The organism is Amycolatopsis sp. FU40 (genome assembly GCF_021903635.1).
In the GTDB taxonomy this organism is placed as follows: Bacteria; Actinomycetota; Actinomycetes; order Mycobacteriales; family Pseudonocardiaceae; genus Amycolatopsis; species Amycolatopsis dendrobii.
Genome location: NZ_CP091381.1, coordinates 7,963,407 through 8,408,675 on the forward strand (window position 1 = coordinate 7,963,407; position 445,269 = coordinate 8,408,675).

The window sequence follows — 445,269 nt, forward strand, 5'->3', positions numbered from 1 at the left end:
TACGGTACGCACACCGAAACGTCGTGGACCTTCGGGTCGAAGCGGCCCGCCGAAGGCAAAACTGACCTGCTTCCGTTGCTGCAGGTGGATTACGGCGTGCAGACCGACCTGACGCAGAAGGCGCGCGCCGGGCGTTCGCTTCCGGTCGAGTTCACCGTCCGCAACCAGGACGGCATGGCCGCGCCGAAGAATCCGCAGCTGACCGTCGAAGTGTCCTATGACGACGGTCGCACGTGGACGAAGGTCAAGCGGATGGACGGCATCGGCGGCGGCCGCTTCCGCGCCGTGGTCGACCAGCCGCGGCTGGACCGCACCAACGGATTCGTCGCACTGCGCGTGCACGGCTCCGATGGTGACGGGAACGCGGTGCAGCAGACCGTGCTCCGCGCCTACGGGCTCTCCTGAGAAAGAGGCAGCCGGATAACCCCTCGCGGTTATCCGGCTGCCGCGGGCTCGTCGAGCCAGCCCTGCCTGCTGACCTCCCACGCCAGCTGCATCCGGGTCTGCACGTTCATCCGGGACATCAGGTCGTGGATCCGCCGCTGCACGGTCCGCTGGCTCACCGCGAGCCGCGTCGCGATCGCCTTGTCGGTGACCCCCGCGACCAGCAGCGACAACAGGTGCAGCTCGTCCCGGTCCGGACCGGCGCCGCCGGGAGCGTCCTGCGGGGTCCCGTCCGCGCGCAGCGGCCAGGCGCGTTCCCAATAGCTTTCGAACAACGCGATCAACGCGGCCAGCAGGCTGCTCTCGCGGATCAACGCGGCGGTCGGTTCGCCGGAGCCGTCGAGATTCTGCACCAACGGGCACAACGCGATGGTGCCGTCGGCGATCGCCAGCCGCACCGGAACCACGGTCGACGACCGCGCCTCCTCGCCGTGCCGGATCCCGTGCGCGACGTTCTCGATCATGCCGGGCTCTTCCAGCATCGCCCGCTCGTAGACGACCCGGTACCGCACGCCGCGGGCGAGCGCGTCGTACTCGTCGGCGTTCTCGCCGGACGCCATCGCGATGTGCCCGGCCCGGCAGAACCACAGCAACTCGTGCCGGGCGCCGACCTGGATGTTGGTCAGCTGCTGCCGGATCGCCGCACTGCCGGTGATCACCTCGACCAGCTGCGTCGCGTCCCGCCGTCGCGCGCCGCCGCGGTACTCCTCGGCCATCCGGCTCACCGCGGTGCGCGCCCATTCCAGCGATTCCTGCCCGCGCATCAGCAACGGCCCGAACGCGACGTCCGGCGGCGACGGCGCGTACTTCGGCTCGTCCCCGGCGACCAGGCTGACCAGCCCCTTGGCGTGCAGCGAACGCAGGATCGCCGACACCTGCGCCGCGCTCAGCCCCAGCTGCTCGGCCACCTGCCGCGGTCCGGCGTCGAACATCCCCACGAGGAGCCGGTAGACCCGCTCCTCGTCCCCAGTCACCCCGATTGCGTCCAGCATCCGGCGAGCGTAAGGCACCGGCAACGGGAGCGAACGAGACAAAACCGGACAGCGCCCGCCGGGGACCAGTCCCGGCGAACCGGACTACAACCGGGCCTCGCACCCCCGATCAGGAGGCTCGACGATGACCGGCGATCCCCGCCCCGACCCGTTCCCCGGCCCGGATGACCAGGCTTTCCCGGCAAGATCGCGCAAACCGCTGGCCCGCCGTCCGGCGTGGTGGATCGGGTTGGCGTCCGCCGCCTTCTTCGTCACCGGGATCGTGTTCTTCCTGCTGCCGGTGACTGCCCTTTATTACCTCGACGACGCCGGGAACCCGACCGACGTCCGGGCGATCTACGGCACCCGAAGCGATCAGATGCTGGGACTCCCCGCGAATATGTTCGGCCGGGGCGACCCGCCGACGGACACCACGAGCGTCCGGATCGGCTGCGGCACGGCGCTCAGCACTCCGGAAAGCTGGCTGATCACCGAGGCACACGGAGCGGAAGGCTGCTCGGCGGCCGAGCGGCCACGCATGATCATCGGCTGGCTCGGCGTGGGACTGGGGATGCTCGGCGCGGCCGGGCTCGTGGTGGGCGGCCGCCGTCAGCCGAGGCCGAACGCCGCCCAGACGCACTTCCCGTTTTCGGCCGGGTCGTAGCCCCAGCGGCGGGAAAGCGCACGCACCAGCTGAAGCCCCCGGCTGCGCGCCGCGGACGGGGCGACCGGTTCTTTCAGCTGCGGAATGGAGGCAGAGGTGTCGAAGACCCGCACCATCAGTTCGCCGTGCTCGAGCCGGAGCTCCAGCCGGTCCGGCCGGTCGCCGTGCTCGAAGGCGTTGGTGACCAGCTCGGAGGTCGCCAGCAGCACGTCGTCGCGCACCTGGGCGGGAACGTCGAGCTGGGCGAGCGCGGCGCGAACCTGGGCTCGCGCGATGGCGGGCGCGGTGACGTCGTCCGGAAGCTCCAGCAGCACGGTGGCGGCAGTCGCCCCGGTGCTCCTGGTCGGCATCCTCGACGTCGTCATGGCTTCTGCACCTCCCGGCCGCTGTGCTCGCATGTGGTGTTTACCCAACCCGGCCGAAAGCGAATCAGGTGCCCTCGGTGATGTCAGTCTCGGCCAGTCCGGTACGGAGCTTTTTCAGCGTCGCCGCGAGCAGCCGCGACACCTGCATCTGGGAAACCCCGACGCGGCGCGCGATGTCCGACTGGCTCATCCCGGATCCGAACCGCAGCGCCACGATCTTGCGTTCGCGCTCGGGCAAACTGTCCAGCATCGGCCGCAGCGCCTCGCGCAGTTCCGCCTGGCCGAGGTTGGCGTCCGGCGCGCCGAAGCGCGTGTGCGCGGAGTTCTCCAGCAGGTTGTCCAGCGAGGCCCCGTACCGCCCTTGACCGGCCCGCAGGCCCTCGTAGACGTCCTCGATCGGCACGCCGAGATGCCGCGCGATCTCACTGGGCTTCGGCGCGCGCGAAAGCCGCACGGTCAGTTCCTCGCGGGCGGCCGAGATCGTCGCGTTGAGTTCCTTGAGCCGCCTCGGCACCCGGACCGACCAGCTGTTGTCGCGGAAGTGGTGGCGCAGTTCGCCGGAGATCGTCGGCACCGCGAAGGCCAGGAAATCGGTGCCCTGCTCGGGGTCGTAGCGGTCCACCGCGTGGATCAGGCCGACGGTCGCGATCTGCACGAGGTCGTCCATCGCCTCGTCGCGGTTGCGGAACTTCCGGGCGAGGTTGCGCGCCAGTTCGAGATGCTCGCGCACCAGCCGGTCCCGGATCTCCTCGCGGCGGGGCGCGTGCTCGGGCAGCTGCGTCAGCTCGTGGAACAGTGCTGCCACGTCGGTGGGCTTGTCGCCGCCGGCGGGGTTCGTCACGAGCTGGCCGCCTCACTCTCCCGGACCAGTTGCACCCGGGAGAGGTACCGGCCGTTGGCCGGGGTCACGGTGCGCCGCGCGGAGGTCGCGAGCGCGGTCAGCAGCTGCCAGGACAGACCGGTCTCGTCGCCGTGGTCGGCGCGGTCGGAGACCACCGACACAGTGACCTCGATCCGGCCCTCCAGCCAGGAGAACACGCAGGTCAGCTTGCCGTCGGCGGCCGAGGGCAGCAGCATCGAACAGGCCTCGTCCACGGCCATCCGCAGATCCTCGACCGCGTCCAGGTCGAAGTCCTGGCGCATGGCGATGTCGGCGACGATGGTGCGCAGGGTGGGCACCACGTGCGGGATAGCCGCCGTCCGCACCTCGATGAGCTGTGCGTCCTCGCGCTCGAGCGGGGCGTTCTCCTCCACGTGCTGTCCTCTCTCCGGCGTGCCACGCCAGTCTTTCGTGCCCGATCTGCCACATGCCCGGGGGGTGAGCAAACCAAACCCGGGTTTGACCGCCGCGACCGGCGGGCATGTAGCCGTCGAGTGTGCTGATCCCGGGAAAGGTGGGGACGACATGGCTGACGTGAGCCGACTGCCGAACGTGGTGGCCGAGGAGTGGGAGTGGCAGCTTCAAGGCTCGTGCCGCGGCGCGGACAGCAGCCTGTTCTTCCATACCGACAATGAGCGCGGTTCCGCGCGCGAGCGCCGCGAGTCCCGGGCCAAGGCGATCTGCCACACCTGCCCGGTGCTGGCCCAGTGCCGCAAGCACGCGATGACCGTCGAAGAGCCGTACGGAATCTGGGGCGGGCTCGGCGAGATCGAGCGCCGCGAGCTGTTCATGCGCGAACGGCGAGCGAAGCGCAAGACGGTGTCCGCCTGAGCCGACCGACCCCGCGACCCGCGCGCCCACCTGCGGTGCGCGGGGTGCTGTGCGTCCGCCGGTCGAGAGCGCGCCAAGGTGTAGCCATGTGCCGACGCGGACTCAGTCACCCACTGGGTTAGGGTTGAGTCTCCAGATGCTTGGGACCGTGACACGGTTGCCTCTTGAGACAACAGGCGCGTACCGGCGCAGGAGCAGCGCCTGACGAGGAGAAACTGCATGCCCGCAGCCGACCAGAACGCCACTCCGCCCGGATTCGGCATCACGCTGGACACCGCGGCCGCCGAGCCGAGGGTCGTGGTCACGGGTGAGCTCGATCTGCTCACCAGCCCGCAGCTGCAGGAAGCTCTTGCCGGATTGATCGCGGACAAGAATTCCCGTCGCGTGGTGGCCGACCTCACCGGGGTGACCTTCTTCGACTCATCGGCGCTGAACGTCGTCCTGCACGCCCAGCGGCAGGCCGGGGAACAGGACGTCGAACTCGAGGTCGTGCCGAGCCCGGCGGTCAGCCGGGTGATCGAGCTCACCGGCGTGGCCGAACACCTGAGCGTGTCGGAGGAACCTCCGGCCTGATCTCCCGCTACGGTCGCTGAAAAATGGCCCGCGACCTGGGGGATAACCATCATGATGGGGCGCACGCACGCCCTGACCGGCTGGTGCGCGGGCCTCGCCCTCGCGCCCGCGGTCGGCGTCGGCTCGGTGCATCAGGCGGTGGTCTTCGCGGCCACCACGGCCGGGTTCGCGCTGCTGCCGGACCTTGACCATCCCAGCGCCAGTGCGACCCGCCTGTTCGGCTGGCTGACCGGCGCGCTGTCGTGGCTGCTGCGCCGGGTGTCTGCAGCTGTATACGCCCTGACGAAGGGCCCCCGCGACGAGAAGGTGACCGGCACGCACCGGCACCTGTCGCACACCCTCTTGTTCGCAGTCGCCCTCGGCGCGGCTACCTCCGCTGGCTGTACCGCCGGTGGAGCTTGGGCTGTGCTGGGCGTGTTGTTGTTCGGACTCCTGCTCGCCGTCGCGGCTCTGGGCGATTGGCTGCTGCTGCCCTATGGCGGCGCGGTGGCCTGGTGGTACTTCACCGCGCCGGACGACCGGGTAGCCCAGCTGGCGGACATCTCCGGCTGGCTCGGCGTGGCGGTCGCGGCCGGCTGTTTCGTGCACTGCCTCGGCGATTCGCTCACCGAGTCGGGCTGCCCGTTCCTGTTCCCGCTGCCGATCGCGGGGGAGACCTGGTACGAACTCCGCCCGCCGAAGCCGCTGCGGCTGCACACCGGGAAAAAGGTGGAGACGCGACTGGTGTTCCCGGTGTTCGTGCTGGTGGGGATCTTGCTGGTGCCGGGAGTATGGGACTGGGCGGTGGCCACGGTGGAGCATTTGTTCACGCCACCGGCTTCGCAGACCGCGACTCAGTGAGCCTCGCTCAACGCCGCAGGATCTCCTCCGCGACAGCGCTGCCGGACCGCACGGCGCCCTCCATATAGCCGTTCCACTCCACCGCGTACTCCGCACCCGCCCAGTGGATACGGCCGACTGGTGGCCGCAGCACGTCGCCGTAACTGGTCCACACTCCAGGGGCGAAGTGGGCGCCGTAACAGCCTCGGGTGAACTCCTCGGCGCTCCAGTCCTTCTCGACGTACGCAGTCGGTTCGGCGGCCCGCGGCCCTAGGTAGCGGACGAAGGAATCGAGCACGGCCTGGCGGCGCCGGTCGGGCGGAAGACGCTGCCAGCGGCGTGCCTCGCCGCCCTCGACGAAGCCCAGGAGGACGCCGATTTCGCCGCCCGGCGGGGAAACGTCGAAGGTGACCTTGACCGGACCGTTGTCGGAGGCGACCTGCCCGTTGAGTCCCTGCTCGCGCCAGAAGGGCGTGGGGTACGAGGCGAACGTCTTGGTGACCGTCCCGGCTGGCAGCTTCTGCGTCAACTGGTCGCGCCAGGCGGGCAGTACCGGGTCGTACCGCAGCCGTCCGGCGAGCGTCGGCGGGAGGGCGATGACGACCCGGTCGCCGGTGAAGGTTTGCCCAGCGCGGGTGGTGACCGTGATCCCGGCCTGGTCGTGGGCCACCGACGCGACCGGTGTCGACAGCCTGACGTCGAGCCCGTCGGCGAGTCGTTGTGCCACCAGGACGGAGCCGCCGACGACGCGGTCCTGCTGCGCGCCGCGGTCGACGGCGAGGAGGGTTTCCAGGTCCGCGTTGCTGACTGCGTAGAACAGCGCGTGCAGCAGGGAAAGATCGCTGGCGTCGGCGGCGAAGACGGCTTCGGTCGCGACCCGGAAGTAGGCCCGTCCGCTCGGGGTGTGCAGATTGCGCCGGACCCAGGTCTCGAAGGTTTGGCTGTCGAGCAGGCGCGCCTTCGGATGCGCCCACGGCTGCTTCGGGTCGATGCCGCGGGCGAGCCTGCCGAAGCGGGTCAAGCCCTGGGCGAGGTCGGCGAGCGCGACCGGATTGAGCCGTGGCACGGCGCCCTTGGCTCCGTCGACGAGGGTGCGCCTGCCGCCGAGCTGGACGAGCGTTTTGCCTTCGTCGTTCCAGGTGCGGAAAGTCGCCAGGCCGAGTTCGCCGACGAGCCCGTGCATCCTGGTGTGGCCCTCGCCGATCCAGGTGCCGCCGAGTTCGATCGGGTGTCCCTCGATTTCGCCGCCCTCGGTCCGCCCGCCGACCCGGTCACGAGCTTCGAGGACGACTGTCTCGGCTCCGGCCGCCTTGAGTTCCCGTGCGGCGGAGAGTCCTGCCAGTCCCGCGCCGACGACCACGACCTGCATGGCTTGCTCCCTCGCGTTCCGGAGATTCGGTCAACTGACCGATTCGGTGCAGCCTAAGGAGCGCCGCCGCGGCTGGCAAGGATTCGTGGCAAGATTTCGGTCGACTGACCGAAAGGGGTGGCCATGCCGTACGTCGAGGCCGCGGTACGCCGGACCCAGTTCATCGCGGCCGCCCGCACCGCGCTGGCCGCGCACGGCGTCGCCAAGACTTCGCTGCGCGTCGTGGCCGCGCAGGCGGACGTCCCGCTGGCCACCATGCAGTACGTCTTCCCGTCCAAGGAGAAGCTGCTCCGGGCCGTGATCGAGGACGTCGTCGACGAGATCGCCGGCGTTCTCCAGGTCTCGGCTGCCACCGGCCAAGGCCTGGCGAACGCGATCCGGCAAGGACTCGACACCTTCTGGGGCAAGCTCGTCGAGGGCGGGCGCGAACTGCAGTTGCTGCAGTACGAACTCACCATGTACGCCCTGCGCACCTCTGGCCACGAAGAACTCGCTCGGCTCCAGTACCGGCGCTATGCCGACGTCGTCGCTCAGTGGTGCCGGGAAGCCGCTGAGCAGGCGGGCGAGACTGCCGCCGTTTCCTTCGACCACCTCGCGCGCATGATCGTCGCCGGAGTGGACGGGCTGATCCTGCAGTACGTCTGCGACCCCGACGACGCGCGGGCGAGGGAGGGGCGCGAGGCGTTGGCGGACATGGCGATCGGGCTGGCGAGGGGCTGACGCCGATTACTCCTCGAACGTAGGTGCGCCCGAGTAGTCGCGGGAGTGCACGATCCGACCGTCCCGCGCCGTCATGACCATCGCGTACGTCGACACATACGGCTTGCCCTCGTACTCCCCGTGCAGGTCGTACTCCGCCACCAGCACCTCCGGATCGCTGGTCTCGTGCACCACGACCCGATCCGCCTTGGTGATCCGGCGGCGCTCTCCGGCCTCGTGAAAGCGTTTGCGCAACTCCTCCCGGTCGCGCGTCACCTTCGGCACTCCGGCCGGCGCGAACGGGATTTCGATCACGACGTCGTCGGAGTACAGGTCGGCGAGATCGTCCCAGCGGTTGTCGACAGCCGCGTCGAGGAAGCGCTGGAAGACCTCCTTCGTCCCGTGCAGTGCGGTTGCTGCGCCGTTGTTCGGGTAGTCGCGGTACCGGGCGACCTGGCCGTCCCGCACGGTCAGCAGTCCGGCGGACGACGGGAGCCGGTAGCTGTGCCCGGTGTGCGGGTTGCGGCCCTCGGCGACGAGTTCGACAGCGAATCCGTCCGCGGTTTCCGTCGTGGTGACCTCGACTTTCTCCAGGCCGATCCGGGCCGCGACGGCGCTGCCCGCGCCGAGTGTGGCCAGTACCGCGTCCCGGCCGGCGGAGCGGTGGCCGGTGAACGGGATTTCGTAGACGGCGTCCTCGGCGAGAACGCCGGCGAGCTGCGCGGCGTCGAAGGCGCGCAGTGCGTTCGCGACGATCTCGGCTACTTCGGACACGGTGCGGGGCATCAGAAACCTCATTAGGGAAGAGAGGGGGATAATCGGAACGGGGCACCCGCTTACGAAGATACGGAGTTGTCACTCCGGTTGTCAACGACGGCCTGGAGATCTGAGACACGGTCAGAAGCGGCGGAGATCGTTCCAAGGAAGAATCGGACGACCGCACCACTTTGAGATCAGAGGAGATAGCCGGTGGAGAAGCCTGCGCTCCGCGCGGACGCGCGCCGGAACCGCGCCCGTGTGCTGGCTGCCGCCGAAGCAGCGTTCGCCGTCGACGGGCTCTCGGTGCCCCTCGACGACATCGCGCGGCTGGCTGGCGTCGGCGCGGGCACTGTCTATCGTCATTTCCCCAGCAAGGAAGCGCTGTTCCAGGCCGTCGTCGTGGAGCGGCTGGAGCAGTACGGCGTTGAGGCGCAGGAGCTGATCGACTCCGACGCGCCAGGCGAAGCGTTCTACGACTACTTCACGCGCGTCATCGAGCAGGCGTCGCGTAACCGTGCGATCTGCGAAGCGCTCGGTGAGACAAGCGGTTCTGCGTACAAGGCCGAAGCGGCGGAGCGGTTTCGCGTGAACCTCACGGCGCTTCTGGAACGCGCGCAAGCCGCGGGCACTGTACGCACAGACATCGACGGCGAAGACCTGCGCGCGCTCATTGTCGGCGCGCTCGCGGTAGAGCGGTTTACGCCGGACAGCCGGCACCTGGTGCGCGTACTGCTGGACGGTCTGCGCAAGGTCTAGCGGCGACCGGTGCGCAGGTGGATGCGTTCGCCGGACTTGCTGAAGAGGCTGAGGATTTCGACGTCGCCCTTGCCCGCGGCGCCGAACCAGTGCGGGATGTGACAGTCGAACTCGGCCGCTTCGCCGTTTCCCATGATGAAGTCGTGCTCGCTCAGGCGAACGCGTAGGCGTCCGCGAAGAACGTAGAGCCATTCGTGCCCGTCGTGGGTACGCAGGTGAGGCTCTTCGTCGTGCGCCGGGATGACCTGTTTGTAGGCGCGGATTTCCCCCTGGTGCCGGGACAACGCGATCAGCACGCGCCCGTCCTTCTTGGCGGGCTGCTGGGGCACGCGCGGGTCGACGATCCGCGGCGCGGCGACGATCTCGTCGAACGGGACGCCCAGCGCCGCGGTGATCGGCAGCAGCAGTTCGAGACTCGGCTTGCGCTGCCCGGATTCCAGCCGGGACAACGTGCTGGTCGAGATGCCGGTGGCCCGCGCGAGGTCGGCGAGGCTGACGCCCTGCTTGTCTCGCGCCTGCCGAAGCCGGGGCGCGATCTGCTCGAGCACGCTGTCGACGGTGGGGTGGTCGCTCATGCGGCGCAGTCAACCAATGCGTCCCGGAAACGGCAACGTTTCTTGCCGCTTTCGCGTGCGGCTTCCGATGCTGGTCGCAGGGGTCCCCAAAACCACGGAGGCGAAGCGTTGATGACCAGCGAAACCGTCGAAAAGCCACGGAGTTCCGCGCGCTTGCCCGTCGGCGTGTACCTGCTCGCCTTCAGCCTGTTCGCAATGGGCAGCGCGGAATTCCTTCTGGCGGGCGTGCTGCCCGCGGTGGCCGACGATCTCCAGGTTTCGCTGTCCTCCGCCGGGTTTCTCATCACCGCGTTCGCGCTCGGGGTCGTCATCGGCGGGCCGCCGTTCGCCGTGTTCAGCCTGCGCTGGCCCCGCCGCACCGCGCTGATGGTCACCCAAGGAGTGTTCGCCGCCAGCGTCGCCGCCGGGCTGCTGGGCAACTACCCGGTCTTGCTGGTGAGCCGGGTCGTCTCGGGCGTCGCCTACGCCGGCTTCTTCGCCGTCGCGTCCGTGACCGCGATCAGCCTGGTCGCCCCGGACCGCATCGCCCGCGCTTCCGGGGTCGTGGTCAGCGGCCTGAGCGTCGCCATGGTCGCCGGCGGACCGGCAGGCACCTTGCTCAGCCATTTCACCCAGTGGCGAGGCGGATTCTGGGCCGTGGTCGCACTGACGCTCGCCGGGACCGTCGCCTGCTCGCTCGGGATCCCCGCGACGACCCGGTCGGCGGCGCGGCCGAGTGTGTCGCGGGAACTCGCCACGATCCGCAAACCCCGGCTTTGGGGCATTTTCGGGATCACGATCCTGACGACCGCGGCGTACATGATCACGTTCAACTACCTCTCGGCCATGCTCGCCGAGATCACCGGCGTCCCCACCGGATGGATTCCCGCGGTCCTCGCGCTTTTCGGAATCGGCGCCTTCGTGGGCCTGTCCATCGGCGGCCGTATTTCCGACCGGCGACCCCACGCCGCGCTCCTGGGCGGAGCCGTCGCGATCGTGCTTCTTTCGGTTGTCCTGGTCGGCGCGATCCGCAGTTCGTGGGCGATGCTTCCTACGGTGTTCCTGCTCGGGATCGCTGCCTTCGTACTGAATCCCGCGATCTACGGCCGGGTCTTCGCCATCGCCGCCGACGCCCCGACGCTCGCCGGGGCGACCACGGTTTCGGCTTTCCAGCTGGGAATCAGCGCTACTCCCGTCCTCGCGGCGGCCGTGCTCGCCCAAGCCCTCAGCTGGGTCAGCCTCATCGGAGCGGTCCTAGCCACGCTCGCGATCCCCCTGATCGTTCTCGACCGTTCCCTCGGCTAGCGGCAGGTCTCGCATCTTGCGAAGCGGCGAAGCGATGAGAATCGCCGACGCGGCAAGGATTCCGATGCCGCATACGTACAGCGTGACCCGGGTTGTGGTGAGTTCCGCGATCAAGCCGCCGAGCAGACTGCCGAGCGGGGCAATGCCGAAAATGACCGTCTGCGACACCGAGGAGACACGGCCGAGCAATTCGTGCGGGGTGACCGCTTGCCGGAAGCTGGTTTCGAACACGCCAAGCACAATGATCCCGAAACTTGACCCGAAGCCGCCCGCGACCCACCAGGCGAGCCCCCAGCCTTGTGTCGCGAAAGCGTTGAGCAGGAACGAAACGCTGTACACGGCGGCACCGAAGTACAACGCCCGGGCAGCACCGAAACGAGTGCCGAGCCGTTGCGCGACTCCACTCGCGAGCAAGGCGCCGAACAGCGAGATCGTGCCGAGCAAACCGATCATGAACGGTGCGACGTGCAGATCGCGGACCATGAACACCATCGACACCGCCATGAACATCGACTGGAACAGGCTCGACGCGGCACCGTGCAGGGCGATCGCCCGCAGGAGCGGATTGTGCATAACCGTCCGCAGTCCCTCGCCGATCTCGCGGCGAAGGTTCCGCTCCGCGGGCTCAGGCCGCACATCCGGCGTGCGAATCCGGTGCAGCCAGGCGGCCGACCACAGGTAAGTCAACGCGTCGACAGCCATCGCGCCCGCGCCGCCGATGAACTGCACGATCATCCCGCCGAGCCCCGGCCCGGCGATCGCGGCGACGGACAGGTTGGTCTGCAACCGGGCGTTCGCGTCGGGCAGTTCGCCGCGTTCGACGAGGTTCGGCAGGTAGGTCTGGTGCGCGACGTTGAAGAAGACGGTGAACACCCCGGCCAGCAGCACGACGACGTACAGATGGCCCAGCGTCAGCGATCCGAACACCGCGGCGAGCGGCACCGAGCCGATGAGCAGCGCGCGGCCGAGGTCGGCGGTGATCAGCACCGGCCGGTTGCGCATCCGGTCGCACCACGCGCCCACCTGCAGTCCGAGCAGCAAATACGGGAGCGTGCTCAGCGTCCGCAGCAGCGAAACCTCGGCCACGGACGCGGCGAGCGTCGTGGTCGCCAGCAGCGGGATCACCAGGAAGTCGATGCGATTGCCGACCTGGCTGAGGCCGTCGGCGAGCCAAAGCCGCCGGAAGTCCGGCGAGCGAAGAATCCCCCTCATAGGGTTAGTGTTATATAAGTTGAGTCGGTAGATATCAAGTTGCACAGTGCGTAACGACGCCTATGATCAACGCGACGAACCCTCGTAGCCGAGTGACCGTGCGGCGAGGAGGTGCCGGATGTCGGACACCGCTCCCACCTGGGGTTATGTCGTCGTGACCGGTCTCGCCGGGCTGGCGGGCGGGCTGCTGGTCGCCGCGCTGCTGGTCGCCGGTCGCACTCCGCGTCCGGCCGGAGAGTCTTCGCCGCCCACCCCGCCGCCTGTGCAGCAGGTGACGGTCACGGTGACCGGCCTCCCTCTGCCGCCGATCACCGTGACCCATCGCCCGCCCGCACCTCCGGCCCCGCCGCCGCGCACGACCACGGCCACGGTGTCGGTCACCCCGACTCAGTCGAGCCCGTCGGCACCCCCGCCGACCACACTGGGCCCGACCAGCGGATTCATCCGCGACGAACGCTGACGTCAGCCGACGTCGCGCCGCCGCCAGCCGGTCAGGCCCACCGCCAGCACGACTGCCGAAACCGCCAGCAACACCACCAGCGGCACCGCGCTGAACACCGCGCCGGGCACCTTCGGCGGATGCTGGAACGGCGAGACGTCCAGCAGCACCTGCGGTGCGTTGACGACCGGCCCGAACATGCTGATCAGCAACGCCAGCGCCGCCACGCCCCAGGCGGCGGTCGCCAGTTTCGGCAGCAGGCCGAAGATCAGCGCGGCCACCGCGACGATCACCCACGCCGCGGGCACCTGCACCGCGACGGCCGCGACCATGTTCCCGACCGAGCGGCCGACGTCTCCACTGCGCAGCCCGTTCGACAGCCCGAGCAGCACGCCTCCGACGAGCACGAGCAACGCGCTGCCGAGGAACGCGAACACGAGGTGGCTCGCGGCCCAGCGCAGCCGTCCGACCCGCGTGGCCAGCAGCGGTTCGAGCCGGATCGAGGTTTCCTCCGTGCGCATTCGCAGCGTCGCCTGCACGCCGTAGAGCGAGGCGAGCATCGCGAACAGGCTGACCATCGTGGCGAGGAAGGCGCCGACCAGTCCGTGCGAACCGCCGAGCCGCTCGAAGATCTGCCTGCTCTGCTCGGTGCCGCCGACCAGGCCGGAAATGCCCTGCGCGATCGTCCCGAACAACGCGCCGCCGACCGCGAGTCCGATGAGCCAGCCGAACAACGGACCCCGCTGCAGCCGCCAGGCCAGCGAAAACGGCGATCGCAGCGACGGTGCGGCTTCGCTGGGTCCCAGTCGCGGCGGAAGCAGGCCGACGCCGACGTCGCGACGCGGCAGCAGCGCGTAGGCCACGACAAACAGCACGAGCGTGGTCGCGACGGGCAAAATCAGGACCCACCAACGTTCTTCGGCGAACGGCCGGATCTGCTGCGCCCAGCCGAGCGGCGACAGCCACGACAGCCAATGCGCGTCGGTGGTCGAATCACCCGCGCCACGCAACAGAAACGCGACGCCGAGCACGGCCGTGCCGATGCCGTTCGCAGTCCGTGAGTACTCGCCGAGCTGCGCGGCGACCGCGGCGACGCCGGTGAAAACCAGCCCGGCGAGCGCGGTGCTCGCGCCGAGCGCGACGGAACCCGCCGCGGGAACCTTCGCCGCCAGCGTGATCGCTTGCAGCACCCCGATCAGCACGCTCGCTCCGCCGGTCACCGCGAGCGCGGCGGTGAGCGGTGCGTATCGACCGACCACAGTGGACGCCAGCAGTTCGGCGCGGCCGGTGTCCTCCTCCGCGCGGGTGTGCCGGGTGAGCGTGAAGACGGCCATCAGGCCGGTCAGCAGCGCCAGGAACCCGCCCATTCGCCAGGCGATGAACCCGCCCGCCGTGCCGAGGTTGAACGCCGGGCCGTAGAGCAGCGCGAACGACGGGTTCGCGGCGGCCGACGCGACGAGCCCGGCCCGGCTCGCGGCGGTCGGATAGAACTGGTCGTAACTGCTGATCGTGGCTACCGGGATGAGGCTGAGCAGGACGATCCAGATCGGCAGGATGATCCGGTCGCGGCGCAGCGCCAGCCGGATCAGCGGCCCGGTGCCGTTGAGCGCGCCGCTCATTTCCCGGCCTCGAGTTCGTCGGCGTAGTGGCGCAGGAAGAGTTCCTCGAGCGTCGGCGGCCTGCTCTCCAGGCTGCGCACGCCGATCTGGGTCAGCTGGCGCAGTGCGTCCTCGAGCGAGCGCGTTTCCACGTCGAAGCGGACGCGGTTGCCGTCCATCTTGAGGTCGTGGACGTCGGGGAGTTTGGCGAGGCCGTTCGGCGGTCCGGCCAGCTCCGCGGTGATCGACGTGCGGGTCAGATGGCGCAGTTCGGCGAGCGTGCCCGACTCGACCGCGCGGCCGTTCCGGATGATGCTCACCTTGTCGCACAAGGCTTCCACCTCGGCGAGGATGTGGCTGGACAGCAGCACGGTGCGGCCCTGCGCGCGTTCTTCCTGGATGACCTCCTGGAAGGTGGCCTCCATCAACGGGTCGAGGCCCGAGGTCGGCTCGTCGAGCAGCAGCAGGTCCACAGTGGACGCGAGTGCGGCGACGATGGCGACCTTCTGCCGGTTGCCCTTCGAGTACGTGCGGCCCTTCTTGCGCGGGTCGAGGTCGAAGCGCTCGACGAGTTCCTCGCGGCGCTTCTGGTCGAGCCCGCCGCGCAGCCTGCCGAGAAGGTCGATGACCTCGCCGCCGGACAGGTTGGGCCAGAGGTTGACGTCGCCGGGCACGTAGGCGAGCCGCTGGTGCAGGCTCGCCGCGTCGCGCCACGGATCGCCGCCGAGCAGTCGGACTTCGCCGGCGTCGGCGCGCAGCAGTCCGAGCAGGACCCGGATCGTGGTGGACTTCCCGGCGCCGTTCGGGCCGAGGAATCCGTGTACTTCCCCCGCGGGAACCTGAAGATCAAGGCCGTCGAGGGCCTTCACCCGGCCGAATGCTTTGTGCAGGCCGGAGATCGCGATGGCGTTTCCCATGGTTCGGAAGCTACACTCTTTTCATGAAGTTGTGAAGTTAAGAAAACGTCTGGACCGAGTGATCTTCCAGGCGCGCGTGGGAGAGGATGGACGGATGACGACGCCTGAGACGAAGAGAGACGAGGACGCCGTCCGCCGATACGTGGAGAGCCTGGGCCTGGTGATGGCTCAGATCGGCATGCAGCGCATGTCAGCGCGGGTGTTCGCGGCGCTGATGACGACCGACTCGGGGCAGCTCACGGCTGCCGAACTGGCGGAGCAGCTGTCGGTGAGCCCGGCTGCGATCTCCGGCGCGGTGCGGTATCTCGACCAGGTCGGCCTGGTGCGGAAGGTTCGCGAACCCGGCGAACGCCGCGACCACTACCAGCTCTACGACGACCTCTGGTACGCGACTTTCCTCAAGCGCGACCGTTTCCTGATCATGTGGCGCGACGCGGCCACCGAGGGCATCGACGCGCTCGGCCCGGACACTCCCGCCGGGAAACGGCTCGCCGAGATGCGGGACTTCCTGGCATTCATGCTGGTCGAGGTCAACAACCTGTACGACCGGTGGCACGAACTGCGGAAAAATCGCGACTAGCCGAGTTTTTCCAGCGTCTCGACGAGCTGTTGGGCAAGGCCTGGCCGGGGCGGGCGTTCCTCGAAAGACGCGAGGAACGCCTCCTGGAAACACGCGCCGAGCAGCAGCCGGGCCGCGGCTTCGACGTCGAGATCGGCGCGCAGTCTGCCCAGCTTGACCTCCGCGGCCAGATAACCGGCGACGTGCTGGATCGGCAGGTCGGGGCCGTTTTCGAGGGTGTCCCGGTGGGTGCGGAGCAGCTCGCGCGAGGAGAAGATCGAGACGGAGATCGGGAAGCTCGCGCAGTAGAAGGCCAGCGCCGTGGTGGCCAGCTCGGCGAGATTGTCGCCGAGCCCGGCCTTCTCCGGATGTTCGGTGAGCCTCGCCGCCGTGGCGGCAAGGTCGGGCAGCTCCTCTTTCAGCACCGCGAGGAAGAGCGCGGTCTTGTCGCGAAAGTGCTTGTACAGCAAGGCTTCCGAGTACCCCGAGGCTTGCGCGATCGCCTTGGTCGTGGCGTGCGCGTACCCCTGCTCCCGCATGACCGCCGCCGCCGCGGCGACGATCTCCTCGCGGCTTCCCATGCTGTGCTCCCTGAGGGTCTTCTCAGTGTGGTGAGTGTTCACTTACCCTAGCTGGTAAGTGAACACTCACCCCCTCTTTGGAGGCCTCTCATGAAGATCACCGTCCTGGGTGCGAGCGGCCGGATCGGCGGCCTGGCGGTGCGTGACGCGCTGGCCCGCGGATGGCATGTCACCGCCGTGGTCCGCGACCCCGCGCGATTGACCGTCCCCGCGCACCCCCGATTGGACGTTGCGGTTCACTCCCTGACCGACCCCGGCCTGGCCGACGCGGTGACCGGCCGTGACGCGGTCGTACTGGCCCTCGGCCCCGCGGACCTCAAGCCGACGACGGTCAACTCCGACGGCACCCGCTCCGTGGTCTCCGCCCTGCATGGCTCCCAGACGCGCTTCGTGGTGGTGAGCGCATCCGGCCTGCCCGCGAAGGGGGACAGCCTGTTCTCGAAGCTGGTGCTGAAGCCGTTGCTGGGCGTGGTGTTGCGCAACGGATACGCCGACCTGCAGCGGATGGAGTCGATCCTGCACGAGGCCCCGGACGTGCGGTGGACGATCGTGCGCCCGACGAGGCTGACGGACAAACCCGCACGGGACCACGTGCGCAGCGAGGTGGGCCGGGATGTGCGGCGGAGGTTCCAGATCCCGCGGGCGAACGTGGCGCGGTTCTTGCTGGACGCGGCCGAGGACGATGCGCTGATCGGGAAGACGGTGTCGATCGCACAGTGAGCGGGCTGTCTGCGGTTGCAGACGGCCGTGGCTGGGTTGCCGCTGGTGCGGACGTGCGGCGGTGCTTGCGGACCTTGCCGCGTGCGGTGGGGTTGGCCGCGGGCTTTGCCGCCCGTGGCGTGATTGCTCGCGGGCTGCCGCCCGCGGCGGGACCGCCTGCGGACCCTGCCACCTAGCCGTGGACTCTGCCGCCTGCGGCGGGATTGCCTGAGAATGCGAACTCATCGGCGAATCGCACAACCCGTCCTCGCCGAGGCCGATCGCGACGCCGGGCGGTTGGGCTGGGACTGCCCGCAGCCCCGGCCGCCCGTGACTAGTGGCTCTGTCGGCGGTTGCAGACACGCTGCTGGCAGCGGTCTTTCGCCAACTATCCCCAAGGTTGTCCACAACTCACATTCCCTGTGGACAACTCCCCTCGATGCCCCGGATCTGTCGTAGCCCCTCGTTACTGTCGGAGGCATGGCAGTTCTTCGGCTGTTCCTCCTCTTCCTCATGGCACCCGTGCTCGTCGCGCAGGCAGTCCGGGTGCGTCGGACGACTCCGCGGCTTCCCGGGGCCACGGGGCCGATCGAGGGCACTCTCGGCACCGGGCGACCGCTGCGGCTCACCGTCATCGGCGAGTCGACGGTGGACGGCGTCGGCGCACTCACCCACATGGACGCGCTCACCGGGCAGCTCGCGCTGGGGCTCGCCCGCGCGTACCCGGACCGGGAAGTGCAGTGGCACGCGCTGGGCATCACCGGCGCGTCGGCGCGGGTGGTCCTCGACGAGTTGGTTCCGCGAGTCCGGGAGGCGGACGTCGTGGTCGTCGTCCTCGGCGTGAACGACACCCTGGAACTGCACTCTGCCGCGCGGTACCGGCGGGACCTGCTGGCGATCGTCGTCGAGGTGCGGCGAAGGGCCGGCGACGTCCCGGTCGTTCTCGCGGGCGTGCCTCCGCTGGCGAGTTTCCCGTCCTTGCCCCGGCCGCTCCGGGACTTGCTTGGCGCGCGATCGGTCGCGCTCGACCAGGCGGCGCGAGGGCTGACCCGGCTTCCCGGGGTCACGCACATCCCGTTGGCTCCGGGATTGCTCCGTCCGGGAATGTTCGCTGCTGACCGTTTTCACCCTGGCCCCATCGGTTACCGCGCCTGGGCCGCCGCGCTCTCGGAGGGGTTACCGATCGTCACTGACGGTTGGCATCCGGGGGAGGTCGCGCGGCCATCCTGACCGGCAGGTTCACAAAATCCCCAAAATCTTTGGCGCTCCGTGTATCTAGGCGCACCCTGGATGCGTCCTATGGGGCGAACCAAGGAAAAGGGAGGGCCACATGCCTGCGGATCAGAAGGACGAGCGGCAGCCGGGAACCACCGTTCCGCCCGTCAAGACGAGCCCCGCGCCTGGGGCGAACCGGGGAGTGCAGCCGGACGGCAACCACGAGCCGCTCGACGACACCGGTACTGCCAAGTAGCGAGACGGGCGGCGCCCGGGAGCCGAGGGGGCTGCCGGACGTCGTCAGCCGGAGGGGTTCGGGGAGGAATCCCTTCCGGCGGAGCCCGAAAGGGGAGCGGGCTCCCCTGGGGGCGGGAAGCACCGGCCGGCACGGACGAACAGTTCACGCCGGCCGGTGCGCACCCGCACGAACGCACGCGACCGGCGACCTGCTCGGCACAAGGGGGCGAGCAGGCCGCCGGCCAGTGCGAAGCGACCGACGCACGTGACGACAGGGACTGGCCACACCGCCGGTCCGGTTCCGCTCGGCTCGGGTCTGGGGGACCCGGCCCGGCCGGACGGGTTCGGAGGGGACCCGGCCGGCCGCCGAGCCCACCGGACAGCGGCAACGGCCAGCCCCAGGCGAACCGGCTCGCGGGCTGGCGCGGCAGGACAGGTTCGGGGAGCGGCCTGTCCGGCTGGCGGAGTTCGCGATCTGGTTCGGCGGGACTTGGCGGATCAGCGCGGCGGATCAGCGCGGTGGGACAGGCCGGGGAGGGCTTGTTCGGCTGGCGGGTTCCGCGAGTTGGTCCGGCGGGTTGGCGTGGCTGGACAGGCCTGGGGAGGGCTTGTTCGGCTGGCGGGCTTGGCGGATCGGTCCGGCGGAAGTGGCGGATCGGCCTGCGGGCTGGCGCGGCGGGACAGGTCCGGGGAGGGCTTGTTCGGCTGAGCGGATCTCGCGAGGGGTTCGCGGAACTGGCGGGTCACGCGGGCTGGCGCGGCGGAACAGATCCGGGGAGGGATTTGCCCGGGCTGGCCGGCTTCGCGGGCCGGTCCAGCCGGACTGACGGATTGGCTTGCCAAGCCCATCCGGCCGAACGGACCTCGGGGAGGGGTTCGCGCGGGCGGCGGGTTGTGCGGGCTGGTCCGGCTGGGGGTCGGCTCGCGGCTCGGTCCGGTCAGGCGGGTTCGGGGAGGAATCCGCCTGACCGGACCGAGCGCGTGAGCTGACCTGATCAGGTCAGCCGGGGGATTCAGGGGAGGGATCGATCCGGCGGGACAGGCGAATCAGCTTCCGGGCTGGTGCGGACGGGCGGATTCAAGGGAGGGATCCGTCCGGCCGAACCGGTCCGGCGGGGCGCGATGGGTCGTTGGGGGACTCATCGGGTCCGGTGGAGCTGCCGGGACACGGCCGTGCTGGAGGGGGAGCCCAGCCGGTCGGGTCCCGGCGTCCTGGCGGCTCCGAACCTGCTTGACCTGCACAAACACGCAACCGAAAGGCACGAAAACCGCACCGAGGACCGCACCAGCGGCCGCCCCGACCGGCTCGTGAAAAAAACTCACCCGGAAAAAGTCAGAGATTGATGTATCCCAGAGCCAGTTGTTTGCTCCTCAACCAAGAGCCCACCCACGGGGCACACACCGTGCCCCTGGACACCATCCGCATCATCGACACCACTGAAAGAGCGCGCATCATTCACGATCGATCCGGTACCCGACCGGAGAGGCGACCCGCGACGGGCCCGGACGTGCCGACACGACCGGAGGCTTGCTCGCCCAGGTCGGCCCACCTCCGGAGTGAGGCAGCTACGGTGACCGACGTGCACACCACCGAGGTAGACCCGCCCTGGGAAGGCTTGACCGGCGCCGACCTGCACGCCGCGTGCATGGAAGCGGCGCGGGGCGGCGATCGGCGCGCCATGGCGAAACTCGTCGACGAGCTGACACCGCTCGTGTGGCACGTCGCGCGCGCCAACGGGCTCGATCGGCAAGTGGCCGAGGATGTGGTCCAGACCGTGTGGCTCGCTCTGTTCAGCCAGCTCGCGAAGCTGCGCGATCCCCGCGCGCTCGCCGCCTGGCTGATCACCACGACTCGCCGGGAGGCGACCCGTCCCTATGGCAGGCGCGCCCAGCCGGTGCCGCTGTCGGACGAGGTCGCCGCGACGCTGGAAAGCGATCACCCCGCACCTGAGGAGGAGGCCGTCCGCGCCGACCGCGACCGCCGGGTCTGGCGCGCCTTCCTCCGGCTGCCCGCACGCTGCCAGGAGCTGCTGCGGCTGACCGTTCTCGCCGGCCGCGCCGAGTACCGGGCGGTGGCCGAGGCTATGCAGATGCCGCGCGGCAGCGTCGGGCCCACCAGGGGCCGCTGCCTCGACTCGATGCGCGATCTGCTCGCAGGAGAAGGGGGTGCCCGGTGAGCGACAACATCGGCAGGCCGGGACACGGCCACGCGGTTCCGGACGACGAGGCCATCCTGGCCGACATCGGCCGGTTCCTCGACGAACTCGACCCGCCGCCGGACGATCTGGTGCAGCGGGTCCAGTTCGCGCTCGAGCTCGAGAACCTCGACGTCGAGGTCGCGCGGTGGGAACGGCTCGACGAACTGTCGGGCGTGCGCAGCACGGCGACCGGCACGATCACGTTCACCGTCAGCGACCTGACCGTGATGATCAACCTGACCAAAATCGGGAAGGTGCACCGGATCGACGGCTGGCTCGCGCCCGCGGGCGAGTACGACGTGGAGGTCCGGGTCGCCGATCACGGCACGTTCGCGACGGCGACCGACGAGGGCGGCCGGTTCGTGCTCGAACGCGTCCCCTGCGGAACCACGCAGATCCTCGTGCACCTCGGCGCCGGCCCGCACCGCCGCACCGTCGTCACGCCGACCGTCGTGCTCTGAGAAACCCGGACGGGCGTTATGGAGAGTGGCGGAGGTGTGCTCCCATAGAGTCCGTGTCCGCGCCCGTCCATGATCGAACGATCGCGGCGGCGTCCGATCTGTACGCGCGCGGCCGGGCCGCCGCGTCCGACCAGCGGCCCGGCATCGCGGTGCGGTTGTTCCGCAGCGCGCTCACGCGGCTGGCGCGCGTCGCCGAACCGCTGCCCGAACACCGGGAACTGCAGGTCCGCGTCCTGGTGAGCCTCGGCGCGGCCGAAGCCGAGGTCGCGTCCACCGACGCCGGTCTCGTGCATCTCGAAACCGCGCGGCAGCTTCGCGACCAGCTTCCGGAGAGCAAGGTCGCCCGCGAACTGGGCTTGCTGGTCACCGGCCAGCGCGCGGTGGTGCTGATGCGCGGCGGCCGGTTCAGCGAATCGCTTTCGGTGTACGACGCCGTCATCCCCGGCATCGAGGCCGAGTTCGACGACGGCCGCCGGACGCTGGTCGTCATGCTCCTGAACCGCGCGCTCGTGCACATGGCGCTGAACCAGCCGGACGCTGCGCGAGCCGACCTCGAGCGGGCGCTCGACTTCGCCCGCGAAAACGGGCATACCTTGCTCGAAGGCAAGATCCGGCAAAACCTCGGCGACCACGCGCAGCTCATCGGCGACGTCCCGCAAGCCCTGTCCAGCTACGAACAAGCCGCGCGGATCCTCGTCACCGAATCCCCCGGTTCGATCCCGTTGATCCGGCTCGACCAGGCCCGCGCGCTGCTCACCGCGGGCCTCGCCGACGAGGCGGGCAGGCATCTCGACGAGGCGCTGCCGGAGTTGCGCGCCAACGGATCCGGCCAGCACATCGCGGAAGCCGAGGTGGCCCGGGCCGCGGCCGCGTTGCTGGAGGGCGATTTCGCGTTGGCGCGAAAGTCCGCGTCGGACGCGCGGCGCCGATTTCTCCGTCGCGGCAATCGAACGTGGGCCGAGATCGCCGGTCTGGCCCGGTTCCGGGCGGAAGCGCAGCAGGTCTTGTCGGACCGCAAGGGGCGCTCTACCTCGCGATTGCCTGCCGAACTCGTCTCGATCGCCGAACGGCTGGCGGCGCTCGGACTGCGTGACGAGGCGGCGGTCGCGCGGCTCTTCGCGGTGCGATTGCTGATCCGCCGCAAGGAAATCGCCGAAGCCTCGCTCGTTCTCACGCACGTGCCCGCTCCGCGTGCGACGTCGCCGGTCGACCATCGGATGCTCTTCCGGCTCTGCCGGGCGGAGCTGGCCGTGGCCGAAGACCGGCCGCGCGCGGCGCTCGCGCAGGCTCGCGCCGGACTGCGTGAACTCGGCACGATCCGCGACCGGATGGGCGGGCTCGACCTGCTGTGCGGCACGGCCGTGCACGGCGAGGAACTCGGCAGGCTGGCGATGCGCCTCGTGCTGCGGCGCGCGCGGCGGAACGCGGCGGGCGCGCGGCGGATGTTCGCCTGGCTCGAACGCACCCGGGCACAGGTCTACCGGTACGAACCGCTGCCGGTGATCGAGGATCCGGTGCTGGCCAAGCACATCAACGAAATGCGGCACATCCAGCGCACCATCCAGCGCGCCCGGCTGGAGGGCGAGCCGGTGAAGGCGCTGGAGCAGCGGTACACCGAACTGCAGCGCGAGGCGAGCAGGCTCGGCTGGTACACGAGCCAGTGGGGCCGTCCGCGGCCGGTCGCGACACCGGACGAGGTCGTCGCCGCGCTCGGCGATCGCGTGCTGGTGAGTTTGGTGCCCTACAACAATCAGCTGTACTCGGTGGTCGTCGACCGCGGGACGTTCCGGCTGCTCAAATTGGGTCCGCTCGACGACATCGTGGAGACCGCGACCCAGCTGCACGCCGACCTCGACGCGCTCGCGCCGGACCATCTGCCGCCGATGCTGGCCGAGACGGTGTCCGCGTCCGCGCGCCGCCGGGCGGAGAAGCTCGACGCGCTGATTTCCGCGTCGCTGGTCAAAACGCTCGACGACCGCGAGCTCGTGATCATCCCGATCGGCCAGCTGTACGCGATGCCGTGGGGCGCGTTGCCGTCGCTGCGCGGGCACCCGGTGTCGATCGCGCCGTCGGCGACCGCGTGGATCACCGCGAAGCGCCCGGCGGAGGACGGTCCGGTGCTGCTCGCGGGCGGTCCTGGCGTGCCGGGTGCGGTCGGCGAGGTGAGCAAGCTGCGCTCGGTGTACCCGGACGCGCAACTGGTCGAGGGCGAAGCCGCGACGAGCGCGACGGTCCTGACCGCGTTGGACGGCACCCGCTTGGCGCACCTGGTCGCGCACGGCGCGCACGAGCCGGCGAACGCGCTGTTCTCCCGCGTCGAACTGGTGGACGGCCCGCTGTTCGCGCACGAGACGACCCGGCTCGCGAACCCGCCGGAGCGGGTGGTGCTGGCCGCGTGCGAGCTGGCGATGAGCCACATCCGGCCGGGCGAGGAAGCGCTGGGCTTCGCCGGAACGCTGCTGGCGAGCGGTTCGAAGACGGTCATCGGCGCGGTGGCGCGCGTCGGCGACCGGGCGGCGGCGGACACGATGGCGGATCTGCACCGGCGGCTCGCCGAGGGGACCTCGCCGGCGTTGGCACTGGCTGAGGCGGTGGCGGTGGACCCGATGCGGCGGCCGTTCGTGTGCCTCGGGGCCGGCTGAGCGCGCGGGGCTGGCGAAGCAGCGACGTCGTGAGTGTTTATGCCGGTTAGAACCGGCATAAACACTCACGAGGCTCAGCCGAGGAAGTCGGCCAGCGGAACCGGCGTCAGGCCGTCCTTCTTGGCCTGGGCGATAAACGCTTCGTAGTCTTCCTTGAACGTCTTGCGGAAGTGCATCAGCACGATGTCGCCGGGACGGAGCTTGTCGCCGGTCTGGAACTGGACGACACCGTCGTTGACCGAGGCGGTCCACAGCACCGAAGCGCGCATCCCGCACTCCGCGGCGGCCTTCAGCGTGTTCTGGTCGAAGTTGCCGAACGGCGGGCGGAACAGCGTGGGCCGGATGCCGAGCGAGGCCTGGAAGTCGTCGGCGTCGTCGCAGATTTCCTTTTTCTGGAAGTCCAGCGGTTTGCCCTTGAGGTTCGGGTGGTTGACGGTGTGGTCGCCGAGCACCGCGCCGGTCGAGTCGAGGATGGCCTTGAAGTACGCCTCGTGGCCCTTCACGTACCGGTTGTTCAGGAACAGCACCGGATGCCCGCCGGACTGCTGGATCAGGCTCTGCGCCGACGGGTCCTTCACCGCGCCGTCGTCCATCGTGATGAAGACGTACGGTTTGTCGGTCTGGATGCGGCGGACCACGGGGACCTTGCCGTCCTGGATCGGCGCGACCTTCTGCTGCACGGTGCCGAACGGGTACGGCCCGGGCGGCGGACCCGGTTTCTGCGCGCCCGGCGCGGGGTTCGCCTGTTCCGGGGGTTGACTCGAGTCCGGGCTGGAGCACGCCGACAGCACCAGCAAACCGGCCAATGCCGCCGCCAGCCACCGTTTCGCCATGCCGCTTCCTTTCCCTCGGGGTCACCCGAGGGGATGACGTCTGTGCTCCGGCATTAGTTGATCGTTGTGGTGCAGCGCACCCGGTCAGGCAGCATGATTGCCCGCTTTGGCCAGCTGGGTGGCCAAAAATCCGATCACGCCGCGCAACGCTGCGAGGGCTGCCGGACCCGTTCCGGGGATGCGTTCGGCGAACGAACCCGACCACCTGAGGTCCGTGCCGCCGTCGGCGTTCGGGGTGAACGCCACCTCCGCACGATAGTCGTGGACGGGGCTGAAACCGTCGAATGTGTAGACGTGCCGCCGATCCGGTACGTATTCGAGAGTCCGTTCGCGGATCCGAACCGGCCACAATCCGACTTCCCGGACAGCGCCGACCCGCCCGTCGTCGCCGAGCGCCGCCCAGCGGGACTGCCACACGAGCGGTCGCGCCCACGTCGACCACTGAGTCCCGTCGCTTTCCAGCCGGAACAGCACCGGAGGCGGCGCGCTGCTCACCTTGTTCACCTCGAACGAGTACCTGCGATCCGGCATGAAACCTCCTCGAACACGTTGTTGGCCGAGCGACAAATCAATCCCGGACGGCCCCGGTAGGTCAAGATGGTGCGGTGAGCCGCCCCGACTTCGCCGCGCCGCACTGGCTGACGCAGCTTCTGCGTTCCAAACCGGTTCCCATTCCGTGGAACATGGTCGCTCGCGCGGTGGTCGCGTTGGCTACTCCGCTGGCGGTCGCCTACGCGGCGGGCGACATCGCGGTGGGCGCGCTGATCTCCACCGGCGCGCTGCCGACCGTGCTGTCCGAAGCCGCCGGGGCCTACCGCTACCGCGCACGCCGGCTGGGCGGCGCGACGTTCGCGGCCGGGATGGGCTACCTCGTCGGGCTGCTGACCGGCGGTATGCCCGCCTGGTCGATCCCGGCGATCGTGGTCATAGCGGCGATTTCCGCGCTCATCAGCGCCGCGGGCAGCAACGCTTCGGTGGCCGGGCTGCAGATGTTCGTCTTCTGCGTGCTCGGCACCGCGCAGCACGCGACCGGCGTACGCACCGAAGTGCTCTTCGGCTACTTCTGCACGGGGGCTGGCTGGGGCTTGCTGGTCGCGCTCGGCACCTGGACGCTCCGCGCCACGAGCCCCGAACGCACCGCCGTCGCACAGGTCTACATCGAACTCGCGGCGATGCTGTCGGCCGAGGACGAACCGACTTCGCGGGTCGCGCGCCATCAGTTGACCACCGCGATGAGCACGGCGTACGACCGGTTGCTGGTCGCGCGCTCATGGCTGTCCGGGCGAGACGCGGCGTATCGCCGGCTGCTGAACCGCCTGTCCGCGACGACGCCTGCGGTCGAAGCGTCGGTCGCGATGGTCAACGCCGGACAGCGCCCGCCGGACGAGGTGATCGACTACCTGACCCGCGTCGCCGCATCAGTGCTGGCGAGCCAGCCGCTGCCGCCCGCGCCCGAGTTGCCGGACGAGAACGCCGACGCGGTCGTCAGCGCGCTTTACGCCGGACTGGCGCGGATCGGGAAGCTCGACGATCGCAAGCGCCGCAAGAAAGTCTCGCTGCTGCGCCGCCTGCGCGAGTGGGCGAGCGGGCTTTCCGGACCGCTGACCTGGCTGGCGACGCTGCGGCTCACGGTATGCGTCGCGGTGGCCGAAGTGGTGGCGCTGATGGTGCCGTTCGAGCGGTCGTACTGGATCACGCTCACCGTCGGCGTGGTGCTGAAACCGGACTTCGGCTCGGTGTTCGGCCGCGCGGTGCTGCGCGGGATGGGCACGGTCGCCGGCGTCGGGATCGGCGCGGTGGTGCTCGCGTTCGGCGCGCGCGGCTGGGTGCTGGTGGTGCTGATCGCGGTGTTCGCCGGCGGGGCCGCGGTGGGGAAGGTGCGCAACTACGGGATGCTCGGCACCTTCGTGACGCCGCTGATCATCCTGCAGATGGACCTCGCCAACACCGGCAGCTGGACCGTCGTGCTGGCACGGCTGGTCGACACCGTGATCGGCTGTGTGATCGTGCTCGTCGTCGGCTATCTGCTGTGGCCGGGTTCGCGACGACCGACCGTCGGGGGGCGGCTGGCGGACAGTTTCGACACGGTCGCCAAGTACGTCCGCACCGCGATGGTGCTGAACTCGACCAGCGAATCGCGGCTCGCCCGGTCGCGGGCCCGGCGCGGGGCGTACCGCGCGCTCGCGGACCTGCGGACGGCGTTTCAGCAGGTGATCGTGGAGCCGTCGCCCGCGGGACGGCAGGCGGTGGCGTGGTGGCCGGTGATCGCGGGGCTGGAGCGGGTGACCGACGCGGTGACCGAGGTCGGCGTGACCATCGGCGAGGGCGCGCCCGCTCCGTCGCCCGCGGACATCGAACTGCTCACAGACGCGTTGGCGGAGCTGGCTTCCGCGGTCCGCGAGCAGCGGGACCCGGATTCGGTGCCGATGCCGGACAACCCGCGGCTCGCCGGGGTGGTCGACCAACTCGGCTCGACGTTCGACGCGGTACGCGGCCCGGACCTGGTGGAACGGTCGCCGCTGCGGCTGGTGCGCCGGTTCCTGCCTTATCACCGGCGCACCTGAGCACCTGAGCACCTGAGCCGCGCACCGGTGCCGAGAGCGCCCCAATGCCACATTGGGTGCGCTGGACGCACCGAATGCCACATTGGGTGCGTGGGATGCACGCAATGCCACTTTGGGGCGCACCTTGGCCCACCCTGGAGGCGGAGGGTTTACTGCTGTCCGCCGGGCTGGCCGCCCTCGGGCTTCTCGCCGCCTTCTTCGTTCTTGCCGGTGACCTTGCCGAGCAGGTCCTTGGCCTTGTCGACGCCGCCGTCGATCTGCGAGTCATGCCCGCTGACCTTGGACTTCGCGAATTCAGCGGCCTTCTCGAGACCCTGCTCGAGCTTGCCGCTGTTCTCGCGCAGCGCCTCGGTCGCCTTGTTCTTGAGCTCGTCGAAATTGATGCCCATCGAATGCCTCCCCGGGGTTGGGAATGAGAGGCTTCAATCGTCACACACCAGGCGTTCCAGGCAAGTCAAGACACTTCGCCGAGTGCGACGGCTCCGTCCAGTCCGGTGATCCGGCCGCCGCGTTCGCCGAGTGCGACGAGTCCTTCGCGGGCGTCGGCGGCGGTGAGGTCGATGCGGACGCCCGACAGTGCCGCGTCGCGGGCCGCTTCCAACGCCAACGCGCCCTCGTGACCTGCGTTGATGGTCGCGGCGAGGCCGCCGGTGGAGGCGAGCGAACCGCGGGCCGCGCCGAGGCGGCCGAGTGCGTCGTCGACGATCGGGAGCAGGGCGTCGCGATTGCCTTCGGTCATCGCGCGCACCAAGTCCGGCGACGAGCCGGCGACGCGGGTGCCGTCGCGGAACGATCCAGCGGCAAGCGACATCGCGAGCGGGCCGCCCTGTGCGCCGACCGAGGCGAGGATCGCGGCGAACAGGTGCGGCAAGTGCGAGATCCGGGCGACCGTTTCGTCGTGCGAATCCGCGGGCAGCGGCACGGCGTGCGCGCCGACGTCCAGGACAAGCCGGGTGACCTCGGCCCACGCTGTGAGGTCGGTTTCCTCTTCGACGCCGACGACCCACGCCGCGTCGCGGAAGAGCATGGCGTTGCCTGCGAGCCAGCCGGAGTGCGACGTGCCCGCCATCGGGTGCCCGCCGACGTAACGCGTGTACGGCGCACGCCTGCGGACCGCGTCGAGCATCGGGCCCTTCACGCTGACCACGTCGGTGAGGATGCAGTGCGACGCGTGCTGCGCGACCTGCCGCAGCAGGTTCTCCACCGCGGGCAGCGGCACCGCGATGACCACGATCGCGTCCGCGGCCGCGGCTCGCTGCAAGGCGGCTTCGGCGTCGGTGGTGACGTCGTAGCCGCCGCGGCTCGCCGCGTCAGCGTCCACTTCGGACACTGTGGTTCCCCAGACCGTCCTGCCGCTCGCCGCGGCGGCTCGCAGCAGCGAACCGCCGATGAGCCCGAGCCCGATTACGCATACGTCTCGCACGGGGCCATCCTGCCAGTGCGCGCAAGCGGCTACAGGACGGCGGCCAGCCGGGTGCCCTGGTCGATCGCCCGTTTGGCGTCCAGTTCCCGTGCTTCGTCAGCCCCGCCGACGAGGTGCACCGGGACGTCGCCGAGTGCGCCGGCGAGTTCCCGCACGGATTCCTGGCCAGCGCAGACCACCACGGTGTCGACCTCGAGCAGTCGCGGTTTCCCGTCGACCGTGACGTGCAGACCGGCGTCGTCGATCCGGTCGTAGGAAACTCCGCTGATCTTTTCCACGCCCTTGGCGCGCAGAGCCGCGCGGTGCACCCAGCCGGACGTCTTGCCGAGCCCGGCCCCGATCGGCGACTTCTTGCGCTGCAGCAGGTAGACCTGCCGCGGCGAGGGCTCCGGTTTCGGCTTGGCCAGTCCGCCGGGCGCGAGCGCGGGGTCGGTGACGCCCCATTCGGCCATCCACGCGGCGCGATCCAACGCGGGCGACGAACTGTGCGTGAGGAATTCGCTGACGTCCACGCCGATGCCGCCCGCGCCGATCACCGCGACCCGCTCGCCGACGGGCTTGCCGTGCCGCACGACGTCGACGTACGAGAGGACCTTCGGATGGTCGATCCCGGGCAGCGAGGGGACCCGCGGCGTGACGCCGGTGGCCAGTACGACCTCGTCGAAACCGGCCAGGTCGGCGGCGGTCGCCCGGGTGCCGAGCCGCACCTTCACGCCGGTGACCTCCAGCCGCCGCGTGTAGTAGCGGATGGTCTCGGCGAATTCCTCCTTGCCCGGAATCCGTTGCGCGATCCCGAACTGACCGCCGATCTCGTCGTCGGCCTCGAACAGTTCGACGTCGTGGCCGCGTTCGCCGAGCGCGGTCGCGGTGGCGAGCCCGGCCGGTCCGGCGCCGACGACGGCGATCCGCTTGACGCGCCGGGTCGGGAGCAGGTTCAGGGTCGTCTCGTGCCCGGCACGGGGATTCACCATGCAGGACACCGGTTTCCGGCTGAACGCGTGGTCGAGACAGGCCTGGTTGCAGGCGATGCAGGTGTTGATCTCGTCCGTGCGGCCGGTTTCGGCTTTGCGGATCCAGTCCGGGTCGGCGAGCAGCGGACGGGCCATCGAGACCAGATCGGCGGCACCGTCGGCGAGTGCTTGTTCCGCGACGTGCGGCAGGTTGATCCGGTTGGAGGTCACCACCGGGACCGACACGTGCGGCTTCAGCTTGCCGGTGACCCAGGTGAACGCGCCGCGCGGCACGGAGGTGACGATCGTCGGCACCCGCGCCTCGTGCCAGCCGATGCCGGTGTTGATGATCGTGGCCCCGGCCGCCTCGACGTCGCGGGCGAGCGCGACGACGTCGTCCCAGCTCTGCCCGCCTTCGACGAGATCGAGCATGGACAGCCGGTAGATGATGATGAAGTCCGGGCCGACCTTTTCCCTGGTGCGGCGAACGATCTCGACCGCGAACCGGCGGCGCTTCTCCGCGGTGCCGCCCCACGCGTCGGTGCGCCGGTTGGTGCGTTCGGCGATGAACTGGTTGATCAGATAGCCCTCGGAACCCATGATCTCGACGCCGTCGTACCCGGCGTCGCGGGCCAGCGCGGCGCAATCGGCGAACGCGCGAATGGTGCGATGCACGCCGTACGCGGTGAGCGCGCGCGGCCGGAACGGGTTGATCGGTGCCTTGCGGCTCGATGCCGAAACGCTCAACGGGTGATAGGCGTAGCGGCCGGCGTGCAGAATTTGCAGCGCGATCTTGCCGCCCTCCGCGTGCACCGCGCTGGTGAGCAACTGGTGCTGTTTCGCCTCGGCGGGCGTGGACAGCTTCGAGGCCAACGGCAACAGCCACCCGGTGCGGTTCGGCGCGAACCCGCCGGTGACGATCAGGCCGACGCCGCCGCGCGCGCGTTCGGCGTAGTACTCGGCCAGCTGCGGGAAGCGGGACGCGCGGTCCTCCAGGCCGGTGTGCATCGAGCCCATCAGGACGCGGTTGCGCAGCGTCGTGAAGCCGAGATCGAGCGGGGACAGCAGGTTCGGGTACTCGGTCATCGTCAGTCCCTCTCGTCGGCCTTGTCGGCGCGCAATGCGGTCAGGATTTCTTCCAGCCACTCGACCTGGCCTTCTTCGACCCGGATTCCGCCGCGCAGCACGAGATACTGATGCAGCGAACGGCCGCGGAGCCGGTCCGGGGCGGGAAAGTCGCGCTTCTCGATCTGCCGGTACAGATCGAGCCGTTCAGCGTGCGCGTCGCGATGCCGGACGATCTCTTCGGCGACCGCTTTCGCATCGCCGAACGATGCTCCGCGGAGCTTCACCGCCAACTCTTGCGGCCCGGCTTGTGGCGCCGGTTCGGCGAGCCAGCGACGCAGCTCGATCCGGCCCGGTTCGGCGACGGTGTAGACCTTCTTGTCCGGCCGCCCGTCCTGGACCACTACGTCGACGGCGACCTGACCGGCCTCTTCCATCCGCTTCAGCACGCGGTAAATCTGCTGGTGAGAGGCGCTCCAGAACAGCCCGATGGACTTCTCGAACCGGCGCGCCAGCTCGTAGCCCGAGCCGGAACGTTCCGACAGCGAGACGAGGATCGCGTGCTCCAGTGCCATGCCGGACAGTGTCATATGCAACTAGGTGCAGTGCAACTGAGTGCAATCCAGGTCACGCCTCGGCTGCATGGCGAGGTTCAGGCGCGCAGGCCGGCTTCGATGGCGTGCAGCATCCGGGCGAGGTCGTCGGCGCCGGCAGGGCTGATGCTGAGCCAGCCGTTGGTGACCACCGCGGTGAACCGGCCTTGTTCGGTGTCGATCCAGTAGGGCGGGTGTTCGTTGCGGATGCGTTCGGCGCCGCGGCGGATCGCGACGTACAACCGTCCTACGTGGATCCGGGGAGCTTGCATCCACTCGACGGCGCGACGTGCGTCGCGGGCGCTGTTGGTGCGGGTCGGCGGCGGCTCTCCGGCGAGCACCGCGCTGTAGTCGGCTTCCGAGCAGGACAGCGAATGCAGGTTCGACGCCGGCGGAGTGCCCGGCAGCGCGGAGACCAGTTCGCGGGCAGCGGATTCCGCGGAGCTGGGGAACAGGGTGATCGTGTCGTGGTCAGCGATGGCGAGGATCGCGTCCCGTCCGGCGGCCGCGGCCTGGAGGGTCAGGTCGCGGCCGTTGATGCGAGCCCAGCAGTAACGGTCGACGGAGGGTCGTTGCAGGAGCCCGATGACGTCGGCGAAGTCGCGGGCCGGCCAGCCAGTCGCGGCGAGTTCGGCGTCCGCTTTCGCGTCCTGCTGGATCTGCTCGTCCGGCGGGTACCACTTCTCGCCGCCGATCAGGGTCGGATGCGGGTCGGAGCGGTCGAGACGGCGGACCAGGTTCTGGTAACCGGCGCGGGAAAACCGCAGGGGGCCTCGGAGCAACGTCAGGCTCCGATGGTGGGCGGGGTCGGACGCATGCCGTCGGGGTAGCCGCCGAACAACTCGTCGACGTCGTCGTCGAGGTAGGTGACTTTCCGCTGATGCTCCTCGTCCTCGGTGCTCTTGCCCTTGCCGGCTCCGGCACCCATGCCGCCCGTGCCCGGCGATCCCTTGGCACCGGTTCCGCCCGCGGTGCCGGGACGCGCGCCGCTCTGGCCGCTCGCCGGGGTCCCGGTACCGGTTCCCGCGCCCGCACCGAGCTGCGGTCCGCCGCCACCGGCTCCGATGCGCGAACCCGCGCTGCCGCCACTGCCCATCCGGCCGCCGAGACCGCTCTCCCCGCTGCCGCCGGGAGTGCCGAATCCACCCGTCGGGAGGCCGAAACCGCTGCCTGTCGCATCCGTACCGCTGGTGTTCGGCCCGAAAGTCGGCAGCCGTCCGGACCCGAACCCAGGAGCGTCGCTGACCGGCGCTTTAGGCGTGTACCCCGCCGTCGTCGTGGAATCTGGTGCTGAGGCGTGCTCCGCGGGGGAGCTCCCGCCGCCAGGAAGGTGAGAGGCCCCGGTGCCGGGCGGTGGCGCGGAACTGCTGGTCGGGCTGGAGCCGAGGGCGCTGCCGGGGTTGGGCGTGTACCCGCCGCTGTGAACGCCCGCGCTGTGTCCGCCGCTGCTGCCAATTCCGCCAGTGCTTCCGGTTCCGCCAGTACCCCCAAGCGGACCGGACGTTCCGCCGGTGCTCGGCGCGGAACCGACCGCGATCCCGGCCGGAGCGGCATTCAAAACCGGATAATCCTTGGCCGACGAATTACGGTTTCCGTCCGTGGTGGCTACGTAAGAACCGTAGGCTTCCTTATTGTTCTTGTCCGCGTCGTCCCACCGCGCCGCCGATTTTTCCGAATCGCTCGCGCCGAACGGGCTGTAGCTGGCCAAATCATTGGTATCAGGACGGTTGGCGTCCATCGGAGTGAGCTTGTTGAGCGTGCTGTGAAAGCCGCCGTTCTGCGCGGTGAGGGACTGAGCGCTGCGACCGAGGTCCTCGGAGGCCTGCTGAGAGGTTTCCAGCAGCGGCGTCAGCCCGGCTTTGGCTTTGCCCGCCGCGTCGCCCTCCCAGGAAGCATCCATTTTTCCTTGCAGCCGGGCGATCCGTATCACGAGCTCTTCGTGCGCGGATTTGAGCGCTTCGGCCGCCTGCTGACCGGAATCGAGGGAGGCGGTGTTGCCGCCGTAGCGGTGCATCCGGGCGTAGACATCCGCGCCGGTGTAGCCGTCCGGCATCAATGGCCTCCCTTCTTGAGGTATTGGATCACGTATCCTGCTACCTTCTTGCCGAGTTCGCAGCTGTCGGCGAAGGGATTTTTGAGGCCGTCGAGACTGACGTCGATGACGTAGCCGAGATCGTCCCGCAGGCCGATGACCATCGTGCAGAGTCCGGCGGGAGAGTTGTCCGCCGGGTCGTAAACAACGCCTGGATAGCTATTTACGGTGAAAGGCTCGAATTTGGTGACTCCGCCGAACTGCTTCTTGCTGTAGATGCCGCTGATTCCTCCGTGGCCAGGGTCTTTGGTGGTGAGGGTGCCCCCCACGGACGACGCTGGCGTGGTGGCGAACTTCCAATTGCAGGACGGCCCGGTGGCATCGTCTGGCTTGGGATCGTTGCCCTTGAACGGGGCGCCGAGGCTAGCGACTTGGTCTGGAGTAAGTGCGGCGCACGGCTCCTTCTCCAGCGACGAGGCATCCAACGGCACGGGTACCGGTGGCGCGCCGAATCGGGGGCCAGCCGAGGTGGATGGCGGAGCCGTTGTGGGAGCGGCTTTCCCGGGTTCGGCGGAGCAACTGCTGAGCAGGACGGCGGCTGCGGCGAGGCTGAGCACGGCAGCGTTGCGGCTAGTCATCGTGGGGGCGGAGACCTTTCATATGGTCGGCGGCCTGGTGCTCTTGCTTTTGGTAAGTATCCAGGGCCTGTTGGAACGCGTCTCGCTGTCGTTCGAGTTCTGCAACCACGCTGTTGAGGAAGTTGTTGTAGGAAGAACCTGCCGCATTCGCGTCCTGCACATAGGCGATGCTGGCGACTTCGTCACCCATTGGCGTGAACGAGGTGAGTGTGCGGGCATGACGCCGAGGTTCCGCGCGAATCCAGTCGAGGATGTCGCCGAGTTCTCCGGTGATCTCCTTCAGCAGTTCCGGGGTAAGCCGATACCCGCCACCACCGCTGGACATGCCTTCGTTGGCCTTCGCCTGCGCCTCGGCGGCTTCCTTCGCCACCTGCTCCGGGGTTTTGTCCCGGACGTACTTGTACCCCGGCACCAGCGGACCCTGCATATTCGCAGGCAGGTGCCTGACGCGCTCGACGCCGTCATCAGCCATGAAAGCCTCCCCAGCTTTCTCGCCGAACAACACGGACGGTATCACGACTGTCTGCAGAGGGTGACAGAATCGCCGGTCTTGATGATCACCGTTCGATGGTGCCGGTTCGAAAGAGCGCTGGAGGGACGCGGCGCAAGCCGGGTCACCCGCGGAGGGGGCAAAACGGGTCGATCCTTTTCGCGGAAAGGATCAAGATGGAGGGGTGGATCCGGTTCTGGAACTGCTCGCCGCGCGTATCGCCGAAGACAGCGTGCCTGGGGAGCGGACGGACGGCCGACGGCTCGCGCTCGCGGTTGAAGGCGGCAGCAGTCGCGGTACGTACTCGAGTGGGATGGTGCTCGCGCTTGAAGAACTCGGGGCCCCAAGCGCGTTCGACGACGTCTACGGCGCCTCTGCCGGTGCGCTCAACGCGGCGTGGCTGCTGTGCGGGCGCTCGCGGACCGGTGTGCGGACCTGGTGGAACCCGGCCGTCATGCGGCGGATCATCAATCCGCTGCACACCTTGCGCGGGCGGGCGGTGATCGATCTCGAGTATCTCGTGCACCAGGTGTACTCGGTGCTCGAACCGATGGATTTCCCCGCGATACTCGCGAATCCGGTCGGTTTCCACCCGCTCGCCACCGACGCCGACACCGGCGAGTCGACCGATCTGCATCCGTTCATCGAGGATGTCGACGGGATCAAAACGGCGCTCGCCGCGTCGTCGTGCATGCCGGTGCTTGCCGGGCCGCCGATCGCGATGGGTGGGCGGCGGTTCGTGGACGCGGGGATCGCCGAGCCGCTGCCGTTCCGTACCGCGCTCAAGCAGGGGGCGACGGACGTGCTGGTGTTGCGGACCCGGCGCGAGGACGAACATCCGGTGCCGCCGCCGCGTGTGCAGGATGTGGTTGTGCCGCGGTTTCTCCGCCGCCACGCGCCGGGCACGATCGACGCTTGGCGGACGCAGTATCACCGTGATCTGGAGGATGAGCGCCAGTTGCGCGAAGATCCGCGGTTGGCGAGTGTGCGCCCGCCTGCCGGTGCGCCGGATGTTGTTGCGCTGGAAAGGGATCCGGCTGTGCTGCGACGTGCGGTGGAGTTGGGGCGGGGAGCGGTTTACGCGGCGTTGGAAGGCTTGCGCAGGGCGTCTTGACTACGGTGGCGGACCGTTATTCGTTGGGCAATAAGCGAAACCGCGAGGTAGAGCAGGATCGACGCGCTGCCGAGGCCTCGCGTGGAGTTGACCGCGTCGACGGCGAAATCGAGTCCTAAATGGATGCCGAAGGAAATGAGCCACAGTGCGGCGGTCAGCCAATTCCCTTGCCGCCACCGGGTTCCTTCGGCGCGCCAGGTTCGCATGGTGTAGCCGCGCGCTACGCCGAAGCCGCCGGCGACTGCGAAACTGGCGGTGAGCAAAAGGATCGCCGCTGAGGTCGGAGTGGTTTTCGCGATCGCGAAGCCGAGTGAGGCGGCGCCCAGCGCACTGATGACGAGCAGGACTACCGGCGGCCGGTCGGCGCGGCGGGGCTGCAGTTGTCGCCGCATCAACCAGGTCAGGACGACCAGGCCGATCAGGATGTTGTCGAAGGTGTTCGGCACGGAGACCACAGTGCCCGGCCGGGACCGCGCCGCGCCTCCACCCGGAGGTGGAGGCCGGGTGGGAAAACCCTGTCAGGCCTGCGGTTTGCGGGCCACGCCGCCGATCACCCGCGACTCCGACGGTGCCTTCGCGAACACCGTGTCGGCGTCCGGATGCCACGCCGGCGCGTACACCAGGCCCGGTTCGAGCAACGGCCAGCCGCCGAAGAACCGTTCGAACTCCGCCTTCGTGCGCAGGATGCCCGGGTTCGTGGTCGACTCGTAGTACTTGATGATGTCGACCAGCGCCTGGCGTTCGTTGTCGTCCACCGGGTTTTCGTTGGTCATCTGGGAAAGGATGAGCAGCGAACCCGGCGCGAGCTGTTTGCGGTAGAACTCGAGGATGCCGTCCGGGTCCTGTTCGTCCTTGATGAAGTGCAGCACCGCGTTGACGATCAGCGCCACCGGCTCGCGGACGTCGATCACGTGCGATTCGGCGACCCGGTCCCACAATTCGCCGGGCTGCAGGAGATCGGCGGCCATCGCCTGGTGCCGGTCCTCGTCCGCGGTGTCGGCGAGCAGCACCTGCGAATGCGCGAGCGCCACCGGCTCGTTGTCCAGGTACAGCACGGAAGTGTCGTGTTCCGGGCGTTCGTCGTCGGCGACCTCGTGCACATTGCCCGCGGTGGGCAGGCCGGAGCCGATGTCGACGAACTGCCGGATGCCCTCGCGCACGCTCTGGCGCACCGCGCGGCCGAGGAACTGCCTGCTGGTGCGGCAGTACTCGCCGATCAGCGGCAGCCGTTCGCGTACCTTCTCGGCGAAGATCCGGTCGATCGCGTAGTTGGTGGTGCCGCCGATGAAGTAGTCGTAGACGCGGGCCGCCGACGGCCGGTCCAGACTGGCTTCCACCGCGCGCAGTGCTTCGTCCTGTGTGCTCATCGCCGTCCTCCCGCTCGCCCTGGCGCTCATGCTAACCATGGCGTCCTGCTCAGCTCGGCCGGTAGGACTCCCGGTAGGCGTTGACCGACGCGGTCAGCTGATCCATCGCGGCGCGCATCCGGCCCAGTTCGGCGTTGTCCAGGTTCATCGCCGCTCCGACGTGCGGCGGGATCCGTTCCGCCTTGGCGCGCAACGCGGTTCCCTCGTCGGTCAGCCGGATGCGGACCGAACGTTCGTCGTCGGATTGGCGTTCGCGCTTGATCAGCCCGGCCTTCTCCAGCCGCTTGAGCAGCGGCGACAGCGTGCCGGAGTCGAGGTTCAGCGCCGAGCCGAGTTCCTTGACCTGCTGTTCGTCCTGCTGCCACAGCGCGAGCATCACCAGGTACTGCGGATACGTGAGGTCGAGCGGTTCGAGCAGCGCGCGGTAGAGCGCGGTGACCGCCCGGGAAGCCGAGTACAGGCCGAAGCACAGCTGGTCGTCCAGGAGCAGCGAGCCGGTTTCTCCGGTGTCTGGGCTGGTCATCGGTGGCCTCCCGCGAGTTTCTTCTGCCAGCTCCCCATCCTCTCTCGGCTGAGCGGGAAGGGCAACTCAAGTGCTCTAGATCTCATTGAGCAACATTAAGTTGTGTACAACTGAGTTGCGAGCTATGTTTGTCTGGTCCGACCGATCCGCTACCGGAGGAAGCCATGACCGCGAACCCGCAGAACCTCGTCCTCGAGCCGGCCGCCCAGGCGTTCGCCGAGGCCACCGATCAGCCTCCGTATCTTTTCCAGCTCCCGCCCGCCGAGGGCCGCAAGGCGGTCGACGGCGTCCAGGACGGCGACGTCGAACTCGCCCCCGCCGACATCGAGACGCTGACCGTCCCGGGTGGACCGAACGGCGACGTCGAGGTCCGGATCGTGAAGCCGCAGGGTGTCACCGGGTCGCTGCCGGTGCTCGTCTACATCCACGGCGCCGGCTGGGTCTTCGGCGATTTCCACACCCATGAGCGGCTCGTCCGCGAACTCGCCGCCGGAACCGGCGCGGCAGTCGTCTTTCCGGAATACAGCCGTTCGCCCGAGGTTCGCTATCCCGTCGCGATCGAAGAGAACTACGCCGCCGTGAAGTGGATCGTCCAGCATGGCGCCGAGAAGGGGCTCGACACCACGCGAATCGCGATCGCGGGCGACTCCGTCGGCGGAAACATGACCGCGGCGCTGACGCTCATGGCAAAGGAGCGCGGTGACGTGCAGTTCCTGCAGCAGGTGCTGTTCTACCCGGTCACCGACGCTTCGTTCGACACCGAGTCCTACGCCAAGTTCGCCGACGGCTACTTCCTTAGCCGCGAAGGCATGAGGTGGTTCTGGGACCAGTACACGACCGACGAAGCGCAGCGTGCCGAGATCACTGCTTCGCCGCTTCGCGCCACTGTGGAGCAGCTCGCCGGGCTGCCGCCGGCGCTCGTGATCACCGGCGAGGCGGACGTGCTTCGCGACGAAGGCGAGGCGTACGCCGCGAAGCTGCGTCAGGCGGGCGTGCCGGTGACGGCGGTTCGGTACCAGGGGGTGATCCACGACTTCGTGATGGTGAACGCGCTTCGTGAAACGCACGCGGCGGAAGCGGCGATCACCCAAGCGATCACGGTGTTGCGCGGCGCATTCGGCAAGTAATCAGGGACTAACGGGCAATCCTGAGATTCCGCTGAGTTTGCCGGGGCCATTCCGGCGTGATCGACGTCACGTGATCACAACGAGGATGGCCCCTCAAACGTATCTAGAGCAGCGGGTCCCGCCTTCCGGGCGCGCGATCGGTCCTGGAGGTTTCCCGTGCACCTGAGTGCAATCAGGTTGGATTCGCCCGTCATGCTCGCGGTGATCGGCGTGCTCGCGCTCCTCGCGGTCGTGTCGGTCCCGTGGTTCTGGGACAAATGGCGCAAGCGCAAGCAAATGGGCCGCAGTGCCACGGTGCTTGTCGCGCTGTGTCTCGTAATCGTCACTCTCGGACTGACCGGCAATATGATCGGCGGATTCTTCCCGACGCTCGGCTCGCTCCTCGGGACCGGCGCGTTCGCCGCCGAGGGCATCGATGTCGAAGGCGGCGACAACGGCGTCGACCTCGCCAAGGCGCGCGACCTCGGCGTGGCACACGCGCGGGTCGGCAAGGGGACCATCGCGCACGTGACGGTGACCGGACGGCGCACCGGCCTGACTCGCGACGTGACGGTTTACCTTCCGCCGCAATACTTCCAGCACCAGTACAAGTCGATGCGGTTCCCGGCGATCGTCTGGATCCCGAACTACCCGTCCGGCCCCGAGGTCACCACCGCCCCGATCGGGTACCACCTGCCCGAACAGCTTGACGCGGCGATCTCGAAGCACCTCCTGCCGCCGGTGATCGTGCTGATCCCGGACCCGACCGGAACGCCGAAAATCGGTCACGACACCGAATGCGTCGACGAGGTCAACGGAAGCCCCAACGACACCTATCTGTCCGCGGACGTCCGGGAATGGGGAATCCAGCGCCTCGGGCTCAATCCGGACCGCAGGGCGTGGACGATCGCGGGCTGGTCGTCCGGCGGCTATTGCGCGCTGAACCTCGTGACGCGGCATCCGCAGTGGTACGCGCAGGCGGCGAGCGTGAGCGGCTACGAAAAGGCGCAAGTGGACGGCGAAACCGAAAACCTTTTCCGCGGCCGCAAGGACATCGAGGACGCGAACAACGTCAAGATCACCCTCCGGCAGCACCCGGCCCCGCTGGAACTCCTCGCGATCTCCGGGGAGAAGGAACAGAACGAAAGCCGCGCGGTCGACCAAATGCGGGCCGCCGCGCAGGCTCCGGTGCAGTTCACGACGTGGCGGATTCCGGACGCGGGGCACAACATGAACACGTTCAAGGCACAACTGCCGGACGTGCTGACGTGGATCGGGCAGCGGATCCCAGGCCCGTCGGCTCCGGGGCAGCGGGCCGACGTGACTGGCGGCGTGAAGCCGTGGCCATTGCCGAGCACGGGCGCGCGGGGCGGGCTGACCGCGGTGGAGCAGTGACACTCAGCGGATCCCGGGAAGGTGCCTGACCACCTCGGTGACCTGAGCTTCGGCGTCGTCGTAGCTGACCGAGCGGGGGTTCTCGGTGAGGACCGTGACGATGTACCGGTTGTCCTTGACCAGGCCCGAGGTGTGCAGGATGCGCCCGGGGTTGCAGCAGGACCAGCCTTGTTTGACCGCCCAGCGAACGTCGCCGAGAGCGTCCGGGATGCCGAAGTACTGGCGGAATCCGTCCGCGCCGTTTTCGGTGGCGCGGCCGAGCGCGGTGAGAATCGTCGTGCGGTGCCGGGCAGGTGCCTGGTCCATCAGGTAGCGGTAGACGCGCGTGATGTCGGCGGCGGTGATTTCCGTGTCACCCCAGCGTCCCGGATTGTCGGGCGGCCTGGTTTCGGCGAGGCCCATTTCGGTGACCGCGTCTCGGACGATCCTCGTTTCGCCGCCCTCGACCCACAGTTTGCTGGCGGTGTCGTCGTCGCTGCGGGACAGCATTTCCTGCACGGTTCCCGGATTGCTGCCCCGATCGAGGGCGTCGAGGGCGATGAGCAGCTTCACGAGGGACGCGGAGGTGTAGTGCCGATGCGGGTCGAGGGAGACCGGGGTCGTCCCTTTGGCGCGGTCGAAGACGACCACGCTGACGTGCCCTTGCGGGACGAGCGCGGGGAGTTCGGCGCTGAGTTCGGGCCCTTGCTGGGGCGCGGCGCCGCCGGTGCTCAGTTTCGGGGTGGGGTCGGGTGGGCTCGAGTCGGTCGCCGGGGGGAGGACGCCCGGACCGTCCGTCGGCCCGGCGGCGGTGACTACCTGCCGGTACGGCTCGGCCTCGGTGGCCAGAAACGCGATGACCGCACCGAGAACGAGGCCAAGCAAAAGGAACGCGTTCGCCCTGCGCATGCCCCGACTTCCCCGATCGGGTGCGCAGGGTTCGCCGAATGGGGCGGTTTTGTGGGATGGGTCTCGGTACCGGCCAGTACGCGTGACGCCTGGCCGGGCTGCGGGCAAGCAGCGGTGGATCAGACCACGACGAGGCGTTCCACCAGCAGGCCGATGCGCTGCTCGGCGAATTCCCGCGGCTGCCGTCCCGCTCGGGTCAGCGTCGCGATCCCGTGCAGGGATGCCCAGAACAACTCGGTGAACAGACCCGGTGCGACGCCGTCCCCGGCGACCTCGCCGAGGGTCTCCAGCAGTGCGGCGAAGGCGTCTTTCAACGGTTCCGGGGTGTCGTCCTGCGCGAACGCGAGGCCGCCGTCGAGCTGGAAAATGGCGTCGTAAACCGCCGGGTGGTGCTCGGCGAAGTCGAGGTACGCGCGGGCGAGGGCGGTGACCCGGGGGCGCGGACCGTCCACATCGAGGGTCGCGGCCCGTATCGCAGCCGCCAGTTCGGTGGCTCCTTGGAGAGCGACAGCGCCGATGATCTCGCGTTTGCCGCGGAAGTGGCTGTAGAGAACGGGCTGGCTGTACTCGATGCGTTCGGCGAGCCTGCGGGTGGTGACCGCGTCCCAGCCCTGCTGTTCGGCGAGTTCACGGGCCGTCGCGACGATGAGGCGTTCGCGTTCCGCCTGTTCGCGCTGTTTGCGTGTGTGTACCGACATGAGGCGAGTCTAGCACTGCTAGACAACCGAGCGGCAGTAGTACTAGCATCGCCTCATCAGCTAGCAACGCTAGATTTCGGGAAGGTCATCATGCTCAGCGCACTCGCGGTCTGCACCATCGTGGTTGTCGGCGTGATGGTGGGGGTCGAGTTTTCCGTCGCCTTCGTCATCAACGCGATCCTCAACGGGCTTCCGGACGACAGCAATCAGCAAGGCCGCTCCCACGGCGGCCGGATGCTCGGCGCCCTCATGCCGTTCTGGTACATCGGCTCGCTCGTCTTGAGCACGATCTGGGCGATCGCCGCGTGGGGCCGTCCGGGCACCAGTCTGATCGTGCTCGGGGCCGGACTGCTGGTGGTGAGCGTGGTGATGTCGATCCTGCTGCTTGTCCCGATCAACAACCGCGGCAAGACGTGGACGCCGGAGAACCGGCCCGCGGACTGGAAGGAGCAGATGGGCCGGTGGGACCGCTACCACTACGCGCGGGTCGCGGTGATCATCGCCGCTTTCGCTCTGCTGGTCACCGCACTCGTCTGAGCCGGTGCCCCACTGGGCCACCTTCTTGCTCAGCAGTCCCAGCAGCCTCGATCTTGCCCGGCGGGCGCGTCCGGGACGGCCGGATTCGGGTTTCGGCCCGGTTTGGGCGGGGGTATTCCTTCAGGGTTGACCCACCGTCATCTCGGTACGGGAAGGACTGGAGTCATGGTTCGTGCGCATCGAGCCCGCGTTCGGGTGGAGGGGCTGCAGCCCGCCCAGGTGCTGGCCGTTCTGCTCGGAGTCCTGTTTCTCGCCTACGGCATCATCGGGCTCGTGAAGTCCGGGTTCGGGGATTTCACCGGACACGGTGTCACTTTGTGGCGGTTCTCCGCCAATCCGCTGAACAACGTCGTCCACGTGGTGACCGGTGTGATCGGCCTGCTGCTCGCACTGGGTTCCGGCCGCGCCCGGACGTTCGGCTGGCTGCTCTTCATCGGCTACGGCGCGCTGTTCGTCTGGGGCCTGATGCTGTCCGGGACGATCTCGGTCAATCCGGTGTCCGGGCTCGGCAACCCGCTCAACCTCGCCGACGCGGACAACTGGCTGCACCTCGGCATCGCCGTCCTGGGCCTGCTGACCGCGGTTCTCCCGGCGCGGCACGGGGTTCTGCTTCCGGAGGACGAGGAACCTGTCGAGGTCGACCCGGCTGCCCAGTCCCGTCGGCCCGAGACCGGCGGGCATGGCTTGGCCCACTAGTCCACAGTGGAGTGACCGCAGAGCGGGATCGCACAGCCGGGGCTACCTTTGCCCGGCGGCGATCCCGCTCATTCTGCGGATTCTTCGAGCGCCCGGTCCACCAACCGCCGCGCCGCCCCGACGTACTGCGCCGGGTCGAGGAGACCGGCGAGGGTTGCGGAGTCGACGACGCTGGTGATCTCCGGTGTATCCGCCAGAATTTCCGACAGCGGCCGGTTTTCCTCGATGGCGCGCCGGGAGGCGGTACCCAGCAAGTCTTTCGCGGTCGCCTTACCCACCTTGGGCGCTAGCGCTGCCGACAGCCGCTCCGAGACGATCAACCCGTTGGTCAGGGTGAGATTCTCCTGCATCCGGTTCGCGTGAATGTCCAGCCCCCGCACTAAATCCACGGCGGTATGCGTCGCTCCGCCGGCCAGTCGCAGACATTCGCGCAGCAACTGCCACTCGGCCTGCCAGACCCCAGCCGAACGCTCGTCCTCCGCCAAACCGGACTGGGTGACTCCTGCTGCCAGCACCGGTACTTGCAGCGCCGCGGACCGGATCAACGCCGACTGCACCGGGTTTTGCTTGTGCGGCATTGCCGAGGACCCGCCGCCGGTCGCCTCGGTCGCTTCACCGATTTCGGTGCGGGCGAGGACTTGAACGTCGACCGCGATTTTGCCCACCGCCGTCGTCGCCCCAGCCAACGCGGAAGCCAGTTCGGCCACCGGAGTGCGATCCGCGTGCCAGGGCAGAATCGGCGCGCTCAACCCGGTTTCCTCGGCGAAGGCGGCGACTAACCGTTCCGCGTAGTCGGAGGTGCCGTCGCCGTACTGGACATACGCCGCCAACGTCCCCGCCGCACCGCCGAGCGACACCGGCAGCCGCAGCTTCGCGATCCGGCGGGCGGATTCCTGGACGCCTTGCCGCCAGATCGCCGCTTTCAGCCCGAACGTCGTCGGAACCGCGTGTGCGGTAAGGGTGCGTCCGGGCATGACCGTGTCGCGATGGGCGCGCGCCAACTCGGCGAGGGTGTCCGCGATCGCAGTCAGGTCCGCGGTGATCAGCCGCAGAGCGTCACGCGCGACGGACATCAAGGCTGTGTCGACGATGTCCTGACTCGTCGAGCCACGATGCACGTAATCGGCGACGTCCGGAACCTTGGCCGACAGCGTGCCTACGAGGCTGACCACCGGGTTCCCGGTCGCGCGCGCGTCGCGGGCCAGCTGGACGACGTCGAGTTCTCCCTCGCCCAACACCCGAGCGGCCGCGGTGATGCGCTCGGCTGCCTCGGACGGGACGGTGCCGAGCCGAGCCTGCGCGCGTGCGAGTGCGGCCTCCGCGTTCAGCATGGCGGCGGCGAACGCCCGGTCACCGGTCACCGCTTCGGCCGGGGTTCCGGCGCGCACCGGGGAGAGCAGGCCGGAGTCAGGATCGGCGGTCATGTCGTCCAGCATCGCACGGCGGGTGCTTTTCGGACGGCCGTGACCGCTCGCAACCCGGTGACGGTGGGTTGACCGGGGCGCGAGCTTCGCTGGCCAGCTCCGATGCCGATGCTGCTGACTGCCCGCAGTGCACAGGCGGCTGGATGCAGGCAGCGCGACTCGTCCGCAGCTGGCTGCGCGAACGGCTGGGCGACGGCGGCGCGCCCCAGCCGCAGCTGGTGATGTGCGAACGGCCAGATGCGAACGGCGCGACCCAGCCGCAACTGGCGGCGCTCGGGCAGCCGGATGCCGCAAGCACGACTCAGCCAAAGCTGTCAGCAAATGCACGATCGGAACGGTCGCCGATCTCCCGCGAGCAAGCCTTCATCTAGCCAGATCGCCACTCAGTACTCGAGCCCAGCCCATGCCATCGCCTCACTCCTCACCGGACGCAGCCGCCGCCAGTCACCACTGGCCACCGCATCACCCTCCGTTCAAGCCCGCGGCCGAAACACCAAGCAGCACCCTCACCGTCCAGTAGCTCCGTCCGTCACCTCCCGCAGCAAATCCGCATGCCCGTTGTGCCGGGCATACTCCGCGATCATCGACAGCAGCATCCACCGCAGCGAGAACGGCTCTCCCGTGGTCTTCCCAACCCCCTGCGCGTCCAGCGAAGCCGCTGCCGCGACGATCTCCCGGCTCCGGTCGCACTCCGCGCGCCACAAAGCCAGTGCCTCGCCGAAATCCCCGTCCAGGCGGTCGAAGTCCTGGTCCGGGTCGTCGTCCGAGTAGTGCAGCAGCGGGACGTCCTCGCCGGCGAACTGGATGCGGAACCACCATCGTTCGACGCTCGCCAGGTGCCTGACCAGGCCGTGGAGCGACATTGTGGACGGTGGCACCGCGCGCGTCGACGCGGCTTCCTGGCTCAACCCCGCACACTTCAGCGCGAGGGTTTCCCGGTGCCACTCCAGGTAAGCGAGCAGGGTCTCGCGTTCGTCGGCGACGCGGGGAATCGGCGGGCGGTCGCTCTCGGCGACCTTGGACAGATGCTTCGGGATCTGGCTCATGAGACGAGCGTCTCACCCGCCACCGACAATTTTCGGCGCCGAGGCACCGCATCGGGTGCACGGGACACCGGCCGCGCGCAGCAGTGGGCTAGACCACATGGCAGGGGCGGGTAGCTGCAGAATCCGTTCCTGTCGATGCGGAATTCAGGTGAATTCCGGTGTTGATCAGCACACTCAGGCACGGTTTCCGGACGGTGTTGTCGCTCCGTCAGAGGTATCGTGATCGGCATTCCGGGGATTAATCTTCTCGGCGGCCCGTGAACGCCCGCTCCGCCGAACAGCGGATGCTTCGCGGGGCCGAACGCACGAATGAAACGGTGAATACAGCGCCATGGTCGGAGCGAGTGTGCCGATGGTCGAGTTGTCGATGTACAGCCACGCCGGTGGTCAACTCGACCGGCTGTGCCGGGCAGTGGGATTCGATCCCGAAGAACGCCGTCACCTGGATCTTCTCCGGTTGTTGCTCGGCGAGTCCGGGGAAATGACCATCGACGCTCCGGCGCAGTTCCCGTGCAATGTGGCGGACGACACTACGCCCGTTGAATTCTCGGTCGCATTCGACGCCAATGGCGAATGTGTGGTACGGGTTCTCGGCGAGACCGTCGGGGCCCCGGACCCGCGCGGGTTCCTCGCTCAGGTGGCCGGCGAGTACGGCCTGGTCACCGACCGGCTCGACGCGGTCGCCGACCTCTTCCTCCCGCACGAGGAGCGCCGCGGGCCGTTCACGCTGTGGTACTCGTTGATCTTCCGCAACGGTTCCGCGCCGAAGATCAAGGTGTACCTGAATCCGCAGATCAGTGGGCCGACCATGGCCGATTCCCTGGTCAGCGAAGGGTTCCGGCGGCTGAATCTCGGCGAGGCGTTCGACCCGGTGGTCGAGCACGCGCTGCGCCGCGGCGAGCGCGACAACTTCACCTTCTTCGCGCTCGACCTCGACGACGACCCGCTGTCCCGGGTCAAGGTCTACGTCTCGCACGACGCCGCCGAGGCCGAGGACGCGGTGCGCGCGGCGGAGCTGGTGCCGGGCACGGACCCGATGCTGATCCGGGAGTTCCTCGCCGTGCTCGGCGGCGGAAAAGGTCCGTTCGAAGGTCGCCCGCTGGTTTCCAGTTATTCATTTGTCGAGGGCATGGGCGGCACTCCGGGAAACTACAGTCTTTATCTTCCTATTCGGAGTTACGTGCCCGACGACGAGGTGGCCCGCGCCCGCGTGCACGCCATTCTCGCGCAGTACGACTTCGACCCGACACAACTGGACAAAGCGCTGGCAGCGGTTTCGGAAAGGCCGCTGCGCGACGGCGTCGGACTGATCGCGCACGTATCGCTGAGAATGGGCGAGTTCGGTTCCGGAATCACGGTCTACCTGTCCTCCGAAGCGTATGCGGTAGCACCGCCGAGAAAACGGCCGGTGCTCGGCCGGATGACCTGACGCGGTAGTTTTCGGCTGTCACCCACAACTGGAGGAAAAACCCTGATGCGGACCTTCCCGCCGTACCGCTCCCAAGTCGTCGCCGAAATTCCGGTCACTACGCGTGCCGAGCGGGAACAAGCACTCGCCGCGGCGGGCTACAACGCGTTCAACCTGCCCGCGAACAAGGTCAGCATCGACCTGCTCACCGACTCCGGCACCGGCGCGGTCTCCACCGCGCAGGAGGCCGCCGCGGCCGCCGCGGACCGCTCGTACGCCGGGTCGGACTCGTTCTACCGTTTCCGCGACGCGCTGCGCGAGCTCACCGGCTACCCGCACCTCCTGCCGGTGCACCAGGGCCGCGCGGCCGAGCGCGTGCTGTTCTCCAGCGTGCTGGAAAGCGGCCGGATCTCGGTCAGCAACACGCATTTCGACACCACCCGCGCGAACGTCGAACTGCTCGGCGCCGAGGCGATCGACCTGCCCTGCGCGGAGTTCGGCGACCTCGACAGCCTCGAACCGTTCAAGGGCAACATCGATCTCGACGCCCTCGAACGCCTGCTCACCGGCCCGGAGGGCCCCCGCGTCGGCCAGGTGCTGCTCACCATCACCAACAACGGCGGCGGCGGACAGCCGGTCTCGATGGCGAATCTGGCCGCGGCGGCGAAGCTCGCGCGTACGCACGGGGTGCCGGTTTTCCTTGACGCCGCACGGTTCGCGGAGAACGCGTGGCTGGTCATCCAGCGCGAGCCGGGCTACGCGGACAAGACGCCGCGCGAGGTCGCCCGAGAGGCTTTCGGCCTGGTCGACGGATGTGTCGCGAGCCTGAAGAAGGACGGCATCTCGCCGATGGGCGCGTTCATCGGCCTGACCGACCCGGAACTCGCCCAGGCCTGCGAAACCAACCTGATCGCCACCGAGGGCTTCCGCACGTACGGCGGGCTCGCGGCACACGACCTCGACCGCGTCGCCAAGGGGCTTCAGGAAGTCGTCGACCCGCACTACCTCGCCGCACGCGCCGGCGAGGCGGCCCGGCTCGCGAAGCAGGCCAACGAGGCCGGGGTGGACATCGTGCAGCCGCCGGGCATCCACGCGCTCTACCTCAACGCCGGCCGCCTGCTGCCGCATCTGTCCGCATCGCGGTTCCCTGGCCACTCGCTGGCCTGCGAGCTGTACCTGGCGGGCGGAATCCGTTGTGTGGAACTGGGTTCGCTCTACCTCGGCACGCTCGACGAGCAGAACGAGCTGATCACCCCGGCCCCGTTCGAACTGGTCCGGATGGCGCTGCCGCGGCGGGTGTACAGCCAGGGGCACTACGACTACGTGGCCGAAATCCTCGGCGACATCGCGAAAAACCCGGAGCGGGTGCCCGGCTACCGGATCGTGGAAGCGCCGAAGATCCTGCGGCACTTCAATCTCCGGATGGCACCCGTCCACTGAGGGTCTATCAAGGACAGCGCAAAGCGAACGAGGGGGCTCCCCGCGCCGGGAACCCCCTCGCTGGTCTGGAAACCCGGCTCAGGCGGGTTGCGGAACCACCGTCATCGCGTGTTTCACCAGCCGGATCAGCGCGATCTTGCTCGAATCCCGCTGCCGCGCGTCGCACATCACGATCGGCACGCCGTCGGGCACCACGAGCGCCTCGCGGATCTCGTCGGCGGTGTAGCGCGGCGCGTTGTCGAAGCAGTTCACCGCCACGATGAACGGGATCTTCCGCCGCTCGAAGAAATCGACCGCCGCGAAGCTGGTCTCGAGCCTGCGAGTGTCGACCAGCACCACGGTGCCGATCGCACCGCGCGCCAGGTCGTCCCACATGAACCAGAACCGTTCCTGGCCAGGGGTGCCGAACAGGTACAGCACGTGCCGCGGCGAGATGGTGATGCGGCCGAAGTCGAGCGCGACCGTGGTGGTCTTCTTGTGCTCCACGCCGGAAAGGTCGTCGACGCCGGTGCTCGCCTCGGTGAGCACCTCCTCGGTGGACAGCGGCGGGATTTCGCTGACCGAGGCGACCATGGTGGTCTTCCCGGCGCCGAACCCGCCCGCGACGATGATCTTGACCGGGGTCGGCACCGACGCCGCGGCGTCTTCAGAGCTTGATGAGGCCATCGAGAACCGCCTGGAGTGTTTCGTGGTCCGGCACCTGGGCCGGCTGACGGGACGGGGCGCGGGTGATGACGAGACCGCGGTCGATCAGATCCCCGCACAGCACGCGCACGACGCCGAGCGGCAGCTTCACGTACACCGCGATCTCGGCCACCGACAAGGGTCTGCGGCACAGTTGCGTGATCGCCAGGTGCTCCGGGCCGAGCCCGACCGGGTCCGATCCCTGCTGCAGGGTCATCACCTGGGTGGAAAGGTCGAGCTGGTGTTCGGACGGGGTCCGTCCGCTGGTGATCGTGTACGGCCGGACCAGGGGTCCGGCGGCCTCGTCGTACCAGCCGTCGTCGCTCATGTCGCCTCCCGCAGCAGGTTCGCGGCCTCGCGCGGCGCCGACGCCAGGTAGTCGCCGACGCGCTTGACCAGCCGGTTCATCTCGTACGCGATCATTTCGACATCGATGTCCGCACCGGCGAGCACGGCGAGGCACGCGCCCTGCCCCGCGGCCGAGACGAAGAGGTACCCGCGTTCCATCTCGATCATGTTCTGCAGCACCGGCCCGCGGTTGAACTGCCTGCTCACCCCTTTGGCGAGGCTCTGCAGGCTCGACGCGATGGCCGAGAGCTGGTCCGAGTCGTCCTTGCTCATCCCGGACGACTTGCCGAGCAGCAGGCCGTCGGCGGACAGCACGATGGCGTTCTGCGCGCCGACGACGCGGTTGACGACGTCGTCGAGCAGCCAGTTGAGATCAGGGGTGGAATTCCCGTACTCGTTCATGCGGACAGACCCTGACTTTCGGTGTGGTGAGGTGTTCGGTCGTTATGAGTCATTTTGCCCGCCTCGCGCCCGGCGGGTGCCCTTGTGGAACGCCATCAGCGTCCGCGCGGTGGTCTCGCCCGCGTTGGTCACGTCCGCCTCGGCGGCGGCGTCCGGATCGTCGTGCAGCTGGGCGACGAGGTTCTGCTGCGGCTGCCTGCGCGGGAGCCGGGGCCGGTCGTCGCCCTGCAGCCTGCTGAGGTCGGGCTCCGCGGCGCGCGGCGCGGCCGGGACGTCCGGGATCTGGCCCGCGGACGGGGGATACGGCTCCGCGGCCCGCGGACTCGGCGTCGGAAGCGGACGAGCGGGATACGGCCGCGGCGTCGGCTGCGGTGCTTCCGGAGCCGGTCGCGGTGCGGCCGCGCTTTCCTGCGCGGGCGCGCCGACCTGGGCGAGCGCCGGGGCCTCGTCCGCGGGTTCGGGCGCGTTCGCGTCGGCCAGGTGGTTCGACGGGATCAGCACGGTCGCCCGGGTGCCGCCGTACCGCGACGGGTCGAAGGTGACCGTGATGCCCAGCCGCGAAGCCAGCCGCGCGACCACGAACAGGCCGAGGCTGGAGTCCGCGCGCAATGCCATCGCGTCGAATTCCGGCGCGTCGGCCATCATCGCGTTAGCCCACTCGCGCACGCCTTCCTTCATGCCGAGCCCCTGGTCGGACACGTCGACCACGACGCCGCGCGCGACCATCCGGCTGGTCACCTCGACCTGCGAACCGGGCGGGGAGAACGACGTCGCGTTGTCGACCAGCTCGGCGACGAGGTGAATGGTGTCGGCGACCGCGGTGCCGACGATCGCGACGTCCGGCACCTGCTCGACCTGCACCCGCGAGTACTGCTCGGTTTCCGAGACGGCCGCGCGCAGCACCTCCATCAGCGAAACCGGTTTGCGCCAGCGCCGGCCGGGCTGCTTGCCGCCGAGGATGATCAGGTTCTCGGTGGTCCGCCGGGCGCGTGCGGCGAGGTGGTCGAGCTGGAACAGCGAAGCCAGCTGGGTCGAGTTCTCTTCGCGGCTTTCCATTTCGTCCAAGATCTGCAGCTGCCGGTGCACCAGCACCTGGTTGCGGTGGGCGATGCCGAGGAACACGTTGTGCACACCGCTGCGCGCTTTCGCCTCGCTCGCCGCCGCGTTGACCGCGGTCAGCTGCGCGGTGTTGAACGCCTCGGCCACCTGGCCGATCTCGTCCCGGCCGTGGTCCAGCTTCGGCAGTTCGGCCTCGATGTCGACCGGATCGCCGCTCTTGAGCCTGCCGACGATGTTCGGGAGCCGGTTGCGCGCCAGGTCGAGCGAGTCGTTGCGCAGCCGCTCCAGGCGCGTCATCAGGGTCCGGTCGACCAGCGAGCGCGACACCCGGACCGCGACGATGATCGCGGCCAGCGAGGCGAGCAGGGCCACGATGCTGCCGATGATCGCGTTGCGCAGCTGCGCGTTCCCGGAGTCGATCGCGGCGGCGGAAACCTGGTCGGCCTGTTCGATGGTGAGCTGGTTCAGACCTTGGGCGACCTGTGCGGTCAGCGCGTGCCAGTCGCCCGACGAGACCGGGACGTTGTTCTGGTCGCCGCTGGTCCACGGACCGTGCTTGATCAGCGAGTCTTCGGCCGCGTTGAGCCGTTTCCACGCGTCGCTCGTCGAAAGCTGCTGGTAGTGCTGGCGCACGGCCGGTTCGAGGAACGGCGAGATCTGCGCCAGCTGTGTGCGGTAGTAGCCGACCAGCTGGGAGAACTGGACGAAGTCGTCCGGCGCGAAGGTGTTGCCGGAGAAAGCGGCCGACACCAGCGACGTCTCGCGCGACATCAGGTCGCCCGCGCGGAACAGCGAGGTCGCCGAGATCGCGCCCTGCACCGCGGTCGCGTCGGGGACGATGCGTGCCTGGGTGTCGAACAGCGTCGCCGCGGAGTCGAGAACGCCGTTGTAGTAAGCGTTCACCTGTGCGCGGTTGATGCTGCGGAAGTTGACCTGCGAACGCAGCACCGGCAGCTGGTCGAGCTGCGCCTTCAGCGCGGTGACCTTGGTGGCGATCTCGTCCGGCGCGCTGGAAATGGTGGCGGCGAAGGCTTCTTGCAGGCCCTTCAGCTTGCCGTCGCTGTCCTGCTCTTGTTGCTGCAGTTGCTGCGGGCCGGAGCTGGGGCTGTCGAGGTACTGCAGGGCGAGCTGGCGTTCCTGCTGCAGCGACGACAGCGCGGTGAGCGCGGGGATCGAAACGTCACGCACCGAGCCCGCGACGAGCCGCACGTACAAGCCGTTGATGAAGAAGGCCGTCGCCAGCACCGCCCACAGCACGAGCAGGGTGATGCTCGGGATCAGGACCGTCCGGGTCAGCCTCTTCCGGATCGACTTGTCGTACGCCTTGCCGGGATCGTCCTTGTTCTCCACGATGATTCACGAACTCCTGGGTCACCCTCGGCGAGAGTGCGGACACGGCCGGGGAAGCGGACACGCCAGTGGGTGCGAGTGGTCCTCGTCACGGAAATCTCGGATACACCCTTCGTAGGCCCACCGAACGGAACAGCCCCGGTTTCTATCACGAACGGGGGCCTCGTGGTGCCGCTGAACGAGCAGCCGGACGCCGTCTTGACGGCGGTTACCGAACGTAGCGGCGGGTTTCCCCGGCGTTTTCCGAGGCCCTGGCCCTGGCTGCGGATTTCGGACCAACGGGCTGGGCTGAATGAGTGATTCAAAAAGTGTCCGGACACTCAGTCAAGGTTCCGCGTGGTGGAACTGTCGGCGAATTGACTTGTCGACAGTAACTGTCCACAGTGGACTAATGGCTGATCCGCGGCGTCGGGCCGAGGAACGGGAGCAGTTCGATGCCGTCCTGAAGCGCGGCGAGGGTGCGCAGGACTCCGGCGCCGCCGGTGGCGACGTCAGCGGACAGTCGTAGCAGGCGAGTGCCGGGGAAGGCAAGGCCGCCGCGGAACGGGACCGCGTACCAGGAAAGCCGCGTCAGGTGCCGGTCGATCGCGTCCTGCGTGCGCCGGTCCGGCGTGCTGCTGAAGGCCAGTCCGGCGGCAAGCCCGCAGCGTCCGTTCAGCAGGCCGGGATGGAGCGCGAACTCCCCGCGGCACGCGACGCGCAGCGCGGGCAGGCTACGGGCGGCCTTCGCGTCGAAGCGGTATCGCGCCAGCTGTTCGGTGACGATCAGGATTCCGGCGCTGCCGATGCCCGCCCCGCGCCGCGAACCGCGGTTGCCGTCTCGGACCGGCAGTGAGCCGTCCAGCGCCGGGACGCATTCCTCCAGATCGCGTTCCAGCGCCTGGTCGGCGAACGACAGCCAGGCCGGTTCGCCGGTGCGTTCGTAGAGCCGCAGGAACAGCAGCGCCGGGCCGGACCAGCCGTACAACAGCCCGGCCTGCGCGGTCGCTCCCGGCGGTTCCGCGGTGTCCAATGCCTCGGCGAGCCGGATGCCGATGTTCAGCGCCTGCCTGCCGAATTCGTTGTCGCCGCGGGTCGCCGCGAAGTGCAGCCGGGTCAGGCCGATGCCGGCCAGCCCGCTCGCGAGATCGTGGCCGACGGTCTGGTCCACCAGCGCGCGCGAGGCGGCGAGGAGATTGGCGGCGGCCTTCCGGTAGCCGAACTCCTCCAGCACGTAAGCGATTCCGTGGCTGCCGTCGTAGAAACCCGCGCGGCTGGGCTGTTCCCCCTCGATCGCGTCGAGCAGCCACTGCTCGTGCTCGGGGAAGCGGCCGACGCCCGCGACGTGCAGCGAGTGCAGCACGCCCGCCGCTCCGGTGCCGAAGGTCGCGCCGCCGACGCGGAACTGCTCGATGTCGCCGGGGAACAGCCGATCCTCGCGCTCCGGGGTCGCGCAGGCGAGCAGGGCTTCGGCGATCTGCTTGCGCACCAGGGCCCAATCGGGACGGGGTTCGTCGAGTTCGGTGTGCGCGGGTTCGGTGTGCGGCGCGATGCTGTCGGCGTATCCGGCGGGCAGCGAGAACCGGCGTTCGGTGAGCTCCGCGGCCCAGCGGAGGCGTTCCGGCACCAGGTGGTAAAGCGGGGCCAGCGGCAGGAAGAGGCGGAGCCGCAGTGCGGTCTCGTCGCGGTCGAAGCCGGTCAGCGACACCGTGCCGGAGCTGTCGACCAGGATGTTGTGCGGGTTTTCGAGCACGACGCCGCGTTCGGCGGCTTCGGAGACGATCCGGTCGACTTGCGCCAGCACGGACAGCGCCTGTTTGCGGTAGGCGGCGAGGTCGGCTTCGGGGCAGTCGCGGCGGGTGAGCGGGTAATGCCGGGTGAGCCAGACGTCCAGCGGCAGGCCCTGCCGGTACTCCCGCACCAGGTAGTGCCGCTGTCCGGCGAGGTAGGCGTGGGTTTTCGGGATGCCGGGGATTCCGGCGAGCCGCTTGAGGAGGTCGTGTTTGCGCTCCAGTCGCGCGACCGCGTCGACGCCGTCGCTGTCCAGTCCGGTGTAGGGCCAGGCCTCCTCGACGAGCACCTGCTCGCCACCGCGTTCGGCCAGGTAGACGGCGGTGCCGTGGGCTTGGCGGAGTACCTCGGCGACCCGGTGCGGCGGCAGCGGCGCATCGGTGTACTCCGCGACGCAGTCGGGAATCCGGACCCAGTTCGGCACCGAGAAGTCCGGGCCTGGCGGCGCGGGTTCGAGAGCGCTGCTCGGCCTGCGCAGCGCGGGTACGCGGGCGCCGCCGTGCTCGGTCCACAGTGGCGTGAATCCGCCGTAACGCACGTGAATCGGGCATTCTCCGCAGCGGAGCGCGCCGTCGATATCCGGTCCGGGCTCGCCGGTGAGAAGTTCGGAAAGATCGTCGAGGATCCGCTCGAGCGCGCTATTGTCCGGAGGATAAATAGTGGCCAGCGCACCGGTTCCGCCGGTGGTCGGATATTCGGCATTGCGATCGAGGAAAATCGAACGGGAACGCAGGTGCCGGTGGTGCAGCCGGGCGCTCCGGCAGTACTCGCGAACGCGGTCCAGTACTCGGTCGGCGTTGCCGGGGGCGGCGGAAATCTCTACGGCCCAGCCTTGTTCCGGCAATATAGTGTCGAATGGATGGAGGTAGCGCCAATGGTCGCGCTCCTCTTCTGTCCACTGTGGACCGTAAGGTGGCGCGACCAGGTCGTCGGCGGATATTTCCCGTCGGCGGTCGAAGAACCACGGATCGGCGAGGCAGAATGCCTCGTGCCGGACGTTCATAAAAGTGGATCCTTCCGCGTGTGCGCTTCTCCGGTTCTCCGGCGACGGAAACCATTCCCGCACAGCTTCGGCGTCGCGCCAATCCGCCATTTCAGCGTTCGGCGGACCCGGGCGGGGCGAGGATAAATCCGGCACCGGCGAACCGAGAGTGAGTTACCGTCGCCCGGTCGAGCGGGATTTCCGTGGCATTCGGGAATTGACGGAATGCCAGCGACCCGTTCCGGTGAACGTGGCCCCGGCCACGCCGTCGGCCCCTCGCCCGTCCGGGTCGGCAAGCGAGGCGGGTACGTTGAGGCCGGCGGGCAGAAGGAGGAACGGGTGATCGTCGGGTTCGCGATAGCGGTCGCTGGATGCGCCGCGCTCGTCGCGCTGTGGAGTTTCGTCCAGGCGGCGCGCAAGAAGCTCCCGGACACCCCGCTGCTCGTCGCGCTCGCGGTGATCGAGGCGCTGCTGGTAGCCCAGCTCGTGATCGGGATCGTGCTGCTCGTCGGCGGGCACCACCCGGGCAGCCTCGCGACCTATCTGGCCTATCTGATCGGCTGCCTGGTCGTGCTGCCGGTCGGCGCGGCGTGGGCGCTCGCCGAGCAGAGCCGGTCGAGCACGGTCGTGCTCGGCATCGCCTGCCTGGCCATTCCGGTGATGGTGCTGCGACTGAACGAGGTGTGGAGTGGAGCAAGCGCGTAAGACGGCCACCGGCCCCGGCCGGATCCTGGTCGCGGTGTACGCCATCTTCGCGCTCGCCGCGACGTCGCGGGCGGGCGTGCAGATCGGCACGAAATTCCACGAGGCGCCGCTGGCGTACGTGCTGTCGGCCTTCGCCGCGCTGGTCTACATCCTGGCCACGATCGCTCTCGCCCGCGGCGGCCGGACGTGGTGGCGGATCGCGCTCGCCGCGTGCACGGTCGAGCTGCTGGGCGTGCTGACCGTCGGCACCCTGAGCATTTTCGACCGGCAGGCGTTCCCGGACGCCACGGTCTGGTCGGTGTACGGACAGGGGTACCTGTTCATCCCGCTGGTGCTTCCGGTGATCGGCCTGTACTGGCTGCGCCGGACCAGGGTCGCTTGAGCCGCTGGTCGGGGAACAGTACGCGGAACTGTCCGTAGCGGCGGTGGCGGCAGAAGAACAGGTGGTCCCCGGCTACTTTCGCCGGTTCTGGTTCGTGGGCGCGGGCTTGATGATCGAGGGCCCGTCCCCACCGGAACCGCGGCGACGAAGCCGCAGAAACGAGAGACCATGCGTTTGCGCACCTGTTTGCTCGTGCTCGCTACCGCGCTTGGCCTAGCCGGATTCGCCGGTCAGGCCGCCGCTTCGAGCGGGCCGACCTCGACCCCGGCGATCATCGGCGGCGGTTACGCCTCCAACGCCCCGTGGGCCGCGCGGCTGTTCGTGAACGGGCAGCAGAACTGCACGGCCACGATCATCGCGCCGCAGTACATCCTCACCGCGAAGCACTGCGTCGCCTCCAGCGGGACCTACACCTTCCGTATCGGCAGCCTCGACCAGAGCAGCGGCGGCACGATGGCGACCGGTGCCGCGATCACGCGCTACCCGGGCGCGGCTGACCTGGCCATCGTCCGGCTGTCCAGCTCGGTGAACGCGACGTACTCGCCGCTGGGCACCTCGACCGACGTCCGCGCCGGGCAGACGGTGCAGGTGTACGGCTGGGGCGCGACGAGCCGATGCGGTTCGGAGATCAACTGCCAGTCGCGGTACCTGAAGGTGGCCAACGTGCGCGTCACGACGCCGTCGTGCAGCGACTACGAAGGCGGCGTCGCGGTGTGCGCGACCTACGGCGACGGCATCACCGCAGGCGGCGACTCGGGCGGCCCGATGTTCGCGTCCGGACGCCAGGTCGGCGTCGCGTCGACCAGCGACCGGCAGAGCAGCACCGCGTACACCAACATCACGCGGTACCGCAGCTGGATCTCGCAGGTCGCGGGCGTCTGACCTCGCCGACGCCTGATTTTGTCGGTGGTCCGGCCTAGTGTTGGGAGTGCGCACCGCTTCCGTTGCGCGGAGGAGGAGAACCATGCCCGACAAGCTGATCCCGGGGCCGGACCACCCGATCACCGTTGAGCCCAACCCCGCGCGGGTGGTGGTCAAGGCAGGCGAGAAGACCATCGCCGACACCACCCGCGCGCAGGTGCTGCGCGAGGCCAGCTATCCGCCGGTGCAGTACATCCCGCTGGAGGACGTCGACCTGGCGATGCTGTCGCCCACCGAGCACCGCACGCACTGCCCGTACAAGGGTGACGCTTCCTACTACAGCCTCGCCGCGGTGCCGGACGGCGAGAACGCGGTGTGGGTGTACGAGGACCCGTACGACGCGGTGGCTCCGATCAAGGGGCACGTCGCGTTTTATCCGGACCGGGTGGAGATCGAGGAGGTCGGCTGAGGGTGGTTGCTGTGGCCCGGGCTGATCCTGCTTCGGTGCTGGCTCAGGGCGTTGCTGATCCGGTGTGCTGCTGCCCCGGTGCGCTGTTGATCCGGGCTCGGCGGTGTTCGCGGAGTGGTGCGGCACAGCGGTTCGAGGCTGATTCGGACTCGGCGGTGTTCGGCGTGTGGTGCGGCTAGGCGGTTCGGAGCTGGTTCGGGCTCGGCGTTGCTCGCGGTGTGGTGCGGCTCGGTGGTTCGGTGCCGATCAGCTCCTCGGTGTGGCTCGGCGGTTCGGGCCTGGTCGGCGCTTCGGTGCGGTTCAGCGGTCGTCTTCGAGCCAGGACGCCTCTCCTGCTTGCTGCAGTGCGTTCCAGAGCAGGTTGAGCGGATGGCTGTCCGGGTACGAGGATCGTTCGCCGCGCCGGGCGAACACACCGACGAGCAGTTCGAGTTTCGGCTCGATGTCGTCGACGAGGCCGATTGTGCGCAATCCGGAGGCGGCGTGCAGGCGGTTTTCTCCCGCGGCCTCGCCGAGTCCTTGGGTGACGAGCATGCAGCCGCGGATGAGACCCGAACGGAGCAGTTCGAATCCGTATTGCGCGGAGTCGATCTCGGCTACGATGTCGAGCCGGTTGCGGTAGTCGGAGCCGAACCAGCCGTGCATAAAGTCGTTGATCACGCCGCCGCTGGGCACGACGAGCGGAAGCGTCGGCAATTGGCTGGTGGCGACGGACTCCCCGGGCTTCGGAGTGTCCATATTGGTCACGATGCCGAGTCCGCTGCGCCGCCATTCGAGCACGTCGACCGAGTCGAGCGCGCTGGTCGTGACGACGCTGCCGCACACCAGGTCCACGTCCTTGGCCAGCAGCCGGTCGATGAGGTCTTTGGTGCGCACGTGCACCACGTTGAGCTCGATGTCGCGGGCACGGAACTGCTCGGCCACGAGATCGCCGGCGTGCGCGAGGCTGCCGAGGGTGTAGCGAGTCGCGCCGACGGTGAGCGTTCCGCCGAGTTCGCGCCGGCATTCGTGAATGGTGTCCAGCCATTCGGTGAGAGTGCGGCGAGCTTGCTGTGCGACGGCGCGCCCGGTGTCGGTAAAAAGGACGTCACGACCGCGCCCTTGGCGGTGCAACAATGGTTCGCCGCACAATTCCGAGAAATTGCGGTTGAGAGTGTCGAGTTGTTTTTGCACACTGGATTGGTCGCGGCCGAGCGTACGGGCCGCGGCGAGGGCGGTTCCGGTTTCCGCGACCGTGATCAGCGTGCGCAACTGGTCGAACGTCGTGTCGAGCAGTGCAGGTGACGACCGCAGGAGCCTGCTGAGCACGTTGAACGACGGCGACCGGAACGGGCTGGGTGCGGACATCGGGCAGGACTCGCCTTCTCATTCTCTTCGCGGACGCCCGCGAGCCTAACCCGGCGTTCCTGATCTCGCGGCCAGTTAAAAAAATCTGAAGATAATATCGCCGAACCAGTGGACGGCGCAAGCGGTCGGCGGGAAACTCCGTGACGCTTGATTCGATATGCTGATCCAAGGAGTTCGACAGAAGTGAGTTCGTACAGTTCCACCGGCGCGCGACGCTCCCGCACCCTGACCATCGGCGGGGGGCTGGGGTTGCTCGGCGCGCTCAGCGGGCTGCTGTGGGGTGCGATGGTGCTGGTGCAGGGCGAGGGCCTGATCCGGCCCGCAGTGCAGGAATACCTGCAGAGCGAAGGCCACGATCTGGCCTCGCGCGGCCTGCTCACGGTCGACGACCTGACCGGAATCGCCATGCCGTCTTTCACCAGCCGCGCGGCGATCTGGCTGGTCATCGGCCTGGTGACGCTGGTGTCGGCCGCGATGGTGCTCGCCGCGCACAACTGGGCCCGGGTGGTGCTGACGGTGTTCGCGGTCTTCGGCATCGGTCTCGGCCTGCGTGACCTGATCGACCTGAACCCGGCTTTGCTGAACGCCTTCGACGCGATCGCGGTGCTGAGCCTGCTGGCGGTGCTCGTGGTGCAGTGGCTGCCCGGGGCCAACCGGGCCGTTCGGGCGCGCAAGAACGCGGTGCTCGCGCGGAAGGCCGCGGCGTTCGCGGTCTGACGTTTCCGAGAGAACGCGGTATTTGCGGGCGGCACGTCTGAGGGGTCGTGCCGCTCGGGACGCCGAGCTGTGTGAAGGATTGCCGGAGGGCGGCTGTGTCGGGGGCAGCCGTCGAGGGCGGTAACCCTGTTTCGAGAGCAGTGTTGGTGAGGGGCCGTCTGCGAGGGCGTCGTTGGAGGGGCGGCGTTTCGCGGGTGGTGCATGACCGGTTGCTCCAGCAGATCCGTTTGAGGGGACGGATGCTGGTGCGCCACGCCCTCGGAGGAATGGCCGCTTGAGCCGGGCGCGGATCCTGGCTGAGGCCAACGACCCTGCGAGGGCGGCCGAATGAGGCGGCCCGTTGGGGAACGGCGCTGGAGGGGTGACGTTCGAGGGGCCGAGCCGTCGGGGCAGCGCTTCTGCGGAAGCGCTGCTGGGAGGGGAGTGCCACGCGAGGGGGAGTTCCGCCTCGCCGCTTGACCGCGGCGGGGCGGAACCGGGTCCGTGGGGTCGGTGTCTGTTGGCGGCGCGGGCGGGCTGGGTCGCGGATACGGCATTTGCTGACGGCCGCAGGGCCGATCCGGGTCGTGGGGACGGCGTTTGTTGATGGCTGCGGGGTGGATCCGGGTCGTGGGGTCGGCGTTTGTTGGCGGCTGCGGGGTGGATCCGGGTCGTGGGGTCGGCGTTTGTTGGCGGCTGCGGGGTGGATCCGGGTCGTGGGGTCGGCGTTTGTTGGCGGCTGCGGGGTGGATCCGGGTCGTGGGGTCGGCGTTTGTTGGCGGCTGCGGGGTGGATCCGGGTCGTGGGGTCGGCGTTTGTTGATGGCTGCGGGGTGGAACCTGCTCGCGGGGAAGTGTTTGTTGACAGCAGCGAGGCGGAATCCGCTTGCCTGGACGTGTTTGTCGACGGCGGCGAGGCGGAACCGGGGCACGGGGACCGCGGCTGTCGTCGCTCCCCGGTGACCGCTGCCGGGATCTGGCTGACCGACGGGTCGCTGTGGCAGCGGTCCTTACGCCCCGAGCGTCGGCGGGGTCGGACGCATGCCGGTTTCGGGGTCGACGGCGGTGCCCTCGCCGGCGAAGAGGTCTACATCAAGAACGTACTTGCGTTCATGCTCCTCGTCTTCTTCTTTCTTGCCACGTTGGGCCCCGGGCGCCGCCGCGCCGGACAGGCCCTTTCCGCCGGGTGCACCGCGTTCCCCGGCGACCCGGGAAGCCGCGCCTTCGCTCGCGCCCGCTCCGGAGCGCGGGCCTGCCTCACCACCCAGCCGTCCCGAACTGCCGCCGGGTTTGCCGGCTCCTTGGCGTCCGGGGCCACCCTCGGCGCCGGACCGTCCGGAGCCGCTGCCAGGCCGTCCGGGACCACCGCCGAGGCGTTCTGAGATGCCGCCGAGACGTCCGTCGCCGGGTCCGCTGATGGGCGTGACACCGAATTCGTTCCCCGCGCCCGGTACCGGAGGGGTTCTTGTTCCGCCGCGCCACGGGGTGTCCACGTCCGAACCCGAGGCAGACGGCGTGTAGCCGGAGGTGCTGGTGTGGTCGTTTCCGTTGCCAGGCAGTGTGTTCCCGGCTGAGCTGCTGTGCGGTGAAGTGCTGGTGTGGGCAGTTCCGGGACTGAATGTCGTGCCGACGCCGCCCGGTGCGTGAGGCTGATCGCCGGGAGCGGCCGGTCCGGGCTGGGGCTTCGGCTCGGTGGAGGGATGCTGCTGGATGGTGACGTCGCCGCCGTCGTAAGCGCCGATCGTGCCGTAGTCGACCTTAAGCTGCTGGGTGTTGCCCTGGCTGTCCGAGGTGAATTTCTCGTACGTGTCAAGGTTTTTCTGCTGCGCGCTGTCGTGCTCGATGAGCTTGGACATGACGTCCGCGTTCATCAGCCCGATCGCGGGCGTCGGGCTGGCGGTGGGCGCGGGCGGGATCGACGTCAGCTGATTCCGCAGGTTTTCGTGCATGGCGATGCCGGTGGCGTGCGTGTTTTCGTTGGCCGCGAAGGCATGTTGCGCATCGACCGCCGAGGCGCGGATCTGGCGCAGCCGCTCGCTCACCAGGTCGGCACCCTGCCCGCTCCAGCACGATTCCAGCTTCGTCATCGTCCCGGACAAGTCCTGGCTCATCGTCTCTTGCTCGCTGGCCAGTTCGCGCGCGGTCGCCGCGCCGTCGTGCCAGCTGCTGGGATCGGAGGCCTGTACTTCTTGGACGATGTCCTCGATGGGCACCGTCAACTCCTGGTGCTGGTCGAGGTAGTGCTTGATCGGCTCCCAGAACTTCATGTCACCGGCCGGCTTTCCGCTTCAGCGTGGTGATGACGTTGTCGGCCACCGACGCCGCGAGCGGGCAAGGATCGATCTTGCCGCGCTTGGTTTCACCTGGAGACGCCTCGACCGCGAAGGAAAGCTGATCGGTGACACCGACGTTGACATCGCAGCTATTGGAATTCGGTCCGGGACTGACGCTGTAGGCGACTGCCGGGAAGCCCTGGATGGGAGGAAGAACGTCGAAGCGCTTCATCTGCGGCCGGACGTTGGCGTAAACGTTGCTGAGGCCGTCGTTGCTCTTGGGGAAGAAGGACAAGCCGATGAAACTGTGGGTGTCCGGGCTGGTCCAATCGCAGGCGCGAGTGGGGACGGTGTCGGGTTTCCCGGTTACCGCGGAGCCGAGTTGAAAAGTGAGTTGTTCCGGGGTGAGGGCCTGGCACGGGTCGCCGGAAAGAGCGTTGTCGGGAAGCGGGTTCTCGACTTTCGGGGCACCGCCGTAGGGCAGCGACGGACCTGACGACGTGGTGGCCGGCCCCGCGGTGCCGTCGGTGGGCGTCGAGCAGGCGACTGCGACGACGGCGACGCTGAGCACTGCGAGGATCGTGCGCGGGTTCATCCGAAGTTTCCTTGGGCGCCGGGGCTGGGGGCGGTGTTCTGGATGGACTTGGCCTGGTCCTGATCGCTCTCGCCGATCGCGGCCAGTGCCTTTCGGATGCGGTCGATCAGTTCGGTGACGTACGACAGTTGCAGGTCGATGTGCTTGCTTCCGTAGGAGAACGCTCCCTGTTTCCCGGTTCCGTCACCGACCATGGCGACATGCATCGCCAAGGTCGACGGGTCCTTCGACGGCGGCTTCATGGCGCACAACGCAGTGACTTTGCGCTGCATTGCCAGCAGCCGGTCCTGGTACCCGCGCAGCTCGTGCAGAATTTCCTTCGCGACGTCCGCGTCCAGCGAGAACCCGCCCTGGCGGGGCTGGGATTCCCACGGATGAAAGATCGAGAACTCGACGTCCTCCCACACGCGAAGCCCTCCCCATGTTCGGTGTCATCAAATGCAGACAGCTAACAAAGTAGCTGATCACTCACTGTCTGTGTGACGTTCTCCGAAATGCGGAAGCCGACTAGACATTAATGCTCTAGACGCAATTACTATAGAACCCAAGAATGCGCAGTTCAAGCCGAAAAATGCCGGATCGCTGCCCGGTGAACGTCCGGCAGCAAGGGGTTCTCGTCGCCTGCTCGGCCGGCGACCACGATCTGGCAAGGGCGATCCCTGTTCGCGATCGACGAAAGCCCAGATGGCCGCGGACAATCCGATGTCCCGCTTCGGTGCGCCGGAGGAGGTCGCGGCGGCGATGTTGTTCCTGGCCTTCGGCGCCACCTGCACCATGGGTACGGAATTGGCGGCGCGACGCAGCTCTAGGACAGTGCCCGTTTCCACACTTCAACGGCGCAGCGGCACAGCTCGGTCGGCTCCACGGCGGCCGGGTCGAGCAGGCATTGCAGTGCGATGCCGCGGAGTTGCCCGACGATGGCGACGGCGATCTGCTCCGGATCGATGTCGGCGCGGATGGTGCCTTCAGCGATACCCGCGGCGATCTCCTGACGCAGGTCGTCGCGGAAGGCGGTGTCGCGTTCGCGGAAGATCGGGGCGAGTTCCGGTGCGGTCATCGATTCCGCCCACAGCACGAGGAAAGCGCGGCTCAGCACGTCGGGTTCGCTGAGCCGGGCGAGGTAGCCGTCGATCAGCCGCAGCAGCCGGTCAAGGCCGGGTGGCTGGGTGTCGAGACCGGGGACGAAACCGGTCTGCGTGGTGCGGGCGAGTTGTTCCAGCAACGCCTGTTTCCCGCCGAAGTGGTGGGTGACCAGGCCACGGCTGTATCCGGCCCGCTGGCCGACGCGCGCCAAGGTCACGGCGCGTACGCCTTCCTCGACGACCAGTTCGGCGGCGGCTTCCAGCAAAGCGGCCGAGGCCTGGTCGCGGCGTTCCTGTTGAGTGCGGCGGGGCGTGGTCACGGGAAGTAACTCTACAACATACTTGCCAGCTGACAAGCAAGTATGCGTAGAGTGGGAGTGACGAGAGGGAGGAAGTCCGATGACCGCAGTTTTCGTTCACGGCAATCCGGAAACCGCCGCGGTGTGGGAGCGCCTGCTTGCCGAGCTGGGCGATCGGCCGACCGTGTGCCTGTCGCCGCCCGGGTTCGGCGCGCCGTGGCCGGAGGGGTTCGGCGCGACGGCCGTCGAGTACCGCGACTGGCTGATCGCCGAGCTGGAAAAGTTCCCCGAACCGGTCGACCTGGTCGGCCACGACTGGGGCGGCGCGCACGTGGTCAACGCAGTCATGGCCCGTCCGGAATTGGTGCGCACCTGGGTCAGCGACGCGGCCGGCGCGTTCGACCAGGACTACGTCTGGCACGACCTCGCCCAGGGGTGGCAGCAACCCGGCGTCGGCGAGGAATCCGTCGCGGCGATGTTCGGTGCGCCGGTGGAAGCCCGGGCCGCGCGCCTGGTCGGCGGCGGAATGCACGAAGCGGTGGCCGCCAAGGTCGCCGAAGGAATGAACGACGACATGGCCCGCGCGGTGCTGCCGCTCTACCGGTCCGCGGCGCAGCCGGCGCTCGCGGAGGCCGGCCGTGATCTCGAACGCGCGGCCGAGCGTCCGGGGCTCGTCGTGCTGGCGACCGGGGACCACTTCGTCGGCACGGACGAGCAACGCCGCCGCGCGGCCGCGCGGGCCGGGGCGAAGGTCGCGGTGCTGGAGGGGCTCGGGCACTGGTGGATGACGCAGGACCCGGTCCAGGGCGCGCGCGTCCTCGCGGAGTTCTGGGACTCGTCCAAATAGGACAGATCAGGCCCGCGCGACGACATGGAACACCCGGCTGAGCCGCCGGTACGGATCTCGTCGCGCGGCCTCCAGTTCGACCTCCGCGATCTCGCCGATCCGGCTCTCGTCTACATCCAGGTCCATCCAGTCGGCGAACAGCCAAACCCCGTACCAGGCAAGAGGTTCGGCTCCCTGTCCGATGAGCAGCTGCGACAACCCGGCGACCGTGTCGGCGCGCGTGTCCACGCCGAGGACGCCTCGCTCGCCCTGCGCGTCGAACGCCGTCAGCGCGTCGCTCCACCGCCCTTCCAGCGCGGGGAGGACGGCCAAGGTCTCGGCGTTGAGCGCCATCACCGAGACGATCCCGCCCGGTGCCGAGCAGGCGCACAACGCGTCGATCATCGGCACAGGATCGTCCACATACATCAGCACGCCGTGGCACAGCACCGCGTCGAATTTCTGGCCCGCGACCGCCGCGACCGCGTCCTCGCCGCGGCTGCGCACCAGCTGGACGCGCTCGCGAACCTCAGCTGATTCCGAAGCGAGGCGCTGTTCCGCCTTCGACAGCATCGCGTCCGACGAGTCCAACAGCACGACGTCGTAACCCAGGCGTGCCAACGGAAACGACTGATGTCCGGCCCCGCCGCCGACGTCGAGTACCGTCGCCGGCGGCGGAGGCAGGTGCGTCAGGAGCTGCTGATGCAGGACGTACGTGCGGACTCGGCCCTTGACGGTCGCGTACGCGCCTTCCACGAACGGACTCGCCAGCGCGGCCCAGGCGTCGGTCTCCATGCCGTTCATAGTGCGCCCGGAATCATGGTGACGCGCGTCACATAAGGTCCATGTCCAGAACCCGCCCGCGCCTCCGACCACTCCGCGAAAGACCCCGAAACCACGAGGAGCACGACGATGAAGTTCCTGATCAGCCTGCACATCAACCAGTCCGTTCTCGACGCGCTGACCGACGAGGAGAAGGAAGCCCTCGGCAACGGCGTCACCGCGTTCATGGAGTCGACCAAGAAGTCCGGCGAGCTGATCGCCGCACAGGCGCTCGCCGACCCGTCGCAGGCCGCGGTCGTGTCGGTGCGCAACGGGCAGCCGGTGGTGACCGACGGGCCGTTTCTCGAGTCCAAGGAGTTCCTCGGCGGCTACTACCTGATCGACGTCGAGAGCAAGGAGCGGGCGATCGAGCTGGCCGCGCAGGTCCCGGACGCCGCGATCGAGGGGCTCGGCGTCGAGGTGCGCCAGGTGATGTTCTCGGAAGGACAATTGGACGCGTGACCGCTCCCTCCGTCGAGGACCTGCTGCGCGAGCTCGTGCCGCAGGTCCTTGGCATGCTGGTGCGCCGGTACGGCCAGTTCGAGGGCTGCGAGGACGCCGTGCAAGAGGCGGTCCTCGCGGCTTCTCGGCAATGGCCGGTCGAAGGCGTGCCGAACAATCCGCGCGGCTGGCTGTCGACGGTCGCGTCCCGGCGCTATGTCGACCAGTTGCGCAGCGACCAGGCGCGCCGCGAGCGCGAGCTGGCGAACGCCGCCGAGGCCGCGCCCGAGGTGCCCGACACCGACGACACGCTGCTCTTGCTGTTCCTCTGCTGCCATCCGGCGCTGACCCCGGCGTCGCAGACCGCGTTGACCCTGCGCGCGGTCGGCGGTCTGACGACGGCTGAGATCGCCCGCGCGTTTTTGGTGCCGGAGGGCACGATGGCTGCCCGGATCAGCCGTGCCAAACAGCGGATCAAGGCGGCGGGCAGCTCGTTCCCGGGTTCGGCGGAACCGGAGCGGCTGAACGTCGTGCTGCAGGTGCTCTACCTGATTTTCAACGAGGGCTACACCGCGTCGTCGGGCAGCGATCTGCACCGCGCCGACCTGGCGCACGAGGCGATTCGGCTGGCCAGGATGGTGCACGCGCGACTGCCGGACGACAGCGAGGTGACCGGTCTGCTCGCGTTGATGCTGCTGACCCATGCCCGCCGCACGGCCCGAACGACGCCGTCCGGCGACCTGGTTCCGCTGGCCGATCAGGACCGCACGACGTGGGATCGCGCGATGCTGGAGGAGGGCACTGAGCTGGCGAAAGCGTCGCTGGCCGGTCCGGCGCTCGGCCCGTATCAGCTGCAAGCGGCGATTGCCGCGACGCATGCCGACGCGGCCACCGCGGACGAGACCAACTGGCGGCAGGTGCACGCGCTTTACCTGATCCTGGAACGGATCGCGCCCAATCCGGTGGTGACGTTGAACCGGGCGATCGCGCTCGCCGAAACGGAGGGGCCGCGGGCCGGGCTCACGCTGTTGTCCACATTGGACGGTGAGGAACGGATAGCGCGGCATCACCGGCTGCTGTCGGTGCGGGCGCATTTGCTGGAGAAAGCCGGGGATCTGCCTGGCGCGTACGAGAACTACCGGCTGGCCGCGAAGGCGACGGCGAGTATCGCGGAGCGACGTTATCTGGAATCCCGAGCCGCCAAGGTACGCGAGTGAATTCTCCGTGCCCGGGCTCGCGGGCCGGTCGCGAAGTCGAGTAGGTTGCGCTGCGTGTCCCGGACGTCTGCGAGCGTGCCTGACGAGGTCATGCGCGACTCGATCGTGGACCGGCTGTTCGCCCGCGCGGACGACGAACGGCCGCTGTTCACCCACCAAGATCACCACCGCGGCGTCGAGCACACCCTGACCTGGACGGAATTCGCCGCCAAGGTCCGGATCGTGGCCGGGGAATTGCGCCGGGTCGCGGAACCGGGCGAACGCGTCGCGATCCTCGCCGGACAGGAACTCGCTTATCCACTGGCGTTTTTCGGTGCGCTCGCCGCCGGGATGGTCGCCGTTCCCCTGATGCTGCCCGGCAATCGCGCGCAGTCCGACCGGCTTTCCGGGGTCCTCGCCGATTCCGGCGCGCGGGTGTGGGCGACGTCGTCCGCCGTCGCGGCGAAGGTGCGCGAGTTCAGCGATCCCGGCGACCTCGTGGTGGTGGACGAACTGTCCGGACCGGGCGCCGACCCGGTCCGCGTAGATCCGGAAAGCCCCGCCTACCTGCAGTACACGTCGGGATCGACGCGCGAACCGGCGGGCGCGGTGATCCCGCACCGGGCGATCGTCGCGGCTTGCTGGCAGGCCAGCCAGGCCTACGCCTCGGACGAGCGGACGACCTGTGCCGGCTGGATCCCGTTCTTCCACGACATGGGCCTGATCCAGCTGCTGTGCCTGCCGGTTTACGTCGGCGGGCGGTCGGTGTTCATGTCGCCGGCGGAGTTCGTGCACCGGCCGCAGCGGTGGCTGCGCCAGCTCTCGGACTATCCGGCCGTCTTCACCGCGGCCCCGAATTTCGCCTACGACCTGGCCGCTGACGTCGGCGCGGAGGACGACCTCGACCTGTCGGACGTCCGGGTCGCGCTCAACGGAGCCGAGCCGGTCCGGCCGCGCACGGTCGAGCGGTTCCACGAGGTGTTCGGCCCGCACGGGTTCCGCGCCGAGGCGCATCGGCCGTCGTACGGGCTGGCCGAGGCCACGGTTTACGTCGCGAGCGCGGGCGAGGAAGGGCCGCGCGGCGCGATGCTCGACCGGGAAGCCCTTGCCCAGGGCCGCGCCGTCGAAACGCCGGACGGCCAGCCGGTCATGTCGGTGGGACGGCCGGTCGGGCAGCTCGTGCGGATCGTCCACGACGGACACGAGCAGCCCGAAGGCGAGGTCGGCGAGATCTGGGTGCACGGCCCGAACGTCGCGTCCGGCTACTGGGGTCGCGGCGACGCGGGCTCGTTCGGCGGCGTCCTCGACGGGCTCGACGGCTGGCTGCGCACCGGCGACCTCGGCGTGTTCCACCGCGGCGATCTCTACGTCACCGGAAGGCTCAAGGACCTGATCGTCGTCGACGGCCGCAACTTCCATCCGCAGGACCTCGAGGCGGCGGCGGGCGAGGCACACCCGGCGATCCGGCGTGACCGGGTCGCGGCGTTCGGGGTCGCCGACGAACAGGGCGAGGGCGCGATGGTGGTCGCGGAATGGGCTCGCGGAGCGGAAGCCGAGGTCAAGGACGTGACCAGGGCCGTGCTGCGAGCGGTGTCGAGGGAGCACGATCTCACGCTCCGTGCGGTACACCTGGTCCCTTCTGGCGGACTTCCGCGCACTTCCAGCGGAAAGGTCGCCCGCTCCGCCGCCAAGGCGCGTTACGGTGGCGTCCGTGGGTGATCACTGCGCCGAGGTCACGAAGGTCGTCAGCGACACCTTCCGGCTCGACCCGGCCCTCGTCGTGCCCGACGCTCCGCTGGAGGAGCTCGGCATCGACTCGAAGGGCCGGATCCGGCTTCTCGCGGCGCTGGAGATCTACTACGACGTGTCGATCGATCTGGACGAGCTCGATCGGTTCACCGACGTGGAATCCGTGGCGGTTGTGCTCGCGGAGGCACTGACAGCTTGCCGAGCTGAGGAGAAGCACTGAAATGAGCGGTGGGGGCGGGTACACCGCGACAACCGAAGCGTTGTCGAAGGCGTCGAAGAAGATCGGCGACCTGGCGGAGAAGCTGCTTGACGACAATCCGAACCTCGAAACCTCCGAGCTGACCAAGGAGAAGTTCGGCCGGGTGCACCAGGCGCACGCCGACAAGTACCTCGAAGGAACCAAACAGCTGTGGGGCGCGCTCTCCGGCTACAGCAAGGCGCTCGAATCGTTCGGCACGAACATCAGCACCGCCGGGTCTGCCTACGGCACGAACGAGGACAACCAGTCCGGCGCCATCACCAAGACCGGCAACGGCGTCGACGGGATCCTCTGATGGCGGACGAAAACAAGCCGAAGACGTGGCCGGATGTCAAGAAGCTCCTCGACAACTCGGCGGTGCCGCCGGAGCTGAAGGACGGCCTGCTCCGGGCGTGGGTCCACGAACACCCGAATCCCGAGGGCGACGAGGGCAAGGACGTCGCGAAGTACATCAAGTCGTACGGCCGCACGTTCATCACCATCCCGAACGACCCGTTCGCGGCTCCGGGCGGCGCCCCGCCGCTCGAGCAGGTCTACGAAGAGGCCCGGCAGAAGGGCCAGCAGGCCAGCTACAACCAGGACGAGAAGAAAAAGGAAGTCGACAAGGGCAAGGGCGAGCTCGACAAGAAGCAGCCGCCCGCCCCCGGCGAGGGCAAGGACGCCGCGGCCACCGGCACGAAGACTTCCGATGAACTCTTCGACCCCGCGGCGGCCGCGCTGCGGGTGTTCGAGACCTTCGGCGGGCTGCTCGAGAAGCTTCCCGACGACTGCAAGGGCAACACCCGCAAGCTCGACCTCGACAAGGACATCCGCGGTCCGTTCGACGAGCAGCGCGGGATCAGCTTCGAGGGTTTCATCAACGACGCCATGCATTTCAAGCACGGCTCGGAAACCGTGAAGTCGACGCTGACCGACACCGGAACCGAACTGGGCACCCTCTTCGGGACCTGGACCGGCGCGGGAGCCGACGCGGCGTCGGACCGGTACAACGAGAGCATCCAGAAGAAGGCCGCGAAGCTGGGCGAGGACCTCAGCCACGCCAGCGAAGCGACGCTGCACACCACGAAGACGCTGTTCGACCTGTGCAAGGGGAAGGCCGACCAGGTCATCGCCCTGTACCGCGACCAGGTCGGCAAGGCCGACTACACGATGGCGCAGAAGGTCATCGCGGTCGCCAACGGCGAGCACGGCAGTGTCGACGACCTGGCGCAGATCGCCGGCTGGATGGACTACAACTTCGGCACCAACCTGGTCGACACCCTCAACGACCAGGGCTGCTGCAACGACGACGAGATCCAGAGCCACGGCAAGGACCTCGCCAAGCAGTGGATCATGAACCAGTTCAACCCCGACATGTGGGACACCATCTACAAGGGGTTCGAGAAGGCCTGCAAGGACGCCAAGGACCTCGTCGACAAGGCGTACGACGCCCTTGACAAGGAAATGGGCAAGATCAAGAACAAGTTCGAGGGCGCCAAGGACGGCGGGGCCGGCGGGGCTGGTGGCGCCGGCGGTCCTGGTGGGCCGGGCGGCGGGCCTGGCGGCGGCGGGCCTGGCGGCGGCGGTCAGGGGCCTGGCGGCAACGGCGGCTACGGCGGTGGCCAGGGCGGTTCCGGCAACTACGGCGGGGGCCAGGGTGGTCCCGGCGGCGGTTATGGCGGCGGATCCGGTGGCGGATCCGGTTCGGACACGCCGCAGGGCGACCACCCCGGCGGTTCCGGCGGTGGCTTCGGCGGCGGCACTGGGGGCGGCACCGGCGGCGGTTCCGGTTCGGGCGGCGGGTCCGGCAGTGGTTCCGGCGGGGGCGGCGGGAAGGTTCCCGACCTCGACGTTCCGTCGGATTCGCCTGGTGGCGGCCCCCTCGGCGGCGGCTCGGGCGATGGTCCCGGCGGCGGGACTGGCGGCGGCGGTCCGGTGGACGGCCCGCCGATCAAGACCGATCCCGGCGGTTCCGGTTCCGGAGGGTCGGGTTCGGGTGGCCCGTCGGGCGGCGGTTCCGGCGGCGGTTCCGGAGGCGGGGACCACGGCCAGTCCGAGCAAGAGGCGAAGCAGCGGGCCGAGGAAGAGGCCAAGCAGAAGGCGCAGGCGGAGGCCAAGCAAAAGGCCGAGGCCGCGATGGACGCGCTGAAGAAGGACTCGCAGGGCAGCCACGGCGGCGGCTCCCTCGGCGGACCCGGCGGCGGCGAACCCGGTTCGACCGGCGACGGCAAAGGCCCAGACGGGAAGGGTCCGGACGGGAAGGGCCCTGACGACAAGGTTCCCGGCGACGACAAGAGCCCCGGCGACAAGGGCGGCGGCGGTTCCGGCGGCGGCGGTCCGGTGGACGGCCCGCCGATCAAGACCGACCCCGCCGACGGCGGTCCCGGCGGCGAAGACGGCAAGCCCGGCGAGGACAAAAACCACGACGGCAAGCCGGACGACGACGGCAAGCCGGGTGAGGACAAGAATCACGACGGCAAGCCCGACGACGACGGCAAGGGGCACGACGGCAAGCCGGGTGAAGACAAGAACCACGACGGCAAGCCCGACGAGGACGGCCGCGATGTCCTGAAGGTCAAGCAGGGCGACAAGACCTTCGAAATGTCCGAGCCGGACCACGACGGCAAGATGGACATCAAGATCGGCGAGGGCTCCGGGAACGTCAAGGACTTCAAGATCGACTGGTCCGACGACAAGTCCGCGCACGACGGCGGAGCCGGCCAGCACGGCGACCAGGTCCACCACCCCGGTCCGGACGGAAAGATCCACCTCCGCGACGGCGACACGAAGATCACCGCGGAGCGTCCGGACGGGCCGAACGGGCCGACTGTCGTCACGGTCGACGACGGCAAGGGCAACCCGACGACGTACACGCTCGGCGAGGAAGACAAGCCGCAGCACACGCGTCCGATCGACCATGGTCCGGAGATGCCCGGCGACAGCACCGGCAGGCATCACGCGGGCGACGGTCCCGGCGGTGACCACAAGGGGCCCGACGGCAACGGGCATGGCGGCGCCTCGCCCAGCAGCCACCCCGGGCATCCGATCGAGGGCGGCCCGGGTCCGGAGATCTCGCACACCGGCGACCCGCTGGGCGGATACCCAGCAGGGGATCCGGCCGGAGGCGGCCCCGGGACCTCGGGTTCGGACGCCCCAGGGCACCACGCGGGCGGTCCGGCCCAGCCGTTGCACCACGGCGTACCGAGCGGGGCTCCTGGACATCCGATTGAGGGCGGTCCAGGTCCGGAGATGTCGCACAGCGGAGGTCCGGGCGTGCCCGCCGGCGCTCCGAGTGCTCCGCTGCACGGCGCGCCCATGGTCGGCGTCGACAACACGCCCGTAGCCGGCACCCACACCGGCGGCGGGTTCTCGCAGCCCGCGGGTGACCACTCCGGTCAACCGGGTCAGTCCGGCGGCTCCGGGATGCCCGGCATGGGCGCGATGGGCGGCGGCCACGGCGGCGGTGGCGGAGGCGGCGAGACCGAGCGGCGCGCGGCGTACCGCGTGGAGGGCGCGGTCTTCGACAACCTCGCGGAGCCTGCCAGCCGGATCACTGGTTCACTCGACGATGACGACGACGCGCCGATCATCCGGACCAGGTAGGAGGCACGCATGAGCGAAACCGCCGCGATGAAGGCCGAACTGGACGCGCTGGTCCGGGAGCAGGCCGACCGCAGGGCACTGCGCGAGCAGAAGGCCGAGGAGATCAAGGCGCAGTCCCAGGAGTACATGACCAAGCAGGTGCAGGCGGCCGAACGGTACGTCCAGCACCGGCGGGAGATGGGGAAGCGCAAGACCAAGTCCGGGTGGAGCACGGACCGGCCGAGCACCGAACCGCCCTCGGCGTTCGATTCCGACGAGTTCGGCAACGAGCCCGGTTCGGCGTCCCCGTTCGCGGTGACTCCGAATCAGCCCGCGCTGCGGAGCGAGGCGCCGCGTCGTCCGGCGCGCCGCCCGCGTCCGGTGGAAGACGACGAGGACGACGACGCCTTCCTCAACAACCGTTGGCGCGATTGAGATTCTGACCCGGGAGGGGGCTCATTCAGCCCCCTCCCATCGGTCAGATTCGGACCAGCATTTTCCCGAGGTTCTCCCCGCGCAGCATCCCGATGAACGCGTCCACGATGCTGGAAAACCCTTCTGCCACAGTCTCGTTCACGAGCACCCGCCCACCGCGGACGTGCGGGATCAGGAACTCCTCGAACTCTTCGCGCGCGTCGAGGTGATTGCGCACCAGAAACCCTTCGATCCGAAGGCTTTTCCCGACCACGTCGAACAGATTGCGCGGCGCGCTCGGCGGTGTGCGCAGGCTGTTGTACTGCGCGACTGAACCGCACCAGGCGACCCGGCCGCGCTCGCGAAGGACATCGATCGCGGCGGCCAGGTGATCGCCGCCGACATTGTCGAAGTACACGTCGATTCCGTCCGGAGCCGCTTTCGCGAGCAGATCGGTGACCGGACCGTCGTGGTAGTTGAAGGCGGCGTCGAAACCGAGGTCGCGAGTCAGGTGCTCGACCTTCGCCGCTGACCCGGCGCTGCCCACGATCCGTCCCGCGCCGAGCAGTCGCGCGATCTGCCCGGCCGCGCTGCCCACCGCACCGGCCGCCGCGGAGATGAACACGTCGTCACCGGGCCGGACCTGCGCGATCCGAGTGAGCCCGACGTACGCGGTGAGCCCGGTCCCGCCAAGAACGCCGAGGTAGGCGCTCAGCGGAACGCCATCCGCGGGCGTGATCGTCCGGACATCGGCGGTGGTGACGACCGCGTGGGTTGCCCAGCCGTGCCGATGGAACACCGTCGTGCCGACCGGCAGCTTCGGCTCCTTCGACTCGACCACCTCGCCGATCGTGCGGCCCTCCAGTCCCGCGCCGAGTTCCCAGCCACCCCATTCCATGAACTCGCGCATGTACGGATCGACGGACAGGTAGCGGTTCTCGACCAGCACCTGTCCGTCGGCGAGGTCCGGCAGCGGCTGGGTGACGAACTCGAAGTCGGCGGCGCTCGGCGCACCCTCGGGGCGGCGGACCTGGCGGACGGCGGTCAGGGACACGTGATCTCCTTAGTTGGCTCTGACCAGCAACTTAAGTGCGCCGAAGCCGCTCGGGCAGACCTCCGGATCGATGGACCGCGCCAATCCATGAATCCTGCTCATGGTTACGGCTAGGCTGGCCGCATGGATGCTGTCGACCTCACGCCGGGCGAGTTGCGCCTGCTGCTCGCGGTGGAGCGCACCGGCAGCTTCACCGCCGCTGCCGCCGAGCTGAGCCTGACTCAGTCCGCGGTCTCGCACGCAGTCCGGACCTGCGAACGCAAGGTCGGCGCCGTCCTCTTCGACCGCGGCCGAACCGGCGCCCGTCCCACCGCGGCCGGTGCCCGCGCACTCGTGCACGCCCGGCTGATCCTGCGCCAACTCGACGTTCTCCGCGCCGAAGCTCGGGGTGCGGCCGCCGGATCCCTCGCCGGTCCGCTGCGAATCGCCGCTTTCCGCAGTGCCGCAGCACATCTCTTGCCCGCGGCGCTGGAACGCTTGACCGCCAAGCATTCCGGCCTGCACCCGCAGGTGCTGATCGTCCCCGAACTGGGCCGCGGCACCGCGGGCGAGGTCGCCGACGGACGCGCGGACGTCGCCGTCGCGACCCTCGGCGAGGACGAAACCCCGCCCGCCGGATTGGTCGCCGGTGAACTGTTCCGGGAGCCGTATTTCCTGGTCAACCCGGGCAATCAGCCCGATCCGCGCGGCCTGCCGCTGCTCGACTGGCCGGAAAACTGCTCCTCCTACACCCGATCCTGGTGGGCCCGGCAGGACTGGTTGCCGTCAGCGAAAATGGAGGTCGCCGACGACGGCGTGGTCCTTTCCATGGTGGCGCAAGGGATCGGCATGGCGATCCTGCCGAAACTCACCCTCGCCGCCACTCCGCCGGGCGTCGCCGTTATCCCGATCTCCGACCCGCCCACTCGGCGAATCGGGTACGTAGCCACCTACGCCGGTGCGCAATCCCTTGCGGTGCGCGAATTGGTACGGGAGTTGCGCGCGGTGGCCGAGGCGGAGTTCCTCGGGGCGGCTTGATCCCTGACAAAGACCATCGTCCCCGGGAATTTGACACCTTTCGCGCGCCCGAACGGAGGTTGTGCCTCCTCGCGCGGCGGCCAGACTGGAGGCACCCGGGACGCGTTCCCGCGGCGATGACCCGCAGTCGGTCATCGGTCGAGCCTATGCCGGTAAACCGCCTGTTCGGTGCGTGGTTGCTGCTCGTCGTTCGTTCGGCCTCCCCGGCCAGGCGGGAGAGAAGGAGGACGGATGAGATTCGACGGGAAGGTACCCGCTGTCCTGGCGGCTGTCGTCGGGGTGGTGATGTCGGTGGCCGGATCGGCGGCGCTGGCCGCAAAGGTGGGCGCACCAGCGTGTTCCCCGGACACGACGGTCACCACCGACGACGGCCCGGTGTGCGGGGTCGCGAACGCGGAGATCAAGTCGTGGCAAGGGATTCGCTATGGTGCGCCGCCGGTCGGCGAGTTGCGCTGGGCGCCGCCGCAGCGGCCCGCGCACTGGACTGAGCCGTTCGCCGCGACCGCGGAGGGCAGCGAGTGTCCGCAGCCGCCCGGCACTGGTCCTGGGTCGGACAACGAGGATTGCCTCAATCTGACCGTGCGCACGCCGGCCAACGCGGGTCCCGGTCCGTTTCCGGTGATGGTGCAGATCCACGGCGGCGGATTCCTGTTGTGGAAGCCGACGGACGCGAGCCGTCTCGTGACCGCGGGGCACGTCGTCAGCGTGGAGTTCAACTACCGGCTCGGAATTTTCGGCTTCCTCGCGCATGAATCCTTCGGTGCGCACGCCGGGAACTACGGTCTTCAGGACCAGCAAGCCGCGCTCCGTTGGGTGCAACGCAACATCGCGAAGTTCGGCGGCGACCCGCACAACGTCACGATTTACGGCGATTCCGCGGGCGGTTCGAGCGTTTGCGCCCACACCGCGTCGCCGGGCTCGGCGGGGCTGTTCCAGCGCGGGATCAGCCAAAGCGGAGAGTACAACTCGCTGCTCGGCGCCGACATCATCTGGCAAACACAGGACTGCAAATCACAATTGCCCACCGAGAAACAAGCGCGGCACAAGGGCGAGCGATTCGCCAAGGCGCTGGGTTGTTCCACCGCTGCTTGTCTGCGTGCACTGTCCGCGTCGGCTGTGCTCAAACAGGCCGACCACGGGCGAAACCCGGACAACGGCACGGTCGCACCGATCGTCGACGGGGTCACGCTGCCGATGTCGCCCGCCGAAGCTTTCGACACCGGACACGTCAATCACGTAGCGCTGATGCACGGCGTCGATCGCGACGAAACTCAACTGCCGTTCGCTGAGACCGCCGCCGATTACGACAAATTCATGAAGCAGCAGTACGGAAAGCACGCCGACGAGGTCCGCAAGACCTATCCGCTGAAACGGTACCCCGCGCCGGCCCCGTTCCTCGCCTACCGGACCGCCGTCGCCGACTCCAACTCGGTCTGCCCCGCACTGATCAACGACGAACGGCTCTCGCGGCGCCTCCCGGTCTTCGCCTACCAGGTCGACGACACGGATATCCCGCCGCAATTCTTCGTCGACCCCGTCAAACCCAACGGCGCCTACCACGTCGCCGAATGGCTGCTGATGTTCCCGAACGGCGTCCAGCTGACCCCCAACCAGCAGGCGCTCGCCGACCAGCTGCTGACCCAGTGGTCAGGTTTCGCACGCACCGGAAACCCCACGGTGGACGGTGCACCGCAGTGGGATCCGTACACAAAGGACAATCCAGTGGTGATGGCGCTCAACGCAGCGGGCGACAGCCAGCTCACGACGGAGATCCCGCGCCAGCACCACTGCGCGGAACTCTGGGATCCGTTGACTCCCTTCAGCCACTGACAATTCCTGCCCGGTCGGGCTGTTTCGGCGTCAGCTTCATCGCCTGGCGAAACAGCTGTCAGGTAAAACGCGCTGGCCGGGCAAGTGGTGGGCGGACGGCTGTGACCTTCTCGCCTTTGCACCCGAAGCCGCGACCCGCTGCCTCGGCGTCCTGACCGCGCTCGCCGTGACGACCATGGCCGAGCTGGCTCTCTGGGTCCTGCCGCCGCTGCTCGTCATCCGTCGCCCGGCTCGGCGTGGAAGTGCATCGCGAAGAACACCGGCCGCAACAAGGTCGTCAGCAGCGCCGGCCTCGTCTGACCGGTATTGCCCCGCCCGCAGAAATGACATACGGTTCCGCCACTGACACGCGATTCCGCAGAGGTGGATCGATGACCAAACGCGCACTGGTGCTCGGGTGCGGCGGCACGCTCGGCTTCGCCTGGACCGCCGTTGCCCTCGCTGCGGTCGAGGCCCAGCTGGGATGGGACGCGCGCGAAGCCGACGTCCTGGTCGGCACCTCGGCGGGCGCGGAGATGGCGGCGTTCCTCGGCTCCGGCATCGGGGTCGGCGAGATCATGGCCGCGCTGCACGGCGAGCCCGCCGACGACCGCGTCGTGCACCATCTCGCTCGGCATCCGGGCATGCTGCCGCCGTTGCCGACCCCGGTTTGGCCTGGTCTCGGACTCACCGCCGCGGCATTGCGCGGCCGGGTGGACCTGCTGGCCGGGCTGGCCGGAGCGTTGCCGAGAGGACGTGGCGACGCTGGATGGCTGCGCGACCTCGGCGCCGCATTGGCCAATGCCGAAGGCTGGGTCGAGCACCCGCGGACCTGGCTGGTCGGAGCCGATCTCCGCACGGGGGAACGGGTCGCGTTCGGGGATTCGCGGCGGATCCAGCTCGGCACCGCGATTGCCGCGTCCTGGGCCATTCCGGGCTGGTTCCCGCCGGTCGCTGTCAACGGCCGCCCGTACGTCGACGGCGGCACCGTCTCGCCGACGTCCGCCGATCTCGTCATCCCGGCCGGGGTCGAGGAGGTCGTGCTGATCCCGCCGATGTCCACGTCCGGCGGCGCGCCCGGCCGCGGCTTCGCGCGAGTCGAACGACTCGCCCGGCGCGCGATGACCCGGCGTGTTGACGCAGAGGTCAAGCAGCTCCGCGCCGCCGGAATCCGCGTGCTCCGGATCGAACCCGGCCAGGCCGAACTCGACGTCATGGGCCCGAATTTCATGGACCTGCGCCGCCGCGCCGACGTGCTCAGCGCCTGCCGCACCCTGACCCCGCCGCGCGTGCGCGCCGCCATCGACCAAGGAGCGATCCGATGACCTACCCGAAAATTGCCCTCGACGGCGCGTCGGTCGCGATCACCGGCGGAGGCGCCGGGATCGGCCGCGCGGTCGCCAAGTTGTTCGCGAGCAAGGGCGCGCACGTCGCGATCGGCGACCTCGACCAGACGGCCGCCGAGGAGACCGCCGAGCTGGTCGGCGGCACCGCGCACCGTCTCGACGTCGCCGACCGCGACTCGTTCGCGTCCTTCGTCGCCGCGGCCGAGAAGGCCCACGGACCGTTGCACCTGCTGGTGAACAACGCCGGCCTCATGCCGAACGGCGGATTCCTCGAACTCGCCGACGCCACCGACCGGCTGCAGATCGACGTCAACCTCGGCGGCGTTCTCAACGGGATGAAACTGGTGCTGCCCGGCATGGTCGAACGCGGTTTCGGCCACGTCGTCAACGTCGCTTCGCTGGCGGGCAAATTCCCGGTCAAGGGACTGGCCGTCTACAACGCGACCAAATTCGCCGTGGTGGGGCTGACGGCCGCGACCCGCTTGGAGTTCGCGGACGCGGGCGTCAGCCTCACCGCTGTGCTGCCCTCGGCGGTCGACACCGCACTCGCCTCCGGCCTCGACATGCGGCCGATCCCGAAGGTGCAGCCGGAAGACGTCGCCAGCGCGGTCGTCGATTCGGTGCGCAACCGCCGCGGCGAAATCGCCGTTCCTGGCTATGTCGGCCTGCTCGCGGCGGCCGCGGGGGTTACCCCGGAGCCGGTCCTCAACCGCATCCGGCGGCTGGTCCGAGACGATCGCGCGTTGCACTCGGACCAGCCGGAACGATCTGCGTACCGGGCGAATCTCGAGGCACAGCAAGGAACTCGGCGATAGTCAGGCGACCAGGCGCAGCCACGCTTCGGCGAACATGCCGTCCGCGGCGAGCAGATGTGCGTAGTATTTGCGGGCATGTTCGCGCACTGCCTGGATTTTCGGGTCCAGGTCGACTCGCTCGTTTCGCTGGGAATCGGTGATCGAATCGCCGGTGAACAGTATGCCCGCTCTTAGTTTGCACCGAACCACTGAGTTTTGGCCTGAGCGAACGATTCCTGGGAAAATTCGCGGTCTCCCGCCCATGCGACGATGCCGTCCGGACGAACGAGTGCGGCGCCCAGTCCGAAGTCTTCCTGCGCCGCACCGGCCGCGTAATGCAACTGGCCCGCTGCCTCGCGCAGACGCTGGTCAGCGGTGAAGTCGAGGACGACGCCACCGCCGTCCTGCATCAGGTCCCCGAGGCGAATCCCGTTTGCCAGCTGGAAATCCGGGGCGTAACGACCGATCAGCGGATGCTCGTCGCCGAGGTCGTAGCGGAGCGACGCGCCAGACATCTTCCCGTACACATAGGTCGTGCCGTCGCGAGTGGTGAGCAGGTCGCGGAGCACACCCTGCACTGCCTGACCGTGCGCGTCCGGCCGCATCGCCGCCGCCTGCGCACGCGTCCAATCCAGCACCCAGGCACCGACGGGATGGCGTTCGCGGGTGTAGCTGTCCAGAAGCGCTTCCGGTGCCTCCGCGCGGATCACCGCCGCGAGCTTCCACCCGAGGTTCAAGGCGTCGCTGATACCGGTGTTGAGTCCCTGGCCGCCCAGCGGGGAGTGGATGTGCGCGGCGTCGCCGGCGAGCAGCACGCGGCCGCGCCGATACGTCGTGGTCTGCATCGCGCGATCGGTGAACGTCGAAACGAGACGGACGCCGGTCAGCGTGACGTCGGTGCCGGACACCCGGCGCAACACGGCCTGCAGGTGCTCGAGACTCGGCTTCTGTGTGCGGTCGAACGCGCCGCGGTCGAAGTCCAGCACGCCGAGGTGTCCCGGCGTGGGCATCTGGACGTACATCCCGTTCGGAGTCAGGCTGAATCCCGGGCTCAGCTTCTCGGGATCGGCGAGGTCGACGAGCATGGTGTAGCCGGTGAACTGCGGTTCGGTACCGACGAATTCGAAACCCGCCAGCCCGCGCACGACACTGCGCCCGCCGTCGCAGCCGACCCCCCAGCGCGCCGCGTACTCCTGCTCGCCCGCTCGCACCACCACGCCGTCTTCGTGCTGCTCAACGCCGGAAACCTCGACCCCGCGCCGGATTTCGACGCCGAGCTTGGCCGCTCGTTCGGACAGCACCGCTTCAATCGCGTCGAGGTTGGTCATCATGCCGCCGGGCAGCGAGTTGGGCAGCCAGTACGGCAGTGCGTCGACGTCGATCATCGCCGGATCGAGCATCATTCCGGCGAAGTGGCCCGCTGCGCTCGGCCGCTCTTCGCTGGGCCGGGCGTGGATGTCCGATGTCGCCATCAGCGGAGACAACATCCCGCGCCGGTGGAACGCCTCGATCGACGTGGCCGACAGTCCCCGCATGCCGAGCGGCGCCGTCCGCCACTGGGAACCCGGTTCGGGCTCCCGTTCGAGCACCAGGACCGAACTGCCGCCGAGTCCGAGCTCGCAGGCCAGGAACAGACCGACCGGCCCGGCACCCACGACTACTGCGTCATACATGGCAAACCCCCTGTGTTCTCGTTCGCTGAAGCCACCTTGGCTACCGCCGCTCACACCGCCCGCACACGGCGCTCACGCGGGGGCACGTGGCGCTGCCACCGGTGTTCGCGCGAAGATCGTCGAATGGACGGGAGCGCGCGGCTTCGAGTCACGCTGCTCGGGGCGTTTCAGGTGACGCGGGGTGCCGAGGCCCTCGCGGTGCCCGGTGCCCGGTTGCGGGGACTGGTCGCGCGGCTGGCGCTGGCCGGGGGACGTCCGGTCGGGCAGAGCGTCCTGGTCGACGCGATCTGGGCCTCCGACCTGCCCTCCGACCCCGCGCACGCCCTGCAAGCCCTGGTCTCCCGGCTGCGCCGATCGCTCGGCTCGCCCAGCGAAGTCACGCAGGTCGGAGGCGGTTATCGGCTGACCATCGACCCCGCCGACGTGGACGCAATGCGCTTCGAACAACTCGCGACCGCTGGCGGCGCGGCTTCTCTGGATGAAGCCGTGCGGTTGTGGGGAGACCGTCCAGGCGTCGAGCCCGCCGCGGTCGCCGCGATCGATCCCGCCGCCGCGACTAGGTTGGCTCGCCTGTCGATCGAAGCCGTCACCGACCTTGCCGAAGCGGAGCTTTCCCAGGGCCGCCCCGACTCCGCCATCGCCCGCCTGACCGCCCTGCTCGCCGACCAGCCTGTCCACGAACGCGCTGCCGCAGTGCTCATGGACGCCCTCGCCGCGCAAGGCCGTCAGGCGGAAGCCCTGGCCCAGTACGAACAAATCCGGAAAGCCCTTGCCGACGATCTCGGTACCGATCCGGGCACCGCGCTGCGCGAACGCCACTTGAACCTGCTGCGCGCCGAACCAGTCAAGGCGACCAAACCGGCCGCCTTGCCCGCGCCGCTGACCAGCTTCGTCGGCCGCGTCGACGACCTGTCCCGGATCGACACCTTGCTCGACGCCGGCCGGTTGGTCACCGTGCTCGGCCCCGGCGGCGCCGGAAAGACGCGGATCGCCCTGGAGGCCGCCCGCCGCCGGGAATACCGCGACGGCTGCTGGCTGATCGATCTCTCGTCGGTCGCCGAACCGGCCAAGGTCGCCGCCGCGATGCTGGCCGCGATCGGACTCCGCGCCGCGGCGCTGTTCGAGGCATCGGCCAAACCCGTCGGCGACCTGGACGCGCTGGCGGATCAGTTGGGCAGCAAGGAAACCCTGCTGGTGGTGGACAACTGCGAGCACCTGATCGACGCCGTCGCCCACCTCCTTTCCGCGCTGCTGCCTCGCTGCGCCGGTCTGCGGGTCCTGGCCACCAGCCGCGAGCCGCTCGCGATCGACGGCGAGGCGCTGGTCCCGCTCGGCCCGCTTCCGCTGCCCGAACCGGACGCGACCGTCGAGCAGGCCCGCGACACCGCGTCCGTGCGGCTGTTCCGCGAGCGAGCAGCCGCCGTGCGCCCCGATTTCACGGTGGATGAGCGCAATCTCGACGACGTGCTGCGCATCGTCCGCGGCCTGGACGGCATGCCGCTGGCACTGGAACTGGCCGCGGCCCGCCTGCGGACGCTTTCCTTGGCAGACCTGGCGGCCGGCTTGTCCGACCGATTCCGCCTCCTCACCACCGGCAGCCGCACGGCTTTCCCCAGACACCGCACGCTGCGCGCCGTGATCGCCTGGAGCTGGGACCTGCTCAGCGAGGACGCGCGGACGGTCGCGGAACGGATCTCGGTCCTGCCCGGCGGCGTCACCCCCGCCTCGGCCGCCGCGGTCTGCGCTCTTCCCGTCGAGCAAGCCCGGGAACTGCTCGCCGACCTCGTCGACCGCTCGCTGCTCCAACTCGTCCCCGGCCGGTACCGGATGTTGGAGACCATCCGCGAATACGGGCTGGAATGCCTTGCCGAACAAGGGATTCTGCCCGCCGTACGGAGCCTGAGCGCCGAATACTTCGCCGAACTGACCGCCGTCAACGCCCCGCTTCTGCGCGGTCCCAGGCAACTCGACGCGCTCCACCTGGTGACCGCCGAATACGACAACGTGCTGGCTGCCCTGCGCCACCTCTGCGACACGTCGGACGCCGGGCTCGCTCTCGCGCTCGACCTGACCTGGTACTGGCACATGCTGGGCCGGCACGCCGAATCCTCGTACTGGCTCGGCCAAGCCGCCCGCTCCGCCCAGCCGGGCGTGAACCACGACATCGCCGCGGCCGCGCTGCTGCTGGACGCCGACGTCCCGGCGGACGAGGCTGTCTCCCGCCTGCTGAACTACCCGGAGCTGCCCGCCTTCGGAGTGCTGACCGCCGTCGAACTGGCCGCCCGCACCGGAACCGACGCGTCCCCGCTCATCCAGCGGACAGCCGACGGCCCGGACCGCTGGCTGGCCGGATTGGCCCGGATCGCCCGTGCCGAACTAGCCGAAAACGACGGCCATTTAGCCGAGGTCGGTGAAGATGTGGCCGTCGCATTGGACTGTTTCACCGAGGCGGGCGACAGCTGGGGCCTCGCGATGGCCCTGCCGATGCGCGCCCTGCTGCGGCAATACGACGGCGACCTGGCCGGCGCGCTGGCCGATCTGACCGAGGCCAAACGGCTGGCCAGGGAGTTCGGCTCGCTCAACCACAGCGACGAGACCTTCATCGACCTGCGCCTGATCGACCTGCACGTCCGGCTGGGCGAAACCGGCCAGGCCGCGGCGATGATCGAGGTGACCCGGGACCGCACGCTGCGCTCGACCGTGCCCGAGACCGTGGTGCTGCTGGATGCGCGAGAGGCCAGCTTCCGCCTGCGAACCGGTGATCTGACCCGGGCCCGCGAGCTGATCGAGGAGGCCGAGGCCGGGCTGTCCGCCGACCTCCCGTTCGGCGGCGATCACGGACAGGCGCTGGTCAGCGGGGTACGAGCCGAACTCTGCCTGGAACTCGGCGACGGCCCCGGCGCCGAGACCGCGCTGAACCAGGCGTACGCGGCCGCGGTCGACAGCAAGGACCTGCCGATCGTGGCCACCGTCGCGGTGACGGTCGCTGGCCTGGCCGAGCTGTACAACCGGTTCCAGGACGGTGCCGTGATCCTCGGCGCGGCAGCCCGGCTGCGCGGCGCCCACGACCAGACTGACCTGCAAGTACGCACCCTGAGCAGCCGCGGCCGGCTAGCCATGGGCGAGGCCCGTTTCGCGGCGGCGTACGAAAGCGGCTGGCGACTGTCCGCTCCGGAAGCGATAGCCCGGACCGATCCGGCCCGCCTGCGCCGGAACGGTTCGTTTTCCGGATAGCCGAGCTGTTCGGTTACGCGGCTAGACCATCGCCAGCGAGCCCTGCACGGTGGAGACAACCCCAATTCCTTCCGGACCGGAGGCCGGGAGGTTCAGCGGTGCCTGCGGGAAACGTTCCCTTCGCGGCGTTGGCCACACCTACGACAGGGAGAACCCCGCTGATGTCTGAAACGACCGAACGGTCGCTGCGCCCCGGCGACCTGGCGATCCGATGCGGAGCTGTGGGCTCCCTCGTACTGGTGCGGCTGAGTGGCGCGCTGGACCTGGCCACCGCCGACGACCTCGCCGCCGTACTCGACAAGCAGCTCCGGACCGGCCGTGACATCGTCCTGGACTGCACCGGCCTCGACTTCATGGCCGTCGTCGGGATGTCGCTGATGCTCGATACCCACCGCGCCGCGGCCGCCCGTGAACTGAAGCTGATCGTGGTCACCGGCGGCAACCGAGCCGTGCTGCGCCCACTGCGCGTCACCAGGGTCGACGCCACGCTCCGCCTCGCCACCACCATCGACGACGCCTGCGGTTTGATCCCCGGCCCACGCGGGTAACCGATGCGTGCCCTGTGCGGGGTCGCATTTGCCAGCGTGGGACGGAGGACAAACCGGCGGATGTCCGTGGTTTTCGACAGCGACGACTTGGAGCGCACCGAAGAATTCCTCTCCAAGTCCTACGCCCCGATGCGCATCGGCAGCGGGGGCCGCGACGCGGGAGCCCACATCACCCGGGTCGCCTCGGACAGCGTCAGCGCCGACCAGCTGGACCTGCACTTCGAGATGAGCTACGACGTCAGCCCGCTGGGCCGGATCTGCCTCTGCGACATCGAAACCGGAACCATCGAAGACCACCAGGCAGCCGGATGGCCCCACCCGGCCGACTTCGGCCCCGGAGACCTGTTCTCCTTCGCTCCGCCGGACCGCCCGTACTCCGGCCGGATCTGCCGGGCGCGCTACAGCATCACCATGCTCGACCCTGACGTGCTGGCCCGCGTCGCCGGTGTCGAAAAGCCCGTGGAACTGCTGGACCACAAACCAGTGTCCGCGGCCGTCGCTCAGCACCTTCGGGGAGCCATCACTTACGTGCGGGATCAGGTCCTGGCCGCACCGGACATCGCCGAGCATCCGCTGTTGGTCAGCACCGCTACTCAGCACCTCGCCGCTGCTGCGCTCGCGGCTTTTCCCACGACTGCGCTGGACGAACGTGCCGGCAGTTCTCTCGACGCGCATCCGCAAGCGTTGCGTCGCGCGGTGGCGTTCATCGAGGCCAATCCTGAGCGCGATCTCACGGCCGCTGAACTGGCGCAGGCAGCCGGCGTCTCGGCGCGGGCGGTGCAGTTGGCGTTTCGACGGCACCTTGAGACGACGCCGATGGCCTATCTGCGGCGGGTGCGTCTTGACCATGCTCGGGCTGAGCTGAGGGCTGCTGTGCCGGGGGAGACGACCGTTACGCAAGTTGCGGCGCGGTGGGGGTATACGCGGCCTAGTGCGTTTACTGCGCATTATCGGGCTGCGTATGGGGAACTTCCTTCGCAGGCTCTTCACGATTGAACGGAATTCTTCGCGAATTGCCTCGCTGGCGAACGTGCCGCCTTGTTATTCGGTGTCTCATGCCCGGCTGTGTTGCGGGAAACGCCTGTGCCGGCGGGAATCTGAGGCTACGCTCGGCGTTCGGGGAGACGCATGGGGCAGCCGCGGGGTGGGGATGGCCAGTCGGACGTGGAATGCGTTCACAGTGCCTGGGTTCCGGGTGGTGTGGGTCGCGGGTGTTTTGTCGACGGCGGGGGATCAGCTCGCTCGGGTCGCGCTGACGATTTTGGTGTTCCAGCGAACGGGATCCCCGGCGTGGAGCGCCGCGACGTACGCGTTGTCGATGTTGCCCGCGTTGCTGTCCGGCGCACTGCTGTCATGGCTGGCTGACCGGTTCCCGCGGCGGCGGGTGATGGTGGTTTGCGATCTTGTCCGGGCGGGGCTGGTCGCGCTGATGGCAGTACCGGTCGTGCCGTTGCCGTTGCTGGCGGTCTTGCTCGTGCTGGTGCAGTTGGCGGAGGCCCCGTTCTCGGCGGCGCAGGGCGCGGTGTTGCCGGAGTTGCTCGGCGGCTGGTACGAGGCGGGTCAGACGGTGCAGCAGGTGACGAACCAGCTGTGCCTGGTCGCCGGTTTCGCCGCCGGCGCGCTGGTGGTCACCGGGGTGGGTCCGCATACCGCGCTGGCGATCGACGCGGTCACCTTCGCCGTGTCCGCGGCTCTCCTCCGCGCGGCCCTGGGTCCGCACGTGCCGCCGTCGTCACTGCCCGGCGACGCCCTCGCTTCACGGTGGCGTCGTTCCTGGCACCAGGTCGCCGGAGGGGCCGTCGCCGTGTTCGGGGATCGTCGGCTCGCGACTCTGCTGTGGCTGGGTTGGCTGGCGCTGTTCACCGTCGTCCCGGAAGGGCTCGCGGTGCCGTTCGCCCAGGAAATCGGGGTCAGCGGTGGGTGGATCGGGGTGCTGCTCGCGGCCGAACCCGCCGGTGCCGTCGTCGGGGCGGTGCTGCTGAGGCTGGTGTCCCGGCGGACGCGGCTGCGGGCGTTGGGGCTGCTCGCGATCGGCACGTCAGTGCCTCTGCTGGGCTATTGGTGCGGCCCCAGCCTCGTTCCCGCGCTCGTGCTGTTGTTCGGCTCGGGGCTGTGCTCGGCCTATCAGGTCACTGCCGGAGCCACGTTCGTGCAGCTCGTCCCGCCCGACGTCCGGGGCCGCGCGCTGGGGTTCGCCCGTACTGGTCTGGTCGCGGGCCAAGGCCTCGGCATCGTCCTCGGCGGTCTGCTCGCCCAGCTCACCGGCCCGGCCACGGCGATCGCGGCGGCGGGGACCGCGGGAGCGCTGGTCGCGCTCGCCGCGGCTGCCGTCTGGTCCCGCCGGGAGCCCCAGGCGATCAGCGCCGTTCTTCCCGCGGAGTCCTGAACATTCGTCGTCACCAACCCTTGTCGCGCATAGTTGACGCCTCCTTTCGCGGTTGACCGGGTACGGACACCTGAAATGGTCCCAGCCGGGCCGGCCGGCGGCAGAGGGATGACATCGGACCGCGACGCGGCTACCGTTCGTAGACGGGTGATTACGACACAGCAGGCTTGGGGAGGCGCTGTGATGCACATCGGGACGCCCAGCAGAAGACCCGCCCGCTGGCGGGTGTGGGCCCTGCCGAGACCGGCCCGGGCGTTCGTGCTCGTGGTCGACGTCGCGGCGGTGGCCGCGGCAGTCTTGGCGGCCCGCTCCTGGCCGGCCTCCGGGCAGTGGGTGCTCGCTGGTTGGCTCGCCGGCTGCGCGGTGATCCACCTGCACGCCTCGCACGCCATCGAACGGATGCGGCGCGATCATTCGCACTCTCCCTACGTGGACCTGTGCAGTGTATGGATCTTCGCCGGGGTGCTGGCGCTGCCGCCGCTGCTCGAGCTGGGTCTGATCGCCGTGATTTACGGCCATCGCTGGGTACTGGTGAACCGATTCGACGCGCACCGGCCACCGCACCGCACCGTCTTCACCGCCGCGACCCTCGCGTTGTCCGCGACCGCGGCCACGACTGTTCTGCACGCCGCGGGCCATCCCGCCCTAGCTGGTTCGGGAACCCAGCCAGGTTGGTCCGACGTGCTGGTCATCGTCGCGGCGGCGGCCGTCCAGTGGACCGTGAACACCGTGCTCGTCGCGGTGGTCATCCACTGCACCACGACCATCAAGCACGCCGGCGAGGCGCTGGGCAGCCGGTCGGACAACCTCCTCGAAGTCAGCCAGCTCGCCCTCGGAGTATTTGTCGCCCTCGCCCTGTGGTGGTGGCCGCCGACCGCCCTGCTCATGATCATCCCGGTGCTGGCGCTGCACCAATGCGTCCTTCTCGACCAGCTGCGCCTTGCCGCGCGGACCGATCACCGCACCGGCCTGCTGCACGCCATCGCCTGGCAGGACCAAGCCAAGGCAGAGCTCGCTCGTGTCCGGACGGAACACGGGCAGGTCGCCGTCCTGATGATCGATCTAGACTGGTTCAAGACCATCAACGACACCCACGGTCACCTCGTCGGCGACGAGGTCCTCCTCAAAGTCGCGAAAGTGATCACCACCTCGGTCCGGCGGGGCGACAGCGTCGGCCGCTACGGCGGTGAAGAGTTCGCTGTGCTTTTGCCAGGGGTCGATGAAGCCGAAACCCGAGACATCGCCGAACGCATCCGAACCCGGATCCACGCCCTGAGACTCAGCGACCCCAACGGCCGCCCCGTACACCTCACCGCCACCCTCGGCGGCGCGGTCTACCCCGACATTCCGGAACAGAGCATCGAAGGACTACTTCGCGCCGCCGACGCCGCGCTGTACGCCGGCAAGACCGCTGGGCGTAACCGAGTCGCCCTTGCTGCACCGTAAGACGGCTTAGCGGGTGCTCGCTTTTCTCCAGCGCGGCAAGGGCTTTTTTGCTCGGTGCGCAGGAAGAGCCCACGGCGAAAATCCGCGAGGTCCCCAGACAAGAACGTCCTCGCTGGCCAGCGAGGACGTCGAGAGTGGTGGGCCGCCTGGGGCTCGAACCCAGAACCTACGGAGACAAAGACCAGGTCAGCGGCTGTTTCTCGTCATCTGCCGATCTTGACCCTCACCTGCGCGGGCCCGCTCCTCGGATGATCATGCTCGGTCGCCGGTTCTCGTCGTTTTCGATCGTTTTCCGGGGGAAAACCGGGGAGATGATCATGCTCTCTGACGGTGCCTGACGCTCGCCCGCTCAGCCCGCATCTTACCCGCCCACACTTCCCCCAACCCCGATACGAAGCTCCCACGCGGTCGGTAGGGCCGGGTCAAGGCACGCTTTCCCGCCTTGACGCGGTGCTACCGACCGTTGTCACGATCAGGCTTCGGGGTGGCCTCAGGCGATGCGTGTGCGTAACAGGTCCAGGATGGTCGGCGACTGTTTGCGCATGGGTGGGTTGTCCGGTTCTGGCACGAGGGTCACGCGTGCTGCTGTCGGGCGGCGCTGGGGTCCGGCACCGCTGGCGGCCGCGCGGCCCGGCCGGTGGGCGGAGCGGAGCGGGAGCCCGCCGTGTCGGGATCGCGGCGGCCGCCCAGGTGAGGGGCTACGGACCGCAGCAGGCGCGCCGCCCGGCGGCGCGCCCTTGATCCTATAGAGCCAAATTCGGCAGCAACCTTCCGTGGATCAATAAGAAACGGTTTACATACTCCGGGAAAATCAGGGAGGACACGATGTCGCTCGAAATCCACTTCCTGAACGTCGGTCATGGCGATTGCACAATGATTAAGTTTCCGTCAGGTCGTGTCATGATGATCGATATCAATAATTCGAAGTCTTTGCCGGACGAGGATATCGACGCGCTCGCGGAAGAGATGAATCTAAGCAGGTTCCAGTTCAAAACATTATATAAGTCTGCAGGTCGAACATGGGAGCAGTACTACGAGTCTATGCTTGTTGACCCGGTCGACTACTTCAATGAGAACTTTTCAGGAGAATCAGTATTCCGCTACGTCCAGTCCCATCCGGACATGGATCACATGAACGGACTCAGCAATTTCTTCTGGTCTCATAAAATCCCAGTCATGAATTTCTGGGATACTGCACATAATCGCACATTTGAGAAGGGGGATTTTGATAACTCCAGGTTTCAGTACATCGACTGGCTGGCATATAAAATAATGCAATCGGGCGTGGGGCCGGACGACGACACCGGTGAGCCATCTATAAGAGTTTTCAAAAACTATAGAGGTGATTCTCGGAAGTATTGGGACGAGGACAATATTGAAGTTCTCTCACCGACTGAGTCCCTGATCGATGCTTGTAACGCGGCCGGACTTTACAATAACTGCTCTTATGTTTTGAAGGTTTCTCACGCTGGACGGTCTGTTATCTTGCCAGGTGACGCCGAGGCTGCGTCTTGGAAGGGCATTCTTGAGAATGTTGATGACGAATCTTTGCGATGTGACGTTCTCAAGGCGGCACACCACGGACGTAGCAGCGGATTCCATAGAGAATCAGTTGAGGTCATGAAACCCACTGCTGTCATTTGCTCTGTTGGCAAAAAACCAAGTACTGACGCATCGTCGGAATACTCTAAGCTGGGTGCAAGTGTCTTCTCCACGCGTTACCACGGGACTCTGAAACTTACAATTTGGGATGACGGTGATCTATGGATTTGCAATTCACGGCATGAGCGGATCCTGACATTGGACTAGGTTGCATCATCAGCGAGGAGCGCAGATGACCTCGTACGGCGTGAGAGCCCGTGTTCTGCCGGTATTGCTTGTTGTTATTCCTATGGCATACTATGCCGTTGTTCTTGTACCGATTTCGGTTGACTGGCGTGGCCTAGGCGGTATTCCTTTTGCGGCTCTGGTTGCCTTCGTCGTTGACCAGCTGGGTAGAGACCGTGGGCAAAGACTGCAATCGTCGCTTTGGGATTCATGGGGCGGTCCGCCTACTACCAAGCTCCTTCGTCACAGGGAAGGCGAAAATAACCCAATACTACTGGAAAAGCGGCACGCGGCTCTCAGGGCTAAGACTGCAGTACTACTCCCTGACCGCGATCAAGAACTAGCGAGCCCTGACGACGCTGACGCAAAGTATGAAGCCGCGGTTAGCATCATTCGTACGCTTACGTATGACAGGAAAAAGTTCCCCCTAGTATTCATTGAAAATTGCAACTACGGCTTCCGTAGAAACTGCCTAGGATTGCGGCGTTTAGGAATATTATTCGCATCTATCTCGATTGCTATAGGTGCTTCACTGGTGACGCTCACGCTGCTTGATTTATTGAAGTTCCCACTCTGGGCGGCGGTAATTGGTATAGGAATTTCGTTCATGTTTGCCTGTTTTTGGGTCCTCGTCGTAAGCTCGCTATGGGTTAAAGCTGCAGCCTTCTCCTATGCCGAGCGGTTGCTTGATTCTGCAAACTTTGCTGGTCCTAGCTAAACCAGGTCTTTGGTGAATTTTCTAAAGCATGCTGTATGCGCAAGTTAATTGATGGATGTACATTTAGGTCCCTAACTTGGGCAGGGCTTACCCATAGTACTTCTCGAGTTTCGCTGCTTGTTGTTTCTTCTCCGCCGACAGGGGAGGCCCGAAAGCATATCGAAAACTCTTGCCGCACCTCCCCGTCGTCGTAGGCTATGACGTGGTTTGGGTTGGAGTAGAGACCGATTACATCCGTTATCTCGCACTCGATTCCGGTTTCTTCGCGGACCTCGCGGACTGCTGCCTGGGCGAGGGTCTCGCCTAGTTCTAATTGCCCGCCAGGGATGGCGTAAAGGTCATTGTCAGTCCGACGAATCATGAGAATTCTGTCCTCGTCGTCCTGGATGAAGGCTGACACCGCGACGGCGATGCTGTTGGCTTTGGGTGGGTTCGGGTCGTTGTAGTAGTCGACGCGTGCCATGTGGTGCCTCCTAGATGGTGGCGGGCTTGGCGAGGTTCCAGACTGTCTCGAAGCTCTCCGAGTACGTCTCGAAGAGGTCCCCGGCGGAGAGTCGGCGCAGGTGGAGCGACGGTGCGTGTGCGCCCTGGAATCCGTAGACGTGCGTGTTGATGATCATCTCGTCGTCGAAGCGGAAGATGGAGTTGTAGAGCGTCGTGTTGTGGAACCGCATCTCGACCCCCTCGACGCCGACGAGCGGCCGGTAGAACGCCAGCGCGTTACGAACCCGCGCGGGAAGCGTCCCGTCGCCGAGCTGCTCCTCTTCCCCGCGCAGTGCCACGCTGTCCCCGTCCGGGTCGCCGAACGCGAGGCGGATCTTCGCGCCGGCCGCGGCCTTGGCTGCGAGGTCCTTGATGAACCGCGGGCGTTCGACCAGGAACAGGGCCGCGTGTACCAGGATCTCCACGGTCTCTGACGCGTCGTTGATCAGCCGGTCCCACAGTTCGACCGGGATGGCGTTGCGGTGCGGGAACACGCTTACGACCTCGGCGGCGGCAGTCTCGGCTCGGCGCTCGGGTGCGACGGAGTCCGGCCACAGGTAGGTCTCCGATTCGCGCGCCATCGCGGCGATCTTGTGCCGGTGCTTCGGGTACGGGGTGCGGCCCTTGGTGATCCACCGCTCGACCGTCTTCTGGTCGACGCTGAGCGCTTTGGCCACCTGTTCCAGCGTGAGCCCGTTGCGCAGCAGCGCGTCACGCAGCCGTTCGTTCGGCATTCGCACCCCCTTGGGACTTTTAGGGACGTCTTCGACCGTACCAGGGACGTCCCAAGATGTCCCGCCACGTGGTGATCATGTCCCGCCTTTTGCCGGAGATTGGGTGGCACGTTGCCGAGACTCGCTCGGCGGCGGAGCCCGAAGGAGGCAGACATGACGACTGCAAGCACGGCCTCGACGCTCGGCGGCAGGTCGAGCAATCCGGCTGCGCAGGTGTCGCGCAAGCGCGTGGTTTAGGCGCGGGCGACATGCGCGACACGGTCCAGATCCACGTGACGGCAGACCTGCCGATCCGCGTCCGCGCGCTGACGTACGCGAACCGAGCGGAGATCCGCTTCGGCAAGGCGTTCCCCGTGGTCCTTCTTGTCGACTCCGATGCGATCGCGGTTCTGGGCAAGCAACTTCACGAAGCAGAGACGGCGCTGAGCGCAGCGACACGGACGGACTACGGCGGCGAGGCGCCGGAAACGACTGACTGACAGAGAACACAGGGAGCTAGCGGTTATGGCTATCGAAAAGGGACACCGGTTCGCGATCGACTTCGACGAGGCGTTCCCGCAGGGGCTTGTGATGGTGGGGGAAGTGATCCCGGACAACGAGTATCAGTCTCGGGAGGACCGGGCTGCGGGGCGTCCGGTGCGGCAACGGGTGGATGAGGTGACCGGGAAGCGCCAATGGAGGGCTGCGGTCACGGACCCGGGTGAGACGAAGGCGAAGCGTGCCTCGTTCGAGGTGACGTTCCTGGCGGATGTGCAGCCGGTGCCGACGACGGCGGAGGCGTTGCCGGGGATGCGGCCGGTGGAACTGGACGGGTTGACGGCGGAGCCGCGTGTCGGCGGGCAGGGGGAGTTCAAGTATCAGATGTACGTCTTTCGGGCGACGGGTTTCAAGGCCGCTGCGGGCAAGTCGTCGTCGAGGTCGGCGGGTGCGTCGTCTGCGTCTGGCGAGGGCAAGGCGGCGTAGATGGGTGTTCTCGTTTTGCGGACAGGGACGATCCCGGGCCGGAGGTGTGGTTGATGCGTGGCACGGAGATGGCGAGCCCGCGAGCACGCGGCCTGGGTGCGGCGCTGCGAGATGCCCGGATCGAGGCGCGGTTCGGGTTGCGGGAGCTGGCGCGGCGAATCGGGGTCAACCCGGCGTTGTTGTCGAACTGGGAACTCGGTCAGCGGGTCCCGACCCCGGAAGAGGTGTCGAACGTGCTCGGTGCTCTCGGAGTGACCGGGGAACGGAAAGCGTGGATCATGCTGTTGGCGCATGGCGTGACGGGCCCGAGCTGGTCCTCGGTCGGTTCGCAGGCTGACCCGGCCCACTACACGACATTGATCGCGCACGAGCGGGTCGCGACGGCCGTGACGGTATGGGCTCCGCTGCTGATTCCGGATCTGCTGCAGGTCCCGGATTACGCGCGGCTGGTGTTCGGCCCGGACCTGCGGGACAAGGAGAAGCTGGATCAGGTAGTCGAGAGCCGGATGGACCGCAACCGGATCATCTTCGGCGCGGGCGCGATCCCGGCGCAGATGTTCATCGGGTCGGAGGCGCTGCGGAACCATTTCGGGGATGCCGAGGTGATGCTGCGGCAGACGCGGTTCCTCAAGGACTTGATCGGGCTCTCGCGAACGATGACTATCCGCCTGGCTCCGAGTCAGGCGGTGACTGCGGAGGCGTTCAGCCGGTACGCGCTGAAGGACACCTCGGATGTCGTGTACTGCCCCCATCGCGGGATGGGCGTGTTCCTGGTCGGGAAGGAAGCCACCCCGTACACGGTGACGATCGAGCGGCTGAGGGAGGCTGCGTTGTCTCCGTCGGAATCGCTGGCGCGGCTGTCGGTCGTGGTCGACCAGCTCCTGAAAGAGGTGAAGGCGCAGCGGCGGGCGACTGACGCCGGGCTGAACCGGCTCCTGACCGGCGAGGAACCGACCACGGACGAGTCGGCCACCGACTAGCCGAAAACCAAGCGAGTACTGAAAAAGCGCACGGCGACGTGTGCTGTGTTCAACGCGCCCATTTGCGCTTGGAATTGTTCCGTATAAACGCAGAACCGGCCACTGGCTGCCAACCTTCACCGGTTCTGCGCTGTCCACTGGGAAGTGAACAATGACGAACATAACCGGTTCTGGACGGCGTGCGTCAACGGGGGTCACCCGGATGCGTTGCGCCGCATGCAAGAAGTTCGCCCGCCTCGTTCCGGGCGAGACGAAGTGCGCGGCATGCCAAGGAATGTTGCCGCTTGACCTCACCGCGGCTGAGGGCGGTGAGCAGCGATGAACGCGGCCGTGATGATCGCTGTCGGCGCGGGTGTCGCGGTGGTGCTGTGGGTGCTGGCGAAGCTGGGGCGCGCGTTGGCGTCCATTGTGGAAACGCTGGCGGCGTTGGCGTTCCTGGGTTTCGCGTTCTGGACGGTGCTGCGTGCGGTCAGCTGGCTGGTCCGGCAGATCGTGACTCGGTGGCGGACCTGTCTCGTGTTGGTCGTGATCGTGGTGTGGTTGCGGTGGTGGGGCTGGCTGTCGCTGACGGTCGTGTTCGTGACGCTGGTGCTGATCGCGGTGGTCTGGCATCAGCTCGATGTGGTCGGGTTCGATCGGTGGTGCGGTCGGTGGCTGCGGGCGTGGTGGCTGCGGTGGGCGGTCTACGGGCGCAAGCTGCCGGATTGGCTGCATGCCTGCGGCCTGACCGTCCGCGACGAAGCGATCCCGGTGGACGTGACGGTGAACCTGGTGTCGCGTCGGCGGAAACGCCAAGCCATCACGCAGGCACGGAAGACGTCCGGGGTGGCGGTGCCCGCGTTGGTGCGGGTGCGGTCGGGAGCGTCGTGGGACGAGGTCCGGGTGCGGTTGGTTCCGGGGCAGAAGCCGGAGGATTTCGACGAGGCGGCGCGGGCGTTGGCGACGGTGCGGAAGGTGTCGCGGGTGCAGGTGCGCGAGATCGCGCCGGATGTGGTGTCGCTGGACTTCATGCGCCGCGACCTGCTCACCACCCCCGTCCGGTGCCGTGAGCTGCCCGGGCTGGAACCGGCCGGGGTGAACCTGCGCGCGGTGTATGCGGGGACGACGGAGTACGGGACGCCGTGGCGGTTGCCGTTGACCGGTGCGGGCGCGCACATCCTCGTCGCCGGGGCCAGCGGTGCCGGGAAGAACTCGGTGATGTGGTGCCCGCTGGTGTCGGCGGCTTCGGCGATCCGCTCCGGGCTGGTGCGGGTGTCCGGTGTGGACCCGAAGGGCATGGAACTGGCTTACGGGCGAGGGATCTTCGCCCGCTACGCCGTGTCCGGAAAGGACACTCTCGAACTGCTGGAGGGTCTGCGGGACGAGCTGGAGCGCCGCAAGCGGGAGTTCGCGGGGAACACCCGGGATGTGCCGCTCTCGCAAGAGTTTCCGTTGGAGTTGCTGGAGTTCGACGAGATCGGCGCGTTGACCCGCTACACCGACCGCAAGACCCGCGAGGCGATCGTGGAGCACGTCGCGGTGCTCAACACCCAGGGCCGGGCGTTGGGGGTGTCGGTCCGCGGCTACGTGCAGGAGCCGACGAAGGACACGGTGCCGGTGCGGGAGCTGTTCACCCGCCGCGTCTGCCTGCGCGTCACCTCCAAAAACCACGTCGCGATGGTGCTCGGCGACGGCGCGCACGAACGCGGTGCCTGGGCCAACCGCATCCCGGAGACCATGCCCGGCACCGGCTACGTGTGGGGCGAGGGCATCCGCGAACCGCTGCGGGTCCGTGCGGGCTGGGTGTCGGACGACACGGTGAAGGCTCTGGAGCACTACGTCACCAACGGCGGCACCCACCACCTCGACCACTGCGAGGAAAGGAGGGCCGCATGAACCGGCTCATGATCTTCCTCGACACCATCCGGGACCACCTTGACCTGCATCAGCTGCCGCCGGTCGCGTCGCTGGACGTCTCCGCGTGGTCGCGGCCGATCACGGTGCAGCTGGACGTCGACGGCCTGGCCGAGGTCGCGCGGGCGCTGCTGACGTGGGCGAACACCCTCGACGACGTCACCGCGACGTTGTGGCGGATCGCTGCGGGCGGCTGGGTGCACATCGGGATCGTCGGCCGGACGCCGTGCGGGATCCCGGTGCGCGTCTACGGGGCGGTGGTGTTCGACCCGAGCGTGTTCCCGGACCTCCCGGCCGGGGACAGGCAGCCGATGCCGGTGCAGGTGCTGCGCGGGTGGGCGTCGCGAGGGGAGGCGGCGGCCTGATGGGCGAGACACAAGCGGAACGGATGCGGATGCCGCTGGCCGACGACGTGATCCGGGCGACGGCGGAGAAGCACGGGGTGTGCGTGCGGCCGTTCACGATGGAGGTCGGCGACCAGGACACCGGCGAACTGCGCTACGTCCCGGTGCCGTGCGGGTCCACAGTGGAATCCGTCTGCCTGCCGTGCGCGCGGAAAGCCAAGGCGCTGCGGCAAGTCCAGTGCCGCGAAGGCTGGCACCTGACCGAAGAACCCGACCTCGCGGCGGACGAGCCGACTGAGGACCAGACGGAGCTGTTGGCCTACCGGGCTGATCTCGTCGCCTCCTATCGCGAGGTCGCCGATACCGACCCGGCGGAAGCGGAGGAACTGCGGGACGAGATCCGTGGCGTGGACGAAGAACTTCGGCAACTCGGCGTCCGGGGCCGTCTGCCTTCCATCGACCTGCCGACCAGGAAGGCGGTGAAGCGGTCGACGAAGCGGCGGCAGGACGCACCGAACCTGCCCCGGCGCAAGGTCGCCAAGACCACGGTGGGCAGGGAGTACGCGGGGCGGTTCCGGCCGTCGATGTTCGTCACGCTGACCTGCGAAACCTACGGGCCGGTCCGCGGTGACGGCTCCCCGGTCAACCCGGCTGCCTATGACTATCGGCGGGCGGCGCGGGATGCGGTGCATTTCTCCGCGCTGGTGGATCGGTGGTGGCAGAACCTGCGCCGGGTCGTCGGCTGGGACGTGCAGTACTTCGCGACCGTCGAGCCGCAGAAGCGGACCGCGCCGCACCTGCACGCCGCGATCCGGGGTTCGGTGCCGCACGAGGTGATCCGGCAGGTCACCGAGGCGACGTATCACCAGGTCTGGTGGCCGACTCACGACGAGATCGTCTACACCGACCGGCTCCCGAGCTGGGACGGGCCGGAGCGGGGATTTGTCGACCCCGACACCCGCCAACCTCTGCTGACCTGGGACGACGCGGTGGACCAGGTCGAGGCACCGGCGCACGTGGTGACCTTCGGCCGCCAGGTCCACTCCAAGGGCATCCTCGGCGGGACCGAAGACGCCGGCCGCCACATCGGCTACCTGACGAAGTACCTGACCAAGTCCACCGGTGAAGTGGTCGAGGCAGACACCCCGGCCTTGGCCGACCATCACGACCGGCTCCACGCCGAGTTGGCCGTCACGCCCTGTTCGCCTCGGTGCGCGGTGTGGCTGCTCTACGGCGTCCAACCCAAGGGAGCCAACGGAAAGACCACTCCGGGGCACTGCAAGGGCCGGGCGCACCGGCGGACCACTCTCGGCCTGCCGGGGCGGCGGGTGCTGGTGTCGCGGAAGTGGTCGGGCAAGACCCTCGTGGACCACAAGGCCGACCGCAAGGCGTTCGTCCTGGACGCCCTGGCCGCTGTCGGGATCGAGAAACCGCAACCGGACCCGGCCCGGCTCGTCTGGCGCAAGGTCGACGCCGCCGACCCGCATGTGCCGCCCAGACCGCACCTGGTGATGCACGCGATCGCTGAACGCATTGCCTGGAAAGCCGAATACGACCGAGCACTACTCGCCGCCAGTCCGCCGGAAACTTCGGCAACTCGGCTCGCGGCTTGATCGGGAAGGGGGAAACTGATGGACAACTACGTGCAATTCAGTCGCTTGTGGACGGTTGAGGATGTCTCGGAGTTCCTCGGCGTCCCGGTCTCGACGCTGTACCAGTGGCGAACAAAGGGTTACGGCCCTGCCGGTCGGAGGGTCGGCAAGTACATCCGTTACCGGCCGCAGGATGTCAGTTCGTGGGTCGACCAGCTCTCGGACGAGGTCGCCTGATGCCTCGCCCGCAGTTGGAGATCGGCACGTACGGCGAGATCCGCTATTCGGCAATTCCGACCGGCTACCGCGCGCGTGCTCTCTTCCGCGACTTCGACGGCAAGACGCGTGAGGTCGAGCGGTCGGGGAAGACGAAAGGCAAAGCAGCGCAACGGCTTCGGGACGCATTTAAGGACTGGACCGGGTCGACCACGGGCGAGATCACCCGGGAAACCAAGTTGAAGGATCTCGCCGACGTGTGGATGGAGCAGATCCGCAAGGACGTCAGAGAGGGCACAAAGTCGCCGACGACGGCTACGACGTACGAGTCCATCCTGACGCGCCATGTGAAGCCGGGCGTGGGGGAGTTGCGGGTGCGTGAGGCGACGGTGATGCGGCTGGATCGGTTCCTCGGCGCTCTCCAGTCGACGGTCGGGACCTCGACGGCGAAGACCGCGAGGACTGCGCTGTCGGGGATGCTCGGCCTCGCAGCGAGGTACGACGCGGTTGACAGCAATCCGACGCGGGACACCCGGCGTATCCCGAAGAGCAAGAAGAAGCCGCGCGCACTGGACGCGGAGGAGCGTACGAAGTGGCTGGCTCGGGTCGAGGCCAACGAGAAGGCGCGGCGCTGGGACCTGCCGGATCTGTCGCGCTTCATGATGGCGGCGGGTGTCCGGGTCGGCGAGGCGTTGGCGACGTATTGGGAGGACATCGACTTCGTGGCGGGGACGGTCGATGTCACGCACACGGTGGTCCGGGTCAAGGGCGAAGGGCTGCTTCGGAAGCCTCGGCCGAAGACGGAGTCGAGCCTGCGTGCGCTCCCGCTGCCGTCTTGGGCGTTGGCGCTGTTGCAGCGGCGGTGGGCTGAGGCGCGGAAGGACGGTCGGTCGTTGGCGAGTCCGGTGTTCGCCAGCACTGTCGGCGGACTGCGCGACCCGAACAACGTCTTGCGGGTCATCCGGGAGATCCGCGGTGGCGATGACTTCATCTGGCTGACGTCGCACAACTTCCGGAAGACGACGGCGACCGCGATGGACGACGCGGGCATCCCGACCCGGCTGATCGCGGACCACCTCGGCCACTCGCGGGTGTCGATGACGCAGGACAACTACCTGGAGCGGAAGGCTGTCGACCCGGTCACGGCGATGGCCCTGGAAGGGCTGCTGGATAATCCGTCCGCGCTCAAAACCGGGGATAAACCGGGGAGCTGATCTTGCTCGGTCGCAACCGGATAGCCGCTGACCTGGGAGTTTGGTGGGCCGCCTGGGGCTCGAACCCAGAACCTACGGGTACAAGATCAACTATGCCGGGTAGTCCTGGAGGAAACCGGTTAGTGCCGACTAGCAGGGAGGGTCGCAAGTGCAAACACTGGTCGCTTCTGGTCGATGGGGATCGGAACCGGACCATTGTGGGCAGTTAACGGGCACCACGCCGCCCAGCCGGGCGACACGCACACCCCCGCCGTCCCCGCGATCCTTGCCGCGCCTTGACAAGTTCGGTCGGCGTCAACCCGGAACCCCGATCCCCGCTACCGGACTACGCGGACGCCGGATCGATCCACCTATCAAGACCACTGGCGGGGATCGGGCGCGAAGCGGGGTTGATGCCGGCCGAACTTGTGAAGATCATTTCGGCAAGCGGGGAGGCGCACCAACCAATTGCGCGCCACGTGATCACGTCAGACAAATTCACACGCTATCCACACGACTGTCGGCGGCATGTTCGCCGATGGCCTCTGAGAGCCCGGTCCCGCCGCGAAGCAAGGGCCGGGCTCGTCGCCATTTCGGCGCATGTCCGTCCGCGACCTGTGGGAGCGGCTTGAAGACGTATAGAAAGTCATCACAACCCAAACAGGTTCACGCCCCGGCATTACGCCGAACGACGAGCCTGCCTGAAAGCGTCGTGAAACTCCACCGTTTCAGGCTCAGCCCCAAAGCGTGTCTGCAACACGTTGTCCAGCTCTGCGCCAACCATCGTCAAGCTGGGACGCGATTGACGACCGGTATTCAATGCACCCATGCCATGGCTGACCGCCGTATCAAGTTCACCTTCTCGCGCTGCAACAACGCCAAGAGTGATCCGAGCCTCCGCATTGCGCATAGGCGACAGCTCGACGCCATCGGCACGTGTTCCCTTGCGGATGACTTCGTTAGCATGCATAGCTGCGAGGTTGTCCTCACCGACGATCCGGTAGCAGTCCATCGCGTAGAAATCAAACTTGTCCGGGTCGATGATGAAATGGTTGTCGGGACGCTCCGGATATGGCAGACGTTCAAGCAAGCGCCGTCCCTTTTCAAGGGCCTGCATGACACTTCGCTTGTCTCCTAACCGCGCCCAGGCTTTTGCCTCCTGTGCTGCTAGTTGTACGGCGACAGATTGCGAAGGTGCTTGCTCCTGGCCTGCCTGGGCAGCAGAAATGGCCAGTCGGTAGTTGCCCTGAGTAAGGGCGAACCAGGACGTCATTTCATGAGCCCAGCCAATAATGTGAGCATTGCCGGACTCTGAGCCAAGTTGCAGAGCAGCCTTTCGTGTCGCTTCGGCCGCGGGCCCCTCGTTCAGATCGTATTCAAGGCAACCCACAAGGAGCGCAAGCTGACCGGCCGACGACAGGACTTCCTGATGCTGCGCCAGAGTAAGATGTTCCCCTAAGAGTTTTGTGATCTTGGACAGCCATTCGCGACCGTTCCTGATCAACGCATTCGGTTCTCCGTCTCGATATTGACAGCAGAGCTGTTCGATTGTCAGATTGAGCGCATCGATAGTTCCGTTGTCAATAGATGAACGTTGAATTCGCTGCAAAATCTCCAGCGTGTCCATTCCCGTTTGCGAAAGCAACCAGTCATCTTGGGTAGGTGCCAGCAGGCGCGACGTACCGTCGCTGAACAGGGAGTCTGACACCGTGCCGTACACGGCCGCGAGGATGGCTCGATGCTCAGGGTTGGTCGGCAGATGCTTGCCCCGCTCCCAGCGTTTGTACTGGTCAAGCAACCCTTGCGGAAGAGGCTTTTCGGAGAAGGTGCGCATAGCTCGCACAACGTCGGCCTGCGACCACCCCCGGGTCTTGCGCTCGCGAAGCAACCGTTCGGCCCACTCCGGGCGGTCACCCATCGTCATCCGAGTACCTCACTCCATGCATCGACAAAGCCGGGCATGCGTCCATTGTATCGCACTCGCGCGGGGAGTTTCCGCAGCTCAGGGCATGTCGATGAGGCTCTCCCGATTACGTTTCGATCACACGTTCGAAACATCGGGCTCGGTTGGCTGAATCGGGTGGGGGGCAAGCTTGCCCCCAATTCGTGCCCCCTAGAACTTGACTCTTTCTGGGCTGAGCGGTTCTCGGCATTCTTGAGTCATCCCCGCTGACGGGGACAACCAAGAGAACCGATTCACCTCACATGGAGGAACATCATGGATCTGATGATTGACACCACTGGTGTCGACTTTCAGGTGTCGAGCCCTTTTGCTCCGCGTCTGGACAAGGACGGGAATGTTCGTCGGGACAAGCAGGGCGGTACTAATCTGCCTTTGCAGGCTGTTCAGCTCGTTGCCTGGACGAAGGCCGGTTCTGAGACTCTTCTGGTCACTGTGGCGACTGACAACCCGCCTGAGCTGACGCAGAGGCAGTCTGTGACGATCGAAGGCCTCCAGGCCATGCCGTGGGTTTCGGACGGCAAGCCCAAGGTCGCGTTTCGTGCGCGTTCCGTTGTTCCGGTGAGCGCCCCGAAGTCCGCTCCAGCGGCAAAGCAGCAGCAGGCCTGACGCCTGAGTGTCGTTCGACAGTTCGCAAATCAACCCGTCATTTCCTGAATGGGAGTGCGCTGTGACGATCAACATCTCAGCAGAAGACATGTCCCCGTCGGAGATCTACGACCAGTGGATGAGCATGGAGGAAATTCACGCTCGTGCCACGCGGATGCTCAAGGACGAGCAGCAGACGGCTGAACAGGCCATGCAGTCCAACGATCCGGACGTCAAGGCCAAGTTCGCGACCAGGATGGACATCCTGACCGAGAACATGTGCATCTTGAATGCCTGGTGCGCGGTTCTGCACGCCGCATGGGTCTTTCAGACTCACGGTGCCAATTGCCTCTTTTTCGAGGGCACCGATCACGAAGTCACGTTCGAAGAGTACGAACCCGAACAGGACTTCTGACCTGTCGTAGATAGGGAAGGTGGACACGGGGTCAGGTAACTGATCTTGGCGGATTACGTGATCTGACCTCGTGCCCACCGGCACACATTTATTCACTTTGCAACTCACTGGAGGGTGAGTCATGGCTAAGTCTAGCCGTCGCAGCGGTGTCCGCACCCGTCAATCCGCCCGTACGGGCGCACTCGAAGTGTTCATCCGTCCGCAACAGTCCCTGCTCGGCCGTGTGGCTGGCTGGCTGATCCGGATGCGTGCCGAACTGACCATTCTTGCGTTCGGCATCTTGTGCTACGTGTGGCTCACGCACGTGTTTTCCCCGCTCGGGGTTGACATCACGCTGGGCGTTGCCCTGATCGCGATCTTCGCTGTTCCCGGCTCCCGCCGATATGTGACCAGGCGTTCCTGGTGCGTGCTGACCCGTCACCGGGTTCGTGCCTGCTTCACGCAGACCCGCACGATGACCCACGACGGCAAGATGCCGTCCCTGCTGTGGGCCAAACCCACCCCTGTGGGCGAGCGAGTCCGAGTGTGGCTCCCCGCTGGGCTGTCCGTCAAGGACCTGGAAAACGTGTCGGAGAACCTCGCCGCCGCGTGCTTCGCCCGGTACTGCCGGATCGAACCTGACCGCAAGCGGGCTACCGCCTGCTTCATCCTGATCATCCGCCGAGACCCGCTGGGCACCGGCAAGCCTGTCACGCCTGACCTGCTCGACCAGGTGGACGACTACGACCAGGACGACACCAACGTCGTGCCCCTTCCCACCCGGGAATCGGTCATGACCGAAGTCACCGCGGCTCAGACCGCCCAGCCCGTGGACACCGCCCGGGCACCCCGCAAGGGCACTCGCCCCGCCGGCCAAACCGGCAAATCCGCAACTGTCGCCGAACCGGCCCCTGAAGTGCAGGGGTTCGGAGGAATGGACGTGAGTGATTATGTCTAACGGACGTGGACCCCGGCTTCTCGCCGGGGCCACCCCCACCGTCCCCGTGTCGGGACTCTCGATTTACGACCCGATCCACTTGGGCATCGACGAGAACGCCCACCGCGTGGCTCTCACCTTGATGTACAAGAACCTTCTGGTCGGGGGAGAACCCGGCTCCGGCAAGTCCTCTTTGGTCAACACCATTGTTGGACACGCCGCCATGTCGCCGGACTGCCGCATGTGGCTCTTCGACGGCAAACTGGTCGAACTCGACCCCTGGCGCGACGTCGCTGATGTCTTCGTCGGCAACGACATGACCCGCGCTCTGCTGAAATTGCGGGAACTCCAGTACGAACTGGACATCCGCTACGCGATGCTCCGCAAGGCCGGACGCCGCAAGATCGTCCGAGACGACGGACTCGACGCCATCCTGTTCGTCATTGATGAACTCGCCCTCTACTCCGCCACCTACGGCACTAAAGAGGAACGGGAAGAGTTCGTCCGCATCCTGCGCGACATCGTCGCCCGTGGCCGCGCAGCGGGGATCATCACCCTCGCCGCGACTCAACGGCCCTCGGCCGACATCATCCCGACCAGCCTGCGAGACCTGTTCTCCTACCGGGTCGCGTTCCGTTGCACCACCGACTCCAGCTCTGACATTATCCTGTCGGTCGGCTGGGCACAGCAAGGATTCTCCGCCAAGCGGATCGACCCGGAACAGACCGGCGTCGGTCTCCTGCTCGCCGAAGGCGGCATTCCCGGACGGCTCAAAGCCGCCTACCTGAACGACAACCACATTCGTTCCATCGTCGCATTCGCCCGCGACATCCGCCGCACCGCGGCCTGAAACCTCTTCTTTCCCAGTGCAATTCGATTAGCAGAAGGGCTACACCCATGTCTGAAAAGTTCAGCCTCGCCGCGTCGTTTGTGTTCATCGTCGCTATGGCCGTGCTGTCACAGTTCAGCACCGTCGTGAACGCCGTCATGACTGTCCTGGTCCTCGGAGTGTTCGTCATCGGCGGCATCCTCGCCGTCCGGTTCCTGTGGATCATGAACGCACGCTCCCTCGTCCGGAAGAGGAAGGCTCACCTCCCGCCCGAGCAAGAGAAGGCGGTGAGCCACCAATGACTGTGCGGATCACCGACGAGTACTTCCGTTATGCCACAAGGCAAATCAGCATCGGACGTCGCGTCACCATGCCCGGTATCCGTAAATGCACCGATTGCCACGCCTTCTACCGCACCGACGACACCGGGCTCACCATCTGCCCGGACTGCCGGCCGAACCACGACCGCATCTGCACAGGATGCGGAGTCCCCTTCACCGGCCAGCGAAACGGGATTCGGCTCTGCAAATCCTGCCGCGACCAGCAAGCTCTGTTCTGAGGAGACGGTCAATGTCCGATATGGATCTGGTCCACGGTCACATCGTGGATATGTGGAAACAACCCCAGACCACCAACATTGTCAGCGACGCATGCGCCCGCGTTATTGCCAGCCTCTACCACAACGGGCAAGCCTCGCCCGGCTACTCCTTTGTGTCCACGGGAGCCATCCCGGAAGACCCCCTTGCCGTCTGGGACGACCTGTTCTCCAACCTGTGGGAACTCCCGACGCAAGAGCGAATCTTCGCGATGTACCTGTATGTGTACCTGATCGCTATCGGCCAGCGCGCACCGGTCGAAGGCTGGGCCAACCTGTGGCTCGACTGACGAGCATATCCAGAGTTTCGCCAGTTTCTCTCATCACCAGCTCCCGCAATGGTCCTGGTGATGGGGGTGGCGGACGAAACACCGTCAACCCAAGAAAGGAAGTATCCACAATGGATCCCGTTGACCGTGACAAGTTCACTGACCGCCTTCGTCAAGCGCAAGACGCCCTTCTCACCCACGCACTAGTGATTCGGGGTTTCAGCTCCGACATGACACTGGTCGATATCCGGATTCTGATGCTGGCCCTCGCCGATGTGCTCGAAGCCACCCGCAAAGCGCTGGAGACCACACCAGTCTTCACGGAATTCAACCCCGCCGAGTACACCAACTCACAGGGCAAGAATCCTGGAGAACTCATGGAGCGCGCGGAAATAGCCATGATCGATGTGATGGACAGTTACTTCAAGATGGAATCCAGTCTGAAAGAAGCGATCAACTGCATTTGGATGGTTACCCCGATCCGAGGAAAGGGAATCATCAAATGACCAACGCCAAAGAATTCGACCTGTACAGCATCCTCGCGGTCACCCATCACGTTCCCGCAACCGCTCTCCAGTTCCGCACGATCCTCGCCCACATCGTCGGGCTCGAACTCGACCAGATGCCCGGAGCGCGCATCTCCGCTCTCGCCTACGGCCCAGAGTGCTCCCGCTGGCTGCTCGAACAACACCCCCGCCTGCGGGACATCCCCAACCCGCCCGACTTCCACGGCGACGAAATCGCCATGGACGAATGGGTTTCCGCGCAAGCCGAACACCTCGGCTCAGACTGCCTCCGTCTTCCGATTGAACCCCTGCCGCCGGAACGACGGCCGCAAGCGTCGCTCAGCGACATCCTCGACATCATCGCCCACGTCCGGGGAAGCCTCGACACCGTCATGGTCTGCAACCCCGGCAAGCCTGACTTCGGCCTCGTTATGCCGACACCCGACCACAAAGGACTGATCATGGATCCCAACATCACCCTCGATCGGCTCCGCGAACTCGCAGCAACAGTTGTTCGCAGCGACGACGACGCCACCGCATCGTACGAACTCGCCAACACCTTCCAGAACCTTGACGAATGGCTCATGAACGGGGGATTCCTCCCGATCGATTGGCTGCGTCAGCAGTGACAACGGTTTCCCTGCTTCAGTCATCACCAGTGTCCACAATGGCCCTGGTGGTGGCCGTGGCGGAAAAACCCTCTCACGAAAGGAACACCGTCATGCACCGCATCGGAGGCAAGCTCGTCCTTGCCGTCATCGTCCTGGTGATCATCCTCATGGTCATCAACCGCCCCGAGAAAACCGCCACCTCTGTCCACGGCATCGGCGGCTTCCTCGTCCACGCCGGAGACTCCGTCGCCACCTTCGTCGGCAACGTCTTCGGCTGACCGTCCACAACGAACCGCAAACCGAGAAAACCCTTACAGGAAAGGAAACATCATGACCGCGACCCTGCCCGTACTGCCCGAGAACCTCACCGCCACCGAAGCCGTGTACCTGTGGGGCGACGGCTACCAGCTCACCGCCCGCGACATCGTCAACACCCTCGCCTCCTACCTGGTCACCTTCGGCGACAACATCGGCCCCAAACTGGTCAGCCCCCTGTCCGCGCTCCACTCCGAGTACCTCTACGGCAACCCGCAGACCTGGACCGACCGCCGCACCCCGACCGAAGTCGCCACCGCCCGTGCCCGCGCAGAAGCCATCGCCCGCGACTTCTTCGGCGACAGTTTCCCGGTCCTCGCCTGGTGAACCCCATGCCAGACAGCATCACCACCCTGACCGGGCTCATGGACACCCTGCGCCCCCTCGCGCGCAAACCCGAGCCCGGTCAGGACACCACCAGCGCCTACGCCACCGCCGCCGCCCGCGCCGCCGACCCCGGCTACAACCAATGGCTGCGCCACGTCGGCACCGCCCGGGGCTGCATCCGCCCCATCCGCCTGTCCGGGCGCATCCACACCGTCAACACCGCCACCGGCGAAATCCTCGCCACCCGCACCACCGCGACGATGCCCGACGAAGTCGTCTACATCCCCTGCGGAGACCGGCGCGCCGAAGTCTGCCCCTCCTGCGCCGAAATGTACCGGGCCGACACCTACCACATGATCAAAAGCGGGCTCACCGGCGGCAAAGGCACCCCCGACACCGTCAACCGGCACCCCGCCGTGTTCACCACCCTCACCGCACCCTCCTTCGGGCCCGTCCACACCCACAGCACTACCGCATCCGGCAAGATGAAACCCTGCCGCCCGCGCCGCACCATGACCCTCTGCCCCCACGGACGCCCCACCTGGTGCTCCCAACGCCACCCAGACGGCTCCAAAGCCATCGGCAAGCCCCTCTGCCCCGACTGCTACGACTACGCCGGACACGCCGTCTGGAACGCCTTCGCCTCCGAACTCTGGCGCCGCACCACCCAGACACTCCGCCGCCTCGCCTCCCGCCTGGGCAATGAACACGGCATTAAACTGGACGTCAGCTTCGGCAAAGTCGCCGAATACCAGCACCGCGGCATCGTCCACTTCCACGCGATCATCCGCCTCGACCAGCGCGACCCCGATGATCCGGATGCCATCCACCCGCCGCCCCCAGACCTCAACGCCGGCCACCTGGACAACCTGATCACCCAGGCCGTCACTACCACCGCGTTCCGCACCCCGCCTCACCCCGGCGGACGCCACCTCGACCCCCGCCCCGAAGGCTGGCTCATCACCTGGGGCTCCCAGCTGGTCAACCGCCCCCTGTCCCGCGTCACCGGCGCACAGGTCACCGAAGAGATGGTCGCCGCCTACGTCGCCAAATACGCCACCAAGTCCACCGAAGCCACCGGCTTCACCGCCCGGCGCATCACTACCCAGAACATCCGCCGCTACGCGGATTACCAGACCCACGCCGGAACCCTTATCGCCGCCTGCTGGGACATCGGGGCCAACCCCTACGACCCCGGCGAACCCGACCATGAAGGCGGCCACTGGTATCCGCCCGACGCCGGAGACGAGCCCGAAAACCGCGAAGTCTGGAAACACACCTACGGCAAACTCCGCCGCTGGGCCCACATGTTCGGATTCGGCGGCCACTTCACCACCCGCTCCCGCCGTTACGGCCCCACCCGCAAAGCCCTCAAAACCATTCGCCGCGTCTACCAGCGCAGCCAACAACTCCTGCGTCACGCCGAACACCACACCGCCGACCACCTTGACGACGACACCACCCTCATCGTCAGCGACCTTGCCTTCGCCGGAATCGGCTACCTCACCACCGGTGACGCAGAACTGGCCCTCACCGCCGCCGCCAAAGCACGAGAACACCGCAACACCCAGATCACCGAAAGGAAGTCCATCGCCTAATCAGAAAGGAGCGATCATGACCACAGTGGAAAGGTTGTGGACTGTCAATGACGTAGCTGAATACCTCGGGATTCCCGTCAAGACTTTGTACGATTGGCGAAACCGAAAGTACGGCCCCGAAGGAAAACGAGTAGGGAAGTATCTGAGGTACCGCGCCGAAGAAGTCCAGCGCTGGTTCGACTCGCTCGACTCCACTGAGCCGTGAAAGGAGAAACCTGATGGCTCGTCCTTCGTTGCCGGTTGGAACGTATGGCAAGATCAGCAGCAGGCGAAACGGGTCGTCATACATGGCGTCGGCAAACTACCGGGACCTTGATGGCGCGGTCCGGAAAGTCCGGGCCTGGGCGGAAACGAAGACAAAAGCTGAGAATAAGCTCCGGGAGCGGTTGCGTGACCGCCAGGCCCGGCAGGGTCACATCACCGCAGACACGAAGGTAGTCACGGTTGGCGAACTCTGGCTCAACGAGTTCCGCGCAGAAGTTGATCTCGGCAATCGCAGCGGCTCGTCATTGGACACATACGAGAACCGTTGGATGACGCATGTCAAACCTCGGGTGATCGGCTTGAGTATCGGCGAACTCCACGCCGGTCGAATTGACACTATCCTTCAGGATATCAATCGCAAGCTGTCGGCAAGCTCGGCAAAAACCGCTCGGACGATTTTGTCTAGCATTTGCGGATATGCGGTGCGACACGAAGCGATTAAAATCAATCCTGTCCGAGACGCGCGTCCAGTCGAAAACCGAAAGGGTGGCAAGAAGCGTAAGCCGACCCGCGCCCTGGAGGTCAATGAAGCCCTGGAAATTTTCCGGCTGGCCGACAATGACGAAGTTGCGGTGCGGCAGGACCTGCCCGACATCATGCGCTTCTACGCTGGCACCGGGGAACGTACCGGTGAAGCGATTGCTATTCGCTGGGAACACATCGACTTCGATAAAAAGATTGCCCGCATGGAAGGCAACTTCGTCCGCACGAAGGCGGACGGCGCGCACGTCAGCGACGGGAAAACCGAGAACGCGCAGCGTGACATTGCCCTGACGGATTGGTTGGTAACCCTGCTCTTGGATCGTCGCGCCCGTGTCGCCGCCTTGCAGGGCATCCGCCCCGAGGACGTGACTGGCTGGGTGTTCCCCAACTCCAAGGGCGGCCTGCGCGAAGCGAACAACCTCCGGCGTGATTGGCGTGCCTTCCGCGACCGTCATCACCTCGGAGACTGGTTCACCCCGCGCACCTTCCGCCGCACCGTGGCTACCATCGTCACCGACGCCCTGCCCGCCCGTTACGCCAGTGACCTGCTCGGGCACTCCCAGGTCGCTCAGACCTACACCTACGTCGGACGCAAAGCGCCGTCCCGCCGCCCCGCCGAAGTTCTCCGCGTGCTCGACGGCAGGCAAAAGAGGCAGTAAATGGGCACCAAGATCATCGGATGTTGTGGTCCAAGCCGCTGACCTGGGGTTTTGGTGGGCCGCCTGGGGCTCGAACCCAGAACCTACGGATTAAAAGTCCGCAGCTCTACCAATTGAGCTAACGGCCCGCGCGCTCAGTCTAGCGGGCGGTACCCGGCCCCTCGCCGGGGTGGGTACCCACTCCGGCCTCACCGCGGCGAGCGGAGTCGAGACGTGAACCGAACGAGGTCCGCGGCATAAGCCTCCGGCTGGTCCATCGCGATGAAGTGGTGCCCGGCCGGATTGTCGACAGGCCAGTGGACGATCTCCGACTCCCGCTCAGCCAGCCGACGGATCCCCGGCACCCCGCTGTACACCCCGGTCGGCGCCTCTTTCTGTCCCCGCGGCCAGGCGAACCCGGCACTTGAGTAGAACGACCACGACGAAGTCCCGAAGGTCTCCGTGAACCAGTACACGCTCAGGTTCGTCAGGAACGCGTCCAGCATCTCGTCCAGCCCTCGCCCGCCGGCGTTGAACTCGTGGAACTTCTGCGCCATCCACGCCAGCGCGGCCACGGGGGAGTCGTTCCAGCCGTAGGCGAACGTCTGCGGCGCGGTGCGCAGGAGGGCGTGGTGGTCGACGCCGTTCATCCAGTCTTGGGACATCATCTCGGCGAACGCGGACCGCTCGGCCGAATCGAGGTCGGGCAGGTCGGCGTCAGTGGGAATCCCCAGGCCAGCGGTGAGGTAGACGCCCAGCACCGGACCGACCCGGGCGACTTCGGGGGCCACGTATGCGCCGTAATCGCCGCCTTGGACGACGTAGTCGCGGTAGTTCAGGCGGCGCATCAATTCGGCCCATGTGCGGGCGACCCGGGAGGCGTCCCAACCCGGGCCGGGGGCGGAGGAGAAGCCGAAACCGGGCAGCGAAGGGGCGACGACGTGGAAGTCTGCAAGGTGCTCGATCAGGTCCGCGAACTCGACGAAGGAGTTCGGCCAGCCGTGCGTCAGCAACAGGGGCGTGGCGTCCGGCGCGGCGGACGGGATGTGCAGGAAGTGCAGGTCGACGCCGTCGATTTCGGTGTGGAACTGCGGGAATTCGTTCAACCTGGCCTCGTGGGCGCGCCAGTCATAGCCGGTCGCCCAGTAGGACGCGACCTCGCGCAGCCAGTCGACCGGGACGCCGCGTTCCCAGCCGTCGCCGGGCAGCGGGGACGGCCAGCGGGTTTGCGTGAGCCGGGCGCGCAGGTCGGCGATGGCGGCGTCGGAGATGTCGATGCGGAACGGGCGAATGTTCATGACAGAGGACGTTAGACATCATATAGGTCAGATATGGTCCTAGATCATGAGTGCGGCACGGTTGTTGCGGTTGCTGTCCCTGTTGCAGACGCCGAGGCAGTGGCCGGGCAGCGAGCTGGCGGAGCGGCTTGGCGTCGAGGGCCGCACGGTTCGCCGGGACATCGAGCGGCTGCGGGAACTCGGGTATCCGGTCGAGGCGACGATGGGTGCGGAAGGCGGATATCGCCTGGTCGCGGGCAGTGCGATGCCGCCGTTGCTGCTGGATGACGAGGAAGCGGTCGCGATCGCGGTCGGGTTGCGGATGGCGTCTGGGCACGCGGTGACCGGGATCGACGAGGCGTCGGTGCGGGCGCTCGCGAAGCTGGAGAGGGTCTTGCCGTCTCGGCTGCGGCGGCGGGTGAGCGTGGTGAGCAGTGCGACGGTGCCGTTGCCGCTGAACGACGGGCCGCGCGTGAATCCGGAAGCGCTCACGCTGCTGGCCACGGCGATCGCCAACCGCGAGCGGCTGCGGTTCGGCTATCTCGCCAACGACGGCACGGCGACGAAAAGGCTGGTCGAGCCGCATCATCTGGTGTCGTCCGGCCGTCGCTGGTACCTGCTGGCGTTCGACGGCGACCGCGACGACTGGCGGGTCTTCCGCGTCGATCGCATAGAGAAACCACAGGCCATCGGGACCCGGTTCGCAGCGCGAGATCTGCCTGCCAAGGATCCGGCGGAGTACGTGACCAAGAAGCTGCACACCTCCCGTCCGACGCATCGCGCGGTGGTCACCGTGCACGCGCCGGCGGACGAGGTGGCTCGGATTTGGGGCGCGGCAAGCGAAGTGACCGCGGTGGACGAGCGAACCTGCCGCGTCGTCAGCCCGGCCGACACCCTGGAGTGGCTGGCGTTCCGGCTGACCGGCCTCGGCCGCGAGTTCGAGGTGCACGAACCGCCGGAGCTGGCGGAGCACCTGCGCGAACTCGGCGGCCGGGCGTTGCGCGCGGCCGGTCCGGCGTGATCACACCGCCAGTTCCGCGAGCGATTCCCGCAGCTTCCCGGTCACTTCCACTGGCCGCCGCGACTCTCGGTCCACGAACACGTGCACGAAATGGCCTTCCGCTACCAAGGTCTCCGACGCCGTGTACATCCCGATCTCGTACCGCACGCTCGACCGCCCGAGGTGCGCCACCCGCAAGCCGATCCGCAGCGTGTCCGGGAACGAAACCGAAGCGTGGTAAGCGCAACGCGATTCCACGCACAGCCCGATCACCGGCCCAGACTCGATGTCAAGTCCGCCCCGCTCGATCAGCCAGGTGTTGATGACGGTGTCCATCAGCGAGTAATGCACCACGTTGTTCACGTGGCCGTAGACGTCGTTGTCCTTCCAGCGCAACGGAACCGTCTGCCAGTGCGGATAGCTCACCACAGCTGCACCGAATCACGCAGAATGCCCGACAGGTCCTCTTCGGACGGTGTGCGCGGCGCGGTGGCCAGCAATCGTTGCTGCTTCAGGGTCCCCTCGACGAGAGAGTCCACATCGGACTCACGGTAGCCGACCGCGCCGAGGCCGGCGGGCAGGCCGATCTCGCGCATCAGCATGGTCAGCACGGCGGGCAGGTGGTCGGCGAAGTCGCCGGACCATTCGAAATCCGGGGCCAGCAGCCGGGCGACGCGCTGGTGGCGTTCCGGGTTCGCGGCGAAGGTGAACCGGAACGCGGCGGGCGCGGTGAGCGAGACGGCCATGCCGTGCGGCACCATCGCCTCCTCGCCGGGATAGCCGTCGGGGTGGAAATCCCGCACCTGCCCGGCGATCGGGTACGCGTTGGCGTGCGGGATGTGCACGCCGGCGTTGCCGAAGCCGAGTCCGGCGAACGTCGCGGCCAGCGCCATCGCCTCGCGCGCGGCCATGTCCTCGCCGTCGCGCACCGCGGCGGGCAGTGCCCACGACAGCAGTTGCAGCGACTTCTCCGCGAACATGTCCGCGAGCGGGTTCGCCCCGCAGTACGGCACCCGCTCCTCGGGCCGTTTGCGGCCGAACTCGGTGTAGGGCTTGGCGGTGTAGCTCTCCGCGGCGTGGCACAGGATGTCCATCCCGCTCGCCGCGGTGACCCCGGCGGGCTGGCTGACCGTGAGCCGCGGGTCCACAACCGCGAGCGTCGGACGCAGCCGCAGGTGGCTGATCCCGCTCTTCACCCGCAGCGACAGCACGTCCAGCACGCAGACCGTGGTGCTTTCGGACCCGGTTCCGGTCGTCGTCGGCACCGCCACCAGCGGCTTCAGCGGATTCGCCGGCGCGCGGCCGCCGCCGACTGGCGCGTTGACGTAGTCCATCAGTTCGCCGTCGTTGCTGGTCAGCAGGTTGGCGGCCTTCGCGGTGTCGATGCTGGATCCGCCGCCGACCGCCACGAACGCGTCGTACGGACCGGTGCCGCGGGCGAAGTCCACCGCCTTCTGCATGCTGACGTCGGTGGGCTCGACGTGCACGCCGTCGAAGGTTTCGGCCGCGATCCCGTAGCCGCGGATGCCCTCGGCGATCCGCTCCGGCCATCCGGTCGCCGCGACGACCGGGTCGGTCACCACGAGGACGCGACGGGCGCCGAACTGGGCAAGATCGTATCCGATCTCGTCGCTCGCCCCGGTTCCGTATTTGAGCGCCGGGGCCCCATAAGTGAAAACAGTCTCATGTTCGGCGGATGTCACGACGGCGTCCTCCCAACTGGTGGGCAGCCCGATCCGGCAATTGGCACAATCCCGCGGCGAGTTGTTCAAGATCACTTGACGCCGGTTCACGGTGCCGCCCTAAGCTCTCCTCATTAGATACCAAGTGGGAACCACCGTCGCGCAAACGGCCGTACGCGTCTTGAACGAGGCCCGGGTTCGCCGGGTGTACGCGGTCGTCGGCGAGTCGTTCCTGGAATTGCTCGACGCGCTGCGCCGCGAGCGCGATGTGACGCTCGTTTCGGCCCGCCACGATTCGGGCGCCGCCTTCATGGCCGAGGCCGAGGGCAAGCTCACCGAACGCCCCGCGGTGCTGCTCTCCAGCCGCGGTCCGAGCGCCGCCGCGCTGGTCATGGGCGTGCAGACGGCGTATCAGGACGAGACGCCGATGGTGGTGCTGCTCGAAACCCCCGCGCTCGACCCGGTGCTCACCGGCGAGGTCCCGGCGTCCGATTCGACCGGGATGTTCGAATCGATCGCCAAATGGGTCGTCCGCGCCGACGACCCCGACGATGTGCCGCATCTGCTCGCCGAAGGTCTCGCGCGATGCCGCGAAGGACGGCCGGGCCCGGTCGTGATCGGCGTGCCGAGCGACGCGTGGGGCGTCCCCTACGACTCGGCCAAACCGGTGGCGAAGGTTCGCCCGCCCGCCACCGGAACTCTGGGCCGTTCGGCGGAAGCGGTAGCCGGGCTGGTGGACGAAGCGCGCTATCCGGTGGTCATCGTCGGCGGGCGCGCGCGGTCGGCGCGGGACGAGCTGATCGCAGTGGCCGACGAGCTGGCGCTGCCGGTGTACAACGCTTTCCGCCGCCAGGACGCGTTCCCGGAGAACCACGCGCGCTACGCCGGACATCTCGGCCTCGGCATCCCCGCGCGCCAGCTGGACGCGCTCGAACGAGCCGACCTCGTGCTCGCGCTCGGCACTCAACTCGACGAAGTCACGACGCAGGGGTTCCGCTATCCGACTCCGCAGCAGACGCTTGTCCTTGTCGGCACTGGCATCGACGAACAGCGCCGTCGCGGCCTGACGTTCCGTGTGGACACTGAGGTCGAGCCGTTCCTGAAGGAGCTGCGCGCGATCGCTTCGCCGCGTACGCGCAGAGCGTCGGCCGCGAACGCTGCCGTACACACCTTCATGACACCGCCGAACACAAGCAACAACACGCGCGTACATCCGGTCGACGTCGTGCGCGCGCTGCGAAAGCTCGCGCCCGAGGACACCATCGTCACCAGTGACGCTGGCAACTTCGCGCAGTTCATGCACCGCTACTGGTGCTTCACCGCTCCGCGCAGCCAACTCGGTCCGAGCAACGCCGCGATGGGGTACGCGGTGCCTGCGGCTGTAGCGGCCAAGCTCGCCGAACCGCGGCGCGCTGTGGTCGCGATGGTCGGCGACGCGGGCACGCTCATGACAGGGCAAGAGATCGAGACTGCTGTGCGTTACCGCGCGCCCGTGATGGTGGTCGTGTTCCAGAACGGCTTGCACGGTCCGCTCGCGATGCATCAGGCGCGTACGCACGGACGGCTGTCCGGAGTGACCATCCCGCTGACTGACTTCGCGTCGTGGGCGCGCGGGCTCGGCGCGGCTGGGTACACGGTGGACGATCGCGAGCGGCTCGAACCGATCATCGCGAGCGCGCTCGTCCGGCAGCGGCCGTGCGTGATCGACGTCCGGACGGACCCGGACGTCGTGACCCCCGACGTGCGGCTGAGCACGCTTCTCGGAGCCCCGCGTCCGTCCGGGACCTGAAATCTTCCTGAGAACACAAGGAAACGCCGGGAATGTTCGGTAGCTGACGGGGGTTGGCTCAGGTAACCTGACTTTGTTCCCGGGGTTCGGCATCCGGACCCGGTTCGCCCGGCGAGGTTCGGCAGGCGTTCGGTTGGGGAAATTCCCGGGTGGACACGTTCCCCGGCTCGGTTCGCGGCCGTTCGGCGCGTTTCAGGGGTGGGGACAACCGGTTTCGGCCGGATTTTGTCGGTGCCGGATGGCACCATCGCGGTCATCGCCCCGCTTGCCGCGGGGAAGGAACGAGGGGAGTTCGTCATGGCCGACGAAAAGGACGGGAAATCCCGTACCGCCGCGGCGACGGCTCGCGGCCGGGCCCGGTCCGCGCGGGCCGGTGCGCTGGTGTCGGTAGTGCGCGAGGAGCCGGAACAGGGCCAGGCCGTCGAGGTGCCTGCCCAGACCCGGTCCGGAGTGGTTCCGGTGCTGTTCAGCGCCAGTGCGGAGGCTCACGACGTAGCCGTGGTCGCGCCTGATCAGGGCGCCGACTGGCGGTCGCCGTTCGGTGCGCCGCTCCGCCACGCCAGCGGGGAGTGACCCGGCCTCGCGAACTGGGGTGAGTCGGCTTGTCCGGGCCCGCTCCGCTGTGCTTTACTTTCGATGGTCTCGATTTTTGTGTTCGTGGTAAAGCACGCTCGCAGAACTCAGCGGGCGTGGGTCTCCTCGTCGAGGAACACATCTCGCCCGTGTCTGGGCCCAGGACGTCGGTCGGCTTCCTGTTTTGGTGTTATGTATGGAGATTGTTTAGATGACTGAGGGCACCGTGAAGTGGTTCAACTCCGAGAAGGGGTTCGGCTTCATCACTCCCGACAACGGCGGCGGCGACGTCTTCGTGCACTACAGCGAGATCCAGGGCAACGGTTTCCGTACCCTCGAGGAGAACGCTCGCGTGCAGTTCGAGATCGGCCAGGGCCAGAAGGGCCCGCAGGCCACGTCGGTCAGCGTGATCTGACCTACGTCTAATCGCTAAGTCGCCACCACTCCCGGTTGCGGGGGTGGTGGCTTCTTTCGTCTCTGCCCCGGCGCGTCCGTCTCACGATGCGGATTGTCTTGCCGGACAATGCTTTTTATGCCGGACCGGCCATTGTGGATCACCCGATCGTGGACCCTCCGGGTGCTCGTAGGCTCGCTGGCATGAGCGAAAACACCTACCTCGTCACCGGCATGTCCTGCGGCCACTGCGCGCAGTCGGTCACCGAGGAACTGACCGAGGTGCCCGGGGTCGAGAACGTGACGGTCGACGTCGAAACCGGGCACGTGACGGTCCGCAGCGCCGAAGCCCTCGACGAGACCGCCGTCCGCGCCGCGGTCGAAGAAGCCGGATACACCTACGAAGGGCTTGCGTCTCTCGTTTGAACGACGGGTAGCCGCGCGAGAACCCAGGGTAGGCTCTGGCCGGCGTGGAGGCACGGCCGATGCAACGTCCGTGCAACCCTTTCCTCCGCGCGGCCGGACGCGTGTGCTGGTCCCCTGGCGGAGTGGACTGAGGGGATGCTCGATGGGGGAAGTCGTTGCGGGGATAGTGGCGAACCCGGCGTCCGGTCAGGACATCCGAAGACTCGTCACGCAGGCGTCGGCCGTCCCGGTCGAGGAGAAGGCCAACCTGGTGCGCCGGCTGCTGTCGGCGTTCGCGGTGACCGGCGTCGAGCGTGCGCTGTTGTCCACTGACCTCGGCGGCATCTCCGCCGCCGTGCTGCGCGACCTCGGCCGCGACCCGCTGCCCCAGGTGGAGTTCTGCGACGAGGACACGCTCACCGGCACCGCACAAGACACCATCAACGCGGTGCGCCGGATGGTCGAGGCCGGGGCCGGCGTGATCGTGTGCCTCGGCGGCGACGGCACGGCCCGCGTCGCCGCGAAGGCGTGTGGCGACGTGCCGCTGCTCGCGTTGCCGACTGGCACCAACAACGCGTTTCCGCAGGCCGGAGAGGCCACGGTGGCCGGGCTCGCCGCCGGGATGGTCGCGAGCGGCCAGGTCGACGCCGACCTCGTCACCCAGCGGGTCAGCATGCTGGAAGTCGTCACCAAGAACCGTCGCGAGATCGCGCTGGTGGACGTCGCGGTCTCGATGAACAAGCACGTCGGCGCAAAGGCGCTCTGGGATCCCACTGCGCTCACTGAGCTGTACTGCACCTTCGCCGAGCCGGACGGCATTGGCCTGTCGAGCATTGCCGGACAGCTGTGTCCGAGCTCTCGTTCCAGCGCGGACGGTGTGGCGCTTCAGCTTGGTCCGGTCGACAGTTCCGCGTACGTGGTGCACGCCGCGATCGCGCCTGGTGTGGTGCGTCCAGTCGGCGTACGCGGTTGGGGAGTGCTGCGTCCGGGCGTACGCGTGGACCTTGCCGCAGGTGGCGGCGTTATCGCGGTAGACGGAGAACGCGAGCTGGAGCTGAAGAACGGCGAAGGCGCGTACGTCGAACTGCGCGCCGACGGCCCGTGGTGCGTCGACGTACGCGCGGCAATGGCCGAAGCGGCAACCCAGGGGTTGCTACGCAGTACCGCTACGAGCGGAACCGGCGAGAAAGGCCGAAGCCACGGTCGGTGCGCTGGCTGAGATCACGTGCAGGTGACACCTTCCGGGTGTCGTTCGCTGCGACTTGCCCGACCGGCTACCTTCTGCGAGTGGCACACGGGGAGGATCGGGGATGAGCAGCACTGCGACGCGGCCGGAAACGACTGCCGAGCCCCCACCGGAGAAATTTCGGGGCCGCAGCGGAATCGCCGGGCTGCTGGATCTGCCCGGGCAGGCGGTGCGCGCGGTCGTCAGATCCACGACCACCACGCCCGGCAAGCTTTCGCTGATCGCGGTCGCGCTGGTGCTGCTTTCGCTGGTGGCCGGGCTCGTGGGCGTGTTGTCGGTGAAGGACAAGGACAACACCATCAACGGCCTGATCGACCACCGCGAACCTCTCGCGGCGGCCGCGCAGCAGGTGTTCCGCTCGTTGTCGGACGCGGACGCGACCGCGGCGAGCGCTTTTCTTTCCGTCGGCACGGAACCGCCCGCGCTGCGGAAGCGGTACGAGCAGGACATCGCCGAAGCGGGATCCGCGCTCGCCCGCGCGGCGTCCGACACCACTGACGTCGGCACCGCCGCCCACCAGGTGGACATCCTGAACCAGAAGGTCCCGGTCTACACCGGGATCGTCGAGACCGCGCGCGCGAACAACCGGCAGGGTTTCCCGTCCGGCGCTTCGTATTTGCGCGAGGCCTCGCAGCTGATGCGCACGACGATCCTGCCCGCAGCGGACGAGCTCTACAAGGCGCACACGCAGAAGCTCACCGACGAGCAGGACAGCAGCAGCGACGTGCCATGGGTGGCGGTCGCGCTGGTCGTCGCGCTCCTCGCGGCGCTCGTGGCCGCGCAGATCTACTTGACCCGGCGGACGAACCGGGTGCTGAACATCGGGCTGCTGGTGGCCACCGGCTGCATCGTGCTGTCGCTGCTGTGGGGCGCGGTCGCGCTCGTCGTGCAGGGCAGCCTCGTCGCGACTGGACGCACCGACGGCACCTCGCAGGTCGACATCCTGGTGCGCGCCCGGATCTACGCGCTGCAGGCCCGCGCGGACGAAACCCTGACGCTGGTCGCGCGCGGTGACGGCGGCGCGTACGAGCAGCAGTTCATCAAGCTGGCCGAGAAGCTCGTCGGAGCCGACGGCAAGGGCGGTCTGCTCGGTGACGCGCGCGGCCTCGCCTCCGGCACCGCGGGCGAGAAGAAGATCGAAGCGGCGGAACAGGCCGCGCGCGAATGGTCGCTGGCCCACCTTCAGGTCCGCCGCCTCGACGACGGCGGCCAGTACCAGGAAGCGGTCGACTTCGCGACGAGTGTGAGCCCGAACAGCGCCGCCGCCGCGTTCGCCCGGCTCGACACGAACCTCCAGGCCGCGATCGACGTCTGCCGCCAGGAATTCCTCGACAGCACCAGATCCGGCGACAACGCGCTCACCGCGCTCGCGGCGGGCGTCGGAGTGCTGGCGGTGCTCGCGGCGGGCGGCATCACAGTCGGCGTGCGAGAGAGACTGAGGGAGTACCGGTGATCCGGTCGCGGCACTTCGTCCGGACTGCCGTGCTCGCGGTGGTCGCGGTTCTCGCCGCCGCCTGCGGGACGGCGGACCAGCCGATGGAGGCCGCGCCGGTCACAGACGCGGCCTGGCCCGCCCCGGCGGGTGTCGGCGGCCCGGACGCCGCGGCCGGCGGCGACTCCGACACCAGCTGCAACCCGCTGGCCAGCCTCGCCCCGAATGGTCTGGACACCTCCGGGCCGAGCCTGCAGAAGATCAAGCAACGCGGGAAGCTCGTCGCGGGCGTCGACCAGACGACCTATCTGTTCGGCTTCCGGAACCCGAAGACCGGCAAGCTAGAGGGCTTCGACATCGACCTGGTCAACGAGATCGCCAAGGCGATTTTCGGCAGTTCCGACGGCCGCGTGCAGTACCGGGCGATCACGTCGTCGCAGCGGGAGAACGTGCTGAAGGACCACCAGGTCGACGTGGTGGTCCGGACCTACAGCATCACCTGCGCCCGCCGGAAGCAGGTGCAGTTCTCGTCGGTGTACTACGTGGCCGGGCAGAAGATCCTGGTGCCGAAGTCGTCGAACGCGCAGTCGCTGTCCGACCTCGCCGGGAAGCGCGTGTGCGCGGCGGCGAAGTCGACCTCGCTCGCGAAGATCGCCACCGACCCGGCCAAACCGGTCGCGGTGTCGGTGCCGAACTGGTCGGACTGCCTGGTGATGCTGCAGCAGGGCCAGGTCGACGCGGTGTCCACCGACGACACGATCCTGGCGGGCATGGCCGCGCAGGACCCGACGGTGAAGGTCGCGGGCGATCCGATGACGCAGGAGAATTACGGCGTCGGGATCCCGAAGGACGAGGAGGACCTGGTCCGCTTCGTGAACGCGGTGCTGGACAAGATCCGCGGCGACGGCACCTGGGCGAGCAGTTACCAGAACTGGGTCGGCGCCCGGCTGGGACCGGCGAACCCGCCGTCCCCGCAATACGGGTGACCTGGCCGGTCTCGCGGCGCCAGCGCGGCGCGAGTTGTACTTTTTGAGCGGCAGGTTTGCCGCGGGGAGCTCGGGAGGTAGTTGTGTCGGAGGAGGCGCGCCGTCCTCGGCACGCAGCACCGGAGGGGGACGGCGACGAGGCGAAGGCCGCGGACCAGCCGTCCGGGCGGGGCGAGGCGGCCGACGCTTCGTGGACCCCGCCGCCGCCAGTGCGCTGGGACACCCCGGAACCATCGGTGTCCGGGCGGCTGAACCCGCAGGCCGATCCGGACGCCGAGACGTTGATCAACGCTCCGGTGCAGCGCCCGCAGGGTGCTCAGTCCGGGCAGGCGCAGCGGGGCGGTCAGCCAGGCCAGGCCGCGCAGCCCGGGCAGTCCGCACCGTCAGGCCAGCCCGCGCAGCCGGGGCAGGCTGGGCAGCAGCCGAGGACGCAGGGCCGTCCTGCTCCGCGCGGCGGCCAGCCGATGCCGCCGCAAGGCCGTCCGCAGGGACAGCCACCGGGCCAGCCGCCGGCGCAAGGCCAGCCGTACCCGGCGCAGCCCGCGCCGCCGTCGCAGGGCCAGCCGCATCCGCCGCAATCGCGCACCGGACAGCGGCCGGTCCCGCCGAACCGTCCGCAGCAGGCGCAGGGGAACCGCCCGTCGCGTCCGCCGGAGAACCGTGCCACCGGTCCGAACTCCGGTCCGATCCCGATGGGCGCCGCCGCACAGGGCAAGCCCCCGGCTGACGGCGGCGACGCCCCCACGCGTCCGCCGGGCGACCTCGCGCCGGTGATCCTGCCGCAGTCGAACCAGCCGGTCGCCCCGGTCGACCCGGCCGCGCCGATGCCGACCAGCGTGCTGGCCAGCCCGACGCCGCACACCCAGAGCATCATGCCGCCGACCCCGCGGGTGGCCCCCGCCGACGGCGGCCCGCTGCCCGACCACGGCACGGACAGCGTCCTGCCCTCCGGAGGCAGTGAGGGCCACGGCACCGGCACCCACGGTTCGCAGGGCTCGCAAGGCACCGGTACCGGCACCGGCACGGGTTCGTTCCCCGGCACCTCCCGGCGCACCGGCTCGCGCGGCACCCGCCGCTCCCGGCGCGGACGGCTCGGCGCGGGGCTCATCGACGTGCCGCCGGTGCCGTACCGCGATCCGTCGACCGCGGTGCTGGCGAACCCGGTCGTGGCCGAGGACAAGCGGTTCTGCGGCAACTGCAGCGCGAAGGTCGGCCGCGGCAAGGACGGCCAGCCGGGTGAGCCCGAGGGCACCTGCGAGAAGTGCGGCACGCCGTTCTCGTTCGTCGCGAAGCTGAAGGCGCACGAGGTCGTCGGCGGCCAGTACGAGGTGCTCGGCGCGCTCGCCTACGGCGGTCTCGGCTGGATCTACCTGGCCAAGGACCACAACGTGTCCGACCGCTGGGTCGTGCTGAAGGGCCTGATCGACACCGGCGACTCCACCGCGATGGCCGCCGCGGCGAACGAGCAGCGGTTCCTCGCCGAGGTCGAGCACCCGAACATCGTCAAGATCCACAACTTCGTGCAGCATCCGGACGCGCAGACCGGCAACACCGTCGGCTACATCGTCATGGAGTACGTCGGCGGCCAATCGCTGCGCCAGCTCGCGCTGCAGCACCACCGGGAAAGCAACCGGCCGGAGCCGCTGCCGATCGGCCAGGTCATCGCGTACGGCCTGGAGATCCTGCCCGCGCTCGGCTACCTGCACGGCCAGGGCCTGCTCTACTGCGACCTCAAGCCGGACAACGTCATCCAGACCCGCGAGCAGCTCAAGCTGATCGACCTCGGCGCGGTGCGCCGGATCGACGACTACGAGAGCCCGCTGTTCTTCACCACCGGCTACAGCGCGCCCGAGCTGGCGTCGCAGGGCGCGTCGGTGTCCTCGGACCTGTACACCGTCGGTCGGACGCTGGCCGTGCTGAGCTTCGAGTTCGCCGGCTACACCCGCGAGTTCAAGAACACGCTGCCCGGTCCGGACGCGGTGCCGTTGTTCGCGCTTTTCGGGTCGTATTACCGGTTCCTGAAGCGGGCCACGCACGCTGATCCGGATCGGCGATTCATCGCTGCCGACGACATGGCGGACCAGCTGACCGGGGTCCTGCGCGAGATCATGGCGCTGGGGACTGGGCAGCCGCGGCCCGCCGCGTCGACGGTGTTCGGGCCGGAGAGCCGGACTTTCGGTGTCCATCTGGTGGTGCCGGAGCAGGGCGAGCGGGTGCCGCTGCCGGATGCTGCCGAGGTGGTTGCCGGGCTGCCGATTCCGCAGGTCGACACGGACGACCCGGCTGCCGGTGTGCTCGCTACGACGACTGCGCTTGATCCGCATGAGGCGATCGAGGCGCTGGCTACCGCCCCGCGTGAGTCGATCGAGGTGCGGCTGCGGATTGTGCGTGCCCGGATCGAGCTGGGCGAGTTCGTGGAGGCGCAGCGGCAGCTGCAGGCGGCGCAGTACTTGGCGATCCGCCACGGGTTTCCGCATGACTGGCGGATTGACTGGTATCGCGGGTTGATCGAGCTGGCCGGTGGCCGGCCGCGGGTGGCGCATGTGGCGTTCGACGCGGTTTACGACGATCTGCCCGGCGAGATCGCGCCGAAGCTGGCGTTGGCGGTCAGTGCCGAGGGCGTCGGGGACTACTTCGGTGCTGCTCGGTTCTACGAGCTGGTTTGGCGGACGGACCGGACTTACGTGAGTGCGGCGTTCGGGCTTGCTCGGGTGTATCTGGCGCAGGGCGCGCGGGAGAGTGCGGTTGAGGTGCTCGAAGGGGTGCCGGCCACTTCGACGCACTACGTGGACGCGCAGGTCGCCGCGATCAAGATCAAGACTCGCGCGCAGGGCAACGGCACCGGTGACCACCCGACTGTTACCGAGGGCGATCTGGTTGATGCGTCTGGGCGGTTGCAGCGGCTCAACCTGGACGCGGAGCGGCAGACGCGCCTCAGTGCGGAGGTCCTGGAGGCGGCCTACGACTGGCTGAAGGTGCCTGGGCAGGCTAAGCCGGTCACTTCGGCGAAGGTGCTGGGGTGTGAGCTGGAGGAGCGGGACGTCCGGTTTGGTCTGGAGCGGTGTTATCGGTCGTTGGCTCGGTTGACGGATAACGCTAGTGACCGGATTGCGTTGGTGGATCGGGCGAACGCTATTCGACCTCGGACGCTTACCTGAGCGGCTCGTCGCCTGGTGGCGACATCGGGCCCTTGGTTGCGTGGGGCACCCCGTTGGCCCATTGTGCTGACGGTTCGGGGGTGCTTGTCAAGGCGGGAAAGATGCCTTGACAAGCACCCCCGAACCGCAGGGCGGCTTCGTATCGGGGTTGGGGGAGGGCTGGGTGCCTCGCTGGTCTGGGTGCAGCGGCTGCGGTTTGGTGGTGGGGCTTGCGCCCCAATGTGGCATTGGGTGCATGTGACGCACCCAATGTGGCGTTCGGTGCGTGGGACGCACCCAATGCCACATTGGGGCGCATCTCGGCGGGTGCCGGGCGGGCGGGGCGTGAAGGGCTCCCTTGGGGAATCCACGCCCGTGAAGGGGGCTCGCGCGGTCGGTGGCGGGGCGTGAAGGGAATCTGCGGCTGTCCGGGTGGCCCTCACGCGCTCTAGGCTGCCCGATCGGCCGAGGGGTCAGGGGTTGATGTCCCACTCGCGCTTGTTGCGCCGGTGCTGTTCGGCGAGCTTCTCCAGCGCCTGCGGGTCGCCGTGGGTGCTGAAGTGCTCGAAGCCCACTGCGATGAACACCGCGCGGGCATTGACCGCCACGGGCCCGTCCGCGGCGTCCAGATGGCCGTCCGCGCTCACGTAGATCTTCCGGCCGGCGACTCCGTCCAGGCGGGCCTCGATGTACAGCGTCGAGCCGACCGGCACCGGGCGGCGGAAGTCTGTCTCCAGCTTGCCCGTCACCGCGGGGCGGTGCAGCAGGTTGCCGACCGTCGAGCCGAGTGCCTCGTCGAAGGCGCAGGCCAGCAGGCCGCCGTGGGCGAGTCCGGGGGCGCCCTGGTGTGCGGCGGTCACGGTGAACTTCGAGTGCACCGTGTAGCCCTCGCCGATGGCTGAGCGCAGGTGCAGGCCGTCGTCCACCTCGTCGCCGCAGCCGAAGCATTCGGCGAAGTGGGCGCCTAGTTCGGTGCCGGGGGCGGGGGCCTTCGGGTGGATCTCCGGCGGCTCCACCGGCACCGGCGGCCACGGGCCGGAAACAGGACTCATGGGACGACGTTAACCCGGCGGAAGGACCCGCCGGCACCCGCCCTGACCGGCGCGGCCGCATTTCCTGAGCGCAGGGTAGTCGGAAAATTCCGCACGGTAGAAATTTCGCGACTCACCCTGCCAGCTTGGTTCAACGGGTCAAGACTGGGGAAATGTGCTCCAACGGATGGACCGGGACGTGTGCAGGAGGAGGTCACCGCCGGGATGAGTGAGCCAAAGACGGGGAAACCCGAGGTCGATCAGAGAACAGTCAAACGCGCGGTGATCGCGTCCGCGATGGGTAATGCGACCGAGTGGTACGACTACGGCGTATTCACCTCGGGCGCGATCGCGACGAGTATCGGGACACTGTTCTTCCCCGGCGAGGGCAACGCGGTGCTGAAATCGCTTGCCCTGCTGGCAGTCGGCTTCATCGTACGACCGTTCGGCGGAGCGTTCTTCGGCCCGTTGGGGGACAAGCTCGGCAGGCAGAAGGTTCTCGCGCTCACCATTCTGCTGATGTCCGGCTGCACCTTCCTGGTCGGCGTGCTGCCGACGTACTCAGGCGGCTACAGCATGGGCATCGCGGCGCCGATCGCGATCTTGCTGCTGCGCCTCATTCAGGGCTTCTCCACCGGTGGCGAGTACGGCGGTGCGGCGACGTTCATCGCGGAATACGCGCCGACGAAACGGCGCGGTTTCTTCGGTTCGTTCCTGGAGATGGGCACGCTGGCCGGCTACGTGCTCGGCAACTCGGTCGTGCTGATCACTTACCTGTCGCTCTCGACCGAGCAGTTCGACTCGTGGGGCTGGCGGATTCCGTTCTTCATCGCGCTTCCGATCGGTGCGATCGGGCTGTACCTGCGGTCGAAGCTCGAGGACACGCCGGAGTTCCGCAGGCTCGAGGCGGCGGGCGAAAAGTCGGAGAAGGCTCCGCTCAAGGAGACCATCCAGCGCAACTGGCGGATGATCCTGAACCTGATCGGGATCGTGCTGCTGCTGAACATCGCCGACTACATGCTGCTCACGACGATGCCGACGTATTTCACCGACACTCTGCACATCGGCGACACCGAGTCCAGCCTGATCATCATCGGGGTGGAAATCGTGCAGTTCGCGCTGCTGATCCCGCTGGGCGCGCTGTCGGACCGGATCGGCCGGAAACCCTTGCTGCTCACCGCGGCCATCGGATTCATCGTGCTGAGCTGGCCCAGCATCAAGCTGATGCAGAGCGGCAGCCTGCTGTGGCTGATCGTCGGTTTCCTGGTCGTGGCGATCCTGCTGGCGCTGATGCTGGCGGTGATCGGCTCGACGTTCCCGGCGATGTTCCCGACGCGCGTGCGGTACGGCTCGTTCGCGATCGGCTACAACATCTCGACGTCGCTGTTCGGCGGCACCTGCGGCGTGATCGTCACGGCGTTGATCGGCAGCACCGGCAACGCGGACTGGCCGGCGTACTACTTGATCATCGCGGCCCTCATCGCGCTGGTCCCGATCATCAAGATCCCGGAAACGGCACGGGTGCCGATCGAGGAGATCGACACCGCGGACACCGGCGGCAAGCTCGCCGGCGCCAGCAAGTGAGCGTCTGAACTCACAAGAAAACCGCCCTCCGTCCATTAAGGACAGAGGGCGGTTTTCGTTTAAAGTCAGCTGTTCTGCGTCGCCTCGACCGCCTGCGGAGCGAAGCGCTTGCGGGCCCAAGCTGCCAGGCCACCGGCGACCACGACGGCAACAACGGTTTCGATCATCAGTGCAACGAGCACCATGGTGCTTCCTCCTCAGGTTGTCGGGCCGGCCAATCCTGTGCCGGCTGAGCGACTGGTTCGACGGCCGCTCCGGCCGCCACTGAGAACATCGCCCCGGAAGCCTGGGATATTTCGTCGAAAACCCACTTGATCTGGTGACGTCGGCCACTCTTGCCGCGAATGCGTTTCAGCCGGAGGTCGGGCTGGGTAACGACGCGGTTCCCGCAGGTGAACGCATGGATGCGGGCGCCCGTTCGCTGGTGGTCGGATGCGCCCGCGGCGGTTGCGCGGGCCGCGCCGTTCCCGTCCGCTGAGCAGCCGGCTCCGTCGGCGGTTGCTTGTCCGGCGAGCCCGGGCTCACCGCCGGGCCGGGTGCCGGATCCGCCGGAGTCTTCATCGGCCCGGCCGGACTGGACGGGGCGGGCGAGACGGTGGCGAGCCCCGGCCCGGCGGGCATGACCGGCGGCTGCTCGGTCGCGCGGCTGCCCACCGCGAGACCGGCCGCCACGAGCACCGCGATTGTCGCGGCCGAGCTTCCCGCGACCGCCCAGCGCTTGCGCTTCCGGCGGATGGCGGCACCGCGGACGATCACGTCGGCGGCGTCGACCCGCATGGGCGGGCCGTCCGGCGCCTGCGCGAACAAGGCGCGCACGGCCTCAGTGTTCTCGTCGTCTTCGGAGACCATCTCGTTCACCTCCCTCCAGGAACGGGCAGTGCCTCGAAATGCGGGCCCAGCCGGGTCCGCAGGGTGGCCAGCCCGCGCGCGGCCTGGCTTTTCACCGTGCCGGTCCGGCAGCCGAGCGCCGCGGCGGTCTCCTCGACGGACAGGTCCTCGAAGTACCGCAGCACCAGCACCGCGCGCTGGCGCGGGGCCAACGCGGCGAGTGCCTGCTGGATCAGCTGGTCGTGCTCAGTCTCGGCGGCAGGAGCCGGGACGTCGGGTGGTGCGTCGGTGAGCCGCTCCCGTTTCCAGCGGCTGCGGCGGTTCTCCGCGAGGAAAGTGCGCAGCACGATTTTGCGCGCGTAGGCGTCGAGCGCGTCGTGCCGGGCCAGCCGCGGCCAGGCGAGGTACAGCTTGAGCAGCGCCGCCTGTGCGAGATCCTCGGCCCGGTGCCAGTCCCCGCAAAGCAGGTAGGCCGTGGACCGCAGGCTGTGCGCGCGCTCGCCGAAGTACCGGGCGAACTCGCCGTCCCACGGCGAGCTCTGCCCGGACGCCGGACGGGAGCGGGAGGGCACCGGGCGATCAGCCCCAGACCGAGGGCAGGTGCAGGTCGCCGGTCGGGCCGGCGGGCACGGCGGTCGGGACGCGCTTGGACTTCGCGGGCTGACCCGGCGCGGCGACCTTCGGCGCGGCCGGGGCGGCGGTGGTCTGCCGGTCAGTGGGCGCCGGGGCGGGCGCGGCGGTGGGCCGCTCGGCCGGGGCGGTCTGCGTCGGGGCCGGCTGCGCCGCCGGCGGTGCGTCCGCGGCGAAAGCGACCGCGCCGCCGGTCAGCGCGCCTCCGGCGAGCAGCAGCGAACCGATGGCGAGAGCGAAGCGAACACGCACGAGTTTCCTCCTGGTTCAGGCGAGCGCCGGGTGGCGCTTCTCTGCTCTAGTCATGCGGTCGGAGTTCGCCGGGGTTGCATCGGGTTTTTTCTTTTTCCCGCCGGGACAGGCGAACGGCCGGGAGCGTTCGAGAGCTCCCGGCCGTCCGGTTGGCGCTTGTTCGGTTCGCGGTCAGGCGGCGAGCGCCGACAGTTTGGTCCACGACGCCCAGTCGTAGGTCCAGTCGCTGTAGTCGCCGTCCTTCGCGCCCAGCTGCTGGGTGCTGCCGGAGATCTCCACCGGGTCGCCGGGAAGGACGCTGTCGAAGTAGATCTTCGCGTTCGCCGGCGACAGGTTGAGGCAGCCGTGCGAGATGTTCTTCTTGCCCTGCGCCCAGATCGACCCCGCGAGACCGTGGATGAACTCGCCGTTGTTGGAGATCCGGACCGCCCACGGCACGTTCACGTCGGTGTAGTTGTAGCGCGGGTTGCTCATCGAGTACGTCGAGTGCTTCGACATGACCACGTGCGTGCCGCTGTGCGTGACGCGGCCAGGGTCGGAATCGAGGCCGTAGCTCACCGGGAAGTCCATGACCTGCTGTCCGTCGCGGATGACCTGCATGGTGTGTTCCTGGGTGTTGCCCTTGACGATCTGCGAGCGGCCGATGGTGAAGCTCGCGGAGACGTCCTGCTTGCCGTAGACGCCGTCGCCCATCGAAACGCCGTAGATGTTGGCCGAGACGACGACCTTCGTGTTCGGCTTGAAGTACTCCTTCGGCCGCCAGTGCACCGAAGTGTCGCCGTTGAGCCACGCCCACGCGCCCTCGGTCTTCGGCGTGGTCTCCACCGACAGCGCGCGCTCGACGGATGCCTTGTCCTTGACCGCGCTCGGGAACGTGAGCGCGATCGGCATCGCGATGCCGTAGGTCTGGCCGTCGCCGACGTTCAGACTGCCCTGCATCTGGCGGCGCGGTTTGACCGTGGTGAACGAGCCGGCGATCTGGACCTGCTTGCCGTCCTCGCCGGTGGCCTGCCCGGACCAGGTGTAGGTCTTGCCGTAGCCGAGGTCTTCGGTGCTGCTCCAGCTCTTCTTGTCCGGGGACTGCTGTCCCTGCACCTGTTTGCCGTCGGCGTTCGTGAGCGTGACGGCTCCGATGGTGCCGTTCGCGACGGTCACCTTCGCCGGTTCGCCCGGCGCGACGTCGCCCGCGCCGGAAGCGGGCGTGAGCGCCACGGCCGCCGGTTTCACCGGCGTGGCAGGCGCCTCGGTAGGCCCGCCGCCCGCGGTCCCGCCCGCGTTCACGCTCGAACCGCCGCTGCTGCACGCCCCGAGCGTCAGCGCGGCGATCAAGCCCAGCACCGCGACGCCGGCCCGGCGGCGTGCGAAGTGTCGGATTGTCACACCGATCCCCAATCTCCCCTTGGTACCCCGAACACCCAGACGTCCCGAGACGGCTTCACGTTCACCGGAAACGGGGTGACCAGCATCACACTGCACCGAGTGACCATTACGGAACCGGCTCGACCGACCGCGCACTGTGTATCCCCGAAGTGCGCTGGGTGTACTGGATCAGAGTAGCCGCGGGGCCCGACAGCGGTGCGTAGGCGGCGATACGACGTTCCGGTGATGCGCGCACGTCGGAACCGATCCTTGCGATCAACGGGGTTCAGATTTGGTGAGATCCCGGTAGGCTGCTGACCAGGCCGTCGTTTTGCGTGTTCGTGGCTTCACACTCGCGGAACTTCTGACGCGAGCCGTGGGGCCGAAAAGCTCTTCGCTCGTCTCGTTGGAACCGCCCGGGACGGCCTGGGTGCCGCTTCGGTGGCATTCGAAGCGGATCTGTTACGAGGAGTACAGCGGTGGCGCAAGGCACTGTGAAGTGGTTCAACGCGGAGAAGGGCTTCGGCTTCATCGCGCAGGACGGCGGCGAAGGCGACGTTTTCGTGCACTACTCGGAGATCGAGGGACGCGGCTTCCGCACCCTCGAGGAGAACCAGCGAGTGGAGTTCGAGGTCGGCCAGGGGCAGAAGGGCCCGCAGGCCCAGAAGGTCCGCGCGATCTGAGTCAGGCCCGCGCGTTTTCTCAGGCCTGAAAGAAGGGCCCCGACGGGATTTCCCGTCGGGGCCTTTTTTCATTGCGGGTTCCGTTGTGGGGAATGTTTGGAGCGACGGTTACCGCGGGTTGATCCGGGCGGGTTGGGTCCGGCAGGGGCCGGGGCGGGCTGCGCCGCGGCTTGACCGGGGCCGGACGGGGTGGTTGGGACTGCCCGGCTCCGGGTCGCGGTTGCGGGCCGGTTTCGGCGGGTTTTCGCCGATGGCTCCGGCACGTACGGGCGACGCCGGATCGGATGGTTGCTCGACTGTGGGTGGGCGCGCGTGGTTCGACCCGATCGAGTGGCGTCGGCTGCTGTGGCGGGTGAGCCGGAGCCTCGTGCGCGGCGATCACGGTTCTTGCCGCGATCGCCACTCACGACCCGCCTGCGCTGTGCTGCGTCGCACCTGCCCGATGCCGCCGCGTACGTCGCCTTGCTGCCTCGCGGCAGTGACGGTCGTGCCACTGCTGACTCCCGGCCTCGTCTCGCCGCCCGCTGCGCGCGGGCCGCGACTATCCGCCGAGCCGTCCGTTTCGCGCCCGGCGGCAGCGGAATCCTGGACCGTCCCACTCATCGGGACCCCGGTCGTCCGGCGACCCTGGAAAAGGGAAAACCCCCGGCCGTCGGGGGAAGCCGGGGGTTTTCGTTCGGGGGGCGGGGATCAGCGTCCGACGAGGGGCTGTTCGAACGTCTCCGCCGGGAAGTGGAACTCGTCGGTCATCGCGTCGGAGTGGCGGCGCTCCTGGGCGGAGGCGGCCTGGCCCTCCCACGAGAGGCGCTCCAGGATCCATTCCTGCGCCAGTGCCTGCGGGGTCAGGTTCCTGGCGACGGCGATGTCCTTGAGCTGCTGGCTGGCGATGAGGTTCATGCGCAGCTGGTAGACCTGCGCGTCGCCGAAGCGGCTGCCGGTTCCGGTGCTCTCCGGGTCGGAGTCCGGGGCGAGCGCGGCGAGGTAGCTGGTGAGCTCCTTGTCCTCGACGACTTCGTCGCCGGCGGCTTTGGCGGCATTGCGATGCCGCCCGCTCGAGACGGCTTTGAGATTCGTGCGGCTGCTGAGGCGGCCGAGGGAGGGAAGAGGCACGCGGTCACGATAACGGTTGGGTCTCGGCAAAGAAACCACTGTGAGCCACGACACACGCATTTCCGTGCTCGGCAAGCCTAATTCGATCACCTGTTCAGCCCAGTCGGTAAACGCATTTCGCGACTGCCTGTTGATCAGTGGTACGGAGAGTAGATCCGCAGGTCAGCGCCGGTGTGCAGAAATGGAGAGACCCCCGCGCCAGGGGGAGGAACGCGGGGGTCGGAGGGGATCTCCACAGGCGCTGACCGGGGGTGTGTCAGCAACACCGATTGTTGCACGAGTTCCGGGGATCGGCGAGGGGAAGCCGGGAGAAATCGTTCTGCGCGATCTTGGAATGCGTTACCAGGGAAGCTTCGGAGAGTGTTCACAGGTTCACTCTCCGGGGGGCTGCCGGTGCTGCTCGCCGCTGGTTAGCCTCGCGGCCAGTTGTTGCGAACCGCATGGAGGGGCCATGAGCGGATCGGTCGAAGTTCGTCAGTTCCTCCTTCGGTACGAAGGTGCCGACGGGGGTAGCACGTCACTGTCCGGCGGCGTGCCGGCGCAGCGCGGGTCGTCGGAAGGGCAACGGGTCTCCGACGACCAGGTCCGCCGAGCCCGCCTCGCCGTCGCGGCCGGCGCGCTCGACGTGGAGGACTGCGCGCAGTTGCTGGAGATGCTCGGGCTGAGTCCGGGTGACGACGGTCAGGCACCTGTGCAGCGCTGAGGCATTGGCGCTGGGTTCGCGGGCTGCCGCGGGTCCGGGCCTGCCGAGGTTCGGCTGCCGGCGCGCCTGAGGGCTTGCCTGGTGAAGAACTGCCCGAACTCGTGTCTCGCTGGTCGGGAAGCCCCGGAGTTCCGGCGTGCGTGCCCGTCTCCCGGCGTAGAGTGGCGTGGCGCACACCGATCGTCCGGCTCCGGTTCGAAGCGGCCGATCGGCGGGAAGCGGCGTGGCTGGGTCGCTGGCGCTGGCGTTACCGCAGGTCGGAGGCTCGTCGATCGCTTAACGAACCCCCCGTGCAAACCCCTTGGAACGTGCCCTATGCTTGTAATCGCTCCCAGGGGAACACCTGAGAGCGCGGTCGGTCGGTCCACCGAAACCGATCGGGCTCCCATCGTTCAGTGGCCTAGGACTCCGCCCTTTCAAGGCGGCAACGCGGGTTCGAATCCCGTTGGGAGTACGCAGTACCAGTAAGGCCCTGTGGCGCAGTTGGTTAGCGCGTCGCCCTGTCACGGCGAAGGTCGCGGGTTCGAGTCCCGTCAGGGTCGCAAGATCGTTCGGCTCCTAGCCGGCGTTCCCGGCCAGGTAGCTCAGTTGGTACGAGCGTCCGCCTGAAAAGCGGAAGGTCGCCGGTTCGACCCCGGCCCTGGCCACAGCGAATTTGGTGAAGCAGCCCCCATCCGAGCGGATGGGGGCTTTTTCGTCGCCTCGATCCGCCGGCGGGTCACCGTCGAACGGTGGCGCTGCCATTCGGAAGCAGTCTTGCCAAACCTCGGGATCGCTACTTAGCCTCAATAACATCTCAAAGGTCTGGACCACTGGAGGTCGAGGATGCCGGGAGATCTGGGACGTCGGAGTTTTCTTGCCGGGTCGGCGGCGGTGGGGGTCGGGGCAGTGGGGGCGATGACTCCGTTCGGAGCTGAGGCCGAGGCCGTCGAGGTGCGGTCCGGGGTGGCGGTTTACGCGAACAACGTCGGCTACGCACCCGGCGCGCCCAAGCGGGCGGTGCTCGCGACCGAGTCCCCGCGAGCGATTCCGAGGTTCACCGTCGCGGACGTCGCCACCGGAAAGGTCGTCTTCACCGGGAGCCCGCGACCGGCGGCTCAGGTTCCGGGGTGGGACGACCGGCATTACTGGACCGCGGACTTCTCCGCACTGAAGACCGAAGGCGAGTACGTCCTGCTCGCCGCGGACGGGCGGTCGCAGCCGTTTCGCGTCGATCAGCTGGTGCTTGAGCGCTACACGCTCTCCCACGTCGTGCACTACTTCAAGGGCACCCGCAGCTCGGACCGGTTCGATCGCCAGGATCGGCAAGCGCCGATCGGCCCCAAGGGCACACAGGTCATGGACGCGCACGGTGCCTGGTACGACGCGACCGGCGACTTCGGCAAGCACTTCACGCAGCTGTCGGACCGCAGCTACTTCAACACTCTCCAGATCCCGCTCACCGCCTGGGTGCTGGCCAAGGCGTGCCAGCGGCTCACCGCGCGCGGCGACAGCAACTTCACCCAATTGCGGACCTGGCTGGCCGACGAAGCGCTGTACGGCGCCGACTACCTGCGCCGGGTCAAACTTGACGGCGGCACCTTCGTCACCTCGGTGATCCAGCCCGGACCGCCGAAGGATCCGAAGCTGCGGTACGTCCTGGCGAACAGCGACGGCGAACCCGTCCAGGTGAATTACCGCGAAGGCGGCGGGGTCGCGATCGCGGCGCTGGCCGCGGCGACCACGTTGGACGCGTCGGGCGACTACGCGCACGAGGAGTATCTGGCGACGGCCGAAGCCGCGTTCGAATTCCTGGAGCAGCACAACGTCGAGATGACCAATGACGGCAAGGAAAACATCCAGGACGACTACGGTGCGTTGCTGGCGGCGGTCGAGTTGTACCAGGTGACCAAGAAGCCGGTGTACCGCGAAGCGGCGGATCGCCGGGCGCACAATCTGTTGCAGCGCTTGGTTTCCTGGAATTCCTATCGAGATTACTGGCGCGCCGACGACGGCGACCGGCCGTACTTCCATCCCTCGGACGCGGGCCTCCCGGTGATCAGTCTCCTCGCGTACGCTGATATTGCCGACACCGCAACGGTTTCCGAAGTGTTGAAGGTGGTGCGGCGGTCGCTGGAGTTCGAACTCACCGTGACCGCCGAGGTGTCTAACCCGTTTGGGTATGCGCGGAATCTTGTGCAAGATGGGGAGGGTAAGAGGTATAGCTCATTCTTCTTCCCGCACAACGTCACTCCGCGAGTGAAAGACCAGTGGTGGCAGGGAGAGAACGCGCGGATCGCTTCGCTGGCGACCGCCGCTCGCCTTGCCGCGCCGCGGTTTTCCGGCGAGTTCGCGGCGCGCCTGCGGTCGTACGCGGCTGATCAGCTGAACTGGATCTGCGGCAGCAACCCGTACGGCGTGTGCATGCTGGACGGCAGCGGTCACCCCAACCCGCAGTACAGCTGGCTCGGTTCGTGGCAGTTCCTGCCGACAGCGGGCGGGATCGTCAACGGCATCACCGGCTTGAACGAGGACGGCAGCGGAATCGCCTGGGACCGCGGCTACGTGGTCACCGGCAAGGACGACGACTGGCGATGGGATGAACAGTGGCTGCCCCACTCGACGTGGTACCTGTACGCGGTCGCGGCAGGGGATTGAACTAGGCCACTGAACCGGATCGTGCCCGGCACGAGGTGAATCGTGCCGGGCACGCCGGTAACCGCAAGGTCGAAGCTAGATCAACGGCCCCCGGAACTTGGCAGTCCCCGGGACAAGCTGAACAGTCCCCAGCCCGCCGTGCGCGTTCGCGTACGCCAGCTCCCGCGAAAGATCCCCAACCCCGTTCGTACCCGGCTGTGGCAGCAGGTTCAGCGTGCTCAGCACTCCGAGCGCATTGCCGTCGCGGTCGAGGAAGCCGCTGCCGGAGTCGCCGGGGATGCCGGGGGTCACCGTGAGCACCGTGTGGCTCCAGCCGCCGCCGGTGTCGCCCAGGCTGGTGCCCTGTTTGGGGGACAACTGGGTGATTCCGCCGCGCAACTCCGAATTGCCGTAGCTGAGCACGGTGCCCAGTTGTTTCGTGCCGGTCGTGTTCACTCCGGTCGGCCCGCCCCAGAACGGCAGGCTCGGGTTGACCTTCGACACGTCCGCGGGGTCGACCTTCACGAGGGCGAGGTCGTTGTACTGGCAGGTGTTCGCGTCCGCTTCGTGGCGGGATTGCATGGTCAGCCACGAGTTGTAGACGAGCGTTCCCGGCTTGCTCGCCCCGGTGATCTCGACTGGGGTGCCGATCGGGAGCGAACCGGCGGAGCAGCCGTTCGTTTCGGTCGAACCGCCGGTGCCGGAGCAGTGCGCGGCCTGTCCGAGGAAGACGTCGGTTCCGTTGCTGTACACGAAGTTCGAGGTGCATTGCGCACCGTTGGTGTGCGTCTGCACCCCGGGGTGCACGGCGGCGGTGTCCGCGGGGGCCCAGCTCGGGGTCGCGGCCCAAGCAGTCGCGGGCAGCAACGCGGCGGCGGTGGCCAGTGCCGTCACCGCACTGGCTCGGGCCAGTGGTCGAGGGGTCTTCATCGGGCTCCCTTCGAAAAGCCAGCACTCACTCGGACGTGTGCTACTGACTGGTAGGCATCGCCGGTACATCACACCAGAGAGTGGTGCCAGTCACAACCGTTGTGACCCTGGGTGACTATTGACCTAGAGCTAGCTAGAGGTTGCAGACTGGCCGCATGGCTGGGGAATGGAACATCGAGGCAGCAGACGTCGACGCCTACCTAGCGCGCGTAGGGCAGCGCCGGGAGGAACCGTCCGTCGCGGCGCTGGAGCGGTTGGCGCGGGCGCACGTCGAGGCGATCCCGTTCGAGAACGTCGACGTGGTGATCGGCCGGCATCGCGGGATCGAACTGGAGGTCGTCAGCGAGAAGCTCGTCGGGCGGCGGCGGGGCGGGTACTGCTACGAGCAGGCCGGGTTGTTCGCGGCCGTCGCGGAGCAGTTGGGTTACCAGGTCCAGCGCACGGTCGCGCGGGTCCAGCCGCGGAAGAGCGGGCCGTATACGCACATGACGCTCGTGATCACCGTTGAGGGGCAACAGTTTCTCGTGGACGTCGGCTTCGGAGCCGGGATCCTGGCTCCGATGCCGTTGATTGACGGGGCCGAAGTGGACCAAGCCGGGTGGACCCACCGGATGACCCTGCGCGACGGCTGGTGGGTGCTGCAGAAACAGGACGGCGACGGCTGGGACGACCTGCACGAGGTGCTGCCGCTGGTGCACAGCCGCCCGATCGACTACCAGGTGTTCCACCACTACACGTCCACGCACCCGAAGTCCCCGTTCACCGGGCGGGTCGTGGTGATGCGGCTCGAACCGGGACGGTTCCGCAGGCTGCTCGGGCGCGAGTACCAGGAAAGCCACCCGGACGGCACGGTCGAGACGCGCACGATCGAACCGGTCGATCTCGGCAAGACGCTCGAGGACCTCGACGTTTTCCTTGCCGAAGACGAATTGGCGGCACTGCTCGAGACCTACTGAAACAACTCCGCGGCGGCCAGCGGCCGGCCCAGGTGGTAGCCCTGGGCCTGGTCGCAGCCCAGTTCCCGCAGCAGCGCCAGTTCCTCCGCCGTCTCGACGCCTTCCGCCACCACCGTCAGATCCACCGCGTGCGCCATCGCGATGATGCTCGTGACGATCGCGGCCGCGTCGCGGGAGTCTGCTATTCCGGTGATGAAGGACCGGTCGATCTTGAGCGTGTCCAGCGTCAGCCGACGCAGCTGGGCCAGCGAAGAATAGCCAGTGCCGAAGTCGTCGATGGCCAGCAAAACGCCGAGGGAACGCAAGGCGGACAACACTTCCGCGGCCGCCGACGTATCGCGCATGAGGGCGCTTTCGGTGACTTCCAGCGTCAGCGAACCGGGCGGCAGGCCGGTGGTGGCCAGTGCGTCGCGGACCGCGGGCACCAGGTGCGGGTCGTCCAGCTGCCGGACCGAGAGGTTGACCTTCAGGCTGAGGTCAAGGCCCCGGCCGGAGCGCAGGGCGGCCAGTTCGCGCGTGGTGTCGCGCAGGACGTACTTGCCCAGCACGTTGATCAGTTCGCTTTCCTCGGCCAGCGGGATGAATTCCGCGGGCGAGATCGCGCCGTGTTTCGGATGGGTCCAGCGCAGCAAGGCCTCGACGCCGACCATTTCGCCGGTGCGCAGGTCGACCACCGGCTGGTAAGCGGGCCATAGCTGTCCACTGTGGACAGCGTCGCGAAGGTCCTGTTCCATCCGCAGCCGACGCTGCATGCGCCTCCGCAGAGCGACGTCGAAGAACTCGAACCGGCCGCGGCCGCGGGCTTTCGCTTGGTACATCGCGACATCCGCGTCGCGCAACAGATCCTCCGCGCTGCGGCGGTCGCCCGGCTCCACGAGCACGATGCCCATGCTCGCGTCCAGATGCAGCTGCCTGCCGTGCACCGAAACCGGTTCCGCCAGCACCGACCGCAGGTGCGCGGCGAACACGCCGACCTGCGCCGGACCGGTCGTCGCGGACGTGACGACCACGAACTCGTCGCCGCCCAGCCTGCCGACGACGTCGTCGGGGCCGGTGGCCCGGCGCAGCCGTTCGCCCGCGATGCGCAGGACCTGGTCGCCGACCGGGTGGCCGAGGGAATCGTTGATCAGCTTGAACTTGTCCAGGTCGAGGAACAGCACGGCGGCCGCCTCGGCGCTGTCGCGGCGGTCGAGCCGGTCAAGGACCAGGGTGCGGTTGGCGAGCCGGGTCAGCGGGTCGTGCGTCGCCTCGTGGGCCAGCCGGGCGCTGATCGCGCGGCGTTCGGTGATGTCGGTGAAGGACGTGACCACCGAGACGCCCTTCGGATCGTCCGAATCGAGCAACCGCGAGGTCAGCGACACCCACACGTCGCGGCCGTCCGGGCGGCGCAGGCGCACGACCAGTCCGTTGTGCGTGACCCCGGTGCGGCGCGTGTGCATGGACGGCAGCTCGTCGTCCGGGATCCGGTTGCCGTCCTCGTCGAACAGCACGAGCGTCGTGCACGGCACGCCGAGCAGGTCCGCTTCGGGGACGCCGAGGATGCGGCAGGCGGACGGGTTCGCTGACTGGATGAGTCCGGTCGGGCCGATCACCAGCACGCCCTCGTCGAGCGCGGCGACGACCGTCGCGTAGTGCTGTTCGACGCGACGACGTGCGGTTTCGTCCGTGCAGACCAGGAGGAAGCCGTCGACGGTCTCGGTCGCGGACACCCGGACCTGCCGCGGCGAGCCGTCCCGGCCGCGGTGGGTTTGCTCGGCGATCCCGTCGCGGATCGACGCCGGTTCCGGGTCGATGCCGAGCACCTCGTGCACTCGCCTGCCGAGCGCTTCCGGGGCCGGCCAGCCGTAGACGGTCTCGGCGGCCGGGTTCCAGCCGGTGACGATGCCCTCGGCGGTGATCGTGACGATGGCGTCGCTGACGTGTGTGACCAGCGCTTCCTGCGCGCGGACGGCAGCCGCGGCGGCGTGTTTGACGGTGCTGTCGCGGATCACCACCTGGTACGACGGCGGATTCGAGTCGCTCGTGCGCATCGAAACGGTTTCCGCCACGAATTTGCTCCCGTCCAACCGTTTCAGCACCGCTTCGCGGGGTTCCGCACTGGGATCCTCGAGCAGCTGCGTGGATTCGGCAGCCACGAAGTCCGCGAACTCGCGGCTGACGACCTCGTGCGCCGCCCGCGCCGCGAACAGGTCGAGCGCGGCCTGGTTGGCGTAGGTGACGACGCCGCCCGAGTACACGCAGATCGCGTCCGGGCTCTGCTCCATCAGCAGCTGGTACCGGTCGGACAGTTCCGCGAGGTCGGACTTCTCCTCCGCCGTTTCCGCGACCGCCGAGGCGACGCCGAGCAGGCCGGTCGTGTGGTCCTGTTCGCCGACGGTCCGGGCACGCAGCCGGATGCGGCGCGGGGTGCCGTCGGGACCGTCCTGCGGCTGTTCGAGTTCGAAATCGCGGCCGGGCGGGGTGCGGCGGAGGTTCGCGGTGAGCGGGCGGAGCAACTCGGTGAGCCGGTCGCACAGCTCCTTGCCGGTCGCGCCGGGGAGGCCGAGCACCGCGTCGAGGCCGGGCAGCCAGGTGAGGGTCGCCGGTTCGGAGGCATGCAGGGAGAACAGGACCCCCGCGCCCGCGTCCGGCCGCAGGCCCGCGAGCTGGGCGCGCCGGGTGATTCCACCCGGTTCACCGGCCAGGGCGTCAGCCTCCATGGTGCTTCCGATCCCCCTTGTCGGCGTATGGCCCGTCGATTACACCACCGAGTGAAGCCTGTGTATATCCGCACGGGGAGCTGCTTGCGTCACTCGTCCGGACGCAGACGGCGGGTGCTAACGGGCGATGCGGGGCACGCTGCGCAGTCGCGGACCCCACACGAGCAGGCCGAAGTGGGCCGCACAGGCATGTCCGAGGACGGTCACGACGGAGGCCAGACTGGCCGGATCGTCGGTCACGTAGACGCCGATAACGAATAGCTCAAGGGCCACGATCCCGGCGATCCGAGCCCTCCCGCGAAGCAGCGCGACGAGCACGCCGGCGGTGGTGAGGAAGCCGTAGCTGACGCCGATGTCGAGCCAGCGGCCCGCGGAATGCGGCAGGACGTCGGTGTGGATCAGGGCCATGACCGGCAGTTCGGTGGCGATCGTGGCGAGCACGTGCCCGCTGAAGAAGACCAGAGCCGTCCGGAGCCCGCCGAATCGACGTTCGAACGGGGCTACGGCGATCGCGAAGATCACCGCGTACGGCAGCCAGCCGCCGTCAGCGATCCAGAACGCGCTGGTCAGGAGTGCGGTGAGGGGGTGGCGCGCCATGTTGTGCGCGTCGGTGCTGGAGACCGCGAGGAGTTTGCCGGTGAGCTTCGAACTGCCGAACCGGATGAGCAGCGAGGTGCCGAGGAGCAGGACGAGGTAGCCGAAGGTGAACGGCGTGGACCGCGGGCTCGGGACGAGGTTCAGCCAGGCTCGCTTCGGCCGCCAGCTCACGGGGACGGCGGCCAGGAAGGCGGGCCTTGGCGTCGGCTGGACGAGGTCGTCCTCCGTCAGCACGGCCGTTGCCGCCGGGGAGCCGAGGACGTCGGCCAAAGGGGTTCCGCCTGCCTGGGTCGTGGCCGTGCTCGCGGCCGGTTCGAGGATCGGCGCCGTCGGGTCCGAAGCCGGGGTGCGCAGCCAGCTCAAGGATCGCCACTTCCGGGGGGTTCCCGTGGTGGCAGCACTGCGTGCCGGGCGGGGCGCCGGGTCCGGCTCGCGCAGCGACATGCGTCCAGAGTGGCTGGGCATGCTGGGATTTTGGCTAAGCGCAGCTGTGAATGCGCTGTGATTCACACCCGCTAGAGTGAGCACTCTGGGTAGAAGGTTTCGCTCTTTGTCACCCGTTCGGTGGCCGCATCCGGTAGGAATAGGCCACTCCTGGTGAAAGGTCTCGCTGGTGAACGACGAGGTTTCGGTCGCCGAGCTGTTGGTGCGCGAAGGACACGAACGACGGATTCCGCCGCCGTCCCGGTCCCGGTGGCGCATGGTTTCGGTGATGCTCGCGGTGATCGTCGGCTGCGGCGCGGCGGCCATGCTCGTCTCGTACGGGACCACGGCGAACGACGGGGCCGCTCGGATCACCGAGATGCGCGTGATCGAGATGCCGGACCGCACCGGCGGCGCAGGCGGCGTCGACGAGACGAACCCGCCGACGCCCACCGGCGAGGAGACCGAAGAGGGCACTGCCGGCGTCGGGGACGCGCCTTCCAGCCGGGCGAACGTCAATCCGTTCGGCGAGCACAGCACCTCGGAACACCCGGCTGATTCCGCTCCGCCGCGTCCGTCGTCGAGCGAGCAGCCGGAAACCACCGGCCCGACCGGGCCGACTGGACCGGCACCGTCGTCGTCGAGCACGTCGGGGCCGTCGAGCTCCAGCCAGCCGTCGTCGCCGAGCAGCCACGAGCCGCCGTGCGTCCTGAACATCATTTGCCTTTAGAACCCTGAGCGCCCGCTGAGCGCGGCACGCGCGCTCCGGCGGAACTCGGCATGATCGGCCGCGTGCCGAATACAAAGCTGCGCGCCTGGCTTCTCGAAGGCGAGCACAAGCGCGCCCAGCAGATGACCGGTGGCAAACGGGAGACCAAAAAGGCCGAACAGCCGTGGTGGAAGGTCATGTGCCTCACCGGTGTCGACTACTTCTCCACCCTGGGATATCAGCCGGGCATCGCCGCGCTCGCGGCCGGAGTGCTGTCGCCGCTGGCCACTGTGGTGCTGGTGGTGCTGACGCTCGCCGGCGCGCTGCCGATTTACCGCCGGGTCGCGCGGGAAAGCCCGCACGGCCAGGGATCGATCGCGATGCTGGAGAAGTTGCTGTCCCGGTGGGGCGGCAAGTTGCTGGTGCTGGCGTTGCTCGGATTCGCTGCCACGGACTTCGTCATCACGGTCACGCTGTCCGCGGCCGACGCGACCGCGCACGTTATCGAGAATCCGTTTGTCCCGGCTGCGCTGCATGGCGGGCAGGTCTGGATCACGTTGGTGCTCATCGCGTTGCTGGGGGCGGTGTTTCTCAAGGGGTTCGCCGAGGCGATCGGAGTCGCGGTGGTGCTCGTCGGGGTCTATCTCGCGCTGAACGTCGTGGTGGTGGTTACCGCGTTGGCACATGTTTTCGGGGCGCCGCAGTTGATTGTGGACTGGCAGAACCTGTTGATCAGCGAGCATCCCAACCCTTGGTTGATGGTGGGGGTGGCGTTGGTGGTGTTTCCGAAGCTGGCGCTGGGGTTGTCCGGGTTTGAGACTGGGGTTTCGGTGATGCCGCTGGTCCGCGGGGCCAGCGGGGACACGGAGGCGGATCCGGTCGGACGGATCCGGAACACAAGGCGGTTGCTGCTTACTGCGGCGCTGATCATGAGCGCGTTCTTGATTACGTCGAGTTTCGCTACTGCGGTGTTGATTCCGCAGCAGGAGTTCCAGGCTGGCGGCAAGGCCAGCGGGCGTGCGCTGGCCTACCTGGCGCACAGCTATCTCGGCGACGGCTTCGGCACGGTGTACGACGTCAGCACGATCGCGATCCTGTGGTTTGCCGGGGCGTCGGCGATGGCCGGGTTGCTGAATATCGTGCCTCGGTATTTGCCGCGGTACGGGATGGCTCCGGATTGGGCTCGGGCTACGCGGCCGTTGGTGATCGTGGTTTCGGTCATCGCGTTCGTGATCACGCTGATCTTTGACGCTGACGTTGAGGCGCAAGGCGGAGCGTATGCGACTGGTGTGCTGGTGCTGATCTCGTCGGCCTCGGTCGCGGTCGCCTTGTCTGCCCGACGGCTCAAGCAACGGGCGTTCTGGGCTTATCTGGTGATCACGCTGGTGTTCTTGTACACGACAGTCGCGAACATCGTGGAGCGGCCCGAGGGGGTGAAGATCGCGGGGTTCTTCATCGGGGCGATCGTGGTGACCTCGTTGATCTCCCGGGCTACCCGGTCGTTGGAGCTGCGGGTCGAGAAGGTCGAGTTCGACGCGGCGGCCCAGCGGATCGTGGACAAGGCGGTGCGGTCCGGGGCGGTTCGGATCATCGCCAATGAGCCGGATGCCCGGGACGCGGAGGAGTATCGGGAGAAGGAGCAGGAGGCCCGGGAGGACAATCATATTCCTCGGGACAGCGCGTTGTTCTTTCTTGAGGTTACTATTTCGGATGCGTCCGATTTTGAGACGACCTTGCGGGTGCATGGGGAGAAGCGGGCCGGGTATCGGATTTTGCGGATGAAGAGTCCGTCTATCGCTAATGCTATTGCTGCGGTGTTGTTGCATCTGCGGGATGAGACTGGGATGCGGCCGCATATTTACTTTGCTTGGACTGAGGGGAATCCGTTTAAGTTTTTGGTTCGGTATTTGTTTTCGGGGGATGGGGATGTGCCGCCGGTTACCCGGGAGGTGTTGCGGCGGGCGGAGCCGGATCCGCATCTGCGGCCGTTGGTGCATGTGGGGTGATTGGGGTTTCGGCTCGTCGCCTGGCGGCGACATCGGCCGTCTTGGGTTGCGTGGGGCACCCCGAAGGTTGAGTGTGCTGACGGTTCGGGGGTGCTTGTCAAGGCGGGAAAGATGCCTTGACAAGCACCCCCGAACCGCAGGGCGGCTTCGTATCGGGGTGCGGGGGAGGGGCTGGGTGCCTCGATGGTTGGGTGCAGCGGCTGCGGTTTGGTGAGTGGGGCTAGCGCCCCAATGTGGCATTGGGTGCATGTGGCGCACCCAATGTGGCGTTCGGTGCGTGTGACGCAACCAATGCGGCATTGGGTGCGTCCTGGCGATGCTGCGGGCGGGCGTGGTCCGTGAAGGGGCCCTTGAGGGAATCGGGCAGAGTGCGGCTAGGGCGGTTAGGCGGTTGGCCAGCAGGTCGATGTCTGCTGCTGTCGTGCGGTGCTGCTGAGCAGGCCGATCGAGCCGGGCCTCGGCGTGAAGCTCGCGGATCGGCTGCTTACGGCAGCAGGTCTTCCTCCCGCTTCCGGCCAAGGTGGTTGAACAGCAGGTTCAGCACGAAGGCCAGCACCGCGGCGACGGTGATCGGGCTGCCGCAGATCGTCCGCAGCCAGGCGGGGAAATGCTGGAAGAACACCGAGTTGCCGAACCGGTCGAGGCCGAACGCGGGGAGCAGTCCGACGCCGAGGGCGACTGAGACCACGAAAGCGTTGTGGTTGCCGGAGAAGTCGACCTTCTTGAGCGTCTGCACGCCGACGACCCCGACCATCGCGAACATCACCACCGCGACGCCGCCGACGACCGGTTCCGGGATCGCGGCGATGAACGCGCCGATCTTCGGCACCAGGCCCATCACGACGAGCATGCCGCCGGTCGTCGCGACCACCCAGCGGCTGCGCACGCCGGTCATCTGCACCAGCCCGACGTTCTGCGCGAACGCGGTGTCCGGGAAGGAGTTCATGAATCCGCCGAAGATCGCGGACAGCCCGTCGGTCGCCAGGCCGCGCGAGAGGTCGGCAGGAGTGACCGGGCGGCCGGTGATCTCGCCGACCGCGATCAGGTCAGCGGTCGTTTCGGTGAACGACACCAGCATCACCACGCACATCGACACCACGGCGGCGACCGGGAACGTCGGTGCTCCGAAGTGGAATGGCGAGGCCAGCCCGAACCAGCTCGCGTCGCCGACGCCGGAGAAGTGCGTGCGGCCGAGCGGAATCGCGATCAGGACGCCGGCGATCAGCGCGACCAGCGGGCCGATCTGGCCGAGGAACCCGCGCAGCACCCGGGTGAACAGCACCACCAGCGCGATCACGCCGAACGCCAGTCCGAGGTTCGCCGGATCGCCGTAAGACGGGTCGCCGGTGTCGTGGCCGCCGATCATCGCCGTGCCGGGGCCGAGCAGCGAGATCCCGATGACCAGCAGCAGCGTCCCGGACACCAGCGGCGGGAAGAACCGGATCAGCGCGGCGAACGGCCGGGCGATCAGCAGCCCGAACACGCCGGAGGCGATCATCGCGCCGTACACCGCGGTGATCCCGTACTGCGCGGCGATCAGGATCATCGGGTTGACCACGGTGAACGTCGCGCCCGCGACGACCGGAAGCCGGACGCCGAACAGCCGCCCGATGCCGACCGACTGGACCAAAGTGGCCAGTCCGGCGACGAACAGGTCGGCGTTCACCAGCAGCGCGATCGACGCGTTGTCCAGGTGCAGCGCGCTGCCGATGACCAGCGGCACGGCGATACAGCCGGTGTACATGATCGCCATGTGCTGCAGTCCGAGCAGAAGCAGCCGTCCGGCGGGAAGGCCCCGGTCGACCGGGTGCGCGGCGTTGGTCATGAGCGGCTCCTTCTGTGTGGTCCCGCCGGATTATCGCTGCACATACCGCCGGTTTGTGTGTGACCATGCCAGCATGACTGCACGACCTCCGTTCCGTGCCGATCATGTAGGGAGCCTGCTGCGGCCGGCGGTGCTGCGCGAAGCGCGGCGCGACCACGCGGCGGGGGAGATCTCCGCCGAACAACTGCGAGCCGTCGAGGACGACGCGATCCGCGACGTCGTGAAGATGCAGAAGGCGGCCGGGCTCGAATCGGCGACCGACGGCGAGTTCCGCCGGTCCTCGTGGCACATGGACTTCATCTACGCGCTCGGCGGCGTCTCGCGCAGCGACGAGCGGCTGCACGTGAAATTCCACAATCTGGCCGGTGACCTGGAGTTCAGCCCGCCGGGGTTGCAGGTCGACGGCAAGGTGCGCCTCGACGAACCGATCTTCGCCGACCACTTCGAGTTCCTGAAGGCGCACACCGACCCGGGCATCACGCCGAAGCTGACCATCCCGTCGCCGAGCATGGTCTATTACCGCGGCGGCCGGGCGGCGGTGAGCGAAACCGTGTACCCGGAACTGGACGAGTTCTTCGCCGACCTCAGCGCGGCGTACGCGGAGCAGTTGCGCGCGATGAGTGCGCTGGGCTGCACGTATCTGCAGCTGGACGACACGAGCCTGGCGTATCTCAACGACCCGAAGCAGCGCGAACTCGTCGCGCGCATGGGCAGCGACCCGGACACCATGCACCTGCGCAACATCTCGACGATCAACGCCGCGCTCGCCGGGAAACCGGACGACCTGACCGTGACGACGCACCTGTGCCGCGGCAATTTCCGCTCCTCGTGGGTGGCGTCCGGGAGCTACGAGTTCGTCGCCGAGGCGCTGTTCGGCGAACTGGCGGTGGACGGGTTCTTCCTGGAGTACGACGACGAGCGCTCCGGCGGGTTCGAGCCGTTGCGGTTCGTGCCGAAGGGAAAGCGGGTCGTGCTCGGGCTCGTGACCAGCAAACGGCCGGAGCTGGAAGACCCGGACGCGCTGGTGCGGCGGATCGAGGAGGCGTCGCGGTACGTGGACGTGGACCAGCTGTGCTTGTCGCCGCAATGCGGGTTCTCGTCCACGGAGGAGGGAAACGACCTGACCGCCACTGAGCAGCTGCGGAAGCTGGAGCTGATCGTGTCGACGGCGGAGCGGGTCTGGGGCCGCTCGTGATCACCTGCGTTGTGGACTACGTGATCGACCCGGAGAAGATCGCGGACTTCGAACGCTTCGCCGCCGAATGGATGCGCCTGGTGCGCCGCGAGGGCGGCGTGCACCACGGGTATTTCCTGCCCGCAGAAGGGGCCAGCGACGAGGCGAGGGCGTTGTTCAGCTTCGAAAGCCTGGCCGCCTACGAGCGGTACCGGACCCTGTTCGGAGTGGACCCGCAGTTCGTGGCGGCGGATCGGATCCGAGACGAGAGCGGGTGCGTGATCCGGTACCGGCGGACGTTCATGCGGCCGCTGCTGCCGGAATGATCACGCGAGGTAGCGCGACAGCTGGGCGGATCCGTCCAGCATCGCGTGCGCCCGGGCGGTGAGCCGGGAACGCCAGGTGCGCAAAGCTTCTTCCAGCGGCGCGACCCCGCCCGCGTGCCGGACTTGATCGAGCACTGCGGCGATCCGGGCGAGTGGATAGCCGCCGCGGCGCAGTTGATGGGCGAGGCGGGCGTCGCGGACCACGGCCGGCGGGTAGCGGCGGTTTCCGGCGTGGTCTCGCTCCGGCTGGAGGATCCCGGCGGCCTCCCATTTGCGCAGCGTGGCGGGGTGCACGGACAGCTGGTGCGCGAGCGCGCCGATCGACGGCACGGTCTGGCGTACGTCCGGTTCTTGGGTCAGGTTGCGCAGGGCGTGCTCGACCTCGGTGAGGGTGCCGCGGTCGCGCAGCAGTTCGGCGTGCCCCTCGTCGATCAGCTGGAACGCGGTGTCTTCCGAACGCTCGTTGACCGCGCGGAGGATCGCTGCCGCGCGGGCGTGGCCGAAGCCGGGGCGCAGGGCGAGGAAGGCGCGCAACGCTTGCGCGTGGTGTTCGGTGTACGTCCGGTAGCCCTGCGGTCCGCGTTCGGCGGGCGGGAGGATGCCGTCCTCCTCGTAGTTGCGGACGGCCTGGGTCGACAAGCCGTGCTCGCGGGCTAGGTCCTTCGGACGCATGTCACCTCCGGTTTGAGGGTTTATCCGCTATTCAACCAGGTGGTTCGCGGCAAAGTGCCAATAGAGAGTTCAACGATACGGTCAAAGCAATGAAGACCTTCGACGACTTCCTCGCCCACCGTTCGCCGACCCTGCTCGGACTCGGCGAGCCCACGCACTGGACCGAGGCGTTCCCGTTGTTCCGCAACGAAATCTTCCAGCACCTCGTCCTCGAACACGGCTATCGCTCGATCGCGCTGGAGAGCGACTGCCTGGCCGGACGGTTGGTCGACCGCTACGTGACCACCGGCGAAGGCGACCTCGACAAGGTGCTGGCCACCGGGTTCAGCCATGGCTTCGGAGCGTTCCCGTCGAACCGTGCGCTGGTCGAGTGGCTGCGCGACCACAACGCCGGTCGCGCGCTCGAAGACCAGGTCCGCTTCCACGGCTTCGACGCCCCGCTGGAGATGGCGAGCGCACCCAGCCCGCGCGCGGTGCTCGCCGAACTGCACGGCTTCTTGTCCGAGCACCTTGACGACGTGCCGCACGACGTCGCGACCATCGAGCGGCTGGCCGGCGACGACGCGGCTTGGGCGGACGAAGCGGCGATGTGGGACGGTTCTCAGTCCAAAGGGGACAGTCCGGACGCACGTGAGCTGCGGTTAGTCGCCGACGACCTCGCGGGCCACTTCGAACGGGCCCGCCCGGCGTTGCCCGAGGGTGGCGATCTGCTCGCCCGGACCGCGGTCGGGCTCTGTCGCTACCACTCGCTGATGGCCGACACGGCGCCGGAACGGATGGGTCGGCTAGGGGCGCAGCGCGATGCGATGATGGCGGACAACCTGCTCGCGTTGCCGGGTGCCTTCGTCTCCGCGCACAACCAGCATCTTCAGCGGCGTGCGGCCTCGATGATGGGTGCGCGGTGGTGGAGCGCGGGCGCGCAGGTCGCGCACCGGCTTGGTGACCGGTATGTGTTCATTGCCACCGATTTCGGCTCGTCCGATGGGGTAGCGGCACCCGCACCGGGGACGCTGCAGGCGTATCTCGCCGCGACGGTCCAGGACCGTGAACTGGTCGAAACCGCCGGAATCGACCCCGGACTGCCCGCGCGGACCGGCGACGGACGCGGGTATCTCCCGTTCGACGCGGTCGAGGCGGCGGACGCGATCGCGTTCCTGCACCGGGTGTGACCGCTGCTCCTCGACGATCTTGGCCGAGGTGTGCTCAGATGGAGCCCGGGATGTCGGGAGGAGCGAGATGAGCACCGAGACCGTTCTCGTCGTGGGCAGCGGGCAAAGCGGCTTCCAGGCCGCGGCGTCCTTGCGGGACAAGGGGTTCGCCGGCCGCGTGGTTCTGATCGGGGACGAGCCGGGGGTGCCGTATCAGCGGCCGCCGCTGTCGAAGGCGTACCTGGCGGGCAGCGCGGGCGCCGAGCAGCTGGTGCTGCGGCCGGAGGACTACTTCGCCGAGAAGGACATCGAGCTGGTCCGCGGCCGGGTCGCCGCGATCGACCGGGACGCGGCGAAAGTCCGGCTCGAGGACGGTACGGAGCTGGGGTACGACCATGTGGTGCTGGCCACTGGCGCGCGCAACCGTGCGCTGCCGGTGCCCGGTGCCGACCTCGAAGGCGTCCTGATGCTGCGCACCCGCGAGGACGCCGACCGGCTGCGGACCTCGCTCGAAGCGGCGGGCGACGTCGTGGTGATCGGCGGCGGGTTCATCGGGCTGGAGTTCGCCTCGCACGCCGGCCGTCCGGTCACCGTGGTGGAGGCGCAGGACCGGCTGCTGGCGCGGGTCGCGTCGCCGGAGATCTCGGAGTTTTTCGCCGACCATCACCGGGCGGCTGGGCACACGCTGCTGCTGGGCGCCGGGGTCACCGCACTGCACGGGTCCGGTCGCGTGGAGTCGGTTGAGCTCTCCGACGGACGACGGCTGCCCGCGGACCTCGTGGTCGTCGCGGTCGGCGTGTTGCCGGAGACGACGCTGGCCGAGGCGGCTGGTCTTGAAGTGCGCAACGGCGTGGTCGTGGACGAACACTTGCGCACCGAGGACCCGAAGATTTTCGCGATCGGCGACTGCGCGTGCTTCCCGTGCGTCCAGGCCGGCGCCGCGACCCGGTTGGAATCCGTGCAGAACGCCGTCGACCAGGCCCGTTCGGTGGCCGCGGCGATCGCCGGGGAACCGGCGCGCTACGACAGCCTGCCGTGGTTCTGGACCGACCAGACCGGTGCGAAACTGCAGATCGCGGGCATCCTCGACGCCGCCGACCGGACTGTGGTCACTGGGGACCGGTCTGCCGGGAAGTTCTCGGTGTTGTCCTTCCGCGACGACGTGCTGATCGCCGTCGAATCGGTCAACCGCGCGCCGGACCACATCGCCGCGCGCCGGCTTTTCGCGGCGGAACCGCATCCGGCGTACGCGGATCTGGAAGCCAGCTCGTTTGATCTGAAAGCACACCTGAAGTCGCGCACCGCGGCTTGATCGGAGGTTCCGTTGCGCACGCAGGTCGCCGTGATCGGTGCCGGCCCGGCCGGGTTGCTGCTGTCGTATCTGCTGCACCAAGCGGGTGTCGAGGCTGTTGTGCTCGAAGCCCGCGACCGCGAGTACGTGCGGCAACGCGTGCGCGCCGGGGTCTGCGAACAACCGACGGTCGACCTGCTCACGGAGATCGGCCTCGGCGGCCGGTTGGCCGCGGAAGGCTTGCCGCACGAGGGGTTCTCGCTTCGATTCGACGGTGCCGACCACCGCATCGCGCTCACCGAGCTGACCGGCAAGGCGATCACGGTGTACGGGCAGCAGGAGATTGTGAAAGACCTCGTGGATGCGCACGAGGCCGCGGACCTGCCGCTGCACTTCGAGGTTTCGGAAGTCGCTCTGTCCGCATTGGACACTTCGCGCCCCGTGGTGCGCTACCGCGATTCCTCTGGTGCCCTGCAAACCCTGGAATGCGACGCCGTGGCAGGCTGCGACGGTTTCCACGGCGTCTCGCGTCCGTCCATTCCGGACGGTGTGCTGGCGACCTTCGAACGGGAGTACCCCTTTGCTTGGCTCGGGGTGCTGGCGCGGACGCCGCCGTCGCATGAGGAGCTGATCTACACCCATCATCCGCGGGGCTTCGCCTTGCACAGCATGCGTTCCCCGGATGTCACGCGGTTGTACCTCCAGGTTGCCCCGACGGAAGATCTGGCTGCCTGGTCGGATGACCGGATCTGGACGGAACTGTCGACGCGCCTGGCGGTCGACGGGGAGTTCACCCTGCAAGAGGGGCCGATCCTGGACAAGGGCATCACGCCGATGCGGAGCTTCGTCACCGAACCCATGCGCCACGGCCGGTTGTTCCTGGCGGGCGACGCGGCGCACATCGTGCCGCCGACCGGGGCCAAAGGAATGAACCTGGCCGTCGCGGACGTCGTGGTGCTGTCGCGGGCTTTGGTGGCTCTGCTGCAGGGGGATCCGTCGCTGGCAGAGTCCTATTCGGACACTTGCCTGCGCCGGGTGTGGCGGGCGGAGCACTTCTCGTGGTTCATGACGACGATGCTGCACGTGGACCCGGGGGCGGATGCGTTTGCCCAGCGGTTGCAGCTGTCGCAGTTGCGGTACACGGCTTCGTCTAGGGCGGCGGCTGCCAGTTTGGCGGAGAACTACGTGGGGTTGCCGTTCGCCTGAGTGCGTAGCGATAAGCGGGGGCGGGATGCTGGACGACGAACTGGCCGACATCGTCGGGGACCTTCGTCGACTCGGTGGCGACGATGCCGACGTCGAAGCCAAGCGCGCCGAGGACCGCCTGCCTCAATCGGTTCGCACACGGTCTCCGCGTTCGCCAATACGCGTGGTGGAGTGCTGATTCTCGGGCTCGACGAGGCCTCGGGGTTCAGCGCGAACGGCGTGCGCGACCCGGCGAAAATGACTGCCGACCTGTCCGCGGTCTGCGCCGACGAGATGGAGCCGCCGCTGCGGCCCTTGATCAGGACGCATCGTTTCGAGGGTGCTGACCTCGTCGTGGCCGAGGTCCCCGCGCTCGACAGCCGCAGCAGGCCCTGTTTCGCCAAGCGGCTCGGAATGGCGCAGGGCAGCTACGTCCGGGTCGCGGACGGGGACCGGCGGCTCAGCGGGTACGAGGTCCATCTCATGGTGGCCAACCGGGGTCAGCCGCGAGACGACGAGGAGCCGGTTTCTGAAGCAAGTCTTGCCGACTTGGACTCCGAACTCGTCTCGACGTTCGTCGGGCGGCTTAAACAGCAGCGGCCCTACGCGTTCGCGGACCTTTCGCGAGAGGATGTTCTGCGCAGGGTCAAGGTTCTCGTCGATGACCGGGTGACTGTCGCGGGGTTGCTGGCACTCGGGCGCTATCCGCAGCACTTCTTTCCTCAGCTGATGATTTCCTTCGTGCACTACCCGACGCTGGAAGGGGCAGACCTCCGCACTGGAGACAGATTCCTCGACAACCGGGTTCTCGAAGGGGCGATCCCCACGATGGTCCGCGACGCGCTGGCTGTGCTTCGGGCGAACATGTCACGCCGGGCGACGGTGCGCGGCGCCGGGCGCATCGACAGCTGGGAGTACCCAGAACCAGCGCTGCGCGAGGCCGTGGTCAATGCGTTGGCCCATCGCGACTATTCGCCAGAATCTCGTGGTGCCCAGGTGCAGATCGAGATGTACCCGGACCGGCTCGTCATTCGTAATCCCGGCGGCCTATACGGGCCGGTTACCGAAGACACCTTGGGGGAGGAAGGTGTTTCTTCGGCGCGGAACGCCACTTTGCTCAAGCTGCTCGAGGACGTGCCGCTGCCGGGCACGGCGCGCACCGTGTGCGAGAACCGCGGCTCGGGAATCCGCACGATGCTCATGGCGTTGCGGGACGCCTCGCTGAGTCCGCCGCGGTTCGTCGACAAGATCTCCTTTTTCCGGGTCGATTTTCCGAATCACGCGTTGATCAGCGACGAGGTTGTCGCCTGGATTCGAGCGCTGGGGGAATACGGGCTCACCGACAGCCAGTGCCTCGGGCTGGCCATGAGCAAAGCCGGAGAAGTCCTGGACAACCATTCCTACCGCAGTGCGACCGGGGTGGACTCGCGGCGCGCGACTGCCGAACTCGGCGACCTGGTGGCGCGCGGCCTGCTGCGGCAGACCGGAAGCCGACGGTGGGCGCGCTACGAACTCGTCGCTTCGGCCGGCACCGGTCTTCGGACGAGCGGCAGGCGGGACCGGCGGCGAGAGGTGCTGGATGCCTTGGGCTCTGCCGAACTGGCTCGGGCCGAACTGGCGGTGCTGCTGGACATGCCGGACAAGACGGTGTCCCGATGGTTGCGCGTGCTTCGAGACGAGGAGCTGGTCGAGCTGATCGGCGAGTCCCCGCGCAGCCCGAACGCGCGCTACCGGCGCACCGGCAAGGTCATGCCCGGCGAATAACCCACACACCTGGTCAACCCAAGGTTGACGCAATCCGATCGTCAACCTACAGTTGACGACATGACCGACTCAGTGAAGCTCGACGACCTCATCAGCGCCATCAAGGCCAACAATGAAAAAGACGCCCTCGCCCAGCTCACCGACGCCGTGTACGTCGGCCAGCATCTCGGCGACGTCGCTGACCACCTGATCGGCCACTTCGTCGACCAGGCCCGGCGCAGCGGGGCCTCCTGGACCGACATCGGGGCCAGCATGGGCGTGTCCAAACAGGCCGCCCAGAAGAGATTCGTTCCGAAGACCGACGATTCGTCCGGCGGAATACAACGGATGTTCGGCCGCTACACCGACCGGGCGCGGCACGTCATCGTCGCGGCTCAGCAGGCGGCCATCGACGGCAAGAGCCCCGAAATCGACACCGTGCACCTGCTGCTCGGCCTGCTCTCCGAGCCGGACGCGCTGGCGGCGGGTGCGATTGTCGCTCAAGGGATCACCCTCGAAGCGGTCAAGGAAGCGGCCGAAGCGAGGCTGCCGGAGCCAGTCGACGAGGCTCCCGAGAAGGTGCCGTTCGCGCCCGCGGGCAAGAAGACTCTCGAACTCACCCTGCGCGAGGGGCTGCGGCTCGGGCACAACTACATCGGCACCGAGCACATTCTCCTCGCCTTGCTGGAACAGGGCGAGGGCGCGGGCTACGAAGTCCTCGCCGCACTGGGGGTCGACAAGGAAAAGTCCGAAACGAAGATCAAGGAATACCTCGCGGAAATTCTCAGCACCTTGCAAAAATGATCGCCATCGCGCTCGCGGTGCTGTTCATCTTGACCCTGATATAGAGACGGGCTCTCCCCGAGGGCAAAGGGAGAGCCCGTCTTCAGCAAGAGAAAATCAGGCTTCGACCTCGGACTGGTCCCCGGCCCACAGCGTGTGGAACGAGCCGGGACGGTCGACCCGCCGGTAGGTGTGCGCGCCGAAGAAGTCGCGTTGTCCCTGCACCAGCGCGGCCGGCAACCGGTCCGCGCGCAGGCCGTCGTAGTAGGCCAGTGCGGTCGAGAAGCCGGGCGTCGGAATGCCGAGGCGGACCGCCGTCGAGATGACCGAACGCCACGAGTCCTGCGCGTTTTCCACCGCCGCCCGGAAGCCGCCGGACGTGAGGAGCGTCGGGAGGCCCGGTTCCGCGGCGTAGGCGGACGTGATGTCGTTCAGGAACTTCGCCCGGATGATGCAGCCGCCGCGCCAGATCGAGGCGACGCGGCCGAGGTCGATGTCCCAGTTGTACTCCGCGGCACCGGCCTGGATCTGGTTGAAGCCCTGCGCATACGCGACGACCTTCGACGCGTACAGCGCCTGCTCGACGTCGTCCGCGAAGGTCTCCAGCGCGGACCCGGTCAGCGGCGTGCGCGCCGGGCCGCCCAGGCCGCGTGCGGCCGAACGCAAGCCCGTGGACCCGGAGAGCGACCGTGCGAACACGGCTTCCGCGATGCCGCTGATCGGCACGCCGAGGTCGAGCCCGATCTGCACGGTCCAGCGGCCGGTGCCCTTCTGCTCCGCCGCGTCCTCGACGACGTCGACGAACGGCTTGCCGGACGCGCCGTCGACGTGCTTGAGCACCTGGGCGGTGATCTCGATCAAGTACGAGTCGAGCCGCCCGGTGTTCCAGGTGCCGAACACGTCGGCGATCTCCGCCGGGGAGTAGCCCGCCGCGCCGCGCAGCAGGTCGAACGACTCGGCGATCAGCTGCATGTCGGCGTACTCGATGCCGTTGTGCACCATTTTGACGAAATGCCCGGCCCCGTCGGCGCCGACGTGCGTGCAGCACGGTTCGCCGTCGACCTTCGCCGAGATGTCCTCGAACAGCGGCCCGAGCGACTCGTAGGACTCCTTCGACCCGCCGGGCATGATGCTCGGCCCGTGCAGCGCGCCTTCCTCGCCGCCGGACACGCCGGTGCCGACGAAGTGCAGGCCGCGTTCGCGCAGCGCCTGCTCGCGGCGGCGAGTGTCCGCGAAGTGCGCGTTGCCCGCGTCCACGATCACGTCGCCCGGCTCCAGCAGCGGCGCGAACTCCTCGATGACGGCGTCGGTCGGGCCGCCCGCCTTCACCATGATCACGATCTGCCGCGGCCGCTCCAGCGCGTCGACGAACTCCTGCGCGGAGTACGCCGGGATGAAGTCGCCCTCGTCGCCGAACTGCTCGACGAGCGAGCGCGTCCGCTCCTCGGAGCGGTTGTGCAGGGCGACGGTGTGCCCGTGCCGGGCCAGGTTCCGCGCCAGGTTGCGGCCCATGACCGCGAGGCCGGTAACCCCGATGCTCGCCTTCTTGCTCATCCGAAACCTTTCCGAAAACCTCTGCCGGATTCCGAGCCTAGCCACAAAACCGGTGCTCACGAGAAGCAGCGGATCGGGCCCCCGTTCCAGGCCAGCATGTCCTTCAGCGGAGCCACCAGATCGAGTGGCGCACCCCACCCTTCGCCGTCGAGTTCGGCATACGCCCGGTGCAGGTTCCCGGCGAGCCGCTCCTGCTCGGTCAACTCGGCGAACCGGCCGAGGTCGGTCGCCTTCGCCTGTTCCAGCGGCGAGCGTCCGGCCGCCTTGCCGGTCTCCGCCGCGCGCTGGACGAGTTCGAGGTAGTCGTCGACCGCGTCCACCGCTTCGAGGCCGCACACCGGACCGTGGCCGGGCAGGATGACCGCCGGATCGAGTTCGCGGATCACGTTCAGCGCGGCCCGCCAGCCCGCCACCGACCCCATCAGCGCGAACGGGCTCCCGCCGTTGAACACCAGGTCTCCGGAGTACAGCAGCCGCTGTTCGGGAAGCCAGACCAGGACGTCGTTGGTGGTGTGCGCGGCGTGCCCGGGATGGATGAGGTCGATCCGGGTCTGCCCGGCGTAGATGGTGACCGTGTCGTCGAAGACCAGGTCGGGCACGCGCAGTTCGAGCTTGCCCCACTCGCTGTCGGTGAAGACGCCCTCATACCGCTGGATTCCGTCGGCCAGCAGCGTCTCGCGGGTCTTGCGGTGGCCGACGACGGTGGCGCCGCCGACCAGATAGTTGCCGTTGGTGTGGTCGCCGTGGTGATGCGTGTTGACGAGCGTCGTGACCGGGCCGGCGGTGTCGCCGACGGCCGAAAGCAGGGCACGCGTCCGCCGTTCGGTCGCGCATGTGTCGATAAGCACAGCGTGCCCGTCGGCGTCGACGAAGCCGCAATTGTTGATGAACCAGGAACCGTCGGGCTGGACGTAGCCGAACGCGCCGTCTGCCAGCTGTTTGACGCTCGCCGCGCCGGGGGATCGATCGATCACGCCGACACTATGCCGCCAGGGCCGCCGATGCGGGGTGTTCGCGGCTCAGCTGTGCCCGGAAGTCTCCTCTTAGTCCGAATGGAGTAGCCGAGATGTCCGGGGCGCCCGGAATCCACTGCTCCGGCAGGGTGACATGCCGGGTGACTGGCGTTCTCGCGCATTTCCTGAAACGCTGCCGGGTGTCATCATCGAACTCCGTTGGGTCGCAGTGGCCTGGGTGGTTCGTAGTTCGCGGTCCGGCGGAGAGTCCGTCGGCAGTAGTGGTCCAGGAGAGCAAGGGGAGATGGCGAGCACCGTCACCTCGCGCCGCAAGCAGCTCGGCAATGAGCTCAGGCATGCTCGAAACGCCGCGAAGATGACGCAGCAGCAAGTCGCCGAGGTACTCGGCTGCACCCAGGGCAAGGTCAACAAGATCGAGTCCGGTGCGGTGGGGGTCAAGCTCGGAGATGTGCGGACCATGCTGAACGCGTTCGGGATCAACGGCGAAGAAGCCGACACTCTGATGAACCTGGCCCGGGCCGCGGCCGGGCAGCGCGGCCATTGGTCGGGCTACCGGTCGGTGGTGCCGCACTGGTTCCGCACCTTCACCGACCTCGAGCCCGCCGCCGCGGAGATCCTTACCTGGCACGGCGAGCGGGTGCCGGGGCCGCTGCAGTCCGAGCACTACATGCTCAAGCAGTTCACCGAGGCGGGAGCCACCGACGTCACGTCGCTGGTGCGCAACCGGCTCGACCGCAAGGCGGTGTTCGACCAGCAGCAGCCGCCGTACTACCGGTTCATCATCAGCGAGGGCGCGCTGCGCCGCGCACCCGGCGGGTTCGCGCCCGCGGTGATGCTGGACCAGGTGGAGCACCTGCTCGCGCTCGACCGGCACCCGCGCGTCTACGTGCACGTGCTGCCGTTCGGCGCGAAGCTCGCCGCGGTGCCCAACGACTTCACGATCATGCGGTTCCCGGACCGCACCCGCGACTTCGTCTACATCGAACACTCCGCGGGCGGGCTGTACCTCGACGACGTGAAGGACTTCAACATCTTCGTGGACTCGTGGGACCGGCTGCGCGGCGCTGCCTTGGAGCGGGGCGAGACGCGGCAGTTCCTCAAGGAGCTGGCGGAAAGCTACCGTTCGCAGATGATGTGACCAGTGCTTCGAGCACGGGCACGGTGGCTTCGGCGGCGGGCAGGGCGTTGATCTCCGTCTGCACGCGTCGCGCGGCCTCGCGGTAGCCGGGATCGGCGAGCATCTCCGCGGCGGCTTGGCCGATTTCGTCCGGAGTGGACGTTTCCGGGTCGAGTGCGCGGCCGACGTTCAGCGCGGTGCAGCGCCGGGCGTTGCCGGGCTGGTCGGCGCCCATCGGGAAGAGCAGCGACGGCAGCCCGTGCGAGAGCGCGCCGATCACGCTGCCGGACCCGGCGTGCGAGATCATCAAATCGAGGCGCGGCAACAGTTCGGCCTGCGGGACGAACCGTTCCACCCGGACGTGCGCCGGTTGCGGTCCGAACTCGGCGGGGTCGATCTGGGTGCCGACGGTGGCGGTCACCTCGGCGTCCAACTGGCCCAGCCCGGCGAGGGTGCGCTCGATGAGGTCGCCGGACTCGAGGTTGAAGTTGGTGCCGAGCGTGAAGTACACGCGCGGCTTTCCGGCGGGCTGCCGGGGCGCGACCGGATCTCCTTGGCGGAACGAGAAAGTGCCGGGCGGCAGCGGCGAACTGGGGTCGCGGAAGGACGGCGGGAGCGGCGAAAGCACCTGGCCGCGGGTCAGCATTTCGAGCTCCGGGTCGTCCGGCAGACCGTGCGCGGCGCGGGCCTCAGCGAGCGGTTCGGCGAGGAGTTCCTTGCGCAGCAACGTTCCCGCAGCGAGCACCAGGACGGTGGCGCACGGCAATCCCAGCGCCTCGGCGGCGATCGCGCCGGAGAAATCCACCTCGTCCCGGACGATCAGGTCCGGCCGCCATTCCCGAGCCAGCTCCAGCAGCACCGGCACGTGTTCGCGCGTCGCGCGGCGGGCGAACAGCTCCCGGATTTCCCAGTCGTCGCGCGCCGGATCGACCGGCGGCATCGGCTGACGCGTCACCTCGGCTTCGCGTGGCTTGTTGACCGCGAAGGTCGTGAATCCGGCTTTGGCGAGCGCGGGCACGTGCGAACCGCCGCCCGCGACGGCTACGGTGTGGCCGCGCGCGGCAAGCGCCCGCGCGACCGGTGCCATCGGATCCCAGTGGCCGCGACCGCCGACGAACGAGAAAAGAATGCGCATCCACCGCAACCTAGTGGCCCGGATGTACTTCAGTCGTGGCATTTTCGGGCGGTTGCCGGGGGCGGCGGCGCGCGGCCGCGGCGAGTGGGCACACTGGTACCCGCACGGAAGGGGAAGCTGATGACTCAGGCACCGGATCCGGAAGCCCCGGAGGGCGTCGACCTCGATCGGCCGAACGCGGCGCGGATTTACGACTGGTTCCTCGGCGGCACCGCGAACTGGGCGATCGACCGCGAGTTCGGCGAACGGGCGGTCCAGACCTTTCCGATGATCAAGACCATCGCCAGGGCGGGCCGCGAGTTCCTCGGCCGCGGCGTGCGGTACATGGCCGAACAGGGCGTCGACCAGTTCCTCGACATCGGCTCCGGCGTGCCCACGGTCGGCAACGTGCACGAGATCGCCACGTCGGTGAACCCGAACGCGCGCTGTGTCTATGTCGACAACGAGCCGGTGGCCGTCGCGCATTCGCAGATCCTGCTGGAACGCGAGGGCGTCGCCGACCGCCACGCGGTGCTGCAGGGCGACCTGCGCAACCCGGCCGACGTCTGGCCGCGCGCGCTCGACACCGGCGTACTCGACCCGAAGCGCCCGATCGGGCTGATCATGGTCGGAGTGCTGTACTTCATCGGCCGCGACGAGCCTGCGCTGGAGATCGTGCAGAAGTACCTGTCGCTGCTGCCGTCCGGCTCGTACTTCCTGTCCTCGCACCTGACCGACGACGGCGTGCCGACGAACGACGGCGAACGCCGCGACGCGATCCACAAGCAGTACCAGCAGTCGAGCACGCCGTTCCACTACCGCTCGCGCGCGGAGTTCGGCGAGTTCTTCTCCGGGCTGGAACTGGTGGAGCCGGGCATCTCGTGGGTGTCGGACTGGCATCCGGAGGCGGGCGACACGACGGCGGGCGCGCGGATGGCGGACGATCCTTCGTTCAGCGGCGGGATTTGCGCTCTGGGCCGCAAGCCCTGACGCTGCTGTTCCCGCTCGCTTCGCTGTGAGCTGCGGGCGCACGATGCCTTCGCCGGGAACGAAGCCACATCGGGCGCCTCTGTCGCGCCGATGCGGCACCGGATCGTGCGCGGCATGGTCTAGACCGGAGGTAGTGGTCTGGACCTGCGTGCGGCACTGGGTCCCGGATGGTTCCGGATACGAAAACGCTCCCCGGGCAAGGAATTCCGGGGAGCGTGGACGATGCGGGTTTCGGCTCAGCCGAGCCCGTGGAGAATCGGTACTCGTGTCTCGCGACGGTGGCGGGTGGAGTGGACGGTGTCCGCTTGGCGCGGAGCCGGTACTTCGATCTCGGTGTCCACAACCATCGGGCTGCGCAGCGGGGCCTGGATCAGGCTGAACCCGAACCGGTTGCGCAATTCGTGATTGATCCCACGCCGGCCGCGAGTGTGTTCGTCCTCACGGCGGAAAAGCGTGGTGAGCCGGACGGCCATGGGATCACACCCCCAGTTCGGATAACGGGAACCGGCGCGGGTCGGCGCCGGCCGGATCGGGGTGGTTCGTGCTCGGCGGGTCAACGCCGGGCACCAGGGAAACCGCTCCGTTGCGGCGTCTCCGCAGGGTCGTCGCAGCACCTGGACCAGCGCCGATTCCGGCGAGGCTGGCGGAGGGGCTCGCCGGTCCGCCCGGGTCGGCTCGCATCCGCACTCCTCCCGATATCTCGCGGCTGTTCCGCCGCCCGGGCCGGGTGCCCGGGCCGGTGCTGCCGGTGTTGGGCTGAATGTCGCAAGGCATTCACCCACCACTGACGCCCCGATCGCTGCGATTAATCCTACTCCTGGAATAATCTTCATGTCGAGATCGGGTCGAGTTGATCACCCGCTTGGCCCTGCGGTTTGCTCCGTAGTGACGCAAAGAAGCCGGGGACGTGCATCAGAACGCACGCCCTGCACAAGGCTCGGAGGTGGACGACCCATGGCGGATTATCCGTCGCCCCAGGATTACGACCCGGACACGGCAGAGTCGCTGTTCGCGGCCGCAGCCTGGGCGAAGTCGTTCGCGAGCGAGCCCAACGGCGGGAACTGTGTCGAGGTCAACCTCTCCCGTCCCGGCCTGATCGGCGTGCGCGACACGAAGCTCGCCGCGAGCCCGGTGCTGGTGTTCGACCGTGGCGAGTGGGACGCCTTCCTCGTCGCGGTCAAGGCTGGTCAGTTCGACCTGCCGCCGAGCGAGTAGTCCACCACGACGAGGTCTCGACTGAGAGCAATTCGCAAACAGTCACTCGATCGAGTGGTGTGTGGATGGGCTCTGGTCACCGTGGGTGCCGGGCATTGTGGGCTCAATGTCGGTTTGGCGAGGGTCGTCGGCTGAGTAGGTTGAGCGGCCCGACCCCACGGAGCGCGCCATGACCCCACTCCACTACCTCTCGGCCGGCGAAGCACTGCGCCTCTTCCGGACCCGGCAGCTGTCGCCGGTGGAGTTGATGCGCGCGGTCGTGGAGCGGGCGGAGCGGGTCGAGCCGGACGTCAACGCGTTCGCCGAGCAGATGTTCGAGCAGGCGCTGCGGGCAGCGGCCGTCGCGGAGAAGGAGTACGCGTCCGGCGGTCAGCCGAGGCCGCTCGAAGGGCTGCCTGTCGCGGCGAAGGAAGAACAGCCCCTGGCCGGGCATCCCGTCACTGACGGGACCCTCTTGCGCCCGCCCCAGGCGGCGGGGGAGACCGCGATCGGACTCAGCCGGATCCAGGCGGCCGGCGGGATCCTGCACGCTCGCACGACGACGTCCGAGTTCTGCTGCATGCCGCTGTCCCACACGCGGCGCTGGGGAACCACGCGCAATCCGTGGCACCTCGAGACCGCGGCGGGCGGCTCGTCCGGCGGTTCGGGGGCGGCGCTCGCGGCTGGAACTGCCTTCCTCGCCACCGGATCGGACATCGGCGGTTCGCTTCGCGCGCCCGCGTCCTTCACCGGCGTCGTGGGCTTCAAACCGCCGCACGGGCGCAACCCGGTCTTGCCGCCCGCCGGATTGGATACTTATTACCACCATGGCCCGATGGCCCGGACCGTTGCCGATTGCGCGCTCCTGCAGAACGTCATGGCGGGCGAAGATCCCCGTGACCCGCACTCGAGGCTTCCCGCGGCGCGGATTGAGCTGGGCGACGTGCGCGGGCTCCGCGTCGCGTGCTGTCCGATGCCGGGCGATTTCCCGGTGGCCGCGGAAGTCGCCGCCAACACCCGCGCTGTCGCGCACGCGCCGGCGTCTGCCGGTGCGGCGGTGACCGAGATCGAGCTCGACTGGACGCTCGACATGGTCAAACAGGCCTTGTGGGCGCATTTCGGGACGGGTTTGGCCGCCGAGGTCTTGGAGCTGGACCGGCAGAACCCGGGTGTCATTACCCCGTACTGCCAGGCTTTCGCGCGCAAAGGCGTCGAGAACATTGTGGACGCGGAAACCGGCCGCGCCGTCGAAGCGGCGATTCGCGAGCGCCTTGACACCGTGTTCGAGCGCTTCGACGCGCTCATCGTGCCGACCCTCGGTGCGACCGCTTTCGCTGCTGGCGAGGACTACCTTGTCGAGCAGGTCGTGGTCGATGGTGTTGCGCTGGAACACTTCTCGGACGCTTCGCTCACCCCGGCGTTCAATGTCGGCAGTGCACATCCGGTGCTCGCCGTCCCGTCCGGCTGGGCAAGCAATGGCGTGCCGACCGGGGTTCAGGTCGTCGCGGGCAAGTACGACGACGGCACGGCGTTCCGCGTCGGCGCGGCGATCGAGCAGACGGTGGGTGCCGGGTTCGCGCGGATTCCGTTAGCTGGACAGGAATTTCCGCAGATGCGCCACGACTTGTGAGGGTTGTTCCTCGGGGAGGAAGTGTCCGCAGTCTTCGAGGCCGATGCCGGTCACGTTGTCCGCGTAGTCGCGCCAGATGTCGAGCGTGGGAAGGCTGCCGAGCAGTCCGGCCTTGCCCCACATCGCCAGTACTGGCTGGGTGAGGCGCTTCCCGGCGGCGTAGTCGGCGTCGTCTAGTTCGGCGTCGTCCGGAAAGGAAGCGCGGTAGTCGTCGAAGCCGGCTCGGAGCGCGCCGGGTGCTTCGAAGGCGCGCACGTACTCGGCGACGTCCTCGGCGGGCAGCCCGTGGCGTTGGAAGGTCCAGCGCTCGAAGAAGTATCCGAGGTAGGCGGCGATGTTCTGGCCCGCCAGCAGTTCCGGCAGGTCCGGCTGAAGATGGAAAAGCCAGTGCCAGTAGGCCTTCGCGAGGTCTTTGTCGAGGCGACGCCACATCTCCCGGGTCGGCGCGATGTCCAGTACGGCCAGCCGTTCGACCTGGTCCGGACGGTCGAGCGCCCACCGATGCGCGACCCGCCCGCCGCGGTCGTGCCCCGCGACTGCGACCCGGTCGAATCCGAGCTGCTCGGCCAGCTTCGCGATGTCGGCGGCCATCGTGCGCTTGTCGTAGCCGGTGCGGGGCTTGTCGGTGCGCCCGTATCCGCGCAGGTCAGGGGCGATCACGGTGTATGTCTCGGCCAGCGGCCCGGCGACGCGATGCCAGCAGTGCGACGTCTGCGGCCAGCCGTGCAGGAGGAACAGCGGTGGACCGTCACCACCGCGGAGGTAGTGCATGCGCAGGTCGCCTGCTTGGGCCATGGCTGCTTCTAACCGGCTCATGGGGTTAGACGGTAGCGCGCGTTCTCACCGGTTTCAATGGTTAGAATGAGTGGCATGGATTGGGTGTTCGACGCTGGACGGCCGTGTCTGCACCTGGTGAACACGCTGCGCTCCCGGCATCTCCCCGAGGGCATCGAGCTGCTGACGGGTCCGGACGCACTGGCGGAATGGCTTGACCTGGCCGGATTCGGCCGCTTACGGGTGACCGCTGCCCAGTTGGCTGCTGCGAAGGGCCTGCGCGAGGCGGTGAACCGGCTGCTGACCGACAAACCGCTGGCCGCCGACGTCCGGCTGGTCAACGACGCGCTCGCGGCCGCCCCGGCACCGGACCGGCTGCTGGTGAAGGACGGTGTGCTGCGGCGGGAAGTGCCCCCTCCGGCGGACCCGGTAGCGACGGCGTTCGCCGTGCTGGCCGCTGACGCCGTCGACCTCGCTACCGGGGTAGAAGACATCCGCATCTGCTCGGCAGACGACTGTGGCCTGCGGTTTGTCGACACATCGCCTCGCCGGACGCGCCAGTGGTGCTCGATGTCCCGCTGCGGGAACCGGGCGAAGGCCCGAGCGCATTACGAGCGGACGAAGAACCGGTAAGCCCACGGGTGCGCGCGCAGCCACACGTTCAGCTTGCCGACCGATCTCATGAGGACGGTCCGCAGCGGCGGCGGTACCAAGGTGCCGAGAATTCTGGTCACGCGGCAGAAGCGGGAAAACTCGCGTGCGTCCTCCTCCGTCCATTGCAGACCGAGTCGGGCGCGCAGCTCTGGTGGCAGTGTCGCGCGGATCAGGAACATCTGTGCGCTTGAGTATCCTTTTTGGAGTCTCGACCACCGCCGATCGGACATGCGGGAGAACGGTTTCCGCACCGTGTCGATGGTCTCGAACAGCGTGCTGATCGTCTCGTTCGGACCGAACCCGGCGATCGTCTCCCGGTAGTACCGCTCGAAATCCGGCCAGGTCGGCGGCAGATCGCGCTCGCGCACACCGAGGATCCGGCCGATGCCGCACATCTGCGCGTAGTACTCGTCAAGCTCCGAAGCAGACAGTGGGCGGCCGAAGAACCGTTGTGCGTCAACGGGAGCCATTACCAGCGTCGCGTGCACCCACGCGTACGCGCCGGGATCGAGCGCGCTGTATCGACGGCCATCGGCGGTGCCGGTGAATGAGCGGTGCAGGTTCCGCAACCGTTCGGCCTCGACTTGAGCGCCCTTTGTCCCGCCGTAAACGTAAATCGACAGCGAAGCGACGGTGCGCATCAACCGGGTCCACGGGTCTTCGCGGTAGTCCGAATGATCCCGCACCCCGGCCGCGACGATCGGATGCGCGACCTGCAGTACGAGCACTTGTCCCGCGAGCAGCGCGTCGCGGAAGTCGCCGAAATAGCGCCAAGCCGCGGTACCGCGGACGACCGGCGGGGCCACGTCAGCCTCGCGCACCATGCAACAGCATCATCAACGGTTCGGCGGCCGGAACGTCCGTGCCAGTCGCGAGCCGACGCAACTGCAGCCCGGCGATCAGCGCGACCACCGGACCGGCCACCCGTTCCGGATCCGGCAGGCCGAGTGCGGTGAGGATCGTGATGGCCAATTCGTCATACGCGGCAAAGCATTTCGCGGACGCTTCGTGCAATCCGGGGTCGCGCGCGGCTTGCAGGTACAGCTCGTGCGGCGCGAGTTCGTCCGTGCCGAACGGCAGCTGCTTGATCACGTGCTCCACGACGGTCGCCGCTTGTTCGAGGCTCAAGCCCTGTTCCCGGTACGCCTCGACGATCCCCGCCAGTTTCGCCGTTTCCTCCTCGGCGAACAGCAGCATCGCCTCGCGCAGCAGTTCGGTCTGGCTCGGGAAGTGATAAGTCAGTGTGCCGAGCGAAACCCCGGCCGCGGCGACGATGCGCCGGTTGGTGAGCCCGCCGACGCCCTGTTCGCCGACCACTTTCAGGGTCGCGCGAAGGATCGCGTCGCGAGTGGTCACCACCCCGGCTCGGGACGTCGGTCCGGCCATCGCAGCTCCTCTTCCAGTTGCGCGGCAACGGAAATCAGCCGCTCCTCGGAATGCGACGGGCCGAGCAGCTGGGCGCCGAGCGGCAACCCGTCCGCGGTCAGCCCGGCGGGCACGTTCACCCCGGGCCAGCCCAGCACGTTCCACGGCCAAGCGTACGGGCACGCGGCGATCATCGACTGGTCGGTCTGCCAGCCGGAAAGCCCGTCGAAGGAACCGATCGGGGGCGGCGGGGTGGCAGTGGTCGGCGTGAGCAGGACGTCGATGTCGCCGAACATCCCGCCGATCCGGCGGCGCAGCACGGGTTCGAGCGCGCGGGCGAGTTTCAGCGCGGGCCCGGCGAGCAGGCCGCCTTGCTGGGCGTTGCTGCGAGTGCGCGGATCGAGCGCGGACGGCTCCGGCACGCGCCGGGCCCAATCCCGCACGCCGGTGAGCGAGCGGGGCAGGAAGGTGAGGCCGATCAGGCCGTATCCAGGTTCGACCGGAACGATTTCATGCCCCAGCCCGGCGAGCGTCTCGGCGGTTTCCCGCACCGCCGACTCGACGACTGGGTCGAGCCTGGTTTTGGTGGCGGTGAAGGGAATCCGGGTGGAAAGGCCGATCCGCAGCCGTCCTGGTTCGCGTTGGGCGGCGGCCTGGAACGAGGTGCCGGCGCCCGCGGTGACGTCGAGCAGGGTCGCCGCGTCGGCGACAGTCCGGGCGAGCGGGCCGAGCACGGTGAGGCCGTGGAAGAGTTCGCTGCCGGTCGGGATCCGGCCGCGCTGGGTTTTGATGCCCACCAGCCCGGTCCACGCAGCCGGGATGCGCACCGAACCCGCGCCGTCCGACCCGAGCGCGGCGGCCACGATCCCGGCCGCCACCGCCGCGGCGGATCCGCCGGACGACCCGCCCGGCGTGTGCCCGGGCTGCCACGGGTTGCGCGTCGCGCCGAAGGCGGTTCCCTCGGTGAACGGCCATTGGCCCAGCTCAGGCGTGTTGGTTTTGCCGATGATGACCGCGCCGGCCTGCTTGAGCTTCGCGACCGCGGGCGCGTCCTCCGTCGCCGCCGGGAACTCGCCGGGGCAGCCGAACGCGGTGGGCAGGCCGACGATGTCCACGTCGTCCTTGATCGCGACTGGCACCCCGAGCAATGGCGCGCGATCACCGTCGGCGCGGCGCTGATCAGCGTCGGCGGCCTCGGCGAGCGCGGCTTCGTCGCGCAGCACGCGGAACGCGTTGAGCACGGGCTGGCTCGCGTGCGCCCGCTTGAGCGCGAGTTCGGTCAGCTCCACGGCCGTGATTTCGCCTGCTTCGAGCGCGGCGGCCTGGGCAGCAAGGGTCGTGAACTCTGTCGTCGCGGAAGGCATCAGCGGCTCCCCGTCCTCTCGTTCGCTCGAACGAACGTAGCATGGCGCGAGCCGGGAAAGCACCCCTGACCTCGGCCGCGAAGTTCGGGCATGCTCGTAGTCGTGATCGATGACTTCGCGAAGGAGTACCTGCACAGCGACCTGAAAGAGGTCCGGCAGACGATGCTCCGCAAACTCGACGGATTGTCCGAGTACGCGATTCGCCGCCCGCTGACCTCGACCGGAACCAACCTGCTCGGCCTGGTCAAGCACCTGGCGGTCGCCGAGGCCCGGTACTTCGGCGAGGTTTTCGGACGTCCGTGTCCCGAGCCGGTTCCGCGGTGGGACGACCTCGAACAGCGCGGCCGCGACCTGTGGGCGACCGAGTACGAAAGCCGCGAGGAGATCACCAGCCGCTACCAGCGCGTCTGCGAACACTCCGACGCGACCATCGCCGCTCTCGCCATCGACTCGCCCGGCCACGTGCCGTGGTGGCCGCGGCCGGACGTGCTGTTGTTCAACGTCCTCGTCCACCTGCTGACCGAGACCAGCCGGCACGCCGGGCACGCCGACATCCTGCGCGAGCAGCTGGACGGCACGGTCGAGATGGACGCGGATGCCATGGCCAAAATCGGTCGGGACGCGGCGTTCTGGCAGGCCCGGCGAGCCGAAATCGAACGGGCAGCCAAGGCCGCGGACCCGGCCACGGCTGGATAAAGCCACCTAAACTGCACGTCACCAGCCCGGCCAGCGCACGGAGGATCGATGACGTTCGACTTCGCCCGGTTCCCCGCCTTCGACGCCTTTCCGCGCGCCGGTCTCCACCACGGACCGACGCCGCTGGTCCCGGCTCCGCGGCTCGGCGAAGCGCTCGGCATCCCCCGGCTGCTGCTCAAGCGCGACGACGTCCATCCGCTCGGCGTCGGCGGCAACAAGCTGCGCAAACTCGACTTCCACCTCGGCGCGGCGCTCGCCGACGGCGTCGACACGGTGATCACCTTCGGTGCGCTGCAGACCAACCACGGCCGGCAGACCGCCGCGGCGTGCGCCCGGCTTGGCTTGCGCTGCGAACTGGTGCTGATCGCTGAGGTGCCGCGCTCCGGCGACGCGTACGAGCGGTCCGGCAACGTCCCGCTCGACCTGCTCTTCGGCGCGCGGGTGCACATCTGCGCGTCCGACGCGGAAGCAGCCGCGACGTACGAACGGCTGCTCGCCGAAGCAGCGGACGAGGGCCGGAGCGTTAGGACGGTCCCAGTCGGTGGGTCCGACCCGCTCGGCGTTCTTGGCTATGTGGATGCCACTCGCGAGCTGGCTGTCCAGCTGGTGGAGCTGGGCCTGGACCAGGCCCGGATCGTCGGCCCGCACGCCAGCGGGGCAACGGCGGCCGGACTGGCACTCGGTACGGAGTCGCTCGGTTCGCTCGACCTGGACATCGCCTGCGTCAGCCACCCGCTGAACGAGGCTGTGGACAACTTGTCCCAGCTCACCGTCGGGGCCGCGGAGTTGCTTGGGATCGACCCACCGAAGCTGGAGCACGTGTGGCTCAACGACACGACGATCGGCGAGGGCTACGGCATCCCGGCGTCGGGGACCTGGGAAGCGATCCGGTTGTTCGGCCGCACGGAAGGCGTGGTGCTCGACCCAGTCTACACCGGAAAAGCCGCCGCCGCCCTGGTGGAATGGGCGGCGGCGGGCCGGTATTCGCCCGAGGAGACCGTCGTGTTCCTGCACACCGGCGGGCTGCCCGGATTGTTCGGTTACGCGCCCGAATTCATGGCCGAGGCGCGGAAGTAACGAGCACCGCGGCACGAGCGGTTTCGGTCCGCACCGCGATCCGGAGCAGGACCAGCAACAGGGCGACATTCGCGATCAGCGTGAGCCGCTGCGTCGCGCCCACCGGCAGCACCTCAGTGAGCACGTGGAAGGGCTGCACCCCGGCTTCGTCGAGGCGGACGAACAGGAAACTCACCGCGAACAGCCCGACCGCGGCGAGCCCGAACTTCAGCCAGCGCACCACGAACACGCGCTCCGCCGTGCCGCGCAACGGTTCCAGCATCGTGATCGCCGCGCCGGGCAGGCTCGCGAACGCGATCAGGCACGAGTACAGGTGGATGTCGCCGCTGAGCGGATTCGGGCTTTGCGGGTAACTGGCCGGAAAAACCGCGGCGACCGCCAACCCGAGCGCCCACAGCATGAGCAAAGCCTTGGTGCTGAACGTCATCGGCACGCCGCCGGCGATCAGCGCGCCGAGCACCGCGAGCGATCCGACGGCCACCGACAGCACGCTCGCCCCGAGCATGCCCTCCCCGCGGTCGGTGATCGTGTAGCTCGAAAGCGTGTCGTAGATCGGGTCGTGCGAGCTGATGATGTGCAGCACCGTGATCGTGAACAGCCCCCAGGCGATCGCAGCGAGCGCGGTCAGGCGCCATCCCCGGACGCCTCGTGAGTACCCCATGTAGCCAGATTGGCCGCTCCGCGGCGTTTCGTGATCAGGGAAAACCCCTGATTCAGCCCCTACCCCGCGAAGTCGGCGAGGACGAGCACCTGGTCGTCGTGCCGTTTGGCGCGCGGCCAGCGGACGGCGTGCGGGTCGTCGTTCTCCGCGGCGCGCACTGCGTCCAGTACTGCTTCGGGGCCTTTGTTTTTGGCTAGCTGCAGGACTTCCGGCCAGGTGAAGATGCCGTACTCGTCGACTCCGATCGCGACGCCGTCGGTAGCGATGAGGACGGCGTCGACGTCCTTGCGGGGCCAGCTGCGGCGGACTGCTTTGCGGGCCGCGGAGGGGTCGGCTTCGGCTACCCAGAAGCCGTCTTCGGCGTTGCGCCGGCGGCGGACGTCCTTGCCGGTTTGCAGGAGGCCGTTGTTGCGCAGGGAGATCAGGCGGTCATCGGACACTACGTCGGCGCCGAAGTGTCCAAAAGCGACGATGGGGCTGTCGGCCAGGACCAGTGCTTCGATTTCCTGGTCGCTCCAGCGGAGGATGGAGACGGTGCTGGAGGGGGAGTTTCCTGGCGTTAGGGCGTTGTTTTTGGCTACTGCGGTGATCGCGGTCGCCAGGGCGTCGCTGAGGTCTTGGTGGGGGGCTGTGCGTAGTTCTTGGGCCAGTTGGTCGCGGAGGAGGTGGGCGTACCAGCCGCCCGGGGGAAGGTCCGGGCTCGGGGAGGTGGCTCCGTCGAGGACCAGGATGGCTTGGTCCAGGAGGGCGATGTGGTCTTCGGTAGGGCGGGGGTGGCCGTCGGAACCGACTCCGGCTCGCTCGGCGGTCGAGATCTCGGGCACTTGGTGACTGTAGCTCGGGTTGTGTTGGGCGGGGGCTCGTCGCCTGGCGGCGACATCGGCCGTCTTGGGTTGCGTGGGGCACCCCGAAGTTTGATTGTGCTGACGGCCTGAGGGTGCTTGTCAAGGCGGGAAAGATGCCTTGACAAGCACCCGCCGCCCGCAGGGAGGCTTCGTATCGGGGTTGGGGGAAGGGCTGGGTGCCTCGCTGGTTGGGTGCGTCGGCTGCGGTTTCGCGGGAGTGGGGGCTAGCGCCCCAATGTGGCGTTGGGTGCATGTGACGCACCCAATGTGGCGTTGGGTGCGTGGGACGCACCCAATGTGGCGTTGGGTGCGTGGGACGCACCCAATGTGGCATTGGGGGGGCATCCCGGCAGTGGGCGGAGGAGGGCGTGAGGGGAATCCTGAGGGAAGGGTGGCCCTCGCGCACGCGAAAGCAGTGAAGGGGCCACTCGAGGACGGGGGTGTCAACTCGGGTTGACAGGGGCGGCATGTCAACCTAGATTGACATCATGACGGAAGCGACGGATTTGGCCGCTCGCGCCGGTGACCGGGATCCCCGGGTGGGGCTTCGGGCGGTGGCGGCGCTGAGGCGGTTGCTTGAGCAGTTGGAGGCGGTGCAGGTGCGCAGTGCGCGGATGCACGGCTGGTCTTGGCAGGACATCGCGGCCGAGTTGGGGGTCAGCCGGCAGGCCGTCCACAAGAAGTACGGGAGGCATTGATGTTCGAGAAGTTCACCCATGACGCCCGGAGAGCGGTGGTCGAGGCGCAGGCCGCGGCGCATGAGGCGGGGGCTCGCGAGATTTCCGCGCAGGCGGTTTTCGCTGGGCTGGCGCGGATCGAGAACGGCGAGGCCGTGCGGTTGCTGCGGAACCTCGGGGTGTCGCGCGAGGACGTCTTCGCTGAGCTTGCCCGGGTGCGCCGACGCGGCGGGATCAGCGACGCCGATGCCGAAGCGCTCACCGAGTTCGGCATCGATGTTGATCAGATTGTCGAACGGATCGAGCAGACGCATGGGCCGGGCGCGCTTGCTCAGGCGAGCCGGCCCACGCGGCGGAATCACTTGCCGTTCACCGAGGACGCGAAGAACGCGTTGCAGGCAAGCGTGCGGGAGGCGCATGAGCTTGGCGACAAACACCTGGGACAGGAGCATTTGCTGCTCGCGCTCGTGAAGCAGCGCGGTCCGGTCGCTGATTTCCTCGCGGCGCGCGGGATCGACTATCCGGCGGTCCGGCAGGCCGTCGGCAAGCGCTAATGCTGTTCTTGCTCGTACGCCCGGGTGCGCCAAGTGACCAGGGGGAGCAGGGCCTGGGTCAGCGGGCCGATGCTGAGGGCGTACAGCACGGTTCCGACGCCGACCGCGCCGCCGAGCAGCCAGCCCGCGGCCAGGACGAGTACCTCGATGCCGGTCCGGACCAGGCGGACGGACCAGCCGGTCCGGGCGTGCAGGCCGGTCATCAGGCCGTCGCGGGGGCCGGGGCCGAGGCGGGTGCCGACGTACACCGCGGTCGCGACGGCGTTCAGGACTACGCCGCCCACCAGCATCAGGATCTGCCACACGAGCACGTGCTGGTCGGGTAGCACGGCGCGCACGGCGTCGACCGCCACTGCGATCACCGCGATGTTCGCGACGGTGCCGATGCCGGGGCGCTGCCGCAGCGGGATCCACAGCAGCAGGACGAACACCGCCACGACGGCGCTGATCGTGCCGAATGTCAGCCCGGTGATCTTGGTCAGGCCGTCGTTCAGCACGTCCCACGGGTCGAGGCCGAGGCGGGCGCGGGTGAGCATGGCCATGCTCGCGCCGTAGAGCGCGAGGCCGGCGAGCAACTGGACGCCCCGGCGCGCAGGGGCTCGGCGAAGGCTGAGGGGACTGAGGTCGGTAACTGCCACTTCTCCACTATTGGCGCCAACTGGCCTGGTATGCCATGGCCAATGCGCGATAATTGGCCTTATGGAACCTCTGGGCGGCCGCATCTCGGGACGGCGATTGGCCATATTGCTAGGCGAATGGCGGCAGCGTGGCTCCCGGCAGGGTGCGACCGACCTCGCCGCGGCGGTCGAGTTGCACGTGCTCGACGGGCAGTTGCCGATCGGCACCCGGCTGCCCGCCGAGCGCGAACTCGCCGACGCGCTCGGCGTCAGCCGCACGCTGATCGGGGCGGCGCTCGACCGGCTCCGCGCGGACGGTCTCGTCGCCAGCCGTCGCGGAGCCGGGTCGTGGGTGGCTGGCGTGGGCAACCGCGACGAGGCCGAGGCGGTTCGCGACGACCTCCTCGACCTCGCGCGGGCCGCGCCGCCCGCTGTGCCTGGGCTGATGGCCGCGTTCGACACCGCACGGCGTGATCTGGTCGAGTACGTCAGCGGAAACGGCTACCTCACCGGCGGACTTCCTCGGCTGCGCGAGCGGATCGCCGAGCGCTACACCGCGCGTGGCCTGCCGACGTCGCCGGACCAGGTGCTGGTGACCTCCGGCGCGTACTCCGCGTTCGTGCTCTGCCTGCGGATGCTGAGCGGGCCCGGCGACCGGGTCCTGCTTGAGCAGCCGACGTATCCGAACGCCATCGACGCCGTCCGCGCGACGCATGCGTTGCCGGTGCCGGTCGCGCTCGACCCGGTGCACGGCTGGGACTTGCCGGGGATCGAGGCCGCGCTGCGCCAGGCCGCGCCGCGGTTCGGGTACCTCGTGGTGGACTTCCAGAATCCGACCGGCTTGCGCCTCGACGCGGCGGGCAGGGAACGGCTCGGCGGACTGCTCGCCCGGTCGCGGACGCCGGTGGTGGTCGACGAATCGTTGGTGGAACTGGACTACGAGGGCGATCCGGTGGACGGTCCGCCGCCGCTGGCCGCGTTCGGCGGGGATCTGGTGCTGAGCGTCGGATCGGCGGCGAAATCGCAGTGGGGCGGGTTGCGGCTGGGCTGGATCCGGGCGTCGACCGATCTGCTGGACCGGCTGCAGTCGTCGCGGTTCGCGGTCGACCTCGGCGCGCCGGTGTTCGACCAGCTCGTGCTGGCGGCGCTGCTCGAACCGGAGGGCTACCAGGTGCTCGCCCGGCGCCGGGCGGAATTCCGGGAGCAGCGGGACATCACGGTCGCGGCACTGCGCAAGTACTGTCCAGAGTGGACATTCCAGGTGCCGTCCGGCGGACTGTCGCTGTGGTGCCGGCTGCCGGAACCGATGAGCACCCGGCTGGCGGTGTCGGCGGCGAACCACGGGGTGCAAATCGCGCCGGGGTCGCGGTTCGGGGTGCACGGCGGGTTGGAACGCTGGCTGCGGCTGCCGTTCGGGCTGCCGCGCGAGCAGTTGCCGGAAGCGGTGCGGCGCGTAAGCGCGGCGGCGGCCTCGGTGCGCGGCTGCGCGGACGTGCCGGCGGAACGGATTTCGGTGACCTAGCGCGGTTTTCTCTCGGAAAAAGTGAACAGCCGGTGCACCGGATGGGATCCAGCCACTCCAGGGAGGGTGGCGGTCACCTGTCCGGCGCACCGGCCGATCGTCCGAGGCGCTTCCCGGCACAGCCCCTCGAAGTGCCGGGAAGCGCCCTCGGTTCAGGCGAGCTTCGGTTGGCGCAGGCTTTCGCTCGGCGCGGTGAGCGAAAGCCTCCGGAGCACGCCCGTGGTGGGTCCCGGCGCCGCGGGGGCAGCGCGGCGCCGGGACCAGGACCCGATCCGGCCGGGCGCGGTCGGCCGGTCGGGAAGTGCGGTCATGGTTCAGCCCCTGGATCGAAGTGGCACTAGTGCGAAGGGGTGAGCCCGGCGCAGCGAACGGGCGCGCGCGATCAAGAAGTTGATCTTGAGTGGACGGAGCTCTCCCCGGGTAACCGGTCGAGCGGTCAGTCCGGGGAGGTGGTCGGCAGGGCGGCGTCCCTGCCGGCGCCGTCGACCTCGTGGTCGCGGCTGACGCCGATGAGCTTGAGCTGAGTGACGGTGTCGCCGTCGCCGGACAGCGCGAACAGCTGGCGCAGACCGCCGTGCCCGTCGTGTCCCGGTGAGACAGTCGACGCGGGCGCGGCAGGAGCGGCTGGAGCCGCGGGAAGGCCTTCGCCGCCACCGCTGCTGCCGCCTCCGGCCTGGCTGCGTTCCTCGACCGGCGACGCGGGCAGGGTCTCCTGCTTGGCGGCGGGCTGCGCGGTGAGGACGCGGGCAGGCGCGGCGGCGTGTGCGACGGGCGCCTGCTTGCCGACCTTCACGACAACCGGCGCTTCAGGCTCTTTCGCCAGCTTGGTCGCCGGGACGGATGCGCTGACCGAGCCGCTGGCGACCGGTGCGGGTTCGACCGGGTGGACCGGCGGCTCGACGACCCGGACCGGCGCGGTGTCGATCACCGTGTCGACCGAGGTGACTGTGGTGTGCAGGGTCGTGCCGACGGTGTCGTCAACGGTTCCGAGGATGCCGTCGAGGAGCCCTGGCTGGCCGGATTCGGGGCTGCCGAGGAGCCCGCCCAGGAGGCCCGGGCCGGAATCGCGGCCGGAACCGCCGAGAAGACCGCCGAGGAGACCTTGGCGAGGCTCGCTGCTGGGAGTGGTGGCGTCGGACGAATCCTGGCTGGGTGCGCTGCTGATGCTGCTGAGCAAACCGGGCTGGGGCTCGGGATTGGTGCTGTTGGGCGAATCCTGGCTGGGCGCGTTGCCGACGCTGCTGAGCAGTCCAGGCTCGCGTTCGGGATTGCTGTTGGGCGAGCCCTGGCTGGGTGCGTTGCTCGTGCCGCTGAGCAGGCCGGGCTGGGATTCGGGATTGGTGCTGCTGGGCGAACTTTGACCGGGCTCGCCGCCCGTGCTGCCGACCAGGCCAGGCTGCGTGGTCGCTGCGGGCGCGGGGTCGCTCGCCGGTGCGTGGTGCTTCGCCTTGCCCGGGACTTTTGCCTTGGCGGGCTTGGTGATCTTGGTCGCGGGCCGCGTCACCGCGATGCTGGTGTGGTGGCCCGGGTCGTTTCCGGGCACCGTGGCCGGACGGAAGCTCACGTCCGGCCGGTAGTCGTCGGCGGAGACCTGGAACCGGTGGAGCGCGGCGCGCTTCGCGCTGGTCGCCGCTCCGGGCATGGCCCAGGTGAGGGTGCCGGACGTGGCCGTTCCGGCGTATCGGTGCTCCGGGTCGGTGTCGTGCGCCGAAGCGGCGGGGCGGTCGGCGTGGTCGTCCGTCGCCGCGTTCGCCTGCGACAACGCGGCCCCGAGCAGCCATCCGGCCAGGGTGAGCCCGCCCGCGACGGCGATCCGGGCGGCCGGCCGGGCGATTGGAGCCGCCCAGGCGCGCGGCCGCCGGCGCGCGCCCGCGCGCGCGAAAGAGGAGTTCCGCTCGGCGCGGTTCGCGGCGCGGTCGGCCATTCCGAGTAGCGCGGAACCCGCGGTCCCGAGTGGACTGGAGCCGGACGTCACGGGATGTGCGAGGCCGCGCGGATTCGCCATGCCGGTCACGCCACCACCACCGTCCGCGCCTGAAGCTCGTGCCACCGCACGAGACTGATCTTGCTGGGGCTGTCTTCCGGCCAGGTCGCAGGTCCCCCGGGGCTGCCCTCTTTCTAGCACCGGACGCGAGTGTTTCATCTCTCCCGCGCTCGATCCACCCCGTAAGGCGGAACGTCCGCACCGGCTCTGGTGTCCGATCCGCCCTAGTCGATCACCCTGCGTCGCTTCAACCGGGGCAGATGCGGCCATCCGGGCGGCCCGTCCGCGGCGCGAATTCGGGCGTTGACCCGATGTTTCGGCCACCGCGACACTCTCGGTATCTCCATTCCCGCAGGGACAAACCGGGATCGGACGGCAGTCGTCAGACGAGTTTCCGCAGGCGTTCGACAGCTTCGTCGATCACCTCGTTGCGCTTGCAGAACGCGAACCTCAGCAAATGTTTCCACTCGTCCGGGTGATCCGTGAACACCTTGACGGGTACCGCGGCGACTCCGGCGCGTTCCGGCAACGTCCAAGCGAGCTCGGCGGCGTCCTCGAAACCGAGCGGACGAACGTCAGCCGTCACGAAGTACGTCCCCGCGCTCGGCCGAACTGCGAATCCCGCATCGGCGAGACCGGCGGAAAGCCGATCTCGCTTCTCTTGCAGGCTCACGCGCAGGTTTTCGACCCACTCAAGCTCGTTGTCGAGCGCGTACGCGACGGCCGGCTGCAGCGGTCCGCCGGAGACGAACGTGATGAACTGCTTCGCCGCCTTCACCGCGGCCACCAGCTCCGGCGTCGAGCAGATCCAGCCGATCTTCCAGCCGGTGCAGTTGAAGGTTTTGCCCGCGCTCGAAATCGCGACGGTCCGCTCGCGCATCCCGGGGAACGACGCGAGCGGCAGGTGCTCGGCACCGTCGAAGACGAGGTGTTCGTAGACCTCGTCGGTGACCGCGATGAGGTCGTGCTCGACGCACAGCCGCGCGACTTCCTCCAGCTGCCCGCGCGAAAACACCGTGCCCGTGGGGTTGTGCGGCGAATTCAGCAGCACCGCGCGGGTTTTCGGGTTGATCGCGTCGCGGAGGGCGTCGAGGTCGAGTTCGAGCTGTCCGTTCTCGGTTTCGACCAGCCCGATGACGCGTCGCCGCGCGCCCGCCATCGCGACCGCGGCGGCGTACGAGTCGTAGTACGGCTCGACCACGATCACCTCGTCGCCGGCCTCGGTCAGCGCGATCAGCGACGCCGCGATGGCCTCGGTCGCACCCGCGGTGACCAGGATCTCCGTGTCCGGGTCGTAGCTGGCTCCATACCGCTGGCGGTGCCTGCCGATCGCGGCGCGCAGCTCCGGACGGCCCGGTCCCGGCGGGTATTGGTTGTCGCCGCCGAACAGCGAATTCTTCGCCGTTTCGAGCATTCCGGCGGGCCCGTCGGTGTCCGGGAAGCCCTGGCCGAGGTTGACCGCGTCGTGCCGGACGGCGAGCGCGGTCATCTCCGCGAAGACCGTCGAGGTGAACGGGCGGAGGCGGGGGACGAGAGCTGGTTCACGCACGAGAACGCATCCTCACGGACAATGGCGGGGTGGAGCAACTCACCCCTGCCAAGGTCACGCCCGCGGATCCGCCCGGCGGCACCGCCGGCGAAGAGGCGAAACGGCGCGGCCTGCGCAAGATGAAGCTGGTCGCGCTGTCCTTCCTGCTCGGCGCGACGATCGTGTTCCTGCTGACGAGCTGGGCGGAGTCGGCGGGCTGGGCGGGCTGGGTCGGCTACGTGCGCGCCGCGGCCGAGGCGGGCATGGTCGGCGCGCTCGCGGACTGGTTCGCGGTGACGGCGCTGTTCCGGCATCCGCTCGGGCTGCGGATCCCGCACACCGCGATCATCCCGAACAAGAAGGACGCGCTCGGCAACAGCCTCGGCGAGTTCGTCGGGTCGAACTTCCTGTCGCCGGACGTCATCCGCGACAAGCTCCGCCGCGTCGAGGTCGCGAGCAGGCTCGGCGCCTGGCTCTCGCAGCGCGACAACGCGGAGCGCGTGACGTCGGAGCTGGCGACCGTCGTACGCGGCGCGGTCACGGTGCTTCGCGACGAGGACGTGCAGGCGATCATGGAGCAGGCCGTGGTCAAGCGCGTGATCGACAAGCCGTGGGGCCCGCCGCTCGGCAAGATCCTGGCGGGCGTTTTCGAGGACGGCGCGCACCACAAGCTGGTGGATCTGATGTGCGACCGGGCTTACGAGTGGGTCCGGGACAACCACCAGACGATGCTGCGCGTGGTCTCGGACCGCGCGCCGAGCTGGTCGCCGAAGTTCGTCGACGAAATGCTGGCGGACAAGGTGTACGGCGAGGTCCTGACGTTCGCGTGGGCGGTCAAGACCGACGTCAACCACCCGATGCGCCTGGCGCTGGACAAGTTCCTCGGCGAGTTCGCGCAAGACCTGCAGACCGATCCGAAGACCATGGAGCGGGCCGAGCAGGTCAAGGGCCAGATCGTGAACCACGGCGAAGTGCAGAAGCTGATCGGCAGCGCGTGGGCGACGGCCAAGGAGATGCTGCTGAACGCCGCGGAGGACCCGTCGAGCGAACTGCGCCAACGCGTCCGCGGCGGACTGGAATCGCTTGGCAAACGCCTGGTGGACGACCCGTCGATGACCTCGAAGGTAGACGGCTGGGTCGAGGGCGCGGCGGTCTACCTGGTGACCCACTACTCCCGCGAGATCACCACGATCATCACGGACACGGTGGAGCGATGGGACGCCGAGGAGACGTCGCGGAAGATCGAACTGCAGGTCGGGCGGGATCTGCAGTTCATCCGGATCAACGGGACCGTGGTGGGTGCGCTGGCTGGGCTGGTGATTTACGCGGTGGCGCAGTTGCTGTTCTGAGGGGTTTGGCCTGTCGCGGGGCCGGGTGTGTGAGGGCGGCCGGGGTTGCGAAGGTCGTCCGGGGCGGGGATTCGCCTGATTGCGGCCGGTGGTTGCCGTTGGTGGTTGGTTGAGCTGGCCCGACCGGCGGCGGTTCGGGATGGCGCATGCCACTCGTGCTTGGGTGCGCTGGCTGTCGGGGCTCGGGATTAAGTAGTCGCCGGTTGGCAGCGTTGGCCCGGCCGGTGAGGTTCCGGGCGGCTTGTTGTCGCTCGGCCATTGGCTGAGCTGGTCCAGCCGGTGCGACTCGGGATGGCGCGGCTGGCTGAACTGGCCCAGTTGGCGCGGTTCGGAATGGCGTGGTCGCCGGGGCCGGCTGTGCTGGTCCGGTCGGCGCGGTTCGGAATGGCCACCGGACCCGGACTGGCAGCCGAGTCGGGATTTCGTTGTGGTTAAGCGGAATTCTCCAGTAGGGCCGGGCCCGGTTGCTGGCCCGTGACCACCGCCGAACCTTGACCGCGACTACCGCAGGACGCGGCTCGAACGCGCTGGTATCCCGGCGCCTCTGCCGCCGCGCCGACCGTGGTTTCCCCGGCATCGACCGGCTGCGGCGGGTGGTCGGCCGTATGCGCGCCGTCCTATACCACAGCCGCGGGGTGCTCAAACCAGTTGTCCACAGGAAGCTGAGTTATCCCCGGGGTTATCCACAGGAATTCACGGTGATGGCCTAATCGCTGTCCACAACTTGTGGGTATCCGGGGCATCTGCACGTGCACATGTGGTGTGTGTGGACAAGTTGTCCACAGGGGGTCAGTTGTGCACAGCCGCTGTGCGGGCGCGCCAGGAGCGGGCTTTTTCGCGGTTTCCGCAGACGCGCATCGAGCACCAGGTGCGGGAGCGGTTGCGGGATTCGTCGAAGAAGGCCCACAGGCAGTCGTCGGCGGGGCAGATCTTCAAGCGGACCCAGTCGCCCCGGATGGCGAGGCGGGTCGCCGCGGCGAGGGTCGCCGTGACGGCGTCCGGGGCGAGCAGCGTCGGGCCGGATTCGGTGAGGGCGAAGCGGAGCGGGACGTCCAGCGTGGTCGCGGGCAGCCGCGGATCGCCGACGGCGGCGCGCAGGCTGTCCCGTACGGCGCGGGCTTCGGCGGGATCGTTCGGTGACACGTCGTGGTCCGCGGCCCACTGCCGCCAGAGCTCCGGATCGTCCAGCAGGTCGTCGCCCCGTTCGATGTCGACGGTGTTGAGAAAGGCGACCACCAGGGAAGCGTCGGTGTGCACCTCCCCAGTGTACGGGCGATATTGGTTGCGACCTGCCTCCCTAACCGACATACTCGCTTTACTGGTTACGCGACGAGGAGAGGATGGGCAAAACATGGGTGCGATTCCGACTTTCGGCGGCGTTGCGTTCGACTGTCCGGACCCTGGGGCACTCGCCGGCTTCTATCGCTCCCTTCTTGAGTGGGGCGAACCCGAGATCGCTCCGGACAACCACTGGGCCACGCTCGTCGACCCGCGCGGCGGCGTCCGGCTCGAATTCCAGCGGGTGGCGGGTTACCGCGCGCCCGAATGGCCGTCGCAGGACACGCCGCAGCAGGCGCATCTCGACCTTGACGTCCCCGATCTCGAGGCCGCTCACCAGCGCATTCTCGGGCTGGGCGCGAAGTTGCTCGACGATTCGCCGGAGACCTTCCGCGTGTACGCCGATCCGGCCGGCCACCCGTTCTGCCTCTGCGCCTGCTGACACGGCGCGCCGAATCCGCGTAGGGTCGGCGGGGTGATTTGTCCGAAGTGTCAGAACATGATGCGCACGGTCGACAAGAACGGCGTCCACATCGAGCAGTGCGACGGCTGCCGCGGGATCTTCCTCGACCGCGGCGAGCTGGAGCAGATCGCCGGTGCGGAGAGCGCTTTCTACCGGCAGCAGCCACCGCCGTACGGCCGGCCAGATTCGCCGCGCCCTTACCAAGGCGGGTACTCGGATTCGCCGCGCCCGTATCGGGGAGGGCATTCGGACTCGCCGCGCCCGTACCGAGGCGGGCACGCGGACTCGCCGCGGCCGTACCGCGGTGGCTACGGGGATTCGCCGCGGCCGTACGGCGGACGCCGCAAGCGCAGCTTCCTCGAGAACCTCTTCGACTGAGTTGTCCACCGATCCGGTAGCGCTCGACCTGCGGATTTGTCCGGCCTGTGGCGACCGTGCGAGTTGTCCACAGGCCGACGGGAACCTCTTGTGGTGCGCGGAGTGCGGACACCGGTGGCCGTTTCGGCGGCTGCCGTTGTTCGCGTTGACCGGGCCGAGCGCGGGCGGCAAATCGACGGTCGGGCCGAAGCTGGCGCAGCGGTTGGCAGGAGAGGCCGTTGTGCTGGAGCAGGACGTGCTGTGGACCGGCGCGTTGCGCGACGACGTCCCGGGGAATCCGGCGTTCCGCGGGGCTTGGCTGCGGATGGCGGCGATGTTGCACCAGAACGGACGGCCGGCCGTGCTGTGCGGGACGGTCGCGCCGCAGGAGCTGGAACCGTTGCCAGAGCGCGTTTTCTTCTCGGGGGTGCACTACCTGGCGCTGGTCGCGGACAACGAGACCCTCCGGCGGCGATTGCGCGCCCGGCCGGCGTGGCGGGAATGGGACGAGCCGCGGATCGAGGAGATGCTCGAGTTCAACCTGTGGATACGTGGGCAGGTCGAGTCCATCGACACGACGGAGGCTCCGCTCGACGATGTCGTGACCGCGGTAGAGAAGTGGGTTCGGACCAGAATTGGGTCGGACCTAGGAATCGGTGTGTGAGCTGGGTTCGACCCAGCGAACCTTCACGATTCTTCCGCGCGGAGCCGTTCGTCGTAATGCCGCAGTGATTCGCCAAGCGGGGTAAGGGAATACTCGACTCCGACAGGAGACGTCGGCAGCACTCGCCGCACGATCTGCTGACGAACTCGAAGAAGTGGTCGATCGGCTGGCGCGCGACATCGCCGCGTTGCCGGAAGGAGTGATCGCCGCGGCGAAACGGGCTGTCGTTCCGGATGCTCTGGCCACGGGATTTCAGCGGGAACACGACGCTTGGGCGGGACAATTCGCGCGTCCCGCGGCGGAGGCGCTGATTCGCGGTGGATTGGCGCGGGGTGGGCAAACGCGGGCAGGCGAGCGTGATCTGGAGGGGCTGCTTCGCGAACTGGCGGGTTGATCAGGCACCTGGCCAGCGATTCTCGGATTGTGGATCGTCCAACCAGAAAGTCTGTTCGTCGCTGGTGACCGTGAGACCGAAGCGCGACCGGCTGGGACGTCCGAGCGATTCCCAGCGACGGTGCGCGTCCTCGGCGAGATCCCACAACGCGCGCGGACCTCCTTGCGCTACCTCGAAACCGGATTCCGTGCGACGGGTGCGGGCCCAGGAACCGTCCGGATGAGACAGTGCGAAGGCACCGCTCGGGTCGACGTGCACGGGGCGCACCTCCGGTAGCTCCAGCGACGCGAAGAACTCGAAATGTCGTTGTGGTTTAAGCACATCTGTCATCGACAGTTCCGTTGACCGCCATTGCGCATCAGTAGCGGGCGGCACGTCGGCGAGTGGTGGCAGGCGATGCGCGCGCAGGGGCATGAAGCGGCCGTCGCGGGCCAGGACCTGGCCCTCTGCGGTCGCGCCTTCGCCTGCGGTGAGGCGGACGAGCCCGCCGCCGAGCGGGCGGTTGAGGGTGGTGACGATGTGCCCGCCAGGGAGTGTTTGATCAAGCCAGGCAAGGGGAATGCGGGAGACCGATGCGGTGCACAGGACCCGGTCGAAGAGCACTCCGGCCGGGAAGCCGAGTGCGCCGTCGCCGGTAGCGCACGCGGGGGCGTAGCCGCAGGAGGCGAGGCGTTCCTGCGCGGCGGCCGCGATGGCCGGATCGATATCCACTGTGGACACTTGGCCGGAACCGCAGCGGTGGCACAGCAAACCCGCGTTGTAGCCGGTTCCGGTGCCGATCTCCAGTACTCGATCACCGTCGCGGACCAGGAGTTCTTCCAGCATGATCGCCATGATCGCGGGCATGCTGGACGAACTGGTCGGCACTCCGGGGACCGGACCGCGGGCGCGGGCGCGGTCCCAGAGCGACGGGTCGTCGTCGAGCTGGGTGACCAGGACGTCGCGCGAATAGACGCGGTCCAGCCAGTCCGGATCGCCGCGGTCGACCGCCGCCCAGCCGTTGCCCGATGGCACGAAAAAGCGCGGCAGGAACGCGTGCCGGGGGACGGTCGCGAAGGCGTCGATCCAGGCCTCGTCGTGCAGCACGTCCTCTTCGACGAGGTGCCGGACCAGGCGTCGACGCAACCGTTGTGCCCGCATAAGCCCAGGGTAACGGGGTGAGCGGAACCACACCCGATGGTTGCAAGCAGGGTGCTTGCAATAGCTAGCACGCGAGCGTACTGTCGAGTAGGTCGCGAGGAGGTGACCGGATGACAGAACCCGGCGGAGCACAGCGCCCCATGGACAAGGTCGCGGACATCGCCTCCGACATCGGCGAGTACATCCGCCAGCAGCGCAGTTCCGCGAAGATTTCGCTGCGCCAGCTGTCGAAACTCGCCGGAGTGTCCAATCCGTACCTGAGCCAGATCGAGCGCGGGGTCCGCAAACCCAGCGCGGAGATCCTCCAGCAGATCGCCAAAGGGCTGCGGATCTCGGCCGAAGCGTTGTACGTGCAGGCCGGGATTCTCGACCTGCCGACCGGCGGCCCGGTCGGCGACGCGATCCGCGCCGACGCCGAGCTGACCGAACGGCAGAAGCAGGTCCTGCTCGACGTCTACGAGTCCTTCCGGCGCGAAAACGCCGCCGCGAGCACCACCGCACCGAAGACCACCCAAGAGACCACTGAGGAGTCGGCATGACCACGCCCAAGACCGAGGACGTCCGCAAGGCTGTCAACACTGCGCTCGACCAGGTCCGCACCCCGCTGCTCGCCGCGCTCGGCGCGGGCAACCTGGCCAGCCAGGCCGTGACCGACGCGGTCGCCAAGGCCCGCGCCAACGTCACCAAGAACACTGAGGCCGCCCGCAAGGGCCTCGAGGAGCTGCCGACCGACGTCGAGAGCCTCCGCGAGAAGCTCGACCCGGCCGAACTGCGCAAGGCCATCGACGAGTACACCGAGGCCGCGCTGAAGCTGTACAACAAGCTGGCCGAGTCCGGCGAGCAGGCGTGGGACAAGATCGCCGCGCAGCCGCAGGTCAAGAAGGCCCTTGAGCAGCTGGACGACGCGCTGACCGCCGCGCAGGAGCGCGTCGACGGCCTGACCGAGGAGACCCGCGAGCGCGTCGACGGCGTGCTGGCGAAGGTCACCAAGCGCACCCGTTCCGCTGGTGAGAAGGCCGCCCGCAAGGTGACCGAGGTGGCAGGCGAGACCGCGGACGCGGTTGAGGAAATCGGCGAGAACGTCGCGCACGAGACCCGTTCGGTGGCCCGCAAGGCCGCGAACCGCACCGCGCCGAAGACCGCCACCCCGGCCCGTCGCACGACGACCAGCACGACGGCGAACGCGAAGAAGCCGGCCGCGCCGAAGACGGAGAAGTGACGGCGGAGTCGCTGTCGCGGTGACTGCGGTTCGGGTGCTTAGGCACCTGGAACCGTTGGGGCGGAACGGTTTGCGCCGGGTCGCCGAGGGCGAGAATTGAAGATCGAGGGGTCGCACGGCGGCCGGGCCGAGAAATGGGCCCGGCCGCCGTGTGCTGTGTTGGGGATGTTTCGGGGTGCTGCCGGGTCATGGGGTTGGCGGCGGTCTCGCTGTGCTGGGGGTCGTGCCGCCGTGCTGCATGGCGGGCGGTGCCGGGGGAGTGCGGGGTGCGGCTGTGATTGGGGCGTTTCGGCGGGGCGGTGTCTGCCGTGTCGGGGGCGGTGGTGCCGGGCTGCTGCATAGCGGACTGGGCGGCGTGCCGCTGAGTCAGGGGACGGTGCCGCCGCTCCCGTGAGCGGTTCGGAGAGCCGGTTGGTCCGGCCGTCGTGTGCGGCGGCGGGTGTCGCGGCGAAGTCGATGTTGGGTCGAACCTAACTCGGGCGAGCTTCGTTAGGCTCCCAGCGGCGAGCTGGGCCGGACCGAGATTCACGGGCGACGAGCTGGGTCCGACCTAGGCTCACGGCAGCAGCCTGGGTCCGGCCTGAGCCGAGGCAGCCGAGCCGGAGTGACCGTTGTCACCCCAAGCTCGCTCCCTGCGGCGCACTGCGGCCAAACCCGGCCAACCCGAGCCTGACCAGCAGTCACAGCGCCGTGCCGGGTTTCGGGGGAGCGGGCGGCCTGGGCGGTTTGCCGTAAGCTGGCTGCGTGCTGGTTGCCGATTGGATCCTCTGGGTCATCCACTGGGGCAGCGCCTTGGTCGGGCTCTTCGCCTTCGTTCACGCGCTGCTCCAGCGAGCCGACGCGTACTCGGCGGCCGATCGCAAGACCAAGCCGATCTGGATGCTGATCACCGGCGGGGCCACGATCGCGCTGGTGCTGTTCCCGCTTCAGGGGAACGGCGTCGGGTTCATCTTCTGGGTTCCCGCGATGGCGGCGGCGCTCGTCTACATCGTCGACGTGCGGCCGAAGCTCATCGAGGTTCAGCGGGGCCACCGCAACTGGTGACCGGAGCGGCGGGCGGATTACATTCGGGCCCGTGACCACCTGGACTATCGCCGGAAGCCTCACCGTCGTTCCCGCGCCGACCCGTACTGACCTGCTTGCCGAACCCGTCGCCAAGGCGCTTGCCGCGATGCCCGCGCCGGACGAGCTCGGCGTCACCGAGATCGATCCGGAGCTCGCCGACACCGCCGCGTTCTGCGAGGCGTATGGGTCGCCGTTGACGGCCTCCGCGAACTGCGTTGTGGTCGCCGGCAAACGGGCTGGTGAGGTCCGGTTCGCCGCGGCGCTCGTGCTCGCGACCACCCGCGCCGACGTCAACGGCGTCATCAAGCGCCGTCTCGATGTGCGCAAGGCTTCGTTCGCGCCGATGGACGAGGCCGTTTCGCTCACCGGCATGGAGTACGGCGGCATCACGCCCGTCGGGCTGCCCGCGGACTGGCCGATCCTCATCGACCAGGCCGTCGCGGACGCGCCGGAGCTGGTGATCGGCAGCGGGATCCGCGGCAGCAAGCTCCTGATCTCCGGTGCGGCGCTCGCGGGGCTGCCGAACGCCGAGGTCATCGACGGCCTCGCGCGCTAAACTGTCCATAGTGGACGAACCAGTCGAAGTCGGCCCGGGTGCCCTTGAAGCGCTTAGGCGGCAGCGTGAAGCAATGCTGGCCGCGTTGGACGAGGACCGCCCGGTCTACGGCGTCAACACCGGCATGGGACGGCTCGCCGGAACGCGGCTCACCGCCGGGCAGCAGGCCGATCACCAGCGCAATCTGCTGGTCGGCCGGGCGGTCGGCGGGAAGCCGTGGCTGTCGCCGGAGTTGACCCGTGCGTTGCTGCGCATGCGGCTGCGCGGGTTTCTCCGCGGCGACGCGGCGGTCAGTCCCGAGCTGGTCACCTTCCTCGCGGACCGGCTCAACGACGGGTTCCTCCCCGCCGTTCCGCGCGACAGTCTCGGCAGCGCGGGCGAGATCATTCCGCTGGCGCACGCGTTCCAGACCTTCGTCGGGCTCGGCACGGTCATCGAGGACGGCGTCGAAGTCCCGGCGGCGGAAGCGCTGGACCGGCGCGGGGTGCGTCCGTTCGTGCTCGGGCCGAAGGAAGGGGCGAGCCTGATTCAAGGTTCGCCGCTGGCCGAGGCGTACGCGTGGGTGTGCAGCGAGAGACTGCGTCGACTGCTCGATTGGCAGACGGTCTGCGCGGCGATCACCGTGGACGTTCTTGGTGCGCCGCATGCGATCTACCGCGGCACCCACATCGGGAAACTCATCGAAGGGGCCGCCACGAAAAAGGGAGTCGTGCAGGCGCCGATCTCGGTGCGAGTCGGGCCGAAGGTACTCGAGTACGTCGGCCGGACTGTCGAGGAGTTGCGGGAAACCTTGCGGGAGTCCTGGGAAACTCCCGCGGACTCACCGGCCTTCGTAAACGGCGAGTTCGTCCCGACTACCGGCTATCACGCCGCCGCGCTCGGGCTGAGGATGGACGCGGTCAAGGCAGCCCTCGTCCATGCGGCAGAGGTCTCGGTCCAGCGCCTTCACCGCCTCCTCGACCCGCAGTTCAGCGGTTTGCCGCCGCAGCTTGCGGTGGATCCGGGGCCGCAGGCCGGGCTTACGCCGTTGCACAAACGCGCGGCCGGCGAACTGCACGCGATGCGACGGCTGGCCGCACCGGCGACGCTCGGGTCGCTGGACACTTCCGCTGGTCAGGAGGATGTGCAAGCGTTTGCCAGCAAGGCCGGAGCCGAGCTGGAGACAGTCATCGAACGCTTCTTCGCGATCACCGCGTGCGAGCTGATCGCCGGGCGGCAGGCGCGGTATCTGCTCAAAGCAGAAGGCGCGCCGAGGCTGGCCGACGCATACGCCTGGCTCGCGGAGAGGGTTGAGCCGGTGGTGGTCGACCGGTCGCTGGGGCCGGAGATCGACCGGCTGGCCGCGGTGTGTCGTGAGAGTTCATGCCGGTTAGAACCGGCATGAACACTCACGAGTCCCGACGTGCCTGTTGAAGCGCCAACCCGCGAGGCGTAGCCAGCTTCGTCAGCAGCGCGAACAGCCCCTCGCACACCAGTGCCAGGATCACCACCGCCAGACCGCCGCCGAAGATTTCGCCGTGGCCCTGCTCGCCGAGGGCGAAACCGTCCACGATGTAGCGGCCGAGACCGCCGCCGTCGTTGACGATCGCGCCGATCGCGACCGTCGCGATCAGTTGCAGGAACGCCACTCGCGCGGCGGCCACGATCACCGGCGACGACAGCGGCAGTTCCACGCGCAGCATGATCTGCCATTCGCGATACCCGGTGCCGCGCGCCGCGTCGACGACGTCCTGTTCCACCTGCACCACGCCCGCGTAGGTGTTGGTGAACAGCGGCGGCAGCGCCAGTGCGACGAGCGCGAGCAGCAGCGGCCAGAAGTCTGTGTTCGCGCCCCACCTGCTGGCCAGGAACCAGAACAGGATGATCAGCCCGAAACTCGGGATCGCGCGGCCGATGTTCACCGCGCTGCTCGCCAGGAACTGGCCGCGCCGGTAATGCCCGAGCCACAGCGCGAGCGGGACGGTCAGGAGGATCGAGAGCACCAGCGCCAGCGCGGAAAACCACAGATGCTGCACGGTCCGGAACGGAATCCCGGCCGGATCGGTCCAGCTCCAGCGGTTCGGGTCGGCGAGCCAGTGGCTCAGCTGCTCGAAAAAACTCATCGAAGCGCCCTCCGCGACCACGGGGCCAGCGCGCGTTCGCTCAGCCACAGCAGCAAATCGACGAGCACCGCCAGCGCGATCGACAGCACGACGCCGACGATGATCGGGCTCGGATTCGGGATCGTCGTCTGAATGCCTGCCCGGATGAAGTAGCCGAGCCCGCCCATGCCGAGCAGCGACGTGACGGTGACCAGGCCGATCGTCGTCACCGCGGCCACGCGCAGCCCGGCGATCACCACCGGCAGCGCGAGCGGCAGTTCGACCTGCCACAGCAGCCGCCGCGGTGTGAAGCCCATCCCGATCGCCGCTTCACGCACCTCGGTCGGCACCTGCTGCACGCCGGTCACGATGTTGCGGATCAGGATCAGCAGCGTGTACGTCGCCAGCGGGATGACCGAGGTGGCGAAGGAGAACCCGAGCAGCGGAACCAGCAGCGCGAACGCGCCCAGGCTCGGGATCACGTAGAGGGCGCCCGCCGTGCCGATCACGAACGGATAGAACCAGCGGTAGCGCAGGCACAGCGTGGCGAGCGCGAGCGAAAGCACGAGGCCGACGCCGAGCGCGGTCGCGGTGAGGGCGATGTGCTCGCCGAGCCGCTGCAGAATCGCGTCGGCGTTGCGTTCGACCCACCGCCATTCGAAGAGGGGACGGCTGCTGTCGGCCAGCAGCGGGGTCACGGACGCGTGCACGGCGCGACCTTACCCCGATCGAGCGACAATATTCCGGCTCGTGAGATTCCGTGGCGAGGATTCCTAACCAGTGGTTTCTGTCGGGGGTCGCGGTTAGGGTCCATTCCCACTAACGAGTGAACTGAGGAGTGTGGGGACACGTGCGCTGGACCCGGAACATCCGAGTGGCCGCGCTGGTGGCGACGGCCGCGCTCGGCTTGACCGCGTGCGGTGGGGGAAGCGACCAGCCGGCCGCGCCGAGCAAGGGCGGCGCTCCGATCGTCGTCGCCTCGTTCAACTTCACCGACAGCCAGATCCTTGCCGAGATCTACGCGGGCGCGCTGGAGGCCAAGGGCTATCCGGTCACCCGGAAGCTGAACCTCGGCTCGCGGGAGCTGGTCTACCCGTCGCTCAAATCCGGAGAACTGCAGTTCCTGCCGGAGTACCAGGGCGCGGCGATCACGACCGGCTTCGGCAAGGAAGCGACCAAGGACGCCAAGGCCGAGCACGAACAGCTGGAGAAGCTTTTCGCGCCTGAGGGCGTCGGGCTGCTGAACTACGCGGCCGCCGAGGACAAGAACACCTACATCGTGAAGGCCGACCTCGCGAAGTCGAAGGGCATCTCCTCGATCAGCGACCTGAAGAAGCTCGACAAGGTCGTCATGGCCGGTCCGCCGGAGTGCGAGAAGCGGCTGCCGTGCTTTAAGGGCTTCAAGGATGTCTACAAGCTGACGAACGCCACCTTCCAGACAGTGCAGGAGGCCGGGCCGCGCGTGCAGCAGCTCAACTCCGGCGCGGTCACGGTGATCCCAGTCGACTCGGTCAGCCCGCTGGTCGGCGACTCGCAGTACGTCGCGCTCAAGGACGACCTCACCATCGTGCCCACCGAGAACGTGGTGCCCGCGGTGAACAAGAAGGTGCTCGACGAGCGCGGTGCGGACTTCGCGGCCGTCGTCAACGCGGTCAGCGCGAAGCTCACCACGGACGGCATGCGCGAGCTGAACAAGCGGGTCGACGCGGACGGCGAGCCCGCCGCCGACGTGGCCAAGGACTGGCTGAAGCAGCAGGGCCTCAGCTGAGTGTCGTGAGTGGCGATGCCGGTTAGAACCGGCATCGCCACTCACAACCCCATGTGCGAAGGTGACCTCGGCGAACCCCTGAGGAGGAAACGACATGGGCAAGGTCACGGCCACCGCGGAGCGCACGATCGACGCGCCGGTGGAACGCGTGCGTGAGCTGGTCGCGGACTACGCCGAGACCCGGCCGAAGCTGCTCACCGAGCACTACCGCGACTACGAGGTCAGCGAGGGCGGCGTCGGCGCCGGCACGAAGGCCAGCTGGAAGCTGCAGGCCACGTCCAAGCGCGTGCGCGACGTCGCGGCCACGGTGACCGAGCCGTCGCCGGGCACCTTCGTCGAGACCGACGCGAACTCCAGCATGGTCACCACCTGGACCGTCACCGCCTCCGGCGAGCGTTCGCTCGTCCGCATCGAGACCAGCTGGGACGGCGCGGGCGGCATCGGCGGCTTCTTCGAGAAGACCTTCGCGCCCGGCGGGTTGAAGAGGATCTACGACGGCGTGCTCGGCAAGCTCGCGGAGATCGTGTAGCGCTTGCCACAGCTCCGGGGACAATCGGAATGCGCGCCCCGGTTTCTCCGTTGGCCGGGTAGACGGGGCGCGCGCCCCGCTTCAGTCCAGCTTGAACGAAACGGAGTTCGACGGTGAACGCACCCGCAACGCCCGCCAAGGCGACCGAGATCCGGCTCGCGGCCCGTCCGCACGGCGTCCCGACCATGGACAATTTCGACATCGTCGAGACCGAGGTGCCGAAGCCAGGTCCCGGGCAGATCCTGGTGCGCAACCTGGTGATGAGCGTCGACCCGGCGATGCGCGGCCGGATGAACGACGTGAAGTCCTACTCGCCGCCGTTCGTGGTCGGCGAGGCCATGCAGGGCGGCGCGGTCGGCGAGGTCATCGAGTCCACTGTGGACGAGTTCGCGGTCGGTGACCACGTGCTGCACCAGGCGGGCTGGCGTACGCACGCGGTGCTCGACGCCAAGCGAGCGGTCAAAGTGGACGATTCCGTCGCGCCGCTCTCGACCTACCTCGGCGTGCTCGGGATGCCGGGCCTGACCGCGTACGCCGGACTGCTGGTGAGCGCGGAATTCAAGCCGGGCGACACGGTTTTCGTCTCCGGCGCGGCCGGTGCGGTCGGCTCGCTCGTCGGGCAGCTGGCCCGGCTCAAGGGCGCCAAGCGGGTGATCGGCAGCGCGGGTTCGGCGGAGAAGGTCCGCTACCTCACCGAGGAGCTCGGCTTCGACGCCGCCTTCAACTACAAGGACGGACCGGTCGCCGAGCAACTCGCCGCGGCCGCGCCCGAGGGCATCGACGTCTACTTCGACAACGTCGGCGGCGAGCACCTGGAAGCCGCGATCGGGTCGATGAACCTGCACGGCCGGATCGCCATCTGCGGGATGATCTCGCAGTACAACGCCACCGAGCCGACCCCTGCTCCGCGCAATCTGGTGCAGCTCATCGCGAAGCGGATCACCATGCGCGGCCTGCTCGTGCTCGACCACTGGCACCTGATGCAGGAGTTCGTGGCCGAGGTCGCGCCGCTCGTCGCGTCCGGCGAGATCAAGTACTCCGAGACCTTTGTGGACGGTATCCGCAACGCCCCGGATGCCTTCCTCGGTCTGCTCAGCGGGGCGAACACCGGAAAGATGCTGGTGCGCCTCAGCTCCTGACGATCGCGTCAGCCAGTTCGGGCATGGTCGCCGCGGTGTAGGTCGCGGCGGGCAGGCCGGGCAGCGGATGGACTCCGGGGCGCGCGAGCAGCGCGGTCCGGAGTCCTGCTGCTTGGGCCCCGGCGATGTCCCAGCCGTGCGCGGCGACCATCACCGCCTGGCCGGGCTCGACGCCGAAGGCGCGCAGCACCTGGAGGTACGGCTCCGGTGCGGGCTTGAGCCTGCTGACTTGCTGCGCGGAGAAGATCCGGTCGAATTTCGTTGCCAGGCCAGCGTTCTGCAGCTGTGCTTCGGCGGTCGCGAGCGGCGAGTTCGTGAGCGCGACTACCTGGTGCCCGGCCTGGCGCAAACGGTCCAGGCCGGGTGCGACGTCGGCGTGCGCGGGCAGGGCACGCAGGCCGTCGCCGACCTTCACCAGTTCGGCGTCGGTCAGTTCATGACCGTGCCGCGCGCACACGGCGGCCGCGGCTTCCCCGGCGATCTGCGCGAAATCGCGGTACTGGCCTGCCGCGGTTACCGTGAGCACGGTGTGGATCGCGAGCGTGAACCATTCCTGCCGCGCTTGCGGATCTCCGGTGAATTTGGTGAACAGCGGGTCGAGCGCAGTCAGGTCGAGCAGTGTCTCGTTGACGTCGAACACGCACAGCATCGCGCCTCCTGCCGGTGAACCGCTTGCGTACCAGGGTCCTCCGTCAGCCGCGGGCTAGGCAAGCGCGGTGATCAATTCGGCGAGAACTCCCTGCCAATGGCGGCGCTGCTGCTCCCGTTCGGCGGCATCGGCCAGCCGTTCCTGGTGAATGCGCAGCATTGTTTTGTCCGGGCCGCTGGCGCGCACGGCGAGTTGCAGGGTCGTTTCGTGCGCCCAGCCGGCCGGCTGCCAGGTGAGCCGGATCCGGTCCATATCGCGGAAACTGCGCGTCTCGCCGCGGATTCCGTCGGCGGTCTCGTATCCGACGCCGGGTTCGGGTTGGACGGTGACGCCCTCGCCGAGCCAGATCGCCACGCCCGCCGCGGAGGTGATGAAGTCCCAGACGTCCTCGGCGGAGCGGCCGACCGTTTTCGAGACGCCGATCTGCCAGCCCGCGTCCTTGGTCTTTCCGACGCTCACTTGGCCACCGCCGCGATCGCGCTGACCTCGACGAGCGCGCCCGGCACGGCCAGCCCGGCCACGCGCTGGACGGTCACCGGCGGCGTCGCTCCCGCCAGCGCCGCGGCGGCGGCCGGATAAGCCTTGGCGAGCTCGACGTCCGCGACCAGCAGGATGTTCAGCATCACCACATCCTGGACGGTCGCGCCGCCTGCGGCCAGCGCCGTCTTCAGGTTGGCCATCACCCGCTCGACCTGCGCGGTGACGTCGGATCCGCCGACGAGCGCGCCGTTCGCGTCGACCGCGTTCTGGCCGCCGACGTAGAGCGTCGTCGCGCCCGGCGGGACCACGGCGACCTGGGCGAAGGCGGGGGACTGGGCGAGCCCTTCGGGGCGGAGCAGCTGAGTCATGAAACGAGTATGACCAGATACCCGGTCGGATACTGTCCTAGTTTTGCGCGAGAATCGAGACCATGACCACCACGAGCCGTCGCCTGGAGACGTTGGCGTTGCTGCAGGCGCGTCCCGGCATCTCGGCCACCGACCTCGCGGCCCGGCTCGGCGTCACCGAGCGCACGACGCGGCGCGACATCGCTCAGCTGCGCGAACTCGGGTACCGCATCGACGGCGAACCGGGCCGGGTCGGCGGCTATCGGCTCGCGCACGGCACCGCGATGCCGCCGCTGCTGCTGGACGCCGACGAGGTCGCGGCGGTTTCCCTCGGCCTGCAGACGGCGGTGGCGGTAGACGGACTGGAAACCGCCACCGTGACGGCGCTGGCCAAGCTGACCCAGGTGGTGCCAACCCGCTGGCAGGCCCGGCTATCCGCGCTCGCGGAGGTGGAATCGTTGCCGGGCAAGCCCTTCCGGCAAGCAGCACGCGACATTCTGGTGCCGCTCGCGTTGGCTTGCCGGGCTGGTGAGGCGGTCCGGATCCGGCATCGAGCCTTGGCTGCTCCGTGGGCGAAGCCCGTTGATGTGCAGCCTTATCGGCTCATCACGGTCCGGCGGCAGTGGTACCTCGTCGCTTGCCCGCGTGGAACCAGTGAATGGAAAACCTTCGCGGTGGACCGGATCGAGGCGGTCCAGCCGCTCGGGATCAAGCTGCCCGCGCCGGAACCACCGTCCACTGTGGCCGATCTGATCACGGACACGGGCTGGCGGTATCGCGTCCGGGTCCAGGTGCACACGTCCGCTGACCTGGTCCGGGAGCTCGTTGACCCGAGCGTCGCCACGGTCGTCGAGGACGGCGACGAGTGCGAACTCCGGTTCGGCACCGACGATCTCGACTGGGCCGCGCGCTGGCTGGCTTACCTGGACGTGGATTTCGACGTCCTGGAACCGTCCGTGCTCATCGATCGCTTGCACGCCTTCGGTTCCTGGCTGGCCGCCCGCTACGTCACCACTCCGCCGGACTGATCGCCGGAGTCCCCGCGCGATAAGCCTCGATCACGATCCGCGCCGCCCGCCGGGACTTGGCGACGACCTGCTCCGTCGGATAGCCAAGCCATTGGTAGACGCCGTTGAGGTAGAAATCGCCGTAGCCGTAGGCCTGGGTGTGGAGTTGCTCCATCAGTTCCAGCGCGATCGGCGGGTCCGGCGCGATCGTGAGGCAACGCAGCAGCGACGCGTCGATCAGCTCGCGGCGGGCCTCGTGCAACTCGACGTATTGCGCGTCGGCGAGTTCGGCGGCGAAGAAGACATGCAGCCCGATCCGGGTTTCCATCAGGTACTTGGTGTGCGCGGCGGCGACGGCGGCCAGCGCGGCACCGTCGTCCGTCTCGGCGGCGGCAGCTTCCTCGGCGAGCTCGCGCAATTGCCGCGCCGCGATGGTGCCGACCGCGGCCAGCAGCGCCGCGCGGTCCGGGAAATGCCGGTACGGCGCGGCGGCGGAGACCTTCGCCCGGCGCGCGGCTTCGGCGACCGAGAACCCGGTGATTCCGTTCTCCGCGATCAGTTCGAGCGAGACGCGCACGAGTTCGGCGCGCAGGTTGCGGTGGTGGTACTGCGCCGCCATGCCGTGTGTCACACCCGATCGTCGTCGCACCGAGGAATAAGCCGACGCCCACGCTAGTCTATGTAAGAGGGTTCTTACATCGATTTCGTCCCGGACCGGACGGGACACCCAGGAGGGCTTCATGACCACGACCACCTCCGCCATCGCCGCCGCGGCGCCGGGCGGACCGCTCGCCCCGACGACGATCGAGCGCCGCGACCTGCGGCCGGACGACGTGCTGATCGACATCGCCTACGCGGGCATCTGCCACAGCGACCTGCACCAGGTCCACCAGGACTGGGGGACCGCGATCTTCCCGATGGTGCCCGGCCACGAGATCGCCGGCGTGGTCGCCGCGGTCGGCTCGGACGTCACGAAGTACCAGGTCGGCGACCGGGTCGGGGTCGGCTGCATGGTCGATTCCTGCGGCGAATGCGAGTACTGCCTGGCCGGATCCGAGCAGTTCTGCGTCAAGGGCAACGTGCAGACCTACAACGGGGTCGGGTTCGACGGCGAGAACACCTACGGCGGCTACAGCCGGCAGATCGTCGTGAAGGACGCGTTCGTCTGCCGGATCCCGGAAGGCATTTCCCTCGACGTCGCCGCGCCGCTGCTGTGCGCGGGCATCACCACGTACTCGCCGCTGCGCCGGTGGGGTGCGGGGCCAGGCAAGAAGGTCGCCGTCGTCGGGCTCGGCGGGCTCGGGCACATGGCGGTCAAGCTGGCCGTCGCGATGGGCGCGGAAGTCACCGTGCTCAGCCAGAGCCTGAAGAAGCAGGAAGACGGGCTTCGGCTCGGCGCGAAGGACTACTACGCGACCAGCGACGAGTCGACCTTCGAGACGCTCGCCGGCCGGTTCGACGTCATCCTCAACACCGTGTCGGCGAAGCTGCCGGTGGACGCTTACCTCAGCCTGCTGCGCGTCGGCGGCGCGATGGTGAACGTCGGCGCGCCCGGGGAACCGTTGGAGTACAACGTGTTCTCCCTGCTCGGCGGCAACCGCGTGCTGGCCGGTTCGATGATCGGCGGCATCGCGGAAACCCAGGAGATGCTGGACTTCTGCGCCGAGCACGGCGTCGGCGCGGAGATCGAGACGATCAGCGCGGACCAGGTGAACGAGGCGTACGCGCGGGTCGAGAACAGCGACGTGCGGTACCGCTTCGTGATCGACACTTCGACGATCGGCTGACCCCTCGCCGGCCGCGCCCCAATGCCACATTGGGTGCATGTGACGCACCCAATGTGGCATTGGTTGCGCTCAACGCACCCAATGCCACATTGGGGCGCGTCAGAGCACCATAGTGCGGTTGCCGTGCACCAGGACGCGTCCCTCAAGGTGCCAGCGCAGGCCGCGGGCGAGCGTCACCTTCTCGATGTCCCGGCCCTTGCGCACCAGGTCCTGCACCGAATCGCCGTGGTCGACGCGGATCACGTCCTGTTCGATGATCGGCCCGGCGTCCAGGTCCGCGGTGACGTAATGGCAGGTCGCGCCCACGAGCTTCACGCCGCGGGTGTGCGCCTGGTGATACGGCTTCGCGCCGATGAACGACGGCAGGAAGCTGTGGTGGATGTTCAGCGCGCGCCCGGTCCACGCCGCGCACAGTTCCGCGGGCAGCACCTGCATGAACCGCGCGAGCACGATCGCGTGCGGGTCGTGTGCGTCGACCAGTTCGCGGACCTTGGCGAACGCGGCTGCTTTGCCGTCCGGGTCGCCCGCCGGGAACGGCACGTGGTGGAACGGGATCCCGTGCGCGCGCGTGATGTCCGCGAGCGAATCGTGGTTGCCGATCACCGCGGCGATGTCGACGTCCAGCTCACCGGAGGCGACCCGGCCGAGCAGGTCGTAGAGGCAGTGCCCGGCCTTCGACACCAGCACCACCGCGCGCGGGCGCTCGCCGGTGTCGCGCACCTGCCAGCTCGACTCCGCCGACAGTTCGTTCGCGACCTCGCCGAACCGCTCGCGCAATCCCTCCGCGTCGAACGACAGCGAATCGGCGCGGACGACCTGGCGGGTGAAGAACCAGCCCGAGTCGGGATCGGTGTGATACGCCGCCTCGACGATCATTCCGCCGTGGTCGGCGAGGAAGCCCGAGATGCGGGCGATGATGCCGGTGCGGTCGGGACAGCCGAAGGTGAGCACGTAACGCTGGGGATCTGACACCCGTCCATTCTCGCCGCCCGCTGGTCAGGGCGCTGCGAGGGGCTCCAGAAGGGTGGCGTCGCCGACGTTCTCGGCGTGGTTCGGGCGGCCCCACAACGCGCGGTAGACGTCGTCAGCGGGTCCGGCGAGCGTGAGGTCCGGGATGCCTTCGCCCAGCGTCGGCGGCTGGTCGGCGTGCAGCAGCACGGTCCACGTCCGCGTGTCGGTGCTGACCTGGACGATCCCCTCGCGGCCGCTCGGCTGGGCGCGGCGCGGGGTCAGGAAGGCGAGGAACTCGTCGATGCCGTCCTCGGCGAATTCCGAGCGGTACCGGGTGACCGGCGGCGTCGGCAGGGCGCTTTCCGCGTCGAGCCGGTGGATGGCGAACTCGTGCGCGAGCCGGCGCGTCCAATCCCCGACGGTGACCGGGCCGCCGTGCGGGAACGGCGAGCGCAGCGGGGTGTCCGCCGGACGGCGCAGGGCTTCGCGGACGGCCATCCGTTCGCCGTCCCAGCAGCCGAGCGAGTCTTCCCAGGTGACCGCGGCCGGTGGCTCAGCTTTCCGGTCGGTGATCGCAGCGACCGTGTACGAGAGCACCGTCGTCAGGTGTGTCACCAGGTCCTGCACTGTCCATTCCGGACAGTTGCGGACGGGCGCGGCCGGACCTGCGGCGAGCGTCGCGGCTTTGATCCGGTCGGCGTGGATGTCGATCGCTTCCAGCAGACGTGGCGCGTCCATGCACTGACCGTAGCCTGCGCACGCGTACCCGTCGGCCGAATTCGATGAGCACGACCAGCAGCAGCCCGAGCAGGAACGACAGCAGCAGGCCGTACACCGGACGGTCGGCGAACGCGGCCCCGCCGGCGAGCCCGATCAGCGCGCTGTACACCGACCACAGTGCCGCGCCCACGGCGTCGAGCGGCACGAACCGGCGCAGCGGGTAGCCGAGACTGCCGTTGGCCAGCGCGCTCGCGACGCGGCCGCCGGGCAGGTAACGCGCGGCGATGATCAGCAGCGGAGCTTGCCTGCGGACCTGGTCGCGGGCCCATTCGTAGCGTTGCCGTCCGGACGGTCCGCGCTGCAGCCAGGCGACGGCGCGCGGCCCGGCGGCGCGGCCGACCGCGTAGCCGAGACAGTCGCCCGCCCACGCCCCGGCGGCGGACACGACGACCAGCAGCGCGAGCGTGCCCAGGTCCGGTCCGATCAGGACGGCGACGGTCACCACGGTCGTTTCGCTCGGCATGAACGGGAGCAGCGCGTCCAGTCCGGCGATCGCGAACACGAGCACCCACAGCCAGGGCGAGCCGAGCGTGCCCCGGATCAGTTCGGTGGCGTGTTCCAGCAGTTCCACCCGCTCATCGTCAGCACTGAAGGTCACCAAGGGATGACCCAGCGGGGTGCGGGTGGTGAACAGGTGGGTTCAGCGCGGCGCGACGCTCTCCCAGGCCACGGTCAGCTCGCCGAGCCTGCGCCGGTCCGGATTGCCGAAGACCGGCCAGCCGCGGTCGGCGAGCATGGCGACGGTGGTGGTCCAGCGGGCGCGCACGCCGAAGGAACGGTGCGGTGCCGCTGCCGCCCAGCATTCGTCCAAAGTGGACATGAGGGCGTGCACGCGTTCGCCGGGAACGTTGCGGTGGATGAGGATCTTCGGCAGCCGTTCGGCCACTGTGGACGGACGGTCGAGTTCGGCGAGGCGCAGCGACAGGGTCAGCGTGCGCGGACCGTCGGCCCCGACCACGACCCATGTGACCAGCCTGCCGATCTCGTCGCAGGTGCCCTCCACGAGCAGACCGTCCGGCGGCATCGCGTCGAGCATCAGCTGCCACGCGCCAGGGACCTCGTCCTCGGCGTACTGGCGGAGCACGTTGAACGCGCGCACCAGGACCGGCCGCGTCCCGGCCAGTTCGAAACCGCCGCGCCGGAAATCCAGCCGGGGCGGATCAGCGGCGGGCAGGGCGGCGGCGACGCGCTCCGGGTCGAGTTCGAGCCCGAGCACCCGGACGTCCGGCCGCACGCGCGCGAGCCAGCGGGCCAGTTCCACCGTCGTGACCGGCGACGCTCCGTAGCCGAGATCGACGACAAGGGGACTTTCGCCGCGCCGCAGCAGCCGCGTGACAGCCGGGTGGCTCGCGAGCCAGCGGTCGACCCGGCGCAGCCGGTTGGGATTGGTGGTGCCCCTGGTCGGGGCCCCCACCGGGGTCAGGCGCGCTCGGCCAGCCACTGCGCGGTGAACTCGTCCTCGTGCCGCAGCAGGTTGACCACCTGCTCGGAGACGAACTCCTCGATCCGGCCGCCGAAGAGAGGGATGCGGACGACGACCTCGCCGGTGGTGCGGAGGAGGACCTTGCTTTCCTTCAGGGCGAGGTAGGTCGAAGCGCCGATCTCGCCGGGTACGCCGCCGACGCTGACGTCGGACCGGCCGGTGTACTCGTCGCCGGACCGCTTCCACGTCTGGGCGCGATTGACGATGATGTCGCCCTTGTGCAGGGCGCGGACGGCTTGGGGGAGCTTGGCCGCCTTGATGCCGTGCTGGAGCTCGTAGCGGACGGAGTCGCCTTCGGCGGTGTAGGCGAGGAGTTTGGCGTCGTCGCCGCCCAGCGCTTCGAGGCGGGCACGGAGTGCTTCCTCTCCGGCCACTGCGGCGAAGACGTCCGCCAGTGAGCCGTCGAACTCGCCGCGGTGTTCGATCCGGGATCCCATGAAACGGACAGTACCGGGGTGGGTGGGGGTGGGTGTGCCGGAGTTCTCGGCTCGTCGCCTGGTGGCGACATCGGCCCGGTCTTGGGTTGCGTGGGGCACCCCGAAGGTTGATTGTGCTGACGGGCGGCGGGTGCTTGTCAAGGCGGGAAAGATGCCTTGACAAGCACCCGCCGCCCGCAGGGAGGCTTCGTATCGGGGTGCGGGGGAGGGGCTGGGTGCCTCGTTGGTTGGGTGCACCGGCGCGGTTCGCGGTGGCTGGGGCTTGCGCCCCAATGTGGCATTGGGTGCATGTGACGCACCCAATGTGGCATTGGGTGCATGTGACGCACCCAATGTGGCGTTGGGTGCGTGGGACGCACCCAATGTGGCATTGGGGCGCATCCCGGCAGTGGGCGGAGGAGGGGCGTGAGGGGAACCCTGGGGGAGTCGGAGTCGATGAGGGTGGGCCGCACGGACGGTCCCAGGGGGCGGGGCGGGGGCGGGCAGTACCGTCAATAGCCGTGGACATCGCTGAAACGCCTGGTCCGGCGCGCCTCGCCGACTTCACCACCCTTCGTCTCGGAGGGCCGGTTCGCCGATTCGTCACCGCGACCACCGCGGCGGAACTCGTCGCTGCGGTGCGCGAGGCGGACGAAGCTGGTGAGCCAGTCCTGCTGCTCGGCGGCGGATCGAACCTCGTGGTCGGCGACGACGGCTTCGCGGGCACTCTCGTGCGGATCGCCAACACCGGCTGGACCCGCGACGGTGACATCGTCGAGGTGGCCGCCGGGCAGGAGTGGGACGCGTTCGTCTCCGCGCTGGTCGACAACGGTCTCGGCGGGCTTGAGTGTCTTTCCGGCATCCCGGGTTCGGTCGGGGCGACGCCGATCCAGAACGTGGGGGCCTACGGCGGCGAGGTGGCCGAGTCGATCGTCTCCGTCGAGTTGTACGACCGGGCCGCGAAGGAGGTGCGGACGGTCAAGGCTGACGAACTCGGCTTCGCTTACCGCACCAGCGTCCTCAAGGGCACCGACCGCGGCGTGGTGCTGAGCGTGCGGTTCCGGATCGACCCGAGCGGGCAGTCCGCGCCTGTCCGGTACGCCGAGTTGGCGCGCACGCTGGGTGTCGAAATCGATGCGAAAGTCCCCGCCGCGCAAGCCCGGGAAGCGGTGCTCGGGCTGCGGCGCGGCAAAGGCATGGTGCTCGATCCTGCCGATCACGACACGTGGAGTGCGGGCTCGTTCTTCACCAATCCGATCGTTCCCGAGGAAGAAGCGGCAGCGGTGCTGAGCCGGATCGCGGAGTCGACCGAGGGGAAGATCCCGCAGTACCCGGCCAAGGGCGGGGTGAAGCTGTCCGCCGCGTGGCTGATCGAGCGGGCTGGGTTCGGCAAGGGGTACCCCGGGCCGGGTGGCCGGGTTTCGCTGTCTGCCAAGCACACTCTCGCGCTGACCAACCGCGGCGAGGCCAGCACCGAGGACCTGCTCGCGCTGGCTCGCGAGGTCCGAGACGGCGTCGAAGCCCGGTTCGGTGTGCGGCTTCACCCGGAACCGCTGCTGATCAACTGTTCGTTGTGAGGTTCCCGGGGTAACCCGAGTGAGCCAATCGACAAGAAACCGGCAGCAACCGGGCACCGGGTGAAACGTCTTGCGGGATGGAGAGGAATTTCCGGTTCGCAGGTAACGTCGAATCGCTCACCGGCGCTGTTGTGCGTGGGAGAAGCCGGTGCGGGGGACAAGTGGAGGTAGGACCGTGATCGAGCGCCGTACGGTGTTCAAGGTCGTCGCCGCGGCGAGTGCGGCGGCGCTGGCCGCCGCGTGCTCGGGCGGCAGCAACGACGGCACCGCGGTGCCGCAGGGCGGAAGCGGCGACAACGGCGGCAAGCCGGTCGCCCCGGTGGCGAAGCTCACCGCGACCCCGGCCGTCGGAGCCAAGGACGCGAGCGTGCGCGAGCCGGTGGTGGTGAAGGTCACCGAAGGCAAGCTCACCGAGGTCAAGCTGACCAACGAGGGCGGCGACGAGATCAAGGGCGAGATCGCCCCCGACGGCCTGTCCTGGACCAGTTCCGAACCGCTCGGCTACGGCAAGACCTACAACTACGCGGCCAAGGCGACCGGCACCGACCAGCGGCCCGCCGAGCTCAAGGGGTCGTTCGCCACGGTCAGCCCCGCCAAGACGGTGCGCGCCACGCTGAACCCCGGCGACGACGCCGAGGTCGGGGTCGCGATGCCGATCAGCGTGAAGTTCAACGGGGCCGCCCCGAAGGACCGGGCCGCGGTCGAGAAAGCGCTCAAGGTCAAGACCAGCAAGGACGTCGAGGGCTCGTGGGCCTGGCTGTCGGCGAACCAGGTGGACTGGCGGCCCAAGGAGTACTGGCCGGCCAACACGACCGTCGAGGTCGAGGCGAACCTGTACGGCGTGGACCTCGGCGGGGGCGTCTACGTGAAATCGGACGTCAGCACCAAGTTCAAGATCGGCCGCAACCAGGTGGTCAAGATCCACACCCCGGACCATGTGATGAAGGTCTACCGCGGCGGTGCGGAGAGCGCGAGCTACCCGTGCTCCAACGGCCTGGACTCGGACGTCCAGCGCAACACTCCGAACGGCACCTTCATCATCATGTCGAAGGAGCCGCACGCGGTGTTCGACAACGCGCGCTACGGCTACACCAACGTCAACAAGAAGTGGGCCTGCCGGTTCTCCAACCACGGCGAGTTCATCCACGAAAACCAGGACAACGCGGCCGCGATCGGCAAGACGAACAACTCGCACGGCTGCGTCAACCTGCTCGAGGCGGACGCCAAGGCCTACTTCGACACGGCGATGATCGGCGACCCGGTCGAGGTCACCGGCTCGCGGCTGGGCAGCCCGACCAACTCCGACGTCAAGGACTGGTTCTACGACTGGTCGACCTGGAAGTCGCTCTCGGCCGTGAAGTGATCCACTGGCCGTCTGCTAACAAGTAGAAGTGAACACTGAGGTAAACGGGGCCGGCGGCGTGCGGATCGCACTGCGCGTCGAGGGCCGGGAGAACGCGCGTCCGATCGTCTTCGTGCACGGCTGGGCCCAGTCCGCCGCGGCCTGGTCCGCTCAGCTGGTCGACCCGGCGCTGCGCGAGCAGTTCCGGCTCGTCGCGATGGACCTGCGCGGGCACGGCGGCTCCGACGTCCCGTCGGACGGTTACGACGATCCCGCGCAGTGGGCCGGAGATCTCGCCGCGGTGCTCGACTTCGCCGGTCCGGACGCGATCGTTGTCGGCTGGTCCTACGGCGGGCTGGTGATCGCGGACTACCTGCGCGAGCACGGCACCGCACGGCTCGGCGGCATTGTGCTGGTTGGCGCGATCACCGAGATCGGCCGCAACCGCGAAGGCGGCGCGACCGGGCCGATCATGCGGGCCGCACTGCCCGCGGCGCTCTCGGACAACGCTGAGGCGGCGATCCCCGCGCTGGTCGAGTTCACCCGTGCCCAGGCCAGCCCGAAGGTGCCCGGCGCGTACGCCCAGGCGATGCTCGGCAGCTCGCTTTCGGTGCCGCCCGCGGTGCGTGTCGCGCTGTTCCGGCGGGACATCGGCAGTGGTGAGGTGCTTGCCGCGGTCGACAAACCGACCCTCGTGGTGCACGGCTCGGCCGACGGGGTGGTGGATCCTTCGGCGGCAGAGTATTCGGCCGGGAAGATTCCGGGGGCGGTCCTGCGTTGGTTCGTTGAGGCCGGGCATCTGCCGTTCGTCGAGGAGCCGGAGGACTTCAACTCCGTGCTGCGGCGGTTCGCCGGGGACGCAGCCGAGTAGCAGGAGTGACCAGGTGACCCTCAAGGGATTCATCGCTGAGCCGCGCCGGATCGCGGTCTTGTCCGTGCACACCTCCCCGCTCGAGCAGCCGGGCACCGGCGACGCCGGCGGGATGAACGTGTACGTCAGCCAGACCGCGCAGGAGATGGCGCGGCGCGGCATCGAGGTCGAGGTCTTCACGAGGGCGACCTCGTCGGAGCAGCCGCCGCTGGCCGAACTGGCTCCGGGCGTCACGGTGCGGCACGTGCCGGCCGGGCCGTTCGAGCCGCTGGCGCGCGACGAGCTGCCCGCGCAGCTGTGCGCGTTCACCTCGGGCGTGCTGCGCGCGGAGGCGTTTCACGAGCCGGGCTACTACGACTTGATCCATTCGCACTACTGGCTGTCCGGGCAGGTCGGCTGGCTCGCCCGCGACCGGTGGGGCGTGCCGCTCGTGCACACCGCGCACACGCTCGCCAAGGTCAAGAACGCGCTGCTCGCCGAGGGTGACAAACCCGAGCCGCGGACGCGTGTGATGGGCGAGGAACAGGTGGTCGCCGAGGCGGATTGCCTTGTCGCGAACACGCAGGTCGAGGCTCGGCAGCTGGTCGATCTCTACGGGGCCGCCACTCATGCGGTGCACGCGGTGCCGCCGGGTGTCGACCTCGAACGGTTCACACCCGGCTCGCAGCTGGACGCGCGTCGCGAGCTGAACCTGTCCCCGGACGCTGTCGTGCTCGCTTTCGCCGGACGGATTCAGCCGCTCAAGGCTCCGGACGTGCTGTTGCACGCGGCGGCGGAAATGCTGCGACGACGGCCGGAATTGGCGTCGCGGCTGGTGGTTCTGGTGGTCGGCGGACCGTCCGGCACCGGTCTGGAGCAGCCGCAGGCGTTGCGGGAACTGGCGGTGTCGCTGGGCATTGCCGAGCAGGTGCGGTTCCTGCCGCCGCAGACCGGATTGAAGCTGCGCACGGTGTTCCGCGCGGCCGACGTCGTCGCGGTGCCGAGCTACAACGAATCCTTCGGTTTGGTCGCGCTCGAAGCACAGGCGTGCGGGACGCCGGTGGTGGCGGCGGAGGTCGGCGGGCTGCCGGTCGCGGTGCCGCACGGGGTGTCCGGACTGCTGGTCCCGTCGCACGGCGCGGCGGAATGGGCCGACGCGCTCGCCGCGGTCGCGCTGCGGCCGCAGCGGCGGGCCGAACTCGCGGCCAACGCGGTGCGGCACGCGCAGCGGTTTTCCTGGCGGCGCACCACGGATTCCTTGCTCGACATCTATGCTCAAGCGACCAGAGCGTTCCGGCAGGCGCTGGAACTGCGGGCGGAGGTGGCAGTGTGAGCCTTGACGCGACTATCAAGTCCACTTTGGACTCAAGTGGGCTCAAGTACGACCGTCGCGGCGAAGGCCGTTATTTCGTGACGTTGCCGGGAACCAAGAAGCTGCAGACGAACTGCTGGCTCGTGGACGGCGACCACGCGTTCTCGGTGGAGGCGTTCGTCTGCCGCCGCCCGGACGAGCGGCACGAGGATGTGTACCGGTTCCTGTTGCAGCGCAACGCCCGGCTCTACGGCGTGCACTACACAGTGGACAGTCTCGGCGACATCTACCTGGTCGGCCGCTTCGGCAAGGAGACGGTGACCGAGTCCGAACTGGACAAGATCCTCGGCCAGGTGCTCGAGGCCGCCGACGGCGATTTCAACATCCTGCTGGAAATCGGGTTCGCCACGTCGATCAAGCGCGAATGGGACTGGCGCGTCTCGCGCGGCGAATCGCTGGCGAACCTCCAGGCGTTCAAACACCTCGCCGAACCCGCCGGAGGGCACGAACCGGGGTTGACCGAGTCGTAACCGATTCCGTGCAACGGCTTTCCCCCGTCGTTTCGTCTCACCGCCGACGACTGGAGGGAGACCGGAATGCGGACTCGATGGAGATGCGTGCTCGCGGGTGCCGCGCTGGTGCTGCTGGCCGGATGCAGCGGCGGCACCAGCGCGGACTCGGCGAGGTCGGCTGTCGCATCCGCGCCGCAGCAGGAGGGGGCTGCGCCCAAACAGGGCAACGCGCAGGCGTCAGTGCCCGCGCCCGGCGCGACCGATCGCAAGCTGGCGCGCAGCGCACGGCTGGAACTGACCACGCCGAAGACCAATGACGTCCTGTCCCGCGCCAAGGCGATCGCGACAGGTGCGGGCGGATATCCCGGCCAGGAGAGCGCGACGGACGATTCCGCGTCGCTGACCCTGGCGGTGCCCGCGGAGAAACTCGACGGCGTGCTCGACCAGCTCAGCGGCCTCGGCCAGGTGAAGCGGCGGGAGATCAGCGCGCAGGACGTCACCGCGCAGGTGGTCGACGTGGACGCGCGGCTGGCGACCCAGCGGGCGAGTGTCGACCGGATGCGCGCGCTGCTGGCGAAGGCGCAATCGGTGTCCGAAATCGCGTCCGTTGAGAGCGAGTTGACCAGCAGGCAGGCCACGCTGGAATCTTTGGAGCGGCAGCAGGCTTCGCTGGCCGGGCAGGTCGCGATGGCGACCGTGTCGCTGTCGGTGACGAAGCAGGAGGCTCCCGCGGCACCGGCGGGCGGCTTCTTTTCCGGGCTGTCCGGGGGATGGGACGCGTTCGTCGCGTTCTGCAACGGGCTGGTGCGGGTGCTGGGCGCGGCGCTGCCGTTCCTGATCGCGTTCGGGATTCCGGCGGGCGCGGTGTTCTGGTGGTTCCGGCGGCGGCACCGGGCCAAGCCCGCGGAGTGAGGGGCTGGCGGAACGGCTCGAGGGAGGGGGGAGTCGCGATCTCGAGCCGTCCCGCTGCAGGTCCCGCCTGCTGGACCCGGTGACGAGGGGGATGCCAACGGGGCCGGCGGGCCGCGGCTCGGCAGGGGGGAGACGAGCCGCGGTCACTGCCCGTGATCAGCCGGGAGTGCGTGGAATCCGGCTGAGCGGGACATGCCCAACCTGTCAGATGTCGACCAGTAATCACAAGACTACTGGTTACTCCGTTCGAGTGAAATTCACTCACGGGGATAACAGTGTGCAGCGCCTTGCACTCTTTGGCCTGCTTGTCGGCAACCCGGCTGCGTGCCGGGTGAAGGTGTTACTCCCGGGTAACGCACTCTGGGTAGAGGGGTGGACGCACTACTGGCAGCGCTCGCGCGCTCTGGCAGGCTGGTGCCCATGGCCGAACTTGGGACCCTGGTGCTGCTGCGGCACGGACAGAGCACGTGGAACGCGGAAAACCTGTTCACCGGCTGGGTGGACGTGCCCCTTTCGGAGACCGGCGAGCGCGAAGCCCGCCAGGGCGGGCAGCTGCTCGCCGAGGCGGGGCTGCTGCCGGACGTGGTGCACACGTCGCTGCTGCGCCGGGCGATCAGCACGGCGAACATCGCCCTCGACGCCGCCGACCGGCACTGGATCCCGGTCAAGCGCGACTGGCGGCTCAACGAGCGGCACTACGGCGCGCTGCAGGGCAAGAACAAGAAGCAGACGCTGGACGAGTTCGGCGAGGAGCAGTTCATGCTCTGGCGCCGCTCGTACGACACGCCGCCGCCGGCTATCGACCCGAAGGACGAGTTCAGCCAGGCGGGCGACGCGCGGTACGCCGACCTCGGCGACCAGGCCCCGCTGACGGAATGCCTGAAGGACGTCGTGGCCCGGCTGCTGCCGTACTGGGAGTCGGCGATCGTCCCCGACCTGCGGGCCGGCCGCACCGTGCTGGTCGCCGCGCACGGCAACTCGCTGCGCGCGCTGGTCAAGCACCTCGACGGGATCTCCGACGACGCCATCGCCGCGCTGAACATCCCGACCGGCATCCCGCTGCGCTACGACCTGACCGCGGACCTCAAGCCGGTCAAGGCGGGCGGCGAGTACCTCGACCCGGAAGCGGCGAAGGAAGCCGCCGCCGCGGTGGCGAACCAGGGCCGCTGAGGTCTCTGCCGCTTGTGTTTTCGTGAGCGGCGTCGCCGGTTCTCGCCGGCGACGCCCCTCACGCGCACGGCCGGGCAGACCGCAGTCCGGCGGGGTCGGGCAGGGTCGGGCAGGGCTGCTTGCGCGGGTTGGGGGTCGTGAGTGTTCGTCGCGGTTCTAACCGCGATCGCCGCTCACGAGCCCTCGCTGGAAAACGCCTTGATTCCGGACACCTTCCACTCCGTGCCCTGCCGGACGAGGTCCAGGTGGACCGGCAGCCGGTTTTCCCCCGGGTTCTGGCCGCCGCTTGTCGTTACCAACGCCGACAGCACCGCCGCCGCCTTCGTCCCGTCCGGGCTGAGTTCGGTCAGCGCGGCGGTCGAATCCGCGCCGAAGGTCGCCTTCTTCCCGGTTTTGCGGATGCTGTCGATGGTCTCCTGCCGGGCCAGCCGGAACTGCGACGCCAGCGGTTCGGCGGCCACGTTTTCCCACTTCGCGTAGCTGCCGTCGATGTCCTTCGGATCGATGGTCATCAGGATCCCGCCGTCCCGGACAGCCGCGTCGACTGCGGCGTCGCGGGCCGCGGCGAGGCCGCCCGCGGGGCTCGGGGCGGCGGTGAGCTGGCCGCGCGGGTCGAAGTTCAGATCCTCCAGCTGCCAGTGCCCGTTCGCCTTGCCCGCGGTGACCAAAATCAGCGCGACGCTCTGGTTCTTGGCTCCGTCGGGGCGCTTGCTGTGCTGCGCGGCGACCACCAGCATCCGCGCGTGCTCCGGGGTCAGCTCGGCAAGACCGGTCTCGATGACCTGCGTCTGCGTGGTCACCGGCTCGGTGCGGACCTCGGCGAAGGTCTTGTCGAACTGCGCGCGAGCCCCGCCGGTCAGGTACTCCTGCTCGGTTTTCGCGACCTCGTCCGGTTTCGTGGAGTCGTAGCTGAACGCCGTCTCCACGGCCTTTTTGACGCCGGACACCGCGTCGCTGGTCGCCTTGGCGTCCACATAGGCCACATTCGCGGGAGCGGGAGCAGACGCGGGCGGCGCGGCTTGCTGGGACGCGGCGCATCCCGCGGTGAGCAAGGCCGCGGCGAGCACAGCGCGCCTCACAGCAGGCCCGCCTCCCTCGCGAGAGCACCCGCTTGGAACCGCGACGTCGCACCCAGAACATCCATCAATTCGGCCACCCGCCGACGGTACGTCCGCAGCCCGACGCCCATCGCCCGGGCCGCCTTCTCGTCCGTGGAACCGGAAGACAGCAGGTCCAGCAGCTGCGGCGTGTACTGCCGCAATTCGGCGAACCGCGTCTCGTACGCCTCCATCGCAGTCGACGAGCGCCAGGCGGCCTCGAACAGCGACGAGATGCCGCGCACCAGATCCGGTGCGGTCACGACGTTGTAGCCGGGACCGGCGGCGAGGATGGCGACGCGGCCGTCGAGCAGGATCGTCTCGTTGATCTCGTGGTCGCTGATCCGGACTTCCGCGCCGAGCTCGTGCAGCGTCCGCAAGTGCTCGGCGCCGACCGGGTCGAGCATGACCCGCGCCAGGTAGACCTTGCGGACCCGGAGTTTCCGTTCCTTCGGCAGCTCCCTGGCGAATTTCTGCATCGCGGACCAGGTGTGCAAGTCGTTCGCGGCGCAGGCGAACTCGTCGGCTCCGGCGAGCAGGTGGCCGGCGCGTTCGACCAGTTCCCGCTCGTCGCGGATGTTCGCGATTTCCTCGGCTCGGGGCACGTCGTCCAGTGTTCCCGCGTTGGCAGCTTGCTGCCAAACCCGCCGCGGCGGCCGGTCGCGAAGCACGCTGGAGACATGACCGAAACGACACTTCCCGCCGCTGCCGCGGGCACCTGGCAGCTCGGCTCGCGCACCGTCAACCGGCTCGGCTTCGGTTCGATGCGGCTCGGCGGTTCGCTCGACCCGGCCGCGCCGATCGACGCCGACCGCGCGATCTCGGTGCTGCGTCGCGCTGTGGAACTGGGCGTGAACCACATCGACACCGCCGCGTTCTACTTCGGCACGACCTGGTCGGCCAACGCGTTGATCAAGGCCGCGCTCGCCCCGTACGGCGACGACCTCGTGCTGACCACCAAGGTCGGCCCGTCCCGCGACGAAACCGGCCAGTTCCGGCCGTTCGCCCGTCCCGACGAACTGCGCGGCCAGGTCGAGCAGAACCTGCGCGAACTCGGCCGCGACCACATCGACGTGGTCAACCTGCGCATCGGCACCGGTCTCGACCGCGGCACCGGCTCGCTCGCCGAGCACTTCGGCGCACTGGCCGAATTGCGCACCGAGGGGCTGATCGGCGAGCTCGGGATTTCCAACGTCAGCGCCGAACACCTCGCCGAGGCGCAGGCGATCGCGCCGGTGGTGTGCGTGCAAAACCAGTACGGCCTCTCCGCCCGCCGCGAGGACGACGAACTGCTGCGGCGGTGCGGCGAACAGGGCGTGGCGTTCGTGCCGTTCTTCGCGGTCGCGAGTGGACAGTCCGACGCGGGCGAGCGGGTCGCCGAGGTTGCGCGGCGGCACGAGGCGACGGACGCTCAGGTGCGGCTGGCGTGGACCCTCGCGCAGGGCCCGCACGTGCTGGCGATCCCCGGTACGAGTGACCCCGCACACCTGGAACAGAACGTCGCCGCGGCAGCGCTCAAACTGACCGACGAGGACCTCAAGACCCTTGAAATGCGCTGAAGGCCGAGCGCGTCGATTTGGCCGGAACATCTCGATCGGGTGAACGGGGCCTGACCCCGAGGCGAATATGTACCCCTCAGGTGTCACTCGCCTCACGACAGGGCTTCCAGGACTAGGCCGGAAGGCTACCGGGATGCTTACGATTCCCCCGTGACCACGCCTGTTGTCCTGCTGACGGCCATCGGCGCGCTTGTCGTCGGCGCGGTCGCCGGTTTCCTCGCGGCCAGGGCGCGCGCCCGGCGCGAGGCGGCCCGGCCTACCGGCCCCACCGTCGCGGAGCTGCTCGAACGGCTGATCCGCTCTTCCAACAACGGCGTCATCGTGCTCAACCGGTTCGGCGACCTCGTGCTGCACAACCCGCGGGCGTACGAGCTCGGCCTGGTTCGGGTGAACCAGGCCGATCCGCGGGCGCGCAAGGCCGCCGAGCAGGTGGTCGAGACCGACGAGCCGATGGAGGTCGACCTCTCGCCGCTGGAGAGCCGCGGCCGCCGCCAGCCCGAGGCGGTGCTCGGCGAGGTCCGGCCGCTCGGCGACGGGTTCACCGTCGTCGAGGCCGTCGACCACTCCGAGGCGATCCGGCTGGAGGCGGTCCGCCGCGATTTCGTCGCGAACGTCAGCCACGAGCTGAAGACCCCGGTCGGCGCGATCGCGCTGCTCACCGAGGCCGTGCTGGACGCCGCCGAGGACGTCGAGGAGGTCCGCCGCTTCGGCGGCAAGATCCTGCGCGAGTCCACCCGGCTCGGCCAGCTCGTCACCGAACTCATCGCGCTGTCCCGCCTCCAGGGCGCCGAACGGCTGCCGGACCTCAACGTGGTCGAGGTCGACGCCGTCGTGCGCGAGGCGCTCGGGCGCACCACGCTGTCCGCGGAATCCGCCGACATCACCATCACCACCGACACGGCGAGCGGCCTGCTCATCGAGGGCGACCGGACGCTGCTGGTCACCGCGCTGTCGAACCTGCTGGAGAACGCCGTCGCGTACTCGTCGGCGGGCAGCCCGGTGTCGATCTCGCGCAGGCTCGCCGACGGCATGGTCGAGATCGCGGTGACCGACCGCGGCATCGGCATCGCCGAGGACGAGCAGCAGCGCGTGTTCGAGCGCTTCTACCGCGCGGACAAGGCGCGTTCGCGCGCCACCGGCGGCACCGGGCTCGGACTGGCGATCGTGAAACACGTCGCGGCCAACCACGGCGGTTCGGTCGGCCTGTGGAGCCGTCCCGGCACCGGGTCGACGTTCACCCTGCGCATCCCCGCGCACGTGCGCACCGAACCCGCCGACACCGCACGCAAGGCCGCGCCCGCGCGGCCGGACAAGACCCCCGAGCGGACACCCCGGCTCGTGGCAACCGGGCAGGAAGTCTCCAGCCCAGACCATGGAGGAAACCTGTGACGAGGGTTCTCATAGTCGAGGACGAAGAGTCCTTCGCCGACCCGCTCGCCTTCTTGCTGCGCAAGGAGGGCTTCACCGCGGCTGTCGCGGTGACTGGCCAGCAGGCGCTTGAAGAGTTCGACCGCAACGGCGCCGACATCGTGCTGCTCGACCTGATGCTGCCCGGGATGAGCGGCACCGACGTCTGCAAGCAGCTCCGGCAGCGCTCCGCGGTGCCGGTGATCATGGTGACCGCGCGCGACAGCGAGATCGACAAGGTCGTCGGGCTGGAACTCGGCGCCGACGACTACGTGACCAAGCCGTACTCCGCGCGCGAGCTGATCGCGCGGGTGCGCGCGGTGCTGCGCCGCGGCGGCGAGCCGGGCAGCGACGGCGAACTCGCGCCGCTGGTGCTGTCGGCCGGTCCGGTGCGGATGGACGTCGAACGGCACGTGGTCACTGTGGACGGCGGCGAGGTTTCGTTGCCGCTCAAGGAGTTCGACCTGCTGGAGTACCTGCTGCGCAACGTCGGCCGGGTGCTCACCCGCGGCCAGCTGATCGACCGGGTGTGGGGCGCGGACTACGTCGGCGACACCAAGACGCTCGACGTCCACGTGAAGCGGCTCCGCTCGAAGATCGAGCCGGACCCGGGTTCGCCGCGGCACCTGGTGACCGTGCGCGGGCTCGGCTACAAGTTCGAGACCTGAGCCGCCCTTTCGCTCCGTCCGTGAAGGACTCCTTGCGGGAATCTGATTCCCGCAAGGAGTCCTTCACGGCTTTTGTCCGGGTTTCAGCGCACACCGTGCCGGTTCGCGCACGCTGAGTTGGTGTCGATCCGAGTGGAGTTGGTTACAGTTTCGAGACCTGGCACTGGGACCGGTACGCTGAATCCTCGTGCGCCTAGGGGTACTCGACGTCGGTTCCAACACCGTCCACTTGCTCGTGGTCGACGCCCACCGTGGCGCCCACCCGACCCCGATGCACTCCGAGAAAACGATGCTGCGGCTGGCCGAACAGCTCACCGGCTCCGGCGAATTGAGCCGTCCCGGCGAGGACGGCCTGGTCCGGGCGGTCGAATCGGCCAAGGCCGCGGCCGCGCGGCTCGGCTGCGAGGACGTGCTGGCGTTCGCGACGTCCGCGGTCCGCGAGGCGAAGAATTCGGCGAAGGTGCTGGCCAGGGTGGGCGCCGAGACCGGCGTCAACCTGCGTGTGCTCTCCGGCGAGGACGAGGCGCGGCTCACCTTCCTCGCGGTGCGCCGGTGGTACGGCTGGTCGGCCGGGAAACTGCTGGTGCTGGACATCGGCGGCGGTTCGTTCGAGGTCGCGATGGGCCGCGACGAGGAGCCCGAACTGGCGGAGTCGCTTCCGCTGGGAGCCGGGCGGACCACCCGCACCCGTTTCCGCCACGACCCGCCCACGCGCTCCGAGGTCGTCGCGACGTCGGCCTGGCTCGAGGACCAGCTCGCCGGGCTCGCGAAGAAGGTCGCCGGACAGGGTCTTCCGGACCGGGTCGTGGCGACTTCCAAGACGTTCCGCTCGCTCGCCCGGCTGACCGGGGCGGCCCCCTCGGCGGCGGGCCCCCGCGTGCGCCGTACGCTCACCGACACTGCCCTTCGCCAGCTCATCGCCTTCATTTCGCGGATGACCGCCGCGGATCTGGCCCAGCTGGAAGGCGTCAGCGGGAGCCGGTCGCATCAGCTCGTGGCAGGCGCGCTGGTGGCGCAGGCCGCGATGCGGGCGCTCTCCCTCACCGAGTTGGAGATTTGCCCCTGGGCGCTGCGAGAGGGTGTCATCCTGCGGCGGTTGGACCACGCCAACGGCGCGGACGAAACTGGGACCGCGATCGCCGGCGTTTCGGCGAGCGGGGAGGACCGGTGACAGCAGCGGACTGGACTTGGCCGACGAAGACCAGGCACGGTGAAGAGGTGACGGACATGCACTGCACGGTGTCGATTGCGCGCGGCTCCGGAGGCAGGTGTGCCCGAGTGACCACAACCAACCCCGAGCGCGCTTTGGACAGCACGGTATGACGGACCAGACCGGCGGCGACCAGCCCCAGAAGACCGTGGCCGAACTGCTCGCCCAGCACGGGCAGCAGGTCGACGGCGGACGGCGACGCAGGCGCAGGGCGGCCGATGACGAGGACGAGGCCGCCCCGCGGCGCTCGGGCCTCACCGACACCGGACCGCAGGCGATCATCGACCGGGTGGCGTCCGAGGGCGGCACCCCGCCGCCTCCTTCGCGTCCCCCCGGCGGCCGCCGCCGTCCGGACGCGGCCCCGCGGCCCGGCCCGCCCGCGCCTCAGGAATCGGGCCAGTACCCGCGTCCTGGGCAGCAGCCTTCGGGGCAGTACCCCGCGCCGCAGGAATCCGGGCCGCCGCCGAGGAACGGCCAGCCCTCCGGGCAGTACCCGGCTCCGCAGCCGAATGGCCAGCAGGACTCGGCTTACGTGCGTCCCCCGGCTCCGCCGCAGGAGTCCGGGCAGTACCCGCGACCCGCCAACGGCCAGCAGGATTCGGCCTACGTGCGCCCGCCCGCGCCGCCGCAGGAGTCGGGCCAGTTCGCCCGTCCCGCGCCGCCCGCGGCCGGTCCGCAGGGCACTGGCTACCTGCGTCCCGCCGCGCCGCAGGACTCCGGTTACGTCCGCCCGCCCGCGCCGCCGCAGGAATCCGGGCAGATGCCGGTTCCGCCGCGCGGCCGTCCGCCGCGTCCGCAGGCCGCCGACGAGGAGACCCGCGGCGCGGTGCCGCCGGTCCGCCGTCGCCCGGGCCCGCAAGCTCCGCCGCCTCCGCCGCAGGACGGCGGCTTGGCCGCCCGCCTCGACGGTCTCGACGGCGACACCCCGGAACCGCCCGCGACCCCGATGGCGAGCGGCGCGTTCCCGGCCCCCGCGGCGCCCAACCGGCCGCGGCGTGCCCCGGCCCGCCGTCCGGCGCCGAAGCAGGAGCCGCACACCGAGCAGTTCGACGCGATCGACGGCCCGCCCGCCGATGGCGTCGCCGAAGACGCGCCGCCCGCGGGTCTCGCCGGCTGGCGGCAGCGCCGTCAGGCGGAACAGCTGGAAGACACCGAGGTCGGCATGATGCCGGCCGTCCCGCCCGCTGGCGCGGAGCCGGAACCGGCCGAGGGGTACGCCGAGGACGACTACGTCGACGACGGCTACGAGGACGAGTACCCGCCCGCCGCCGCGGACTACGACGCGGGCCCGCCGACCGCGGGCTACCCGGCCCCGATGCCGTTCGCGCCGGGCGGCAAGGACCCGGTCGAGGACGACCTGGCCGAATACGAGCGCGAGTTCGCCGAGCCGTCCGGTTACCCCGAGGGCCAGCCGGATTTCGAAGGCGACGACGGCTACGGGTACGAGCAGGCCGAGGGCTACGAGCACGCCGAGGGTTACGCCGAAGGCGACGAGTACGACGACTACCCCGAGGAAGCCGTCGCCGAGGACGCTCCGGAGGCCGAAGCCGAACCGGAACCCGCGGTGTCCGCGGGCAAGCAGTGGCTGACGCTGGCCGGACAGCTCGCGCTGGGCGTCGTCGGCGGCGCCGCTGTGTGGCTGGGCTTCAACTGGCTGTGGGTCAACCTCGCGCCCGCCGCGCTCGTGGGCGCGCTGCTGGTGATCGTCGCGCTGGTCTGGATCGTGCGGAAGATCCGCCGCGCCGAGGACCTGCAGACGACCCTGCTGGCGATTCTCGTCGGGCTGGTGGTGACGGTGTCGCCCGCGGCGCTGTTGCTGGTGGCCAAGTAGCCCGCCGCCGAGGGCACTGGGGCAGGATGGGCGCGTGAGTGAGAGCGCGCCCGTCCCCGTGGGTCTGAGCACCGCCTCGGTGTGGCCGCTGCGCGCGGGCGCGGCCTTCGAGCTGGCCGCCGATCTCGGCTACGACGGCGTCGAGGTCATGGTCTGGGCGGATCCGATCAGCCAGGACGTCTCGGCGATCCGGCGCTGGTCGCGGCGCACCGGGATGCCGGTGCTGTCGATCCATTCGCCTTCGCTGCTGATCACGCAGCGGATCTGGTCGCCGGATCCGGAGGTGCGCCTGCGCCGCTCCGTGGACGCCGCGCTGGAACTCGGCGCGCGCACGGTCGTGGTGCATCCGCCGTTTCGCTGGCAGCGCCGGTACGGCGACGCGTTCGGCGATCTGGTGGACGAGCTGGAGGACGCCAGCGGCGTGGACGTCGCGGTGGAGAACATGTTCAAGGTCCGCCCGCCCGGCGGTTCCCGCGACGCCCGGGTGTCGGCGTTCCGGCCGTCGATCGATCCCACGGACGTCGGATTCCGGCACTACACCTTGGATCTGTCGCATTCGGCCGCGGCGCGGATGGACGCGCTGGCGCTCGCGGACCGGATGGGGGCGGGGTTGAGCCACGTCCATTTGGCGGACGGGACAGGGATCCCGAAGGACGAGCACCTGATCCCCGGGCATGGCGGGCAGCCGTGTGCCGAGTTGCTGGAGAAGCTGGTCAGTGACGGCTTCTCCGGCCAGGTAGTGCTGGAAGTCAACACCCGGCACGCCACCGGAGCGGCGTCGCGGGCCCGGGCGCTGGCCGAAGCACTGCTGTTCGCCCGGTTGCATCTGGGGCAATGATCCGCGGGTGATCTTGCTCGGCTGTCCGGGCGGTCCCTGCCCGGCTCGGCTCGCAAAGGCGGCCGCGCACCGTAAAGTGCGGGCGTGACCTCGTTGCCATCGCCGTCTCCAGATTTCGCCGGACCCGGTTCCACGCGCCGTATCGCCGTGGCCGGTCGTCCGTGAGCGCGGCCGACGACACCGCGACCGCCTTCGACGGGGCCACCTCAGTGCGGTCGCTCGGGGACGGCACGTTCACCGCGACGTTGCGTGCGGAATGGTCGATCGGGGCTCATCCGCACGGCGGGTTTCTGGTGGCGTTGCTGGCGAAAACCGCCGCCGCCGCGTTGCACGAGCGCGGGGACGCGACTGTCGATCCGCTCGCGGTGAGCACCGAATTCCTGCACGCGCCCGCACTCGGCCCGGTGCTGCTGCGCGCGGACGTGCGCAAGGTCGGCCGCCGGGTTTCGGTGGTCGCGGTGTCGCTCGAACAGCGCGGCCGCGCTTGCGTCGAGGCGAGGGTCACGGTCGGCCGGTTGCCGATGCGCCGTTCCGAATGGACGGACCTGCCGCAGATGCCCGCCGAACCGCCGTCGAGCGCGCCGCAGCTCGGCAAGGACACCCCGGAGGGCCCGTTCCACCTGTCTGCCGCCTGCGACGTGCGCCTCGATCCGGCGACCGCGGGATTCCTGTCCGGACGTACCGGCGACCCGCCCCGGCTGCGGATGTGGGCGCGTCCGCGCACCGGCCAGCCCGACGTGTACTTCGCTCTGCTGGCAGGCGACCTCAACCCGCCGGTGGTGGCGAACCTGGGCAGGCACGGCTGGGCCCCGACCGTGCAGATGACCTCGCTGCTGCGCACCCGTCCGGCCCCCGGCTGGCTGCGGATCCTCGTCGAATCGCGTTCGGTGCACGAGCCGTGGTTCGACTCGGACGCGACCGTCGTGGACGCGCAGGGCAGGCTCGTCGCGCAGGTGCGGCAGCTGGCGCTCGCCCCGGCACCGGGCGGCTGAGCCGCGTTTGGCACGCTGGCCGCATGAGTGTGATCGCGGTGCTGGGTGCGGGAAAGATCGGCGAAGCCCTGCTGTCGGGCCTGCTCAACGGCGGCCACGAGCCAGGCGACCTGCTCTTCACCGAGCGGTACGAGGAGCGGGCGCGTGAGCTGGAGACGCGCTACCCGGGCATGAAAGCGGCGACCGTCGCGGACGCGGCCCGGCGCGCGGACATTCTCGTGGTCGCGGTGAAGCCACAGGACATCGAGCCGGTGCTGGACGAACTGGCCCCGCTGCTCGGGACGGCGTCGCTGGTCGTCTCGCTGTGCGCGGGACTGCCGACCGCGCTGTACGAACGCCGGCTCGCTGCGGGAGTGCCGGTGGTCCGCGTGATGCCGAACACCCCGATGCTGGTCGGCGAGGCGATGAGCGCGATCTCACCCGGCAAGCACGCGACGCCCGAGCACGTCGCGACGGTCAAGGACCTGCTGTCGCACGTCGGCCAGGTCGTCGAGGTGCCGGAGCGGCAGCAGGACGCGGTCACCGCACTGTCCGGATCCGGTCCGGCGTACTTCTTCTACCTGGTCGAGGCCATGATCGACGCGGGCATCCTGCTCGGCCTGCCGCGCGCGCTGGCCGGACAGCTGATCATCCAGTCGGCGGTCGGCGCGGCGAAAATGCTGGCCGAGGGCCAGGACCACCCGGTGCTGCTGCGCGAGGCGGTGACGTCCCCGGCCGGGACCACCATCAACGCGATCCGGGAGCTGGAGAAGCACGGGGTGCGTGCGGCTCTGCTCGATGCGATCGAGGCTGCCCGTGATCGTTCGGAGGAGCTGGGGCGGGCGCACGAGAGCTGATCGCTCTCCTGGGGCGTGGTTCGCTTTGACGGACCGAGGTGTCGTGCTCGTCTCGGGGCGGGCGGCGGTGCTTCGCCGCGGTGACCGAGAGGCGGTCCGGCAGGGCCGCTGGTCCGTTCAGTGTCGTCGATGGCGTAGCGGCACGCTCCGGCTATTCCGGCAAACCGGACACTGCTGCGCCGTCCGGGCTACGCGAAGCCGCTGGTGAGGGCCCATCCTGGTGACAGGCGTCGCACGAGTCCCACCTGTCCCGCTACCCTCGGAAGAGCACGTGCGTGTCGATACCACAGGTGGGGAAGCCTCGTGGCGCGACACGTGTCGAAGGACGCGGTAAACATGTCGCCGAACAAGAGGGAGGATTTGCCCGCGGTAGGGCAGGTCCAGTTTTTGACAGTCGCCGAAGTGGCCACGCTGATGCGGGTCTCGAAGATGACCGTGTACCGCCTGGTGCATTCGGGCGAACTTCCCGCGGTCAGAGTCGGGAAGTCCTTCCGGGTGCCGGAAAAAGCGGTGCACGAGTATCTGCAGGGCGCGTACTTCGACGTGGGCTGATCCGACGGCGGGCATGCGTCAGACCATGCCCGCCGACCGGTCCGCGCCGGGACGCTAGTAACCTGGTAAACCGCTCGTGCCTGTGCGCTCCACCCGTTGGACGCTGCGCCGGGCAGCGTGACCGACGACCAAGAGGAGCGCCCATGGGTTCCGTGATCAAGAAGCGCCGCAAGCGCATGTCGAAGAAGAAGCACCGCAAGCTGCTGCGCCGTACGCGCGTGCAGCGGCGCAAGGCCGGCAAGTAAGCCGTCCGCGCGGTTGAGGTTTCGTGGCCCGTCCAGTCTCTGGACGGGCCACACTCATGTTCGGACTCTCCTACGCCCGATCGAGTGAGGCGCGTATCGCAATCCGGACGTCGTTGTTAAAACCAGGTAAGCCCTGGTCAGAAGGGCGTCCGGGGCCGGTAACATGGCAGGCGCATCAGCGCGATGCTTCCAGCGAGTGCAGGTTCGCGCACCCCGAGTGATCACTCCGTCTTGCACACTGCTGCCGATCAGGGAGTTCCATGGCCTCGAACATCGTGCTCGTCACCGGGGTCGCCGGCGACCTGGGCGGGAAGCTGCTCGCCCGGCTCGGCGCCCATCCGGATCTCGAGCGGGTGATCGGCGTCGACACCGCCCCGCCTGCCAAGGACATCCAGCAGCGGATGGGCCGCGCCGAGTTCGTCCGCGCCGACATCCGCAATCCGCTCATCGCGAAGGTCATCAGCAGCGCCGAGGTGGACACGGTCGTGCACACCTCGTGCACCGCGCATCCGGCCGGGCCGAGCAGGCGCGCGGCGGTCAAGGAAGTCAACGTCATCGGCACGATGCGGCTGCTCGCGGCGTGCCAGCGCGCGCCGAAGGTGCGCAAGCTCGTCGTGAAGTCCAGCGCGGCGGTGTACGGCGCGGGCGCGCGTTCGCAGGCGGTGTTCACCGAGGATTCGGAGCTGATCCCGCCGTCGTCGAGCGGCTACGCGAAGGATGCGGTCGAGATGGAGGGCTACGTGCGCGGCCTCGCCCGCCGCCGCCCGGACCTGACCATCACCCTGCTGCGGTTCGCGAACATCATCGGCCCCGAGGTCGACACCGTGCTGGCCCGGTACTTCTCGCTGCCGGTCGTGCCGACGGTCTTCGGCTACGACTCCCGCCTGCAGTTGCTGCACGGGTCAGACGCGCTGTCAGTGCTGGAAATGGCCACGCTGGAGGACCGGCCGGGCGTGTTCAACGTCGCTTCGGAAGGCGTGCTCACGCTGTCGCAGGCGATCCGCCGGGCGGGCCGGGTCGGGCTGCCGATGCCGCGCGGCGTGGTGCCGTCGGTCGGGAAGCTGCTGCGCGGAGCGCGGGTGGTCGATTTCTCCGCCGACCAGGTGCGGCTGCTGAACTTCGGCCGCGCGGTCGACATCACGAAGCTCAAGAAGGAGTTCGGGTACACGCCCCGCTGGACCACCCGCGAGGCGTTCGACGATTACGTGGCCGGCCGCGGCCTGCGTCCGGTGCTCGACGGCGGCGCGCTGGCCGGGCTGGCCGGCAAGGTGCTCGAGGCCGCCGCCACCGGGCAGGCGCGCCGATGAACCACGCGACGAGGGCCGGAAGCGAGGCGAATCCCATGAACGGTGCTGAGGCACAGGTCATCCCGCTGCACGGACCCGGCCGGGAGAAACCGGCTGAGATTCCGGAGCAGGCCGAGCCGCGTACCGAAGCGCCGGTGGTCGAGTTCCCGGCGCAGCCGTCCGGTCCGGTGTGCGAGCCCGCGGCTGATCCGCTGTCGGAATCGGTGCGCAGCGCGCTCACCTTCCTGCGCCACCGGCTCACCGGCGACTACGCGGTGGACGAGTTCGGCTTCGACGCCGAGCTCACCGAGACGCTCGTGCTGCCGCCGTTGCGCGCGCTGTACGAGAAGTGGTTCCGCGTCGACACGTTCGGCGTCGGGAACCTGCCGAAGGCGGGCGGCGCGCTGCTGGTGTCCAACCACTCCGGCACCTTGCCGCTCGACGCGCTGATGACCGCGGTCGCGGTGCACGACGAGACCCGCGGACGGCATTTGCGCGGCCTCGGCGCGGACCTGGTGTTCAAGCTTCCGCTGGTCGGGTCGTTCGCGCGCAAGTCCGGGCAGACGCTCGCCTGCAACGCCGACGCCGAACGCCTGCTGACCAACGGCGAACTGGTCGGCGTGTGGCCGGAAGGGTTCAAAGGCGTCGGGAAGCCGTTCTCCGCGCGGTACAAGCTGCAGCGCTTCGGCCGCGGCGGGTTCGTGTCCGCGGCGATGCGCGCGGGCGTGCCGATCATTCCGGTGTCGGTGGTCGGGGCCGAGGAGACGTACCCGAAGATCGGCGAGCTCAAGGTCCTGGCGCGGCTGTTCGGGCTGCCGTACTTCCCGGTCACTCCGTTCTTCCCGCTGCTGGGCCCGCTCGGCGCGGTGCCGCTGCCGACGAAGTGGACCATCGAGTTCGGCGAACCGATCCGCACCGACGACTATGGCCCGGAAGCGGTCGACGACCCGATGCTCGTGTTCACGCTCACCGACCAGGTGCGCGAGGCGATCCAGCACGCGCTGTACCGGCGGCTTTCCCAGCGGCGCAGCGTTTTCCGCGGCTGAGCTTCACCCGGGCAGCCGCCAGCCGCGGCGCACTGAGCGTTCGCAGCGCTGAGGTTCGTCGCCGACGCTGACGAACAGCGCGGTCAACAGAGGCGCGCCGTGGTCGAGCGTGCCGCGCGGCAGAGGGCCGTTCGCGACCAGCGAGACCAGGCCGTGTGCGACGGCCCAGCTTTGCGTGGCGAGTTCGAGCGCGTCGAGGTCTTTGCGGTACCGGCCCGTGTCGCGGCCGCGGGCGGCGGCTTGCACCAGGTATTCGAGGGTGTCGTCGGCGGCCTGGGCGTCTTCGAGTTCGAAGTTGGCGTCGAACATCACGCGGTACAGGTCCGGGTGGGCCAGCGCGTTGCCGAGGTAGGCGGAGATCAGCGCGGCGTGGTCGCGTACTGGATCGGCGGACTGGCGGACCTCGGCCATCCGGTGCGCCAGGCGGGTAAAACCCTCCTGCCGCAACGCTTTCCACAGTCCGTCCATGTTGTCGAAGTGTGTGTAGACGGCCATCGTCGACACCCCGGTGCCGGCGACGAGCGAGCGCAGGGTGATCGGTTCGCGGGTGCGGAGCATCTGCGCTGCCCGTTCGAGCAGCAAGGTGCGCACTGCCGGATCCTTCGTCCTCGCCATGGCGACATTCTATAGCATTGCAATGCTATGTTTTAAGGACCGAGGATCTTCAGGGCTTTCAGGAGGAAACATGGCCGTCACCCTGGTCAACCCGGCCGCGCTGCCGCAGGTCGGCCTCTACCGCCAGGTGTCCGTCGCGACCGGCTCGCGGACGGTGTACGTCGCCGGGCAGGTGGCGCGGACCGCCGAGGGCGGGCACGTCGGCGAAGGGGACTTGGCCGCGCAGGTCGAGCAGGCCTATCTGAACGTGGCCGCGGCGCTGGCCGAGGTGGGTGCCACGTTCGCCGACGTGGTCCGGTTGACCGTCTATTTCGTCGAGTGGTCGCCGGAGAAGATGGGCGAGTTCGTCGAGGGTGTGCAGCGGGCGGAGGAGAGGCTGGGGATTACCGTGCAGGCGCCGTTGACGGGGATTGGCGTGGCGTTTCTCGCGGAGCCGGACCTGTTGGTCGAGGTCGAGGCGACCGCGGTGCTGGACTAGGTCGTGAGTGTTTATGCCGGTTAGAACCGGCATAAACACTCACGAGCAGTTCTCAGCGGCGGCGGTACGCCATTCCCGCGGCGACCGCCCCCGCGACCGCGCCCGCGCCGAGCACGGACGGGACGCCGATGCGGGCGGCTTTGCGGCCGGTGCGGAAGTCGCGGATCTCCCAGCCGCGGGCGCGGGCGACGTCGCGCAGGCCGCTGTCCGGGTTGACCGCCACCGCGGTGCCGACGACCGACAGCATCGGGACGTCGTTCTGCGAATCCGAATAAGCCGTGCAGCGCTTGAGGTTCAGGCCTTCGCGCGACGCGAGCGCGCGGACCGCGTGCGCCTTCGCGCGGCCGTGCAGCATGTCGCCGACCAACCGTCCGGTGTAGACGCCGTCCTTGGTTTCCGCGACCGTGCCGAGCGCGCCGGTGAGGCCGAGCCGGCGCGAGATGATCGCGGCGAGTTCGATCGGCGTCGCCGTGACGAGCCACACGCGCTGGCCCGCGTCGAGGTGCATCTGCGCGAGCGCGCGGGTGCCGGACCAGATCTTGTCCGCCATCAGCTCGTCGTAGATTTCCTCGCTCATCGTGGTGAGCTCCTCGACCGTGCGACCGGCCACAAAGGACAGCGCGCGCTCGCGGTGGGTCTTGATGTCGGCCTTGTTCTCGCGTCCGCCGATGCGGAACTTGACCTGGTCCCACACGAAACCGGCGAGGTCGGCCGAGGTGAAGAACTTGCGCGCGGCGAGCCCGCGGGCGAAGTAGAAGATCGACGCGCCCATCATCATCGTGTTGTCCACGTCGAAGAAGGCGCCCGCGGTGAGGTCCGGCGGCGCGGGCGGAACCGTCGTCGCCAGCTGCGCCGAGGAGGACGCGGCCTCCGCCGACGCTTCTCCGGCGAGCGTGGCGAGCCGCTCCAGTTCCTGACTCTTATCCTTGCCACGCCAAGCTGACACGCACACCGCCTCCAGGTTCGGGCACGTCCCGGCGGACGACGCCGACCGGGTCCTGCAGCACAGGGTAGCGACCGTGCGACTCACCCGTTGGAGATGTGGCCGGGACCTCGGATAGGGGTTGCCTGGTCGTCCTGATCACGGCGCGGGGGAGTGGCGAAAGTCGCGTCAGCCGATGACGATCGGCGGGAGCCCCGGCAGCAGCGGCGGGATCGAGACGACCGGCGGGGGCGCGGGCCGGGTCGGGATCCGGGGCGGCGTGGGAGCGGTGATCGGCGGCGAGACGCTCGGCGGGGCCGGAGGGTGCGGGACCTCGGCCGAAGTCGGGGTCGGGCTCGGCGTGCCCGGGTTGCTCAGCGTCGGCGACGAGACCGAGCGCACCGGCAGCGGGGAGTCCGTCGGCGGGACGCTCGACCCGGCGACCGGAGGCGGGCTGCTCGGCGTGGAGCCGCCGGGCGGCAGCGGTTGCTGCGTGCACGCGCCGCGCGCGGGGAGGAGGCCCAGTTCGTCGGTGGTGCCGGTGGTGATCTGGTAGCAGCTCAGCCGCGAGCCGAGCGCGGAACTCCGCTGCTGTACGCGGTCGAGCAGGAGGCGCGCTTGCCGGAAATCCGAGAGGGCGGACGCCGGCACGTCGGCCTGTTCCGATTCCAGTTGCCGCGACTGGCTCTGCGCCCACGATTCCAAAGTCGTCAGCCGCGTGCGGTTGCCGCTTGTCGTCGCCAGCTCGGTGAGTTCGGCCACGCCCGCGCGGACATCGCCGCTGAAATCGTGCAGCGCGGTTTGATACGCCGACGGGCTGGCGTCGCTCATCCGGCCCAGCTCGGTGACGCGGTTCGCGGCGAACTTCAGGTGTTTCTCGGCCTTGGCTTCGTCGCCGAAGGTCAGACCGAGCGACGTGACTTCGCCTGCTCGCTTCACGCTGTACAGCGCGTCTCCGGGCAGGGCGTCTCGCGAAAGCAGCAGCGTGAGGCCGCCGAGGCCGAGGATCAGCGCGATGCCCGCGGCGGCGAGGTCGGCCATGCGCGGCCGCCACCGTCGGCGCGGGAGCGGTTCGCCGATGCGGCCTTCGATCTCGGCGCGGATCCGGGCTCGGGTGGCGGGGTCGGGGTCGCCCGCTTGGCCCAGTTCGCGCAAGGCGCCGACGAGGGCCAGCTCTTCGGCGAACTCGTCCGGCCGCTGCCGCGGGGAAGCATTGATCGCGTCGTCGAACCGCTCGCTCTCGGTCCGACCACGCGAAAACCACCCGGGCACGCCCACGGTGCTGCTCCGTCTCCACCCAACGCCCGGCCCTGACCGCCGGTCTGGGTGAGAAACGATTAAGAAGCCGAAAAAGTTACGGCTGTCGTCGAACGATCAACGCAGGCCGGTGGGCAGCAGCTGCGCGAGCCGCCGGACCGCCCGGTGCTGCAATGCCTTCACCGCGCCCTCGTTGCGATCCATGATCTGCGCGGTCTCCGCGACCGACAGCCCCTGGAGGAACCGCAGCACGATGCATTCGCGCTGGTCCTCGCCGAGTTCGGCGACGCACCGCAGCAGCTCGGCCCTGGTCGCGCCCGCGATCGCCTGCTGTTCGGGTCCGGCCTGGGCGACCGGGCCGACCGGTCCGCCGGGCACACCGCCCGGTTCGGCGACCTCGTCGGTGACGACCTCGAGCCGGAACCGGCTGGACTTCACGTGGTCGAGGATCAGGTTGCGGGCGATGGTGACGAACCACGCGCCGACGTCGCGGCCCTGGTAGCTGACCGACGTGATCCGGCGCAGCGCGCGCAGGAAGGTCTCGCTGGTGACGTCCTCGGCCAGGTCGCGGTCGCCGAGCCGGAAGAGCGCATAGCGGTAGACGACGTCGACGTACCGGTCGTAGAGCTGGCCGAACGCGGAGGAGTCGCCGGCCTGCGCGGCCCGCACCAGTTCCCACGCCTCGGCCTTCGCGACCTCGGCGGGGTCTGGTTCGGCGTCGGCCTTGGGCAGCGGCACGGCGGCCGCGGACGAGCCGAACACGCGGTCGGCGAACATCGCGACCGGCCCGCGGTGCGCGGCGGCGGACAGGGTGATCGGACGGGTCATCGGGCGGCACCTCCGGCTGTCCCTGGTGCGGCCGGGCGCGTACCCGAGGGCGTGCGGGCGTGCCGCGGCGCGTGTCCCACACCCTCGTGGACCGGCGGCTTCGGCACGACGACTCCCTTGCTCGGGTCACCCGGTAGTGATCAACGCCACCCGGCGACGCAGTGCAGCATACGTGTTGTTACCGCGAAGTAGGTAGTGTCCCGGTCAGGCAGAGGTGCGACGATCGCGCGGCATCCCCATTACGGGTGACAAGATGACGAATCCGCAACGGAACGAGAGGGGTGGGGGTGGACCGGATCAGCACCGCCCACGGCGTCGCCGGCCTGCTCGCCGATGCGGCCAGCCGCTGGCCGGAACGCACGGCGATCACCGAGACGGGCACGGGTGCCACGCTGACCTGGCGAGAGCTCGACGAAGCGGCGCACGCGGAAGCACGCCGGCTGGTGTCCTCCGGCGTCGCGCCGGGCGACCCGGTGGTGCTGCGGCTCCCGACGTCGGCTGACTTCGCGGTCGCCTTGTTCGCGGTGCTGCGCGCGGGCGGGATCGCCGTGCCGTTGTCGCCGCAGGCCCCCGCGCCCGAACTGGAACGGCTGCTGGAGCACTGCGGCGCGAAACGCGTGGTGCAGCGCGACGACGCCGAGCTGCCCGAGGGCGTCGCCGGTCTGCCGCCGCGCGGCGAGGAGCCGGGCGACCCGGTCGACCTCGGCCGGTCCGGCGAGGACATCGCGGTCGTCTCGTACACCTCCGGCACGACCGGCCCGCCGCGCGGAGTGCTGCTGTCGCACCGCGCGTTGCTGGCGAACCTCGATCAACTGTCCCAAGTGGACGGAGTGACCGAGCACGACGACCGGGTGCTGGTCTCGATCCCGCTCTTCCACGTCTACGGCCTCGGCCCCGGCCTGCTCATGGCCACGGCGGTCGGTGCGACGCTGGTGCTGTCCGAACGCTTCGAAGCCCGGCGCACGCTCCAGGACTGCGCCGAGCATCGCGTCACGGCGATCACCGGCGTGCCCGCGATGTACAACGAATTCGCCGCGCTCGACCCCGAAGAGCTGGCGCACGGCCTGGCGACCGTGCACCGGCTGACATCCGGTGCCGCGCCGTTGCATCCCAAGGTGCTCGCGGCGATCCGGGAGGCCGCCGGGGTCGACGTGTACGAGGGCTACGGGCTCACCGAATGCGCGCCGGTGGTGACGTCGACGCTGGTCACCGGCTATCCGAAGCCCGGATCGGTCGGACGGCCGCTGCCCGGGATCGAGCTGCGGCTGGTGGAGTCGGACGGGTCCGCGGACGAACTGCCGCTCGACCCGGAGGAGCCGGACGACGTGTTCGAGGCGGGCGGCAGCACCGGGCTGGTGTCGGTGCGCGGCGCGAACCTGTTCTCCGGGTACTGGCCGGACGGCGCGCACGGCCCCGATGCCGAGGGCTGGTTCCGGACCGGCGATGTCGGCTACCTCGATTCCGACGGCGATCTGCACCTGGTCGACCGGGCCAACGACTTGATCATCGTCAACGGCTTCAACGTCTTCCCGCACGAGGTCGAGGAAGTGATCTCGCAGCTGCCCGGGGTGGCCGAGGCCGCCGTCGTGGGAGTGGTCGACGAGCGGAGCGGCGAAGCGGTGAAGGCGGTCGTGGTGCCTGCCGAAGGTGCGGCGTTGTCGGAGCAGCAGGTGGTGGACCAGTGCACCGCGCATCTCGCCGGGTACAAGGTGCCGCACACCGTCGAGTTCGCCGAAGCGCTGCCGCATTCGGCGACCGGGAAGCTGCGCCGCCTGAAGCTGCGCTGATTAGGCTGGGACCGTGCACAAAGTGACCGTGATGAGCCGCGAAGGATGCCACCTGTGCGAGGTGGCCGAGGCGGACGTCGCGCGGATCTGCGGCGAACTGGGCGTGCCGTGGGAGACCGCGGACGTCGACAGCGACCCGGAATGGCAGGCCGAATACGGCGACCAGGTGCCGGTGATCCTGATCGACGGGACCGAGCACGGGTACTGGCGCGTCGAGGAAGAACGGCTGCGCGCGGCGCTGCGGTAAGCAACCCGTAAGCGCTTTGAACGGGCCAGACTCCGCCGGGCCCGCCGAAGATGGTGGGGTGAGTGCGTTGAAGGAAGCCCCGCCGACCGCCCGGCCGCGTCTGTCGCTGGGCATCGCGACGTTCATCGGCCTGGTCTCGCTGGCCGTCGCGCTGGGCGTGGGGCATCTGGTTGCCGGATTTGTCGGGTACAACGCGTCGCCGTTCGTCGCGGTCGCGGACTTCGTGATCGCGCACAGCCCGCACGCCGTCGTGGTGTGGGCGGAGCAGACGATCGGGACCGCCGACAAGACCGTGCTCAAGATCGGCCTGGCCGTGGTGCTGCTGGTGTTCGCGGTGCTCGCCGGGCAGCTCTCGCGCCGTCGTCCGCTGCCGGGCCAGCTGCTGGTGGTCGTGGTCGGCGCGTTCGGGATCTTCGCGGTGTTCGAGCGCACGGACGTCGGACAACTCGCCTTGCTGGCTCCGGTGCTGGCGCTGGGCGCTGCGCTGCTGGTGTTCAGCTGGCTGCACAAACGCGCGCTGCCGGCGGAAAGCGAACTGCGGCAGGGACTCAGCCGTCGCCAGGTCTTGCAGCGCGGCGCGGGAATCGCGGCCGGCGCCGGCGTGGCGGCGATCGTCGGCGAGGTCGTGTCCACCACCAGCAGCGCGACCGGCTCGCGCGCGTCGATCGGGCCGCTGGTCGCTGCGAAGAAAGCCCCGCCGCTGCCGCCGGACGCGGATTTCCACAAGCTCGGCTCGCCGCCGTTCATCACGCCGAACGGGAGTTTCTACCGGATCGACACCGCGTTCGTCGTACCGCAGGTGCGGGCCGAGGACTGGACCCTGAAGATCCACGGCATGGTCGACCGCGAGGTGAGCTTCTCCTACGCCGACATCCGGAACCGCCCGCTGGTGGAGCGGACCGTGACGCTCACCTGCGTCTCCAACGAGGTCGGCGGCGACCTGATCTCCACCGCGAACTTCATCGGCGTCGACCTGGTCGACCTGCTGGACGCGGCGGGCGTGCAACCGGGCGCGCAGCAGATGTACGCGACCAGCGTCGACGGGTTCACCTGCGGAACCCCGGCCAACGTCGCGCTCGACCCGGCACGCGGCGCGATGCTCGCGATCGGGATGAACGGCGAGGCGCTGCCGGTCGAGCACGGCTTCCCGGCGCGGATCGTGATCCCCGGGCTGTACGGCTACGTCTCGGCGACCAAATGGGTCACCGACCTCGAGTTCACGACCTGGGACGCGCGGCAGGCGTACTGGCTGCAGCGCGGCTGGGCGGAGCAGGCCCCGATCAAGACCGAATCGCGGATCGACGCACCGGCCAACGGGACGTCGGTGCGCGCGGGCAAGGTCCGGGTCGCGGGGACGGCGTGGGCGCAGCACGTCGGGATCGCGAAGGTCGAAGTGCGGGTGGACCAGGGCGCGTGGCTCCCGGCGACGCTTTCGGCCGAGGTCAACAAGGACACCTGGCGGATGTGGTGGGCCGAGGTGCCGGTGCCGCCGGGCAGCCACACGGTGACCGTGCGGGCGACCGACCAGACCGGTTACACGCAGACCGACCACCCCGCGGACCCGGTCCCGGACGGTGCGACTGGGTGGCACACCGTGCCCTTCACCGCCGCCTGAAGGCAGGGTTGGTGGCGAACAGCCTCGCGCAAGCGCTTGTATCGGTCGCGCCGCTAGCTGATGCGGGGCGGCGGCAGCTGGCGGCTGAGTGCGTCGGCGAGCTGATGCAGGTCTCTAAGAGCCGGTTCGATGCGGGCGAGATCCATTCGGCCGTCGGCCCACATCCACAACTGGCCCGCGGTAATCCGGAACGGTCGGCGGTGCACGGTGATCCAGCTCCGGATCTCTGGGGTGAGGTCGGCAGGCGCGCCGTCGACCGTCCAGCTCCGATCGAAGTCTGAACCGCTGAGGGAGCTGGCCCCGAGTCCGCGGGCCAACTGCCCGAGCATGCCGCGTGGCCGGACGGTCAGGTCTGGCGTCGCCCCCGGCAGCAGGAGGGCGAAAACCTGGGTGAACTGACGCTCAGCGCGATCGCTGGACTCGGCGTCGTCATGGCCAAAGACGGCGCTGTACTCAAACGACGTGAATTCGCGATCACCGTTCGTTCCGGTGACGACATGCCAAGCCCGAGGACGGCGACCGTCGTTGAACGGATACCCGTGGCAACGGCCGAGGAGGCCGCTGTCCCGCTCTCGGTAGGCCCAGCCACGCTCGGCTGCTGCGGCGGCGTACTGGTCGCGGCGTTTGCGGTAGTTGCGGAAGTACCAGTATGCGTAACCGCCGATCAAAACGACGGAAGGGATGCCGAGCAGCCACTGGCTCACGAGAATCTCCTGAATGGGTTGATGGTTAGCAGCTGTTATCCAGGCAGCGACTGGATAACTTTAGCCACTACCTTTTCTGTCAATTCGCAGGCTTTGTCTCCGAATTTGGCCACCGCATCCGGGCCGAAGACCATAGCCACGGAGAACAGTTGCTGAGGATCGTCGTCCGCAAGCTGGACGTCCATCACGCAACCTTGCCCCTTCGCGAATTCGGACTTCGTCGCACGCTGGCCCTCTACGGCGACCTCCGAGCCGCCCTTCGCGGACTGGACCCCGCGAGACATCGAAACCGTAACCGTGTTGGCAGTGGAATACTGACACTGCGGTCCGCTCATCTCCGGCTTCGGCACTGACGTTTGCAGAATTGCGCCGAGGTCTTGGGTGCTAATAAGTTCGCAGGGCTTTTGTGAACCCATCTTCTTTGTCGGTGATCCTGTGGAAGAACTGCATCCGGTGAGGGCTAGAAGTGAAATTGCCAGCAGGGTGTATGTTCCTGCCGTCAGGACTCGTTGTTTCAATTGACACGTTCCTTGTGGTTGCATGCGAGCCCTGCGGGCGACTCTTCTCTCGTGTGTTCGGGTGACTACGGAATGTGTGTATACGGATCAGGCGCTGCTCGCGGACGAGCACCGGTGCGACCACCTGAACGGGCTACGCCTTGCGCAGGTACCCGCGGTTGGGGGCCCTGCACCCCGCGTCTGCGGCGCGTCGACTCGCGGGTATGAGCGGGTATGAGTCGGCGAGGGGGAACGCTGATGATCGTCGTCGGCCGGCGCGGATCACAGTCCGGCCGAAGGCTCCGGTGTGCTTCTGGTCATGCGGATGACCAGTGACTTTGTGCATGCGTTCACAAGTGGACTACCGTAGGAACCCGTCCCCGCGAGGACCGGCATCGAACCGGACGGAAGCCGTGGGGTCAAGGGTTGGTTTTCCACTGCCGGTCGAGGCAGGTGGGGGACAGCGCGGGCACGAAGCCGGATTGAGGAGAAGTCAGCGTGGTGACACAGCGGGGCGGGCGCAGCGGTGCCGAACCGCCGGCCACGCCTCCGCGTGACGAATCCGACTCCGCCGAACCCGCGCCGCCTGCCACGCGCCGGTCCGGCGGACGGCACGCCGCGGGCAGCCGCCGTCGGGCCGCGGTGAGCGAGAACGGCTTGGCGCGCAACGGAAACTCCGCGGGAGCCAGTGCTGAGAACGGGTCTGACCAGGTAGTCGGCGGTGGCGAGCACGCCGCGGGCAACGGCCGGGCCGCCAACGGCAACGGCAACGGCCGTGCGAGCCGGGCGGCCGCCCGAGCAGCCGCCGAAGCCCAGGCCGCGGCGCCCGCGGAGGGCGACGCCAAACCCCGCACCCGCCGTGCGGCCCGGACCTCCCGTCCCGCCCCGGACGCCGACAACGCGCCGACCGCCGAGATGCCCGCCGTCTCCGACGCGGAAGACACCGCGGTCCGCGCGAAGCAGATCCCGGAGGCCGCCGTCGCCCGGCTGGCCGTCTACCTGCGGATCCTTTCCGGATTGGCCGAACAGGGCGCGACCACCGTCTCCAGCGAAGAACTCTCCGCCGCGGCGGGCGTGAACTCCGCCAAACTCCGCAAAGACCTCTCCTACCTGGGCTCGTACGGCACTCGCGGCGTCGGCTACGAGGTGCAGGTGCTGGTCAGCCAGATCGAACGCATCCTCGGCCTCACCCGTCAGCACCGGGTCGCGGTGGTCGGAATCGGCAACCTCGGCCACGCGCTCGCCAACTACGGCGGCTTCCCCGGCCGGGGCTTCCCGGTCGAGGCGCTCTTCGACCTCGACCCCGATTTGATCGGCGTCCCCGTAGGGGGTCTCCCGGTCTCGCACATGGACGACATTCCGCGCGTTTGCTCCGAACGGGAGATTTCCGTGGGGATCATCGCCACACCTCCTACCGCCGCGCAGTCGGTGTGCGACAGGCTGGTGGCAGGCGGCGTCCAGTGCATCCTCAACTTCGCGCCGGTAGTGCTCCAGGTGCCGGCACACGTCGAGGTCCGCAAGGTCGACCTGGCCGTCGAGCTGCAGATCCTCTCGTTCCACGTGGCTCGGCGCGCCGACAGCGCGGCCGGCGCGGGCGGATCGGCCGGGGAAAACCAGGGGAATACCGGGTTACCCGGCACGGGCCGGCCCGCCGACAATGGCAGCGGCGGACGAAACGGCGCCGGTACGGACGGCGGTCTCGGAATGGTGGTGCGCTGAATGAGCGTGTTGGCGGTCGGGCTCTCCCATCGCAGTGCGGATCTCGGCACGCTCGAGCGTGCGGCGATCCCCGCGGACGAGCTGACCAAGGTCCTGCACGACCTGCAGCAGGCCGAGCACATCAGCGAGGTCATGCTCGTCTCGACGTGCAACCGCATCGAGGTCTACGCCGTGGTCGAGACGTTCCACGGCGGCGTCAACGACGTCTCGGAGGTGCTCTCCCGCAAGGCCGGGATGGAGCCGGCCGAGTTGTACGACAGCCTGTACGTGCACTACGCGGGCGCGGCCGTCGAGCACCTGTTCTCCGTCGCCTCGGGCCTTGACTCGATGGTGGTCGGCGAGACGCAGATCCTCGGCCAGGTCCGTTCCTCGTACGCGACCGCGCGCGACGCCGGCACCGTCGGCCGCACGCTGCACGAGCTGATCCAGACCACGCTGCGCGTCGGCAAGCGCGTGCACTCCGAGACCGGGCTCGACCAGCTCGGCGCGTCCGTCGTGTCCGAGGCGCTGGCCGCCGCGGGCGACATCGCTGGCAAGCACGCGCTGATCGTCGGGGCCGGTTCGATGGGCGCGCTCACCGCGGCGCAGCTGCGCAAGGCCGGGATCGCCGAGATCACCGTGGCCAACCGCACCGAGGCCAACGCCGTCCGGCTGGCCGAGAAGGTCGTCGCGGAGGGGATCCCGGCGCGTTCGGTGCCGTTGACCGAACTCGCCGGCGCGGTCGAGCTGGCCGATCTCGTCGTGGCGTGCACCGGGGCGCAGGACGCGGTCTTCCTCGCCGGACACGTGCCCGCGCGCGCCGGACGTCCGCTGGTCGTCTGCGACCTCGGGCTGCCCAAGGACGTCGACCCCGCGGTCGCCGAACTCGCCGACGTCACCGTGGTCGACCTGGAGACGATCCAGCGCCGCATGCGCGACGCCGGAGCCCCGACCACCGACCGGCAGACCGCCAAAGCCAACGGCATCGTGCTCGACGAGGTGCGCGAGTACCTCGCCGGACAGCGCAGTGCCGAGGTCACGCCCACGGTCACCGCGCTGCGCAGGCGCGCGGCCGAGGTGGTGGACGCGGAACTGCTCCGCCTGGACAACCGGCTGCCGGAACTCGACAGCCAGGTTCGCGAAGAGGTCGGCCGCACGGTTCGCCGCGTGGTCGACAAGCTGCTGCACGCGCCGACGGTGCGGGTCAAGCAGCTGGCCGCCGAGACGGCCGACACCGACTACGCCAACGCGTTGCGGGAACTGTTCTGCCTCGACCCGCAGGCTCCTGCGGCCGTGGCGAGCCCGACAGCGCCGGAAACCGAGAAGAAGCGGTAAGTGACCAGAGTCATTCGCATCGGCACGCGGGGCAGCAAGCTCGCCCTCGCGCAGACCGGCATCGTCGCCGACACCATCCGCGCCACCGGGGCGGAGGTGGAGATCGTCACCGTCACCACCCCCGGCGACCTCTCCAGCGCCCCGATCTCGCAGATCGGGGTCGGCGTGTTCACCTCGGCGCTGCGGGAAGCGTTGCTGCGCAACGAGATCGACGTCGCCGTGCACTCGTACAAAGACCTGCCCACCGCACCCGAGGAAGGCCTCGTGCTGGCCGCGGTGCCGCCGCGCGAGGACCCGCGCGACGCGCTGATCGCCCGCGACGGTCTCACCCTCGGCGAGCTTCCGCCGGGCGCGAAGGTCGGCACCGGCGCGGCTCGGCGCATGGCTCAGTTGCGCGCGCTGGGTCTCGGTTTGGAAATCGTGCCGATCCGAGGCAATATCGATACCCGCATGCGCAAGGTGGCCGACGGCGAGCTGGATGCCGTGGTGCTCGCGCGTGCCGGACTGGCCAGGGTCGGCCGGGTGGACGAGATCACCGAAACCCTCGACCCGATCCAGATGCTGCCCGCTCCCGCGCAGGGGGCGCTGGCGCTGGAGTGCCGGGCCGCCGACGTGGACATCGAGCACCTGCTCGCGTCCGCGGTGGACGACGAGAGCACGCGGGTCGCGGTGACGGCCGAACGGGCTCTGCTCGCCGCGCTCGAAGCCGGGTGCAGCGCGCCGGTGGGCGCGCTCGCCGAGATCGTCGAGGACCTCGACGACGAGGGCGCGGTGGTGGAACGCATCTCGCTGCGCGGCACCGCTGCCGTCGAAGGCGAGAACGGCGGCGTCGACATGGTGCGGGCGTCCGCGATCGCCGGGATCGGCGAGGCGGAGAAGCTCGGCCGGGAACTGGCCGCCGAACTGCTTGACCTGGGTGCCGGGGCGCTGCTCGGCCCCGCGCTGTGACGCCAGTCGTCACCGACCCGCACGACCTGCCCGACACCAGCGGCCGGAGCACCGGCCGCCCAAGAGGAGAAGAACACCAACGATGACCCCTGCTCGCAAGACCGCCGGGCGCGTCGCCTTCGTGGGCTCGGGCCCCGGGGACGCCGGGCTGCTCACCGTCCGCGCCCAGGAACTCCTGGCCAAGGCCGAGGTCGTGGTGACCGACCCGGACGTGCCCGCCAGCGTGCTCGCCTTCGCCGCCCCCGGCGCCGAGGTCCGGCCCGCCGTCGGCGAACCGTCCGACGTCGCGAAGGACCTGACCGCCGAGGCCAAGGCGGGCCGGCTCGCGCTGCGGCTGGTCTCCGGCGACCCGCTGACCAGCCCGGCCGTCGTGGCCGAGGTCCAGGCCGTTGCCCGCACGTCGGCCGTGTTCGATGTCATCCCGGGCGTCGCGCCGGGCACTGCGGTGCCCGCGTACGCGGGGGTCGCGCTTGGCGGCACCTACACCGAGGCGGACGTCCGCGGCGAGGTGGACTGGGGCGCGCTGGCCGCGGTCCCCGGCCCGATCGTGCTGCACGCGACCTCCGCGCACCTCGCCGAGGCGGCAAGCCAGCTCACCGAGAAGGGGCTGCCCGCGACCACCCCGGTCGCGGTCACCGCGAACGGCACCATCAACACCCAGCGCACGCTGGACACCACCCTCGCCTCGGTCGCGAACGACGCGGGCGAACTGGTCGGCCCGCTGGTCGTGACGGTCGGCCAGGCCGCCGGACAGCGGTCGAAGCTGTCCTGGTGGGAGTCGCGGGCGCTGTACGGCTGGAAGGTCCTGGTGCCGCGCACCAAGGAACAGGCCGGCGAAATGGCCGAGCGGCTGCGCGGCCACGGCGCGACCTCGCACGAGGTCCCGACGATTTCGGTCGAGCCGCCCCGCAGCCCGGCGCAGATGGAGCGTTCGGTCAAGGGCCTGGTCGACGGCCGCTACCAGTGGATCGTCTTCACCTCCACCAACGCGGTGCGCGCGGTGTGGGAGAAGTTCGAGGAGTTCGGTCTCGACGCGCGCGCGTTCTCCGGCGTGAAGATCGCCTGCGTCGGCGAATCGACCGCGGCGAAGGTGCGCTCGTTCGGCATCATCCCGGAGCTGGTCCCGACCGGCGAGCAGTCGTCCGAGGGCCTGCTGGCCGAGTTCCCGCCGTACGACGACGTGCTGGACCCGGTGAACCGCGTCCTGCTGCCGCGCGCGGACATCGCCACCGAGATCCTGTCGGCCGGCCTGGTCGAGCGGGGCTGGGAAGTGGACGACGTCACGGCCTACCGGACCGTCCGGGCCGCCCCGCCGCCAGCCGAGACCCGCGAGATGATCAAGACCGGCGGGTTCGACGCGGTCTGCTTCACCTCGTCGTCGACCGTGCGGAACCTGGTGGGCATCGCCGGGAAGCCGCACACGCGCACGTTGGTCGCGTGCATTGGGCCGAAGACCGCGGAGACCGCGGTGGAATTCGGTCTGCGGGTGGATGTTCAGCCGGAGAAGGCTGACGTGCCGCATTTGGTGGACGCTCTCGCCGAGCACGCCGCGCGGCTTCGTGCGGAGGGCGCGTTGCCGCCGCCGCGGAAGGCCAAGCGCACCCGGCGCAGCTGAGGTTTTGTCCGTGAAGGGCTCCTTGCGGGAATCTGATTCCCTCAAGGAGCCCTTCACGGCTTTCCGGGGAGGCGCGGGAGTACCTTGGATGTGTGTTCCCTGAGCAGCGACCCCGCAGGCTTCGTACTACTCCGGCAATGCGCAGGTTGGTCGGTGAGACCACGTTGCGGCCACGGCAGTTGATTCTGCCGATGTTCGTGGCCGAGGGTCTCGACGCGCCGCGGCCGATCGCCAGCATGCCCGGGGTTGTTCAGCACACTCGCGACACTCTGCGCAAGGCCGCGGTCGAGGCGGTCAACGCCGGGGTTGGCGGGATCATGCTCTTCGGCATTCCGGAGAAGCGGGATCCGGAGGGCTCCGGCGCGGTTGACGAGAAGGGCATTCTCAACGTCGCGTTGCGGGATCTGCGCAGCGAGCTCGGCGACTCCACCGTGCTGATGGCCGACACCTGCTTGGACGAGTTCACCGATCACGGGCACTGCGGTGTGCTCGACGCGGACGGTGTGGTCGACAACGACGCCACCCTCCGGCTGTACGCCGAGATGGGGGTCGCACAGGCGGAAGCCGGGGCGCACGTGCTCGGGCCGAGCGGGATGATGGACGGGCAGGTCGGCGTGATCCGCCGGGCGCTCGACGAGGTCGGGCACAGCGAGACCGCGATTCTCGCCTATTCGATCAAGTACGCCAGCGCGTTCTACGGGCCTTTCCGCGAGGCCGTCGACTCGCAGCTCAAGGGCGACCGCAAGACTTACCAGCAGGACCTCGGCAACGCGCGCGAGGCGATGCGGGAGCTCGAACTCGACCTCGCCGAGGGCGCGGACATGGTCATGGTCAAGCCTGCACTGTCCTATTTGGACATCATCAAGGCGGCGGCCGACATTTCGCCGGTTCCCGTCGCGGCGTACAACATCTCCGGCGAGTACGCGATGGTCGAGGCGGCCGCGGCGAACGGCTGGATCGAGCGCGAGCGCACTGTCCTCGAGGTGCTCACCTCCATCCGCCGCGCGGGGGCGGACATGATCCTGACCTACTGGGCGGCCGAGGCCGCGGCCTGGCTGGACTGAGCCCGGGTAGGGTCTTTCGGGTGGCCGAGAAGGACGAGAACACCCCGAAGCCAGCCAGCGTGACCTCGGACGATCTTTCCGGGCTCACCGACGACGAGCGCCGCAAGCGCGGGCGCGCGCCGGATCCGGTGCTGCCGGGGCAGATCGCGCCGAAGGCCAAGCCGCCGACGCCGGTGCACGTCGCGTTCGTGCTCGCCATCGTGGCCGCGGTGATCGTGGTGGCCGGGCAGGTCGTCACCGTCTTGCTCAAGCAGCAGCTGGTCGACCGCGCGATCGAGCAGGTGCGGCAGGCAGGCCAGAAGGTCGACGTCGCTCAGGTGCAGGCCAACGCCAACACACTGGTGTGGGCCATGTTGATCGGCGCGCTGTGCTTCGGTGCGCTGCTCGTGCTGTTCGCCTGGAAGGCCCGCGAGGGCACGCGTTCGGCACGCAGCATCGCGACGCTGCTGGCGGTGCTCGGCATCGTGTTCGAACTCGGGGTGATCCGCAGCATCTTCGCGCTCGTCTCGTCGCTGGCGCTGATCGTCATGCTGATCCTGTTGTACCTGCCGAAGGTGGCGGACTACTTCCCGAAGGTCGGCAAGAAGCTGTAATGGCGGCGAGGACGCTGTACTCCGAGCCCGGCGTCGGGTGGTCGACGCTGATCTGGGGCCCGCTGTTCGCGCTGCTGGGCGCGCTCGCCGAACTGGCCACCGGCGGGCCGACGCACGTCGTCGGCTGGGTGCTGATCGGTGTCGCGCTGGTCGCGCTGACCCTGCCCTGGGTTTACGCGCGGCGCCGGTTCCTCTCGCTCGAGGTCACCACCGAGGGGCTGCGGCAGGGGCGGGAGACGCTGGCCGCCGAGCGGATCGTCTCGGTGACCGACGTCGGCGCGCCAGTCGGGACGCGGGTGCTCGGCGGCGGCTGGTCGGTGCCGCGCAAGTACGACGAGTTGCCGGTCGGGTTGGACGACGGCACGGTGGTGCTCGCCTGGGCCCGCGACGTCGAAGCGCTGAAGACCGCGCTCGCGGAGCTGGCCGCGAAGAACCGACCCGAGGAGCAGGCCGATGACTCCCGGAACTGAACCCCCACGAGGGACGCGGAACGACGGCGAACCTGAAAGGCTGGACCCCGTGATCGACCTACCCCAGCCGACCGGAGCCGGGCTTTGGCCGCCGGAGGAAACACAGCCGCAGACGAAGCTCAACCAGCCGTGGCGCGCGTTCGTCGCGCTCGGCGAGGTCGTGGTGGCCGGATTGGTGCTGTGGGCGGCGTTCGCGCTGTGGCACGCCGGGGTCGTCACGGTCTCCACCACGGCGAGCGACGGCACGAAATTGATCTCGGAACGGTACTTCGGCGGACATATCGCCGGGGCGCTCGGGCTCGGCACGCTGTCGGCGGTATTGGTGGTGGACGCGGTCCGGCAATTGCTGCTCGCGGTGCGGGCGAAGCACAAAAAGAAGAAGGACTGATTACACAGCTGTCCCACAGGAAACCAACAGCTGACTGCTAACCGGGCCCCGCAGTCTTGCGGCCATGACGCGGCTGCGCACACGAACCTGGGTGATCAACGGAGTCCTTGTCGTCCTGCTCGGCGGCGCGGCTTTCGGGATTTATCAGGCCTTTTCGCCGGCCAGTTCCACCGCGCAGGCGCAAACCCGGACCACGCCGGTCCGGCGCGCGAACGTTTCCCAGACCGTTTCGGCGGCGGGCACGATCGCGAGCACGTACACCGGCGTCGCGAACTTCACGACGTCCGGCAAGGTCACGAGCATCGACGTGAAGGTCGGCGACGTCGTGAGCGCCGGGCAGAAGCTCGCCACTGTCGACTCTTCCCAGGCGAGCAAACAACTTCAGGTCGCCAAGGCCAATCTCGCGGTCGCCGAGGACAACCTGACGACGGCGGAGGACAATCCGCCCGCGAACCAGACCGCGACTCAGGCGCAGAGCAGCACCGCGTCGCTTCAGGCCAAAGTGGATCAAGCGCAGCTGGACGTCGACAACGCGGAAACAGCGCTCTCCGCCACCACATTGACCGCGCCGGGCGCGGGAACGATTACCGCGATCAACGGGACGGTCGGGCAGCAAACGGGCAGCGGGTCCAATTCCAGCACCAGTTCGGCAGGGGCGTCGTCCAGTTCCGGTTCCGGTTCTGGCGGCCAATCCGGGCAACAGTCGTCGTCCAGCAGCAGTAGTAGCAGCACCGGCTTTATCGACATCACCGACATGGGCAATCTTGTCGTCAATACTTCGGTGGCGGAAATTGACGTGAGCAAGGTCAAAACCGGTCAGAAAGCCACCGTGACCTTGAACGCGACTCCGGACCAGCCGTTGCAGGCGACCGTTTCCAGCATTGACCTCACGCCGACCACGAGCAGCAACGTCGTCAGTTACGGCGCGAAGCTGGCGTTGTCGAATCCGCCGTCGGGGCTGCGGCCCGGACAGTCGGCGAGCGTCGTGATCACGGTCGCGGAAGCCGATGGCGTGCTGAGCGTTCCGGCCGCGGCGGTGCGGACCACCGGGACGACGAACGTGGTCACCGTGGAGCAGAACGGGCAGCCGGTTTCGCGGCAGGTCGAGGTCGGCGTGCGCGGGGAGTCCACTGTGGAGATCAAGTCCGGGCTCAGCGAAGGCGACAGCGTGGTGCTCACGGCTGCGTCGCCGACGACGTCGAGTGGGTCCAATGGCCAGCAGCGGGGCGGCACGGGCGGTCTTGGCGGGTTCGGCGGCGGTCAGCAGGGCGGGCTCGGCGGTGGCCGTCAAGGCGGCGTCGGGGGCCGGGGATGAAGCCGGTGATCGCGGTCTCCGGACTGCGCAAGACTTACGGCAGCGGGGAAACCGCGGTGCACGCGCTGCGCGGGGTCGAGCTGCAGGTGTGGCCGGGCGAGTACGTGGCGATCATGGGCGCGTCCGGATCCGGGAAATCGACGCTGCTGAACATGCTCGGCTGTCTCGACACGCCTACCTCGGGCCGGTACCTGCTGGACGGATTCTCCGTCGCCGATCTCAACGAACGTCAGCTTGCCTTGCTGCGCAACCGAAAGATCGGCTTCATCTTCCAGTCGTTCAATCTCGTACCGCGCACCAGTGCACTGTCCAATGTGGAACTACCGATGGTCTACAGCGGACTCAAGCGCGGGGAGCGGCGACGCCGTGCGCTCGCCGCGCTGGAGATGGTCGGGCTCACCGATCGGGCCAAGCATCTGCCGAACGAACTGTCCGGCGGCCAGCAGCAGCGCGTCGCGGTGGCGCGGGCGCTGGTCGGCGGACCGGCGTTGCTGCTCGCCGACGAACCGACCGGAAACCTCGACCACGCAAGCACTGTCGACGTCCTCGGCGTCTTCGACCGGCTCAACGCACTCGGCCGCACGGTCGTGGTGATCACGCACGAGGACGAGGTCGCGCAGCACGCGCACCGTGTCGTGCGGGTCAGCGACGGGCGGATCGTGTCGGACGAGGTACGCACCGGGGTGGTCGCGTGAACTTCGTCGAGATCATGCGGTTCGCGGTGCGCGGGCTCGCCTCGAACAAACTGCGTTCGGTGCTCACCACGCTCGGCATCACCATCGGCGTCGCGTCGGTGATCTTGCTGGTGGCAGTGGGAAACGGCGCTTCGGCGGCGATCACCGCGAGCATTCAGGGCCTCGGCACCGACGTGGTCAACGTGTCGCCGGTGCGCGGCGGCGGGCAGACCAGTCAGGTCCGTCCGCTCACCGTGCAGGACGCGCACGCGCTGATCGACCCGGTGGGTGCGCCGGACGTCAAGGCGGCCGCGCCAGTGGTGAACACCAGCGCGACCGCGACGTACGGGCAGACCTCCTACGACGTGTCGAGCGTTGTCGGCACCGAGCCCAGCTACTTCACCACCACGAACCGCCAGATCGCCGACGGTCAGCTGTTCAGCGCCGAGGACGTGACGCAGGCGCGCAAGGTCGTCGTGCTCGGGCCGACGACCGCGCAATCGATCTTCGGCGCGGGCGAGCCGGTCGGCAAGAACGTGCTGATCAACAGCATCCAGTTCACCGTGATCGGCGTGCTGCAAACGAAAGGCAGCACCGGGCTGCAGAACGCCGACGACGTCGCGATCGCCCCGATCAGCGCGGTCCAGAACTCGCTCGCGGGCTACGGCGGACTGAACCAGATCGCCGTGCAGGCGACCACCGCCGATTCGATCGGGCTGGCCCAAGCCGAGGTCACCGCGATTCTCGACGCCCGGCACGGCATCCGGGCCTCGGCCAACCCGGACTTCCAGATCCAGAACTCCGCGCAACTGCTGCAGACCCGGACCTCGGCGATCCAGACGTTCACCGTGCTGCTCGGCGCGGTCGCGGCGATCTCGCTGCTGGTCGGCGGGATCGGCGTCACGAACATCATGCTCGTCACGGTCACCGAGCGGATCCGCGAGATCGGCATCCGCAAGGCGATCGGCGCGCCGCGCGCGGCGATCCTCGGCCAGTTCCTCGCCGAGGCGACCATGCTCAGCCTGTTCGGCGGACTGCTCGGCGTGCTGATCGGAGTGGTCGGCAGCCGGTTCAGCATCGCCGGAATCCAGCCGGTGGTGGTGCCGTCGTCGATCGCGCTCGCGTTCGCGGTGTCCGCCCTGATCGGGCTTTTCTTCGGCAGTTTCCCGGCGAACCGGGCTTCGCGGCTGCGGCCGATCGACGCCCTCCGGCACGAGTAGGAGCGTCATGTCCGCGTCGACCACCCAGCCCATTCCGACTCCTCCGGAGGAGCCCGCCCGTCCGGAAGACCTCATCGCCGAGCCCGCTGTCCAAGGTGATCTCACCGCTGAGTTGAAGCAGGTCGCACGGCCGTTCGGCAAGCCGACGCTGGTGCTCGCCGGGTTGCTCGTGCTGGCGCTGGCGTTCGCCGGCGGCGCGTGGACGCACGCGGCGTTCGGCCCGTCGAGCAGTACTTCCAGCGCCCGTCCTGCTGCGGCGGACGGGCAACAGGGGCCGAGCTTCGGCGGACGTTCGGCAGGCGGCCGCGGGACGGTCGGCACCGTGGAGAAGGTCGACGGCAGCACGGTGACGGTGAAGACCATGCAGGGCAGCGAAGTCACAGTGTCCACTTCGGACAGCACGACGGTCGGCGTGACCCAGCCGGGCAAGCTCAGCGACCTCAAACCGGGACAGACGGTGACCGTCCAGGGCCGCACCGGATCGGACGGTTCGGTGACCGCGCAGGCGATCGTGGCGCAGCCGGGTCGTTAGGGAACGTCGTTGAGCGCGATGATCGCGACGTTCAGCGCGGTCGTGTAGAGCAGCCACGCCAGATACGGCACGAGCAGCAACGCGGCGACGCGGGACCGGCGGTAGAACAGCGCGATCGTCACGATCACGGTGAAATCGAGCAGCACGATGTCCACACACGCGACCTGCGTGGAACCGCCGGCGAAGAACAGCGAGATCCACATCAGGTTGAACAGCAGGCCGATGCCGTACGCGGCGAAGCCCTGGTTCTCGCCGTCGGTGCGCCAATAAGTCCAGCCCGCGACGGCGAGCACGATGTACAGAACCGTCCACACCGGACTGAACAGCGACGAGGGCGGGGCCCACTCCGGCAGCACGTACCGGTTGTAGGCGTCCGGCGCGGTCGTCGCGGCCAGCGCTCCTACCAGCGCGATGACGCCGACCAGCCCGAAGAACACCGCGAGCATCAGCCACGGGTTCCGGCGGTGTGTGGGCGCCGTCACGTCTCCTCCATGGCTCGCCCCGTCCATGCGCGCCCATCTTAAGAGCGAGTGCGCCGGTGTGCCGGGTGGCAATCGGGTGGCAGCTTGGGCGCCGCCGACACCCGGATGGAGGATTTGCAAGACTGGGACGGTGAGCACTGGCACCGAGCAGTCCAAAGCATGGTTCGCACGCGCCAAGGCGGCCGTTCCGGGCGGGGTGAACTCGCCGGTGCGCGCCTTCAACTCGGTCGGCGGCACGCCGCGGTTCATGGTCCGCGGCGAAGGCCCGTATCTGTGGGACGCCGACGGCAACCGCTACGTCGACCTCGTCTCCTCGTGGGGCCCGATGATCCTCGGGCACGCGCACCCGAAGGTGGTGGCCGCCGCCCGCGCGGCCGCGGAGCACGGGCTTTCCTTCGGCACGCCGACGATCGGCGAGGTCGAACTCGCCGAGGAGATCATCGGCCGGGTCGGCCCGGTCGAGCAGGTCCGGCTGGTCAACTCCGGCACCGAAGCCACGATGAGCGCCATCCGGCTGGCCCGCGGTTTCACCGGCCGCGCCAAGATCGTGAAGTTCGCCGGCTGCTACCACGGCCACGTCGACGCGCTGCTCGCCGAAGCGGGTTCCGGTGTCGCGACACTCGGCCTGCCGACTTCGCCGGGTGTCACCGGTGCGCAGGCCGCGGACACGATTGTCTTGCCGTACAACGATCTTGACGCGCTCCGGAAGTCCTTCGCGGAGAACGAGGGCCAGATCGCCGCGGTGATCACCGAAGCGGCCGCGGGCAACATGGGCGCGGTTCCGCCGGACGCCGGCTTCAACGCCGCATTGCGGGACATCGCGCACGAAAACGGCGCGCTGCTGATCATGGACGAGGTGATGACCGGCTTCCGCGTTTCGCGCGCTGGCTGGTTCGGCCTCGAAGGTGTGGCCGGCGACCTCTACACGTTCGGCAAGGTGATGTCGGGCGGGCTGCCCGCGGCGGCGTTCGGCGGTCGCGCGGACATCATGGCGAAGCTCGCGCCCGGCGGTCCCGTCTATCAGGCGGGCACGCTGTCCGGTAACCCAGTGGCGGTCGCCGCCGGTCTCACCGCGCTGCGCGAAGCCGACGACGCTGTGTACGCGAAGCTCGACGCCAACGCGAAGCGTCTCGGCGGGCTTTTCGACAAGGCGCTCAGCGAAGCGGGCGTCACGCACACTGTGCAGTTCGCGGGCAACCTGGTGAGCGTCTTCTTCACCGACAAGCCCGTACGCAACTACGCGGACGCGCAGGTCACTGAGACGTGGCGCTTCCCGGCTTTCTTCCACGCGCTGCTCGAAGCAGGCGTGTACCCGCCGCCGAGCGCGTACGAGGCATGGTTCGTGAACGCCGCGATGGACGACGAAGCGTTCGCCGTCATCGAAGCTGCGTTGCCCGCAGCGGCGCGCGCGGCGGCTGAGGCGGTTAAGCCGTGACCACCGTCGTCCACATGCTGCGGCACGGCGAAGTCCACAACCCGGAGAAGATCCTCTACGGGCGGCTGCCGAACTTCCGGCTGTCGGAGCGCGGGCAGCGTCAGGCGCTCACGGTCGCCGAGGCGGTCGCTGGGCATGACCTCGCGTACGTCGTCGCTTCGCCTCTTCAGCGTGCGCAGGAGACCGCGGCGCCTATCGCGGGCGCGCACCGTCTCGACATCGCCACGGACGAAGGTCTCATCGAAGCGGCGAACGTCTTCGAAGGCCAGCGCGTAGCCGTGGGCGACGGCGCGCTGCGGCAGCCGAAAGCGTGGCCGCACCTGGTGAACCCGTTCAAGCCGTCGTGGGGCGAACCGTACGTCGAGATCGCACACCGCATGCTCGGCGCGGTGCACCGTGCGCGCGTAAAGGCCGAAGGGCGCGAAGCGCTGTGTGTGTCGCATCAGCTGCCGATCTGGACGCTTCGCCGCTTCTTGGAAGCGAAGCGGCTGTGGCACGACCCGCGGCAGCGGCAGTGCTCGCTGGCGTCGCTCACCAGCCTGGTGTTCGACGGCGAAGAGCTGCTGGAGATCGTCTACAGCGAACCCGCGGGCACCACTGACCCCAAGGTGACCGGCGCATGAAACGCCGGCTGCTCGGGATGCTGATGGCCGCCGCGCTGGTCGTGACGGGCTGCTCGACCGGCAAGGACGCGGTCGTCTCGGGCGGCACCTTCACCTTCGTCTCGCCCGGTGGCAAGGTCGACATCAGCTACCCGGAGAACGAACGTCAGAAAGCCCCGACGCTCGCCGGCGACGACCTGATGCACGAGGGCAAACAGCTCTCGATCGAAGACTTTCCCGGCAAGGCGCTGGTGATCAACCTGTGGGGCCAGTGGTGCGGCCCGTGCCGCGCCGAAGCGCCCGAACTGGAGACCGCGAGCAAGCAGATCGCCCCGCTCGGCGCCCAGGTGATCGGCCTCGATGTCCGCGACCCGGCCCGCGACGTGGCACAGGACTTCGTCCGCGACCGCGGCCTGACGTACCCGTCGATCTGGGACCCGTCCGGGCGCGTGCTGCTGCAGCTGGCGGGGTACCCGCGCAACATCATCCCGTCGACGCTGGTGCTGGACAAACAGCACCGCGTGGCGGCGGTGTTCCTGCGGCAGGTGCTGGCTTCGGACCTGGTTCCGGTGGTGCAGCGGCTCAGCGCGGAGAAGTGACCTCGTGAGTGGCAATCCCGGTTAGAACCGCGATTGCCACTCACGAGACCCGGCCACGGTCCTCGCTCCGCGCCAGCCCGCTCAGCTCCGCCCCAATGCCACATTGGGTGCATGTGACGCACCCAATGTGGCATTGGGTGCGTCTGACGCACCCAATGTGGCATTGGGGCGCTAGGACCATGGTCCCGGCCCCGCTGTGGCGTAGGTCCTGTGAGCGGGCCCCGCCCGCCTCACGTCCAGCTCACTGCCTACTCTCAAGTGCGTGAACTCCGTGTCCGAGCTGGCGCTCTCCGGGCCGCTGCTGCTCGCCGCGGGTGTCGCGCTGGTGGCCGGGGCCATCTCGTTCGCGTCGCCGTGCGTGGTGCCGCTCGTGCCCGGGTATCTGGCCTACCTCGCGGCTCTCGTCGGCGCAGACGCCCCGGCGGTGCGCGACGGCGAGGAACGCAAGAAGGGCCGCTACGCCGTGCTCGGCGCGGCGGGGCTGTTCGTGCTCGGGTTCACCGCGGTGTTCGTCGCGACCATGGGCACGCTGGTCTGGCTCGCGAACACCTTGCTGGTCAACGAGGATCTGCTGCAGCGCATCGGCGGCGTCCTCACCATCCTCATGGCGCTTGTCTTCATCGGCTGGATCCCGGGGCTGCAGCGCGAGGTCCGCTCGCACCACGTGCCCGGCGGCGGGCTGTGGGGCGCGCCGGTGCTCGGCGCGGTGTTCGGACTCGGCTGGACGCCGTGCATCGGGCCGACGCTCTCGGCCGTCACCAGTCTCGCCAGCGCGACCGGCGGGGCCGCGGTTCGCGGGTACGTGCTGGTGCTCGTCTACTGCCTCGGCCTCGGCGTCCCGTTCCTGCTGATCGCGCTCGGCGCCCGCTGGGCCGTGCGCGCCACCGACTGGCTCCGCCGCAACGGCCGCCGCGTGCAGATCTTCGGCGGGGCGCTGCTGATGGTGGTCGGCATCCTGCTGGTCACCGGGCTGTGGGGAGACGTCATGGGCTGGCTCCGCAACTCCGTCGCCTCCGATCTCGAGCTGCCGCTGTGACCACTACCGAAGCGCCCCCGAAGAACCCGCAGCCGTACCGCCCGTCCGCGGCCAAGCAGTTCCTGGCTTTCCTGCGCAACACCTGGCGCGGCCTGACCTCCATGCGCACCGCGCTGGTGCTGCTGTTCCTGCTGGCGCTCGCCGCGCTGCCCGGCGCGTTGCTGCCGCAGCGGCGGCTGAACGCGCCGAAGGTCGACGAGTACATCAGCGCGCACGGCTGGTGGGGTTCGCTGCTCGACAAGCTGGAGTTCTACGACGTCTACTCCAGCGTCTGGTTCTCCGCGATCTACATCCTGCTGATGATCTCGCTGATCGGCTGCCTCACGCCGCGCAGCTTCGAGTACCTCAAGCAGATGCGGGCCAAGCCGGTGCTGACGCCGCGCAATCTCGCGCGTATGCCGCACCACCGGATCGCCCGCACCGCGCGCACGCCGGAGACGATCCGCGAGGACGTGCGCAAGCAGCTGTCCGGCTGGCGGCGCGTCGAGCGCGAGGAGGACGGCGGCGGGTTCAGCGTCTCGGCCGAACGCGGCTACCTGCGCGAGACCGGCAACCTGCTCTTCCACTTCGGCATGCTCGGCCTGATCATCTTCTTCGCCCTCGGCAAGCTCTACAGCTACGAAGGCCAGGTCATCGTGCAGGCCAACGGCGGCCAGTTCTGCAACTCGGGCATCTACAACTACGACTCGTTCGAGGCCGGCCTGCGCGTCGACGGCACCGACCTCGACCCGTTCTGCGTGAAGGTCAACGACTTCACCGCCCGCTACACCGCCACGAACCAGGCAGACTACTACCACTCGCACATCGAGTACCAGTCCGGCGAAGACCTGCAGACCGGCACGTGGAAGCCCTACGACCTCGAGGTCAACGAACCGCTGCGCACCGTCGGCGACCGGGTTTACCTGCTGGGCAACGGTTATTCGCCGCAGTTCACGGTGACCTTCCCGAACGGCGAGAAGCGCACCCAGAACACCCAGTGGATGTTCACCAACTCGGCCACGATGCTGTCGGAGGGCGCGACGAAGTTCGACCAGCCCGGCGTCACCGACGAGGTCCAGCGGCGCACCAAGCAGCTCGCGATCACCGGCCTCTTCGCGCCGTCCTCGTTCATCCACGGCGGCGTGCTCACCTCGACCGCGCCGCAGCTGAACAACCCGATGGTCGCGGTCGACGTGCTGCGCGGCGACCTCGGCCTCGACGCGGGCCGCGGCCAGTCGGTGTTCTCGGTCGACCAGTCCCGCGTCCAGGACGGCAGGCTGAAGCGGGTCGCCCGCAAGAACCTCGCGGTCGGCCAGGAACTGACGCTCGACGACGGTACGAAGGTCCGTTTCGACGGCGTCAACAAGTGGGTCAACCTGCAGATTTCGCACGATCCGACGCAGGGCTACGTGCTCGGCTTCGCGATCGTGATGTTCGCCGGACTCGGGGCGTCGCTGCTGGTCAAGCGGCGTCGCGTGTGGGTGCGGGTACGGCCGGGCAAGGACGAGAGCGCGAGTACCGTGATCGAGGTCGCGGGGCTCGCGCGCACGGATCAAGCCGGATACGGCGAGGAATTCCAGCGGATCAGCGAACGGCTGGTCACGGGCCGGAAGGGCAGCTGAGGCATGGAGATCAACGAGACTCTCTCGCAGTACAGCGATCTGCTGTACACGACGACAGTGGCGATTTACGTGCTGGCGCTGCTGTTCACGCTCTTCGAGCAGGCATTCGGCGCGAAGGGCCGTCTCGCCGCCGAGCGCAGCCGCAAGCGCGTGCTGGTCGGCGCGGGCGGGCCTGACTCCGACGACGCCGGGATCGAGGACGGCGACGTCCCGGCCGAGCCCGAAGCCCCGCGCGCGGTCGGCCGCGCGGAGCGGATCGGCCGGATGGGCGCGGCGCTGCTCGTGCTGGGCGCGCTGCTGCAGCTGTCGGCGATCGTGCTGCGCGGACTCGCGGTGCACCGCGCGCCGTGGGGCAACATGTACGAGTACGGCATGGCGGTCACCTTCATCACCGTCGTCGCGTGGCTCGTGGTGATCAAGAAGTTCCCGGTCCGCCACCTCACCGGCTTCCTGCTGCTGCCCGTCGTGATCTTGATGTTCATCAACGGCACGATGCTGTACACGGTGGCCGCGCCGGTCGTGCCCGCGCTGCAGTCCTACTGGCTCGTGATCCACGTGTCCGCCGCGATCATCGGCTCCGGCGTGTTCCTGGTGCCGGGCGTGGCGAGCGTGCTGTACCTCTTCCGCACCGCGCACGACCGCAACCCGGCCAAGTTCGCCGGGTTCGGCCCGAAGCTGCCCGCGGCTGACGTGCTCGACCGCATCGCCTACCGCGCCACCATCGTGGCGTTCCCGATCTTCACCTTCGGCGTGCTGTGCGGCGCGGTGTGGGCCGAGGCGGCGTGGGGCCGGTTCTGGGGCTGGGACCCGAAGGAGACCGTCGCGTTCATCGCGTGGGTCATCTACGCGGCATACCTGCACTCCCGGGCCACCGCGGGCTGGCGAGGGACCCGCGCGGCGGTGATCAACATCGTCGGGTTCGCCGCGACGATCTTCAACCTGTTCTTCGTCAACCTGGTGACCGTCGGACTGCATTCCTACGCCGGAGTGAGCTGAGCCGGGGGTCCACCGCCCGGACCGCGCCTCGGGCGACTACCGTCGTCACCAGGGGCCCTTCGACGTACCCGGGAGGTTGGCAACGGTGACCGGACCCAGTGAAGAGACTGCCGGGGAACAGCAGTCCGAGCAGGCCCAGGAACCGGCTGCCATGTTCTCCGAGGAACGCACCGACTCGACGCCGCATCCCGGCACCGGGCCGTACGACGCGCAGCCGACGCAGGTCGTCGACCCGCCGCCGCAGGGCGCGTACCAGCCGCTGCCGCAGCCGGGCGGCTACCAGCCGCACTACGACCAGAACCTGCCGCCGCTGCAGCCCCCCGCGCAGCCGCACCAGCCGCAGCACGCCGCCCCGCCCGGGTACCAGCAGCCGCCCGCGGCTCCGGCCGGTACGCCGGTTCCCGCTCCGGGCGCGGTTCCCGTGCCGGGCGCTCCTGCCGGGGGACTGCCGCAGCCGGCGTCCAGCGCGGACGAGCTGGCCACCGCGCACCTGGTGAAACAGCAGAAGCGCACGCCGCAGTCCGGCTGGCGCAAGGCGGTGTACCTGGGCAGCGGCAAGCTGATCAACCCGGGGGAGAGCCCGGCGGACACGCGCCGGCGCGAGCTGATCGCGCGGGTCAACCAGCCGCTGCGCGGGTGCTACAAGATCGCGATGCTGAGCCTCAAGGGCGGCGTCGGCAAGACCACGACCACGACCACGCTCGGCGCGACCTTCGCGTCTCTGCGCGGCGACCGGGTGGTGGCGGTGGACGCGAACCCGGACCGGGGGACGCTGTCGCAGAAGATCGCCATCGAGACCACCGCGACCGTGCGGCACCTGCTGCGCGACGCGGACAAGATCACGCGCTACAGCGACGTCCGGTCGTACACGTCGCAGGGTTCGAGCCGCTTGGAAATCCTGGCCAGCGAACAGGATCCGGCGGTGTCGGAGGCGTTCTCCGAGAACGACTACCGGCGCACGGTCAACCTGCTCGAGCACTTCTACAACATCGTGCTCACCGACTGCGGCACCGGTTTGATGCACTCGGCGATGAAGGGCGTCCTCGACGTCGCGGACTCGCTGGTCGTGGTGTCCTCCGGTTCGGTCGACGGGGCCCGCAGCGCATCGGCGACGTTGGACTGGCTCGAGGCGCACGGCTACGGCGACCTGGTGAAACGCTCGGTCGTGGTGATCAACTCGGTGCGCCCGAAGGGCAGTTCGGTCGATCTGGACAAGCTGGCCGCGCACTTCGGCGCGAAGGTGCGCTCGGTGTGCCGGATCCCGTTCGACGCGCACCTGGAAGAGGGCGCGGAGATCGAGCTGGAGCGCTTGGGCGGAGACACCCGGCTAGCGCTGCTGGAACTGGCGGCGACGGTCGCGGACGGGTTCAACGGCAGAGCTTGATTCCCCCGGCTCCGCCGGGCAGCCGGTTTCTTCCCTCCCGATTCGCCCGGCCTCGGAGCCGGTCGCATCGCTCAGTCCAGAAACCGGCGCGATCTCGGGTGGTGGCGAGCCCGGGTCTCAGGAGTCGTTCTCGTCCGTTGGGCGGTTGCGCTGCTGTTCGGAGAGCTTGCGCAGGAATTCGGGATCGTCGTCGGGAGCGACGGCCGGGCGGCGCTGCGGGACGCTGATCCGCTGCGCGCCGAGTGCCCGCCACAACAGAACGGCGATGGTGATCGCGCCCACCGCTGCGAGCAAAGGAATCATGCCCGGGTCCTTCCGTCGTGCTGGCTCCCCAGATTAGCGGTATTCGACCGCCCCGGCTTCCGCCGTGGCGCCGAGATCGCGATCTCGGGTGGTGGTCGCGGAGAACGTTACGGGACTGGCCGGAACGCGGCGAAGGGTCGTGACCGGCAAGCGATGCGGGAGGCACCCCTTGCCAGTCACGACCCTTCGGCGTGTTCGAGACCCGCTGGTCAGATCTTGCGGGTCGGCTCGCTCGCGTCCGTGGTGAGCTCGGCCAGAAGGTCGTTCACCTCGGACTCGCGGAACCTGCGGTGCCCGCCCGGCGTCCGGATCGAGCCGATCCGGCCCGCGGTGGCCCAGCGGGTCACGGTCTTCGGGTCCACCCGGAACAGAGCGGCCACCTCACCCGGGGTGAGCAACCGTCCGCCCATGGTTGCGGTCATTTTCCGCCTCCTTAACGCCCAACTTGCTATACCGGGGGCATCGGGCGATTTCGCCCGTCGCGCCCGGGTGGCCAACGCGGCAATCGTGGCACTTCACCCGTCGGGTACTCGAACGGTTGTCCTTGGGTAAAGAGCCCTTAAAGTGCAAAAGGGACATAACTCAGCAGATTCTCAGGATCGCTCGGGGCCCGCTCGCGTCCCGCTGACCAGGTATTTTCCGATCAGCTGCGGCGAGATTCGGGTAAAGACCAAGCAAAGGCCGAGTCTGGGCGGCGTCCGGCGCTGAGGTTGCTGTGACGCAGGAGACATTCCGGGGCCTACCGGGATGAGCCGGTCGCGGGGACGCGCCGCATAATGAGCCGGTGGATCAGCTGGACCGGAAGATCATCGCCGAGCTGCGGGCCAACGGCCGGGCTACCTACGCCGACCTCGGCCGGACGGTGGGGCTCTCCGCGTCGTCGGTGCACGAACGCGTCGGGAAACTCGAGGCGGCGGGCGTGATCACCGGATACCACGCGATGGTCGACCCGAACACGGTCGGACTCGGCGTCACCGCGCTGGTCGGCATCCATCCCACCGACACCGCCACCGACGAGGACGTCGCGGCTTCGCTCGGCGAACTGCCCGAGGTGGAGAGCTGTTACGCGGTCGCGGGCGACGAGGCCTTCGTAGTAAAGGTGCGGGTTTCGACGGTCGACGAGCTGGAGCTCACCCTCGGCAGGCTGCGCCGCATCCCCGGCGTCGGCCGCACCAACACGACGGTGGTGCTCTCCACCCGGTTCGAGGGCCGCCCCAACAACGCGGGCCTGGACGAGGACTCGCCGAGCGGGGCGTAGCCTGTTTCGGTGTGAGCGAGACACCGGACCACCTTCCCCGTGACCTGACGGTGTACTTGATCGCGCGGTTCGCGCTCGTCGCGGTGGTCGCGGTCGTGCTTTCGCTGATCGGCGTGCCGCTGCTGGTCTCTTTGCTGATCGGCCTCGTCGTCGGCCTTCCGCTTGGCCTGCTGCTCCTGCGCGGCCTGAACCAGCGCGTGACGGCTGGTCTGGCCAAGCGCAACGAATCCCGCGCGCGTGCTCGTGCCCAGCTGCGTTCGCAGCTGCGCGGCGAGACCTCGGCCGACGATTCCGCAGCATGAGCAAACCGCACAGCCGCGCCTGGGTCCGCGAAGCAGTCCGGATCATCGAGGCCGACGCCAACCGCAGCGCCGACACCCACCTGCACGTTTTCCCGCTGCCGCCGGAATGGGGTATCGACCTTTACCTGAAGGACGAGTCGGTGCACCCGACCGGCTCGCTCAAGCATCGCCTCGCGCGTTCGCTGATCCTGTACGGCCTGGTCAACGGGCACATCGGCCCGGACACCGTGCTGGTCGAGGCGTCCAGCGGCTCGACGGCGGTGTCCGAGGCGTACTTCGCGCGGATGCTCGGCCTGCGGTTCGTGACCGTCGTGCCGCGGCGGACGAGCAAGGAAAAGATCGCGCTCATCGAGTTCTACGGCGGCGAATGCCATTACGTCGACGCGGCCCCGGCGATGTACCCGGAGGCCGAGCGGCTTGCCGCCGAGTGCAACGGGCATTACCTCGACCAGTTCACCTACGCCGAGCGCGCGACCGACTGGCGCGGCAACAACAACATCGCCGAATCGGTGTTCGCGCAGATGCGCGCCGAACGCCATCCGGTGCCGTCGTGGATCGTCGTCGGTGCGGGCACCGGCGGGACGAGCGCGACGTTCGGCCGCTACGTCCGGTACAAGCGGCACACCACGAAGATCTGCGTGGTGGACCCGGAAAACTCGTCGTTCTACGGCGCGTGGGAAACCGGCGCGGCCGACTACGCGACCGGCATGCCGTCGCGGATCGAAGGCATCGGACGGCCGCGCTGCGAACCGTCTTTCGTGCCCGGCGTGATCGACGAGATGTTCCAGGTGCCCGACGCCGGTTCCCTGGCGGCGATCCGCTTGCTGCGCGACCGCACCGGACACTGGGCGGGCGGCTCGACCGGAACCAACCTGTACGGCGCGTTCCAGTTGATCTCGCGGATGCTGGCGGACGGCCAGGCGGGCTCGGTGGTGACGCTGCTGTGCGACGGCGGCGAGCGGTACGCGAACACGTACTACTCGGACGAATGGCTCGGCGAGCAGGGGATCGACCTCGCGCCGTACCGGGCGCGGTTCGACGAGTTCCTGCTCACTGGCCGGTTCGACGCCTAGCTTCCTGGTAGCCAAGCGTCAGCACGACGATCAACCGGCGCAACCGGTTCTCGAAGTCGAGGCGGGAGCCGGCGAGGCGAGGATCCTTGATGGCTTCCCGGACCGCTTCGTTCGGGTGCGCCAGCGGCCACATTCCCGCGGTGAACATGAAGATCGCGGCCGACAGTTCTTGCGCGGTCTCCGCGGAAAGGCCGGGCAGCGCGGCGTGCAGCAGGTCGGCGGTGCGGGCGTTGTGCTTCGCCGACCGCAGCTTGTAGTCCAGCGCGATCTCCGTCGAGACATTCCGCTCCAGCACGTTCGCCAGCACGCTGATCAGTTCGCACAGGATTGGCCGCGCGGCTAGGGAAGCGGCGATGGTCGCGGCGACCTCCGAGAGATCGCCGTCGAGGGTGAGCGAGTCGAGCCACGCGCCGCGGGCACGGTCGAGCACCTCCAGGTAGACGGCCTCCCGCGTGGGGAAGTAGCGCGCGACGTTCGACGCCGACAGGCCTACCCGGCGGGCCAGTTCGCGCATGCTGATTTCGCCGACGGACGACTCCGTCATCAGCTCTTCGGCCACGTCGAGGATCGCCTCGCGGCGGGCTTCCACCTGCTCGGGGCTGCGGGCGCGCTGGAAGTCGGACACGCCTCGCAGTGTAACAGGACACTGCTCTCTTGCTAAAAGAACAGCGTCCTGTTAACTTCGAGAACAAGAGAGCAGTGTTCCGTTAACTCTTCGGCAGGAGATCCTGATGCGTACCTACGACCAGCTCTTCCTCGGCGGCCGCTGGACCGAGCCCGCGACGACCGACACCTTCGAAGTCCGATCGCCGCACGACCGGGCGCTGGTGGGCACCGCGCCGAAGGCTTCGACGGCGGACGTCGACCGTGCGGTGGCGGCGGCTCGGCGGGCGCTCGAACCGTGGGGGAGAACTCCGTTAGCCGAGCGCCTGCGCCTGGTCGAGCGGTTCAACGAACTCCACGCCGCCCGAGCCGACGAAATCGCCGAACTGATCACCGCGGAGAACGGCTCGCCGAGCTGGTTCACCGGCTGGACTCAGCACAACCTTCCCGAGCGCACGGCCGCGTGGCTCGAGACCGCGCGCGAGTTCGCCTGGGAGGAGACGCTGACCGACGAGGCCGGCAACCGGACGATCGTGCGCGCCGCGCCGGTCGGCGTGGTGGCGGCGGTGATCCCGTGGAACTCGCCGCATTCGGCCGCGCTGGTGAAGCTGATCCCGGCGTTGCTGGCGGGCAACCCGGTGCTGCTGAAGGCGGCCCCGGAAACCCCGCTCGACGCGATGGTGCTGGCGGAGATCTTCGCCGAGGCGGGATTCCCCGACGGCGTGGTGAGCGTGTTCGCGGCGGACCGCGACGTGAGCGAGTACCTGGTGACGCACCCTGGCGTGGACAAGATTTCGTTCACCGGCTCGACGGCGGCCGGACGGCGGATCGCGTCGCTCGCGGGAGAACAGTTCAAACGTGTCGGGCTGGAGCTCGGCGGAAAGTCCGCGGCGATCGTGCTCGCGGACGCGGACCCGAAGACCGTGGCCGAAGGGATCCGGACCGCGACGTTCGCCAACAACGGCGAGATGTGCGTGGCCCACACGCGGATCTTCGCCGCGCGCGAGCGGTACGCCGAGGTCGTGGCCGCGCTCGCGGAAATGGCCGACGGACTCGTAGTCGGCGACCCGGCGAAGCCGGACACCTTCGTCGGGCCGATCGTGCGCCGCGACCAGTACGAGCGCGTGCTGTCGTACCTGCGGTTGGGCGTCGAGGAGGGTGCGCGGATCGCGGCGGGCGGCGCCGAGCCGCTCGCGAATCCCGAACTGGCGAACGGGTTTTACGTGCGCCCGACAGTGTTCGCCGACGTCACGAACGACATGCGGATCGCGCGGGAGGAGATCTTCGGGCCGGTGCTCGTGGTGATCCCGTTCGACACCGAGGACGAGGCGATCCGGCTCGCGAACGACTCCGACTACGGGCTGAGCGGCGGCGTGTGGACGGCCGACGCCGAGCACGGGGTCGAGATCGCGCGTGCGGTGCGGACCGGCACTTTCCACGTCAACGGCGCGCCGCGGCACGGGAACGCTCCGTTCGGCGGGTTCAAGGCGAGCGGGCTCGGCCGCGAGTACGGCTCGCACGGGCTGGCGGAGTTCGTGGAGTGGCAGGCGATCGCGGTCGGTCGCTAGAGCGGCCGCGCTCGGTGCCGTCCCGGCTGATCGGCTTCAGAAAAACGGTTCGGCGAGCAGGGGCTCGACCTGGCTCGGTTCGACGAGTCCCTGCTCACCGGCCAGTTCTAGGGTTAGTCGTTCAGCAGTTTCGCGACGCCTTCCGGGTCTTCGCGCATCGCGTTGTGGGCGGTGGGGAGAACGTGGACCTGCCACCGCGGGTCGGCTTCGAGCCGGTTCCGGAGTTCGGCGAAGGGCGTGCCTTCCCATCCGGAGCAGTAGACGAACTCGCGCCGGGGAACCTTGGCGAACTCCCCGGTGAGCTGGATCGTCTGGAGCAGCGAGGCGAGCGGATGCGGACGGCGGCGGGCATCCCGGCCGTCGCGTTCCGGCGGGCGCACGGCGTACCCGGTGTCCGCGGCACCGGTCACGAACGCCTGCCGGTACGCCTCGGTGGTCGATGACCAGCACGAATCGCCGTCGTCGGGCACGTAGCCGTCGAGATGCACGACGCGGGAGACCCGGCCGCCTGCCCGGTCGGCCGCGGCGGCGATCACCATCCCGCCGTAGCTGTGGCCGACGAGCGTCGCGTCGGTGATGTCGGCGCGATCGAGCAGGTCCACTACGTCGTCGGCGTGGGTGTCGAGGTTGGCGCCCGCGACCGTCGCGGCGTCGTCGTCCGGACGCAGACCGGTCAGGGTCAAGGCGTGCGCGGTGTGCCCGGCGCGCTCCAGCAGCGGCACCACCGCCTCGAATACCCAGCCACCGTGCCAAGCACCGGGCACGAGAACGAACGTCGACATGCATTTCTCCCTTGAGCCGCAACAGCTTCTTCGAGAGAAAGCCTTTCAAGAACTCCACGTGGCTTGTTAACGCTAGAATGCCACCTGATGCCCGTTCCCCGCCAAATCACCTCGTACCTGTGGCCCTCCGGCGGCAGGCACCTCTGGCCGTCCGGCGAAACCAGCGAACTGCAGTCACACGAGCGGGGTCACCTGGTCTACGCGGCTCGCGGCGTTCTCGTCGTGCAGACCGAGTACGGCACGTCGCTCGCGCCCGCCAACCGAGTCGCCTGGACGCCCGCCGGGTTCCCGCATTTCCACCGCGCGCACGGCGACACCGACATCCGGATCGTCTTCCTCGCGCCGTCCTTGGCCCGGCTCATCTCGGACCGTCCGGCCGTGTTCCGGACCTCCGGCCTGGCTCGCGAGGTCCTGCTCGCGCTGACCGGCCCGCACAATTACGAGGGCGCCGGCTACCGCGGCTCCGCGCTCACTCGGCTCCACCGGGTCCTCGTCGACGAACTCCGCGAAGCACCCGACCCGCCGCTGCAACTGCCCGCGCCCCGGGACGACCGGCTGCGGGCGATCGCCGAGAGGTTGCACGAGAATCCGGCGGACAACGCCACTCTCGCCGAACTCGGGAAGTCGATCGGAGCCAGCGCGCGCACCCTCAGCAGGCTGTTCCACGACGAACTCGGCATGACCTTCTACGAGTGGCGCACCCAGCTCCGGATTTACCACGCACTGGTGCTGCTCGCCGACGGTCACGACACCGTCCGCACTGCTTACGCCTGTGGCTGGGCCAATCCCAGCGGCTTCATCGCGGCGTTCACCGCCGTCATCGGGACGACGCCGGGGCGGTATCGGAGCGGCCTTTAGAGCGCCAGCGCGACCGCGCTCAGCACCGCCCAGGCCAGCATCGCCATGCCGGTGTCACGCAGGGCCGGGATCAGCTCCCGCCCCTTGCCGCCACCGCCGACGGCCTTGATCGGCTTCAGCAGCAGCGGCGCGGTCACGAAGGTGATGAACAGCAGCGGGTGCCAGATCCCCATCAGCACGGTGAGCGCGTACGGAACCGTCACCAGGGTCAGGTAGAGCTTTCGCGTGCCGCCGTCGCCCATGCGGGTCGCAAGGGTGTGCTTGCCGGACTCGATGTCGGTGGGAATGTCGCGCAGGTTGTTCGCGACCAGCACCGCCATCGAGAACGAGCCGACCGCTACCGCGCAGCCCAGCGCGTCCCCGCTGACGCGACCGGCCTGGACGTAAACCGTGCCGAGGACGCCGGCCAGCCCGAAGAACACGAAGACCGCGATCTCGCCCAAACCGTAGTAGCCGTAAGGCTTTTTGCCGCCGGTGTAGAACCAGGCGCCGAGGATGCACAGCGCGCCCATCGCGAGCAGCCACCAGTATCCGCTCAGCGCGACGAGCGTCAGGCCGAGCACTCCGGCCAAACCGAGCGAGGTCAGCGCGGCACGCAGCACGGCCTTCGGATTCGCGGCCCCGGAACCGACGAGCCGCAGCGGGCCGACGCGGTGTTCGTCGGTGCCGCGAATGCCGTCGGAGTAGTCGTTGGCGAAGTTCACGCCGATGATCAGCGACAACGCGACCAGCAAGGCGAGCAGCGACCGTAACCAGGAGAACCCGTCGAGCGCGATCGCCGCCCCGACGCCCGCCACGACCGGCGCGATCGCGTTCGGCAGCGTCCTCGGCCGAGCGCCTTCGATCCACTCACTGACTGTCGCCATGGGGTCCATTCAACGCCATGCGATCTTCACCCGTTCGGTGAACCCGTTCAGCGCGTTCGGAGGGCGGCGGCCACTGCCTGGCGGTCGATCTTTCCCGGCCCGCGCAGGGGCAACTCGCTCACGAACTCGATGCGTTTCGGCGTCGCGGCAGCACCCAGTTCAGCCCGGACCGCAGCCCGCAGCGCAGCCTCGTCGGTTGAAGCCACCACCATCGCGACCACTGCCTCGCCCCACTGCGGATCTGGAATGCCGACCACACACGCGTCCCGCACCCCGGGCTGTGCGCCGAGCAGGCGTTCGATCGCGGCGGCGGACACCTTGACCCCGCCGGTGTTGATGACGTCGTCCGCGCGTCCGAGCACCTCGATCCGTCCGTCGGGCAGCAGGCGGCCGCGGTCGGAGGTGCGGAAAGAGCCGTCCCGGAACGACTCCGCGGTCAGTTCCGGGGCGAGGCGGTAGCCGTGCGACAGGACCGGGCCGGAGATCCACAGGCGCTCGTCAGCATCGGGCTCCACGCGGACACCGTCGAGCGGGACGCCGTCGTAGACGCAGCCGCTGGCGGTCTCGCTCATGCCGTACGACGGGATGATCCGCACGCCTTCCTCGGCCGCTTGCGCGCGCAGCGCAGGCGAGGTCGCGGCGGCGCCCAGGATGATGCCGTCGAACGCCTTCGCAGCGGCAAGGCCAGCGCCGCCGTCATCGAGGAGCCGCACCAGTTGGGTCGGGACGAGCGCGGTGTAGCGAGGGCCGTTCTCCGCCAGCACGGGCGCGGCCGCCGCGGCGAACTCATCGGGACGGAAGCCGGTGCCGGTCAGGAAAGCCGGTTTCGTGCCCGCGAGCCGCGCTCGGATCAGGACTTGCAGGCCACCGATGTAATGCGCAGGGGTGGCGAGCAGCCAGTGTCCGGGGCCGCCGAGCCGGGCGTGCGTGGCCGTCGCGGACGCGATGAGCGCGCGCGGGGACAGCAGCACTCCCTTCGGCGCTCCGGTGGACCCGGACGTGGCGATCACCACGGCGGTGTCCGGCTCGACCGGCTGTTCCGGGGCCATCGCCTCGAGCAACGCGGGAGCCGACGGGTCTGCGGAGTTCAGGGGCAGCACGGCGGGGCCGCCGTCGAGAGCGGCCGTGAGGGCGGCGTCGAGGGCGGCGAGGGCATCGGGGCTGCCGTCGAGCCAGGAGAGGTGCACCTAGGGGCCTCCGCGGGGGTGTCGTGAGTGTTTATGCCGGTTAGAACCGGCATAAACACTCACGAGGTCAGTAGTAGTACGGGTAGCCGGACCAGTCCGGGTCGCGCTTCTCCAGGAACGCGTCGCGGCCTTCGACGGCCTCGTCCTGCATGTACGCCAGCCGGGTGGTTTCTCCGGCGAACAGCTGCTGTCCGACGAGCCCGTCGTCGATCGCGTTGAACGCGTACTTCAGCATCCGCTGCGCGGTCGGCGACTTGCCGACGATCGCCCAGCCCCATTCGAGCGCGACCCGCTCCAGCTCGGCGTGCGGCACGACCTCGTTGACCGCGCCCATCCGGTGCATTTGCTCGGCGGTGTAGTCGCGGCCGAGGAAGAAGATCTCCCGCGCGAATTTCTGCCCGACCTGCCGGGCGAGGCCCGCCGAACCGTAGCCCGCGTCGAACGAGCCGACGTCCGCGTCGGTCTGCTTGAACCGCGCGTGCTCGGCCGAGGCGAGGGTGAGATCGCACACGACGTGCAGCGAATGCCCGCCGCCCGCCGCCCAGCCCGGCACCACGGCGACCACGGGTTTCGGCATGAACCGGATCAACCGCTGGACCTCGAGGATGTGCAGCCTGCCCGCCCGCGCCGGGTCGACCGTGTCCGAGGTCTCCCCGCTCGCGTACTGATACCCGGAGCGTCCGCGAATACGCTGGTCACCGCCGGAGCAGAACGCCCAGCCGCCGTCCTTCGGCGACGGGCCGTTGCCGGTGAGCAGGACGCACCCGACGTCCGAGCTCATCCGGGCGTGGTCGAGCGCCCGGTAGAGCTCGTCGACGGTGTGCGGGCGGAAGGCGTTGCGGACCTCCGGACGGTCGAAAGCGATCCGGACCACCCGTTTGCCGGAGCGGGCGTCTCGCGAACGGTGGTAGGTGATGTCGGTGAAGGAGAACCCTTCGACCTCGGACCAGGCGGCGGGGTCGAACAGCTCGGAAACTCGGGCGTCATCCACGTTTGGGAGAATAGGACCTGTGGACATGATCGCTGTGCCTGACGCCGCTGCCGGAGAGGGCCGGCCGGACGGCGCTCAAGCGGGGGTCTGCCGGTGAACCCCTCCACCGCGCAGGCCAGGGTCATCGTCGACGAACTCGTCCGCAACACCGTGTCGCACGTGGTGTTGTGTCCAGGATCTCGCAACGCGCCGCTGTCGATCGCGCTCTACGACGCCGCCGCTTCGGGACGGCTGCAACTGCACGTCCGCATCGACGAGCGCGGCGCGGCGTTCCTCGCGCTCGGCATCGCGGCGCGCACCGGCCGTCCGGCGGCGGTGGTCTGCACCTCCGGCACCGCGGCGGCGAACTTCCACCCGGCCGTGCTGGAGGCCGACCGGGCAGGCGTGCCGCTGATCGTGCTCACCGCCGACCGCCCGCCGGAGCTGCGTTCCGCGGGCGCGAGCCAGGTGATCAACCAGTACGAGCTGTACGGCGACGCGGTCCGCTACTTCGACGAGCTGGCCGTCGCCGAACGCCGGGCCGGGCAGAACTCCTACTGGCGCAGCCAGATTTGCCGCGCGTGGAACGCCGCGTACGGCGAGTGGCGCTGCGGGCCGGTGCACCTGAACATCCCGTTCCGCGAGCCGCTGGTGCCGGATCTCGACGATGACGGCAAGTGGTACGAATCCCTCGAAGGCCGTCCGGACGGCGAACGCTGGACCGAGCTGCCGGACTTCGGCGCGCTGCCCTCGTTCGTGGTCCCGTCGGCACGGCACGGCCTGGTGATCGCGTGCGACACCGGCGCGCAGGCGGCCAGCGAATGGGCCGAACAGCACGGCTGGCCGGTGGTTTCGGAGACCGGCGGGCTGGGCCTGTCGGGCGCGACCGCGATGTCGTCCGGCGCCTGGCTGCTCGGCGTCGAGGAATTCATCTCGCGACACCGGCCCGAGCAGGTGCTGTGCCTCGGCCGTCCGACGGTGTTCCGGCAGGTCCAGAAGGTGCTGTCGGACCCGGAGGTCGAGGTGCTGCTGGTGCGTCCGGACTCGGACTGGCCCGCGCCCGCGCACAACGTCCGGCAGGTCGGGCAGTGGTTCGCCGAACCGACGAAGCCCGCGGACCCGGAGTGGCTGGCGAGCTGGCAGCGCGCGGACGCCGCGGCCAGCCAGGCGGTCGCGACGGCGCTGGCCGCCGAGCCGTGGCCGAGCGGGGTGCGGGTGGCGACGGAATTGGTCGACGCGTTGCCGGAAGGCGCGCTGCTGGTGGTCGGCTCCTCGAACCCGACGCGCGATGTCGCGCTGGCCGGACGGCTGCGTCCGGACGTCCTGGTGCACCGCAACCGCGGCGTCGCCGGGATCGACGGCACGGTGTCGACGGCCATCGGCGCGGCCACCGTGCACCGCGCGCCGTCGTACGCGCTGCTCGGCGACCTGACGTTCCTGCACGACGCGTCCGGCCTGCTCACCGGGCCCGCGGAGCAGTTGCCGGATCTGACGATCGTGGTGCTGAACGACGACGGCGGCGGCATTTTCTCGCTGCTGGAGCAGGGCGCGCCGGAACACTCGGCGAGCTTCGAGCGCGTCTTCGGCACGCCGCACGGCGCGGATTTGGGCGCGCTCTGCGCGGGCTACCGGGTGCCGCACGTCGTGGCCGAGACGGTCGAGGAATTCCGTGCCGCGTTGCGGCCCGCGCCGGGCCTGCGGGTGGTCGAGGTCCGCGTTGACCGGGCACAGCACCGGAATCTCCACGCGCGGCTGAAGTCGGCGGTCGCGGAAGCGGTGGGGACGGTTTAACCGGCGGGGGCCGGTGAAAATGGGGGATTTCGTGAACGAGGCGGACCTGCGCCCGCGAGGCCGGTGGGCCTGGTTCAGCGCGGCGGTGGCGGCACTGGCCCTGCTCGGGTTGGTGTGCTCGTATTTCTCGTCGTTTCTGGTGATGGCCAGCGACAACTGCTTCGCCGGGGACAGCAGGGCGATCTGCAGCGCGGCCGGACAGCAGGCGGTCGCCTCGCTGCCGTGGGTCGGCTGGTTCGCCGCGATCGGCGGCTCGTTCGCGATGGCCGGGCTGGCCGTGCGGCGCGGCTGGGGGCCGTGGCCGGGGCTCTACGCGGGCCCGATCCTGTACGGCATCCCGATCGCCATCGCGTGGTGGATCGCCGAATCCGGGTGATCTTCCCAGTGGGTAAGAACCCGTCCTTCGGACGTACCTGTGCGGTGCCCACGTGGATACGTTCGGTCGCATTGGCCACCTTGGAGGAACCATGCGATCGAGAACTCGGGCCGGAATCGGGGCGGTTGCGGCTGGAGTCGCGACGGTGCTGCTGGCAGGCACCGCTTCGGCAGTACCGGCACCGGGCGCGCCCGGCGTCGGCGACCCGTACTACCCGAACGCCGGCAACGGCGGCACCGACGTGCAGCACTACGACATCCGCGTGAGCTACCAGCCGGAGACCGACGTTCTGTCGGGCACCACGACGCTCCTGCTCACCGCGACCCAGGACCTGTCGCGCTTCGACCTCGACTTCGCGCTCAAGGCGTCGAAGGTACTGGTGAACAACCGGCCCGCGCAGTTCACCAATCAGAACGGCGACGGCGAGCTGGTGATCACTCCGGCGCAGCCGCTGCTCAAGGGCCAGTCCGCGACGGTCGTCGTGAGCTATTCCGACAGCCCGTCGACGGAGAAGGTCGGCGGACTGAACACCTGGAAGAAGGGCGCTTTCGGCGCACTCGGCGTCGATGAGCCGCAGAGCGCGCAGTGGTGGTTCCCCTCCAACGACCACCCGACCGACAAAGCGACCTACGACGTGTCGATCGAGGCTCCGGACGGGCTCGCCGCCATCTCGAACGGCACGCTCGTGCGCAAGACCAAGAAGCGCGCCGGCTGGACGCGGTGGAACTGGCGCAGCACCAAACCGCAGGCGACATACCTGACGTCGTTCATCGTCGGCAAGTACGACGTGGTCCAGTCCACTACGCCGGACGGCAAGCCGTTCGTCACCGCCTACGGTTCGGATCTCGGCGACTCGCTCGACGCGGCCAAGGCGAGCGTGGAGCGGACGCCGGAGGTCGACGAGTTCCTGGCATCGCAGTTCGGGCCTTACCCGTTCGAGGCCGAAGGCGGCGTCGTGACCAGCGGGATCACCTTCTCGCTGGAAAACCAGACCCGCCCGACCTACGGCGCGCGCAACTTCGCCGCCGGTGCCAACACCACGCTGATCGCGCACGAGAACGCACACCAGTGGTTCGGCGACAACGTTTCGCTGGGCAAGTGGAGCGACATCTGGCTGAACGAGGGCTTCGCCTCCTACGCCGAGTACCTGTGGTCAGAGCATCAAGGCGAGGGCACGACCGCGGAACTCGCGCAGTACGCGTACGACTCCTACGCCGCCGACGACCCGTTCTGGCAGGTCCTGCCGGGCGACCCGAGCGAGCCGAAGCAGTTCGACCGCGCGGTGTACGACCGGGGCGCGATGGCCGTGCAGGCGCTGCGCAAGACGGTCGGCGACGAGGCGTTCTTCTCGATCCTCCAGCAGTGGCAGGTCGCGAAGGCGGGCAAGGCGGCGGTGATCCCGGACTTCATCGCACTCGCGGAGAAGGTCTCGGGCAAGCCGTTGCAGGAGCTGTTCCAGACCTGGTTGTTCACCAAGGGCAAGCCCGCTGTCGGTCCTAACGGGACGGTCGCGGCCCGTGCGTTCGCCGCTGTCCCGGCGAAGCCGAAGGCGTGGGACCAGATCCAGGCGAACCACCGCGCGCTGGCGGAGGCGGACCGGCACTGAAATTCGCTTGCCTGGCTGCGGGATCCTGGAGAGTTCCGCTCTCTCCAGGAGGATTCGGTGGCCATGAAAGTGCGGGCGCAGCTCCGCCACGCCCGGCTCGACGACCGGGAGTGGCGGGTGCTGCGCCCTGATCCCGGTCTGGATACCGCGCTGTTGTTCGAGATCGCTCCGGGCATGGAGATGTCGCACGTGGAGATGTACGTCGATCGCCGCGCGGCATACCGGATCGGGGTGCTGTGGCTGCTGGCTTCGCGGTCCCGGCACACGATCATCCACCTGCCGCTGCGCACCGGCCGGATTCCCGCGGAACCGGAATTCTCCGGCCGTCCGCTGGATCTCGTGCTGAGCCAGCACGCCGCCCACCTGCGCCCTTCGCAGTGGCCGCGGCTGCGCGCGGCACTCGGCCCGCCCCGGCCGCATACGGTGCGGGTCCCGGCCGATCGGCGGCCGATCGAATGGCCGGAATGGCCGACGCGGGACCGGCTGCTCGACCGGTACCACGCGAACACGATGTTCCTGACCGGCAGCCCGGCGGTCTTCCGGCACACCGCCGAGGACTTCTTCGACCTCGCGTTCGGCGCCCCAGGCGCGGCTCCGGACGAGGAATCGCCGCACCACAAGTGTTTTCAGCTGCATTGGACGTCTCGGCTGCTGGTGAACGCGTACAACCTGCACGTGCTGTACCGGGCGCACTGGCTGCCGAGTGCCGAGCTGGTCGGCGCACCCGACTAAACTCTGGGTGTGGCAGCCAGGAGTGTGAAGGCACGGCGGATCGCGTGGTTCGCCGTGTTGGGCGTAGCTGTGCTGCTCACAGTGATGTGCGTGAGCCTGGTTTTCGCCGCGTTCCGCAACGACAGCGCGATCGAATCGCACCTTGGCACGGCGAACGCGACGGTCGAATCGGTGGCGTTCGACCGCACGATCATCCAGTACCAGACGCCGGACGGCATCGTGCACAGCCCGGCGACCGGCGTGCTGTACCCGTCGGGTCTCGCCGCCGGTCAGCTGGTGGCGATCGAGTACGACGCGACCAATCCGGAGCTGACCCGGGTCGCGGGCCGGACCGCGACGTTGACGCTGCTGCCGGTAGGCATGACGGTGCTGATCACGTGGCTGGTCGCGGGCCCGCTGCTGTGGTGGCTGCGCCGGTTGATGAAGCGGGACCGGTCCGCTGCCGCTCCGGAGCCGGTGCCCGCGAAGGTGTGAGGCTCGTGAGTGTTCATGCCGGTTAGAACCGGCATGAACACTCACGAGCCCCCTACGTCCCGACGGTTTCCTGCCACCAGCCAAGCACCTCATCGGCAACGCCAGGTGCCGCAACCAGCAATCCGTCCGTAGGCAACGCCGCGTCCTCGCCGTGCTTGTCCAGCACCACCGCACCGGCCTCGATCGCCATCGCGACCGACCCCGCGACGTCCCATTCGTGGTAGCTGTGCAGCACCGCCGCGGCCGCGTGCCCGAGTGCGACCTGCGCGATCGACAACGCGGCCGACCCCAGTACCCGCACTCCCGCGTGTGCGGCCGCCGCGCGTTCGATGAACTCGCCCATTCCCGGCCACGGTCCCTTGCGGGCCAGTTCGGTGCAGACGATCGCCCCGGCGGTGCCCGTGCGGTCGACCAGCTTCAGCGGTTTCCCATTGGCCCTGGCACCGCGGCCGCGGGCGGCGGCGTAGATCTGCGCCCGGTACGGGTCCGCGACCACGCCCACCACGGGGCCGCTCGCGTCGACCAGGGCGAGGCTGTACGCGCACCACGGCACTCCGGCCACGTAGTTCGCGGTGCCGTCCACGGAATCGACCACCCAGCGGTACTCCGCGACGTCCGCGCCGTGGTCAGCGCCGAATTCGTGGCCTACCACCGGGATTCCGGGGAACTCCGCGGTCAGCACGCGGCGGGTGTGCCGTTCCAGGATCCGATCGGTGTCGGTGACCCAGTCGAACGGCGAATCCAGCGTCGCCGGGTGCGCGCCGCGGCCCGCGGTCGCGGTGATCACGTCGGTGGCGTCGTTCGCCAGCCGCCCCGCGACCTCGAGCGCTCGGGAGAGCAGCCCGGGTTCCACGGGCCGCGACGGCCTGGAGGACAAGAGGGTCATGCCTGCTTAGTCTGGGCGTTCCTGGTGTCCGGAACGCGACCGGAAGATGACATGTCGTGGCGAATTCTTCGACGGTCGGCGCCCGGGCGCGGACGCTGCGGAGTGTTTCGCCACCGTTGGCCGGTCGGTTACGCGGGATTGGCCCGCCCTGCCTGCGGTTTTGCGACAGTGACGCGGTGCGAGTCGCCATAGTCACCGAAAGTTTCCTGCCCCAGGTGAACGGCGTGACGAATTCCGTGCTGCGGGTCGTCGAGCACCTGGTCGAATCCGCGCACGACGTGCTGGTCGTCGCGCCGGGACCGGGCCCGGCGAGTTACCGCGGCGCGCCCGTCGTCCGCATTCCGGCGCTGGACTTCCCCGGCGTGAACTCGCTGCCGATCGGCCTGCCGACGCGCACCGTGCTGACCGCACTGGCCGATTTCGGCCCGGATGTCGTGCACCTGGCCTCGCCGTTCGTGGTCGGCGCGCGCGGGCTCGCCGCGGCGAGACGGCTGCGCGTGCCGTCGATCGCCGTCTACCAGACCGATATCGCCGGGTTCGCCACGTCGTACGGCTTCGGCATCGGCGCGCGGGCGGCCTGGCGCTGGGTGCGCCGGCTGCACTCGCGGGCCGACCGGACGCTCGCGCCGTCGTCGGACTCGATCGAACAGCTGAAGCTGCACGGCGTTCCGCGCGTGCACCGCTGGGCGCGCGGCGTGGACATCAGCCGGTTTTCCCCGGCGCACGCGGACCCGGCGCTGCGCGCGGAACTCGCGCCGAACGGCGAGCTGCTCGTCGGGTTCGTCGGACGGCTCGCGCCGGAGAAGGAGGTCGACCGGCTGACCGTGCTGGCCGGGATGCCGGGCGTGCGCGTGGTCGTCGTCGGCGACGGACCGGAGCTGCCGGCGCTGCGGGAACGGTTGCCCGGAGCGGCTTTCCTCGGCGCGAAGTACGGCGACGAGCTGTCGGTCGCGTACGCGAGCCTCGACGTTTTCGTGCACACCGGGCCGCACGAGACGTTCTGCCAGGCGGTGCAGGAGGCGATGGCGTCGGGGCTGCCGGTGCTCGCGCCGGACGCGGGCGGCCCGAAGGATCTCGTCCTGCCAGGCCGGACCGGATATCTGCTGCCCGCCGACCGGGAGTCGTTCGGTCCGGCGCTGGTGGCCAAGGTCGACGACCTGCGGGACGCGGCGTTGCGCGCCCGGCTGGGCGAGAAGGCGCGGAAAGTGGTCCTGGGCCGGACGTGGCCCGCGGTGTGCCGGGAGCTGGTCGGGCACTACGAAGCAGTACAGGGCCGAGTCGCGCGCGCGGCTTGAGCCATGCACATCGTCCAGCTGGCGAACTTCTACGGACCACGATCCGGCGGGCTGCGGACCGCGCTGAACCACCTTGGCGCGGGGTACGTCGCCAGCGGGCATCGGGTGACGCTGGTCGTGCCCGGGCGGCGGTACGCGGTGGAAACCCTGCCGACCGGGGTGTGCCGGTATTCCTTGCCTGCCTTGCGAATTCCCGGCACCGGCGGGTATCGCGCGGTCGATCCGCAGCGGGTCCGTTCGGTGCTGCGACGGCTGGAACCGGACCGGCTGGAGGTGTCCGACCGGCTGACCTTGCGGGGAATGGGCGTCTGGGCGCGGCGCAACGGCGTGCCCAGCATGGTCATCTCGCACGAGCGGCTGGACCGGTTGCTGGAGCAGTTCTTGCTGCCCGGAGCGATGGCCCGGCACGTCGCGGACGCCGCCAACCGGCGGATGGCGGCCTCGTACGACACGGTGGTTTGCACGACGGCCTTCGCGCACGCGGAGTTCGAGCGGATCGCCGCGCCTAACGTCCGGCGGGTGCCGTTGGGAGTGGACCTGGCGACGTTCGCGCCGTCGATGCGGGATTCCGGCTGGCGGTCGGTGTTGGCCAGTGGTGCTGACGCGTTGATCGTCCATTGTGGGCGGTTGTCGCCGGAGAAACACGTTGAGCGGAGCGTGGATACGGTCGCCGAGCTGACGGAATCCGGTGTTCGGGTGCGTTTGGTGATCGCGGGCGACGGGCCTCGGCGACGGGCGCTGGAACGGCGGGCTCGGGGCTTGCCGGTGACGTTTCTCGGCTTCTTGGCCGGCCGGGGCGAAGTGGCCCGGTTGCTGGCCAGTGCGGATGTTTCGCTGGCTCCTGGGCCGCACGAGACGTTCGGGCTGGCGGCCTTGGAGGCGCTCGCTTCCGGTACGCCGGTGGTGGTTTCGGCGTCGTCGGCGTTGCGGGAGATCGTGCGACCCGGGTGCGGGGCGGCGGTGGACGATCACGCGCCCGCGTTCGCCAGCGCGGTGACCGGTTTGCTGGACAGCCCGGAGGAGCTTCGGCGGGCGGCCGCTCGGGCGCGGGCGGAGGAGTTCGCGTGGCCGACCTCGGTGCGGGGAATGCTGGCCGCGCTCGGCTGAGGCCGCGGACAGCTAGCCGCGGTAGCCGGGGTGGACGCCGGGGGTTAGGTCGTGGTCGGCGGCGACTCGGGCCAGCAGGTCGCGCAGCACCGAACGTTCCTCTGTGGACAGTGCCGCCATCATCTCGTCTTCGTGTGCCGCGGCGGCTTTCGCCAGCGCGGCCATCGTTTCCTGGCCTTTGTCGCTGAGGAAAACCGCGTAGAGGCGGCGGTCTCGCGGATTGCGGCGGCGTTCGATCAGGCCCTGTTGCTCCAAGCCGTCGACCAGGGCGACCAGCCGGGTCGGCGGCGTGCCCAGCTCCGCGGCCAGCACCTGCTGGCTCTCGCCGGGCCGCCGCGCGATCGCCCGGAGCAGGCCGGTCTGGGGCGGCGTCAGGCCCAGGCCCGCGACGCGTTCGGCGAAGCGCTGGGCCGCGTGTGCGCCCAGTTGGGCCAGCAGGAAGGCGCTGCCGAACTGCGGGGGTCCTTGCATGCCCTGAACCGTATCGCTTGACAATCCATTACACCAGTGTAATCGTTTTTATGGTGAAACTATTTGACCTGGAGGTTTGCCATGACGACCATGACTCGGCAGCAGGGCGGCCCGCCGTTGCTGGCACCGGCGCTGGCGTTTGGGCTGCTGACCGTCGCGTCGGCGGTGCTCGGGGCGGCGGGGACGCGGCCGGATTCCAGCGCGGCTGAGGTCGCCGCGTACATCGGCGGCAACCAGGGCGTCGTGCGGCTGCTCGCGTTCGCGGTGTTCGGCGCGTCGGTTCCGTTGGCGGTCTGGGCCGCTACGGCCTACCGCAGACAGCGGCGGCTCGGCGTCGCGGCGCCGGGCGCGGTGATCGGGCTGACTGGTGGCGTGCTGTCCGCGGCCGCGCTCGCGATGAGCGGGCTGGTCACCTGGACCGCCGCGCAGGCCAGCGAGACGCCGGCGGTGGCGCGGGCGTTGACCAGTCTCGCCTTCGCGTCCGGCGGGCCTGGGTTCGTGGTGCCGCTGGCGTTGCTGATCGCCGGGATCGCGGTGCCCGCGTTGTTCCTGAACCTGATGCCGCGCTGGATGTCGGTCGCCGGGCTGGTGGTCGCCGCGGCCGCGGTGCTCGCCTCGCTTTCGCTGCTGACCCCGGCGCTGTACCCGCTGATCCCGGTCGGCCGGTTCGGCGGGCTGCTGTGGCTGGTCGCTGCCAGCGTCCTGCTCCCGCGCGACCGCGCGGCACGGACGGACTAATCTCGGACCCATGCCCCGAGCGAGCCTGGACAAGGATCCGCACGAAGTCGCCGCGATGTTCGACGGCGTCGCGTCCGGTTACGACCGGGCGAACTCGTTCATGACGTTCGGGTTCGACCGGCGCTGGCGCACCACCACGGCGCGCGTGCTGGACGCCAAACCGGGGGAGAAGGTGCTCGACCTGGCGGCGGGCACCGGGGTCTCCACCGTCGAGTACGCCCGCGGCGGGGCCTGGTGCCTCGCCGCCGACTTCTCCGTCGGGATGCTCAAGGCCGGGCTGCACCGGAACGTGCCGATGGTCGCCGCGGACGCGATGTGCCTGCCGTTCGCCGACGACAGCTTCGACGCCGTCACCATCTCCCTCGCGCTGCGGAACTTCGTCGACACCAAGGGCGCGCTCGCCGAGATCCTGCGCGTCGTCAAACCGGGCGGCCGGCTGGTGATCTGCGAGGTGTCGACGCCCACCTTCGCTCCGATCCGGTTCATCTACCGGCGGTTCATCCTCAAGCTGCTCACCTGGGTCGGCAGCCGGTCCTCGACCAACCCCGAGGCCTACTCCTACCTGGCCGAATCGATGCTCGCCTGGCCTGATCAGCGCGGGCTCGGCGAGATCATCGCGAGCGCCGGATGGACCGAGGTGGAGTGGCTGAACCTCACATTCGGCGTCGTCGCGATCCACCGCGCGCGCAAGCCTGCCTAAAATCGGCGGCATGACGACCTCGCGCCGCAGCCCGGACCACGACGCCGAAGTGATCGTGGTCGGCGCGGGACCGGCTGGATCGACCGTGGCCACCTACCTCGCCCGGGCGGGCGTGGACGTGCTGCTGCTGGAGAAAACCGTCTTCCCGCGCGAGAAGGTGTGCGGCGACGGCCTCACCCCCCGCGGCGTGAAGCAGTTGATCGACCTCGGCCTCGACACCAGCGAGGAAGCGGGCTGGGTGCGCAGCCGCGGTCTGCGGATCCTTACCGGGGACCTGACGTTGGAGTTCGACTGGCCGGATCTCACCGACTACCCGCCGTACGGCGTCTCCCGCACCCGGCACGACTTCGACGACCTGCTCGCGAAGACCGCGGTCAAGGCGGGGGCGCGGCTGTACGAGCGCACCACGGTCACCGGGGCGATCACCAATGCTTCCGGCCGGGTTGTCGGCGTTGAGGCGAAGGTCGGGCCGGAGAAGACTCCCGTGAGCTATCGGGCGCCGTTGGTGCTCGCCTGCGATGGGGTGTCGGCTCGGCTTGCGTTGAGCGTGGGGATCGACAAGAACGAGAAGCGGCCGATGGGGGTCGCGGTGCGGCGGTATTACAAGAGCCCGAAGCACGACGACCCGTTCATCGAGGGGCACCTCGAGCTGTGGGACCGGTCTGATCCCCGTGATCCGAAGCTGCTGCCCGGATATGGCTGGGCGTTCCCGCTCGGGGACGGGACGGTCAACGTCGGGCTGGGGATGCTGTCGACGTCGGCGTCCTTCCGGAACACCGATTACCGCGCGCTGCTGCGGCAGTGGCTCGACGGAACGCCCGAGGAATGGGGCTACCGCGAGGAAAACGCGATCGGCAAGGTCGGCGGGGCTGGGTTGCCGATGGGCTTCAACCGGACGCCGCATTACCGCAACGGCTTGCTGCTGCTCGGCGACGCCGGTGGCATGGTGAGCCCGTTCAACGGCGAGGGTATTTCCGCGGCGATGGAGTCGGCGCAACTTGCGGCCGAGGCTGTCGTACAGGCGCTGGCTCGGCCGGAAGGCCCGTCGCGGGAACGCGCGCTGGAGGGCTACCCGCGGGCCGTCGGCGAGCTGATGGGCGGGTACTACCGGCTCGGGAACGTGTTCGCGAAGCTGATCGGGAAGCCGAAGATCATGCACGCGGCGACCAAGTACGGGCTGCGGGTCAACAAGCTCCTTCCCTTGGTGTACAAGGGGCTTTCCGGGTGTTATGACGCCCGCGGCGGCGACGGAGTGGACCGGCTGATCGCCGCTCTCGCCCGCGTCACCCCCAGCCCGCGCTGACCTCTCGCCACCCGCCGCGCTACGGAGAAAACCCCAATGTGGCGTTGGGTGCGTCAGACGCACCCAACGCCACATTGGGTGCGTGACATGCACCCAACGCCACATTGGGGCGTTCGGGCCCGGGCGTAGCGGGAGCGTTCGGGAGCCGGGTTTCGGGGTGGCACAGGCGTTCCGGGGCCGGAGCATTACCCGGCTGGAGCAATGGGTTGTCCGGCCGGTCAGTGTGATACGTCACAAGATCGAGTCGCCCGCGAGGGCTGGCGCGGTTCTTGAATCGGCCTTTACCGCTGGTCTCGCGAGTGCGGGCGGGGGTGGGCCTGGAGAACCGCCGGGTCAAGTTAGGGCCGCCTTAGTCCGCAACCCCTCGGGACAAGAGTGTGACTCACGTCCTACACTCCCCCCATGCTTTGTGAATCGCTTCACAACCGCGACTCGTCGCTTGTGAACTATTTCACAAGCAGGTGGTGGGTCGGACACGGGCCGTAAGGGCGCCCTGACCCTCGGCGGTGTGACCCAGCTCCCTTAGGGTGCGCAACCGAGAACTCGGACCACCACCCGAGAACAACCCGCAGCGGCGCGGAAAGGATGGCGAAGACCCCGTGCTGATGGTGCCCGTGCTGGCGCAGGCCGATCCCGGACCGGCGGCGCCCGGACTCAACGTGTATCTGCCGCTCGTTCTGCTCTTCGTGCTCGCGGCGGGGTTCGCCGTGTTCTCCGTGCTGCTGGGTCCGCTCGTCGGGCCGAAGCGGTACAACCGCGCGAAGACCGCTGCCTACGAGTGCGGCATCGAACCGTCGCCGCAGCCGCTCGTCGGCGGCGGCCGGATGCCGGTGGCCTACTACATCACGGCCATGCTCTTCATCCTGTTCGACATCGAGATGGTGTTCCTCTACCCGTTCGCGGTGAACGCCAACGCACTCGGTGTCTTCGGCCTGGTGGAGATCGTGCTGTTCATCGTGACGGTCGGGTTCGCGTACGCCTACGTGTGGCGGCGCGGCGGCCTGGATTGGAACTGAACCCATGGGCCTCGAAGAAAAACTCCCCAACGGCATCCTGCTGGCCAGCCTCGAGGGACTGGTCAACTGGGCTCGCAAGAACTCCCTGTGGCCCGCCACCTTCGGCCTCGCCTGCTGCGCGTTCGAGATGATGTCGGTCGGCGGTTCGCGCTACGACATCGCGCGCTTCGGCATGGAGCGGTTCTCCGCGACGCCGCGGCAGGCCGACCTGATGATCGTGGCCGGCCGGGTGACCCAGAAGATGGCCCCGGTCCTTCGCCAGATCTACGACCAGATGGCCGAGCCCAAGTGGGTCCTCTCGATGGGCGTCTGCGCCTCGTCCGGCGGCATGTTCAACAACTACGCCGTGGTGCAGGGCGTCGACCACATCGTCCCGGTCGACATGTACCTGCCCGGCTGCCCGCCGCGGCCGGAAATGCTGCTCGACGCGATCCTCAAGCTGCACGCCAAGATCCAGGACGAGCCGATCAACGCCCGCCGCGCCGCGATCCGCGCGGCCAGCGGGGCCCGTACCGAGTTGATCCCGTCCTCGATCAAGTACGCGAAGAAGTGAGCACCGGTGCCTGAGAACCCCGAAGAGACTCCCGAAACCGGCGGCCCGCAGTCCAGCGCGGAGCGGCCCGAAGCAGGCCTCGAAGCGCACGGCCCCGGCGCGGCCGAACCGGTCGTCGCCGGCCGCGAGCGCAAGGGCATGTTCGGCGTCCGCGGCAGCGGGGACACCTCCGGTTACGGCGGCCTGCGGCTGCCCGCCTACAGCCCGCCGCCCGCGGAGCGCCCGTACGGCGGCTGGTTCGACGAGTTCGCCGACGAGTTCATGGCCGCCTTGGCGGACAACAAGATCCCGCCGTCCGCGATCCTCCAGACCACTGTGGACCGCGGCGAGATCACCTTCTACGTCAGCCGCGAGCACCTCGTCGCCATCGCGAAGGTGCTGCGCAACGACCCGGGCCTGCGGTTCGAAATGCTCATGGCGGTCACCGGCGTCGACTACGGCGTGGACGTCCCGCAGCGGATGCACACGGTCTACGACTTCCTGTCGATGACCTACCGCCGCCGGATCCGGCTCGAAATCACCATGGACATGGACGATCTGCACGTCCCGTCCCTGGTCCCGGTCTACCCGACGGCCGACTGGCACGAGCGCGAGGCCTACGACATGTTCGGCATCGTCTTCGACGGCCACCCCGGGCTGACCCGCATCTTCATGCCGGACGACTGGGACGGCCACCCCCAGCGCAAGGACTACCCGCTCGGCGGGATCCCGGTCGAATACAAGGGCGCGGAAATCCCGCCGCCGGACCAGCGGAGGTCGTACTCGTGACCATCAACGAAGAAACGACGGAAGCCGAGTACGCGGAAGTCCGGGACACCACCGAAGGCCCCGTCTACCACGTCTCCGGCGGGGACTGGGACGAAGTTCTCGGCGACGCCCAGCACGACGACCGCATGGTCATCAACATGGGCCCGCAGCACCCGTCGACGCACGGCGTGCTCCGGCTCGTGCTGGAGCTGGAAGGCGAGACGGTCACGCAGTTGCGCGCGGTCGTAGGCTACCTGCACACCGGCATCGAGAAGAGCGCCGAGTTCCGCAACTGGACCCAGGGTGTCACCTTCGTGACGCGCGCGGACTACCTCGCTCCGCTGTCCAACGAGATGTGCTACTGCCTCGGCGTCGAGAAACTGCTGGGCATCAAGGCCCCGCCGCGCGCGGAACTGCTGCGCGTGCTGCTTCTCGAGCTGAACCGGATCACCTCGCACCTGGTGTTCATCGCGACCGGCGGCATGGACCTCGGCGCCACCACCGCGATGACGCTCGGCTTCCGCGAGCGCGAAGAAGCCATGCACCTGCTGGAGTACCTGACCGGCCTGCGGATGAACCACGCGTTCATCCGTCCCGGCGGGCTCGCCCAGGACTTCCCCGAGGACTGGACGGAGAAGGTCCTCGACTTCTGCAAGCTCATGGACAAGCGGCTTCCGCTGTACGACAAGATGTTCACCGGCCAGCCGATCTGGCGGAACCGGCTCAAGGACGTCGGCGTGCTGCCGCTGGACGCGTGCCTCGAACTCGGCATCACCGGTCCGGTGCTGCGCGCCGCGGGCCTGCCGTGGGACCTGCGCAAGACCGAGCCGTACTCGCGCTACGACGAGATCGAGTTCGACGTGCCGACCTCGACCGACGCGGACAGCTGGGCGCGGTACCTGCTGCGGCTCGAAGAAATCCACCAGAGCCTGCGGATCATGAAGCAGGTCGCGAAGATGGCCGAGCCGGGCCCGGTCATGGTGGAGGACAAGAAGATCGCCTGGCCCGCGCAGCTGTCCATCGGCAGCGACGGCATGGGCAACTCGCTCGGCCACGTCAAGAAGATCATGGGCCAGTCGATGGAATCCCTGATCCACCACTTCAAGCTCGTCACCGAGGGCCTCCGCGTGCCGCCGGGCCAGGTCTACGCGCCGGTCGAATCGCCGCGCGGCGAGATCGGCGCGCACCTGGTGTCCGACGGCGGCACCCGTCCGCTGCGCGTGCACCTGCGGGAGCCGAGTTTCGTGAACATGCAGGCGATGCCCGCGATGGCCGAAGGCGGCCTGGTGGCCGACCTCGTCGTCGTGATCGCCTCGATCGACCCGGTTCTGGGGGGAGTTGACCGATGACGAACCCGACCGCAGTCCCGGAGCCGGGGCCGCACGACGCGACGAAGACGTACGCGGCCGCGGGAGCCGACACCGATGTCGCCGCGATCGCGCCCGACCCGTCGCTGGCCGAGGACATTCTCGCCGACACCCCGGCGGTGGACGTGTTCGACGCCGACACGCACCGCGAGGCGAAGGAAATCATCGCCCGGTACCCGATGTCGCGTTCGGCGCTGCTGCCGATGCTGCACCTGGTGCAGTCGGTGCAGGGTTACGTGAGCCAGGAAGGCATCGCCTTCTGCGCGCAGCACCTCGACCTGACCGACGCCGAGGTCAGCGCGGTCGCGACGTTCTACACCATGTACAAGCGCCGCCCGTGCGGCGAGCACCTGGTGAGCGTCTGCACCAACACGCTGTGCGCGGCGCTCGGCGGCGACGACATCTACAAGAAGCTCCAGACGCACCTCGGTTCGGCGGAAAAGCCGCTGGGGCACGAGGAAACCGCGGGCACGCCGGGCGAGGCTGGCTCGATCACCTTGGAGCACGCGGAATGTCTCGCGGCCTGCGACCTCGGTCCGGTCATCCAGGTGAACTACGAGTACTTCGACAACCAGACGCCGGAGCAGGCGGTCGCGCTCGTCGATGCGTTGCAGGCAGGCAAAAAGCCCGCCCCGACGCGCGGTGCGGCGCTGACCGACTTCAAGGGCGCGGAGCGGCAGCTCGCCGGGTTCTGGCCGGAGGACGAGGCCGCTTACCGCAGTGCGGTGGACGGCCCGTCGCAGGCGGTCGAGACCTTGCGCGGCGCGCAGATCGCGGCCGATCGCGGCTGGTCCGCCCCAGGCATGCAGGATGTTCCGCTTCCTGAAGTGGAGAAGAAGTAATGGCCGATCCCATCACTCCGGTCCTCACGAAGCGCTGGCTGTCCCCGGAATCCTGGCGCATCGAAACCTACGAGGCGCTCGAGGGCTACACCGCGGCGCGCAAGGCGCTGGCCGCCACGCCCGAGCAGCTCGTGCAGGTGGTCAAGGACTCCGGTCTGCGCGGCCGCGGCGGCGCGGGCTTCCCGGCGGGCGTGAAGTGGTCGTTCATGCCGCCCAACGAGGACAAGCCGCACTATCTGGTGATCAACGCCGACGAGGGCGAACCCGGTACCTGCAAGGACATTCCGCTGATGATGGCGGACCCGCACTCGCTGATCGAGGGCTGCATCATCGCCTCGTACGCGATGCGGTCGCACCACTGCTTCATCTACGTCCGGGGCGAGGCGCTGCACTGCATCCGCCGGCTCAACGCGGCCGCGCGCGAGGCGTACGCGAAGGGCTACCTCGGCAAAAACATCTTCGGCACCGGCTGGGACCTTGAGCTGACCGTGCACGCCGGGGCCGGCGCGTACATCTGCGGCGAGGAAACCGCGCTGCTGGACTCGCTCGAAGGCCGTCGCGGGCAGCCCCGGCTCAAGCCGCCGTTCCCCGCGGCCGCCGGTTTGTACGCCGCGCCGACGACGGTGAACAACGTGGAGACCATCGCGTCCGCGTCGTACATCATCAACGCCGGTTCGTCGTGGTTCCGCGAGATGGGCCGGGAGAAGTCGCCCGGCCCGAAGATCTACTCGATCTCCGGCCACGTGGAGAAGCCCGGCCAGTACGAATGCCCGCTCGGCACCACGCTGCGCGAGCTGCTGGAGCTGGCGGGCGGCATGAAGGACGGCATCCCGCTCAAGTTCTGGACGCCGGGCGGTTCGTCGACGCCGATGTTCACCGCCGAGCACCTCGACGTCCCGCTCGACTTCGAGGGCGCGGCCGAGGCCGGTTCGATGCTCGGCACCACCGCGGTGCAGGTCTTCAACGAGACCGTTTCGGTGCCGTGGGCGGTCATGAAGTGGACGCAGTTCTACGAGCACGAGTCCTGCGGCAAGTGCACGCCGTGCCGCGAGGGCACGTACTGGCTGGCGCAGATCCTGGAGCGGATGGTCGAGGGCCACGGCACCGAGGAGGACATCGACACCCTCCTCGACGTGTGCGACAACATCTTCGGCCGCTCGTTCTGCGCGCTCGGCGACGGCGCGGTGTCGCCGATCCAGAGCGGCATCAAGTACTTCCGGGACGAGTTCCTGGCTCTGTGTGAGAGCAACAAGCGAGAACTGGTGGGAGCGCAGGCATCATGACGATCGCCCCCGACAAGCCCGAGACGGCGGAAACGCCGGTCCCCGAAGGTCATGTCAAGCTGACCATCGACGGCGAAGAGGTCATCGCGCCCAAGGGCGAACTGCTGATCCGCACCGCCGAGCGGCTCGGCACGAGCATCCCGCGCTTCTGCGACCACCCGCTGCTCGACCCGGCAGGCGCGTGCCGCCAGTGCCTGGTCGAGGTCGAAATGGGCGGCCGTCCGATGCCGAAGCCGCAGGCCTCGTGCACGATGACGGTCGCCGACGGCATGGTGGTCAAGACGCAGCTCACCTCGCCGGTCGCGGACAAGGCGCAGCAGGGCGTGATGGAGCTGCTGCTCATCAACCACCCGCTGGACTGCCCAATCTGCGACAAGGGCGGCGAATGCCCGCTGCAGAACCAGGCCCTCGCGCACGGCCGCGCGGAATCGCGGTTCGTCGACACGAAGCGCACGTTCCCGAAGCCGCTGCCGATCTCGTCGCAGGTGCTCCTCGACCGGGAACGCTGCGTGCTGTGCCAGCGCTGCACCCGGTTCTCCGACCAGGTGGCCGGCGACCCGTTCATCGCGCTGCTCGAACGCGGCGCGCACCAGCAGATCGGCACCGCGGAAACCGCCGACGTGCTCGATCTGGCCTCCCGCACCACCGGCGGCGAGCCGTTCCAGAGCTACTTCTCCGGCAACGTGATCCAGATCTGCCCGGTCGGCGCGCTCACCAGCGCGGCGTACCGGTTCCGGTCGCGGCCGTTCGACCTGGTGTCGGCGCCGAGCGTGTGCGAGCACTGCTCGTCCGGCTGCGCCGAGCGCACCGACTTCCGGCGCGGCAAGGTCCAGCGCAAGCTGGCCGGCGACGACCCGGAGGTGAACGAGGAATGGCTGTGCGACAAGGGCCGGTTCGCGTTCCGCTACGTCCAGGCCGGTGACCGGATCCGCCGTCCGCTCGTCCGCAACGCCAGCGGCGAGCTGGAGGAAGCGTCCTGGACCGACGCGCTCCGGACCGCCGCGGAAGGGCTGCTGAAGGCCCGCGAAGGCAAGGGCGGCGCGGTGCTCACCGGCGGCAGGCTGACCGTCGAGGACGCCTACGCGTACTCGAAGTTCGCCCGGATCGCCTTGCGCACCAACGACATCGACTTCCGCACCCGCGCGCACTCGGACGAGGAGCTGGCGTTCCTCGGCTCGACGGTCGTGGGCACCACGCCGGAAACCGGCGTCACGTTCGGCGAGCTCGAGCGGGCCAAGACGGTGCTGTGCGTGGCGTTCGAGCCCGAGGACGAAGCGCCGATCGTGTTCCTGCGGCTGCGCAAGGCGGCCCGCAAGAACCGCACCCGCGTCGTCCACTTGGGACAATGGACGACCTCCTCGGTGCGCAAGACCTTCGGCGAACTGCTGGCCTGCGTCCCCGGCGGCGAAGCGGCTGCGGTGGACGGCATCGCGCAGCACGCGGCCGACGTCGACGCCGCGCTCAGCGGCGAAGGCGCGGTGATCCTGGTCGGCGAGCGCGCCGCGGAGATCCCCGGCCTGTTCTCCGCACTGGTGCGGCTCACCGCCCGCACCGGAGCCCGGTTGGCGTGGATCCCGCGCCGCGCCGGCGACCGGGGCGCGCTCGAAACCGGTTGCGTACCAACGCTTCTGCCGGGCGGCCGCTCGGTCGCCGACGAAGCGGCTCGGGCCGAGGTCGGCAAGCAGTGGGGCGCCGAGCTTCCGGCCGAACCGGGCCGCGACGTCACCGGCATCCTCCAGGCCGTTTCCGGCGGACAGCTGGACGCGCTGGTGGTCGGCGGCGTCGACCCGAACGACCTGCCGGATCCGGACCTGGCCCGCCGCGCGCTCGACAACGCCGGGTTCGTGGTCAGCCTGGAACTGCGGGCGAGCGAGGTCACCGAACGGGCCGACGTGGTCCTGCCGATCGCCCCGGCGGTCGAGAAGTCCGGCAGCTACCTCAACTGGGAGGGCCGCCGCCGCGACTTCGACATCACGCTGGAGGGCACCGGTTCCCTCTCCGACGGCCGGGTGCTCGACACCCTGGCCGTCGAGATGGACGCCGACCTGTTCACCCAGACCCCAGCCGCCGCGGCCGCCGACTTCGCCCGCCTGGGCACCCGCCCCAATGTGGCATTGGGTGCATCTGACGCACCGAATGCCACATTGGGTGCATCTCACGCACCCAATGCCACATTGGGGCGCTCTGAGCCGGGGCCGGGGCAGGCGGTGCTCGCCACCTGGCGGCAGCTGATCGACAACGGCTCGCTGCAGGACGGCGAACCGCACCTCAAGGGCACCCAGCGGCCGCCGGTCGCGCGGCTTTCGGCGAAGACCGCCGAAGGACTCGGCGGGACGGTCCGGGTGTCGAACGAGCGCGGGTCGATCACCCTGCCGGTCGAGGTCGCCGACCTGCCGGACGGCGTCGTGTGGCTGCCCGGCAACTCCGACGGCTCGGCCGTCCGCGCCGCACTCGCCGCCGGACACGGCGCGCTCGTGCAGATCTCCGGAGGTGACCAGTGAGCCCGCAGCTCACACAGTTCCTCGCCGAGTACCCGGACGCGGCGGAACGCGCCCGGCTGCTCGCCGACGACCCGTGGTGGCTCGTCCTGATCAAGGCGGTCGTGGTCCTGCTGATCGGGCCGGTCCTGACGATCTTCCTGATCGTGTGGGAGCGCAAGGCGATCGGCCGGATGCAGAACCGGCCCGGCCCCAACCGGGTCGGCCCCGGCGGCTACCTGCAGTCGCTCGCCGACGCGATCAAGCTCCCGTTCAAGGAGCAGATCATCCCGGACACCGCCGACCGCAAGGTGTACTTCCTCGCGCCGGTGCTGTCCGCGGTCCCCGCGCTGATCGCGCTCTCGGCCATCCCGTTCGGCCCGGTCGTCTCGATCTTCGGGCACCGCACGGTGCTGCAGCTGATGGACCTCCCGGTCGGCGTGCTGGTGATCCTCGCCTGCTCGTCGGTCGGCGTGTACGGCATCGTGCTGGCGGGCTGGGCTTCCGGCTCGCCGTACCCGCTCTTCGGCGGCATGCGCTCGGCGGCGCAGGTGATCTCCTACGAGATCGCGATGGGCCTCTCGATCGTCGCGGTGATCCTGTACTCCGGTTCGCTGCAGACGTCGGAAATCGTGCAGGCGCAGACGCACGGCTGGTACTTCTACATGCTCATCCCGAGCTTCGTGATCTACGTGATCTCGATGGTCGGCGAGACGAACCGCGCGCCGTTCGACCTCCCGGAGGCCGAATCCGAGCTGGTCGGCGGGTTCCACACCGAGTACAGCTCGATGAAGTTCGCGATGTTCTTCCTCGCCGAGTACGTCAACATGGTGATCGTCTCCGCGTTCTGCACCACGCTGTTCCTCGGCGGCTGGCGCTTCCCGTTCGTCGGCGACGATTCGGCGCTGAACCAGAACTGGTGGCCGGTCCTCTGGTTCTTCGCCAAGACGTTCATCCTGCTGTTCGGCTTCATCTGGCTGCGCGGCACGCTGCCGCGGCTGCGCTACGACCAGTTCATGCGGCTGGGCTGGAAGGTCCTGGTCCCGGTCAACCTGGTGTGGATCGTGGTCGTGGTCGCGATCAAGACGGTCCAGTGGAGCTGGCCGCAGATCCTCATCGGGGTCGGCATCGTGCTGGTGGTGCTCGTGCTGCTGAGCCTCGCGCTGCCGGACAAGAAGCTGCCCGAATCGGATTACGTGGACCTGGCCGGAAGCGGCTACCCGCTGCCGCCGCTGGACCTGCGGGTCCCGGACGCGACGCCGCGGCAGAAGGCGCTGGCCAAGGCGGAGGCGAAGGCCGCGCGGCGCAAGCCGGCGAGCGTCACCGCGGCGGCCGCACAGGAAGGAACAGACGATGGCGGCAACTGACTTCCTCAATCCCATCAAGGGATTCGGCGTCACCTTCGGGATGATGTTCAAGAAGGTCGCGACCGAGGAGTACCCCGAGGCGGGCGCTCCGGCAGCACCGCGCTACCACGGCCGCCACCAGCTCAACCGGCATCCGGACGGGCTGGAGAAGTGCGTCGGCTGCGAGCTGTGCGCGTGGGCGTGCCCGGCGGACGCGATCTTCGTCGAGGGCGGCAACAACACCGACGAAGAGCGGTACTCCCCGGGCGAGCGCTACGGCGCGGACTACCAGATCAACTATCTGCGCTGCATCGGCTGCGGCCTGTGCATCGAGGCGTGCCCGACCCGGTCGCTCACCATGACCAACTTCTACGAGCTGGCCGACGACGACCGGCAGCGGCTCATCTACACCAAGGAAGACCTGCTCGCCCCGCTGCTGCCGGGCATGGAGCAGCCGCCGCACCCGATGCGGCTCGGCGACAACGAGCAGGACTACTACGTGAACGGCCCCGAGCTGGCCGCGAACGCGCAGCAGCAGGAGGCGAAGAAGTGATCGCCGCCCTTCTCGCGCAGGCCCCGGCCGCCAGTGTCGACGCGTCGGTGACGACCGGCGAGGCCATCGCGTTCTGGATCCTCGGCCCGCTCTCGCTGCTGGGCGCGCTCGGGATGATCTTCTCCCGCAACGCCGTGCACTCGGCGCTGTGGCTGGTGCTCACGATGCTGACGCTCGGCGCGCTGTACATGACGCAGTCCGCGCCGTTCCTAGGGTTCACCCAGATCATCGTCTACACCGGCGCGATCATGATGCTGTTCCTGTTCGTGCTGATGCTGGTCGGCCGGGACAGTTCGGACTCGGTGGTCGAGGTGCTGCGCGGGCAGCGGCTCGCCGCCGGGGTGCTCGGCATCGGGCTCGCCGCCTTGATCGCCGCGGGCGTGTTCCGCGCGATGGTGAACGTGACCCCGGCCCAGCCGCTCGACCCGTACCAGCAGACCGGCGGCGGCCCCGGCGGTCTCGGCAGGCTGATCTTCACCCAGTACCTGTTCCCGTTCGAGCTGACCTCGGCGCTGCTGATCACCGCCGCGCTCGGCGCGATGGTGCTGGCCTTCACCGGCCGCACCGGCAAGACCAAGCTCTCCCAGCGCGAACTGGTCAAGCTGCGCTTCCAGGGCAAGCACGACCGCCCGTCGCCGCTGCCCGGTCCCGGCGTGTTCGCCACCGCCAGCTCGGTGTCGACCCCGGCGCTGCTGCCGGACGGTTCGGTCGCGCCGGAGTCGCTGTCGGAGATCATCGAATCCACCTCGGCGATCCGGCTCATGCGCGAGCGCAAGCTCATCGCGGACGAGGGCCCCAAGCCCGACGCGCACGCACTGGTCGGCGGAGCCGAAAAGGCCGCGCCCGCCGAGGAAGAAGAAGGGGAAGGAAAGTGACCCCGAGCTACTACCTGCTGCTGTCCGCGCTGCTGTTCTGCATCGGCGCGGTGGGCGTGCTGGTCCGCCGCAACGCGATCGTCGTGTTCATGTGCATCGAGCTGATGCTGAACGCGGTGAACCTGACCCTGGTCACCTTCGCCCGCATCAACGGCGGGCTGCACGGCCAGGTGATGGCGTTCTTCGTGATGGTGGTCGCGGCCGCCGAGGTCGTGGTCGGACTGGCGATCATCATGGCCATCTTCCGCACCCGCCGCTCGGCCTCGGTCGACGACACGAACCTGCTGAAGTACTGAGGGAGACGACCGAGTGACCGCATCATCGTGGCTGCTGGTGGCCCTTCCCGCCCTCGGCGCCCTCGTCCTGCTGCTATCCGGGAAACGCGCGAAGGCGTGGGGGCACCTGCTCGGCTGTGCCACCGTCACGCTCGCCTTCGTGTACGCCGTGATCCTGTTCTTCTCCACCGACAGCCACTCGGTCACCGACACCAAGGTCTACTCGTGGATCCCGGTGACCCAGCTGCAAGTGGACTTCGGACTGCGCATCGACGCGCTGTCGCTGACGTTCGTGCTGCTGATCACCGGCGTCGGCATGCTGATCCACTTCTATTCGATCGGCTACATGGCCGACGACGAGGGCCGGTACCGGTTCTTCGCGTACCTGAACCTGTTCGTCGCCTCGATGCTGATCCTGGTGCTGGGCAACAGCTTCGTGACGCTGTACCTCGGCTGGGAGGGCGTGGGTCTCGCCTCGTACCTGCTGATCGGCTGGTATCAGAACCGCCCGTCCGCGGCGACCGCGGCGAAGAAGGCGTTCCTGATGAACCGCGTCGGCGACGTCGGGCTCGCGCTGGCGATCTTCCTGATGTTCAAGTACGTCGGGTCGACCGGCTATGCGCAGGTCTTCGAGGGCGTCGCGCAGGGCAAGATCCCGCCGGGCGCGATCACCGCCATCGCGATCCTGCTGCTGCTGGGCGCCTGCGGTAAGTCCGGCCAGTTCCCGCTGCAGGCCTGGCTTCCGGACGCGATGGAGGGCCCGACCCCGGTGTCGGCGCTCATCCACGCGGCAACCATGGTCACCGCGGGCGTGTACCTGGTGGCCCGCTCCAACGTCATCTTCACCGCGACGCCGGACGGCAGGCTGGTGGTCACCCTGGTCGGCGCGGTCACGCTGCTGCTCGGGTGCGTCGTCGGCTGTGCCTACGACGACATCAAGAAGGTGCTCGCGTACTCGACGGTCAGCCAGATCGGCTACATGATGCTGGCGGTCGGCCTCGGGCCGGGCATTTACGCGCTCGGCATCATGCACCTGGTGGCGCACGGCTTCTTCAAGGCCGGGCTGTTCCTCGGGGCCGGTTCGGTCATGCACGGCATGAACGACGAGGTCGACATGCGCAAGTTCGGCGGGCTGGCCAAGAAGATGCCGATCACCTTCGTCACCTTCGGCCTCGGCTACCTGGCGATCATCGGCTTCCCGTTCCTCACCGGGTACTACACGAAGGACGCGATCATCGAGGCGGCGTTCGGCCAGGAAGGCTGGCGCGGCTGGGCTTTCGGGCTCGCGACGGTGATCGGAGCCGGGCTGACCGCGTTCTACATGACGCGGCTGATGATGATGACCTTCTTCGGCAAGGAGCGCTGGAAGGACATCAAGAGCAGCGACGGGCGCGACTTCCACCCGCACGAGTCCAAGCCGATCATGTGGGTCCCGATGGCGATCCTGGCGGTCGGTTCGGTCGGTGCCGGTGCGTTCTTCGCGCTGGGCAACCGGTTCGTCGACTGGCTGGCCCCGGTGGTCGGCCAGTTCGAGGAGGCCGAGCACACCCCGATTCCTTCGTGGACGGTCCCGGCGGCGACGCTGGTGCTGGCCGCGCTTGGCGTGCTGCTGGCGGTCTGGCTGTTCCGTCCCTCGCGCGACGTCCCGATCGAGAAGCCCGAGCGGGTGTCTTGGCCGGTCCGCGCGGCGCGCAAGGACCTGTACGGCAACGCGCTCAACGAAACCCTGGTCGCCCGTCCGGGCACCTGGCTGGCGCGGGCGCTGGTGTACGTGGACAACCGCGGCGTCGACGGCGCGGTGAACGGCCTCGCCGCGGCACTCGGCGGCGGGTCCGGACGGCTGCGCCGGACGCAGACCGGATTCGTGCGGTCGTACGCACTGTCCATGCTCGGCGGCACGTTCCTGCTTCTCGCGGCCCTTCTGCTGGTGAGGTTCTCCTGACATGACTTGGCTTCTGGCGCTCATCCTGCTGCCGCTGGCCGGCTCGCTGGTGCTGGCGTTCCTCAAGGGGAACGACCGGGCCGCGGTCGCCACGGCGCTCGCCGTGTCCATTGTGGAGTTCCTGCTGATCATCCCGTTCTGGGCGAGCTACTCGCCCTCGGGCGAGCGCATCCAGCAGGCGACCACGATGGACTGGATCCCGAACTTCGGCATCCACATCTCGTTCGGCACCGACGGCATCTCGCTCATCATGATCGCGGTGATCGCGCTCCTGGTGCCGATCGTCGTCGGCGCGCTCGGGCTCACCGACAAACTGCCCGCTGGCCGCAGCGCGGGCGGGTTCCTGTCGCTGATCCTGCTGCAGGAAGCGATCACGATCGGCGTCTTCGCGGCGACCGACGTGTTCCTCTTCTACGTGCTGTTCGAGATCATGCTGATCCCGATGTACTTCCTGATCGGCGGTTACGGCGGCGCGAACCGGCAGTACGCGGCGGTGAAGTTCTTCCTGTACTCGTTCCTCGGCGGCCTGATCATGCTGGCCTCGGCGATCGGGGCGTACTCGCTGGCCTCGGACAAGCTCGGCAAGGGCACGTTCGACTGGGCCACTCTCGTCACGGTGGTGCGCGACGCCCCGACCGGCACGCAGATCTGGCTGTTCCTCGGCTTCTTCCTCGCGTTCGCGATCAAGGCGCCGCTGGTCCCGTTCCACACCTGGCTGCCGGACGCCGCCGGCCAGGCCCCGATCGGCGTCGCGGTGCTGCTGGTCGGCGTGCTCGACAAGGTCGGGACCTTCGGGTTCCTGCGGTACTGCTTGCCGATGTTCCCGGAGGGCAGCAAGGCGCTCGCGCCGCTGGTGCTGATCCTGTCGGTGATCGGCGTGCTGTACGGCTCGATCCTCGCGGCCGGGCAGCGGGACATGAAACGGTTCATCGCCTACGTGTCGATCGCCCACTTCGGGTTCATCGCGCTGGGCATCTTCACCTTCAACGAGCAGGCGATGGTCGGCTCGGTGTCGTACATGCTGAACCACAGTCTCTCCACCGGGATGCTGATCGTGGTGATCGGCCTGATCGTGATGCGCGGCGGGTCGAGCAAGATCTCGGACTACGGCGGCATGGCGAAGGTGACCCCGCTGCTCGGCGGAATGCTGTTGCTGGCCGGGCTTTCCGCGCTGTCGCTGCCGGGAACCAACTCGTTCGTCTCTGAGTTCCTGGTGCTGCTGGGGTCCTTTGTGGACCAGCCGGTGTACACGATCCTCGCGACCGTCGGCATGGTGCTCGCCGCGGCTTACGTGCTGTGGCTGTACCAGCGGATCATGCAAGGCCCGGTTCGCGGCGATGCCCTGGTGGGCGTCGGCGGGGGACCGGGCACCGCGATCGCGCCGGAGCTCGGCGCGCGCAAGGCCATCAAGGACCTGGGCGGACGCGAGATCGCGATCCTCGCGCCCATGGTCATCCTGATCATCGGACTGGGCTTCTATCCCAAGCCGATGCTCGACACGATCACCCCGTCGGTGCAGGCGACGCTGTCTGCCGTGCAGGGAGGCAAGTAAACCGTGCTCGACATGTTCCTGGCGCAGGCGCCGGCAGCGCCGCTGGAAGTGCCTTCGGTCGATTACGCGGCCGTGCTGCCGATGCTGATCGTCTTCGGCGTCGCGTGCATCGGCGTGCTGGTGGAAGCGTTCGCGCCGAAGGCGACGCGATGGGGGATCCAGGTCACGATCTCCCTCGTCGCGATCATCGCCGCAGGGGTTTCGCTGATCCTGTACGCGACCGGTTCTTCTTCGTCGAAGGCCGGCACGACGACGTTCTCCGGCTCGATCTCGGTGGACCGGCCGTCGCTGTTCCTGTGGGGCACGTTGCTGCTGCTCGGGCTTGGCGCGGTCTTCCTGATCGCGGACCGGAAGGTCGAGGCGGGCGGCGCGTTCGTGGCCCAGGCGGCGATCCGGCCGGGCACGGTGCAGGACCGCGCTCAGTCTGCGACTACTTCGCAGACTGAGGTCTTCCCGCTGACGCTCTTCGCGCTCGGCGGGATGATGACGTTCTGCGCGGCTAATGATCTGCTGACGATGTTCATCGCGTTGGAAGTGCTTTCGCTGCCGTTGTATCTGATGTGCGGTCTTGCTCGCCGTCGTCGGCTGATTTCGCAGGAAGCCGCGGTCAAGTACTTCCTGCTGGGTGCGTTCTCGTCGGCGTTCTTCCTGTACGGGCTCGCGCTGCTGTACGGGTACGCGGACTCGGTGAAGCTGGCTGACATCGCGCACGCCGCTGCCGGGTCGGACCGCTCGGACACGTTGTTGTTCGCTGGTCTGGGTCTTCTCGTGGTGGGCCTGCTGTTCAAGGGGTCGGTGGGGCCGTTCCACACCTGGACGCCGGACGTCTACCAGGGTGCGCCTACTCCGGTTACCGGGTTTATGGCTGCCTGCACGAAGGTGGCCGCGTTCGGGGCGATTCTCCGGGTGCTCAGCGTCGGGTTTTCCTCGACCAGCTGGGAATGGCGCGGGGTTATGTGGGCCGTGGCCATCATTTCGATGGCGCTCGGGGCGATCTTGGGTCTGACGCAGACGGATGTTAAGCGGATGATCGCTTACTCGTCGGTGGCGCACGCTGGGTTCTTGCTCGTGGGTGCTATTGCGATGACTGAGGATGGCTTGTCGAGCACGCTGTTCTATCTGCTGGCGTATGGGTTTACTACGTTGGCCGCGTTCGGTGTGGTTTCCCTGGTTCGGGATTCCAGCGGGGAGGCTACGCATCTGTCCGCTTGGGCTGGGCTGGCCAAGCGGTCGCCGTTGCTGGCCGGGGTGTTCACGTTCCTGTTGCTGGCGTTGGCGGGGATTCCGTTGACTAGCGGGTTTGTCGGGAAGTTCGTGGTGTTCTCGGCGGCGTTGTCGGACGGGATGGCGCCGTTGGTGGTTGTCGCGTTGGTGTTCAGTGCGGTGGCTGCGTTCTTCTATCTGCGGGTCATTGTGTTGATGTACTTCTCGGAGCCTGCTGCTGACGGGCCTACGGTGACTGTGCCGGGTGGGTTTACTACTGCGGCTATTGCGTTGGGTGTTGTGGTCACGTTGGTGCTCGGGGTTCTGCCTGCCTTTGCGTTGGATTGGGCTGGGGCTGGAGGGTTTGCTTCCTGAGCTGGGTGGGCGGCTCGTCGCCTGGCGGCGACATTGCGCCCGGTGGTGAGGCGGGCACCCCGATTTTTTAGTGTGACTACGGCGCTGGGGTGCTTGTCAAGGCGGGAAAGATGCCTTGACAAGCACCCCAGCGCCGTGTTTTTGGCCTCGTATCGGGGGCGGGGGAGGTGTGGGTGCCTCGTTTTGGGTGCATCGGCTGCGGGCGCTTCGCCCGTGCCTCGCCAGGCACCCGCAAGGCTTACCGCCCTTCGCGGACTTCAGGGAGTAGGCGAGCAGGCGGTGTGGCCTACGGTGACCGATCCGGAAGCGCCGGAGGCGGGGGCGAAGTCGATGCGCAGCATGGTCAGGGTCATGCTTCCGTCGCCGGGCAGCGTTTGGATGTTGAAGACAGCGTTCGCCAGCAGCGTTCCGTCCGACTTCGTCAGTGGCTTGGTGTAGTTCGCGGGGATCGGTGAAGGCAGGCCGCTGATGCCGGTGAGGCCGCTCAGGGTCCAGTTCGCGTTCGTGCCGCTCTGGGTTGCCTTGCAGGTCACGGTGTACGACGAGATGCGGATGCGTTTTCCGCCAGAGCTCACCAGGGCCGAGAGTTCGAAGTTGTTGCCGGTGGCGGTGGACGTCGTGGTGGTGACGTCGTTCGCTGGGTCGGTGACCTCCGTCGTGCAGGAGGACGTGCCGCCGCCGAAGCGGATGCCTGGTTGGGACACGGCCGCGGCGGAGGCGCTCGTGGGGCCTTCTACGGCGCACGGGGCTTGCGTCGGGATGGAGATGGCGGTCCCGGCCTTCGAGAAAGTCGCGGCACCGATGTCGGCGACTCCGGCCGGGGTGTCCGCGGCGGCGGTCCCGGCAGCGGCGAGCAAACCGGCGGCGGCCAGTGCCGCTCCGGCCAGTGCGGTGCGCTTGATGATCATGTTCGTCTCCTCGCTGCTGATGCTGCCTCCCCAGGACTATCCGCAGGTCCGAATCGCCCGTTGCGTCCTTGGGCGGCGATCACCCGTCCGGGAGCGCGGGTCTACCCGTTCGTGGACCGGGGCGGCAGTGTCGCGTTCGTCACCGTTTCCGCAGGACAGCGGGTAAAGGCAGGCCGCGGGGCAACCACTACCCTGAAGGGGGTAACCGACTGGCGAAGAGCGCCACGAGAGAGCGGAGCCGACGTGTCTGTGTCTTCACCACCTCCGGGGGCGGCCCGGGATGGCGCTGTCGAGGACCTGCGCGCGACCGTCGGGCTGCAGATCCAGGACGAGCCCTTGCTGCGCGCCATCGCGGGCGGGCTGGCGGACGTCGAGACGATGCTGCGGGACGTCGTGAAGAGCGACGTGCCCGCTGTGCACGACGCGGCGTTGCACCTGGTCGAGGCGGGTGGCAAACGTTTTCGTCCGCTGTTCACGCTGCTGTCCGCGCAGTTCGGGCCGAAGCAGGGCGAGCAGGTGCTGATCGCGGCCGCCGCGGTCGAGCTGGTGCACTTGGCGACGCTGTACCACGACGACGTCATGGACGAGGCGACCATGCGGCGCGGCGCGGAGAGCGTCAACTCGCGCTGGGACAACACCGTCGCGATCCTCACCGGCGACTACCTCTTCGCGCACGCCTCCCGGCTCGTCGCCGACCTCGGCACGGACGCCGCGCGGATCATCGCCGAGACGTTCGGCGAGCTGGTCAGCGGGCAGATGCGGGAGACCGTCGGGCCTGGGCCCGGCGACGATCCGGTCGAGCACTACCTCACCGTGATCGCGCAGAAGACCGGTTCGCTGATCGCGACGTCCGGACGCTTCGGCGGCATGATGTCCGGCGCGGCCGAGGAGCACATCCAGGCGCTGCGCCGCTTCGGCGACATCATCGGCGCGGCCTTCCAGATCTCCGACGACGTCATCGACATCGCGTCGCCCTCGGTCGAGCTGGGCAAGGCGCAGGGCACTGACCTGCGGGAAGGCGTGCGCACGCTGCCGATGCTGTACGCGCTGGCCGATCCGGGCACCGACCCGCGGCTCGTCGAGCTGCTCGCCGGCCCGATCACCGACGACGATCTGGTCGCCGAGGCGCTCGAGCTGCTGCGCCGTTCCAGCGGCCTCGAACGCGCGCGCGAAACTCTTTCCGACTACGCTTCCCGAGCACGTGCCGAGCTCGCCTCGCTGCCCGCTTCCCCTGCGCGCGACGCTTGCGAGTCGGTCGCCGACTACCTGGTCGCGCGAACGTTCTAAAAGGGGCGGAAGATGTCCATTTTCGGGCAGGTGTGGCTCTGGAGCCTGCTGGCCTTCGTTGTCGGCGCGCTCATCGCTTGGCTGGTGCTGGCGCGGCCGGCGCGCAAGCGGGTACGCGAACTGGAAACGGAACTGGCGAGCGCGCACGCTGACACGGCCCGCGCCGCGGCCAGCACGCCCGCGCGCACCGCGGTGCTGCCGCCCGCGGAGGACTGGACCAGAGACCGCCGCGAGCACGCTCCGACGGAAGTCATCCAGGCGACGAGCGCTTTCGAGCCGGAAGCAGAGTACGACGCGGAATACCGCACGGCTCCGGAACCGGCGGCCTCTGTGGACACTGCGGACTCTCCGGAGGACGACGTCGACGAGGCATTCGCTCAGGCGGAGGCCCGCGAACACCAAGCGGCGAACGGTCTTTTCGAGAGTGCGCCTGCCGAGAGCGCTCCGGAGGACTCCGGTTCGGCCTACCGCGCCGCGGCCACCGAGTACCTGCAGCCGGCCGACACCGGTTCGCACCGCATCGCGGAACCGGCCGAGGACCACGACAGCGGCTACCACCGCGTCGCGGAGCCTGCGGACGAGCACGACAGCGGTTACCACCGGATTCCGGAACCGGCGGACGAGCACGACAGCGGCTACCACCGGATTCCGGAACCAGCCGACGTCCCCGCGGCGGACCACGCCGAGCCGGAGAGCCCCACAGCCGAGGAAGAGCCGAGTCATCACCTGGCCGAGCCCGCCGACGGTCTGTCCTCTTTGGAGCGACGGCTCGACCCGACTCCGTTGGACAGCACCGCTTCGGAGCCGGAGCCGGTCTCGCTGTTCCGCCCGGGCCCTGGCCGCGCGACCGAACCGGAACCAGACTGGTTCAACCAGCCGGACGCGGTGCAGCGGTCGCCGTTCGAGGAACCCGCGGAACCGGTCGAGTCAGCCGTCGGCCACCTCGAAGAGGATTCGTCGACCGATCACCTGATCCCGCGCGCCGAGCTCGCCGCCGCCGAGTCCACAGAGGACACCGCGGAAGGCGGCCAGGGCTTGCCGAAGCGCCAGCGCCGCGAATCCCCGCGCGGCGGTTTCGACCCGCCGCGGCCGATCCAGCCGTCGATGCGCCCGGTGGAACGCCGCGAACCGGATCTCGCGGGCGGGCACAGCGGTTCGCTGTTCGAGCCGTCCGTGCAGCCGAACCAGGCCGCGATGGCCGCTCCCGAGCCGCCGCCTGCCCGGCAGAGCGCGGACGACGCGGTGCCGCCGGGACCGTTCGGTCCGGGTTCGGCGATGCCGCGTCCGGGCGGCGGTCGTCCGGCGGAGGGTTTCACGGTGAAGGCGAGCGTGACGGCGTTGCGGTATTGCGGGGAGGATTCGCCGCAGTTCCCGAAGATGGTGGCTGAGGTGTGGTTCCGCAGCGCCGCCGATGCCGAGCGGGTGGGGTTCCGTCCCCTGCACTGAGTCCACATAAGACAGAGGCCGCCCTCCCCGAAAGTCGGGAGTGGCGGCCTCTGTCGTGAGTGGACTGAGAACTTACGCGACGGTCCAGGTGTCCTTGCCGCGCAGCAGTCCTTGCAGGTCCGGCCTCTTGGCCTCGCGGGCTTGTTCGACTTGGGCCCGTGCGGCGTCGTCGTAGGTGGGGCGTTCGACTTGGCGCAGGATGCCGGTGGGGACGTGGTTGAGGTTTTGGTCGCCGAGGCGGGTGAGGGCGAAGGCGTAGGAGGTGTCGGCGATGGAGGGGTCGTGCACCACGAGGTTGTCTTCGCCGATTTCGGCGACCTTGCCGACGTCCAGGCCGCCCCAGTCGCCGCGGCGGACGCCGTATTCGCCTTCGGGGCCGAAGCGGATCGGTTCGCCCGCGCGGAGCGGGATGAGCCGGGACGCGGCTTCGTCTTTGTCTTTCAGGACGTCGAACGCGCCGTCGTTGAAGATGGGGCAGTTCTGGTAGATCTCCACCAGTGCCGAGCCGCGGTGTTTCGCCGCCGCTTCGAGGACTTCGGTGAGGCCCTTGCGGTCGGAGTCCATCGCGCGGCCCACGAACGACGCTTCCGCGCCGATCGCGAGCGACAGCGGGTTGAACGGCGTGTCGAGCGAGCCCATCGGGGTGGATTTGGTGACCATGCCCTGGCCGGAGGTGGGCGAGTACTGGCCCTTGGTGAGTCCGTAGATCCGGTTGTTGAACAGCAGGATCTTGATGTTCACGTTGCGCCGCAGCGCGTGGATCAGGTGGTTGCCGCCGATGGAGAGCGCGTCGCCGTCGCCGGTGACGACCCAGACCGACAGGTCGGGGCGGGTGGTGGCGAGCCCGGTCGCGATCGACGGCGCGCGGCCGTGGATCGAGTGCATGCCGTAGGTGTTGAGGTAGTACGGGAACCGCGAGGAGCAGCCGATGCCGGAGATGAAGACGATGTTCTCGCGTTTGAGCCCGAGGGTGGGCAGGAACGACTGCACGGCGTTGAGCACGACGTAGTCGCCGCAGCCGGGGCACCAGCGGACTTCCTGGTCGGACTTGTAGTCCTTGGCCTTCTGCGGTTCGTCGGTGGTCGGCACCAGGTCGATGCCGCCCAGTTGCGGCAGCCCGAGATCGATGGCGGTCACTTGACGCCCTCCGGAACGAGGTTGGCGATGATGTCGGAGAACACGTTCTGCAGTTCCTCGGCCTTGAACGGCAGGCCGGCGACCTTCGTGTAGGAGTGCACGTCGGTCAGGTATTTCGCCCGCAGCAGCAGCGCGAGCTGGCCGAGGTTCATCTCCGGCACGACGACCCGGTCGTAGCGGGCGAGGACCTCGCCGAGGTTGTGCGGGAACGGGTTGAGGTGGCGCAGGTGCGCTTGCGCGATCGGCATGCCGAGCTTGCGCACGCGGCGGCAGGCCGCGCCGATCGGGCCGTAGGACGAGCCCCAGCCCAAAGCGAGCACGCGGGCTTCGCCGGACGGGTCGTCGACCTGCAGGTCCGGGACGTCGATGCCGTCGATCTTCGCCTGGCGCAGCCGGACCATCGTGTCGTGGTTGTCCGGGTCGTAGGAGATGTGGCCGGTGCCGTCGGCTTTCTCCAGTCCGCCGATGCGGTGCTGCAGGCCGGGAGTGCCCGGGATGGCCCATGCCCGGGCGAGCGTCTCGGGGTCGCGCACGTAGGGCCAGAACTCGCCGGATCCGTTGTCGGAGTTGGGTTCGGAGGCGAATTCCACGCGCAGGTCGGGCAGGTCCTCGACGTTCGGGACCAGCCAGGGTTCGGAGCCGTTGGCGATCGCGCCGTCGGACAGCAGCAGCACCGGGGTGCGGTAGCGCAGCGCGATCCGGGTGGCCTCGATCGCGGCGTCGAAGCAGTCGGCGGGCGAGAGCGGCGCGATGATCGGGACCGGGGATTCGCCGTTGCGGCCGAACATGGCCTGCAGCAGGTCGGCCTGTTCGGTTTTGGTCGGCAGGCCGGTGGACGGGCCGCCGCGCTGCACGTCGATGATCACCAGCGGCAGTTCGGTCATCACGCCGAGGCCGATGGTCTCCGATTTCAGCGCGACGCCGGGGCCGGAGGTGGAGGTGATGCCCAGCGCGCCGCCGTAGGAGGCGCCGAGGGCGGCGCCGATGCCGGCGATCTCGTCTTCGGCCTGGAAGGTGATGATGCCGTAGTTCTTGTGCTTGGACAGTTCGTGCAGCACGTCCGACGCCGGGGTGATCGGGTAGGTGCCGAGCAGGATCTGCAGCCCGGACTGCTGTCCGGCGGCGACGATCCCGTAGGCGAGCGCGGTGTTGCCGGTGATCTGCCGGTAGGTGCCCTTGTCCAGCTTCGCGGGCGCGACCTCGAAGGTGGTCGCGAACGATTCGGTGGTCTCGCCGTAGTTCCAGCCTGCCCGGAAGGCGAGGATGTTGGCCTCGGCGATGTCCGGTTTCTTCGCGAACTTCTCGCGCAGGAAGCGTTCGGTGCCCTCGGTGGGCCGGTGGTACATCCAGGACAGCAGGCCGAGCGCGAACATGTTCTTGCAGCGTTCAGCGTCTTTCTTGCCGAGGCCGGTGTCGGCGAGCGCGCCCTGGGTCAGGCTCGACATGGCGACCCGGTGGACCTGGAACGGCGCGAGCGAGTCGTCCTCGAGCGGGTCGGTGTCGTAGCCGACCTTGACCAGGTTCCGCTTGGAGAACTCGTCGGTGTTGAGGATGATCGTCCCGCCGCGGGGGACGTCGCGGACGTTCGCCTTGAGCGCGGCGGGGTTCATCGCGACGAGCACGTCCGGCCGGTCGCCCGGGGTGAGGATGTCGTAGTCGGCGAAGTGCACCTGGAAGGACGAGACGCCGGGGATGGTGCCCTGCGGCGCCCGGATCTCGGCCGGGAAGTTGGGCATGGTCGACAGGTCGTTCCCGAAGGCCGCCGCCTCCGAGGTGAACCGGTCGCCGGTCAGCTGCATCCCGTCGCCCGAGTCGCCGGCAAACCGGATGACCACCCGGTCCAGCTTGTTCACCTCGGTGGAGCGGGACGCGGTCAGCGCGCCTTGCCCGTTCCCGGCCGCGCTGCCGTTCGCACTGGTGCTCATGGGTCAGGGAATCCCTCTCTCCCGGCGTGCTGCGGGCCAGGGTCGGCTCCCCGGGGAGCCCGCCGAGGCCTGCTTCCGAGGTTACTCGCCACACCTCAGGCGGCGGTCGGAGTGCGGTCAAGTGTGGGGTGTCCAGGCCGAGTGCCCACCGGGGTGTCCTCGATCGTAGGGCGAATCGGGCCCGCGTCCGGAGTGACGCGCGTCTCTCACCGCCCGTGCGGCACTGACCAGCAGTTTGCTCCAGGTTGAGGGTTCCCGGAATGTGGGAATTTGTGCGCGACGGCGCTCAGCGGCCGCTGATGCGTGCCTTCATCGCCGCCAATCGCTCGGCGAATGCCGGTGCGGCCAGCGATTCCAGCTGCGGAGCGAGTTCGGCGTCGACCGCGGCGGCGTGCTCGGTGAGGCCGCTCGTCTGCCGCATAGTCCGCTTGGTGGACAGCACTACCTCGCGCGGAGCGGCGACCGTCGGGGCGGCGAGGTCGCGGGCGGCCTGGACCAATGCGTCGTGATCGCCGTCCACAAAGCGCAGTGCGAACCCCACCCTTACCGCGGATTCCGCGGTAAGGGTTTCGCCGAACAACGCCATCGCGGACGCCTGCTGCGGACCGAGGATTCGTTGCGACATCCAGGTCATGCCGCCGCCGGGATGCAAGCCGAGTTCGAGGAACCGAGGGATGAATTTGGCGTGCGGTCCGACGAGCCGGACGTCGGCGGCCAGCGCGAGGTTCAGACCAGCGCCGACCGCGGCCCCGCCGACCGCGGCGATCGTCGGCAGGCTGCATCCGGCGACAGCGAGGAACCCGGCGTACACCGAGCGCAGCCCTTCGGCGTCGGCCTTGCCGAGCGCGGTGAGGTCCGCACCCGCGCAGAACGCTGGCGGGGCGCCAGTAACGATCACGGCGTGCACGCTCTCGTCGGCCTCGGCGCGCGCGACCGCGGCGGCCAGCTCGGCGGAGAGGTCGAGGGTGAGTGCGTTGCGGCTTTTCGGAGCGTCGACGGTGAGCAGTGCGACGCCCTGGTCGTGCTCGCTGTGAATGCGGTCGGTCATAGGGGTCAGCATCGCATCGTCGTGAGTGGCGATCACGGTTAGAACCGTGATCGCCACTCACGACACCCGACGGCAACGCACACTCGCGCGGGGCAGGCGGGCGAGGCGGGCGAGGCGGGCGAGGCGGGCCAGGCGAGGCGGGGGCAGGCGGGCGAGGCGGGCCAGGCGGGCGAGCCAGCTGGGGGCGGGTGCGGGGCTCGTGAGTGGCGATCACGGTTAGAACCGTGATCGCCACGCACGACAGTAGGCACTCACGACGGAGTCGGCGGTCTCTCCAGCAGCCGGGACAGCACCACCGTGGACACAGTGCGGTCGATGATTTCGAGTCCGCGGAGTCGTTCCAAGGCGGTCTCGAGGTGGTGGATGTCGGCGGCGCGCAGGTGGACGATCGCGTCTGCCGCGCCGGACACCGTGTACGCGGCGACGACCTCGGTCAGCGGTTCCAGCCGGGCGCGGATGCGGCCGGGCGTGACGTTGCCCTGGCAGTGGACCTCGACGAACGCCTCGGTGCCCCAGCCGAGCGCCTCCGGGTCGACGACCGCGGTGAAGCCGCGCAGCACGCCCGTTTCCAGCAGCCGGTCCACGCGTCGTTTCACCGCCGGGGCGGACAGCCCGACCACCTTGCCGATCTCCGCGTAGCTGGAGCGGGCGTTGGCCACCAGGCAGGAAACGATTCGCTGGTCGATGGTGTTCACACGCAATGTTTAGCACGCAGGTGCGCAGTGAACAGCGATTGATTGCGAGATTAGGTCGACCTTAGCCTTGTTGCATGCAGGGAGAGGTTGTGCCGCCGCGGGTGCCCACACCCCGCCGTTACCTGATGTGCCCGCCGCGTTATTTCGCCGTCGACTACGCGATCAACCCCTGGATGGACCCCTCGAAGCCGGTCAGCGCGGACGTCGCCGTCGCGCAATGGACCGAGCTGCGCGACACCTATCGCCGCCTCGGCCACACCGTCGAGGAAATCGACCCGCAGCCCGGCCTTCCGGACATGGTGTTCGCGGCCAACTCGGGCACCGTCGTCGACGGGCGCGTGCTCGGCTCGCGGTTCCGCGCCCCGCAGCGCGCCGCCGAGGCGGAGCACTTCCGCCGCTGGTTCCTCGAACACGGCTACCGCGACCTGACCATGCCGGAGAAGATCAACGAGGCCGAGGGCGATTTCGCCTGGACCGGCCGGGTGCTGCTGGCCGGCACCGGTTTCCGCACCGACCCGGCCGCGCACGCCGAGGCGCAGGAGGCGCTCGGCGTCCCGGTCGTGTCGCTGCAGCTGGTGGACCCGCGCTACTACCACCTCGACACCGCGCTGTTCGTGCTGGCCGAAGCGACCGACACGACGACGGCGCAGGTCGTCTACTACCCGGACGCGTTCTCGCCGGGCTCGCAGCGCGTGCTGCGCCGGATGTTCCCGGACGCCGTCCTCGCCACCGCGGCCGCCGCCGAGTGCTTCGGGCTGAACGGGGTGTCCGACGGCCGCAATGTGGTGCTGCCGGTCGAGGCGACCGGCCTCGGCGCGCGGCTCGCTGCTCGGGGTTACGAGCCGGTGTACGTGGACATTTCGGAGCTGCGGAAGGCCGGCGGCGGGCCGAAGTGCTGCACGCTGGAGATCCGGAAGTAAGTCAGTTCGGGCAGGCGGGGCGAGCCTGGCTACTTCAGTACGCGGCCAAGGAAGCCGTGCAGGTAGCCCGCGACGACGTCGAGATGGCTTTCCAGCAGGAAGTGGCCGCCGTCGATGAGGTGGACTTCGGTGTCGCGAGCGTCGCGGGCGAAGGCCTCCGCGCCGGCCGGGCCGAAGATCTCGTCGTTGCGGCCCCACACGGCGAGGACCGGGACGTCGTGGGTGCGCAGGAATTCGTGCAGCCGCGGGTAAAGCGGGCGGTTGTGCTGGTAGTCGCGGAACAGCGCGAGCTGGATTTCGTCGTTGCCAGGGCGGGAGACCCGGGCGTGGTCGTGTTCCCAGGTGTCGGGGCTGACCAGGCTCGGGTCGGGGACGCCGTGCAGGTACTGCCAGCGGATGGCGTCGTAGCTCAGCGCGGCGCGGACAGCCGGTTCGGTGTCCGGGCCGGGGTTCGCGCCGTAGGCCCAGAGGCCGGTCCAGAACGAGTCGACGAAGCCTTCCTCGTATCCGTTGCCGTTCTGCGTGACGATCGCGGAGATCCGGCCGGGGTGCTTGAGCGCGAGCCGCCAGGCGATCGGGGCCCCGTAGTCCTGGACGTAAACCGCGTAGCGGTCGAGGCCGAGCTGGTCGAGCAGGCCGGACGTGAGGTCGGCGAGTGCGTCGAAGGTGTAGTCGAACTCGTCGGCTGAGGGCGCGGCGGAGTAGCCGAAGCCGAGGTGGTCCGGCGCGAGCACGCGGTAGCGGCCCGCCAGCAGCGGGATGAGGTGCCGGAACATGAACGAGCTGGTCGGATACCCGTGCAGCAGGACGATCGCGGGGGCGTCGGCGGGACCGGCCTCGCGGTAGAAGAGCTCGTGGCCGTCGACGGTCGTCGTCCGGTGCTGGATCATGTCTAACCCCTTTGTAGTTTTAATCTGGTTAGGTGTTCGCCATGGAAGCATGGCGGAGCTAACCTGTCAAAGGATTCGATCTGGTTAGGGAGCTTCGATGGACGTTCTCGACCTGCTCAACAGCAGGCCGCTGATCAATGGTGAGGAACAGGACGCGCTGGACCAGCGGTGGGCGCGTGAGCGGGGCGGTGACGGGAGCGCCGCGGAGCTGGAATTGCTGCGTCAGGCGCGAGATCTCCTGCGCGACGTCGTGCGCGGGGACAGTTCGCCGGTCGTGTTGCGTCCGCTCCTCGATGGGGTGCGCCAGGTTCCGGAGGTTTCCGCGGGCGGGCTGCATTGGTCAGTGGAGACGCCGTCGCATGCTCGGCTGGCCGCCGAAGCGGTTCTGGATTGGGCGGCGCTGGAAAAGGATCTTCCTGGACGGTTGCGGGCCTGCGCGAATGACGAGTGCCAGCTGTTCCTGCTCGACCGCAGCCGGGCCAATCGCGCGCGCTGGTGTTCGATGGCGGCTTGCGGCAACCGGGAGAAGGCGCGGCGGCACTATCAGCGCAATCATTGAACCTTCACCCAAACGTGTGAAGCTGCCAGCTGTCTACAAGTGTGGACGTATTCCGATTTTCCTGCGGGAGTGTTTAGCCTGAGCCGGAAATGCAGTGTTGACCATGGGATCGGCGTCGGTAACTACTCCGTTTGCGAATCCGATTAATCGGGTACGGTACGACGGACGGGAGGCGCGATGATCACCTTTGCGGTGCACGGCATTGGCAAGCCCCAGCGGGCGCTCGATCCTGGCGAGGACGAGCGGTGGATCACCGTGGAGCAGTTCGACGCGCTGCTGGACGTCGTCTCGGGAACGGGTGCGCAGCTCACCTTCGACGACGGGAACTCCTCCGATGTCGAGATCGCGCTGCCGCGGCTGGTCCAGCGCGGGCTGTACGCCGAGTTCTTCCCGTTGGCGGGCCGGGTCGGCGAGCGCGGGTACGTCGACCGCGACGGGCTGCGGCAGCTGGTGGACGCGGGGATGCACGTCGGATCGCACGGCTGGGACCGGCTGGACTGGCGGCGGTTCGACGGTTCTTTCGCGGTGCGCCGCGAGCTGGACGAGGCGCCGCGGTTGCTGGAGCAGCTGAGCGGGACGCCGGTGCGGCGGTTTTCGCTGCCGGAGGGCCGGTTCGACCGGCGGGTGCTGACGCATTTGCGCGAGGCCGGCGCGACGCGGGTGTACGCGAACGTCGGCGGGGTGCGCGGGGCGGCGCTGGTGCGGTCGCGGACGGAAATCCGGTCGGACCTGAGCCCTCGGTGGGCCGAGGCAGTGAGCCGCCGGCCGCGTCGATTCCCGGCGCGGTGGGCATCGCGGCCCGGGCGGTAACCCGCGGGCCGTGAAGGGCTCCTTCACGTACTCAGATGCCCTCAAGGGGTCCTTCACGGACCGGGATTCTTGGGGGCACCTTCACGGACTGATCGGTTCGGCGGGAAAAAACACCCTCTTTTGGCGGGTTGTGACCGCATCCGTTCGGCGGCATCCTGAGCGCGCGCCGCCGTAAGGAAAGTTTCCTAATAAACAGGGAGCGTCGATGCGGAAACTCGTCCTGCTCGCGATTCTGGCGATAGCCGCCGCCGTCCTGCCGACCGCGCTCGCCGCCGCGGCGACCACCGTTCCGGAAGCGGTTCAGGCGGGCCCCACCGCGGACCAGATTCTTGCCAAGGTGGCGTCCTGCAAGCAGATCTCCAACGGCAAATACAAAACCGACGAAGACTCCGGCAGTGCGACCGTCCCGGTCTGCGACGCGGGCAAGGCGGTCTTCTGGAAAGCCGACATGGACATCGACTGCGACGGCCAGCGCACCACCGAGTGCAACGAGAACACCGACTGCTGCTTCCTCCCGGACACCGCCTTCCCGCAATCCGACGGGAAACCGCTCAACGCCGCCAAACTGCCGTACATCGTCGTCCCCAGTTCGAGCAGCATCTGGAACTACGAGAACTCCGGGCTCAGCGGCGGCGGCTCCTGTGCGGTGATCTACAACGGCAAGGTCGAGTACGCGGTCATCGGGGACACCGGGCCGAACAAGATCATCGGCGAGGCGTCCTACGCGACGGCCAAGGATCTCGGCATCAACCCGGACCCGAAGAACGGCGGAGTCGACTCCGGGGTCACCTACGTGTGCTTCAAGAACTCGACGGTGAACCCGATCGAGGACCACTCCGCGGCCACGAGCACGGGTGAAAAGCTGGCTTCCGAGTTCGTCGGCGGAAACTGAATTTTTCGAAGCTTCGGAAGGCATTCACTGCCCTTTCCGGACAACCGTGGGCAAATTCCCCTGCCGGTAGGGCCGGATGGGGTAACCGCCGGTCCGGTGGGCGGCGCAAGGCGGGAATCCGTGCGGTGACACGGGTTCCCGCCTTGTTATGCGGAACCGGTAACGAAGCCCGTCCGTGCTCCGACCAATGAGCAGCGAGCGGTCGGGCGGAGGTTTCGTTGTGAAGATCAGCGTCTTCGGGCTGGGGTACGTCGGGTGCGTGTCCGCGGCTTGCCTGGCGGGAGAAGGACACGAGGTCGTCGGAGTAGACGTCAATCCGGCGAAGGTGGATCTCGTGAAGGCCGGCAAGGCGCCGGTGGTCGAGGAACGGATCGGGGAATTGACCGCGGAGGTGGTCGGGTCCGGTGCGTTGCGGGCGACGACCGAGGTGGCCGAAGCGATCCTCGAGACGGACGTTTCCCTGGTGTGCGTCGGTACGCCGTCCGCGCCCAACGGGAGTCTTTCCACCGAGTATCTGCAGCGCGTCGCCGAGGAGATCGGTGACGCGTTGAAAGAACGAAAAGCTTTGGGCAGCAACGAAAATCGGCACACGGTGGTGTTCCGGAGCACGATGCTGCCGGGCACCTGTCTCGGGCTGCTCGTGCCGATCTTGGAAAAGCACAGCGGCGGCACCGCGGGGGTCGACTTCGGCGTCGCGGTGAACCCGGAATTCCTCCGCGAGGGCACCAGCGTCCGCGACTTCTTCCAGCCGCCGAAAACGGTGATCGGCGAGTTCGATCCGGGCAGCGGCGACGTCGTGGCGAAGCTGTACGAGGGGCTGCCCGGCGACGTGTTCCGCGTGCCGATCCCGGTCGCGGAGATGACCAAGTACGCGGACAACGCTTTCCACGGCGTGAAGATCGGGTTCGCGAACGAACTCGGCGCGATCTGCCGGGCACTCGGACTTGATTCGCATCAGGTGATGGACGTGTTCCTGGCCGACCGCAAGCTCAACATCAGCCCGGCCTACCTGCGGCCAGGGTTCGCGTTCGGCGGCTCCTGCCTGCCGAAGGACCTGCGCGGGCTGGTCTACGCCGCGCGGCAGGCGGACGTCTCGGTGCCGTTGCTCGCCCACGTGCTGCCGTCGAATGCCGAACATCTCCACCGGGCCTTCGAATTGGTCGCGCGGACCGGGAAACGCAAGGTCGGGCTGTTCGGGCTGTCGTTCAAACCGGGTACTGACGACCTGCGCGAGAGTCCGCTGGTCGAACTCGCGGAACGCTTGCTCGGCAAGGGATACGACCTCAAGATCCACGACGCCAACGTCAGCCTGTCGCGGCTGATGGGGGCCAACCGCGAGTACATCGAAAGCCGCCTGCCGCACCTCGGGCAACTGCTCGCCGGGTCGGTGCAGGAGGTGCTCGACCACGCCGAGGTGTGCTTGATCGGCACCTCGGATCCGGAGGTGCTGGCCGCACTGCCGCACGGCAGCGGGCCGGTGCTGGTCGATCTGGTTCGCGTCCCGGACGCCGCTGTGCGCCGGGCGGAAGAGGGGTACGTCGGCCTTGCCTGGTGAAGGCTTTTCCGAAAACGAAATCCTGCGGAACCGGATCGCGCTGATTCTCGTGGAGAATCTGTCGGTGCCGTTCGATCGGCGCGTGTGGCAGGAATGCCAGACGCTGCGCGACGCCGGCATGACGGTGCACGTGATTTGCCCGCAGGGCACGAAACGGGACACCGAAGCCGAGGTCGTGCTCGACGGCGTGCACATCCACCGGTATCCGCTGCAGGCGGCGACCGGCGGGCCCGCGGGATACGCGCGCGAGTACGGATCCGCGCTGTGGCACACGTTCCGGCTCGCGCGCAAGATCGGCCGGGTCGACGTCGTGCACGCCTGCAACCCGCCGGATCTGCTGTTCCTCGTCGCCCGCATGTTGCGAAGACGTGGTGCGAAGTTCATTTTCGATCAGCACGACCTGGTGCCGGAACTGTATTTGTCGCGGTTCGACCGCGGGCAGGATTTCCTTTACCGCGGCGTTTGTGCGTTGGAACGCTCCACCTATCGCGCCGCGGACGTCGTGCTCTCCACCAACGAGAGCTACCGCCAGGTCGCGCGGATCCGCGGCGGCAAGCGGCCCGAAGACGTGTTCGTGGTCCGCAGCGCTCCGGTCGTGGAGCGGTTCCACGAGGTGCCGGCGGAGCCGGAACTCAAGCGCGGCAAGCCGAATCTGCTGTGCTACCTCGGCGTGATGGGTCCGCAGGACGGTGTGGACTACGCCCTGCGCGCGCTCGCTTCCCTGCGCGACGAGGTGGGCCGCGACGACTGGCACGCGGTGTTCGTCGGCGCGGGCGACACGTTCGACGAGATGGTCGCGTTGTCGCATCAGCTCGGATTGTCCGGGCAGGTGGAATTCACCGGCCGGGTGTCGGACGAGGATCTGCTGCGGTATTTGTCCGCGGCCGACGTGTGCCTTTCGCCGGATCCGCTCAACCCGCTCAACGACGTGTCGACGATGAACAAGGTCATGGAGTACATGGCCATGGGCAAACCGATGGTGTCGTTCGAATTGCGCGAGGCGCGGGTGTCGGCGGGCGAGGCCGCGCTGTACGCCCCGGCCAACGACGTCGCGGAGTTCGCGAAGCTCGTCGCCGTGCTCCTTGACGACCCGGAGCAGCGGGAACGCATGGGCAAGCTCGGCAGGGAACGCGTGCGCGGACCGCTCGCCTGGGGCAATTCCCAGGCGGCGTTGATCAAGGCGTACGAGCGTGCGCTGGCTTGAACCGGGTCGCAGTTCGAACAAGGTTCGGCCGGTTGGTGTAACCAACCGGTGCGGTGCCGCGACGGGGTCAATGACCCGTGCGTCGGCCCGTGAGGGGAGACCTGGTTTTGAGTGACGAAACAATACGCCTCTCCGTCGTGGGGAAGGTCGTGCGACGACGATGGCGAGCGTTGCTGCTGCTCGCGGTGGTCGGCGCGGGTGCCGGGGCCGGGGCTTCCACTGTGCTTTCGCCGGGATACGAGGCGCAGGCCAGCGTGTTGCTGCAGGGACCGCGGCAGCCGGACGAACTGCTGACCGAGGCGCAGGTGGCGACGAGTTCGGTCGTGCTCGACCGGGCGTCCGCCGCGCTGGGCCTCGGAATCCGCGGGACGGATCTGCAGAAATCGGTCGCCGCGTCGGTCGCGCAGGGCAATGTCGTGACGATTGCCGCGAAAGGCTCCAGCCCGGAGCGCTCGCAGCAGCTGGCCGACCAGGTCGCGGGCGAGTTCGTGAAGTATTCGACGCAATTGCTCGGAAATTCCGCGGATCAGGCCGCGCAACTGGCGCAACAGCAGAAGGAAGCGCTGCGGCAGCAGATCACGCAGACCAACCAGCGGATCCTCGATCTGTCGAAGGCCGTGGCGAACGGCGACAGCGTCGAGGGCGTGCAGGCCCGCACGACGTTGCAGGGGCTGCGGACCGCGCTGGAGCAGGCGGTCAACAACCTCAACGCGGCGGACGCGGCGACCGGCGCGGGCAACATGGTCGTGCTCGGCCCGTCCGAACGGCCGTCTTCGCCGTCCGCGCCGACGTTCCTTCAGCTGACGGTCGGCGGCGCGGTCTTGTTCTTCGTACTCGGGATCCTGGGCTACCTGTTCGGCGCGAGGACCGACCGGAGGCCGCGCAGCGAAGGCGAAATCGGTGCCGCGCTGGGTGCTCCGGTGCTGGCGAGCATTGACATCCCGGCGGCCTCGGACGCACCGGCGAAGTGGTGGCGGAAAGCGGTCGGGAACGACCGGCCGTGGAATCTGCCCGAAGTGCCGGCGTCGGCGGACGACGCGGCGCGCGAGGTGCGGTACCGCCGTGTGCTCGCGCGGCTGGGCGCGGATCGCGACGGAGTGCTGCGGCTGCTGATCCTCGTTCCGCGCGGGGACGCCTCGGCGCGGCAGGTCGCGGAGCAGTTCGCGGACACCGCGCGCGGCGACCGGATCCGGGTCGAGGCGACGGTGACCGAGATCGAGGTGGTACCCGGGGCGCAGCCGATCGTGCCGGACGGAACGGCAGGGGTGCTCGTGGTGGTGTCGCTCGGCTCGCGCAACGCGTGGGAATTGGTCGCGATTTCGGAGGCTTGCTCGGACGCCGGGCACGAAATTCTCGGCACTGTGCTGGCCCGCGAAGTCCACTTGGCCGGCGGGCCGAAGCAGAAGCCGGTCGCGAAGCAGCGCACTGACGAGCTGGCGGGTGCGCGATGAGCGCGGGACAGGCCCAGCCGCTGGTCGATCTTCAGCGGCTGGTGGTCGCGCTGCGCCGTAAACGGCGGTTCTGGCTGACGACGGCGCTGGCCGGGCTGATCCTCGGCTGTGCGGTGGCGATCTTCCTGCCCGCGCCGCCCACCGCGGTCACGAAGATCATGGTGATCCACCCGGACGATTCGCCGACCGACAGCGGCACGCTGATGCGCACCGACGTCGCCGTGCTTTCGACGGCGAACATGGCGGCGGCCGCGCTGAAACGGATCAACAACCCCGAATCGCCGTCCGATTTCCTCAAGGACTACGCCGGACTCGGCCTCACCAACAACGTCATGCAGGTGACGGTCAAGGCGAAGTCGAAGGACGAAGCGGTCGCGAAGGCCAAGGCGCTCGCCGAAGCGTTCATCGCTGATCACGCACAGCGCACGCAGGCAGCCGCGACCGGCCGTTCGAAGGCGTTGCTGCAGCAGCGGGATCAGGCACAGGCGCAGCTGGCGGACATCGACAACCAGGCGGCGGCTGAGGTCGGCAAGGGCCGTAACTCCAACGCCGGTGCGCTGGAGCAGCTGTACACCCAGCGCGCGAACCTGGTGTCGAAGATCGCCGATTTGCAGAACCAGGCGCAGCAGGCCGGGATCGGGTCGCCGGAGGTCATCGCCGGGACGCAGATCGTGGACGCGCCGGCGATCCAGCCGGTGTCGAAGCTGAAGACCTATGGGACGGACGGCGGCGTCGGGCTGGCCCTTGGCCTCGCGCTCGGGCTCGCGTTCGCCGCGGTGACCGCGTTGGTCCGGGACCGGCCGGTCTTGCGCCGCGAAATTTCGGAGCACCTCGGGGCTTCGGTGATCGCGCAGGTCGGCGTGAAGCCGATCGGCCCGGCGAAGCTGTGGCGGCGGTCGAAGGCGGTGACCGAGTCCAGCCGGGTCGCGCTCACGCTCGCGCGGGCGGCGCGGGAGGACCGGGCGTCGTTGTCGCTGCTGGAGATCGGCGCGGCCTCGACCGCGGCGGAGCTGGCCGTGGAACTCGGCCGGTCGCTGGCCGAGGACGGGCCGGTGGTGCTCGTGGACGACCTGCCGGGCAAGGAAGTGTCGAAGCTGCCGGTGGAGGGGAACGTCCAGGTGGTCGAGGCAGGTGACCCCGCGGTGGCGCGGGCGGTGCGCCGGGTCGGGGTCGGCACGGCCGCTCCGGGCACGGCGTGGACCGACCTGTCGGCACTCGGCGCGGAGGCCGTGCTGGTGGTGCGCGCCGGGTTCGCGAACACGCAGTGGCTGCACACCGTCGCGCGGCAACTCGCCGACTGCGGGGTGCCGATCCTCGGGGTGGTGCTGGTCGATCCGGATCCGAAGGACCACACCGACGGCACCCTCTGGGACGGGCTGCACACGGCGTTGCGAGGGCGGGCGGCGGTAGTCGCGAAAAAGCAGTCGGCCGAGCTGGAACTGCGCGAGGAAGCCAAACCCATCGAGTGGCCGGGCAAGCGCGACACCGAGCGCAGGCGCCGTCCGCTCGACCGGACCCGTCCGCCGTCGCCGCACGAGCGGATGGACGTGGATCCGGACGCGCCGACGAGACGGCTCAAACCCGTCCAGGAAAGCTAGGGGGAACCAAGCGCATGTGCGGCATCGCGGGCGCGTACAGCTGGCCGGACGGCGGCCCGCTCACCGATCGGCTCACCCAGTGCCTCGCGCACCGGGGGCCGGACGGCGACGGCCGCTACGACCACCGGGACGTCCACTTAGGACACCGGCGGCTGTCCATCGTGGACCTCTCGGAAACGGGCGCGCAGCCGATGACGGCCGAGGGCCTCGCCCTTACCTACAACGGCGAGCTGTACAACGCGCCGGAGCTGCGGGCCGAACTCGAGGCTGCCGGGGTCCGGTTCCGCGGCACCTCCGACACCGAGGTGCTGCTGCGGGCCTGGCGGGAATGGGGAACGGACTGCCTGCCGCGGCTGCGCGGGATGTTCGCCTTCGCGGTGTACGACGAACGCACCGGCGAGCTGGTCCTCGTGCGGGACCAGCTGGGGATCAAGCCGCTGTTCTTCGTACGGCGCGGCGGCGGGGTCGTGTTCGCGTCGGAGCTGAAAGCACTGGCCCGCGAACTCGGCGACACCCTGAACGTGGACCAAGCGGCGATGATCGCTTCGCTGCTGTACTACTGGGTCCCCGACAGCCGCTGCGCCTACCGCGAGGCGGAGAAACTGCCGCCAGGCACGTGGTTGCGGTTCCGGCCGGACGGCAGCACGGAGACCGGGACTTACTGGTCGCTCCGCGAGGTCGCCGAGGAAGGCGCGGCGTATCGCGGCGAGGTCGACCTGCACGCGGTCGTCGAGGATTCCACCCGCAAGCACCTGCTGTCCGACGTCCCGGTGGCGACCTTCCTCTCCGGCGGTCTCGACTCCAGCTATCTCACCGCGCTGGCCGCGCGCGAGCAGCCGGGGATTTCGGCTTACACGATCGGTTTCCGTCCCGAGGACGCGAAATTCGAGGCAATGCCAGACGACCTCCGCTACGCGCGGATCGTCGCCCGGCAGTTCGGCGTGGACCTGCACGAGATCGAGATCGCGCCGGACGTGCAGGACCTGCTGCCGCGGATGACGCACCACCTGGACGAACCGATCGGCGATCCGGCGGCGATCAACTCGTACCTGATCTGCACGGCCGCGCGCGAGGCCGGGGTGAAGGTGCTGCTGTCCGGGATGGGCGCGGACGAGTTGTTCGCCGGGTACCGCAAGCATCTGGCGAACCTGCTGGCGCTGCGCTACCGCCGGGTGCCGGGGGTGGCTCGCCGGGCGATCGGGGCGGCGGTCGACCGGCTGCCGGTCGCGTCGTCCACGCGCGGCTACCGGTCGGTGCGGTTCGCGAAGCGGTTCCTGTCCTTCGCGGACCTTCCGGAGGAAACGGCGTTCCGGCGCAGCTACACCATGTACGACCGGGCCGAACTGCTCGACCTGGTCTCGCCGGATCTTCAGTCCGAAGTGGATGATGTGCTCACCGAGCACGCCGACGTCTACTACGACACGAAGCTGACCGACCAGGTCAACCGCATGTGTCTCGCCGACGCGCGGATGTTCCTGCCCGGCTTGAACCTCACCTACACCGACCGGTCCACCATGGCCGCTTCCACCGAGGTGCGAACGCCCTTTGTGGACGTCGAGGTGGTCCGCGCGGCGTTCCGGGTGCCTGGGCGGGAGAAGATCGCCCGCCGGCAAGGCAAGGTGGCGTTGAAGAAGGCGGCCACGGCGATCCTGCCGGACGAAATCGTCTATCGGCCGAAGGGCCTGTTCAGCGCGCCGCTGCGGGCGTGGATGAGCCGGGACCTCGCACCGCTGGTGCGGGAGGTCATCGAGGACGGCGTACTGGTCGAATCCGGATTCCTGCAGCGCGACGCCCTGCGCAAGCTGGTGGCCGAGGACGCCGCCGGGCGCGAGGACCGCGCGAAACATCTTTGGCACGTGCTGACCCTCGAGTACTGGTACCGCGGGGCTCTCCGCGGAGAGCGGCTAGGAGTCCAGTGAAACAGGTAGTGCAGAACTACAAGAGCGGCGAGCTGGCTTTGCTCGACGTCCCGGTGCCGGCGTGCAAACCGGGCGGCGTGCTGGTCCGCAGCCAGTACTCGCTGATCTCGACCGGCACCGAGATGATGAAGGTGTCCGAGGCCGGGATGTCGCTGCTGGGCAAGGCCCGGTCGCGGCCGGACCAGGTCGCGAAGGTCATGCAGAGCGTCGCGACGAACGGGCTCGCCGCGACGTATCGCAAGGTGTCCGGGAAGCTCGATTCCTATACGCCGCTGGGTTACTCGCTGTGCGGCGTGGTCGAGCAGGTCGGCGAGGGCATCGACGACGTCGTGGTCGGCGACCTGGTGGCGTGCGCCGGGAACGAGCACGCGCTGCACAGCGAGCTGAACTGGGTGCCGAAGAATCTGTACGCGAAGGTGCCGTCCGGGCTTTCGCCGCGGCAGGCGGCGTTCGCGACGGTCGGCGCGATCGCGATGCAGGGCGTCCGGCGCGGCGAACCGCAGCTCGGCGACCTCACGCTGGTGATCGGGCTCGGCCTGATCGGGCAGCTGGTCGTGCAGTTGCTGGTGGCGACCGGCGCGCGCGTGGTCGGCGTGGATCCGGACGCGCAGCGCTGCGAACTCGCACGGGAGCTGGGCGCGCTGGCCTGCGGACATCCGGCTTCCGGGGAGATCGACCAGGCGGTGGCCGAGCTGTCCGGCGGGCACGGCGTCGACCAGGTGTATCTCGCCGCGGGCGGGGCGTCGAACGATCCGGTGGAGCTGGCCGCGCGGCTCGCGCGCGACCGCGGCCGGGTGGTGGACATCGGCAAGATCTCGCTGAACCTGCCGTGGAACGCGTACTACGAAAAGGAACTCGACGTCCGGTTCTCCCGGTCTTATGGGCCCGGTCGCTACGACCCGGCCTACGAGCTGGAGGGCCGCGACTACCCGATCGGCTACGTGCGCTGGACGGAACGGCGCAACCTGGAGTGCTTCCTCGACCTGGCCGCGCGGGGCAAGCTCGACGTGACGCCGCTGATCAGCCACACCGCGGACTTTTCCGCAGCGGTGGAGACCTACCGGGCGCTCAACGAGGGCGAGCTGAAGGCGGTCGCGGTGCTGTTCCGCTACCCGGACGCGCCGCCCGCCGAGGACGAAAGCGTGGTGTCCGCGGTTCCGGCGGCTCCGGTCGTCGACAATCGGCCGGAACCGTTGCGGGACTTGCGGATCGGGTTCATCGGCGCGGGCAACTACGCGTCGTCGATGATCCTGCCGCACCTGGCCGGGGACGAACGCGTGCTGCTGACCGACGTCGTCACCACGTCCGCGCTGTCCGGGGCCAACGCGAAGCGCAAGTTCGGTTTCGTCTCGGCGAGCACCGACGTCGACGCGCTCCTGGAAGACGACCAGGTCAGCACGGTCTTCGTGGTGACCCGGCACAGCTCGCACGCCGAGCTGACGCGGCGCGCGCTGCTGGCGGGCAAGGCGGTCTTCGTGGAGAAGCCGCTCGCTTTGTCGGAGAAGGAATTGCGCGGCGTCGTGGACGCGGTCGCGGAATCGGGCAACAACCGGCTGCAGGTCGGGTTCAACCGCCGGTTCGCGCCGCTGCTGGTCGAGGCGAAAAACCAGTTCGGCCCGCGCGTCGGCCCGGCTTCGGTGCGGTACCTGGTCAACGCGGGCAGGCTGGACGCGAACAGCTGGTACAACCAGGCCGATTCCGAGGGCAGCCGGTTCGTCGGCGAGGGCGGGCACTTCATCGACACGGTCAGCTGGTTCCTCGGCAGCGACCCGGTTTCGGTCTACGCCACCGGTACGCCCGGCAACCACGACCTCCAGGTGCTGCTGCGCTACGCGGACGGCTCGACCGCGACGATCAGCTACATCACCAGCGGCAGCACGGCGTTCCCCAAGGAAACGCTGGAGGTGCTCGCCGACGGCAAGGTGCTGAAATTCGACGATTTCGTCCGCGCCTCGGTGTACGGGCGCAAGCGCTGGACCAGCTCGCGGCTCCCGAAGGCCCGCGACAAAGGTCAGCAGGCCGAACTGGACGCGTTCATCACCGCGTTGAAGACCGGCGTCGCGATGCCGATCAGCCTCGACTCGCTCGTGTCCACGACTTTGGCGACGCTGGCCGTGCACCGCAGCCTCGAAACCGGTGCGCCGGTGCGGTTGGAGCAGTGATGGACCCTTCCTGGTACCTGCGCCGGCTGTCCGCGATGGGACCGGCGGAGATCGTCGGCCGCGTCGGCGACATCGTGCGCAAGCAGCGGTGGCGCGGCGAAGCCCAGCGGCAGCCTGCCTGGTCCGCGACCCGGCGGTTCCCGGTCTGGCCCGCCGAGCCGGAGGTGCCCGCGACTGGCCGGGACCGGCTGGTCGCGGCGGCGGACCGGCTGATGGACGGGCACGCCGAGTACTTCGGGGTGGAGCGGGACGATCTGGTCGCGCCGGACTGGGCGTTCGATCCGAAGACCGGGCGGCGCGCGCCGGGCGATCAGTACTCGTTCGAGATCCCGTACCGGGACGAGAACGCGATCGGCGACATCAAGCAGATCTGGGAACCCTCGCGGCATCAGCACCTGACCGTGCTGGCCGCGGCGTACCGGGTGACCGGCGACGACCGCTACGCGCATCGCGTGGCCGACCAGCTGAAGTCCTGGTGGGCGGCCAACCCGCCGATGCGCGGCGTGCACTGGCTGAGCGGGATCGAGCTGGGGATCCGGCTGCTGTCGTGGGTGTGGGTGCGCCGGTTGCTGGACGGCTGGTCCGGCGCGTCCGGGCTGTTCGAGGACAATCCCGAGGCGTTGCGGCAGATCTGGCATCACCAGCGGTGGCTGGCGGCGTTCCCGAGCCGGGGCACGTCGGCGAACAACCACGTGCTGGCCGAGGCCGCCGGGCAGTTGGCGGCGTCGTGTGCGTTCGACTGGTACCCGGAGTCCGCGCGCTGGCGATCGGACGCGATCCACTCGCTCGACTTCCACTTGCGGGCCAACACCTTTACCTCCGGGCTGAACCGCGAGCTCGCCACCGAGTACCACGGGCTCGTGCTGGAACTGGGCCTCGCCGCCGCGTTGGAAGCGGGTCCGCGGCTGCCGCGCTCGACTTGGCTGGAACTGCGGGCGATGTGTGACGCGCTCGCGGCCATTGTGGACTGTGCCGGACGGCCGCCGCGCCAAGGCGACGCCGACGACGGCTTCGGCCTGATCGTGGACGGGCCGGACACGGACCGCTGGCATTCGCTGCTGGCCACCGGCGACGCGTTGTTCGGCCGCGCGGAATGGTGGCCGAAGCTGCCCGCCGACGACGTGCGCACCGCGTTGTTCACGGCATTGCGCTCCCGGGTGCCGCAGCTCGACAACGTCCGCCAGCAGCCGGTTTTCGCCGACGCGGGCCTGACGATCCTGCGCAGCGACAACGGTCCGGAGATCTGGTGCCGCTGCGACAGTGGCCCGCACGGCTTTCTCGCCATCGCCGCGCACGCGCACGCCGACGCGTTGTCCATCGAGGTCCGGCACGACGGCGTCGACATCCTCGCCGATCCGGGAACGTACTGCTATCACGGCGAACCCGAGTGGCGCGCGTACTTCCGCTCCACGCTCGGCCACAACACGCTGCAGCTCGGCGGTGTCGACCAATCGACTTCCGGCGGCCCGTTCCTGTGGACGCGACAGGCAAACTCGCGCACTCTCGCCTCGACGCCCACGCAGTGGCAGGCCGAACACGACGGTTACGCCCCGGCGTTGCATCGCCGTGCCGTCGAGCTGTCCGGCCGGACGCTGACCGTGGTCGACGAGGTGGCCGGCAGCGGCCAAGCCAAACTGGCCTTCCACCTCGGCCCGCTGCTGGAGGTCGAGCTGGACGGGAACACCGCGCGGCTCACCTGGCAGGGCCGTAGCGCGACGATGGAGCTGCCGCCGCAGCTTGGCTGGACCGCGCATCGGGGCGAGACGAATCCGCCGCTGGGCTGGTACTCGCCAGGCTTCGGCCGTCGCGAACCCGCCACCACGCTCGTCGGCTCCGGCCCGGTCACCGGACCGCTGACCACCGTGCTCCGCCTGCCCTGATGTCGAGAGGATCCGCCGTGCGAAGGACTTTGCTGCTGGGAGTGCTGCTCCCGCTCGCGCTGGCTTCGTGCAGTTCGTCCGGAGCCGCGCCCGCTCCGGCCGCCGGATCGACGTCGCCGCGGGGCCCGGTCGCCGCGGTCTGCGACCACGTGCCGCCGGGTCCGGCGACCGCGCCCGCCGGGGCCGTCCCGGTGGATCCGGCCGTGGTGGACGATTTGCCGACGAAGACGAAGAACTCCCCGGCGGGCACCACGTTCTGGCTCGCCCCCGGCACGCACCGGCTCAGCGACGACGAGTACGCCCAGGTTCAGCCCAAGGACGGCGACGTTTACCTCGGCGCTCCCGGCGCGGTCTTCGACGGGCGCAAGAAGAACCGGTACGCCTTCGCCGGCCCGGCCAAGGACGTCCGGCTCGCCTCGTTCACCGTGCAGGGCTTCACCGCGCCGCGCGACGAGGGCGTGGTCAACCACGATTCGGCGCCCGGCTGGGTCATCCAGCACCTGACCGTGCAGGACAACGACGGGGCCGGGCTGATGGCCGGGCCGAAACAGCAGATCCTCGACAGCTGCTTGCGGCGCAACGGGCAGTACGGCCTGAACGCCTACTCCGGTTCCGCGGCGGTGACCGGGCTGGTGCTGCGCGGCACCGAGGTCACCGGCAACAACACCGCGAACTGGGAGGCCAAGGTCCCGGAGTGCGGCTGCACCGGCGGCATGAAGTTCTGGGCGGTGGACGGCGCGGACGTCGTCGGCAACTGGATCCACGACAACCGCGGCACCGGGCTGTGGGCCGACACGAACAACAACGATTTCCTGATCGAGGGCAACCTGATCGAGAACAACGACAGCGCCGCGATCATTTACGAGACCAGCTACAACGCGGTCATCCGCAACAACACCTTCCGCCGCAACAACCTGCCTGACGGCCGTGCGCACGCCGATCGGGGCGACCCGTTCCCGTCGGCGACGATCTACCTTTCCGAATCCGGCGGCGAACCGCGGTTGAAGGCTCGGACGAGCAATCTGGAAATTTCCGGAAACCTGCTGCAGGACAACTGGAACGGCGTCATCCTGTGGGAGAACGCGGACCGGTTCTGCAACAGCCCGGCCAACACCTCCAGCGGCTCGTGCACGAAACTCGTGCCGAACGTCAGCACCTGTTCCGCGCCGGGGATCGCGAAGAAGCCGCTGTACGGCGACTGCCGGTGGAAGACCCAGCGGGTCGTGGTGCAGCACAACCAGTTCACGCTCAACTCGAAGGCGCTCGGCTGCGAGGAGGTGTGCGGCCGGACGGGCGTGCTGTCGAATTTCGGCAGCTACCCGGACTGGTCGCCGTATCAGGGCGCGGTGATCCAGCAGGCGATCACGTTCCAGCAGGACAATTCCTGGCACGACAACGCGTACGCCGGGCCGTGGACGTTCGTCGCCAAGGAAATGAGCAACATCATCGGCATCGGCGAATGGCAGAGCGCGCCGTACCGCCAGGACGCGAATTCCAGTTATAAGCCGAACGGGGGCTGACATGGCCGAATTGACCGCCACGTTGCCCGCCGAAACGAAATCGGCGCCGAAAGCGGTAAGCGCGGCTTGGGCGCTGCTCATCCTCAACACCCTCGGCTCGGCCGGCGCGCAGACGGTGATCCCGTTGCCGCGCACGGTGATCCAGCTGGTCACCATGGGCTCGCTGATGGCCGCGTTCCTGCTCGCACTGATGGTGAACCTGCGGATCAGGATCCGGCCGAGCGCGTACCTGATGCTCCTGTCCTTTCTGCTGCTCACGAGCATCGTGGCCAGCGTGCACCTGGAATCCGGCTTCGGCGCGCTGTTCCGGTGCTTCCGGTTCGCCGTGTTCGTCGCGACGCTCTGGCTGCTCAGCGGCTGGTGGGACGGGGCGTTCACGTTCGTGCGGGCGCACATCCGGATGTTCGGCGCGGTGCTGATTTCGGTGGTGCTCGGCCTGGTGATCGCGCCGGGCAAGGCGATGCCGGACATCTACGGCGGCAGGCTCACCGGCGCGGTGTGGCCGCTGACGCCGCCGCAGATCGGCCAGTACGCGGCGGTGATCGCGGGCCTCGCGGTGCTGCTGTGGCTGGGCAAACGGACGGACGCCAAGAGCGCGTTGATCGTCGTCGTGCCGTCGCTCGGGGTGCTGCTGCTGACGCACACCCGCACCGCGACGCTCGGGCTCGTCGCCGGGCTGATCGTCGCGCTGCTGTCGCAGGGCCTGGTCAGCGCGCGGGCGCGGAAGGTGTTCGCCGGGATCGTGCTCGTGGCGGGCTTCGCCGCGGTGGTGCTGGGCGGCCTGCTGCAGGCGTGGTTCCTGCGCGGCCAGAGCACCGACGATTTCTCCAGCCTGACCGGCCGCGCGAAGGTGTGGGACGCGTTGCTGTCCGCGCCGAGGACCGGATTCGAGTACATCTTCGGCGTCGGTCTCACCGACAAGTCCTATGACGGCCTGCCGATCGACAACAGCTGGCTGGCGATCTACCACGAGCAGGGCTTCGTCGGGATCGGGATCGTCGCGGCGATCCTGCTGGTGCTGATCGCGATCGCGGTGCTGCGGCCGCCGTCGCTGGCCAGGGCCTGCGCGATCTTCCTGATCGCGTACTGCGTTTCCGCTTCCTACACCGAAGCCGGGCTCGGCGACGCGTCGCCGTATCTGCTGCATCTGGCGGTCGCCGCGTCGTTGCTGGCCACGGGCGAGGCTCCAGCGAGGGAGAAGCTGGCGTGAAGGTTCTGGTGGTGCACAACCGCTATCGGTCGGAGCAGCCGAGCGGCGAGAACAACGTGGTCGACGCCGAGGTCTCGCTGCTGACCTCGGCCGGCGTCGACGTCCGGCGGTTCGAGCGGCACAGCGACGACATCGCCTCGATGCCGTTGGCGCGCAAGGCGTTGGTACCGCTGCAAGTGCCGTGGAACCGCGCGTCGCGGACGGCGTTGCTGGCCCAGTTGCGCAGGGAGCGGCCGGACGTCGTGCACGTCCACAACACCTTCCCGCTGCTGTCGCCGTCGGTGCTGGCCGCGTGCGCGGACGCGCGGGTGCCGGTGGTCGCGACGCTGCACAACTACGGCCTCGTCTGCCCACCCGGCACGCTCTACCGCGACGGCCGGATCTGCACCGATTGCGTCGGCGGTCTGCCGGTGCCCGCCGTCCGGCACGGCTGCTACCGCGACTCCGCCGCGGCGACCGTGCCGATGGCGGTCAACCTGCTGGTCAACCGGGAGCGCTGGCGCACCGGCGTGACCCGATTCTTCTGCATCTCCGACGCCCAGCGCCGCCTTCTCGTGGACGCGGGCCTGCCCGCCGCGCGGATGACGGTCAAGCACAACTTCGTTCCGGACCAGGGCCGGCGGCGCGTGGGCGACGGCGAGCACCTCCTGTTCCTGGGGCGGCTCACCGAGGAGAAAGGCATCCCGCTGCTCAGGGCGGCGTGGGAGCGGTACTCCGGCAAGCTGCCGTTGCTGATCGCCGGGACCGGGCCGCTGTCCGACGACGTCGCGGCCTGGGCCGCCGGACGGGAGAACGTGTCGTACGTCGGACTCCAGGACCGGGCTTCGTGCCAGGAACTGATCGCCCGAGCGGCAGCGGTCGTGGTGCCCTCGACGTGGCTGGAAGCGTTTGGTCTCGTGGTGGTGGAGGCGATGGCCGCCGGGGTGCCGACGGTCGCGCCCGCACACGGAGCGTTCGAAGAACTCGTCACCGACGGCGTAACCGGTTTGCTGCACACCCCCGGCGACGCGGCGGCGCTGGCCTCGGCTTTGTGCGAGGTGGCCGACGTCGAGCTGAACCAGAAGATGGGCGAGGCCGCGCGGCAGCGGTACGACACGGACTTCACCCCGGAAGTCGGGCTGAAACGGCTGCTCGACGGCTATGCGGAAGCGATTTCCACGGTATGAAGGAAGTTGTGCGCGACCGACTGAAGACCTCGCCCCGGGCGCTTCCGGCCGTTCTGCGCACGCCTTCGCTGGTCTTGGCCGTGCTCGGCTTCCTGGCGCTGATCGCTCTCGGCCTGCGCTTCGCCGGCCACTCGGTGCCGAGCGCGTTCGACGCCCCGCTCCTGCCCGGCCCGGACCTCATCCCCGACCCGTGGTGGTACTTCGCGACGGCGATCGACTTCTGCGGCGAACCGTTGGGCGCGGTGCTGATCCTGATCCTGGTGATCGGCGGTTGCCTGCTGACCCACCGCCTCCGGACGGCGGTGCTGGCGGTGGTCGGCTGCGGGCTGACGGTCGGGGTGACTTCGGTGCTGAAGCCGCTCACCGGGCGGACGATCCACGGGAGCTATCTGTCGTTCCCCAGCGGCCACACCGCCTTCGCGACGGCTTTGGCGTTGATCGGAGCTTACGTCGTGGCCGGTCGGCGGGGCCGGGTCGCTGCGGTGGCGTGGGCGCTGGGGCTGGCTTTGGTGTTCGGGTTCCTGATGGCATGGGCTGAGGTCGGGTTGGGTGCGCATTACCCGACCGACACGATCGGCGGCTTCGCGGCGGCGCTGGCGATCGTGCCGGTCACGGCGTATTGGATCGACCGGGTCGCGGATCGTCGGTGAGGGAATCAGAGCCCCTCAGGGTTCCCCTCACGGACAGTCGGGCTAGTGCCGGAATAGTTCCAGGTCGAAGGCGTCGGCGATCGCCGTGTGTCCGGCGTCGTTCGGGTGGACGCCGTCGGCGGTGACCAGTTCGGCGCGTGTCTTCGTCGGATCGGCTGGATCGCGCAGCGCCGCTTCGAGGTCGGTGACCGCGTCGAACTCGCCGCTGTCGCGGATCCAGCGGTTCACCTGCTGGCGGGCTTCCTCGAACTCCGGTGTGAAGACCGGGGAGCCACCGATCGGCGGCAGCGTGCAGCCGATCACACGCAGGCCGTGTGCGCGCGCTCGGGCGAGCAGCAGGCGATAGCCGTCGATGAGGTCGTCCGCGGTGGCCCGTTCGCTGTCCGGCATTCCTGGCAGGGAGCCGAAAATCAGGTCGTTGCCGCCCTCGAAGAGGACGAGCCAGCGGGCGCCGGGGCGGGCCAGCACGTCGCGGTCGAAGCGGGCCAGCGCGCTGGTGCCCATGCCGTCCGTCTCGCGCAGGACGCGGTTGCCGGAGATACCCATGTTGACCACCGCGCGGGGCGGAAGACCTGGCTCGGCGGCGAGTCGGCGGGCGAGCACCGAGGGCCAGGGCGCGTCGGCGCCGGGCGTGGTCTCCATCCCGTCCACCAGCGAGTCGCCGAAGGCGATGACGGTGGCGGCGGTACCCGGCGCGAGCACGTCGATGCCGGTGAGCCACAGGTACGACTGGAACTCGGTGGCGTCCCGCAGTTCCGGTTCGGCGGTCTGGTCGCCGGGGGCGAGCCACGCGGTGCGGAGCCCGACCTCGTGGATCGTCGGGGTGACCTTCTCGCCCGGGAGATACAGCGAGACGGTCAGGTCGGTCTGCGCGGAGACGGCGTGCTCGATCGGGTCGCTGCAGATCTGCGCGCCAGTCGGCAGCACCACTTCGGGACGATCGCTGAAGGTCAGCCGCGTGCCGTCGAGGAAGGCCGCGCCGATGCGGACTGGCGCGTGGCCGAAGGAGTTCGAAAGTGCGACGCGCACAGCCGATCCGCCGACCGTCGAACGCGCCACCATGCGGACGGTTTGTGCGCTCACGGTGTCGAGAGTCGGTTCCGGCAGTGCCTCGTCGGGCATCTCCGGCCCACCGCCCGACTCGGCCGCGGGTGCCAGCTGCTGCGCGGTTCCCCAAGCAGCGATCCAGCGGTTTTCCATGATGTCTACCTCCAGGTGCGGGTCAGAACCAGCGAGAAAGGGCGTCTTCGAACGAGCCGTGGCCGCTTGCCCAGGCGAACTGCTGCCGGACGAGCACGGCGGCGTAGCCGAGGGCGACGCCTTGGCCGTCCCGCAGCAGTGCGCCGAGGCGAGTGCCGTCGGCGAGGAACAGACCGACCGGCCCGGCTCCCGCGCTCACTGCGTCATGCAAGACAACCTCCTTCTCGTGCGGTGAGCTCGACAGTGCCCGCCACCGCTCACACGCGGCTCACACGGCGCGCACACCCCGGTTCGGGCGGCTAACCGGCAGACGCGCGAAGATCGACGGGGCTGCCCGTTGCGAATAGATCCGCGAGATTCCCTCACGGACGGCATGCCCAGTTCCGCCGCCCGCGTCGCCTCCGACGCAAGCTAACGGTCCGCCAGCGGATTCGGCCTGGGCGGACACGTCTCAGCCGCACCCATCACGCCGCCTGCCGAGGGTCGTGAGAGCCACCTTGAGGAATCAGAGTCCGTGCAGGTTCCCCTCGCAGACGTTGGGCCGGGGCGAGGTGAGTCAGGCTTTCCGGCGGAACACCGGCTTCACCGGCCGCCCGCCCAGCCACGGCGAGGGATCACCGGCCTCCAGCGCCTTGCGGTACACCACGCAGGCCGACGCGACCACCTCCACCGTCCGGTCGATGTCCTCCTCCGTCATCGCCGCACTGACCACAAAGGATGGAGCCAGCACCCCGTTCTCCAGCAGGCACCGCATGAACAGCGTCCGATACTCCTGCGAGGGCGCGCCATCCGCGTCAAGGGTCGCGAACACCAGATTGCTGTCCCGTCCCCGCACCAGCACCCGTTCGCCGATTCCGTGTGCGGCCGCCACCTCGGTCACTCCGGCAGCCAGCCGAGCCCCGAGCGCGTGCAGGCGGGCCGTCACGTCCTCCGCCGCGTAGACATCGATTACCGCCATAGCGGCAGCCAGCGCGGGGGTCTCCGCGCCGTGCGTCGTCGACAGCAGGAACACCCGGTCCCGCGAATCCCGCAGCCCGCCCAGTTCCATCAAGTCCCGCCGGCCGGCCAGCGCAGCGACCGCGAAGCCGTTGCCGAGGGCCTTGCCGAACGTCGAGAGATCCGGCGTCACGCCGTACAACCCCTGCGCGCCGTGCTCGGAGTAGCGGAACCCGGTGATCATCTCGTCGAAGATCACCAACGCGCCGTGCTGATGCGCGAGTTCGAGCAGCCCGGCGAGATAGCCGTCCGGCGGGGCCACGCCTTTGGTGGGTTCCAGGATCAGGCACGCCACCTGTCCGTGGAACTGCCGCAGCATCTGTTCGGTCGCCGGAAGATCGCCGTACGGGAACGGCACGGTCATCGCCATCGTCGCGGCGGGGATGCCGGCGGACATCGGGGTGGTGCCGATGAACCAGTCGTCGGTGGAGAAGAACGCGTGGTCGGCGCACTGGGCGACCAGCGGCCGCCCGGTGGCGGCGCGGGCGAGCCGGACCGCGGCGGTCGTCGCGTCGGAGCCGTTCTTCGCGAACTTCACCATGTCCGCGGTCGGCACGGTCTCCAGGAATTGTTCCGCCGCCTCAAGCTCCACAATGGATGGACGGACGAAGTTGTTGCCCCGCTCCAGCACGTCGTGCACGGCCGAGGTCACCCGCGGATGCACGTGGCCGAGGCTGACCGCGCGCAGGCCGGAGCCGTATTCGAGGTACTGGTTGCCGTCGACGTCCCAGACGTAGGCGCCGCGGCCGTGCGAGATGACCGGTGCGAGATGTTCCGGGTACTGGTCCTCGCCTTTGGCGTAGGTGTGCGCACCGCCGGGGATGGCGCGGTGCAGGCGTTCGTTCGCGATCCGGGAGAGTGGCAGGTCCATGACGGGTCACCTCAAGGCATCGGCAAGCGTTGGCGCCGACGCGTCGCGTTCGGACAGCAATGCCGCGGGCAGCGGCCACGGGATGGCGAGCTCCGGGTCGTCGTGCGCGATGGCGACGTCCTCGGACGGGTCGTGCGCGCGGTCGATCCGGTACGACACGTCGGCGATGTCGCTCAGCGCCTGGAAACCGTGTGCGCAGCCGGCCGGGATGTAGATGCTCTCCTGGGTGTCGCCGGAGAGGCGAAACGTTTCCATGGCACGGAAAGTCGGCGAGTCCGGCCGCAGGTCGACCACGACGTCGAACACCTCTCCGTATGAACAACGCACCAGCTTCGCCTCGCCGGCGCCGGACCGCAGGTGCATCCCGCGCACCACGCCGCGCACTGAGCGGGACACGCTGTCCTGCAAGAACGCGTCCGGATCGATGCCGGCCGACCGGGCGACGTCGGCGTCGAAGGTCCTCGAGAAGAAGCCGCGATCATCTCGGTGCGGTGTCGGCTGAAAGAGCCACACGCCGGAAATCGACGGCACGGGAACGGCTTTCACGACACCTCCGCGGGAATGAGCGTCCTCGACAACAGCGCGAACTGGTCCTTCAACTGCTGGTTGCAGGCTTCGTTGCGAGCGGCGAGTTCCGCCTTCAGCTCCGGAGCTCGCCGCTGCAATTCCTCGAACTGCTCGACCAACCGCGGCACATCGATCGCGCGCGCTTCCTGGCAGAACTCGCCGAGCCCCATTTCGGCCATCAGCACGTCGTTCTTCTTCGCGTAGCCGATGGCCACCGTCGGCCGTCCGACCTTCAACGCGCACAACACATTGTGGTACCGGGTAGCCACGACCGTGCCCACCTCGGCCATCGAGCGCATCAGCTCGCCCAGCGTGCCGGGGACGGCCGCGGAGAGCAGCGGAGAGTCGACTGTCGCGACGATCTCGTCCACCACCTCACGGTCGATCCGGTCGCCGATGAAGAGCCGGACCGGACGCTCCTGTGCGACCAGATACCGCACGAACTCCGTCATCGCGTCCACGTACGCCCGGTAGATCTCCTCGCCGTGGGCACGGTCGTCGTTGCCGCCGTAGTAAGCCATCACCCCGACGCCCACGGCACGCGGATCCTCGACCGCGGCAGGCGTCGGCAGGGCGAACGCAAGATCGGGATACACGCGGTCGTCAGTCACCCGCACACCCATGTCGGCCATCGCCGAGCGCGAGAGCTCATCGCGGAAGGACCGATACGTCGCGAGCTGGGACGCGGCCCGCACGAGGAACCGCGTGGCAGGCACCCGAATCCGGTCCGCACCCACGCTGACCAGTGCGACCTTCGTCCGCCCGAGCCGCCCGCACAGCGAGAGCAGGAAGAGCGCGTACGGAAATCCCCACGGCCGCAACGGAAGCGTCGCCTCCAGCACGCCCATGCCGGGAACGATCACCACGTTCTGCCGCCGGACCCACCACGCCGTCCGGAAAACGTCGATGATCTTCCCGAGGCCCTTGGTCACGATCGACCGCAGCCCGGAAGCGTGCCGGTACTCGCCGCTGTACCAGTTCAGCCGCGCCGCGGGGATCCCGTACCGCGCCCGGATGGTGTCCGCCCCGCCGCAGAACGCGGACACCTTCGCGTACGGATGTTCGGCGCGCAGGAAGCCGAGTACCGCCTCCAGCGAGCCGTCATTGCCGAGGTTGCCTGAACCGAGCAGTCCGAAGACTCCGACTCGAACAGTCACGGCACCCGCCGTTCGCGTCCCGCGACCACCCGGTCGACGGTGAGGTTGAGTTCGGCCGCGTGCACTGGAGCTCGGTCCTCGACGCGTTCCCCGCCGCCGCCGGGCCGGGCCCGGCTGGCAAACCATTCCACCAGCGCGAGGTAGCAGGCGCGGCGTTCTCCCGACGACAGCGGCGCGGAGCGGATTCCGTGCACGAAACCCCAGACGTACTCGGCGAGCAGCCGCGCGGTCGGGTTCAGCAGCGCGTTGCCGCGCTTCGGATCGAGGTTCGCGCAGCGGGAGCGTTTGCTCGGGTTCGCGCGCTCCGCCCGGTCCGGATGGTCGCGGCGGAAGTACAGCAGCTCAGGCACTTGGTAGAACGGCCCGTGCAACGCCAGCTCGGCCACGTAGGTGCGATCGGCGTGGTGGTAGCTGTCCATCGGAGTGACCCGACGCAACACGTCTGTGCGCATCACGCCGTAGAAATCGTCCCCGCCAGGCTCGAAGAGCAGGCTCTTGAACCGCACCGACGGCCGCGGTGCGTCCGTCTGGTGCCGGTAGTCCAGCGGCACGGTCACCGCGCCGTTCTCGTCGATGATCGCCTGATGCGAATGCGCGAGGATCATCTCCGGCCGCGCGTCGAGCGCTTCGACGCACTTCGCCAGCAGCTCCCGGCCGTAGAGATCGTCGTGCGAGGCCCATTTGAACAGCTCGCCGCGCGCCTGGTCGAGCAGGACGTTGTGGTTCGGGGTCGCGCCGATGTTGCGCGGCTGGCGCAGATACCGGATCCGTGAGTCCTCCTGCGCGTACTTCCGGGCTATCTCTTCCGTGCCGTCTTGCGACGCGTTGTCGGAGATGATCAGCTCGAAGTCCTCGTAGGTCTGCCCGAGCAGCGCGTCGAGTGCTTCGCTGAGGAATTCCTCTCCGTTGTAGACGGGCAGACCGATGGTCAGCCGGGGCACCGTGCTCATGCCGGTTTCATCTCCTCGGAAGCCGAATGGAGTTCTGCTTGGCTGAATGAACCTGACGCGGCGGGAAATTCGACGTCCGCGGCGAAGTGGTCGCGCAGTGCGCTGCGCAGCTGCCACCACCACACGGCCGAACCGGTGAGCGTGGCGGCCGCGACGCCCCACTCCGAACCGGCCGCGCCGCCGAGCACCGCCCCGATCAGGCCGAACACGACGTAGCACGCGGACGCGATCAGCTGCGACCGCAAGCTCCGCCGCGCCATCCCGAGCGCGCGGAGCCCGGCCGTCGCGCCGGTGGTGAAGCTCGCGCCGACGACCGCCATCGTGACCGCCGGGACCAGCAGCGACGAGCTGTCCCACAGCGACCCGAGCACGAACCGGCCGGCGTCTTCGGGAACGAAGAACCACAGTCCGAGTCCCCAGATCAGGGCAGCGGCCGCCTGCGCGGCACCGAGCACCACGCAGAAATGCCACAGCCGATGCGGCGACTGCCGGAGCACCCGCGCCCCCTCGGCGACGGTGACGAGGGAAAGTCCCATGAGCAGCGCGAGAAACGGCCCGAGCAGCTGTTCCGCCCCGCGCACCGTGCCGACCGCGGCCAGCCCGGAAATCGCGCCCAGCCCGTACGCGCGCAGCTGCGACGAACCGCTGTTGCTGACGTTCTCGACGAGGTAGCGCACACCGAGATCGCGATGGTCCCGCAGCCACCCGCGCACCCCGCCGAGCCGCGGCAGCACGCTCGTCTGCACCCAGCCGAACGCGGCCGCGACCCCGGCCGAACAGCCCCAGGCCAGCAGGAACGCGACCACGGTGTCGTAGCGCGCGGCCAGCACCAGCGCCGGGAACAACGCGACGGCCTGGATCCCGTCGTTGACGAACGCCTTGTGCCCGGTGCCCTGCGCGAAGAACCCGAACCGCCAGGCGTCCTGGACGAGCAGGAACGGCAGCACCGCCCCGAGCGCCACGAACGCGGAGCCGAGCTCCCCGCCCACGACGAGTCCAAACAGGACACTGACCAGCCCGGAAGCGACGCCCACCACGAACGCCGTCCCGACGGCCTGGCCCACTGCGGTCCGCCAGCTCGCCCTGGCGACGCCGGAGAAGCGCACCATCAGCGGGTCGGTGGCGAGGCCGCGCGAGATGTTGAGAATGACGCCGTACGTCACCCACGCGATGCTGAACAGGCCGAACGCTGTCGCGCCGAGCGAACGCGCGACGTAAAGGCCGACCACGAAGTTGGTCAGGCTCGAAACAGCCTGGTCCCCAAGGCCCCAGCTGAGCCGTCCCGCCATCGCGCGGACGGCTCGCGAACGCAGGATCGACGGCACGGCCTCACTCCTTCAGCAGTCCGGCGGCCTGAAGGGCATCGGCCGCCGCGGCTACGGCACCGAACGGCAGGTCCGCCCGTTCGGCGATGTCGAGGAGGCTGTGGTCGCCGTCGGAGAGGCTGAGCACCCACAGCATGGCCAGTTGCGCTTGTTTCGCGTCGCTGCGCCCGCCGAGCGAGTCGTACAGTCCGCGCTTGCCGAGTTGCGGTTCGCCGTACGGGCTGAGGTTCACATAGCGCCGGTTGCGATCCAGCACGGAGAACGCCGTCCGCAGTGTGGCGAGAGTGTCGGCCATCGAGTCCGGGTCGACGAAGGACGGGTTGTCCGCCGAGGTGTGGTACTCCGGGTAGCCCGCGTACGGCGTGCGCGTGAGCGATCCGACGCCGAGGTTGAAGCCGGGGGAGCAGAACTGGCGCTCGTCGTAGCCGTACGGCGAGAACTCGCGGATCTCGTGCGGTTTGTCCTTGAGGATGTGTGCGAAGACCCGGTCGATGTCGGCGTTGCCGCGTCGGCTCCGTTTGTAGGTCAGCGAACCCCGGTCGCCGGCGCAGGCCAGCACGACGCCGTGCTTGACCTGCTCGATGCGCTCGGCATTGCGCGCCAGCCAGGTGATCGCGCCGATCGTGCCGGGCATGAACAGGAAGCGGTAGGTGTAGTACGGCTTCTCCTCGGCCAGCGCCTGGGCGAGCGCCACGGCGACCGCGATGCCGGCGAGATTGTCGTTGGCCAGCGACGGATGGCAGAGGTGGCACGAGACGAGCACCTCGTCGGACACCTCGCCCGGCACGACGTGCTCGGCGTAGGTGAGATGGCCGTCGGCGAGCGTCGAGTCGATTTTGGCGTGGTAGTCGCCGTCCGGGAGCGTGTCGAGCACGTCCTGGGCGAGGCAGAAACCCCACGTGGGGGAGTAATAGCTGGTGCGGTACGGGATCAGCGACGGCTGCTGCGGCAGCGTGTGCAGGTGCGTGCGCAGTTCGGTGAGGCTGACGACCCGGTCGACCGGGACGCTGTAGCCGACCACGTGCAGGTTCGACTTCCGGAAATCGATCACCCGCCGCCCGGAGGAGTCCGCGACGAAGGCGTCGCGGATGTTCCACTCCGGCGGCACGGTCCAGTCCAGCACCTCGGTGCCGCTGGGCACCTCGTACCGGTCGAGCGGGAGGTGCTCGCCGATGACGGCAAGGGTCTGCCGGACGCCGTCGCCGGTGATGCTCCGGCAGAACGGGTACAACCGTTCCACCAGAGCGTGCATCTCGGGCCCCGTGCGCATCAGGCGTGCCGCAGGGTGGCGTCGACCGCGCCGGCGGCCTGCCGGTCGCTCAACCAGTTCAGCCGGGTGAAGCGGTGCTGGAACTGTTCCTGGGTGAGGCTGTTGCGGCGGTAGGCGTCGAACAGTTGCAGCGCACCGTCTTTCACGCCCCACTTGCAGTCGAACGCCGGGACCGCGTCGCGGAACCGGGAGAAATCGACCCGGTACGAACGCGGGTCGGCCCCGGCCTCGCCGGTGATCCGCAGCTTCGAGCCGGGCACCACCGCGACGACCTCTTCGGCGATCTCGGCGACGGTCACGTTGTTGCGTTCGGTGCCGATGTTGAACGCCTTGTTGTGCACGGCTTCGCGCGGCGCTTCGAGAGCGGCGGTGAAGGCGTGGGCGATGTCGTCGGCGTGCACGAGCGGCCGCCACGGTGTGCCGTCGGAGAGCACGAGGACCTCGCCGGACAGATAGGCGTGGCCGACGAGGTTGTTCAGCACGATGTCGGCGCGCAGCCGCGGCGAGAAGCCGAACGCGGTGGCGTTGCGCAGGTACACCGGGGTGAAGCCGTCGTCGGCGAGTTCGGAAACCTCGGCTTCCACGCGGACCTTCGACTCCGCGTACGGCGTCACCGGCCGCAGCGGCGCGTCCTCGTCGACCAGGCCGCTGCCGCCGGAAGCGCCGTAGACGGAGCAGGTCGAGGCGTAGAGGAACCGGGAAACCCCGGCGTCCTTCGCGAGTTTCGCGAGCTTGACCGACGCGCGGTGGTTGATGTCGTAGGTCAGCTCGGGGGCGAGCGAGCCGAGCGGGTCGTTGGACAGCGCGGCGAGGTGGATCACCGCGTCGAACCCCCGCAAGTGTTCGGCTTTCACGTCCCGCAGGTCGACGGCCAGCCCGACCGGATCGCGCGGGGCCGGGCCGAGCACACAGGCGGCGAACAAGCCCGAGTCGAGGCCGACGACCTCGTGTCCCGCCGCGGCGAGCACCGGAGCCATCACCGTGCCCAGATATCCCGTGTGCCCCGTGAGCAGCACGCGCATTCCTTCAGCCCCTTAGGTCGATGACGAGTTTGTTCGCCTCGAACGCCTCGGCATAGCGTTCTTGGCATTCGATTCCGCGAATCCGCGCGAGGCCGAGGAACGCCTCGCGGTCGTACCACGGCCGGTGCTGCTGCGAGCCGTAATGCTGGTGCAGCAGTTCGATCTTGCGCTGCATGACGTCGTCGGACATCGGCGCGTACGCGGGCAGCCGTCCGAGGTCCCCGTCCCATTTGACGATCTCGTAACCCAGCGTCAGATGCCCGCGGAACACCGTGGGAACGAGTTGCGCGAGCCCTCGGTGGTCCTGGTGCGCGTCGATGGTGCGGGGCGCGAACACGACGTCCGGATCGGTGCGGCGGCGGAGGTCTTCCAGCGCGTTCTTGGCCTCTTCCCAATGCGAGGGGAGGCGGCCGTCCGGCAGTTTGAGCACGGTGACGTTCAGCTCCGCACCCGGGCAGAACGCGGCCAGCGCGGCGCGTTCCTCGGTCTCCCGGTCGGTGCCGCCGCCGGACAGCACCAGCGCGTCGACCTGAAGCCCGGGACGCTGTCCGCAGATCTCGAGGAGCGTGCCGCCCGCCCCGATGGCGATGTCGTCGCAATGCGCGCCGAGCACGACGATGCTCTTCAACTCGGCGCCGAGACGAATCACGCGTGCACCTTTTCGCGTTCCCACAACGCCCACGGCCGGTCGCCGTGCGTGTAGGCGGCGTCGAGTGCGTAGCGTTCCTTGACCGTGTCGGTCGGCTTCCAGAACCCGCGATAGGGGTAGGCGAGCAGCCGGCCGCGCTTCGCGAGTTCGCCGCAGCCGTCGGCGACCAGGTCGCCGTTCTCCGGGATGTGGTCGAAAATCTCCTGCCGCAGCACGAAGTAACCGCCGTTCTCCCACAGCGGGAGTTCGCTGACCGGCGTGATCGCGCCGATCCGGCCGCCCTCGTCCATCTCGACGCAGTGGAACGACGACTGCGGCGGCACGACGAGCATCGACGCGCCCGCGTCGCTCCCCGCGAACCGCTCGACGATGTTGTCCAGCGGTGCGTCGGTGAGGACGTCGGCGTAGTTGGCGAGGAACATCTCGTCGCCGTCGAGATAGTCGCGCACGCGGCGCAGCCGTTCGCCGATCGGCGACTCGATGCCGGTCTGCACGAAGGAGATCGTCCAGTCGGCGATGTCGGTGGACAGCAGTTCCGGCTTCCCGCCGCGCAGCACGAAATCGTTGGACGTCGTTTCCTCGTAGTGCAGGAAGAAGTCCTTGATGTGGTGCGCGCCGTAGCCGAGGCACAGCACGAACTCGGTGTGCCCGAAATGCGCGTAGTAGCGCATTACGTGCCAGATCAGCGGGCGCGGCCCGACCATTGCCATCGGCTTGGGCACGTCGGACGCTTCGCTGCTGCGCATCCGCATGCCGTACCCGCCGCAGAACAGAACGACCTTCACTTCACTGCCACCTCGACGATTTCCAGGCGCGGAATCGGGAAGACGAGCTTGCCGCCCCACGCGCCGACGTAGGAGAGCTGCTCGGTCAGTTCGTCCCGCAGGTTCCAGGGCAGGACGAGCACGTAGTCCGGCCGGTCGGCCGCGATCCGGTCCGGCTCCACGACCGGGATCCGGGTGCCCGGCGTGAACCGCCCGTGCTTGTAGGGATTGCGGTCCACCGTGTAGGCCAGCAGGTCCGGGCGGATGCCGCAGTGGTTGAGCAGGGTGTTGCCCTTGCCGGGCGCGCCGTAGCCGACGACCGTTTTCCCGGCTTTCCGGGCGGCGAGGAGAAATTCGAGCAATTCGAGCCGGACGCGGGTGACCCGGTCGGCGAATTCGGTGTACCCGGACAGCTCGTGCAGTCCGGCGGCCTTCTCCCGCGCCAGCACGTCGGTCATCCGCGCGCTCGGCTCCCCGGCGGACTCCGCCGGCCGCGCCCAGAGCCGGATCGACCCGCCGTGCGTGGGAAGGAGTTCGACGTCGACGACGGTCAGCCCGCCGCCCGCCAGCGCCCGTCGCGCGGATTCGACGGTGTAGTACTGGAAATGCTCGTGGTAGATCGTGTCGTACTGGTTCTTCTCGATCAGCGTGAGCAGATGCTGCACCTCGATCGACACCCAGCCGTCGTTCGCGACGAGCGCGCGCAGCCCGTGGGTGAACCCGCGGATGTCCGGGATGTGGGCGTAAACGTTGTTCGCCACGACCAGGTCGGCCGGACCGTGTTCGGCGCGCACCTCCCGGCCGGTCTCCTCGGAGAGGAACGCGGTGTGCGTCGGCACCCCGGACTCGCGCGCGGCTTGCCCGACGTTCACCGAAGGTTCCACGCCGAGGCAACGGATTCCGCGCTCCACGACGTGCTTCAGGAGGTATCCGTCGTTGCTGGCGACCTCGACGACGAAAGACCGGTCGGTCAGCCCGAGCCGCTCGACCGCGTCGTCGGTGAACCGTTTCGCGTGCTCGACCCACGAGGTGGAAAAAGACGAGAAATACGCGTAATCGGTGAAAGTGTCGGCCGGGTCGAGCAACGGCGGGAGCTGCGCGAGCCAGCATTCCGTGCACACTTCGAGATGCAGCGGGAAAGTCGGTTCGGGCTCGGCCAGCTGCGCGGCGGTCAGGAACCGCTCGCACGGCGGGGTCGCGCCGAGGTCGACCACGCTGGCGGTTCTTTCCGAACCGCAGAGTCGACATGTGGTCATGTACCGGGCTCCTCCGACTCGTGTGCGCGATCTGCGTAGGGCAGGTCGATCCGCACCCGGCCGTCGTTACAGCGCGCCGGGAACGTCACCGGAGTCGATTCGGAACCGAGACAATGACAGCGGCGGAATGCCGCGAGGTGCTGCGACGAACGGGTGGGCGGCAGGCACCGGATGGCGCAGCCGTCACCCGTTCGTCAGCGGATCACAGTTTTTCCGCCGCCGGGATCACTTCGGTGGCGAATCGTTCGAGCACCGCGGGATCCGGGACACCGTGCGCCCAGCCGGTCGCGACGCTGAACCCGAGCTCCGACAGCCGGCCCAGTTCATCCAGCAGTTGCCCGGTTTTCTCGCCGTTTTCACCGGTATCCAGCCGCAGCGATGCGGTTTTCGTGATCTCGGAGTAGTCGCGGCCGACGTCCTCGCAGTGCTGCTTCAGCACTTCCAGTTTGCGCGGAAGGTCCGCGTTGGGCAGCAAATTGCAGATGTCGCCGTATTGTGCGACGAACCGCAGCGTCTTCTTCTCGCCGCTGCCCCCGATCATGATCGGCGGATGCGGCCGCTGGATCGGCTGCGGGCTGTTGAGCAACCGCTCACCGCTGACGTGCGTGCCGGCAAAGGGTTCGTCGCCCTCGGCCCACATCTGGTGGACGTACCGGAGCGCGTCCTCGAGCTGTTCGAACCGCTCCTTCATCGGCGGGAACCGGAACCCGAGCGCACGGGACTCCTCCTCGTTCCAGCCCGCTCCGATGCCGAGGATCGCCCGCCCGCCGGAGAGCACGTCGAGCGTCGTCGCCGCCTTCGCGAGCAGTCCGGGGTGCCGGTAGATCACGCCGGTGACAAGCGTGAGCAGCTTGACGCGTTCGGTGTGCGCGGCGAGGAAGCCGAGCGTGGTCCAGGCTTCCAGCATTTCGTGCTCGGGCGGGCCGTAGCTGGAAATCTGGAAGAAATGGTCCATCACCGACAGGTATGCGAACCCGGCCTCGTCCGCGCTACGGGCCACCCGCGCGAGGTCGGAGCCGAGCGCCGCCGGGCCGTTCGGCCAGGTCTGCTGAGCCAGGTGCAACCCGATTTTCATGCCAACTCCTTAACCGCCGGAATGATGTCTTGCGCGAAAATCTCGATCCTGGCCCGGTCCGCACCGCCGGGTATCGGGCCGATCATGGCGTGCACGCCGAGCCGGTGCAGCCGGCGCGCCTCGGCGAGAAATTCGCCGGTTTTCTCCCCGGACGGACCGATGTCCAGGTAGTGGTAAACGGTCTTGGCGATCTCGGCGTAGTCGCGGCCCTCGGTTTCGCAGTGCCGCTTGAGCACGTCGAGCTTGCGTTCGAGATCCGGTCCGTTGCCGATGTTGCAGTAGTCGCCGTACTTCGCGACCAGCCGGAGGGTTTTCTTCTCGCCGCCGCCGCCGACCATGATCGGCGGCCGGCGCAGCGGCTGCGGGCTGTTGAGCAGCCTTTCGGCGGTGAAATGCTTGCCGGAGAACGGTTTGTCGTCCTTGTTCCACATCTGCCGGACATACCGCAGGTTCTCCTCGAGCAACTCGAACCGCTCCGATGTGGACGGAAACGGAAAACCGAGCCCGCGGGCTTCTTCCTCGTTCCACCCGGCTCCGATGCCGAGCATGGCCCGCCCGCCGGACAGCACGTCGAGCGTGGTGACCGTCTTCGCGAGCAGCCCTGGATGCCGGTAAATCGCGCCAGTGACGTAGGTGAACAATTTCGCGCGCTGGGTGTGCGCGGCGAAGTAGCCGAGCGTCGTATACGCCTCAAGCATCGCGCGGTCGCTCGGGCCGACACTGGGAATCTGGAAGAAGTGGTCCATCACCGCGAGATACGCGAACCCCGCGTCGTCCGCCGCCCGCGCCGTCCCGGCCAGTTCGGCGCCGAGCGCGGCGGTCCCTCCCGGCACGGTGAAGTCGGGGACCTGGAGGCCAAGTTCCATACTCGACACCGTATACCTGGAGTAACTTCATGCGAGCAGTCAGAAATCGCGCACGACGTTGATCGTGCCGTGCAGCGGATCGGTGACGTACACCGTGCGCGTGCGCTGATCCACCGCCACGTCGCCCGGATTCACCCCGAGACTCAGCTCGCCGGTAAGGGTTCCGGTTTGTCCGTCCACACGAGACAGTCCATTTTGCCCGCCGTTGGTGTATACGACGTCGCTGCCTTGGTGCACCGCGAGCGACGACGCCTCGCTGCGCAACAACACCGTCTTGACCTGCGCCCGCGCTGATCCGTCTACAATGGACAAATGGTGGATCGCCGAATTCGCCACGTACACCGAGCCGCTCAGTTCGTGCACGCCGATCCCGGCAGGAGACGCCCCCACCGGAACACTCGCGGTGAACGCCCCCTGGTCAAGGTCGCAGATCTCGACCGAGTTCGTCGTCGGGCTGGTGCAGTAGGCCCGCCGCCTGCCGCGGTCGAGCGCGATACCGGCTAATCCTGGCTTCGGCGCGGGCAGCAGGTCCTGCTGAGTGAGACTGATGCTGTCGAGCACCGCGAACGTGCCGGTTTTGCCGCTCACCGCGTACACGAGGTTGGCCCGCGGATCGATCGCGAGCGCCGAGGCGCCCGCCCCCGCGCTGACCACGCTCAGCAACCGATGCGTCTGGCTGTCGAAGGCGAGCACCGTGCCGCCGGGCGGATTGGCGACGTAGATCCGCTCGGTGTCCACCGCGACGTCGCTCGGCTCCCCGCCCACCGCGAGTGCGGCCACGACCCGCCCCGCGTCCGGATCGAGGACGAGAACCATGCCGGACGCCTGGTCAGCCGCGTAGACGAGCCCGGTGACCGGACTCACGGCCAGCGCCGAAAGAGTCCCGCCGACCTGCACGCTGGTGACCCGCTCGACCGCGCCCGCGGTACCGCCGAGCAACGCCGCCGCACCCGCGCTGACCAGGCCGAACAGCCCTCTCCGGGACAACTGGGAACCGCGCATCGCTCACCTGCCCCGGTCGGTTGGGTTGCCCGCCGACCCTAACTCGGACAAGGATCGGGCGAAGGAACTTCGGGTCCCCCGATCGCGTTGTTTCCAGTGAGTAACCCACCTTGCGGCACCTGCCAGAGCGGACGGAGGCGAGCGCGCGTGCACAAGCACCACAACGGGCTGAAGACGGCGATGCTGCTCGGTCTGCTTTCGGCGATCATCGTCGGGATCAGCGGATTGTTCGGTCGCGGCGCCCTGGTGATCGGCCTGGTCGTGGCGCTGGGGATGAACGCCTACGCCTACTTCAACTCCGAGAAAATGGCCCTGCGCGCGATGCACGCGCGGCCGGTGTCGGAGGTCGAGCAGCCCGCGATGTACCGGATCGTGCGGGAGCTGGCGACGTCCGCGCGGCAGCCGATGCCCTCGCTGTACGTGAGCCCGACCGCGGCGCCCAATGCCTTCGCGACCGGACGCAACCCGCAGCACGCGGCTGTGTGCTGCACCACCGGGATCCTGGAGTTGCTCGACGAGCGCGAACTGCGCGCGGTGCTCGGGCACGAGCTGTCCCACGTGTACAACCGTGACATTCTGATCTCGTGCGTTGCCGGGGCGCTGGCGAGCGTGGTCAGTGTGCTGGCAAATATCGCGTTCTTCTTCGGCGGGAACGACCGCGAGGGCAACCCGTTCATGTCGCTGCTGCTGGTGCTGATCGGGCCGATCGCGGCCGGCGTGGTGAAGATGGCGGTGAGCCGGTCTCGGGAGTATCAGGCGGATGCTTCCGGGGCTGAGCTGACAGGGGATCCGCTGGCGTTGGCTTCGGCGTTGCGGAAGTTGGAGCGGGGGACTCGGGCTGCTCCTTTGGCTCCGGAGCCCGCCGTGGTGTCGCAGTCGCATTTGATGATCGCGAACCCGTTCCGGCCCGGGGCCGGGCTGAGCAAGATGTTCTCCACGCACCCGCCGATCGAGGATCGGATCCGGCGGCTCGAGGAGATGGCCCGCGGCCGCTGACGGCGTTACTCCCACACCGCGGTAGCCGGATCGACGCCGTGCGCGATGGCGTTGGCGAAAATCACGTCCCGCAGCCAACCGGCGAGACCGGGAGCCAACCCGTCGTAGTACTCGGTGTACCCGGTCTCCTCCACGAACTTCCGGCCCAGGCACACCTGCATCGAATGCGTGCAGTCGAAGTACCTCGACAACGTCGCCCGATGCCGCTCCGCGAGCGTGTTCGCCTCCGGTGACCCAGGCTCGACCCCAGCCCGCCGCGCCGCCGCCAGGTCCGCGTGGAGCGTCTCGTGCTCGGCCGCGGCCTCCCGCCAGTCCTGCGGGGTCAGTTCGGTGGTCCGCTCGCGATACTCCGCCCACTGCCGCGTGTCGCCCCAGCGTTCCGCGGCCTCGTCGACCCACTCCGGGTTCCAGTCCGACCCGAAGATCTCGACCTGCTGCTCGGCCGTCAACTGCATCCCGCCACGAGTGGCCGCCGCCATCCGGTCCACTGCGGACGCCATGTGCTCCAGCCGTTCGATCCGCTCGCGCAGCTCGCGTCGCTGCCGGGTCAGATGCGCGTGTGCGTCGGTGGTCGGGTCGTCCAGGAGGCGGCCGATCTCCGACAACGGGAAGCCCAGCTCGCGGTAAACGAGCACCCGATGCAACCGCGCGATGTCCTCGGCGGAGTACACCCGGTAGCCGGCCCTGGTGCGCCCGCTCGGACGCACCAGGGCGACAGCGTCCCAGTGGTGCAGGGTTTTGACACTCACGCCGACCAGCGTCGCCGTGCGTCCGACAGTGAGGCCGTCTTGCTCGGTCACGACCTCAGTGTCGCAGGTCACGGCCGCGGCACGTCGATCCCCGCAGCACGCAACCGCTCCGCGACGGGCCCGTCCGGATCGATCGGCTCCGCCGCGGTCATCACGACCTTCGTGCCCTCCGGCGTGACGACCGTCAGCTCCCGCGAGTTCCACGGCATCAACTCCGGTCCGCTCGTGCACCCCGGCGCGATTTCCTCGCACCGTTTGGCGATTTCGTCGAGTTCGCTGAGCACGCAGGAGAAACTGATGCTGACCTCGCTCGGGGCCGCCGGGGTCCCCGGCTTGAGCAGCACGTCCTGAAACGCCCAGCGACGCAGGTGCACGACCTGGCCGGGGATGGCGAAAAGGTTGTCGAAGCCGAGCCCGCGAAGCCAGAAGTCGGTCGAAGCTTCGAGGTCGGCGGTGGGCACGTTGGGAAACATCGGCATCCCGTAGAAGCCGAGATAGTTGCCCGGCGACACCGCGTCGTAGGCGGGAGTCGGAACCGGGCCGCGAAATTCGTTCATGCCGAAGAGCGTGCAGCCTCCTGTCGCAGGAGGGTCAAGCCCGTCAGACGACGCCGTCCCGCACCGGATAGTCGATGACGATCGCCCCGCCGGTGGCGTAGTTGACGACGTCGGCGGACACCCGCCGCCCTTCCTCAGACGACCTGGCCGCGGTCATCGCCGCACCGTCCGCGAAGTCAGCTTCGAAGATCGCGAAGTACGGCTCCTGTCCGGGCGCCCCGGTCACGTCGAAGCTGTAGCGGTACGCGAGCAGGCCCGGCATCTGTGCGACCAGCGGGAGGTGGGTGGACACGTAGTAGTCGCGGAAGTGCTCGGGATCGGCGGGCTTGGGATACAGAACGACCAGCTTGTGCATGAGAGCCATTACATCCTGGAGGCACCGGACAGCCGCCGTCCGGGCTGGTCCACGCACACGAAGAACGCCCCGGGCAGGGGCCCGGGGCGTTCTTGGCTGGTGTGGCAGGTGAGGGATTCGAACCCCCGAAGGCTGAGCCGTCTGATTTACAGTCAGATCCCTTTGGCCGCTTGGGTAACCTGCCATGGCCGGGCGAACCGGCCGGGAAGAAGGATACCCAACGGTCCAGACGGCCGGTCAACCGGGATCCCCCGGCGCTACGCTGGGGGTCCCTGACGAGCTGAGACAAGGTGTGAGGACACGTGGCGGATCCCTCTTTCGACGTGGTGAGCAAGGTCGACCGCCAGGAGGTGGACAACGCGCTCAACCAGGCCAGCAAGGAACTGGGCACGCGGTTCGACTTCCGCGGCACCGGAACCGGCATCAGCTGGTCCGGCGAGGAAGCCATCGCGATCGAGTCGGAGACCGAAGAGCGCGCCCTCGCGGCGGTGGAGGTCTTCAAGGAGAAGCTGATCAAGCGGAACATCTCGCTGAAGGCCTTCGAGGCAGGCGAGCCCGCGATCTCCGGCAAGATTTACAAGATCAGCGGCAAGATCCTTCAGGGCATCGCGTCGGACAAGGCGAAGCAGATCGCGAAGTTCATCCGGGACGAGGGCCCGAAGGGCGTACAGGCCCAGATCCAGGGCGACCAGCTGCGGGTGTCGGGCAAGAAGAAGGACCAGCTGCAGGAGGTGATCTCGTTGCTGAAGGGCAAGGACTTCGAGATCGCTCTGCAGTTCACCAATTATCGGTGATTTCGCGTGGTTGACCTGCGGGTATCCGGGAGCGGGTACCCGCAGGCGCAACTCGCATCGCTATTTGAGGCGACTCCGGACTACCTCCTGCGCCCAAGGTTTCAGGAATTCGGAAAGGAATTCCGACAGAAGACGTGCGCGCTGAATCAGGTACGACGCGCCGACACTGTAGGCCGACCAATGTTGCTGGCCGGATAGGACCTTAGGCGCCCACCAGTCCCGCAAAGAGACTGAGCCATCGATCGAACCAAAACCCAGGTCATGGCCGACGACGCTCTGATAGGAGCTTGAAGCTCGCAAGATCGCGAGCTCCTCTTCGGTCCTGCCGGCCCCAAGTTCCGAATCGGAGCAGTCCAGGCCGATCTGCGAGAACTCGTCCGCTTGGAGCAGGTCGACGGCCATGGTGTGCGCTACCGTTCGCACCCAGTCGCCATCAGGGCCGCCTACGCTGGCTATCAGCAGATCAACCTTGCTGTCAGCGATTTCAAATGCATTGAAGTGGTCGCGAAGGGCTTCCCTGCTTCGCTCAACCTCATCAATCGAATCCAATCTCAGAGCAGCGCTCTCCAAGACGTGCAGGGCGGCGATCATGTCCCCGATGCTTGCTATCAGGCTGCTCGCGACCAAGCCGCGCCGCGCGGTCCTGCCGGATCGATAGGAGAAAAACGCGGAAAGGAGTGCGACAAGGACAGAAGAAGATGAAATAATAATCGACAACAACAGCCCATTCCCCCGCCAGGCTCGGTCCAGGGCGCGCCGCGCCCCTGCCTCATCAGGGTACGAAGCCGGTACGGCCGGCACCAGCGAACGACCGCCAACGGACGTAAACCCGGCTTACCAGGCGGTAAAGGTCCAATCCGCCTCAAAAGTCTCCACCGCCACATACGTGCGCCCGGCGAGCGGGAACTCCGCGGTGGTCTGCCCGATGTGGTTCACCGCCAGATGCGGGTAGCCGTCGGCCAGCACCCAGACTCCGTTCGAGCCCTTCGACCCCGTGAAGAACTTCCCCATGACCATCCCCTCGGGCACCGCCAGCACCGCGTCCCCGTGGCCGTTGTAGGGCTTGCCCGGTTCGACGACCGGCACTCCGCGGTAGTCGGTGATCGTCGCGGTCCACGCGCCCTTCGCCTCGACTGTCAGCGTGTGCACCGACTTGCCGCCGGGGGAGACGTTGAACCAGGCTGTCCCGTGGTAGGCGTCACCGTCGTTGACCAGCAGGCTTTCCGTGCCGTCCGTCGTCACGGCGATGTGGCCGGTGCACTTCGGGCAGTCGAAGGTGAGGAATCCCGAGACCCCGGACGGCCAGGTCAACGGCACGGTCGCATTGTTCTTGCCCTGGTGGGTTTCCGTCGGGTTCTCGGCGAGGCGCGGCTTCTCCGGCCGCGGCGGCGGAGGCAGAACCGGCGCGGGGGCGTGACCGGGTTCGTCTTCCGGGTACACGATCGCCCCGATGCCGGTCGGCTGCAGTGAGCACGACGCGGTGAGCGCCACCGCCGCGCATAAGGCGGCCAGGCGAGTGCGGCGCATGATTCCCCCTAGCTTGCCCCAACGGGGCCTCCGGATGATCTTTCGTCACGCTCCGCCCGGTCGTTACGCGGTGAGTGCCCTGAACAGCCCAGCGATCTCCTCGAAGGGGTGGAATCACGCGGGTGACCAGGCGAAATCGATCGTGTCGAGGTGACCACGTGGTGTAATCGCCCGTCTGGTTGTGAGAGGAGTTTCTGGATGCGCCGCTGGACTCCCGTGCTGGCTTTCCTCACCTCGCTGGCGGTCCTCGTGACCGCGCTCGCGCCCGTCGCGGAGGCCGCCGACCGGAAGCTGCTCGTACCCGGCTTCGGCTCGTACCCGCGGCTGATCCGGCTGGAGCACTCGCCGTTCGGTCGCGGGAACATCATCGCGTCGCTGACCAGCGAGGACGGCAACGGCCGGTTCGCGCCGATCCTCGAGAGCACCGACGAGGGCGCGAGCTTCCACCAGATCGGCGAGATCCGCGACCCCGACGCCAGGTCCGGCCAATGCTGCGGAACCCTCTACGAACTGCCGCAGCGGGTCGGCCGCATGCGGGCGGGCACGCTGCTCTGGGCGGCGACCTACCGGCAGGACGCGGGACCGCAGCGGCGGATGGGGATCAAGGTGTGGGCCAGCCGCGACGGCGGCCGCGACTGGCGGTATCTGTCCGAGGCCGCGCTCTCGCACAACCACGACGGCGTCTGGGAACCGGAGTTCACGGTGGACGCCGGCGGCACGCTCTGGCTGCACTACGCCGACGAGACGCAGGCGCCGAAGTACGGCCAGGTGCTCAACCGCGTCGCCTCGACCGACGGCGTCAACTGGGGAACCAAGCAGCTCACGATGGCCATCGGGCCGTCCCGGGTGCGGCCGGGCATGCCGATCATCCGCAGGCTGCCCGACGGCCGGTACTGGTTCGGCTACGAGATCTGCAACTACCGCGACCGCTACTGCGATCCGTATTACAAAATCTCCGCCGACGGCGCGAACTGGGGCGACCCCTCCGACCCCGGCACCAGGGTGAACACCGCGAACGGCAACTACTTCCAGCACGCCCAGACCACCACCCTGTTCCCCGGCGGCCCGAACGGCGTGCGGCTCGTGATGGTCGGCCAGATCTACACGACCGCCGACGGCGCCCCGGTGGCCGGAAACGGGCAGACCCTGCTGGCCAACGACAACTTCGGCGCCGGGAACTGGTACGAACTCCCCGCGCCGGTCCACATCAGCGGCATCTACAACAACTACTGCCCCAACTATTCGTCCACCGTGCTGCCGGTCGACGGCGGGAAGAACGTGCTGGAGATCGCCACCGAGTACGCGAACGGCTGCCAGGCGTTCTTCGGGAAGGGCCCGGCGTTCTGAGTTGAGCGAAGTCCCAGACGGCCTCCATGCTCACTCGGTACGGTGAACACCACCACCGCACGTGAGGAGGGGCTGTGAAGGGCATCGTGCTCGCCGGGGGCAGCGGAACCCGTCTGCATCCGATCACGCAGGCCGTGTCGAAGCAGCTGCTGCCGGTCTACGACAAACCGATGATCTACTACCCGATCTCGGTCCTGATGCTGGCCGGGATCCGGGAGATCCTGATCATCTCGACCCCCGCCGACCTGCCGAACTTCCGCCGCCTGCTCGGCGACGGCAGCCAGTTCGGGCTGTCCTTCTCCTTCGCGGAACAGCCGAGCCCGAACGGTCTCGCCGAGGCGTTCGTGATCGGCGCGGACTTCGTCGGCGACGATTCGGTCGCGCTGGTGCTCGGCGACAACATCTTCTACGGCCAAGGTTTCTCCACCACCCTGCGCACCGCCGCGACCGACCTCGACGGCTGCGTCCTGTTCGGCTACCAGGTGAAAGACCCCGAGCGCTACGGCGTCGGCGAGGTCGACGAGAACGGCACCCTGCTGTCCATTGAGGAAAAGCCCGAGAAACCGCGGTCGAACAACGCGATCACCGGGCTGTACTTCTACGACAACGAGGTCGTCGACATCTCCCGCAACCTGAAGCCCTCCGCGCGCGGCGAGCTGGAGATCACCGACGTCAACCTCTCCTACCTGCACCGCGACCGCGCCAAGCTGATCGAACTGAGCCGCGGTTTCGCCTGGCTCGACACCGGCACGCACGATTCGCTGCTGGAAGCGGGCCAGTTCGTGCAGGTGCTGGAACACCGGACCGGGGTGCGGATCGCGTGCCTGGAAGAGGTCGCGCTGAAGATGGGCTTCATCAGCGCGGACGAATGCCACGCGCTGGGCACCAAGCTGGCCAAGTCCGGGTACGGCGAATACGTGATGAACGTGGCCTTGCTCGCGGGAGCGCAGGCCTGATCCGGTCCGGAGGGGAATCTTGAGTTACGACCTGGGGGTCTGGGCTGGCGACGCCGACGATCCCCAAGCCCGCTACGCCAGTCTCGGCGAGGGCCCGGCGGACTCGTCCTTGGACGCGTTCTACCGCGACCTGACCGCGCAATTCCCGGAACTGCACGAGGACCCCGAAGCATCCCCGTGGAACGCGGCGATCGAGCGCTCCGGCGATGGTGCGGTACTGGCGATCCAGCATTCTCGTGCGGTCGCGGTGACGCGCGTTGTCCTTGACCTGGCCCGAAAACACGGCTTGACGGTGTTCAATCCGCAGACCGGCGAGGTGCACCGGCCGAACGTGCTGGACCTGACCATGTGCGACGGTTCCCGCGTGGAAAACCCGGACGCGTCAGTGATCGAGGCGGCACTGGGCCGGTTGTCGGCGAAGAACTGGTACGCCGTCTTGGAACGCGGCGACCATTACGTCCAAATAGGACAGGGAAAGTTCGCTGCGGCTCCGCGGGGGAAGTACGCGCTGGAGCGCCGGGACGGGTCGCCGGATCGGCATTACCGCACGGAGGCCGGGAGCCTGGCGGAGGTGGTGACGGCGTTCACCGGCTTCGCCGAGGGCGACTCGTCGTGGGTGGAAGGCTTCGAGTGGGAGAAGGTCGACTTCTCCTGATTTTCGGTTAGCTGTTCTGCCGGACCAAGTCTTGGAGTTCTTCGACGGAGAGCCACGGCTTCGTCCGGTGGATCATCCGGTGGCAGTTTGAGCAGAGCACCGCCAGGTGCTCCAGCTTGGTTTTGATCTGCCCGGACTCGCTCAGCGGCGTGCGGTGGTGGCATTCGGCGAAGTCTCGGCCGCGCTCGCCGTAGGCCTTCTCGAAGTCGAAACCGCAGGCTTCGCATGCGATGCGCCCGTGCTTCTTGCGAGTCTGTTCGATCTTCTTTTTGCGTAGCTTCGGGTTCCGCTCTCGCATAAGATGCCTTCGCTCGCGGACGCCGCCCTCTTCAGCTGACTCGTCGTCGACAAGGTCCAGGTCCGGCGGGAGCGAATGATATTCGTCCGGAAACAGTTCGATGGTCTCGGCGATCACCTTCGACTCGGCAAGCATGCCAGGGGCGTCCGCTTCGAAAGCCCGGATGACGTCGATGTCGATCTTGCCGCCGCGCGTGGGTTTGCCCTGGTAGCCGTCGCGGTGGGTGGCAAGGTCTGCCGTTTTCCTTGCGACGCCGTTGGGGTTGCGAAATGTCTCACCGCGCACGTCCGCCGGGTGGATCGGCATGCGTTGCAGAAGCTTGGACAGTTCGATGACCTTCGGATCGTTCGCTGCCAGCCAGCGCCAGTCGTTGTTCACCACGAGCGCGCAGGCAAGGATCGACTCGTCCCTTGTCCACGGCGGATTGCGCTTCCCCTCTGCCATGACTGCACCGTAGCGCGCACCACCGACAAAAACCCGGACCAACGCAAAGACCTCGCCCTCCCGGTCCGGGAAGGGCGAGGCCCTGGCTCAACAGACGGTCAAGCAGCCTGCGGAATCTCCGAAGAAGCCGGCGTCAAAGCCAACTCCAGCACCTCCCGCACGTTAGCCACCGCGTGCACCTCCAGCTGCGACAACACCTCCGCGGGCACATCGTCCAAATCCGGCTCGTTCCGCTGCGGGATGATCACCGTCTTCATCCCCGCCCGGTGCGCGGCCAGCAGTTTCTGCTTGACCCCGCCGATCGGCAGCACCCGCCCGGTCAGCGAAACCTCCCCGGTCATCGCCACATCGGCCCGGACCACCCGGCCCGACAGCAGCGACGCCAGCGCGGTCGTCATCGTGATGCCCGCGGAAGGACCGTCCTTCGGCACCGCGCCCGCTGGGACGTGGACGTGGATTCCCCGCTCTCGCAGGTCTCCCACCGGCAGTTCCAGCTCCGCACCGTGCGAGCGCAGGTACGACAGCGCGATCTGCACCGACTCCTTCATCACGTCACCCAGCTGCCCGGTCAGCTGAAGGCCCGAAGCCCCGCTCTCCGGATCGGCCAGCGACGCCTCGATGTACAGCACGTCCCCGCCCGCGCCAGTAACAGCCAAACCCGTTGCCACGCCTGGCAAAGACGTCCGCTGGGTCGCCGTCGGCAGCGACGATTCCGGTACGTGCCGCGGACGGCCGAGGTAGGTCTCCAGGTCTGCCGCCGAAACCGACAGCGGCAGCGAGACCGAACCCAAAGCCACCTTCGTAGCGATCTTCCGCAGCACCTTCGCGATCGTCCGGTTCGCGTCGCGCACGCCGGCTTCGCGGGTGTACTCCGCGGCGATCCGGCTGAACGCGTCGTCGGTCAGCACCACGTCGCCGGAGGCCAGGCCGGCTCGTTCGAGTTCGCGGGGGAGCAGGTGATCCCGCGCGATGGTGACCTTCTCGTGCTCGGTGTACCCGTCCAGCGTCACCAGTTCCATCCGGTCCAGCAGCGGGCCGGGGATGGTCTCCAGTGCGTTGGCCGTCGCGAGGAAGACCACGTCGGACAGGTCCAGCTCCACCTCGAGGTAGTGGTCGCGGAACGTGTGGTTCTGTTCCGGGTCCAGCACTTCGAGCAGCGCGGCCGTCGGGTCGCCGCGGTAGTCGGCTCCGACCTTGTCGATCTCGTCGAGCAGCACGACCGGGTTCATCGAGCCGGCTTCCTTGATGGCCCGCACGATCCGGCCGGGCAAAGCGCCGACGTACGTGCGCCGGTGGCCGCGGATCTCGGCCTCGTCCCGGATGCCGCCCAACGCGACGCGCACGAACTTGCGGCCCATCGCCTTCGCGACCGATTCGCCCAGTGACGTCTTGCCGACCCCGGGAGGACCGGCGAGCGCCAGCACCGCGCCAGACCGCCGTCCGCCGACCGGGCCGAGACCCGATTCCGCGCGGCGCTTGCGCACGGCCAGGTACTCGATGATCCGTTCCTTGACGTCGTCCAGACCAGCGTGGTCCGCGTCGAGCACGGCCCGCGCGGCGGCGATGTCGTAGACATCCTCGGTCCGCTCATTCCACGGCAGCTCCAGCACCGTGTCGAGCCAGGTACGGATCCAGCCGCCCTCCGGCGACTGCTCGGACGTCCGCTCCAGCTTGTCGACCTCGGCCAGCGCGGCCTTGCGCACCTCGTCCGGCAGGTCAGCGGCTTCCACCCGGGCGCGGTAGTCGTCGTCGGCCGCGGTGCCGTCGAGTTCGCCCAGTTCCTTGCGGATCGCTTCGAGCTGGCGGCGCAGCAGGAATTCCTTCTGCTGCTTCTCCATCCCGTCCGCGACGTCCTTGCGGATGGTCTCGGTGACCTCCAGTTCGGCCAGGTACTCCCGGCTCCACTCGAGGGCCTTCTCCAGCCGGACGCTGACGTCGAGCGCGCTCAGCAGCTCCAGCTTCTGGTCGGTGGACAGGTACGGCGCGTTGCCGGCCAGGTCGGCGATCGCGGACGGCTCCTCGACCTGCTGGACGGCGTCGATCATCTGCCAGCCGCCGCGTTGCTGCAGCACCGAGATGACCACGGCCTTGTACTCCGCGGCGAGTTGCGCGGTGCGGTCGTCGGAGGTCTCGTCCGCGGCGTCGGCGTGCACCCAGCGGGCCGCGCCGGGGCCGTCGGCGATCCGGCCGACGACGGCGCGTGCGGTGCCGCGCAGCAGCACGGCGGACTTGCCGCCGGGGACGCGGCCGATCCGTTCGACGGTCGCGACGGTGCCCAGCTCGGCGTACTCGCCGTGGACGCGCGGGACGATCAGGACTTCGGCCTTGCTCGCCGCGCCCGAGCGGATCCCGGGGAACGACGCGGTCGCGGGGGTCTTGGCTTGGGCGGACTCCACTGCGGCCCGGGTCTCTGCGTCGCCGAGGTCGAGCGGGACCACCATGCCCGGCAGCACGACGTCGTCATCGAGCGGGAGGACGGGCAGGAGGCGGGGGTCGGACATGTGCACTCCTCGAATAGTTGAGTCGTAGGTGCTCAACTCTCCGAGGGGCGGGTTTGTTTCCCAGGGAATGTTCGCTGGGAGAGAAGTCAGGGCTTGACCGCGACGGCACCCCAGGCGAACGGCCGGACCTCCGCGGCGAATTCCGACACCGGCTCGTCCGGCCGCCAGTCCGGCAGCGCGCTCATCCCCGGCTCCAGCAGCGGCCAGCCACCGAAGAACGGCCGGATCTCGTCGGCGGAGCGCAGGTACGCCGGATTCGACGTGTCCTTGTACGCGTCCACGAACCGGCGGACCTCGGCGGCCCGCTCCGGCGGCGCGTCGTCCCGGCAGGTCGCGTGCGTGACGGCCAGCCACGAGCCGGGCGCGAGCTGGTCGCGGTAGGCGGCGACCAGCTCGTCCGGCCGGTCGCCGGGACCGAGAAAATGCAGCACGGTGATCATCAGCAGGCACACCGGCTGCGACCAGTCGATCAGCTCCTGGGTGACCTCGTCGGCGAAGATCGCTTCCGGATCGCGGATGTCGCGTTCGACGATCCCGGCCCACTCGGTCGCGTCCTCGCCTTCGAGGATCACTCGCGAATGCGCTGCCGCCACCGGTTCGTAGTCGACGTAGACGACCCGCGCCGGCAGCTGCTCGCGCACGATCTCGTGCACGTTGCCCGCCGTCGGCACGCCCGACCCGAGATCGACGAACTGCCGGATCCCCGCGTCGAGCGCGGCCCGGACGACCCGGTTCATGAACGCCCGGTTCTCCCGCGACATCGGCCGGATCAGCGGCCACACCTTCTCGACACGGCGGCCGAATTCCCGGTCCACCGCCCAGTTCTGGGTGCCGCCGAGGTACCAGTCGTAGATCCGGGCGGCAGACGGCTTGTCGACGTCGACGCCCCGCGGCGCGTCCGGCGCGGTCATGGCTTGCGCGCCACCGCGCACCAGGCGAACGGCCGGGCTTCCGCCTCGACCGCGTTCAGCTCGCGTTCCGGCCGCCAGTCCGGCAGATGCGTGATCCCCGGCTCCAGCAGCGGCCAGCCGCCGAAGAACGGCTCGATCTCCTCGCGGTCGCGCAGCCACATCGGATTGCTCGTCTTGCGGTACTGCTCGACGAACCAGCGCAGCCCCTCCAGCGCCGGACCGCTGCCGTCGCCCTCGCTCATCTGCGAGATCGCCAGCCAGCTGCCGGACACGAGCTTGTCCCGGTACGCGCGCACGACGGCGTCCGGATCGTCGTCCGGGCCGACGAAGTGCAGCACCGCCATCAGCATCACGCACACCGGCTTGTCGAAATCGATCAGCTCGCGGGTGCGCGGGTGATTCAGCACGGCCCGCGGATCGCGCATGTCCGCCTGCACGATCCCGGCCCAGTCGGTGGCCGCCTCGTCCTCGAGGATCAGTGTCGCGTGCGCCACGGCCACCGGCTCGTAGTCGACGTACACCACGGTGGCCTCGTCGTCCTCGCCCAGCTCAGCCTCGACCACCTCGTGCACGTTGCCCGCGGTCGGCACGCCGGAGCCGAGGTCGAGGAACTGCCGGATGCCCGCGTCCAGCGCGGCGCGCACCACGCGGTTCATGAACTCGCGGTTCTGCTTCGCGCCTGGCCGGGCGAGCGACCACATCTTCTCGACCTTGCGGCCGAATTCCCGGTCCACCGCCCAGTTCTGCTTGCCGCCCAGGTACCAGTCGTAGACCCGCGCGGCCGAAGGTTTCTCGACATCGACGCCTTCCGGCGCTTTCGGTGCAGCGTCGGGCTTTTCGGTCACTGGGACTCCCCTCGGACGGTCTGGCAACCGCCAGACTAGCGAGAACGCACCGCGGGCCTGCGCTGCCAGCCAGTCCACAACGGCCGGTAGCCCTGCGCGTACCAGAACGGCGTCGACCGGGGATTCGCCACGGCGTGGTGCAGCAGCACGACGTCCGCGCCCGCCTCGTCGAAGACCTGGTGCGCGTGCGCGGCCAGCGCGGTGCCGACACCGGACGAGCGGGCGGCCTCGGAAACCGCCAGCGACGACAGGTAGCCCACGCGGGAAGCCGACACCCGGTGCCGGATCCAGCCGGTCTCGTCGGGCATCTGCAGCACGACCATGCCGAGCGGCTGGCCGTACAGTTCCGCGATCCACACCTGCGGCTCAGGCCGTTCGAGGTGGTGCAGCAGTTCCTTGGTGATCAGCTCCTCGACGCCGGGGCGGAGCGTGATCCGGCCGAACTGCGCGTCGTAACGCTGCAATTCGAGCTGCAGCGCGACCGCGGTGGAGAGGTCGTCCGGCGTCGCGTGCCGGATGCAGACGCCGGGTGTCGCGTCGGGTCCGGCGGCCATCCGCTGTGCCGGGCGGACCGCGAGCACGCCGACCGGGGCGAAGCCGTGCCGGAGGAGTTCGGTGGCCCCGGCGGTGTCGCGGCTGGGCCGGGAGAGCACCGCGGCGCACTCCGTATCCCCCACTCGGGCGAGGGACCGCAGGTGTTCATCCCATCGAGTGAGCAAGGCGTCGAGTCCGGCGGCCGGATCGGGACCGGCGAGCTGGACCTCCAGCCGGTGCTCGACGAGCGCCCGCCACATCGAGCGCGGGCTGTCCGGGCCAAGCCCGGTGCAGGTCGTCAGACCGGCCGCGGTGGTGTCGCCGACCTCGGCGGAAAGCAGGACGGAATCCCCTCCGACCTCGAAGGGGAGCGGCGCGGGAAGCAGCGCGTCCACCGTGGCGATGCGCGCCGCATGGCCGGTGGCTGTCACGTCGTTGTGCATGCCGCCATTGTCCGCCGACGGGTGCGGAAAAGACCCCCAGAACACTCCCCGGCCCGGGGGTTCCGGGGCGAACCGGGAGTTTCACTCCTTGGTCCACGCAGGTCAGAGAAGAACGCCCATTGTTAACCCTGGGGTGATCTCCTACTGTCTCGAAAGGGACGCCGGTACGCCCTACGGGGTAAGGTGGCGCCCTCGCCCACACCTGACGTCACGGACGAGCGCGACCGGGCAGCCGGGAAGGAAGGTCGGATGCCGGACAGCAACGCCCATCCCGGTACCGAGCCGGAGGCGATGGGCTCGGGAGGTGCTGGCTCCGCACCGGCCGAAGGCCGCACGGACGAAAGCCGCTTCCGCGTTTACACCTTCTTCGTGCTGGGCCTCGGCCTGCTCGCCGCCTTCGCCGTCGGCGCCTGGCTGCCGTTCCACGGTTCGGCCAAGCTCTGGTGGATCGGCCCGGTGCTCGCGGTCGCGTTCCTGCTCGCCGAACAACTCGGCATCAACGTCGACGTCCGCAGCGGCATTTCGTGGACCATCTCATTCACCGAGATCCCGCTGGTAATCGGTTTCTTCGTCGCTCCGTTCGAAGTGGTGCTCGCCGCGCATCTCGTGGCGGGCATCGGCACGCTGCTTGCCCGCAAGGTCGCCGGCCGCGTCCTCTACAACGCGGGCGCGTTCCTGCTCGAAATCACCGGCGCGTTCGCCGTCGCCGGGCTCGTGCACCTGGCCATGGGCGGCGGGCCGACCATGCCGTGGGTCGCCGCGCTCGCCGGAACGCTCACCGCGCCGCTGGTCAGCACGCTGCTCGCGCTGGCCGCCGTGCGCGTGCTGCGCCGCCGGATGCGTGTGAGCACCGCGATCCGGCTGACCGGCCGCATCCTCGTGGTCGGCTTCGTCAACGCTTCGGTCGGCCTCACCGGCTACCTCGTCATCGCGAGCACCCCGCAGGCCTGGCCGCTGGTGCTGGCGGTGTTCCTCGGACTGACCGCGCTGTACTGGGCTTACTCCGATCTGCTCCGCGAGCAACGGGACATGGAAGCGTTGTCCGACGTCAGCCTGATGGTCGCGCGGTCCGGTCAGCAGGCCGCCGCCCGTCCGGCGAGCCGCGGCGAGGAACTGGTGGGCGGGGTCGACGTGCGCGAATGGGCCACGATCGCCGAGCGGATCAAGGACCAGCTGGCCGCCGGACGCGTCGTGCTCCGGCTGCGGCTCGAGGCCGACGACCCGATGCGCGTCGTGGTCGCGGGCAACGAACTCCCGGCCTCGGACCCGGCCAACGACGACCCGCTGCTGCGCCTGCCCGGCGCGCACGTCCGGCATTTCCGGATCACCGAGGCCAACCCGGACGTCCGTGCAGCGCTGCTGGAACGCAGTGCGCAGGAAGCGCTCGTGGTGCCGCTGCGCAGTGCGAACAAGCTGCTCGGCGTCGTCGAAGCGCACGACCGGCTCTCGCGCTGGCGCGGTTTCGGCAAGTACGACGTCCAGTTGCTCGGCACGATGGCCAGCCACCTCGCGACGTCGCTCGACAACCGCCGGCTGCTCGCCACGCTTCGCCACGACGCCTACCATGACCCGCTCACCGGGCACCTGAATCGGCCGGGATTCCAGCAGGTCTCGCGGGATCCGCTGCGCGAATCGGCGGAGGTCGTGGTGCTGCGGATCGACCTCGACGTCTTCTCCACGGTCAGCGACGCGCTCGGCTACTCGTGGGCGGACCGGATGGTCGTCGCCGCGGGCACCCGCATCCGCGGCGCGCTCGGCCCGGACGTCCCGCTCGCCCGCCTCGAAGGCGCGTCCTTCGCCGCGCTGCTCGTGGACTGCACCGTCGACGACGCCCACCGCGCCGCCGAACGGCTGCGAGTCCAGCTGTCCGAGCCGTATCCGGTGGACCGGCTTTCCGTTGAGGCCAACGCGATGATCGGCTACGCCAGCTCCGTGGACGACAACGGCGAGGTCGACGTCGACGGCCTGCTGCAGCGCGCCGACGTCGCCGTCCGCGCCACCCGCGGCGGCGAGGAAGTGCGCGGGTACGTGCCGAGCATGGGACAGATCTTCCTGCGCCGGTTCCAGATGGTCACGCAGTTCCGGCAGTCGCTCGAAGACGGCCACGTCTCCGTGCACTACCAGCCGAAGGTGACGCTGCCGAACCGGCAGGTGCAAGGCGTCGAGGCGCTCGTGCGCTGGGTGCACCCGGAGTTCGGCAGGCTCGGTCCCGACGAGTTCGTGCCCGCGATCGAGGCGGCAGGCCTGATCGGCGTGCTGACGTCGTTCGTGCTGGAGCAATCGCTGAAGCGCGTGCGCAAATGGCTCGACGAGGGCCTGCGGATCTCCGCGGCGGTCAACCTGTCGGTGCGGAATCTGTCCGACGACGACTTCCCGGCGAAGGTCCAGCGCGAACTGGAACGCTTCGACGTGCCGCCGGAACTGCTGACGTTCGAACTGACCGAGTCCGGCGTGATGTCCGACCCGCAGAAGGCGCTGCCGATCCTGCGCGAGCTGCATTCGCTGGGCATCGTGCTGGCGGTGGACGACTTCGGCACCGGCTACTCGTCGCTCGCGTACCTGCGCCAGCTGCCGGTGGACCAGGTCAAGATCGACAAGAGCTTCGTGCTCGGCATGGGAACCGATCTCGGCGACCTCGCGGTGGTGCGGTCGATCGTCGAACTCGGGCACTCGCTCGGCCTGACGGTCGTGGCGGAAGGCGTCGAGGAGGACGTGGCGCGCGATCAGCTCGAGGCGATGGGATGTGACGTCGCCCAGGGTTATCTGATCTCGCGGCCGCTGCCGGAGGACCGCCTGGAGGCGTGGCTGCAGGCCCGCACGGCGCGCTCGCCGGGACGCCACTCGGAGACCGTGCTGACCCTGCTGACCTGAGGTTTTGCGGTTAACCGACCCCGGTTGCACGTGCGGGTGAAGGGGGTTGCTAATCTTTCCAAGTCCTCGCGAGAGGCAGGCCCCTTTAGCTCAGTCGGCAGAGCGTCTCCATGGTAAGGAGAAGGTCTACGGTTCGATTCCGTAAAGGGGCTCGCGAGTAGGCGAGCTATGTCTGCGGAAAACGCAGATGTGGCTCGCTTCGCGGCGTCCATCTGGGGGTCGAACCCCCAGACCCCCGCCAGGAGGGGCTTCGCCCCCCTGGACCCCCGGCCGGGGTTAAGTTCGGCCTGGTGGGTTGCGCGGGGTGGGTGTCTGAGTGGGGCGGTGTAGCTCAGTTGGCAGAGCAAGCGGCTCATAATCGCTGTGTCGCCGGTTCAAGTCCGGCCACCGCTACGCGGTAACGACGGGGCTGGCCCCCGGATCTGAGAGAGAAGGAAACGCTGTGGCTGCCACCGACGTGCGACCCAAGATCACGCTGGCGTGCGAGGAGTGCAAGCACCGCAACTACATCACCAAGAAGAACCGGCGCAACAACCCGGATCGCCTGGAGATGAAGAAGTTCTGCCCGAACTGCGGTACGCACCGGACTCACAAAGAGACCCGCTGACGCAGGCGGTCTTTTACCAGCTTCGAAAAGCCGCCCCGGCCACGCGCCGGGGCGGCTTTTCGCTGTCTACTGGCCGGTTTAGGCACCCGCGGGGGACGGCCGCCGGGTTCAGTTAGCCTTCTTCGCGTGCCTTTGGACCAGTCGTTCACCGGGCGGGAGTACCCGTCGGACAGCAAGTACTACGTGAGCCGGGAGAAGATCCGCGAGTTCGCCGACGCGATCGACGACCCGAACCCGGTGTACCGGGACCCGGAGGCGGCCCGCGCGGCCGGCCACCCGGACGTGCTCGCGCCGCCCACCTTCCTGACCATCCTGAACCTGCCGAAGATCAACGGCATCGTGTCCGACCCCGCGCTCGGCCTCGACTACTCCCGGATGGTCCACGGCGACCAGGGCTTCCGCTACGAGCGCCCGGTGCACGCGGGCGACGAGCTGGAGATCTCGGCCAAGATCGAGGCGATCATGGCGCGGGCGGGCAACGACTTCATCAATCTCCGCGCGGAAATCACCGACGCGGACGGCAAACTCGTGTGCACGACGCGGGCGCAGCTCGTGGTTCGGGGGGCGGAAGCGTGAACGTCGGCGACGAACTGCCTCCGCTGGAGGTCCGCATCACCCGCGCGCAGCTGGTCCGCTACGCGGGGGCCTCGCTCGATTTCAACCCGATCCACTGGAACGAGAACTTCGCGACCAAGGTCGGCCTCCCGGACGTGATCGCACACGGCATGCTCACGATGGCGCTGTCCGGCCGCATCGTCACCGACTGGCTCGGCGACCCGGCCCGCCTCGTGGACTTCAGCACGCGCTTCACCCGCCCGGTCGTGGTGCCGGACAACGACGAGGGTGCACTGGTCGAGATGACCGGCAAGGTCGGCGCGCTGACCGACGAGGGCCTGGCCCGGATCGACCTGACGGTGAAGTTCGAGGGCAAGACGGTGCTGGGCAAACCGCAGGCTCTCGTCCGCCCCTGAGCGACCGGGCCACGTGGTCCCGCTGACGTGCGTGAGGGCCGCCCTGAGGGAAGCCCTCACGCACGTTCACCCGGACCGGACGGGGTGCCAGTGCGCGGGGTTTCGCCTCTGCTGGTGGAGCCGCGAACCCGCCGCGCAACCGAGAAAAACCTCGTGGAGCCGTCGGCTCAGTGCACCCCGAGCACCGACTCCACCACGCCAGCCATCCCCGCCTCGCCGCGCGCGTTCGGGTGCAGCGCCGCGGCCGAGGACGTCGGGACCAGGCCCTCGACCCACTTGACGTCCGAATTCGCGCAGACGTCGTGGCCCTTGCTCGGCTCGGCGGTGTCCGCGAACCCGGCGTCGTGCGATTTGGCCTGTTCGGACAGGGCGTCGTTGAGCTTGCCGAGCGCGTCTCGCAGGTACGCCACGTCGCCGGAGCCCAGCGGCAGCACCGGCCAGCAGCCGTCGCCGTCCGGGAGGACCGTCGGATAGCCGACGACCACCACTCGCGCCTTCGGGGCCTTCTTGTGGATCTGGTCGAGCGCGGTGCCGACCTTCTTCGCGGTCTCGCTGATCCGGTCGGCCAGTTCGTCCTTGCCGCCCGCGGTGAGCCGGTCCTTGCACGGCGAGGCGCTCTGGTGGGAGGTCACGCAGGTCTGGGCCAGTGAGATGAATCCCACATCGTTGCCGCCGATGCCCAGGGTGACGAGCGTCGTGTCCGCGGTGACCGAGTCGAACTGCGGCGGGTTCGAGCCGTTGCGGGTCGACTGCGCGTCGGTCAGGTCCTCGGTCGTCGCACCGCCGCAGCTGACGTCCACGAACTTCGCCGGCTTCAGCTTCGCCGACACCAGGTGCGGATAGTTGTTGTCCGACCGTGCGCATCCGGCCGGCGAGCCCGCCTGCTTCCCGGTGCGCGGTGCCGACGTGTACGAGTCGCCGAGCGCGACGTACCGGCCGCTGCCGCCGCCGGTGTCCGCGCCGGACGGCGGTGCGGCCGACGAATCGTGCTTCGACTTGTAGTAGCCGACGCCGAGCAGCGCCCCCACCACGACGAGGACGAGCAACCCGCAGCCACCGCTTTTGTTTGCCCCCACCCGACCGTTTTACCGGTCCGGCCCCTCGCCGACGACCCGCTTACGGGTGATCACGCAAAGACAGCGGCGTGCAGTTCGCCCGCCAGTTCCAGTGCGTGCGGGACGGTTTCGGCCACATAGTGCAGATCGACCAGCGCCTCGGTGATGCCGTCCGCTTCGGCGGCCTTCAGCTGAGCCGCGACGTCCTCGACGGACGCCGTCTTCGAACCCGGCGCCGGGTTGATCCGCAGCACCCGGCGCAGCGACTCCGGATCCCGGCCCGCCTTCTCCGCGGATTCGACGACCACTGCCCACTTCTGCCGCAGCATCGGGATCGGGAGCCCCGCGGGCAGCCAGCCGTCGGCGATCCGGCCGACGCGCCGCAGCGCCGCGTCCGAGGCCCCGCCCAGCAGAACCGGCGGGCCGGGCTGCTGCAGCGGACGAAGGCCGATCAGGGAGTCCGGGATGTCCCAGCGCTCGCTGTGGTGCCCGGCCGGGTCCGCGGTCCAGAGCGTCCGCAGCACCTTGACCAGTTCGGCCAGCCGCGCGCCGCGGTGCTCCCACGGCACGCCGGCCGCGGTGTACTCGTCGCGCAGCCAGCTGAGCCCGAGTCCGACGTCGAGCCTGCCGCCGGACAGCAGGTCCAGCGAAGTGAGGGAACGCGCCAGCAGCACCGGGGAGTAGAGCGGGCCGTTGAGGGTGCTCGACCCCAGCCGCGCGGTCTCGGTCGAATTCGCCGCGATGGTGAGCGCCAGCAGCGGATCGACGAAGCGGACGAACTCCGGCGGGTACGGCTGTTCGGGTGTACCGGACGGGTAATAGGTCTTCGGGGCGACCGGGGTCAGCACCCGGTCGCCGACCCACAGCGAAGCGAAGCCCATGCGCTCGGCTTCGGTGGCGAAGCCGGCGATGGCGGAGGGGTCGGCGAGCTTGCCGTACTGCGGCAAAGCGAGCCCAAGCCGGAATGAGGTCACCGATGCTCCTTGATCAGAGTTTCGCTTGCGAGTCAACGAAGATCATCTTCCCTCGGGCCAGTCCTGGCTTCCCGGCGGGGAAATCCGCGGGTGCGGAAGAGATTTCGCTTGTCGTGCCAGCGATCCGGGACGGTCGCCAAGCCGGACGGGACGGTGGTCGCCGACGGCTTTGCGATTAATCGGATTGCGGGTCACGGGCTCATATTCGCACGATCAGGTGATCTTCGCCGAGGATTCCGGGGTGCTGTCCGAAGGGTCCGGAACGGCCGTCTCCGGGGTGCCGCGAGACCGCCTCGGCGCGGTCGAGGGGGCTGGGTTGCAAGGCAACATCGGGCTTGCCGTAGACTTCGGAACTCGGAACGCACTACGGTCATCCCCGCCGGATGGTGGGGACGATGGAATGCGTCCTCCGGAGCCAGGGTGACCGGGCTCCACAGGGGTGTAGCTCAATTGGCAGAGCAGCGGTCTCCAAAACCGCAGGTTGCAGGTTCAAGTCCTGTCACCCCTGCGTACGGGAACTGGTGGAGCGGAGGAGTGGTCGTGAGCGACAGCGACGCCAGCGGCGAGCACGAGCAGGACGATTCGGGCAAGCGGCCCGGAGTCGAATCCCGCCCGGTGTCCGCCGCGGCTCGGCGCGAACGCCGCGCTTCCGCTCGGCCGGCAGGCAAGTCCGAGGCACGGCCGGGCTCGACCCGTCCGTCCGGCAAGGCGGGCGACAAGGTCGCGAAGCCCGCCGACGCCAAGGGCGCGCCCACCCCCAAACGGGACCGGAAGGCCAAGAAGGCCTCGGTGTTCGCCCGGTTCACGCGGTTTATCCGCGAGGTCTGGGCCGAACTCCGCAAGGTCATCTGGCCCAACCGCAAGCAGATGGTCACCTACACCGCGGTCGTGCTGGTGTTCGTGGTGTTCATGGTGGCCCTCGTGAGCGGCCTCGATCTCGGCTTCAAGGAGCTGGTCGGGCTGGTCTTCGGCTGACGCCCGCAACGGGCGCGCCACCGCGCTGGCCGGGCCCCGGTCCGGCCCGGCAAGCGATCAACTGAGAGGACGGAACGTGACCTCCGACAACGGCACCGAAGCCGGTCGCGACCTGACCGAGCTTTCCGACGAGCAGGTGCAGACGGCACCCGGCGACGAGGAGTCCGCCGACGCCGTCGAGGTGCCCGTCGCCGAGGACGAGGTCGCCGCCGAAGAAGCCTCCGCCGACGACGACGCGGACGGCGCCGACGGTGCCGACGACGCCGAAGCCGACGTGACCGAGCCCGCCCCCGAGGCGGACGACCCGGTCGCCGCGCTGCGCGCCGAGCTCAAGGCCGCGCCGGGCGAGTGGTACGTCGTGCACTCGTACGCCGGTTACGAGAACAAGGTCAAGACCAACCTCGAGACGCGTACCCAGACCCTGGACGTCGAGGACTACATCTTCCAGATCGAGGTTCCGACCGAAGAGGTCACCGAGATCAAGAACGGCCAGCGCAAGCAGGTGCAGCGCAAGGTGCTGCCCGGCTACATCCTGGTCCGGATGGACCTCAACGACCAGTCGTGGAGCGCGGTCCGCAACACCCCCGGCGTCACCGGGTTCGTGGGTGCCACCTCGCGGCCGTCGCCGCTGACCGTGGACGAGGTGCTGAAGTTCCTCGCCCCGCAGGTCGAGAAGGAAGCCCCGGCCAAGGCGGCCAAGGGCGGCGAATCCGCCGCGGCCGCGCCGTCCGGTGCGCCCGCCGTCGAGGTCGACTTCGAGGTCGGCGAGTCGGTCACCGTCATGGACGGCCCGTTCGCCACGCTGCCCGCCACGATCTCCGAGGTCAACGTCGACGGGCAGAAGCTGAAGGTCCTGGTGTCGATCTTCGGCCGGGAGACCCCGGTCGAGCTCTCGTTCAGCCAGGTCTCCAAGATCTGACGGCCGGGCCATCCCGGTCGGCAGTCCCCGCGTACTGGCAGGTGTGCGGGGGACTCACGTCAGTTAAGAAGGACACAAGGTAATGCCACCCAAGAAGAAGAAGCTTGCGGCGATCATCAAGCTGCAGATCAAGGCGGGTGCGGCCAACCCCGCGCCGCCGGTCGGCCCGGCGCTGGGTCAGCACGGCGTCAACATCATGGAGTTCTGCAAGGCCTACAACGCCGCGACCGAGTCGCAGCGCGGGGACGTCGTCCCGGTCGAGATCTCCGTGTACGAAGACCGGTCGTTCGACTTCAAGCTGAAGACGCCGCCGGCCGCCAAGCTGCTGCTCAAGGCCGCGGGCGTGGAGAAGGGCTCCGGCGAGCCGCACAAGACCAAGGTCGCCAAGGTCACCTGGGACCAGGTCCGCGAGATCGCGAAGACCAAGGAGACCGACCTCAACGCGCACGACATCGACCAGGCCGCGAAGATCATCGCCGGCACCGCCCGCTCGATGGGCATCACGGTCGAGTAATTGCTTCGGCCCCGCTGAAGCAAGACCAGTGGGAGAGCCAGGTGCTGGCTCGTCACCACACTGATCCACTGACTTACTAAGGACAGAAGCATGACCAAGCACAGCAAGGCCTACCGCCAGGCCGCGGAGCTGATCGACAAGGCGCGCCTGTACGCGCCGCTCGAGGCCGTGAAGCTGGCGAAGGAGACCTCCAAGACGAAGATGGACGCGACCGTCGAGGTCGCGATGCGTCTCGGGGTCGACCCGCGCAAGGCCGACCAGATGGTCCGCGGCACCGTGAACCTGCCGCACGGCACCGGTAAGACCGCCCGCGTCATCGTTTTCGCCGTTGGCGACAAGGCCGCTGAGGCCGAAGCCGCCGGCGCGGACGCGGTCGGCACCGACGAACTGATCGAGCGCATCCAGGGTGGCTGGCTCGACTTCGACGCCGCGATCGCGACGCCGGACCAGATGGCCAAGGTGGGCCGCATCGCCCGCATCCTCGGCCCGCGCGGCCTCATGCCGAACCCGAAGACCGGCACGGTGACCCCCGCGGTCGAGAAGGCCGTGAAGGACATCAAGGGCGGCAAGATCAACTTCCGCGTCGACAAGCAGGCGAACCTGCACCTGGTGATCGGCAAGGCGTCGTTCGACACCGAGAAGCTGGTGGAGAACTACGCGGCCGCGCTGGACGAGATCCTGCGCGCCAAGCCGTCGTCGGCGAAGGGCCGCTACGTCAAGAAGGTCACCTTCACCACGACGATGGGCCCGGGCATCCCGGTCGACCCGGCGCGGACCCGCAACCTCCTCTCCGAGGAAGCGGCGGTCTGAGTCGCACATCACGCGAAAGGGTGGTCACGCTTCGTGCGTGACCACCCTTTTTTCGTGTCTCATGGACATATGCCAACGACGTTCCTCGCCCCCGACGGGCTCCAGCTGAGCTACACGGTCTGGGAGGGCGACGGACGGCACCGGCGTCCCGTCGTGCTGCACCACGGTTTCGCCGCCGATTCCCAGGTGAACTGGGTCAACCCCGGCGTCGTGGACGCACTGGTCAAGGCCGGGTTCACGGTCATCGCCCTGGACGCGCGCGGACACGGCGCGTCAGAGAAACCGCACGACCCGGCGGCCTACGGCGAGGACATCATGGCCGCGGACCTGACCGCGTTGTTCGACGAACTGGGCCTGGACGAGGTGTGCCTGGCGGGCTACTCGATGGGCGCGATCGTCTCACTGCTGGTGGCTACGAGTGACCGCCGAGTCCGCTGCCTCGCGGTCGGCGGCGTCGGCGCGGGAATCGTGGACTTCGGCGGGGTCGACGCCAGGGTGATCAACCGCAGCCAGATCGCGGACGGACTGCTGGCCGAAGACCGGTCGGAGGTGCCCCCGGCGGCACGCCCGTTCCGCCGCCTGGCCCGCCGCGCGGGCGCGGACGTCGAAGCATTGGCCGCGGTCATGCACGCGACCCCGCACGGCCCGATGCGGCTCACGAACCTTTCGGCGGCGACGCTCATCCTGGCCGGGGAGTCGGACGAACTGGCGACCCAGCCGGAACGCCTCGCCGCGGGGATCGCGGGGGCGCGGCTGGTGCGGGTCCCGGGGAACCACATGGAAGCGGTGGCCCACCCGGCTTTCGCGGCGGCGCTGGTGGACTTCTTCGCGTACTCGGACACGGGGGAGACCCGGTTGCCGATCAGTTCGCCTGTTTGACGGTCAGCCCGGGGTAGAGGTCGTCGCCGTCGGTGGCGTGCACTTCTCGGGCCCACGTTGATGTCCGACGATCAGCCACTGTCCTTTGTCGACCTGCTTGACGGTGAAATCGCCGAGCGCCGGACCGCCGGTGATGGCGAAGTCGCACGACTTGATCACCACGTCCTCGCCCGGCGGCCATCCGGAGCGCTTCGAGATCGACTCGGCGTAGGCGTCGACTGAACCGGGTGCGCGGTCGAGCCGGTCGTGCAGGCCCTGTACCGCGACGGCGCAGTCCGGGAAACCGAGATCGGTCGCGAACTTCTGTTGCGTGGCCTGGTCGAAAAGGCCGCAGACGTGGTCGACCATGCTCTTCGGCCCGGGGCCATGCTGCGCGATCCCGTCGTAGACGCGGCGGACGGATTCATACGGCGAGGCCGTCGTGAGGATCTGGTTCGTGTGGAACTGTCCGCCGCCCTCGGCGGCGATCTGGGCCGAGGTTTTGCCGTCGTCGCTGGGAAAGATCTGGTGGTACCCCCAGTTGACCAGGATGCCGAGGATGACCAGGGCGATCACCCAGCCAAGGATCTTCCCGCCGAGCCGCTTCACCCAGCGCGGCACCGGGCGGCGGTTCTTCGGCGGTTCCTCGTAGTTGGTGAGCGCACCCGGCTGGTTCGGCGGCGCTGGCGGCTGCCCGCCGGCGAGCGGTTGCGGCTGGCGGTTTCCGGCCGGGACCAGGCCAGCGTCGGGTGCCGGAGCCGGTTCGGCGCCCTGCTGGGACTGGGTGAACCGCAGGTACTCCTGGAACCGCTGGAATTCCTGGAACTGGCGCAGCTGCTCCGGATCCAGTTGCGGCTCAGCCGATCCGCTCGGCTGCGGGAGATTCGGCGCGGCCGGTTGGGGCGGGTTCGCCGACGGCTGGGCGGGAGGTCGCGGCGCGACCTCGGCCCCACCGGACTGCGGCAGCGCAGGCGGAGATGCGGGCGGTTGAGCCGAGGACCCGCCCGAACCGGGAGAGGGGGTTTCTTCCGGCTTTCCGTGATCACGCTGTTCCGCCACGTCACCAATGATGCCCGCTCCGCCGCGATTTCCCGAGACTGCCCCGGTTCTCGCAGCTCAGCGAGGGGGTGCCTGCGAACGCCGCGAAGGGCTCCCGTATGCTGGTCGACGGTTCTACCAAAGACCGCTGGTTCTCTCCGGATTCCCGGGGAGCGAAGGTTCGCCCGTTACGGCGACGGCCCGCGCAGGAGGAACGAGGCTTTCACCCCGGTCGCAAGGCTGGGCAACGCCCCGCGTCTGACTGCGCGTGGGCGTTTTTGTCGTTCGGGGGCTCCTCCGCCGAAGCCAGTGGTGACACTAGCCAAGAGAGGAGGCGACCATGGCGAAGCCCGACAAGGTGGCGGCCGTCGCCGAGATCGCGGAGAGTTTCCGCAGCAGCTCGGCCACCGTCGTTACCGAGTACACCGGCCTCTCCGTGACTCAGCTGTCCCAGCTGCGCCGCGCTCTCGGCACCAGTGCCAAGTACCGGGTCGCGAAGAACACCCTCGTCAAGCGTGCCGCTGAGGACGCCGGCCTCGAGGGGATCGAGGACCTGTTCGTCGGCCCGACCGCGATCGCTTTTGTGCACGGCGAGGCAGTCGACGCCGCGAAGGCGCTTCGCGACTTCGCGAAGGAAAACAACGCGCTTGTCATCAAGGGCGGCTACATGGACGGCAAGTCGCTGTCCGTGGACGAGATCACCAAGATCGCCGATCTCGACAGCCGCGAGGTGCTGCTCTCCAAGGCGGCGGGCGCGTTCAAGGCGAAGCTTTCCCAGGCCGCGGCGCTGTTCCAGGCGCCGGCGTCCCAGGTTGCCCGCCTGGCTGCCGCGCTGGAGGAGAAGCAGCGCAACGCCACCGGTACCGAAGCAGCCGAAGCACCCGCCGAGAGCTGAACCACCCCACCCCCGAACGTCTCGTTCGTTTTTCTGAGAGGAAGCCATCATGGCGAAGCTGAGCACCGCCGAGCTGATCGACGCCTTCAAGGAGCTGACCCTTCTTGAGCTGTCCGAGTTCGTGAAGGAATTCGAAGAGGTCTTCGACGTCACCGCCGCCGCCCCGGCCGCCGTCGTGGCCGCCGCCCCGGGTGCCGCCGCCGGTGGCGCCGAGGCCGCTGCCGAGCAGGACGAGTTCGACGTCATCCTCGACTCGGCCGGCGACAAGAAGATCCAGGTCATCAAGGTCGTCCGCGAGGTCGTCTCCGGTCTGGGCCTGAAGGAGGCCAAGGAGCTGGTCGAGGCCGCTCCGAAGGCGCTCCTGGAGAAGGTCGACAAGGAGGCCGCCGACGCCGCCAAGGAGAAGCTCGAGGCCGCCGGCGCCAAGATCACCATCAAGTGATCCCGGGCGCGCAAGCGCCTGCTGCACCACCTCGAAAGGGGCGGACACCCGACACGGGTGCCCGCCCCTTTTGCTGTCCGGACAAAAAAAGACGCACAGTCGCCGAGTTGGGTCCGCAGAGCCCTCGTTCAGGCGAACAAACCGTTCACCCGGCGGCCCCGGGTCACCCCCTGTTTGCCGCGTTTCCGCCGGTTAACCCGTCAGGGTGAGCGGCGGTCGGCCATCTGGATCTGCGCCCGAACGTGACGTGCACTACCGTGCTGCCAGCAGTCGCCGTACTGGATCCCCGGCACGTGAGGCGTGCACGGGGGCTGGCCAGAGAACAAAACTGGTGAGTAACCTGTTCGCGCTCAGCTCGTTGCACCTGGTTGAAGCGGAGTTCGCCGCGCGAGCTCCGCCGCTGCCAGCGGTGACGGGGCGGCGGTGCGCGACGACGCGGAACAGCTCCTGGAGGTGCGATGGGTGCCGAGGTGGTCATCGAAGGTCTGACGAAGTCCTTCGGAAAGCAGACCATCTGGCGGGACGTGACGCTGACCCTGCCTCCCGGCGAGGTCTCGGCGATGCTCGGCCCGTCCGGAACCGGCAAGTCCGTGTTCCTGAAGTCGATGATCGGCCTGCTTAAGCCGGACCGCGGACGGTGCGTCATCAACGGCGTCGACATCGTCACCTGCTCCGAGCACAAGCTGTACGAGATCCGGAAGCTCTTCGGCGTCCTGTTCCAGGACGGCGCGCTGTTCGGCTCGATGAACCTCTTCGACAACGTGGCCTTCCCGCTGCGGGAGCACACGAAGAAGTCCGAGACCGAGATCCGCCGGATCGTGCTGGAGAAGCTCGAGATCACCGGTCTCGCCGGCGCGGACAAGAAGCTCCCCGGCGAGATCTCCGGCGGTATGCGCAAGCGCGCCGGGCTCGCCCGCGCCCTCGTGCTGGACCCGGAGATCATCCTGGTCGACGAGCCGGACTCCGGTCTCGACCCGGTCCGCACGACCTACATCTCGCAGCTCTTCCTCGACGTCAACGCCCAGATCGACGCGACGTTCCTCATCGTGTCGCACAACATCAACCTCGCCCGCACGGTGCCGGACAACCTCGGCATGCTGTTCCGCAAGGAACTCGTCATGTTCGGCCCGCGCGAGGTGCTGCTGACCAGCGACGAGCCGGTGGTCGAGCAGTTCCTCAACGGCCGCAAGCTCGGCCCGATCGGCATGTCCGAGGAGAAGGACAGCGCTCAGATGGCCCGCGAGCAGGCGGAGGCCGAGGCGGGCCACGGCGACGTGCTCAACGAGGACGTCCGCGGCGTCGTGCCGCAGATGCAGGTCAGCCCCGGTGTTCCGGAGCGGGCCGGGGCGAAGCGGCGGATGGACCGCGTCATGCGGATCCTGCACACGCTCCCGCCGAGCGCGCAGGAGGGGATCATCGAATCCCTGACGCCCGAGCAGCAGCGGCACTACAACGTGCGGCCCAACCCCGCGGCCTTCCACCACCAGCCGGGTCCCGAGGACACGCAGCAGCTGCCGCCGGTGAGCTCGCCGGGTCCGGTGCCCAACCAGCACCAGGGACAGCTTCCCGCCGACCAGGTCGCGCGCATTCCGGGCGCGGACCGCCGGTCGCCCCGGCACGGGCAGGGTGGCGCGTGACCACCAGCACGGCCAAGATCCCCGGCTACGGAATGCTGCGGGAGACCGGGAACCTGTTCGCGCTCGGCCTCGACATCATCCGCGGCATCTTCCAGCGCCCGTTCCAGTTCCGCGAGTTCATCCAGCAGGCCTGGTTCGTCGCGAGCGTGACGATCCTGCCGACCGCGCTCGTCGCGATCCCGTTCGGCGCGGTCATCTCGCTGCAGTTCGGCGCGCTCGCTCGCCAGCTCGGCGCGCAGTCCTACACCGGTGCCGGATCGGTGCTGGCGACCGTGCAGCAGGCCAGTCCGCTGGTCACCGCGCTGCTGGTGGCCGGCGCGGGCGGCAGCGCGGTCTGCGCTGACATCGGCGCGCGGACCATCCGCGAGGAGATCGACGCGATGGAGGTGCTGGGCGTCTCCGCGGTCCAGCGTCTGATCGTGCCCCGCACGCTCGCCATGATGCTCGTCGCGCTCCTGCTCAACGGCATGGTCAGCGTCATCGGCGTGCTTGGCGGCTACTTCTTCAACGTCGTGCTCCAGGGCGGCACCCCGGGCGCGTACCTGTCCAGCTTCTCCGCGCTCGCGCAGTTGCCCGACCTCTGGGTCGGCGAGATCAAGGCGCTGATCTTCGGCTTCATCGCCGCGGTCGTGGCGGCTTATCGCGGCCTGCACCCGAGCGGCGGCCCGAAGGGCGTCGGCGACGCGGTGAACCAGTCGGTGGTCATCACGTTCCTGCTGCTCTTCGTCGTGAACTTCGTGATCACGCTGATCTACCTGCAGCTCGTGCCCGGAAAGCTGGACTGACCATGACGTTCCTCTCGGGGGCGAAGCGGATCGCCAACCGTCCGCTGGAAACCCTGGACACGCTCGGCGACCAGATGTCGTTCTACGGCAGGGCTCTGCTGTGGACGCCGCGCACGCTGCGCCGCTACACCAAGGAAGTGCTGCGGCTGCTGGCCGAGGTGAGCTTCGGCTCCGGCTCGCTCGCGGTCATCGGCGGCACGGTCGGCGTGATGGTCGGCCTGACGCTGTTCACCGGTGTCCTCGTCGGCCTCCAGGGCTACTCGGCGCTGAACTCGATCGGCACCTCGGCCTTTACCGGCTTCCTCACCGCGTTCTTCAACACCCGCGAGATCGCGCCGCTGGTCGCCGGGCTGGCGCTGTCGGCGACGGTCGGCGCGGGCTTCACCGCGCAACTGGGCGCGATGCGGATCTCCGAGGAGATCGACGCGCTCGAGGTGATGGGCGTGCCGAGCCTTCCGTACCTGGTGACCACCCGGATCATCGCCGGGTTCGTCGCGGTGATCCCGCTGTACGTGATCGGCCTGCTGAGCTCGTACCTCGCCTCGCGGCTGGTCGTTATCTATATCTACGGACAATCAGCGGGTACCTACGACCATTACTTCGACCTGTTCCTACCACCGCAAGACGTGCTCTATTCGTTCATCAAGGTGCTGATCTTCAGCGTTTTGATCATTCTTTCGCACTGTTACTTCGGGTACCGGGCCAGCGGCGGGCCCGCCGGGGTGGGCGTGGCCGTCGGCCGCGCGGTGCGGCTTTCCATCGTCACGGTTTCGGTCGTGAACTTCTTCATCGGTTTCGCGATTTGGGGAACCGACGTCACGGTGAGGATTGCGGGATGACCACACTACGGCGCAGGTTGCTCGGCCTGCTGCTGGTGGCGGTGCTCGTCGGCGGGATCGCGCTCAGCATCGCGATGTACGACAAGGCGTTCAGCAAGTTCGTCACCGTGAAGCTCGACGCGGGCAGCATCGGCAACCAATTGCTCAAGCAGTCGGACGTGAAGGTCCGCGGGTTGATCGTCGGTTCGGTGGAGGACATCAAGGCCACCGAGAACGGCGCGGAACTGACGCTGGCGATGGACCCGGAGTCGGTGAAGCTGATTCCGCAGAACGTGTCGGCGCGATTCCTGCCGAAGACGTTGTTCGGCGAACGCTATGTGTCGCTGGAGATTCCGAAGGACCCGTCGGCCAAGACGCTTTCCCAGGGCGACGTGATCACCCAGGACCGCACGTCGAGCGCGGTGGAGCTGGAGCAGGCGCTGGAGCACCTCATGCCGGTGCTGCAGGCGGTCCAGCCGCAGAAGCTGTCCAGCACGCTCACCGCGATCTCGACCGCGCTGCAGGGCCGCGGCAAACCGCTCGGCGAGACGCTTTCCCAGCTCGGCCAGTACATCGGCGACCTGAACCCGCACGAGCCGGAACTGCAGCACAACCTCCAGGCGCTCGCGGAGTTCTCCGGCCACCTCAGCAACGCGACGCCGGATCTGGTGCAGAGCCTGGACAACCTGAGCACGACCACGCGCACCGTGGTGGCCGAGCAGGCGAACCTGTCGAGCCTCTACGGCAACCTCACCACCGCGTCGCAGGACCTGCAATCGTTCCTCGAAGCGAACTCACAGAACCTGATCAGCCTGGCCAGCACCGCGCGCCCGACCGCCGAGCTGCTCGCCAAGTACTCGCCGGAATACCCGTGCGTGCTGAAGCAGATGGCGAAGGTCGTGCCGGTCGCGGACGCGGCGCTCGGCAAGTACAACGGCAAACCCGGCCTGAACGCGACCATCGAGGTCGTCGTGAACCGCGGGCCGTACAAGCCGGGCGAGGAACCGCGGTTCGAGGACAAACGCGGTCCGCGCTGCTATGACCTCAACCCCGCGCCGGACCCGTTCCCGCAGCAGCCGCCGGACGGCCCGTTCAAGGACGGCACCAAGCAGGGCGCGGCTCCGAAGACCGTGGGCGAAGGCCTTAATCCCGCCAACTTCAAGGGCGACGCGGCCGGGCTGAACGGCGGCGGGGCCTCGGGCGGCAACCCGGTCAACACCGCGGCCGAGAACAACTTCCTCGCCGCGCTGGTCAGCCCGGAGATGGGGATTTCGCAAAGCCAGTTCCCGGGCTGGGGCTCGCTGCTCGTCGGCCCGCTCTACCGGGGCACGGAGGTGACGGTCAAGTGAGGGGACTCGCCGCACCGCTGATCAAACTGACGATCTTCGTGGTCGTCACGGTGCTGTTCACGACCGTGCTGGGCATCAGCATCGCGAACATCAACACCACCAGCACCAGCGCCTACTCCGCGCGGTTCACCGACGCGACGCTCCTGCTGCCGAACGACGACGTGCGCATCGCGGGCGTCCGCGTCGGCCAGGTCAAGGACGTCAAGATCGTCGACAAGCGCCAGGCGCAGGTGGACTTCGAGGTCGACTCCGGACGGAAGCTCCCGGCAGGCGTCACCGCGCAGATCAAGTTCCGCAACCTGGTCGGCCAGCGCTACGTCTCGCTCGGCGAGGGCGACGACACCAGCGGCGCGACGCTCAAGCCGGGCGACACCATCCCGCTCGAGCGCACCACGCCCGCGCTGGACCTGACCGAGCTGTTCAACGGCTTCAAGCCGCTGTTCACCGCGCTGAACCCGAGCGACGTGAACAAGCTGTCGTACGAGGTCATCCAGGTTCTGCAGGGCGAGGGCGGCACGGTGGAAAGCCTGCTGTCGCACACCGCCTCGCTGGCCACCACGATCGCCAACAAGGACCAGGTGATCGGCGAGGTCATCGACAACCTCAACTCGGTCCTCGACACGGTCAACCAGCACACCCCGCAGCTCAACGACCTGATCGTGAAGCTGCAGCAGCTGGTGTCCGGGCTCGCCGCGGACCGCAAGCCGATCGGCGACGCGATCGAGGGGCTGGGCAATCTGGCGAACACGACCGCGGGCCTGCTCACCGACGCGCGGGCTCCGCTGAAGGACGACATCGCCGCTCTTGGCAAGCTCACCACGAACCTGAACCAGAACGAGCCGCTCGTCGAGCACTTCATCCAGTTCATGCCGAAGAAGGTCAGCGCGCTCACCCGCACGGCCGACTACGGCTCGTGGTTCAACTTCTACGCGTGCGAGATGACGGGGACGGTCGGCGTGCCGCCACTGCTGCCGAACACGAACTTCACGCTCTTGCCGACGAATCGGGACAGGTGCAAGGGATGAAGTCCTTCCAGAAACGCAACCCGATCCCGATCGCGCTGGTCGGCATCGCGGTCATGGCGCTCGGCCTCGTCGCCGCGATGAACTCCGAGGACCTGCCGGTGATCGGCGGCGGCACCACCTACAGCGCGGACTTCTCCGAAGCGGCCGGGCTGCAGAAGGACAACGACGTGCGGATCGCGGGCGTGAAGGTCGGCAAGGTGTCCGACATCAAGCTCGACGGGCCGAACGTCAAGGTGTCGTTCAAGGTCAAGGACGCCTGGATGGGCGACAAGACCACGGCGGCGATCAAGATCAAGACGCTGCTGGGCCAGAAGTACCTCGCGCTCGACCCGCAGGGCAACGGCAATCTCGACCCCGGCTCGCCGATCCCGCGCGATCGCACGATGTCGCCCTACGACGTGCTCGACGCGTTCCGCGGCCTTTCGCAGACGGTCGACGCGATCGACACGAACCAGCTGTCGAAGAGCTTCGAGGCGATCACCCAGACGTTCTCGAACACCCCGCAGGACGTGAAGGGCGCGCTGTCCGGGCTTTCGAAGCTGTCGGACACCATCGCCAAGCGCGATTCGCAGCTGGCGAACCTGCTGGCCAACACGCGCCAGGTGTCGCAGACCCTGGTCGACCGCGACGCCGAGGTGCAGAAGCTGATCACCGACGGCAACCAGCTGCTGGACGAGATCGGCAAGCGCGAGCAGGCGATCAAGACGCTGCTCGACGGTTCCAAACAGCTGTCGGCGCAGTTGCAGGGCCTGATCGACGACAACGACGGCCAGCTGAACCCGGTGCTCACCCAGCTCGACCAGCTCACCTCGATGCTGCAGCGCAACCAGGATTCGCTGGCACAGGGGATCCAGAAGTTCGCGCCGTTCATCCGGGTCTTCAACAACACGATCGGCACCGGGCACTGGTTCGACAACTACATCTGCGGCCTGGTGCTTCCCTCGGTCGGCCCGCTCAATCCGGAGGGGTGCAACTCCAAATGACCGACACCCGCTTCGGCCAGTCGCTCACCCGGGGCTTCACGATCGCGATCGTGCTCGCGCTCGTGGTCGCGGGCGCGCTGTGGTGGACCCTCAAGGACGCCGGCCGCAACCACCTGACCGCGTACTTCTCCGGCGCCGTCGGCCTTTACGAGGGCAACAGCGTCCGGATGCTCGGCGTGGACATGGGCACGGTGACCAAGATCCAGCCGATGGGCAATCAGGTCCGGGTCGACCTCGAGTACGACCGCTCGGTCGCGGTGCCCGCCGACGCGAAGGCGCTGATCGTGGCCCCGTCGCTGGTCAGCGACCGCTACATCCAGCTCGCCCCGGCCTATACCGGCGGCCCGCGGATCTCCGACGGCGCGACGATCGGCCTCGACCGCACCGAGGTGCCGCTGGAGGTCGACCAGCTCGCCGCCAGCCTCGCCAAGGTCAGCGAGACGCTCGGGCCGAACGGGGCCAACAAGAACGGCTCGCTCTCGGACCTGCTGAACACCGCCGCGAACAACCTCGACGGCAACGGCAAGGCGCTGCACGACACGATCACCAAGCTCGGGCAGGCGTCCGGAACGCTGGCGGGCAACAAGGACGACCTCTTCCAGACGGTGCAGAACCTCGGCAAGTTCTCCCAGTCGCTCGCCAACAGCGACGGCCAGGTGCGCCAGTTCGAGAGCCAGCTCGCCGACGTGAGCGGATTCCTCGCCGGGGAGAAGGACAATCTCGCCCAGACCGTGCAGCAGCTCGGCACCACGCTGCAGTCGGTGCAGGGCTTCATCGAACGCAACCGCGGCCGGTTGAAGTCCAATGTGGACAAACTGGCCAGTGTGACCAAGGTGCTGGTTGACCAGCGCAGCTCGCTCGCCGAGATCCTCGACGTCGCGCCGGTCGCGCTGTCCAACATCGTCGGTGTCTACAACGGCTCGTCCGGCACGCTCGACGCGCGGCCGAACCTCAACGAGCTGACCGCCCCGCCGCTGGTGATGGTCTGCAGCCTGCTCAAGCAGACCTCGGTGACCAAGCAGCTGCTCGGCAACGCCTGCGACGGCATCGCCAAGGTGGTCGACGGCGCGATCCCGCTCCCGTCCACCGCGCAGGTCATCCAGGCCATGCAGAACGGCCAGCTGCCGCCGCTGCCGCTCCCGCTGCAGGGCCAGGTCTACGGGACGCAGGGGAGCTGACGTGAAGCGACTGACGAAGTTCGCCGCGGGCGGGGCGCTCACCACGGTGACCGCGCTCGTGCTGAGCGGCTGCGCGTTCAACGGCGTCTACGACGTCCCGCTTCCCGGCGGGGCCGACCTCGGCAGCCATCCGTACACGCTGAAGATCCAGTTCAAGGACGTGCTCGACCTCGTCCCGCAGTCCGGGGTGAAGGTCAACGAGGTGCCGGTCGGGCAGGTCAAGTCGATCGGGCTGACGCCGGACGGCTGGCACGCCGAGGTGACCGTCGAGGTCAACGGCGACGTCAAGCTGCCGGCCAACGCGATGGCCAACGTGAAGCAGTCGAGCCTGCTCGGCGAGAAGTACGTCGAACTGGCCTCGCCGGGCGGCACCGAAGCGACCGGGGAGCTGGCGAACGGGGCGACCATCCCGCTCGCGCGCACCGGCCGCGACGTCCAGGTCGAGGAGGTGCTCGGCGCGCTGTCCCTGCTGCTCAACGGCGGCGGCGTGGAGCAGCTCAACACGATCACCAAGGAACTCAACAACGCCACCGCCGGCCGTGAGCCGGACATCAAGGCGCTGCTGAACAACGCGAACGAGCTGGTCACCAACCTCGACAACCAGTCGGCCAACATCACCCGCGCGCTCGACGGCCTCAACCGGCTGTCCATGACGCTGCGGGACCAGAAGGACAAGCTGGTCGGCGCGGTCGACAACCTCGGGCCCGGCCTCGGGGTGCTGGAGCAGCAGCGCGGTCAGCTGGTCACCATGCTGAACGCGCTCAACAACCTCTCCGGCGTCGCGACCGACACGGTCAACAAGAGCAAGGCGGACCTGGTCGCCGACCTCAAGGCGCTCACGCCGACGCTGCAGAAGCTCGGCGAGGCGGGCAGCGACCTGCCGAAGGCGCTGGAGATCCTGCTGACCTATCCGTTCACCGACCAGGCCTACAACGACGTCAAGGGCGACTACTTCAACCTGTTCGCCAAGGTCGACCTGAACCTCAAGGACGTCATCGACAACCTCGGCCGCAGCAGGCAGAACGGGCTGAACGGGCTCATCCCCGCGCCCGGGTTGACCGGCGGCGTCGAGGGCACGCCGTCGAACCAGCCGCCGCCGCTGTCGTTCCCGGGCAGCCAGCCCGCGCAGCAACAGCAGCAGGCTCCGTCCGCGACCGGCGGCCAGGGCGGCGGGCAGCCGTCGCAGGGCGGGTTGTCCGGCCTGTTCGGGGTGCTTTCCGGAGGTGCTGGCTGATGTTGCTGCGCAGGACGAAAATCCAGCTGGTGGTCTTCGCGATCATCTCGGTCGTGGCGATCGTGTACGCGCTGATCCGGTTCGCCGGCCTCGGCACGGTGTTCGGCAGCAGCGGGTACACGGTGAAGCTGCAGCTCAACGAATCCGGCGGAATCTTCACCAACGCCGAGGTCACCTACCGCGGCTTCAACGTCGGCCGCGTCGGGCAGCTGCGGCTGACCCAGACCGGGCTCGAGGCCGACCTGAACATCGACCCGTCGGCCCCGCGCGTGCCCTCCGATCTGGACGCGGTCATCGCCAACCGGTCCGCGGTCGGCGAGCAGTACGTGGACCTGCGGCCGAAGAACGACCAGGGCCCGTACCTCGCGGGCGGTTCGGTGATCCCGGCCGCGCGCACGACCACGCCGGTCAGCACCGACCGGCTGCTCGGCGACCTCGACTCGCTGTCGGCCTCGGTGCCGACCGACGCGCTGCGGAAGGTCGTCGACGAGTCCTACGACGCGTTCCGCGGCACCGGCGGCGACCTGCAGAAGCTGCTCGACACCGCGCGCAGCTTCACCACCACCGCGCAGCAGTACCTGCCGCAGACCGTGCAGCTGCTGCAGGCCGGCGGCAAGGTGCTGGACACGCAGAACGACGAGGCGTCGAACTTCGCGTCCTTCTCCAAGAGCCTCAACCAGCTCAGCGGGACGCTCAAGAACTCCGATGGCGACCTGCGCAAGCTGATCGGCGTCACCCCACAGGTGGCGACCCAGATCAGCCAGGTGCTCAAGGAGACCGGGCCCGGCCTCGGCGCGCTGACCGCGAACCTGCTGACGACGGCCAATCTGACCGTGACCCGGCTGGACGGCCTCGAACAGGGCCTGGTCACCTATCCGGCGCTGGCGGCCGCCGCGCCGTCGGTGGCCCCCGGCGACGGGACCGCGCACCTCGGCTTGGTGCTGAACCTGTTCAACCCGCCGTCGTGCACGAAGGGCTATCTGCCCTACAGCCAGTACCGTCCTGGTTCGGACACCTCGGTCCGGCCTGCGGACGACAAGGTCTACTGCGCCGAGCCGAAGGGCAGCCCGATCAACGTCCGGGGTTCCCAGAACGCGCCCTACAACGGCGTGCCGGTGCAGCCGTCGCAGCAGGACATCGCGGCCAACCAGAACCGGCCCGCGCAGGAGCTGCAGGAGATGCGCGACGCTCAGGTGCCGGGCGTCGTCGGCAGCCCCGGGGTGTCCCTGAACAGCATGGGCTCGCTGCTGGGACTCGGCTGACCGGGATTTGATGACTGTTACCTACTCTGGAGTGTTATGAGTGCCGAGCACGCGGTCGCCGAGGACGAGGCGACCGCCGACACGCCCGAACCGGCAACGGCGGTGGCGGCGAAGGACAAGTGGACGCTTCCCGGATCGCCGCGCGTCTGGCTGTTCGGGTCCGGGGCGTTCGCTCTCGCCGCGCTGGTGGTGGCGATCGTGTTCGGGATCATGTGGCTGGTCGCGGAGATGGACGGCGACCGGGATCTGGCTTCGGCGCGCGACGACGTGCTCAAGGACGGCACCGCCGCGGTGCTGGCCTACACCCAGGTCGACTACCAGAACCTGGACGCGTACTTCCAGAAGCAGAAGGACGTCTCCAGCGACGACATGGCCAAGCAGATCCAGCAGGCCCAGCCGAACTACTCGAAGGCGCTGACCGACCAGAAGGTCAAGGTCACCACCACGATCCAGGACATCGCGGTCGAGGAGCTCAACGACCACGACGGCAAGGCCAGCTTCCTGGCCGCGATCAGCACGGACACCTCGGCGGGCGGGAAGAACGCCACCAAGGCGCTGCGGCTCGAGGTCCAGATGACCCGGGTTGACGGCACGTGGAAGCTGTCCGGGATCGACCAAGTGCCGCTCGTCGCCGCCGGCAAGTAGCTTCACCCGCAGATCGGAGTTCCGCAGTGCCCCCCTCCCGTCGCCAGCCACCGCGCAGCAGCACGCCACCGGCCCGCAAGCCGAAGGTCGCCGGGCTGCGCAAGCCGTCGGACCCGGCGGTGCAGGCGGCCTCGCCCAAGCCGCGCCCCCGGCCGCGGCCGCTCCCCGACGCGGACCCGGCCGAGGTGACCCAGGAGCTGCGGATCCCCCGCGGCGGCCTGGTGCGTCCGGCCGACCCTGAGCCTGCCGAGACCAAGCCTGCCGAGACCGCGGTCGAGGAAGACACCGCCGCCGAACCCGAGGCCGAGGTCTCCGGGGTAACCAAGGAAGCCCCGGCCGAAGAGGTCGACGCGCTCACCGGCGAGGCCGTCGAGGACGAGAAACCGGCCAGGCCGAGCCCGCGGCGCAAGAAGCGGGACACCGGCTCGGAGAAGCCCTCGGACGTCGAGGAGGCCGAGACCAAGGCCCGGGCGGACGAGGAAGCCGCGGTACCGGCTCAGCGGTCCGTGGTCAGCCGCAACACCGTGCGGGTCGCACTGCTGCTGGTGGTCGGGCTCGCGCTGGTCGCCGCGGCGGTGATCTTCCAGGTCAAGGGTTCGGACGCGGCCGATTCGACGAGCAACCGCGCGGTGCTCGACGTGGCGAAGACCGCGCAGGTCAAGGACCAGGTCTCGAAGGCGATCGAGACGCTGTTCTCCTACGACTTCAACAACATCAAGAAGACCGAGGACGCGGCCAACCAGCTGCTCGCGACCGACCAGGTCAAGACGAGCTACAACGCGCTGATGGGCCAGGTCAAGAAGCTCGCGCCGGAGCAGAAGGTGGTCGTGACCTGCAAGGTCACCCGCAGCGCGGTGATCCGGCTGAACGGCGACCTCGCCAGGGTGATGCTGTTCATCGACCAGACGTCGACGCGCGCGGACACGAAGCAGACCGCCGCGGGCACGGCGCAGATGCACGTGGACGCCCAGCTGCAGGGCAACATGTGGAAGATCACCGACATGGACACGTACAAGGCCGCAGCACCGGCCGCGGGTGCGCCCGCGCCGTCCGCGCCCGCCTCGGCTCCGCCGTCGAAGTAAGCGTCCTCAGCAGACGTCACGGCCCGTTCCCGGAAGCTCCGGGGGCGGGCCGTCGTCGTGCCAGGGGAGCGGAGCTCGTGAGTGCCGGTGCCGGTTAGAACCGGCATAGACACTCACGAGCGACGCTGGCCCAGCGTCCGGTAAGCCGTCCGGAGCGGCTCATGTTTCAGCGCGTCCGGCGTTTCCGGCGGCACCAGGGGTTCGGGGCCAGTCTCGGCCAGCCGGTCCAGCAGAGCGACTGTGAGGCCGTCCAGCTCGGCGCGCAGCACGGACAGGTCGGGCCCGCCCGCGGGCCGGTCGCCGGGATGCTCGGTCCAGTGCGCGAAGAGACGGCGCTGGACCTGCTTGCTCGCCGCGATCTGGTCGGCGAGGAACCCAGCGGCGAGGTCCGGATCGAGGCCGACCTCACGGGCCAGTGTCCGGACACGGGCGAGCTCCCGCTGCTCGCGGACGGGATCGTCGACGGGCCGTCCGGCCCCGAACTTCGCCGCGGCGACCTGCTCGCTGATCGCCAGCCTGCGCAGGACCAGTTCGGGAAGCGAGGCGTCGGGTTCCGCCATCGTGCGCACCTCCGGGAGTTCGGCCCCGCCCAGTTGATCACCGGGACGCACCCGTTGCCAACCGCCGGTCCCGGCGCGCGCAACCCCTGTCCGGGGGACCCGGAATCTGGGTTCGAGCTGCCCGAAGTTCCCCTGTTCCGGCTACCGCGCCCCGTGCCCGGCCGCTCGCGGAATGTGATCCATCCCGCGCGCGCCGCGCCGACGCGGAAACCGCCGCCGGACCCGCGTCCAGGCCGCCCACCTGCACCGCGGCCGGGCCGACCTGCGCGGCGATCCCCGGGTACCCGGCGGTAACCAGAACGTGAGCCGGATCGGTCACCCTGCGCTGTCCCGCTTCGACGCTGCGCCAACCGGCGGGAGAGCCGCGCGGCATCTTGACTCCAAAGCCACGTGGGTTCACGCTTACTGCCAACGGTCACGGCCGGGGAACGCGAACCTTGCGGGAGGGGCGCGAAAACCCGGTGCGAAACCGGGAGCCAGAGGACGCAGTGAGGCTCAGGGAGACGCACTGCCCGAAGGTGACGCGATGCAGGCTGGGCCCCGTCGGGAGTGCCCCCTGGACAGACCGCGTCATCCGGGCTAGACTGCCTCTTTGCGCTGCCCTCTTTCAGGCTGCCCGGAGCCGGTAGTTAGGATAGTGGGCACACGGCACCCCTGACAGTCCGCGACAGCTGTTGCCATCGCGGCTGCTCACCGCTCATTGTCCCCGGAAGGACGCATCTTGGCAGTCTCTCCCGCGAACCAGGCCACTGCTGCGACCACCTCGGCTGAATCCCGCGCGCAGGCCACGGGAATCCCCGGAGCGCCCAAGCGGGTCTCCTTCGCGAAGATCCGCGAGCCACTCTCCACCCCGAACCTGCTTGACGTCCAGATCCAGTCGTTCCAGTGGTTCACCGGCAACGAGGCGTGGTTCGAGCGCCGCGTCAACGAAGGCGAAGAGAACCCGGTCGGCGGTCTGGAAGAGGTCCTCAACGAGATCTCTCCGATCGAGGACTTCTCGGGCTCGATGTCCCTGTCCTTCTCCGCTCCGCGCTTCGACGAGGTCAAGGCCTCGATCGAGGAGTGCAAGGACAAGGACATGACGTACGCGGCCCCGCTGTTCGTCACCGCCGAGTTCGTCAACAACAACACTGGCGAGATCAAGAGCCAGACGGTCTTCCTGGGCGACTTCCCGGTGATGACCGACAAGGGCACCTTCATCATCAACGGGACCGAGCGGGTCGTCGTGTCCCAGCTGGTGCGTTCTCCGGGTGTGTACTTCGACAGCAGTGTCGACAAGACGACCGACAAGGACGTCTTCAGCGTGCGCGTGATCCCGAGCCGCGGCGCGTGGCTCGAGTTCGACGTGGACAAGCGCGACACCGTCGGCGTCCGCATCGACCGCAAGCGCCGCCAGCCGGTCACCGTGCTGCTGAAGGCGCTGGGCTGGTCCACCGAGGCGATCCGCGAGCGCTTCTCGTTCTCCGAGACGCTGCTGGCCACCCTCGAGAAGGACCACACCGCCGGCACCGACGAGGCGCTGCTCGACATCTACCGCAAGCTGCGCCCGGGCGAGCCGCCCACGAAGGAGAGCGCGCAGACGCTGCTGGAGAACCTGTTCTTCAAGCCGAAGCGCTACGACCTGGCCAAGGTCGGCCGCTACAAGGTCAACAAGAAGCTGGGCCTCGACACCCCGTACGAGACCGGCACGCTGACCGAAGAGGACATCGTCTCGGCCATCGAGTACCTGGTCCGGCTGCACGCCGGCGAGGACAAGATGACCAGCTCCGCCGGCGTCGAGGTGCCGGTCGAGACCGACGACATCGACCACTTCGGCAACCGTCGCCTGCGCACCGTCGGCGAGCTGATCCAGAACCAGATCCGGGTCGGCCTCTCCCGCACCGAGCGCGTCGTGCGCGAGCGCATGACCACCCAGGACGTCGAGGCGATCACGCCGCAGACCCTGATCAACATCCGCCCGATCGGCGCGGCGATCAAGGAGTTCTTCGGCACCTCGCAGCTGTCGCAGTTCATGGACCAGAACAACCCGCTGTCGGGCCTGACGCACAAGCGTCGTCTTTCGGCCCTCGGCCCGGGTGGTCTGTCCCGTGAGCGCGCCGGCATGGAGGTCCGCGACGTCCACCCGTCGCACTACGGCCGGATGTGCCCGATCGAGACGCCGGAAGGCCCGAACATCGGCCTGATCGGCTCGCTGTGCTCGTACGCGCGGGTCAACCCGTTCGGCTTCATCGAGACGCCGTACCGCAAGGTCGTCGAGGGCCAGGTCACCGACCAGGTCGACTACCTGACCGCGGACGAGGAAGACCGTTACGTCAAGGCGCAGGCCAACGCGCCGCTGACCGACGACGGGCACTTCGTCGAGTCCAAGGTCCTCGGCCGCCGCAAGGGCGGCGAGGTCGAGCTGATCGACCCGCTCGAGATCGACTACATGGACGTGTCGCCGCGGCAGATGGTCTCCGTCGCCACCGCGATGATCCCGTTCCTGGAGCACGACGACGCGAACCGCGCGCTGATGGGCGCGAACATGCAGCGTCAGGCCGTTCCGCTGCTGCGCAACCAGGCTCCGTACGTGGGCACCGGCGTGGAGCTGCGCGCCGCGGTCGACGCCGGGGACGTCCTGGTCGCCGAGCAGGCGGGCGTGGTCGAGGAGCTGTCCGCGGACATCATCACGATCATGCACGACGACGGCACGCGGAAGAGCTACGGACTGTACAAGTTCCGCCGCTCCAACCACGGCACGTGCTTCAACCACCGGCCGATCGTCAACGAGGGCGACCGGGTCGAGCAGGGCCAGGTCATCGCCGACGGCCCGTCCACCGAGAACGGTGAGATGGCGCTCGGCAAGAACCTCCTCGTCGCGGTCATGCCGTGGGAGGGCCACAACTACGAGGACGCGATCATCCTCTCCGAGCGCCTGGTGCAGGACGACGTGCTGACGTCGATCCACATCGAGGAGCACGAGATCGACGCCCGCGACACCAAGCTGGGCGCCGAGGAGATCACCCGGGACATCCCGAACGTCTCCGAGGAGGTCCTGGCCGACCTCGACGAGCGCGGCATCATCCGCATCGGCGCCGAGGTCCGCGACGGCGACATCCTGGTCGGCAAGGTCACGCCGAAGGGCGAGACCGAGCTGACCCCGGAGGAGCGCCTGCTCCGCGCGATCTTCGGCGAGAAGGCGCGCGAGGTCCGCGACACCTCGCTGAAGGTGCCGCACGGCGAGACCGGCAAGGTCATCGGCATCCGGGTGTTCTCCCGCGAGGACGACGACGAGCTGCCCCCGGGCGTCAACGAGCTGGTCCGCGTCTACGTGGCCCAGAAGCGCAAGATCCAGCCGGGCGACAAGCTCGCCGGCCGGCACGGCAACAAGGGTGTCATCGGCAAGATCCTGCCGGTCGAGGACATGCCGTTCATGGAGGACGGCACCCCGGTCGACATCATCCTGAACACCCACGGTGTTCCGCGACGGATGAACATCGGCCAGATCCTCGAGCTGCACCTCGGCTGGCTGGCCTCCCAAGGCTGGACGATCGAGGGCAACCCGGACTGGGCGAAGAACCTGTCCGAGGAGCTCTACGACGTCGCGCCGAACACGAACACCGCGACCCCGGTGTTCGACGGCGCGAAGGAGGAGGAGCTCACCGGGCTGCTCGGGGCGACCAAGCCGAACCGCGACGGCGAGCGGATGGTCAAGGAGAACGGCAAGGCCACGCTGTTCGACGGCCGCTCCGGCGAGCCGTACCCGTACCCGGTGTCGGTCGGCTACATGTACATCCTGAAGCTGCACCACCTGGTCGACGACAAGATCCACGCCCGCTCCACCGGCCCGTACTCGATGATCACCCAGCAGCCGCTGGGCGGTAAGGCGCAGTTCGGCGGCCAGCGCTTCGGCGAGATGGAGTGCTGGGCGATGCAGGCCTACGGCGCGGCTTACACGCTGCAGGAACTGCTCACGATCAAGTCGGACGACGTGGTCGGCCGCGTCAAGGTGTACGAGGCGATCGTGAAGGGGGAGAACATCCCCGAGCCGGGCATCCCGGAGTCGTTCAAGGTGCTCCTCAAGGAGCTCCAGTCGCTGTGCCTCAACGTCGAGGTGCTCTCCAGCGACGGCGCGGCGATCGAGATGCGCGACTCCGACGACGAGGACCTCGAGCGCGCAGCGGCGAACCTCGGCATCAACCTGTCCCGCAACGAGTCGCCCTCGGTGGACGACGTCGTGCACTGATCCGGTGTCGAGCGGGAACCTGCCTCCCGCGGGTTCCCGCTCCACCGCCGACCCCTCCTCTAGCCGAAACAACCCCAAGGGGATCTAGACGTGCTGGACGTCAACTTCTTCGATGAGCTCCGGATTGGCCTCGCCACCGCCGACGACATCCGTCAGTGGTCCTTCGGCGAGGTCAAGAAGCCGGAGACCATCAACTACCGGACCCTCAAGCCGGAGAAGGACGGGCTCTTCTGCGAGAAGATCTTCGGTCCGACCCGGGACTGGGAGTGCTACTGCGGCAAGTACAAGCGCGTCCGGTTCAAGGGCATCATCTGCGAGCGCTGCGGCGTCGAGGTCACTCGCGCCAAGGTGCGCCGTGAGCGGATGGGCCACATCGAGCTGGCCGCGCCGGTCACCCACATCTGGTACTTCAAGGGCGTTCCGTCGCGCTTGGGCTACCTGCTGGACCTGGCGCCCAAGGACCTCGAGAAGATCATCTACTTCGCGGCTTACGTCATCACCGGCGTGAACACCGAGCTGCGGCACAACGACCTGCCGACGCTGGAGAACGAGATCGGCGTCGAGCGCAAGAACCTCGAGACGAAGCGCGACGCCGACATCGAGGCCCGGGCGCAGAAGCTGGAAGCCGACCTGGCCGAGCTGGAGGCGGAGGGCGCGAAGTCCGACGTGCGCCGCAAGGTCAAGGAGGGCGGCGAGCGCGAGATGCGCCAGCTGCGCGACCGCGCCGGCCGCGAGCTGGACCGTCTCGAGGAGGTCTGGACGACCTTCACGAAGCTCGAGCCGCGTCAGCTGATCGCCGACGAGCTGCTCTACCGCGAGCTGATCGACCGGTACGGCGAGTACTTCACCGGCGGCATGGGCGCGGAGGCGATCCAGAAGCTGGCGACCGAGTTCGACGTCGCCGCGGAGGCGGACAGCCTGCGCGACACCATCCGCAACGGCAAGGGGCAGAAGAAGCTCCGCGCGCTGAAGCGGCTCAAGGTCGTCGCCGCGTTCCAGGCGACCGGCAACGACCCGCGCGGCATGGTGCTCGACGCCGTCCCGGTCATCCCGCCGGACCTGCGCCCGATGGTGCAGCTCGACGGTGGCCGCTTCGCCACGTCGGACCTGAACGACCTGTACCGCCGCGTGATCAACCGGAACAACCGGCTCAAGCGGCTGATCGACCTCGGCGCGCCCGAGATCATCGTCAACAACGAGAAGCGGATGCTGCAGGAGGCCGTCGACGCGCTGTTCGACAACGGCCGCCGCGGGCGTCCGGTCACCGGACCGGGCAACCGGCCGCTGAAGTCGCTGTCCGACCTGCTGAAGGGCAAGCAGGGCCGGTTCCGCCAGAACCTGCTGGGCAAGCGCGTCGACTACTCGGGCCGTTCGGTCATCATCGTCGGTCCGCAGCTGAAGCTGCACCAGTGCGGTCTGCCGAAGGACATGGCGCTCGAGCTGTTCAAGCCGTTCGTCATGAAGCGGCTGGTCGACCTGAACCACGCGCAGAACATCAAGTCCGCCAAGCGGATGGTGGAGCGGTCGCGGCCGCAGGTGTGGGACGTGCTCGAAGAGGTCATCACCGGCCACCCGGTGATGCTGAACCGTGCGCCGACCCTGCACCGGCTGGGCATCCAGGCCTTCGAGCCGCAACTGGTCGAGGGCAAGGCCATCCAGCTGCACCCGCTGGTCTGCGAAGCGTTCAACGCGGACTTCGACGGTGACCAGATGGCGGTGCACCTGCCGCTGTCGGCCGAGGCGCAGGCCGAGGCCCGGATCCTGATGCTGTCGGCGAACAACATCCTGTCGCCGGCGTCGGGCCGTCCGCTCGCCATGCCGCGTCTGGACATGGTCACCGGTCTGTTCCACCTGACCCGGCTGAACGAGAACGCCGAGGGCGCGGGCAACGCGTACTCCTCGCCCGCCGAGGCGATCATGGCGTTCGACCGCAAGGCACTGAGCCTGCACGCCCCGGTCAAGATCCGCGTCACCGACCGTCAGCCGGCGAAGGCCGACGAGGCGCGGCTGGCCGAGGCCGGCTGGGAGCCGGGCAAGCCGTGGCTGGCCGAGACGACCCTTGGCCGCGTGCTGTTCAACGACCTGCTGCCGGCGGACTACCCGTTCATCAACGAGCCGATGCCGAAGAAGCGGCAGGCGGCCATCGTGAACGACCTCGCCGAGCGGTACTCGATGACGCAGGTCGCGCAGACGCTGGACAAGCTCAAGGACGCCGGTTTCTACTGGGCGACCCGCTCGGGCGTCACGGTCGCGATCTCGGACGTGCTGACCCCGGTCGGCAAGAAGGCCATTCTCGACGAGTACGAGGGCAAGGCCGACCAGGTCGAGAAGCGGTACCAGCGCGGTCAGCTGTCCCACGCCGAGCGCAACAACGAGCTCGTCAAGGTGTGGACGCAGGCGACCGAAGAGGTCCACAAGATCATGGAGACGGCGCTGCCGGACGACAACCCGATCGCCATGATCGTGAAGTCGGGCGCCGCCGGCAACATGACGCAGGTCCGTTCGCTGGCCGGTATGCGTGGTCTGGTGTCGAACCCGAAGGGTGAGTACATCCCGCGTCCGATCAAGGCGAACTTCCGCGAAGGCCTGTCGGTGGCGGAGTACTTCATCGCCACGCACGGTGCCCGGAAGGGCCTGGCGGACACGGCGCTGCGTACCGCGGACTCGGGTTATCTGACCCGTCGTCTGGTGGACGTTTCGCAGGACGTCATCGTCCGCGAGATCGACTGCGGCACCACGCGCGGCATCATGATGCCGATCGGCGAGGACCTCGGCGACGGCAAGGTCGTGCGCGACCAGCACGTCGAGACCTCCGTGTACGCGCGGAACCTCGCGACGGACGCGGTGGACGCCAAGGGCAACGTCGTGCTGAACGCGGGCGACGACATCGGCGACCCGGCCATCGAGAAGCTGCTCTCCAGCGGCATCTCGAAGGTCAAGGTCCGCTCGGTGCTGACCTGCGAGTCGGCGGTCGGTGTCTGCGCGACCTGCTACGGCCGTTCGATGGCGACGGGCCAGCTCGTCGACGTCGGCGAGGCGGTCGGCATCGTCGCCGCCCAGTCGATCGGTGAGCCGGGCACGCAGCTGACGATGCGTACGTTCCACCAGGGTGGTGTCGCCGGTGACGACATCACGACCGGTCTGCCCCGGGTCACCGAGCTTTTCGAGGCTCGCGTGCCGAAGGGCAAGGCTCCGATCGCGGACGTCGACGGCCGCGTGCGGATCGAGGAGAGCGAGCGGTTCTGGAAGATCACCCTGATCCCGGACGACGGGTCGGAGGAGATCGTCTTCGACAAGCTGTCCAAGCGGCAGCGGCTCGCGAACACCCCGAACGGCCCGCTGGGCGACGGCGACCACGTCAACGTCGGGCAGCAGCTGCTCGAGGGCACGCCGGACCCGCACGAGGTCCTGCGCGTCATGGGCCCGCGCGAAGCGCAGATGCACCTCACGGACGAGGTCCAGAAGGTGTACCGGGCGCAGGGTGTGTCGATCCACGACAAGCACATCGAGGTCATCGTGCGGCAGATGCTGCGCCGCGTGACGATCATCGACTCCGGTGCCACGGACTTCCTGCCGGGCGAACTGCCCGAGCGGACGAAGTTCGAGGCGACGAACCGGGCCGCGGTCGCCGAGGGCGGCGAGCCGGCCTCGGGGCGTCCGGTGCTGATGGGCATCACGAAGGCGTCGCTGACCACGGACTCGTGGCTGTCGGCGGCCTCGTTCCAGGAGACCACGCGAGTCCTGACCGACGCGGCGATCAACGGCCGCTCGGACAAGCTCGTGGGCCTCAAGGAGAACGTCATCATCGGTAAGCTCATCCCGGCCGGTACGGGCATCAACAAGTACCGGAACATCCAGGTGCAGCCGACCGAGGAGGCGCGGGTCGCGGCGTACGCGATCCCGTCCTACGACGACGGTTACTACACCCCGGACGTGTTCGGTTCGGGCACCGGCGCCGCGGTTCCGCTGGACGACTACGACTTCGGTCGCGACTTCCGCTGATCCCGCTCCGCTTGAACGAAACGCCCCCGGCTTCGGCCGGGGGCGTTTCGCTGTATGAGGGGTCAGACGGCGGCGGGCACGTTGATCCGGTCGAGGAAGTCGGCGATCAGGTCGATTCTGGCGACCAGGGTCGCCGGGTCGATCTCGTCCCGGTAGACCGCGTAGCACCACCCGTGCTCGAGGCCGATGAGGTCCGGAAGCAGTTCATGGTTGCCGCGCAGCCAGTCCATCGTCTCCGGGGCGATGACCTGGGCCGAGAGGTCCTGATCGCTGGCGTATCCGGTGAACTCGTTCTCGGACGGCGTGAATTGCTCCCAGCGGGCGGCCGAGGGCGAGGTTCGCGCCTCCGCTTCGAACAGCCTTTGCTGGTAGTTGAGATACGCCATGGTCCGCCCGAACATCCGCACCGGTTCGGTCGGGTACGCCTTGGCGATCTTCATGCTCGGCGTCGGCCCGACCTTGGTTTCGATGGTGTACTCGTAGATCCTTCTGCTGCTGTTGGCCCCGACCCGGAGCGAGCACCAGTACGCGCTGACCCGGAACTGCCGGTCCCGCCGCGGCAGGTCAGCCGCGAACTCGACGGTCGGAGGACTGCTGGGGAAGGTCATGCCCTCCGAGATGGTCTTCGGCCGGTACAGCTCGCCAAGAGGCTTCCGGCGCTGCGCGGACCGGGGCCGCCCGTATTTCAGATCGGCGACCATGGATCCGCCCAGTTCCTCGGGCACCGCGTGCAATGCGGCCAGCCAGGCTCGCTTCGCTCGTTTCTTCTTCAGATGCCAGCGGAAGCCGAGATAACTCGGGAGCACGACCATGACCAGGATTCCGACGATCGGTCCGAGCCACACCCAAGTGTCGGCCAGTGCGCGAGCCACGGCTCAGAACTCCAGGTCTTTTTTGGTCTCGTCTTTCGAAGTTCCGTCCCCGGTCGCCGTGTACTCGACGGCCTTGCGCGCGTTCTCCAGGTGTCCCAACGGTTTCCCTGGCTTGACCGGAAGGTCGGTTTCGTTCTTGTCGTGGCTTCGGAGCCCGACCTGCGACCGTGCCTCGTCCAGCAGCTTCCCGCCGACGGTTTTCCCGAAACCGTCCTTGGCCCGCTTGGCGGTGGTCTTGCCGCCTTCCTCGGCCATCTTGGCCACCTCGTCCTTGGCCGCCTTGAAGAACGTCTGGAACCGGGCGATCAAGTCCTTGATCATGTCGAGCAGTTTCTGCAGCTTGCTGACCTGCTTGGTCGCCTTGCCCGCGGTAGACGCCGCGCGCACCCCGGTCGCCGTGCCCGCCGCCGCGGTGGATGCTCCGAACGACGGGACCGCGGCGGCCAATGCCGGGATCCAGATCATGATCAGCCAGGTGATCAGCTCGGTCAGCAATGCCTTGATGAAGTCCTCGATGACGGTCATCGCCATGCTGCACACCTGCAGCATCGTCGCGATGTCGCCGGCCTGGTCGGCGGTGCCGGTGATCCCGGTCGAGAACTTGGCCAGCTTCTCCGCCGCGGTTTCGGCCGCGCCGCCTTCCCACTGCGAGAGCGAGCTCTTCGCCTGCTCGCTGAACTGGTGCGCGAACTGCTCCAGCCCGCGCCCGATCGCCGTGAAGTTCTCGGCCGCCTTGGACAGTGCCGGGCCGTCGCCGCTGACGAAATGGATCGCGTCCTGGAGCGGGTCGCAGACGGCCAGCAGGAAGTTCAGTCCCTGGCCGACCAGCCAGCCGATCGGGTCGGAGCTGATGCTCATCGCGGTTTCCGCGCACGACTGGACGAAGTTGGTCGTCTCGGAAACCACCCCGCTCAGCCCGGTCGCGGTGTCGCCTGCCTTGATCGCGTCGCTGGTGCCCGCGTCGTAGATCTTCACCGCGCCGCCCACCACCGGCAGCGCGTTGACGATCTTCTTGCCGGTGCCGTCCTCCGGCTTGATCTCGATCTTGCCCAACGGATCAGACATCCCGCCCCCTACTTCCGTCCGCTGCCGAGGTTGTCGATCTTGCCCATGACGTCTTTCCAGCTGCGGCAGTGATCCTCTTCGGTCTGGTCGTAGAACTGGCCGGCACGGTTGATCTTGTCGGAGGCGGACTGCAGGCCGGTTTCCATCGCGGTCAGCAGGTCTTTCAGGTCGTCGACCATGCTCGTGTACTTGTGCTTGACGAAGATGCCGACGACGCCCCAGGACTCGTCGCCGACGTCGGCCTGGGACACCTTGCCCTTGACCCCGGCGACCGCGGTCTTGTTGCCCGCCAGCTGGCGGGAGTAGTCGTAGAGCTTCGCCGTCTGCACCTGGTAGCCGGCCATCAGCGGTGGTCCTCGTCGTCGAACAGGTTCTTCAGGAAGTCGTCCCCGGCGGACCCGGCCGAGGACGGCGGTGGCGGCGGGGGAGAGGTCTTCTCCGCGGGGTCGGCCAGCAGTTCGCGCTCGGAATAGTCCTCGTGCTGTTCTTCCTCGACGCTCCGCTGCGGCGCGGGCGCGCCCCGCTCCATCGCGGCACGCAATTCCTCGACGTCGGTGCCCAGCAATTCGGCCTGGGTTTCCAGCACCTGCTCGGTGAGCTGCATCGAGTTGCCTGTGTGCTGGTCCACCAGCACGGCCTGCTGCCGTGCGGACTCGGCGACCGCCTGGTGCAGGGTCGCCATCAGGATCCCGGACAACTCCGCCCCGCCGCGGCGCAGCGCGGCATCGGTGACCTGGATGTCCTTGATCGACCCGCCCGGACCGGCGACCACGGTGACCGACCGGTCGGGCGACGTCGCGATCGCTTCGAGCGCGCTCAGTTCCTCCTGCATCTGGGCGATGCCGGCGAACTGGTCGTCCACCCGCCGCAGCCTCGATTGGAACCGGTCGAACTCCGCGACCAGCCGGTCGAACTCATCGGACATGTCGTCTCCCCCTGCGCTCGGTTGCTTGCAGATATGGCCCAATCCGGCATTTTACGGACGGTATCCGACCAAACACGGCAAAACCGCGAAAAAGGCCGGTCGCGCGGCCTCGGTCGCGGTGCGTAGCGGGTTCGGAGACGGTACTTGTACGGTCGCGGGCCGATCTCCGGCTGGCATACCTTCGCGCGCGTGGCTGATGTCGTGCCGTTCACGGACAACTTCTCGGATCTCTCCAACGCACAGGGATACCAGTTCGAGTTCCGTTGCGAGCGCTGCGGAAACGGGTACCGCTCGGCGTTCCAGCGGGACGCGATGGAGACCGGACGCAGCATGTTGCGCGCGGTGGGCTCGTTCTTCGGCGGGACGTTGCAACAGCTGAGCAGCTCCGCGGACCAGTGGAAGTACGACCGCGCGACGAACTCGTCAGCGAAGGACCGCGCGCTGACCGGAGCCGTCGAGGAGATCACCCCGCGCTTCCGCCAGTGCCGCGGCTGCAGCGACTGGATGTGCGCGGATCAGTGCTGGAACGAGGAAATCGGCCAGTGCCTGCGCTGTTCGCCGATCGTGGCGGAGGAGATCTCGCGCGCGCAGGCGGCGGCGCAGCGGGACCAGATCTGGGACAAGGCTCGCGAGAAGAACTGGACCAAGGACCTGGACCTGGGCACCCGAGCAAAGCTCACCTGCCCGGACTGCGGCCTGAAGGTGGACGGCGGGAAGTTCTGCACCGGATGCGGAAGTTCACTGGCTCCGACGGTCCACTGTGGAGAATGCGGCAAGGAGTCCAAGGCGGGCGCGGTGTTCTGCGCGGATTGCGGGCACCGGCTCTGAGGTCAGACCTCGGCGAGGGCTTCGCGCCGCTTCTTCACTCGGCGGGGGACGCTGGGTAAGTAGGTCCGTTTGAGCAGCAGGAGACCCGGAAAAAGCCAGATCAGCGCGCCGAGGAGATCGACGGCCGCGAACACCGAGCCGATTTGGTAGCCAGGATGGCCCCAGAACGGACCGACCGCGACCTCGACGACGGTGCCCGGTGCGGGAAGCTCATTCTTGGTCCAGTCGGCGGTGATTTCGTGGATGCTGCCGTCTTGCTCGTAGGTTCCGTCGATCTCGGCCCGGTCCTCAGTGCACGACATGCCGCCGGAGGTGGTCACGCAATGCCGGGTGCCGCCTTCGCTGACCCGGGAGACCGTCGCTTGCACTTGCGGAGCCAGCCTCGTCAGCACGGCCAGCGAGTTGCCTGCCGGTGCCACGCCGATGGTGATCATGGCGAGCGCGATGAGCGTCCGCGCGGTCAGCGAGATCGAGGTGACCGGCTGCCGGTCGCGGGCGTCGCGCCTGCGGTTCAGCGGCGTGCGGATGAACCCGCCGCGCTTGCCGATCCAGGCGTCGTACCCGGTGTCCGCGCTGGTCGCGACTGAACGGAATTGCCGGTCGTTCGCCCACTTCTCCCAGATCGCCGAGGGGACGGCGGCGGCGAGCATCGCGAGTTTGCGGGAGTTGTCGAACATCCGGTCTTCGGTCAACCCGCCGGTGTCGGTGGTCCAGATCGCGTCCTCCCTGAAGGCGACCTGGTGCACGCGGAAGAACCGGTCGTTCAGGAGCAGCTCGCGGACCTCGCCGGTCAGCATCTCCCGGGCGAACTCCGGATCCGAGGTGTAGACGGAGAACCGGCGGTCGAATCCGGGGTCGGTTTCGAATTCGTGCAGCGTGGTGTCCGGACGCAGCCAGCCGAACTGGTTGCGGGTGATCCGCATGTCTTCGAGCGGAGTGAAGTGGTCCGGGGCGAAGGCTTTGGTCTTCGGCGCGATGGTCAGCGCGGGCACGTTCGGGATCCGCAGCTCCACGACTGAGTAGATCGAACTGAGCGCTTCGGCCAGCTTCGACTTCCGGCGGAAGTTCTCGTCCCGGTATGGGGATTCGGTCGAATACTCGATGCCGAGCAGCCGGTGCCCGTGGTGGGTGAACTCGACCGTGGCCCGGCTCGGCCAGGGATCGGGATGATCCCGCGGGACGGCAAGTCCGTGGCGGGCAAGGAAGCCGAAACTGGGCTCGCCGTTGGAGTCGACGCGGCTGGCCCAGTGCTGCTGGTGCCAGCCACGCCAGACCAGCAGCGCGGCGACGACTAGCGGCACGCCGTACCAAGCCAGCGCGGGTACGGACACGCTGGCGGAGAACCAATACAGCGTCGTGAGCGAAACCGTTGTCCCGCAAAGGAGATGAAAGACCGCCGCCAAGACCGAGCTGCGACGCTCGGCCCAGGCGGCGATCCAAAGCAGCACAAACGACAGCGCGTAGCCGCTGAAGAAATAGCCAGGGACAATCAGCTCGTCCACGAAAACCCTTACATGTCCAGGTTTTCCCGAGTGTCCTTGGCGGAATGCTTCCCGGCCTCGTCGCTCGCGTCCTTGGACTTGCCGATGTCCCTCGCGTTGCTGATCATCTTGTCGGCGAAGTCGAAGCCGCCCTTGCCGACGTAGGCGGAGCCCTTGCTCAGGTCGGCCGGGTTCACGCCGATGACCTGCTTGACCGCCTCGCCCGGCATGCCCTTCAGCGCGTCGACTGTCGCGGTGCCGAACGCGCTTCCCTTGGTTCCGGTGGCGTTGGCGACCGCGCCCGCGAGCGCCTTTTCCGTGCCGGGGGTGATGCGGGCTCCGGACGGGGTGAGCTTCGAGCCCTGCTTGATCATCTCGTCGGCCCACTTGGCGAGGAAGGTCAGGAACTTCTCGATCAGCTGGCCGAGCTTGCCGAGGTGGCTGGTGACCCGGCTGACCGTGCTGGCCACGCGGGCGACCGAGGCCGTCATCGCGGCGGCGACGGACGAGCCGAGGCTGACCACGGACGCGGCGAGCGCGGGCAGCCACAGGTAGATGAGCCAGCTGACCAGTTCGGAGATCAGCGCCTTGACGACCTCTTCGATGACGGTCATCACCATCGACCACATCTGCAAGGTCTCGGCGACCGCGCCCGCGCTGGAGCCGATGCCCTTGATGCCCTCGGAGAACTGGGCCAGCGCCTTCTTCGCGGCGTCGCCGCCCTCGCCCTGCCAGTCCTTGAGCGCCTCGTCGCCTTCCTTGACGAAGTTGTCGGCCAGGGTGACGAAACCCTTGCCGATCTCGACGAAGTTGCCGGAAGCTTCCTTGAGGGCAGGGCCGTCGCCGGTGACGAAGTGCAGGGCGTCCTGCAGCGGCTGGATCAGTTCGATCAGCATGTTCAGGCCGTTGCTGACCAGCCAGCCGACCGGGTCGAGGGCGAAGCTAGCCAGGTCCACCGCCGCGCCCGCGACGAAGCCGGCGCCGTCCTGCACCAGCTGGCCGCTGGCCGAGGCGAAGTCGCCGAAGCTCTTGGCGTCGCCGTAGTTGTCGATGGCGCCGGAGATCGTGTTGACGCCCTTGCCCACGAACGGCGTCTTCTTGGCCGCTTCGAGCGCGTCGTGGCCGAACCCGTCTTCGTGCTTGATCTTTACGCCGTCGGCGACGCTGTCCTGTCCCATGAGTTCCCCTTGCTCAGAGCGGTCCGTCGATCTTCGCGTCGAACTTGCCGAAGGTCATGACGGTGTCCTTCTCGTGCCCGTCGTAGATCTCCGCGGCTTTGCCGAGCTTTTCCTGAAACACTTCGACGCCGCTCTTCATGGCCTCGAGCAGCTGCTTGAGCTCGTCGAGCTTGCTCGTGTAGGTCTGCTTGGCGACCAGCCCGATCAGGCCCCACGACTTGTCGCCGACGTCGGCCTGGCCCACGAGGCCGTTGAACTTGCCCGCCTCGCTCTTGTAGTGGTCGAGGTCGGTGGAGTACTTCGTGATGGCCGTCGTGACGACGCTGTGGGTCATCGGTGGTCCTCCTCGTCGTTGAACAAGTTCTTGAGGAACTGGTCGCCCGCCGAAGTGGAAGGCGGCGGCGGAGCGGGCTGCGTCGGCTGCTGCTCAGCGCGAAGCAGGTTGTTGTTCGCGAAGTCCTCCTCGTCGCGAACCGGCGCCGCCTGCCGCTGCGGCTGCGCCTCCGGGAGGTTGGACTCCAATTCGTCCACTGTGGTTCCCATGCCCGCGGCTTGCGCTTCGAGAACCTGCTCGGACACGTTCAGTCCGAAGGCCGTGCCGACGTGCTCGTCGACGATCCCGGCCTGCTTGCGCGCGGATTCGGCGACGGCCTGGTGCAGCGTCGCCAGGATCGTGGACGCCAGCTGGTCCGGCTGCTGGCGCAACGCGTCCGGGGAGAGCCGGAGGTCCTTGACCGACCCGCTCGGGCCCGCCACCACGGTGACCGACCGGTCCGGCGACATCACCTGCGCTTCGAGCGCGTTCAGTTCCTCCTGCATGTCGCCGACCTTCGCGAACTGCGCTTCGGCCTGCTTGAGTTTCGTCTGGAACTTCTCGAACTCCGCGACGAGTCGGTCCATCTCTTCGGACACGGCGGTCACACCTTCCCTGCACCTCGCTGATGTGCGGGATTATGCCGCTTCTGTCGGCTTCGTGCTTCAAGAGTGCGGAATCCGGAGCGGGTGATCACCGCAGGTCAGCAAACCGCTCCGCTAGGGCTGGGACTCGACCTGTCCGGATTGCCTGATCTCGCGCAGGATGCGCACCCGGCGGGGCTCCCGCGGCCGGAAGATCGTCTTGAAGAACAGCAGCCCGAGCAGGAGGGGGACCAGCGCGGCGAGCATGGTCGTCACGACGGCGGCGGTGTTCTGGAACACCGTGTTCCACCAGACGGGCCCGATCCGCACGTCGACCACGTCGCCGCGTTCGGGCAGTTCGCCCGAGACCCAGCCGGTGACGACCTCGTGCGTCCGGCCGTCGAGCGGGTAGGTCCCGCGGACCGCGGGCGACCTGCTGCCGCAGATCTGGGTGCGGTTGGCACCACAGGCGCGGCCCGGATCGCCGCCGTCGGATTCGAGGACCGTGAGCGGGACCTCCGGGGCGAGGCCGACGGCGGTGGCCAAGCCGTTGGCGATCGGCAGCAGACCGCCCACCACCATGGCCGCGGCGAGCAGCGAGCGCGTCAGCACCGTCGTCGGGGCGAGCGGTTGCCGGTCCATCGACTCGCGGTAGCGGTTCACGCGGTTCCGCACGAATCCGCGGCGCTGGCCGAACCACAGGTCGTAGCCGGTTTCGGCGCGGGCGGCCACTCGGGAGAACTCGGTGCCGGGCCAGAGGTTCGACGTCACGGCCGCGGCGAAGATCGCGAGATGGCGGGCGTTGCCGAGCAGCCGGTCTTCGTTCAGCCCGTCCGCTTCTGCGGTCCAGAGCGCGTCGTGGTCGAACACAACCTCGTGGACCCGGAACCACAGGTCGTTGAGGATCATCTCGCGCACTTCCGGGGTGAGCACCTTGGCGGCGAACTCCGGATCCTCGGTAGCGACCTCGAAACGCCGGTCGAATTCCGGGTCCACCGCGACCTTGCGCAGTTCCTCGGCCAGGAACTCCCGCGGTTGCTCGGACGGCTTCGACGACGGTTTCGGGGTGCCGACCTGAATGCGGGTGATCCGGGCGTCCTCGAACGGGGTGGTGTAGTCCGGTTCGAACGCGCCGACCTTCGGCGTGATCAGCAGCGTCGGGCTGGCCGGGATCCGCAGTTCGATCATCGAGTAGAGGCCGCCGATGCGGTCGGTGACCCGGCTGGTGGCCGAATCCGGCTCGGTGAGCGGGTATTCGACGCCGAGCAGCCGGTGGCCCTGGTGCTCGAGTTCGAGGACTCGCCGCAGCGACAGGCTGTCCTGCTGGTCGAACGGCACGGTGCGGCCGCGCTTCGGCAGCACCCCGAAGGTCGCTTCGTTCGTGGTGCCGAGGCGGCGGAGCGAATCTCGTTGCCGCCAGGATTGCCAGAGCACGAAGGCGACGAACGCCACCGGCAGCGCGATCCACACCGCCAGCGGCGCGCGGACTTCCATGCTCACGGTGAACCAGGTCAGCGTCGTGCCGAGGAAAACGAGGCCGCAGGCGATGTTGCTGATCGCCGAGGTGGCCGTGCCGCCGCCCTCGGCCCGGCCTGCGATCCAGAGCAGGACGAACGCGGTCAGGTAGCCGAGAACGATGTACCAGGGAAGCGGTTCCGCCATCTATTCGCCCATATCGAGGTTGCCGCGGGTTTCTTCGATGCTCTCACCGTCGCCGACTGACGGGTTCTTGGCGTAGTCGACGATCTTGTTGCCCATCTTGTAGGCAGCTTTGCCCTGGCTGCCCGGGCCCTTGGACAGGTCGCCGGGGCTGGTTCCGGTGACCTCCTTGATTGTTTCCTCGTACAGCTTCTTGGGCACGCTCTCGGCGGCTTCCTTGGCCGCGTGGCCGAACAGCGCGGCCCTGGTCTTGGTGTCCGCGGCGAGAGCGCCGGCCGCCACTTTTCCGGCCTGCGCCGGGAGTCCTCGTTTGCCGGTCTCGGTCAGCTTGATGCCCTCGTCGGCCATTTTGCCGCTCCATTTGACGAGGAACATGACGAATTTGTCGAGCAGCTTGCCGAGTTTGCCGAGGTGCTTGGTGACCTTGGCGACCACGCTCGCGACCTTGGCGATCGATGTGGTCATCGCGGTCGCCACGGAGGCGCCGAAGGACACGACGGAGGCGGCGAGCGCGGGCAGCCACAGGTAGATGAGCCAGCTGACCAGGTCCGAGATGAGGGCTTTGACGACTTCCTCGATGACGGTCATCACCATCGACCACATCTGCAGCGTGTCCGCGACCGCGCCCGCCGCGGTGCCGATGCCCTTGATGCCCTGCGAGAACTGGGCCAGCGCCTTCTTCGCGGCGTCGCCGCCCTCGCCCTGCCAGTCCTTGAGCGCCTCGTCGCCGTCCTTCACGAACTGGTCGGCCAGCATGACGAAGCCTTTGCCGATCTCGGTGAAGTTCTCGGACGCGCGTTTGAGGCCAGGGCCGTCGCCGGTGACGAAGTGCAGGGCGTCCTGCAGCGGCTGGACGAGTTCGATCAGCATGTTCAGGCCGTTGCTGACCAGCCAGCCGATCGGGTCGACCGCGAAACTCGCCACGTCGACGGCCGCGCCCGCGACGAAGCCGGCGCCGTCCTGCACCAGCTGGCCGCTCGCCGCCGCGATGTCCCCGGCGTCTTTGGCCGAGCCGAACTTGTCGACGGCACCGGAGATCGTGCTGTAGCCCTTGCCGACGATCGGCGCCTTTTTCGCCATGTCGGACGCGTTCTGGCCAAGGCTGTCGTCGTAGCCCTTGACCTTGCCTTTGACCCCGTCCGCGACGCTGTCCTGTCCCACGTCTTCCCCCTCCCTCGGCCCCGGAGCGGATTATGCCGTTTCGTGTCGGTTCGCGCCTTCGGGCCGCGGCCCGGTCGGCGGCGAAGGAGCGAGAGTTCCCGGGATTTGGTCACGAAAAGGTAACGAACATATCGGGCGAACGGACCCGTCCCGGACGCCGAAGCGCCGAACATACTGTGGGCCGAACGGAGCATCGCAGGTCAGCGCCGCTGCTCGCGGCGGGTGCGGCGCGAGAGGCGGGCAAGTCGGCCCAGTTCGTGGGATATTCACCCCTTCGGTCGATGTTCCCACGATTGATCACCGCATTGACAGTGCGTGCGGTTCGCCAGAGTATTTCGCGCATGTCCTTTCCGGTTGCCCTGGTGTGGCGCCTGCACGTTGATCTGCGGCAGCAGGCCAGCGCGCTGTGTAGGAATTCCTGACTTTTCTCCCGGCCGCGTTCGGCTGGCTGATTTCTCTTGCCCCGCAACGGGTTTTGGCTGCCCGAGGGGATAAACGCTTTCCGCGTTCCGGGCGGGTTCCGTGCTGCCCGCAGAACGGGGAAAGAAGTGCCTTCGCGGGCGCTTCACGGGAACACAAACAGGGAGACACAATGCGATTCAGCTCCTCCTCGGGCGCCCCGCCCCGATGGCGGAAAGCGCTGACCGTCGCCGGCGCGGTCGCGCTCGCGATCGGCGCGGTGACCTACACCGGGTCCAGCACCAGCGCCTACGCCGACGTCCAGGTGGTCACCGACGCCAAAACCGCGTCCGACGGCAAGCAGTACTGGGTGCAGAACCACCTGGTGAGCAAAGACCTCGCGGCGCAAGCGCGTTCCGCGGACGGCACGCCGAAGAAGTGGCTGCTGGTCTGGGCCGGCGACGAGAACATCGCCGACACCGCGGTGAAGGACGTCAAGAACCTGCCGGGTTCGCTCGGCGGCGGTCTCGGCAAAATCAAGAATGCCCTGCCCGGTCCCGATTTCCTCGCGGTGATCGACGCGACGCAGGGCTCGCCGACGTACGGCAAGGTGGTGAACACTGCGACCGTCGGGCCGCTGGTCGAGAACGAGCCGCACCACATGCAGTACGTGTGGCACAAGGGCGACACGATCTACGCCGGTGCGTTGTTCGCCGCGGCGACGTACGCGTTCGACGTCAGTGCCTTGCCGCAGCTGAAGCTCAAGGGCATCAGCCTGCCGACGCAGACGCTCGGCGGTTCCGTGCCCGACGCGTACTGGGTGCTGAAGGACGGCACCGCGTACGGCACGTACATGGGCGGTCCGGTCGTGCCCGGTCCGTACGCGTACCAGGACGGCTCCACGCAGATCGGCAACGGTTTCGCCGGCAGCCCGGGCGAGGTCGTGCACTTCGACCAGAACGCGCAGGTGCTGTCGCAGAATCCGGCAGCGACCCCGCAGGGCGACAACGCGAAGCTGTGCGACAACCTGCCACAGCTGGGCAAACCGTCCTGCGCGAACCCGCACGGCGTTCAGGCGCGCGAGGATCTCAACACCCTCGTCACCAGTGACTACGCCGAACCGCGCAACATCATTCTCGACCCGGTGAAGCAGCCGTCGCCGTATCTGCGCCGACCGACGATCCGCACCTGGGACATCTCCGACCGCAATCACCCGAAGCTGAAGGCGGTGTCCTACCTGCAAGACGGTCCCCGGGCGAATCCGGCGGACCCGCTGCACTCGGAAAGCCGCGCGGTCATGGAGACCACGGTGACGAACAAGCCCGGGCACAAGGGCGCGTTCGCCGAGACGATGCAGGGCGGCGCGATCTTCTACACGCCGGACATCACGGCGAAGGACCCGCACTGGATCGAGGTGTTCGACGACGGCACCGCGGGCAAGCCGATCTACTCGCAGAACGACTCCAACGGCGCCAGCTCCAACGGCGGCTGGCTGCAGACCAGTCCGGACGACCGGTTCCTGTACCACGCGGTGCAGGGCAGGCAGAAGGGCGCGCTCGGCCCGGACGACCCCGGCACCACCGGCGGCGTGTACGTGCTCGACATCCAGAAGCTGGTCGCGGCGGGCGACAAGGTCGAGGACATCAAGGGCCGCGTCGACACCAAGGAGAAGGCGCAGCAGGGCGGCGGGGGAGACCTGCCGACCGTCGTCGGCTCCGCGCCGATCAACCCGGGCGTTCCCGGGGCGGGCCCGCACTGGGGCGCGTACGACAACCTCGCGCTCGGCCAGGACGGTCTCTACCACGAAACCGAGCAGCCGCAGCACATCGCGGTGTCGAACTACTTCGTCGCTCGGTCCGGTTTGGACGGTGACCACAAGGTCAACCTGCTGAACCTGGCTCCGGACGGGAAGATCGCGGTCGATCAGAACTTCCGCGACGAGTTTACCGGCCAGGTGGGCATCAACTTCAACCGGAAGTCGTGGCCGCACGGGGACTTCGGCAACGCCAAGCCGCACTCCGAGCTGTTCGTGGTCGCCGACCAGAACGTGAAGTAACTCGTTCCCGGCGCGCGGACGCCCGTCCGCGCGCCGGGATTCTCCCCGGAAGGTCTCCATGGATCACCACGTCACTCCGGCCGCCACCGGATCGTCCGGTGTGGACAGTGCCGCGCTGGTGCTGCGGCTGATACTGCTGCTGGCAACGGCGTTCCTCGCCGGCACCGGGATTCTGCGTCCGCTCGTCGGTCCGCTGCCGCGCAAGCTGTGGGTCACCACTGGCGCGCTGGGGGTCGGCTCGGCGGTGCTGGCCGCGGTATCGGCGGCGACGGTCGACGTCAACCTCGTCGCTCTGATCGTGCACATCGTGCTCGCGCTCGCGGTGCCGGTGCTGCTTCGGTGGCCCTCGGCAGGCCGTTGGGCTTCGCTGGCGCTGGTCGTGCTCGTGGTGCTGGAGACCTCTGTCGACGGTACGGGCATCTCCTTCGCCATCGACACTGTGTATGTCGCTTCGGCAGCACTGTGGTTCGGCGTGACACTGCTGTCGGCGTGGGTGCCGGTAGAGGAGTGGCGGTCGACGCCGTTGCGCGTCGGTCCGCTGTCGGTCAGCCTCGCCGGCCTGTTGACGCTCGCGGGCGTCGTGCAGCTCGGCGTCTCCGGAGTCGCCTTCGACCGACGACTGTACGAAACGCTGTTCGGCATCTCGCTGATCGTGGTGGTCCTGCTGCCCGCAGCGGTCACCGTGGTGTCAGCAATCTTGTTGTCCCGCAACGCTTCCACTCGTGGTTACCGCTACGGCGTCGCCGGCGTCGCACTCGGTTTCGTCGCGTGGAGTGCGCTCGCCGCGGTGCCACAGCCAGCGCCTTTGCCGGTGCCCGGAGTGCCGCTGCTGGCGGACGCGACCGTCGGCGGCGCGACCGTGCCGGTGCTGGTCAGCCCGCAGCGGCCCGGGCGCAACCTCGTGCACTTCCCGGCGAGCGCGGGCACGGACCTGTCGGCTGGCGTCGAGAGCGGGATCGTGACCACCGCGGCGGCGCGTGCCGGTGCGGAAGGCAGCTGGGCCGAGGTCGAACTTCCGCCCGGGCGCAGCACTCTCGTGGTGCACAAGGGCGACGCGACCACCACGGTCGACGTCGACGCGGGCACCGAGGCGGGCCCGGCGGTGTCGGACGCCGACGCGCCGGAATGCGCGGAAGCCGCGCTCGGCGGTCTGGTGGCGGAAAAACGCGACGTGCTCACCAGTTGTCCCTCGGACGCGTTGTCGCCGGAGGACCGCGGTTCGCTGGTGAAGCTGGTCGAATTCCTCGCGTCGCGGAAACCGTCGGCGATCACGTTGGTCGAAGACAAGTCGCCGCGTGGGGGGCAAGCCGCGCAACTGGTCCGCGAGACCGCTGCGCGCGTCGGGCTGCCGGTGCGTCCGGACGCGGCCGCGGACACCGCGCTGGTGGTCGTCTCCGGCTGGAGCGACGGGTACCTCGCGATGAGCCGCGCCGCCGAATCGCAGCGGCTCAAGCCGACCCACCAGTTCGGCCTGTACCTCGCGCCGTGGCTGCTCAACGGACCCATCGTCAACACCGTGGCCAGCGCGGCCATGCCGCTGCGCTTCGACCCGCGCGATCAGCTAGCGGTCAGCTACGCGGTGGCGGTCGGCAACAGCTTCGGCGGCGAAAGCCCGTCGCTCGGCGGTTTCCGGACCTGGCTCGGTCCACAGTGGACAGCGGTGAACGGCGAGGTGCAGCTGTTCGCGGCCGCGCAGGTCAACGCGATGCCGATGTACCCGAACGAACCGCACGCGCCCGGCATGCAGGCCGCACGCGACTACGCCGGGCAGTGGATCCCCGACGGAACCATCGTCCCGATCAGCGGCGCGCTCCGCTGATCCCCGTTTCCCGAAGAACCCCGAAGAAAGGAAAACCCTGATGAAACGCACTGCCGCCCGGATCCTGCTGCCGCTCGCCGCGGCCGGGGCGTTCGCCGGATTCGCCGGGGGAGCGGCCAGCGCCGCCACCCCGGACCCGTCCGCCGCCGTTCAGCCCGCCCAGTCCGCCGGATTGCCTTCGCTGCCGACCGGCGGTTTGCCTTCGCTCCCGACGGGCGGCCTCCCGTCCCTCCCGGCCGGCGGCCTGCCCTCGCTGCCTTCCGTGCCGAACTTGCCCACCCCGGGCCTGCCCGGCGTCCCGGGAGCACCGACCGGCGGCGGACCGTCGGTCTGGGTCGTCCCCGGCCTCGACGCGGGCAGCCTCCTCGGCCCGGCCGCCCAGGCCCCGGCGCAGCTCCTCGCGCCGGTGTTCAACGCCATCACCGCCGTTTCCTGAGCACAGAAGGAGAAACCCGTGAAGAAGACCGTCGTCCGCGCCGTGGCCGCCACCGCGCTCGCCGGAGCCGCGGTGCTCGGCGCCGCCGCGCCCGCGCTGGCCGCGACCCAGGACCAGCCCGGTGTCACCGTCGTCGACGAGCCGGACACGTCGAATCTGAACAACATCTGGACGTTCGCGCCGCTCGGCGTGCCCGTGCTGGGCCTGATCCAGTCGCTGAACGGCGTCCCCGGCCGGATCTTGCCCGGCTGACCCAGCTTCCGCCGGCGGTTCCCCTCGTCCCCGGGAACCGCCGGCGGACCCGGAAAGAACGAGGACCATGGACAGACAGCTGATCGGCCGGCTCGCGATCGCCGGCATCGCGGTGGCCGCCGTCGCCGCGACCGTAGTGATCCTCGGCACCGGCGACGACCCCGCACCTGCCCCGGTCGCAGTTTTCGCGCCGACCGCCGAAGTGCCGCAGCGCGCCCCAGACCGCACTGTCACCCGCACTCTGGCCCCGACGACGTCCACCGCACCGGCCGCACCCGTGCCGTCCAGCTGGCAGATCACCTACGAACTCGCGGGCTCTGGCACCGCCACCGTCGTTTACGACGACAACGGCCTCGGCCTGGTGCACCAGGAACTGTCCGTACCCCTGCCCTGGCGCAAGACTCTGACCTGGCCGAAGACCGCCGTCGCGCCGACCGTGCAGCTGATGGGCCAGTCAAGCGGCCTGGTCGAATGCCGGATCTCGGTCAACGGCGTGCAGGCGCGGTCCGCGAAAGCCGCCGACGGCGAGGTCGCCAGTTGTGCGGGACGGCTCAGCTGAGGTCTTTGGAGAACCAGTGCTCGGCGTACCGGTCGTCGTTGAACGCCTCGACCTCCGCGTAACCCATGGCCGCGTACAGCGCGCGTGCTTCGACCAGGTCGTCGCGGGTGTCGAGCCGCATCCGGGCCGAGCCCAGCCGCTTCGCCGCTTCTTCGGCCGCCGCGACGATCAGCTTGCCGCCGCCGTGCCCGCGATGCTCCGGGCGGATGTAGACCTTGGTCAAGGCGCTCAGCCCCGGCTCGACCATCCGGACCCCGACACAGCCCGCGGGCTTCCCGTCCCGGTACGCGAGCAGGAACGCGCCGGTCGGTGCGACGAGATCGGCGCTGGGCTCGTCGGCCAGCGCCTCGTCCACCTCGGCGCGGGTGGCCGGGCGGCCGTAATACCGCGACGCCACCTCGTCCATGTACTCGCGCAAGATCGCCGAGGCTTCGGCTTGTCCGGGCCCGATTTCGCTGATCTTCCAGTCCACGTCCCTCATCTTGGGGAGTCCGTCCACCGATTTCCCCGGCAGGTACCGTGCAGACCGGCAGGGGAACCGAACGAGGAGGCGACATGGACGGCAGCGAGAACGTCGACCAGCCGGGGGACAAGAAGACCGGCGGCAGCCATGCCGCGCCGGAGGGGGCTGGAGTGCACCCGCTGATCGATCTGTCGCGCGACCCCAACCCGGGCAAGCCCGACCACGCGAAGCCGGACGAGGACTGATCCCGGTCCGGCCCGGCGGGTGCACGCCGCCGGGCCGGGTTTCGCGGTTCCGCCCCGGTGAGGTGATTGTCACCCCGGGGACGAGGTCCATTGTGGAACAGCAGGCGGCGCTTCTCCTTGCCGCCGAAGAATTTCTCTCGCGTTTTTAACGCGGCCCGCGCGAGCCGTGCCGGGTCTCCCGGCGGGCAGCCGAGGAGCCGGCGCCGGTCCATTCATTGGTCGCCGCGTCCCGGCAGGCGAGCCGAATGCGCTCTGACCGCGGGAACCCGTCCGGGAATAGCGTCCCGGAGCCTGGCGTTCTGCATCTCGGGAAGTCCCGCGCGGCGCCGTCCCAAGGCCCCGATCTGGGGTTACGATGACCGGTCGGCGACCGTAGCGACCCCCCCGCCCGGACCGCTCCGCGAGTGGACGGGTATCTTTGGAGACCGTGCCCGGCAGGCGTCGGGCCGCTCCGCGTGCCGTTGGGCATGAGCGGGGTGCTTTTGCACCCGGTTCACCGGCCTCGCCACGTGGGGTTCCGACGGAAAATCCCTCCGGGAAGTTACCGGTCGCGAGACCGTGACGCGGGCCGACACGCCCGACCGCGGGGACCGGTGAAGACACGAAGAAGCAAGATCACGACAGGAAGCTGGTCCATTGCCCACGATCCAGCAGCTGGTCCGCAAGGGCCGCCAGGACAAGGCTGCCAAGCAGAAGACCGCGGCCCTCAAGGGGAGCCCGCAGCGTCGTGGCGTGTGCACCCGCGTGTACACCACGACCCCGAAGAAGCCGAACTCGGCCCTGCGCAAGGTTGCTCGTGTGAAGCTGACCAGCGGCATCGAGGTCACCGCATACATCCCCGGTGAGGGTCACAACCTCCAGGAGCACTCGATGGTGCTCGTGCGCGGCGGTCGTGTGAAGGACCTGCCGGGTGTTCGGTACAAGATCATCCGCGGTTCGCTCGACACCCAGGGTGTGAAGAACCGGAAGCAGGCGCGCAGCCGGTACGGCGCGAAGAAGGAGAAGAGCTAATGCCTCGCAAGGGTCCGGCGCCGAAGCGGCCGCTGATCTCCGACCCCGTCTACGCCTCCCCGCTGGTCACCCAGCTGGTGAACAAGGTGCTGAAGGACGGCAAGCGGTCCCTCGCCGAGCGCATCGTCTACGGCGCGCTGGAAGGCGCTCGCGAGAAGACCGGCACCGACCCGGTCGTCACGCTGAAGCGCGCGCTCGACAACGTGAAGCCCACCATCGAGGTGAAGAGCCGCCGCGTCGGTGGCGCCACCTACCAGGTGCCGATCGAGGTCAAGCCCGGCCGCTCCACCACGCTGGCGCTGCGCTGGCTGGTCTCCTTCTCGCAGCAGCGCCGCGAGAAGACGATGATCGAGCGCCTGCAGAACGAGCTGCTGGACGCGAGCAACGGCCTTGGCGCCAGCGTCAAGCGCCGCGAAGACACGCACAAGATGGCCGAGTCCAACAAGGCCTTCGCGCACTACCGCTGGTGATGACCGCCCGGCTGCCGATAGAAGCCATGCCGGGCCCCACGTTCGAGACAGGGGAACATTCTCGTGGCACGTGAAGTGCTGACCGACCTCAACAAGGTCCGCAACATCGGCATCATGGCGCACATCGACGCCGGTAAGACCACCACCACCGAGCGGATCCTGTTCTACACCGGGATCAACTACAAGCTCGGCGAAGTCCACGACGGCGCCGCCACGATGGACTGGATGGAGGAGGAGCAGAAGCGGGGTATCACCATCACCTCGGCTGCCACCACCACCTTCTGGAACGACTACCAGATCAACCTGATCGACACCCCCGGGCACGTCGACTTCACCGTCGAGGTGGAGCGCAACCTGCGGGTGCTCGACGGCGCGGTCGCCGTCTTCGACGGCAAGGAAGGCGTCGAGCCGCAGTCCGAGCAGGTCTGGCGGCAGGCGGACAAGTACGACGTCCCGCGCATCTGCTTCGTCAACAAGATGGACAAGCTGGGTGCGGACTTCTACTACACCCTGCAGACCATTTCGGACCGTCTCGGCGTCCGGCCGCTGGCCATCCAGCTGCCGATCGGCGCGGAGAACGAGTTCGAGGGCGTCATCGACCTGGTCCGGATGAAGGCCCTGGTCTGGCGCGGCGAGGTGCAGAAGGGCGACGACTACTCCGTCGAGGACATCCCGGCCGAGCTGGCCGACCGCGCGGCCGAGTACCGCGAGAAGCTGATCGAGGCCGTCGCCGAGACCGACGACGCGCTGATGGAGAAGTTCCTCGAGGGCGAAGAGCTGACCCAGGACGAGATCAAGGGCGGCATCCGCAAGCTGGTCGTCACCCGCGAGGCGTTCCCGGTGCTCGCCGGCTCCGCGTTCAAGAACAAGGGCGTGCAGCCGATGCTGGACGCGGTCATCGACTACCTGCCGTCGCCGCTGGACGTGCCGCCGGTCGAGGGTCTGCTGCCCGACGGCGAGACCCCGGTCACCCGGCACGCGACGACCGAGGAGCCGTTCTCCGCGCTCGCGTTCAAGATCGCCGCGCACCCGTTCTTCGGCAAGCTGACCTACATCCGGGTCTACTCGGGCAAGGTCTCCTCCGGCGCGCAGGTCGTCAACGCGACCAAGGAGCGCAAGGAGCGCATCGGGAAGATCTTCCAGATGCACTCCAACAAGGAGAACCCGGTCGACGAGGCCCTGGCCGGCCACATCTACGCGGTCATCGGCCTGAAGGACACCACCACCGGTGACACCCTTGCCGACGCGCAGAACCCGGTCGTGCTCGAGTCCATGACCTTCCCCGACCCGGTCATCAAGGTGGCCATCGAGCCGAAGACCAAGGCCGACCAGGAGAAGCTCTCCCTGGCGATCCAGAAGCTGGCCGAGGAAGACCCCACGTTCCAGGTCAACCTGGACGAGGACACCGGCCAGACGATCATCGCGGGCATGGGCGAGCTGCACCTCGAGGTGCTGGTCAACCGGATGAAGTCCGACTACAAGGTCGAGGCGAACATCGGCAAGCCGCAGGTCGCCTACCGCGAGACCATCAAGAAGACCGTGGACAAGCTCGACTACGTCCACAAGAAGCAGACCGGTGGTTCCGGCCAGTTCGCGAAGGTCATCGTGAAGCTGGAGCCGCTCGAGCGCACCGACGGTGCTCTCTACGAGTTCGACAACAAGGTCACCGGTGGCCGCGTGCCGCGGGAGTACATCCCGTCGGTCGACGCGGGCGCCCAGGACGCCATGCAGTACGGCGTGCTGGCCGGCTACCCGCTCGTCGGGTTGAAGTTCACCTTGTTGGATGGCGCGTACCACGAGGTCGACTCTTCCGAGATGGCGTTCAAGATCGCCGGTTCCATGGCGATGAAGGAAGCCGCGAAGAAGGCAGGCCCGGTCATCCTCGAGCCGATGATGGCCGTCGAGGTCACGACTCCCGAGGACTACATGGGTGACGTGATCGGCGACCTCAACTCCCGCCGTGGCCAGATCCAGGCCATGGAGGAGCGCGCCGGTACCCGTGTCGTGAAGGCACTGGTCCCGCTGTCGGAGATGTTCGGCTACGTCGGCGACCTGCGGTCCCGTACCCAGGGCCGGGCGAACTACTCCATGGTGTTCGACTCCTACGCCGAGGTTCCCGCGAACGTCGCGAAGGAAATCATCGCGAAGGCGACGGGGGAGTAATCCCCTCCGCTCGCGGGCATTAAGGGACTCTCCTGAACGTCCGCAGCAACGACGAAGGAACATTCGCGGGGTGGCAGCCACGCCGCCCCGCGAGCACAAAGCAAATCCAGTCCAGGAGGACATTCCAGTGGCGAAGGCGAAGTTCGAGCGGAGCAAGCCGCACGTCAACATCGGCACCATCGGTCACGTCGACCACGGCAAGACCACGCTGACCGCGGCGATCACCAAGGTTCTGCACGACGCGTACCCGGAGCTGAACGAGGCCCGTGCGTTCGACCAGATCGACAACGCGCCGGAAGAGAAGCAGCGCGGTATCACGATCAACATCTCGCACGTCGAGTACCAGACCGAGAAGCGTCACTACGCGCACGTGGACGCCCCCGGTCACGCTGACTACATCAAGAACATGATCACCGGTGCCGCGCAGATGGACGGCGCGATCCTGGTGGTCGCGGCCACCGACGGCCCGATGCCGCAGACCCGCGAGCACGTGCTGCTGGCCCGCCAGGTCGGCGTGCCCTACATCGTCGTGGCGCTGAACAAGGCCGACATGGTCGACGACGAGGAAATCCTCGAGCTCGTCGAGCTGGAGGTCCGCGAGCTGCTGTCCTCGCAGGAGTTCCCGGGCGACGACGCGCCGGTCGTGCGCGTCTCCGGCCTCAAGGCTCTCGAGGGCGACCAGAAGTGGGCCGACGCCGTGCTCGAGCTGATGCACGCCGTCGACGACAACGTGCCGGACCCGGTGCGTGAGCTCGAGAAGCCCTTCCTGATGCCGATCGAGGACGTCTTCACGATCACCGGCCGCGGCACCGTCGTGACCGGTCGCGTGGAGCGCGGCCAGGTCAACGTCAACGAAGAGGTCGAGATCGTGGGTATCCGCGAGAAGTCGACCAAGACCACCGTCACCGGTGTCGAGATGTTCCGCAAGCTGCTCGACTCGGGCCAGGCGGGCGACAACGTCGGCCTCCTGCTGCGCGGCATCAAGCGCGAGGACGTCGAGCGCGGCCAGGTCGTCGTGAAGCCGGGCACCACCACCCCGCACACCGAGTTCGAGGGCCGGGTCTACATCCTGTCCAAGGACGAGGGCGGCCGGCACACCCCGTTCTTCAACAACTACCGCCCGCAGTTCTACTTCCGCACCACGGACGTGACCGGCGTCGTCACCCTCCCCGAGGGCACCGAGATGGTCATGCCGGGCGACAACACGGACATCAGCGTCGTGCTGATCCAGCCGGTCGCCATGGACGAGGGTCTGCGCTTCGCCATCCGCGAGGGTGGCCGGACCGTCGGCGCGGGCCAGGTTACCAAGATCAACAAGTGACGTCGGCGCCCTGAATTCGGGTCAATACACCCCCGAGTTCAGGGCGTCAACTCACGTGTGCGACACTATTCAGGTTGCTCGTCCTGGGGCGGCCGAATCCTTATCGGTTTTCAATCGACTGGGTTCCGGCCGCCCTGGTATGAGCGGCCACGGTCCGTGGAGCTCGTCCTTCGGGTGAGGCTAGCGGGCAAGGCCAGTAGGGACGACCTTGTGTCGGCCCGCGGCCTCCTCACGTAGAGGAAGACCAGGCAAGACGACGATCCTTAGGGATCCGTCTGTGCGGCGGGCGCGACACGCCCGACCGCGTGGACCGGGGACAGGGCCGTTGAACTGCTGAAACCCGGGCTCCGGCCCAGGTTGACGAGACAAAGCGGCACGAGACGACAAGGAACGCAGCCACCATGGCGGGACAGAAGATCCGCATCCGGCTCAAGGCCTACGACCACGAGGCGATCGACACCTCGGCGCGCAAGATCGTGGAAACGGTCACGCGCACCGGCGCCCGTGTTGTCGGGCCGGTGCCGCTGCCTACCGAGAAGAACGTTTACTGCGTCATCCGCTCGCCGCACAAGTACAAGGACTCGCGCGAGCACTTCGAGATGCGCACGCACAAGCGTCTGATCGACATCCTCGACCCGACGCCGAAGACGGTGGACGCGCTCATGCGCATCGACCTCCCGGCGAGCGTCGACGTCAACATCCAGTAAGCGTTGGGCGAGCGGCGGAGATAAGAACTCATGTCTGACAGGCAAATGAAGGGCATCCTGGGCACCAAGCTCGGCATGACCCAGGTCTTCGACGAGCAGAACCGGGTCGTCCCGGTCACTGTCGTCAAGGCCGGTCCGAACGTGGTGACCCAGGTCCGGACCACCGACAAAGACGGCTACGCGGCCGTGCAGCTGGCGTTCGGCGCGGTCGACCCGCGCAAGGTGAACAAGCCGCGCACCGGCCACTTCGACAAGGCTGGCGTGACGCCGCGCCGGCACCTCGCCGAGCTGCGCACCACCGACGCCGAGACCTACGAGGTCGGCCAGGAGATCACCGCTGAGGTGTTCGAGGCAGGCACTTCGGTCGACGTGACCGGTACCAGCAAGGGCAAGGGCTACGCCGGTGTCATGAAGCGCCACGGCTTCAAGGGCCAGGGCGCGAGCCACGGTGCGCAGGCCGTGCACCGCAAGCCGGGTTCGATCGGCGGCTGCGCCACGCCGGGCCGCGTGTTCAAGGGCCTGCGCATGGCGGGCCGGATGGGTAGCGACCGGGTCACCACGCAGGGCCTCACCGTGCACGCCGTGCGCGCCGAGGACGGCCTGCTGCTGATCAAGGGCGCGGTGCCCGGTCCCAAGGGCGGCCTGCTGTTCGTGCGCAGCGCCGCGAAGGGTGGAAACTGACGATGACGAGCGTCGAGCTGAAGACTCCGGCCGGTAAAGCCGACGGCACCGTCGAGCTCCCCGGGGAGATCTTCGACGTGCAGGCCAACGTCGCGCTGATGCACCAGGTCGTGGTGGGCCAGCTGGCCGCCGCGCGCCAGGGCACGCACGACACGAAGACCCGCGGTGAGGTCTCCGGTGGCGGCAAGAAGCCGTACCGGCAGAAGGGCACCGGTCGCGCCCGCCAGGGTTCGACCCGGGCGCCGCAGTTCGCCGGCGGTGGCGTCGTGCACGGCCCCACGCCGCGCGACTACACCCAGCGCACCCCGAAGAAGATGAAGGCCGCCGCTCTGCGTGGCGCCCTCTCCGACCGGGCTCGCGCCGGCCAGCTGCACGTCGTGACGGAACTGGTCACCGGCGAGAAGCCGTCGACCAAGACCGCCAAGTCGGCGATCGCCGCCGCGACCCAGGCCAAGCGCGTTCTCGTGGTCCTGCACCGCGACGAGGAGCTCGCCTGGGTGTCCGCGCGGAACCTGCCGTACGTGCACCTGATCTGGGCTGACCAGCTCAACACCTACGACGTCCTGGTCAACGACGACGTCGTGTTCACCAAGGCCGCCTACGACGCGTTCGTGGCAGGTCCCGTCCGCGGGAAGGTCGTCAAGGCCCTCGCGCGTTCGAGCGAGGTTTCGGAAGGGAGTGACGAGAAGTGAGCTCGGTCGCCATCCCGGACCCCCGCGACATCCTGCTCGCGCCGGTGATCTCCGAGAAGTCCTACGGACTGCTCGAGGACCACAAGTACACGTTCATCGTCCGTCCGGACGCCAACAAGACCCAGATCAAGATCGCGGTCGAGAAGGTGTTCGGCGTGAAGGTCGTCAGCGTCAACACGGCCAACCGCCAGGGCAAGCGGAAGCGGACTCGTACCGGCTTCGGCAAGCGCAAGGACACCAAGCGCGCCATCGTGACTCTTTCGCCTGAGAGCAAGGCGATCGAGATCTTCGGCGGACCCACCGCGTAAAGGACTGAGCTGACAATGGGCATCCGCAAGTACAAGCCGACGACCCCGGGTCGTCGCGGTTCGAGCGTCTCGGACTTCGCCGAGATCACCCGGTCCACGCCGGAGAAGTCGCTGCTGCGTCCGCTGAGCAAGACCGGCGGCCGCAACGCGTCGGGCAAGATCACCACCCGGCACAAGGGCGGTGGCCACAAGCGCGCCTACCGCGTGATCGACTTCCGTCGCCACGACAAGGACGGCGTGCCGGCCAAGGTCGCGCACATCGAGTACGACCCCAACCGCACCGCGCGCATCGCGCTGCTGCACTACGCCGACGGCGAGAAGCGCTACATCATCGCGCCGGAGAAGCTGAAGCAGGGCGACACGGTTGAGAACGGCCCCCGCGCCGACATCAAGCCGGGCAACAACCTGCCGCTGCGCAACATCCCGGTCGGCACCGTGATCCACGCGATCGAGCTCCGCCCCGGCGGCGGCGCGAAGATGGCCCGGTCCGCCGGCGCCCGCGTGCAGCTCGTCGCCAAGGACGGTCCTTACGCCCAGCTGCGTCTCCCCTCGGGCGAGATCCGCAACGTGGACGTGCGCAACCGCGCGACCGTCGGCGAGGTCGGCAACTCGGAGCACTCGAACATCAACTGGGGCAAGGCGGGCCGCAACCGCTGGCGCGGCAAGCGCCCGACTGTCCGCGGTGTCGTGATGAACCCGGTCGACCACCCGCACGGCGGTGGCGAGGGCAAGACCTCCGGTGGCCGCCACCCGGTGAACCCGAACGGCAAGCCCGAAGGCCGCACCCGCAAGAGCAAGCCGTCCGACAAACTGATCGTCCGCCGCCGGCGTACCGGCAAGAAGCGCTGAGCAGGGAGGTAGAAGCACATGCCACGCAGCCTTAAGAAGGGCCCGTTCGTGGACGACCACCTGCTCAAGAAGGTGGACGCGCTGAACGAATCGGGCAAGAAGACCGTGATCAAGACTTGGTCGCGGCGCTCCACGATCATCCCGGACTTCCTGGGTCACACGATCGCGGTGCACGACGGCCGCAAGCACGTCCCGGTGTTCGTCACCGAGGCGATGGTGGGTCACAAGCTGGGCGAGTTCGCCCCGACGCGGACCTTCAAGGGCCACATCAAGGACGACCGCAAGTCGCGCCGCCGCTGAGCGGGCCAGAGAAAGTTAAGGGAAGCAGATGAACGCCCAGTCAAACGCCACGGCCACGGCAGAAGAGCTGCCCACGGCCGTCGCGCGGGCTCGCTTTGTCCGCGACGCGCCGATGAAGGTGCGCCGGGTGATCGAGCTCGTCAAGGGTCGTAGCGTCAGCGAGGCCTTGGCCGTCCTCCGGTTCGCGCCGCAGGCGGCCAGCACGCCGCTCGCGAAGGTCATCGCCAGCGCGGCGGCCAACGCCGAGAACAACCTCCAGCTGGACCCGGAGACGCTCTGGATCAAGTCCGCGACCGCCGACGAGGGCCCGACCCTCAAGCGCATCCGTCCGCGTGCCCAGGGCCGTGCGTACCGGATCCGCAAGCGCACCAGCCACATCACCGTGGTGGTCGAGTCGCGGCCTGCGGAGAAGAAGAGCAACAAGAAGGCAGGTGGCCGGTAGTGGGCCAGAAGATCAACCCGCACGGCTTCCGCCTGGGTATCACCACTGACTGGAAGTCGCGCTGGTACGCCGACAAGCAGTACGCGGAGTACGTGGCCGAGGACGTCAAGATCCGCAAGCTGCTCTCCACCGGCATGGAGCGCGCCGGCATCTCCAAGGTCGAGATCGAGCGCACCCGTGACCGCGTCCGCGTCGACATCCACACCGCCCGGCCGGGCATCGTCATCGGCCGCCGCGGCGCGGAGGCCGACCGGATCCGCGGCGCGCTGGAGAAGCTGACCAAGAAGCAGGTCCAGCTGAACATCCTCGAGGTGAAGAACCCCGAGGCCGACGCGCAGCTGGTCGCCCAGGGCGTCGCGGAGCAGCTGAGCAACCGCGTGGCGTTCCGCCGCGCGATGCGCAAGGCGATCCAGACCTCCATGCGCTCGCCGCAGGTCAAGGGCATCCGCGTGCAGTGCGGCGGTCGTCTCGGCGGTGCCGAGATGTCCCGTTCCGAGCACTACCGCGACGGCCGGGTCCCGCTGCACACGCTGCGCGCCGACATCGACTACGGCTTCTTCGAGGCCAAGACGACGTTCGGCCGCATCGGCGTGAAGGTGTGGATCTACAAGGGCGAGCTGGTCGGCGGACTGAAGGCGCGCGCCGAGCGCGACGCCGCCGCGTCGGCAGCGGACCGCGCACCGCGCCGCGACCGTGGCGACCGGCCTTCCCGGCCGCGCCGCTCCGGCTCGTCGGGCACGACCCCGACCTCGACCGAGGCCGGCCGCGCCGCTGCCGCTGCGAAGAGCGACAACGCGACCGAAGCGGCTCCGGCCGCTGAGACCGCAGAAAAGACGGAGGGCTGAGACGTGCTCATCCCGCGCAGGGTCAAGCACCGCAAGCAGCACTCCCCGAAGCGCCACGGCGCCGCCAAGGGCGGTACCAAGGTCAACTTCGGCGAGTACGGCATCCAGGCGCTTGAGCACAGCTACGTGACGAACCGGCAGATCGAGTCCGCTCGTATCGCCATGACCCGTCACATCAAGCGTGGCGGCAAGGTGTGGACGACGATCTACCCGGACCGCCCGCTGACCAAGAAGCCGGCGGAAACCCGCATGGGTTCCGGCAAGGGTTCGCCCGAGTGGTGGATCGCCAACGTGAAGCCGGGCCGCGTGATGTTCGAGATCAGCTTCCCGAACGAGGAGACCGCCCGCGAGGCGCTCCGCCGCGCGATCCACAAGCTGCCCATGAAGTGCCGCATCGTGACCCGGGAAGGTGAGTTCTGATGGCTAACGGAGCCGCACAGGCATCCGAGCTGCGTGAGCTCACCGCCGAAGAGCTCGTGCTGCGTCTGAAGGAATACAAGGAGGAGCTCTTCAACCTCCGCTTCCAGATGGCGACCGGGCAGCTGGACAACAACCGTCGGCTGCGCACCGTCCGCACGGACATCGCGCGGATCTACACGGTCATGCGCGAGCGCGAGCTCGGCCTGTCCGTGGCTCCCGACGCCGAAAGTGAAGGTGCCGCATGAGCGAGGCTGCCACCGAGAAGACCGCCCGGAACTACCGCAAGGTCCGCGAGGGTTACGTCGTCTCGGACAAGATGGACAAGACGATCGTGGTCGAGCTCGAGGACCGCAAGAAGCACCCGCGCTACTCGAAGGTCGTCCGCACCACCTCCAAGGTGAAGGTGCACGACGAGAACAACGAGGCGGGCGTGGGCGACCGGGTCACCCTGATGGAGACCCGGCCGCTGTCGGCGACCAAGCGCTGGCGTCTGGTGCAGGTCGTGGAGAAGGCCAAGTAAGCAGGGCTCCTCGGAGTCCTTGGTTCCGCAAGGCTCGCCGACAGGCGAGAACCAGCGCGACATACAGGAGTTGACGTGATCCAGCAGGAGTCGCGGCTTCGGGTTGCCGACAACACGGGCGCGAAGGAAATCCTTTGCATCCGCGTGCTCGGCGGATCCGGGCGGCGCTACGCCGGCATCGGCGACATCATCGTCGCCACCGTGAAGGACGCCATCCCGGCCGCCGGGGTGAAGAAGGGCGATGTCGTCAAGGCCGTCATCGTCCGCACGGTGAAGGAGCGCCGTCGTCCGGACGGTTCCTACATCCGGTTCGACGAGAACGCCGCCGTGCTTATCAAGAACGACAACGAGCCCCGGGGCACCCGCATCTTCGGCCCGGTGGGCCGCGAGCTGCGCGACCGAAAGTTCATGAAGATCATTTCGCTCGCGCCGGAGGTGCTGTGATGAAGGTGAAGAAGGGCGACACGGTCGTCGTTATCGCCGGCAAGGACAAGGGCGCCAAGGGCAAGGTCATCCAGGCCTACCCGGACCGTGAGCGCGTTCTGGTCGAAGGTGTCAACCGGATCAAGAAGCACACCCGGATCACCCAGACCCAGCGCGGCGCGCAGTCCGGCGGCATCGTGACCCAGGAAGCGCCCATCCACGTCTCGAACGTGATGGTCGTGGACTCGGACGGCAAGCCGACCCGGGTGGGCTACCGCATCGGCGAGGACGGCAAGAAGGTCCGGGTCTCGCGCCGGAACGGCAAGGACATCTGACATGACCACCGCAGAGAAGATCGTGCCGCGTCTCAAGACCCGGTACCGCGAAGAGATCAAGGGCGAGCTCCAGAAGGAGTTCTCCATCCCCAACGTGCACCAGATTCCCGGCGTCGTGAAGATCGTCGTGAACATGGGTGTCGGGGACGCCGCCCGGGACAGCAAGCTGATCGACGGCGCGGTCCGCGACCTCGCCCTGATCACCGGGCAGAAGCCGGAGATCCGCAAGGCCCGCAAGTCCATCGCGCAGTTCAAGCTGCGCGAGGGCCAGCCGATCGGCGCGCGCGTCACGCTGCGCGGCGACCGGATGTGGGAGTTCCTCGACCGGCTGCTGACCATCGCGCTGCCCCGTATCCGCGACTTCCGCGGCCTCTCGGCCAAGCAGTTCGACGGCAACGGCAACTACACGTTCGGTCTCAACGAGCAGTCGATGTTCCACGAGATCAACCCGGACGACATCGACCGCCCCCGTGGCATGGACGTCACCGTCGTCACCACCGCCACCACCGACGACGAGGGCCGGGCGCTGCTGCGCAAGCTCGGTTTCCCGTTCAAGGAGAACTGAGATGGCCAAGAAAGCGCTGATCAGCAAGGCCTCGAAGAAGCCGAAGTTCGCGGTGCGCGCCTACACCCGTTGCAACCGGTGCGGTCGTCCGCACTCGGTGTACCGCAAGTTCGGCCTGTGCCGGATTTGCCTCCGGGAGATGGCGCACGCGGGCGAACTGCCCGGCGTTCACAAGTCCAGCTGGTAAGGCTCGAAACTCTATTCCCAGTTCGCCACAGGCCCCGCCGACCCGGCCGGAGACCTCTCCGGCCGGGCGAGGCGGGGAACCAGGCGAGAAAGGTTGACAGGTCACCATGACGATGACCGACCCGATCGCAGACTTCTTGACGCGTCTGCGCAACGCGAACTCGGCGTACCACGACGAGGTCGTGCTTCCGCACTCGAAGATCAAGGCGAACATCGCCGAGATCCTCAAGCGCGAGGGCTACATCGCGAGCTACCGCGACGAGCCGGGCGAGAAGCACAAGAACCTGGTCGTCGAGCTGAAGTACGGCCCCAACCGCGAGCGGAGCATCGCCGGCCTTCGCCGCGTCTCCAAGCCGGGTCTGCGGGTCTACGCAAAATCGACCGAACTGCCGTCCGTTCTCGGCGGCCTCGGCGTCGCGATCATCTCGACGTCCGGCGGCCTGCAGACCGACCGGCAGGCCAAGCGCAACAACGTGGGCGGCGAAGTCCTCGCCTACGTCTGGTAAGGAAGGGGGCACAGACATGTCACGCATCGGAAAGCTGCCGGTCGCCGTCCCCTCCGGGGTCGAGGTGACCATCGACGGCCAGAACGTCAAGGTCAAGGGGCCGAAGGGCACCCTGGAGCACACTGTCGCCGAGCCGATCGTCGTCGAGCGCGACGAGGACGGCGCCCTCCTGGTGAAGCGCCCGGACGACGAGCGCACGAGCCGCGCCCTGCACGGCCTCACCCGCACGCTGGTGAACAACCTCGTGGTGGGCGTGACCCAGGGCTACGAGAAGAAGCTCGAGATCCACGGCGTCGGTTACCGCGTGCAGGCCAAGGGCTCGGACCTTGAGTTCGCCCTCGGCTACAGCCACCCGGTCAAGATCGAGGCCCCGGAAGGCATCACCTTCAAGGTGGAGTCGCCGACCCGGTTCTCGGTCTCCGGCATCGACAAGCAGAAGGTCGGCCAGACCGCCGCGGTCATCCGCAAGCTGCGCCGCCCGGACCCGTACAAGGGCAAGGGCCTGCGGTACGAGGGTGAGAAGATCCGCCGCAAGGTCGGAAAGACGGGTAAGTGATGAGCGACACGACTACCACGAAGCGCAAGCCGGTCGGCAAGGACATCTCGACCCGCCGCCGCGTCGCCAAGACCCGTCGGCACTTCCGTCTCCGCAAGAAGATCAGCGGCACGCCGGTGCGTCCGCGCATGGTCGTCAAGCGGTCCTCGCGGCACATCACCGTGCAGGTGATCGACGACCTCGCCGGTCACACGCTGGCGTCGGCGTCCACCCTCGAGTCGGACCTGCGGTCCTTCGAGGGCGACAAGAAGGCCAAGGCGGCGAAGGTCGGCGAACTGGTCGCTTCGCGCGCCAAGGACGCCGGCATCGAGGCCGTGGTGTTCGACCGTGGCGGCAACGCCTACCACGGCCGCATCGCCGCGCTCGCCGACGCCGCCCGCGAGGCGGGGTTGAAGTTCTGATGCACATGCTCGTGAATGGAAGGAAAGCCTGATGCCGGGACGTACACGGCAATTCGGCGGCGGCCAGGGCGGACCGGGTCAGGGCGGCAACGACCGCGGTGACCGTCGGGACCGTCGCGACCGGCGCGACGGCGGCCGTGGCGGGGCGGCCCAGGACAAGACCCCGCACCTTGAGAAGGTCGTGACGATCAACCGCGTCGCCAAGGTCGTCAAGGGCGGTCGTCGCTTCAGCTTCACCGCTCTGGTGGTCGTCGGCGACGGCGACGGTCAGGTCGGCGTCGGCTACGGCAAGGCCAAGGAAGTTCCCGCGGCCATCGCCAAGGGCGTCGAGGAAGCGAAGAAGAACTTCTTCCGCGTTCCGCGCGTCGCCGGCACCATTCCGCACCCGATCCAGGGTGAGGAAGCCGCCGGTGTCGTGCTGCTCCGTCCCGCCTCCGCTGGTACCGGCGTCATCGCCGGCGGTCCGGTGCGCGCGGTGCTGGAGTGCGCGGGCGTCCACGACGTGCTGTCGAAGTCGCTCGGCTCCGACAACGCCATCAACATCGTGCACGCGACCGTGGCGGCCCTGAAGGGGCTGCAGCGTCCGGAGGAGGTGGCCGCTCGCCGCGGTCTGCCGCTCGAGGACGTCGCCCCGGCCCGGATGCTGCGTCAGCGTGCCGGCCAGGGGGTCTGACATGGCTCAGCTCAAGGTCACTCAGGTCAAGAGCAAGATCGGCACGAAGCACGCTCACCGCGAGTCGCTGCGCACCCTCGGGCTGCGCAAGATCCGCCAGAGCGTCGTGCGTGAGGACACCCCCCAGGTGCGCGGCCTGATCCACACCGTCCGCCACCTGGTGGAGGTCGAGGAGGTCCAGGCATGACCGCCATCAAGATCCACCACCTTCGTCCGGCTCCTGGCGCCAAGCGCGACAAGATCCGCGTCGGCCGTGGTGAGGGCTCGAAGGGCAAGACGGCGGGCCGCGGCACGAAGGGCACCAAGGCCCGGAAGAACGTGCCCGCCGGGTTCGAGGGTGGGCAGATGCCCATCCACATGCGGCTGCCGAAGCTGCGTGGGTTCAAGAACCGGTTCCGCACCGAGTACCAGCCGGTGAACGTGGGCGACATCGCCCGCGTGTTCGCCGACGGGGGCAAGGTCGGTCCGGAGGAGCTGGCCGCCAACGGGCTTGTTCGCAAGGGCAAGCTGGTGAAGGTTCTCGGCAACGGGGACCTGAACGGGGTCAAGCTCGAACTGACCGCGCACGCTTTCTCCGGCTCCGCCAAGGAGAAGATCGAGGCTGCTGGTGGTTCGGCCACCGTTAGCTGATCTGGCTGCGTTTTAGAGCGGGCCCGTCCGGTTTTCCGGGCGGGCCCGCTTTGTTTTCGGCTTGTCGCCTGGCGGCGACATTGCCGCGGTGGTTGCGTGGCGCACCCCGTTAGCCGATTGTGCTGACGGTTCGGGGGTGCTTGTCAAGGCGGGAAAGATGCCTTGACAAGCACCCCCGAACCGCAGGGCGGCTTCGTATCGGGGTTGGGGGAGGGGCTGGGTGCCTCGCTGGTTGGGTGTGTCGGCTGCGGTGTCGTAGGTGGTGGGGCTTGCGCCCCAATGTGGCATTGGGTGCGTCAGATGCACCGAATGCCACATTGGGTGCGTGGGATGCACCCAACGCCACATTGGGGCGGTGTCGGGTGTGGTGCGGCTGGGCGGGTCCTGTGGGGAACCCTGGAGGGAATCAGGGTCCGTGAGGGTCCCTTACGACTTGCCAAGGTTGCTGGTTTTCCGTGCTGCTGCGCGGAATCCCGCCTAACGGTGCGGGCCGAACAGGTGATCATCTGTGCTCCGACCGGCCCTACCTGCGGCTCAGTGCTGCCGGAGTGCCGCGCACTGAGACGTAAAACGCACACGCGCTGCGGGCGGCCCATGCGAAGCTGTTAGAGTCGGCGGCACGCTTCCGGGCCTGTTTGCCCTGAAGCGTTCCTGGCTTGCCAGTGAGTCAGACATCCCGCCGGTCTCGTACCGGCCAAGCCGATCGTCGGTTGGGACGACCGACGACGCCGAGGAGGTCCCCCGCGTGCTCAGCGCATTCCGCTCGGCTCTCGCGACGCCGGATCTACGCAAGAAGATCCTGTTCACGCTAGCCATCGTCGCGGTCTACCGGATCGGTGCAACCATCCCGGCTCCGGGGGTCTCGTTCGCCGCCGTGCAGGCCTGTACCGCACAGGCCGACCAGCAGGGCGTGTACCAGCTGCTCAACCTCTTCAGCGGCGGTGCGTTGCTGCAGCTGTCGCTGTTCGCGACGGGCATCATGCCCTACATCACCGCGAGCATCATCATCCAGCTGCTCACCGTGGTCATCCCTCGGTTCGAGGAGCTGAAGAAGGAAGGCCAGTCCGGCCAGAACAAGCTGACCCAGTACACCCGGTACCTCACGATCGCGCTGGCGATCCTCCAGGCCACCGGCGTGGTCGCGCTGGCCGACCGCGGCACCCTGTTCCAGGGCTGCTCGCAGCCGATCATCCCGGACAACAGCATCTACTCGCTGACGCTGATCGTGGTCACCATGACCGCGGGCACCGCGGTGATGATGTGGCTGGGCGAGCTCATCACCGAGCGCGGTGTCGGCAACGGCATGTCCGTCCTGATCTTCCTGAACATCGCGGCCCGCATCCCGGCCGAGGGTGCCAACATCATCAGCAACGGCGGCGGCATCGCGCTGGTCGTGGTCCTCGCGTTCGGTCTGGTGATCATCGCCAGCGTCATCTTCGTCGAGCAGGGCCAGCGCCGGATCCCGGTGCAGTACGCCAAGCGCATGGTCGGCCGCCGGATGTACGGCGGCACCTCGACTTACCTGCCGATCAAGGTGAACCAGGCCGGTGTCATCCCGGTCATCTTCGCCTCGTCGCTGCTGTACCTGCCGCAGCTGCTCAGCCAGCTGATCGGCGACCCGAACAGCAACGCGGGCTGGCAGTCGTTCATTCAGAACTACCTGGTCAACCAGAGCAGCTGGGTGCACATCCTGCTCTACTTCCTGTTGATCATCTTCTTCACCTACTTCTACATCACGATCACGTTCAACGTGGACGAGCGTGCGGAAGAGATGAAGAAGTTCGGCGGCTTCATCCCGGGCATCCGGCCCGGCCGTCCCACCGCCGAGTACCTCAGCTTCGTGCTGGGCCGGATCACCCTCCCCGGCTCGCTGTACCTGGGCATCATCGCGATCCTCCCGAACTTCTTCCTGTCCCTCACCGGCAGCGGGAACAACCAGAACTTCCCGTTCGGTGGCACGGCTGTGCTGATCATGGTCGGCGTCGGGCTCGACACCGTGAAACAGATCGAAAGCCAGCTGATGCAGCGCAACTACGAAGGGTTCTTGAAGTGACGCGACTGGTTCTCGTCGGACCGCCCGGCGCGGGCAAAGGCACGCAGGCGGTTGCCCTGTCCGAGCAGCTGCGGATCCCGCACATCTCGACGGGCGACCTCTTCCGGGCGCACGTCGGCCAGGAGACCCCGCTCGGCCAGGAGGCCAAGCGGTACCTGGACTCGGGCGAACTGGTGCCGGACTCGGTGACCAACGAAATGGTCCGCGAGCGGCTGGCCGAACCGGACGCGAAGGCAGGCTTCCTGCTCGACGGGTTCCCGCGCAACACCAAGCAGGCCGAGGTCCTCGGCGAGATGCTGAGCGAGGCCGACACCAAGCTCGACGCGGTCATCCAGCTCGACGTGGCCGAGGACGTCGTCGTCGGCCGGCTCATGTCGCGCGGCCGCTCGGACGACACCGAGGACGTCATCCGCCGCCGCCAGCAGGTGTACGTGTCGGAGACCGCGCCGCTGCTGGAGTACTACGCCGACATCCTGGTGAAGGTCGACGGCGTCGGCGAGGTGCAGGAGATCTCGGACCGCGTGCTGAAAGCGCTGCGCGACCGCACGTGAATCTCGGAGGATTGCGTGTTCTGCAAGTGCTCCGCCGCGGGCGCATGATCGAGGTCAAGACCCGCGGCGAGCTGGAGGCCATGCGGGCGGCCGGTCTCGTCGTCGCCCGCACCCTGGCCGCCGTGCGCGAACTCGCGCGGCCCGGGGTCAGCACGGCCGAGCTCGACGAACTGGCCGAGCAGACGATCCGCGACGCCGGCGCGGTGCCCTCGTTCAAGGGCTACCACGGCTTCCCGGCGTCGATCTGCGCGTCGGTGAACGAGCAGATCGTGCACGGCATCCCGTCGGCCAAGCAGGTGCTCGCCGAGGGCGACCTGATCTCGGTCGACTGCGGCGCGATCCTCGACGGCTGGCACGGCGACTCCGCGGTGACGCTGGAGATCGGCGAGGTCGCCGAGTCGGACCGGCAGCTGTCCGAGGCGACCAAACGCGCCATGTGGGCGGGCATCGAGGCCGTTCGCGCGGGCTCCCGGCTCACCGACATCTCGTTCGCCGTGCAGACCGCCGCCCGCCAAGCCGGCGAGGACGACGGCCGCGAGTACGGCGAGATCCTCGAATACGGCGGCCACGGCATCGGCAGGCAGATGCACATGGAGCCGTTCCTGCCGAACGTCGGCAAACCCGGCAAGGGCCCCCGGCTCAAGCCCGGCATGGCGCTCGCGGTCGAGCCCATGCTGACCGGCGGCAGCGGCGAAACCCTCGAACTGGAAGACGGCTGGACGGTCGTCACCATCGACGGTTCGCGCGCCGCGCACTGGGAGCACACCGTCGCCATCACCGAGGACGGTCCCTGGGTGCTCACCCTGCCCGAAGAGGCCTGAGCGGCCACTCAGACGGGTCTACTTACACCCCGGTCGACGGGGTACTGCACGGGTTGCGTACACTGTCAAGTCGGCGCGCTCATGCGCCGGTTCCAGCATGCTCGTGAATTCTCGCGAACCTCATGGACCCGGGGCCGAGTGTGGCCGAGCACCACCCAGTAAGCAAGGACTCGAGCTCAAAACCGATCACGCTGTGCACATCAAGCGTGCATCAGGGATTGCGGAGGACATGGCTAAGAAAGACGGGGCCATCGAGGTCGAAGGCCGCGTGGTCGAGCCGCTCCCCAACGCGATGTTCCGCGTCGAGTTGGAGAACGGCCACAAGGTCCTGGCACACATCAGCGGCAAGATGCGGCAGCACTACATCCGCATCCTGCCCGAAGACAGGGTCGTCGTGGAGCTGTCGCCCTACGACCTCTCCCGTGGTCGCATCGTCTACCGCTACAAGTGATCACGCCAGAGCCGAGCAGAGCAGGAAGCAGGAAGACGTGAAGGTCCAGCCGAGCGTCAAGAAGATCTGCGACAAGTGCAAGGTGATCCGCCGTCACGGCCGGATCATGGTGATCTGCGAGAACCTGCGTCACAAGCAGCGTCAGGGCTGAGAACCGCACTGCAGCAGGCCGCTTGACGGCTAACCCACCCTCCCCGTACCTGCCGGGCCGCGAAAGCGGTCCGGTGCACCCCCGGACTTCAGGCCGGGGCCGGGACACCCGCGGCGCAAGCCGCGGGCACGACAGGCGAGTCGGTTCCGGAACCGGACGGGGAGCAGACCTGAAGACGAACCCGAAGAAGGAGCACCAGTGGCACGACTCGCTGGCGTCGACCTCCCCCGCGAGAAGCGGTTGGAGATCGCGCTGACTTACATCTACGGGATCGGCCGTACCCGCTCGAAGCAGATGATCGCTGCTGCCGAGCTGAACGCCGACACCCGCGTCAAGGACCTCAGCGACGAGGATCTCGTCAAGCTGAAGGACTACATCGACGAAAACTTCAAGGTCGAGGGTGACCTTCGCCGTGAGGTGAACGCCGACATCCGGCGCAAGATCGAGATCGGGACCTACCAGGGTCTGCGCTGGCGTCGCGGTCTTCCGGTGCGCGGGCAGCGCACCAAGACCAACGCCCGCACCCGCAAGGGCCCGAAGAAGACGGTCGCCGGCAAGAAGAAGGCTGGCAAGAAGTGAGCACCCAGGGCAAGAAGGTCGTTCGCATGGGCGGTTCCGTCCGGCGCTCCACGGCTTGTGTCTCGCCCAAGGCGCTCTACGCCCGCCCGATGGCGCTGCGGAACCTCTACACCGACGCCGGATCCATCATCCGGCGCGGGCAGCAGGAAGCGGTCGCCGCTCACCAAGAGAACGCGCGTTAACAGGAGAACCCTCAGACAATGCCACCCAAGTCCCGCACTGCGGGGGCCAAGAAGGTCCGCCGCAAGGAAAAGAAGAATGTCGCGCACGGTCACGCGCACATCAAGAGCACCTTCAACAACACCATCGTCTCCATCACGGACCCGACCGGTGCCGTGATCGCGTGGGCCTCCAGCGGCCACGTGGGCTTCAAGGGCTCGCGCAAGTCGACCCCGTTCGCCGCGCAGATGGCCGCCGAGAACGCCGCCCGCAAGGCGGCCGAGCACGGCATGAAGAAGGTCGACGTTTTCGTGAAGGGCCCGGGTTCGGGCCGCGAGACGGCGATCCGCTCGCTGCAGGCGGCCGGCCTCGAGGTCGGCACCATCCAGGACGTGACCCCGCAGCCTCACAACGGCTGCCGCCCGCCCAAGCGGCGCCGGGTCTGAGGAACGGGGAGGAGTACTAAGAAATGGCTCGTTACACCGGCCCCGCGACACGTATTTCGCGTCGCCTCAAGGTTGACCTCATCGGCGGCGACCAGGCGTTCGAACGTCGCCCCTACCCGCCGGGCCAGCACGGCCGCGGGCGCATCAAGGAGTCCGAGTACCTCCTGCAGTCGCAGGAGAAGCAGAAGGCTCGCTACACCTACGGCGTTCTCGAGCGCCAGTTCGTCCGGTACTACAAGGAAGCCGTGCGGCGTCCTGGCAAGACCGGTGAGAACCTGCTGCAGATCCTTGAGTCCCGGCTGGACAACGTGATCTACCGCGCCGGCATCGCCCGCACCCGCCGTCAGGCGCGGCAGCTGGTGAGCCACGGCCACTTCCTGGTCAACGGCGTCAAGGTCAACGTCCCGTCCTACCAGGTCACCAAGTGGGACATCATCGACGTGCGGCCGAAGTCGATGGGCATGCTGCCGTTCGTGGCGGCGAAGGAAGCCTTCGGCGAGCGCCCGGTCCCGGCCTGGCTGCAGGTCGTGCCGTCGAACCTCCGCGTGCTGGTCCACCAGCTCCCGGAGCGCGCGCAGATCGACGTTCCGGTTCAGGAACAGCTGATCGTCGAGCTTTACTCGAAGTAACCGGTCTCTGCGACTGGTTACGGGGCGGCGGCGTCCAGTGCGCCGCCGCCACGCCATCCCTTCGACGTCATATGGCGGGCGTCGTCTGGAAAGGAATTAAGGAATGCTGATTTCCCAGCGGCCGGCTCTCGGCGAAGAGACGGTCAACGAGACCCGCTCCCGGTTCACCATCGAACCGCTGGAGCCCGGCTTCGGCTACACGCTCGGCAACTCGCTGCGGCGCACGCTGCTGTCGTCCATCCCGGGCGCGGCCGTGACGAGCATCCGCATCGACGGCGTGCTGCACGAATTCACCACCGTTCCCGGGGTGAAGGAAGACGTCACCGACATCATCCTGAACCTGAAGGAACTGGTCGTGTCCTCGGAAGAGGACGAGCCGGTCACCATGTACCTGCGCAAGCAGGGCCCGGGTGAGGTCACGGCTGCCGACATCGTGCCGCCCGCGGGCGTCACCGTGCACAACCCGGATCTGCACATCGCGTCGCTGAACGGCAAGGGCAAGCTCGAGATCGAGCTCGTCGTCGAGCGCGGCCGCGGTTACGTTCCGGCCCTGCAGAACAAGCAGGCGGGCGCGGAGATCGGCCGGATCCCGGTCGACTCGATCTACTCGCCGGTGCTGAAGGTGACCTACAAGGTCGAGGCCACCCGTGTCGAGCAGCGCACCGACTTCGACAAGCTGATCCTGGACGTCGAGACCAAGCCGTCGATCACCGCGCGCGACGCGGTGGCCTCGGCGGGCAAGACGCTGGTGGAGCTGTTCGGTCTCGCTCGCGAGCTGAACGTCGACGCCGAGGGCATCGAGATCGGCCCGTCGCCGCAGGAGGCGGACACCATCGCCGCCTACGCGATGCCGATCGAGGACCTGGACCTCACCGTCCGGTCGTACAACTGCCTGAAGCGCGAAGGCATCCACACCGTTGGCGAGCTGGTCTCGCGCAGCGAGGCGGACCTTCTCGACATCCGCAACTTCGGCGCCAAGTCGATCGACGAGGTCAAGCTGAAGCTCGTCGGCCTCGGCCTCGCGCTGAAGGACAGCCCGCCCGGGTTCGACCCGTCCGCGGCTGCCACCAGCTACGACGGCGAGGGCTGGTCGGAAGGGGTCGCCGGCATCGGCGGCGGGATTTCGGACGACGGCCACGACGATGGCCAGGACTACGCAGAGACCGAGCAGCTCTGAGGCCTCGTGCCCGGACGCTGTGAGCTGAACTAGGAGAAAGTCATGCCCACCCCTACCAAGGGAGCCCGGCTCGGCGGGTCTGCCGCGCACGAGCGGCTGATCCTGGCCAACCTGGCCACTCAGCTGTTCGAGCACGGCAAGATCACGACGACCGAGGCCAAGGCCAAGCGGGTCCGCCCGCTGGCTGAGAAGCTGATCACCAAGGCGAAGCGGGGCGACCTGCACAACCGTCGCCTGGTGCAGAAGGTCGTCCGGGACAAGGACGTCGTGCACAAGCTGTTCGCCGAGATCGGCCCGCACTTCGCGGAGCGCGCCGGCGGGTACACCCGCATCACCAAGACGATGCCGCGCAAGGGCGACAACGCCGCCATGGCCGTCATCGAACTGGTCGCGGAGAAGACCGTGACGTCGGAGGCCGAGCGGGCCCGCAAGACCAAGTTCGCCAAGGACGAGGTCGCCGCCGCTCCGGTCGCCGAGGAAGCCGCGGAGGCTCCTGCCGCGACCGAAGAGGCCCCGGCTGCCGAAGAGGCTCCGGCCGCTGACGAGGCCGCTGCCTCCGAGAGCGACGCCGACGCCAAGAAGGACTGAGTCCTGCCGGCACTGTCTACATCGGACGAGCCCGCCGCTCCCCACGGGGAGGGCGGGCTCGTTCGTCTGCGCTTGGACGTGAGCTACGACGGCACGGACTTCTCCGGCTGGGCGCGTCAGCCCGGCCGGCGCACCGTGCAGGCCGAACTGGAGCAGGCGCTGCAGCGTCAGCCACCGGGTGAGTCGGTGCCGAAATCCGTGGTCGTCGCGGGCCGCACGGATGCCGGGGTGCACGCGACGGGCCAGGTCGTGCACGTCGACGTCGTCCCGTTCGCGCCCGGTGCGCCGGGCCGGATTCCGGTGGACGAACGGGGAATCCCGGACCTGACGCGCATGCGCGGGCGCTGGAACAAACTTTTGCCCGCCGATGCGCGGGTTTTGCAGGCGAGTGTGGCCCCCGAGGGTTTCGATGCCCGGTTCTCGGCCATCCGCCGCCACTACCGCTACCGGGTTTCCGATGCTCCGTGGGGTGTCGACCCGTTGCGCCGCAACGACACTCTGGCCTGGGGTCGTCCACTGTCGACAGAGCGGATGAACGCCGCCGCCGCGGAACTGCTGGGGCTGCAGGATTTCGCCGCGTACTGCAAACAGCGCGAAGGCGGCACGACGATCCGCGAGCTGCAGCGTCTGGAGTGGACTCGGATCGACGAGCATCTGCTGGAAGTCCAGGTGAGCGCGGACGCGTTCTGCCATTCGATGGTCCGCAGCCTGGTCGGGGTCTTGCTGCTGGTAGGGGACGGGCGCCGTGGAACCGGCTGGCCCGGCGAGGTCCTGGCGAGCGGCTCGCGGGAGAGCGCGGTCGCCCCGGCGCACGGCTTGACACTGACGGCGGTGGATTACCCGCCGGACGAGCTGCTGGCCGCGCGGGCGGAGCAGACTCGGAATGTGCGGTCGTCGACCGAGCTGTAGCCGGAAAGCCGTGAGGGCCTCCTTCAGGGAATCAGATTCCCTGAAGGAGGCCCTCACGGACTTTTCGCTGTCGAAAGAAAGTCAGTCGCCTCGGCGAACCGGCCCGAGCAGTTGCTGTTCCTTCTGCGTCGTGACCAGCCGCAGCGGACGCCACAGATTCGTGCCCAGCGCGACGACCTGGTCGTCCTTCAGCGTGGTCAGCTGGCGCATCATCTGCGGCGGCAGCCGCCAGATCCGGGCCGCCAATTCGGCCTGTCCGGCGGGCAGTCGCTGCATCAGGACGAGGTCCGCGGCGTTCGCCGTCGTGCCCGCCTGCGGGTGCAGGTAGGGCAGCACGTACACCGTGGTCTGCCAGGGCGACCGGGGCGGGAAGAGGTCCTGCGGGGTCGGTCCGCCGTCGGTCACGACGAGCAGCGGGGCGTCCTCGGACGGGCGCGGCAGTTCGACCGGCGAGAGCCGACGGATCTGCACCAGCGGCGACGGGCGTCCGTCGCGGCTTCCGGCGGCCTGTTGCAGCACCTGCCACGCCGCGGGACGTCCAGTGGCCACAACCACCCACGCGCCCGTCGCCATGGCGCGCATCGCGACCTGGCGGGCCAGGTAGAGACCGCCGACGAGCACGATGCGGGTCGGCTGCGAGCGCAATGCGGAGACGGTCAGCGGTTCGCCCTTGAGGCCGGAACCGAGGACGACGCCGCCGCGGTCGCCGGACGGGCTGATCGCGTCGAGCATGGCCGGGTCGACCGTGAACTCCGGAGCGACGCCGTTGTTCTGGCCAGCGTCACGAACTCGCGTGCTCATGCCGCCGCCTCCTTAAGGAGTTTCACGCTGGTCGCCCGGGAGACGACGGCATGAATAACGATGATTCGCTTGCGAGCGGCGCTCATGCGGTCCCTCCGATCGGCAGCGTCGCGGAGAACGCCGAGATCTGCATGCCCTTCATCGGGGTCAGGTCGACGTCCAGCCGCTCCGCGATGCTCTGCAGCCGCTGGTCGGCGGCGTCCAGCTCGCGCGGGTTGCGGGCGCTCAGCCGCACCACGCCGCGCAGGCCGATGCGGCCCTCGTCCGCCGACGGCGAGATCGCCATGGCGACCGTCGCGGACAGCGCGCGCACGCTGGTCAGCCCGTTGAGGCTGCCGCTGATCTTGCCCTTGGGCCAGCCGGTGATCGCGTAGCTGGAGTGCCCGATGCCTGCCGCGGTGACGCCGGTCCAGCTCTCTTGCAGGCTGACCTTCTCGTTCGAACCGGCGACCGCGGTGAGCTCGGCCGCCGAGATGCTGGCGCGCAGCAGCTCGTCCGGGTCCAACGGCCGGGTCGGCACGCCCTGGGACTCCAGTGCGTTGCGCACCCGCGACAGCGCACCGATCATCGCGCGGTGCGCGCCGACGACGCCGCCGCCGCGTTCCCGGATCGCCTCCGGGCAGCGCCGAGGGTCGAGCCGGACCGCGATCCACGTGGTCCGCCGGGCGGCCGCGGGCAGCGGGCCGAGCACCTCGAGATACGAGCTGAGCGCCGGGGCGTCCGCGGGCATCGCGGCCGAACCCGGGTAGCTGTGCCAGATCATCTGGATGGAGTCCAGCAGCACGCCGCGGTCTTCCAGGCACGGCGCGAGCGCGGACAGCGGAAGGCTGGGAGCGCCGCCCGCCTGGGAGATCATCGCCGGCATCGGCTCGACGAGCAGGACCGCGGTCCACGTCCCGTCGTTCCAGGCGATGCCGACCTCCTGCCGTTCGTGGTCGACGGCGTGCGCCACCACGAGGTCCGGCACGGCCAGCCGCAAGAGACTGACGCGCGCGTCCTCCGGGCCGGTGACCGCGCTTTCCTCGGCGAGTTCCTCGATGCTGGTCGGCGGCGGAGGGGTCGCCACGCGGCCGTGCGAGCGGAACCGGTACCGCAGCGTCAGCGCGAGCCACTGGGTGAACCAGCGCCCGCCCACCCGCAGGAAGGCGAGGATCAGGCCGACCGCCGCGACACCGATCGCGACGTACTTGAGCTGCATGTTGATCGCCAGCAGCACGAGTCCGATCGCGACGCCGACTTCCAGCACGACCAGGTTGACCACGGGCAGCGGGCCGAGCGAGATGCCGCCGGAGCGCCGCCGCGAGGGCGGGGCCATCCGGAGCGCGGTCGCGGCGCCGCCGCCGGTCGGTGCGGGTTCGCTGTTTTCCGGGCCGCCGCCGCTGTTCGGACCGCCAGGGCCGCCGGGACCACCAGGACCACCGGGGCCGCCAGGCCCGCCGCCGCCGGGGCCGCCCGGGCCGCCGGGACCGCCGCCGCCAGGTCCACCAGGTCCACCGGGTCCGCCTGGACCACCAGGTCCGCCGGGACCGTTGCCGCCGGGACCGCCGGGGCGCGGACCGTTAGGTCCGCCGCCAGGACGTCCCGTCCTCGGGCCGGTGGGGCCGCCCGGACCGCCAGGCCCGCCGGGCTTGGGACCGCCGGGAGGAGGCTTGGGCCCGCCGGGACCGCCGGGACCGCCCGGACCACCGGGCTTGGGCCCACCGGGACCGGGAGCGCCGGGAACCCCGGGAGCACCCGGGCCGCCGGGCTTGGGAACGCCGGGCCCGGGGGTGACCGGTCCGCCGGGGCGTCCGGGACCACCAGGTCCGCCGGGACCGCCCGGGCCGCCGGGAGCGGGAGTGCGAGGGGGCATGCCGGGTCCGCCGGGAGCCGCGCCGGGGCCGCCGGTTCTTCCGGGCCGCTGCGGCGGGCCCGGGGGGCGTCCCCCGGGAGGCGGCGGCGGCCCCTGCGGACCAGGCGGACGTGGAGGCGTGCTGACGGACATCCGCGCGTTCTCTTCCCCTCGTGAGTGCTGCGTACCCGGAAAGCCGGTCCCGGGATGCCTGACCCTAACCGGAGTTGGTAGAAACCCCACACCAGACGGTCCCCGTACGGCTATCCTGCGGAACCGTACCGCGACGGGGAGGACTGTAGGTCGAGAATGCCATCAACACCCACGACTAAGTCTCAGGTTCAGGCATACAAGTTCGTCCTGCGCCGGATGCAGTCCGCGCTGGTCCGCCGCGACGCGGTGATGTTGCACGACCCGATGCGCTCCCACGGGCGCGCGACCGCGGTCGGCGTGATCCTCGGTGTGCTGGGCGCCGTCGTCTTCGTGCTGTGGGGCCTGTTGAGCCCCGCGCCGTCGGTGCCGTCGTCGGACAACATCGTGATCGGCGAGCAGTCCGGCACTGTGTATGTCGTCACGGGGAATCCGGCGCGGCTGATCCCGACGTTCAACCTCGCGTCGGCGCGGCTGATCCTCATGGCGCAGAAGCAGCAGGGCGGACAGGGACAGCAGGGCGGCCAAGGCGGCCAGCAGCAGGCGGCCGAGGCGAAGAACCCGACTGTCGTCTCGGATGAACAGTTGAAGAACATGCCGCGCGAGAAGCTCACCGGCATCCCGGACGGCCCGCAGCTGCTCCCGTCGATGGACCAGCGGACTGCGCCCAATTGGGCGGTGTGCGACGAGGTCGTGCTCGACCCGTCGCTGCCGCAGCAGGACTCGGTCAACAAGACCAACACGGACGTGATCGCCGGCATCGACAAGCTCGGCACCGAGCTGCAGGAGAACCAGGCGCTGCTCGGCGACACGGGCAACGGCAAGACGTATCTCATCTACCGGCTGCCCGCGACGCAGAGCCACCCGAACGCGAACACCGTGCGCGCCGAGGTGCCGTCCGGCAGCAGCGACCCGGTGCGGGCCGCGCTGCATCTGCCGACGAAGTCGCGCAAGGTGTCGCAGGCCCTGCTCAACGCGATCCCCGAGGTCACCAAGCTGGTGCCGCCGCTGGTGGCCGGCGAGAACACGGCGCCGTCGAACAACTTCGACGGCCTGACCGTCGGCAGCGTCTTCTCGACCCAGCCCTCCGGCGGCGCGCTGGAGTTCTGGCTCATCGCCAAGAGCGGCATCCAGAAGGTGTCGCCCGCCGTCGCGGACATCGTGCGCACGGCCAAGAGCGGCGGTTCGGCCATCACGCCGACCCTGACTCTCGACAAGATCAACAACGTTAAGGTGCTGCAGAACGGCGACCCTGACTACGTGGACGTCGACACCTATCCGAAGGTCGTCCCGACCGTCCTCGACGCCGTTCCCACCCCGGTGGCGTGCCTCGGGTGGACGCTCAGCGCCGACCACACCCAGGCGCACACCTCGGTCTACGTCAACAAGCAGATTCCGGTCGAGAAGAACGCCGACGGCACTTCGAAGATCATCAGCGTCAGCAACACCGGCCCGAACGGCGTGCCGATCACCGGTTTCTACATGCCGACCGGGTACGGCGCGGTGGTGCAGTCGGCCACCGAATCCGAAAAGACCTTCGGCAAGGGCCCGATCCAGCTGATCTCCGACCGCGGCATCCGCTACGGCGTTCCGGACGCGGCGACCGCGGAGGAACTGGGGCTGAACAACCGGCTGCCCGCACCGGAGTCGATCATCGGGCTCCTGCCGACCGGTGCGTCGCTGAACGTGCAGAACGTCATGAAGCAGTTCGACTCGGTGCCGATCGATCCGAACGCGGGCTCGTACAAGCAGCAGGCGGCCGGACAGCAGCAACCTGCCGGGAACTGACGGCGGGTTCCGTCCGTCACACTCGGACATAGCCGGGTGAGCGGAGGGTTGAACGTGGCAGCGCCGGGAAGCAGTCCGGGAACAAGCGCCGTGCGGATCGACGGCGCGGTCGTCGGCGGCTACGCGGCCAAAGTCGCGCGGGCGGCCGACGAACTGGAGGCCGCCGCGGGCGAGGTGGGCGCGGGAACGACCACCGCCGAGGCGTACGGCGAGGCGGCCGCGCGGCTGGGCGTGCCGGAGTCGTACGCACAGGCCTCGCAGGCGTTGCGCGGCCAGCTCACCGCCGGGGTGGCCGCACTGCGGTCGGTCACCGCGGCGCTGGAGCAGCTCACCACCGGCCACGCCGAGCGGGACGCCGACGCGGCCGAGCGGATCGAGCGCGCCGGGAGGATCTCGTGACGGAGCCGTCTTTGGCGTACGTGGCCGAGCTCGCCCGCGAGCTCGGCGTGACCGATCCGGTCGCCGCCTACTACCGGCCGCTTACCGGCCGTTGGGAGGAGCTGGACGCGGAGGCCGAGAGCCTGCGCGCCGCGGCCCGCACGGCGGCGAGGGTGTCCACGGACCTCGCGGAGGACCTCGGCCGGATCGACGCGTCGTGGTCCGGTCCCGACGCGGACGCGTTTGTCGCCTATCTGGGTGAAATCCGCGCCGCGAGCGAAGGCGCGGAGGACGCGCTCGACGCGCTCGCCGACTCGATCGACCAGCTCACCGAATCGCTGCGCAAGATCACCGGCGCGGCGGAGGAGGTGCTGGTCGACGCGGCTGATCTGCTGTCCGAATCGGCGATGCTGCCCAAGGGCGGCGCCTCCCGGGCGCGGTCGCAGATGCGGGAGACCGAGCAGTCGCTGAAGTCCTTGCACGAGGCCGCGGAGGACGTCCTGCGCGAGTTCGGCCGGTTGTGCTCCGGAGTGGACGCACCGGCCGGGAGCCCGTCGAGCATCGAACTGCGGCACCACTATCCGGCGCAGCAGTTCCGGCTGCACGACGCCGACGCACCCGCGGGAACCGGTCCGGCCGCTGCCGGGGAGTCCACTGTGGCCTCTTCGGCGTCCTCTTCGGACGATTCGGTGAGCCCGTCCGCCGCGGAGAATTCCCATCAGGGCAAGGAAACCGGTGCCGACCCGCGGCTGGAGCAAGGCCAGGCGGGCGTCCCGCCCGTCGAGCCGGTCGCCCCGGCCGCGCAGCCCGCGGCGGCGAACCAGGGCTCGGGCACGTCGATGATGCCGATGATGGGCTTCGCCGGAATGGGCGGCGGAGGCGGTGGCGGCGGCAGTTCGCAGCACAAGCCGCGGCAGCGCACGGCGGCGAAGACGTCCGAGATCTTCGGCGAGCCCGCGCAGGTGACGCCGCCGGTGATCGGCCAGGACCCGCCCGCGCGGCGGCCGGAGAAGGACGGGAAGCCGTCGAAACCCGGAAAGTGACCTGGGAGGCCGCCGCCGCGACATCAGCGGTGAGCGGCCTTTTGCGGGCCTGGAACCCGGTCCGCAAAAAAGGGCCGCTCCCCGCTGCGATCGCGGGAAGCGGCCCCTTTTCTGGCACCGGTGCAAGGTCAGCGACTTGAGCTGACAGGCCGAGCACCGAGGTGCAGGGTGCCTATTTCGTCGGGGGCGACGATCTGGCGCGGTTCCGCCGGATCGTGTGCATCACGAACAGCGTGATCAGCAGCGCCGCCACCCCGCCGCCGGTGCCGGCGAGCGCGACGATCATCGGGGTCGAGCTGATGCCGTCGGCAGGCGGCAGCTTGGCCTCCTGCACCACCGGCTTCGGCAGCGACAGGTTGCCGGTGTCGCCCGGCAGGTTCGCGGTGAGCGCGGCCACCGGGTCGATCACGCCGTAGCCGACGAAGTTGTCGCGCCCGCCAGGAGCGGCCGGGTGCTGCGCGGTCGCCTTGAGCCGCTTCACCACGTCGCGCGCCTTCATGTGCGGGAACATCGAGCGGACCAGCGCGGCGACGCCCGCCACGTACGGCGCGGCGAAGCTGGTGCCCTGGATCGGCGACGGGTTGCCGTTCGCGATGGTGAGGTTCGCGAGTCCGTTCGAATGCTCCGCCGGGTCGAGCGACACGATCTTGGTGCCCGGCGCGGCGACGCCGACCCACGGGCCGTGCACGCTGAACGGCGCGACGCCGCCGTCCTCCTGGATGGCCCCGACGGAGAGCACGTCGTCGGAGAACCACGGCGGGGTGACGATCGACTTCGGCTTGTTCGGGTCGGCCTGGTCGTTCTGCGGGCAGTTTTCCGAGACGTTGCCCGCGGCCGCGACGACCACGATGTCGTTGTCGGCCGCGTAACGCACCGCGGCCTGTACCTTGCGCTCGCCCTCCTGGATGTCGCCGGGCGCGGTGCCCGGACGGCAGTGGTCGACCGACATGTTGATCACGCCGGCGCGGTGAGTGTCGGCGATGCCGCGGATGATCTGCGCGAGCGTGTTCAGCGTGCCCGCGGTGCCTTGCTTCGCCAGATCCCGGCTGTCGCCCTTGTTGTCCTGCTGGGGCGCGGTGCCGCTGCCGCTGCCGGTGCCGCCGCCCGAGGACGGGGGCAACTGGCTGTTGCTGCTGCCGCCAGCCGGGGGCTGCTGGCTCTCACCGCCCGACGGCGGTGCGCCGGTCCCGCCGGACGGGGGAGCCGATGGCTGCTGCGGGCTGTCGTCCTTGGCGTAGTTCTCGCTCAGCTGGCGGTAGGACACGATGCGCGCGTCCGGGGCCACGCCGATGAAGCCGACCTGCGGATCCTTCGGGTTGCCCGCGATGATCCCGGCGACCTCGGTGCCGTGGCCGTCACAGTCCTGCATTCCCGGCTGCGCGCCGTTGTCCGGCGTGGCGACGTAGTCCCCGCCGCTCTCCACCCGGTCCTGGAACCACGGATGCGGCGTGACGCCGGTGTCGATCACCGCGACCTTCTGGTTGCCGCCGACGGATCCGGTCGCCGCGCGGACGATCTGCTGCGCCCGGTCCAGCTGCAGGTAGTCCTGGCCCCACGGGCGGAAGTTGATCTTGACGTCCTGCCCGAGACTGCGCTGGACGCATTCGTTTTTCTTCTTGTACGTGGTGTCCGGGTGGCCGCTGTCGGCGGGCGGCGCGTCGCCGGGACCCAGCGGCGGCGGGGTGGCCCAGGTGCCCGCGGGCGCGTCCGCCGTCTGCGCCGACGCCGGAGCGGCGGCGAACGGCGACATCAGCCCGAGCCCGGCGGCGAACAACGCCACCCCGGCCCGGCCGGGAACGCCGAGCCTGCGGGAGAAAGTACGTCGGGAGCCCATCGCGCGGCTCACTTGAGGTTGAGGTGGCGCAGCGTCGAGTAGAGGTCCATCACGCCGAGGGCGAGCGGCAGCACCACGGCGATGCAGATCGCCTCGATGATTTCCACGGTGCGCCGCAGCGGCGGCGAGAAGCGCTGGTCCGGGAAGATCACGCCGACCACGAGAGCGGCCGCGGCGATCAGGATCAGCGCGCCGAAGACGTACAGCAGCCGCTGCTCCGCGGTGGCGGAGAAGAACAGCCAGCCGAGCAGGATGCCCGCCCCGGCGACCATGCCGGTGGTGAGCAGCGCGATGGCCTGCGCGCCGTTGGCGTAGGCACGGGCGCGCAGCAGCAGGACCAGCGTGGCGACGACGCCGAGAATGATGCCGAAGACGTTCGGCGCGGTGGCCGCGAGGACCGCCGCGACGGCCGTCGTGGCCCCGCAGCCGATCATCAGGCCGGTCATGTAGTCGTGCGCGACCGCGGTGCGCTGCTCGATCGCCTGGTAGTCCGGGAAGCCGGAGTCTTCCTTCAGCTCCTCGGCGGTGCTCGGCACGTACGGCAGCGGCAGCTTGGCGAGCCAGATGGTGGCGCGCGGCAGGAAGGAGATGCAGCCCAGCGCGACGGCGACCGTGCCCGCCGCGACCGACGAGGTGTCGGCGCTCGTCACGAGCGTCGCGACGAGGAAGGCGAGCGCGCCGAACACGCCCGCGGTGGCGGTGGCGATGAACACCCGGATGCCCGCGCCGACCACGAGGATGCAGACCGCGGAGACGATCAGCACCAGCACCGCGCCGAGCAGCAGGTTCGCCCGCACCGACAGTCCGGGCACGATGTAGAACCCGCTCACGAACGCCAGCGGAAGGCCGCCCGCGGAGGCGATCAGCACGCCGGTGGCCTCGGCCTGGTAGGCCTTGGCGAGCGTGGCGCCGACCGCGACGCAGGCGATGGCGCCGAGGCCGCCCGCGATCGCCGGGCCGAGCGCGGAACCGCCGTAGAGGGAACCGCTGAAGAACAGGGCCAGCGCGGAGAAGAACAGGGCGAGCCCGCCCGCCGCGTGGCCGAACCGGCGCGCGGTTTCCTTGGTCCACGGACGGAAGGTGTCCGGATCGGACTCCGCGATCGCGTCGACCACGTCGTCGTACATCGGCGGCGGCGGGTTCTCGTTGCGCTTGCGCAGCTGCAGCAGCTCGCCGTCGACCACGCCGAGGGACGCGAGCGTCCGGCTCGGGTCGAGCGGGGCGTCGCCGAGCTTGGCCAGCGCCCATCCGCCGTGCCGGGCCCCGCCGTCCGGAGTGACCTCCTTGGCCATCTCCAGAAGCATGGGCAGCAGGTCGGCCACCGCCACGTCGGCCGGAAGCGCGACGTCGATGCGTGTCGTCGGTGCGACCACCGTGACCCTGCTGAATACCGTCGTGCCCGTTGCCACTAGATCCCCCGCTCTGAAGAGTCAGCTCCCGGGGGAACTTATACCGAACCTGGTGACAGGTTTCAGCGCGTCTCCGCAAATCATCGGCGAAAGTACCCGTCCAGGCCGGGTTGGGCCAGATCGACCAGCGGGTTCGTCCGCCTGGTCCGATAACTGTCGGTGGCGGTCCTTACACTCGGGCGCAGTCGGAGGACGGGTCCCGCCGGGGCCCGCGGAGGGGGTGCGAGGTGCCGATCCTGGAGTTGGCCGGATTTCCGGGGCGACGTTCGATAGGTTGTCCCGCGCACCCGGGTGCAGGCGTCGAGCAGGAATAGAGGGGTCCTTCGAGATGAGCACGCTGCAGTTCAAGAAGTCGCCGCGGCTGGCCGCGCCGCGCCCGCCCGGCGGCGAGGTGCATCTCGAGCCGCCGCCCGAGGTGCCCCGCACGATCCCGGGCAACATCGTCGCCAAGGCGATTCCGGGCGTGATGATCTTCGCGTCGCTCGGGATGATGGTTTTCATGTTCACCATGGGCGGGAAAAACCCGACCACGATCATGATGAGCGGCATGATGCTGATGGGCACCGTCGGCATGCTCGCCGGAGGCGGCGGCAAGGGCGGTGGCCAGAAGAAGGCCGAGATGGACGAGGACCGCAAGGACTACCTGCGGTATCTCGGCCAGATGCGCGACCGTGCCCGGGAGGCGATGGTCGACCAGCGCGCCGCGCTCGAATGGGTGCACCCGGATCCGCAGTCGCTGTGGTCGCTCGCGGCCAGCCGCCGGATGTGGGAGCGCAGGCAGAACGACCAGGACTTCCTGCACCTGCGCGTCGGCCGGAGCTCGCACCGTCTCGCCACCCGGCTGGTCCCGCCCCAGACCGGCCCGGTGGACGAACTGGAGCCGATCGCCACGCTCGCGCTGCGCCGGTTCGTGCGCGCGCACTCGATCGTGCCGGACCTGCCCACCCAGATCACCCTCCGCGGGTTCGCGGCGGTCAGCATGCAGGGCGAGCGCCACCGCACCCGGGCGCTGACCCGCGCGATGCTGGCCCAGCTGGTGGCTTTCCACAGCCCGGACGACGTGATGATCGCGGTCGCGACCGCGGGCCGGGCGAAGGAGGAGTGGGAGTGGGCCAAGTGGCTCCCGCACACCCAGCACCCCACGCTGTCGGACGGCATCGGCCAGCTGCGCATGATGGCGGGCTCGCTCAAGCAGATCGAGGACTGGCTGGACGAGGAGCTGCGCGACCGGCAGCGGTTCTCCCGGAACGCGACGCCCGCGCCGGACCAGCCGCACGTCGTGATCATCATCGACGACGCCGAGGTCACCCGCGAGGAGCAGATCATCCTCGAGGAGGGCCTGGTCGGGGTCACCCTGGTCGACCTTTCCGATTCGATCGGCAACCTCGCCGCGCGGCGCGGCCTGCGGCTCGTGGTCGAGGAGGAGCGGCTCGGCGCGCGCAGCGCCGGCGGGGTCGAGTGGTTCGGCCGTCCGGACTCGCTGTCGGTCGTGGAGGTCGAGGCGCTGGCCCGGCTCATCGCGCCGTACCGCGTCGGCGGGGGCGGCGGAGCTGACGTCAGCGAGGAAGAGCCGCTGCTGTCCAACCCGTCGCTGCTGGAACTGCTCGGCATCCCCGGCGACCCGATGACGTTCGACGTCCAGCAGGCGTGGCGGCCCCGGCCGATCCGCGACCGCTACCGCGTCCCGTTCGGCGTCGGCGAGTACGGCCAGCCGGTGGAACTGGACATCAAGGAAGCCGCGGCGGAGGGCATGGGCCCGCACGGCCTGTGCATCGGCGCGACCGGTTCCGGCAAGTCGGAGTTCCTCCGCACGCTGGTGCTGGGCATGCTGGCCACGCACTCGTCGAGCACGCTGAACTTCGTCCTCGTCGACTTCAAGGGTGGTGCGACGTTCCTGGGCCTGGACAAGGCCCCGCACGTGTCCGCGGTCATCACCAACCTCGCGGACGAGGTCACGCTGGTCGACCGCATGAAGGACGCGCTGGCCGGCGAGATGAACCGCCGCCAGGAAGCGCTGAAAAACGGCGGTAACTTCAAGAACGTCTGGGAGTACGAGAAGGCCCGCGAGAACGGCGCCGACCTCGACCCGCTGCCCGCGCTGTTCATCGTCTGTGACGAGTTCTCCGAACTGCTGGCGGCGAAGCCGGACTTCATCGACCTGTTCGTCGCCATCGGCCGGCTGGGCCGGTCGCTGCAGATGCACATGCTTCTCGCGTCGCAGCGGCTGGAAGAGGGCAAGCTGCGCGGTCTCGACTCCCACCTGTCGTACCGGATCGGCCTGAAGACGTTCTCCGCGGCGGAATCCCGCGCGGCGATCGGCGTGCCGGACGCGTTCGAACTGCCGTCGGTCCCCGGTGGCGGTTACCTGAAGTACGACACCTCGACCCTGGTGCGGTTCAAGGCCTCCTACGTTTCGGGCCCGTACCGGCCCGCGGGCATCAAGGCGGCCGGTCCGGCCGCCACGGTGGTGCGTGCGGACAAGCGGCCGCAGCTGTTCGTGCCGGACTTCGTGGAACTGCCGAAGGAACCCGAGCCGGAACCGGTCGTCGAGGAAGAGGCTCCGAAACAGCAGGAGTCCGAAGAAGCTGTCGAGCCCAGCGAGTTGGACGTCATCGTCGGCCGCCTGGTCGGGCAGGGCCCGCCGGCGCACGAGGTGTGGCTGCCGCCGTTGAACGAGCCGAACTCGCTCGACACGATGCTGCCGAACCTCAACCCCACCGACGACCGCGGTCTGTCCCCGGTCGGGTTCTTCGGCAACGGCAGGCTGCAGGTGCCGATGGGCATCGTCGACCGGCCGTACGAGCAGCGGCGCGACCTGCTGTGGGCGGACTTCTCCGGTGCGCAGGGCCACGGTGTCATCGCGGGCGGCCCGCAGTCGGGCAAGTCGACGATGCTCCGGACGCTGATCATGTCGATGGCGCTCACCCACACCCCCGAGGAAGCGCAGTTCTACTGCCTCGACCTCGGTGGCGGTACCCTCGCCGGTCTCGCGGACCTTCCGCACGTCGGCGGGGTCGCGGTGGCGCGGCGCGAGCCGGACAAGGCGCGCCGGATCGTGGCCGAGCTGACCACGCTGCTGACCGAGCGCGAAGGCCGGTTCGGCGCGCTGGGCGTCGACTCGATGACGGAGTTCCGCAACCGGAAGCGCCGCGGCGAGATCACGCCGGAGCAGGACGCGTTCGGCGACGCGTTCCTGATCGTGGACAACTGGCGGGCGCTGCGCGACGACTTCGAGGAGCTGGAGACGTCGATCACGCGGCTGGCCACGCAGGGTCTGGCCTACGGCGTGCACGTGATCATCTCGGCGAACCGGTGGGCCGACCTGCGGCCCGCGATCAAGGACATGCTCGGCACGCGGTTCGAGCTGCGCCTCGGTGACCCGACGGAGTCCGAAATGGACCGCCGGATCGCGGTCAACGTCCCGGCAGGCCGGCCGGGACGCGGCCTCACCCGGGACAAGCTGCACCTGCTCACCGGTCTGCCGCGGATCGACGGGTCGAGCGATCCGGAGACGGTCGCGGCGGGCGTCGCGGACGCGGTCGCGAAGATCCGCGGCGCGTGGCGCGGCCGGGTGGCTCCGCAGGTGCGTCTGCTGCCGGAGATGATCACCTACGAAGAGGTCCTGCGGATCGACCAGAAGCGGGACACGAAGCTCGTCCCGATCGGCGTCAACGAGGAAGACCTGCAGCCGATCTACCTGGACTTCGACGCGGACCCGCACTTCTTCGCGTTCGCCGACGGCGAGTCCGGCAAGACGAACCTGCTGCGGCAGATCGCGCGCGGCATCACCGAGCGCTACACGCCGCAGGAGGCCGTGATCCTGCTGGTCGACTACCGGCGCACGATGCTCGGGTTCCTGGAGGGCGATTCGCTGCTCGGCTACGCCGTGTCGTCGGCGCAGCTGGACAGCATGGTCCAGGACGTGCACGGGTCGATGACGCGGCGGCTGCCGGGTCCGGACGTCACCCAGGAACAGCTGAAGACCCGGTCCTGGTGGACCGGTCCGGAGCTGTTCGTCCTCGTCGACGACTACGACCTGGTGGCGACGCAGTCCACCAACCCGCTCAAGCCGCTGTCGGAGTTCCTCGCCCAGGCGAAGGACGTCGGCCTGCACTTGATCGTGGTCCGGCGCACCGGTGGTGCGTCGCGGGCGGCGTACGACCCGGTCATCGGCAAGCTCAAGGAGCTCGCGGCCACCGGCATGGTGATGAACGGTTCTCGCGACGAGGGCAACCTGATCGGCAACATCCGGCCGAGCGCCATGCCTCCGGGCCGGGGCAACATGCTGAGCCGCAAGAACGGGAAGCAGCTCGTGCAGGTGTCGTGGATCCAGCCCGACTGACCGACCGGGGAGCCGTCGCGGCTGACGGAAGGGGTGCCCGGTGACGGTGCGGGTCGCGGTCGACTTCGGGACCTCGAGCACCTGCGTCGTCTTGTCGGTCAACGGCCGCGAGCCGCAGGTCGTGGTGATCGACGGGCAGCCGCTGATGTCGTCGGCGGTGTACGCGGCGTCCGACGGCACCCTGTTCGTCGGCCAGGAGGCCGAGCGGCAGGCTGCCGTCGACCCGTCGCGGTACGAGCCGAATCCGAAGCGGCGGATCGACGAGGGCGATCTGCTGCTCGGCGATTCGGTGCTGCGGGTCATCGACGTCGTGCACGCCGTGCTGGACCGGGCGGTCGCCGAGGCGCGGCGCGTCGCGGGCGACGTCGAGGTGGATCTGCTGGTGCTCACCCACCCGGCGGACTGGGGCGCGATCCGCACCCGGCTGCTGCGCCAGGCCGCGGGCAGGCTGGCGCGCGAGGTGGCGCTGGTGCCGGAACCGGTGGCCGCGGCGGTGTACCACGCGGCCACCTTCGCCCCGGAGGTCTCGCCGGGCGGTCGGACGGTCGAGTTCTCCGGCCGTCCTGGCGACGCACTGGCGGTGCTCGATCTCGGCGGCGGCACGGTAGACGTCAGCGTCGTCCAGCGGTCGCCGGAGGCCGCGCGCGCGGCCCGAGTGCCGGGTGCGCCGCCGCAGCGGGGCGGGTTCCAGGTGCTGGCCACGCGAGGAGATCCGAGCTTCGGCGGGGCCGACATCGACCAGGCGTTGCTGGAGCACGTCGGGTCGCTGGTGTCCGGCACCGATCCGCAGGCGTGGCAGCAACTCGTCGAGGGCCGCGAGCTGGCTGAGCGCCGGCGGCGCCGGGTGCTGCGCCAGGACGTCCGCGGCGCGAAGGAAACGCTGTCGCGGCACACGTACACCGATGTGCCGTTGCCGCCGCCGTTCGCGGACGCGCACGTGACGCGGGTGGACCTGGAACGGCTGATCGGGGCTCCGCTCGGCCGGGTGGTCGAGCTGACCAGCGCCGCGATCGCGGATTCCGGCCTGCGTCCGAAGCAGCTCGCGGCGATCTTCCTCGTCGGCGGTTCGAGCCGGATCCCGATGATCTCCCGGCTCGTGCACGAGCGCACCGGCGTGGTGCCGACGAGCCTGGACCAGCCGGAGACGGTCGTGGCCCGCGGCGCGCTCCGTGCGGTGCTGCTGGAACCGGACCGCACCGGCGTGCTGCCCGGTTCGTCGATCCCGGGACAATCCGAGCACCGCACCGAGATCGTCCGCGGGGACGCGCCGATCCGCCGCGGTCCGCCTCCGGCGCCGAATGCGCCGAATTTGCCGAACGCACTGAACGCGCCGCCGCGGAACGCTCCGGCGCAGCCATTGCCGCCGCGCGGGTTCTCGTCCGCCGATCCGGCCAGGGGACCGCAGAGCGCGCCGTTCGGCGTCGCGGCGCCCGCCGGTCCGAGTCCATTGCAGACCGGACCGGGCAAGAACTCCTTGGGGCAGAACGGTTCCGGGAACGGGGCGTTCGCCGTTCCCAGCGCGGACGCGCCGGGCGACTCCGGCGGGAAGGCGAAGAAACGCCGTCGGCTGTGGTTGATCACCGCGGCGGTGGCGGTCGTGGCGCTGATCGCGGGCGGAGTCGGGTACTTCGTCAGCAGCGGGGACAGCTCGGAACAAGGCCGTTCGTTCTCCCAATACGACTTCAGCCTCGTCGCGCCGAGCGACTGGGTCCAGACCACCGACGAGGTCGCCGACCGGCAGGTCATCCTGCATCCGCAGGACGCCGACAAAGGCAACGATCTCGTGCTCGCGCAGGAGTTCGTGATGGACTACGACGCGACGGCCGACCGGCAGAAACTCGTCGACGCTTTGCGGTCCGGGGTCAGCGGAAACGCGAACTACACTGCGTTCAGCCCCGATCTGACTTACGGTGGCCGGAACGTGATCGGCTACGTCGAGAGCAAACCGGAACGGATTACCGTCCGCTGGTATGTGCTCGTGCAGGGGCGGATCCGCGTGCACGTCGGCTGCCAGTACCAATCACCCGCGGTGCAGCAGCGCGTCGACGCCGCGTGCGAGCAAGTGGTGCGCACGCTGAAGATCACCAGCTGAAGGAGCGAGCGCCTGTGCCGTCCGAACCGGAATCCGCGCCGGCGGCCTTCACCCGAGCGGGACAGGACGCCGTCACCTTCTCGCGCCGCGTCGCGGGCACCGCGCTCGCGCGCAGCGAACGGCATCGCAGCGAAAACCGGGAATTGCTGAAGGAGTTCGGCAGGCGGCGGCTTTCCGGCGCCGCGGAACCCGCGCCGTCCGCGTTGCGCGGGGCCGCCCGGCGGTTCCGCGCGGCCCGCGGATTGCCGATGCCCGCCGAGCCCGTGGCGCCCGAGCCGGTTCCCGTTCGTCCCGAGATTTCGCCCGAACAGACACGGACGGGTGAAGAGGACGAGGACTTTTCGCAGTCGCGAATCATGAGCCGGGGCTCCTGAAAATTCCCGGGAACCGGCTGTGCGTGTGCTAACCACGCTGGTGGACAAGGTTTTTTCGTGGTCATCAGTAAGCCGTTAACCCGGCCGTTGCCGGGCGGTTCCCCGATGGCGCGTTCACGCAAGCAACTACTTGCGAAGAAGTCGCGACAAGTGTGAACCGAACTGGCAATGTCTTCGTCGTAGGTGCAGTGCCGGAAACACCAGCCGGCGCGCACAACCACTGACGAAGGGGGTAGCTCCCATGGCTGCTGGCGGTTTCACTGGGGATCCGAAGGAATTCACCGCGGCGGAAGGGCGCGTCGTCGACGCGACCAGCCGGATGAACAAGAACCTGAGCGACCTGCGCTCCAACATCGAAGCGACCCGCGCGGGCTGGGAAGGCGACGCCCAGCGTGCCTTCGACAACGTCATGCGCCGCTTTGACGACTGCGGTCGCGGCCTGAACGACGCGCTGCACCGCATCGGTGAGCTGCTCCAGGAAGCGGGATCCACCTACGCCAAGAGCGAGGCGGCTCAGCACGAGCACATCAACTCGCTCAACAAGGGCTTCGGCGTTCTCGGCTGATCCAGTTCTTTTCCGTACCAGATTCGCCTTCATCTTTCATTCTTTCTTCTGACGGGAGTTCGACATGCCTGACGGCCGCATTGTTGTTGATCCGGGTACCATCCACCGCGCCGCTGAGGACTGCACCGCCACCGGCGGCGAGCTGAAGACCCTCTTCGACAACCTGAAGAGCGACCTCAACCCGCTGACCCACAGCTGGACCGGTGAAGCGAAGGACCAGTACATCCAGGCGCAGAACGAGTGGGACCAGAAGTTCGACGAGTTCACCCAGCTTCTGGCGCAGATCGCCGCCGTGCTGCCGCAGATCGCGGACGGCTACCAGGCGACGGACCGCTCGGTGCAGAACCTGTTCTGAGCCAAGCTCCGAAACCACGGCGGGCCAGGCACCTTCGGGTGCCGGCCCGCCGTTTTCGTTTTCTGGAGAGGCTTTTCGGGGGGAGCGCGGGGCACCGACGGAATATTCTGGCTAGCCGGTAAGCGTGCGAACGGCCGCCGCCTCCGCTGAAACTCCGGTGATCAGTGCGGTGCGCCGACAGAATATTCCGGCTTGTCGTTGAGCACCCGCACGGTCACCTTCTTCGGCTGGCCGCCGACCTGCACGGTGCAGTCGAAGGTGGTGCCGTTGTCGATCGTCTGTCCCGACGGGCACGCGACGTTTTTCACGTCCGGCTCGCCGTAGTTCTCGTTGAGAACCCGGGAAACGCCCTCCTGCAACGACTTCTGGTCGAGCGTGTCCCCGGCGAACACTCCGGTCGCCCACGAGATCCCGGCCGCGGCAGCCAGCACCACCACGACAGCCACCGCGATCAGGAACGGTTTCTTCGACCGCGGTTTCCCTGGCTTGGCTGAGGAAAACGCGCCAAGACCGCCGTACTCGGACGGCTGGAACCCGCCGCCGTAAGGGTTTCCCGGCTGTACTGGGGTCGGCTGACTGGGCGCCTGGCCGGGGCCGCCGTACGGCGCGGGCGTCGGCTGGCTCTGCGGCTGACCGTAGGGCTGGGCCGGGTAACCCTGCTGCGGATACTGCGCCGGTGGATGCTGAGCCCGCGGAAACTGTTGCTGCGCCGGAGGTTGCGCCCACTGGCCGCCCTGCCAGCCGGAGCTGTCCGCTTCGGACGGGTAGCCCGGCTGCTGCTGCGGCGTGTTCGTCCCCGGCTGCCACCACTGCGGCTGCCCTTGCGGGTGCTGGTCGGGAGGCTGGGTCATCGGTGCTCACCTCGGAGGTCGGTCGGCGCGGGGGTCGGCGCAACGGCGCGCATCAGCGCCCCTGCAGTTCGCCGAGCCTGCGGTAGAAGTCCTGTTTGGCCGCGTCGTCCGCGAGGACGGTGACCTGCGAGGCGTCCGGCACCGTCGGCAGGTCCGAGGAGGTGGCCTCTCCGGTGAACTTGAACTCGTAGCGCAGTTCGACCTTGTGCCCGTCGCCCTCGAACTTGGCTCCCATGGTGAACGCGGCGAGCGAACCGTCCGGCTTGAGCGTGATCGTGCTCGGCACGACGGCCTTGCGCAGTTCCGGCCCGACCTGGTTGAGCACCTTGTCCGGGAGCAGTTCGACGCGCCGGTCGAGGAAGATCGGGAACGGCACGTTCACGGTCAGCTGCTCGGTGCCGTCCGCGGAGCTCTTCGCGCCGCGCAGCGCTTTCTTGTCCGCCTTGTACGCGCTGTCGACCGCGTCGCCCATCTTGCACGCGATCTGCACCCCGCCCCACGCGCACGGCTGGACGAGCCCGGCCTCCGGCTTGGGCATCGAGACCCACGGCGTAGGCGCGAGCGTTTTGTAGGCCGGGCCGAGGTAGAGGTACTCGACGGCGCCGTCGGCCGGGGTGAACGAGTCGAGGAACTCGTTGGGGTTCTTCTGCGACCGGTTGTGCACGATGCGGCTTTCCGGGCTGCCGGTGCGCGCGGAGGTGACGATGTTGTGCAGGTACTTGTCGTCGAACTTGAAGTACCGGTCAGCGGAGTTGGTCACATTGCGCGGCTCGACGATCGTGTCCGCGAGCTTCGACATGGCCTTCTCGAACTTCGCGCCGACGTACGCGGCGGCCTGGTCGCCGTCGGGCAGCGCGGTTCCGGCGCGGGCCTGCCCGCAGGCCGTCGCGAGTGCCAGCACAGCGACGGCGGCGCACACCGTCCGTGCGGGTCGGGTCGTCCTCGCTCGTGTCTTCAACTGCTGTCCCCAGATGCTCGTCGTGCTCGCGCGGCCGCGCGTCGGAATCGTCTCATCCTGCTACGACCCGCGCGGCGGCGTGGTGGTTCCGGGAACCGGTCGGGTACGCTGTGACCGGCCGACGAGGCGTCTTCGCACCCCCGCTGCACAACAGGCGGGACCACAGGGGTATCTTCATATGTCGTTGTGCGTTGCGGCGCGTCAGCGCTCGGCCCGCACATTACCCACACGCAATGACGACGAGGTAGACCCTTGCCCACGTACAGCCCCAAGCCCGGCGACGTCACTCGTGCCTGGCACGTGATCGACGCCGAGGATGTCGTGCTCGGACGGCTCGCGACCGAGGTCGCCACGCTGCTGCGCGGCAAGCACAAGCCGACCTACGCCCCGCACGTGGACACCGGTGACTTCGTCATCATCGTCAACGCCGAGAAGGTCGCTCTCACCGGTAACAAGCGCGAGCAGAAGTTCGCGTACCGGCACAGCGGTTACCCCGGCGGTCTGCGGAAGCGCTCCTTCGGCGAGCTGCTCGACACCAAGCCCGAGCACCTCGTGGAGAAGGTGGTCAAGGGCATGCTGCCGAAGAACAAGCTCGGCCGCGCCATGGCCAAGAAGCTGAAGGTGTACGCCGGCCCGCAGCACCCGCACGCCGCGCAGCAGCCGCAGGCGCGCGAGATCACCAAGATCGCGCAGGTCGCGCAGTGAGTGAGGAACAGTTGACCAGCACCGAGACCGAGGTCGTCGCTTCGACCGAGACCCCCGCCGAGGCCGTGGCGACCAGCGAGTCCGCCGCCGCCCCGCGCCCGTCGCGTGCCGCCGGTGGCAACGCGCAGACGGTCGGCCGCCGCAAGGAGGCCGTGGTCCGCGTCCGCGTCGTGCCGGGTACCGGTGAGTTCAAGCTCAACGGCAAGTCGCTCGAGCAGTACTTCCCGAACAAGGTGCACCAGCAGCTCATCCGCGAGCCGCTGGTGACCGTCGAGAAGCCGGACTCCTTCGACATCTTCGCCAACCTCAAGGGCGGCGGGATCTCGGGCCAGGCGGGCGCGCTGCGTCTCGCCATCGCCCGTGCGCTGGTCGAGGTCGACGCCGACGACCGCCCGGCCCTCAAGAAGGCCGGCTTCCTGACCCGTGATGCGCGCGCCACGGAGCGGAAGAAGTACGGCCTCAAGAAGGCCCGCAAGGCTCCGCAGTACTCCAAGCGCTGATTTCCGCGCCTGGCGCAACCCTGGAAGCGCCCATCCGTCCATCGGATGGGCGCTTCCGGCGTTTTCCGGGCCTGATGATGCGTTCTTCGCCACTGGCACGACTGTCTTGGGGTAGGGCAGGGGATCACCCCCGCCGGGCCCGGCGCTAGGTTTGTCGAGGCCGGGCGCGCCCCGAGGCTGGTGAATCAAGACAAGGAGGTCGAGATGGCTCGACTGTTCGGCACCGACGGGGTACGCGGTCTGGCCAATGCCGACCTGTCCCCGGAGCTGGCCCTGTCGGTCGCGGCGAGCGCCGCCCGGGTGCTGGCGGCCCATGACCGTTCGCACCGTCCGGTGGCCGTGGTCGGCCGTGACCCGCGTGCCAGCGGCGAGATGCTGGAGGCCGCCGTCGTGGCGGGCCTCGCGTCGGCCGGTGCGGACGTCCTGCGGCTCGGCGTCCTCCCGACGCCCGCCGTCGCGTACCTCGTCGGTGCGCTGGAGGCGGACCTCGGCGTGATGATCTCCGCCTCGCACAACCCCATGCCGGACAACGGCATCAAGCTCTTCGCCGCCGGCGGGCACAAACTGCCGGACAGCATCGAGGACGAGATCGAATCCGGCCTCGACGCGACCGGCGTCACCCGCCCGACCGGCGACGGCGTCGGCCGCGTCACCGACGTCCCCGACGCGCTCGACAAGTACATCGAGCACCTGGTCGCCGCGACGCCGCATCCGCTGACCGGGCTGAAGGTCGTGGTGGACTGCGCGAACGGCGCGTCGTCCGCGGCCGCGCCGGAGGCGTACCGCCGGGCCGGCGCCGAGGTCGTGGCCCTGCACGCGGAGCCGGACGGCATCAACATCAACGACAGCTGTGGCTCGAACCACCCCGACCTGCTGCGCGCGGCAGTCGTCGAACACGGTGCCGACCTCGGCATCGGCCACGACGGAGACGCCGACCGCTGTGTCGCTGTCGATGCCGCTGGCGAACTGGTGGACGGCGACCAGATCATGGCCGTCCTGGCGCTGGCGCTGGCCGAAGAAGGCGCGCTGGTGAAGGACACCCTGGTCGCGACCGTGATGAGCAACCTCGGCCTGCACCTGGCGATGAAGGCCCACGGCATCACGGTCGTCACGACCGCGGTGGGCGACCGCTACGTGCTGGAGGAGTTGCGCGCCTCGGGCCTGGCCCTGGGCGGCGAACAGTCCGGCCACGTGGTGCTCCCCGCCCACGCCACGACCGGCGACGGCCTGCTGACCGCGATGCGGCTGATGGCCCGGATGGCCGCCACCGGCAAACCGCTGGCCGAACTGGCCGCGGTGATGAACCGGCTGCCACAGGTCCTGGTCAACGTCCCGGTCGCGGACAAAGCGGCGGTAGCGGGCTCGGCCGAGGTCCGCGACGCGGTCGGCGAGGTCGAAGCCGAACTCGGCGAGGAAGGCCGCGTCCTGCTGCGCCCGTCGGGAACCGAGCAACTGGTGCGGGTGATGGTCGAAGCCCCGGCCCATTCCACCGCCCAGGCGGCGGCGGACCGGCTGGCCGGGGTCGTGTCGGCGGTCTCCTGACCGAACTGCCCGAATCGCTGCGCCCCTCGTCACTCTCCGGGTACATTCCGTAGACGAGTGTCCGGCACTGTCGACGGCTTCCGTGCGTCCAACGTCCGGAAGCACTCGGCAGTCGAGGAGGGGCGAGCGTGGGGAACCGACAGAACGTCGATCCGCAGATGCTGGAAACGGCGGGCGGATTTGTCCGGGACGCGGCGAAGGACCGGCTGCAGACGACGCTGCCCGCGTTGAATCAGCTGCAGATCACCGAGGCGGACTTCGGGCGCAAGCACCACGGCTCGTTCCAGCTGTACAAGACCGGCATCGAAGCGGTCGGCAAATGCGTCGACAGCTACGTGAAGGCGTCTGAGGACTTCGGGAACAACCTCGGGTCGGCGAGCAAGAAGTACACCGCCAACGAGGCGAGCAGCTCGGACTCCATCACGAAGAGCGGCAAGCGCTGATGGCCGAGCGCAACGGGGATATCCCGACTTTCCAAGAGTTCCAGCAGTTGATGAACGACCCCAGTGTCGACAGCAACACCAAACGGGGTCTGGCGCTTCGCTATTTCGACTACGTCGAGGACGAAGACGACGACGGCGAAGCGCAGAGCTACGGCTTCCAGAGCGACGAAGACCGCAACCACTGGCGCGACTACTACAAGGACAAGCTGTCCATCTCCGAAGGGGACATGGACTGGGAGTGGTCGAGCGGTGGCGACGTCCGCGATTGGTACGGCAAGGCGAAAGAGCAAGCCGACAAAGGCGCGAAGGCGGCGCAGGACAAACAGCAGCAGGCAGTCGACGGCGACAAGCAAAAGCTGAAAGACCAGGGTGCCAAGAACACTGACACCGACCCGGGCGTCGCGAACTCGAACGAGATCCTCGACCTCGGTGTCTCGGGTTTGCAGCCGTTCCGGAACCTGCTGCCGCTCTACAATCGTGCCCGCGGCCTTGTCGCGCAGAACCTTCCCGAGCACCCGTTCCAGCCGCATGTCGGAGACCCGTTCGACGAGCAGCGGGACATCCCGTTCGACAAGTTCAAGGCGGCTGCCAAGGAACTGACGGACGTCAACGCGTCCATTGTGGACGCCGCGGCGGACCAGGACAACCGGATGGCGACCGTGTTCGCCAACTGGTCGGGCAACGCGCGGGATTCGGCTCAGCAGTCCTGGAAAGGGATCACCGACGGCACCAAGGCCGTTGAGCAGACCCTGAAGGACGGGGCGGGCCTGATCGACCGCAGCATCGCCTCGATCGCGAAGCTGATCCGGGCGAAATGCCAGTGGCTGCAGGACTACTACATCACCGAGTACCCTAACAAGGGCGACTTCTCGCCCGGCGACATCGACCGGTTGATCCGAGTCGCCGAAATGGGGCGCAACGCGAGCGACGACGACTTCAAGCATTTCGTTCGGTTCATGCCGGAGGACCTGAAGAACACCGTCAACAGCGACAATTGCGACCTCGGTGACGACACCAAGGACGCCGGGCAGGAGTGGGCCAAGAAGTGGCTCGCCGGGTTCTGCGGGTTCATGGACAAGCACGTCACGAACTGGCAACAGGTCTGCGAGCACACGCGCACGAGCGTCGACCAGGTGTGGAACGAGCTGGGCGCTTCGCTGGGCAAGGCCCGCGAGGACCTCTTCACCACGTCGTCGAAGCCCGCTGACGAGGGCGGCGGGAAGCAGTCGGACGGGGGCGGCCAGCAGACCACGCCGTCGTCCTCCGGCGGCGGCAAGGACTCGGGAATGCCGAGCACTGGCGGTTCCGGACCGACCCCGGCCGCCGCGCAGACGCCCAAGATGCCGGAGACGCCGCAGACTCAGCCGCAGTCGGCCGAGGGACTGAACCCGGTCACTCACCAGCCGCTCGAGGTCGATCCGAAGACGGGCCAGCCGTATCCGATCGACCCGAAGACGGGCGCGGCGCTCAAGCCCGAAGAGCCCGAGACGATGACCGTCGAGCACGACGGCCACAAGATCTCCATGTCCGAACCCGGCAAGGACGGGCACATGGGGATCAGCGTCGACGACGGCACGGGCAAGCAGAAGACCTATGACCTCGACTTCGGCGACCCGGCGAAGCCGGATGCGACGCAGCCGCCGGGGACTCCCGTGGCCGGGCAGCAGCATCCGGACCCGGCGAGCGGCTTCGGACCGCAAGGCCACGACGGTGCGCAAGGCCACGACGGTGCGCAAGGCCACGACGGTGCGCAAGGGACCGGACAGGGCCACGACGGAACCCCTGGCCAGGACGCTGCGGAGAACCAGGACGGCGCGCAGGGCGCCGGGCAGAAGTACCAACCAGGTCCGGACGGCAAGATCCACATCCAGGACGGCAAGCTGTCGATCGTGGCCGAGCGGCCGTCCGGGGCCGACGGTCCGACGGTCGTGACGATCGACGACGGCTCGGGCCATCCGACGAAGTACACCCTCGGTGACGACGGTGCGCTGAACCCCAGCGGTCACAGCGCCGGCGGTGGAGCCGCGGTCGGCGGGCAGGCCACGCCGGGCGGGCCGACGCCTCCCGGAACGCCGGTGCCGGACGCAGCGACCGCGGCGGGCCAGCCGGTTGCCGCTGCCGCTCACCAGGCCGTTCCGGACCAGGTCGTCGCGCAGGGCCACCAGGTCGTTCCCGAGCAGTCCGCTGCGCAGAGCCATCAGGCTGTTCCTGACCAGCCAGGCGCGCAGGAACACCGGATCGTCCCTGGCCAGCCGCCCTCGCACGAGCTGCCCGTGACTCACGAGCCGGCGAGCGAACCCGCCGCGGCGGCGTCGGGACCGGACGAGTCGACCACTGCCCAATCGGTGCTCGACCCGTTCTCGTCAGATCCCGGGATCGGCACGGTTCCGCACGACGGTCTCGGCGACACCGGCGATCCGATGGCCGCTTCAGCAGGCGACGCCCCGCCGACCGACACCTCGCAGCTCGGCACCGCGCCGGTGCACCACGAGGCGAGCGGTTCCGGCACCCCGGCCATGATGGGCGGCGGCATGATGGGCGGGCTCGGCAACGCGCCGGGCGGCGGACAGGAGCAGGAACGTTCGTCGAGCGCGTACCGGGTCGACGGCGGTCTTTTCGGCTCGCAGTCCAACTCGAACCGGATCAGCGGTTCGCTGCTCGACGACGATCAGCCTGGCCGTTAGAACGGGGGAGGACGCGGTGAGCAGCGAAGACCTGGGAGCGGGATTCCGCCACAAGATGGCCCAGATCGAACGCGAGGCGGAGGAACGGCTCGCGTTGATCGGCAGCCGGGTCCGGAAGGACCTCAAGGAAAGCAAAGAGGCCAGCGACAAGCAGCTGCGCACGGTCGGCCAGGTGATCGTCCGCGTGCAGGAGAACGCCCGCCGTGCGGCGAAAGCCGGCGGCTGGGTGATGGAGTCGACCGTCGGCGACAAGTCCAAGGGCGAGGTCAGCTTCGGTTTCGAGGACGACGAAGCGGAGAAGGAACGTCGCGCTGATTACGGGCCGTCCGAGCCTGCTCCGCAGCGACCGAGCACGCCTCCGCCGACGCCCGCTCCGGCACCGCCTGCGCCTCCGTCGGGACGGCACCGTCGTGGCGTGCACCACGACGAGGACGACTTCACGAACACTGACTGGCTGGCTACCTGATCAGGCAGCCGGTTCCTCGTCCTCCGGAACCTCGATCGGCGCGCGCTTCACATCGGCGTCCAGCAGCGGCAGGTACTTGTCCGTACCCGTCAAATGCGTGAGAAAGAACGCAGTGAACAGCGCCTTCGTCAACTGCTGAGTCGCCCGCTGCGGCTTGCCCTGCAACAGCAGTTGGCTCCAGTGCCGACCCTCGGTGACCGCCAGGTGGGACGACTTCGCCAGCGTCCGCAGCTGCACCGGACCGGCCCACGCCTGCGCGATCGCGTCTGCGTGGCCGACCGCCGGAGCGACCAGGTCGCCGTCCACGGCCAGGTGCAGGCCGGGGGCGCTGATGACCTTCGCGGCTTCCGTCGCGGGCGGGAAGGTCTGTGCCGCGGCCACTGTCGCCACTGCCCGGACCTTCGGGCGGGCGTCGTCGCCTGCTCCGGCGGACTGGGCGGCTGCCAGCACTGCCGAGCCGCCGCCGGTGGAGTGGCCGGCCAGTCCCAGCTTCTCCGGGTCGACGCTGATGCCGTCCGGGCCGAGGCGGACTGTGGTGATGATGTCGAGCGTCGTCAGCAGGTCGCCGGCCAGCAGGCGGTGCGACGGGAGCGGGCCGAGCTGGGTCGCGGGGGCCGCGGCGACCACGCCCCAGCTCGCGAGGTGGTGCAGCAGTTGCCGGTAGCGGGTGGCGGGCTGCATCCAGCCGTGCCCGAACGCGATGGCGGGCAGGCCAAGGCCTTGGCGCGGGGTGAACACGACGCCGGGCAGTCCGACCAGGGCGAGGTTGCCGCGCACGACCTCGTGCGGACCCGGGTGGGACAGCTCCGCGAGCAGCTGCTTGGGCTTGCTGGCCATGCGCGTGACCTTACTGCCCGTGCCCCGCCCCGGCCCGGTGCGCCACCCCGATCGGTTTAGGGGTCCGCCGCCGGACTGCGCCGGCACCCGGTCAAGCGTTGTCGGGGAGGTCGCTCGCCCAGCTCAGCGGCACTGAAAACCCCGCTCTAGGGACCGGAGTAGGGGACTGGACTTGTCTCGTTACGCTAGTTCGCGTGTGTGGAATCGTGGGATACGTCGGACACCGCCCGGCTCTGGACGTCGTGCTCGGTGGGCTCCGCCGCATGGAATACCGGGGCTACGACTCGGCTGGCGTGGCGGTGCTGGACGGCGCCGGTGCGCTGACTGTCGAGCGCAAAGCCGGCCGGCTGGCCAACCTGGAGGCCCGGCTCGACGAGGTCGGCCGCGACGCGTTCACGGGCACCGCAGGCATGGGCCACACCCGCTGGGCCACGCACGGGGCTCCGATCGACCGGAACTCCCACCCGCACCGGGACACCACCGGCCGCGTCGCGGTGGTGCACAACGGCATCATCGAGAACTTCGCCGCGTTGCGCGCCGAGCTCGAGGCCGCGGGCATCGAGATGGCCAGCGACACCGACACCGAAACCGCCGCGCACCTGGTTTCCCTCGCCTACACCGAGGGCGACACCAAGGGCGACCTGCCGGCCAGCGTCGCCGCGGTCTGCCGCCGGCTGGAGGGCGCGTTCACGCTCGTCGTGACGCACGCGGACGAGCCGGACACGATCGTCGCCGCGCGCCGGTCGTCGCCGCTGGTGGTCGGGGTCGGCGAGGGCGAGCACTTCGTCGCTTCCGACGTCGCCGCGTTCATCGAGCACACCCGCGAGGCCGTCGAACTGGGCCAGGACCAGCTGGTCGTCATCACCCGCGACGGCTACCAGGTCACCGACTTCCACGGCGACGCGGCGCAGGCCAAGCCGTTCACCGTCGACTGGGACCTGTCGGCCGCCGAGAAGGGCGGCCACGAGTACTTCATGCTCAAGGAGATCGAGGAGCAGCCGGAGGCGCTGGCGAACACGCTGCGCGGCCACTTCGAGGCCGGCCGGATCATCCTCGACGAGCAGCGCATTTCCGACCAGGACCTGCGCGACGTCGACAAGGTGTTCGTCGTCGCCTGCGGTTCGGCGTATCACTCCGGGCTCGTCGCGAAGTACGCCATCGAGCACTGGTGCCGCCTGCCGGTCGAGGTGGAGCTGGCGTCGGAGTTCCGCTACCGCGACCCGGTTCTCGACCGCGACACCCTCGTCGTCGCCGTCTCGCAGTCCGGCGAGACCGCGGACACTCTCGAAGCCGTGCGGCACGCGCGCGAGCAGAAGGCCCGCGTCCTGGCGGTCTGCAACACCAACGGCGCGCAGATCCCGCGCGAGTCCGACGCCGTGCTGTACACGCACGCCGGGCCCGAGATCGGCGTCGCGTCGACCAAGGCGTTCCTCGCGCAGATCGCCGCGAACTACCTCGTCGGCCTCGCGCTGGCGCAGGCGCGCGGCACCAAGTACCCGGACGAGGTCGCCCGCGAGTTCGCCGAGCTGGAAGCCATGCCGGCCGCGGTGCAGAAGGTGCTGTCCACTGTGGAGCAGACGCGCGAGATCGCGCGGCGGATCTCCGACTCGCGCGCGGTGCTGTTCCTCGGCCGCCACGTCGGGTTCCCGGTGGCGCTGGAAGGCGCGCTGAAGCTGAAGGAACTCGCGTACATGCACGCGGAGGGTTTCGCGGCGGGCGAGCTGAAGCACGGTCCGATCGCGCTGATCGAAGAGGGCCTTCCGGTCGTCGTCGTGATGCCGTCGCCGAAGGGCCGCGCGGTGCTGCACTCGAAGCTGGTGTCGAACATCAGCGAGATCCAGGCCCGGGGCGCGCGCACGATCGTGATCGCCGAGGAGGGCGACGAGACCGTGCGCCCGTTCGCCGACGAGCTCATCGAGGTGCCCGCGGTCCCGACGCTGCTGCAGCCGCTGGTTTCCACCGTGCCGCTGCAGGTGCTGGCCGCGGAGATCGCGAGTTCGCGCGGGTACGACATCGACAAGCCGCGTAACCTGGCGAAGTCCGTCACCGTCGAGTAAGACCGGAGGCCGCCGCCGTGCAAGGAATCTGGACTACAGAACGGATTCGCGCGGCGGAGGACCTGCTGCTCGCGCGCACCCCGGACGGCGAGCTGATGCGCCGGGCCTCCTTCGGCCTCGCCGCCGAGGTGGCTGGGCTGCTGGCCGAGTACACCGGCGGCGTCTCCGGCCGTCGGGTAGTGCTGCTGGTCGGTTCGGGCAACAACGGCGGCGATGCGTTGTGGGCTGGGGCTTTCCTGCGTCGGCGCGGTGTCGCGGTGGCTGCGGTATTGCTGAAGCCGGAGAAGGCGCATCCGGCCGGATTGGCCGCACTGCGGCGATCCGGCGGTCGCGTGGTGTCCACTGCGGACAGTCCACAGTGGATCGAACGAGTGGACGTCGTCGTGGACGGCATCGTCGGCATTTCGGCTCGCGGCCCGTTGCGTCCGGAGGCGGCCGAGCTGGTCGCGCGGATCGAAGCGCCCGTGGTGGCGGTGGATCTGCCAAGCGGCGTCGACCCGGACACCGGCGCGGTCGACGGTCCGCACGTCACCGCCGCGCGCACGGTCACCTTCGGGGCGCTCAAGCCCGTGCACGTGCTGGCTCCGGAGGAATGCGGCGAGGTCGTGCTGGTGGACATCGGCCTGCGACCCTGGCTGGACGAGCCGGATCTGCACCGCCTTGACCTGGCCGATGTCGCCGAGGTGTGGCCGATCCCCGGCCCGGAGGACGACAAGTACAGCCAGGGCGTAGTCGGCATCGCGGCCGGATCGGCGACGTACCCCGGCGCGGCGGTGCTCGCGTCCGGTTCCGCGGTCCGCGCGACGGCGGGCATGGTCCGCTACGCCGGACACGCCGCGGACGTCGTGCGCTCGCGCTGGCCGGAGATCGTCGCGACTGGCTCGGTCACCGACGCGGGCCGGGTGCAGGCATGGGTGGTCGGTCCTGGCATCGGCACTGGCGGGGAAGGCCGCGAGATCCTGCGGCACATCCTCGGCCAGGGCGTCCCGGTGTGCGCGGACGCCGACGCCACCACGATCATCGCGAACACCCCCGAAGTCCTCGACGCCCGCGATCCGGACACTCCGCTCGTGCTCACCCCGCACGCTGGCGAATACGAAC

General features: G+C 68.7%; 451 protein-coding genes, 8 tRNA genes and 1 pseudogene (2 of these 460 running past the window's edge). 302 read left to right on the top strand and 158 right to left on the bottom strand.

Annotated elements, in window-relative coordinates; translation table 11 throughout:
* Positions 1–405, top strand: the end of a protein-coding gene (locus L3Q65_RS37595) for a S8 family serine peptidase (protein ID WP_237597790.1). It extends 3,312 nt beyond the left edge of the window; 405 of the gene's 3,717 nt are visible here — the last part of the coding sequence; its start codon lies off the left edge, out of view; it ends in the stop codon at positions 403–405.
* Between the two features lie 29 nt (positions 406–434).
* Here L3Q65_RS37595 and L3Q65_RS37600 read toward each other — a convergent pair whose 3' ends face one another.
* Entirely contained in the window at positions 435–1,436 is a 1,002-nt protein-coding gene (locus L3Q65_RS37600) for a LuxR family transcriptional regulator (protein WP_182893750.1), read from the bottom strand.
* A 124-nt stretch (positions 1,437–1,560) separates the two neighbouring features.
* Here L3Q65_RS37600 and L3Q65_RS37605 point away from each other — a divergent pair, with 124 nt between their 5' ends.
* Positions 1,561–2,079: a hypothetical protein gene (locus L3Q65_RS37605; protein WP_182893751.1), complete on the top strand. Its 519-nt coding sequence runs from the start codon at positions 1,561–1,563 to the stop codon at positions 2,077–2,079.
* Here L3Q65_RS37605 and L3Q65_RS37610 read toward each other — a convergent pair.
* The 3 genes from L3Q65_RS37610 to L3Q65_RS37620 all read right to left on the bottom strand — a co-directional run bounded on the left by L3Q65_RS37610 (position 2,025) and on the right by L3Q65_RS37620 (position 3,698).
* The gene (locus L3Q65_RS37610) at positions 2,025–2,444 is read right to left on the bottom strand and encodes an ATP-binding protein (protein ID WP_182893752.1); all 420 of its coding nucleotides are present in this window, start codon (positions 2,442–2,444) and stop codon (positions 2,025–2,027) included. The two genes, L3Q65_RS37605 and L3Q65_RS37610, sit on opposite strands and share 55 nt — an antisense overlap.
* Positions 2,445–2,508: 64 nt before the next feature.
* Entirely contained in the window at positions 2,509–3,285 is a 777-nt protein-coding gene (locus L3Q65_RS37615) for a SigB/SigF/SigG family RNA polymerase sigma factor (RefSeq protein WP_182893753.1), read from the bottom strand.
* Entirely contained in the window at positions 3,282–3,698 is a 417-nt protein-coding gene (locus L3Q65_RS37620; RefSeq protein ID WP_182893754.1) for an anti-sigma factor, read from the bottom strand. The genes L3Q65_RS37615 and L3Q65_RS37620 overlap by 4 nt, the downstream gene beginning before the upstream one ends.
* A gap of 151 nt (positions 3,699–3,849) precedes the next feature.
* On the opposite strand from L3Q65_RS37620, the gene L3Q65_RS37625 reads away from it, so the two are divergent.
* The 3 genes from L3Q65_RS37625 (at position 3,850) to L3Q65_RS37635 (ending at position 5,568) form a co-directional block, all read left to right on the top strand.
* Positions 3,850–4,155, top strand: coding sequence for a WhiB family transcriptional regulator (locus L3Q65_RS37625; RefSeq protein ID WP_009086013.1), 306 nt, complete (start codon positions 3,850–3,852; stop codon positions 4,153–4,155).
* A 219-nt stretch (positions 4,156–4,374) separates the two neighbouring features.
* Entirely contained in the window at positions 4,375–4,728 is a 354-nt protein-coding gene (locus tag L3Q65_RS37630) for an STAS domain-containing protein (protein ID WP_009086015.1), read from the top strand.
* 54 nt (positions 4,729–4,782) lie between these two features.
* Complete coding sequence (locus L3Q65_RS37635) at positions 4,783–5,568, top strand: metal-dependent hydrolase (protein WP_182893939.1); 786 nt, start codon at positions 4,783–4,785, stop codon at positions 5,566–5,568.
* 7 nt (positions 5,569–5,575) lie between these two features.
* Here the strand turns inward: L3Q65_RS37635 and L3Q65_RS37640 are convergent, their stop codons facing one another.
* Positions 5,576–6,916: a flavin monoamine oxidase family protein gene (locus L3Q65_RS37640; RefSeq protein WP_237597791.1), complete on the bottom strand. Its 1,341-nt coding sequence runs from the start codon at positions 6,914–6,916 to the stop codon at positions 5,576–5,578.
* 123 nt (positions 6,917–7,039) lie between these two features.
* Here L3Q65_RS37640 and L3Q65_RS37645 point away from each other — a divergent pair, with 123 nt between their 5' ends.
* Positions 7,040–7,636: a TetR/AcrR family transcriptional regulator gene (locus L3Q65_RS37645; RefSeq protein ID WP_182893756.1), complete on the top strand. Its 597-nt coding sequence runs from the start codon at positions 7,040–7,042 to the stop codon at positions 7,634–7,636.
* 6 nt (positions 7,637–7,642) lie between these two features.
* Here L3Q65_RS37645 and L3Q65_RS37650 read toward each other — a convergent pair whose 3' ends face one another.
* The gene (locus L3Q65_RS37650; RefSeq protein WP_182893757.1) at positions 7,643–8,401 is read right to left on the bottom strand and encodes a nuclear transport factor 2 family protein; all 759 of its coding nucleotides are present in this window, start codon (positions 8,399–8,401) and stop codon (positions 7,643–7,645) included.
* 183 nt (positions 8,402–8,584) lie between these two features.
* Between L3Q65_RS37650 and L3Q65_RS37655 the strand changes: the two genes are divergently transcribed.
* Positions 8,585–9,130, top strand: coding sequence for a TetR/AcrR family transcriptional regulator (locus L3Q65_RS37655; protein WP_182893758.1), 546 nt, complete (start codon positions 8,585–8,587; stop codon positions 9,128–9,130).
* Here L3Q65_RS37655 and L3Q65_RS37660 read toward each other — a convergent pair.
* On the bottom strand, positions 9,127–9,705 hold the full coding sequence (locus L3Q65_RS37660; protein ID WP_182893759.1) for a helix-turn-helix domain-containing protein: 579 nt from the start codon (positions 9,703–9,705) through the stop codon (positions 9,127–9,129). The genes L3Q65_RS37655 and L3Q65_RS37660 overlap by 4 nt on opposite strands.
* Positions 9,706–9,816: 111 nt before the next feature.
* Between L3Q65_RS37660 and L3Q65_RS37665 the strand changes: the two genes are divergently transcribed.
* Positions 9,817–10,989, top strand: coding sequence for an MFS transporter (locus L3Q65_RS37665; RefSeq protein ID WP_237597792.1), 1,173 nt, complete (start codon positions 9,817–9,819; stop codon positions 10,987–10,989).
* Here L3Q65_RS37665 and L3Q65_RS37670 read toward each other — a convergent pair.
* Positions 10,939–12,201 (bottom strand): MFS transporter, encoded by a 1,263-nt coding sequence (locus L3Q65_RS37670; protein WP_237597793.1) that lies wholly within the window; start codon positions 12,199–12,201, stop codon positions 10,939–10,941. The genes L3Q65_RS37665 and L3Q65_RS37670 overlap by 51 nt on opposite strands.
* Positions 12,202–12,319: 118 nt before the next feature.
* Between L3Q65_RS37670 and L3Q65_RS37675 the strand changes: the two genes are divergently transcribed.
* Complete coding sequence (locus L3Q65_RS37675) at positions 12,320–12,661, top strand: hypothetical protein (RefSeq protein ID WP_182893762.1); 342 nt, start codon at positions 12,320–12,322, stop codon at positions 12,659–12,661.
* Positions 12,662–12,663: 2 nt separating this feature from the next.
* Here the strand turns inward: L3Q65_RS37675 and L3Q65_RS37680 are convergent, their stop codons facing one another.
* Positions 12,664–14,259, bottom strand: coding sequence for an ABC transporter permease (locus L3Q65_RS37680; protein ID WP_237597794.1), 1,596 nt, complete (start codon positions 14,257–14,259; stop codon positions 12,664–12,666).
* Entirely contained in the window at positions 14,256–15,155 is a 900-nt protein-coding gene (locus L3Q65_RS37685) for an ABC transporter ATP-binding protein (RefSeq protein ID WP_182893764.1), read from the bottom strand. Before L3Q65_RS37685 ends, L3Q65_RS37680 begins: the two co-directional genes overlap by 4 nt.
* Before the next feature lie 94 nt (positions 15,156–15,249).
* Between L3Q65_RS37685 and L3Q65_RS37690 the strand changes: the two genes are divergently transcribed.
* Entirely contained in the window at positions 15,250–15,735 is a 486-nt protein-coding gene (locus L3Q65_RS37690; protein WP_182893765.1) for a GbsR/MarR family transcriptional regulator, read from the top strand.
* Here L3Q65_RS37690 and L3Q65_RS37695 read toward each other — a convergent pair.
* On the bottom strand, positions 15,732–16,295 hold the full coding sequence (locus tag L3Q65_RS37695; protein ID WP_182893766.1) for a TetR/AcrR family transcriptional regulator: 564 nt from the start codon (positions 16,293–16,295) through the stop codon (positions 15,732–15,734). The two genes, L3Q65_RS37690 and L3Q65_RS37695, sit on opposite strands and share 4 nt — an antisense overlap.
* A 90-nt stretch (positions 16,296–16,385) precedes the next feature.
* Here L3Q65_RS37695 and L3Q65_RS37700 point away from each other — a divergent pair, with 90 nt between their 5' ends.
* The 6 genes from L3Q65_RS37700 to L3Q65_RS37725 all read left to right on the top strand — a co-directional run bounded on the left by L3Q65_RS37700 (position 16,386) and on the right by L3Q65_RS37725 (position 23,747).
* Entirely contained in the window at positions 16,386–17,015 is a 630-nt protein-coding gene (locus L3Q65_RS37700; RefSeq protein ID WP_182893767.1) for an NAD(P)-dependent oxidoreductase, read from the top strand.
* 459 nt (positions 17,016–17,474) lie between these two features.
* On the top strand, positions 17,475–18,224 hold the full coding sequence (locus tag L3Q65_RS37705) for an SGNH/GDSL hydrolase family protein (protein WP_182893768.1): 750 nt from the start codon (positions 17,475–17,477) through the stop codon (positions 18,222–18,224).
* Between the two features lie 100 nt (positions 18,225–18,324).
* Entirely contained in the window at positions 18,325–18,465 is a 141-nt protein-coding gene (locus L3Q65_RS37710) for a hypothetical protein (protein WP_158242475.1), read from the top strand.
* Between the two features lie 1,552 nt (positions 18,466–20,017).
* A complete protein-coding gene (locus L3Q65_RS37715; RefSeq protein WP_009071544.1) occupies positions 20,018–20,623 on the top strand; it encodes an RNA polymerase sigma factor in 606 nt (201 codons plus the stop codon).
* A complete protein-coding gene (locus tag L3Q65_RS37720; protein ID WP_182893769.1) occupies positions 20,620–21,105 on the top strand; it encodes a carboxypeptidase regulatory-like domain-containing protein in 486 nt (161 codons plus the stop codon). The genes L3Q65_RS37715 and L3Q65_RS37720 overlap by 4 nt, the downstream gene beginning before the upstream one ends.
* Before the next feature lie 53 nt (positions 21,106–21,158).
* Positions 21,159–23,747 carry a CHAT domain-containing protein gene (locus L3Q65_RS37725; RefSeq protein WP_237597795.1) on the top strand — a complete coding sequence of 863 codons (2,589 nt, stop codon included), beginning with the start codon at positions 21,159–21,161 and terminating at the stop codon, positions 23,745–23,747.
* A gap of 74 nt (positions 23,748–23,821) precedes the next feature.
* Here the strand turns inward: L3Q65_RS37725 and L3Q65_RS37730 are convergent, their stop codons facing one another.
* A complete protein-coding gene (locus L3Q65_RS37730; protein ID WP_182893771.1) occupies positions 23,822–24,580 on the bottom strand; it encodes a polysaccharide deacetylase family protein in 759 nt (252 codons plus the stop codon).
* Between the two features lie 84 nt (positions 24,581–24,664).
* The gene (locus tag L3Q65_RS37735; protein WP_182893772.1) at positions 24,665–25,111 is read right to left on the bottom strand and encodes an SRPBCC family protein; all 447 of its coding nucleotides are present in this window, start codon (positions 25,109–25,111) and stop codon (positions 24,665–24,667) included.
* A 74-nt stretch (positions 25,112–25,185) separates the two neighbouring features.
* Here L3Q65_RS37735 and L3Q65_RS37740 point away from each other — a divergent pair, with 74 nt between their 5' ends.
* A complete protein-coding gene (locus L3Q65_RS37740; RefSeq protein WP_237597796.1) occupies positions 25,186–27,144 on the top strand; it encodes an FUSC family protein in 1,959 nt (652 codons plus the stop codon).
* Positions 27,145–27,293: 149 nt separating this feature from the next.
* Here L3Q65_RS37740 and L3Q65_RS37745 read toward each other — a convergent pair whose 3' ends face one another.
* From L3Q65_RS37745 to L3Q65_RS37780, 8 genes are all read right to left on the bottom strand, one after another.
* Positions 27,294–27,533: an antitoxin gene (locus L3Q65_RS37745; RefSeq protein WP_182893774.1), complete on the bottom strand. Its 240-nt coding sequence runs from the start codon at positions 27,531–27,533 to the stop codon at positions 27,294–27,296.
* A gap of 65 nt (positions 27,534–27,598) precedes the next feature.
* Positions 27,599–28,567, bottom strand: coding sequence for a prephenate dehydrogenase (locus L3Q65_RS37750; RefSeq protein WP_182893775.1), 969 nt, complete (start codon positions 28,565–28,567; stop codon positions 27,599–27,601).
* 29 nt (positions 28,568–28,596) lie between these two features.
* The gene (locus L3Q65_RS37755) at positions 28,597–30,603 is read right to left on the bottom strand and encodes an NADPH-dependent 2,4-dienoyl-CoA reductase (protein ID WP_237597797.1); all 2,007 of its coding nucleotides are present in this window, start codon (positions 30,601–30,603) and stop codon (positions 28,597–28,599) included.
* 2 nt (positions 30,604–30,605) lie between these two features.
* Positions 30,606–31,157, bottom strand: coding sequence for a PadR family transcriptional regulator (locus L3Q65_RS37760; protein WP_182893777.1), 552 nt, complete (start codon positions 31,155–31,157; stop codon positions 30,606–30,608).
* 77 nt (positions 31,158–31,234) lie between these two features.
* A complete protein-coding gene (locus L3Q65_RS37765; RefSeq protein ID WP_182893778.1) occupies positions 31,235–31,957 on the bottom strand; it encodes an ESX secretion-associated protein EspG in 723 nt (240 codons plus the stop codon).
* Between the two features lie 2 nt (positions 31,958–31,959).
* Positions 31,960–33,228, bottom strand: coding sequence for a hypothetical protein (locus tag L3Q65_RS37770; RefSeq protein ID WP_237597798.1), 1,269 nt, complete (start codon positions 33,226–33,228; stop codon positions 31,960–31,962).
* On the bottom strand, positions 33,228–33,845 hold the full coding sequence (locus tag L3Q65_RS37775; RefSeq protein ID WP_237597799.1) for a DUF3558 domain-containing protein: 618 nt from the start codon (positions 33,843–33,845) through the stop codon (positions 33,228–33,230). Before L3Q65_RS37775 ends, L3Q65_RS37770 begins: the two co-directional genes overlap by 1 nt.
* On the bottom strand, positions 33,838–34,317 hold the full coding sequence (locus tag L3Q65_RS37780; protein ID WP_182893782.1) for a PE domain-containing protein: 480 nt from the start codon (positions 34,315–34,317) through the stop codon (positions 33,838–33,840). The genes L3Q65_RS37775 and L3Q65_RS37780 overlap by 8 nt, the downstream gene beginning before the upstream one ends.
* Positions 34,318–34,519: 202 nt before the next feature.
* Between L3Q65_RS37780 and L3Q65_RS37785 the strand changes: the two genes are divergently transcribed.
* Positions 34,520–35,449, top strand: coding sequence for a patatin family protein (locus L3Q65_RS37785; protein ID WP_237597800.1), 930 nt, complete (start codon positions 34,520–34,522; stop codon positions 35,447–35,449).
* Here L3Q65_RS37785 and L3Q65_RS37790 read toward each other — a convergent pair.
* The 3 genes from L3Q65_RS37790 to L3Q65_RS37800 form a co-directional block, all read right to left on the bottom strand.
* Entirely contained in the window at positions 35,413–35,895 is a 483-nt protein-coding gene (locus L3Q65_RS37790; protein WP_237597801.1) for a hypothetical protein, read from the bottom strand. The genes L3Q65_RS37785 and L3Q65_RS37790 overlap by 37 nt on opposite strands.
* A 72-nt stretch (positions 35,896–35,967) precedes the next feature.
* Positions 35,968–36,816, bottom strand: coding sequence for an SAM-dependent methyltransferase (locus L3Q65_RS37795; RefSeq protein WP_182893785.1), 849 nt, complete (start codon positions 36,814–36,816; stop codon positions 35,968–35,970).
* A 49-nt stretch (positions 36,817–36,865) separates the two neighbouring features.
* Positions 36,866–37,339: a MarR family winged helix-turn-helix transcriptional regulator gene (locus L3Q65_RS37800; protein WP_182893786.1), complete on the bottom strand. Its 474-nt coding sequence runs from the start codon at positions 37,337–37,339 to the stop codon at positions 36,866–36,868.
* A 164-nt stretch (positions 37,340–37,503) separates the two neighbouring features.
* Between L3Q65_RS37800 and L3Q65_RS37805 the strand changes: the two genes are divergently transcribed.
* Both L3Q65_RS37805 and L3Q65_RS37810 read left to right on the top strand, forming a co-directional pair.
* Positions 37,504–38,466: an alpha/beta hydrolase gene (locus L3Q65_RS37805; protein ID WP_237597802.1), complete on the top strand. Its 963-nt coding sequence runs from the start codon at positions 37,504–37,506 to the stop codon at positions 38,464–38,466.
* Between the two features lie 192 nt (positions 38,467–38,658).
* Entirely contained in the window at positions 38,659–39,840 is a 1,182-nt protein-coding gene (locus L3Q65_RS37810; RefSeq protein ID WP_237597803.1) for an esterase family protein, read from the top strand.
* Between the two features lie 3 nt (positions 39,841–39,843).
* On the opposite strand, the gene L3Q65_RS37815 is transcribed toward L3Q65_RS37810, so the two are convergent.
* Both L3Q65_RS37815 and L3Q65_RS37820 read right to left on the bottom strand, forming a co-directional pair.
* The gene (locus tag L3Q65_RS37815) at positions 39,844–40,728 is read right to left on the bottom strand and encodes a hypothetical protein (protein WP_237597804.1); all 885 of its coding nucleotides are present in this window, start codon (positions 40,726–40,728) and stop codon (positions 39,844–39,846) included.
* Positions 40,729–40,847: 119 nt separating this feature from the next.
* Complete coding sequence (locus L3Q65_RS37820; RefSeq protein ID WP_182893790.1) at positions 40,848–41,426, bottom strand: TetR/AcrR family transcriptional regulator; 579 nt, start codon at positions 41,424–41,426, stop codon at positions 40,848–40,850.
* A 90-nt stretch (positions 41,427–41,516) separates the two neighbouring features.
* Between L3Q65_RS37820 and L3Q65_RS37825 the strand changes: the two genes are divergently transcribed.
* Positions 41,517–41,963: a DUF1772 domain-containing protein gene (locus tag L3Q65_RS37825; protein WP_237597805.1), complete on the top strand. Its 447-nt coding sequence runs from the start codon at positions 41,517–41,519 to the stop codon at positions 41,961–41,963.
* Between the two features lie 165 nt (positions 41,964–42,128).
* On the top strand, positions 42,129–42,659 hold the full coding sequence (locus L3Q65_RS37830; RefSeq protein ID WP_237597806.1) for a DUF4383 domain-containing protein: 531 nt from the start codon (positions 42,129–42,131) through the stop codon (positions 42,657–42,659).
* Between the two features lie 68 nt (positions 42,660–42,727).
* Here the strand turns inward: L3Q65_RS37830 and pcaB are convergent, their stop codons facing one another.
* On the bottom strand, positions 42,728–44,083 hold the full coding sequence (gene pcaB / locus L3Q65_RS37835; RefSeq protein WP_237597807.1) for a 3-carboxy-cis,cis-muconate cycloisomerase: 1,356 nt from the start codon (positions 44,081–44,083) through the stop codon (positions 42,728–42,730).
* Positions 44,084–44,226: 143 nt separating this feature from the next.
* Between pcaB and L3Q65_RS37840 the strand changes: the two genes are divergently transcribed.
* Positions 44,227–44,454, top strand: a complete 228-nt coding sequence (locus L3Q65_RS37840) for a hypothetical protein (protein WP_182893794.1) — start codon at positions 44,227–44,229, stop codon at positions 44,452–44,454.
* Between the two features lie 135 nt (positions 44,455–44,589).
* On the opposite strand, the gene L3Q65_RS37845 is transcribed toward L3Q65_RS37840, so the two are convergent.
* On the bottom strand, positions 44,590–45,129 hold the full coding sequence (locus L3Q65_RS37845) for a DinB family protein (RefSeq protein WP_182893795.1): 540 nt from the start codon (positions 45,127–45,129) through the stop codon (positions 44,590–44,592).
* A 331-nt stretch (positions 45,130–45,460) separates the two neighbouring features.
* Here L3Q65_RS37845 and L3Q65_RS37850 point away from each other — a divergent pair, with 331 nt between their 5' ends.
* Both L3Q65_RS37850 and L3Q65_RS37855 read left to right on the top strand, forming a co-directional pair.
* Complete coding sequence (locus L3Q65_RS37850) at positions 45,461–46,558, top strand: tryptophan dimethylallyltransferase family protein (RefSeq protein ID WP_237597808.1); 1,098 nt, start codon at positions 45,461–45,463, stop codon at positions 46,556–46,558.
* Between the two features lie 45 nt (positions 46,559–46,603).
* Complete coding sequence (locus L3Q65_RS37855) at positions 46,604–47,977, top strand: tryptophanase (protein WP_237597809.1); 1,374 nt, start codon at positions 46,604–46,606, stop codon at positions 47,975–47,977.
* Between the two features lie 78 nt (positions 47,978–48,055).
* Here the strand turns inward: L3Q65_RS37855 and L3Q65_RS37860 are convergent, their stop codons facing one another.
* From L3Q65_RS37860 to L3Q65_RS37880, 5 genes are all read right to left on the bottom strand, one after another.
* Positions 48,056–48,643 carry an ATP/GTP-binding protein gene (locus L3Q65_RS37860; RefSeq protein ID WP_051166491.1) on the bottom strand — a complete coding sequence of 196 codons (588 nt, stop codon included), beginning with the start codon at positions 48,641–48,643 and terminating at the stop codon, positions 48,056–48,058.
* Complete coding sequence (locus L3Q65_RS37865; RefSeq protein ID WP_037807351.1) at positions 48,624–48,989, bottom strand: DUF742 domain-containing protein; 366 nt, start codon at positions 48,987–48,989, stop codon at positions 48,624–48,626. The genes L3Q65_RS37860 and L3Q65_RS37865 overlap by 20 nt, the downstream gene beginning before the upstream one ends.
* Positions 48,986–49,411 (bottom strand): roadblock/LC7 domain-containing protein, encoded by a 426-nt coding sequence (locus L3Q65_RS37870; RefSeq protein ID WP_009071597.1) that lies wholly within the window; start codon positions 49,409–49,411, stop codon positions 48,986–48,988. Before L3Q65_RS37870 ends, L3Q65_RS37865 begins: the two co-directional genes overlap by 4 nt.
* 42 nt (positions 49,412–49,453) lie before the next feature.
* Positions 49,454–51,820 (bottom strand): nitrate- and nitrite sensing domain-containing protein, encoded by a 2,367-nt coding sequence (locus L3Q65_RS37875; RefSeq protein ID WP_182893797.1) that lies wholly within the window; start codon positions 51,818–51,820, stop codon positions 49,454–49,456.
* A 388-nt stretch (positions 51,821–52,208) separates the two neighbouring features.
* Positions 52,209–54,593 (bottom strand): protein kinase/lanthionine synthetase C family protein, encoded by a 2,385-nt coding sequence (locus L3Q65_RS37880; protein WP_237597810.1) that lies wholly within the window; start codon positions 54,591–54,593, stop codon positions 52,209–52,211.
* Between the two features lie 318 nt (positions 54,594–54,911).
* Here L3Q65_RS37880 and L3Q65_RS37885 point away from each other — a divergent pair, with 318 nt between their 5' ends.
* The 4 genes from L3Q65_RS37885 (at position 54,912) to L3Q65_RS37900 (ending at position 56,989) form a co-directional block, all read left to right on the top strand.
* A complete protein-coding gene (locus L3Q65_RS37885; protein ID WP_182893799.1) occupies positions 54,912–55,277 on the top strand; it encodes a hypothetical protein in 366 nt (121 codons plus the stop codon).
* A 22-nt stretch (positions 55,278–55,299) separates the two neighbouring features.
* Positions 55,300–55,659, top strand: a complete 360-nt coding sequence (locus tag L3Q65_RS37890; RefSeq protein ID WP_304504591.1) for a hypothetical protein — start codon at positions 55,300–55,302, stop codon at positions 55,657–55,659.
* A 168-nt stretch (positions 55,660–55,827) separates the two neighbouring features.
* The gene (locus L3Q65_RS37895; RefSeq protein WP_182893801.1) at positions 55,828–56,541 is read left to right on the top strand and encodes a trypsin-like serine protease; all 714 of its coding nucleotides are present in this window, start codon (positions 55,828–55,830) and stop codon (positions 56,539–56,541) included.
* Positions 56,542–56,623: 82 nt separating this feature from the next.
* A complete protein-coding gene (locus L3Q65_RS37900; RefSeq protein WP_182893802.1) occupies positions 56,624–56,989 on the top strand; it encodes a DUF427 domain-containing protein in 366 nt (121 codons plus the stop codon).
* A 300-nt stretch (positions 56,990–57,289) separates the two neighbouring features.
* On the opposite strand, the gene L3Q65_RS37905 is transcribed toward L3Q65_RS37900, so the two are convergent.
* On the bottom strand, positions 57,290–58,336 hold the full coding sequence (locus L3Q65_RS37905; RefSeq protein WP_237597811.1) for a LysR family transcriptional regulator: 1,047 nt from the start codon (positions 58,334–58,336) through the stop codon (positions 57,290–57,292).
* 183 nt (positions 58,337–58,519) lie between these two features.
* Between L3Q65_RS37905 and L3Q65_RS37910 the strand changes: the two genes are divergently transcribed.
* Positions 58,520–59,053 (top strand): hypothetical protein, encoded by a 534-nt coding sequence (locus tag L3Q65_RS37910; RefSeq protein WP_237597812.1) that lies wholly within the window; start codon positions 58,520–58,522, stop codon positions 59,051–59,053.
* A 988-nt stretch (positions 59,054–60,041) separates the two neighbouring features.
* Here the strand turns inward: L3Q65_RS37910 and L3Q65_RS37915 are convergent.
* From L3Q65_RS37915 to L3Q65_RS37930, 4 genes are all read right to left on the bottom strand, one after another.
* On the bottom strand, positions 60,042–61,298 hold the full coding sequence (locus tag L3Q65_RS37915; RefSeq protein ID WP_237597813.1) for a WXG100 family type VII secretion target: 1,257 nt from the start codon (positions 61,296–61,298) through the stop codon (positions 60,042–60,044).
* Position 61,299: 1 nt separating this feature from the next.
* Positions 61,300–61,899, bottom strand: a complete 600-nt coding sequence (locus L3Q65_RS37920; protein ID WP_237597814.1) for a DUF3558 domain-containing protein — start codon at positions 61,897–61,899, stop codon at positions 61,300–61,302.
* On the bottom strand, positions 61,896–62,306 hold the full coding sequence (locus tag L3Q65_RS37925; protein WP_237597815.1) for a hypothetical protein: 411 nt from the start codon (positions 62,304–62,306) through the stop codon (positions 61,896–61,898). The genes L3Q65_RS37920 and L3Q65_RS37925 overlap by 4 nt, the downstream gene beginning before the upstream one ends.
* A gap of 398 nt (positions 62,307–62,704) precedes the next feature.
* Positions 62,705–63,301 carry a TetR/AcrR family transcriptional regulator gene (locus tag L3Q65_RS37930; RefSeq protein ID WP_237597816.1) on the bottom strand — a complete coding sequence of 199 codons (597 nt, stop codon included), beginning with the start codon at positions 63,299–63,301 and terminating at the stop codon, positions 62,705–62,707.
* 79 nt (positions 63,302–63,380) lie between these two features.
* On the opposite strand from L3Q65_RS37930, the gene L3Q65_RS37935 reads away from it, so the two are divergent.
* A complete protein-coding gene (locus L3Q65_RS37935; RefSeq protein ID WP_182893809.1) occupies positions 63,381–64,127 on the top strand; it encodes an alpha/beta fold hydrolase in 747 nt (248 codons plus the stop codon).
* A 6-nt stretch (positions 64,128–64,133) separates the two neighbouring features.
* Here L3Q65_RS37935 and L3Q65_RS37940 read toward each other — a convergent pair whose 3' ends face one another.
* Positions 64,134–64,901, bottom strand: a complete 768-nt coding sequence (locus L3Q65_RS37940) for a methyltransferase (protein ID WP_237597817.1) — start codon at positions 64,899–64,901, stop codon at positions 64,134–64,136.
* 117 nt (positions 64,902–65,018) lie between these two features.
* Here L3Q65_RS37940 and L3Q65_RS37945 point away from each other — a divergent pair, with 117 nt between their 5' ends.
* The 7 genes from L3Q65_RS37945 to L3Q65_RS37975 all read left to right on the top strand — a co-directional run bounded on the left by L3Q65_RS37945 (position 65,019) and on the right by L3Q65_RS37975 (position 72,569).
* Positions 65,019–65,390: a YciI family protein gene (locus tag L3Q65_RS37945; RefSeq protein WP_182893811.1), complete on the top strand. Its 372-nt coding sequence runs from the start codon at positions 65,019–65,021 to the stop codon at positions 65,388–65,390.
* A complete protein-coding gene (locus tag L3Q65_RS37950) occupies positions 65,387–66,586 on the top strand; it encodes an RNA polymerase sigma factor (RefSeq protein WP_255751208.1) in 1,200 nt (399 codons plus the stop codon). The genes L3Q65_RS37945 and L3Q65_RS37950 overlap by 4 nt, the downstream gene beginning before the upstream one ends.
* A 90-nt stretch (positions 66,587–66,676) precedes the next feature.
* On the top strand, positions 66,677–68,284 hold the full coding sequence (locus L3Q65_RS37955) for a fatty acyl-AMP ligase (RefSeq protein WP_237600987.1): 1,608 nt from the start codon (positions 66,677–66,679) through the stop codon (positions 68,282–68,284).
* Entirely contained in the window at positions 68,277–68,534 is a 258-nt protein-coding gene (locus tag L3Q65_RS37960) for an acyl carrier protein (RefSeq protein ID WP_182893813.1), read from the top strand. The genes L3Q65_RS37955 and L3Q65_RS37960 overlap by 8 nt, the downstream gene beginning before the upstream one ends.
* Before the next feature lies 1 nt (position 68,535).
* Entirely contained in the window at positions 68,536–68,868 is a 333-nt protein-coding gene (locus L3Q65_RS37965) for a hypothetical protein (RefSeq protein ID WP_237597818.1), read from the top strand.
* A complete protein-coding gene (locus L3Q65_RS37970) occupies positions 68,868–72,155 on the top strand; it encodes a WXG100 family type VII secretion target (RefSeq protein ID WP_237597819.1) in 3,288 nt (1,095 codons plus the stop codon). Before L3Q65_RS37965 ends, L3Q65_RS37970 begins: the two co-directional genes overlap by 1 nt.
* Before the next feature lie 9 nt (positions 72,156–72,164).
* Complete coding sequence (locus L3Q65_RS37975) at positions 72,165–72,569, top strand: hypothetical protein (RefSeq protein WP_182893815.1); 405 nt, start codon at positions 72,165–72,167, stop codon at positions 72,567–72,569.
* Between the two features lie 43 nt (positions 72,570–72,612).
* On the opposite strand, the gene L3Q65_RS37980 is transcribed toward L3Q65_RS37975, so the two are convergent.
* Complete coding sequence (locus L3Q65_RS37980) at positions 72,613–73,602, bottom strand: NADP-dependent oxidoreductase (RefSeq protein WP_237597820.1); 990 nt, start codon at positions 73,600–73,602, stop codon at positions 72,613–72,615.
* Positions 73,603–73,725: 123 nt separating this feature from the next.
* On the opposite strand from L3Q65_RS37980, the gene L3Q65_RS37985 reads away from it, so the two are divergent.
* The 4 genes from L3Q65_RS37985 (at position 73,726) to L3Q65_RS38000 (ending at position 78,589) form a co-directional block, all read left to right on the top strand.
* Positions 73,726–74,619, top strand: coding sequence for a LysR family transcriptional regulator (locus tag L3Q65_RS37985; protein ID WP_237597821.1), 894 nt, complete (start codon positions 73,726–73,728; stop codon positions 74,617–74,619).
* A gap of 231 nt (positions 74,620–74,850) precedes the next feature.
* The gene (locus L3Q65_RS37990) at positions 74,851–76,449 is read left to right on the top strand and encodes a carboxylesterase/lipase family protein (RefSeq protein WP_237597822.1); all 1,599 of its coding nucleotides are present in this window, start codon (positions 74,851–74,853) and stop codon (positions 76,447–76,449) included.
* Between the two features lie 371 nt (positions 76,450–76,820).
* Positions 76,821–77,753, top strand: coding sequence for a patatin-like phospholipase family protein (locus tag L3Q65_RS37995; protein ID WP_237597823.1), 933 nt, complete (start codon positions 76,821–76,823; stop codon positions 77,751–77,753).
* Positions 77,750–78,589, top strand: coding sequence for an SDR family oxidoreductase (locus tag L3Q65_RS38000; protein WP_237597824.1), 840 nt, complete (start codon positions 77,750–77,752; stop codon positions 78,587–78,589). Before L3Q65_RS37995 ends, L3Q65_RS38000 begins: the two co-directional genes overlap by 4 nt.
* On the opposite strand, the gene L3Q65_RS38005 is transcribed toward L3Q65_RS38000, so the two are convergent.
* Both L3Q65_RS38005 and L3Q65_RS38010 read right to left on the bottom strand, forming a co-directional pair.
* Entirely contained in the window at positions 78,590–78,778 is a 189-nt protein-coding gene (locus L3Q65_RS38005) for a hypothetical protein (protein ID WP_220507875.1), read from the bottom strand.
* Positions 78,760–80,241, bottom strand: a complete 1,482-nt coding sequence (locus tag L3Q65_RS38010; RefSeq protein WP_182893821.1) for an FAD-dependent oxidoreductase — start codon at positions 80,239–80,241, stop codon at positions 78,760–78,762. The genes L3Q65_RS38005 and L3Q65_RS38010 overlap by 19 nt, the downstream gene beginning before the upstream one ends.
* A 123-nt stretch (positions 80,242–80,364) precedes the next feature.
* Here L3Q65_RS38010 and L3Q65_RS38015 point away from each other — a divergent pair, with 123 nt between their 5' ends.
* The 7 genes from L3Q65_RS38015 to L3Q65_RS38045 all read left to right on the top strand — a co-directional run bounded on the left by L3Q65_RS38015 (position 80,365) and on the right by L3Q65_RS38045 (position 90,400).
* Positions 80,365–83,475 carry a BTAD domain-containing putative transcriptional regulator gene (locus L3Q65_RS38015; protein WP_237597825.1) on the top strand — a complete coding sequence of 1,037 codons (3,111 nt, stop codon included), beginning with the start codon at positions 80,365–80,367 and terminating at the stop codon, positions 83,473–83,475.
* 161 nt (positions 83,476–83,636) lie between these two features.
* Positions 83,637–84,023 (top strand): STAS domain-containing protein, encoded by a 387-nt coding sequence (locus L3Q65_RS38020; protein WP_182893823.1) that lies wholly within the window; start codon positions 83,637–83,639, stop codon positions 84,021–84,023.
* 60 nt (positions 84,024–84,083) lie between these two features.
* Positions 84,084–85,019 carry a helix-turn-helix transcriptional regulator gene (locus L3Q65_RS38025; protein WP_237597826.1) on the top strand — a complete coding sequence of 312 codons (936 nt, stop codon included), beginning with the start codon at positions 84,084–84,086 and terminating at the stop codon, positions 85,017–85,019.
* A gap of 184 nt (positions 85,020–85,203) precedes the next feature.
* Entirely contained in the window at positions 85,204–86,409 is a 1,206-nt protein-coding gene (locus tag L3Q65_RS38030; protein ID WP_237597827.1) for an MFS transporter, read from the top strand.
* A 183-nt stretch (positions 86,410–86,592) separates the two neighbouring features.
* The gene (locus tag L3Q65_RS38035; protein ID WP_237597828.1) at positions 86,593–87,855 is read left to right on the top strand and encodes a diguanylate cyclase; all 1,263 of its coding nucleotides are present in this window, start codon (positions 86,593–86,595) and stop codon (positions 87,853–87,855) included.
* An 825-nt stretch (positions 87,856–88,680) separates the two neighbouring features.
* The gene (locus L3Q65_RS38040; protein WP_237597829.1) at positions 88,681–89,664 is read left to right on the top strand and encodes a ComEC/Rec2 family competence protein; all 984 of its coding nucleotides are present in this window, start codon (positions 88,681–88,683) and stop codon (positions 89,662–89,664) included.
* Positions 89,665–89,689: 25 nt separating this feature from the next.
* Positions 89,690–90,400, top strand: a complete 711-nt coding sequence (locus L3Q65_RS38045; protein WP_237597830.1) for a hypothetical protein — start codon at positions 89,690–89,692, stop codon at positions 90,398–90,400.
* Here the strand turns inward: L3Q65_RS38045 and L3Q65_RS38050 are convergent.
* Both L3Q65_RS38050 and L3Q65_RS38055 read right to left on the bottom strand, forming a co-directional pair.
* The gene (locus L3Q65_RS38050) at positions 90,393–90,863 is read right to left on the bottom strand and encodes an NUDIX hydrolase (RefSeq protein ID WP_237597831.1); all 471 of its coding nucleotides are present in this window, start codon (positions 90,861–90,863) and stop codon (positions 90,393–90,395) included. The genes L3Q65_RS38045 and L3Q65_RS38050 overlap by 8 nt on opposite strands.
* A gap of 10 nt (positions 90,864–90,873) precedes the next feature.
* Positions 90,874–91,617, bottom strand: a complete 744-nt coding sequence (locus L3Q65_RS38055) for a DUF5919 domain-containing protein (protein ID WP_009071724.1) — start codon at positions 91,615–91,617, stop codon at positions 90,874–90,876.
* A gap of 56 nt (positions 91,618–91,673) precedes the next feature.
* Between L3Q65_RS38055 and L3Q65_RS38060 the strand changes: the two genes are divergently transcribed.
* The 8 genes from L3Q65_RS38060 (at position 91,674) to L3Q65_RS38095 (ending at position 98,819) form a co-directional block, all read left to right on the top strand.
* Positions 91,674–92,096, top strand: coding sequence for a hypothetical protein (locus L3Q65_RS38060; RefSeq protein WP_237597832.1), 423 nt, complete (start codon positions 91,674–91,676; stop codon positions 92,094–92,096).
* Between the two features lie 25 nt (positions 92,097–92,121).
* A complete protein-coding gene (locus L3Q65_RS38065; RefSeq protein WP_237597833.1) occupies positions 92,122–92,580 on the top strand; it encodes a hypothetical protein in 459 nt (152 codons plus the stop codon).
* Between the two features lie 53 nt (positions 92,581–92,633).
* On the top strand, positions 92,634–93,560 hold the full coding sequence (locus L3Q65_RS38070) for a Scr1 family TA system antitoxin-like transcriptional regulator (RefSeq protein ID WP_237597834.1): 927 nt from the start codon (positions 92,634–92,636) through the stop codon (positions 93,558–93,560).
* A gap of 318 nt (positions 93,561–93,878) precedes the next feature.
* Entirely contained in the window at positions 93,879–95,435 is a 1,557-nt protein-coding gene (locus L3Q65_RS38075) for an FtsK/SpoIIIE domain-containing protein (protein ID WP_237597835.1), read from the top strand.
* Positions 95,432–95,818 (top strand): hypothetical protein, encoded by a 387-nt coding sequence (locus L3Q65_RS38080; RefSeq protein WP_237597836.1) that lies wholly within the window; start codon positions 95,432–95,434, stop codon positions 95,816–95,818. Before L3Q65_RS38075 ends, L3Q65_RS38080 begins: the two co-directional genes overlap by 4 nt.
* Entirely contained in the window at positions 95,818–97,410 is a 1,593-nt protein-coding gene (locus tag L3Q65_RS38085) for a replication initiator (RefSeq protein ID WP_237597837.1), read from the top strand. Before L3Q65_RS38080 ends, L3Q65_RS38085 begins: the two co-directional genes overlap by 1 nt.
* Before the next feature lie 18 nt (positions 97,411–97,428).
* A complete protein-coding gene (locus L3Q65_RS38090; protein WP_116199570.1) occupies positions 97,429–97,626 on the top strand; it encodes an AlpA family transcriptional regulator in 198 nt (65 codons plus the stop codon).
* Positions 97,626–98,819, top strand: a complete 1,194-nt coding sequence (locus tag L3Q65_RS38095; protein WP_237597838.1) for a site-specific integrase — start codon at positions 97,626–97,628, stop codon at positions 98,817–98,819. Before L3Q65_RS38090 ends, L3Q65_RS38095 begins: the two co-directional genes overlap by 1 nt.
* A 658-nt stretch (positions 98,820–99,477) precedes the next feature.
* On the opposite strand, the gene L3Q65_RS38100 is transcribed toward L3Q65_RS38095, so the two are convergent.
* Positions 99,478–100,722: an XRE family transcriptional regulator gene (locus tag L3Q65_RS38100; RefSeq protein WP_237597839.1), complete on the bottom strand. Its 1,245-nt coding sequence runs from the start codon at positions 100,720–100,722 to the stop codon at positions 99,478–99,480.
* 294 nt (positions 100,723–101,016) lie between these two features.
* On the opposite strand from L3Q65_RS38100, the gene L3Q65_RS38105 reads away from it, so the two are divergent.
* The 14 genes from L3Q65_RS38105 to xerC all read left to right on the top strand — a co-directional run bounded on the left by L3Q65_RS38105 (position 101,017) and on the right by xerC (position 109,133).
* Positions 101,017–101,367 (top strand): hypothetical protein, encoded by a 351-nt coding sequence (locus L3Q65_RS38105; RefSeq protein WP_237597840.1) that lies wholly within the window; start codon positions 101,017–101,019, stop codon positions 101,365–101,367.
* A 61-nt stretch (positions 101,368–101,428) separates the two neighbouring features.
* The gene (locus L3Q65_RS38110; RefSeq protein ID WP_237597841.1) at positions 101,429–101,761 is read left to right on the top strand and encodes a hypothetical protein; all 333 of its coding nucleotides are present in this window, start codon (positions 101,429–101,431) and stop codon (positions 101,759–101,761) included.
* 187 nt (positions 101,762–101,948) lie between these two features.
* Complete coding sequence (locus L3Q65_RS38115; RefSeq protein ID WP_237597842.1) at positions 101,949–102,698, top strand: hypothetical protein; 750 nt, start codon at positions 101,949–101,951, stop codon at positions 102,696–102,698.
* Between the two features lie 79 nt (positions 102,699–102,777).
* On the top strand, positions 102,778–103,527 hold the full coding sequence (locus L3Q65_RS38120; RefSeq protein WP_237597843.1) for an FtsK/SpoIIIE domain-containing protein: 750 nt from the start codon (positions 102,778–102,780) through the stop codon (positions 103,525–103,527).
* A gap of 47 nt (positions 103,528–103,574) precedes the next feature.
* A complete protein-coding gene (locus L3Q65_RS38125) occupies positions 103,575–103,808 on the top strand; it encodes a hypothetical protein (RefSeq protein ID WP_237597844.1) in 234 nt (77 codons plus the stop codon).
* Positions 103,805–104,065: a hypothetical protein gene (locus L3Q65_RS38130; protein ID WP_237597845.1), complete on the top strand. Its 261-nt coding sequence runs from the start codon at positions 103,805–103,807 to the stop codon at positions 104,063–104,065. Before L3Q65_RS38125 ends, L3Q65_RS38130 begins: the two co-directional genes overlap by 4 nt.
* Before the next feature lie 11 nt (positions 104,066–104,076).
* Positions 104,077–104,391 (top strand): hypothetical protein, encoded by a 315-nt coding sequence (locus tag L3Q65_RS38135; protein WP_237597846.1) that lies wholly within the window; start codon positions 104,077–104,079, stop codon positions 104,389–104,391.
* Positions 104,392–104,501: 110 nt separating this feature from the next.
* Entirely contained in the window at positions 104,502–104,876 is a 375-nt protein-coding gene (locus L3Q65_RS38140) for a hypothetical protein (protein ID WP_237597847.1), read from the top strand.
* On the top strand, positions 104,873–105,505 hold the full coding sequence (locus L3Q65_RS38145; protein WP_237597848.1) for a hypothetical protein: 633 nt from the start codon (positions 104,873–104,875) through the stop codon (positions 105,503–105,505). The genes L3Q65_RS38140 and L3Q65_RS38145 overlap by 4 nt, the downstream gene beginning before the upstream one ends.
* Before the next feature lie 92 nt (positions 105,506–105,597).
* Positions 105,598–105,765, top strand: a complete 168-nt coding sequence (locus L3Q65_RS38150; protein WP_237597849.1) for a hypothetical protein — start codon at positions 105,598–105,600, stop codon at positions 105,763–105,765.
* Between the two features lie 52 nt (positions 105,766–105,817).
* Positions 105,818–106,129 carry a hypothetical protein gene (locus L3Q65_RS38155; RefSeq protein ID WP_237597850.1) on the top strand — a complete coding sequence of 104 codons (312 nt, stop codon included), beginning with the start codon at positions 105,818–105,820 and terminating at the stop codon, positions 106,127–106,129.
* A gap of 5 nt (positions 106,130–106,134) precedes the next feature.
* On the top strand, positions 106,135–107,727 hold the full coding sequence (locus L3Q65_RS38160) for a replication initiator (protein ID WP_237597851.1): 1,593 nt from the start codon (positions 106,135–106,137) through the stop codon (positions 107,725–107,727).
* Between the two features lie 16 nt (positions 107,728–107,743).
* Positions 107,744–107,932 carry an AlpA family transcriptional regulator gene (locus L3Q65_RS38165; protein ID WP_237597852.1) on the top strand — a complete coding sequence of 63 codons (189 nt, stop codon included), beginning with the start codon at positions 107,744–107,746 and terminating at the stop codon, positions 107,930–107,932.
* A gap of 13 nt (positions 107,933–107,945) precedes the next feature.
* Positions 107,946–109,133, top strand: coding sequence for a tyrosine recombinase XerC (xerC, locus tag L3Q65_RS38170; RefSeq protein ID WP_237597853.1), 1,188 nt, complete (start codon positions 107,946–107,948; stop codon positions 109,131–109,133).
* Between the two features lie 52 nt (positions 109,134–109,185).
* Here the strand turns inward: xerC and L3Q65_RS38175 are convergent.
* Positions 109,186–109,261 (bottom strand) — tRNA-Lys (locus L3Q65_RS38175).
* Positions 109,262–109,321: 60 nt separating this feature from the next.
* A complete protein-coding gene (locus tag L3Q65_RS38180; RefSeq protein ID WP_237597854.1) occupies positions 109,322–110,410 on the bottom strand; it encodes an epoxide hydrolase family protein in 1,089 nt (362 codons plus the stop codon).
* A 46-nt stretch (positions 110,411–110,456) separates the two neighbouring features.
* Here L3Q65_RS38180 and L3Q65_RS38185 point away from each other — a divergent pair, with 46 nt between their 5' ends.
* Positions 110,457–111,410 (top strand): YafY family protein, encoded by a 954-nt coding sequence (locus L3Q65_RS38185; protein ID WP_237597855.1) that lies wholly within the window; start codon positions 110,457–110,459, stop codon positions 111,408–111,410.
* Here L3Q65_RS38185 and L3Q65_RS38190 read toward each other — a convergent pair whose 3' ends face one another.
* Together L3Q65_RS38190 and L3Q65_RS38195 are read right to left on the bottom strand one after the other, a co-directional pair.
* Positions 111,411–111,818 carry a thioesterase family protein gene (locus L3Q65_RS38190; RefSeq protein WP_237597856.1) on the bottom strand — a complete coding sequence of 136 codons (408 nt, stop codon included), beginning with the start codon at positions 111,816–111,818 and terminating at the stop codon, positions 111,411–111,413.
* A complete protein-coding gene (locus L3Q65_RS38195; RefSeq protein WP_237597857.1) occupies positions 111,812–113,092 on the bottom strand; it encodes a hydroxyacid-oxoacid transhydrogenase in 1,281 nt (426 codons plus the stop codon). The genes L3Q65_RS38190 and L3Q65_RS38195 overlap by 7 nt, the downstream gene beginning before the upstream one ends.
* 124 nt (positions 113,093–113,216) lie before the next feature.
* Between L3Q65_RS38195 and L3Q65_RS38200 the strand changes: the two genes are divergently transcribed.
* The 8 genes from L3Q65_RS38200 to L3Q65_RS38235 all read left to right on the top strand — a co-directional run bounded on the left by L3Q65_RS38200 (position 113,217) and on the right by L3Q65_RS38235 (position 123,053).
* Positions 113,217–114,860 carry a thiamine pyrophosphate-binding protein gene (locus tag L3Q65_RS38200; RefSeq protein ID WP_182893849.1) on the top strand — a complete coding sequence of 548 codons (1,644 nt, stop codon included), beginning with the start codon at positions 113,217–113,219 and terminating at the stop codon, positions 114,858–114,860.
* Positions 114,861–115,091: 231 nt separating this feature from the next.
* A complete protein-coding gene (locus L3Q65_RS38205; RefSeq protein ID WP_037807433.1) occupies positions 115,092–115,433 on the top strand; it encodes a hypothetical protein in 342 nt (113 codons plus the stop codon).
* Between the two features lie 211 nt (positions 115,434–115,644).
* Positions 115,645–115,848, top strand: coding sequence for a cold-shock protein (locus L3Q65_RS38210; protein WP_037365521.1), 204 nt, complete (start codon positions 115,645–115,647; stop codon positions 115,846–115,848).
* Positions 115,849–116,030: 182 nt separating this feature from the next.
* The gene (locus L3Q65_RS38215; RefSeq protein WP_009071751.1) at positions 116,031–116,252 is read left to right on the top strand and encodes a heavy-metal-associated domain-containing protein; all 222 of its coding nucleotides are present in this window, start codon (positions 116,031–116,033) and stop codon (positions 116,250–116,252) included.
* A 142-nt stretch (positions 116,253–116,394) separates the two neighbouring features.
* Positions 116,395–117,450, top strand: coding sequence for an ATP-NAD kinase family protein (locus L3Q65_RS38220; RefSeq protein WP_182893850.1), 1,056 nt, complete (start codon positions 116,395–116,397; stop codon positions 117,448–117,450).
* Positions 117,451–117,541: 91 nt separating this feature from the next.
* A complete protein-coding gene (locus tag L3Q65_RS38225) occupies positions 117,542–118,930 on the top strand; it encodes a hypothetical protein (protein WP_182893851.1) in 1,389 nt (462 codons plus the stop codon).
* Positions 118,931–118,959: 29 nt separating this feature from the next.
* Positions 118,960–119,895, top strand: coding sequence for a glutamate ABC transporter substrate-binding protein (locus L3Q65_RS38230; RefSeq protein WP_182893942.1), 936 nt, complete (start codon positions 118,960–118,962; stop codon positions 119,893–119,895).
* 83 nt (positions 119,896–119,978) lie between these two features.
* Positions 119,979–123,053: a tetratricopeptide repeat protein gene (locus tag L3Q65_RS38235; RefSeq protein WP_370648145.1), complete on the top strand. Its 3,075-nt coding sequence runs from the start codon at positions 119,979–119,981 to the stop codon at positions 123,051–123,053.
* 452 nt (positions 123,054–123,505) lie between these two features.
* Here L3Q65_RS38235 and L3Q65_RS38240 read toward each other — a convergent pair whose 3' ends face one another.
* Positions 123,506–124,084 carry a PaaI family thioesterase gene (locus L3Q65_RS38240; RefSeq protein WP_182893852.1) on the bottom strand — a complete coding sequence of 193 codons (579 nt, stop codon included), beginning with the start codon at positions 124,082–124,084 and terminating at the stop codon, positions 123,506–123,508.
* A gap of 204 nt (positions 124,085–124,288) precedes the next feature.
* On the opposite strand from L3Q65_RS38240, the gene L3Q65_RS38245 reads away from it, so the two are divergent.
* Positions 124,289–125,647, top strand: coding sequence for an MFS transporter (locus L3Q65_RS38245; RefSeq protein WP_182893853.1), 1,359 nt, complete (start codon positions 124,289–124,291; stop codon positions 125,645–125,647).
* Between the two features lie 351 nt (positions 125,648–125,998).
* Here L3Q65_RS38245 and L3Q65_RS38250 read toward each other — a convergent pair whose 3' ends face one another.
* From L3Q65_RS38250 to L3Q65_RS38265, 4 genes are all read right to left on the bottom strand, one after another.
* Positions 125,999–126,496 (bottom strand): hypothetical protein, encoded by a 498-nt coding sequence (locus tag L3Q65_RS38250; RefSeq protein ID WP_182893854.1) that lies wholly within the window; start codon positions 126,494–126,496, stop codon positions 125,999–126,001.
* Positions 126,497–126,501: 5 nt separating this feature from the next.
* On the bottom strand, positions 126,502–127,047 hold the full coding sequence (locus tag L3Q65_RS38255) for a SigE family RNA polymerase sigma factor (protein ID WP_037807444.1): 546 nt from the start codon (positions 127,045–127,047) through the stop codon (positions 126,502–126,504).
* A 7-nt stretch (positions 127,048–127,054) separates the two neighbouring features.
* Entirely contained in the window at positions 127,055–127,357 is a 303-nt protein-coding gene (locus L3Q65_RS38260) for a hypothetical protein (protein WP_182893855.1), read from the bottom strand.
* Between the two features lie 171 nt (positions 127,358–127,528).
* Positions 127,529–128,737, bottom strand: a complete 1,209-nt coding sequence (locus L3Q65_RS38265; RefSeq protein WP_182893856.1) for an Ig-like domain-containing protein — start codon at positions 128,735–128,737, stop codon at positions 127,529–127,531.
* 458 nt (positions 128,738–129,195) lie between these two features.
* Between L3Q65_RS38265 and L3Q65_RS38270 the strand changes: the two genes are divergently transcribed.
* Complete coding sequence (locus tag L3Q65_RS38270) at positions 129,196–129,399, top strand: cold-shock protein (protein ID WP_003097368.1); 204 nt, start codon at positions 129,196–129,198, stop codon at positions 129,397–129,399.
* A 690-nt stretch (positions 129,400–130,089) separates the two neighbouring features.
* Here L3Q65_RS38270 and L3Q65_RS38275 read toward each other — a convergent pair.
* Positions 130,090–130,509 (bottom strand): hypothetical protein, encoded by a 420-nt coding sequence (locus L3Q65_RS38275; protein ID WP_037807455.1) that lies wholly within the window; start codon positions 130,507–130,509, stop codon positions 130,090–130,092.
* A gap of 451 nt (positions 130,510–130,960) precedes the next feature.
* Between L3Q65_RS38275 and L3Q65_RS38280 the strand changes: the two genes are divergently transcribed.
* From L3Q65_RS38280 to L3Q65_RS38300, 5 genes are all read left to right on the top strand, one after another.
* The gene (locus L3Q65_RS38280) at positions 130,961–131,212 is read left to right on the top strand and encodes a hypothetical protein (protein WP_037807458.1); all 252 of its coding nucleotides are present in this window, start codon (positions 130,961–130,963) and stop codon (positions 131,210–131,212) included.
* A gap of 381 nt (positions 131,213–131,593) precedes the next feature.
* Positions 131,594–131,666, top strand: a tRNA-Glu gene (locus tag L3Q65_RS38285).
* Between the two features lie 14 nt (positions 131,667–131,680).
* A tRNA-Asp gene (locus L3Q65_RS38290) sits at positions 131,681–131,754 on the top strand.
* 31 nt (positions 131,755–131,785) lie between these two features.
* Positions 131,786–131,859, top strand: a tRNA-Phe gene (locus L3Q65_RS38295).
* 250 nt (positions 131,860–132,109) lie between these two features.
* On the top strand, positions 132,110–133,849 hold the full coding sequence (locus L3Q65_RS38300) for a glycoside hydrolase family 9 protein (RefSeq protein ID WP_237597858.1): 1,740 nt from the start codon (positions 132,110–132,112) through the stop codon (positions 133,847–133,849).
* Between the two features lie 75 nt (positions 133,850–133,924).
* Here the strand turns inward: L3Q65_RS38300 and L3Q65_RS38305 are convergent, their stop codons facing one another.
* Positions 133,925–134,758 (bottom strand): serine protease, encoded by an 834-nt coding sequence (locus L3Q65_RS38305; protein ID WP_237597859.1) that lies wholly within the window; start codon positions 134,756–134,758, stop codon positions 133,925–133,927.
* Positions 134,759–134,913: 155 nt separating this feature from the next.
* Here L3Q65_RS38305 and L3Q65_RS38310 point away from each other — a divergent pair, with 155 nt between their 5' ends.
* Positions 134,914–135,714: an arylamine N-acetyltransferase gene (locus tag L3Q65_RS38310; RefSeq protein ID WP_182893860.1), complete on the top strand. Its 801-nt coding sequence runs from the start codon at positions 134,914–134,916 to the stop codon at positions 135,712–135,714.
* On the opposite strand, the gene L3Q65_RS38315 is transcribed toward L3Q65_RS38310, so the two are convergent.
* Both L3Q65_RS38315 and L3Q65_RS38320 read right to left on the bottom strand, forming a co-directional pair.
* Positions 135,708–138,413, bottom strand: coding sequence for an EAL domain-containing protein (locus L3Q65_RS38315; protein WP_182893861.1), 2,706 nt, complete (start codon positions 138,411–138,413; stop codon positions 135,708–135,710). The genes L3Q65_RS38310 and L3Q65_RS38315 overlap by 7 nt on opposite strands.
* A gap of 117 nt (positions 138,414–138,530) precedes the next feature.
* On the bottom strand, positions 138,531–139,373 hold the full coding sequence (locus tag L3Q65_RS38320) for a rhomboid-like protein (RefSeq protein ID WP_237597860.1): 843 nt from the start codon (positions 139,371–139,373) through the stop codon (positions 138,531–138,533).
* A 250-nt stretch (positions 139,374–139,623) separates the two neighbouring features.
* On the opposite strand from L3Q65_RS38320, the gene L3Q65_RS38325 reads away from it, so the two are divergent.
* Positions 139,624–140,163 (top strand): hypothetical protein, encoded by a 540-nt coding sequence (locus tag L3Q65_RS38325; protein WP_182893863.1) that lies wholly within the window; start codon positions 139,624–139,626, stop codon positions 140,161–140,163.
* 50 nt (positions 140,164–140,213) lie between these two features.
* Positions 140,214–142,148 carry an APC family permease gene (locus tag L3Q65_RS38330; RefSeq protein WP_182893864.1) on the top strand — a complete coding sequence of 645 codons (1,935 nt, stop codon included), beginning with the start codon at positions 140,214–140,216 and terminating at the stop codon, positions 142,146–142,148.
* A 484-nt stretch (positions 142,149–142,632) separates the two neighbouring features.
* Here L3Q65_RS38330 and L3Q65_RS38335 read toward each other — a convergent pair whose 3' ends face one another.
* Positions 142,633–143,973, bottom strand: a complete 1,341-nt coding sequence (locus L3Q65_RS38335; RefSeq protein WP_182893868.1) for a nucleobase:cation symporter-2 family protein — start codon at positions 143,971–143,973, stop codon at positions 142,633–142,635.
* A gap of 73 nt (positions 143,974–144,046) precedes the next feature.
* Between L3Q65_RS38335 and L3Q65_RS38340 the strand changes: the two genes are divergently transcribed.
* Positions 144,047–145,168, top strand: a complete 1,122-nt coding sequence (locus L3Q65_RS38340; RefSeq protein ID WP_182893869.1) for a 5-methyltetrahydropteroyltriglutamate--homocysteine S-methyltransferase — start codon at positions 144,047–144,049, stop codon at positions 145,166–145,168.
* The gene (locus tag L3Q65_RS38345) at positions 145,165–145,473 is read left to right on the top strand and encodes an NIPSNAP family protein (protein WP_237597861.1); all 309 of its coding nucleotides are present in this window, start codon (positions 145,165–145,167) and stop codon (positions 145,471–145,473) included. The genes L3Q65_RS38340 and L3Q65_RS38345 overlap by 4 nt, the downstream gene beginning before the upstream one ends.
* On the opposite strand, the gene L3Q65_RS38350 is transcribed toward L3Q65_RS38345, so the two are convergent.
* Positions 145,474–146,145, bottom strand: a complete 672-nt coding sequence (locus L3Q65_RS38350) for a MerR family transcriptional regulator (RefSeq protein ID WP_237597862.1) — start codon at positions 146,143–146,145, stop codon at positions 145,474–145,476.
* A gap of 89 nt (positions 146,146–146,234) precedes the next feature.
* Here L3Q65_RS38350 and L3Q65_RS38355 point away from each other — a divergent pair, with 89 nt between their 5' ends.
* From L3Q65_RS38355 to L3Q65_RS38375, 5 genes are all read left to right on the top strand, one after another.
* Complete coding sequence (locus L3Q65_RS38355; RefSeq protein WP_182893871.1) at positions 146,235–147,314, top strand: erythromycin esterase family protein; 1,080 nt, start codon at positions 146,235–146,237, stop codon at positions 147,312–147,314.
* Positions 147,315–147,381: 67 nt separating this feature from the next.
* Entirely contained in the window at positions 147,382–148,605 is a 1,224-nt protein-coding gene (locus L3Q65_RS38360; protein ID WP_182893872.1) for an NAD(P)/FAD-dependent oxidoreductase, read from the top strand.
* A 12-nt stretch (positions 148,606–148,617) separates the two neighbouring features.
* Positions 148,618–149,790 (top strand): 4-hydroxybenzoate 3-monooxygenase, encoded by a 1,173-nt coding sequence (locus L3Q65_RS38365; RefSeq protein ID WP_182893873.1) that lies wholly within the window; start codon positions 148,618–148,620, stop codon positions 149,788–149,790.
* A gap of 171 nt (positions 149,791–149,961) precedes the next feature.
* Positions 149,962–151,533, top strand: coding sequence for an ATP-binding protein (locus L3Q65_RS38370; protein WP_237597863.1), 1,572 nt, complete (start codon positions 149,962–149,964; stop codon positions 151,531–151,533).
* Between the two features lie 60 nt (positions 151,534–151,593).
* A complete protein-coding gene (locus L3Q65_RS38375; RefSeq protein ID WP_182893874.1) occupies positions 151,594–152,316 on the top strand; it encodes a Clp protease N-terminal domain-containing protein in 723 nt (240 codons plus the stop codon).
* A gap of 96 nt (positions 152,317–152,412) precedes the next feature.
* Here L3Q65_RS38375 and gndA read toward each other — a convergent pair whose 3' ends face one another.
* A complete protein-coding gene (gene gndA, locus L3Q65_RS38380) occupies positions 152,413–153,849 on the bottom strand; it encodes an NADP-dependent phosphogluconate dehydrogenase (RefSeq protein WP_237597864.1) in 1,437 nt (478 codons plus the stop codon).
* Positions 153,850–153,905: 56 nt separating this feature from the next.
* The gene (locus L3Q65_RS38385) at positions 153,906–154,823 is read right to left on the bottom strand and encodes an MBL fold metallo-hydrolase (RefSeq protein ID WP_237597865.1); all 918 of its coding nucleotides are present in this window, start codon (positions 154,821–154,823) and stop codon (positions 153,906–153,908) included.
* Between the two features lie 283 nt (positions 154,824–155,106).
* Here L3Q65_RS38385 and L3Q65_RS38390 point away from each other — a divergent pair, with 283 nt between their 5' ends.
* A complete protein-coding gene (locus tag L3Q65_RS38390) occupies positions 155,107–155,961 on the top strand; it encodes a helix-turn-helix transcriptional regulator (protein ID WP_093571970.1) in 855 nt (284 codons plus the stop codon).
* Here L3Q65_RS38390 and L3Q65_RS47515 read toward each other — a convergent pair.
* On the bottom strand, positions 155,921–157,075 hold the full coding sequence (locus L3Q65_RS47515; RefSeq protein ID WP_304504533.1) for a glycosyltransferase: 1,155 nt from the start codon (positions 157,073–157,075) through the stop codon (positions 155,921–155,923). The two genes, L3Q65_RS38390 and L3Q65_RS47515, sit on opposite strands and share 41 nt — an antisense overlap.
* Positions 157,076–157,195: 120 nt before the next feature.
* Here L3Q65_RS47515 and L3Q65_RS38405 point away from each other — a divergent pair, with 120 nt between their 5' ends.
* Positions 157,196–158,044 carry an SAM-dependent methyltransferase gene (locus L3Q65_RS38405; protein WP_182893878.1) on the top strand — a complete coding sequence of 283 codons (849 nt, stop codon included), beginning with the start codon at positions 157,196–157,198 and terminating at the stop codon, positions 158,042–158,044.
* 236 nt (positions 158,045–158,280) lie between these two features.
* On the opposite strand, the gene L3Q65_RS38410 is transcribed toward L3Q65_RS38405, so the two are convergent.
* Complete coding sequence (locus L3Q65_RS38410) at positions 158,281–158,517, bottom strand: hypothetical protein (RefSeq protein WP_182893879.1); 237 nt, start codon at positions 158,515–158,517, stop codon at positions 158,281–158,283.
* A 481-nt stretch (positions 158,518–158,998) separates the two neighbouring features.
* Between L3Q65_RS38410 and L3Q65_RS38415 the strand changes: the two genes are divergently transcribed.
* Positions 158,999–159,259, top strand: coding sequence for a DUF397 domain-containing protein (locus tag L3Q65_RS38415; protein WP_037712143.1), 261 nt, complete (start codon positions 158,999–159,001; stop codon positions 159,257–159,259).
* 169 nt (positions 159,260–159,428) lie between these two features.
* Complete coding sequence (locus L3Q65_RS38420; protein ID WP_237597866.1) at positions 159,429–160,868, top strand: amidase; 1,440 nt, start codon at positions 159,429–159,431, stop codon at positions 160,866–160,868.
* On the opposite strand, the gene L3Q65_RS38425 is transcribed toward L3Q65_RS38420, so the two are convergent.
* Entirely contained in the window at positions 160,827–161,684 is an 858-nt protein-coding gene (locus L3Q65_RS38425; protein WP_237597867.1) for an alpha/beta fold hydrolase, read from the bottom strand. The two genes, L3Q65_RS38420 and L3Q65_RS38425, sit on opposite strands and share 42 nt — an antisense overlap.
* A 54-nt stretch (positions 161,685–161,738) precedes the next feature.
* On the opposite strand from L3Q65_RS38425, the gene L3Q65_RS38430 reads away from it, so the two are divergent.
* Positions 161,739–162,275 (top strand): ABATE domain-containing protein, encoded by a 537-nt coding sequence (locus L3Q65_RS38430; RefSeq protein ID WP_182893882.1) that lies wholly within the window; start codon positions 161,739–161,741, stop codon positions 162,273–162,275.
* Here the strand turns inward: L3Q65_RS38430 and L3Q65_RS38435 are convergent.
* Genes L3Q65_RS38435 through L3Q65_RS38445 form a run of 3 tightly spaced genes read right to left on the bottom strand, consistent with a single transcriptional unit; the run spans position 162,251 to position 165,025 of the window.
* Positions 162,251–163,120, bottom strand: coding sequence for an oxygenase MpaB family protein (locus tag L3Q65_RS38435; protein WP_237597868.1), 870 nt, complete (start codon positions 163,118–163,120; stop codon positions 162,251–162,253). The two genes, L3Q65_RS38430 and L3Q65_RS38435, sit on opposite strands and share 25 nt — an antisense overlap.
* Positions 163,104–163,682, bottom strand: a complete 579-nt coding sequence (locus tag L3Q65_RS38440) for a TetR/AcrR family transcriptional regulator (RefSeq protein ID WP_067594867.1) — start codon at positions 163,680–163,682, stop codon at positions 163,104–163,106. Before L3Q65_RS38440 ends, L3Q65_RS38435 begins: the two co-directional genes overlap by 17 nt.
* Positions 163,649–165,025 carry an amidase gene (locus tag L3Q65_RS38445; RefSeq protein ID WP_237597869.1) on the bottom strand — a complete coding sequence of 459 codons (1,377 nt, stop codon included), beginning with the start codon at positions 165,023–165,025 and terminating at the stop codon, positions 163,649–163,651. Before L3Q65_RS38445 ends, L3Q65_RS38440 begins: the two co-directional genes overlap by 34 nt.
* 90 nt (positions 165,026–165,115) lie before the next feature.
* Here L3Q65_RS38445 and L3Q65_RS38450 point away from each other — a divergent pair, with 90 nt between their 5' ends.
* Positions 165,116–165,721 (top strand): DinB family protein, encoded by a 606-nt coding sequence (locus L3Q65_RS38450; protein WP_182893884.1) that lies wholly within the window; start codon positions 165,116–165,118, stop codon positions 165,719–165,721.
* Between the two features lie 48 nt (positions 165,722–165,769).
* Positions 165,770–166,798, top strand: a complete 1,029-nt coding sequence (locus L3Q65_RS38455) for a D-cysteine desulfhydrase family protein (RefSeq protein ID WP_237597870.1) — start codon at positions 165,770–165,772, stop codon at positions 166,796–166,798.
* On the opposite strand, the gene L3Q65_RS38460 is transcribed toward L3Q65_RS38455, so the two are convergent.
* Both L3Q65_RS38460 and L3Q65_RS38465 read right to left on the bottom strand, forming a co-directional pair.
* On the bottom strand, positions 166,776–167,459 hold the full coding sequence (locus L3Q65_RS38460) for a DUF998 domain-containing protein (RefSeq protein ID WP_182893886.1): 684 nt from the start codon (positions 167,457–167,459) through the stop codon (positions 166,776–166,778). The two genes, L3Q65_RS38455 and L3Q65_RS38460, sit on opposite strands and share 23 nt — an antisense overlap.
* A 59-nt stretch (positions 167,460–167,518) precedes the next feature.
* On the bottom strand, positions 167,519–168,283 hold the full coding sequence (locus L3Q65_RS38465; RefSeq protein ID WP_237597871.1) for a protein phosphatase 2C domain-containing protein: 765 nt from the start codon (positions 168,281–168,283) through the stop codon (positions 167,519–167,521).
* Between the two features lie 509 nt (positions 168,284–168,792).
* On the opposite strand from L3Q65_RS38465, the gene L3Q65_RS38470 reads away from it, so the two are divergent.
* Entirely contained in the window at positions 168,793–169,002 is a 210-nt protein-coding gene (locus L3Q65_RS38470; protein ID WP_009071860.1) for a hypothetical protein, read from the top strand.
* The gene (locus L3Q65_RS38475; protein ID WP_237597872.1) at positions 169,002–169,535 is read left to right on the top strand and encodes a Clp protease N-terminal domain-containing protein; all 534 of its coding nucleotides are present in this window, start codon (positions 169,002–169,004) and stop codon (positions 169,533–169,535) included. Before L3Q65_RS38470 ends, L3Q65_RS38475 begins: the two co-directional genes overlap by 1 nt.
* On the opposite strand, the gene L3Q65_RS38480 is transcribed toward L3Q65_RS38475, so the two are convergent.
* Positions 169,532–170,173 carry a YitT family protein gene (locus L3Q65_RS38480; protein ID WP_182893889.1) on the bottom strand — a complete coding sequence of 214 codons (642 nt, stop codon included), beginning with the start codon at positions 170,171–170,173 and terminating at the stop codon, positions 169,532–169,534. The genes L3Q65_RS38475 and L3Q65_RS38480 overlap by 4 nt on opposite strands.
* Before the next feature lie 61 nt (positions 170,174–170,234).
* Between L3Q65_RS38480 and L3Q65_RS38485 the strand changes: the two genes are divergently transcribed.
* Entirely contained in the window at positions 170,235–171,674 is a 1,440-nt protein-coding gene (locus L3Q65_RS38485) for a PLP-dependent aminotransferase family protein (RefSeq protein WP_182893890.1), read from the top strand.
* 436 nt (positions 171,675–172,110) lie between these two features.
* Here the strand turns inward: L3Q65_RS38485 and L3Q65_RS38490 are convergent, their stop codons facing one another.
* The gene (locus tag L3Q65_RS38490) at positions 172,111–173,598 is read right to left on the bottom strand and encodes a hypothetical protein (protein ID WP_237597873.1); all 1,488 of its coding nucleotides are present in this window, start codon (positions 173,596–173,598) and stop codon (positions 172,111–172,113) included.
* A 442-nt stretch (positions 173,599–174,040) separates the two neighbouring features.
* The gene (locus tag L3Q65_RS38495) at positions 174,041–175,207 is read right to left on the bottom strand and encodes a pyridoxal phosphate-dependent aminotransferase (RefSeq protein WP_237597874.1); all 1,167 of its coding nucleotides are present in this window, start codon (positions 175,205–175,207) and stop codon (positions 174,041–174,043) included.
* A 29-nt stretch (positions 175,208–175,236) separates the two neighbouring features.
* On the opposite strand from L3Q65_RS38495, the gene L3Q65_RS38500 reads away from it, so the two are divergent.
* Positions 175,237–176,535, top strand: coding sequence for a DUF445 domain-containing protein (locus L3Q65_RS38500; protein WP_237597875.1), 1,299 nt, complete (start codon positions 175,237–175,239; stop codon positions 176,533–176,535).
* Positions 176,536–177,324: 789 nt separating this feature from the next.
* On the opposite strand, the gene L3Q65_RS38505 is transcribed toward L3Q65_RS38500, so the two are convergent.
* A complete protein-coding gene (locus L3Q65_RS38505) occupies positions 177,325–177,792 on the bottom strand; it encodes a CGNR zinc finger domain-containing protein (protein WP_237597876.1) in 468 nt (155 codons plus the stop codon).
* A 94-nt stretch (positions 177,793–177,886) separates the two neighbouring features.
* Here L3Q65_RS38505 and L3Q65_RS38510 point away from each other — a divergent pair, with 94 nt between their 5' ends.
* From L3Q65_RS38510 to L3Q65_RS38525, 4 genes are all read left to right on the top strand, one after another.
* Positions 177,887–178,255 (top strand): VOC family protein, encoded by a 369-nt coding sequence (locus tag L3Q65_RS38510; protein ID WP_237597877.1) that lies wholly within the window; start codon positions 177,887–177,889, stop codon positions 178,253–178,255.
* 33 nt (positions 178,256–178,288) lie between these two features.
* The gene (locus tag L3Q65_RS38515) at positions 178,289–178,654 is read left to right on the top strand and encodes a zf-TFIIB domain-containing protein (RefSeq protein ID WP_255751221.1); all 366 of its coding nucleotides are present in this window, start codon (positions 178,289–178,291) and stop codon (positions 178,652–178,654) included.
* 1 nt (position 178,655) lies between these two features.
* Positions 178,656–179,297: an AAA family ATPase gene (locus L3Q65_RS38520; RefSeq protein ID WP_237597878.1), complete on the top strand. Its 642-nt coding sequence runs from the start codon at positions 178,656–178,658 to the stop codon at positions 179,295–179,297.
* Between the two features lie 154 nt (positions 179,298–179,451).
* A complete protein-coding gene (locus L3Q65_RS38525; protein WP_237597879.1) occupies positions 179,452–179,691 on the top strand; it encodes a hypothetical protein in 240 nt (79 codons plus the stop codon).
* Here the strand turns inward: L3Q65_RS38525 and tgmC are convergent, their stop codons facing one another.
* A complete protein-coding gene (gene tgmC / locus L3Q65_RS38530; protein ID WP_237597880.1) occupies positions 179,692–180,831 on the bottom strand; it encodes an ATP-grasp peptide maturase system methyltransferase in 1,140 nt (379 codons plus the stop codon).
* Positions 180,832–180,971: 140 nt separating this feature from the next.
* On the opposite strand from tgmC, the gene L3Q65_RS38535 reads away from it, so the two are divergent.
* From L3Q65_RS38535 to L3Q65_RS38555, 5 genes are all read left to right on the top strand, one after another.
* A complete protein-coding gene (locus tag L3Q65_RS38535; RefSeq protein WP_043836265.1) occupies positions 180,972–181,370 on the top strand; it encodes a helix-turn-helix domain-containing protein in 399 nt (132 codons plus the stop codon).
* Complete coding sequence (locus tag L3Q65_RS38540; protein ID WP_182893899.1) at positions 181,367–182,050, top strand: hypothetical protein; 684 nt, start codon at positions 181,367–181,369, stop codon at positions 182,048–182,050. Before L3Q65_RS38535 ends, L3Q65_RS38540 begins: the two co-directional genes overlap by 4 nt.
* Before the next feature lie 744 nt (positions 182,051–182,794).
* Positions 182,795–183,094 (top strand): DUF2516 family protein, encoded by a 300-nt coding sequence (locus L3Q65_RS38545; RefSeq protein ID WP_182893900.1) that lies wholly within the window; start codon positions 182,795–182,797, stop codon positions 183,092–183,094.
* Positions 183,095–183,125: 31 nt separating this feature from the next.
* Positions 183,126–183,671: a YbaK/EbsC family protein gene (locus L3Q65_RS38550; RefSeq protein WP_182893901.1), complete on the top strand. Its 546-nt coding sequence runs from the start codon at positions 183,126–183,128 to the stop codon at positions 183,669–183,671.
* A 73-nt stretch (positions 183,672–183,744) separates the two neighbouring features.
* Entirely contained in the window at positions 183,745–185,055 is a 1,311-nt protein-coding gene (locus L3Q65_RS38555; RefSeq protein WP_237597881.1) for an aromatic amino acid lyase, read from the top strand.
* Between the two features lie 4 nt (positions 185,056–185,059).
* On the opposite strand, the gene L3Q65_RS38560 is transcribed toward L3Q65_RS38555, so the two are convergent.
* Both L3Q65_RS38560 and L3Q65_RS38565 read right to left on the bottom strand, forming a co-directional pair.
* Positions 185,060–185,773, bottom strand: coding sequence for an ABC transporter permease (locus L3Q65_RS38560; RefSeq protein WP_182893903.1), 714 nt, complete (start codon positions 185,771–185,773; stop codon positions 185,060–185,062).
* Complete coding sequence (locus tag L3Q65_RS38565; RefSeq protein ID WP_182893904.1) at positions 185,770–186,462, bottom strand: ABC transporter permease; 693 nt, start codon at positions 186,460–186,462, stop codon at positions 185,770–185,772. Before L3Q65_RS38565 ends, L3Q65_RS38560 begins: the two co-directional genes overlap by 4 nt.
* 140 nt (positions 186,463–186,602) lie before the next feature.
* On the opposite strand from L3Q65_RS38565, the gene L3Q65_RS38570 reads away from it, so the two are divergent.
* From L3Q65_RS38570 to L3Q65_RS38580, 3 genes are all read left to right on the top strand, one after another.
* A complete protein-coding gene (locus L3Q65_RS38570) occupies positions 186,603–187,520 on the top strand; it encodes an ABC transporter substrate-binding protein (protein WP_182893905.1) in 918 nt (305 codons plus the stop codon).
* A gap of 94 nt (positions 187,521–187,614) precedes the next feature.
* Positions 187,615–188,049, top strand: coding sequence for an SRPBCC family protein (locus L3Q65_RS38575; protein ID WP_182893906.1), 435 nt, complete (start codon positions 187,615–187,617; stop codon positions 188,047–188,049).
* 185 nt (positions 188,050–188,234) lie between these two features.
* Positions 188,235–189,188, top strand: a complete 954-nt coding sequence (locus tag L3Q65_RS38580; RefSeq protein WP_237600990.1) for an NADP-dependent oxidoreductase — start codon at positions 188,235–188,237, stop codon at positions 189,186–189,188.
* Here the strand turns inward: L3Q65_RS38580 and L3Q65_RS38585 are convergent.
* Genes L3Q65_RS38585 through L3Q65_RS38595 form a run of 3 tightly spaced genes read right to left on the bottom strand, consistent with a single transcriptional unit; the run spans position 189,178 to position 190,685 of the window.
* Positions 189,178–189,837, bottom strand: coding sequence for a haloacid dehalogenase type II (locus L3Q65_RS38585; protein ID WP_182893908.1), 660 nt, complete (start codon positions 189,835–189,837; stop codon positions 189,178–189,180). The genes L3Q65_RS38580 and L3Q65_RS38585 overlap by 11 nt on opposite strands.
* 54 nt (positions 189,838–189,891) lie before the next feature.
* The gene (locus L3Q65_RS38590; RefSeq protein ID WP_237597882.1) at positions 189,892–190,296 is read right to left on the bottom strand and encodes an SRPBCC domain-containing protein; all 405 of its coding nucleotides are present in this window, start codon (positions 190,294–190,296) and stop codon (positions 189,892–189,894) included.
* Entirely contained in the window at positions 190,293–190,685 is a 393-nt protein-coding gene (locus L3Q65_RS38595) for a RidA family protein (RefSeq protein WP_237597883.1), read from the bottom strand. Before L3Q65_RS38595 ends, L3Q65_RS38590 begins: the two co-directional genes overlap by 4 nt.
* Before the next feature lie 62 nt (positions 190,686–190,747).
* Here L3Q65_RS38595 and L3Q65_RS38600 point away from each other — a divergent pair, with 62 nt between their 5' ends.
* Positions 190,748–191,692, top strand: a complete 945-nt coding sequence (locus tag L3Q65_RS38600; RefSeq protein WP_237597884.1) for a YafY family protein — start codon at positions 190,748–190,750, stop codon at positions 191,690–191,692.
* Here the strand turns inward: L3Q65_RS38600 and L3Q65_RS38605 are convergent.
* Entirely contained in the window at positions 191,673–192,290 is a 618-nt protein-coding gene (locus L3Q65_RS38605) for a TetR/AcrR family transcriptional regulator (protein ID WP_237600991.1), read from the bottom strand. The two genes, L3Q65_RS38600 and L3Q65_RS38605, sit on opposite strands and share 20 nt — an antisense overlap.
* A 121-nt stretch (positions 192,291–192,411) precedes the next feature.
* On the opposite strand from L3Q65_RS38605, the gene L3Q65_RS38610 reads away from it, so the two are divergent.
* The gene (locus L3Q65_RS38610) at positions 192,412–193,458 is read left to right on the top strand and encodes an NAD(P)-dependent alcohol dehydrogenase (protein WP_237597885.1); all 1,047 of its coding nucleotides are present in this window, start codon (positions 192,412–192,414) and stop codon (positions 193,456–193,458) included.
* Between the two features lie 99 nt (positions 193,459–193,557).
* Here the strand turns inward: L3Q65_RS38610 and purU are convergent, their stop codons facing one another.
* The 5 genes and pseudogenes from purU to L3Q65_RS38635 all read right to left on the bottom strand — a co-directional run bounded on the left by purU (position 193,558) and on the right by L3Q65_RS38635 (position 197,109).
* Positions 193,558–194,409, bottom strand: coding sequence for a formyltetrahydrofolate deformylase (purU, locus tag L3Q65_RS38615; protein WP_237600992.1), 852 nt, complete (start codon positions 194,407–194,409; stop codon positions 193,558–193,560).
* 45 nt (positions 194,410–194,454) lie between these two features.
* Positions 194,455–195,057: pseudogene (locus L3Q65_RS38620) on the bottom strand (maleylpyruvate isomerase family mycothiol-dependent enzyme); the annotation flags it as partial.
* The gene (locus tag L3Q65_RS38625; protein ID WP_237597886.1) at positions 194,963–195,760 is read right to left on the bottom strand and encodes a DedA family protein; all 798 of its coding nucleotides are present in this window, start codon (positions 195,758–195,760) and stop codon (positions 194,963–194,965) included. The gene L3Q65_RS38625 and the pseudogene L3Q65_RS38620, both read right to left, overlap by 95 nt.
* A gap of 69 nt (positions 195,761–195,829) precedes the next feature.
* Complete coding sequence (locus L3Q65_RS38630) at positions 195,830–196,630, bottom strand: class I SAM-dependent methyltransferase (RefSeq protein WP_237597887.1); 801 nt, start codon at positions 196,628–196,630, stop codon at positions 195,830–195,832.
* Positions 196,609–197,109, bottom strand: a complete 501-nt coding sequence (locus L3Q65_RS38635) for a DUF2505 domain-containing protein (protein WP_182893915.1) — start codon at positions 197,107–197,109, stop codon at positions 196,609–196,611. Before L3Q65_RS38635 ends, L3Q65_RS38630 begins: the two co-directional genes overlap by 22 nt.
* A gap of 500 nt (positions 197,110–197,609) precedes the next feature.
* Here L3Q65_RS38635 and L3Q65_RS38640 point away from each other — a divergent pair, with 500 nt between their 5' ends.
* The 7 genes from L3Q65_RS38640 to L3Q65_RS38670 all read left to right on the top strand — a co-directional run bounded on the left by L3Q65_RS38640 (position 197,610) and on the right by L3Q65_RS38670 (position 204,763).
* Entirely contained in the window at positions 197,610–198,665 is a 1,056-nt protein-coding gene (locus L3Q65_RS38640) for a UDP-N-acetylmuramate dehydrogenase (protein ID WP_237597888.1), read from the top strand.
* 175 nt (positions 198,666–198,840) lie between these two features.
* Positions 198,841–200,028, top strand: a complete 1,188-nt coding sequence (locus tag L3Q65_RS38645) for an Ig-like domain-containing protein (RefSeq protein ID WP_237597889.1) — start codon at positions 198,841–198,843, stop codon at positions 200,026–200,028.
* 28 nt (positions 200,029–200,056) lie between these two features.
* The gene (locus L3Q65_RS38650; RefSeq protein ID WP_237597890.1) at positions 200,057–200,878 is read left to right on the top strand and encodes an alpha/beta fold hydrolase; all 822 of its coding nucleotides are present in this window, start codon (positions 200,057–200,059) and stop codon (positions 200,876–200,878) included.
* 13 nt (positions 200,879–200,891) lie between these two features.
* Positions 200,892–202,190 carry a D-inositol-3-phosphate glycosyltransferase gene (gene mshA / locus L3Q65_RS38655; RefSeq protein ID WP_182890425.1) on the top strand — a complete coding sequence of 433 codons (1,299 nt, stop codon included), beginning with the start codon at positions 200,892–200,894 and terminating at the stop codon, positions 202,188–202,190.
* Complete coding sequence (locus L3Q65_RS38660; protein ID WP_009071931.1) at positions 202,187–202,699, top strand: YbjN domain-containing protein; 513 nt, start codon at positions 202,187–202,189, stop codon at positions 202,697–202,699. The genes mshA and L3Q65_RS38660 overlap by 4 nt, the downstream gene beginning before the upstream one ends.
* Positions 202,700–202,765: 66 nt before the next feature.
* Positions 202,766–203,593, top strand: a complete 828-nt coding sequence (locus L3Q65_RS38665) for a DUF4349 domain-containing protein (protein WP_237597891.1) — start codon at positions 202,766–202,768, stop codon at positions 203,591–203,593.
* A 420-nt stretch (positions 203,594–204,013) separates the two neighbouring features.
* On the top strand, positions 204,014–204,763 hold the full coding sequence (locus L3Q65_RS38670) for a phosphoglyceromutase (RefSeq protein WP_182890423.1): 750 nt from the start codon (positions 204,014–204,016) through the stop codon (positions 204,761–204,763).
* Between the two features lie 173 nt (positions 204,764–204,936).
* Here L3Q65_RS38670 and L3Q65_RS38675 read toward each other — a convergent pair whose 3' ends face one another.
* Both L3Q65_RS38675 and L3Q65_RS38680 read right to left on the bottom strand, forming a co-directional pair.
* Positions 204,937–205,842: a hypothetical protein gene (locus L3Q65_RS38675; RefSeq protein ID WP_237597892.1), complete on the bottom strand. Its 906-nt coding sequence runs from the start codon at positions 205,840–205,842 to the stop codon at positions 204,937–204,939.
* Positions 205,839–206,465 carry a DNA-binding response regulator gene (locus L3Q65_RS38680; RefSeq protein WP_237597893.1) on the bottom strand — a complete coding sequence of 209 codons (627 nt, stop codon included), beginning with the start codon at positions 206,463–206,465 and terminating at the stop codon, positions 205,839–205,841. Before L3Q65_RS38680 ends, L3Q65_RS38675 begins: the two co-directional genes overlap by 4 nt.
* 75 nt (positions 206,466–206,540) lie before the next feature.
* Here L3Q65_RS38680 and L3Q65_RS38685 point away from each other — a divergent pair, with 75 nt between their 5' ends.
* The 12 genes from L3Q65_RS38685 to L3Q65_RS38740 all read left to right on the top strand — a co-directional run bounded on the left by L3Q65_RS38685 (position 206,541) and on the right by L3Q65_RS38740 (position 218,330).
* Entirely contained in the window at positions 206,541–207,419 is an 879-nt protein-coding gene (locus tag L3Q65_RS38685) for an oxidoreductase (RefSeq protein WP_182890420.1), read from the top strand.
* Between the two features lie 150 nt (positions 207,420–207,569).
* Complete coding sequence (locus L3Q65_RS38690) at positions 207,570–208,808, top strand: cell wall metabolism sensor histidine kinase WalK (RefSeq protein WP_182890419.1); 1,239 nt, start codon at positions 207,570–207,572, stop codon at positions 208,806–208,808.
* Entirely contained in the window at positions 208,805–209,494 is a 690-nt protein-coding gene (locus tag L3Q65_RS38695) for a response regulator transcription factor (RefSeq protein ID WP_009071942.1), read from the top strand. The genes L3Q65_RS38690 and L3Q65_RS38695 overlap by 4 nt, the downstream gene beginning before the upstream one ends.
* Positions 209,495–209,681: 187 nt before the next feature.
* Positions 209,682–210,665: a Ppx/GppA phosphatase family protein gene (locus tag L3Q65_RS38700; protein ID WP_182890418.1), complete on the top strand. Its 984-nt coding sequence runs from the start codon at positions 209,682–209,684 to the stop codon at positions 210,663–210,665.
* A gap of 148 nt (positions 210,666–210,813) precedes the next feature.
* Positions 210,814–212,535 carry a phage holin family protein gene (locus L3Q65_RS38705; RefSeq protein WP_237597894.1) on the top strand — a complete coding sequence of 574 codons (1,722 nt, stop codon included), beginning with the start codon at positions 210,814–210,816 and terminating at the stop codon, positions 212,533–212,535.
* 34 nt (positions 212,536–212,569) lie between these two features.
* Positions 212,570–213,373 carry a sugar phosphate isomerase/epimerase gene (locus L3Q65_RS38710; RefSeq protein ID WP_182890417.1) on the top strand — a complete coding sequence of 268 codons (804 nt, stop codon included), beginning with the start codon at positions 212,570–212,572 and terminating at the stop codon, positions 213,371–213,373.
* A 161-nt stretch (positions 213,374–213,534) separates the two neighbouring features.
* Positions 213,535–214,365 carry a thioesterase family protein gene (locus L3Q65_RS38715; protein ID WP_182890416.1) on the top strand — a complete coding sequence of 277 codons (831 nt, stop codon included), beginning with the start codon at positions 213,535–213,537 and terminating at the stop codon, positions 214,363–214,365.
* Positions 214,366–214,388: 23 nt separating this feature from the next.
* Complete coding sequence (gene proC, locus L3Q65_RS38720; protein WP_182890415.1) at positions 214,389–215,201, top strand: pyrroline-5-carboxylate reductase; 813 nt, start codon at positions 214,389–214,391, stop codon at positions 215,199–215,201.
* A gap of 336 nt (positions 215,202–215,537) precedes the next feature.
* Positions 215,538–215,753 (top strand): helix-turn-helix domain-containing protein, encoded by a 216-nt coding sequence (locus L3Q65_RS38725; protein ID WP_033291067.1) that lies wholly within the window; start codon positions 215,538–215,540, stop codon positions 215,751–215,753.
* 143 nt (positions 215,754–215,896) lie between these two features.
* Entirely contained in the window at positions 215,897–215,998 is a 102-nt protein-coding gene (locus L3Q65_RS38730) for a 30S ribosomal protein bS22 (protein WP_007030867.1), read from the top strand.
* 260 nt (positions 215,999–216,258) lie between these two features.
* The gene (locus L3Q65_RS38735; protein ID WP_182890414.1) at positions 216,259–217,305 is read left to right on the top strand and encodes an NAD-dependent epimerase/dehydratase family protein; all 1,047 of its coding nucleotides are present in this window, start codon (positions 216,259–216,261) and stop codon (positions 217,303–217,305) included.
* Positions 217,302–218,330, top strand: a complete 1,029-nt coding sequence (locus L3Q65_RS38740; RefSeq protein WP_370648146.1) for a lysophospholipid acyltransferase family protein — start codon at positions 217,302–217,304, stop codon at positions 218,328–218,330. The genes L3Q65_RS38735 and L3Q65_RS38740 overlap by 4 nt, the downstream gene beginning before the upstream one ends.
* Before the next feature lie 3 nt (positions 218,331–218,333).
* Here the strand turns inward: L3Q65_RS38740 and L3Q65_RS38745 are convergent, their stop codons facing one another.
* The gene (locus tag L3Q65_RS38745; RefSeq protein ID WP_182890412.1) at positions 218,334–218,945 is read right to left on the bottom strand and encodes a TetR/AcrR family transcriptional regulator; all 612 of its coding nucleotides are present in this window, start codon (positions 218,943–218,945) and stop codon (positions 218,334–218,336) included.
* 70 nt (positions 218,946–219,015) lie between these two features.
* Between L3Q65_RS38745 and L3Q65_RS38750 the strand changes: the two genes are divergently transcribed.
* Complete coding sequence (locus L3Q65_RS38750) at positions 219,016–219,423, top strand: RidA family protein (protein WP_237597896.1); 408 nt, start codon at positions 219,016–219,018, stop codon at positions 219,421–219,423.
* Between the two features lie 52 nt (positions 219,424–219,475).
* Here L3Q65_RS38750 and L3Q65_RS38755 read toward each other — a convergent pair whose 3' ends face one another.
* The 3 genes from L3Q65_RS38755 to L3Q65_RS38765 form a co-directional block, all read right to left on the bottom strand.
* Positions 219,476–220,384, bottom strand: coding sequence for an HAD family phosphatase (locus L3Q65_RS38755; RefSeq protein ID WP_051729659.1), 909 nt, complete (start codon positions 220,382–220,384; stop codon positions 219,476–219,478).
* Between the two features lie 150 nt (positions 220,385–220,534).
* Positions 220,535–221,623, bottom strand: coding sequence for a DUF5667 domain-containing protein (locus L3Q65_RS38760; RefSeq protein WP_237597897.1), 1,089 nt, complete (start codon positions 221,621–221,623; stop codon positions 220,535–220,537).
* Positions 221,624–221,719: 96 nt separating this feature from the next.
* Complete coding sequence (locus L3Q65_RS38765) at positions 221,720–222,430, bottom strand: sigma-70 family RNA polymerase sigma factor (protein WP_220506944.1); 711 nt, start codon at positions 222,428–222,430, stop codon at positions 221,720–221,722.
* A 281-nt stretch (positions 222,431–222,711) separates the two neighbouring features.
* Here L3Q65_RS38765 and L3Q65_RS38770 point away from each other — a divergent pair, with 281 nt between their 5' ends.
* The 3 genes from L3Q65_RS38770 to L3Q65_RS38780 are packed head-to-tail and all read left to right on the top strand — an operon-like array spanning position 222,712 to position 226,079.
* Positions 222,712–224,217, top strand: coding sequence for an AMP-binding protein (locus L3Q65_RS38770; protein ID WP_237597898.1), 1,506 nt, complete (start codon positions 222,712–222,714; stop codon positions 224,215–224,217).
* 31 nt (positions 224,218–224,248) lie between these two features.
* The gene (locus tag L3Q65_RS38775) at positions 224,249–224,464 is read left to right on the top strand and encodes a glutaredoxin family protein (protein ID WP_182890894.1); all 216 of its coding nucleotides are present in this window, start codon (positions 224,249–224,251) and stop codon (positions 224,462–224,464) included.
* Positions 224,465–224,522: 58 nt separating this feature from the next.
* Positions 224,523–226,079, top strand: coding sequence for a molybdopterin-dependent oxidoreductase (locus L3Q65_RS38780; protein ID WP_237597899.1), 1,557 nt, complete (start codon positions 224,523–224,525; stop codon positions 226,077–226,079).
* A 53-nt stretch (positions 226,080–226,132) separates the two neighbouring features.
* Here the strand turns inward: L3Q65_RS38780 and L3Q65_RS38785 are convergent, their stop codons facing one another.
* The gene (locus tag L3Q65_RS38785; RefSeq protein ID WP_237597900.1) at positions 226,133–226,783 is read right to left on the bottom strand and encodes a hypothetical protein; all 651 of its coding nucleotides are present in this window, start codon (positions 226,781–226,783) and stop codon (positions 226,133–226,135) included.
* Between the two features lie 35 nt (positions 226,784–226,818).
* A complete protein-coding gene (locus L3Q65_RS38790; protein ID WP_237597901.1) occupies positions 226,819–227,301 on the bottom strand; it encodes a DUF3558 domain-containing protein in 483 nt (160 codons plus the stop codon).
* Positions 227,302–228,195: 894 nt separating this feature from the next.
* Between L3Q65_RS38790 and L3Q65_RS38795 the strand changes: the two genes are divergently transcribed.
* From L3Q65_RS38795 to L3Q65_RS38850, 12 genes are all read left to right on the top strand, one after another.
* Positions 228,196–228,999, top strand: coding sequence for a redox-sensing transcriptional repressor Rex (locus tag L3Q65_RS38795; protein WP_182890893.1), 804 nt, complete (start codon positions 228,196–228,198; stop codon positions 228,997–228,999).
* Positions 229,000–230,313 carry a glutamyl-tRNA reductase gene (locus L3Q65_RS38800; protein ID WP_182890407.1) on the top strand — a complete coding sequence of 438 codons (1,314 nt, stop codon included), beginning with the start codon at positions 229,000–229,002 and terminating at the stop codon, positions 230,311–230,313.
* Positions 230,314–231,261, top strand: coding sequence for a hydroxymethylbilane synthase (gene hemC / locus L3Q65_RS38805; protein WP_237597902.1), 948 nt, complete (start codon positions 230,314–230,316; stop codon positions 231,259–231,261).
* Between the two features lie 82 nt (positions 231,262–231,343).
* Positions 231,344–232,876, top strand: a complete 1,533-nt coding sequence (locus L3Q65_RS38810; protein WP_182890405.1) for a bifunctional uroporphyrinogen-III C-methyltransferase/uroporphyrinogen-III synthase — start codon at positions 231,344–231,346, stop codon at positions 232,874–232,876.
* Between the two features lie 92 nt (positions 232,877–232,968).
* Complete coding sequence (gene hemB / locus L3Q65_RS38815; protein ID WP_182890404.1) at positions 232,969–233,940, top strand: porphobilinogen synthase; 972 nt, start codon at positions 232,969–232,971, stop codon at positions 233,938–233,940.
* 20 nt (positions 233,941–233,960) lie between these two features.
* Entirely contained in the window at positions 233,961–234,533 is a 573-nt protein-coding gene (locus L3Q65_RS38820) for a hypothetical protein (RefSeq protein WP_182890403.1), read from the top strand.
* Positions 234,533–235,003 (top strand): hypothetical protein, encoded by a 471-nt coding sequence (locus tag L3Q65_RS38825; protein ID WP_237597903.1) that lies wholly within the window; start codon positions 234,533–234,535, stop codon positions 235,001–235,003. Before L3Q65_RS38820 ends, L3Q65_RS38825 begins: the two co-directional genes overlap by 1 nt.
* 49 nt (positions 235,004–235,052) lie before the next feature.
* Positions 235,053–235,391, top strand: coding sequence for a hypothetical protein (locus L3Q65_RS38830; protein WP_182890401.1), 339 nt, complete (start codon positions 235,053–235,055; stop codon positions 235,389–235,391).
* Positions 235,392–235,455: 64 nt separating this feature from the next.
* On the top strand, positions 235,456–236,706 hold the full coding sequence (locus tag L3Q65_RS38835; protein WP_237597904.1) for an efflux RND transporter periplasmic adaptor subunit: 1,251 nt from the start codon (positions 235,456–235,458) through the stop codon (positions 236,704–236,706).
* Positions 236,703–237,401, top strand: coding sequence for an ABC transporter ATP-binding protein (locus L3Q65_RS38840; RefSeq protein ID WP_237597905.1), 699 nt, complete (start codon positions 236,703–236,705; stop codon positions 237,399–237,401). The genes L3Q65_RS38835 and L3Q65_RS38840 overlap by 4 nt, the downstream gene beginning before the upstream one ends.
* Positions 237,398–238,600, top strand: a complete 1,203-nt coding sequence (locus tag L3Q65_RS38845) for an ABC transporter permease (protein WP_182890398.1) — start codon at positions 237,398–237,400, stop codon at positions 238,598–238,600. The genes L3Q65_RS38840 and L3Q65_RS38845 overlap by 4 nt, the downstream gene beginning before the upstream one ends.
* Positions 238,601–238,607: 7 nt before the next feature.
* Entirely contained in the window at positions 238,608–239,132 is a 525-nt protein-coding gene (locus L3Q65_RS38850; RefSeq protein WP_182890397.1) for a DUF5666 domain-containing protein, read from the top strand.
* On the opposite strand, the gene L3Q65_RS38855 is transcribed toward L3Q65_RS38850, so the two are convergent.
* Complete coding sequence (locus tag L3Q65_RS38855; RefSeq protein ID WP_370318148.1) at positions 239,129–239,614, bottom strand: TspO/MBR family protein; 486 nt, start codon at positions 239,612–239,614, stop codon at positions 239,129–239,131. The genes L3Q65_RS38850 and L3Q65_RS38855 overlap by 4 nt on opposite strands.
* A gap of 130 nt (positions 239,615–239,744) precedes the next feature.
* On the opposite strand from L3Q65_RS38855, the gene hemL reads away from it, so the two are divergent.
* The 7 genes from hemL to L3Q65_RS38890 all read left to right on the top strand — a co-directional run bounded on the left by hemL (position 239,745) and on the right by L3Q65_RS38890 (position 247,267).
* Entirely contained in the window at positions 239,745–241,049 is a 1,305-nt protein-coding gene (gene hemL, locus L3Q65_RS38860; RefSeq protein WP_237597906.1) for a glutamate-1-semialdehyde 2,1-aminomutase, read from the top strand.
* The gene (locus L3Q65_RS38865; RefSeq protein WP_009071997.1) at positions 241,046–241,672 is read left to right on the top strand and encodes a histidine phosphatase family protein; all 627 of its coding nucleotides are present in this window, start codon (positions 241,046–241,048) and stop codon (positions 241,670–241,672) included. Before hemL ends, L3Q65_RS38865 begins: the two co-directional genes overlap by 4 nt.
* Positions 241,669–242,250: a TlpA disulfide reductase family protein gene (locus tag L3Q65_RS38870; protein WP_037818850.1), complete on the top strand. Its 582-nt coding sequence runs from the start codon at positions 241,669–241,671 to the stop codon at positions 242,248–242,250. Before L3Q65_RS38865 ends, L3Q65_RS38870 begins: the two co-directional genes overlap by 4 nt.
* A gap of 262 nt (positions 242,251–242,512) precedes the next feature.
* Positions 242,513–243,286 (top strand): cytochrome c biogenesis CcdA family protein, encoded by a 774-nt coding sequence (locus L3Q65_RS38875; protein ID WP_237597907.1) that lies wholly within the window; start codon positions 242,513–242,515, stop codon positions 243,284–243,286.
* Complete coding sequence (locus L3Q65_RS38880; RefSeq protein ID WP_182890394.1) at positions 243,283–244,887, top strand: cytochrome c biogenesis protein ResB; 1,605 nt, start codon at positions 243,283–243,285, stop codon at positions 244,885–244,887. The genes L3Q65_RS38875 and L3Q65_RS38880 overlap by 4 nt, the downstream gene beginning before the upstream one ends.
* 3 nt (positions 244,888–244,890) lie before the next feature.
* Entirely contained in the window at positions 244,891–245,883 is a 993-nt protein-coding gene (gene ccsB / locus L3Q65_RS38885) for a c-type cytochrome biogenesis protein CcsB (RefSeq protein WP_182890393.1), read from the top strand.
* Between the two features lie 85 nt (positions 245,884–245,968).
* The gene (locus L3Q65_RS38890; RefSeq protein WP_182890392.1) at positions 245,969–247,267 is read left to right on the top strand and encodes a MinD/ParA family protein; all 1,299 of its coding nucleotides are present in this window, start codon (positions 245,969–245,971) and stop codon (positions 247,265–247,267) included.
* A 117-nt stretch (positions 247,268–247,384) separates the two neighbouring features.
* Here L3Q65_RS38890 and L3Q65_RS38895 read toward each other — a convergent pair whose 3' ends face one another.
* Together L3Q65_RS38895 and L3Q65_RS38900 are read right to left on the bottom strand one after the other, a co-directional pair.
* Positions 247,385–247,570 carry a hypothetical protein gene (locus L3Q65_RS38895; RefSeq protein WP_182890391.1) on the bottom strand — a complete coding sequence of 62 codons (186 nt, stop codon included), beginning with the start codon at positions 247,568–247,570 and terminating at the stop codon, positions 247,385–247,387.
* A gap of 209 nt (positions 247,571–247,779) precedes the next feature.
* Positions 247,780–247,992: a BldC family transcriptional regulator gene (locus L3Q65_RS38900; RefSeq protein WP_009072010.1), complete on the bottom strand. Its 213-nt coding sequence runs from the start codon at positions 247,990–247,992 to the stop codon at positions 247,780–247,782.
* 362 nt (positions 247,993–248,354) lie between these two features.
* Between L3Q65_RS38900 and L3Q65_RS38905 the strand changes: the two genes are divergently transcribed.
* The 3 genes from L3Q65_RS38905 to L3Q65_RS38915 are packed head-to-tail and all read left to right on the top strand — an operon-like array spanning position 248,355 to position 250,203.
* Entirely contained in the window at positions 248,355–248,828 is a 474-nt protein-coding gene (locus L3Q65_RS38905) for an Lrp/AsnC family transcriptional regulator (RefSeq protein ID WP_182890390.1), read from the top strand.
* An 11-nt stretch (positions 248,829–248,839) separates the two neighbouring features.
* Positions 248,840–249,130 (top strand): DUF4229 domain-containing protein, encoded by a 291-nt coding sequence (locus L3Q65_RS38910; RefSeq protein WP_182890389.1) that lies wholly within the window; start codon positions 248,840–248,842, stop codon positions 249,128–249,130.
* A complete protein-coding gene (locus L3Q65_RS38915; RefSeq protein ID WP_182890388.1) occupies positions 249,127–250,203 on the top strand; it encodes a PLP-dependent cysteine synthase family protein in 1,077 nt (358 codons plus the stop codon). Before L3Q65_RS38910 ends, L3Q65_RS38915 begins: the two co-directional genes overlap by 4 nt.
* Here L3Q65_RS38915 and L3Q65_RS38920 read toward each other — a convergent pair.
* Positions 250,181–250,828, bottom strand: coding sequence for a TetR/AcrR family transcriptional regulator (locus tag L3Q65_RS38920; RefSeq protein ID WP_220506941.1), 648 nt, complete (start codon positions 250,826–250,828; stop codon positions 250,181–250,183). The genes L3Q65_RS38915 and L3Q65_RS38920 overlap by 23 nt on opposite strands.
* Positions 250,829–250,934: 106 nt before the next feature.
* On the opposite strand from L3Q65_RS38920, the gene L3Q65_RS38925 reads away from it, so the two are divergent.
* Complete coding sequence (locus L3Q65_RS38925) at positions 250,935–252,374, top strand: aldehyde dehydrogenase (protein ID WP_237597908.1); 1,440 nt, start codon at positions 250,935–250,937, stop codon at positions 252,372–252,374.
* A 113-nt stretch (positions 252,375–252,487) separates the two neighbouring features.
* Here L3Q65_RS38925 and L3Q65_RS38930 read toward each other — a convergent pair whose 3' ends face one another.
* Positions 252,488–253,156: an alpha/beta fold hydrolase gene (locus tag L3Q65_RS38930; protein WP_182890386.1), complete on the bottom strand. Its 669-nt coding sequence runs from the start codon at positions 253,154–253,156 to the stop codon at positions 252,488–252,490.
* Positions 253,157–253,243: 87 nt separating this feature from the next.
* On the opposite strand from L3Q65_RS38930, the gene L3Q65_RS38935 reads away from it, so the two are divergent.
* The gene (locus tag L3Q65_RS38935; protein ID WP_237597909.1) at positions 253,244–254,014 is read left to right on the top strand and encodes a helix-turn-helix domain-containing protein; all 771 of its coding nucleotides are present in this window, start codon (positions 253,244–253,246) and stop codon (positions 254,012–254,014) included.
* Here the strand turns inward: L3Q65_RS38935 and L3Q65_RS38940 are convergent.
* The 3 genes from L3Q65_RS38940 to L3Q65_RS38950 form a co-directional block, all read right to left on the bottom strand.
* Positions 254,011–254,880: a 1,4-dihydroxy-2-naphthoate polyprenyltransferase gene (locus L3Q65_RS38940; protein WP_182890384.1), complete on the bottom strand. Its 870-nt coding sequence runs from the start codon at positions 254,878–254,880 to the stop codon at positions 254,011–254,013. The two genes, L3Q65_RS38935 and L3Q65_RS38940, sit on opposite strands and share 4 nt — an antisense overlap.
* Before the next feature lie 47 nt (positions 254,881–254,927).
* Positions 254,928–256,067 carry an o-succinylbenzoate--CoA ligase gene (menE, locus tag L3Q65_RS38945; protein WP_182890383.1) on the bottom strand — a complete coding sequence of 380 codons (1,140 nt, stop codon included), beginning with the start codon at positions 256,065–256,067 and terminating at the stop codon, positions 254,928–254,930.
* Positions 256,068–256,134: 67 nt separating this feature from the next.
* Entirely contained in the window at positions 256,135–257,058 is a 924-nt protein-coding gene (locus L3Q65_RS38950) for a 1,4-dihydroxy-2-naphthoyl-CoA synthase (protein ID WP_182890382.1), read from the bottom strand.
* A 93-nt stretch (positions 257,059–257,151) separates the two neighbouring features.
* Between L3Q65_RS38950 and menD the strand changes: the two genes are divergently transcribed.
* From menD to L3Q65_RS38975, 5 genes are all read left to right on the top strand, one after another.
* Positions 257,152–258,828 (top strand): 2-succinyl-5-enolpyruvyl-6-hydroxy-3-cyclohexene-1-carboxylic-acid synthase, encoded by a 1,677-nt coding sequence (gene menD, locus L3Q65_RS38955; protein WP_182890381.1) that lies wholly within the window; start codon positions 257,152–257,154, stop codon positions 258,826–258,828.
* A 31-nt stretch (positions 258,829–258,859) separates the two neighbouring features.
* The gene (locus L3Q65_RS38960; protein ID WP_237597910.1) at positions 258,860–259,204 is read left to right on the top strand and encodes a hypothetical protein; all 345 of its coding nucleotides are present in this window, start codon (positions 258,860–258,862) and stop codon (positions 259,202–259,204) included.
* 91 nt (positions 259,205–259,295) lie between these two features.
* Entirely contained in the window at positions 259,296–260,810 is a 1,515-nt protein-coding gene (locus L3Q65_RS38965) for a M1 family metallopeptidase (RefSeq protein ID WP_182890379.1), read from the top strand.
* A 57-nt stretch (positions 260,811–260,867) separates the two neighbouring features.
* Complete coding sequence (locus L3Q65_RS38970; RefSeq protein ID WP_237597911.1) at positions 260,868–261,542, top strand: hypothetical protein; 675 nt, start codon at positions 260,868–260,870, stop codon at positions 261,540–261,542.
* A gap of 9 nt (positions 261,543–261,551) precedes the next feature.
* Positions 261,552–262,016 (top strand): DUF3592 domain-containing protein, encoded by a 465-nt coding sequence (locus tag L3Q65_RS38975; RefSeq protein ID WP_182890377.1) that lies wholly within the window; start codon positions 261,552–261,554, stop codon positions 262,014–262,016.
* A 52-nt stretch (positions 262,017–262,068) separates the two neighbouring features.
* Here L3Q65_RS38975 and L3Q65_RS38980 read toward each other — a convergent pair whose 3' ends face one another.
* Positions 262,069–262,902 carry an inositol monophosphatase gene (locus L3Q65_RS38980; protein WP_116202048.1) on the bottom strand — a complete coding sequence of 278 codons (834 nt, stop codon included), beginning with the start codon at positions 262,900–262,902 and terminating at the stop codon, positions 262,069–262,071.
* Between the two features lie 224 nt (positions 262,903–263,126).
* Between L3Q65_RS38980 and L3Q65_RS38985 the strand changes: the two genes are divergently transcribed.
* Both L3Q65_RS38985 and L3Q65_RS38990 read left to right on the top strand, forming a co-directional pair.
* The gene (locus tag L3Q65_RS38985; protein WP_304504534.1) at positions 263,127–264,197 is read left to right on the top strand and encodes a glycosyltransferase family 1 protein; all 1,071 of its coding nucleotides are present in this window, start codon (positions 263,127–263,129) and stop codon (positions 264,195–264,197) included.
* A 3-nt stretch (positions 264,198–264,200) separates the two neighbouring features.
* Positions 264,201–265,304, top strand: coding sequence for a glycosyltransferase (locus L3Q65_RS38990; RefSeq protein ID WP_182890375.1), 1,104 nt, complete (start codon positions 264,201–264,203; stop codon positions 265,302–265,304).
* 12 nt (positions 265,305–265,316) lie between these two features.
* Here the strand turns inward: L3Q65_RS38990 and L3Q65_RS38995 are convergent, their stop codons facing one another.
* Positions 265,317–265,775, bottom strand: a complete 459-nt coding sequence (locus L3Q65_RS38995; protein WP_182890374.1) for a MarR family winged helix-turn-helix transcriptional regulator — start codon at positions 265,773–265,775, stop codon at positions 265,317–265,319.
* A gap of 81 nt (positions 265,776–265,856) precedes the next feature.
* On the opposite strand from L3Q65_RS38995, the gene L3Q65_RS39000 reads away from it, so the two are divergent.
* The 17 genes from L3Q65_RS39000 to nuoN all read left to right on the top strand — a co-directional run bounded on the left by L3Q65_RS39000 (position 265,857) and on the right by nuoN (position 284,922).
* Positions 265,857–266,513, top strand: coding sequence for a DUF4386 domain-containing protein (locus L3Q65_RS39000; RefSeq protein ID WP_182890373.1), 657 nt, complete (start codon positions 265,857–265,859; stop codon positions 266,511–266,513).
* A 10-nt stretch (positions 266,514–266,523) separates the two neighbouring features.
* The gene (locus tag L3Q65_RS39005; RefSeq protein WP_182890372.1) at positions 266,524–267,213 is read left to right on the top strand and encodes a demethylmenaquinone methyltransferase; all 690 of its coding nucleotides are present in this window, start codon (positions 266,524–266,526) and stop codon (positions 267,211–267,213) included.
* Between the two features lie 10 nt (positions 267,214–267,223).
* Positions 267,224–268,516, top strand: coding sequence for a geranylgeranyl reductase family protein (locus L3Q65_RS39010; RefSeq protein WP_182890371.1), 1,293 nt, complete (start codon positions 267,224–267,226; stop codon positions 268,514–268,516).
* Positions 268,517–269,121: 605 nt separating this feature from the next.
* A complete protein-coding gene (locus L3Q65_RS39015) occupies positions 269,122–269,532 on the top strand; it encodes an NADH-quinone oxidoreductase subunit A (RefSeq protein WP_037818926.1) in 411 nt (136 codons plus the stop codon).
* Between the two features lie 4 nt (positions 269,533–269,536).
* Complete coding sequence (locus L3Q65_RS39020; RefSeq protein WP_009072052.1) at positions 269,537–270,085, top strand: NADH-quinone oxidoreductase subunit B family protein; 549 nt, start codon at positions 269,537–269,539, stop codon at positions 270,083–270,085.
* A 6-nt stretch (positions 270,086–270,091) separates the two neighbouring features.
* On the top strand, positions 270,092–270,853 hold the full coding sequence (locus L3Q65_RS39025; RefSeq protein WP_182890369.1) for an NADH-quinone oxidoreductase subunit C: 762 nt from the start codon (positions 270,092–270,094) through the stop codon (positions 270,851–270,853).
* Positions 270,850–272,181 (top strand): NADH-quinone oxidoreductase subunit D, encoded by a 1,332-nt coding sequence (locus tag L3Q65_RS39030; protein WP_237597912.1) that lies wholly within the window; start codon positions 270,850–270,852, stop codon positions 272,179–272,181. The genes L3Q65_RS39025 and L3Q65_RS39030 overlap by 4 nt, the downstream gene beginning before the upstream one ends.
* Complete coding sequence (gene nuoE, locus L3Q65_RS39035; protein WP_182890367.1) at positions 272,178–273,041, top strand: NADH-quinone oxidoreductase subunit NuoE; 864 nt, start codon at positions 272,178–272,180, stop codon at positions 273,039–273,041. The genes L3Q65_RS39030 and nuoE overlap by 4 nt, the downstream gene beginning before the upstream one ends.
* A complete protein-coding gene (gene nuoF / locus L3Q65_RS39040) occupies positions 273,041–274,324 on the top strand; it encodes an NADH-quinone oxidoreductase subunit NuoF (RefSeq protein ID WP_182890366.1) in 1,284 nt (427 codons plus the stop codon). The genes nuoE and nuoF overlap by 1 nt, the downstream gene beginning before the upstream one ends.
* Entirely contained in the window at positions 274,321–276,825 is a 2,505-nt protein-coding gene (locus tag L3Q65_RS39045; RefSeq protein WP_237597913.1) for an NADH-quinone oxidoreductase subunit G, read from the top strand. The genes nuoF and L3Q65_RS39045 overlap by 4 nt, the downstream gene beginning before the upstream one ends.
* Positions 276,822–278,168: an NADH-quinone oxidoreductase subunit NuoH gene (gene nuoH / locus L3Q65_RS39050; RefSeq protein ID WP_237597914.1), complete on the top strand. Its 1,347-nt coding sequence runs from the start codon at positions 276,822–276,824 to the stop codon at positions 278,166–278,168. The genes L3Q65_RS39045 and nuoH overlap by 4 nt, the downstream gene beginning before the upstream one ends.
* The gene (gene nuoI / locus L3Q65_RS39055) at positions 278,155–278,700 is read left to right on the top strand and encodes an NADH-quinone oxidoreductase subunit NuoI (protein WP_182890363.1); all 546 of its coding nucleotides are present in this window, start codon (positions 278,155–278,157) and stop codon (positions 278,698–278,700) included. Before nuoH ends, nuoI begins: the two co-directional genes overlap by 14 nt.
* On the top strand, positions 278,697–279,575 hold the full coding sequence (locus L3Q65_RS39060; RefSeq protein ID WP_237597915.1) for an NADH-quinone oxidoreductase subunit J: 879 nt from the start codon (positions 278,697–278,699) through the stop codon (positions 279,573–279,575). The genes nuoI and L3Q65_RS39060 overlap by 4 nt, the downstream gene beginning before the upstream one ends.
* Positions 279,572–279,871 carry an NADH-quinone oxidoreductase subunit NuoK gene (nuoK, locus tag L3Q65_RS39065; protein WP_033291119.1) on the top strand — a complete coding sequence of 100 codons (300 nt, stop codon included), beginning with the start codon at positions 279,572–279,574 and terminating at the stop codon, positions 279,869–279,871. Before L3Q65_RS39060 ends, nuoK begins: the two co-directional genes overlap by 4 nt.
* 13 nt (positions 279,872–279,884) lie before the next feature.
* Complete coding sequence (gene nuoL / locus L3Q65_RS39070) at positions 279,885–281,792, top strand: NADH-quinone oxidoreductase subunit L (RefSeq protein ID WP_237597916.1); 1,908 nt, start codon at positions 279,885–279,887, stop codon at positions 281,790–281,792.
* A 1-nt stretch (position 281,793) separates the two neighbouring features.
* On the top strand, positions 281,794–283,344 hold the full coding sequence (locus tag L3Q65_RS39075) for an NADH-quinone oxidoreductase subunit M (RefSeq protein ID WP_182890360.1): 1,551 nt from the start codon (positions 281,794–281,796) through the stop codon (positions 283,342–283,344).
* 12 nt (positions 283,345–283,356) lie between these two features.
* A complete protein-coding gene (gene nuoN, locus L3Q65_RS39080; protein ID WP_220507000.1) occupies positions 283,357–284,922 on the top strand; it encodes an NADH-quinone oxidoreductase subunit NuoN in 1,566 nt (521 codons plus the stop codon).
* A 257-nt stretch (positions 284,923–285,179) separates the two neighbouring features.
* Here nuoN and L3Q65_RS39085 read toward each other — a convergent pair whose 3' ends face one another.
* The gene (locus L3Q65_RS39085; protein WP_182890358.1) at positions 285,180–285,830 is read right to left on the bottom strand and encodes a hypothetical protein; all 651 of its coding nucleotides are present in this window, start codon (positions 285,828–285,830) and stop codon (positions 285,180–285,182) included.
* A 249-nt stretch (positions 285,831–286,079) separates the two neighbouring features.
* Between L3Q65_RS39085 and L3Q65_RS39090 the strand changes: the two genes are divergently transcribed.
* Both L3Q65_RS39090 and L3Q65_RS39095 read left to right on the top strand, forming a co-directional pair.
* The gene (locus tag L3Q65_RS39090) at positions 286,080–287,117 is read left to right on the top strand and encodes a polyprenyl synthetase family protein (RefSeq protein ID WP_037816359.1); all 1,038 of its coding nucleotides are present in this window, start codon (positions 286,080–286,082) and stop codon (positions 287,115–287,117) included.
* A gap of 12 nt (positions 287,118–287,129) precedes the next feature.
* Positions 287,130–288,563 (top strand): hypothetical protein, encoded by a 1,434-nt coding sequence (locus tag L3Q65_RS39095; RefSeq protein WP_237597917.1) that lies wholly within the window; start codon positions 287,130–287,132, stop codon positions 288,561–288,563.
* Between the two features lie 72 nt (positions 288,564–288,635).
* On the opposite strand, the gene L3Q65_RS39100 is transcribed toward L3Q65_RS39095, so the two are convergent.
* The 4 genes from L3Q65_RS39100 to L3Q65_RS39115 all read right to left on the bottom strand — a co-directional run bounded on the left by L3Q65_RS39100 (position 288,636) and on the right by L3Q65_RS39115 (position 293,368).
* Entirely contained in the window at positions 288,636–289,700 is a 1,065-nt protein-coding gene (locus L3Q65_RS39100; RefSeq protein ID WP_237597918.1) for a 2-oxoacid:ferredoxin oxidoreductase subunit beta, read from the bottom strand.
* Complete coding sequence (locus L3Q65_RS39105; RefSeq protein WP_237597919.1) at positions 289,697–291,625, bottom strand: 2-oxoacid:acceptor oxidoreductase subunit alpha; 1,929 nt, start codon at positions 291,623–291,625, stop codon at positions 289,697–289,699. The genes L3Q65_RS39100 and L3Q65_RS39105 overlap by 4 nt, the downstream gene beginning before the upstream one ends.
* 286 nt (positions 291,626–291,911) lie before the next feature.
* Positions 291,912–292,673, bottom strand: a complete 762-nt coding sequence (locus L3Q65_RS39110; RefSeq protein ID WP_182890354.1) for an enoyl-CoA hydratase — start codon at positions 292,671–292,673, stop codon at positions 291,912–291,914.
* Between the two features lie 251 nt (positions 292,674–292,924).
* Positions 292,925–293,368, bottom strand: coding sequence for an Lrp/AsnC family transcriptional regulator (locus tag L3Q65_RS39115; RefSeq protein WP_037712217.1), 444 nt, complete (start codon positions 293,366–293,368; stop codon positions 292,925–292,927).
* A gap of 125 nt (positions 293,369–293,493) precedes the next feature.
* Between L3Q65_RS39115 and ddaH the strand changes: the two genes are divergently transcribed.
* The gene (ddaH, locus tag L3Q65_RS39120; protein ID WP_370648235.1) at positions 293,494–294,288 is read left to right on the top strand and encodes a dimethylargininase; all 795 of its coding nucleotides are present in this window, start codon (positions 293,494–293,496) and stop codon (positions 294,286–294,288) included.
* A gap of 29 nt (positions 294,289–294,317) precedes the next feature.
* On the opposite strand, the gene L3Q65_RS39125 is transcribed toward ddaH, so the two are convergent.
* Positions 294,318–295,178, bottom strand: coding sequence for an alpha/beta fold hydrolase (locus tag L3Q65_RS39125; RefSeq protein WP_182890353.1), 861 nt, complete (start codon positions 295,176–295,178; stop codon positions 294,318–294,320).
* A 97-nt stretch (positions 295,179–295,275) separates the two neighbouring features.
* On the opposite strand from L3Q65_RS39125, the gene L3Q65_RS39130 reads away from it, so the two are divergent.
* The 14 genes from L3Q65_RS39130 to L3Q65_RS39195 all read left to right on the top strand — a co-directional run bounded on the left by L3Q65_RS39130 (position 295,276) and on the right by L3Q65_RS39195 (position 313,754).
* On the top strand, positions 295,276–295,737 hold the full coding sequence (locus L3Q65_RS39130) for a CGNR zinc finger domain-containing protein (RefSeq protein WP_182890352.1): 462 nt from the start codon (positions 295,276–295,278) through the stop codon (positions 295,735–295,737).
* A gap of 177 nt (positions 295,738–295,914) precedes the next feature.
* Positions 295,915–296,547, top strand: coding sequence for a polysaccharide deacetylase family protein (locus tag L3Q65_RS39135; protein WP_182890351.1), 633 nt, complete (start codon positions 295,915–295,917; stop codon positions 296,545–296,547).
* A gap of 205 nt (positions 296,548–296,752) precedes the next feature.
* Complete coding sequence (locus L3Q65_RS39140) at positions 296,753–297,439, top strand: glycoside hydrolase family 75 protein (protein ID WP_237597921.1); 687 nt, start codon at positions 296,753–296,755, stop codon at positions 297,437–297,439.
* A 220-nt stretch (positions 297,440–297,659) separates the two neighbouring features.
* Positions 297,660–298,994, top strand: a complete 1,335-nt coding sequence (locus L3Q65_RS39145; protein ID WP_182890349.1) for a nucleotide sugar dehydrogenase — start codon at positions 297,660–297,662, stop codon at positions 298,992–298,994.
* A gap of 130 nt (positions 298,995–299,124) precedes the next feature.
* The gene (locus L3Q65_RS39150; protein WP_370648236.1) at positions 299,125–300,198 is read left to right on the top strand and encodes a glycosyltransferase family 4 protein; all 1,074 of its coding nucleotides are present in this window, start codon (positions 299,125–299,127) and stop codon (positions 300,196–300,198) included.
* 149 nt (positions 300,199–300,347) lie between these two features.
* Positions 300,348–301,649: an exopolysaccharide biosynthesis protein gene (locus L3Q65_RS39155; protein ID WP_182890348.1), complete on the top strand. Its 1,302-nt coding sequence runs from the start codon at positions 300,348–300,350 to the stop codon at positions 301,647–301,649.
* Positions 301,646–303,247, top strand: a complete 1,602-nt coding sequence (locus L3Q65_RS39160; RefSeq protein WP_182890347.1) for a Wzz/FepE/Etk N-terminal domain-containing protein — start codon at positions 301,646–301,648, stop codon at positions 303,245–303,247. The genes L3Q65_RS39155 and L3Q65_RS39160 overlap by 4 nt, the downstream gene beginning before the upstream one ends.
* Before the next feature lie 14 nt (positions 303,248–303,261).
* Positions 303,262–305,166, top strand: coding sequence for an asparagine synthase (glutamine-hydrolyzing) (asnB, locus tag L3Q65_RS39165; protein ID WP_182890346.1), 1,905 nt, complete (start codon positions 303,262–303,264; stop codon positions 305,164–305,166).
* Entirely contained in the window at positions 305,163–307,328 is a 2,166-nt protein-coding gene (locus tag L3Q65_RS39170; protein ID WP_237597922.1) for a bi-domain-containing oxidoreductase, read from the top strand. The genes asnB and L3Q65_RS39170 overlap by 4 nt, the downstream gene beginning before the upstream one ends.
* Positions 307,328–309,208, top strand: a complete 1,881-nt coding sequence (locus tag L3Q65_RS39175) for an alginate lyase family protein (RefSeq protein ID WP_237597923.1) — start codon at positions 307,328–307,330, stop codon at positions 309,206–309,208. Before L3Q65_RS39170 ends, L3Q65_RS39175 begins: the two co-directional genes overlap by 1 nt.
* A complete protein-coding gene (locus L3Q65_RS39180; protein ID WP_370648237.1) occupies positions 309,205–310,728 on the top strand; it encodes a right-handed parallel beta-helix repeat-containing protein in 1,524 nt (507 codons plus the stop codon). The genes L3Q65_RS39175 and L3Q65_RS39180 overlap by 4 nt, the downstream gene beginning before the upstream one ends.
* A 1-nt stretch (position 310,729) precedes the next feature.
* The gene (locus L3Q65_RS39185) at positions 310,730–311,938 is read left to right on the top strand and encodes an O-antigen ligase (protein ID WP_220506938.1); all 1,209 of its coding nucleotides are present in this window, start codon (positions 310,730–310,732) and stop codon (positions 311,936–311,938) included.
* Positions 311,935–313,104 (top strand): glycosyltransferase family 4 protein, encoded by a 1,170-nt coding sequence (locus tag L3Q65_RS39190; protein ID WP_182890342.1) that lies wholly within the window; start codon positions 311,935–311,937, stop codon positions 313,102–313,104. The genes L3Q65_RS39185 and L3Q65_RS39190 overlap by 4 nt, the downstream gene beginning before the upstream one ends.
* 8 nt (positions 313,105–313,112) lie before the next feature.
* On the top strand, positions 313,113–313,754 hold the full coding sequence (locus L3Q65_RS39195; RefSeq protein WP_182890341.1) for a phosphatase PAP2 family protein: 642 nt from the start codon (positions 313,113–313,115) through the stop codon (positions 313,752–313,754).
* A gap of 42 nt (positions 313,755–313,796) precedes the next feature.
* Here L3Q65_RS39195 and L3Q65_RS39200 read toward each other — a convergent pair whose 3' ends face one another.
* The 15 genes from L3Q65_RS39200 to L3Q65_RS39270 all read right to left on the bottom strand — a co-directional run bounded on the left by L3Q65_RS39200 (position 313,797) and on the right by L3Q65_RS39270 (position 328,724).
* Positions 313,797–314,954: an SGNH/GDSL hydrolase family protein gene (locus L3Q65_RS39200; protein WP_237597925.1), complete on the bottom strand. Its 1,158-nt coding sequence runs from the start codon at positions 314,952–314,954 to the stop codon at positions 313,797–313,799.
* Between the two features lie 22 nt (positions 314,955–314,976).
* A complete protein-coding gene (locus L3Q65_RS39205) occupies positions 314,977–315,165 on the bottom strand; it encodes a hypothetical protein (protein ID WP_182890339.1) in 189 nt (62 codons plus the stop codon).
* Between the two features lie 345 nt (positions 315,166–315,510).
* Positions 315,511–316,821 (bottom strand): glutamate-1-semialdehyde 2,1-aminomutase, encoded by a 1,311-nt coding sequence (locus tag L3Q65_RS39210; protein WP_182890338.1) that lies wholly within the window; start codon positions 316,819–316,821, stop codon positions 315,511–315,513.
* A gap of 6 nt (positions 316,822–316,827) precedes the next feature.
* Positions 316,828–317,367, bottom strand: coding sequence for a dTDP-4-dehydrorhamnose 3,5-epimerase (gene rfbC / locus L3Q65_RS39215; RefSeq protein WP_182890337.1), 540 nt, complete (start codon positions 317,365–317,367; stop codon positions 316,828–316,830).
* Positions 317,364–318,545 carry a polysaccharide pyruvyl transferase family protein gene (locus L3Q65_RS39220; RefSeq protein WP_237597926.1) on the bottom strand — a complete coding sequence of 394 codons (1,182 nt, stop codon included), beginning with the start codon at positions 318,543–318,545 and terminating at the stop codon, positions 317,364–317,366. Before L3Q65_RS39220 ends, rfbC begins: the two co-directional genes overlap by 4 nt.
* Positions 318,542–319,495: a glycosyltransferase gene (locus tag L3Q65_RS39225; RefSeq protein ID WP_237597927.1), complete on the bottom strand. Its 954-nt coding sequence runs from the start codon at positions 319,493–319,495 to the stop codon at positions 318,542–318,544. Before L3Q65_RS39225 ends, L3Q65_RS39220 begins: the two co-directional genes overlap by 4 nt.
* Positions 319,492–320,784: a hypothetical protein gene (locus L3Q65_RS39230; RefSeq protein WP_237600994.1), complete on the bottom strand. Its 1,293-nt coding sequence runs from the start codon at positions 320,782–320,784 to the stop codon at positions 319,492–319,494. Before L3Q65_RS39230 ends, L3Q65_RS39225 begins: the two co-directional genes overlap by 4 nt.
* Before the next feature lie 40 nt (positions 320,785–320,824).
* Entirely contained in the window at positions 320,825–322,090 is a 1,266-nt protein-coding gene (locus L3Q65_RS39235; RefSeq protein WP_237597928.1) for a DUF4910 domain-containing protein, read from the bottom strand.
* On the bottom strand, positions 322,090–323,112 hold the full coding sequence (locus tag L3Q65_RS39240) for an NAD(P)-dependent oxidoreductase (RefSeq protein WP_182890333.1): 1,023 nt from the start codon (positions 323,110–323,112) through the stop codon (positions 322,090–322,092). The genes L3Q65_RS39235 and L3Q65_RS39240 overlap by 1 nt, the downstream gene beginning before the upstream one ends.
* 4 nt (positions 323,113–323,116) lie before the next feature.
* Positions 323,117–323,761: a PIG-L deacetylase family protein gene (locus tag L3Q65_RS39245; protein ID WP_182890332.1), complete on the bottom strand. Its 645-nt coding sequence runs from the start codon at positions 323,759–323,761 to the stop codon at positions 323,117–323,119.
* Positions 323,758–324,546, bottom strand: a complete 789-nt coding sequence (locus tag L3Q65_RS39250) for a glucose-1-phosphate cytidylyltransferase (RefSeq protein WP_182890331.1) — start codon at positions 324,544–324,546, stop codon at positions 323,758–323,760. The genes L3Q65_RS39245 and L3Q65_RS39250 overlap by 4 nt, the downstream gene beginning before the upstream one ends.
* Positions 324,543–325,781: a class I SAM-dependent methyltransferase gene (locus L3Q65_RS39255; RefSeq protein ID WP_237597929.1), complete on the bottom strand. Its 1,239-nt coding sequence runs from the start codon at positions 325,779–325,781 to the stop codon at positions 324,543–324,545. Before L3Q65_RS39255 ends, L3Q65_RS39250 begins: the two co-directional genes overlap by 4 nt.
* Positions 325,782–325,983: 202 nt before the next feature.
* Positions 325,984–326,856, bottom strand: a complete 873-nt coding sequence (locus tag L3Q65_RS39260) for an LLM class F420-dependent oxidoreductase (protein ID WP_237597930.1) — start codon at positions 326,854–326,856, stop codon at positions 325,984–325,986.
* Positions 326,853–327,722 (bottom strand): LLM class F420-dependent oxidoreductase, encoded by an 870-nt coding sequence (locus L3Q65_RS39265; protein WP_237597931.1) that lies wholly within the window; start codon positions 327,720–327,722, stop codon positions 326,853–326,855. Before L3Q65_RS39265 ends, L3Q65_RS39260 begins: the two co-directional genes overlap by 4 nt.
* Before the next feature lie 39 nt (positions 327,723–327,761).
* Complete coding sequence (locus tag L3Q65_RS39270; RefSeq protein ID WP_182890327.1) at positions 327,762–328,724, bottom strand: YncE family protein; 963 nt, start codon at positions 328,722–328,724, stop codon at positions 327,762–327,764.
* Between the two features lie 147 nt (positions 328,725–328,871).
* Here L3Q65_RS39270 and htpX point away from each other — a divergent pair, with 147 nt between their 5' ends.
* Positions 328,872–329,720, top strand: coding sequence for a zinc metalloprotease HtpX (gene htpX, locus L3Q65_RS39275; protein ID WP_182890326.1), 849 nt, complete (start codon positions 328,872–328,874; stop codon positions 329,718–329,720).
* Between the two features lie 5 nt (positions 329,721–329,725).
* Here the strand turns inward: htpX and L3Q65_RS39280 are convergent, their stop codons facing one another.
* The 4 genes from L3Q65_RS39280 to L3Q65_RS39295 all read right to left on the bottom strand — a co-directional run bounded on the left by L3Q65_RS39280 (position 329,726) and on the right by L3Q65_RS39295 (position 331,565).
* The gene (locus L3Q65_RS39280) at positions 329,726–330,520 is read right to left on the bottom strand and encodes a MerR family transcriptional regulator (RefSeq protein ID WP_237597932.1); all 795 of its coding nucleotides are present in this window, start codon (positions 330,518–330,520) and stop codon (positions 329,726–329,728) included.
* Positions 330,521–330,537: 17 nt separating this feature from the next.
* Positions 330,538–331,026 (bottom strand): VOC family protein, encoded by a 489-nt coding sequence (locus L3Q65_RS39285; RefSeq protein WP_237597933.1) that lies wholly within the window; start codon positions 331,024–331,026, stop codon positions 330,538–330,540.
* Between the two features lie 43 nt (positions 331,027–331,069).
* The gene (locus L3Q65_RS39290) at positions 331,070–331,381 is read right to left on the bottom strand and encodes an EthD family reductase (protein ID WP_182890323.1); all 312 of its coding nucleotides are present in this window, start codon (positions 331,379–331,381) and stop codon (positions 331,070–331,072) included.
* A 102-nt stretch (positions 331,382–331,483) separates the two neighbouring features.
* Positions 331,484–331,565 (bottom strand) — tRNA-Tyr (locus L3Q65_RS39295).
* Between the two features lie 118 nt (positions 331,566–331,683).
* On the opposite strand from L3Q65_RS39295, the gene L3Q65_RS39300 reads away from it, so the two are divergent.
* Complete coding sequence (locus tag L3Q65_RS39300; RefSeq protein ID WP_009072171.1) at positions 331,684–332,175, top strand: YajQ family cyclic di-GMP-binding protein; 492 nt, start codon at positions 331,684–331,686, stop codon at positions 332,173–332,175.
* A gap of 60 nt (positions 332,176–332,235) precedes the next feature.
* Here the strand turns inward: L3Q65_RS39300 and L3Q65_RS39305 are convergent, their stop codons facing one another.
* Together L3Q65_RS39305 and L3Q65_RS39310 are read right to left on the bottom strand one after the other, a co-directional pair.
* Positions 332,236–332,766 (bottom strand): hypothetical protein, encoded by a 531-nt coding sequence (locus L3Q65_RS39305; RefSeq protein WP_182890322.1) that lies wholly within the window; start codon positions 332,764–332,766, stop codon positions 332,236–332,238.
* 243 nt (positions 332,767–333,009) lie between these two features.
* Positions 333,010–333,702 carry a hypothetical protein gene (locus L3Q65_RS39310; protein WP_182890321.1) on the bottom strand — a complete coding sequence of 231 codons (693 nt, stop codon included), beginning with the start codon at positions 333,700–333,702 and terminating at the stop codon, positions 333,010–333,012.
* A 198-nt stretch (positions 333,703–333,900) separates the two neighbouring features.
* Here L3Q65_RS39310 and L3Q65_RS39315 point away from each other — a divergent pair, with 198 nt between their 5' ends.
* The 3 genes from L3Q65_RS39315 (at position 333,901) to L3Q65_RS39325 (ending at position 336,660) form a co-directional block, all read left to right on the top strand.
* Positions 333,901–335,049, top strand: coding sequence for an exo-alpha-sialidase (locus L3Q65_RS39315; RefSeq protein ID WP_182890320.1), 1,149 nt, complete (start codon positions 333,901–333,903; stop codon positions 335,047–335,049).
* Positions 335,050–335,123: 74 nt separating this feature from the next.
* Positions 335,124–336,005 carry a glucose-1-phosphate thymidylyltransferase RfbA gene (gene rfbA, locus L3Q65_RS39320; RefSeq protein ID WP_182890319.1) on the top strand — a complete coding sequence of 294 codons (882 nt, stop codon included), beginning with the start codon at positions 335,124–335,126 and terminating at the stop codon, positions 336,003–336,005.
* A gap of 19 nt (positions 336,006–336,024) precedes the next feature.
* The gene (locus tag L3Q65_RS39325; protein ID WP_237597934.1) at positions 336,025–336,660 is read left to right on the top strand and encodes a hypothetical protein; all 636 of its coding nucleotides are present in this window, start codon (positions 336,025–336,027) and stop codon (positions 336,658–336,660) included.
* 7 nt (positions 336,661–336,667) lie between these two features.
* Here L3Q65_RS39325 and L3Q65_RS39330 read toward each other — a convergent pair whose 3' ends face one another.
* From L3Q65_RS39330 to L3Q65_RS39350, 5 genes are all read right to left on the bottom strand, one after another.
* Positions 336,668–337,402 (bottom strand): HNH endonuclease, encoded by a 735-nt coding sequence (locus L3Q65_RS39330; RefSeq protein WP_237597935.1) that lies wholly within the window; start codon positions 337,400–337,402, stop codon positions 336,668–336,670.
* A 98-nt stretch (positions 337,403–337,500) separates the two neighbouring features.
* Positions 337,501–339,903, bottom strand: a complete 2,403-nt coding sequence (gene lon, locus L3Q65_RS39335; protein ID WP_182890317.1) for an endopeptidase La — start codon at positions 339,901–339,903, stop codon at positions 337,501–337,503.
* Between the two features lie 86 nt (positions 339,904–339,989).
* Complete coding sequence (locus L3Q65_RS39340) at positions 339,990–340,814, bottom strand: SAM-dependent methyltransferase (RefSeq protein ID WP_237597936.1); 825 nt, start codon at positions 340,812–340,814, stop codon at positions 339,990–339,992.
* Positions 340,811–341,659: an SAM-dependent methyltransferase gene (locus L3Q65_RS39345; protein ID WP_182890315.1), complete on the bottom strand. Its 849-nt coding sequence runs from the start codon at positions 341,657–341,659 to the stop codon at positions 340,811–340,813. The genes L3Q65_RS39340 and L3Q65_RS39345 overlap by 4 nt, the downstream gene beginning before the upstream one ends.
* 35 nt (positions 341,660–341,694) lie before the next feature.
* Complete coding sequence (locus L3Q65_RS39350; RefSeq protein ID WP_237597937.1) at positions 341,695–342,636, bottom strand: GNAT family N-acetyltransferase; 942 nt, start codon at positions 342,634–342,636, stop codon at positions 341,695–341,697.
* Between the two features lie 249 nt (positions 342,637–342,885).
* Between L3Q65_RS39350 and L3Q65_RS39355 the strand changes: the two genes are divergently transcribed.
* The 6 genes from L3Q65_RS39355 to L3Q65_RS39380 all read left to right on the top strand — a co-directional run bounded on the left by L3Q65_RS39355 (position 342,886) and on the right by L3Q65_RS39380 (position 347,085).
* Positions 342,886–345,507 carry a bifunctional diguanylate cyclase/phosphodiesterase gene (locus L3Q65_RS39355; RefSeq protein ID WP_237597938.1) on the top strand — a complete coding sequence of 874 codons (2,622 nt, stop codon included), beginning with the start codon at positions 342,886–342,888 and terminating at the stop codon, positions 345,505–345,507.
* A 79-nt stretch (positions 345,508–345,586) separates the two neighbouring features.
* Positions 345,587–345,659 (top strand) — tRNA-Thr (locus L3Q65_RS39360).
* A 168-nt stretch (positions 345,660–345,827) separates the two neighbouring features.
* A tRNA-Met gene (locus tag L3Q65_RS39365) sits at positions 345,828–345,900 on the top strand.
* A gap of 49 nt (positions 345,901–345,949) precedes the next feature.
* Positions 345,950–346,114, top strand: a complete 165-nt coding sequence (gene rpmG, locus L3Q65_RS39370; RefSeq protein ID WP_005152047.1) for a 50S ribosomal protein L33 — start codon at positions 345,950–345,952, stop codon at positions 346,112–346,114.
* A 126-nt stretch (positions 346,115–346,240) separates the two neighbouring features.
* Entirely contained in the window at positions 346,241–346,690 is a 450-nt protein-coding gene (locus L3Q65_RS39375) for a MaoC family dehydratase N-terminal domain-containing protein (RefSeq protein WP_182890312.1), read from the top strand.
* Complete coding sequence (locus L3Q65_RS39380) at positions 346,687–347,085, top strand: MaoC family dehydratase (RefSeq protein WP_182890311.1); 399 nt, start codon at positions 346,687–346,689, stop codon at positions 347,083–347,085. The genes L3Q65_RS39375 and L3Q65_RS39380 overlap by 4 nt, the downstream gene beginning before the upstream one ends.
* A 167-nt stretch (positions 347,086–347,252) precedes the next feature.
* Here the strand turns inward: L3Q65_RS39380 and L3Q65_RS39385 are convergent, their stop codons facing one another.
* Both L3Q65_RS39385 and L3Q65_RS39390 read right to left on the bottom strand, forming a co-directional pair.
* The gene (locus L3Q65_RS39385; protein WP_182890310.1) at positions 347,253–348,161 is read right to left on the bottom strand and encodes an SGNH/GDSL hydrolase family protein; all 909 of its coding nucleotides are present in this window, start codon (positions 348,159–348,161) and stop codon (positions 347,253–347,255) included.
* 50 nt (positions 348,162–348,211) lie between these two features.
* Positions 348,212–349,114 (bottom strand): TIGR03619 family F420-dependent LLM class oxidoreductase, encoded by a 903-nt coding sequence (locus tag L3Q65_RS39390; protein WP_182890309.1) that lies wholly within the window; start codon positions 349,112–349,114, stop codon positions 348,212–348,214.
* Between the two features lie 435 nt (positions 349,115–349,549).
* Between L3Q65_RS39390 and L3Q65_RS39395 the strand changes: the two genes are divergently transcribed.
* From L3Q65_RS39395 to L3Q65_RS39420, 6 genes are all read left to right on the top strand, one after another.
* Positions 349,550–349,622 (top strand) — tRNA-Trp (locus tag L3Q65_RS39395).
* Between the two features lie 32 nt (positions 349,623–349,654).
* Positions 349,655–350,089: a preprotein translocase subunit SecE gene (gene secE / locus L3Q65_RS39400; RefSeq protein ID WP_182890308.1), complete on the top strand. Its 435-nt coding sequence runs from the start codon at positions 349,655–349,657 to the stop codon at positions 350,087–350,089.
* A gap of 76 nt (positions 350,090–350,165) precedes the next feature.
* Positions 350,166–351,008: a transcription termination/antitermination protein NusG gene (gene nusG / locus L3Q65_RS39405; RefSeq protein ID WP_182890307.1), complete on the top strand. Its 843-nt coding sequence runs from the start codon at positions 350,166–350,168 to the stop codon at positions 351,006–351,008.
* 82 nt (positions 351,009–351,090) lie between these two features.
* Complete coding sequence (rplK, locus tag L3Q65_RS39410) at positions 351,091–351,522, top strand: 50S ribosomal protein L11 (RefSeq protein ID WP_037360170.1); 432 nt, start codon at positions 351,091–351,093, stop codon at positions 351,520–351,522.
* A gap of 90 nt (positions 351,523–351,612) precedes the next feature.
* A complete protein-coding gene (rplA, locus tag L3Q65_RS39415) occupies positions 351,613–352,332 on the top strand; it encodes a 50S ribosomal protein L1 (protein ID WP_009072208.1) in 720 nt (239 codons plus the stop codon).
* Positions 352,333–352,401: 69 nt separating this feature from the next.
* Positions 352,402–353,211: an alpha/beta fold hydrolase gene (locus L3Q65_RS39420; protein WP_182890306.1), complete on the top strand. Its 810-nt coding sequence runs from the start codon at positions 352,402–352,404 to the stop codon at positions 353,209–353,211.
* Positions 353,212–353,214: 3 nt separating this feature from the next.
* On the opposite strand, the gene L3Q65_RS39425 is transcribed toward L3Q65_RS39420, so the two are convergent.
* Entirely contained in the window at positions 353,215–354,249 is a 1,035-nt protein-coding gene (locus tag L3Q65_RS39425; protein ID WP_237597939.1) for a hypothetical protein, read from the bottom strand.
* 319 nt (positions 354,250–354,568) lie between these two features.
* Here L3Q65_RS39425 and rplJ point away from each other — a divergent pair, with 319 nt between their 5' ends.
* From rplJ to L3Q65_RS39490, 13 genes are all read left to right on the top strand, one after another.
* Positions 354,569–355,123 (top strand): 50S ribosomal protein L10, encoded by a 555-nt coding sequence (rplJ, locus tag L3Q65_RS39430; RefSeq protein WP_037816297.1) that lies wholly within the window; start codon positions 354,569–354,571, stop codon positions 355,121–355,123.
* Between the two features lie 49 nt (positions 355,124–355,172).
* Positions 355,173–355,565: a 50S ribosomal protein L7/L12 gene (gene rplL / locus L3Q65_RS39435; protein WP_009072216.1), complete on the top strand. Its 393-nt coding sequence runs from the start codon at positions 355,173–355,175 to the stop codon at positions 355,563–355,565.
* 458 nt (positions 355,566–356,023) lie between these two features.
* Positions 356,024–357,202 (top strand): ABC transporter ATP-binding protein, encoded by a 1,179-nt coding sequence (locus tag L3Q65_RS39440; protein WP_182890304.1) that lies wholly within the window; start codon positions 356,024–356,026, stop codon positions 357,200–357,202.
* A 32-nt stretch (positions 357,203–357,234) separates the two neighbouring features.
* Positions 357,235–357,987 (top strand): ABC transporter permease, encoded by a 753-nt coding sequence (locus L3Q65_RS39445; RefSeq protein ID WP_051165981.1) that lies wholly within the window; start codon positions 357,235–357,237, stop codon positions 357,985–357,987.
* A 2-nt stretch (positions 357,988–357,989) separates the two neighbouring features.
* A complete protein-coding gene (locus L3Q65_RS39450; protein WP_037360186.1) occupies positions 357,990–358,826 on the top strand; it encodes an ABC transporter permease in 837 nt (278 codons plus the stop codon).
* Positions 358,823–360,154 (top strand): MCE family protein, encoded by a 1,332-nt coding sequence (locus L3Q65_RS39455; RefSeq protein WP_182890303.1) that lies wholly within the window; start codon positions 358,823–358,825, stop codon positions 360,152–360,154. Before L3Q65_RS39450 ends, L3Q65_RS39455 begins: the two co-directional genes overlap by 4 nt.
* The gene (locus L3Q65_RS39460) at positions 360,151–361,179 is read left to right on the top strand and encodes an MCE family protein (RefSeq protein WP_237597940.1); all 1,029 of its coding nucleotides are present in this window, start codon (positions 360,151–360,153) and stop codon (positions 361,177–361,179) included. The genes L3Q65_RS39455 and L3Q65_RS39460 overlap by 4 nt, the downstream gene beginning before the upstream one ends.
* On the top strand, positions 361,176–362,162 hold the full coding sequence (locus L3Q65_RS39465) for an MCE family protein (protein WP_182890301.1): 987 nt from the start codon (positions 361,176–361,178) through the stop codon (positions 362,160–362,162). The genes L3Q65_RS39460 and L3Q65_RS39465 overlap by 4 nt, the downstream gene beginning before the upstream one ends.
* On the top strand, positions 362,159–363,340 hold the full coding sequence (locus tag L3Q65_RS39470) for an MCE family protein (RefSeq protein ID WP_182890300.1): 1,182 nt from the start codon (positions 362,159–362,161) through the stop codon (positions 363,338–363,340). Before L3Q65_RS39465 ends, L3Q65_RS39470 begins: the two co-directional genes overlap by 4 nt.
* A gap of 1 nt (position 363,341) precedes the next feature.
* Positions 363,342–364,574 carry an MCE family protein gene (locus L3Q65_RS39475; protein ID WP_182890299.1) on the top strand — a complete coding sequence of 411 codons (1,233 nt, stop codon included), beginning with the start codon at positions 363,342–363,344 and terminating at the stop codon, positions 364,572–364,574.
* Positions 364,574–365,836, top strand: coding sequence for an MCE family protein (locus tag L3Q65_RS39480; RefSeq protein ID WP_182890298.1), 1,263 nt, complete (start codon positions 364,574–364,576; stop codon positions 365,834–365,836). The genes L3Q65_RS39475 and L3Q65_RS39480 overlap by 1 nt, the downstream gene beginning before the upstream one ends.
* Before the next feature lie 36 nt (positions 365,837–365,872).
* The gene (locus L3Q65_RS39485; protein WP_182890297.1) at positions 365,873–366,481 is read left to right on the top strand and encodes a hypothetical protein; all 609 of its coding nucleotides are present in this window, start codon (positions 365,873–365,875) and stop codon (positions 366,479–366,481) included.
* A gap of 26 nt (positions 366,482–366,507) precedes the next feature.
* Positions 366,508–367,563 (top strand): hypothetical protein, encoded by a 1,056-nt coding sequence (locus L3Q65_RS39490; protein ID WP_237597941.1) that lies wholly within the window; start codon positions 366,508–366,510, stop codon positions 367,561–367,563.
* Between the two features lie 113 nt (positions 367,564–367,676).
* On the opposite strand, the gene aroQ is transcribed toward L3Q65_RS39490, so the two are convergent.
* Positions 367,677–368,123 (bottom strand): gamma subclass chorismate mutase AroQ, encoded by a 447-nt coding sequence (gene aroQ / locus L3Q65_RS39495; protein WP_237597942.1) that lies wholly within the window; start codon positions 368,121–368,123, stop codon positions 367,677–367,679.
* A gap of 721 nt (positions 368,124–368,844) precedes the next feature.
* On the opposite strand from aroQ, the gene L3Q65_RS39500 reads away from it, so the two are divergent.
* On the top strand, positions 368,845–372,348 hold the full coding sequence (locus L3Q65_RS39500) for a DNA-directed RNA polymerase subunit beta (RefSeq protein WP_037816287.1): 3,504 nt from the start codon (positions 368,845–368,847) through the stop codon (positions 372,346–372,348).
* 90 nt (positions 372,349–372,438) lie between these two features.
* A complete protein-coding gene (locus L3Q65_RS39505; RefSeq protein WP_182890295.1) occupies positions 372,439–376,350 on the top strand; it encodes a DNA-directed RNA polymerase subunit beta' in 3,912 nt (1,303 codons plus the stop codon).
* A gap of 62 nt (positions 376,351–376,412) precedes the next feature.
* On the opposite strand, the gene L3Q65_RS39510 is transcribed toward L3Q65_RS39505, so the two are convergent.
* From L3Q65_RS39510 to L3Q65_RS39525, 4 genes are read right to left on the bottom strand one after another with little or no spacing between them, the layout of a single operon-like run.
* Positions 376,413–377,222 (bottom strand): hypothetical protein, encoded by an 810-nt coding sequence (locus L3Q65_RS39510; RefSeq protein ID WP_182890294.1) that lies wholly within the window; start codon positions 377,220–377,222, stop codon positions 376,413–376,415.
* Between the two features lie 3 nt (positions 377,223–377,225).
* A complete protein-coding gene (locus L3Q65_RS39515; protein ID WP_237597943.1) occupies positions 377,226–378,287 on the bottom strand; it encodes a hypothetical protein in 1,062 nt (353 codons plus the stop codon).
* A gap of 8 nt (positions 378,288–378,295) precedes the next feature.
* On the bottom strand, positions 378,296–378,631 hold the full coding sequence (locus L3Q65_RS39520) for a hypothetical protein (RefSeq protein WP_182890292.1): 336 nt from the start codon (positions 378,629–378,631) through the stop codon (positions 378,296–378,298).
* Positions 378,631–379,212 carry a YbaB/EbfC family nucleoid-associated protein gene (locus L3Q65_RS39525; RefSeq protein ID WP_237597944.1) on the bottom strand — a complete coding sequence of 194 codons (582 nt, stop codon included), beginning with the start codon at positions 379,210–379,212 and terminating at the stop codon, positions 378,631–378,633. Before L3Q65_RS39525 ends, L3Q65_RS39520 begins: the two co-directional genes overlap by 1 nt.
* A gap of 189 nt (positions 379,213–379,401) precedes the next feature.
* On the opposite strand from L3Q65_RS39525, the gene L3Q65_RS39530 reads away from it, so the two are divergent.
* Positions 379,402–380,040 carry a zinc ribbon domain-containing protein gene (locus L3Q65_RS39530; RefSeq protein WP_237597945.1) on the top strand — a complete coding sequence of 213 codons (639 nt, stop codon included), beginning with the start codon at positions 379,402–379,404 and terminating at the stop codon, positions 380,038–380,040.
* A gap of 2 nt (positions 380,041–380,042) precedes the next feature.
* On the opposite strand, the gene L3Q65_RS39535 is transcribed toward L3Q65_RS39530, so the two are convergent.
* The 6 genes from L3Q65_RS39535 to L3Q65_RS39560 all read right to left on the bottom strand — a co-directional run bounded on the left by L3Q65_RS39535 (position 380,043) and on the right by L3Q65_RS39560 (position 386,416).
* Positions 380,043–381,542, bottom strand: coding sequence for a DUF3137 domain-containing protein (locus L3Q65_RS39535; protein WP_237597946.1), 1,500 nt, complete (start codon positions 381,540–381,542; stop codon positions 380,043–380,045).
* Positions 381,543–381,550: 8 nt separating this feature from the next.
* Positions 381,551–382,699, bottom strand: coding sequence for a hypothetical protein (locus L3Q65_RS39540; protein ID WP_237597947.1), 1,149 nt, complete (start codon positions 382,697–382,699; stop codon positions 381,551–381,553).
* A 13-nt stretch (positions 382,700–382,712) separates the two neighbouring features.
* Positions 382,713–383,033 carry a hypothetical protein gene (locus L3Q65_RS39545; protein ID WP_237597948.1) on the bottom strand — a complete coding sequence of 107 codons (321 nt, stop codon included), beginning with the start codon at positions 383,031–383,033 and terminating at the stop codon, positions 382,713–382,715.
* On the bottom strand, positions 383,030–383,611 hold the full coding sequence (locus tag L3Q65_RS39550) for a YbaB/EbfC family nucleoid-associated protein (RefSeq protein WP_237597949.1): 582 nt from the start codon (positions 383,609–383,611) through the stop codon (positions 383,030–383,032). The genes L3Q65_RS39545 and L3Q65_RS39550 overlap by 4 nt, the downstream gene beginning before the upstream one ends.
* A gap of 120 nt (positions 383,612–383,731) precedes the next feature.
* The gene (locus L3Q65_RS39555) at positions 383,732–385,258 is read right to left on the bottom strand and encodes a hypothetical protein (protein WP_237597950.1); all 1,527 of its coding nucleotides are present in this window, start codon (positions 385,256–385,258) and stop codon (positions 383,732–383,734) included.
* Entirely contained in the window at positions 385,259–386,416 is a 1,158-nt protein-coding gene (locus L3Q65_RS39560; protein WP_237597951.1) for a hypothetical protein, read from the bottom strand.
* A 592-nt stretch (positions 386,417–387,008) separates the two neighbouring features.
* On the opposite strand from L3Q65_RS39560, the gene L3Q65_RS39565 reads away from it, so the two are divergent.
* The 5 genes from L3Q65_RS39565 to L3Q65_RS39585 all read left to right on the top strand — a co-directional run bounded on the left by L3Q65_RS39565 (position 387,009) and on the right by L3Q65_RS39585 (position 391,937).
* Positions 387,009–388,871, top strand: a complete 1,863-nt coding sequence (locus tag L3Q65_RS39565) for a selenium-binding family protein (RefSeq protein WP_237597952.1) — start codon at positions 387,009–387,011, stop codon at positions 388,869–388,871.
* Positions 388,872–388,929: 58 nt separating this feature from the next.
* On the top strand, positions 388,930–390,690 hold the full coding sequence (locus tag L3Q65_RS39570; protein ID WP_237597953.1) for a hypothetical protein: 1,761 nt from the start codon (positions 388,930–388,932) through the stop codon (positions 390,688–390,690).
* A 40-nt stretch (positions 390,691–390,730) separates the two neighbouring features.
* Positions 390,731–391,126 carry a hypothetical protein gene (locus L3Q65_RS39575; RefSeq protein ID WP_182894657.1) on the top strand — a complete coding sequence of 132 codons (396 nt, stop codon included), beginning with the start codon at positions 390,731–390,733 and terminating at the stop codon, positions 391,124–391,126.
* 18 nt (positions 391,127–391,144) lie between these two features.
* A complete protein-coding gene (locus L3Q65_RS39580) occupies positions 391,145–391,378 on the top strand; it encodes a hypothetical protein (protein ID WP_182894656.1) in 234 nt (77 codons plus the stop codon).
* A 67-nt stretch (positions 391,379–391,445) separates the two neighbouring features.
* Entirely contained in the window at positions 391,446–391,937 is a 492-nt protein-coding gene (locus L3Q65_RS39585; protein WP_237597954.1) for an MmpS family transport accessory protein, read from the top strand.
* On the opposite strand, the gene L3Q65_RS39590 is transcribed toward L3Q65_RS39585, so the two are convergent.
* Entirely contained in the window at positions 391,930–392,418 is a 489-nt protein-coding gene (locus L3Q65_RS39590) for a GNAT family N-acetyltransferase (protein WP_237597955.1), read from the bottom strand. The two genes, L3Q65_RS39585 and L3Q65_RS39590, sit on opposite strands and share 8 nt — an antisense overlap.
* Positions 392,419–392,492: 74 nt before the next feature.
* Here L3Q65_RS39590 and L3Q65_RS39595 point away from each other — a divergent pair, with 74 nt between their 5' ends.
* The 38 genes from L3Q65_RS39595 to truA all read left to right on the top strand — a co-directional run bounded on the left by L3Q65_RS39595 (position 392,493) and on the right by truA (position 416,163).
* Complete coding sequence (locus L3Q65_RS39595) at positions 392,493–392,645, top strand: hypothetical protein (protein WP_101436018.1); 153 nt, start codon at positions 392,493–392,495, stop codon at positions 392,643–392,645.
* 636 nt (positions 392,646–393,281) lie between these two features.
* Positions 393,282–393,656, top strand: coding sequence for a 30S ribosomal protein S12 (gene rpsL / locus L3Q65_RS39600; RefSeq protein ID WP_003102113.1), 375 nt, complete (start codon positions 393,282–393,284; stop codon positions 393,654–393,656).
* The gene (gene rpsG, locus L3Q65_RS39605) at positions 393,656–394,126 is read left to right on the top strand and encodes a 30S ribosomal protein S7 (RefSeq protein ID WP_009072291.1); all 471 of its coding nucleotides are present in this window, start codon (positions 393,656–393,658) and stop codon (positions 394,124–394,126) included. Before rpsL ends, rpsG begins: the two co-directional genes overlap by 1 nt.
* A 63-nt stretch (positions 394,127–394,189) precedes the next feature.
* A complete protein-coding gene (gene fusA / locus L3Q65_RS39610; RefSeq protein WP_182894653.1) occupies positions 394,190–396,289 on the top strand; it encodes an elongation factor G in 2,100 nt (699 codons plus the stop codon).
* A gap of 127 nt (positions 396,290–396,416) precedes the next feature.
* Positions 396,417–397,610: an elongation factor Tu gene (gene tuf, locus L3Q65_RS39615; protein ID WP_037816270.1), complete on the top strand. Its 1,194-nt coding sequence runs from the start codon at positions 396,417–396,419 to the stop codon at positions 397,608–397,610.
* A 401-nt stretch (positions 397,611–398,011) separates the two neighbouring features.
* Positions 398,012–398,317 carry a 30S ribosomal protein S10 gene (gene rpsJ / locus L3Q65_RS39620; protein ID WP_003102098.1) on the top strand — a complete coding sequence of 102 codons (306 nt, stop codon included), beginning with the start codon at positions 398,012–398,014 and terminating at the stop codon, positions 398,315–398,317.
* Between the two features lie 30 nt (positions 398,318–398,347).
* Positions 398,348–398,998: a 50S ribosomal protein L3 gene (gene rplC / locus L3Q65_RS39625; RefSeq protein WP_037816269.1), complete on the top strand. Its 651-nt coding sequence runs from the start codon at positions 398,348–398,350 to the stop codon at positions 398,996–398,998.
* A gap of 2 nt (positions 398,999–399,000) precedes the next feature.
* Positions 399,001–399,690: a 50S ribosomal protein L4 gene (gene rplD / locus L3Q65_RS39630; protein ID WP_037816268.1), complete on the top strand. Its 690-nt coding sequence runs from the start codon at positions 399,001–399,003 to the stop codon at positions 399,688–399,690.
* Positions 399,687–399,998, top strand: a complete 312-nt coding sequence (rplW, locus tag L3Q65_RS39635; RefSeq protein ID WP_009072304.1) for a 50S ribosomal protein L23 — start codon at positions 399,687–399,689, stop codon at positions 399,996–399,998. Before rplD ends, rplW begins: the two co-directional genes overlap by 4 nt.
* Positions 399,999–400,013: 15 nt before the next feature.
* On the top strand, positions 400,014–400,847 hold the full coding sequence (rplB, locus tag L3Q65_RS39640; protein WP_037816266.1) for a 50S ribosomal protein L2: 834 nt from the start codon (positions 400,014–400,016) through the stop codon (positions 400,845–400,847).
* An 18-nt stretch (positions 400,848–400,865) separates the two neighbouring features.
* Entirely contained in the window at positions 400,866–401,147 is a 282-nt protein-coding gene (gene rpsS / locus L3Q65_RS39645; protein ID WP_003102083.1) for a 30S ribosomal protein S19, read from the top strand.
* Positions 401,148–401,175: 28 nt separating this feature from the next.
* Positions 401,176–401,589, top strand: coding sequence for a 50S ribosomal protein L22 (gene rplV, locus L3Q65_RS39650; protein WP_009072309.1), 414 nt, complete (start codon positions 401,176–401,178; stop codon positions 401,587–401,589).
* A complete protein-coding gene (gene rpsC / locus L3Q65_RS39655) occupies positions 401,589–402,434 on the top strand; it encodes a 30S ribosomal protein S3 (RefSeq protein WP_037360238.1) in 846 nt (281 codons plus the stop codon). The genes rplV and rpsC overlap by 1 nt, the downstream gene beginning before the upstream one ends.
* 3 nt (positions 402,435–402,437) lie before the next feature.
* Complete coding sequence (gene rplP, locus L3Q65_RS39660; protein WP_009072313.1) at positions 402,438–402,854, top strand: 50S ribosomal protein L16; 417 nt, start codon at positions 402,438–402,440, stop codon at positions 402,852–402,854.
* Positions 402,854–403,099 carry a 50S ribosomal protein L29 gene (rpmC, locus tag L3Q65_RS39665; RefSeq protein ID WP_009072314.1) on the top strand — a complete coding sequence of 82 codons (246 nt, stop codon included), beginning with the start codon at positions 402,854–402,856 and terminating at the stop codon, positions 403,097–403,099. Before rplP ends, rpmC begins: the two co-directional genes overlap by 1 nt.
* Positions 403,096–403,374: a 30S ribosomal protein S17 gene (gene rpsQ, locus L3Q65_RS39670; protein ID WP_037816263.1), complete on the top strand. Its 279-nt coding sequence runs from the start codon at positions 403,096–403,098 to the stop codon at positions 403,372–403,374. The genes rpmC and rpsQ overlap by 4 nt, the downstream gene beginning before the upstream one ends.
* A gap of 75 nt (positions 403,375–403,449) precedes the next feature.
* Positions 403,450–403,818 carry a 50S ribosomal protein L14 gene (gene rplN / locus L3Q65_RS39675; protein WP_004558867.1) on the top strand — a complete coding sequence of 123 codons (369 nt, stop codon included), beginning with the start codon at positions 403,450–403,452 and terminating at the stop codon, positions 403,816–403,818.
* Positions 403,818–404,132 carry a 50S ribosomal protein L24 gene (gene rplX / locus L3Q65_RS39680; protein ID WP_009072317.1) on the top strand — a complete coding sequence of 105 codons (315 nt, stop codon included), beginning with the start codon at positions 403,818–403,820 and terminating at the stop codon, positions 404,130–404,132. Before rplN ends, rplX begins: the two co-directional genes overlap by 1 nt.
* A 1-nt stretch (position 404,133) precedes the next feature.
* Positions 404,134–404,697: a 50S ribosomal protein L5 gene (gene rplE, locus L3Q65_RS39685; protein ID WP_009072319.1), complete on the top strand. Its 564-nt coding sequence runs from the start codon at positions 404,134–404,136 to the stop codon at positions 404,695–404,697.
* Position 404,698: 1 nt separating this feature from the next.
* Positions 404,699–404,884 (top strand): type Z 30S ribosomal protein S14, encoded by a 186-nt coding sequence (locus L3Q65_RS39690; RefSeq protein ID WP_009072321.1) that lies wholly within the window; start codon positions 404,699–404,701, stop codon positions 404,882–404,884.
* A gap of 106 nt (positions 404,885–404,990) precedes the next feature.
* Positions 404,991–405,389 carry a 30S ribosomal protein S8 gene (rpsH, locus tag L3Q65_RS39695; protein WP_020662789.1) on the top strand — a complete coding sequence of 133 codons (399 nt, stop codon included), beginning with the start codon at positions 404,991–404,993 and terminating at the stop codon, positions 405,387–405,389.
* Positions 405,390–405,405: 16 nt separating this feature from the next.
* The gene (gene rplF / locus L3Q65_RS39700) at positions 405,406–405,945 is read left to right on the top strand and encodes a 50S ribosomal protein L6 (RefSeq protein ID WP_237597956.1); all 540 of its coding nucleotides are present in this window, start codon (positions 405,406–405,408) and stop codon (positions 405,943–405,945) included.
* Entirely contained in the window at positions 405,945–406,346 is a 402-nt protein-coding gene (rplR, locus tag L3Q65_RS39705; protein ID WP_037816260.1) for a 50S ribosomal protein L18, read from the top strand. The genes rplF and rplR overlap by 1 nt, the downstream gene beginning before the upstream one ends.
* Before the next feature lie 31 nt (positions 406,347–406,377).
* On the top strand, positions 406,378–407,019 hold the full coding sequence (rpsE, locus tag L3Q65_RS39710; protein WP_009072328.1) for a 30S ribosomal protein S5: 642 nt from the start codon (positions 406,378–406,380) through the stop codon (positions 407,017–407,019).
* A 1-nt stretch (position 407,020) separates the two neighbouring features.
* Entirely contained in the window at positions 407,021–407,206 is a 186-nt protein-coding gene (gene rpmD, locus L3Q65_RS39715) for a 50S ribosomal protein L30 (RefSeq protein ID WP_004558875.1), read from the top strand.
* Positions 407,203–407,649: a 50S ribosomal protein L15 gene (rplO, locus tag L3Q65_RS39720; RefSeq protein WP_009072329.1), complete on the top strand. Its 447-nt coding sequence runs from the start codon at positions 407,203–407,205 to the stop codon at positions 407,647–407,649. Before rpmD ends, rplO begins: the two co-directional genes overlap by 4 nt.
* Positions 407,650–408,394: 745 nt before the next feature.
* Entirely contained in the window at positions 408,395–409,702 is a 1,308-nt protein-coding gene (secY, locus tag L3Q65_RS39725) for a preprotein translocase subunit SecY (RefSeq protein ID WP_182894651.1), read from the top strand.
* The gene (locus tag L3Q65_RS39730; RefSeq protein ID WP_182894650.1) at positions 409,699–410,253 is read left to right on the top strand and encodes an adenylate kinase; all 555 of its coding nucleotides are present in this window, start codon (positions 409,699–409,701) and stop codon (positions 410,251–410,253) included. The genes secY and L3Q65_RS39730 overlap by 4 nt, the downstream gene beginning before the upstream one ends.
* A gap of 44 nt (positions 410,254–410,297) precedes the next feature.
* Positions 410,298–411,074 carry a type I methionyl aminopeptidase gene (gene map / locus L3Q65_RS39735; RefSeq protein WP_237600995.1) on the top strand — a complete coding sequence of 259 codons (777 nt, stop codon included), beginning with the start codon at positions 410,298–410,300 and terminating at the stop codon, positions 411,072–411,074.
* 229 nt (positions 411,075–411,303) lie between these two features.
* Positions 411,304–411,525: a translation initiation factor IF-1 gene (infA, locus tag L3Q65_RS39740; protein WP_004558881.1), complete on the top strand. Its 222-nt coding sequence runs from the start codon at positions 411,304–411,306 to the stop codon at positions 411,523–411,525.
* A 37-nt stretch (positions 411,526–411,562) separates the two neighbouring features.
* Positions 411,563–411,676: a 50S ribosomal protein L36 gene (gene rpmJ, locus L3Q65_RS39745; protein WP_004558882.1), complete on the top strand. Its 114-nt coding sequence runs from the start codon at positions 411,563–411,565 to the stop codon at positions 411,674–411,676.
* A gap of 198 nt (positions 411,677–411,874) precedes the next feature.
* Positions 411,875–412,255 (top strand): 30S ribosomal protein S13, encoded by a 381-nt coding sequence (gene rpsM / locus L3Q65_RS39750; protein ID WP_009072337.1) that lies wholly within the window; start codon positions 411,875–411,877, stop codon positions 412,253–412,255.
* Positions 412,252–412,437 (top strand): hypothetical protein, encoded by a 186-nt coding sequence (locus L3Q65_RS39755; RefSeq protein WP_009072338.1) that lies wholly within the window; start codon positions 412,252–412,254, stop codon positions 412,435–412,437. The genes rpsM and L3Q65_RS39755 overlap by 4 nt, the downstream gene beginning before the upstream one ends.
* An 18-nt stretch (positions 412,438–412,455) precedes the next feature.
* Complete coding sequence (gene rpsK, locus L3Q65_RS39760) at positions 412,456–412,860, top strand: 30S ribosomal protein S11 (protein WP_009072340.1); 405 nt, start codon at positions 412,456–412,458, stop codon at positions 412,858–412,860.
* Between the two features lie 23 nt (positions 412,861–412,883).
* Positions 412,884–413,489: a 30S ribosomal protein S4 gene (rpsD, locus tag L3Q65_RS39765; protein WP_009072341.1), complete on the top strand. Its 606-nt coding sequence runs from the start codon at positions 412,884–412,886 to the stop codon at positions 413,487–413,489.
* 103 nt (positions 413,490–413,592) lie between these two features.
* A complete protein-coding gene (locus L3Q65_RS39770) occupies positions 413,593–414,666 on the top strand; it encodes a DNA-directed RNA polymerase subunit alpha (RefSeq protein WP_009072342.1) in 1,074 nt (357 codons plus the stop codon).
* 42 nt (positions 414,667–414,708) lie between these two features.
* Positions 414,709–415,254 (top strand): 50S ribosomal protein L17, encoded by a 546-nt coding sequence (rplQ, locus tag L3Q65_RS39775; RefSeq protein ID WP_182894649.1) that lies wholly within the window; start codon positions 414,709–414,711, stop codon positions 415,252–415,254.
* A 72-nt stretch (positions 415,255–415,326) separates the two neighbouring features.
* The gene (gene truA, locus L3Q65_RS39780) at positions 415,327–416,163 is read left to right on the top strand and encodes a tRNA pseudouridine(38-40) synthase TruA (protein WP_220508103.1); all 837 of its coding nucleotides are present in this window, start codon (positions 415,327–415,329) and stop codon (positions 416,161–416,163) included.
* Between the two features lie 81 nt (positions 416,164–416,244).
* On the opposite strand, the gene L3Q65_RS39785 is transcribed toward truA, so the two are convergent.
* Positions 416,245–416,964: a hypothetical protein gene (locus tag L3Q65_RS39785; RefSeq protein ID WP_182894648.1), complete on the bottom strand. Its 720-nt coding sequence runs from the start codon at positions 416,962–416,964 to the stop codon at positions 416,245–416,247.
* 82 nt (positions 416,965–417,046) lie between these two features.
* A complete protein-coding gene (eccE, locus tag L3Q65_RS39790; protein WP_237597957.1) occupies positions 417,047–418,279 on the bottom strand; it encodes a type VII secretion protein EccE in 1,233 nt (410 codons plus the stop codon).
* 825 nt (positions 418,280–419,104) lie between these two features.
* On the opposite strand from eccE, the gene eccB reads away from it, so the two are divergent.
* The 3 genes from eccB (at position 419,105) to L3Q65_RS39805 (ending at position 422,154) form a co-directional block, all read left to right on the top strand.
* Positions 419,105–420,733 carry a type VII secretion protein EccB gene (gene eccB / locus L3Q65_RS39795; RefSeq protein WP_182894646.1) on the top strand — a complete coding sequence of 543 codons (1,629 nt, stop codon included), beginning with the start codon at positions 419,105–419,107 and terminating at the stop codon, positions 420,731–420,733.
* Between the two features lie 90 nt (positions 420,734–420,823).
* Positions 420,824–421,132 (top strand): hypothetical protein, encoded by a 309-nt coding sequence (locus tag L3Q65_RS39800; protein ID WP_237597959.1) that lies wholly within the window; start codon positions 420,824–420,826, stop codon positions 421,130–421,132.
* Complete coding sequence (locus L3Q65_RS39805) at positions 421,129–422,154, top strand: WXG100 family type VII secretion target (protein WP_237597960.1); 1,026 nt, start codon at positions 421,129–421,131, stop codon at positions 422,152–422,154. Before L3Q65_RS39800 ends, L3Q65_RS39805 begins: the two co-directional genes overlap by 4 nt.
* A 172-nt stretch (positions 422,155–422,326) precedes the next feature.
* Here the strand turns inward: L3Q65_RS39805 and L3Q65_RS39810 are convergent, their stop codons facing one another.
* A complete protein-coding gene (locus L3Q65_RS39810) occupies positions 422,327–423,988 on the bottom strand; it encodes a S8 family serine peptidase (protein ID WP_182894643.1) in 1,662 nt (553 codons plus the stop codon).
* Positions 423,989–423,996: 8 nt separating this feature from the next.
* Complete coding sequence (gene eccD / locus L3Q65_RS39815) at positions 423,997–425,397, bottom strand: type VII secretion integral membrane protein EccD (protein ID WP_182894642.1); 1,401 nt, start codon at positions 425,395–425,397, stop codon at positions 423,997–423,999.
* A 328-nt stretch (positions 425,398–425,725) separates the two neighbouring features.
* On the opposite strand from eccD, the gene eccCa reads away from it, so the two are divergent.
* The 5 genes from eccCa to L3Q65_RS39840 all read left to right on the top strand — a co-directional run bounded on the left by eccCa (position 425,726) and on the right by L3Q65_RS39840 (position 433,125).
* Positions 425,726–429,739 (top strand): type VII secretion protein EccCa, encoded by a 4,014-nt coding sequence (gene eccCa / locus L3Q65_RS39820; protein ID WP_182894641.1) that lies wholly within the window; start codon positions 425,726–425,728, stop codon positions 429,737–429,739.
* Positions 429,740–429,779: 40 nt separating this feature from the next.
* Positions 429,780–431,831 carry a type VII secretion-associated protein gene (locus L3Q65_RS39825; protein WP_182894640.1) on the top strand — a complete coding sequence of 684 codons (2,052 nt, stop codon included), beginning with the start codon at positions 429,780–429,782 and terminating at the stop codon, positions 431,829–431,831.
* 14 nt (positions 431,832–431,845) lie between these two features.
* On the top strand, positions 431,846–432,205 hold the full coding sequence (locus L3Q65_RS39830) for a hypothetical protein (protein WP_182894639.1): 360 nt from the start codon (positions 431,846–431,848) through the stop codon (positions 432,203–432,205).
* 241 nt (positions 432,206–432,446) lie between these two features.
* Positions 432,447–432,770: a WXG100 family type VII secretion target gene (locus L3Q65_RS39835; protein ID WP_009072357.1), complete on the top strand. Its 324-nt coding sequence runs from the start codon at positions 432,447–432,449 to the stop codon at positions 432,768–432,770.
* A gap of 64 nt (positions 432,771–432,834) precedes the next feature.
* The gene (locus L3Q65_RS39840; protein ID WP_182894638.1) at positions 432,835–433,125 is read left to right on the top strand and encodes a WXG100 family type VII secretion target; all 291 of its coding nucleotides are present in this window, start codon (positions 432,835–432,837) and stop codon (positions 433,123–433,125) included.
* Positions 433,126–433,286: 161 nt separating this feature from the next.
* On the opposite strand, the gene L3Q65_RS39845 is transcribed toward L3Q65_RS39840, so the two are convergent.
* Positions 433,287–433,976 carry a DUF4333 domain-containing protein gene (locus tag L3Q65_RS39845; protein WP_237597961.1) on the bottom strand — a complete coding sequence of 230 codons (690 nt, stop codon included), beginning with the start codon at positions 433,974–433,976 and terminating at the stop codon, positions 433,287–433,289.
* Positions 433,977–434,028: 52 nt separating this feature from the next.
* Entirely contained in the window at positions 434,029–434,895 is an 867-nt protein-coding gene (locus tag L3Q65_RS39850) for a hypothetical protein (RefSeq protein WP_237597962.1), read from the bottom strand.
* A gap of 291 nt (positions 434,896–435,186) precedes the next feature.
* On the opposite strand from L3Q65_RS39850, the gene rplM reads away from it, so the two are divergent.
* The 6 genes from rplM to L3Q65_RS39880 all read left to right on the top strand — a co-directional run bounded on the left by rplM (position 435,187) and on the right by L3Q65_RS39880 (position 441,274).
* Complete coding sequence (gene rplM / locus L3Q65_RS39855; RefSeq protein ID WP_009072361.1) at positions 435,187–435,639, top strand: 50S ribosomal protein L13; 453 nt, start codon at positions 435,187–435,189, stop codon at positions 435,637–435,639.
* 11 nt (positions 435,640–435,650) lie between these two features.
* A complete protein-coding gene (gene rpsI, locus L3Q65_RS39860) occupies positions 435,651–436,139 on the top strand; it encodes a 30S ribosomal protein S9 (protein ID WP_009072362.1) in 489 nt (162 codons plus the stop codon).
* Positions 436,140–436,343: 204 nt separating this feature from the next.
* Positions 436,344–437,681, top strand: a complete 1,338-nt coding sequence (gene glmM / locus L3Q65_RS39865) for a phosphoglucosamine mutase (RefSeq protein WP_182894636.1) — start codon at positions 436,344–436,346, stop codon at positions 437,679–437,681.
* Between the two features lie 128 nt (positions 437,682–437,809).
* Positions 437,810–438,124: a hypothetical protein gene (locus tag L3Q65_RS39870; protein WP_237597963.1), complete on the top strand. Its 315-nt coding sequence runs from the start codon at positions 437,810–437,812 to the stop codon at positions 438,122–438,124.
* On the top strand, positions 438,124–440,808 hold the full coding sequence (locus L3Q65_RS39875) for a WXG100 family type VII secretion target (RefSeq protein ID WP_237597964.1): 2,685 nt from the start codon (positions 438,124–438,126) through the stop codon (positions 440,806–440,808). The genes L3Q65_RS39870 and L3Q65_RS39875 overlap by 1 nt, the downstream gene beginning before the upstream one ends.
* 16 nt (positions 440,809–440,824) lie before the next feature.
* Positions 440,825–441,274: a hypothetical protein gene (locus L3Q65_RS39880; protein WP_182894634.1), complete on the top strand. Its 450-nt coding sequence runs from the start codon at positions 440,825–440,827 to the stop codon at positions 441,272–441,274.
* On the opposite strand, the gene L3Q65_RS39885 is transcribed toward L3Q65_RS39880, so the two are convergent.
* Positions 441,275–442,111, bottom strand: a complete 837-nt coding sequence (locus L3Q65_RS39885; RefSeq protein WP_237597965.1) for a dienelactone hydrolase family protein — start codon at positions 442,109–442,111, stop codon at positions 441,275–441,277.
* A gap of 194 nt (positions 442,112–442,305) precedes the next feature.
* On the opposite strand from L3Q65_RS39885, the gene glmS reads away from it, so the two are divergent.
* Together glmS and L3Q65_RS39895 are read left to right on the top strand one after the other, a co-directional pair.
* Positions 442,306–444,168 carry a glutamine--fructose-6-phosphate transaminase (isomerizing) gene (gene glmS, locus L3Q65_RS39890; RefSeq protein ID WP_182894632.1) on the top strand — a complete coding sequence of 621 codons (1,863 nt, stop codon included), beginning with the start codon at positions 442,306–442,308 and terminating at the stop codon, positions 444,166–444,168.
* Positions 444,169–444,185: 17 nt separating this feature from the next.
* Positions 444,186–445,269: the 5' portion of an NAD(P)H-hydrate dehydratase gene (locus L3Q65_RS39895; protein WP_237597966.1), read on the top strand. 359 nt of this gene lie beyond the right edge of the window; only the first 1,084 of its 1,443 coding nucleotides appear in the window; its start codon is at positions 444,186–444,188; its stop codon lies beyond the right edge, outside the window.

What these genes read in the sequence shown, in the direction of transcription:
- L3Q65_RS37600 (WP_182893750.1), bottom strand. Translation starts at nt 1,436, where the DNA reads ATGCTGGACGCAATCGGGGTGACTGGGGACGAGGAGCGGGTCTACCGG.
- L3Q65_RS37605 (WP_182893751.1), top strand. Translation starts at nt 1,561, where the DNA reads ATGACCGGCGATCCCCGCCCCGACCCGTTCCCCGGCCCGGATGACCAG.
- L3Q65_RS37610 (WP_182893752.1), bottom strand. Translation starts at nt 2,444, where the DNA reads ATGACGACGTCGAGGATGCCGACCAGGAGCACCGGGGCGACTGCCGCC.
- L3Q65_RS37625 (WP_009086013.1), top strand. Translation starts at nt 3,850, where the DNA reads ATGGCTGACGTGAGCCGACTGCCGAACGTGGTGGCCGAGGAGTGGGAG.
- L3Q65_RS37630 (WP_009086015.1), top strand. Translation starts at nt 4,375, where the DNA reads ATGCCCGCAGCCGACCAGAACGCCACTCCGCCCGGATTCGGCATCACG.
- L3Q65_RS37635 (WP_182893939.1), top strand. Translation starts at nt 4,783, where the DNA reads ATGGGGCGCACGCACGCCCTGACCGGCTGGTGCGCGGGCCTCGCCCTC.
- L3Q65_RS37640 (WP_237597791.1), bottom strand. Translation starts at nt 6,916, where the DNA reads ATGCAGGTCGTGGTCGTCGGCGCGGGACTGGCAGGACTCTCCGCCGCA.
- L3Q65_RS37645 (WP_182893756.1), top strand. Translation starts at nt 7,040, where the DNA reads ATGCCGTACGTCGAGGCCGCGGTACGCCGGACCCAGTTCATCGCGGCC.
- L3Q65_RS37650 (WP_182893757.1), bottom strand. Translation starts at nt 8,401, where the DNA reads ATGCCCCGCACCGTGTCCGAAGTAGCCGAGATCGTCGCGAACGCACTG.
- L3Q65_RS37660 (WP_182893759.1), bottom strand. Translation starts at nt 9,705, where the DNA reads ATGAGCGACCACCCCACCGTCGACAGCGTGCTCGAGCAGATCGCGCCC.
- L3Q65_RS37665 (WP_237597792.1), top strand. Translation starts at nt 9,817, where the DNA reads ATGACCAGCGAAACCGTCGAAAAGCCACGGAGTTCCGCGCGCTTGCCC.
- L3Q65_RS37670 (WP_237597793.1), bottom strand. Translation starts at nt 12,201, where the DNA reads ATGAGGGGGATTCTTCGCTCGCCGGACTTCCGGCGGCTTTGGCTCGCC.
- L3Q65_RS37675 (WP_182893762.1), top strand. Translation starts at nt 12,320, where the DNA reads ATGTCGGACACCGCTCCCACCTGGGGTTATGTCGTCGTGACCGGTCTC.
- L3Q65_RS37680 (WP_237597794.1), bottom strand. Translation starts at nt 14,259, where the DNA reads ATGAGCGGCGCGCTCAACGGCACCGGGCCGCTGATCCGGCTGGCGCTG.
- L3Q65_RS37685 (WP_182893764.1), bottom strand. Translation starts at nt 15,155, where the DNA reads ATGGGAAACGCCATCGCGATCTCCGGCCTGCACAAAGCATTCGGCCGG.
- L3Q65_RS37690 (WP_182893765.1), top strand. Translation starts at nt 15,250, where the DNA reads ATGACGACGCCTGAGACGAAGAGAGACGAGGACGCCGTCCGCCGATAC.
- L3Q65_RS37695 (WP_182893766.1), bottom strand. Translation starts at nt 16,295, where the DNA reads ATGGGAAGCCGCGAGGAGATCGTCGCCGCGGCGGCGGCGGTCATGCGG.
- L3Q65_RS37700 (WP_182893767.1), top strand. Translation starts at nt 16,386, where the DNA reads ATGAAGATCACCGTCCTGGGTGCGAGCGGCCGGATCGGCGGCCTGGCG.
- L3Q65_RS37705 (WP_182893768.1), top strand. Translation starts at nt 17,475, where the DNA reads ATGGCAGTTCTTCGGCTGTTCCTCCTCTTCCTCATGGCACCCGTGCTC.
- L3Q65_RS37710 (WP_158242475.1), top strand. Translation starts at nt 18,325, where the DNA reads ATGCCTGCGGATCAGAAGGACGAGCGGCAGCCGGGAACCACCGTTCCG.
- L3Q65_RS37730 (WP_182893771.1), bottom strand. Translation starts at nt 24,580, where the DNA reads ATGGCGAAACGGTGGCTGGCGGCGGCATTGGCCGGTTTGCTGGTGCTG.
- L3Q65_RS37735 (WP_182893772.1), bottom strand. Translation starts at nt 25,111, where the DNA reads ATGCCGGATCGCAGGTACTCGTTCGAGGTGAACAAGGTGAGCAGCGCG.
- L3Q65_RS37745 (WP_182893774.1), bottom strand. Translation starts at nt 27,533, where the DNA reads ATGGGCATCAATTTCGACGAGCTCAAGAACAAGGCGACCGAGGCGCTG.
- L3Q65_RS37755 (WP_237597797.1), bottom strand. Translation starts at nt 30,603, where the DNA reads ATGACCGAGTACCCGAACCTGCTGTCCCCGCTCGATCTCGGCTTCACG.
- L3Q65_RS37760 (WP_182893777.1), bottom strand. Translation starts at nt 31,157, where the DNA reads ATGGCACTGGAGCACGCGATCCTCGTCTCGCTGTCGGAACGTTCCGGC.
- L3Q65_RS37770 (WP_237597798.1), bottom strand. Translation starts at nt 33,228, where the DNA reads ATGCCGGACGGCTACACCGGCGCGGATGTCTACGCCCGGATGCACCGC.
- L3Q65_RS37775 (WP_237597799.1), bottom strand. Translation starts at nt 33,845, where the DNA reads ATGACTAGCCGCAACGCTGCCGTGCTCAGCCTCGCCGCAGCCGCCGTC.
- L3Q65_RS37780 (WP_182893782.1), bottom strand. Translation starts at nt 34,317, where the DNA reads ATGGCTGATGACGGCGTCGAGCGCGTCAGGCACCTGCCTGCGAATATG.
- L3Q65_RS37795 (WP_182893785.1), bottom strand. Translation starts at nt 36,816, where the DNA reads ATGAGCACACAGGACGAAGCACTGCGCGCGGTGGAAGCCAGTCTGGAC.
- L3Q65_RS37800 (WP_182893786.1), bottom strand. Translation starts at nt 37,339, where the DNA reads ATGACCAGCCCAGACACCGGAGAAACCGGCTCGCTGCTCCTGGACGAC.
- L3Q65_RS37805 (WP_237597802.1), top strand. Translation starts at nt 37,504, where the DNA reads ATGACCGCGAACCCGCAGAACCTCGTCCTCGAGCCGGCCGCCCAGGCG.
- L3Q65_RS37810 (WP_237597803.1), top strand. Translation starts at nt 38,659, where the DNA reads ATGCTCGCGGTGATCGGCGTGCTCGCGCTCCTCGCGGTCGTGTCGGTC.
- L3Q65_RS37815 (WP_237597804.1), bottom strand. Translation starts at nt 40,728, where the DNA reads ATGCGCAGGGCGAACGCGTTCCTTTTGCTTGGCCTCGTTCTCGGTGCG.
- L3Q65_RS37820 (WP_182893790.1), bottom strand. Translation starts at nt 41,426, where the DNA reads ATGTCGGTACACACACGCAAACAGCGCGAACAGGCGGAACGCGAACGC.
- L3Q65_RS37825 (WP_237597805.1), top strand. Translation starts at nt 41,517, where the DNA reads ATGCTCAGCGCACTCGCGGTCTGCACCATCGTGGTTGTCGGCGTGATG.
- L3Q65_RS37830 (WP_237597806.1), top strand. Translation starts at nt 42,129, where the DNA reads ATGGTTCGTGCGCATCGAGCCCGCGTTCGGGTGGAGGGGCTGCAGCCC.
- pcaB (WP_237597807.1), bottom strand. Translation starts at nt 44,083, where the DNA reads ATGACCGCCGATCCTGACTCCGGCCTGCTCTCCCCGGTGCGCGCCGGA.
- L3Q65_RS37840 (WP_182893794.1), top strand. Translation starts at nt 44,227, where the DNA reads ATGCAGGCAGCGCGACTCGTCCGCAGCTGGCTGCGCGAACGGCTGGGC.
- L3Q65_RS37845 (WP_182893795.1), bottom strand. Translation starts at nt 45,129, where the DNA reads ATGAGCCAGATCCCGAAGCATCTGTCCAAGGTCGCCGAGAGCGACCGC.
- L3Q65_RS37850 (WP_237597808.1), top strand. Translation starts at nt 45,461, where the DNA reads ATGGTCGGAGCGAGTGTGCCGATGGTCGAGTTGTCGATGTACAGCCAC.
- L3Q65_RS37855 (WP_237597809.1), top strand. Translation starts at nt 46,604, where the DNA reads ATGCGGACCTTCCCGCCGTACCGCTCCCAAGTCGTCGCCGAAATTCCG.
- L3Q65_RS37860 (WP_051166491.1), bottom strand. Translation starts at nt 48,643, where the DNA reads ATGGCCTCATCAAGCTCTGAAGACGCCGCGGCGTCGGTGCCGACCCCG.
- L3Q65_RS37865 (WP_037807351.1), bottom strand. Translation starts at nt 48,989, where the DNA reads ATGAGCGACGACGGCTGGTACGACGAGGCCGCCGGACCCCTGGTCCGG.
- L3Q65_RS37870 (WP_009071597.1), bottom strand. Translation starts at nt 49,411, where the DNA reads ATGAACGAGTACGGGAATTCCACCCCTGATCTCAACTGGCTGCTCGAC.
- L3Q65_RS37880 (WP_237597810.1), bottom strand. Translation starts at nt 54,593, where the DNA reads ATGAACGTCCGGCACGAGGCATTCTGCCTCGCCGATCCGTGGTTCTTC.
- L3Q65_RS37895 (WP_182893801.1), top strand. Translation starts at nt 55,828, where the DNA reads ATGCGTTTGCGCACCTGTTTGCTCGTGCTCGCTACCGCGCTTGGCCTA.
- L3Q65_RS37900 (WP_182893802.1), top strand. Translation starts at nt 56,624, where the DNA reads ATGCCCGACAAGCTGATCCCGGGGCCGGACCACCCGATCACCGTTGAG.
- L3Q65_RS37905 (WP_237597811.1), bottom strand. Translation starts at nt 58,336, where the DNA reads ATGTCCGCACCCAGCCCGTTCCGGTCGCCGTCGTTCAACGTGCTCAGC.
- L3Q65_RS37915 (WP_237597813.1), bottom strand. Translation starts at nt 61,298, where the DNA reads ATGAAGTTCTGGGAGCCGATCAAGCACTACCTCGACCAGCACCAGGAG.
- L3Q65_RS37920 (WP_237597814.1), bottom strand. Translation starts at nt 61,899, where the DNA reads ATGAACCCGCGCACGATCCTCGCAGTGCTCAGCGTCGCCGTCGTCGCA.
- L3Q65_RS37935 (WP_182893809.1), top strand. Translation starts at nt 63,381, where the DNA reads ATGACCGCAGTTTTCGTTCACGGCAATCCGGAAACCGCCGCGGTGTGG.
- L3Q65_RS37940 (WP_237597817.1), bottom strand. Translation starts at nt 64,901, where the DNA reads ATGGAGACCGACGCCTGGGCCGCGCTGGCGAGTCCGTTCGTGGAAGGC.
- L3Q65_RS37945 (WP_182893811.1), top strand. Translation starts at nt 65,019, where the DNA reads ATGAAGTTCCTGATCAGCCTGCACATCAACCAGTCCGTTCTCGACGCG.
- L3Q65_RS37955 (WP_237600987.1), top strand. Translation starts at nt 66,677, where the DNA reads ATGCGCGACTCGATCGTGGACCGGCTGTTCGCCCGCGCGGACGACGAA.
- L3Q65_RS37965 (WP_237597818.1), top strand. Translation starts at nt 68,536, where the DNA reads ATGAGCGGTGGGGGCGGGTACACCGCGACAACCGAAGCGTTGTCGAAG.
- L3Q65_RS37970 (WP_237597819.1), top strand. Translation starts at nt 68,868, where the DNA reads ATGGCGGACGAAAACAAGCCGAAGACGTGGCCGGATGTCAAGAAGCTC.
- L3Q65_RS37975 (WP_182893815.1), top strand. Translation starts at nt 72,165, where the DNA reads ATGAGCGAAACCGCCGCGATGAAGGCCGAACTGGACGCGCTGGTCCGG.
- L3Q65_RS37985 (WP_237597821.1), top strand. Translation starts at nt 73,726, where the DNA reads ATGGATGCTGTCGACCTCACGCCGGGCGAGTTGCGCCTGCTGCTCGCG.
- L3Q65_RS37990 (WP_237597822.1), top strand. Translation starts at nt 74,851, where the DNA reads ATGAGATTCGACGGGAAGGTACCCGCTGTCCTGGCGGCTGTCGTCGGG.
- L3Q65_RS37995 (WP_237597823.1), top strand. Translation starts at nt 76,821, where the DNA reads ATGACCAAACGCGCACTGGTGCTCGGGTGCGGCGGCACGCTCGGCTTC.
- L3Q65_RS38000 (WP_237597824.1), top strand. Translation starts at nt 77,750, where the DNA reads ATGACCTACCCGAAAATTGCCCTCGACGGCGCGTCGGTCGCGATCACC.
- L3Q65_RS38010 (WP_182893821.1), bottom strand. Translation starts at nt 80,241, where the DNA reads ATGTATGACGCAGTAGTCGTGGGTGCCGGGCCGGTCGGTCTGTTCCTG.
- L3Q65_RS38015 (WP_237597825.1), top strand. Translation starts at nt 80,365, where the DNA reads ATGGACGGGAGCGCGCGGCTTCGAGTCACGCTGCTCGGGGCGTTTCAG.
- L3Q65_RS38020 (WP_182893823.1), top strand. Translation starts at nt 83,637, where the DNA reads ATGTCTGAAACGACCGAACGGTCGCTGCGCCCCGGCGACCTGGCGATC.
- L3Q65_RS38025 (WP_237597826.1), top strand. Translation starts at nt 84,084, where the DNA reads ATGTCCGTGGTTTTCGACAGCGACGACTTGGAGCGCACCGAAGAATTC.
- L3Q65_RS38035 (WP_237597828.1), top strand. Translation starts at nt 86,593, where the DNA reads ATGCACATCGGGACGCCCAGCAGAAGACCCGCCCGCTGGCGGGTGTGG.
- L3Q65_RS38040 (WP_237597829.1), top strand. Translation starts at nt 88,681, where the DNA reads ATGTCGCTCGAAATCCACTTCCTGAACGTCGGTCATGGCGATTGCACA.
- L3Q65_RS38045 (WP_237597830.1), top strand. Translation starts at nt 89,690, where the DNA reads ATGACCTCGTACGGCGTGAGAGCCCGTGTTCTGCCGGTATTGCTTGTT.
- L3Q65_RS38050 (WP_237597831.1), bottom strand. Translation starts at nt 90,863, where the DNA reads ATGGCACGCGTCGACTACTACAACGACCCGAACCCACCCAAAGCCAAC.
- L3Q65_RS38055 (WP_009071724.1), bottom strand. Translation starts at nt 91,617, where the DNA reads ATGCCGAACGAACGGCTGCGTGACGCGCTGCTGCGCAACGGGCTCACG.
- L3Q65_RS38060 (WP_237597832.1), top strand. Translation starts at nt 91,674, where the DNA reads ATGTCCCGCCACGTGGTGATCATGTCCCGCCTTTTGCCGGAGATTGGG.
- L3Q65_RS38065 (WP_237597833.1), top strand. Translation starts at nt 92,122, where the DNA reads ATGGCTATCGAAAAGGGACACCGGTTCGCGATCGACTTCGACGAGGCG.
- L3Q65_RS38070 (WP_237597834.1), top strand. Translation starts at nt 92,634, where the DNA reads ATGCGTGGCACGGAGATGGCGAGCCCGCGAGCACGCGGCCTGGGTGCG.
- L3Q65_RS38075 (WP_237597835.1), top strand. Translation starts at nt 93,879, where the DNA reads ATGAACGCGGCCGTGATGATCGCTGTCGGCGCGGGTGTCGCGGTGGTG.
- L3Q65_RS38080 (WP_237597836.1), top strand. Translation starts at nt 95,432, where the DNA reads ATGAACCGGCTCATGATCTTCCTCGACACCATCCGGGACCACCTTGAC.
- L3Q65_RS38085 (WP_237597837.1), top strand. Translation starts at nt 95,818, where the DNA reads ATGGGCGAGACACAAGCGGAACGGATGCGGATGCCGCTGGCCGACGAC.
- L3Q65_RS38090 (WP_116199570.1), top strand. Translation starts at nt 97,429, where the DNA reads ATGGACAACTACGTGCAATTCAGTCGCTTGTGGACGGTTGAGGATGTC.
- L3Q65_RS38095 (WP_237597838.1), top strand. Translation starts at nt 97,626, where the DNA reads ATGCCTCGCCCGCAGTTGGAGATCGGCACGTACGGCGAGATCCGCTAT.
- L3Q65_RS38100 (WP_237597839.1), bottom strand. Translation starts at nt 100,722, where the DNA reads ATGACGATGGGTGACCGCCCGGAGTGGGCCGAACGGTTGCTTCGCGAG.
- L3Q65_RS38105 (WP_237597840.1), top strand. Translation starts at nt 101,017, where the DNA reads ATGGATCTGATGATTGACACCACTGGTGTCGACTTTCAGGTGTCGAGC.
- L3Q65_RS38125 (WP_237597844.1), top strand. Translation starts at nt 103,575, where the DNA reads ATGTCTGAAAAGTTCAGCCTCGCCGCGTCGTTTGTGTTCATCGTCGCT.
- L3Q65_RS38130 (WP_237597845.1), top strand. Translation starts at nt 103,805, where the DNA reads ATGACTGTGCGGATCACCGACGAGTACTTCCGTTATGCCACAAGGCAA.
- L3Q65_RS38135 (WP_237597846.1), top strand. Translation starts at nt 104,077, where the DNA reads ATGTCCGATATGGATCTGGTCCACGGTCACATCGTGGATATGTGGAAA.
- L3Q65_RS38140 (WP_237597847.1), top strand. Translation starts at nt 104,502, where the DNA reads ATGGATCCCGTTGACCGTGACAAGTTCACTGACCGCCTTCGTCAAGCG.
- L3Q65_RS38145 (WP_237597848.1), top strand. Translation starts at nt 104,873, where the DNA reads ATGACCAACGCCAAAGAATTCGACCTGTACAGCATCCTCGCGGTCACC.
- L3Q65_RS38150 (WP_237597849.1), top strand. Translation starts at nt 105,598, where the DNA reads ATGCACCGCATCGGAGGCAAGCTCGTCCTTGCCGTCATCGTCCTGGTG.
- L3Q65_RS38155 (WP_237597850.1), top strand. Translation starts at nt 105,818, where the DNA reads ATGACCGCGACCCTGCCCGTACTGCCCGAGAACCTCACCGCCACCGAA.
- L3Q65_RS38160 (WP_237597851.1), top strand. Translation starts at nt 106,135, where the DNA reads ATGCCAGACAGCATCACCACCCTGACCGGGCTCATGGACACCCTGCGC.
- L3Q65_RS38165 (WP_237597852.1), top strand. Translation starts at nt 107,744, where the DNA reads ATGACCACAGTGGAAAGGTTGTGGACTGTCAATGACGTAGCTGAATAC.
- xerC (WP_237597853.1), top strand. Translation starts at nt 107,946, where the DNA reads ATGGCTCGTCCTTCGTTGCCGGTTGGAACGTATGGCAAGATCAGCAGC.
- L3Q65_RS38180 (WP_237597854.1), bottom strand. Translation starts at nt 110,410, where the DNA reads ATGAACATTCGCCCGTTCCGCATCGACATCTCCGACGCCGCCATCGCC.
- L3Q65_RS38185 (WP_237597855.1), top strand. Translation starts at nt 110,457, where the DNA reads ATGAGTGCGGCACGGTTGTTGCGGTTGCTGTCCCTGTTGCAGACGCCG.
- L3Q65_RS38210 (WP_037365521.1), top strand. Translation starts at nt 115,645, where the DNA reads ATGACTGAGGGCACCGTGAAGTGGTTCAACTCCGAGAAGGGGTTCGGC.
- L3Q65_RS38215 (WP_009071751.1), top strand. Translation starts at nt 116,031, where the DNA reads ATGAGCGAAAACACCTACCTCGTCACCGGCATGTCCTGCGGCCACTGC.
- L3Q65_RS38220 (WP_182893850.1), top strand. Translation starts at nt 116,395, where the DNA reads ATGGGGGAAGTCGTTGCGGGGATAGTGGCGAACCCGGCGTCCGGTCAG.
- L3Q65_RS38225 (WP_182893851.1), top strand. Translation starts at nt 117,542, where the DNA reads ATGAGCAGCACTGCGACGCGGCCGGAAACGACTGCCGAGCCCCCACCG.
- L3Q65_RS38240 (WP_182893852.1), bottom strand. Translation starts at nt 124,084, where the DNA reads ATGAGTCCTGTTTCCGGCCCGTGGCCGCCGGTGCCGGTGGAGCCGCCG.
- L3Q65_RS38245 (WP_182893853.1), top strand. Translation starts at nt 124,289, where the DNA reads ATGAGTGAGCCAAAGACGGGGAAACCCGAGGTCGATCAGAGAACAGTC.
- L3Q65_RS38250 (WP_182893854.1), bottom strand. Translation starts at nt 126,496, where the DNA reads ATGGTCTCCGAAGACGACGAGAACACTGAGGCCGTGCGCGCCTTGTTC.
- L3Q65_RS38280 (WP_037807458.1), top strand. Translation starts at nt 130,961, where the DNA reads ATGAGCGGATCGGTCGAAGTTCGTCAGTTCCTCCTTCGGTACGAAGGT.
- L3Q65_RS38300 (WP_237597858.1), top strand. Translation starts at nt 132,110, where the DNA reads ATGACTCCGTTCGGAGCTGAGGCCGAGGCCGTCGAGGTGCGGTCCGGG.
- L3Q65_RS38305 (WP_237597859.1), bottom strand. Translation starts at nt 134,758, where the DNA reads ATGAAGACCCCTCGACCACTGGCCCGAGCCAGTGCGGTGACGGCACTG.
- L3Q65_RS38310 (WP_182893860.1), top strand. Translation starts at nt 134,914, where the DNA reads ATGGCTGGGGAATGGAACATCGAGGCAGCAGACGTCGACGCCTACCTA.
- L3Q65_RS38315 (WP_182893861.1), bottom strand. Translation starts at nt 138,413, where the DNA reads ATGGAGGCTGACGCCCTGGCCGGTGAACCGGGTGGAATCACCCGGCGC.
- L3Q65_RS38330 (WP_182893864.1), top strand. Translation starts at nt 140,214, where the DNA reads ATGATCGGCCGCGTGCCGAATACAAAGCTGCGCGCCTGGCTTCTCGAA.
- L3Q65_RS38335 (WP_182893868.1), bottom strand. Translation starts at nt 143,973, where the DNA reads ATGACCAACGCCGCGCACCCGGTCGACCGGGGCCTTCCCGCCGGACGG.
- L3Q65_RS38340 (WP_182893869.1), top strand. Translation starts at nt 144,047, where the DNA reads ATGACTGCACGACCTCCGTTCCGTGCCGATCATGTAGGGAGCCTGCTG.
- L3Q65_RS38350 (WP_237597862.1), bottom strand. Translation starts at nt 146,145, where the DNA reads ATGCGTCCGAAGGACCTAGCCCGCGAGCACGGCTTGTCGACCCAGGCC.
- L3Q65_RS38355 (WP_182893871.1), top strand. Translation starts at nt 146,235, where the DNA reads ATGAAGACCTTCGACGACTTCCTCGCCCACCGTTCGCCGACCCTGCTC.
- L3Q65_RS38360 (WP_182893872.1), top strand. Translation starts at nt 147,382, where the DNA reads ATGAGCACCGAGACCGTTCTCGTCGTGGGCAGCGGGCAAAGCGGCTTC.
- L3Q65_RS38375 (WP_182893874.1), top strand. Translation starts at nt 151,594, where the DNA reads ATGACCGACTCAGTGAAGCTCGACGACCTCATCAGCGCCATCAAGGCC.
- gndA (WP_237597864.1), bottom strand. Translation starts at nt 153,849, where the DNA reads ATGAGCAAGAAGGCGAGCATCGGGGTTACCGGCCTCGCGGTCATGGGC.
- L3Q65_RS38390 (WP_093571970.1), top strand. Translation starts at nt 155,107, where the DNA reads ATGGCGAGCACCGTCACCTCGCGCCGCAAGCAGCTCGGCAATGAGCTC.
- L3Q65_RS47515 (WP_304504533.1), bottom strand. Translation starts at nt 157,075, where the DNA reads ATGCGCATTCTTTTCTCGTTCGTCGGCGGTCGCGGCCACTGGGATCCG.
- L3Q65_RS38405 (WP_182893878.1), top strand. Translation starts at nt 157,196, where the DNA reads ATGACTCAGGCACCGGATCCGGAAGCCCCGGAGGGCGTCGACCTCGAT.
- L3Q65_RS38410 (WP_182893879.1), bottom strand. Translation starts at nt 158,517, where the DNA reads ATGGCCGTCCGGCTCACCACGCTTTTCCGCCGTGAGGACGAACACACT.
- L3Q65_RS38415 (WP_037712143.1), top strand. Translation starts at nt 158,999, where the DNA reads ATGGCGGATTATCCGTCGCCCCAGGATTACGACCCGGACACGGCAGAG.
- L3Q65_RS38420 (WP_237597866.1), top strand. Translation starts at nt 159,429, where the DNA reads ATGACCCCACTCCACTACCTCTCGGCCGGCGAAGCACTGCGCCTCTTC.
- L3Q65_RS38425 (WP_237597867.1), bottom strand. Translation starts at nt 161,684, where the DNA reads ATGAGCCGGTTAGAAGCAGCCATGGCCCAAGCAGGCGACCTGCGCATG.
- L3Q65_RS38430 (WP_182893882.1), top strand. Translation starts at nt 161,739, where the DNA reads ATGGATTGGGTGTTCGACGCTGGACGGCCGTGTCTGCACCTGGTGAAC.
- L3Q65_RS38435 (WP_237597868.1), bottom strand. Translation starts at nt 163,120, where the DNA reads ATGGTGCGCGAGGCTGACGTGGCCCCGCCGGTCGTCCGCGGTACCGCG.
- L3Q65_RS38440 (WP_067594867.1), bottom strand. Translation starts at nt 163,682, where the DNA reads ATGGCCGGACCGACGTCCCGAGCCGGGGTGGTGACCACTCGCGACGCG.
- L3Q65_RS38445 (WP_237597869.1), bottom strand. Translation starts at nt 165,025, where the DNA reads ATGCCTTCCGCGACGACAGAGTTCACGACCCTTGCTGCCCAGGCCGCC.
- L3Q65_RS38450 (WP_182893884.1), top strand. Translation starts at nt 165,116, where the DNA reads ATGCTCGTAGTCGTGATCGATGACTTCGCGAAGGAGTACCTGCACAGC.
- L3Q65_RS38455 (WP_237597870.1), top strand. Translation starts at nt 165,770, where the DNA reads ATGACGTTCGACTTCGCCCGGTTCCCCGCCTTCGACGCCTTTCCGCGC.
- L3Q65_RS38460 (WP_182893886.1), bottom strand. Translation starts at nt 167,459, where the DNA reads ATGGGGTACTCACGAGGCGTCCGGGGATGGCGCCTGACCGCGCTCGCT.
- L3Q65_RS38470 (WP_009071860.1), top strand. Translation starts at nt 168,793, where the DNA reads ATGACGGAAGCGACGGATTTGGCCGCTCGCGCCGGTGACCGGGATCCC.
- L3Q65_RS38475 (WP_237597872.1), top strand. Translation starts at nt 169,002, where the DNA reads ATGTTCGAGAAGTTCACCCATGACGCCCGGAGAGCGGTGGTCGAGGCG.
- L3Q65_RS38485 (WP_182893890.1), top strand. Translation starts at nt 170,235, where the DNA reads ATGGAACCTCTGGGCGGCCGCATCTCGGGACGGCGATTGGCCATATTG.
- L3Q65_RS38490 (WP_237597873.1), bottom strand. Translation starts at nt 173,598, where the DNA reads ATGGCCGACCGCGCCGCGAACCGCGCCGAGCGGAACTCCTCTTTCGCG.
- L3Q65_RS38510 (WP_237597877.1), top strand. Translation starts at nt 177,887, where the DNA reads ATGGGTGCGATTCCGACTTTCGGCGGCGTTGCGTTCGACTGTCCGGAC.
- tgmC (WP_237597880.1), bottom strand. Translation starts at nt 180,831, where the DNA reads ATGCGGGCACAACGGTTGCGTCGACGCCTGGTCCGGCACCTCGTCGAA.
- L3Q65_RS38535 (WP_043836265.1), top strand. Translation starts at nt 180,972, where the DNA reads ATGGACAAGGTCGCGGACATCGCCTCCGACATCGGCGAGTACATCCGC.
- L3Q65_RS38540 (WP_182893899.1), top strand. Translation starts at nt 181,367, where the DNA reads ATGACCACGCCCAAGACCGAGGACGTCCGCAAGGCTGTCAACACTGCG.
- L3Q65_RS38555 (WP_237597881.1), top strand. Translation starts at nt 183,745, where the DNA reads ATGCTGGCCGCGTTGGACGAGGACCGCCCGGTCTACGGCGTCAACACC.
- L3Q65_RS38560 (WP_182893903.1), bottom strand. Translation starts at nt 185,773, where the DNA reads ATGAGTTTTTTCGAGCAGCTGAGCCACTGGCTCGCCGACCCGAACCGC.
- L3Q65_RS38575 (WP_182893906.1), top strand. Translation starts at nt 187,615, where the DNA reads ATGGGCAAGGTCACGGCCACCGCGGAGCGCACGATCGACGCGCCGGTG.
- L3Q65_RS38580 (WP_237600990.1), top strand. Translation starts at nt 188,235, where the DNA reads ATGGACAATTTCGACATCGTCGAGACCGAGGTGCCGAAGCCAGGTCCC.
- L3Q65_RS38585 (WP_182893908.1), bottom strand. Translation starts at nt 189,837, where the DNA reads ATGCTGTGCGTGTTCGACGTCAACGAGACACTGCTCGACCTGACTGCG.
- L3Q65_RS38595 (WP_237597883.1), bottom strand. Translation starts at nt 190,685, where the DNA reads ATGACTCAGCTGCTCCGCCCCGAAGGGCTCGCCCAGTCCCCCGCCTTC.
- L3Q65_RS38600 (WP_237597884.1), top strand. Translation starts at nt 190,748, where the DNA reads ATGACCACCACGAGCCGTCGCCTGGAGACGTTGGCGTTGCTGCAGGCG.
- L3Q65_RS38605 (WP_237600991.1), bottom strand. Translation starts at nt 192,290, where the DNA reads ATGGCGGCGCAGTACCACCACCGCAACCTGCGCGCCGAACTCGTGCGC.
- L3Q65_RS38610 (WP_237597885.1), top strand. Translation starts at nt 192,412, where the DNA reads ATGACCACGACCACCTCCGCCATCGCCGCCGCGGCGCCGGGCGGACCG.
- L3Q65_RS38635 (WP_182893915.1), bottom strand. Translation starts at nt 197,109, where the DNA reads ATGGGATCCCGGATCGAACACCGCGGCGAGTTCGACGGCTCACTGGCG.
- L3Q65_RS38665 (WP_237597891.1), top strand. Translation starts at nt 202,766, where the DNA reads ATGCGGACTCGATGGAGATGCGTGCTCGCGGGTGCCGCGCTGGTGCTG.
- L3Q65_RS38670 (WP_182890423.1), top strand. Translation starts at nt 204,014, where the DNA reads ATGGCCGAACTTGGGACCCTGGTGCTGCTGCGGCACGGACAGAGCACG.
- L3Q65_RS38685 (WP_182890420.1), top strand. Translation starts at nt 206,541, where the DNA reads ATGACCGAAACGACACTTCCCGCCGCTGCCGCGGGCACCTGGCAGCTC.
- L3Q65_RS38705 (WP_237597894.1), top strand. Translation starts at nt 210,814, where the DNA reads ATGACGGACCAGACCGGCGGCGACCAGCCCCAGAAGACCGTGGCCGAA.
- proC (WP_182890415.1), top strand. Translation starts at nt 214,389, where the DNA reads ATGAGTGTGATCGCGGTGCTGGGTGCGGGAAAGATCGGCGAAGCCCTG.
- L3Q65_RS38725 (WP_033291067.1), top strand. Translation starts at nt 215,538, where the DNA reads ATGTCGCCGAACAAGAGGGAGGATTTGCCCGCGGTAGGGCAGGTCCAG.
- L3Q65_RS38730 (WP_007030867.1), top strand. Translation starts at nt 215,897, where the DNA reads ATGGGTTCCGTGATCAAGAAGCGCCGCAAGCGCATGTCGAAGAAGAAG.
- L3Q65_RS38735 (WP_182890414.1), top strand. Translation starts at nt 216,259, where the DNA reads ATGGCCTCGAACATCGTGCTCGTCACCGGGGTCGCCGGCGACCTGGGC.
- L3Q65_RS38740 (WP_370648146.1), top strand. Translation starts at nt 217,302, where the DNA reads ATGAACCACGCGACGAGGGCCGGAAGCGAGGCGAATCCCATGAACGGT.
- L3Q65_RS38745 (WP_182890412.1), bottom strand. Translation starts at nt 218,945, where the DNA reads ATGGCGAGGACGAAGGATCCGGCAGTGCGCACCTTGCTGCTCGAACGG.
- L3Q65_RS38750 (WP_237597896.1), top strand. Translation starts at nt 219,016, where the DNA reads ATGGCCGTCACCCTGGTCAACCCGGCCGCGCTGCCGCAGGTCGGCCTC.
- L3Q65_RS38765 (WP_220506944.1), bottom strand. Translation starts at nt 222,430, where the DNA reads ATGACCCGTCCGATCACCCTGTCCGCCGCCGCGCACCGCGGGCCGGTC.
- L3Q65_RS38775 (WP_182890894.1), top strand. Translation starts at nt 224,249, where the DNA reads ATGAGCCGCGAAGGATGCCACCTGTGCGAGGTGGCCGAGGCGGACGTC.
- L3Q65_RS38795 (WP_182890893.1), top strand. Translation starts at nt 228,196, where the DNA reads ATGCCCGCCGTCTCCGACGCGGAAGACACCGCGGTCCGCGCGAAGCAG.
- L3Q65_RS38800 (WP_182890407.1), top strand. Translation starts at nt 229,000, where the DNA reads ATGAGCGTGTTGGCGGTCGGGCTCTCCCATCGCAGTGCGGATCTCGGC.
- L3Q65_RS38810 (WP_182890405.1), top strand. Translation starts at nt 231,344, where the DNA reads ATGACCCCTGCTCGCAAGACCGCCGGGCGCGTCGCCTTCGTGGGCTCG.
- L3Q65_RS38825 (WP_237597903.1), top strand. Translation starts at nt 234,533, where the DNA reads ATGGCGGCGAGGACGCTGTACTCCGAGCCCGGCGTCGGGTGGTCGACG.
- L3Q65_RS38835 (WP_237597904.1), top strand. Translation starts at nt 235,456, where the DNA reads ATGACGCGGCTGCGCACACGAACCTGGGTGATCAACGGAGTCCTTGTC.
- L3Q65_RS38840 (WP_237597905.1), top strand. Translation starts at nt 236,703, where the DNA reads ATGAAGCCGGTGATCGCGGTCTCCGGACTGCGCAAGACTTACGGCAGC.
- L3Q65_RS38850 (WP_182890397.1), top strand. Translation starts at nt 238,608, where the DNA reads ATGTCCGCGTCGACCACCCAGCCCATTCCGACTCCTCCGGAGGAGCCC.
- L3Q65_RS38870 (WP_037818850.1), top strand. Translation starts at nt 241,669, where the DNA reads ATGAAACGCCGGCTGCTCGGGATGCTGATGGCCGCCGCGCTGGTCGTG.
- ccsB (WP_182890393.1), top strand. Translation starts at nt 244,891, where the DNA reads ATGGAGATCAACGAGACTCTCTCGCAGTACAGCGATCTGCTGTACACG.
- L3Q65_RS38895 (WP_182890391.1), bottom strand. Translation starts at nt 247,570, where the DNA reads ATGATTCCTTTGCTCGCAGCGGTGGGCGCGATCACCATCGCCGTTCTG.
- L3Q65_RS38900 (WP_009072010.1), bottom strand. Translation starts at nt 247,992, where the DNA reads ATGACCGCAACCATGGGCGGACGGTTGCTCACCCCGGGTGAGGTGGCC.
- L3Q65_RS38915 (WP_182890388.1), top strand. Translation starts at nt 249,127, where the DNA reads ATGAGCAAACCGCACAGCCGCGCCTGGGTCCGCGAAGCAGTCCGGATC.
- L3Q65_RS38925 (WP_237597908.1), top strand. Translation starts at nt 250,935, where the DNA reads ATGCGTACCTACGACCAGCTCTTCCTCGGCGGCCGCTGGACCGAGCCC.
- L3Q65_RS38930 (WP_182890386.1), bottom strand. Translation starts at nt 253,156, where the DNA reads ATGTCGACGTTCGTTCTCGTGCCCGGTGCTTGGCACGGTGGCTGGGTA.
- L3Q65_RS38935 (WP_237597909.1), top strand. Translation starts at nt 253,244, where the DNA reads ATGCCCGTTCCCCGCCAAATCACCTCGTACCTGTGGCCCTCCGGCGGC.
- L3Q65_RS38940 (WP_182890384.1), bottom strand. Translation starts at nt 254,880, where the DNA reads ATGGCGACAGTCAGTGAGTGGATCGAAGGCGCTCGGCCGAGGACGCTG.
- L3Q65_RS38965 (WP_182890379.1), top strand. Translation starts at nt 259,296, where the DNA reads ATGCGATCGAGAACTCGGGCCGGAATCGGGGCGGTTGCGGCTGGAGTC.
- L3Q65_RS38980 (WP_116202048.1), bottom strand. Translation starts at nt 262,902, where the DNA reads ATGACCCTCTTGTCCTCCAGGCCGTCGCGGCCCGTGGAACCCGGGCTG.
- L3Q65_RS38990 (WP_182890375.1), top strand. Translation starts at nt 264,201, where the DNA reads ATGCACATCGTCCAGCTGGCGAACTTCTACGGACCACGATCCGGCGGG.
- L3Q65_RS38995 (WP_182890374.1), bottom strand. Translation starts at nt 265,775, where the DNA reads ATGCAAGGACCCCCGCAGTTCGGCAGCGCCTTCCTGCTGGCCCAACTG.
- L3Q65_RS39000 (WP_182890373.1), top strand. Translation starts at nt 265,857, where the DNA reads ATGACGACCATGACTCGGCAGCAGGGCGGCCCGCCGTTGCTGGCACCG.
- L3Q65_RS39005 (WP_182890372.1), top strand. Translation starts at nt 266,524, where the DNA reads ATGCCCCGAGCGAGCCTGGACAAGGATCCGCACGAAGTCGCCGCGATG.
- L3Q65_RS39010 (WP_182890371.1), top strand. Translation starts at nt 267,224, where the DNA reads ATGACGACCTCGCGCCGCAGCCCGGACCACGACGCCGAAGTGATCGTG.
- L3Q65_RS39015 (WP_037818926.1), top strand. Translation starts at nt 269,122, where the DNA reads ATGGTGCCCGTGCTGGCGCAGGCCGATCCCGGACCGGCGGCGCCCGGA.
- L3Q65_RS39020 (WP_009072052.1), top strand. Translation starts at nt 269,537, where the DNA reads ATGGGCCTCGAAGAAAAACTCCCCAACGGCATCCTGCTGGCCAGCCTC.
- nuoE (WP_182890367.1), top strand. Translation starts at nt 272,178, where the DNA reads ATGACGAACCCGACCGCAGTCCCGGAGCCGGGGCCGCACGACGCGACG.
- nuoF (WP_182890366.1), top strand. Translation starts at nt 273,041, where the DNA reads ATGGCCGATCCCATCACTCCGGTCCTCACGAAGCGCTGGCTGTCCCCG.
- L3Q65_RS39045 (WP_237597913.1), top strand. Translation starts at nt 274,321, where the DNA reads ATGACGATCGCCCCCGACAAGCCCGAGACGGCGGAAACGCCGGTCCCC.
- nuoI (WP_182890363.1), top strand. Translation starts at nt 278,155, where the DNA reads ATGGCGGCAACTGACTTCCTCAATCCCATCAAGGGATTCGGCGTCACC.
- L3Q65_RS39075 (WP_182890360.1), top strand. Translation starts at nt 281,794, where the DNA reads ATGACTTGGCTTCTGGCGCTCATCCTGCTGCCGCTGGCCGGCTCGCTG.
- nuoN (WP_220507000.1), top strand. Translation starts at nt 283,357, where the DNA reads ATGTTCCTGGCGCAGGCGCCGGCAGCGCCGCTGGAAGTGCCTTCGGTC.
- L3Q65_RS39085 (WP_182890358.1), bottom strand. Translation starts at nt 285,830, where the DNA reads ATGATCATCAAGCGCACCGCACTGGCCGGAGCGGCACTGGCCGCCGCC.
- L3Q65_RS39095 (WP_237597917.1), top strand. Translation starts at nt 287,130, where the DNA reads ATGTCCATTTTCGGGCAGGTGTGGCTCTGGAGCCTGCTGGCCTTCGTT.
- L3Q65_RS39105 (WP_237597919.1), bottom strand. Translation starts at nt 291,625, where the DNA reads ATGAGCACCAGTGCGAACGGCAGCGCGGCCGGGAACGGGCAAGGCGCG.
- L3Q65_RS39110 (WP_182890354.1), bottom strand. Translation starts at nt 292,673, where the DNA reads ATGACCGACCGCATTCACAGCGAGCACGACCAGGGCGTCGCACTGCTC.
- ddaH (WP_370648235.1), top strand. Translation starts at nt 293,494, where the DNA reads ATGTGCCCGCCGCGTTATTTCGCCGTCGACTACGCGATCAACCCCTGG.
- L3Q65_RS39125 (WP_182890353.1), bottom strand. Translation starts at nt 295,178, where the DNA reads ATGATCCAGCACCGGACGACGACCGTCGACGGCCACGAGCTCTTCTAC.
- L3Q65_RS39130 (WP_182890352.1), top strand. Translation starts at nt 295,276, where the DNA reads ATGGACGTTCTCGACCTGCTCAACAGCAGGCCGCTGATCAATGGTGAG.
- L3Q65_RS39135 (WP_182890351.1), top strand. Translation starts at nt 295,915, where the DNA reads ATGATCACCTTTGCGGTGCACGGCATTGGCAAGCCCCAGCGGGCGCTC.
- L3Q65_RS39140 (WP_237597921.1), top strand. Translation starts at nt 296,753, where the DNA reads ATGCGGAAACTCGTCCTGCTCGCGATTCTGGCGATAGCCGCCGCCGTC.
- L3Q65_RS39160 (WP_182890347.1), top strand. Translation starts at nt 301,646, where the DNA reads ATGAGCGCGGGACAGGCCCAGCCGCTGGTCGATCTTCAGCGGCTGGTG.
- asnB (WP_182890346.1), top strand. Translation starts at nt 303,262, where the DNA reads ATGTGCGGCATCGCGGGCGCGTACAGCTGGCCGGACGGCGGCCCGCTC.
- L3Q65_RS39175 (WP_237597923.1), top strand. Translation starts at nt 307,328, where the DNA reads ATGGACCCTTCCTGGTACCTGCGCCGGCTGTCCGCGATGGGACCGGCG.
- L3Q65_RS39185 (WP_220506938.1), top strand. Translation starts at nt 310,730, where the DNA reads ATGGCCGAATTGACCGCCACGTTGCCCGCCGAAACGAAATCGGCGCCG.
- L3Q65_RS39200 (WP_237597925.1), bottom strand. Translation starts at nt 314,954, where the DNA reads ATGGAAAACCGCTGGATCGCTGCTTGGGGAACCGCGCAGCAGCTGGCA.
- L3Q65_RS39210 (WP_182890338.1), bottom strand. Translation starts at nt 316,821, where the DNA reads ATGGACCTGCCACTCTCCCGGATCGCGAACGAACGCCTGCACCGCGCC.
- L3Q65_RS39225 (WP_237597927.1), bottom strand. Translation starts at nt 319,495, where the DNA reads ATGAGCACGGTGCCCCGGCTGACCATCGGTCTGCCCGTCTACAACGGA.
- L3Q65_RS39230 (WP_237600994.1), bottom strand. Translation starts at nt 320,784, where the DNA reads ATGGCGGGACGGCTCAGCTGGGGCCTTGGGGACCAGGCTGTTTCGAGC.
- L3Q65_RS39235 (WP_237597928.1), bottom strand. Translation starts at nt 322,090, where the DNA reads ATGCGCACGGGGCCCGAGATGCACGCTCTGGTGGAACGGTTGTACCCG.
- L3Q65_RS39240 (WP_182890333.1), bottom strand. Translation starts at nt 323,112, where the DNA reads ATGCGCGTGCTGCTCACGGGGCACACGGGATATCTGGGCACGGTGATG.
- L3Q65_RS39255 (WP_237597929.1), bottom strand. Translation starts at nt 325,781, where the DNA reads ATGACCACATGTCGACTCTGCGGTTCGGAAAGAACCGCCAGCGTGGTC.
- L3Q65_RS39260 (WP_237597930.1), bottom strand. Translation starts at nt 326,856, where the DNA reads ATGAAAATCGGGTTGCACCTGGCTCAGCAGACCTGGCCGAACGGCCCG.
- L3Q65_RS39265 (WP_237597931.1), bottom strand. Translation starts at nt 327,722, where the DNA reads ATGGAACTTGGCCTCCAGGTCCCCGACTTCACCGTGCCGGGAGGGACC.
- L3Q65_RS39270 (WP_182890327.1), bottom strand. Translation starts at nt 328,724, where the DNA reads ATGCGCGGTTCCCAGTTGTCCCGGAGAGGGCTGTTCGGCCTGGTCAGC.
- L3Q65_RS39285 (WP_237597933.1), bottom strand. Translation starts at nt 331,026, where the DNA reads ATGAACGAATTTCGCGGCCCGGTTCCGACTCCCGCCTACGACGCGGTG.
- L3Q65_RS39290 (WP_182890323.1), bottom strand. Translation starts at nt 331,381, where the DNA reads ATGCACAAGCTGGTCGTTCTGTATCCCAAGCCCGCCGATCCCGAGCAC.
- L3Q65_RS39305 (WP_182890322.1), bottom strand. Translation starts at nt 332,766, where the DNA reads ATGATCGCCGCCCTGCACGTCTTGGAGAGCGCTGCTCTGAGATTGGAT.
- L3Q65_RS39310 (WP_182890321.1), bottom strand. Translation starts at nt 333,702, where the DNA reads ATGCGCCGCACTCGCCTGGCCGCCTTATGCGCGGCGGTGGCGCTCACC.
- L3Q65_RS39315 (WP_182890320.1), top strand. Translation starts at nt 333,901, where the DNA reads ATGCGCCGCTGGACTCCCGTGCTGGCTTTCCTCACCTCGCTGGCGGTC.
- L3Q65_RS39330 (WP_237597935.1), bottom strand. Translation starts at nt 337,402, where the DNA reads ATGGCAGAGGGGAAGCGCAATCCGCCGTGGACAAGGGACGAGTCGATC.
- lon (WP_182890317.1), bottom strand. Translation starts at nt 339,903, where the DNA reads ATGTCCGACCCCCGCCTCCTGCCCGTCCTCCCGCTCGATGACGACGTC.
- L3Q65_RS39340 (WP_237597936.1), bottom strand. Translation starts at nt 340,814, where the DNA reads ATGACCGCGCCGGACGCGCCGCGGGGCGTCGACGTCGACAAGCCGTCT.
- L3Q65_RS39350 (WP_237597937.1), bottom strand. Translation starts at nt 342,636, where the DNA reads ATGCACAACGACGTGACAGCCACCGGCCATGCGGCGCGCATCGCCACG.
- L3Q65_RS39355 (WP_237597938.1), top strand. Translation starts at nt 342,886, where the DNA reads ATGCCGGACAGCAACGCCCATCCCGGTACCGAGCCGGAGGCGATGGGC.
- rplK (WP_037360170.1), top strand. Translation starts at nt 351,091, where the DNA reads ATGCCACCCAAGAAGAAGAAGCTTGCGGCGATCATCAAGCTGCAGATC.
- rplA (WP_009072208.1), top strand. Translation starts at nt 351,613, where the DNA reads ATGACCAAGCACAGCAAGGCCTACCGCCAGGCCGCGGAGCTGATCGAC.
- L3Q65_RS39420 (WP_182890306.1), top strand. Translation starts at nt 352,402, where the DNA reads ATGCCAACGACGTTCCTCGCCCCCGACGGGCTCCAGCTGAGCTACACG.
- rplJ (WP_037816297.1), top strand. Translation starts at nt 354,569, where the DNA reads ATGGCGAAGCCCGACAAGGTGGCGGCCGTCGCCGAGATCGCGGAGAGT.
- rplL (WP_009072216.1), top strand. Translation starts at nt 355,173, where the DNA reads ATGGCGAAGCTGAGCACCGCCGAGCTGATCGACGCCTTCAAGGAGCTG.
- L3Q65_RS39440 (WP_182890304.1), top strand. Translation starts at nt 356,024, where the DNA reads ATGGGTGCCGAGGTGGTCATCGAAGGTCTGACGAAGTCCTTCGGAAAG.
- L3Q65_RS39445 (WP_051165981.1), top strand. Translation starts at nt 357,235, where the DNA reads ATGCTGCGGGAGACCGGGAACCTGTTCGCGCTCGGCCTCGACATCATC.
- L3Q65_RS39450 (WP_037360186.1), top strand. Translation starts at nt 357,990, where the DNA reads ATGACGTTCCTCTCGGGGGCGAAGCGGATCGCCAACCGTCCGCTGGAA.
- L3Q65_RS39455 (WP_182890303.1), top strand. Translation starts at nt 358,823, where the DNA reads ATGACCACACTACGGCGCAGGTTGCTCGGCCTGCTGCTGGTGGCGGTG.
- L3Q65_RS39465 (WP_182890301.1), top strand. Translation starts at nt 361,176, where the DNA reads ATGAAGTCCTTCCAGAAACGCAACCCGATCCCGATCGCGCTGGTCGGC.
- L3Q65_RS39470 (WP_182890300.1), top strand. Translation starts at nt 362,159, where the DNA reads ATGACCGACACCCGCTTCGGCCAGTCGCTCACCCGGGGCTTCACGATC.
- L3Q65_RS39480 (WP_182890298.1), top strand. Translation starts at nt 364,574, where the DNA reads ATGTTGCTGCGCAGGACGAAAATCCAGCTGGTGGTCTTCGCGATCATC.
- L3Q65_RS39485 (WP_182890297.1), top strand. Translation starts at nt 365,873, where the DNA reads ATGAGTGCCGAGCACGCGGTCGCCGAGGACGAGGCGACCGCCGACACG.
- aroQ (WP_237597942.1), bottom strand. Translation starts at nt 368,123, where the DNA reads ATGGCGGAACCCGACGCCTCGCTTCCCGAACTGGTCCTGCGCAGGCTG.
- L3Q65_RS39515 (WP_237597943.1), bottom strand. Translation starts at nt 378,287, where the DNA reads ATGTCTGATCCGTTGGGCAAGATCGAGATCAAGCCGGAGGACGGCACC.
- L3Q65_RS39520 (WP_182890292.1), bottom strand. Translation starts at nt 378,631, where the DNA reads ATGGCCGGCTACCAGGTGCAGACGGCGAAGCTCTACGACTACTCCCGC.
- L3Q65_RS39525 (WP_237597944.1), bottom strand. Translation starts at nt 379,212, where the DNA reads ATGTCCGATGAGTTCGACCGGCTGGTCGCGGAGTTCGACCGGTTCCAA.
- L3Q65_RS39540 (WP_237597947.1), bottom strand. Translation starts at nt 382,699, where the DNA reads ATGGGACAGGACAGCGTCGCCGACGGCGTAAAGATCAAGCACGAAGAC.
- L3Q65_RS39545 (WP_237597948.1), bottom strand. Translation starts at nt 383,033, where the DNA reads ATGACCCACAGCGTCGTCACGACGGCCATCACGAAGTACTCCACCGAC.
- L3Q65_RS39555 (WP_237597950.1), bottom strand. Translation starts at nt 385,258, where the DNA reads ATGGCGGAACCGCTTCCCTGGTACATCGTTCTCGGCTACCTGACCGCG.
- L3Q65_RS39565 (WP_237597952.1), top strand. Translation starts at nt 387,009, where the DNA reads ATGCGATTCAGCTCCTCCTCGGGCGCCCCGCCCCGATGGCGGAAAGCG.
- L3Q65_RS39570 (WP_237597953.1), top strand. Translation starts at nt 388,930, where the DNA reads ATGGATCACCACGTCACTCCGGCCGCCACCGGATCGTCCGGTGTGGAC.
- L3Q65_RS39575 (WP_182894657.1), top strand. Translation starts at nt 390,731, where the DNA reads ATGAAACGCACTGCCGCCCGGATCCTGCTGCCGCTCGCCGCGGCCGGG.
- L3Q65_RS39585 (WP_237597954.1), top strand. Translation starts at nt 391,446, where the DNA reads ATGGACAGACAGCTGATCGGCCGGCTCGCGATCGCCGGCATCGCGGTG.
- L3Q65_RS39590 (WP_237597955.1), bottom strand. Translation starts at nt 392,418, where the DNA reads ATGAGGGACGTGGACTGGAAGATCAGCGAAATCGGGCCCGGACAAGCC.
- L3Q65_RS39595 (WP_101436018.1), top strand. Translation starts at nt 392,493, where the DNA reads ATGGACGGCAGCGAGAACGTCGACCAGCCGGGGGACAAGAAGACCGGC.
- rpsG (WP_009072291.1), top strand. Translation starts at nt 393,656, where the DNA reads ATGCCTCGCAAGGGTCCGGCGCCGAAGCGGCCGCTGATCTCCGACCCC.
- rpsJ (WP_003102098.1), top strand. Translation starts at nt 398,012, where the DNA reads ATGGCGGGACAGAAGATCCGCATCCGGCTCAAGGCCTACGACCACGAG.
- rplC (WP_037816269.1), top strand. Translation starts at nt 398,348, where the DNA reads ATGTCTGACAGGCAAATGAAGGGCATCCTGGGCACCAAGCTCGGCATG.
- rplD (WP_037816268.1), top strand. Translation starts at nt 399,001, where the DNA reads ATGACGAGCGTCGAGCTGAAGACTCCGGCCGGTAAAGCCGACGGCACC.
- rplB (WP_037816266.1), top strand. Translation starts at nt 400,014, where the DNA reads ATGGGCATCCGCAAGTACAAGCCGACGACCCCGGGTCGTCGCGGTTCG.
- rpsS (WP_003102083.1), top strand. Translation starts at nt 400,866, where the DNA reads ATGCCACGCAGCCTTAAGAAGGGCCCGTTCGTGGACGACCACCTGCTC.
- rplV (WP_009072309.1), top strand. Translation starts at nt 401,176, where the DNA reads ATGAACGCCCAGTCAAACGCCACGGCCACGGCAGAAGAGCTGCCCACG.
- rpmC (WP_009072314.1), top strand. Translation starts at nt 402,854, where the DNA reads ATGGCTAACGGAGCCGCACAGGCATCCGAGCTGCGTGAGCTCACCGCC.
- rpsQ (WP_037816263.1), top strand. Translation starts at nt 403,096, where the DNA reads ATGAGCGAGGCTGCCACCGAGAAGACCGCCCGGAACTACCGCAAGGTC.
- rplX (WP_009072317.1), top strand. Translation starts at nt 403,818, where the DNA reads ATGAAGGTGAAGAAGGGCGACACGGTCGTCGTTATCGCCGGCAAGGAC.
- rplE (WP_009072319.1), top strand. Translation starts at nt 404,134, where the DNA reads ATGACCACCGCAGAGAAGATCGTGCCGCGTCTCAAGACCCGGTACCGC.
- L3Q65_RS39690 (WP_009072321.1), top strand. Translation starts at nt 404,699, where the DNA reads ATGGCCAAGAAAGCGCTGATCAGCAAGGCCTCGAAGAAGCCGAAGTTC.
- rpsH (WP_020662789.1), top strand. Translation starts at nt 404,991, where the DNA reads ATGACGATGACCGACCCGATCGCAGACTTCTTGACGCGTCTGCGCAAC.
- rplF (WP_237597956.1), top strand. Translation starts at nt 405,406, where the DNA reads ATGTCACGCATCGGAAAGCTGCCGGTCGCCGTCCCCTCCGGGGTCGAG.
- rplR (WP_037816260.1), top strand. Translation starts at nt 405,945, where the DNA reads ATGAGCGACACGACTACCACGAAGCGCAAGCCGGTCGGCAAGGACATC.
- rpsE (WP_009072328.1), top strand. Translation starts at nt 406,378, where the DNA reads ATGCCGGGACGTACACGGCAATTCGGCGGCGGCCAGGGCGGACCGGGT.
- rpmD (WP_004558875.1), top strand. Translation starts at nt 407,021, where the DNA reads ATGGCTCAGCTCAAGGTCACTCAGGTCAAGAGCAAGATCGGCACGAAG.
- rplO (WP_009072329.1), top strand. Translation starts at nt 407,203, where the DNA reads ATGACCGCCATCAAGATCCACCACCTTCGTCCGGCTCCTGGCGCCAAG.
- map (WP_237600995.1), top strand. Translation starts at nt 410,298, where the DNA reads ATGATCGAGGTCAAGACCCGCGGCGAGCTGGAGGCCATGCGGGCGGCC.
- infA (WP_004558881.1), top strand. Translation starts at nt 411,304, where the DNA reads ATGGCTAAGAAAGACGGGGCCATCGAGGTCGAAGGCCGCGTGGTCGAG.
- rpsK (WP_009072340.1), top strand. Translation starts at nt 412,456, where the DNA reads ATGCCACCCAAGTCCCGCACTGCGGGGGCCAAGAAGGTCCGCCGCAAG.
- rpsD (WP_009072341.1), top strand. Translation starts at nt 412,884, where the DNA reads ATGGCTCGTTACACCGGCCCCGCGACACGTATTTCGCGTCGCCTCAAG.
- L3Q65_RS39770 (WP_009072342.1), top strand. Translation starts at nt 413,593, where the DNA reads ATGCTGATTTCCCAGCGGCCGGCTCTCGGCGAAGAGACGGTCAACGAG.
- rplQ (WP_182894649.1), top strand. Translation starts at nt 414,709, where the DNA reads ATGCCCACCCCTACCAAGGGAGCCCGGCTCGGCGGGTCTGCCGCGCAC.
- L3Q65_RS39785 (WP_182894648.1), bottom strand. Translation starts at nt 416,964, where the DNA reads ATGAGCACGCGAGTTCGTGACGCTGGCCAGAACAACGGCGTCGCTCCG.
- eccE (WP_237597957.1), bottom strand. Translation starts at nt 418,279, where the DNA reads ATGGCCCCGCCCTCGCGGCGGCGCTCCGGCGGCATCTCGCTCGGCCCG.
- eccB (WP_182894646.1), top strand. Translation starts at nt 419,105, where the DNA reads ATGCCATCAACACCCACGACTAAGTCTCAGGTTCAGGCATACAAGTTC.
- L3Q65_RS39810 (WP_182894643.1), bottom strand. Translation starts at nt 423,988, where the DNA reads ATGGGCTCCCGACGTACTTTCTCCCGCAGGCTCGGCGTTCCCGGCCGG.
- eccCa (WP_182894641.1), top strand. Translation starts at nt 425,726, where the DNA reads ATGAGCACGCTGCAGTTCAAGAAGTCGCCGCGGCTGGCCGCGCCGCGC.
- L3Q65_RS39835 (WP_009072357.1), top strand. Translation starts at nt 432,447, where the DNA reads ATGGCTGCTGGCGGTTTCACTGGGGATCCGAAGGAATTCACCGCGGCG.
- L3Q65_RS39840 (WP_182894638.1), top strand. Translation starts at nt 432,835, where the DNA reads ATGCCTGACGGCCGCATTGTTGTTGATCCGGGTACCATCCACCGCGCC.
- L3Q65_RS39845 (WP_237597961.1), bottom strand. Translation starts at nt 433,976, where the DNA reads ATGACCCAGCCTCCCGACCAGCACCCGCAAGGGCAGCCGCAGTGGTGG.
- glmM (WP_182894636.1), top strand. Translation starts at nt 436,344, where the DNA reads ATGGCTCGACTGTTCGGCACCGACGGGGTACGCGGTCTGGCCAATGCC.
- L3Q65_RS39875 (WP_237597964.1), top strand. Translation starts at nt 438,124, where the DNA reads ATGGCCGAGCGCAACGGGGATATCCCGACTTTCCAAGAGTTCCAGCAG.
- L3Q65_RS39885 (WP_237597965.1), bottom strand. Translation starts at nt 442,111, where the DNA reads ATGGCCAGCAAGCCCAAGCAGCTGCTCGCGGAGCTGTCCCACCCGGGT.